421 protein-coding genes and 12 pseudogenes (1 of these 433 only partly in view) are annotated in these 461373 nt (G+C 59.7%); 212 read left to right on the forward strand and 221 right to left on the reverse strand.

Going from position 1 to position 461373, the window contains the following annotated elements:
• A partial coding sequence (locus tag LCM4573_RS06835) for a DDE-type integrase/transposase/recombinase (protein ID WP_071005528.1) occupies nucleotides 1-580 on the forward strand: 580 nt, incomplete at its 5' end.
• On the opposite strand, the gene LCM4573_RS06840 is transcribed toward LCM4573_RS06835, so the two are convergent.
• On the reverse strand, nucleotides 567-1523 hold the full coding sequence (locus tag LCM4573_RS06840) for a hypothetical protein (protein ID WP_071005529.1): 957 nt from the start codon (nucleotides 1521-1523) through the stop codon (nucleotides 567-569). The two genes, LCM4573_RS06835 and LCM4573_RS06840, sit on opposite strands and share 14 nt — an antisense overlap.
• A gap of 420 nt (nucleotides 1524-1943) precedes the next feature.
• Here LCM4573_RS06840 and LCM4573_RS06845 point away from each other — a divergent pair, with 420 nt between their 5' ends.
• Both LCM4573_RS06845 and LCM4573_RS27900 read left to right on the forward strand, forming a co-directional pair.
• Nucleotides 1944-2735: an AraC family transcriptional regulator gene (locus LCM4573_RS06845; RefSeq protein WP_157895489.1), complete on the forward strand. Its 792-nt coding sequence runs from the start codon at nucleotides 1944-1946 to the stop codon at nucleotides 2733-2735.
• 423 nt (nucleotides 2736-3158) lie between these two features.
• The gene (locus LCM4573_RS27900; RefSeq protein WP_157895490.1) at nucleotides 3159-3551 is read left to right on the forward strand and encodes a hypothetical protein; all 393 of its coding nucleotides are present in this window, start codon (nucleotides 3159-3161) and stop codon (nucleotides 3549-3551) included.
• 166 nt (nucleotides 3552-3717) lie between these two features.
• On the opposite strand, the gene LCM4573_RS06850 is transcribed toward LCM4573_RS27900, so the two are convergent.
• From LCM4573_RS06850 to LCM4573_RS06860, 3 genes are read right to left on the reverse strand one after another with little or no spacing between them, the layout of a single operon-like run.
• Nucleotides 3718-4224 carry an SCO family protein gene (locus tag LCM4573_RS06850; RefSeq protein WP_071005531.1) on the reverse strand — a complete coding sequence of 169 codons (507 nt, stop codon included), beginning with the start codon at nucleotides 4222-4224 and terminating at the stop codon, nucleotides 3718-3720.
• Between the two features lie 9 nt (nucleotides 4225-4233).
• Nucleotides 4234-5772 carry a hypothetical protein gene (locus LCM4573_RS06855; RefSeq protein WP_071005532.1) on the reverse strand — a complete coding sequence of 513 codons (1539 nt, stop codon included), beginning with the start codon at nucleotides 5770-5772 and terminating at the stop codon, nucleotides 4234-4236.
• A gap of 2 nt (nucleotides 5773-5774) precedes the next feature.
• The gene (locus LCM4573_RS06860; protein ID WP_071005533.1) at nucleotides 5775-6881 is read right to left on the reverse strand and encodes an NAD(P)-dependent alcohol dehydrogenase; all 1107 of its coding nucleotides are present in this window, start codon (nucleotides 6879-6881) and stop codon (nucleotides 5775-5777) included.
• Between the two features lie 217 nt (nucleotides 6882-7098).
• Here LCM4573_RS06860 and LCM4573_RS06865 point away from each other — a divergent pair, with 217 nt between their 5' ends.
• From LCM4573_RS06865 to LCM4573_RS06890, 6 genes are all read left to right on the forward strand, one after another.
• Nucleotides 7099-7527, forward strand: coding sequence for an OsmC family protein (locus LCM4573_RS06865; protein ID WP_071005534.1), 429 nt, complete (start codon nucleotides 7099-7101; stop codon nucleotides 7525-7527).
• A 45-nt stretch (nucleotides 7528-7572) separates the two neighbouring features.
• Nucleotides 7573-8247 carry a type 1 glutamine amidotransferase domain-containing protein gene (locus LCM4573_RS06870; RefSeq protein ID WP_071005535.1) on the forward strand — a complete coding sequence of 225 codons (675 nt, stop codon included), beginning with the start codon at nucleotides 7573-7575 and terminating at the stop codon, nucleotides 8245-8247.
• Between the two features lie 56 nt (nucleotides 8248-8303).
• Complete coding sequence (locus tag LCM4573_RS06875; protein ID WP_116285384.1) at nucleotides 8304-9182, forward strand: alpha/beta fold hydrolase; 879 nt, start codon at nucleotides 8304-8306, stop codon at nucleotides 9180-9182.
• Nucleotides 9183-9248: 66 nt separating this feature from the next.
• A complete protein-coding gene (locus LCM4573_RS06880) occupies nucleotides 9249-9974 on the forward strand; it encodes an SDR family NAD(P)-dependent oxidoreductase (protein WP_071005537.1) in 726 nt (241 codons plus the stop codon).
• A gap of 10 nt (nucleotides 9975-9984) precedes the next feature.
• Nucleotides 9985-10218 carry a 4-oxalocrotonate tautomerase family protein gene (locus LCM4573_RS06885; RefSeq protein ID WP_071005538.1) on the forward strand — a complete coding sequence of 78 codons (234 nt, stop codon included), beginning with the start codon at nucleotides 9985-9987 and terminating at the stop codon, nucleotides 10216-10218.
• Nucleotides 10219-10629: 411 nt separating this feature from the next.
• The gene (locus LCM4573_RS06890; RefSeq protein ID WP_071005539.1) at nucleotides 10630-11145 is read left to right on the forward strand and encodes a hypothetical protein; all 516 of its coding nucleotides are present in this window, start codon (nucleotides 10630-10632) and stop codon (nucleotides 11143-11145) included.
• Between the two features lie 228 nt (nucleotides 11146-11373).
• Here the strand turns inward: LCM4573_RS06890 and LCM4573_RS06895 are convergent, their stop codons facing one another.
• Nucleotides 11374-12024 (reverse strand): HD domain-containing protein, encoded by a 651-nt coding sequence (locus tag LCM4573_RS06895; protein WP_071005540.1) that lies wholly within the window; start codon nucleotides 12022-12024, stop codon nucleotides 11374-11376.
• A 391-nt stretch (nucleotides 12025-12415) separates the two neighbouring features.
• Here LCM4573_RS06895 and LCM4573_RS06900 point away from each other — a divergent pair, with 391 nt between their 5' ends.
• The 4 genes from LCM4573_RS06900 to LCM4573_RS06915 all read left to right on the forward strand — a co-directional run bounded on the left by LCM4573_RS06900 (nucleotide 12416) and on the right by LCM4573_RS06915 (nucleotide 13959).
• Complete coding sequence (locus tag LCM4573_RS06900; RefSeq protein WP_071005541.1) at nucleotides 12416-12619, forward strand: hypothetical protein; 204 nt, start codon at nucleotides 12416-12418, stop codon at nucleotides 12617-12619.
• Nucleotides 12616-12921, forward strand: a complete 306-nt coding sequence (locus LCM4573_RS06905) for a hypothetical protein (RefSeq protein ID WP_071005542.1) — start codon at nucleotides 12616-12618, stop codon at nucleotides 12919-12921. The genes LCM4573_RS06900 and LCM4573_RS06905 overlap by 4 nt, the downstream gene beginning before the upstream one ends.
• 3 nt (nucleotides 12922-12924) lie before the next feature.
• Entirely contained in the window at nucleotides 12925-13338 is a 414-nt protein-coding gene (locus tag LCM4573_RS06910) for a DUF302 domain-containing protein (protein ID WP_071005543.1), read from the forward strand.
• A 102-nt stretch (nucleotides 13339-13440) separates the two neighbouring features.
• Nucleotides 13441-13959, forward strand: a complete 519-nt coding sequence (locus tag LCM4573_RS06915; RefSeq protein WP_071005544.1) for a Dps family protein — start codon at nucleotides 13441-13443, stop codon at nucleotides 13957-13959.
• A gap of 40 nt (nucleotides 13960-13999) precedes the next feature.
• On the opposite strand, the gene LCM4573_RS06920 is transcribed toward LCM4573_RS06915, so the two are convergent.
• On the reverse strand, nucleotides 14000-14917 hold the full coding sequence (locus LCM4573_RS06920) for an AraC family transcriptional regulator (RefSeq protein WP_071005545.1): 918 nt from the start codon (nucleotides 14915-14917) through the stop codon (nucleotides 14000-14002).
• 275 nt (nucleotides 14918-15192) lie between these two features.
• The gene (locus LCM4573_RS06925; RefSeq protein ID WP_131818944.1) at nucleotides 15193-16014 is read right to left on the reverse strand and encodes a hypothetical protein; all 822 of its coding nucleotides are present in this window, start codon (nucleotides 16012-16014) and stop codon (nucleotides 15193-15195) included.
• Between the two features lie 403 nt (nucleotides 16015-16417).
• Here LCM4573_RS06925 and LCM4573_RS06930 point away from each other — a divergent pair, with 403 nt between their 5' ends.
• Nucleotides 16418-16657, forward strand: a complete 240-nt coding sequence (locus LCM4573_RS06930; protein ID WP_071005547.1) for a hypothetical protein — start codon at nucleotides 16418-16420, stop codon at nucleotides 16655-16657.
• Between the two features lie 85 nt (nucleotides 16658-16742).
• On the opposite strand, the gene LCM4573_RS06935 is transcribed toward LCM4573_RS06930, so the two are convergent.
• From LCM4573_RS06935 to LCM4573_RS06945, 3 genes are read right to left on the reverse strand one after another with little or no spacing between them, the layout of a single operon-like run.
• Entirely contained in the window at nucleotides 16743-17444 is a 702-nt protein-coding gene (locus LCM4573_RS06935; protein WP_071005548.1) for a type 1 glutamine amidotransferase domain-containing protein, read from the reverse strand.
• A 1-nt stretch (nucleotide 17445) separates the two neighbouring features.
• Nucleotides 17446-17682, reverse strand: coding sequence for a 4-oxalocrotonate tautomerase family protein (locus LCM4573_RS06940; protein WP_071005549.1), 237 nt, complete (start codon nucleotides 17680-17682; stop codon nucleotides 17446-17448).
• 30 nt (nucleotides 17683-17712) lie between these two features.
• Complete coding sequence (locus LCM4573_RS06945; protein WP_071005550.1) at nucleotides 17713-18426, reverse strand: SDR family NAD(P)-dependent oxidoreductase; 714 nt, start codon at nucleotides 18424-18426, stop codon at nucleotides 17713-17715.
• A 188-nt stretch (nucleotides 18427-18614) separates the two neighbouring features.
• Between LCM4573_RS06945 and LCM4573_RS06950 the strand changes: the two genes are divergently transcribed.
• Nucleotides 18615-19538 carry a LysR family transcriptional regulator gene (locus tag LCM4573_RS06950; protein ID WP_071005551.1) on the forward strand — a complete coding sequence of 308 codons (924 nt, stop codon included), beginning with the start codon at nucleotides 18615-18617 and terminating at the stop codon, nucleotides 19536-19538.
• A gap of 322 nt (nucleotides 19539-19860) precedes the next feature.
• On the opposite strand, the gene LCM4573_RS06960 is transcribed toward LCM4573_RS06950, so the two are convergent.
• From LCM4573_RS06960 to LCM4573_RS06975, 4 genes are all read right to left on the reverse strand, one after another.
• Nucleotides 19861-20916 (reverse strand): CBASS cGAMP-activated phospholipase, encoded by a 1056-nt coding sequence (locus tag LCM4573_RS06960; protein WP_071005553.1) that lies wholly within the window; start codon nucleotides 20914-20916, stop codon nucleotides 19861-19863.
• On the reverse strand, nucleotides 20913-21374 hold the full coding sequence (locus LCM4573_RS06965) for a hypothetical protein (RefSeq protein WP_071005554.1): 462 nt from the start codon (nucleotides 21372-21374) through the stop codon (nucleotides 20913-20915). Before LCM4573_RS06965 ends, LCM4573_RS06960 begins: the two co-directional genes overlap by 4 nt.
• On the reverse strand, nucleotides 21374-22627 hold the full coding sequence (locus LCM4573_RS06970; protein WP_071005555.1) for a nucleotidyltransferase: 1254 nt from the start codon (nucleotides 22625-22627) through the stop codon (nucleotides 21374-21376). Before LCM4573_RS06970 ends, LCM4573_RS06965 begins: the two co-directional genes overlap by 1 nt.
• Nucleotides 22628-22715: 88 nt before the next feature.
• A complete protein-coding gene (locus tag LCM4573_RS06975; protein ID WP_071005556.1) occupies nucleotides 22716-22979 on the reverse strand; it encodes a hypothetical protein in 264 nt (87 codons plus the stop codon).
• 169 nt (nucleotides 22980-23148) lie between these two features.
• On the opposite strand from LCM4573_RS06975, the gene LCM4573_RS06980 reads away from it, so the two are divergent.
• Genes LCM4573_RS06980 through LCM4573_RS06990 form a run of 3 tightly spaced genes read left to right on the forward strand, consistent with a single transcriptional unit; the run spans nucleotide 23149 to nucleotide 24915 of the window.
• Nucleotides 23149-23709 (forward strand): sigma factor, encoded by a 561-nt coding sequence (locus LCM4573_RS06980; protein ID WP_206744577.1) that lies wholly within the window; start codon nucleotides 23149-23151, stop codon nucleotides 23707-23709.
• Nucleotides 23702-24106 carry a hypothetical protein gene (locus LCM4573_RS06985; protein ID WP_071005558.1) on the forward strand — a complete coding sequence of 135 codons (405 nt, stop codon included), beginning with the start codon at nucleotides 23702-23704 and terminating at the stop codon, nucleotides 24104-24106. Before LCM4573_RS06980 ends, LCM4573_RS06985 begins: the two co-directional genes overlap by 8 nt.
• A 2-nt stretch (nucleotides 24107-24108) precedes the next feature.
• A complete protein-coding gene (locus LCM4573_RS06990) occupies nucleotides 24109-24915 on the forward strand; it encodes an ImmA/IrrE family metallo-endopeptidase (RefSeq protein ID WP_071005559.1) in 807 nt (268 codons plus the stop codon).
• A gap of 367 nt (nucleotides 24916-25282) precedes the next feature.
• Here LCM4573_RS06990 and LCM4573_RS06995 read toward each other — a convergent pair whose 3' ends face one another.
• Nucleotides 25283-26170, reverse strand: a complete 888-nt coding sequence (locus LCM4573_RS06995) for an alpha/beta fold hydrolase (protein ID WP_071005905.1) — start codon at nucleotides 26168-26170, stop codon at nucleotides 25283-25285.
• Nucleotides 26171-26410: 240 nt separating this feature from the next.
• Between LCM4573_RS06995 and LCM4573_RS07000 the strand changes: the two genes are divergently transcribed.
• The 6 genes from LCM4573_RS07000 to LCM4573_RS07030 all read left to right on the forward strand — a co-directional run bounded on the left by LCM4573_RS07000 (nucleotide 26411) and on the right by LCM4573_RS07030 (nucleotide 36887).
• On the forward strand, nucleotides 26411-27265 hold the full coding sequence (locus tag LCM4573_RS07000) for an enoyl-CoA hydratase/isomerase family protein (RefSeq protein ID WP_071005560.1): 855 nt from the start codon (nucleotides 26411-26413) through the stop codon (nucleotides 27263-27265).
• A gap of 609 nt (nucleotides 27266-27874) precedes the next feature.
• Entirely contained in the window at nucleotides 27875-32851 is a 4977-nt protein-coding gene (locus LCM4573_RS07010) for an AAA family ATPase (protein ID WP_071005562.1), read from the forward strand.
• A complete protein-coding gene (locus tag LCM4573_RS07015; RefSeq protein WP_071005563.1) occupies nucleotides 32841-34334 on the forward strand; it encodes a response regulator in 1494 nt (497 codons plus the stop codon). The genes LCM4573_RS07010 and LCM4573_RS07015 overlap by 11 nt, the downstream gene beginning before the upstream one ends.
• Nucleotides 34315-34965 carry a response regulator transcription factor gene (locus LCM4573_RS07020; RefSeq protein WP_071005564.1) on the forward strand — a complete coding sequence of 217 codons (651 nt, stop codon included), beginning with the start codon at nucleotides 34315-34317 and terminating at the stop codon, nucleotides 34963-34965. The genes LCM4573_RS07015 and LCM4573_RS07020 overlap by 20 nt, the downstream gene beginning before the upstream one ends.
• Nucleotides 34966-35202: 237 nt before the next feature.
• Nucleotides 35203-35961: an AraC family transcriptional regulator gene (locus LCM4573_RS07025; RefSeq protein WP_071005565.1), complete on the forward strand. Its 759-nt coding sequence runs from the start codon at nucleotides 35203-35205 to the stop codon at nucleotides 35959-35961.
• Nucleotides 35958-36887, forward strand: a complete 930-nt coding sequence (locus LCM4573_RS07030) for an AraC family transcriptional regulator (RefSeq protein WP_071005566.1) — start codon at nucleotides 35958-35960, stop codon at nucleotides 36885-36887. The genes LCM4573_RS07025 and LCM4573_RS07030 overlap by 4 nt, the downstream gene beginning before the upstream one ends.
• A gap of 7 nt (nucleotides 36888-36894) precedes the next feature.
• On the opposite strand, the gene LCM4573_RS07035 is transcribed toward LCM4573_RS07030, so the two are convergent.
• Entirely contained in the window at nucleotides 36895-37848 is a 954-nt protein-coding gene (locus LCM4573_RS07035; RefSeq protein WP_338012574.1) for a LysR family transcriptional regulator, read from the reverse strand.
• 493 nt (nucleotides 37849-38341) lie between these two features.
• On the opposite strand from LCM4573_RS07035, the gene LCM4573_RS07040 reads away from it, so the two are divergent.
• The 3 genes from LCM4573_RS07040 to LCM4573_RS07050 all read left to right on the forward strand — a co-directional run bounded on the left by LCM4573_RS07040 (nucleotide 38342) and on the right by LCM4573_RS07050 (nucleotide 41007).
• A complete protein-coding gene (locus tag LCM4573_RS07040; RefSeq protein ID WP_244505257.1) occupies nucleotides 38342-39922 on the forward strand; it encodes a sensor histidine kinase in 1581 nt (526 codons plus the stop codon).
• Nucleotides 39919-40575: a response regulator transcription factor gene (locus LCM4573_RS07045; protein WP_071005568.1), complete on the forward strand. Its 657-nt coding sequence runs from the start codon at nucleotides 39919-39921 to the stop codon at nucleotides 40573-40575. Before LCM4573_RS07040 ends, LCM4573_RS07045 begins: the two co-directional genes overlap by 4 nt.
• Before the next feature lie 63 nt (nucleotides 40576-40638).
• Nucleotides 40639-41007 carry a response regulator transcription factor gene (locus LCM4573_RS07050; RefSeq protein WP_071005569.1) on the forward strand — a complete coding sequence of 123 codons (369 nt, stop codon included), beginning with the start codon at nucleotides 40639-40641 and terminating at the stop codon, nucleotides 41005-41007.
• 611 nt (nucleotides 41008-41618) lie between these two features.
• Here the strand turns inward: LCM4573_RS07050 and LCM4573_RS07055 are convergent.
• On the reverse strand, nucleotides 41619-43001 hold the full coding sequence (locus LCM4573_RS07055) for an NAD(P)/FAD-dependent oxidoreductase (protein WP_071005570.1): 1383 nt from the start codon (nucleotides 42999-43001) through the stop codon (nucleotides 41619-41621).
• A gap of 244 nt (nucleotides 43002-43245) precedes the next feature.
• On the opposite strand from LCM4573_RS07055, the gene LCM4573_RS07060 reads away from it, so the two are divergent.
• Entirely contained in the window at nucleotides 43246-43509 is a 264-nt protein-coding gene (locus LCM4573_RS07060) for a hypothetical protein (protein WP_071005571.1), read from the forward strand.
• 705 nt (nucleotides 43510-44214) lie between these two features.
• Here LCM4573_RS07060 and LCM4573_RS07065 read toward each other — a convergent pair.
• From LCM4573_RS07065 to LCM4573_RS07095, 6 genes are all read right to left on the reverse strand, one after another.
• Complete coding sequence (locus LCM4573_RS07065; protein ID WP_071005572.1) at nucleotides 44215-45660, reverse strand: catalase; 1446 nt, start codon at nucleotides 45658-45660, stop codon at nucleotides 44215-44217.
• Nucleotides 45661-45912: 252 nt separating this feature from the next.
• Nucleotides 45913-46293 (reverse strand): cytochrome c family protein, encoded by a 381-nt coding sequence (locus LCM4573_RS07070; protein ID WP_244505258.1) that lies wholly within the window; start codon nucleotides 46291-46293, stop codon nucleotides 45913-45915.
• 64 nt (nucleotides 46294-46357) lie between these two features.
• Entirely contained in the window at nucleotides 46358-48520 is a 2163-nt protein-coding gene (locus LCM4573_RS07075; protein WP_071005573.1) for a xanthine dehydrogenase family protein molybdopterin-binding subunit, read from the reverse strand.
• The gene (locus LCM4573_RS07080; protein ID WP_071005574.1) at nucleotides 48517-48999 is read right to left on the reverse strand and encodes a (2Fe-2S)-binding protein; all 483 of its coding nucleotides are present in this window, start codon (nucleotides 48997-48999) and stop codon (nucleotides 48517-48519) included. Before LCM4573_RS07080 ends, LCM4573_RS07075 begins: the two co-directional genes overlap by 4 nt.
• 752 nt (nucleotides 49000-49751) lie before the next feature.
• Entirely contained in the window at nucleotides 49752-50114 is a 363-nt protein-coding gene (locus LCM4573_RS07090) for a hypothetical protein (RefSeq protein WP_071005576.1), read from the reverse strand.
• 400 nt (nucleotides 50115-50514) lie between these two features.
• Nucleotides 50515-51279, reverse strand: a complete 765-nt coding sequence (locus tag LCM4573_RS07095) for a competence protein CoiA family protein (RefSeq protein ID WP_338012575.1) — start codon at nucleotides 51277-51279, stop codon at nucleotides 50515-50517.
• 739 nt (nucleotides 51280-52018) lie between these two features.
• Between LCM4573_RS07095 and LCM4573_RS07105 the strand changes: the two genes are divergently transcribed.
• Nucleotides 52019-52330, forward strand: coding sequence for a hypothetical protein (locus tag LCM4573_RS07105; RefSeq protein WP_131818945.1), 312 nt, complete (start codon nucleotides 52019-52021; stop codon nucleotides 52328-52330).
• Between the two features lie 301 nt (nucleotides 52331-52631).
• Nucleotides 52632-52988: a hypothetical protein gene (locus LCM4573_RS07110; protein WP_131818946.1), complete on the forward strand. Its 357-nt coding sequence runs from the start codon at nucleotides 52632-52634 to the stop codon at nucleotides 52986-52988.
• A gap of 103 nt (nucleotides 52989-53091) precedes the next feature.
• Here the strand turns inward: LCM4573_RS07110 and LCM4573_RS07115 are convergent, their stop codons facing one another.
• From LCM4573_RS07115 to LCM4573_RS07145, 7 genes are all read right to left on the reverse strand, one after another.
• Nucleotides 53092-54300 carry a trypsin-like peptidase domain-containing protein gene (locus LCM4573_RS07115; protein WP_071005908.1) on the reverse strand — a complete coding sequence of 403 codons (1209 nt, stop codon included), beginning with the start codon at nucleotides 54298-54300 and terminating at the stop codon, nucleotides 53092-53094.
• A gap of 290 nt (nucleotides 54301-54590) precedes the next feature.
• Nucleotides 54591-54824, reverse strand: a complete 234-nt coding sequence (locus LCM4573_RS07120; RefSeq protein ID WP_071005581.1) for a hypothetical protein — start codon at nucleotides 54822-54824, stop codon at nucleotides 54591-54593.
• 139 nt (nucleotides 54825-54963) lie between these two features.
• Nucleotides 54964-58224: an error-prone DNA polymerase gene (locus tag LCM4573_RS07125; protein ID WP_071005582.1), complete on the reverse strand. Its 3261-nt coding sequence runs from the start codon at nucleotides 58222-58224 to the stop codon at nucleotides 54964-54966.
• Entirely contained in the window at nucleotides 58221-59735 is a 1515-nt protein-coding gene (locus LCM4573_RS07130) for a DNA polymerase Y family protein (protein ID WP_198539689.1), read from the reverse strand. Before LCM4573_RS07130 ends, LCM4573_RS07125 begins: the two co-directional genes overlap by 4 nt.
• On the reverse strand, nucleotides 59653-60411 hold the full coding sequence (locus LCM4573_RS28480) for an ImuA family protein (protein WP_071005583.1): 759 nt from the start codon (nucleotides 60409-60411) through the stop codon (nucleotides 59653-59655). Before LCM4573_RS28480 ends, LCM4573_RS07130 begins: the two co-directional genes overlap by 83 nt.
• Nucleotides 60412-61038: 627 nt before the next feature.
• Nucleotides 61039-61398, reverse strand: a complete 360-nt coding sequence (locus LCM4573_RS28240; protein WP_071005584.1) for a hypothetical protein — start codon at nucleotides 61396-61398, stop codon at nucleotides 61039-61041.
• 339 nt (nucleotides 61399-61737) lie between these two features.
• Entirely contained in the window at nucleotides 61738-62538 is an 801-nt protein-coding gene (locus LCM4573_RS07145) for a hypothetical protein (protein ID WP_071005585.1), read from the reverse strand.
• 350 nt (nucleotides 62539-62888) lie between these two features.
• On the opposite strand from LCM4573_RS07145, the gene LCM4573_RS07150 reads away from it, so the two are divergent.
• The 3 genes from LCM4573_RS07150 to LCM4573_RS07160 all read left to right on the forward strand — a co-directional run bounded on the left by LCM4573_RS07150 (nucleotide 62889) and on the right by LCM4573_RS07160 (nucleotide 64791).
• Nucleotides 62889-63152, forward strand: a complete 264-nt coding sequence (locus LCM4573_RS07150) for a hypothetical protein (RefSeq protein WP_071005586.1) — start codon at nucleotides 62889-62891, stop codon at nucleotides 63150-63152.
• On the forward strand, nucleotides 63124-64008 hold the full coding sequence (locus tag LCM4573_RS07155; protein ID WP_131818947.1) for a hypothetical protein: 885 nt from the start codon (nucleotides 63124-63126) through the stop codon (nucleotides 64006-64008). The genes LCM4573_RS07150 and LCM4573_RS07155 overlap by 29 nt, the downstream gene beginning before the upstream one ends.
• A 336-nt stretch (nucleotides 64009-64344) precedes the next feature.
• Nucleotides 64345-64791, forward strand: a complete 447-nt coding sequence (locus LCM4573_RS07160) for a hypothetical protein (RefSeq protein ID WP_071005588.1) — start codon at nucleotides 64345-64347, stop codon at nucleotides 64789-64791.
• Nucleotides 64792-65266: 475 nt separating this feature from the next.
• Here the strand turns inward: LCM4573_RS07160 and LCM4573_RS07165 are convergent.
• From LCM4573_RS07165 to LCM4573_RS07175, 3 genes and pseudogenes are all read right to left on the reverse strand, one after another.
• Nucleotides 65267-66032: pseudogene (locus LCM4573_RS07165) on the reverse strand (metallophosphoesterase).
• Nucleotides 66029-67945, reverse strand: a complete 1917-nt coding sequence (locus LCM4573_RS07170; RefSeq protein ID WP_071005589.1) for an AAA family ATPase — start codon at nucleotides 67943-67945, stop codon at nucleotides 66029-66031. Before LCM4573_RS07170 ends, LCM4573_RS07165 begins: the two are co-directional and overlap by 4 nt.
• Nucleotides 67946-67984: 39 nt before the next feature.
• Nucleotides 67985-68500, reverse strand: a complete 516-nt coding sequence (locus LCM4573_RS07175) for a hypothetical protein (protein WP_244505259.1) — start codon at nucleotides 68498-68500, stop codon at nucleotides 67985-67987.
• A 324-nt stretch (nucleotides 68501-68824) separates the two neighbouring features.
• Here LCM4573_RS07175 and LCM4573_RS07180 point away from each other — a divergent pair, with 324 nt between their 5' ends.
• On the forward strand, nucleotides 68825-69364 hold the full coding sequence (locus tag LCM4573_RS07180; RefSeq protein WP_071005591.1) for a PIN domain-containing protein: 540 nt from the start codon (nucleotides 68825-68827) through the stop codon (nucleotides 69362-69364).
• Nucleotides 69365-69537: 173 nt separating this feature from the next.
• On the opposite strand, the gene LCM4573_RS07185 is transcribed toward LCM4573_RS07180, so the two are convergent.
• Nucleotides 69538-70311, reverse strand: a complete 774-nt coding sequence (locus tag LCM4573_RS07185; RefSeq protein WP_071005592.1) for a helix-turn-helix transcriptional regulator — start codon at nucleotides 70309-70311, stop codon at nucleotides 69538-69540.
• 918 nt (nucleotides 70312-71229) lie between these two features.
• Between LCM4573_RS07185 and LCM4573_RS07195 the strand changes: the two genes are divergently transcribed.
• The gene (locus tag LCM4573_RS07195) at nucleotides 71230-73428 is read left to right on the forward strand and encodes an McrB family protein (protein WP_071005910.1); all 2199 of its coding nucleotides are present in this window, start codon (nucleotides 71230-71232) and stop codon (nucleotides 73426-73428) included.
• Nucleotides 73425-74549, forward strand: coding sequence for a 5-methylcytosine-specific restriction endonuclease system specificity protein McrC (gene mcrC, locus LCM4573_RS07200; RefSeq protein ID WP_198539690.1), 1125 nt, complete (start codon nucleotides 73425-73427; stop codon nucleotides 74547-74549). Before LCM4573_RS07195 ends, mcrC begins: the two co-directional genes overlap by 4 nt.
• A 353-nt stretch (nucleotides 74550-74902) precedes the next feature.
• Here the strand turns inward: mcrC and LCM4573_RS27660 are convergent, their stop codons facing one another.
• Nucleotides 74903-75160, reverse strand: coding sequence for a hypothetical protein (locus LCM4573_RS27660; protein WP_244505260.1), 258 nt, complete (start codon nucleotides 75158-75160; stop codon nucleotides 74903-74905).
• A 225-nt stretch (nucleotides 75161-75385) separates the two neighbouring features.
• On the opposite strand from LCM4573_RS27660, the gene LCM4573_RS07210 reads away from it, so the two are divergent.
• The 7 genes from LCM4573_RS07210 to LCM4573_RS07245 all read left to right on the forward strand — a co-directional run bounded on the left by LCM4573_RS07210 (nucleotide 75386) and on the right by LCM4573_RS07245 (nucleotide 84798).
• Entirely contained in the window at nucleotides 75386-75931 is a 546-nt protein-coding gene (locus tag LCM4573_RS07210) for a hypothetical protein (RefSeq protein ID WP_083347340.1), read from the forward strand.
• A 1004-nt stretch (nucleotides 75932-76935) separates the two neighbouring features.
• The gene (locus LCM4573_RS07215) at nucleotides 76936-77406 is read left to right on the forward strand and encodes a hypothetical protein (RefSeq protein WP_071005595.1); all 471 of its coding nucleotides are present in this window, start codon (nucleotides 76936-76938) and stop codon (nucleotides 77404-77406) included.
• Between the two features lie 346 nt (nucleotides 77407-77752).
• Nucleotides 77753-78109, forward strand: coding sequence for a hypothetical protein (locus LCM4573_RS07220; protein ID WP_071005596.1), 357 nt, complete (start codon nucleotides 77753-77755; stop codon nucleotides 78107-78109).
• A 605-nt stretch (nucleotides 78110-78714) separates the two neighbouring features.
• Complete coding sequence (locus tag LCM4573_RS07230) at nucleotides 78715-79527, forward strand: hypothetical protein (protein ID WP_071005598.1); 813 nt, start codon at nucleotides 78715-78717, stop codon at nucleotides 79525-79527.
• Nucleotides 79528-79738: 211 nt separating this feature from the next.
• Entirely contained in the window at nucleotides 79739-81955 is a 2217-nt protein-coding gene (locus LCM4573_RS07235) for a DDE-type integrase/transposase/recombinase (protein WP_071005599.1), read from the forward strand.
• A gap of 231 nt (nucleotides 81956-82186) precedes the next feature.
• Nucleotides 82187-83257, forward strand: a complete 1071-nt coding sequence (locus LCM4573_RS07240) for an ATP-binding protein (protein ID WP_071005600.1) — start codon at nucleotides 82187-82189, stop codon at nucleotides 83255-83257.
• A complete protein-coding gene (locus tag LCM4573_RS07245; RefSeq protein ID WP_071005601.1) occupies nucleotides 83254-84798 on the forward strand; it encodes a TniQ family protein in 1545 nt (514 codons plus the stop codon). The genes LCM4573_RS07240 and LCM4573_RS07245 overlap by 4 nt, the downstream gene beginning before the upstream one ends.
• Nucleotides 84799-85087: 289 nt before the next feature.
• On the opposite strand, the gene LCM4573_RS07250 is transcribed toward LCM4573_RS07245, so the two are convergent.
• Nucleotides 85088-85720 (reverse strand): glutathione S-transferase family protein, encoded by a 633-nt coding sequence (locus LCM4573_RS07250; RefSeq protein WP_083347372.1) that lies wholly within the window; start codon nucleotides 85718-85720, stop codon nucleotides 85088-85090.
• Between the two features lie 378 nt (nucleotides 85721-86098).
• Between LCM4573_RS07250 and LCM4573_RS07255 the strand changes: the two genes are divergently transcribed.
• The 3 genes and pseudogenes from LCM4573_RS07255 to LCM4573_RS27145 all read left to right on the forward strand — a co-directional run bounded on the left by LCM4573_RS07255 (nucleotide 86099) and on the right by LCM4573_RS27145 (nucleotide 89470).
• The gene (locus tag LCM4573_RS07255; protein WP_244505261.1) at nucleotides 86099-87520 is read left to right on the forward strand and encodes a cytochrome ubiquinol oxidase subunit I; all 1422 of its coding nucleotides are present in this window, start codon (nucleotides 86099-86101) and stop codon (nucleotides 87518-87520) included.
• Nucleotides 87510-88514 (forward strand): cytochrome d ubiquinol oxidase subunit II, encoded by a 1005-nt coding sequence (gene cydB / locus LCM4573_RS07260; protein ID WP_071005603.1) that lies wholly within the window; start codon nucleotides 87510-87512, stop codon nucleotides 88512-88514. The genes LCM4573_RS07255 and cydB overlap by 11 nt, the downstream gene beginning before the upstream one ends.
• A 421-nt stretch (nucleotides 88515-88935) precedes the next feature.
• Nucleotides 88936-89470, forward strand: a pseudogene (locus tag LCM4573_RS27145) (GSU2403 family nucleotidyltransferase fold protein).
• 261 nt (nucleotides 89471-89731) lie between these two features.
• Here the strand turns inward: LCM4573_RS27145 and LCM4573_RS07270 are convergent.
• From LCM4573_RS07270 to LCM4573_RS07295, 6 genes are all read right to left on the reverse strand, one after another.
• Nucleotides 89732-90529 carry an ABC transporter ATP-binding protein gene (locus LCM4573_RS07270; protein ID WP_116285390.1) on the reverse strand — a complete coding sequence of 266 codons (798 nt, stop codon included), beginning with the start codon at nucleotides 90527-90529 and terminating at the stop codon, nucleotides 89732-89734.
• 37 nt (nucleotides 90530-90566) lie between these two features.
• Nucleotides 90567-91562, reverse strand: a complete 996-nt coding sequence (locus LCM4573_RS07275; protein WP_071005606.1) for an ABC transporter substrate-binding protein — start codon at nucleotides 91560-91562, stop codon at nucleotides 90567-90569.
• A gap of 28 nt (nucleotides 91563-91590) precedes the next feature.
• Nucleotides 91591-92370, reverse strand: coding sequence for an ABC transporter permease (locus LCM4573_RS07280; protein WP_071005607.1), 780 nt, complete (start codon nucleotides 92368-92370; stop codon nucleotides 91591-91593).
• 350 nt (nucleotides 92371-92720) lie between these two features.
• Complete coding sequence (locus LCM4573_RS07285; protein ID WP_071005608.1) at nucleotides 92721-93539, reverse strand: sugar phosphate isomerase/epimerase; 819 nt, start codon at nucleotides 93537-93539, stop codon at nucleotides 92721-92723.
• A 1-nt stretch (nucleotide 93540) separates the two neighbouring features.
• The gene (locus LCM4573_RS07290; RefSeq protein ID WP_071005609.1) at nucleotides 93541-94698 is read right to left on the reverse strand and encodes a dihydrodipicolinate synthase family protein; all 1158 of its coding nucleotides are present in this window, start codon (nucleotides 94696-94698) and stop codon (nucleotides 93541-93543) included.
• 2 nt (nucleotides 94699-94700) lie between these two features.
• A complete protein-coding gene (locus LCM4573_RS07295; protein WP_071005610.1) occupies nucleotides 94701-95825 on the reverse strand; it encodes a Gfo/Idh/MocA family protein in 1125 nt (374 codons plus the stop codon).
• Nucleotides 95826-96117: 292 nt separating this feature from the next.
• On the opposite strand from LCM4573_RS07295, the gene LCM4573_RS07300 reads away from it, so the two are divergent.
• From LCM4573_RS07300 to LCM4573_RS07310, 3 genes are all read left to right on the forward strand, one after another.
• Nucleotides 96118-97161 (forward strand): amidohydrolase family protein, encoded by a 1044-nt coding sequence (locus LCM4573_RS07300; protein ID WP_071005611.1) that lies wholly within the window; start codon nucleotides 96118-96120, stop codon nucleotides 97159-97161.
• A 214-nt stretch (nucleotides 97162-97375) separates the two neighbouring features.
• A complete protein-coding gene (locus tag LCM4573_RS07305) occupies nucleotides 97376-98017 on the forward strand; it encodes a TetR/AcrR family transcriptional regulator (protein ID WP_071005612.1) in 642 nt (213 codons plus the stop codon).
• A gap of 225 nt (nucleotides 98018-98242) precedes the next feature.
• A complete protein-coding gene (locus LCM4573_RS07310) occupies nucleotides 98243-99136 on the forward strand; it encodes an AraC family transcriptional regulator (RefSeq protein ID WP_198539692.1) in 894 nt (297 codons plus the stop codon).
• Nucleotides 99137-99184: 48 nt separating this feature from the next.
• On the opposite strand, the gene LCM4573_RS07315 is transcribed toward LCM4573_RS07310, so the two are convergent.
• A complete protein-coding gene (locus tag LCM4573_RS07315; RefSeq protein WP_071005614.1) occupies nucleotides 99185-101308 on the reverse strand; it encodes a TonB-dependent siderophore receptor in 2124 nt (707 codons plus the stop codon).
• Nucleotides 101309-101638: 330 nt separating this feature from the next.
• On the opposite strand from LCM4573_RS07315, the gene LCM4573_RS07320 reads away from it, so the two are divergent.
• The 9 genes from LCM4573_RS07320 to LCM4573_RS07360 all read left to right on the forward strand — a co-directional run bounded on the left by LCM4573_RS07320 (nucleotide 101639) and on the right by LCM4573_RS07360 (nucleotide 111080).
• Nucleotides 101639-102637, forward strand: a complete 999-nt coding sequence (locus tag LCM4573_RS07320; protein ID WP_083347374.1) for an iron-siderophore ABC transporter substrate-binding protein — start codon at nucleotides 101639-101641, stop codon at nucleotides 102635-102637.
• Nucleotides 102634-103674, forward strand: coding sequence for an iron ABC transporter permease (locus LCM4573_RS07325; RefSeq protein ID WP_071005615.1), 1041 nt, complete (start codon nucleotides 102634-102636; stop codon nucleotides 103672-103674). The genes LCM4573_RS07320 and LCM4573_RS07325 overlap by 4 nt, the downstream gene beginning before the upstream one ends.
• Nucleotides 103674-104711 carry an iron chelate uptake ABC transporter family permease subunit gene (locus LCM4573_RS07330; RefSeq protein WP_071005616.1) on the forward strand — a complete coding sequence of 346 codons (1038 nt, stop codon included), beginning with the start codon at nucleotides 103674-103676 and terminating at the stop codon, nucleotides 104709-104711. The genes LCM4573_RS07325 and LCM4573_RS07330 overlap by 1 nt, the downstream gene beginning before the upstream one ends.
• Nucleotides 104708-105511, forward strand: coding sequence for an ABC transporter ATP-binding protein (locus LCM4573_RS07335; protein WP_071005617.1), 804 nt, complete (start codon nucleotides 104708-104710; stop codon nucleotides 105509-105511). Before LCM4573_RS07330 ends, LCM4573_RS07335 begins: the two co-directional genes overlap by 4 nt.
• Before the next feature lie 71 nt (nucleotides 105512-105582).
• Nucleotides 105583-106968 carry a cache domain-containing protein gene (locus LCM4573_RS07340; RefSeq protein WP_071005618.1) on the forward strand — a complete coding sequence of 462 codons (1386 nt, stop codon included), beginning with the start codon at nucleotides 105583-105585 and terminating at the stop codon, nucleotides 106966-106968.
• On the forward strand, nucleotides 106965-107612 hold the full coding sequence (locus tag LCM4573_RS07345) for a response regulator transcription factor (protein WP_071005619.1): 648 nt from the start codon (nucleotides 106965-106967) through the stop codon (nucleotides 107610-107612). The genes LCM4573_RS07340 and LCM4573_RS07345 overlap by 4 nt, the downstream gene beginning before the upstream one ends.
• 122 nt (nucleotides 107613-107734) lie before the next feature.
• Complete coding sequence (locus LCM4573_RS07350; RefSeq protein WP_071005620.1) at nucleotides 107735-108283, forward strand: TRAP transporter small permease subunit; 549 nt, start codon at nucleotides 107735-107737, stop codon at nucleotides 108281-108283.
• A gap of 13 nt (nucleotides 108284-108296) precedes the next feature.
• Nucleotides 108297-109877, forward strand: coding sequence for a TRAP transporter large permease subunit (locus LCM4573_RS07355; RefSeq protein WP_071005621.1), 1581 nt, complete (start codon nucleotides 108297-108299; stop codon nucleotides 109875-109877).
• A gap of 87 nt (nucleotides 109878-109964) precedes the next feature.
• Nucleotides 109965-111080 (forward strand): TRAP transporter substrate-binding protein, encoded by a 1116-nt coding sequence (locus LCM4573_RS07360; protein ID WP_071005622.1) that lies wholly within the window; start codon nucleotides 109965-109967, stop codon nucleotides 111078-111080.
• A gap of 69 nt (nucleotides 111081-111149) precedes the next feature.
• Here LCM4573_RS07360 and LCM4573_RS07365 read toward each other — a convergent pair whose 3' ends face one another.
• A complete protein-coding gene (locus tag LCM4573_RS07365) occupies nucleotides 111150-111674 on the reverse strand; it encodes a DUF4142 domain-containing protein (protein ID WP_071005623.1) in 525 nt (174 codons plus the stop codon).
• Between the two features lie 110 nt (nucleotides 111675-111784).
• Between LCM4573_RS07365 and LCM4573_RS28040 the strand changes: the two genes are divergently transcribed.
• A complete protein-coding gene (locus tag LCM4573_RS28040) occupies nucleotides 111785-111964 on the forward strand; it encodes a hypothetical protein (protein WP_157895491.1) in 180 nt (59 codons plus the stop codon).
• A gap of 63 nt (nucleotides 111965-112027) precedes the next feature.
• Here LCM4573_RS28040 and LCM4573_RS07370 read toward each other — a convergent pair whose 3' ends face one another.
• Complete coding sequence (locus LCM4573_RS07370; protein WP_083347342.1) at nucleotides 112028-113413, reverse strand: S8 family serine peptidase; 1386 nt, start codon at nucleotides 113411-113413, stop codon at nucleotides 112028-112030.
• A gap of 113 nt (nucleotides 113414-113526) precedes the next feature.
• Here LCM4573_RS07370 and LCM4573_RS07375 point away from each other — a divergent pair, with 113 nt between their 5' ends.
• The 3 genes from LCM4573_RS07375 (at nucleotide 113527) to LCM4573_RS07385 (ending at nucleotide 115606) form a co-directional block, all read left to right on the forward strand.
• Nucleotides 113527-114069 carry an RNA polymerase sigma factor gene (locus LCM4573_RS07375; RefSeq protein ID WP_071005624.1) on the forward strand — a complete coding sequence of 181 codons (543 nt, stop codon included), beginning with the start codon at nucleotides 113527-113529 and terminating at the stop codon, nucleotides 114067-114069.
• The gene (locus LCM4573_RS07380; RefSeq protein WP_071005625.1) at nucleotides 114066-114815 is read left to right on the forward strand and encodes a hypothetical protein; all 750 of its coding nucleotides are present in this window, start codon (nucleotides 114066-114068) and stop codon (nucleotides 114813-114815) included. Before LCM4573_RS07375 ends, LCM4573_RS07380 begins: the two co-directional genes overlap by 4 nt.
• A gap of 74 nt (nucleotides 114816-114889) precedes the next feature.
• The gene (locus tag LCM4573_RS07385; RefSeq protein ID WP_071005626.1) at nucleotides 114890-115606 is read left to right on the forward strand and encodes a DUF6065 family protein; all 717 of its coding nucleotides are present in this window, start codon (nucleotides 114890-114892) and stop codon (nucleotides 115604-115606) included.
• A 302-nt stretch (nucleotides 115607-115908) separates the two neighbouring features.
• Here the strand turns inward: LCM4573_RS07385 and LCM4573_RS27670 are convergent, their stop codons facing one another.
• The 4 genes from LCM4573_RS27670 to LCM4573_RS07405 all read right to left on the reverse strand — a co-directional run bounded on the left by LCM4573_RS27670 (nucleotide 115909) and on the right by LCM4573_RS07405 (nucleotide 118847).
• Complete coding sequence (locus LCM4573_RS27670) at nucleotides 115909-116130, reverse strand: hypothetical protein (protein WP_198539693.1); 222 nt, start codon at nucleotides 116128-116130, stop codon at nucleotides 115909-115911.
• A gap of 92 nt (nucleotides 116131-116222) precedes the next feature.
• Entirely contained in the window at nucleotides 116223-117428 is a 1206-nt protein-coding gene (pcaF, locus tag LCM4573_RS07395) for a 3-oxoadipyl-CoA thiolase (protein ID WP_071005627.1), read from the reverse strand.
• 10 nt (nucleotides 117429-117438) lie between these two features.
• Nucleotides 117439-118143 carry a CoA transferase subunit B gene (locus LCM4573_RS07400; RefSeq protein WP_071005628.1) on the reverse strand — a complete coding sequence of 235 codons (705 nt, stop codon included), beginning with the start codon at nucleotides 118141-118143 and terminating at the stop codon, nucleotides 117439-117441.
• Nucleotides 118140-118847, reverse strand: a complete 708-nt coding sequence (locus LCM4573_RS07405; protein WP_071005629.1) for a 3-oxoacid CoA-transferase subunit A — start codon at nucleotides 118845-118847, stop codon at nucleotides 118140-118142. Before LCM4573_RS07405 ends, LCM4573_RS07400 begins: the two co-directional genes overlap by 4 nt.
• Nucleotides 118848-118983: 136 nt before the next feature.
• Between LCM4573_RS07405 and LCM4573_RS07410 the strand changes: the two genes are divergently transcribed.
• Nucleotides 118984-119745, forward strand: coding sequence for an IclR family transcriptional regulator C-terminal domain-containing protein (locus tag LCM4573_RS07410; RefSeq protein ID WP_071005630.1), 762 nt, complete (start codon nucleotides 118984-118986; stop codon nucleotides 119743-119745).
• A 366-nt stretch (nucleotides 119746-120111) separates the two neighbouring features.
• Nucleotides 120112-120696 carry an N-acetyltransferase gene (locus LCM4573_RS07415; RefSeq protein WP_198539694.1) on the forward strand — a complete coding sequence of 195 codons (585 nt, stop codon included), beginning with the start codon at nucleotides 120112-120114 and terminating at the stop codon, nucleotides 120694-120696.
• 139 nt (nucleotides 120697-120835) lie between these two features.
• Here the strand turns inward: LCM4573_RS07415 and LCM4573_RS27155 are convergent.
• A pseudogene (locus LCM4573_RS27155) lies at nucleotides 120836-121336 on the reverse strand (transposase); the annotation flags it as partial.
• A gap of 640 nt (nucleotides 121337-121976) precedes the next feature.
• On the opposite strand from LCM4573_RS27155, the gene LCM4573_RS07420 reads away from it, so the two are divergent.
• The 5 genes and pseudogenes from LCM4573_RS07420 (at nucleotide 121977) to LCM4573_RS28245 (ending at nucleotide 124104) form a co-directional block, all read left to right on the forward strand.
• Complete coding sequence (locus tag LCM4573_RS07420; RefSeq protein WP_071005632.1) at nucleotides 121977-122279, forward strand: DUF1778 domain-containing protein; 303 nt, start codon at nucleotides 121977-121979, stop codon at nucleotides 122277-122279.
• Between the two features lie 3 nt (nucleotides 122280-122282).
• Entirely contained in the window at nucleotides 122283-122792 is a 510-nt protein-coding gene (locus LCM4573_RS07425) for a GNAT family N-acetyltransferase (protein ID WP_071005633.1), read from the forward strand.
• A gap of 77 nt (nucleotides 122793-122869) precedes the next feature.
• A pseudogene (locus LCM4573_RS27160) lies at nucleotides 122870-123334 on the forward strand (PAS domain-containing protein); the annotation flags it as partial.
• A 276-nt stretch (nucleotides 123335-123610) separates the two neighbouring features.
• Nucleotides 123611-123820, forward strand: a complete 210-nt coding sequence (locus LCM4573_RS07435; RefSeq protein WP_071005635.1) for a cold-shock protein — start codon at nucleotides 123611-123613, stop codon at nucleotides 123818-123820.
• A gap of 113 nt (nucleotides 123821-123933) precedes the next feature.
• Nucleotides 123934-124104, forward strand: coding sequence for a hypothetical protein (locus LCM4573_RS28245; RefSeq protein WP_198539695.1), 171 nt, complete (start codon nucleotides 123934-123936; stop codon nucleotides 124102-124104).
• Between the two features lie 226 nt (nucleotides 124105-124330).
• Here LCM4573_RS28245 and mmsB read toward each other — a convergent pair whose 3' ends face one another.
• From mmsB to araD1, 6 genes are all read right to left on the reverse strand, one after another.
• Complete coding sequence (gene mmsB, locus LCM4573_RS07440) at nucleotides 124331-125521, reverse strand: multiple monosaccharide ABC transporter permease (RefSeq protein WP_071005917.1); 1191 nt, start codon at nucleotides 125519-125521, stop codon at nucleotides 124331-124333.
• Nucleotides 125522-125523: 2 nt separating this feature from the next.
• Nucleotides 125524-127080, reverse strand: coding sequence for a multiple monosaccharide ABC transporter ATP-binding protein (gene mmsA / locus LCM4573_RS07445; RefSeq protein WP_071005636.1), 1557 nt, complete (start codon nucleotides 127078-127080; stop codon nucleotides 125524-125526).
• A gap of 65 nt (nucleotides 127081-127145) precedes the next feature.
• On the reverse strand, nucleotides 127146-128210 hold the full coding sequence (gene chvE, locus LCM4573_RS07450; RefSeq protein ID WP_071005637.1) for a multiple monosaccharide ABC transporter substrate-binding protein: 1065 nt from the start codon (nucleotides 128208-128210) through the stop codon (nucleotides 127146-127148).
• An 80-nt stretch (nucleotides 128211-128290) separates the two neighbouring features.
• The gene (locus LCM4573_RS07455; protein WP_083347343.1) at nucleotides 128291-130135 is read right to left on the reverse strand and encodes an IlvD/Edd family dehydratase; all 1845 of its coding nucleotides are present in this window, start codon (nucleotides 130133-130135) and stop codon (nucleotides 128291-128293) included.
• A 36-nt stretch (nucleotides 130136-130171) separates the two neighbouring features.
• A complete protein-coding gene (locus LCM4573_RS07460; protein ID WP_071005638.1) occupies nucleotides 130172-131098 on the reverse strand; it encodes a Gfo/Idh/MocA family protein in 927 nt (308 codons plus the stop codon).
• An 11-nt stretch (nucleotides 131099-131109) separates the two neighbouring features.
• On the reverse strand, nucleotides 131110-132102 hold the full coding sequence (araD1, locus tag LCM4573_RS07465) for an AraD1 family protein (RefSeq protein WP_071005639.1): 993 nt from the start codon (nucleotides 132100-132102) through the stop codon (nucleotides 131110-131112).
• A gap of 322 nt (nucleotides 132103-132424) precedes the next feature.
• On the opposite strand from araD1, the gene ytfQ reads away from it, so the two are divergent.
• The 5 genes from ytfQ to LCM4573_RS07490 all read left to right on the forward strand — a co-directional run bounded on the left by ytfQ (nucleotide 132425) and on the right by LCM4573_RS07490 (nucleotide 137770).
• The gene (gene ytfQ / locus LCM4573_RS07470; protein ID WP_071005640.1) at nucleotides 132425-133384 is read left to right on the forward strand and encodes a galactofuranose ABC transporter, galactofuranose-binding protein YtfQ; all 960 of its coding nucleotides are present in this window, start codon (nucleotides 132425-132427) and stop codon (nucleotides 133382-133384) included.
• Between the two features lie 90 nt (nucleotides 133385-133474).
• Nucleotides 133475-134998, forward strand: a complete 1524-nt coding sequence (locus LCM4573_RS07475) for a sugar ABC transporter ATP-binding protein (RefSeq protein WP_071005920.1) — start codon at nucleotides 133475-133477, stop codon at nucleotides 134996-134998.
• A complete protein-coding gene (locus tag LCM4573_RS07480) occupies nucleotides 134998-136026 on the forward strand; it encodes an ABC transporter permease (RefSeq protein ID WP_407071718.1) in 1029 nt (342 codons plus the stop codon). The genes LCM4573_RS07475 and LCM4573_RS07480 overlap by 1 nt, the downstream gene beginning before the upstream one ends.
• Nucleotides 136023-137006 (forward strand): galactofuranose ABC transporter, permease protein YjfF, encoded by a 984-nt coding sequence (yjfF, locus tag LCM4573_RS07485; protein WP_083347344.1) that lies wholly within the window; start codon nucleotides 136023-136025, stop codon nucleotides 137004-137006. The genes LCM4573_RS07480 and yjfF overlap by 4 nt, the downstream gene beginning before the upstream one ends.
• A complete protein-coding gene (locus LCM4573_RS07490; RefSeq protein WP_071005642.1) occupies nucleotides 137006-137770 on the forward strand; it encodes a FadR/GntR family transcriptional regulator in 765 nt (254 codons plus the stop codon). Before yjfF ends, LCM4573_RS07490 begins: the two co-directional genes overlap by 1 nt.
• Here LCM4573_RS07490 and LCM4573_RS07495 read toward each other — a convergent pair.
• On the reverse strand, nucleotides 137765-139630 hold the full coding sequence (locus tag LCM4573_RS07495; RefSeq protein WP_071005643.1) for a TRAP transporter large permease subunit: 1866 nt from the start codon (nucleotides 139628-139630) through the stop codon (nucleotides 137765-137767). The two genes, LCM4573_RS07490 and LCM4573_RS07495, sit on opposite strands and share 6 nt — an antisense overlap.
• Before the next feature lie 77 nt (nucleotides 139631-139707).
• The gene (locus LCM4573_RS07500) at nucleotides 139708-140766 is read right to left on the reverse strand and encodes a LacI family DNA-binding transcriptional regulator (protein ID WP_071005644.1); all 1059 of its coding nucleotides are present in this window, start codon (nucleotides 140764-140766) and stop codon (nucleotides 139708-139710) included.
• Between the two features lie 104 nt (nucleotides 140767-140870).
• Here LCM4573_RS07500 and LCM4573_RS07505 point away from each other — a divergent pair, with 104 nt between their 5' ends.
• The 4 genes from LCM4573_RS07505 to LCM4573_RS07520 all read left to right on the forward strand — a co-directional run bounded on the left by LCM4573_RS07505 (nucleotide 140871) and on the right by LCM4573_RS07520 (nucleotide 145047).
• On the forward strand, nucleotides 140871-141890 hold the full coding sequence (locus tag LCM4573_RS07505; protein WP_071005921.1) for a TRAP transporter substrate-binding protein: 1020 nt from the start codon (nucleotides 140871-140873) through the stop codon (nucleotides 141888-141890).
• A 71-nt stretch (nucleotides 141891-141961) separates the two neighbouring features.
• Entirely contained in the window at nucleotides 141962-142501 is a 540-nt protein-coding gene (locus LCM4573_RS07510; RefSeq protein ID WP_071005645.1) for a VOC family protein, read from the forward strand.
• A 9-nt stretch (nucleotides 142502-142510) separates the two neighbouring features.
• Nucleotides 142511-143782, forward strand: a complete 1272-nt coding sequence (locus LCM4573_RS07515; RefSeq protein ID WP_083347375.1) for a RuBisCO large subunit C-terminal-like domain-containing protein — start codon at nucleotides 142511-142513, stop codon at nucleotides 143780-143782.
• Complete coding sequence (locus LCM4573_RS07520; protein ID WP_071005647.1) at nucleotides 143779-145047, forward strand: four-carbon acid sugar kinase family protein; 1269 nt, start codon at nucleotides 143779-143781, stop codon at nucleotides 145045-145047. Before LCM4573_RS07515 ends, LCM4573_RS07520 begins: the two co-directional genes overlap by 4 nt.
• A 391-nt stretch (nucleotides 145048-145438) precedes the next feature.
• Here LCM4573_RS07520 and LCM4573_RS07525 read toward each other — a convergent pair whose 3' ends face one another.
• Both LCM4573_RS07525 and LCM4573_RS07530 read right to left on the reverse strand, forming a co-directional pair.
• A complete protein-coding gene (locus tag LCM4573_RS07525; RefSeq protein ID WP_071005648.1) occupies nucleotides 145439-145585 on the reverse strand; it encodes a DUF1127 domain-containing protein in 147 nt (48 codons plus the stop codon).
• A 261-nt stretch (nucleotides 145586-145846) separates the two neighbouring features.
• Entirely contained in the window at nucleotides 145847-146548 is a 702-nt protein-coding gene (locus LCM4573_RS07530) for a type 1 glutamine amidotransferase domain-containing protein (protein WP_071005649.1), read from the reverse strand.
• A gap of 121 nt (nucleotides 146549-146669) precedes the next feature.
• Here LCM4573_RS07530 and LCM4573_RS07535 point away from each other — a divergent pair, with 121 nt between their 5' ends.
• Nucleotides 146670-147563: a LysR family transcriptional regulator gene (locus LCM4573_RS07535; protein ID WP_071005650.1), complete on the forward strand. Its 894-nt coding sequence runs from the start codon at nucleotides 146670-146672 to the stop codon at nucleotides 147561-147563.
• 62 nt (nucleotides 147564-147625) lie between these two features.
• Here the strand turns inward: LCM4573_RS07535 and LCM4573_RS07540 are convergent, their stop codons facing one another.
• The 4 genes from LCM4573_RS07540 to minC form a co-directional block, all read right to left on the reverse strand.
• Nucleotides 147626-148390, reverse strand: coding sequence for a siderophore-interacting protein (locus tag LCM4573_RS07540; RefSeq protein ID WP_071005651.1), 765 nt, complete (start codon nucleotides 148388-148390; stop codon nucleotides 147626-147628).
• A gap of 263 nt (nucleotides 148391-148653) precedes the next feature.
• Nucleotides 148654-148917 carry a cell division topological specificity factor MinE gene (gene minE, locus LCM4573_RS07545; protein ID WP_071005652.1) on the reverse strand — a complete coding sequence of 88 codons (264 nt, stop codon included), beginning with the start codon at nucleotides 148915-148917 and terminating at the stop codon, nucleotides 148654-148656.
• Complete coding sequence (gene minD, locus LCM4573_RS07550) at nucleotides 148914-149729, reverse strand: septum site-determining protein MinD (RefSeq protein ID WP_071005653.1); 816 nt, start codon at nucleotides 149727-149729, stop codon at nucleotides 148914-148916. The genes minE and minD overlap by 4 nt, the downstream gene beginning before the upstream one ends.
• Before the next feature lie 31 nt (nucleotides 149730-149760).
• Nucleotides 149761-150513: a septum site-determining protein MinC gene (gene minC, locus LCM4573_RS07555; protein WP_071005654.1), complete on the reverse strand. Its 753-nt coding sequence runs from the start codon at nucleotides 150511-150513 to the stop codon at nucleotides 149761-149763.
• Nucleotides 150514-150562: 49 nt separating this feature from the next.
• Here minC and LCM4573_RS07560 point away from each other — a divergent pair, with 49 nt between their 5' ends.
• Both LCM4573_RS07560 and LCM4573_RS07565 read left to right on the forward strand, forming a co-directional pair.
• Nucleotides 150563-152098 carry an MFS transporter gene (locus LCM4573_RS07560; RefSeq protein ID WP_083347345.1) on the forward strand — a complete coding sequence of 512 codons (1536 nt, stop codon included), beginning with the start codon at nucleotides 150563-150565 and terminating at the stop codon, nucleotides 152096-152098.
• Between the two features lie 127 nt (nucleotides 152099-152225).
• Entirely contained in the window at nucleotides 152226-152960 is a 735-nt protein-coding gene (locus LCM4573_RS07565; protein WP_071005656.1) for a FadR/GntR family transcriptional regulator, read from the forward strand.
• A gap of 26 nt (nucleotides 152961-152986) precedes the next feature.
• Here the strand turns inward: LCM4573_RS07565 and LCM4573_RS07570 are convergent, their stop codons facing one another.
• Nucleotides 152987-153787, reverse strand: coding sequence for a carbohydrate-binding protein (locus LCM4573_RS07570; protein ID WP_071005657.1), 801 nt, complete (start codon nucleotides 153785-153787; stop codon nucleotides 152987-152989).
• An 11-nt stretch (nucleotides 153788-153798) separates the two neighbouring features.
• Nucleotides 153799-155592, reverse strand: coding sequence for a heparinase II/III family protein (locus LCM4573_RS07575; protein ID WP_071005658.1), 1794 nt, complete (start codon nucleotides 155590-155592; stop codon nucleotides 153799-153801).
• 242 nt (nucleotides 155593-155834) lie between these two features.
• Here LCM4573_RS07575 and LCM4573_RS07580 point away from each other — a divergent pair, with 242 nt between their 5' ends.
• The 7 genes from LCM4573_RS07580 (at nucleotide 155835) to LCM4573_RS07610 (ending at nucleotide 163909) form a co-directional block, all read left to right on the forward strand.
• Complete coding sequence (locus LCM4573_RS07580) at nucleotides 155835-156785, forward strand: carbohydrate ABC transporter permease (RefSeq protein WP_071005659.1); 951 nt, start codon at nucleotides 155835-155837, stop codon at nucleotides 156783-156785.
• Nucleotides 156786-156789: 4 nt separating this feature from the next.
• On the forward strand, nucleotides 156790-157626 hold the full coding sequence (locus LCM4573_RS07585) for a carbohydrate ABC transporter permease (RefSeq protein WP_071005660.1): 837 nt from the start codon (nucleotides 156790-156792) through the stop codon (nucleotides 157624-157626).
• Nucleotides 157627-157630: 4 nt separating this feature from the next.
• Nucleotides 157631-158803 carry a glycoside hydrolase family 88 protein gene (locus tag LCM4573_RS07590; RefSeq protein WP_071005661.1) on the forward strand — a complete coding sequence of 391 codons (1173 nt, stop codon included), beginning with the start codon at nucleotides 157631-157633 and terminating at the stop codon, nucleotides 158801-158803.
• Nucleotides 158804-158811: 8 nt separating this feature from the next.
• On the forward strand, nucleotides 158812-159921 hold the full coding sequence (locus LCM4573_RS07595; protein WP_071005662.1) for an ABC transporter ATP-binding protein: 1110 nt from the start codon (nucleotides 158812-158814) through the stop codon (nucleotides 159919-159921).
• 22 nt (nucleotides 159922-159943) lie between these two features.
• On the forward strand, nucleotides 159944-160666 hold the full coding sequence (locus tag LCM4573_RS07600; RefSeq protein ID WP_071005663.1) for a YesL family protein: 723 nt from the start codon (nucleotides 159944-159946) through the stop codon (nucleotides 160664-160666).
• A gap of 32 nt (nucleotides 160667-160698) precedes the next feature.
• Nucleotides 160699-161979: a sugar ABC transporter substrate-binding protein gene (locus LCM4573_RS07605; RefSeq protein ID WP_071005664.1), complete on the forward strand. Its 1281-nt coding sequence runs from the start codon at nucleotides 160699-160701 to the stop codon at nucleotides 161977-161979.
• Between the two features lie 76 nt (nucleotides 161980-162055).
• Nucleotides 162056-163909 carry a DUF2264 domain-containing protein gene (locus tag LCM4573_RS07610; RefSeq protein WP_071005665.1) on the forward strand — a complete coding sequence of 618 codons (1854 nt, stop codon included), beginning with the start codon at nucleotides 162056-162058 and terminating at the stop codon, nucleotides 163907-163909.
• On the opposite strand, the gene LCM4573_RS07615 is transcribed toward LCM4573_RS07610, so the two are convergent.
• On the reverse strand, nucleotides 163869-164711 hold the full coding sequence (locus LCM4573_RS07615) for a class I SAM-dependent methyltransferase (protein WP_071005666.1): 843 nt from the start codon (nucleotides 164709-164711) through the stop codon (nucleotides 163869-163871). The two genes, LCM4573_RS07610 and LCM4573_RS07615, sit on opposite strands and share 41 nt — an antisense overlap.
• Nucleotides 164712-164830: 119 nt before the next feature.
• On the opposite strand from LCM4573_RS07615, the gene LCM4573_RS07620 reads away from it, so the two are divergent.
• The 4 genes from LCM4573_RS07620 to LCM4573_RS07635 are packed head-to-tail and all read left to right on the forward strand — an operon-like array spanning nucleotide 164831 to nucleotide 168967.
• Entirely contained in the window at nucleotides 164831-165964 is a 1134-nt protein-coding gene (locus tag LCM4573_RS07620) for an ABC transporter substrate-binding protein (RefSeq protein WP_071005667.1), read from the forward strand.
• 53 nt (nucleotides 165965-166017) lie between these two features.
• Complete coding sequence (locus LCM4573_RS07625; protein ID WP_071005668.1) at nucleotides 166018-167154, forward strand: ABC transporter substrate-binding protein; 1137 nt, start codon at nucleotides 166018-166020, stop codon at nucleotides 167152-167154.
• Nucleotides 167154-168221 (forward strand): iron ABC transporter permease, encoded by a 1068-nt coding sequence (locus LCM4573_RS07630; RefSeq protein ID WP_071005669.1) that lies wholly within the window; start codon nucleotides 167154-167156, stop codon nucleotides 168219-168221. The genes LCM4573_RS07625 and LCM4573_RS07630 overlap by 1 nt, the downstream gene beginning before the upstream one ends.
• Nucleotides 168215-168967 carry an ABC transporter ATP-binding protein gene (locus tag LCM4573_RS07635; protein ID WP_071005670.1) on the forward strand — a complete coding sequence of 251 codons (753 nt, stop codon included), beginning with the start codon at nucleotides 168215-168217 and terminating at the stop codon, nucleotides 168965-168967. Before LCM4573_RS07630 ends, LCM4573_RS07635 begins: the two co-directional genes overlap by 7 nt.
• Nucleotides 168968-168988: 21 nt before the next feature.
• Here LCM4573_RS07635 and LCM4573_RS07640 read toward each other — a convergent pair whose 3' ends face one another.
• Entirely contained in the window at nucleotides 168989-170314 is a 1326-nt protein-coding gene (locus tag LCM4573_RS07640) for a PLP-dependent aminotransferase family protein (RefSeq protein WP_071005671.1), read from the reverse strand.
• 101 nt (nucleotides 170315-170415) lie between these two features.
• Here LCM4573_RS07640 and LCM4573_RS07645 point away from each other — a divergent pair, with 101 nt between their 5' ends.
• The 5 genes from LCM4573_RS07645 to LCM4573_RS07665 all read left to right on the forward strand — a co-directional run bounded on the left by LCM4573_RS07645 (nucleotide 170416) and on the right by LCM4573_RS07665 (nucleotide 175279).
• Nucleotides 170416-171378, forward strand: a complete 963-nt coding sequence (locus tag LCM4573_RS07645; RefSeq protein WP_071005672.1) for a nitrate ABC transporter substrate-binding protein — start codon at nucleotides 170416-170418, stop codon at nucleotides 171376-171378.
• A 58-nt stretch (nucleotides 171379-171436) separates the two neighbouring features.
• Nucleotides 171437-172327, forward strand: a complete 891-nt coding sequence (locus LCM4573_RS07650; protein ID WP_071005673.1) for an ABC transporter substrate-binding protein — start codon at nucleotides 171437-171439, stop codon at nucleotides 172325-172327.
• Nucleotides 172324-173247: an amino acid ABC transporter permease gene (locus LCM4573_RS07655; RefSeq protein ID WP_071005674.1), complete on the forward strand. Its 924-nt coding sequence runs from the start codon at nucleotides 172324-172326 to the stop codon at nucleotides 173245-173247. The genes LCM4573_RS07650 and LCM4573_RS07655 overlap by 4 nt, the downstream gene beginning before the upstream one ends.
• Nucleotides 173244-174023 (forward strand): amino acid ABC transporter ATP-binding protein, encoded by a 780-nt coding sequence (locus LCM4573_RS07660; protein ID WP_071005675.1) that lies wholly within the window; start codon nucleotides 173244-173246, stop codon nucleotides 174021-174023. Before LCM4573_RS07655 ends, LCM4573_RS07660 begins: the two co-directional genes overlap by 4 nt.
• 65 nt (nucleotides 174024-174088) lie before the next feature.
• The gene (locus LCM4573_RS07665; RefSeq protein WP_071005676.1) at nucleotides 174089-175279 is read left to right on the forward strand and encodes a M20 aminoacylase family protein; all 1191 of its coding nucleotides are present in this window, start codon (nucleotides 174089-174091) and stop codon (nucleotides 175277-175279) included.
• Nucleotides 175280-175417: 138 nt separating this feature from the next.
• Here the strand turns inward: LCM4573_RS07665 and LCM4573_RS07670 are convergent, their stop codons facing one another.
• The 9 genes from LCM4573_RS07670 to LCM4573_RS07710 form a co-directional block, all read right to left on the reverse strand.
• Complete coding sequence (locus tag LCM4573_RS07670) at nucleotides 175418-176482, reverse strand: ABC transporter ATP-binding protein (protein WP_071005677.1); 1065 nt, start codon at nucleotides 176480-176482, stop codon at nucleotides 175418-175420.
• Between the two features lie 3 nt (nucleotides 176483-176485).
• On the reverse strand, nucleotides 176486-177712 hold the full coding sequence (locus tag LCM4573_RS07675; protein WP_071005678.1) for a hypothetical protein: 1227 nt from the start codon (nucleotides 177710-177712) through the stop codon (nucleotides 176486-176488).
• 4 nt (nucleotides 177713-177716) lie between these two features.
• Nucleotides 177717-178613, reverse strand: coding sequence for a carbohydrate ABC transporter permease (locus tag LCM4573_RS07680; protein ID WP_198539696.1), 897 nt, complete (start codon nucleotides 178611-178613; stop codon nucleotides 177717-177719).
• Nucleotides 178610-179497: a carbohydrate ABC transporter permease gene (locus LCM4573_RS07685; RefSeq protein WP_071005679.1), complete on the reverse strand. Its 888-nt coding sequence runs from the start codon at nucleotides 179495-179497 to the stop codon at nucleotides 178610-178612. Before LCM4573_RS07685 ends, LCM4573_RS07680 begins: the two co-directional genes overlap by 4 nt.
• A gap of 120 nt (nucleotides 179498-179617) precedes the next feature.
• Entirely contained in the window at nucleotides 179618-180919 is a 1302-nt protein-coding gene (locus LCM4573_RS07690) for an ABC transporter substrate-binding protein (protein WP_083347346.1), read from the reverse strand.
• Between the two features lie 97 nt (nucleotides 180920-181016).
• Nucleotides 181017-182276 carry a neutral/alkaline non-lysosomal ceramidase N-terminal domain-containing protein gene (locus LCM4573_RS07695; protein ID WP_071005680.1) on the reverse strand — a complete coding sequence of 420 codons (1260 nt, stop codon included), beginning with the start codon at nucleotides 182274-182276 and terminating at the stop codon, nucleotides 181017-181019.
• Nucleotides 182273-183415: an N-acetylglucosamine-6-phosphate deacetylase gene (locus LCM4573_RS07700; RefSeq protein ID WP_071005681.1), complete on the reverse strand. Its 1143-nt coding sequence runs from the start codon at nucleotides 183413-183415 to the stop codon at nucleotides 182273-182275. The genes LCM4573_RS07695 and LCM4573_RS07700 overlap by 4 nt, the downstream gene beginning before the upstream one ends.
• Nucleotides 183415-184194: a sugar isomerase domain-containing protein gene (locus LCM4573_RS07705; RefSeq protein WP_071005682.1), complete on the reverse strand. Its 780-nt coding sequence runs from the start codon at nucleotides 184192-184194 to the stop codon at nucleotides 183415-183417. The genes LCM4573_RS07700 and LCM4573_RS07705 overlap by 1 nt, the downstream gene beginning before the upstream one ends.
• The gene (locus LCM4573_RS07710) at nucleotides 184187-184975 is read right to left on the reverse strand and encodes a 6-phosphogluconolactonase (RefSeq protein WP_116285368.1); all 789 of its coding nucleotides are present in this window, start codon (nucleotides 184973-184975) and stop codon (nucleotides 184187-184189) included. Before LCM4573_RS07710 ends, LCM4573_RS07705 begins: the two co-directional genes overlap by 8 nt.
• A gap of 192 nt (nucleotides 184976-185167) precedes the next feature.
• Here LCM4573_RS07710 and LCM4573_RS07715 point away from each other — a divergent pair, with 192 nt between their 5' ends.
• Complete coding sequence (locus tag LCM4573_RS07715) at nucleotides 185168-186193, forward strand: LacI family DNA-binding transcriptional regulator (RefSeq protein WP_071005684.1); 1026 nt, start codon at nucleotides 185168-185170, stop codon at nucleotides 186191-186193.
• A gap of 40 nt (nucleotides 186194-186233) precedes the next feature.
• Here the strand turns inward: LCM4573_RS07715 and LCM4573_RS07720 are convergent, their stop codons facing one another.
• The 7 genes from LCM4573_RS07720 to LCM4573_RS07750 form a co-directional block, all read right to left on the reverse strand.
• Complete coding sequence (locus LCM4573_RS07720) at nucleotides 186234-187112, reverse strand: hypothetical protein (protein ID WP_071005685.1); 879 nt, start codon at nucleotides 187110-187112, stop codon at nucleotides 186234-186236.
• Nucleotides 187099-188286 (reverse strand): galactarate dehydratase, encoded by a 1188-nt coding sequence (locus LCM4573_RS07725; protein ID WP_071005686.1) that lies wholly within the window; start codon nucleotides 188284-188286, stop codon nucleotides 187099-187101. The genes LCM4573_RS07720 and LCM4573_RS07725 overlap by 14 nt, the downstream gene beginning before the upstream one ends.
• Nucleotides 188287-188331: 45 nt before the next feature.
• Entirely contained in the window at nucleotides 188332-189528 is a 1197-nt protein-coding gene (locus tag LCM4573_RS07730; RefSeq protein ID WP_071005687.1) for a mandelate racemase/muconate lactonizing enzyme family protein, read from the reverse strand.
• Entirely contained in the window at nucleotides 189525-191264 is a 1740-nt protein-coding gene (locus tag LCM4573_RS07735) for an ABC transporter ATP-binding protein (RefSeq protein ID WP_071005688.1), read from the reverse strand. Before LCM4573_RS07735 ends, LCM4573_RS07730 begins: the two co-directional genes overlap by 4 nt.
• A gap of 7 nt (nucleotides 191265-191271) precedes the next feature.
• Nucleotides 191272-192393 (reverse strand): ABC transporter permease, encoded by a 1122-nt coding sequence (locus LCM4573_RS07740; RefSeq protein WP_071005689.1) that lies wholly within the window; start codon nucleotides 192391-192393, stop codon nucleotides 191272-191274.
• 11 nt (nucleotides 192394-192404) lie between these two features.
• Nucleotides 192405-193391 carry an ABC transporter permease gene (locus LCM4573_RS07745; RefSeq protein ID WP_071005690.1) on the reverse strand — a complete coding sequence of 329 codons (987 nt, stop codon included), beginning with the start codon at nucleotides 193389-193391 and terminating at the stop codon, nucleotides 192405-192407.
• 119 nt (nucleotides 193392-193510) lie between these two features.
• Complete coding sequence (locus LCM4573_RS07750) at nucleotides 193511-195451, reverse strand: ABC transporter substrate-binding protein (protein ID WP_071005691.1); 1941 nt, start codon at nucleotides 195449-195451, stop codon at nucleotides 193511-193513.
• Between the two features lie 263 nt (nucleotides 195452-195714).
• On the opposite strand from LCM4573_RS07750, the gene LCM4573_RS07755 reads away from it, so the two are divergent.
• From LCM4573_RS07755 to LCM4573_RS07815, 13 genes are all read left to right on the forward strand, one after another.
• The gene (locus LCM4573_RS07755; protein WP_071005692.1) at nucleotides 195715-196428 is read left to right on the forward strand and encodes a FadR/GntR family transcriptional regulator; all 714 of its coding nucleotides are present in this window, start codon (nucleotides 195715-195717) and stop codon (nucleotides 196426-196428) included.
• Nucleotides 196429-196451: 23 nt separating this feature from the next.
• Entirely contained in the window at nucleotides 196452-197390 is a 939-nt protein-coding gene (locus tag LCM4573_RS07760) for a dihydrodipicolinate synthase family protein (protein ID WP_071005924.1), read from the forward strand.
• 82 nt (nucleotides 197391-197472) lie between these two features.
• Nucleotides 197473-199059 carry an ABC transporter substrate-binding protein gene (locus LCM4573_RS07765; protein ID WP_071005693.1) on the forward strand — a complete coding sequence of 529 codons (1587 nt, stop codon included), beginning with the start codon at nucleotides 197473-197475 and terminating at the stop codon, nucleotides 199057-199059.
• A 5-nt stretch (nucleotides 199060-199064) separates the two neighbouring features.
• Nucleotides 199065-200156, forward strand: coding sequence for an ABC transporter permease (locus LCM4573_RS07770; RefSeq protein ID WP_071005694.1), 1092 nt, complete (start codon nucleotides 199065-199067; stop codon nucleotides 200154-200156).
• Nucleotides 200157-200160: 4 nt separating this feature from the next.
• Nucleotides 200161-201096 (forward strand): nickel transporter permease, encoded by a 936-nt coding sequence (gene nikC, locus LCM4573_RS07775; protein ID WP_071005695.1) that lies wholly within the window; start codon nucleotides 200161-200163, stop codon nucleotides 201094-201096.
• Nucleotides 201093-201950 carry an ABC transporter ATP-binding protein gene (locus LCM4573_RS07780; RefSeq protein WP_071005696.1) on the forward strand — a complete coding sequence of 286 codons (858 nt, stop codon included), beginning with the start codon at nucleotides 201093-201095 and terminating at the stop codon, nucleotides 201948-201950. Before nikC (LCM4573_RS07775) ends, LCM4573_RS07780 begins: the two co-directional genes overlap by 4 nt.
• Nucleotides 201947-202693, forward strand: coding sequence for an ABC transporter ATP-binding protein (locus tag LCM4573_RS07785; protein WP_071005697.1), 747 nt, complete (start codon nucleotides 201947-201949; stop codon nucleotides 202691-202693). Before LCM4573_RS07780 ends, LCM4573_RS07785 begins: the two co-directional genes overlap by 4 nt.
• A gap of 87 nt (nucleotides 202694-202780) precedes the next feature.
• Nucleotides 202781-203665: a dihydrodipicolinate synthase family protein gene (locus tag LCM4573_RS07790; protein ID WP_071005698.1), complete on the forward strand. Its 885-nt coding sequence runs from the start codon at nucleotides 202781-202783 to the stop codon at nucleotides 203663-203665.
• A gap of 21 nt (nucleotides 203666-203686) precedes the next feature.
• Nucleotides 203687-204346 (forward strand): GntR family transcriptional regulator, encoded by a 660-nt coding sequence (locus LCM4573_RS07795; RefSeq protein WP_071005699.1) that lies wholly within the window; start codon nucleotides 203687-203689, stop codon nucleotides 204344-204346.
• A gap of 49 nt (nucleotides 204347-204395) precedes the next feature.
• Entirely contained in the window at nucleotides 204396-205727 is a 1332-nt protein-coding gene (locus LCM4573_RS07800) for a sugar ABC transporter substrate-binding protein (RefSeq protein WP_071005700.1), read from the forward strand.
• Complete coding sequence (locus LCM4573_RS07805) at nucleotides 205727-206665, forward strand: carbohydrate ABC transporter permease (protein WP_071005701.1); 939 nt, start codon at nucleotides 205727-205729, stop codon at nucleotides 206663-206665. The genes LCM4573_RS07800 and LCM4573_RS07805 overlap by 1 nt, the downstream gene beginning before the upstream one ends.
• On the forward strand, nucleotides 206665-207486 hold the full coding sequence (locus LCM4573_RS07810; RefSeq protein ID WP_071005702.1) for a carbohydrate ABC transporter permease: 822 nt from the start codon (nucleotides 206665-206667) through the stop codon (nucleotides 207484-207486). The genes LCM4573_RS07805 and LCM4573_RS07810 overlap by 1 nt, the downstream gene beginning before the upstream one ends.
• Nucleotides 207487-207520: 34 nt before the next feature.
• Nucleotides 207521-208576, forward strand: coding sequence for an ABC transporter ATP-binding protein (locus LCM4573_RS07815; protein ID WP_071005703.1), 1056 nt, complete (start codon nucleotides 207521-207523; stop codon nucleotides 208574-208576).
• 39 nt (nucleotides 208577-208615) lie between these two features.
• On the opposite strand, the gene LCM4573_RS07820 is transcribed toward LCM4573_RS07815, so the two are convergent.
• The gene (locus tag LCM4573_RS07820; protein ID WP_071005704.1) at nucleotides 208616-209269 is read right to left on the reverse strand and encodes a TetR/AcrR family transcriptional regulator; all 654 of its coding nucleotides are present in this window, start codon (nucleotides 209267-209269) and stop codon (nucleotides 208616-208618) included.
• Between the two features lie 97 nt (nucleotides 209270-209366).
• Between LCM4573_RS07820 and LCM4573_RS07825 the strand changes: the two genes are divergently transcribed.
• Nucleotides 209367-210188: an NmrA family NAD(P)-binding protein gene (locus LCM4573_RS07825; protein WP_071005705.1), complete on the forward strand. Its 822-nt coding sequence runs from the start codon at nucleotides 209367-209369 to the stop codon at nucleotides 210186-210188.
• A gap of 154 nt (nucleotides 210189-210342) precedes the next feature.
• Nucleotides 210343-211401 (forward strand): glycosyltransferase family 2 protein, encoded by a 1059-nt coding sequence (locus tag LCM4573_RS07830; RefSeq protein WP_407071719.1) that lies wholly within the window; start codon nucleotides 210343-210345, stop codon nucleotides 211399-211401.
• Nucleotides 211402-211480: 79 nt separating this feature from the next.
• On the opposite strand, the gene LCM4573_RS07835 is transcribed toward LCM4573_RS07830, so the two are convergent.
• Nucleotides 211481-212812 (reverse strand): dicarboxylate/amino acid:cation symporter, encoded by a 1332-nt coding sequence (locus LCM4573_RS07835; RefSeq protein WP_071005925.1) that lies wholly within the window; start codon nucleotides 212810-212812, stop codon nucleotides 211481-211483.
• A gap of 222 nt (nucleotides 212813-213034) precedes the next feature.
• Between LCM4573_RS07835 and LCM4573_RS07840 the strand changes: the two genes are divergently transcribed.
• From LCM4573_RS07840 to LCM4573_RS07850, 3 genes are read left to right on the forward strand one after another with little or no spacing between them, the layout of a single operon-like run.
• Nucleotides 213035-214888, forward strand: a complete 1854-nt coding sequence (locus tag LCM4573_RS07840) for an ATP-binding protein (RefSeq protein ID WP_071005707.1) — start codon at nucleotides 213035-213037, stop codon at nucleotides 214886-214888.
• Nucleotides 214885-216246, forward strand: coding sequence for a sigma-54 dependent transcriptional regulator (locus tag LCM4573_RS07845; RefSeq protein WP_071005708.1), 1362 nt, complete (start codon nucleotides 214885-214887; stop codon nucleotides 216244-216246). The genes LCM4573_RS07840 and LCM4573_RS07845 overlap by 4 nt, the downstream gene beginning before the upstream one ends.
• Nucleotides 216247-216306: 60 nt before the next feature.
• On the forward strand, nucleotides 216307-216549 hold the full coding sequence (locus LCM4573_RS07850) for a type II toxin-antitoxin system Phd/YefM family antitoxin (RefSeq protein ID WP_071005709.1): 243 nt from the start codon (nucleotides 216307-216309) through the stop codon (nucleotides 216547-216549).
• A gap of 69 nt (nucleotides 216550-216618) precedes the next feature.
• Here LCM4573_RS07850 and LCM4573_RS28485 read toward each other — a convergent pair.
• Nucleotides 216619-216777: pseudogene (locus tag LCM4573_RS28485) on the reverse strand (RidA family protein); the annotation flags it as partial.
• A 353-nt stretch (nucleotides 216778-217130) separates the two neighbouring features.
• Here LCM4573_RS28485 and rnk point away from each other — a divergent pair.
• A complete protein-coding gene (rnk, locus tag LCM4573_RS07860; protein ID WP_071005711.1) occupies nucleotides 217131-217550 on the forward strand; it encodes a nucleoside diphosphate kinase regulator in 420 nt (139 codons plus the stop codon).
• A 143-nt stretch (nucleotides 217551-217693) separates the two neighbouring features.
• Here the strand turns inward: rnk and hisD are convergent, their stop codons facing one another.
• The 11 genes from hisD to LCM4573_RS07915 form a co-directional block, all read right to left on the reverse strand.
• On the reverse strand, nucleotides 217694-219004 hold the full coding sequence (gene hisD / locus LCM4573_RS07865) for a histidinol dehydrogenase (RefSeq protein WP_071005712.1): 1311 nt from the start codon (nucleotides 219002-219004) through the stop codon (nucleotides 217694-217696).
• An 80-nt stretch (nucleotides 219005-219084) separates the two neighbouring features.
• Entirely contained in the window at nucleotides 219085-220074 is a 990-nt protein-coding gene (locus tag LCM4573_RS07870) for an acryloyl-CoA reductase (RefSeq protein ID WP_071005713.1), read from the reverse strand.
• Between the two features lie 81 nt (nucleotides 220075-220155).
• Nucleotides 220156-222021 carry a dipeptide ABC transporter ATP-binding protein gene (locus tag LCM4573_RS07875; RefSeq protein WP_071005714.1) on the reverse strand — a complete coding sequence of 622 codons (1866 nt, stop codon included), beginning with the start codon at nucleotides 222019-222021 and terminating at the stop codon, nucleotides 220156-220158.
• A gap of 9 nt (nucleotides 222022-222030) precedes the next feature.
• Nucleotides 222031-222915: an ABC transporter permease gene (locus tag LCM4573_RS07880; RefSeq protein ID WP_071005715.1), complete on the reverse strand. Its 885-nt coding sequence runs from the start codon at nucleotides 222913-222915 to the stop codon at nucleotides 222031-222033.
• A gap of 1 nt (nucleotide 222916) precedes the next feature.
• Nucleotides 222917-223852, reverse strand: coding sequence for an ABC transporter permease (locus tag LCM4573_RS07885; protein WP_071005926.1), 936 nt, complete (start codon nucleotides 223850-223852; stop codon nucleotides 222917-222919).
• 61 nt (nucleotides 223853-223913) lie between these two features.
• The gene (locus LCM4573_RS07890) at nucleotides 223914-225509 is read right to left on the reverse strand and encodes an ABC transporter substrate-binding protein (RefSeq protein WP_071005716.1); all 1596 of its coding nucleotides are present in this window, start codon (nucleotides 225507-225509) and stop codon (nucleotides 223914-223916) included.
• A gap of 118 nt (nucleotides 225510-225627) precedes the next feature.
• Complete coding sequence (locus tag LCM4573_RS07895) at nucleotides 225628-226743, reverse strand: mandelate racemase/muconate lactonizing enzyme family protein (RefSeq protein WP_071005717.1); 1116 nt, start codon at nucleotides 226741-226743, stop codon at nucleotides 225628-225630.
• 10 nt (nucleotides 226744-226753) lie between these two features.
• The gene (locus tag LCM4573_RS07900; RefSeq protein WP_071005927.1) at nucleotides 226754-227197 is read right to left on the reverse strand and encodes a thioesterase family protein; all 444 of its coding nucleotides are present in this window, start codon (nucleotides 227195-227197) and stop codon (nucleotides 226754-226756) included.
• Nucleotides 227198-227354: 157 nt separating this feature from the next.
• Nucleotides 227355-227795 carry a MaoC/PaaZ C-terminal domain-containing protein gene (locus LCM4573_RS27170; protein ID WP_157895494.1) on the reverse strand — a complete coding sequence of 147 codons (441 nt, stop codon included), beginning with the start codon at nucleotides 227793-227795 and terminating at the stop codon, nucleotides 227355-227357.
• A complete protein-coding gene (locus LCM4573_RS28050) occupies nucleotides 227788-228603 on the reverse strand; it encodes a MaoC family dehydratase (RefSeq protein ID WP_071005718.1) in 816 nt (271 codons plus the stop codon). The genes LCM4573_RS27170 and LCM4573_RS28050 overlap by 8 nt, the downstream gene beginning before the upstream one ends.
• Nucleotides 228604-228605: 2 nt before the next feature.
• Nucleotides 228606-230987: a CoA transferase gene (locus tag LCM4573_RS07915; RefSeq protein ID WP_071005719.1), complete on the reverse strand. Its 2382-nt coding sequence runs from the start codon at nucleotides 230985-230987 to the stop codon at nucleotides 228606-228608.
• Nucleotides 230988-231167: 180 nt separating this feature from the next.
• On the opposite strand from LCM4573_RS07915, the gene LCM4573_RS27905 reads away from it, so the two are divergent.
• Entirely contained in the window at nucleotides 231168-232223 is a 1056-nt protein-coding gene (locus LCM4573_RS27905; RefSeq protein WP_071005929.1) for a LacI family DNA-binding transcriptional regulator, read from the forward strand.
• 323 nt (nucleotides 232224-232546) lie between these two features.
• Here the strand turns inward: LCM4573_RS27905 and LCM4573_RS07925 are convergent, their stop codons facing one another.
• Nucleotides 232547-233515 (reverse strand): GlxA family transcriptional regulator, encoded by a 969-nt coding sequence (locus LCM4573_RS07925; RefSeq protein WP_071005720.1) that lies wholly within the window; start codon nucleotides 233513-233515, stop codon nucleotides 232547-232549.
• A gap of 188 nt (nucleotides 233516-233703) precedes the next feature.
• Here LCM4573_RS07925 and LCM4573_RS07930 point away from each other — a divergent pair, with 188 nt between their 5' ends.
• Nucleotides 233704-234534 carry an alpha/beta fold hydrolase gene (locus tag LCM4573_RS07930; RefSeq protein ID WP_071005721.1) on the forward strand — a complete coding sequence of 277 codons (831 nt, stop codon included), beginning with the start codon at nucleotides 233704-233706 and terminating at the stop codon, nucleotides 234532-234534.
• A gap of 341 nt (nucleotides 234535-234875) precedes the next feature.
• On the opposite strand, the gene LCM4573_RS07935 is transcribed toward LCM4573_RS07930, so the two are convergent.
• Together LCM4573_RS07935 and LCM4573_RS07940 are read right to left on the reverse strand one after the other, a co-directional pair.
• On the reverse strand, nucleotides 234876-235367 hold the full coding sequence (locus LCM4573_RS07935) for a GNAT family N-acetyltransferase (RefSeq protein WP_071005722.1): 492 nt from the start codon (nucleotides 235365-235367) through the stop codon (nucleotides 234876-234878).
• Nucleotides 235364-235654, reverse strand: a complete 291-nt coding sequence (locus LCM4573_RS07940; RefSeq protein WP_071005723.1) for a DUF1778 domain-containing protein — start codon at nucleotides 235652-235654, stop codon at nucleotides 235364-235366. Before LCM4573_RS07940 ends, LCM4573_RS07935 begins: the two co-directional genes overlap by 4 nt.
• A 266-nt stretch (nucleotides 235655-235920) precedes the next feature.
• Here LCM4573_RS07940 and LCM4573_RS07945 point away from each other — a divergent pair, with 266 nt between their 5' ends.
• The 5 genes from LCM4573_RS07945 (at nucleotide 235921) to rpiB (ending at nucleotide 239987) form a co-directional block, all read left to right on the forward strand.
• On the forward strand, nucleotides 235921-236673 hold the full coding sequence (locus LCM4573_RS07945) for a FadR/GntR family transcriptional regulator (protein WP_071005930.1): 753 nt from the start codon (nucleotides 235921-235923) through the stop codon (nucleotides 236671-236673).
• Nucleotides 236674-236732: 59 nt separating this feature from the next.
• Nucleotides 236733-237701, forward strand: a complete 969-nt coding sequence (locus LCM4573_RS07950) for a TRAP transporter substrate-binding protein (protein ID WP_338012579.1) — start codon at nucleotides 236733-236735, stop codon at nucleotides 237699-237701.
• Nucleotides 237702-237770: 69 nt separating this feature from the next.
• Nucleotides 237771-238238, forward strand: a complete 468-nt coding sequence (locus tag LCM4573_RS07955) for a TRAP transporter small permease (RefSeq protein ID WP_071005725.1) — start codon at nucleotides 237771-237773, stop codon at nucleotides 238236-238238.
• A gap of 9 nt (nucleotides 238239-238247) precedes the next feature.
• Complete coding sequence (locus LCM4573_RS07960; protein WP_071005726.1) at nucleotides 238248-239525, forward strand: TRAP transporter large permease; 1278 nt, start codon at nucleotides 238248-238250, stop codon at nucleotides 239523-239525.
• A gap of 15 nt (nucleotides 239526-239540) precedes the next feature.
• Nucleotides 239541-239987, forward strand: a complete 447-nt coding sequence (gene rpiB, locus LCM4573_RS07965) for a ribose 5-phosphate isomerase B (RefSeq protein ID WP_071005727.1) — start codon at nucleotides 239541-239543, stop codon at nucleotides 239985-239987.
• 146 nt (nucleotides 239988-240133) lie between these two features.
• Here the strand turns inward: rpiB and LCM4573_RS07970 are convergent, their stop codons facing one another.
• Entirely contained in the window at nucleotides 240134-241387 is a 1254-nt protein-coding gene (locus tag LCM4573_RS07970) for a type II toxin-antitoxin system HipA family toxin (RefSeq protein ID WP_071005728.1), read from the reverse strand.
• Nucleotides 241380-241667 (reverse strand): helix-turn-helix transcriptional regulator, encoded by a 288-nt coding sequence (locus tag LCM4573_RS07975; protein WP_407071715.1) that lies wholly within the window; start codon nucleotides 241665-241667, stop codon nucleotides 241380-241382. The genes LCM4573_RS07970 and LCM4573_RS07975 overlap by 8 nt, the downstream gene beginning before the upstream one ends.
• A gap of 421 nt (nucleotides 241668-242088) precedes the next feature.
• Between LCM4573_RS07975 and LCM4573_RS07980 the strand changes: the two genes are divergently transcribed.
• Nucleotides 242089-243291, forward strand: coding sequence for an MFS transporter (locus tag LCM4573_RS07980; RefSeq protein ID WP_071005730.1), 1203 nt, complete (start codon nucleotides 242089-242091; stop codon nucleotides 243289-243291).
• A gap of 76 nt (nucleotides 243292-243367) precedes the next feature.
• Nucleotides 243368-244108, forward strand: a complete 741-nt coding sequence (locus tag LCM4573_RS07985; RefSeq protein ID WP_071005731.1) for a DUF899 family protein — start codon at nucleotides 243368-243370, stop codon at nucleotides 244106-244108.
• A 299-nt stretch (nucleotides 244109-244407) separates the two neighbouring features.
• Here the strand turns inward: LCM4573_RS07985 and LCM4573_RS07990 are convergent, their stop codons facing one another.
• The 4 genes from LCM4573_RS07990 to LCM4573_RS08005 form a co-directional block, all read right to left on the reverse strand.
• Nucleotides 244408-244827, reverse strand: a complete 420-nt coding sequence (locus LCM4573_RS07990) for a DoxX family protein (RefSeq protein ID WP_071005732.1) — start codon at nucleotides 244825-244827, stop codon at nucleotides 244408-244410.
• A 69-nt stretch (nucleotides 244828-244896) separates the two neighbouring features.
• Nucleotides 244897-247011: a xanthine dehydrogenase family protein molybdopterin-binding subunit gene (locus tag LCM4573_RS07995; RefSeq protein WP_071005733.1), complete on the reverse strand. Its 2115-nt coding sequence runs from the start codon at nucleotides 247009-247011 to the stop codon at nucleotides 244897-244899.
• A complete protein-coding gene (locus tag LCM4573_RS08000; protein WP_071005734.1) occupies nucleotides 247011-248027 on the reverse strand; it encodes a xanthine dehydrogenase family protein subunit M in 1017 nt (338 codons plus the stop codon). Before LCM4573_RS08000 ends, LCM4573_RS07995 begins: the two co-directional genes overlap by 1 nt.
• Nucleotides 248028-248030: 3 nt before the next feature.
• Nucleotides 248031-248651 carry a (2Fe-2S)-binding protein gene (locus LCM4573_RS08005; RefSeq protein ID WP_071005735.1) on the reverse strand — a complete coding sequence of 207 codons (621 nt, stop codon included), beginning with the start codon at nucleotides 248649-248651 and terminating at the stop codon, nucleotides 248031-248033.
• A gap of 106 nt (nucleotides 248652-248757) precedes the next feature.
• Between LCM4573_RS08005 and LCM4573_RS08010 the strand changes: the two genes are divergently transcribed.
• Both LCM4573_RS08010 and LCM4573_RS08015 read left to right on the forward strand, forming a co-directional pair.
• Nucleotides 248758-249330 (forward strand): TetR/AcrR family transcriptional regulator, encoded by a 573-nt coding sequence (locus LCM4573_RS08010; protein ID WP_071005736.1) that lies wholly within the window; start codon nucleotides 248758-248760, stop codon nucleotides 249328-249330.
• Nucleotides 249331-249542: 212 nt separating this feature from the next.
• A complete protein-coding gene (locus LCM4573_RS08015) occupies nucleotides 249543-249824 on the forward strand; it encodes a hypothetical protein (RefSeq protein WP_071005737.1) in 282 nt (93 codons plus the stop codon).
• Nucleotides 249825-250005: 181 nt separating this feature from the next.
• On the opposite strand, the gene LCM4573_RS08020 is transcribed toward LCM4573_RS08015, so the two are convergent.
• The 6 genes from LCM4573_RS08020 to LCM4573_RS08045 all read right to left on the reverse strand — a co-directional run bounded on the left by LCM4573_RS08020 (nucleotide 250006) and on the right by LCM4573_RS08045 (nucleotide 258415).
• Nucleotides 250006-250992 (reverse strand): ABC transporter permease, encoded by a 987-nt coding sequence (locus LCM4573_RS08020; protein ID WP_071005738.1) that lies wholly within the window; start codon nucleotides 250990-250992, stop codon nucleotides 250006-250008.
• Nucleotides 250993-251068: 76 nt separating this feature from the next.
• The gene (locus LCM4573_RS08025; RefSeq protein ID WP_083347351.1) at nucleotides 251069-253027 is read right to left on the reverse strand and encodes an ABC transporter substrate-binding protein; all 1959 of its coding nucleotides are present in this window, start codon (nucleotides 253025-253027) and stop codon (nucleotides 251069-251071) included.
• A gap of 64 nt (nucleotides 253028-253091) precedes the next feature.
• A complete protein-coding gene (locus LCM4573_RS08030; protein WP_071005739.1) occupies nucleotides 253092-255176 on the reverse strand; it encodes a hypothetical protein in 2085 nt (694 codons plus the stop codon).
• Nucleotides 255166-256227 (reverse strand): ABC transporter ATP-binding protein, encoded by a 1062-nt coding sequence (locus LCM4573_RS08035; protein WP_244505263.1) that lies wholly within the window; start codon nucleotides 256225-256227, stop codon nucleotides 255166-255168. Before LCM4573_RS08035 ends, LCM4573_RS08030 begins: the two co-directional genes overlap by 11 nt.
• Complete coding sequence (locus LCM4573_RS08040; protein ID WP_071005740.1) at nucleotides 256224-257276, reverse strand: ABC transporter ATP-binding protein; 1053 nt, start codon at nucleotides 257274-257276, stop codon at nucleotides 256224-256226. The genes LCM4573_RS08035 and LCM4573_RS08040 overlap by 4 nt, the downstream gene beginning before the upstream one ends.
• Nucleotides 257273-258415, reverse strand: a complete 1143-nt coding sequence (locus tag LCM4573_RS08045; protein ID WP_071005741.1) for an ABC transporter permease — start codon at nucleotides 258413-258415, stop codon at nucleotides 257273-257275. Before LCM4573_RS08045 ends, LCM4573_RS08040 begins: the two co-directional genes overlap by 4 nt.
• A 413-nt stretch (nucleotides 258416-258828) precedes the next feature.
• On the opposite strand from LCM4573_RS08045, the gene LCM4573_RS08050 reads away from it, so the two are divergent.
• Genes LCM4573_RS08050 through LCM4573_RS08060 form a run of 3 tightly spaced genes read left to right on the forward strand, consistent with a single transcriptional unit; the run spans nucleotide 258829 to nucleotide 261813 of the window.
• Complete coding sequence (locus LCM4573_RS08050; protein WP_071005742.1) at nucleotides 258829-259848, forward strand: LacI family DNA-binding transcriptional regulator; 1020 nt, start codon at nucleotides 258829-258831, stop codon at nucleotides 259846-259848.
• A gap of 28 nt (nucleotides 259849-259876) precedes the next feature.
• Complete coding sequence (locus LCM4573_RS08055; protein WP_071005743.1) at nucleotides 259877-260755, forward strand: 2-hydroxy-3-oxopropionate reductase; 879 nt, start codon at nucleotides 259877-259879, stop codon at nucleotides 260753-260755.
• 29 nt (nucleotides 260756-260784) lie between these two features.
• A complete protein-coding gene (locus LCM4573_RS08060) occupies nucleotides 260785-261813 on the forward strand; it encodes a LacI family DNA-binding transcriptional regulator (RefSeq protein ID WP_071005744.1) in 1029 nt (342 codons plus the stop codon).
• Nucleotides 261814-261826: 13 nt separating this feature from the next.
• Here LCM4573_RS08060 and LCM4573_RS08065 read toward each other — a convergent pair whose 3' ends face one another.
• The 6 genes from LCM4573_RS08065 to LCM4573_RS08090 all read right to left on the reverse strand — a co-directional run bounded on the left by LCM4573_RS08065 (nucleotide 261827) and on the right by LCM4573_RS08090 (nucleotide 269797).
• Nucleotides 261827-263545, reverse strand: coding sequence for an ABC transporter ATP-binding protein (locus LCM4573_RS08065; RefSeq protein ID WP_071005745.1), 1719 nt, complete (start codon nucleotides 263543-263545; stop codon nucleotides 261827-261829).
• Nucleotides 263546-263555: 10 nt separating this feature from the next.
• Nucleotides 263556-264680, reverse strand: a complete 1125-nt coding sequence (locus tag LCM4573_RS08070) for an ABC transporter permease (protein WP_071005933.1) — start codon at nucleotides 264678-264680, stop codon at nucleotides 263556-263558.
• Nucleotides 264681-264753: 73 nt separating this feature from the next.
• The gene (locus tag LCM4573_RS08075) at nucleotides 264754-265740 is read right to left on the reverse strand and encodes an ABC transporter permease (RefSeq protein ID WP_071005746.1); all 987 of its coding nucleotides are present in this window, start codon (nucleotides 265738-265740) and stop codon (nucleotides 264754-264756) included.
• Between the two features lie 24 nt (nucleotides 265741-265764).
• Nucleotides 265765-266760, reverse strand: coding sequence for a D-2-hydroxyacid dehydrogenase (locus LCM4573_RS08080; protein ID WP_071005747.1), 996 nt, complete (start codon nucleotides 266758-266760; stop codon nucleotides 265765-265767).
• 123 nt (nucleotides 266761-266883) lie between these two features.
• Nucleotides 266884-268833: an ABC transporter substrate-binding protein gene (locus tag LCM4573_RS08085; protein WP_083347352.1), complete on the reverse strand. Its 1950-nt coding sequence runs from the start codon at nucleotides 268831-268833 to the stop codon at nucleotides 266884-266886.
• 223 nt (nucleotides 268834-269056) lie between these two features.
• Nucleotides 269057-269797, reverse strand: coding sequence for a GntR family transcriptional regulator (locus LCM4573_RS08090; protein WP_071005748.1), 741 nt, complete (start codon nucleotides 269795-269797; stop codon nucleotides 269057-269059).
• 217 nt (nucleotides 269798-270014) lie between these two features.
• Here LCM4573_RS08090 and LCM4573_RS08095 point away from each other — a divergent pair, with 217 nt between their 5' ends.
• The 3 genes from LCM4573_RS08095 to LCM4573_RS08105 all read left to right on the forward strand — a co-directional run bounded on the left by LCM4573_RS08095 (nucleotide 270015) and on the right by LCM4573_RS08105 (nucleotide 274909).
• Nucleotides 270015-272045 (forward strand): alpha-amylase family protein, encoded by a 2031-nt coding sequence (locus LCM4573_RS08095; RefSeq protein WP_157895495.1) that lies wholly within the window; start codon nucleotides 270015-270017, stop codon nucleotides 272043-272045.
• A gap of 357 nt (nucleotides 272046-272402) precedes the next feature.
• The gene (locus LCM4573_RS08100) at nucleotides 272403-273416 is read left to right on the forward strand and encodes an ABC transporter substrate-binding protein (RefSeq protein ID WP_071005750.1); all 1014 of its coding nucleotides are present in this window, start codon (nucleotides 272403-272405) and stop codon (nucleotides 273414-273416) included.
• A 56-nt stretch (nucleotides 273417-273472) separates the two neighbouring features.
• Nucleotides 273473-274909 (forward strand): amidohydrolase family protein, encoded by a 1437-nt coding sequence (locus LCM4573_RS08105; RefSeq protein ID WP_071005935.1) that lies wholly within the window; start codon nucleotides 273473-273475, stop codon nucleotides 274907-274909.
• 58 nt (nucleotides 274910-274967) lie between these two features.
• Here LCM4573_RS08105 and LCM4573_RS08110 read toward each other — a convergent pair whose 3' ends face one another.
• Entirely contained in the window at nucleotides 274968-276020 is a 1053-nt protein-coding gene (locus tag LCM4573_RS08110; RefSeq protein WP_244505278.1) for a LysR family transcriptional regulator, read from the reverse strand.
• Between LCM4573_RS08110 and LCM4573_RS08115 the strand changes: the two genes are divergently transcribed.
• The 8 genes from LCM4573_RS08115 to LCM4573_RS08150 all read left to right on the forward strand — a co-directional run bounded on the left by LCM4573_RS08115 (nucleotide 276009) and on the right by LCM4573_RS08150 (nucleotide 283085).
• Nucleotides 276009-277058 (forward strand): ABC transporter substrate-binding protein, encoded by a 1050-nt coding sequence (locus LCM4573_RS08115; protein WP_244505264.1) that lies wholly within the window; start codon nucleotides 276009-276011, stop codon nucleotides 277056-277058. The genes LCM4573_RS08110 and LCM4573_RS08115 overlap by 12 nt on opposite strands.
• 58 nt (nucleotides 277059-277116) lie before the next feature.
• Complete coding sequence (locus tag LCM4573_RS08120) at nucleotides 277117-277908, forward strand: SDR family NAD(P)-dependent oxidoreductase (RefSeq protein ID WP_071005752.1); 792 nt, start codon at nucleotides 277117-277119, stop codon at nucleotides 277906-277908.
• Between the two features lie 13 nt (nucleotides 277909-277921).
• Nucleotides 277922-279355 carry an allantoinase AllB gene (gene allB / locus LCM4573_RS08125; protein WP_071005753.1) on the forward strand — a complete coding sequence of 478 codons (1434 nt, stop codon included), beginning with the start codon at nucleotides 277922-277924 and terminating at the stop codon, nucleotides 279353-279355.
• A 5-nt stretch (nucleotides 279356-279360) separates the two neighbouring features.
• On the forward strand, nucleotides 279361-280200 hold the full coding sequence (locus tag LCM4573_RS08130; protein ID WP_071005937.1) for an ABC transporter ATP-binding protein: 840 nt from the start codon (nucleotides 279361-279363) through the stop codon (nucleotides 280198-280200).
• The gene (locus LCM4573_RS08135; RefSeq protein WP_071005754.1) at nucleotides 280197-280973 is read left to right on the forward strand and encodes an ABC transporter permease; all 777 of its coding nucleotides are present in this window, start codon (nucleotides 280197-280199) and stop codon (nucleotides 280971-280973) included. The genes LCM4573_RS08130 and LCM4573_RS08135 overlap by 4 nt, the downstream gene beginning before the upstream one ends.
• A gap of 63 nt (nucleotides 280974-281036) precedes the next feature.
• Nucleotides 281037-281450, forward strand: coding sequence for a DUF3830 family protein (locus LCM4573_RS08140; RefSeq protein WP_071005755.1), 414 nt, complete (start codon nucleotides 281037-281039; stop codon nucleotides 281448-281450).
• Between the two features lie 5 nt (nucleotides 281451-281455).
• Nucleotides 281456-282412: an acetamidase/formamidase family protein gene (locus tag LCM4573_RS08145; protein WP_071005756.1), complete on the forward strand. Its 957-nt coding sequence runs from the start codon at nucleotides 281456-281458 to the stop codon at nucleotides 282410-282412.
• A 1-nt stretch (nucleotide 282413) separates the two neighbouring features.
• Nucleotides 282414-283085, forward strand: coding sequence for an HD family hydrolase (locus LCM4573_RS08150; RefSeq protein ID WP_071005757.1), 672 nt, complete (start codon nucleotides 282414-282416; stop codon nucleotides 283083-283085).
• A gap of 267 nt (nucleotides 283086-283352) precedes the next feature.
• Here the strand turns inward: LCM4573_RS08150 and LCM4573_RS08155 are convergent, their stop codons facing one another.
• The 7 genes from LCM4573_RS08155 to LCM4573_RS08185 all read right to left on the reverse strand — a co-directional run bounded on the left by LCM4573_RS08155 (nucleotide 283353) and on the right by LCM4573_RS08185 (nucleotide 289716).
• Nucleotides 283353-284558: a phosphopentomutase gene (locus LCM4573_RS08155; protein ID WP_071005758.1), complete on the reverse strand. Its 1206-nt coding sequence runs from the start codon at nucleotides 284556-284558 to the stop codon at nucleotides 283353-283355.
• 8 nt (nucleotides 284559-284566) lie between these two features.
• Nucleotides 284567-285310 carry an ABC transporter permease gene (locus LCM4573_RS08160; protein WP_071005759.1) on the reverse strand — a complete coding sequence of 248 codons (744 nt, stop codon included), beginning with the start codon at nucleotides 285308-285310 and terminating at the stop codon, nucleotides 284567-284569.
• A 3-nt stretch (nucleotides 285311-285313) separates the two neighbouring features.
• Nucleotides 285314-286318, reverse strand: coding sequence for an ABC transporter substrate-binding protein (locus LCM4573_RS08165; protein ID WP_071005760.1), 1005 nt, complete (start codon nucleotides 286316-286318; stop codon nucleotides 285314-285316).
• A gap of 20 nt (nucleotides 286319-286338) precedes the next feature.
• On the reverse strand, nucleotides 286339-287106 hold the full coding sequence (locus tag LCM4573_RS08170; RefSeq protein ID WP_083347356.1) for a nucleoside phosphorylase: 768 nt from the start codon (nucleotides 287104-287106) through the stop codon (nucleotides 286339-286341).
• Nucleotides 287103-287867 (reverse strand): ABC transporter permease, encoded by a 765-nt coding sequence (locus tag LCM4573_RS08175; protein WP_071005761.1) that lies wholly within the window; start codon nucleotides 287865-287867, stop codon nucleotides 287103-287105. The genes LCM4573_RS08170 and LCM4573_RS08175 overlap by 4 nt, the downstream gene beginning before the upstream one ends.
• Entirely contained in the window at nucleotides 287867-288649 is a 783-nt protein-coding gene (locus LCM4573_RS08180; RefSeq protein ID WP_198539699.1) for an ABC transporter ATP-binding protein, read from the reverse strand. The genes LCM4573_RS08175 and LCM4573_RS08180 overlap by 1 nt, the downstream gene beginning before the upstream one ends.
• Before the next feature lie 161 nt (nucleotides 288650-288810).
• The gene (locus LCM4573_RS08185) at nucleotides 288811-289716 is read right to left on the reverse strand and encodes a helix-turn-helix domain-containing protein (RefSeq protein ID WP_071005763.1); all 906 of its coding nucleotides are present in this window, start codon (nucleotides 289714-289716) and stop codon (nucleotides 288811-288813) included.
• Nucleotides 289717-290048: 332 nt separating this feature from the next.
• Between LCM4573_RS08185 and LCM4573_RS08190 the strand changes: the two genes are divergently transcribed.
• The 4 genes and pseudogenes from LCM4573_RS08190 to LCM4573_RS27190 form a co-directional block, all read left to right on the forward strand.
• Entirely contained in the window at nucleotides 290049-290903 is an 855-nt protein-coding gene (locus tag LCM4573_RS08190) for a dihydroorotate dehydrogenase electron transfer subunit (protein WP_083347357.1), read from the forward strand.
• Nucleotides 290903-291838, forward strand: a complete 936-nt coding sequence (locus tag LCM4573_RS08195) for a dihydroorotate dehydrogenase (RefSeq protein WP_071005764.1) — start codon at nucleotides 290903-290905, stop codon at nucleotides 291836-291838. Before LCM4573_RS08190 ends, LCM4573_RS08195 begins: the two co-directional genes overlap by 1 nt.
• Nucleotides 291838-293505 carry a hydantoinase/carbamoylase family amidase gene (locus LCM4573_RS08200; RefSeq protein WP_071005765.1) on the forward strand — a complete coding sequence of 556 codons (1668 nt, stop codon included), beginning with the start codon at nucleotides 291838-291840 and terminating at the stop codon, nucleotides 293503-293505. The genes LCM4573_RS08195 and LCM4573_RS08200 overlap by 1 nt, the downstream gene beginning before the upstream one ends.
• Before the next feature lie 383 nt (nucleotides 293506-293888).
• Nucleotides 293889-294154: pseudogene (locus tag LCM4573_RS27190) on the forward strand (hypothetical protein); the annotation flags it as partial.
• Between the two features lie 321 nt (nucleotides 294155-294475).
• Here LCM4573_RS27190 and LCM4573_RS08210 read toward each other — a convergent pair.
• The 5 genes and pseudogenes from LCM4573_RS08210 to LCM4573_RS28055 form a co-directional block, all read right to left on the reverse strand.
• A complete protein-coding gene (locus LCM4573_RS08210; protein ID WP_071005767.1) occupies nucleotides 294476-294994 on the reverse strand; it encodes a DUF4334 domain-containing protein in 519 nt (172 codons plus the stop codon).
• On the reverse strand, nucleotides 294960-295874 hold the full coding sequence (locus LCM4573_RS08215; protein WP_071005768.1) for a hypothetical protein: 915 nt from the start codon (nucleotides 295872-295874) through the stop codon (nucleotides 294960-294962). The genes LCM4573_RS08210 and LCM4573_RS08215 overlap by 35 nt, the downstream gene beginning before the upstream one ends.
• A 23-nt stretch (nucleotides 295875-295897) precedes the next feature.
• A pseudogene (locus LCM4573_RS28495) lies at nucleotides 295898-296105 on the reverse strand (ATP-dependent DNA ligase); the annotation flags it as partial.
• A gap of 122 nt (nucleotides 296106-296227) precedes the next feature.
• On the reverse strand, nucleotides 296228-296815 hold the full coding sequence (locus LCM4573_RS08220; RefSeq protein ID WP_071005769.1) for an RES family NAD+ phosphorylase: 588 nt from the start codon (nucleotides 296813-296815) through the stop codon (nucleotides 296228-296230).
• 8 nt (nucleotides 296816-296823) lie between these two features.
• Nucleotides 296824-297540, reverse strand: coding sequence for a hypothetical protein (locus tag LCM4573_RS28055; protein WP_071005770.1), 717 nt, complete (start codon nucleotides 297538-297540; stop codon nucleotides 296824-296826).
• Nucleotides 297541-297824: 284 nt separating this feature from the next.
• Here LCM4573_RS28055 and dinB point away from each other — a divergent pair, with 284 nt between their 5' ends.
• Nucleotides 297825-298916 carry a DNA polymerase IV gene (gene dinB / locus LCM4573_RS08230; protein WP_071005940.1) on the forward strand — a complete coding sequence of 364 codons (1092 nt, stop codon included), beginning with the start codon at nucleotides 297825-297827 and terminating at the stop codon, nucleotides 298914-298916.
• Between the two features lie 279 nt (nucleotides 298917-299195).
• On the opposite strand, the gene LCM4573_RS08235 is transcribed toward dinB, so the two are convergent.
• The 6 genes and pseudogenes from LCM4573_RS08235 to LCM4573_RS08260 all read right to left on the reverse strand — a co-directional run bounded on the left by LCM4573_RS08235 (nucleotide 299196) and on the right by LCM4573_RS08260 (nucleotide 304219).
• A complete protein-coding gene (locus tag LCM4573_RS08235; RefSeq protein WP_071005771.1) occupies nucleotides 299196-300164 on the reverse strand; it encodes a 3'-5' exonuclease in 969 nt (322 codons plus the stop codon).
• A gap of 107 nt (nucleotides 300165-300271) precedes the next feature.
• Nucleotides 300272-301015, reverse strand: a pseudogene (locus tag LCM4573_RS08240) (ABC transporter ATP-binding protein); the annotation flags it as partial.
• A gap of 3 nt (nucleotides 301016-301018) precedes the next feature.
• A complete protein-coding gene (locus LCM4573_RS08245) occupies nucleotides 301019-301843 on the reverse strand; it encodes a carbohydrate ABC transporter permease (protein WP_071005772.1) in 825 nt (274 codons plus the stop codon).
• Nucleotides 301840-302553, reverse strand: a pseudogene (locus LCM4573_RS08250) (carbohydrate ABC transporter permease); the annotation flags it as partial. The gene LCM4573_RS08245 and the pseudogene LCM4573_RS08250, both read right to left, overlap by 4 nt.
• A 90-nt stretch (nucleotides 302554-302643) precedes the next feature.
• The gene (locus LCM4573_RS08255) at nucleotides 302644-303891 is read right to left on the reverse strand and encodes a type II toxin-antitoxin system HipA family toxin (protein ID WP_071005773.1); all 1248 of its coding nucleotides are present in this window, start codon (nucleotides 303889-303891) and stop codon (nucleotides 302644-302646) included.
• Nucleotides 303884-304219: a helix-turn-helix domain-containing protein gene (locus tag LCM4573_RS08260; protein WP_071005774.1), complete on the reverse strand. Its 336-nt coding sequence runs from the start codon at nucleotides 304217-304219 to the stop codon at nucleotides 303884-303886. Before LCM4573_RS08260 ends, LCM4573_RS08255 begins: the two co-directional genes overlap by 8 nt.
• 92 nt (nucleotides 304220-304311) lie before the next feature.
• On the opposite strand from LCM4573_RS08260, the pseudogene LCM4573_RS08265 reads away from it, so the two are divergent.
• Nucleotides 304312-304503: pseudogene (locus LCM4573_RS08265) on the forward strand (hypothetical protein); the annotation flags it as partial.
• Nucleotides 304504-304721: 218 nt separating this feature from the next.
• A complete protein-coding gene (locus tag LCM4573_RS08270; RefSeq protein ID WP_071005776.1) occupies nucleotides 304722-305639 on the forward strand; it encodes a nucleotidyltransferase and HEPN domain-containing protein in 918 nt (305 codons plus the stop codon).
• A 48-nt stretch (nucleotides 305640-305687) separates the two neighbouring features.
• Here LCM4573_RS08270 and LCM4573_RS08275 read toward each other — a convergent pair whose 3' ends face one another.
• The 5 genes from LCM4573_RS08275 to LCM4573_RS08295 form a co-directional block, all read right to left on the reverse strand.
• Nucleotides 305688-307691, reverse strand: coding sequence for an aldo/keto reductase (locus LCM4573_RS08275; protein WP_071005777.1), 2004 nt, complete (start codon nucleotides 307689-307691; stop codon nucleotides 305688-305690).
• Nucleotides 307692-307735: 44 nt separating this feature from the next.
• Nucleotides 307736-308818 (reverse strand): ABC transporter ATP-binding protein, encoded by a 1083-nt coding sequence (locus tag LCM4573_RS08280; RefSeq protein WP_071005778.1) that lies wholly within the window; start codon nucleotides 308816-308818, stop codon nucleotides 307736-307738.
• Between the two features lie 11 nt (nucleotides 308819-308829).
• The gene (locus LCM4573_RS08285) at nucleotides 308830-309666 is read right to left on the reverse strand and encodes a carbohydrate ABC transporter permease (protein ID WP_071005779.1); all 837 of its coding nucleotides are present in this window, start codon (nucleotides 309664-309666) and stop codon (nucleotides 308830-308832) included.
• Nucleotides 309663-310523, reverse strand: a complete 861-nt coding sequence (locus tag LCM4573_RS08290) for a carbohydrate ABC transporter permease (protein WP_071005780.1) — start codon at nucleotides 310521-310523, stop codon at nucleotides 309663-309665. Before LCM4573_RS08290 ends, LCM4573_RS08285 begins: the two co-directional genes overlap by 4 nt.
• Before the next feature lie 69 nt (nucleotides 310524-310592).
• Nucleotides 310593-311867, reverse strand: a complete 1275-nt coding sequence (locus LCM4573_RS08295; protein ID WP_071005781.1) for a sugar ABC transporter substrate-binding protein — start codon at nucleotides 311865-311867, stop codon at nucleotides 310593-310595.
• Nucleotides 311868-311953: 86 nt separating this feature from the next.
• On the opposite strand from LCM4573_RS08295, the gene LCM4573_RS08300 reads away from it, so the two are divergent.
• A complete protein-coding gene (locus LCM4573_RS08300) occupies nucleotides 311954-312844 on the forward strand; it encodes a helix-turn-helix domain-containing protein (RefSeq protein WP_071005782.1) in 891 nt (296 codons plus the stop codon).
• A 13-nt stretch (nucleotides 312845-312857) separates the two neighbouring features.
• Here the strand turns inward: LCM4573_RS08300 and LCM4573_RS08305 are convergent, their stop codons facing one another.
• The 6 genes from LCM4573_RS08305 to LCM4573_RS08330 form a co-directional block, all read right to left on the reverse strand.
• Nucleotides 312858-314231, reverse strand: a complete 1374-nt coding sequence (locus LCM4573_RS08305; protein ID WP_071005783.1) for an alpha-glucosidase/alpha-galactosidase — start codon at nucleotides 314229-314231, stop codon at nucleotides 312858-312860.
• Nucleotides 314232-314254: 23 nt separating this feature from the next.
• A complete protein-coding gene (locus tag LCM4573_RS08310) occupies nucleotides 314255-315922 on the reverse strand; it encodes an ABC transporter ATP-binding protein (protein WP_071005941.1) in 1668 nt (555 codons plus the stop codon).
• 10 nt (nucleotides 315923-315932) lie between these two features.
• Nucleotides 315933-317063, reverse strand: coding sequence for an ABC transporter permease (locus LCM4573_RS08315; RefSeq protein ID WP_071005784.1), 1131 nt, complete (start codon nucleotides 317061-317063; stop codon nucleotides 315933-315935).
• A gap of 1 nt (nucleotide 317064) precedes the next feature.
• The gene (locus LCM4573_RS08320; RefSeq protein WP_071005785.1) at nucleotides 317065-318072 is read right to left on the reverse strand and encodes an ABC transporter permease; all 1008 of its coding nucleotides are present in this window, start codon (nucleotides 318070-318072) and stop codon (nucleotides 317065-317067) included.
• A 114-nt stretch (nucleotides 318073-318186) separates the two neighbouring features.
• A complete protein-coding gene (locus tag LCM4573_RS08325; protein WP_071005786.1) occupies nucleotides 318187-320274 on the reverse strand; it encodes an ABC transporter substrate-binding protein in 2088 nt (695 codons plus the stop codon).
• Between the two features lie 121 nt (nucleotides 320275-320395).
• On the reverse strand, nucleotides 320396-321862 hold the full coding sequence (locus LCM4573_RS08330; RefSeq protein ID WP_071005787.1) for an alpha-glucosidase/alpha-galactosidase: 1467 nt from the start codon (nucleotides 321860-321862) through the stop codon (nucleotides 320396-320398).
• Nucleotides 321863-322062: 200 nt separating this feature from the next.
• On the opposite strand from LCM4573_RS08330, the gene LCM4573_RS08335 reads away from it, so the two are divergent.
• Nucleotides 322063-322962 carry an AraC family transcriptional regulator gene (locus LCM4573_RS08335; RefSeq protein ID WP_071005788.1) on the forward strand — a complete coding sequence of 300 codons (900 nt, stop codon included), beginning with the start codon at nucleotides 322063-322065 and terminating at the stop codon, nucleotides 322960-322962.
• A 211-nt stretch (nucleotides 322963-323173) separates the two neighbouring features.
• Here LCM4573_RS08335 and LCM4573_RS08340 read toward each other — a convergent pair whose 3' ends face one another.
• The gene (locus LCM4573_RS08340) at nucleotides 323174-323800 is read right to left on the reverse strand and encodes a bifunctional 2-polyprenyl-6-hydroxyphenol methylase/3-demethylubiquinol 3-O-methyltransferase UbiG (RefSeq protein ID WP_071005789.1); all 627 of its coding nucleotides are present in this window, start codon (nucleotides 323798-323800) and stop codon (nucleotides 323174-323176) included.
• Between the two features lie 191 nt (nucleotides 323801-323991).
• On the opposite strand from LCM4573_RS08340, the pseudogene LCM4573_RS28850 reads away from it, so the two are divergent.
• Nucleotides 323992-324296: pseudogene (locus LCM4573_RS28850) on the forward strand (excisionase family DNA-binding protein); the annotation flags it as partial.
• On the opposite strand, the gene LCM4573_RS28060 reads toward LCM4573_RS28850, so the two are convergent.
• The 14 genes from LCM4573_RS28060 to LCM4573_RS08410 all read right to left on the reverse strand — a co-directional run bounded on the left by LCM4573_RS28060 (nucleotide 324293) and on the right by LCM4573_RS08410 (nucleotide 338518).
• The gene (locus LCM4573_RS28060) at nucleotides 324293-324466 is read right to left on the reverse strand and encodes a hypothetical protein (protein ID WP_157895496.1); all 174 of its coding nucleotides are present in this window, start codon (nucleotides 324464-324466) and stop codon (nucleotides 324293-324295) included. The pseudogene LCM4573_RS28850 and the gene LCM4573_RS28060 overlap by 4 nt on opposite strands.
• A gap of 52 nt (nucleotides 324467-324518) precedes the next feature.
• The gene (locus LCM4573_RS08350) at nucleotides 324519-325952 is read right to left on the reverse strand and encodes an aldehyde dehydrogenase family protein (protein ID WP_071005790.1); all 1434 of its coding nucleotides are present in this window, start codon (nucleotides 325950-325952) and stop codon (nucleotides 324519-324521) included.
• 54 nt (nucleotides 325953-326006) lie between these two features.
• A complete protein-coding gene (locus LCM4573_RS08355) occupies nucleotides 326007-326798 on the reverse strand; it encodes an SDR family NAD(P)-dependent oxidoreductase (RefSeq protein ID WP_338012577.1) in 792 nt (263 codons plus the stop codon).
• Nucleotides 326795-327754 carry a carbohydrate kinase family protein gene (locus LCM4573_RS08360; protein ID WP_071005791.1) on the reverse strand — a complete coding sequence of 320 codons (960 nt, stop codon included), beginning with the start codon at nucleotides 327752-327754 and terminating at the stop codon, nucleotides 326795-326797. The genes LCM4573_RS08355 and LCM4573_RS08360 overlap by 4 nt, the downstream gene beginning before the upstream one ends.
• Before the next feature lie 18 nt (nucleotides 327755-327772).
• Nucleotides 327773-328759 carry an ABC transporter permease gene (locus LCM4573_RS08365; protein WP_071005792.1) on the reverse strand — a complete coding sequence of 329 codons (987 nt, stop codon included), beginning with the start codon at nucleotides 328757-328759 and terminating at the stop codon, nucleotides 327773-327775.
• 2 nt (nucleotides 328760-328761) lie between these two features.
• A complete protein-coding gene (locus LCM4573_RS08370; protein WP_071005793.1) occupies nucleotides 328762-329793 on the reverse strand; it encodes an ABC transporter permease in 1032 nt (343 codons plus the stop codon).
• Nucleotides 329790-331313, reverse strand: coding sequence for a sugar ABC transporter ATP-binding protein (locus LCM4573_RS08375; RefSeq protein WP_071005794.1), 1524 nt, complete (start codon nucleotides 331311-331313; stop codon nucleotides 329790-329792). Before LCM4573_RS08375 ends, LCM4573_RS08370 begins: the two co-directional genes overlap by 4 nt.
• A 70-nt stretch (nucleotides 331314-331383) precedes the next feature.
• A complete protein-coding gene (locus LCM4573_RS08380; RefSeq protein WP_071005795.1) occupies nucleotides 331384-332412 on the reverse strand; it encodes a sugar ABC transporter substrate-binding protein in 1029 nt (342 codons plus the stop codon).
• A 90-nt stretch (nucleotides 332413-332502) separates the two neighbouring features.
• The gene (locus LCM4573_RS08385; RefSeq protein WP_274534846.1) at nucleotides 332503-333174 is read right to left on the reverse strand and encodes a class II aldolase/adducin family protein; all 672 of its coding nucleotides are present in this window, start codon (nucleotides 333172-333174) and stop codon (nucleotides 332503-332505) included.
• Nucleotides 333171-333944, reverse strand: a complete 774-nt coding sequence (locus LCM4573_RS08390) for an SDR family NAD(P)-dependent oxidoreductase (RefSeq protein ID WP_071005796.1) — start codon at nucleotides 333942-333944, stop codon at nucleotides 333171-333173. The genes LCM4573_RS08385 and LCM4573_RS08390 overlap by 4 nt, the downstream gene beginning before the upstream one ends.
• Nucleotides 333945-334143: 199 nt before the next feature.
• A complete protein-coding gene (locus LCM4573_RS08395) occupies nucleotides 334144-334965 on the reverse strand; it encodes a GntR family transcriptional regulator (RefSeq protein WP_244505266.1) in 822 nt (273 codons plus the stop codon).
• Between the two features lie 138 nt (nucleotides 334966-335103).
• A complete protein-coding gene (locus LCM4573_RS08400) occupies nucleotides 335104-336429 on the reverse strand; it encodes an MFS transporter (protein ID WP_071005798.1) in 1326 nt (441 codons plus the stop codon).
• 304 nt (nucleotides 336430-336733) lie between these two features.
• Nucleotides 336734-337912, reverse strand: coding sequence for an acetyl-CoA C-acetyltransferase (locus LCM4573_RS08405; protein WP_071005799.1), 1179 nt, complete (start codon nucleotides 337910-337912; stop codon nucleotides 336734-336736).
• Between the two features lie 3 nt (nucleotides 337913-337915).
• Nucleotides 337916-338518, reverse strand: a complete 603-nt coding sequence (locus LCM4573_RS08410) for a TetR/AcrR family transcriptional regulator (RefSeq protein ID WP_071005800.1) — start codon at nucleotides 338516-338518, stop codon at nucleotides 337916-337918.
• A 156-nt stretch (nucleotides 338519-338674) separates the two neighbouring features.
• Between LCM4573_RS08410 and LCM4573_RS08415 the strand changes: the two genes are divergently transcribed.
• From LCM4573_RS08415 to LCM4573_RS08435, 5 genes are read left to right on the forward strand one after another with little or no spacing between them, the layout of a single operon-like run.
• Entirely contained in the window at nucleotides 338675-340627 is a 1953-nt protein-coding gene (locus LCM4573_RS08415) for an acetoacetate--CoA ligase (RefSeq protein WP_071005801.1), read from the forward strand.
• Nucleotides 340624-341781, forward strand: a complete 1158-nt coding sequence (locus LCM4573_RS08420; RefSeq protein ID WP_071005802.1) for a thiolase family protein — start codon at nucleotides 340624-340626, stop codon at nucleotides 341779-341781. The genes LCM4573_RS08415 and LCM4573_RS08420 overlap by 4 nt, the downstream gene beginning before the upstream one ends.
• Nucleotides 341781-342209: a Zn-ribbon domain-containing OB-fold protein gene (locus LCM4573_RS08425; RefSeq protein ID WP_071005803.1), complete on the forward strand. Its 429-nt coding sequence runs from the start codon at nucleotides 341781-341783 to the stop codon at nucleotides 342207-342209. Before LCM4573_RS08420 ends, LCM4573_RS08425 begins: the two co-directional genes overlap by 1 nt.
• A gap of 1 nt (nucleotide 342210) precedes the next feature.
• Entirely contained in the window at nucleotides 342211-342663 is a 453-nt protein-coding gene (locus LCM4573_RS08430; RefSeq protein WP_071005804.1) for a MaoC family dehydratase, read from the forward strand.
• A gap of 3 nt (nucleotides 342664-342666) precedes the next feature.
• The gene (locus LCM4573_RS08435; RefSeq protein WP_244505267.1) at nucleotides 342667-343914 is read left to right on the forward strand and encodes a nitrate/nitrite transporter; all 1248 of its coding nucleotides are present in this window, start codon (nucleotides 342667-342669) and stop codon (nucleotides 343912-343914) included.
• Here the strand turns inward: LCM4573_RS08435 and LCM4573_RS08440 are convergent.
• The 5 genes from LCM4573_RS08440 to LCM4573_RS08465 form a co-directional block, all read right to left on the reverse strand.
• Nucleotides 343889-344638: a DUF2161 domain-containing phosphodiesterase gene (locus tag LCM4573_RS08440; protein WP_083347361.1), complete on the reverse strand. Its 750-nt coding sequence runs from the start codon at nucleotides 344636-344638 to the stop codon at nucleotides 343889-343891. The two genes, LCM4573_RS08435 and LCM4573_RS08440, sit on opposite strands and share 26 nt — an antisense overlap.
• A 632-nt stretch (nucleotides 344639-345270) precedes the next feature.
• A complete protein-coding gene (locus LCM4573_RS08445; RefSeq protein ID WP_071005805.1) occupies nucleotides 345271-345546 on the reverse strand; it encodes a DUF2277 domain-containing protein in 276 nt (91 codons plus the stop codon).
• Between the two features lie 296 nt (nucleotides 345547-345842).
• Entirely contained in the window at nucleotides 345843-346055 is a 213-nt protein-coding gene (locus LCM4573_RS08450) for a hypothetical protein (RefSeq protein ID WP_071005806.1), read from the reverse strand.
• A 263-nt stretch (nucleotides 346056-346318) separates the two neighbouring features.
• Nucleotides 346319-346561 carry a hypothetical protein gene (locus LCM4573_RS08460; RefSeq protein ID WP_071005808.1) on the reverse strand — a complete coding sequence of 81 codons (243 nt, stop codon included), beginning with the start codon at nucleotides 346559-346561 and terminating at the stop codon, nucleotides 346319-346321.
• A gap of 90 nt (nucleotides 346562-346651) precedes the next feature.
• Nucleotides 346652-347536 (reverse strand): LysR substrate-binding domain-containing protein, encoded by an 885-nt coding sequence (locus tag LCM4573_RS08465; protein ID WP_071005809.1) that lies wholly within the window; start codon nucleotides 347534-347536, stop codon nucleotides 346652-346654.
• A 125-nt stretch (nucleotides 347537-347661) separates the two neighbouring features.
• On the opposite strand from LCM4573_RS08465, the gene LCM4573_RS08470 reads away from it, so the two are divergent.
• From LCM4573_RS08470 to LCM4573_RS08495, 6 genes are all read left to right on the forward strand, one after another.
• The gene (locus LCM4573_RS08470) at nucleotides 347662-349269 is read left to right on the forward strand and encodes an ABC transporter substrate-binding protein (RefSeq protein WP_071005810.1); all 1608 of its coding nucleotides are present in this window, start codon (nucleotides 347662-347664) and stop codon (nucleotides 349267-349269) included.
• A gap of 66 nt (nucleotides 349270-349335) precedes the next feature.
• Nucleotides 349336-350739, forward strand: coding sequence for an adenylosuccinate lyase family protein (locus LCM4573_RS08475; protein WP_071005811.1), 1404 nt, complete (start codon nucleotides 349336-349338; stop codon nucleotides 350737-350739).
• Complete coding sequence (locus tag LCM4573_RS08480) at nucleotides 350739-351719, forward strand: ABC transporter permease (RefSeq protein ID WP_071005812.1); 981 nt, start codon at nucleotides 350739-350741, stop codon at nucleotides 351717-351719. The genes LCM4573_RS08475 and LCM4573_RS08480 overlap by 1 nt, the downstream gene beginning before the upstream one ends.
• Nucleotides 351716-352927: an ABC transporter permease gene (locus tag LCM4573_RS08485; RefSeq protein WP_071005813.1), complete on the forward strand. Its 1212-nt coding sequence runs from the start codon at nucleotides 351716-351718 to the stop codon at nucleotides 352925-352927. The genes LCM4573_RS08480 and LCM4573_RS08485 overlap by 4 nt, the downstream gene beginning before the upstream one ends.
• A 13-nt stretch (nucleotides 352928-352940) precedes the next feature.
• A complete protein-coding gene (locus tag LCM4573_RS08490; protein WP_071005814.1) occupies nucleotides 352941-353909 on the forward strand; it encodes an ABC transporter ATP-binding protein in 969 nt (322 codons plus the stop codon).
• 12 nt (nucleotides 353910-353921) lie between these two features.
• Entirely contained in the window at nucleotides 353922-354905 is a 984-nt protein-coding gene (locus tag LCM4573_RS08495; protein ID WP_071005945.1) for an ABC transporter ATP-binding protein, read from the forward strand.
• A 287-nt stretch (nucleotides 354906-355192) separates the two neighbouring features.
• Here the strand turns inward: LCM4573_RS08495 and LCM4573_RS08500 are convergent, their stop codons facing one another.
• Both LCM4573_RS08500 and LCM4573_RS08505 read right to left on the reverse strand, forming a co-directional pair.
• Nucleotides 355193-355579: an ester cyclase gene (locus tag LCM4573_RS08500; RefSeq protein ID WP_071005946.1), complete on the reverse strand. Its 387-nt coding sequence runs from the start codon at nucleotides 355577-355579 to the stop codon at nucleotides 355193-355195.
• 98 nt (nucleotides 355580-355677) lie between these two features.
• Nucleotides 355678-356598: an NmrA/HSCARG family protein gene (locus tag LCM4573_RS08505; RefSeq protein ID WP_071005815.1), complete on the reverse strand. Its 921-nt coding sequence runs from the start codon at nucleotides 356596-356598 to the stop codon at nucleotides 355678-355680.
• 103 nt (nucleotides 356599-356701) lie between these two features.
• On the opposite strand from LCM4573_RS08505, the gene LCM4573_RS08510 reads away from it, so the two are divergent.
• The 3 genes from LCM4573_RS08510 to LCM4573_RS28250 all read left to right on the forward strand — a co-directional run bounded on the left by LCM4573_RS08510 (nucleotide 356702) and on the right by LCM4573_RS28250 (nucleotide 357849).
• The gene (locus tag LCM4573_RS08510) at nucleotides 356702-357106 is read left to right on the forward strand and encodes a helix-turn-helix domain-containing protein (protein WP_071005816.1); all 405 of its coding nucleotides are present in this window, start codon (nucleotides 356702-356704) and stop codon (nucleotides 357104-357106) included.
• A gap of 255 nt (nucleotides 357107-357361) precedes the next feature.
• The gene (locus tag LCM4573_RS08515; protein ID WP_071005817.1) at nucleotides 357362-357607 is read left to right on the forward strand and encodes a DUF982 domain-containing protein; all 246 of its coding nucleotides are present in this window, start codon (nucleotides 357362-357364) and stop codon (nucleotides 357605-357607) included.
• 68 nt (nucleotides 357608-357675) lie between these two features.
• Nucleotides 357676-357849: a hypothetical protein gene (locus LCM4573_RS28250; RefSeq protein ID WP_198539701.1), complete on the forward strand. Its 174-nt coding sequence runs from the start codon at nucleotides 357676-357678 to the stop codon at nucleotides 357847-357849.
• Nucleotides 357850-358468: 619 nt separating this feature from the next.
• Here LCM4573_RS28250 and LCM4573_RS08530 read toward each other — a convergent pair.
• On the reverse strand, nucleotides 358469-358765 hold the full coding sequence (locus LCM4573_RS08530; protein WP_071005820.1) for a DUF982 domain-containing protein: 297 nt from the start codon (nucleotides 358763-358765) through the stop codon (nucleotides 358469-358471).
• 783 nt (nucleotides 358766-359548) lie between these two features.
• On the opposite strand from LCM4573_RS08530, the gene LCM4573_RS08535 reads away from it, so the two are divergent.
• From LCM4573_RS08535 to LCM4573_RS08560, 6 genes and pseudogenes are all read left to right on the forward strand, one after another.
• The gene (locus LCM4573_RS08535; protein ID WP_071005821.1) at nucleotides 359549-360592 is read left to right on the forward strand and encodes an alpha/beta fold hydrolase; all 1044 of its coding nucleotides are present in this window, start codon (nucleotides 359549-359551) and stop codon (nucleotides 360590-360592) included.
• A 512-nt stretch (nucleotides 360593-361104) separates the two neighbouring features.
• Nucleotides 361105-361623: pseudogene (locus tag LCM4573_RS08540) on the forward strand (DNA helicase); the annotation flags it as partial.
• 266 nt (nucleotides 361624-361889) lie between these two features.
• Complete coding sequence (locus LCM4573_RS08545; protein WP_083347362.1) at nucleotides 361890-363062, forward strand: HlyD family secretion protein; 1173 nt, start codon at nucleotides 361890-361892, stop codon at nucleotides 363060-363062.
• Complete coding sequence (locus LCM4573_RS08550; protein ID WP_083347363.1) at nucleotides 363049-364569, forward strand: MFS transporter; 1521 nt, start codon at nucleotides 363049-363051, stop codon at nucleotides 364567-364569. Before LCM4573_RS08545 ends, LCM4573_RS08550 begins: the two co-directional genes overlap by 14 nt.
• 123 nt (nucleotides 364570-364692) lie before the next feature.
• Complete coding sequence (locus tag LCM4573_RS08555; protein WP_071005823.1) at nucleotides 364693-365592, forward strand: helix-turn-helix domain-containing protein; 900 nt, start codon at nucleotides 364693-364695, stop codon at nucleotides 365590-365592.
• 292 nt (nucleotides 365593-365884) lie between these two features.
• Nucleotides 365885-366268: a hypothetical protein gene (locus LCM4573_RS08560; RefSeq protein WP_071005824.1), complete on the forward strand. Its 384-nt coding sequence runs from the start codon at nucleotides 365885-365887 to the stop codon at nucleotides 366266-366268.
• 144 nt (nucleotides 366269-366412) lie between these two features.
• Here LCM4573_RS08560 and LCM4573_RS08565 read toward each other — a convergent pair whose 3' ends face one another.
• Entirely contained in the window at nucleotides 366413-367180 is a 768-nt protein-coding gene (locus LCM4573_RS08565) for a helix-turn-helix domain-containing protein (RefSeq protein WP_071005825.1), read from the reverse strand.
• A 103-nt stretch (nucleotides 367181-367283) separates the two neighbouring features.
• Between LCM4573_RS08565 and LCM4573_RS08570 the strand changes: the two genes are divergently transcribed.
• Entirely contained in the window at nucleotides 367284-368192 is a 909-nt protein-coding gene (locus LCM4573_RS08570; RefSeq protein ID WP_071005826.1) for a DMT family transporter, read from the forward strand.
• 69 nt (nucleotides 368193-368261) lie between these two features.
• Here the strand turns inward: LCM4573_RS08570 and LCM4573_RS08575 are convergent, their stop codons facing one another.
• Both LCM4573_RS08575 and LCM4573_RS08580 read right to left on the reverse strand, forming a co-directional pair.
• Nucleotides 368262-368702 (reverse strand): VOC family protein, encoded by a 441-nt coding sequence (locus LCM4573_RS08575; RefSeq protein ID WP_071005827.1) that lies wholly within the window; start codon nucleotides 368700-368702, stop codon nucleotides 368262-368264.
• A gap of 17 nt (nucleotides 368703-368719) precedes the next feature.
• Nucleotides 368720-369214 (reverse strand): DMT family transporter, encoded by a 495-nt coding sequence (locus tag LCM4573_RS08580; protein WP_071005828.1) that lies wholly within the window; start codon nucleotides 369212-369214, stop codon nucleotides 368720-368722.
• A 111-nt stretch (nucleotides 369215-369325) separates the two neighbouring features.
• On the opposite strand from LCM4573_RS08580, the gene LCM4573_RS08585 reads away from it, so the two are divergent.
• Complete coding sequence (locus LCM4573_RS08585; RefSeq protein ID WP_244505268.1) at nucleotides 369326-370228, forward strand: LysR substrate-binding domain-containing protein; 903 nt, start codon at nucleotides 369326-369328, stop codon at nucleotides 370226-370228.
• A gap of 390 nt (nucleotides 370229-370618) precedes the next feature.
• On the opposite strand, the gene LCM4573_RS08590 is transcribed toward LCM4573_RS08585, so the two are convergent.
• From LCM4573_RS08590 to LCM4573_RS08625, 8 genes are all read right to left on the reverse strand, one after another.
• Complete coding sequence (locus LCM4573_RS08590) at nucleotides 370619-372394, reverse strand: M14 family metallopeptidase (protein WP_071005830.1); 1776 nt, start codon at nucleotides 372392-372394, stop codon at nucleotides 370619-370621.
• A gap of 7 nt (nucleotides 372395-372401) precedes the next feature.
• Nucleotides 372402-373250 (reverse strand): ABC transporter permease, encoded by an 849-nt coding sequence (locus LCM4573_RS08595; protein ID WP_071005949.1) that lies wholly within the window; start codon nucleotides 373248-373250, stop codon nucleotides 372402-372404.
• A 5-nt stretch (nucleotides 373251-373255) separates the two neighbouring features.
• A complete protein-coding gene (locus LCM4573_RS08600) occupies nucleotides 373256-374179 on the reverse strand; it encodes an ABC transporter permease (protein WP_071005950.1) in 924 nt (307 codons plus the stop codon).
• Nucleotides 374180-374241: 62 nt separating this feature from the next.
• Complete coding sequence (locus LCM4573_RS08605) at nucleotides 374242-375777, reverse strand: ABC transporter substrate-binding protein (RefSeq protein WP_071005831.1); 1536 nt, start codon at nucleotides 375775-375777, stop codon at nucleotides 374242-374244.
• Between the two features lie 43 nt (nucleotides 375778-375820).
• Complete coding sequence (locus tag LCM4573_RS08610) at nucleotides 375821-377647, reverse strand: ABC transporter ATP-binding protein (protein WP_071005832.1); 1827 nt, start codon at nucleotides 377645-377647, stop codon at nucleotides 375821-375823.
• Nucleotides 377644-379425, reverse strand: coding sequence for a biotin carboxylase N-terminal domain-containing protein (locus LCM4573_RS08615; protein WP_071005833.1), 1782 nt, complete (start codon nucleotides 379423-379425; stop codon nucleotides 377644-377646). Before LCM4573_RS08615 ends, LCM4573_RS08610 begins: the two co-directional genes overlap by 4 nt.
• Entirely contained in the window at nucleotides 379422-381029 is a 1608-nt protein-coding gene (locus tag LCM4573_RS08620; RefSeq protein WP_071005951.1) for a 5-oxoprolinase/urea amidolyase family protein, read from the reverse strand. Before LCM4573_RS08620 ends, LCM4573_RS08615 begins: the two co-directional genes overlap by 4 nt.
• 47 nt (nucleotides 381030-381076) lie before the next feature.
• Complete coding sequence (locus LCM4573_RS08625) at nucleotides 381077-381844, reverse strand: LamB/YcsF family protein (protein WP_071005834.1); 768 nt, start codon at nucleotides 381842-381844, stop codon at nucleotides 381077-381079.
• Between the two features lie 294 nt (nucleotides 381845-382138).
• Between LCM4573_RS08625 and LCM4573_RS08630 the strand changes: the two genes are divergently transcribed.
• A complete protein-coding gene (locus tag LCM4573_RS08630) occupies nucleotides 382139-382813 on the forward strand; it encodes a GntR family transcriptional regulator (protein ID WP_071005835.1) in 675 nt (224 codons plus the stop codon).
• Nucleotides 382814-382837: 24 nt separating this feature from the next.
• Here the strand turns inward: LCM4573_RS08630 and nikR are convergent, their stop codons facing one another.
• The gene (gene nikR / locus LCM4573_RS08635) at nucleotides 382838-383236 is read right to left on the reverse strand and encodes a nickel-responsive transcriptional regulator NikR (RefSeq protein ID WP_071005836.1); all 399 of its coding nucleotides are present in this window, start codon (nucleotides 383234-383236) and stop codon (nucleotides 382838-382840) included.
• 170 nt (nucleotides 383237-383406) lie between these two features.
• On the opposite strand from nikR, the gene nikA reads away from it, so the two are divergent.
• The 6 genes from nikA to LCM4573_RS28505 all read left to right on the forward strand — a co-directional run bounded on the left by nikA (nucleotide 383407) and on the right by LCM4573_RS28505 (nucleotide 388832).
• Nucleotides 383407-384993 (forward strand): nickel ABC transporter substrate-binding protein, encoded by a 1587-nt coding sequence (gene nikA / locus LCM4573_RS08640; RefSeq protein WP_071005837.1) that lies wholly within the window; start codon nucleotides 383407-383409, stop codon nucleotides 384991-384993.
• 4 nt (nucleotides 384994-384997) lie between these two features.
• On the forward strand, nucleotides 384998-385942 hold the full coding sequence (nikB, locus tag LCM4573_RS08645; protein ID WP_071005838.1) for a nickel ABC transporter permease subunit NikB: 945 nt from the start codon (nucleotides 384998-385000) through the stop codon (nucleotides 385940-385942).
• A 17-nt stretch (nucleotides 385943-385959) separates the two neighbouring features.
• On the forward strand, nucleotides 385960-386811 hold the full coding sequence (gene nikC / locus LCM4573_RS08650) for a nickel ABC transporter permease subunit NikC (protein ID WP_407071720.1): 852 nt from the start codon (nucleotides 385960-385962) through the stop codon (nucleotides 386809-386811).
• Nucleotides 386808-387596: an ATP-binding cassette domain-containing protein gene (locus LCM4573_RS08655; RefSeq protein ID WP_071005840.1), complete on the forward strand. Its 789-nt coding sequence runs from the start codon at nucleotides 386808-386810 to the stop codon at nucleotides 387594-387596. The genes nikC (LCM4573_RS08650) and LCM4573_RS08655 overlap by 4 nt, the downstream gene beginning before the upstream one ends.
• The gene (nikE, locus tag LCM4573_RS08660) at nucleotides 387593-388402 is read left to right on the forward strand and encodes a nickel import ATP-binding protein NikE (protein WP_071005841.1); all 810 of its coding nucleotides are present in this window, start codon (nucleotides 387593-387595) and stop codon (nucleotides 388400-388402) included. The genes LCM4573_RS08655 and nikE overlap by 4 nt, the downstream gene beginning before the upstream one ends.
• 97 nt (nucleotides 388403-388499) lie before the next feature.
• Entirely contained in the window at nucleotides 388500-388832 is a 333-nt protein-coding gene (locus tag LCM4573_RS28505) for a type II toxin-antitoxin system HicB family antitoxin (RefSeq protein ID WP_071005842.1), read from the forward strand.
• A 131-nt stretch (nucleotides 388833-388963) separates the two neighbouring features.
• Here LCM4573_RS28505 and LCM4573_RS08670 read toward each other — a convergent pair whose 3' ends face one another.
• From LCM4573_RS08670 to LCM4573_RS08690, 5 genes are all read right to left on the reverse strand, one after another.
• Complete coding sequence (locus LCM4573_RS08670; RefSeq protein WP_071005843.1) at nucleotides 388964-389551, reverse strand: DJ-1/PfpI family protein; 588 nt, start codon at nucleotides 389549-389551, stop codon at nucleotides 388964-388966.
• A gap of 65 nt (nucleotides 389552-389616) precedes the next feature.
• On the reverse strand, nucleotides 389617-390582 hold the full coding sequence (locus LCM4573_RS08675) for a substrate-binding domain-containing protein (protein WP_071005844.1): 966 nt from the start codon (nucleotides 390580-390582) through the stop codon (nucleotides 389617-389619).
• Nucleotides 390583-390610: 28 nt separating this feature from the next.
• Nucleotides 390611-391606, reverse strand: a complete 996-nt coding sequence (locus tag LCM4573_RS08680) for an ABC transporter permease (protein ID WP_071005845.1) — start codon at nucleotides 391604-391606, stop codon at nucleotides 390611-390613.
• Nucleotides 391572-393161, reverse strand: coding sequence for a sugar ABC transporter ATP-binding protein (locus LCM4573_RS08685; RefSeq protein WP_071005846.1), 1590 nt, complete (start codon nucleotides 393159-393161; stop codon nucleotides 391572-391574). Before LCM4573_RS08685 ends, LCM4573_RS08680 begins: the two co-directional genes overlap by 35 nt.
• A complete protein-coding gene (locus LCM4573_RS08690; protein WP_071005847.1) occupies nucleotides 393158-393847 on the reverse strand; it encodes a GntR family transcriptional regulator in 690 nt (229 codons plus the stop codon). The genes LCM4573_RS08685 and LCM4573_RS08690 overlap by 4 nt, the downstream gene beginning before the upstream one ends.
• 95 nt (nucleotides 393848-393942) lie before the next feature.
• Between LCM4573_RS08690 and LCM4573_RS08695 the strand changes: the two genes are divergently transcribed.
• Genes LCM4573_RS08695 through LCM4573_RS08710 form a run of 4 tightly spaced genes read left to right on the forward strand, consistent with a single transcriptional unit; the run spans nucleotide 393943 to nucleotide 398547 of the window.
• Nucleotides 393943-394947 (forward strand): Ldh family oxidoreductase, encoded by a 1005-nt coding sequence (locus LCM4573_RS08695; RefSeq protein ID WP_071005848.1) that lies wholly within the window; start codon nucleotides 393943-393945, stop codon nucleotides 394945-394947.
• Nucleotides 394948-394967: 20 nt separating this feature from the next.
• Nucleotides 394968-396167 (forward strand): iron-containing alcohol dehydrogenase, encoded by a 1200-nt coding sequence (locus LCM4573_RS08700; RefSeq protein ID WP_071005849.1) that lies wholly within the window; start codon nucleotides 394968-394970, stop codon nucleotides 396165-396167.
• A 22-nt stretch (nucleotides 396168-396189) separates the two neighbouring features.
• Nucleotides 396190-397653, forward strand: a complete 1464-nt coding sequence (locus LCM4573_RS08705; RefSeq protein ID WP_071005952.1) for an NAD-dependent succinate-semialdehyde dehydrogenase — start codon at nucleotides 396190-396192, stop codon at nucleotides 397651-397653.
• Nucleotides 397654-397668: 15 nt separating this feature from the next.
• Nucleotides 397669-398547: an alpha/beta hydrolase gene (locus tag LCM4573_RS08710; protein ID WP_071005850.1), complete on the forward strand. Its 879-nt coding sequence runs from the start codon at nucleotides 397669-397671 to the stop codon at nucleotides 398545-398547.
• Between the two features lie 21 nt (nucleotides 398548-398568).
• On the opposite strand, the gene LCM4573_RS08715 is transcribed toward LCM4573_RS08710, so the two are convergent.
• The 4 genes from LCM4573_RS08715 to LCM4573_RS08730 form a co-directional block, all read right to left on the reverse strand.
• Complete coding sequence (locus LCM4573_RS08715) at nucleotides 398569-399735, reverse strand: mandelate racemase/muconate lactonizing enzyme family protein (protein WP_198539711.1); 1167 nt, start codon at nucleotides 399733-399735, stop codon at nucleotides 398569-398571.
• Between the two features lie 14 nt (nucleotides 399736-399749).
• Nucleotides 399750-401021, reverse strand: coding sequence for a TRAP transporter large permease (locus LCM4573_RS08720; protein WP_071005852.1), 1272 nt, complete (start codon nucleotides 401019-401021; stop codon nucleotides 399750-399752).
• Nucleotides 401022-401054: 33 nt separating this feature from the next.
• On the reverse strand, nucleotides 401055-401534 hold the full coding sequence (locus LCM4573_RS08725) for a TRAP transporter small permease (RefSeq protein WP_071005853.1): 480 nt from the start codon (nucleotides 401532-401534) through the stop codon (nucleotides 401055-401057).
• A gap of 64 nt (nucleotides 401535-401598) precedes the next feature.
• Nucleotides 401599-402636 (reverse strand): TRAP transporter substrate-binding protein, encoded by a 1038-nt coding sequence (locus LCM4573_RS08730; RefSeq protein WP_244505280.1) that lies wholly within the window; start codon nucleotides 402634-402636, stop codon nucleotides 401599-401601.
• A gap of 134 nt (nucleotides 402637-402770) precedes the next feature.
• On the opposite strand from LCM4573_RS08730, the gene LCM4573_RS08735 reads away from it, so the two are divergent.
• Nucleotides 402771-403481 carry a GntR family transcriptional regulator gene (locus LCM4573_RS08735; protein WP_071005854.1) on the forward strand — a complete coding sequence of 237 codons (711 nt, stop codon included), beginning with the start codon at nucleotides 402771-402773 and terminating at the stop codon, nucleotides 403479-403481.
• 109 nt (nucleotides 403482-403590) lie between these two features.
• On the opposite strand, the gene LCM4573_RS08740 is transcribed toward LCM4573_RS08735, so the two are convergent.
• Entirely contained in the window at nucleotides 403591-404397 is an 807-nt protein-coding gene (locus tag LCM4573_RS08740; RefSeq protein ID WP_071005855.1) for an IclR family transcriptional regulator, read from the reverse strand.
• A 457-nt stretch (nucleotides 404398-404854) separates the two neighbouring features.
• Between LCM4573_RS08740 and LCM4573_RS08745 the strand changes: the two genes are divergently transcribed.
• The 5 genes from LCM4573_RS08745 (at nucleotide 404855) to LCM4573_RS08765 (ending at nucleotide 409877) form a co-directional block, all read left to right on the forward strand.
• The gene (locus LCM4573_RS08745) at nucleotides 404855-405982 is read left to right on the forward strand and encodes an iron-containing alcohol dehydrogenase (protein ID WP_071005856.1); all 1128 of its coding nucleotides are present in this window, start codon (nucleotides 404855-404857) and stop codon (nucleotides 405980-405982) included.
• Complete coding sequence (locus LCM4573_RS08750) at nucleotides 405982-406764, forward strand: SDR family oxidoreductase (protein ID WP_071005857.1); 783 nt, start codon at nucleotides 405982-405984, stop codon at nucleotides 406762-406764. Before LCM4573_RS08745 ends, LCM4573_RS08750 begins: the two co-directional genes overlap by 1 nt.
• Nucleotides 406765-406835: 71 nt before the next feature.
• Nucleotides 406836-407801 carry a tripartite tricarboxylate transporter substrate binding protein gene (locus LCM4573_RS08755; RefSeq protein ID WP_071005858.1) on the forward strand — a complete coding sequence of 322 codons (966 nt, stop codon included), beginning with the start codon at nucleotides 406836-406838 and terminating at the stop codon, nucleotides 407799-407801.
• Between the two features lie 69 nt (nucleotides 407802-407870).
• Entirely contained in the window at nucleotides 407871-408341 is a 471-nt protein-coding gene (locus tag LCM4573_RS08760) for a tripartite tricarboxylate transporter TctB family protein (RefSeq protein ID WP_071005859.1), read from the forward strand.
• A 9-nt stretch (nucleotides 408342-408350) separates the two neighbouring features.
• Complete coding sequence (locus tag LCM4573_RS08765) at nucleotides 408351-409877, forward strand: tripartite tricarboxylate transporter permease (RefSeq protein ID WP_071005860.1); 1527 nt, start codon at nucleotides 408351-408353, stop codon at nucleotides 409875-409877.
• A 236-nt stretch (nucleotides 409878-410113) separates the two neighbouring features.
• Here the strand turns inward: LCM4573_RS08765 and LCM4573_RS08770 are convergent, their stop codons facing one another.
• On the reverse strand, nucleotides 410114-411061 hold the full coding sequence (locus tag LCM4573_RS08770; RefSeq protein ID WP_198539703.1) for an AraC family transcriptional regulator: 948 nt from the start codon (nucleotides 411059-411061) through the stop codon (nucleotides 410114-410116).
• 212 nt (nucleotides 411062-411273) lie between these two features.
• Here LCM4573_RS08770 and LCM4573_RS08775 point away from each other — a divergent pair, with 212 nt between their 5' ends.
• From LCM4573_RS08775 to LCM4573_RS08795, 5 genes are read left to right on the forward strand one after another with little or no spacing between them, the layout of a single operon-like run.
• Nucleotides 411274-412158 (forward strand): sugar phosphate isomerase/epimerase, encoded by an 885-nt coding sequence (locus tag LCM4573_RS08775; RefSeq protein ID WP_083347364.1) that lies wholly within the window; start codon nucleotides 411274-411276, stop codon nucleotides 412156-412158.
• Nucleotides 412155-413672, forward strand: coding sequence for a sugar ABC transporter ATP-binding protein (locus LCM4573_RS08780; protein WP_071005954.1), 1518 nt, complete (start codon nucleotides 412155-412157; stop codon nucleotides 413670-413672). Before LCM4573_RS08775 ends, LCM4573_RS08780 begins: the two co-directional genes overlap by 4 nt.
• The gene (locus LCM4573_RS08785; protein WP_083347365.1) at nucleotides 413669-414658 is read left to right on the forward strand and encodes an ABC transporter permease; all 990 of its coding nucleotides are present in this window, start codon (nucleotides 413669-413671) and stop codon (nucleotides 414656-414658) included. Before LCM4573_RS08780 ends, LCM4573_RS08785 begins: the two co-directional genes overlap by 4 nt.
• Complete coding sequence (locus tag LCM4573_RS08790; RefSeq protein WP_071005862.1) at nucleotides 414655-415635, forward strand: ABC transporter permease; 981 nt, start codon at nucleotides 414655-414657, stop codon at nucleotides 415633-415635. Before LCM4573_RS08785 ends, LCM4573_RS08790 begins: the two co-directional genes overlap by 4 nt.
• Before the next feature lie 55 nt (nucleotides 415636-415690).
• A complete protein-coding gene (locus LCM4573_RS08795) occupies nucleotides 415691-416821 on the forward strand; it encodes a substrate-binding domain-containing protein (protein ID WP_071005863.1) in 1131 nt (376 codons plus the stop codon).
• Between the two features lie 63 nt (nucleotides 416822-416884).
• On the opposite strand, the gene LCM4573_RS08800 is transcribed toward LCM4573_RS08795, so the two are convergent.
• The 19 genes from LCM4573_RS08800 to LCM4573_RS28770 form a co-directional block, all read right to left on the reverse strand.
• Nucleotides 416885-418129 carry a glucarate dehydratase family protein gene (locus tag LCM4573_RS08800; protein WP_071005864.1) on the reverse strand — a complete coding sequence of 415 codons (1245 nt, stop codon included), beginning with the start codon at nucleotides 418127-418129 and terminating at the stop codon, nucleotides 416885-416887.
• 14 nt (nucleotides 418130-418143) lie between these two features.
• Nucleotides 418144-418929, reverse strand: a complete 786-nt coding sequence (locus LCM4573_RS08805; protein WP_071005865.1) for a sugar phosphate isomerase/epimerase — start codon at nucleotides 418927-418929, stop codon at nucleotides 418144-418146.
• Entirely contained in the window at nucleotides 418926-419951 is a 1026-nt protein-coding gene (locus LCM4573_RS08810; protein WP_071005866.1) for a hydroxyacid dehydrogenase, read from the reverse strand. The genes LCM4573_RS08805 and LCM4573_RS08810 overlap by 4 nt, the downstream gene beginning before the upstream one ends.
• A complete protein-coding gene (locus tag LCM4573_RS08815; protein WP_071005867.1) occupies nucleotides 419951-420700 on the reverse strand; it encodes an SDR family NAD(P)-dependent oxidoreductase in 750 nt (249 codons plus the stop codon). Before LCM4573_RS08815 ends, LCM4573_RS08810 begins: the two co-directional genes overlap by 1 nt.
• 15 nt (nucleotides 420701-420715) lie before the next feature.
• Nucleotides 420716-423046, reverse strand: coding sequence for an alginate lyase (locus LCM4573_RS08820; protein WP_071005868.1), 2331 nt, complete (start codon nucleotides 423044-423046; stop codon nucleotides 420716-420718).
• A 74-nt stretch (nucleotides 423047-423120) separates the two neighbouring features.
• On the reverse strand, nucleotides 423121-424689 hold the full coding sequence (locus tag LCM4573_RS08825) for an extracellular solute-binding protein (RefSeq protein ID WP_071005869.1): 1569 nt from the start codon (nucleotides 424687-424689) through the stop codon (nucleotides 423121-423123).
• Between the two features lie 23 nt (nucleotides 424690-424712).
• Nucleotides 424713-425594: a carbohydrate ABC transporter permease gene (locus tag LCM4573_RS08830; RefSeq protein ID WP_071005870.1), complete on the reverse strand. Its 882-nt coding sequence runs from the start codon at nucleotides 425592-425594 to the stop codon at nucleotides 424713-424715.
• A gap of 8 nt (nucleotides 425595-425602) precedes the next feature.
• The gene (locus LCM4573_RS08835) at nucleotides 425603-426532 is read right to left on the reverse strand and encodes a sugar ABC transporter permease (RefSeq protein ID WP_071005871.1); all 930 of its coding nucleotides are present in this window, start codon (nucleotides 426530-426532) and stop codon (nucleotides 425603-425605) included.
• Between the two features lie 7 nt (nucleotides 426533-426539).
• Nucleotides 426540-427643 carry an ABC transporter ATP-binding protein gene (locus LCM4573_RS08840; protein WP_071005872.1) on the reverse strand — a complete coding sequence of 368 codons (1104 nt, stop codon included), beginning with the start codon at nucleotides 427641-427643 and terminating at the stop codon, nucleotides 426540-426542.
• Nucleotides 427644-427673: 30 nt separating this feature from the next.
• Nucleotides 427674-428462 (reverse strand): GntR family transcriptional regulator, encoded by a 789-nt coding sequence (locus LCM4573_RS08845; protein ID WP_083347368.1) that lies wholly within the window; start codon nucleotides 428460-428462, stop codon nucleotides 427674-427676.
• A gap of 156 nt (nucleotides 428463-428618) precedes the next feature.
• On the reverse strand, nucleotides 428619-429848 hold the full coding sequence (gene arsK / locus LCM4573_RS08850) for an arsenite efflux MFS transporter ArsK (protein WP_071005874.1): 1230 nt from the start codon (nucleotides 429846-429848) through the stop codon (nucleotides 428619-428621).
• A gap of 1 nt (nucleotide 429849) precedes the next feature.
• Entirely contained in the window at nucleotides 429850-430560 is a 711-nt protein-coding gene (arsH, locus tag LCM4573_RS08855; RefSeq protein ID WP_071005875.1) for an arsenical resistance protein ArsH, read from the reverse strand.
• Nucleotides 430560-431615 carry an ACR3 family arsenite efflux transporter gene (gene arsB, locus LCM4573_RS08860; protein ID WP_071005876.1) on the reverse strand — a complete coding sequence of 352 codons (1056 nt, stop codon included), beginning with the start codon at nucleotides 431613-431615 and terminating at the stop codon, nucleotides 430560-430562. Before arsB ends, arsH begins: the two co-directional genes overlap by 1 nt.
• Before the next feature lie 9 nt (nucleotides 431616-431624).
• Nucleotides 431625-432047 carry an arsenate reductase (glutaredoxin) gene (gene arsC / locus LCM4573_RS08865; RefSeq protein ID WP_071005877.1) on the reverse strand — a complete coding sequence of 141 codons (423 nt, stop codon included), beginning with the start codon at nucleotides 432045-432047 and terminating at the stop codon, nucleotides 431625-431627.
• A gap of 8 nt (nucleotides 432048-432055) precedes the next feature.
• Nucleotides 432056-432598 (reverse strand): arsenate reductase ArsC, encoded by a 543-nt coding sequence (locus LCM4573_RS08870; protein WP_071005878.1) that lies wholly within the window; start codon nucleotides 432596-432598, stop codon nucleotides 432056-432058.
• Nucleotides 432591-432953: a helix-turn-helix transcriptional regulator gene (locus LCM4573_RS08875; RefSeq protein ID WP_071005879.1), complete on the reverse strand. Its 363-nt coding sequence runs from the start codon at nucleotides 432951-432953 to the stop codon at nucleotides 432591-432593. The genes LCM4573_RS08870 and LCM4573_RS08875 overlap by 8 nt, the downstream gene beginning before the upstream one ends.
• Nucleotides 432954-433124: 171 nt before the next feature.
• Nucleotides 433125-433730 (reverse strand): nucleoside deaminase, encoded by a 606-nt coding sequence (locus LCM4573_RS08880; protein WP_071005880.1) that lies wholly within the window; start codon nucleotides 433728-433730, stop codon nucleotides 433125-433127.
• Nucleotides 433731-433749: 19 nt separating this feature from the next.
• Nucleotides 433750-435237 (reverse strand): nucleobase:cation symporter-2 family protein, encoded by a 1488-nt coding sequence (locus LCM4573_RS08885; protein ID WP_407071716.1) that lies wholly within the window; start codon nucleotides 435235-435237, stop codon nucleotides 433750-433752.
• A 153-nt stretch (nucleotides 435238-435390) separates the two neighbouring features.
• Nucleotides 435391-435513 (reverse strand): hypothetical protein, encoded by a 123-nt coding sequence (locus tag LCM4573_RS28770; RefSeq protein ID WP_274534847.1) that lies wholly within the window; start codon nucleotides 435511-435513, stop codon nucleotides 435391-435393.
• Between the two features lie 189 nt (nucleotides 435514-435702).
• Between LCM4573_RS28770 and LCM4573_RS08890 the strand changes: the two genes are divergently transcribed.
• The 8 genes from LCM4573_RS08890 to LCM4573_RS08925 all read left to right on the forward strand — a co-directional run bounded on the left by LCM4573_RS08890 (nucleotide 435703) and on the right by LCM4573_RS08925 (nucleotide 444277).
• The gene (locus tag LCM4573_RS08890; RefSeq protein ID WP_071005881.1) at nucleotides 435703-436374 is read left to right on the forward strand and encodes a response regulator transcription factor; all 672 of its coding nucleotides are present in this window, start codon (nucleotides 435703-435705) and stop codon (nucleotides 436372-436374) included.
• The gene (locus LCM4573_RS08895; RefSeq protein ID WP_071005882.1) at nucleotides 436374-437711 is read left to right on the forward strand and encodes a HAMP domain-containing sensor histidine kinase; all 1338 of its coding nucleotides are present in this window, start codon (nucleotides 436374-436376) and stop codon (nucleotides 437709-437711) included. Before LCM4573_RS08890 ends, LCM4573_RS08895 begins: the two co-directional genes overlap by 1 nt.
• Nucleotides 437712-437766: 55 nt before the next feature.
• Nucleotides 437767-438708, forward strand: coding sequence for a DUF3313 domain-containing protein (locus LCM4573_RS08900; RefSeq protein ID WP_071005883.1), 942 nt, complete (start codon nucleotides 437767-437769; stop codon nucleotides 438706-438708).
• Nucleotides 438709-438791: 83 nt separating this feature from the next.
• Nucleotides 438792-439649 carry a MurR/RpiR family transcriptional regulator gene (locus LCM4573_RS08905; protein ID WP_071005884.1) on the forward strand — a complete coding sequence of 286 codons (858 nt, stop codon included), beginning with the start codon at nucleotides 438792-438794 and terminating at the stop codon, nucleotides 439647-439649.
• Between the two features lie 82 nt (nucleotides 439650-439731).
• Nucleotides 439732-440844 (forward strand): ABC transporter substrate-binding protein, encoded by a 1113-nt coding sequence (locus LCM4573_RS08910; protein ID WP_071005885.1) that lies wholly within the window; start codon nucleotides 439732-439734, stop codon nucleotides 440842-440844.
• Between the two features lie 51 nt (nucleotides 440845-440895).
• Nucleotides 440896-442629, forward strand: a complete 1734-nt coding sequence (locus LCM4573_RS08915) for an iron ABC transporter permease (protein ID WP_071005886.1) — start codon at nucleotides 440896-440898, stop codon at nucleotides 442627-442629.
• 11 nt (nucleotides 442630-442640) lie between these two features.
• Nucleotides 442641-443681, forward strand: coding sequence for an ABC transporter ATP-binding protein (locus tag LCM4573_RS08920; RefSeq protein WP_071005887.1), 1041 nt, complete (start codon nucleotides 442641-442643; stop codon nucleotides 443679-443681).
• A complete protein-coding gene (locus LCM4573_RS08925) occupies nucleotides 443678-444277 on the forward strand; it encodes a histidine phosphatase family protein (RefSeq protein WP_071005888.1) in 600 nt (199 codons plus the stop codon). Before LCM4573_RS08920 ends, LCM4573_RS08925 begins: the two co-directional genes overlap by 4 nt.
• 31 nt (nucleotides 444278-444308) lie before the next feature.
• Here LCM4573_RS08925 and LCM4573_RS08930 read toward each other — a convergent pair whose 3' ends face one another.
• Complete coding sequence (locus LCM4573_RS08930; protein ID WP_071005889.1) at nucleotides 444309-444962, reverse strand: TetR family transcriptional regulator; 654 nt, start codon at nucleotides 444960-444962, stop codon at nucleotides 444309-444311.
• 299 nt (nucleotides 444963-445261) lie between these two features.
• On the opposite strand from LCM4573_RS08930, the gene LCM4573_RS08935 reads away from it, so the two are divergent.
• The 5 genes from LCM4573_RS08935 to LCM4573_RS08955 all read left to right on the forward strand — a co-directional run bounded on the left by LCM4573_RS08935 (nucleotide 445262) and on the right by LCM4573_RS08955 (nucleotide 451031).
• On the forward strand, nucleotides 445262-445819 hold the full coding sequence (locus LCM4573_RS08935) for a TRAP transporter small permease (RefSeq protein WP_071005890.1): 558 nt from the start codon (nucleotides 445262-445264) through the stop codon (nucleotides 445817-445819).
• Between the two features lie 14 nt (nucleotides 445820-445833).
• Entirely contained in the window at nucleotides 445834-447114 is a 1281-nt protein-coding gene (locus LCM4573_RS08940; RefSeq protein ID WP_071005891.1) for a TRAP transporter large permease, read from the forward strand.
• 61 nt (nucleotides 447115-447175) lie between these two features.
• A complete protein-coding gene (locus LCM4573_RS08945) occupies nucleotides 447176-448186 on the forward strand; it encodes a TRAP transporter substrate-binding protein (RefSeq protein ID WP_071005892.1) in 1011 nt (336 codons plus the stop codon).
• A 63-nt stretch (nucleotides 448187-448249) separates the two neighbouring features.
• Entirely contained in the window at nucleotides 448250-449110 is an 861-nt protein-coding gene (locus tag LCM4573_RS08950) for a shikimate dehydrogenase (protein WP_071005893.1), read from the forward strand.
• Between the two features lie 28 nt (nucleotides 449111-449138).
• Nucleotides 449139-451031 carry a bifunctional sugar phosphate isomerase/epimerase/4-hydroxyphenylpyruvate dioxygenase family protein gene (locus tag LCM4573_RS08955; protein ID WP_071005894.1) on the forward strand — a complete coding sequence of 631 codons (1893 nt, stop codon included), beginning with the start codon at nucleotides 449139-449141 and terminating at the stop codon, nucleotides 451029-451031.
• A gap of 9 nt (nucleotides 451032-451040) precedes the next feature.
• On the opposite strand, the gene fhuF is transcribed toward LCM4573_RS08955, so the two are convergent.
• From fhuF to LCM4573_RS08985, 6 genes are all read right to left on the reverse strand, one after another.
• On the reverse strand, nucleotides 451041-451781 hold the full coding sequence (gene fhuF, locus LCM4573_RS08960; RefSeq protein ID WP_071005895.1) for a siderophore-iron reductase FhuF: 741 nt from the start codon (nucleotides 451779-451781) through the stop codon (nucleotides 451041-451043).
• Nucleotides 451778-453766: a Fe(3+)-hydroxamate ABC transporter permease FhuB gene (fhuB, locus tag LCM4573_RS08965; protein WP_071005896.1), complete on the reverse strand. Its 1989-nt coding sequence runs from the start codon at nucleotides 453764-453766 to the stop codon at nucleotides 451778-451780. Before fhuB ends, fhuF begins: the two co-directional genes overlap by 4 nt.
• Nucleotides 453767-453768: 2 nt before the next feature.
• The gene (locus LCM4573_RS08970; protein ID WP_157895497.1) at nucleotides 453769-454635 is read right to left on the reverse strand and encodes an ABC transporter substrate-binding protein; all 867 of its coding nucleotides are present in this window, start codon (nucleotides 454633-454635) and stop codon (nucleotides 453769-453771) included.
• A gap of 23 nt (nucleotides 454636-454658) precedes the next feature.
• Nucleotides 454659-457112: a TonB-dependent siderophore receptor gene (locus tag LCM4573_RS08975; RefSeq protein ID WP_198539704.1), complete on the reverse strand. Its 2454-nt coding sequence runs from the start codon at nucleotides 457110-457112 to the stop codon at nucleotides 454659-454661.
• Between the two features lie 107 nt (nucleotides 457113-457219).
• Nucleotides 457220-458158, reverse strand: a complete 939-nt coding sequence (locus LCM4573_RS08980; RefSeq protein WP_244505269.1) for a FecR family protein — start codon at nucleotides 458156-458158, stop codon at nucleotides 457220-457222.
• Nucleotides 458159-458264: 106 nt separating this feature from the next.
• A complete protein-coding gene (locus LCM4573_RS08985; RefSeq protein ID WP_071005899.1) occupies nucleotides 458265-458771 on the reverse strand; it encodes an RNA polymerase sigma factor in 507 nt (168 codons plus the stop codon).
• A 239-nt stretch (nucleotides 458772-459010) separates the two neighbouring features.
• On the opposite strand from LCM4573_RS08985, the gene ssuD reads away from it, so the two are divergent.
• The 3 genes in view from ssuD to LCM4573_RS09000 are tightly spaced (at most 51 nt apart) and all read left to right on the forward strand, a layout consistent with a single transcriptional unit that may run on beyond the window.
• The gene (ssuD, locus tag LCM4573_RS08990) at nucleotides 459011-460174 is read left to right on the forward strand and encodes an FMNH2-dependent alkanesulfonate monooxygenase (protein ID WP_071005900.1); all 1164 of its coding nucleotides are present in this window, start codon (nucleotides 459011-459013) and stop codon (nucleotides 460172-460174) included.
• Between the two features lie 51 nt (nucleotides 460175-460225).
• A complete protein-coding gene (locus LCM4573_RS08995) occupies nucleotides 460226-461230 on the forward strand; it encodes an ABC transporter substrate-binding protein (protein ID WP_071005901.1) in 1005 nt (334 codons plus the stop codon).
• A 3-nt stretch (nucleotides 461231-461233) separates the two neighbouring features.
• Nucleotides 461234-461373, forward strand: the 5' portion of a protein-coding gene (locus tag LCM4573_RS09000; RefSeq protein WP_071005902.1) for an ABC transporter ATP-binding protein. Its footprint extends 664 nt past the window's final position; the window shows 140 of its 804 coding nt (coding positions 1-140); the start codon lies at nucleotides 461234-461236; the stop codon falls past the right edge of the window.

A 461373-nucleotide genomic window follows, 5' to 3' on the forward strand; every position in this document is an offset into this window, starting at 1 on the left:
TCATGGCATGTTGCTGGAGAAACACACAGCAGTGCGCAAGGGTCGCCTCCACGACGGTAAGGTCATGGTCATGCGCTCGAACCTGCGCTGGTGCTCGGATGGCCTGGAGTTCACCTGCTGGAACGGTGAGATTATCCGGCTCGCCTTCATTATCGACGCCTTCGACCGTGAGATCATCGCCTGGGCGGCTGTCGCTAATGCCGGAATATCCGGCTCCGATGTCCGTGACATGATGCTGGAGGCTGTTGAGAAGCGCTTCGGCGTAGCCCGAGCGCCGCATGCCATCGAGCATTTGTCTGATAACGGTTCGCCTTATACCGCGCGGGAAACTCGGCTGTTCRCCCAGGCTCTTAATCTGACGCCATGCTTCACACCCGTCGYCAGTCCACAGTCAAACGGCATGTCCGAAGCCTTYGTCAAAACCCTGAAGCGGGACTATGTCCGCATCTCAACCCTTCCGGACGCGGAAACTGCGCTCCGGCAGATCGATGGATGGATCGAGGACTATAATGAAATCCATCCCCATTCCGCTCTGAAAATGGCTTCCCCTCGCCAGTTCATCAGGGCTATCTCAACCTAAGCCGACTGTCCGGTGAAACGGGGAGCACTCCAACGAGCGGGGTAAGAAGTTTAAACTTTGCGAGGATATCAATGTCCGTCCCCTGAGATTTCGCTGCCTCGAGGAAGCCTTTATAGGTGGCGCGGCGGGTTACCAGTACCGTTCGGCCCGGGTCGGTGTAGCCAAGGACCATGTTCCACAGGTCAACGCGGTTCTCTTCTCGGCCCGGATAGTCGAGGCCGATGAATGGGACGACCAGCATCACTAGCCGATGCCGCGCTCGCCAGCGCAACAGTAGCTTCTTGAAAATACTGATGCAGTCGTCGCGGCTGAAAACCCCGTCGATGTCGGTTAGCATTGCTGGATCGTCGGGCCCGGCCAGGACGAACTCTAATGGGTTTCTCACGCCTCGGTCCGCGTCGGAGAATGGCCGATGAAAAACCATACGATGGACGGTGCAGGCGCAACCAATCTCGAGCGTCACGCTGATCGTATCGGGCCTTGGAATCCCGCCTTTGAGATAGTGAGTGAAGAACGAACCGAGATTTTTGTTTATAGCGCCAAGTGCTTTGCCTAATGCATCGTAGGCCGGGCTCTCCAGCCCGTGATCACAATCGAGACATCTGTAGACAGCTCGGTCTTCGAGCACGAACTGGGGGCCGTCAGACTCGTTCGACGGTATGACCAGCATGCTTTCCTTCAATTCGTTTTCCGCTGTCAGATCGTGAGCACGAAGCACATCATTCAGTTCGTCAATATCGTCGTCCCATCTCGCGACAAGCCGCCCGCCGCTTGTCACGCTCGACGCATCGTTCGGGTTTGAAACCTGAATGTACGACCGGCTGCCGCACTCGTCACATTCGATAACGAACCCGCCGCGATCATTCACGCCGCCTGGCCAGCGGCCGATCGAGACATGAATCGCTTGGCCACAGCCCGACTTGGAGCAGATCGCCGCAACCATTCGATGTGAGATTTCCATTGAGTTGAGTCCCGATAGTTGTGCTGCAGATGAGAACGCGCGGCCGGCATGATTATAAGCGAAATCGGTCGACAAATGTTGAACGACAGCTGTCAGATCGCGGGTCGAAAGTCCGCTTCGGCCTGACTGAGGTCTTTGGGCACACGTTACTCAAACGCCGATTACGAACCGAGACATCCACTATGCGGCGGCTATTGCTCATGTACCCCGGTATAATGGACACAAAGCCCCCTTCCCCCGCAAATAAGCGGACGAACGGAGGCTGACATGCAATACGGTGCATATGGAGTAGAACTCGCCCGGCGCTTCAATATCGACGACGCGCCCTTCATGAGAACCTCAACTYTTAAATCCGAACAGCTGGCTGYCACCCGCGTGACGACTGGCAGCCGCGGATYGGGCTTGACCGACTACATACCCGTCGAAAAGGCATACATCGTTACCGTACGCCTCCAGGGCATCGCGAAATTCGAGTCCTTCCGAGCCGGGAAATTGACGTGGAAGGGTAGCTGCGAGGCAGGCAGCATGAGCATCATGAACCTGCAGGACGAGCCGCAACTACATCTGCCAACATTCTATGACTGCGTGAAATTCTACGTCCCCGAAATCATCTTCTCCGAACTTGCGCAGACGAACGACATGCCCGCGATACGAGAGCTGAGGTATCTCCCCACAGTCGCCGATCCCGCCATGCACACATTCGCGAAGGTTCTAGCCCCGTTGTTCGGCAAACCCATGAGCGACAGATCGCTCTTCTTCGACCACGTTGCCATTGCGGCTTACCTTCATCTCGCGCGGACCTATGGCGGTGTCGACCGACCGCCACCTCAAACAGGCACATTGGCGGAGTGGCAACTGCGGCGGGCTACTGAAATGCTTGCTTCGTCCGTCGAAGACGGTGTGACAATCCAAGCTCTTGCGGCCTCCTGCGAGCTCCCCGTGGAGCGGTTTTTGAGGGCATTCAAGAAAAGCACTGGGCTGCCGCCCCATAGATGGCTACGCGAATACAAAGTGAGGAAAGCAACGGACCTGCTGAGGGAAAGCAGGCTGAGCATTTCCGAAATCGCGTACGCCTGCGGGTTCTCCGATCAAGCGCATATGACCCGCCTCTTTGTGGCGCTGACGGGTAATACGCCTGGCAACGTTCGTAAGTCCTCAGGCGGCTTCGGAGGTATTCGGCCAAGCCCTGATTGATCGCCTGGACCTGACTGCTGGGATGCTATTGTTGTGGGGATATAATGGCCGAAGGAACGGCACAGGACGAAACTGGGAGCTTGTTTCCACATTCTGCACTGACGTCACTCAGTTGAAGCGCGCCAGCGACAGTCCAGCAAATATTACCACGACGAACGTTGACTGCTTCCATTGTTTCAAAACGTTAATGTCGACGCGACGTGCGGGCGCGACTATGCGTTTTTGCTAGGCAACGAGACAATCCACTGCAGAATCTGAAATAATTAAATATTACCAGCTTTCTGAACGTAGCAGCGGTTTAGGACACCATGGTGTGTTGGCTCTGCAGGGTATCGTACGTGAAAGATGCATTTATAATTACTTGATTCAACTAACGTTTACCGCTGATGAATAGCTTAGCCCAAAGAAATCGGGGAAATTCTTGTGCTTTCCAGTGTGACAAAGTTTAGTGTATGCGCGATCTTGGCAGCGCTTATTGTCGGCTCGCTTGCCTCCCAATCACCTGGTGAGAAATCACCACCCGAGGCGAAAGCCCGAAGTAACTCGGACTCGTCAGATTACGCGAAGGCGCGACGTAATCCTGATTCGCCAGACTGCGAGGTAACTCTCGATGGGTTCTATTCCTTGGCAACCAACGATTCATATCAAGCTGCACGCCGCAAGCTTGGTTGCAGTGGTGAGTTGGCTGCCAAGACCGACATGCTGGGCTACAATACTGTTATGGTGACATGGCGAGGCAATTCGTGGGCCGGGAATATGAATGCCACGTTTCAAAACAACAAGCTCATTTCAAAGGCCCAATTCGGTCTTAAATGACTATCGCGAATCCGGTTCTTAGCCTTGCTGCCGGTATCCACGGGTGAACAGCAATCTACGCTTTTGCGATCGAAGTTCGCGCGATCTTGTGCGGACGGTTGTATTCACACGTCGCTAGAGTCTGAACTTAAAGAGTAGAACCATGAAGGTGTTGCTCAATAGGTGACTAGGTGACCAACTCCGCGCCAACTACCGCGTCTCTGATCCGATCATGGATTTCCGTAAGCTCCAGAACTGATGGCCAGTGACTGTGATATCGACCATCCGGATCGAGGAGATAGGTCAGGGACGTGTGCGGCATCTGGTACTGCCCATCGCCCTCGTCCACCCGTCTAGCGAATACGCCGAAGTTCTCCTTCGCGAGGTTGATCTCATGTTCATCGCCAGTTAGCCCCCTGAATCGGGGGAACCGATTCTCTAGGAACTCGCGCATGACCTCTGGCGTATCCCTCGCTGGGTCAACGGTGATGTATAGTGGTTGGATGTTCAGCGCGATCCCCGGGTCGACGAGGTCAAGAGCTTCACTGAGCTTGCCGAGGTTTCGGGGGCAAACTACCCGGCAGTTGGTGAATCCGAAGAATACGAGCATCCATTTTCCAGCGTAGCTGGATGCATTGACCTGTTGTCCGAAATGATCCGTGAGTGCAAAGGCAACTGGCAACTCGGTTTGCATTGGCGTCTCCTACAAAATCGCAAGCCGGAAGTTCCGGCTGGGGCCAGTTGGGCACTCAAAACGGATAGTGCCGTCCTGTGCCGAAAGGGCATCCAGGGTGCTGGAGAGGATTTCATCACCGCGCCCCAAGGCAATCTCAGCACCGTCGCATCCGAGAGCCCATCTCGCCCCTGAGGGGATTGGCCCGATTCCGACGCGTCCGACACCTCTGCGGTCCGCGCTCCTGCGCATCACCAGGTGTAGCGTCTGCTCGGCGCTATTATAGAAGGCAGCACTGACATCGATGTCGTCCGCTGCTTCCCTGAGGGCGGGCTGTTTGAAGCGTTCCCTGGACCACGGCTCGTTGTAAAGCTTCCACAAGCCGTCAGCGATATTGAGGCGCGCATACCCGAGCAACACGTTCCCGGTCTGGGGTTCCACTAGAAGGCGATTGCCGAAATTATCGACCTCCTCGTCGTTCCGCGGATAGTACAGACCCCCGTCGCGCCAGCTGGGGCAGAAATAACGGTCCGCATATTGGAGCATCCCGGACAACGTATCGTCATCGCCCATTTCCGATGCCCAGGCCGCAACCCACCCGAAGTCGCAGTCATCATTGACGACATTTTCTCCCTTGATCGAAGGACGTGGGGTGGACCGCACCGACAGAAGGCCATCAGGAGATTGGATGAGATAATCGCTCACTTGGCGCGGATAGTTCTCCCGAACGAAGTCTCTGTTCCACATGTTCATGAGTGTGCCGAGCCATGCATCCACCCAGGGATAGGCGGCGGCATTCAGCCGAGGCGCGCGCGTATCCTCAGCGAGCATGATGTGGTAGTGGCCGTTTTCCCCGAACCTGCCGAACTCCTTCCAGGCAGCCTCGTATTCCCGGGTCACCTCCTCCGCGATCGAGCCTCCATAGATGAGGTCGTGCAAACGGAATCCAAGGATCGCAGGTTGATTGCATATCTGGAATACGCAATTCGGTTCGCAGGCGACCCCGATATAACCGCTTCGTACCATCATCCAGTAGAGATGGTCGTTGAGGGATTTCTGGTCATAGCGGTACTCCTTGGCGTCGCCGCCCCAGAAGTACGACCAATATCGGAATGTGATCGCCCCTTCCCGTTCATACACGGGGTCGTCGAAAAGGTAATGGTAGAGGAGCGTGAGCGATTGTACGTAGGCGCTGTACATGATGTTGTCGCGGCCAACCGGGTCCCATTCCTCCTGATAGGTATGGGCCAGATGTGCATTGAAGACGCTGCCGCCGCGGCTGACGTTGTGCCAATACATCCAAACCTCCGGCAACATCAGCTTGTCGATGAGGCGTTTCATGATGGGCTGGAATACCGCCGGCGCAGCCGGTAGACGATGACGGTGGACGAGACCGAGGGCGTAAGCCATGTAGGCCAGTTGGAACCGATACCCCCCGAAATCGTCCTGCCCTACACCGCGCCCCTTCATCAGGGAYCAGTCATTGGGCAGTTGCCGCGAGAGGTTGTCAAAGTGCCGGATGTGGCCCATCTGGAGGGCATCAAGCCCTTGGGATTCGATCTTCGACATCGCTAGTCACCTACCTTGAGGACAGCCTTGATGGTCGCGCCGGAAAGCTGATCCTCTACCGCCTTGTTGATCTGGTCAAACGGGTAGGTCTTGATCATTTTGTCGAAGGGGAACCGGCCCTGGGAAAAGAGTTCAATCATCCTCGGGATGAAGATGTCGGGGATCGAATTGCCTTCCACAAAGCCGCGAACCGACTGGCCCTGAAGCAGCGTCGGGAACCAGGCGAGTTCCAGCTTCCGGTCTGTGGTTGGCGGTACTGCTACGAGTCCAACCGTACCTAGTTTGCCGAGGCCGAGAATAGCCGCGTTCAGCAAGCCGGCCACGCCGGCGCAGTCGACGATGAAATCGACGCCGTGGGGCACGATCTCCATGATTGCGGTCCCAAGGTCGGACACCTTGGAGGTATTAATCGTGTGGGTTGCTCCGAGCTCCCTGGCCATCTCCAGACGGCTGTCGACGCGATCAACGGCAATGATATCCCCGCAGCCACAGACGGCCGCTCCGAGAATGGCGGCGAGTCCCACTGCGCCAGTGCCCAGTATGACGATGCTCTGCCCGGCTTCCGGCCGCAATCCGTTCATGACGGTTCCTGCGCCAGTTTGAATGCCGCAGCCCAGCGGTCCAAGTAGATGAAGCGGGATGTCTGCGGCTACCCTGACGGCGTTGCGTTCCGAAGCAAGGGCATGATGTCCGAATGAAGACTGCCCGAAGTATCGCAGCGCGGCCGTCTTGTTATCGGACAGCGTCGCCCCCGTAGCTCTAGGCTCTGTTTGGAAGTTGAGCTCGGTGAAGTGCTCGCAGTACATCGGATTGCCTGTTTGGCAGTGGCGGCAGGTTCCGTCCGACGCTGGCRCGAGTACCACGTGGTCACCCGGCTTCAGCTTTGTCACCAGCGGTCCAACTTTCTCCACCACCCCGGCACCTTCGTGCCCGAAAATCGATGGGAAGGGAGCCCCAAGGGTACCGTCGCGGCTGGCGAGATCAGTGTGGCAGATTCCGACGCCGGCGATCCGGACGAGGACATCCGTTCCTTCGGGCTCCGGGAGGACCACCTCCTCGACTGAGAAGTGTGCCTTTTCTACGCGGGCGACTGCTGCGACGGTTTTCATCGGAAGCTCCTTGTATCGAGTTGGCCGTGTCGGCTCGGAGCGGAGCTTCCAATCGTCGTTCGCGCGCGTATTGGACGAATCCGGAAAGCATTGAAGGTTCTCCCAAGGGACCCCGCTGATTCAAGAGATCGGCGATCTGTTCAATAACCCCTCCCCTGTTCGTCGCAGGATCGGCACGCGCCCAAATGGTGAGGCGCTCCAACGACAGGAGACGACAGTGCGTATAGTTCGATCCGCGACCGTAACTTGGACGGGCGGCATGAAGGACGGCGTGGGGGCGGTATCGACCCAGAGCGGCGCGCTCTATGGCTATCCCTACGGTTTTGGCAGCCGCTTCGAAGGGGTGCAAGGCACCAATCCCGAAGAACTGATCGCCGCGGCTCATGCCAGTTGCTTCACGATGGCGCTCGCCATGATGCTGGCGAAGTCCAACTTCTCGGTCGAGAAGCTTGAGACTGAGGCGCGGGTCACGCTCGAGAGTGTTGGGGACGGCTTCGCCATAACATCCAGCCATCTGAAGTTGAGCGGACATGTCGCCGGCCTCGATGTCGAGGGACTTACTGCCATCGCCAATCAGGCGAAAGCGGGTTGCCCTGTTTCGAAAGCGCTGAACACCGAAATCGCACTCGAAGTCACTGCCGGTTAAGGCGCAGCCCTGCGCCGCCCCATCACGAAACTGAAGGAAACACCTATGAAAATCCTGATGGTCCTAACCTCCCACGACAAGCTCGGCGATACCGGGAAGAAGACAGGCTTCTGGCTCGAGGAGTTCGCCGCGCCATACTACACCTTTTTGGATGCCGGCTCGGAAATCACCGTCGCATCCCCAAAGGGCGGTCAGCCACCGATCGACCCGAAAAGCGACACCCCCGAAGGGAAGACCCCGCTGACCGAGCGCTTCAAGGCCGATCCGGCCGCGCAGAAGGTCCTGGCTCACACGGTTCGCCTCGCTGACGTCAACTCCCGTGATTTCGATGCGATCTTCTACCCCGGCGGTCACGGCCCCATGTGGGACCTCGCCGAGGACGCGACATCGATCAGGCTGATCGAGGAATTCTACAACGAGGGCAAGCCAGTCGGAGCGGTGTGCCACGCCCCAGCCGTTCTCCATCGTGTGGAAATCGGCGGCAAGCCGCTTGTCAGCGGAAAGCGCGTTTCCGGCTTCACTAATACCGAGGAAGAGGCGGTTCATCTCACGAACGTCGTACCGTTTCTGGTCGAGGACGAGCTGAAGCGACTGGGCGGAAAGTACGAAAAGGTAGGTGACTGGCAGGTTCTCGCTATCACGGACGGTCATCTCGTGACCGGACAAAACCCCGCCTCTTCGGCCGAAGCCGCTCGCCAGGTTCTCGCTCTTCTCAAATAAACCCGGTGCCGGCGGAGTCTTCGTCGGCAACATAAACCACGGAGTCTCATATGCTGATGAACGCGTCCAAAACCTATCCGGTCACCCACCACCGCACGGCTACGGTAAACGGAATCGAGATATTCTACCGCGAGGCCGGCTCCCCGGACGCACCCGCGGTGGTCCTGCTGCACGGCTTCCCGAGCTCTTCGCATATGTACCGCAATCTGATCCCGGCGCTTGCGGACCAGTATCACGTCATTGCCCCCGATCTACCGGGATTTGGTCTATCGGCTATGCCTCCGCGGGAGCAGTTCGATTACGGTTTTGCAAYATTCGCCAACATCGTCAACGACTTGCTTGAGCAACTTAACGTCAAGCGGTACGTTCTCTATGTTATGGATTACGGTGCGCCCACCGGCTTCCGGCTTGCGCTTATGCATCCCGAGCGTGTTGCAGGGCTCATCCCGCAGAACGGAAACGCTTACGAGGATGGACTCCAGAAATTCTGGGACCCGATCAAAGCGCTCTGGAAGAATAATTCCAAAGAGAACCGCGATGCACTGCGTCCCTTCATGACCTTGGAGATCACGAAGTTCCAATACGTCGATGGTGTCAAGGACGTGACCCGGATCGACCCTGCCAACTGGATTGTGGACCAGCATTTCCTCGATCGGCCTGGCAACGTCGAAATCCAGCTCGACCTTTTCTATGACTATCGGAACAACGTCGAGCTCTATCCGATGTTTCAGAAGTTCTTCCGCGAGCATCGCCCGCCGACGCTGCTCGTCTGGGGAGCGAATGACAGCATCTTTCCGCCAGAAGGAGCGAAAGCGTTTCTGCGCGACAACCCGGACGCCGAGCTTCACCTGCTCGACAGCGGGCACTTCGCATTCGAGGACAAGGCTGACGAAATCGTCCCGCTGATGCGAGACTTCCTTAGCCGCGTCTACTGACCTCAAACCATCCAACCCTCCCCGTGGCCACCGAACGGTGGTCACGCCTATTGTCATGGAGAAAAAATGAGCATCGACACGAAAGTCGCCATCGTTACGGGCGCGTCGCAAGGTATCGGAGCTGGCATCGTCGCCGGCTACCGCCAGCGCGGCTGGAACGTAGTCGCGAATTCCCGCAACATTTCCCCCGAGCTCTACGGAAATGATGTAGGCATTGCATCCGTCGCGGGCGATGTTGGTGAACCTGAAACTGCCAAGCGGCTTGTCGAAACCGCATTGGAGCGCTTTGGCCGCGTCGATACGCTCGTCAATAATGCGGGCATCTTCATCGCCAAGCCTTTCACCGACTACACTCCGGCCGACTTCAACCGGAAGATCGCAGTGAACCTCGCGGGCTTTTTCTACGTGACGCAGGCATTCGTCGCGCAACTGAAGAAGGCGGATAGCACGGGCCATGTTGTCAGCATAACGACGACGTTGGTCGATCAGCCGATCAATGGCGTCCCGGCCATTCTCGCCTCATTGACGAAAGGTGGCATCGATTCAGCAACGCGGGGTCTCGCGATCGAGTTCGCGTCTTCAGGCATTCGCGTCAACGCGGTTTCCCCGGGGATCATCAAAACGCCGCTACATGCCCCTGAAACCCATTCGATGCTCGATAGCCTCCACCCGCTTGGAAGGATGGGTGAGATCAGCGAGATCGTTCAGGCGGTCCTCTATCTGGAAGACGCTGCATTCGTAACCGGCGAGACGCTTCACGTCGACGGCGGCCAGCATGCCGGTCATTGGTGAGGAGTAGAAAATGCCGTACATCAACGTCAAGTTCACCAAGGGCAGCGCAACGCCGGAACAGAAGGCGAAGATCATCGAAGGGATGACCAACGTGCTCCGGGATGTAATCGACAAGGCACCCGCAGCGACATGGGTCGTGATCGATGAGGTCGAATTCGAGGATTGGGGTGTGGGTGGGCTTCCGGTTCTTGATTACTGGGAAAAGACGGGCGTCAGCGCGTCGGCAAGCCAGAATAAAAACTGATGATTGCTCTAACGAAAGGGCAATAGCGCACTGGGCGGGGCGAGAAGTCCCGCCCTTTCCTGTTTCAGGTCTTACAGCGGTGATGGCTGACAAGCCGCGTCCGAGTAGCAATTACCTTCAACGCTTCACCCGCCCTTGACCGACAAACTGCTCTTGCTGCCGATGTCGCCAGGCGCAATCTGCTCGTGACAGGCCAAACTCTCGCGAAAGGCCTGCGCATTGTCTCTCGCATGGGAACGATGCAACCTCCACCAATGGATATTCAGAGCGTTCGCACCGAGGCAGTCAGCGGCCTGCCAGGCGTGGCTCGWGCCGCTCTCAGGGGGCGTCGAGTTTTTTGAGGACGAAATCAGCTACGACGATATTGGACCGTGAGCCATGCCAGTGAGAATTGCCCAGGAACCAGCATGGATGACCCCACTCCTCGAGGCATCTCTCCCTGACTTAGGTGTCAGCGAGAGCTCTGAATTCCGGCACCTTCCTCCGATACCTGTCGTCTCGGTGTCTCTTGAGGCACTTGCGAACGGAGTTTTGGAAGCAGACGAGCGTACTCGGTCAGTATGGCGATACGTGGTCGAATTGAACGGTGACGCCCTATTAGTGGATATTGACGAGGAAGACCAATCCACGCCCTCATCGATTCTGCGTGGACAAGTCGCCGACTACACGATCGAATCGTTGGAAGCGGCCGAAGAATTCATCAGTAGCGTCGGCGGCGATTTCCACGTCGAGATTATTGAAGTGCCGGAGATACACACGATTGCCGTCAGCCTACCTAACGCTCGAGAGCACTGGCTTTTCCCGATCCTTATCTCGGGGCAGCCGCAGCCGCCACAAAGACGGCGGCTCATCGATTTCGTGGCGGGACTTTCTGCTATCGCAAACTTGCACCTTGCCGGCGACCTATCCACTGAGAGCAAGCTCTGAACGTGAAGTAGAAAAACTCCCCATTAAAAATGGCGGATCGTTTTAGACGGCGAACTGACAATTAAACATGCTTCTTTCGAGAATAACCTGCCGACTACGTGGAAACGCGGGGCAATGCCCGCGTTTGTTTATGGCTTGAGATGAAGGGCCGTACTCCTGCTTCATGGTGAGACTGACCAGTACCGACCAAGACAGGTCTGATGTTCAAACCTGCCCGAGTGGTCCCGATCAGCTTTCCCATTTCGAATTGAGGATCGTGTCTACGAAATTCCAGCGCTCGAACGTCGGGTCCATCGCCTCCAGGACGTCAGCCTTCACGTTTCCGGCGGTGGTATGCGGCTTGCGGATGGTACCGTAGCAGAACGCGGAGAGAATGCCGTGTTTGAACTTCAGCCCGCGCGGATGGCAGGCGCACACTTCCTGCCGCTGTTCCTGGGAAAAGTCATCGTAGGCTATTCCGAGCACGTCCATTTCGACTCCGGCCGTGACCAGGGCGACGACAGGCCGCTTGTGCTGAGGAATGCCCGGCGTTGTATGCAACGCGATGGAGTCCCAAACATCGTCAACGTCGCGTTCGGATACGTCGTACGAATGCAGGAAGGCTCTCGCGGCATTGGCTCCGTCTACTTCGAAACGTTCTGTTTCGCTGGCATGGGAGTCCATCAACCCCATGTCGTGAAACATCGCTCCGATGTAAAGAAGTTCAGGATCGTACTTGAGCCCGCGGCGCTCTCCAGTGAGGGCTCCGAATAGGAACACCCGGCGCGAATGGTGGTACAGGAGATCGGTTTCCGTGTCACGCACGAGCTCAGTGGCATCTCGTGCCATCTGGCTGTCCGGAATGCGAATTCCTGCGATTGTCTGAGGGCTTTCAGTCATTGCGCGGTCCTTTCTTCTTTCGCCGATTTTGATCGCGTCCCCTAAAAAGCGGCCCTCTCGCACGGGCGGAGCGCGCGGAGGGCCGCCGACCGCGGTGGTCGCGAGCCGCGGTCGAATTGCGGCCGGCTCAGGGAGAGGTACTGCAGCCGCACCGTTCGTTTAGCAGCAGCTATGTTCAACGCATTGCACGCACGGAGCATTCATTGCATCGAGGAGGAACTCCTCAATCGGTGGAATATTGGCACGACCTTCCAGAGAAGGTTTCCCTGTTCAATTGTTCAGCGTCGATCGCCAATACGATTTCTACGTCCCAAATTCGCGACCGCGAACCGGCGATATCAACTGATGTGTCGTGTTCCGCCGTCCAAGTACGCGAGGTCCAGGATTGGCCATGGCCGACCTTATCAAACAACCGCAGAAACCCGCTTGGCCGAAACACATCCCGCGCTTCCACGAATTGATGGAAATAGCGGTTCGTGAGTTGCTGCTCGAGAAAGGTATCATTGGTGCCGATGACATCAGGCTTCAAGCGGAGGTAGCCGGCATCGGCGTTACGGCATGCTCCTTAGGCGATCTCCGGGTTACCTCGCAATGAGCGACGTCGTGTGTGCGCAGCCAGAACAATTCGCGGAGTGGGAGCGCCGTTTCGAAGCGATTGTCACGGTGCTCCGTCTACAGGACATCTTGATTCCAGATCGTGGCAATCCGTCTGTCGTCGCCCCAGGTGATGGCTCATCGAGGAGGCTTGGTCACTACGAGCACTGTATTGTAGCGCTTGCAAAGGCCCTCTTCGAAAGTGGGATCATTACCCAAAGCGAGTTGGCGTTGAAAATGGCAGACGTCGAGATGCGGATCGTCTGCGCGCCATCCTTTACGCCAGATGGATTAGGGGAATAGCCGATGGTGCCTGTTCACACGAAGGCCTTCCCAAGCCGACTCTCGTTCAAGGAAACCCTGGCGGCATTGCTTGATGCGCTCTCCGAACGGCATATCAAAGTTTTCGCGACAATCGATTACACCACCGACGCAGCCGCGGTCGGTATAGACCTCTTGCCGACCACTCTCGTCATTTTCGGCAACCCCGAAGTAGGTAGCTTGCTTGTACAAGACACCCCGACGACTGGTCTCGATCTCCCGCTGAAAGTTCTGGTTTGGTCCACGGTCACGGGCGAAACATGGCTTGCCTATAACGATCCTATGGAAATCGGGCACAAGAACGCCATCGGCCACATGGCCGGGGAAGCCTTGGTCCGTATGGGTCGGCTTCTCGAAAGTGTAGTTGCCGACGTTTCAGCGCGATCCCACTCCGCCTAGCGGCGGGACCGACATTCAACAAACTTCCGGGACCTCCAAGACGTTTGCGTTCATCGTGCTGAGTATTGCTCGCGAAACTAACCCAAAACGAAAGGACTACCAATGGATCGCCTCGATCTCGAGACCCGCCGCTCCTCCCCATTGCGCACGCCAACGAACCTTCTGTCGAACGCTGTCGTCGATCTCTCGGCGGCGCTGAATGGGCTGCTGGCCGATGTATTCGCGCTGTACATCAAAACCAAAAATTTCCACTGGCATCTCTTCGGCCCGAACTTCCGCGACTACCACCTCATGCTCGATGAGCAGGCTGGCCAGCTGTTGAATATGACCGACACGATAGCGGAGCGCGTACGTAAGCTCGGGGGCCTTACCATCCATTCGATTGGAGAAATTTCCCGCTTGCAGCGCGTTGAGGACAATGACGCCGAATTCGTAACGTCGGCGGACATGCTTGCCGAACTTCGGGAGGATAACCGTGATCTTGCCCGTCGTATGAAGGAGGTCCACCAGCTGTGCGACGAGCACGGTGATATCGCGACCGCGAGCTTTATAGAGACCTGGCTGGACGAGACGGAGGGACGCGTCTGGTTCCTTTTCGAAAGTGGCCGCGGCGCAGCATGACCTATCGGCCCGCGGTCACCGATTTGGTCGGTGGCCGCGCTTACAACCCACGTCGTGCCTGCCGCCATACTGCCGGGGTATGCCCTGTTGCGGCCGCGAAACTTCTCGTAAAATGGCTCTGGTCGGCGAAGCCGCACTCGTATGCGATCTCATTCAAAGACAGCTTTGTCGCAAATAGCCTGTGCTTCGAGAGCTCTATTCGTTGCGCCCTCGCCCACTTCAGTGGATGTGTGCCGCAGGTCCTCTCGAACGCCTTTGCAAATCGAGCGGGAGGCAAATGGCATTCCGCCGCGATCGCCTCTATTGTCATGCCGTTTCCAGGCATCAGAGAAAGAAGCTCTTTCGCTCGCTTTACTCGTGAGGGACTGAGCTGCTCGGCGTTCATATTCACAAGCGTTTGCTTGCCGGCATAGCGCGTCAGCATATGCCAGGATACCGCAGACGCGAGATGGCTCAGGTAAGCTGGCTCCGCCACCTGCGTATCATCGAGCATGGGAAGAAACAGGAGCGCAAGGCCATAGAGTTGCTGGTCATTGTCAGCTGACGAAACCTCTAATTCGTAATCCGGTCTCTCACCTTCCTGTTCCAGAAGAGTAGCTAGGCGGCCCCGAGGAATGTAGAAATGCACACCGTCTGGAACCGTCGGTAGGTACTCTTTGCGGCAGCGGCGCAGATCGGTCATAGCAATCCCTGCCTGCCGCACCGGCCGCTCTTCGACGAATCTAGTGCCTTCCCAAAGCTGGTACTCCGGATTCGTCGCCATGCTGCTGGTGATCAGATAGGCGTCCTCACCTTGTTCCATGTGGCGCGTCGGCCCTTTGAAGTCGCCCTTTAGCGCTTGGTGGATGGCCGCGAGCGAATGCCCTTCTGCGGTCACCGACGTGTGGACCACCCGATCCATCGCGTAGGGACCCCAGGCGCGATTTCCGAATGTGGATGCAAGTGACTGGCCAAGCATGGAAACCTCCGGAACAACTAACCGGAAGACCCTAGCTCTCGCCCTCCCGGGCTCCAATTATACGTGCGTATCAGTATACGGAGGTATTAGTTCTKTTTTGCGGCAGCCGTCCGTGATTCCGTTAGTTCTTTCGGCATGCCATCAAGTGGAGGTTGTCTTATGCTTCCTCTGCACCGCGAGTTCTCGAGATGACGTAGTGAAAGCCACCAGATGTCGATCAGGCGGGGTGAAAACTCGTCGCTTTCACCTGGAACTTCCGGTAGGGAACTCTTCACTCAAAGGCCGAGATGCGACACTAGCTCGTGCGGGGTCATGATGCGAATGCCCTGCTTAGCCAAGGTCGAGCGGTTTGAGCGGTGCAGCAAGCTTCCCGATCCGGCATTCTTGCCTTCGTCTGTTGTGCAGAAGATGTCGAGCCCGTAGCCGACATGCGAACCGACGATCAGGCCATCGCACCACTCGCTAATGTAACCACCGACCTTTTTCCGAAAGGCTCTCGCGCCGCCGTCTGGAGTACCGCTATCCCACTCCCGCTTCAGCGCTACTGCCCATTTTTGAGTGAGCGGAACCGAGAATGAGTTAGGCCCAGTTCTCGTGCTACGACGCGTGGGGACCGGAGGCTGATGTGCCAACAGCGACGTCCCGTAATCCCGTAAAGGATGGTGCCGGTCCAGAGGCCCGACAAAGTCGCAAAAACGTTGATGGCGTGTATCGAACGGGCATACGTCGTCACCCGCCCAGGGAATTGCGTCGAAAAACTTTTCTGCCCCAATTAGAGGGGCGTGCAACACCTTGAAGCCGAGCGAACCCAAATCAGCGAACATCTCCCGCATGCGCGGGTCTGGAGCTGGTCGGGGGTCTGATGTACCTGCGACGGCGAGATAAGCCAATTTGTCTGGGAAGCTGAGGCATTCGACGAAGAGCGATGCTTCGGAGACAAATGCCTCTATCCGTCCAACCTCAATAGCCGACCGAATTTTCCGTGCAACATCAGGTGCGACAAGATCGGGCCATTTGCCGGGATTATGGAGTACGTTGCACGTGTTTGTGTCGTAGGTGACGCGGGTGGGAGGGGATTGCGTTGCGAGATTCGACATCACCTCAGAATGGAAAACACCTCGCAAGAGTCAAGTTTCGTGTACGGCTGCGATGAGACCAGTGGCAGGAGCCGGCCGTTGCGAAATCGGGTACTTAGTTTCGGAAACACGTGCAGCGTCAGCCAATACTTGCCAGCCCCTGCCCTTCCGCTGACCACCCCATATTCAGACCAGTTCTGGAACTGCAGCTGGTAGAGTTGCTACCTCGTACTGCCAAATCTCACCTCCCTACTCTCCCGCGCTCGCCTGCGCTGCTTACCCAGTAGTAGACGCCCCATACCGGTGTATGAGCTCCGCATACGGGCGTCCGATACCAAAGAAGGGGTTAGCCGAAGTAACTTTCTCTCACCAGCCAAGAGGACTGGATGAACCCGAGACATCGACCAGAGAAAGGAACCAAATCATGATCAAGAGCCTCTTCAACACCGCCGCCGCCATCGCCCTGACCGCAGCCGTAGCCGGTGCCGCCCTCGCCAGCGAAGGCGAATACTATAACGGCGTGAACAGCAATGCCGGCGTCTCCCTCGACCGCGCCGTAACGGGCAGCATCGCCTCCCACGGACAGAAGTCCAATCGCGACGCCGTCTGGTCCATGAAAATCGACAACGGCGACTACTACCAGGGCGCTGACCGCCCGAACTAAGCAACCGCATCAGCCTCCCAACCACAAAGGCCTACCCGAAACCCACGGGTAGGCCTTGATCTGCGAGATCGACGTGCCTGGTCGGTCAATAGCCTCGCGTTTTCGACTGCAGCCTTTTGATGAACTCGGATGCCGCCGCTGTCGACGATGCCGCATTCTGCCCGGTGACCAGCATTCCGTCGGCAATCACGAATGGTTCGAATGGTTTGCCGCAAACGTAGTCCGCACCCGCATCGCTCAGTGCATCCTCCAGCAGAAATGGCATCTCGTCCGTGAGCCCGAGCAGCTCCTCCTCGGCGTTGGAAAACCCCGTCAACCTTTTCCCACTTAGGAACGCGACGCCTTGCAGCTGAACCTGGAGGAGAGCTGCCGGGGCGTGACAAACCGCGCCGATGCATTTCCCCTGCATAGCAAACTCGCCAATGAGGTTCGCCGAGACCTTATCCGTGGCGAGGTCCCACATTGGACCATGGCCACCGGGGTAAAATACCCCATCGTACTCGGCAGCCCGGGCATACGAAATCTCCATGCTRTGGTTAAGAACCGTCTGGGCAGCGGGATCGGATCGAAATCTGCGCGTTGCGGGAGGCACATCATCTCGCCCGACGCTAACGGGATCGATTGGTGGAAGCCCTCCGTCGATGGACGCCAGCGTGACAATTGCCCCGTGGTCTGCGAACTCATAATAGGGTCCCGCGAAGCCCTCGAGCCACAGGCCTGTCTTCAGGCCTGTGGCTCCCAGTTCTCCATGCGACGTAACCACCATCAGGATACGCGGCGGACCCATTTCAGCTGCCGCCGGGCTTGGACTGGCTGCGGTACTCCGCCACCGGAAGACCTCCGACGCCCCAGTTTTCCATATCCACTTCCTCGATCACGACGAACGTGGCAGCGGGAGGCTTCCCAAGGACCTCGAACAGGAGGTCACTTACGCCTTTGATCAGTTTTGCCTTCTGCTCGGGGGTGGTGCTGGTCGCGCCCGGAGCGGTTCCTTCTCTCGTTACCTGTATACTCACGTAAGGCATAAGTGCCTCCTTTCCTTTGGCTCTCAGGAACTACCAACGGCCGGCGTGCTGGCCGCCGTCGACATGAAGGGTTTCCCCCGTGACGAACTTCGCGTCCTCCAAGAAAAGGACCGCATCGGCGATCTCGTCGATCTCACCCATCCGAGCCACTGGATGAAGACCAGCGAGAAACGCGTGGTTCTCAACAGGATGCATCGGGGTCTTGATGATACCGGGAGACACCGCATTAACGCGGATGCCCTTCGGGGCGTACTCGATGGCCAGCGAGCGGGTAACCGCATCCAGGCCGCCCTTCGTCAAGGAGGCAAGTGCGGAAGGAACGCCTGAAATCGGCTGGTTAACCAGAGAAGTCGTAATCTGGACGATATGGCCTGCACCTCGCTTCAGCATCTCCTTGGCGGCGAGCTGGCTCACATAGAAGAAGCCGGCGACGTTTACGTTCAGAACGTTGCGGAAGTCGTCTTCGGTATATTCAGTGAAATCCTTGGCTATGAAGATGCCGGCGTTGTTGACCAACGTATCGATGCGGCCGAAGCGGTCCACCGCCGTCTGAATTACTCTCTCGGCGACCGCTCGGTCCCCGATGTCACCACCCACCGCCACGATGCCGCTATCKCTCCCCGAGGAGATGTTGCGGGAATTCGCGACAACAGCGTAACCACGGTTGCGGTAAGCGCTGACAACCGATGCACCGATACCCTGCGAGGCCCCGGTGATGACTGCTACCTTCGTTTCATTGCTCATTTTCAAATCTCTCAATTGCGCGCGGTCACACGGCGGGCGCGTACTCACCGCGTCCTGTCCTGTCCGCATCAGTGGTTGGTAGGAATGTCAGGCGGGCTTGTTGCCTTGCCTGCTGAATATCTAGTAAGTTCCGCCCGCCGGCAGAATGTGCGCCTTCGGTAAGTCAGTGTTTCGCGGAAAGGAAGAATATGGACCGCATCGATGCCATGAAGGTGTTCGTGTGCTCCCTGGACGAAGGAAGTCTTGCCGCTGCTGGCAGGAAGCTCGGCCGTTCGCCTGCCGCGGTTACAAGGGCGATCAGCTTTCTGGAAAGTCACGTCGGCGTTCAACTACTTCATCGTACGACCCGTACTATCAAACTGAGCGAAGCAGGCGAGCGATACGCAGCCGCTTGTCGGCGCGTGCTGACCGATCTTGAAGAGGCCGACCTTCTGGCTGCGGGTGAAACGAAGGCCCCTAGAGGCACATTGACGGTCACTGCGCCCCTGATCAGCGGCGTTTCGATCGTCCGTCCGATCCTTGATGCCTATCTCGGTGAACATCCCGACGTTAACGCGAAGTTGCTCCTGCTGGATCGGCCGGTCAGCTTGGTGGACGAGGGCATCGATGTCGGGTTGCGCATTGCGCACCTTACCGACTCGACGATGATCGGCATTCGGGTGGGTGAAGTCCGGAGGGTCCTTTGCGCTGCTCCGTCGTATCTCGACGGAGCACCTGAAATCAGCAGCCCGTCCGATCTGTCGGAGCACCGATGCATTGCTCTTGCGCAGTTTGGGCAGGATAGCTGGACGTTCCCGCCGCGTGAGGCCGGTGGAGCACAGCGCACGGTTCACATAAAGCCGAGGCTCACCATCAACGGCGTTGCAGGTGTCATTGCCTCTGCCCTCGAAGGGAACGGCGTGACACGGGTGTTTTCATACCAGATCGCAGAATACGTGAGGCGCGGGGAACTACGCATTGTCCTTCCTGATGACGAGCCACCTCCCCTGCCCGCGCATATCGTCGCTCCTGAGGGGCGTTTGTCCGTTCCGAAGGTCAGGGCATTTGTGGATTTCGCGGTCCCGTTGCTCCGCAAGGAGTTTTCGGATCGGTCCCGCTTCTGTTCAGGATGAAAGCCCTCCTTGGCAGTCATGACTCGCTAGCTGTAGGCCATCCCGGGTTCGGCCGACCACTCGATTCCGGACCTTTCAAGCAACTCCGCGACTGCAATCCCGTGCACAGCGTTGGATTGTAACTCGCTGAGTTGACTTTCGTTGAGGTGCCGGATCGCCCAAGCCATGAAAGCCTTTCCGAAGGTAAGGCCGCAATTTGATTCAATATCCATTAGGCCAAGAGCTATTTCCGCGGAGAAATCTCGACCTTGCCGTTCCGAAATGATGTCGTAGATGCCGCCGTTCGGTGTTCCCACGCGTGCGATTAACGCCGTCGGTTGTTCTAACCTTCCCTTCCTTTGAATGCGTTGTCGTAGGGTGCCGCCCTCTCGTTCAGAAACATGTCGCGGACCATCTGACCGTTACCCTCTGCGTGGGACCGGGCCGCGTTGGGCAGGTCTGCCTTGGCTTGGTTGACGTCATCCAGGGCGATCTGTTTTTCTTTCACGCCGAGGTCTACCCTCACGAGATTTGRCCGCCCGACCAGAAGCCCTGCCTGACCTATTGCGTTCTGCGACTGTGCAGTGGTGGCCATCCGGAACAACAGCGGTGCTTGGAAGGAAAAGCCCCAGTCGAATAGGCCGCCCTTCAAATGACGCTCGGCGAGCTTGACCGTCTCGTCGCCGGTTCCGATCGAGAGAATACGGATGTCGTGGGGCGAAATGTCGTAGTTTGCGAGGACATCGACTACCGCGATCATCACCGGATTGTTCGCCCACACGCCGCCGTCGACCATCTTGTATCCGTGGTTCTCTACTGCAGCGAGGTAAGACGGTGCTGCGGCCGTGTGCAAGGCGATATCCACGAGCGCCTTGTGGCGGTCCCGTTGATAGATCGGGTGATGCGGGGTCTTGTAAATAAAGGGTTCCCCGTGCTCCGCCTCGAAACAGGGTACGACGACACGGCAAGTTGTGTCATCGAGGACCTTGTGGTCGAATACCCTCAGGAGTTCATTTCTGAGGTCCTCCGTACGATGCTTGGGTGAGCGGATCGACTTCAGGAAGCGCCACCATCCTGTCAGCATCGTCGGGGGCGGAAATATGAACTCGCCCCTCTCTGTGTAAATTTTCGAGACTTCGGAAGCTGTCATGCCGCTGGCGAGACCGAGCGCGATGATGCCGCCGGTCGACGTGCCCGCGACCATGTCGAAGTACCTGCCGATCGACGCGCCATTCAGATATCGGCGTTCGAGCTCGGCAAGATACGAGGCCCCGAACAGCCCTCGGATGCCGCCACCGTCGAGCGAAAGGATACGAAAGAGACGACCTTTCGGCCAAGGAAGCTTCTCTCGGAAGTCGCGGTATGTGCCGTCGGAGCGCTTGGGAGGAACGTAGTTCATGTCAGGTTCTCCGCCACAAATCTGTTTCCGGAAGACGGAGGGTGTCGACCGCCGCCATCCCAAACTCCCGTCATCAGCCAGAACTCGTAACAAACGAGCCAGTCGATCGCCCATGGAATTGTGGTCTTCGAGATCAGCCGCCAGCCTGTCCACTGCTCGCCCGCCGGATCGAAYAGGCAAAGCACCGGGTCACGGTTGCGGTTGTAGACATGAGGCAGTGCCCCCTCGGCGTTTCCTGGCAAACGGGTCAGTTGAGGCGACATAACCCGCACACTTGGACCTTCCAGAACCTGATCCATGCCGTAGGAGACTTCGACCAGGTAGGTACGGTTCTGGGGTTTCAGGGGGCCTAGCCACACGGCTTGGCCTCGCTGGACATCGAAACGATACCCAAACCTGGGCCAATCCTCGCGCATGGCCGACGTCTGTTCATCTATGGAGTACGGCAGGTAACTCATTACAAGGGGTCTCCGTAGAACCGATGCCTGGTGGCAGCGATCGGGGAGATGACGTTGGGTGCCGCAGCCGCCGGTGTCGCGGCTATGACAGCCGGAACGAGGAGGCCCCCCTTTGTGGTGTAGGATTGCGTCGCACCTTGAATTGAAGACCCCGTGGCCTTCGCGATACGACGAATGGAGTCCGTGACAACGTAGTCTCCGAACAGACGTTTCAGGATGCCCGGAATTTCGACTGGATCGGTGCGCTCGGAGCGCAGGGTCTTGATTGCTTCGACAAGCAGCCGGAGATCGGAAGCGAACTCGTTCTGCTGGGTGATCGAGCCCGGCCACCGATCCGTGAAGACGTCGTCAAAATACGTAGGATTCCGGACTTCCAGCGTTCGGCCGAGCATACTGGCCCTATCGATGTCCCTTATGATCAGGGTGCAGAGGTTGAGGAGCGCGTCCGTCAGTGTCTGTCCCGGGGACGCGGAGCGTGCCGCATAGTAGGCGAGCAAGACCGACGGTGCCATCCGCCCCTGCCTTCCCATCTGGTCATGTCGGATGTTGCGGAAGCGCTTGAGAAGCTGGAGGGCAAGCGTCGCCATGTTCTTGACCACGAACGGGGTCTGATCCGGGACCTCGTCGACGTCCGCATCGGCTCGGATACGGAGGTGGTCTTCCCACTTCCGGCGAAACGCTTCCTGCACCGCGAGTTCGACGGGGGTCCGCGCTTTGTACCATTCCGCAAACCCGTAAGCGTTGGTCGGCACCTCGTGGTCGTCGGTTGACGCAGCGGGTCCCTTGGCGTGCATTATGTGACTCTGCCGGTCAGGGGTCCACAAATCACGAAAGCCGGGGCTGACGTCGAGGTGCATGCGGTCGCTATAGACGAGGGTAATGCAACGGGTCTGCCTGATGACCTGCTGAACCGGGTAATCCTTGAAGGCGGCCTCAATTGCCTTGAGTATGGCGAGCGGACCAAGGTGCCGGAAACGGCCAGCCAGCTGTGCAATGATGTCGATGTCGTACTCGTCGTCGGTGCCGCGCGTCGAGATCGTAGCATCGATCGCCATCGACCCCTGCGGATAGAAGTGCTCGATGCCATCAGCAAAGAAGGTTGATGCCTCGAGATGCCGCCTCGCGGCGGCGTAACGGCCGTCCGCTTTCGCGTGGAGTGACGGTGGAAGCTGGATGGTAAAAGCGATTTCCGCCAGGAACCGGTCAGTGGGATCGAGGAACGGATTGATCCCGGAAGGCCTCATGAAGTTCATGTCGTTTTCTCCGTGTTCGAGGCTTTCCGCCTCCCAATTATTGTCTCCGACGCCCTCCCCTTCGCCGTGGATCGATGTTCTTCAGCGCTTATTCGTGTTTCTTGATCCAATCCCATTCGGCTTTCGAAAGAAGACCCTGACGATCCCCTGTCATTTTCATGACGAGAAGCCTGTCGTTTCCGTCGAAGTGCCCCTTCAACCTGTCGACGATGGCGTCAGCGCCAATCGCCGTATCTACGAGCCACATGGATTCGAGGTAATGCGCCCAGGCCCCGAGTGTCTTGATGGCCTCGTACAGTCCGCTGTAGTCCTGGCCCTTTTTCCTGAGGTCGTAGCTGATGGCGTAAATCACGTCTTGGACTCCATTTGTCGGTGGGTCATAATTCACGGCATCGACCCGTCCTGATTGAGTGTGCGCCAGGATCGGGGGGAGCCGGACACGACGTAAATAAAAATTTAACGATGTCCGGATCGGGGGCTTTGGCGCGCAAATGTCAGTATTCAACAGGAACGGCGGGCAAGTGACGAAAACCATACCCAAGGACGTCCATGAACTCGACGAGGTCAGGAAGCGGATAGATCGGATGACGGGCGCAGAAGCCCTGAAGCTGGAGCAGATCGCGCGGCGCTTTGTTGAACCCCGCGACGCCGGAGACCTCATGCAAGAGGCGTTCTCACGCATTTTGGAGGGGCGCAGGAACTGGCCGACGAACGTTGAGTTCTTGCCATTTATGGCCCAGGTCATGCGGAGCATCGCTTCGACCGACCGTCGCAACAGCGTCCGCCAGCCCGGGCTTCAATTGGTCCCGCAGCATGGGGAGCAATTGACGTTCGACAACATGGCCGACCCCGGGCCTAATCCGGAGGAAATCGTCCGCCAGCAGGACGAACTGGCCTTGTCAAAGGAGATGTTCGCCGATGACGACGTCGCCACGAGTTTCATCGACGCGCTCGACGCCGGCTTCCGCCGACCGGAGATCATGGAACTTTGCGATCTCGACGCCAACGGTTATGACACGGTCGTTAGGCGGATCAAGAGGAGGCTCGAGAAGCGCTCCCTGAAGGATGTACACAATGCCTGATAGAGATGATGCCGCACAGAAGCTGGCTCTCGCCGATATCCTGGTTGAGGATATCCTGAAAATGTCTGACGAGGAAATACTCGCCGAGGCCATCGAAGATGGTATCTCGGCCGAGGATGCGCTCGCTCGCGTAAAAGGTCGGTTCAAAGCTGCCGAGGCAGATTTGTCGAAGGCAAAGCTCAGGGCGGCGCGCGCGGCCGTTGACGAGGATCGCCAGAACACCAACGTGGTCAAGCTGGAGTCCAAAGAAGTGATCGAGCGATATCGGAAAGCGGTCAGGTCTGGTGAGGGGCTGACGCTCGCCGCCCGAAATGGAACTCATATGTCGACAAATGACGAGTTGAATCTCATAGAAGACATGATCGAGCTTGGCATCGATATTGATGATGGCGACTGATTATGTTGGTAACTGACAAAGTCATCGATGATCTCGGAATAACCGAACCGCACGAGATCGACATCGAGGCGATCGCCTGGCACCTCGGGGCCAAGGTCAAGTACTGCCAGGTCGACGGTTGCGAGGCCTGCATCCTGGGGGCAAACGACAGGGCGATCATCCGGGTTTCCGATAAGGTCCTCCGTCCCCGGCAGCGCTTTTCGATCGGGCACGAATTGGGCCATTGGTGCCATCATCGTCGGAGGGCGCTCTACTGCAAGCCAGAAGATATCGGCTCACTGGCACCCGGAAAACCAACCCCGAAAAGGGCCGAGGAAAAGGTCGCCGACAACTACGCCTCAAATCTCCTGATGCCATGGAAGGTTTTCAGGCCGGTGACCCGACAGTACAAAGACCTGACATTTGATACGGTCGCTCAAGTGGCGTCGGCGTTCGAGACAAGTTTAACCGCAACCGCGATACGGTTGATCGACATGGACCACACCCCTGCGCTTCTCGTATCCCATGGACCAAATGGGCGACGGTGGTTCGCGCGGTCGAAGAGTGTCCCGGAACGGTGGTTCCCGCGTGATGAACTGCAACGCGAGAGCCCGTCATTTGACGTCCTTTTTGGCAAAGCGCCTGAGAGCAAGATTGCCCGAAAGGTGGACGCGGACTCTTGGTTCGACCGATATGACGCGGATCGTTATCAAATCACGGAGCAGACAAGACGCGCGCCCGACGGTTCGATCCTGACCCTGTTGGTGATCAAGGACGAGAGAATGCTCAGGGACGAGGAAACACGCGGATGGAGCGGCCGACGGTACTGACTGCGTCGAAGCGGATGCTGTGGTTCTCCAGCAGACATAGCGACGGGCCGCGCCGACCTTTGAATCCAAGCCAAAAACGAATTAAGCCCCAGAAGAGGCGACTGAGTTTGGAGTGTATGAATGGCTGGGATCAAAGTGAACGCTCTGGAGCTTGCGGTCGCCCACACGGGCATCGCCCATCGCAGTGGGCAGACCGCTACGAGCCGTGTTGAAGAATTGGTAAGCCGTCGGGTTCAAGTTTGAACGGGCTCCCTCGCCCGACGAAAACTACAAACGCTTATCCACTCGCAAGAACACCGCAGGGAAGAACGCCAAGTAGGCCGACAACGCTGCCCACACGGAGTGGGCAGCGCCGGTGGCATGTGACTTATCGCGCAAGAGTGCGTCCGAGGAAATCCTGGATCAGGGGAATGATCTCGTCGGCGCGATCCTCGAGTGCGAAGTGGCCGCTGTCGATCAGATGGAACTCGGCTTGGGGCAAATCCCGCTTGAACGCTTCAGCTCCCGATGCAGGGAAAATCGTATCGTTCTTGCCCCAGACGACGAGCGTTGGCGGCTGACGATCCCGGAAGAACTGTTGGAATTGAGGATAGAGCGCAACGTTGTTCCGGTAGTCATAAAAGAGATCAAGCTGAATCTCGACGTTGCCAGGACGATCGAGGAACTGCTGATCGTACAGCCAATTCGCGGGATCGATGCGGGAGACGTCCTGCACACCATCCAGGTACTGGAACTTTGTCACGTCCAGCGACATCAGTGGGCGAAGGGCATCCCGGGTTTCCTGAGAATTTGTTGCCCAATAGGCCTTAAGCTGATCCCAGAAGGGCGAAAGGCCGTCTTCGTAGGCGTTGCCGTTCTGGACGATCATCCCGGTTATCCGCTCGGGATGACGAAGCGCGAGCCGGAACCCGGTCGGAGCTCCGTAGTCCATGACGTAGATGGTATACGACCTGACGCCGAGCTTTGTGACGAGCGCATCAACGATTTCCGCATATCGCTCGAACGTATAGGCGAACTCATCCCTGCTTGGCATCGCGCTGAGACCGAAGCCCGGATAGTCGGGGGCGATTACGTGATACTTGTCGGCCAAGACCGGGATCAGGTTGCGAAACATGTGTGACGAGGTTGGAAATCCGTGGAGCAACAGCACAGCGGGGGCGTCGCTAGGTCCGGCCTCCCGATAGAACACTTCCGTACCTTCGATGTCGATCGTCTTGTGGTGGATTGCCGGGTAGGCATGCATCGCGCTCGTCATATCGTTCTCCTTTTGAAACTCGGCGTTCAGTCCGATGACAAACACGTACAGAATTTCTTTTCTCGGCAGAATTCCTCCTTTTTGAAAGTCAATATTGCGCACCTCGAAATAATCGAGGTGCAATCCTTCCTTCTTTCACTCATCGCCTCCTTCAACGGACCGAGTGCAGGTTCAAGAACGGCGCGACAGAGGCCCTATTGTTCGGAGCCGTTCGTCCCCCGTTTTTGAAGGAGAGTTTCCATGGACGCCATCAGCGCTCGCGGTGCCGATGTAGAAGAAAGCCAGATCGAGATCATTCGCCATTCGGAGCACTACTGGCGTGTCAATTTGAATAACCCGCCACTCAACATCATGGGTCCGCAGATGGTGCGGGAATTCTCTGAGCTCGTCACAGAGATGGAAAATAATCACGAATTGAAGGTCGTAGTCATCGGAAGCACCAACCCCGACTACTTCATGGCCCACTACGATGTTCTTCGCGACCCGGCCGAGTCCATAAACATGGCACCGGGGCCGACAGGCATGCATCCGGTACCGGACGCATTCGTCAGATTAAGTCGATTGCCCGTAGTGTCGATTGCATCGATCCGCGGCAGGGCTACGGGGTCTGGCAGCGAGATAGCGCTCGCTTGCGACATCCGGTTTGCCAGCAGGGAGAAGGCGGTCCTTTCCCATTGGGAGGTCGGAGCCGGTTTCGTTCCTGGCGGCGGCCCAATGGCGAGAATGCCCCGCCTGATGGGGCGCGGACGAGCGCTCGAGGTCCTTCTTGGCGCTGACGACATTCATGGGGAACTCGCGGAACTCTATGGATATGTGAACCGTGCTCTACCGGACGACGAGCTTGACGGTTTCGTAGACAGCTTCGCCCGACGTATCGCCTCCTTCAACCGCGACGCAATCGCTGCGACCAAGCGTTTCGTGGACGACGTCAGCTTGCCGGCCGACTCCGAGATGCAGCCGGCGTGGGAGGCTTTCGTATCCTCCGTCGGTCAACCGTTCGCACAGGAAAGGCTGTCGGATTTCGTCAAGCTCGGGCTCCAGCATCCCAGTGATATCGAAAAACGGCTTGGGTACTACGTCGGCCCTCGTCCGTAACTATCGTTTTTTGAGGACCCGTCGCATAGCGATGGGGCAAAGAGGTCTTCTATGCCCAAGGTAGGCACCCAAAGCGCGACATTGATTGAGTTCCTACCGACGGCAAGGGCTATCGTTGTTATGCTGCTGGGGGGCCGCGATGAAGCTGACGCACTTCTCTCGGCTATCCTCGTCACTCCAACCGGAGTGCAATCGGAAAGYCCCCAGTCGTTTCTTTCCCGTCTGATCGACCAGGCAAGGGCCGTGTCACAAGCRGGATGCAACAGTGTCTCAGGCGTCGACCGCGCTTTCGTGGATAGTTCAGAGCATGCGGTGGCCTTGTTGAGGCAGCTCCCGTTCGAGCGGCGGCTCGCATTTATACTGGTGGAGTTAGCCGGTTTCACGGCCCTGGAAGCTGCGCGCTATTGCAGGGCGATGCCCCGGGAGATTCAAGCCTTGGTCGATGCCGCTCGCGCGGAGTTGGTCTGCACCACTTCTTGCGACGCCTCGCCCGCCTTACCTCCTCCCGGGTACGATGAGGCCATGTGACCGCGTTGCCAACTTCCCCGTGAGCAAATATCTATCGAGTTCAGAGACGTCGCCCTCGCGTCGTTATCGGGATCGCTTCGCATGGAGAATTTCGGCTTAGAGCCTGGCTACGATCTAACGGTCCTTCGGGCCGATGGTTTTTCGCACCTGGTCCGGTTCAGCTTCCCCGATGGTCGCACCAATCTTGGTATCTTGTCCGCCAAGCCGGGACCGCTCACTCCCGCGCAGCAGCGCGAAGCTGAAAACGAACTTCTGCTGGCAGAACAGATCGAAGTAGCAGGTGGGGCCAGGGCACTGAATGCGATCACTGCCGAGGGTCGAAAGGGAATTCTCCTTCAAGACCTGGGTGGCCTCCCGATCGAGCAGACATGGACTGCCGGAGGTCCGCTCAGGGAATATCTTCTTCTATCCATTTCAATCTGTGAAGCACTGTCGCGCGTCCACGATGCGGGTCTCGTACACGGCGACATCCGTCCAGCGAACATAATGGTCGACGAACGGAAAAAGGTTTACTTCACCGGGTTCGGATCGGCCTTCCGAGCCTCGCAGCGTCCCCTGCCCGGCGGCAGAGATACGTTTACGATTAGCCGCCTGCCCTATGTCTCACCCGAACTCACCGGAAGGCTTGATCGCCGCCCGGATTTCCGTAGCGACCTGTACTCGCTGGGCATCACGCTCTACGAACTCCTTACGGGCAAACTTCCGTTTGCCGCGCATACGCCCGCGGAATGGCTTCACAGTCATCTTGCCCGTCCGCCGCTTCCTCCCGGACGCTGGGCGACAAACATACCGAGTGCCGTGGCATCGATACTTCTGAAGCTCCTGTCGAAAGCAGCGGAGGAGAGATACCAAACGGTGGAAGGGCTAAAAGCCGATCTCGATTATTGCCTGACAGAGATCACAAGGCATGGAAGGATCGAGCTTTTCGAACTTGGCTCCCAAGACGCCCGCGGTACGTTGGCCATCCCCGATCAGTTATATGGCCGGGAGCCTGAACTTCTGCGACTGACCCAAGCGTTCGAGAGGGTAGCGCTCACGGGGAAAACGGAACTAGCCCTGGTGTCCGGTTTCTCCGGCATTGGAAAGTCGTCCCTCGTCAGAGCGTTTCAGCGCAGGCTCGATCCCGAAGTCGGCCTTTATGCCGAAGGGAAGTTCGACCAAATCAACCACCACGTTCCGCTTGCCACCCTCGTTCAGGCCTTCCGCGGCCTGATCTCTCATTTGCCATCCCGTTACCATCTCGGTGGCAATACCCTTGGAAACCTTATCAAGGCAGCGGTTGGACCGAACGGCCGACTTATCACGTCGTTGATCCCAGAGCTTGAGCCGATAATCGGCGTCCAGCCAGACTTGCCCAACCTGCCTCCTAACGAGGCTCAGAACCGGTTCCAGTATGTGCTATCCCGGTTCGCCGGAGCGTTTTCTCATCTCGGTCACCCGCTTGTGCTTTTCCTGGACGATCTCCAGTGGATCGACGGCGCAACACTTGATTTCCTCAGGAGGACGCTTCGGACGCAATCAATCCGAAACACTCTCCTCATTGGCGCTTTCCGAAGCAACGAGGTGCCGCCGGGTCATCCTTTGCGGGAGTGGCTCGATGAAATCGATCAACCGGATTCAATGGTCTCGACAGTGCAACTCGCGCCCTTGTCGGGCCCTGATGTAGTTCAGCTCGTATCCGACAGTCTCGGTGTGAACCACGAGGAGGCGCATCCTCTAGCCGAGATGATAGGAGAGAAGGCCGGAGGGAACCCTCTCTTCACAACCCAGCTTCTTGCGGCCCTGGTGCAGGATGGAAAGGTGTCGTTCGACCAGCAGTCAGGGCAGTGGACATGGCGGCGCGAGGATATCGAACAGACTTCATCCGGGGACCTGTCCGATCTGATCTCCTCGAAAATCAGGAAACTGTCTTCCCCAACGCGCGAGATGCTCACTACTATGGCGCTGCTCGGCAGCACGGTGTGCCGTCAGCTGCTGCACATTGCGACAGRCCTGCCGGAAGACACGTTCGAGGCAGGACTGGATGAGGCCGTTGATGCCAGCCTGATCCTCAAACGCGATCAAGGCGTCATGTTCGTCCACGACCGGGTTCAGGAAGCAGCCTACCTCGTTCCCACCGATGAAAGTCGTCGGCGACTCCATCTCGACGTAGCAAGACGAATGGTTTCGAGGTTACCGTCGGATGAAATGCAGAGCCGCATCTTCACGGTTGCTGAACAATACAACCGCGCGATCGATCTTGTAGACGACGCTAGCGAGCGGATGCGCATCGCCCAGTTCAACCTAGCGGCTGGACGCAGGGCGGAGGAGACTTCGGCGTTCGAAACCGCGTTGACCTATCTGAAAGCCGGCGCGGAAGTTGCAGCAACGCTGCCCGCCGAAGCCGTGAACGACTTGCTCATTGAATTTGAGATCGGCATGGCCGACTGCGAATTCGTTTTGGGTGACGGAGCGAGAGCAGAACAAAGATTGAGTTCACTCAGACGACAGAATTTGAATCGCGAGGCGCTGGCGCGCGTTACCTGGTCCCAGATCACCCTTTATACGGCCATCGGTCAGCTCGCGCTCGCCATTGACCTTTGCCTGGACTACTTGCGGCACGAAGGCATTCACTGGGATGCAAATCCAACCTGGGAAACCGTTCAAGAGGAATTCCGGCCTATAGCGGAGGAAATACGGGAACGCGCAATCGAAACGCGCCTCGAGCTTCCTCTACAATCGTCGACGCAGGTCCCGATCCTTGATGTCCTCGGTGCCGTGCTCCCGCCTGCCTTCTTCAGCGATCAGAATCTCGTGTGTCTCGTTCTCTGCCGGATGGCGAACATCAGCCGGGAACGTGGAAACTCTCCGGCATCACCTCTTGGTTACGCCTACCTTGGGATGGTGCTTGGACCGATGTTCGGAGATTATGCGGCAGGTTATCGCTTCGGAAAACTGGCGCTCCAGATGGCTCAAGAGCCGGCGTTCGCACGCTTCCGCGGCCGTGTTTCGATGACCTTCGCCTATCACGTGCTCCCCTATTCCGAACCGATACGGTCGGGACGTGAACTTCACCGACAGGCACTAGCGGTATCGCAGGAGTCCGGCGATCTGACTTATGCCGGCTTTTGCACCTGCACGACAATCAGCAACATGCTGCTAGCGGGGGATCAACTCGGGGTGATCGAGCGCCGGGCCAGCTCCGGACTCGATTTCGTCCGGCAGATCAATTTCGGGCTGATCGCGGATATTATCACGAGCCAGACAATGCTCGTCAGAAGCTTGCAGGGGCTGACTTTCTCTCTGGAGACTTTCGATGATGGGGATTTCGACGAGGTAGCGTTCGAAACTCGCCTGGACACCACGCCCGGCCTGGAAATCGCCGCTTGCTGGCACTGGATCAGGAAGATGCAAGCAGCTGTCTACGCGGCCGACTTCCACGCCGCAGTCCGGTACGGGGAGAAAGCCGAGCCGCTCTTATGGACTACTGCCGGACATCTCGAATGGGTCGAATACACGTTCTACAAATACCTCGCGTTGTCGCAAACCTTGGCGCTTTCCGGACAATCGGATTTAACAAAGCTGCGTGAATACGGTGAAAGGCTGCGCACCTGGAGCGATAATAGTTCCGATAATTTTGGCGCTCACGCGGCTTTGGCCACAGCAGAACTGGCGCGACTGGAAGGCCGCCATATGGACGCCCTGAAGCACTACGAGGATGCGATCTCCGCGGCAGGAGAAAGCCAGTTTCCCCACATCGAAGCCTTGTCGCACGAATTGGCCGCGAGCTTTGCGGAAACTCTCAATATGGCAACAATGGCTCAAGCCCATCGGGAGAGAGCCTACGCCGCCTATCGGCGCTGGGGAGCAAACGGAAAGCTCAGAGACCTCGAGGTTAAATACCCACACCTTCCGAGCACCTACGCCGTTTCCTTCACTCCGACGACCGATGCCGTTCCCCGGGAGTTGGACATCCAATCCGTCGTGCGTTCCTCGGCGAGCGTTGCAGGCGAAGTCGTCCAGTCAAAGATGGTCCGGACGCTGTTGTCGGTCGCCCTCGAGAACGCCGGGGCTCAGCGAGCACTACTAGTGTTGCCGAAACAGCAAAGCTTTTGGACGGAAGCGGAAGCGGTGGCCGATGGCGAGGTGATCGACGTGAGGTTCCGGCGTGAGCCGTTAAAGGACAGCGATGCACCGGCACGGAAACTGCGTGATGCCTTTCGGCACCAGGAACCGGTCGTCCTCGATGGCAACGAACTCCCAAAAGACAGTGACGCCAACGAAAACAGCTTCACGAGCGGTCTCGCCGTGCCTCTCGTGGCCCGGGGAAAATCCGTCGGCATACTCCTTCTCGAGAATAGGCTGAATGAGCACGCATTTTCGCCGGCGCGCATCGCGGTCCTGAAACTTATCGCAGCACAAGCCGCCATTTCCCTGGAAAATGCCTCACTCGACGAGAAGGAATCTCTTCTTCGGGAGGTGCACCATCGGGTGAAAAACAACCTCCAGCTTATCAGCAGTCTCCTGAACCTCCAGGCTTCGCGCGTGGGGGACGCCAAGGTCGCGGAACTCTTCCAGGACAGCCGGAACAGGGTACGCTCGATGGCATTGGTTCATGAGAACCTCTATCGGGCCGGAAACTTCGCCCGCATCTCGATGGCAAACCATCTGAAGACTCTCTGCGCACACCTCATGCGCGCCTACGGCACCCGGGAGAAGTCTATCGCATTGAACGTGAACGTCGATGAGGTGGACCTCGATCTGGACAGCGCCGTGTCATGTGGATTGATCGTCAACGAACTCGTCTCGAATGCGCTCAAACACGCCTTTCCGAACGCCCCGGCAGGAGCAGTTAGCGTGGCATTGTCAGCGCGCCAGCCGACGGTCTATGAACTCGTTGTCGAGGACGACGGTGTAGGCCTAACTAGCTGGGAGAACACCGAGACGCTTGGCCTACAACTGGTGAAAGACCTCGTCGACCAGCTCCGGGGAGAGATGAGGACCGAAACTGGCGTGGGAACAAAATTCCAGATTACATTCAGAACAAATTCAGGCCTGAGGACAGCGAGTGAACCGTAAGTCTATTCTCGTCGTGGAAGACGACCGAGTTGTATCCCGTGACATCCAACTCCAGCTTCGAAATATAGGCTACGATGTCGCCGGTGCTGCAGTCACCGGCGAGGACGCGATCGCCATGGCGACGTCCTTGAAGCCAGACCTCGTACTGATGGACATCAGGCTCGAGGGCGATATGGACGGCATACAGGCCGCTACGACGATCCGGCATCAGCTCCGTGTGCCGGTCGTTTATCTAACAGCCTATGCTGACGACGAAACCGTTAAGCGCGCAGGGGATTCGGAACCCTTCGGCTACCTTCTCAAGCCGTTCGAAGAGACGCAACTCAGAGCTGCCATCGAAATGGCTTTGTATAAGCACGCCGCGGAGAAGCGTCTGCATGAAAGCGAACGACGGTACGCGACAACCCTTTCGAGTATCGGTGACGCCGTGATCGCGACCGATTCCGCTGGCCTCATCACGTTCATGAACCCGATCGCCGAGGGGTTGACGAAGTGGAAAATGGCCGAGGCGATCGGAAAGCCAGTCGTCGAGGTATTCCGGATCATCAATGAAGACAGCCGCCAGACTGTTGAAGACCCGGTAGCAAAGGTGCTGCGCCTTGGCACGATCGTAGGTTTGGCAAACCACACTCTCCTGATTGCTAAAGACGGTGCCGAAATCCATATCGACGACAGCGGTGCACCGATCATCGACGACCATGGGGAAATCTCCGGGGCTGTACTCGTCTTCCGGGATATCGGTCACCGAAAGCAGATGGATGATGCTCTGCGCCAGGCCCAAGCCGACCTAGCGCTTGTCGGAAGGCTCACGAGACTGGGGGAACTCGCCGCCTCGATCGCTCACGAGGTTAACCAGCCGCTGACCGCGATCGTTTCCAACGCGGAAACGTGCCTGCGTTATCTCGAACAGGCAAAGGCCGCAGCAGAACGGATGTCGCAGAACAGCCACCGTGCGGGCGAAGTGGTTAGAAGCATACGCAGCCTTGCTGGGAACGCCCCCGATAAGTTCGTGGAGATCGACTTGAACCAAGTCGTCTTGGAGGTGGTAGGTCTCCTTCGAGGCGAGATACGCCGGCACGGTGCGAACGTGGAAACACTACTGACGCCGGTGCCGCAACTCGTCCACGGGGACCGCGTCCAACTCCAGCAGGTCGTCTTGAATCTGGTCATGAACGCTCTCGAGGCGATGTCGGCGGCGGCGGTACCGGTCAAGAAAATCACCATCGGCTCGCGCCGTTCAGATGCGAATGGAGTAGAGCTTTTCGTGTCGGATACCGGACCGGGTCTCGGACCGGTGGACCCTGAACGAGTATTCGATGCCATGTTCACGACCAAGAGAGAGGGAATGGGGTTGGGCCTGTCGATCTGCCGCTCTATCATCGAGGCTCATGGAGGGACTATCATGGCAGACATCATCCACTCCGACCCCGGAGCAACCTTTCGTTTAAGCCTCCCGGTCGCAGATGAAAAACGAGCCAAGTAGCCACACAAACCAGTCGCGCTCCGTATATATCGTCGACGACGACGAAGATATCCGGATAGCCCTCGAAGCCCTACTCGACTCAGTCGGTTTCAACGTGACAACCTTCAACTCGGCCGAGGAGTTCCTGAGCAAGGTGGCCCTGGACAAGCCGGGTTGTCTGGTACTGGACGTCAGGTTGACCGGGCAGAGCGGTATCGCGTTGCAAAACCACCTGAACCGTCTGGGAAACGAGCTGCCAATCATTTTCATCAGCGGCCATGGAGATATCCCCATGGCTGTGAAGGCAATTAAGGCAGGAGCTGCGGAGTTCCTGACCAAGCCGGTCCGCCCGCAAGACCTGATTGACGCCATCCATGCCGCGCTCGAAAGCGATTCCCGCCGACGAGCCCGGCAAATGATGGCAAACGCGTCGAGGCGGCTATACGACGCCCTGACCCCACGCGAGAAAGATGTCATGTCCCTTATCGTCGTTGGCCACGGAAACAAGCAGGCGGCGCATCTGCTGGGGATCAGCGAACCCACGGTAAAAGCGCATAGGGGGCAGGTTATGAAGAAGTTGAAACTTCAGTCCCTTCCCGAATTGGTGCGGTTCGCGCAGGAGCTTGATTACGGGCCAGATCGCGAGCCCTGACGCCCTACCCCCTCCAATGGTAGGGGGTAACCCTTCTCCCCGTCCAATAGATTCACGGTCCGCTCCTGACGTATCGTCCTGCTGCGTCGCAGTATAGGGGTGAAGGGACCGATGTCGTCCGAGCACGGATTGCAAATAGAGAGGTATGTCGGAGCAACAAGGACGTCCCGCCGTCTATCCGGAAGCTCTGCCGGCTTCACCGCCGTGCGCCTCGTATCCGAAGGACTCGGAGACGAGATGACCGCACCGATACCCGTTGAGAATACTTACATCGTCAGCCTGCAACTTCAGCGGATCGGACGCCATGAACTCTGGAAGGGCGGGAAGTTCTCGAACGCCCTACCCTACGAGAAAGACTCCGTCAGCATCGTCAGCCTGGCCGAGGAACCACGGATTTTCCTCCCCGACCCCTTCGACTGTCTCCAGCTTCACCTGAGCGATTCCGCCCTCGGAGCGTTCGCCGAAGACAATCATCAACGTCGGACAACAGGGTTCGAGGTGAACCCGGGCGAGATAAATGAGGTGCTGTCAAACCTGGGAAACGCCCTGCTGCCTGCTCTTGCCGGCTCGAATATCGCATCGGGTCTCTTCATAGATCAGGTCATCTTCGGCATGCTCAACGAACTGACGACCCGTTACGGCACGCGGGAGCGGTCTCGCCATGATGACGTGAACCTTTCGCCACTGCAGCTCAAAATCGCGCAGGAGATGTTGGTATCCGAGAACGGCGGTGAGACGGCTCTCGTCGATCTGGCCCGCGAATGCAAAATTCCGGTATCCAGCTTCGCCGGAGCCTTCAGGGCGGCGACCGGGTTGAGCCCGGCTCAGTGGATTCGCCGCTATCGCATTGATCTGGCCCAGGACCTGCTTCTTACGACGGGTCTTGCCCTCAGGGACATAGCCGCCCGATGCGGATTCGCCGATCAGGGCCACCTGACCAAGGCCTTTAGCGCGAGCGTCGGAATGACGCCAAGTGTCTGGAGAAGAAATAGATGAGCTACGACCGGAAGCATTCGCGCCCGGCAACTGGGGCGCAAATAGCCAGCCTTTTCGGCATCCCCGACTATCAGACGCTAAAGACCTCCTCCCTCAGAACCTCGCAGATCACAGTCACTAGACTGTGGACCGACGAAGGAACGAAGGAGATGACGGCCGCCATACCAGTGGAGAAGGCATCCGTAGTCAGCTTCCAGCTGAAGACTCTTCGGCACCACGAATTGTGGAAATTCGATCGGCTCGTCTATTCCGGTGGCTTCGAAAAGGACACCATCAGTATGGTTCATCTCGAAGAGGAGCCGAGGGCGCATCTTCCTACCAGCTACGATTGCCTTCAATTTCATATACCCGATCTTGTATTGGGCGAACTTTGCGAACAGGAGGACCTTCCGGCGTTCCAAGGTCTCGAAGGGAGTGAAGCGCGGGTCGACCCGGTTGCTGCGCACCTCTGCCGCTCGCTGCTTCCAGCCCTTGAGAATCCGGAGAGCGCCGGACGATTGTTCTTCGATCATGTCGGCATCGCTCTTGCCGCGTATCTGCTCGACAACTACCGGGGCGGCTCCCGCCCGCTGGCTCAATCAAGCGAACTATCGCGTTCGCAGATGAACAAGATCGAAGAATATCTACTCACCGATCTGACGAAGGATCACACGCTGGAATCTATCGCAGCAATCTGCGGAATGCCGGTTAGCACCTTTGCCAAAGCGTTCCGGCAGACTAACGGAATGGCCGTGCACCAATGGCTACGGAGACGCCGCACTGAAAGGGCGGCTCGCCTCCTGGCCGAGTCGGATGAGAGCATTGCCAGCATCGCCTACGACTGTGGCTTTACCGATCAAGCTCATCTCACGCGCATATTCACCAATCTCTACGGGGCAACTCCTGGAGCCTACCGTTCGCAGATGTCGCCCCGCAAGCGAGCGTGAGGGCGGATCACACCTGGCCGATTGCTGCTCCTCGTGGCAGAGCCGTTTCGAACAAAGACGATGYCCAGTCAACGAACGCGCGCACGACGGGCGAGAGGTGGCGTGAGGTCGGATAAAGTATCGAAATCGGAGTAGCCGGCGGACGGAAATCCGGAAGCAACTCGACGAGAAGACCGTCTTCCAAATAGGGCTGAACGATATAGTCAGCCAGTCTTACAACACCATGATGGCGAAGGCCGAGGGCAAGATAGGCGGAAGTCTCATTCACTGTCACCGCTCCGTCAACGGGTACGGTTTCCATTTCCTCGCCACTGCCATAGGCCCACTTCTCAGCAGCACCGTCACCATGGAAATAGCCGATCAGCTGATGTGCCCTGAGGTCGCTCGGTGTCTGCGGCGCAGGATTAGAGGCGAGATATTGCGGGGTGGCACAGGTGACCCAATGAAAGCCGCCGATACGTCTTCCCACCAGCGCCGAATCCGTCAACTGGCCGGTCCTGATCGCGCAGTCGACACCTTCCTGTACGAGGTCCAGCCGCCTATCATTTGCTCCGATCGCAAGCCGTATGCCGGGGTGACGGTTCCTGAAAACGTCCAACGCGGGAAGGACGACCGAAGTCGCGATAGACACTGGCATATCAACCCGGAGCCGGCCCTGGAGAGAGGTCGGGTCCCTGCGCAAGCTCGCCTCTACAGCACCTATGTCCTGCAGGATGCGAAGGCATTCACGGTAATATGCCTCTCCGTCGGCCGTAAGACTGAGATTTCTCGTGGTTCGTTGAAGTAATCGCACGCCAAGATGTTTCTCGAGCCGATTCAAAGCCATCGTTACCGAGGAACGGGGGGATGACAAGGTCGAAGCAGCCTTGGAAAGGCTCCCCGCCTCCACTACGCGGACGAATACCTCCATTGTCTTCAGCCGATCCACGGGTCGCAGTCTCCTTCCGTTCGAAGGTATCATCTAAGGATACACGGTGGCGTCTTCAATCTACGTGCCGGTCAGGTAGGGTGATGGTTTTTCGCTCGTTACAAATGCGAATACACCTACAAAACTATCCTCTCACCAAACTCGAGTATAATTCAAAGAGCGCGGGAGCAATGATAGCTTCTTCTCGTCCGTAGCGAAGTTGTCCTCCCCTGGCGTAGCGGACCACGCGTTATCGCGTGATACTCGCTTCGGTGTCCCCCCTCCCCCCGAAGCGCCGCGGACATAAGTCCGCCGAGGCCGCCTCTCCGCCAGAGGCGGCCTCGCCCCCTCCGAGGAGGACGCGGATTAGAGGCCTACCCGTCCGCAGTCACTTATGCTCGAGTATAATCCTACTGCTCTTCTCTCGTGTGATAGGTTTCGAACCGTTCGGGTCATGCTCGAGGGATGTAGTCCGCCCACATTGGGCACTATCTCGCCGTCGGGTTGCCTCACGGAACATCTTGTCCATGACTACAGGGGTACTTGGGTGGCATCAAACAGCTGGTTGAAAGAGGGAGTCGCCACGAGGGAGTTCGTTCATGACGCTCCCGGAGTGGCACTTGCGTTCATTCTGGTTGGAGTGGTTTTTTACATAGACGCGTTTACGACTATCGAAAGCGCGATAGCCGTCCTCTACGTCATAGCACTCCTCCTTGCAGCTCCACTGCTCACTCGTTCCGGCACGGTGCTGTTGGCGAGCATATGCGGCATGCTTTCATTCGCTGCCTTTGCCATCGGACATGCGGAAAGCATCGATGTGGCAAGCACGCTCAGGCTCGTCGTGTCTTTGGCTGCCCTCTCTATCACTAGTGCTCTGATCCTTRGGAACGATGCCGCCCACAATCAGCTTCTCGCGGCAAACAGCGCCCTTTCCGAAAGCGAAACGCGATATCGGTCTATTTTCGAGCAGAGCCGCGTCGCCCTCTGGGAACGTGATTACTCACTCGTTCGGGATTTCCTCATTTCTTTGAAAGCGGACGGAATCCGCGACTTCCGCACATATGCCCTGGCCAATCCGGATATAATGGCGGACGCGGTGTCTCGGATAAGAACGATCGCTGCCAACGAAGCTGCGCGAGAGCTTCTCGGACTTCCTCCGGAGGAAGACCTCCCGGTCTCTCTAACTTCCTACCTGTCGACGGACACGGAATCGATGCTTGAGATGCTCGACTGCATCTTCAGCGGTCGAAACAGGTTCGAAGGTAAATGCTATATCGTTGCACGCGATGGCACCGAACGCGAGGTCCTACTCAGTCTACGGTTTCCTGATGATCCCGGTGCATTCCGGCGTATCGCCGTCGGCATGCTCGACATCACGCAGCGCGAGAAGACCCAGCGTGCATTACGGGACGCGCAGGCAGAATTGGCGAACGCCGCTCGAGCCGCGACTGTCGGAGCGATGTCTGCTTCGCTCGCCCACGAGTTGAACCAGCCGCTCGGCGCTATCGTGGTCAACGCTCAGACGATGATCCGGTGGCTCGACAAGGAACCTCCCGACCTGGGTGCGGCGAGACGCTCCGCCGAACGGATGATCCGGGACAGCCAGCGGGCCAGTGACATCATTCTAAACGCCCGCAACCTCATAAAGCAGGAAGCGCGAACGTTCGAGGATGTATCGGTACCCGAGCTTGTAGAGGAAACACGCGCCTTGATGGATCACGACCTCCAGCGCGAAAACGTTCTACTGATCGTCGATGTGGAGAAGGGACTCCCGACCGTCCACGCAGTCCGCATTGAGCTCCAGCAAGTCCTGATAAACCTCATCGCCAATGGCATTCAGTCGATCGCCACAGTGCCAGGTGGGGACCGCCTGATCCATGTTTCGTTGGCCAGAAAGTCCGACGACACGCTCGCGCTCAAGGTCCGGGACTCCGGTCCTGGGATCGCGGACGCTGTCATGGACAAGCTGTTTGCGCCATTCTTCACCACGAAGGCAATGGGCATGGGGATGGGTCTCTCCATTTGCCGGACCACCATGGAGGCGATCGGGGGCAGCCTGACGGCAGCGAACCACCCCTTGCGAGGGGCCATCTTCGAGATGACAATTCCCATCAAGGCAATCCAATGAGCTTGCAGAAGACAACGGCCACGGCAATTCCCGTTCCGACTGTTCATATCGTTGAGGACGACGAAGCGTTTAGAGAATCACTGACCGATCTGTTCCGATCCGTGTCGATCGCCGTTGCGAGCTATCCGAACACCTCGGAGTTTCTTCGCCAGGCTGGAAACTTTGCCCTCGGCTGCCTTCTGCTCGATGTCCGCCTCCCCGGGATCAACGGCCTCGATTTTCAAGCCGAGCTCGAGCGGGCCGGGAACCGCCTGCCGATTATCTTTATGACCGGCTACGGCGATATCCCGATGAGCGTGAGGGCGATGAAGGCCGGAGCACYGGATTTCCTGACGAAGCCGTTCCGAGACCAGGACGTGTTGGATGYGGTCAACGCGGCGTTCCAGGTCAGCGCGTCACGCCAAAAACAGTCGGAGGCGATGCAGCTACTCGACGGGAGGTACAGGAGCCTTACCGAGCGGGAGCGCGAGGTGATACATGAGGTCGTCAAAGGCCTGATGAACAAGCAGATCGCGTATAACCTTGGCATCAGCGAAATCACGGTAAAAATCCACCGGGGTAACGCTATGCGGAAAATGGAAGCGAAATCGGTCGCCGAACTCGTAAAACAGTTCGAGACGCTGTCGTCCTATCGGACTCACACTGACGTATGATACCCCCGACAGGGCTTTCGGGGTACGGTCAGTAATCGAAACAACCCACGAAAGCCCAGTGCCGTGCCGCAGACATCTACCATTGCCATCGTTGACGACGATGACGCCATTCGCGAAGCTCTCGACAGCCTTGTGCAGTCATGCGGGTATGAAAGCCGCCTCTTCACTTCCGCCGAGGATTTTTTGGCCCATCAGGATAGGGCGACAATCGATTGCATGTTGTTGGATGTCAAAATGCCGGGGCTCAGCGGCCTCGAACTGCAGGATCGGCTTAACCAGCAGCCATCCAAACCGCCAATCATTTTCATGACGTCGTATCGCGATGAGAAAACGAGAAGCGTTGCTTTGGATGGAGGCGCGTTGGCGTTCCTGGCGAAACCGGTGGAAGTCGCCTGCCTGATCCATTTCATCGAGCTCGCGTTAAAACGTTAAATTGAGGCGGTGCCTGCTGCGAGCCGGCATCGCAACTGGTCCAAGYGCCAGAGACGGAGTTGATGCCTACGCTTCTGCCCATCTTATGCGACTTTGCACCGTCCGGACTCTGTGGAAAATGAAAACGAGCAACAACGGCACGTGATGCAGGCCACGCTCCGAGAAAATGGCCCCCGCAAGCGAGGGCCATGAAAACTCGGGCTATGCCAAGTTGCCGCGCGTTTACACCGCGCTTAGGATACCCGAGAAGTGTTCTCAGGCGTCCGGTTGAGACTGTGGACTCACTAGCCACCCCGAAGATTGCCTCAATCCAATCATGCTTCAAGGGTTTTCAGCTATTTTTGCTGCAATCTTAAAAGGCATGATCGCCTGACGCCAATACACCCCTGATCGACCTAGAAAATGCCGTTGTGTAGTGCACGCCCTACCTCCTAAAGGGACAACGCGCCGGCACGTTCTGCTGCATCCAAAACGTTCGAACGATAGCGCCCTCATACTAGGATAGAGCACCGTGGCGGGCGGCCAGGGCCATGGAGAACTCCGGAGCATTGCATTGTCGGTACGGAAGCAATCCGGACCGCCGCAGGATGCTGCACCTGAAAACCTCCAACTTAAATAGGCGATCGGACGTTTGCGAATAGCATATTAAGTCCCTCGGAAATCGTGGGATGAGCGAAGATGCAATCCCTCAGGGAGGTGTATGGAAGTTTGCCGATCATGGCCATCTGCACAACGCTCATGACGTCGCCGGCATTAACACCCAACATACTGAAGCCGAGGATTTCGTCGTTTTGCGCCGCGATGATCGCCTTCATGAAACCGCCCCGTCGCGATAAGGTTCGAGCACGCGGAATAACGTCCATCGGCAACCTTGCGACGCGGTGGTCCACCCCTTTCCTACGCGCCTCATCTTCGCCGAGGCCGATACGAGCGAATTCAGGGTCTATGAATACGCAATAGGGTATGGTCCTGTCTGACGTTCGCCGCGGACCGCCGTACAGGTCGCTCTTGACGATCCGGTAGTCGTCGAGCGACGCATGGGTGAACATCGGAGTGCCCGCAACCTCACCCATTGCCCAGATTCCCGTCGCCGTCGTCCGTAGACGATCGTCCACCTTAATAAATCCTCGGTCATCCATTTCGACGCCGGCGAGCTCTAGTCCCATGTTCTCCGTACGCGGCTTACGGCCGGTTGCCACCAGCAGGTGTGTACCATCGAACGTACTGCCATCAGCCGCGGTTAGGGTCACTGCCTCGCCGGACTTCCCGCTTACCTGGGATACATTGCAACCAAGCGCGATCTTGATGCCCTCGTCCTCCATCGTCTTCAAAATCGCCGCCGCAACGTCAGCGTCTTCTCGGGGCAGCAGACGCGGACCGCGCTCGATGAGCGTGACGTCTGCCCCCAATCTTTTGAAGGCCTGCCCAAGTTCAAGGGCTATGAACCCGCCGCCGAGGATCAACAGCTTTCGCACAGGTCCGGTAAGCCTCAGCGCCTCTACGTGCGTCAGGGGGTCAGCTTCCTGTAGCCCGGGGATTTCGGGGATATCCGCGACGGTGCCGAGATTGAGGAAAATCCGGTCAGCCGTTAGTTGGCGTGACCCGCCAACTTCCGTGACTTCGATAGTCCGGGGTGCAACAAACCTACCCCAACCGATCACGAGTTCCAGGCCACTAGCGTCGAAACCTGACTGGTTTGTTTTCACCATCTCAGCCACGACATTGCCGGTGCGGGCGGCAACGATGCTCATATCCGGCCCCACCGCTGATCCCGGCATTCCAAATTGCGCGGATGCGGTAAGAAGGTGCGCGATTTCAGCGCTCCTGATTAAGGTCTTGCTTGGAATGCAAGCGACGTTGATGCATGACCCGCCAATCATGCCGGCCTCGATCATCGCCACTCGTTTTCCTGCTCGCGCCTCGTCCATTGCAAGCGTCTTTCCAGCCTTGCCGCCCCCGAAAACGATCAGATCGTATTTTTCAACCACGTCCATAGGTCACTCCTCATGCGTTTATCCCGCACGAATACCCACGCATTTCGGGAGCGTATTGAACGCTATCTTCGTACGTTGTTCCCGCCCGTCGCGGCGGAACCCTACAGCAGGGTGTGAAGCGTTAAACCTAAGCGTTAGGTGGCAGACCGTGCGTCTAATACCGGGACAGGTCGCTCCCCCGTATCTTTTCCTCACCGACATAGAGCGGTTCACGAAACTCCCGAACAACGGAAAGGAATACGAAATGTCCCTCAAACTCATCGCACTCACCACGACCATCGCCACTATCGCAGCCGTTGCAGTCACGGCTCCGCAAGCTTTCGCACTCGAACCGATTCAGGGGAGCATCACGTACGGCGGGCAGCAGGCTACCCGTCTCACGAAGGCTCCAATCGGCAGTGTTGTCCCCCACGATTTCTATTCGAACGGCGAACACTACCGCGAGACCTACGTCATTGCTCCTGACCGGAGCTTGTCTCTCGTCTCCCGCGTTCGCTCCAACAACTAAAGCGACAAAACCGGAGATGGCTGCGTCGGCATCCATGGCCACGAACGCAGCCAATTTCCCGCCGCTACAGCGCATCTCAGGGCCAGGTCGCCTCGGCTGATCCATAGTCTCGAACGAGACCTGCCCGCCGCTTCAGATTGAGGAAACACGATGCCGGACTTTTACAGAAAAGTAGTCGCTGCAGCAGGGATATCACTTTCCCTTTTCCCCGGCCTCGCATCGGCCGACCTGCTCAACCTCGCGTTCCCCGAACGCATCCCGACGCCAATCGCGCGTGACCGGGGCGACCCTACGGGCCACGGCAGGTCCACCCAAAGTCGATCACTTCATGGGAAGAAAAAGGAAGGCCACAGCCGTCAGCCGCGGACGACCAAGCCTCGTTGATCGTACCAGTTGGAAACTCCACGCCCTATCGGGCCCGATCTCTACTCTTGTTTCTGGATACAGTCATGATCAGCAAGCGCAAGGCAACCGTTCGCCAGCTGCCCAATCTTTCAAACGTCCTGGCCACCTATACTTTGCTTCTGGGGCTTTGCGCGGTGGCCGCCACTTTAAGCCATATGCCGTGATCGCGAGCGCTTGGTTTGGCGGAACCTCAACACGGCTGCGGTGAAGCCCCGAAGCTCCGGCCTTCGCGAGGTATTCCGAGACGACCAATCGCCGTCTCGGAGCGCTCGCCGCTTACGTCGCTCAAGCGGAGCTGGACTAAAGCAAACCGACAGCCTTCGCCACGCCGGCTCCGTACTCTGGATCGGCGCGTCGGCAATTTTCGATATGACGCCGTATAACCTCCTCGCTCGCCCCGTCGATCGCGCGTGCCGTGTTTTCGAACAGAACCTGTTTCTGGGAAGGCGTCATCATACGGAAGAGGTTACCCGGCTGCGAGTAGTAGTCCTCGTCGACGCGATGGTCCCAATGTGCCGCGGGACCGTCGATGGGAAGCGGCGGCTCCGAGAAATCGGGTTGATCCCGCCACTCCCCTGCGCTGTTCGGAAAATACGAAGGTGTTCTGCCGAGGTTGCCGTCCACTCTCATCTGTCCATCGCGGTGGTAGCTGTGTACCGGGCATTGCGCGGCGTTGACGGGGATGTGGTTGAAGTTGACCCCGAGGCGGTAGCGTTGAGTGTCCGCGTAGGAAAACAGGCGGGCCTGCAACATCTTATCGGGCGAGAAGCCGATACCCGGCACGACATTCGCCGGCGAAAATGYCGCCTGCTCGACTTCCGCGAAGAAATTTTCAGGGTTCCGGTTCAACTCCATCACACCGACTTCGATCAACGGGTAGTCAGCGTGAGGCCAGACCTTGGTCAGATCGAATGGGTTCAGATGATAGCTCGCCGCGTCCGCCTCCGGCATCATCTGCACATACATCGTCCACCGCGGGAAGTCTCCGCTTTCGATGCTGTAGAAGAGGTCCCGCTGGTTGCTTTCCCTGTCCTTCGCGATGACGGCCTCAGCCTCCTCGTCCGTCAGGTTTTCGATGCCCTGCTGCGTCTTGAAGGTGAACTTCACCCAGAACCGTTCATTCTCCGCATTGATGAAGCTGAAAGTATGGCTACCGAAGCCGTGCATATGCCTGAAGCTCCGCGGGATACCGCGGTCGCTCATCACGATGGTGACTTGATGAAGCGCTTCCGGGAGCAACGACCAGAAATCCCAGTTGTTGTGGGCGCTCCGCATCCCGGTTCGAGGATCGCGCTTGATGGCATGGTTTAGGTCGGGGAAGCGCAACGGGTCCCGGAAAAAGAACACGGGCGTGTTGTTACCGACGAGGTCCCAATTGCCCTGTTCGGTGTAGAATTTCATCGCGAAGCCACGGATATCGCGCTCGGCATCCGCTGCGCCGCGCTCTCCGGCGACGGTTGAGAAGCGCACGAACATCGGCGTCTTCTTGCCGACTTCGGAGAAAAGCCTCGCGCGGGTGTACCGGGTGATGTCTTGTGTGACGGTAAAGGTCCCATAAGCACCCGCGCCCTTGGCATGCATTCGGCGCTCCGGGATGACCTCGCGATCGAAGTGCGCCAGCTTTTCGATCAGCCAGACATCCTGCAGAAGCGCTGGACCGCGGGGGCCTGCGGTCTGGATATTGAGGTTGTCGACGACCGGTGTCCCGGAAGCGGTGGTGAGTGGTTTCTTCTTTTCATCGTTCATTTAAATTTGCTCCGTCTTGGGAAGTCCCGAAATTCCCGACGCTCGCCCCAGCCGTCTTGTATGGCACCAGGAATCGTTGAAAGGTGGCGGCCCCTTTCCAATCCGAAGGTGCTCGCGTACCCGCCCCAGACAGCCGACCCGCCACGCCGGTCCACGACCGGAAAACCCTTCTAGTGGCCGATCAAGCGGTAAAGCGGTGCAAGGCGTCGTTAAAGTTTTCGAATGCGTTCGTCGGCGCGGCGGCGAGAGCCGTCACTGTCCCTCGGTCAAGGACTTGAGATACAAAATCACGCTCTGTCGGTCGTCCGGCTTAGGAACGCTGAGTGTCATCTTTGTCCCCGGTATCAGCTTCCGCGGATTCTGAAGGAAGCTGTCCAGAGTCTGCTCGTCCCAGACCAGGGTCGAGGATGCGAGACCCGGAGAATAATTGTATCCGGCAGCTTTCCCGGCGGTCTTTCCCACGATCCCAGCGAGTCCAGGTCCCGTCTTGTTCTGATCGGACGGGGCGTGGCAAGCAGCGCACCGTTTGAATACTTTCTCTCCCTGTTCCAGACTGCTTTCTGCCAGCGCGGAAGACAGGTTAGCCGGAAGGGCCATGATCGTGATCAGGGCAAACTTGGAAAAGCGATGCAATGTAGCCTCCTTGGCTGCGCCAATCGTCACACTCGATGCGGTGCTAGGTGACGTTCGGAATTGATTACGGCTTGAGAAGTTCGGGGGTGACCGGAAGCTGTCGGACCCGCTTCCCTGTCGCGGCGTAGACTGCGTTAACGACGGCCGGCCCTATACCTGAGGTGCCGGATTCCCCGACGCCGAAGGGCTTGTCACCGCTACCAATCAGATGCACCGTCACACGTGGCGCTTCGTCCATTCTGACCGCCGCATAGGTGTCGAAGTTGCCCTGGTCGACACGTCCGTCGGTGAAGGTTATCTCCCCGTACAGAGCCGCTGAGAGCCCAAAAATCGCGCCGCCCTGTATCTGGGCTTTGACGGTGTCGGGATTGATGATTTTTCCGCAATCGACCACCGAGGTGACCTTGGAAACTCTCACCGCCCCGGTTTTATCCACGGTGGCCTCGGYGATGTGAACGAGGATCGTGCCGCCAAAGTCCTGCAGGAGGGAGATGCCTCGTCCAGTGCCGGCGGGTAGCGGAGTACCCCAACCGGATTCTTCTGCGGCCTTATCCAACACTGCGAGCGCCCGGGGGTTGTTCTTTACGTGCTCGCGCCGGAACTCTAGCGGGTCTTTCCCGGCGAGAGCCGCGAGTTCATCGACGAAACCTTCGACGATGAAGACATTGTGCGTGGTGCCCACTCCCCGCCAGAATCCCGTTTGGAACGAGTGATCCTCGTAACGAACGTAGTCGACGTGAATATCCGAGAGTTCATAGGGCCCTGTCGCGCTGGTCACAGCATCGGGATCAAGACCGTTCTGCACGGCGATCGGCAGCCACCGTGCCAGGGGCGACGGACCGACGACGCGGTGAAGCCAGCTTGTGATATGGCCTTCGCTATCGAGGCTAGCCTTCAGTCGGTTGAAGTAGGCGGGCCGATAGAAGTCATGTTGAGTATCCTCTTCGCGGCTCCAGATTACCTTGACGGGATAATCCACCTGCCTCGCAATCAGAACCGCCTGTGTGACGTTATCGGCCTCGGCCCGTCGACCGAACGAGCCCCCGAGGTACTGGTTATGGATTTCGACGCGGTCTAGCGGCAGGCCCGCAGCGGCGGCAGCCGCTTTTTGCGCCCGCGTTGCGGCTTGGGTTCCGAGCCAGACATCACACCTGCCATCGTGGATGTGTGCCGTGCAGTTCAACGGCTCCATGGGCGCGTGCGCCAAGATCGGTAACCGGTAGTCCGCCTCGAGACGACGCTCTGCCCGTGAAAACACGCCCGCGACGTCGCCCTTCTGCACAGCGACGACTCCATCGCCGTCCGCGGCATTCTCGAGGTTGGCCATGTGTTGAGCTGTCGAGAACTGGCCATTCGGCCCGTCATCCCATGTCACCACAAGCGCATCCAGCCCCTTCTTTGCCGCGGCCCAGTGATCCGCGATGACGGCAACGGCATCATGAATGCTTATTACATCGCGCACGCCCGCTGTTTTCCGCGTGGCGCTATCGTCAACACTAGCGACCCGCCCTCCAAGCACTGGCGATGCGATAACCGCGGCGATTTTCATGCCGGGTAAATCGACGTCGATCCCATATTGCGTTGTGCCCGCCACCTTTTCCGGTGCGTCCAGCCGCTTCTGCGGCGTACCAATTAATTTGTACGACGAAGGGTCTTTGAGGATGACCTGTTGGGGCACGGGCATCGTTGCGGCGTCCGCGGCAAGGTCACCATAAGCGATGCGTCGAGCAGACTTGCCGTGTATCACAAAACCACTGTCAGCATGACAATCGGTCGCGTCTACGCCCCATCGCGCCGCCGCGGCGGAGATCAGCATCATGCGAGCAGCGGCACCTGCCTGCCGCATGGGGTCCCATGCAGCCCGCATCGAAAGCGATCCGTCCGTTTCCTGCGCTCCCATAATCGGATGCGCGTACACTGTGTCGTTGGCTGGTGCGTGCTCCAGTTGGACGGCGTCCAGACCGACCTCGAGTTCCTCCGCGATCAACATTGGAACGGAGGTGTACGTGCCCTGCCCCATCTCCACGTACGGCATCGTAAGGATAATTGTGCCGTCCGTCTCAATTCTGATGAATGCATTCGGGACGAAGGTCTGTTTGACAGCCTCCTTCGCAGAAGCCGGGTCGAAGGAAACACCGATCAGAAGACCTCCTCCAGCCGCTGCACTGGCGAGGAGAAAGGAACGACGCGATAGCCCGGCCTGTGGCAGATCGGAGACGGGCTTCATTGTGCGTTCTCCATCGTCGTTGCATCGAGGTGAGCGGCATATTTGATCGCGTCGCGAATGCGGTTGTAGGTTCCGCAACGACACAGATTTCCCGACATCGCCGCGTCGATATCCTCATCCGTAGGATCAGGGCTTTCGGTCAGCAGTGCGGCTGCCGACATCATCTGACCAGGTTGGCAATAGCCGCATTGAACAACCTCGAGATCGAGCCACGCCTTCTGAATACGACGTCCGGGGTCCGTGGTCGCCAAGCCTTCTATCGTGGCTATCTCGGATGCCCCGACGCTGTCGATCGGCGTCTGGCAAGCTCTCGTCGCGACACCATCGATATGCACGGTGCAGCAACCGCAGAGACCCACGCCGCACCCGAACTTGGTGCCTTTGAAACCGAGGATGTCACGCAAAGCCCAAAGCAGCGGCGTGTCGCCGTCCGCTTCCACGGTCATGCTGCGACCATTGATGTTGAGGTTGTAGGCCATTCGTCCTTCTTCCCTATTTGACAGCCAGCACGACCGCTCTCGGGAGTCAGCGGTCTCTTGCAAAACCGGGTTGGTAGCGTTGGGAGGAGACATAGCGAGCTCGGCGCAGTGCTCCAACGCCGTCAGAATTGCCAACTGACGTCAATTTTCTTGAACAAAGGGGGGAAGCGTTGAAGGAGCGCCATTGAGACGATTTCTGTGGAGTGTGTGACGAAGGACCTGGTTCGACCGCAAAGTTGATGAAAGGGACGTTCAAACTGGCCTGGCGATGAGAGGCACGCCTGACCTTAGGCATCAGGCGATGGCGCGATCAGCGAGCCGGCGCTCGTGGGCCTTGTTGGGCGGCAAAGCCGAGACCTTTAAGCTGGGGACGCGTGAAGTGAGTCGGGATGCGCGATTGTTTGCCATGAGGCGATCGTTGATGCGCCGGCCGTTGATCAGGTTTACCATTCAGCAATAAGGTATCGAAAGGGGCCGCTCATGCTTGACCAACGAGACATAGAAGAATTCGAATCCATCTACATTGCTGGCATAATGGTCGCGATGGATGTCGGGAGCGTTCGGCGTGTCGCATTCATTCTGGAAGAATGGAGCGAATTCGTTGAGACATCTGGGCAGGCTCCGTGGGCTGATGTCTTCGCGGCCGCTAGAAATTGGCTCRCCAAAAGCGAAGAGTACGAGCATGTTCATGGTGAAGGCAGCCTGTTGAAGACCGATCATCCCATTCTTCGGAGGCTGAACGCCATTCGCGCTCAACGTGCCGGATATGGTGTCGCCGCTCGCGAGGATTCGTATGACAGTGCCCCCGATAGGTCTTCCTCGGTTTCAAACGCTTCCGTCCAAGAACCGGATACGAGAGCAGCATAACGCACAGTTGTCCGACCATCGGGCTTGAACAACGTCGCTCTAAACCATTGTTCTCTCTGAACCTCGCGTCGTTTATTGAGGATGCTCTCGACTACGAGCTTTATCTGAACATCAGCACTTACGCCCCATGCGGCGTTTTCATCACTGAAGGCTCCAAGGAACACACCCATGTGAGAGCGTGCTTCAAAGAAGGTGAAGCCCTCAATGATGATTTTCTTCGGGCCTTTGCTGATTACGATCTCTGTCATAAAATACCTCATGTTCGAACGAGGTGTTCGTATCAAGGCAGCGTAAACAACCTGCGAACGAACATGCGCCGAGATTGGCCGAAGACGACAGCTGTAAAAAAGAGGCCAAGGATAGTGGTGCGCAGACCTCAGGTCGGCCCATTAATATCGCCCCCCACCTCGAACTCCGTTTAATAGATTGCCCACACCGAAAGCGTGGGTGAGCTTGCTCATGTGGCTGACCACCGCGCAGTCGAGCGCCTCCCCAAGTCCTTCATTCAAGTACGTGGTTGTATCCCGAAGCCGATTCCCCTTCATCCTAGCGGCAACTGCTCTACAAATTCAGGCTTCGTCTTAGGGTTTGGGCTGAATGATTGGTGGATGTCACCCCGCCAACCTAATTTCTCTTGTGAGAGCTTGGTCAAAACCTCCACCGCCGGGCAACTTTCCTCGCACGATATGCTACCGGCAATGCAGATCGACGAGACCGAGGTGGCATGGGTCTAGCAAAACCGCGTATGGGAGTGCCGGAAAGGAAATGGTCGATGACACTCTGCTTGTAGACGGGCGTCGCGATGACGCGACCGCGGGGAAAGTAGGTCAGCCACCAGATCAATCCCGTGGAAGGCAGCCAAGGCGACGAAAAGTCCGCATCACCAAAATCTAGGTACACGGGGTGACTGCCTCCTCTCCAGCGTCCGATGATCGCCGACGTCTGATCCGACAGAAGCCATGCCCGCGCCTTCGTTTCGGCCGATGGAGCATGGGTCAGCGACTCCTGGAATGACGGCAGATCGCGTTTTAGCCGAGTGCCGTTCACGATCCACACCATGCGGCCGTAGAAGGCCTCGCGAGAGGCCCTCTCCTCGGGCGTGATAGCCGAATACTGGAACTCGAGGATGCTACCGCTCGCCGTTTTTACATCGGCTATGTGGACCTCGCCGTTGCATGCGGCATGCCTGATCTCCTGCCACTCCGCAGGAAACTGGTTCTTCCACCCGCGATGCCATTCGGTTTCGGGTTCCCACCAGTGGTCACAAGCGATGGTACTCTTATGAGCCCAATGGTGCAGTCGTCTGAGACCGCACTTGGGGATCATGGGCGATGAGCATCCGGGGCAAATCCCGCGAACGCCTGCCGTCGCCTCCACACGGATTCCTTCTACGAGGGCATATTTCATTGTCATCTCCAAACAGCCATGAGCCGCGCCAGAAACGACGCACGCTCGGTTCACAGGGGAAAATGGCGGGCGGCTTGGATACCGCTTGGAGATTCTTCGGGCAGTTTCGACTGCCTCGTGTTCTTAGCCGTCCGGTCCGCCTGGCGGCCAATCGAAGACTAGAGGCTTGTTCCCAAGAATGCAATGCGGCCAGGAACGAGCAGCCCGACCAGGCGGTCTTAGATTTCGATGCGTCACGTCTTTTACGCGGAGGTGATTAGCAATTGCCAGCTTTTGGGGACAGACCAGTTTATCCTAGCCCCCCCTGAGGTTGACTTCGATAGGTACGATAGCGATGTCTACGTGCCCCTGGACGACTTCGAGAGTTTTGAATGCCTCGGAGCAGACGATCTTCCGGGTTATGTTGCCGTGACGTTCTTCAAAATCATCGGCGGGCGAAAGCTTTGGTTACGTAGCTATCTTTATAGCCCGTCCGGGTACATCAGTGATTTTGCCACGCCATCCGAGGCGCTTCAGGCGGCGCGGGCGCACAGAGAGCATGATCCTAGTCGCGAGGGATGCTGTCGTTGGATTGGCATGCGGATGCGCGTGCTTCGGCTGCGACAGGCAGCTGATTGCCAGAAATGGCGGTGAAGTCTGCGCCCATTCCTTTGCGCACCGCCCGAAGGATATGATGGTTGACTGCTTTTCTGCCCGTTTGCGCCGGCTGTATTCTTCGGTGAACCTATTACTAGAGAGGTTCGGTATGTATCAGATAGCTATTGACAGAGTGTCAGGCGGATTGCGGGTGATGCGTTCCCTTCGAGAGATGGGTGACGTGTTCACACTTCGAAACATATTGGATCRCAACGAGGAGTTCTATCGGCAGAACGCCAACGAAGATCAGCTACGCGAATTCGAGGAAATCCAGTCAGCAGTGATGTCCATGACCGAGAAGGAAGCGCGCGAAGGTGTTGGAGCTTGCCTTGATTTGTTGCATCCGTCGGTGGTGAATGCTTACAACAGGCCTGTGCCAAGAATAGTTGCTATCGTAGACAAGCGCGGTGGACTTATTTAAGTACCTTGCCTGCCGCTAGGCCGCCCTTTGCTCATCGCCCAGAAGATAACGTCACGGACTGCGTGACGTCGGGTGAAACAGCCCGTCATGACCTCGAAGGCAGAGGCTATCCGCCAACAGAACAAAGGCCAGCTCGAGTTACTCGCAGCGACGCAGTCGTTGCTCATGGACACTTGGGCGATTCCCTTTGTCTTCCAGTGCAATGCTTAGAAGAACCATTCCGACAACGTTTGCGCCGGTCAGATAATAGGGCGATGCTTGGAGAGCCGGTCATTTGAAAGTCGGCTTTCAGGGAGCGCGTATGGTTTACAACGTCATGTCAAACTCTATACCCACGCCTTTTGATCTTCTCGTCAATTTCGAAGATTCTGGCAACGCGACATTCGTCTCCTACCTCTTTCAAGCGAAGTCCGAATGGCTGTCCAAAAACCTTTCACCTGAACAGAGGCTTAGGTGCGAAGCCATCCGCAAACGCCTCGAGGTGTGGCAAGAACAAGAGAGACAGGAAGGCCCCGGCGCAGCCTTGAATCTCAGTCATGAGAAAATGATGGCGGTGTTCAATGAGCGACGTTGGGTCAGAATGAAATTTGCCAATCAAATAGCAAATGCGGAACGCGTGGCATCACTACAACCCGGCGCGCCCGCAAACGCGACTTAGAAATCAGATTGTTGGAACGTCACCAGCAACCATGGAGTTGGAAAGTTCGAGGCTTGTGAGAAATACGGCATTGGTGGAAAGGACCACCGAAAACGGCCGCAGGTCATTTTACGCCTATCTCGATGCCCTTCGCCGCTTCCGGCCGTCCCAACTCATCCTTCAGCCAGCATTCCTTTTTTTTCGCCACATAGGCGAAGGCCTTGCAGGCATTGTCACCGATGCAGGATACAAAGCACTCAAGGTAGTTCGTCTGCCGAAGCCGCTTGTAGTCGCCTCCGGGAATGTCCATGCCTGAGTAGCTAGTGAAGTTTGATATGATGAGGTCGGCCGCCTTCGACGAGGAGTACGCGGCCCTGGCGTCCCTGTTCCGGATGAGGGCGACCACGTTATCCTTTAGGAAGCAAAAACGGTGCTTGGCGTTGTAGGTGATCGCCTTGCACCGGCCGTCACCGTCGCAAGCATTCCGACATCCTTGATAGCTGACCCCCTTCAGGGTCGTGTAATCGAAGCCGATAGCGTCGTAACCTGCGGCATCGACCAAGGTCGTCGGGGCAACCTGGCGCGGCAGGCTCTTTACCATCTCCTCGCGTTGCACCGATGCCTGTAGCTCCACGTTTCCATAGCACAGAACCTGATGAACCGACGGCGAAACCTTATCCGCCAGATCGGCGGTGGATAAAACTGGGTGCCCGCCGTCCTTGTCGCCCGAAAGGCTTGTGACGTTTTGCGACTGCATGAACAGGTCGGCGACCGATGCTTTGATGGCGAAATTCACGTTCTGGGCAGTGATCCCGATTTCATCCGCGGCCTTCTTCGAAAACGTGGCGCTGGTTATCCCGAGCAGTAAACCGTCACGATCGACGACGGGACCGCCCGAATTACCGGGTTGAATCGGTGTAGATATCTGGAGGTAACGGGTGTCGTTCTTCAAGCCCGCCAGTGCGTTTACGTTGCCCGTGGTGATCTTGACTGAATTCGACAGGAGATCGGCCAGCGGATAACCTATGGCGACGATGTCCTCGCCGAGCCGCGTCGGAGCGCGACGGAACGCCAGTGGCGTCCACGGTTTATCCGATGATACCTTGATCAACGCTAGGTCATTGATAGAATCGATCCGCGGATCGGTTGCAATCCCCCTGCCCTTGACCTCGATGCGCTCGCATCCCTCGACGACGTGGGCGTTGGTCATCAGCCATCCGTCGGCTGTCACCGTGAAACCTGTGCCCGATGATTTGGGCTCTTTCGCATGCCCGTGCGCTGACGCCACAGACATGAGAAGAGCCGCCAAGAATGCGCGCCCCGCAACCTTCATATTCGCCCCCACGATCGCGAGAACCGTAGAACACATGGCAGCTCGATTTCAACTACATATTGTAGGGACTATTGATGTGCGGCCGTAGCGAGCCGCTGACACCCGTCGTCCTCGAAGACACACCGGAGGGCGGACTTTTCGGTCCCGTTCGTTTGAGGCCAAGTCGTTCCCGTGACGATAAATTGATGCGGCTTGATCGTTTGTGCCACGCCTGCCCTGGAGCGCGGCACGGTCGGGTATTGGTGGGAGCGATCGGGCAGTCGGCCCACTCCACATCACGGAGAAATGCGTCACGAGGCCGCGAATTTGACCGTCACGCCGCGCTGCCGAAAATAGGCCTGCATTAACTTCCGACCAGAACGATTGTTCTGCACGAGCCTAGCCGGGTCGAATATGGCCTCTTTCAAACCCGCTCGGGTCAACGCTGCCTTGAGAGTTTCGATATGCATGTCGATGTCGGCATTGTCCGCGTGGAGGGACTCATAAATCCGGTTTGTTGCCTCTGCTACCGTAGGTTCGCTCACTCTGTACTCCTGTAGATGTTTGGTGGGCGCTTACCACGTTTTTCTGCGCTGCGGCACCATTGTTCGGTGGCTTTCGTCGTCTCGTTCTAACCAATTTGACAACTGCCCTCAGCTCTCGAACGAGCAAGCCAACTCAACTTCAATGGAAATTCCGCGATTTCACTTTCAAGGTATCAATGTGCAGGTCTGGGATATAGATATCTCTCGCCTGCACGGCAGGCTTGGGATTATCCCGCGGATCAGGCCCGCCTCCATGCCTTGCCTGATCACCACGGCCATGAGGCAGCGGGAATGCGTTGTCGCGTTCACCCAAGCTCGCCAGATCACCGGAGAAATCAAACAGCCGCTGAGCGACGAGGTGGACGACGTCGCCTTCGCGTTGAATCCTCCCGTGGATGCCCATCATCGATGCCGTCATAAGTACCCGCCTCTGGCGCTCGAACAGAGAGGGCCAGACCACCGCGTTGGCGATCCCGGTCTCGTCTTCGAGGGTCAAAAACATGACGCCTTTTGCGGACCCGGGACGCTGACGAACGAGCACCAACCCTGCTGTCCAAAGCCATCGACCATCTCGCTCCCCCATGGCCTCCGCGCACGTGACTATTCGCTTTGCCTTGAGGTCCTGGCGGAGGAAAGACATCGGATGCGCCCTGAGGGTAAGCCCAGTATGGGAATAGTCTTCAACGACCTCCCTACCCTCTGCCATGGATTTCAGTTTGACCGCGGGCTCATTCATTTCGGAGACCGGATGAGCCTCGCGCTCGTCAGCCGCCGCCCACAGTTCCAAGGGTTCATCGCGCAAGGCTTTGATGTCCCAGAGCGCCTGACGGCGTTCCAGTTTCAACGACGGCAGAAATGCATCGGCTTCGGCGAGCTTCACCAGGGAAGCCGTCGGCACGCCTGAGCGCCGCCACATATCGTCGGCGCTCTCGAATGGCTGATCTGCGCGTGCAAGGACAATCCGTGCGGCGTCGACCTGGGATAGGCCCTTGACCACGCGCATGCCGAGCCGGACAGCAAAACGGTCGCTGTTTCCGGCCCTCTCCATCGTGCAGTCCCACCGTGACGCGTTCACGCACACCGGCCGGACCTCTACACCGTGTTGACGGGCATCCGTCACGATCTGGGCAACCGAATAGAACCCCATCGGTTGGCTGTTAATCAGGGCGGTGCAGAAGACGTCAGGATGATGGCATTTCACCCAGGAGCTAGCGTAAGCAATAAGCGCGAAAGATGCCGCATGGCTCTCGGGGAAGCCATAGCTCCCGAAGCCCTCCAGCTGGGCGAACGTCTTCTCCGCGAATTCTCGGGTGTAACCATTGGCGACCATTCCATCGACGAGCTTGTCCTTGAACTTGCTGACGCCGCCGGTGAATTTGAAAGTCGCCATGGCGCGCCTTAGCTGATCGGCCTCGCCCGCCGTGAAGCCCGCGCAGGTCATTGCAACTTTCATCGCGCTTTCCTGAAAAAGCGGGACGCCGAGCGTCTTGCCGAGGACGGCTTCGAGTTCGGGCGTCGGGAACTCCACCTTCTCCTTTCCTTCGCGGCGACGGAGGTACGGATGGACCATGTCCCCCTGGATTGGGCCAGGTCGGACGATGGCCACCTGCACCACCAGGTCATAAAATGTCCGCGGTTTCAGGCGCGGCAACATGGCCATCTGCGCGCGGCTTTCTATCTGGAAGGTGCCGAGCGTGTCGGCGCGCCGGATCATGGCGTAGGTGCGCTGGTCTTCCTGTGGCACATCCGCCAGTCCCATAGGCAGCGCCTTGTGCTCCGTCAGGAGTTCGAAAGACTTCGCCATGCAGGAGAGCATGCCCAAAGCGAGCACGTCGACCTTCATGAACTTCAGGGCTTCGATGTCGTCCTTRTCCCACTCGACGACTTGTCGGTCGTCCATCGCGGCCGGTTCGATCGGCACGAGATCGTCCAGACGATCCTGTGTCAGCACGAAGCCTCCCGGATGCTGACTAAGATGCCGCGGCGCGCCCATTAACTGGCCAGCCAACTCGAGCGCGAGTCGAAGGCGGTAGTCCGATGCATTCATATTGTTTTCGCGGAGTTGCTTCTCGCCCACCCGTTCCTCGGACCATCCCCAGACACCCGACGACAATTGCCCAATGAGGTCCTCCGGCAACCCAAGGGCTTTGCCCACGTCGCGGAGCGCGCCCTTGGCTCGATATCGTGTGACGGTGGAACAGAGGGCCGCCCGCGAACGTCCGTAGGTCTCGTAAATCCACTGAATGACTTCCTCGCGGCGGGAATGCTCGAAGTCCACGTCGATATCCGGTGGTTCATTTCGCTCCATCGAAACGAAGCGCTCAAACAGAAGATCGCCTGTTTCGGGATTGATGGAGGTGATGCCAAGGCAATAACACACTGCCGAGTTGGCGGCCGAGCCGCGCCCCTGACACAGGATGCCCTTCGACCTCGCGAACCTGACGATGCTGTAGACCGTCAGGAAATACGGGGCGTACTTCATGATGCGGATAAGCTCGAGTTCGTGCAGGATCGCTTTACGAACCTTGTCGGGAATGCCTTCGGGATACCGATCGGCCGCCCCCTCCCAGGCGAACTTGGTTAACGATTGCTGCGCGTCCAAGCCGGGGACAATGGCTTCTTCCGGATACTGATACTGGAGCTCGGACATGTCGAACTTGCATCGGCTGACGATCTCCCGCGACCGAGCCAGCGCTTCGGGGTATTCCGAAAAAAGTCGGTGCATCTCCTCCGGAGACTTGAGGAAACGGTCAGCATGACGCTCCCGATCATAGCCGACATCGTCGATCGTCGTTCGATTTCGGATACAGGTCACGACGTCCTGCAGCTGTCGCCGGCCCGGATCGTGAAAGAGGACATCGTTCGTGACGACGGTCTTCACTTTGTGCCGGAGGGCGATGTTCGAGAGATTGTGAAGCCGGAGCCTGTCGTTCGGCCGCCGGCGCAGGCACAGGCCGACATATGCCCTGTCGCCGAAGATAGTCCGGACCTTGCGGAGCTGCTGCGCATAAACATCGTCGGCTTCGTCGGGAACGAGAACTCCGATCAGCCCTTCGCTATACGCTTCCACGTCCGTGAGATCGAGGATGCACTTTCCCTTGCCGCCCCTGCTCTTTCCTAGCGACAACAGGCGTGTCAGGCGCGAGTAAGCCGCACGGTCGGTCGGGTAGACGAGGATCGACATGCCGTCCGCGAGGTCGAGGCGGCAACCGACCACCAGGCGGACGCCGGTGGTCTTGGAAGCTTCCCATGCCCGCACGATCCCCGCCAGGGAGTTACGATCGACGACACCGAGAGCCTCGATCCCAAGTTCGGCAGCCCGGGCGAACAGCTCCTCGGCGCTCGACGCGCCGCGAAGGAAACTAAAATGAGTCGTGACCTGGAGTTCCGAATACCTCATGCGAAGACTCCGTGCATGAACCACTGGTGTGATCCGGTCTCCATATCCACGCCATCGCCAGCCCGAAAAACCCAGTAGCGCTCCCCAACCTCGTCTTCGACGACGAAATAGTCACGCACGGCCTRCATTTCGCGAGGGCGCTGCCACCATTCGCCGAATATGCGTTCTGGGCCATCGGCGCGTTTGACACGGCGGCGCTTGCCACGCCAGGTGAACATGGCGGGCGGCTGATCGGGCAGCAAGGCGACCACCTCGATCCGCTCCGGATTAGGAAGCAGTCTTGTTGGACGTTGCCATTTCCCGGTCCAGTCAGCTCCCGTCTCCTCCGCCGTCGGGGCGATACGGGCTACGGAGCGTTCGGGAACATCAGATGCAACAGGGGTCAGGCGGTACAGCCGCTGACCACGATTGCCGAGGATGTCCATGACTGGCGTGACATCTACAGCTTCTTCCTGGATCAGCGAAGACGCGACCTGCTTCTCCTTGAGAGGCTCGGCCATAATGGCGACTAGCGTGAGCTTCTCGATACCGAAACCAGGATCGATCTTTTCAATGCGGTCGCACAAGAGCTTCGAAAGCCGGGACGGATCGCGCACCGGCTTTGAGAGGCCAGCACGCAGACACTGGCGGGTGTTATCGACGCGATGGACGACGAGGTCAGACCGACGGACGCCTAGACCGCGCTTCTCCAGTTCCGCCGTCAGTTGGCCGACGAGACGGCGGACGTACTTTTCGATCGTCTCCGGAGCGCCGATCGGCTCCTGAAAATTGCGGGAAACCTCGACAAGCTCTGGTGTTCGGAGAGGTTCGATCGGCTCAGAAATACGACCGAAAAGCTGGTCCAGCCGTCGTCCTGGTTCCGGGCCGAAACGCAATGTCAGCGGAGCGCGGGGCATCGCCGACAATTCTCCGACGGTTTCGACACCAAGGATACGCAAACTCTGGATAGTCTCTGATGGCAGTCGCAGACAATGGATGGGAAGAGCGACAACGGCCTTCGTCGTTTCGCCAGCGGGAACGATTGTTGTTTCTGCGGACGTCAACCTTGCTACCGCGTGTGCGGCACCCCAAGTGTCTGCCACTGCAGCTCGGGCAGTCAGGCCGCGCCCTCGGAGCCGATTGACAAGACCGGAAAGCATCATCTCCTCACCTCCATGAAGGTGGGCTGCGCCCTCCGTATCCATCACGATGCCATCGCTGTTATCGACGGCGACAATCGGGCTGTATTGCCTGAGCGCCCAGAGGGCCAACCGCTCGAGAGCGGCGGCATCCGCAACCGGGTCGRCATCGATCATCACCAGATCGGCTACCATTGCCTGAGCCTTACTCGCGGGCATACCCACACGCAGGCCAACCTTGCGAGCGGCCATGTCGACGGCGGAGACCCACCGCTTCGCTCCCGACTTCGAGATGACGACAAGCGGCTTGTCAGCCGGCACGGCTCCCATGCCATGACGACGAATGCGATCCGTCCCGAGAAACGGGAAGTATACAGATACGACCCTTGGCATCACAGGCTCCTATTTCGAACTCAGCACACTCGCCTGCTTTCACTCTCATCAGTTCCGCCAGCCATCGAGGCCTCCCCACGCCCGCCACTGGCAACGGCTCCGACGGCAGGACGCTGATGCGCCACCTGGTCGTTGAGGCCGTCGGATTTCCGTAGTCGGAAGCCTCTGTTTGCCGTCGCCACCTTCTGACAACGATGCCCAAGCTACCTGTCTTCTCCGCCGCAAGATGAAGACGCCGCGAAGCAGTCATAGGTAGCCGAACCAACTCGCCAACGACGGCCGCGAAGCCGCCGAAAGACAAGCCTTCTTCCATCGAAGCCAAGACATCCTCGTCCTTGTCGCCTTCGCAGTAGATGACCCGGTCGGGATGGAGCCCGGCCTGAGAGACCGCGGGCGCGAACAAGTCGGGGCGCGTCAGACACCAGAGAACCTTTCCCGTGGAACGCGCGGCGATGCCCGCCGCAAACAGTGCAGCGGCCGCACCATCTACAGTGCCCGCCCCGCCCCCTGCCACTTCATGCAAGGCACCGAAAGCGAGGCCACCACCCGGGAGCCGCAGGTCTATCTCGCGCACGCCGAAGGGCAACGAGATAGCCTTCCGCGTAGAATTGCCTTCGAGATGCGCGATCCTCCCTCGTAGCTCGGCGATCAGTCTTGAGGTACGCGCATGCGTCATCGTTCGCGAACCTCCTTTTGTTGGCGTTGAAAGCGAATGTTATGTGCAAAAACGACATTTGTTCTCCTTCTGTTCCCTTTAATACTTCGAGTCAAGCGGGTGAAACGGCAGTGTTCGCGCCGCATCCAGAACGCGGGGAAAATTCGCTAAACGAATCAGGAATCTAAGCCTTCGCCAACAGGCTGGCCGAACCTAAGAATTTTTGGAGGGCTTGTAGCCTCAACTACTTTGGGAAATCATTATCGATAATTTTCGCCGCTTGCTCGGGCGTGATCTTTGGGCTGATCGGCAAGATCGCTACTGCTCCAGTATCCAGAGCAACGGAGAGGAACTTGGCGATCATATGAGCTAATTCCGAAGAAAGGGTCACAGTAATTTCGTTATCGGCCGATAGCGTTTGAAGTAGATGTTGAACCTATTCGGAGCGTTGCGGACTAAGGGCTTCGTATTGAATATTGGTCGGGCTGCTCACGACATCCTTTCTCTGATCTGCTTCGCTAAGTCGAGCAATATGATTTTCTTCGTCGGCCTGTGATACTTCGTATCGCAGGCCGTCTTTCAGTTTAATTTTCCTGTTCACTGTCGCCGTCGCCGCTGCACGAGCTTAAACGCTCTACTTTAATTACTTCAATGGAGGCTTTCATGTCCCACAAGCAACTGCTTGGCCTTATCGACGACTGTCTGCAATTCTTTCCATCGTGGCAATGTTTTTTCGGCAATTCGTTCCTCGATCGCGGTGAGCATCCAGCCGGCTGCCTCCACTCTTCCAGCTTCTCTGTGCGTCGCAAAACGTTCAAGACAGGCGACAATTCGTGGCCGGRCCGACCCACCGTCCAACGGAATCGTGGCGGCGAACGTCTGAGCGTTGGCGTACGCTTCTGAGATGCAACTGCGGCGATTCACGTCACTGTTGACAATCACCCCGAGCGTAAAAATCAACGTCTTCAAAAGATCGTCGGTTTCATCGTCCTCGCCATGCGTCGGCATCTGCCCTCCCGCTTTCACAATATTTGCCCGGTATGGGACCACAACCTCCACCGAATTCCATTGCATCCAACGATCGAAGTTTGCGCGGGGATTCCGAAATTGCTAGCCGTTTTCCATTCGCGTACAGATGCCGTGACCCGTACCAAGCTAAGAACCCTCTGGCCATTCTTTTCGAAACGACGAGGYCGTTCTTGTTATAGCGAAGAAGCGCGACTTCGATGCGCTTCGCTGATGTGCCGTAGTTGAGGTCGCAGAGCCTGACAATCTCACCGACGTATCAACACTCCAGCTTGGGAATGTCCGACATCAAGCCGGGCTCCAGCGGGAGGTGGTATTGCCCTAAGCCGACTCGGCCCATCGAAGTCCTTGCAGGACGCAAGCAGCATACCCTTCCGCTGTCGAACGATCCCGATCGGCCTGCTCATCGAACTCAGTATTTAACCCTTCTACGATCAATGAGGCATGCTTCGCGGCATCCATCGCGAGAGCAAGGAGGAGATTGAGATCAGAATACATCGGCAAAGCGTCGGGTTCCTTATCGAAAAGCGAATGCGCCAGCCGACGGTTGCGGAAGTCGCGGACACGTTTGATGGCCGCCTCCTCGTGGGAGCCTACCTCTGAAAGGCGAGCAACTATCTCGAGGTAGGCTGTGATCGTCTTGCTGCAGGTCTCACGGTCTCCAGCCCGATGTTCGGCTTCGATTTCCTCTATTATTGCCGCAATTTCGGGCGAGGGTTGCTCCTCCTCATCGCTCCTGAGGTCTTCGATCCCGGGAAGCCAGTTCGACGCCTCAGCTTGCAACCTCTCCTTTACGCCAGGGATTTCGAAAAGCGCCCCCAACACCTGCACAGAGGCTTTGTCTTGCGTCTCTGGAGGGAATTTCGGATTTTGACCAACATCGAAGATGCGGGCGATATCCATCGCCAGTTTCAGCGCTAGCGCATTCTGAACAATCCCGTATGTGTCGTTGTAAACGGTATGGATGCCGTTCATTCCCCGCGGGATCACGTCGTTGCAAGCCTCCATCACCGAATGCGAAGCAACTGCGGTACCGACGTCCTGCCTCAACATCGGCGCAATCAATTTAATCCTTCTCAAGGCCTCGTCTACATCCATCAGCGCCCCCATCTGTTCAATCATACATCCGGCGCGATCGATCCAACAACAAGATCATGCCTCACTGGCTCTTTGCGGATGTGCGCATAGGCCATCCGTGACACGATCGCGTCGCCCTTAACACGGGTGTCGGGGAAGCGTGGCAAGCTCCTGCGCGACAGCCCAGCGCGTCAACCGCACTGCCCTTCAGAAGGCCGGCTGCTGCAAGGAAGAACATTCCGCTGCAGACCGACCCATCCATCCCTTCTGGACTGAAGTCGTCCTCTTCCCTAACCAAGCCATGGCTGGTTCGGACGGTTTTGACTCATAACGTGAAATCGGCGTTTGCTTGCTGCGAAAACCTGCAGCACGCTTGCTGGGGAGGAGCATGTCAAATGTATGAAAAGATCACATTGCCTTTTGACCCGCAGACTATAGCAACTCTTGAAGGGGTCTTGATTGGAGATTTCGAGCCCACCGCCGAAACACTGATATTCCAGTTTGTGCGAGGCAATGGCGAACGCTTCCAACTCGACCTGCACGAGATACTCCAAGCATTGATCTTTTGTTCAGAGACCGGCGCTATCCCGCCCCTGTCATTCGATTGGGTTAATCAGGCGGCGGCGATCCATGGCAAGGTATTTCAAGAAAATGCATGACTCTCGGCAGGATTACGAGGTGGATCGGGACACCGCAGAAAAGGTGTTGGGAAGAAACTATCCCTGGTACAGACCTCGGGGCAACGACCCCGGCTACTTTGCCGTCTGCTCCAGATGCGACAATCCGGTGCGTCTAATTGGCCTATATACCGGTGGTGTAACGCCCCATGGGCGTCATGTGGGGCGGCCTAAGGATGGCTTCCCGTACTTTGATCGGATTTCGAACGATTTCTGCGCGTACGACCGCCCTAGAGTCATAAACAAGGCTGATCGTCGGGATATTTCCGAGTTTGGAAGAAAAATAATCAGAATCGCAATCGAAGAGTTCGATCGGATTATTTATGTGTTGTCTCAAACACTCGGCTTTCACATTTCGACAACACTTGCTGAGGAGATGCTCCGAGATTGGCTGGCAGAGGAAGGGTATCTTTATACGGGTGCCCACCTAAGGAATGTTCCCTGGATGATCGCATATTTCTCTCGGCGACAATCGCTCTTTGGTCGCCCAATCTGGGGGAACGACGAGCTGGTGGCAGCGATACAGGAAAACGAGCCGAATGCGACATTCGAAAGGCAGGCATTAGCTAAAGGCGACGCATTTTATTCAGTAACGTTTGAATTCATAGGACATCGTACACGCCCTCTGCCTGACGCGAAGACCGAGGAATCCGTGACGATGCGAGTTTTCGGAACCGCTCCGTGGGGTGGAGAAGCGCCGTTGATCCTTGAGCAGCAGGTGGTCTTCGATGACGCACGTTTCGCGGCCCTAATGAACACCGCACCTGAACGCGCGCAGAGAAATGATCGATTGCTCGCAATCGCTCAGAGAGTTGGAGGCCATCTTGTCGGAAAATGAGTATGATATTTCGTCACTCGGTTTCGTAACGTTCGAAACCCCTGGTGGCGTCGCGAACGTTTCTACTGCAACGGTTCTGCAGTGTATACGCATTGCCGTTGAGGAAAAGCGGCTGCCGCCGTTTGATATGACCTCGCCCCAAGAGGTTCGCTCGATCAGCGGAGATCAACTCTTGGTAGATCGACAGTAGAACTATCGAACTCGGCTCGGCGCGAAACTGCCAAGTCCTGTGACCCATGGTTCCGAACTACCAACAGTGAACTGGAAACCTGTCCGTAAGCCTGCGTGATTGCGCCGGCCATCCCGCTAAAGCAGAATTGGGAAAACGGAGCGGCTATGGATACCTTTTCCTCTACGAACCATCAAACCTTGAAACGGCAACCGCGACTCAAATCGCCTATAGTTCTCCGACAGATCGAGGACCATGCCTTCAACGCGGCCTACCCACCGCTGTCCAAGCGCGAGATCGCCGAAGCTCGGGTCGGTTTGCTGAGCTACGGTATTTCCGTTGGCGATGTCCGATTTCTGCTGAATTGGCTGAAAGATGAAATTCCTAGACATGAACATCATCTATCCGAAAAGGACGGTATCAAGATACTGGAGGCCCAGCTCACATTGGCGAAGCTAATTCAAATCGAAAACAGGCACGGCCCAGGCGCTGCGTTGAATTTAGAACACCCTTACATCAGGGCCATGGCAAGCCAAGGCGTACTCGAATCTCGATACTCTAATGAAGAAATCGAAAATGCGCGACGCTACAGGTCACTTGGGGCGACGCCCTGAATCGGACATGTGAAACCCAGCTTCGTCGGGATCGTAGTGCCAATTTTCATATGTGCCCCCAATAACTATTGACACGGCTTCCATACAAAAGGCCCGTTAACGAGGCGTTCCCTTCTCCTTCCCGCTTCCCTCCACCACTCCCGCGTTTTCGCATTCTGCCGCCCCGTGGCTTCCTTCATGAACTCGTCGAAGGTTCCGAGCATTTCTTTTACTCAGACGGCGTAATCCTCCGTAATGAGGTCTAACCAGAAATTCCGTCGTTCGCCTTTGGAAGCGCTGACAAAGCTCTGTTCGAATTCCAGAACCACTGGCCACACATCCGGTAGATGTGGCGGGAAGATCAGATATGAACAGACATTGGCCACCTCTGGAACGATGATTTCCCAGTCTACTCTGGCGTCTTCGAAATTCGTCGGATCGCTCTCGTTGATGCGACCAGGGCACCAACGAGGCGGCCGCGATGGAGAAACCTGTCCTAAATATCAATGGTGAATGATGGATCGAAATCCGTCCTCTCGCCAGGATATCCTCTGGGATTCGAGACGACGCGACAGCTCCCAAGCAGATAGTCGTTCCGGTGGTGGACGTGTCCATGGACCCACAATGCCGGCTGCGCTTCGGCGATCAAGGCCTCCAGATCGGAGGCATAGCAAGCCGAAAGTGGATCATCTCGAAAATCCGGCGATATAGAACGGGCAGACGGAGCGTGATGCGTAACCATCACGGTTTTCCGATCTCCCGCATTCGTCAGTTCGCGCGCGAGGAACGCTCGTGTCTCCATATGTTTGCGAAAGGCGTGGATTGGCTTGAACTTCTGAAATGGCAACTTCGAACTTGATGTTTCGAAAATCGTTCATGCCGGACTGAGCGATGGCCATTGCAAGCTGCGGATCGCGTCCGGTGATGCGGAAGTCGGTCCACAATGTGCCGCCGATGAAGCGAACACCTGAGATGTCGACCGCGTCATTTTCGAGAAAGTGCAGGTTAGGATAGAGGCTGGCGACTTCGCGCGCATCCCGAAGGCCTTCTTGAACGGACCCCCTGTAGAATTCGTGATTGCCGGCGACAAAGACAACGGGCAGCGAAGGATCGATGTGGCGCGCGAGCCACTCTATGCTCGGAACGACACCGCGTGTCAGCAAGTCACCGCAGCAAACCAGCACATCGGCGTCAACAGACGATGGCTGCACGAAAGGAACCCCGAATTCCAGATGCAAGTCCGAGAAGGCCCAAATCTTCATGATCCCAACCTCCGTCGATTTTTACGGGTCGTCTTTGAGCCCGAGACAGAACAAACCTCCCGGACTTCGTCCGCGCTGAGTTCGAGGTTTTCGGATAAACGGCTTGCGAGAACCTCCAGAGCGCGACGGTTGTCTAGGAGAATTCCTGTGGCGCGTTTGTACTCGGCATCCAGTCTTTGCCGTACCGCTTTCTGTAACGTGGGGTCGGCTAGGCGCAGACTTTCCATTGGTCGCCCACCCGATCCCATGTCCGTCAGCAAGTCATCTCCAAAGCCGAAGCTTCGTTCGATCATGGTCGCAAAGTCGGTCGCGATAACCAGGTCGGCCGACGCGTTGCCTCCGGAGCCGGTGAAGTGGTCTCCTAACATGGCACGCTCTGCCGCCATGCCGGCGAGAAAGATTGCAATGATGTCCTGGAAGTGTTTGGCCGTGGCCATCAACGGCACCGGTTCATCGAACTGCGTCGTGCCCATGTGGTTCCGGTCTGCCGTCGGGGGTCTTCTCTCAGTAATTGTTACCTTGACGAGACTTTCAGGCCGAAGGGTGTATCCCACGATGGCATGGCCAACCTCATGAACGGCAAGCCGGAACCGCTCGTCGTCTGTGAGCCTAACCACAGGCGGCATGACGGCCAGAACGTCATCTTCCGTGACCTCCTCCCTTCCGTCCTGCCGCGCTAGGCGACGAGCGTCCCGGGCGAGCTTTTCGACATCCGCGCCGGACCAACCCTCTGTAGAGAGGCGGAATTGCTCCATGTCGCCCACGTATTCGTGACGAAGATGAAACTCAAGGATTGCTTTCCGTGCTTCCCCATCGGGCAAAGGGATATCGATGATCCGTTCAAGTCGTCCTGGCCGCAGGAAGGCCGGATCGATCGCTTCCGGGTTATTCGTCGTGGCGATCACGACAACGCCTTCCCGCCCATCCCCTGGATCAAGGCACTCGAGGAGCCCGTTTACGACCTGCACTTTGTAGTCGTGATTTTGGCCATCCGTTGCTACTCCACGATGGCCGAAGCTATCGAATTCATCCAGAAGCAAGATCGCGGGTTGCGCGGCACGAGCACTTGCAAACGTTTTACGCATGGCCTTGAGCATGTCGCCCAGATGCCCCTTCGCTTGCCACGAAGCCGCGGATTCGGCGATGAGCGTGATCCCGCAGCTGTTCGCCAGCGCCCGGGCATATGTGGTCTTGCCCGAGCCTGGCGGACCGCTGAGCAGGATACCGCGATCGACGTCTCTCCATTCGATTTCACCCCGCATCCACCGCTTGATGTCGCTTGCCAGTTGAAGGCCCCAGGCCTTCGCTTGGCCATATCCATCCATGCATTCGAGCCGGAGCGTCCCAGGTGCGGCCATCTTCGGAGACGGCTCGACATCTGCCGGCGGAAGCGCTTTCAACCGCCGAACAAGGCGATCGATTGGACGGCCTGGGCGGATTGCCAGTCTCACATCGCGCAGGGACTTTGTGGCTAAGTAGATGGCGTCAGACTCAGTGATCGGCAATCCTAGCTTCTTCGCCGCGGCCTTGAAGTGACCCGCGTCAGGTGGCGTGATTTCAGTCCGATAGTCGATCATGAGACTAAGGTCGGCGGAGATTTCGTCCTCGTCCGTGTAGAACAGGACGGCGCGGTTAACGTGCCGGAACTTCGAAATCAAATTCCAGCCGACCGGCGTGATYTCGGATGCTGCATCGACGAGTGGCTTTACATCGGTGTCAATGATGTGGTCCGGGTTCAACAGCCTGCGGGCAGCCAGTTCATAGAGTTCCACATCAACTCCATTTGGGAGTTTGATCGCGATTACAAAGCTTGATGCAGACAGAAACGGACGGATGGCGCGTCTGATTAGCATCGTCGCAACAAGGGTCGCCAAGTTATGCGGCGGCGTGGCCCGCGTTGGAAAATAGGTCATAATTTGCCTCGGTAATGATGGGTTTGACGACGAGCGGCCTCAGGCTCGTATTCGTCTCACCATCGTTTCCGGGCCGATAAGGTCTTCATCGAGCTCAACATCGACGAGTCCTTGGAGAATAAGGGAAGCGAGCGCTGCGATGGGCTGGGTTTCCCGAAGGACGCGGAGGCAATCCGCAAATGAAAGTGGTCCGCTCTCGTCGAGGATGGCGAGAAGCCTTACCCGATCTCCCAACGGGACATTATGGCCGACATATCGAAGAAGATCGACTGCATTCTTCAAACGGAAGCCATCGTAGATTTCCGATCTGTCGACCACACGATAGCGGTACGACAGTGAGGCGGCAGCTTCAGCAATAGTCACCGCGTCTGCCGGCAGCTTACGGTCGAATGCATCAAGCATCCACCAGCCGCCGTCGGTGTCTTGCATGTGAAGGTCGGGCGTGTGGTCCCTTCGGTCCAAGGTCAGCGGAGGTGGATTGCAGGACCAAGAGAGAATGTTTCGGTTTAGCTCCAGAATAGCGGAGAGGTCTCGGACGGCCTTCGAGCGGAACATGGGGCGTTCCGGTCCCTTAACCGTCGTTCGGAAACTGGTGCGTTGAGGGGCTTCGATAATGCCGCGAAGCTTCGGCTGAGCATGATTTCGGGATGCCATACATGACCTCGATACAAATAGTATGGGAACTTCCGCTCGCGCGGCCGTCACTCAACGTATTCGTATCGGAAACAGGGTGGCTTGGGTCATGGCGGAACATATAGAGAACACTCGCCCGCGAGTCAACTACCCTGTACGCCTTCACGTAAATCAACTTGTTGGTTTACATCGTATTAACCACAAGCGGCGACCGTGTCCGCCAAAATTCAGCGGACGTTGGCAAGCATGGCTACCGATATTTTCCTGCTCGACACCAACATACTTAGTGAATCTAGCAAGCCTCGACCCCATCCCATCGTATCTGCGTGGCTTCGGCAGCAGAGGCGCGTCGCCATTCCGTTTGCGGTCATCCTGGAAGTAGAAACCGGGATAGCAGATAAGCATCGATCTAACCCGGAGAAAGCTGAGGAGCTTCGACGGTGGATGGATGAACTACTGGAAACCGACTTCGAGTACCCGGCTGCAACACCCGAGGTCGCCCGGATTTTAGGAAAAATGCTTTGTTGCAGGCCGCTGACTCATCTGTGGCTGGTGAACGAGCGTGCAAACAAGAAGAAACCAGGCCAGGACCTTTTCATAGCGGCAACGTCAATCGTCTACGATATGCCCATCGCAACATTGAACGTCAGGGATTTCGAAACCGTCGACCGCATCTTCCCTCTTCCAGGGGTCTATAATCCAGCGAAAGGCACATGGGCGATACCAAGATTGCGATGCGATAATGAGGACGAGATGATCGAAACCGCACCTGTCATGGTTGCCTGACAAAGTAGCCTCCCCCGCCGACTTGAATTCTGCCGCTGATCGCACGAAGGGCGCTCGATCCCTTCGGAGAGCGCCCTTCGATTAACCCGGACGGCATCGCGCGCGACTAGCTCACTGCGGCAAGCCATCTATGACGGGTGATGGCCTCTAAGTGTGATGTACCGGCTCATTTTTCAAGAGCTCCGGATGATCGAGCTGATGTCACCGAACGACATATCCGACAGCACTACGCTTCGTCGATCGACGAAAACACAATCACGCTTGATCGCGCCGGGATCGGTCAGTTTCGGAGTGATGGAGAGGATAGCGACCTTCCAGTCAGGAAGATTCGGCTGGGGAGCATGCATGACGCCCACGAGGACGGTCAGACCGCGGCGCTCCATTTCGGCCACAGACGTCAAAATGTCGTTGTAGAGCTTACGACGCCCCGGCAGTTCCTCGCCGTCTAAGTGAAATTCGCCCGCCAACGAGAAGGAAGCGAAGTCGAGCCACTCGACGAGATTTGCGATGTCCTGATCGTAGGCGTCGGGAACGTCAGGTCGGTGCACCAGGAAGGCCTGACAATTTATCGCCTCCCTGACCGCCCGATGCGTTTTCATGGGTGCGACCGAGACCTCTTCGAGATTGGCGAGGGTATCGAGCGTCTCCCCTGCTACCTGTTCCGGCCCAAGCGGAATACGGGGTGCGTAAAACGCTCCTTTGTCGTAGCCAAGCGCAAGTGCGATCCTATCGAGAGCTTCTTCGCCGACTTTCTCCCCCCGCTCCACTCTCTCGACAGTCGAAATTGATACACAGGCAAAATCTGCCAGCGTCGAGACCTTCCAGTTCCTCAGGGTGCGTGCCCATCTCACGATAAAGGCCACCAACTCGACAGGTGGTGGTGTCGGAACGTCTGTCCTCCGTTCCGAGGACCTTGCTATTTTCTCGAGTATCTTCTTTGCGTTCATCGAGCATTCTCCTTTCGATGTTCGCAAGATGGTTCAGGATAGCGCGGAATTAGAGAGCGAAAAATCCTTCAGTGGCGACAGCCAGATCGGCGTTCCGACAATCACTGGAGTTCATCCAGCGCAAAATGGCCGCAACGTCGCGATCAGGCTGGGGGACACGCGTTTGACGTCGACCGGACAGTGAACTGACCCGCAGAGAATTAGCAATCTCCTCCGCGCTACTACTGGTTGTTCGGACCGCCCCGCGCGAGGAACTCTCCCGCCCGCTCTTTCTCTGAAATAGAGACAAATCGAATTTCAAACGATCCGTCAACGTCGCGGATAGTTTGCGGATTCCCGGCTTTGGCGTTGTCGAGAACCTCCCGGATTCGACGTTCACCTTCGACCCTGCTCCACTCATGCATGCGACGTTCCAAGATCGAGACCCTCGTTTTTGCTCATCGATTGTAGTGCGTTGAACAGCGAGAGAAAAGAAGACCTCGACGCAAATCTATCCACGCTGCTGAAATCATAAGTTACTATCGCGGCATGCCGGGAGATGCGCTCAAAAGCAAGTGGCATAGGCGTCTTGCGGTGACGAACGTGAAAAAAGCAGCTTAAGAAATCCCAAGCCGAGTGCAAACCTCCGCAGCGGTAATCTGGAATTTGGCCAACGGCGTTCATGTAGCTCCCAGTCGTGCTCTCCAGTCCGACCCTGCCACATTCTTCAGCTCTAGCAGCAACGGGATAGAATCGACACACTTCAAGTGCGCTCATTCCTCAAAGTCGCTCAATGTGTACCAAAGTTCATAGATGGTTCCTAAGGTTCAGGCTCAATCGAAAATAAACTTGTTCACGGAATTATCCTCCCGCCGCTTTAGCGGGAAGGTCGCCGACATCGCCTGGCGCGATAGCATTTGCATAACGAAAGGACATCAAGTGGCTGCAAGCAGACTCGACGGAGCTGGTGAACGGGCTTGCTGGTTTGTGGGAGCGACCTACAGCGATCGAAATGATGATCAATTATCGAGGTTTCTGGCAGAAGGGATATGGGTTAACGGCTACAGAGATAAGTACTTGGATGCTGTACGCTCGATTCAGCCCGGCGACCGCATAGCGATCAAGGCCGCTTACACACGGAAGAAGAATCTTCCTTTCGACAACAAGGGCCATACCGTCTCCACGATGGCGGTGAAGGCCATAGGCGTGGTGGTAGAAAACTTCGGTGACGGGCGCACCCTCAAGGTTGACTGGACCCCAGTTGATCCTCCGCGTGAGTGGTACTTCTACACGAACCGGGCAACCGTCTGGCGTGTCCTTCCAGGGAATCTGAACTCAGACGACCTAATCCGCTTCGCTTTCGCCGGAGATAAACAGGACCTCGATCGTTTCCGGAACGCCCCTCACTGGCGGGATCGTTTCGGCGACCAGCCCCGCCATTTCATTTGGACGGACTTCTATGAGGCCGTGGCGGACGGCCTCCTGAAATTCAGGACCCGTCGGGACGAACTTATAGCTGGAATCTACGAGATCGAGGGTCGCCTCGACGGGTTTTCTATCGCTCCCGACCTCTACGAGGACGGGTCGCGGGGGCCACTCCGGGACATTTGCCCGTTCACTGTAATAGGCATGTTCAATAGGGGCATTACGGAAGCGAACAGAAAAAGTATAGCGGGGGAGCTCGCGCGGCTCTTAGGTGTCACTGTCCCGGTGCCTCCAGGTTTCGAGGGGATACCACTCCTGAGCAACATGAGGTCATGGTTCTTCGCGTTCGAGCGTGATCGGGGAGCGGACGACATCGAAGCTCTCTGGGACGTCTTCGCGGCCGCAATCGCCCTGGCCGATTCCGAAGCACCCGAGGAAAAGGAAGCCTTCCAGCGTTCGTACGACGTCGCCCTGTCACATCACGGTGTCGGCTGGAATCTGAGCATTGGGTGCTACTGGATACGCCCGTGGAGTTTCGTCTCACTCGACGAACGTTCGAGAACGTACATTAAGGCCAAGCTCGGTATTACGGTAGGGTCATCCGGCACCGGCGGCAGATGCAATGCCGAGGAGTACGTCGGTCTTCTTGATGCGGTCAAAACCAGGTTTCTGGAAGACGCCTATCCCGTGCATTCGTTTCCCGAGCTGTCGTTGGCTGCTTTCGGATATACTGGGGAGCTCTCGGGAGACGTAGTCGATGGAGAACCGGAAGGAGCGGAACCTGCGGACACATCTCAGTCCTCGGCTGGCTCACCTATCAAGCCCTACTCGATCGACCAGATACTCGAGGAAGGTTGCTTCATGCAGCGCCAAAGGCTTGAGGCAATCCTCGACCGGCTGGAGAAAAAACAGAACGTCATCCTCCAGGGGCCACCCGGGACCGGCAAGAGCTGGCTTGCGAAGCGATTGGCCTACGCGATGGTCGGTCAGATCGACGAACGGAAAGTGCGCCCTGTGCAATTCCATCCGAACCTCTCATACGAAGATTTCGTGCGGGGTTGGAGACCGTCCGGAGACGGCCGTCTCACTCTCGTCGATGGTCCCTTCATGGAGATGATAAGAGCGGCCAACAACGATTCCGAAGGTCGCTACGTCGTGGTCATCGAGGAAATCAACCGTGGAAATCCCGCCCAGATTCTCGGCGAGATGCTGACGTTAATGGAAGCGGACAAGCGAACCCCCAGTGAAGGACTTGAGCTCTCATACCGGAGGTGGGAGGGGGAGCGAGTGAGTGTCCCCAAAAATCTTTTCGTCATCGGCACAATGAACGTAGCTGACCGATCGCTGGCGCTCGTTGATCTGGCACTCCGAAGGCGTTTCGCCTTCATCGACCTCGAGCCAACGTTCGGCGACCGCTGGCGAGACTGGGTCAAAGCGACCCACGGGTTCTCCAATGACTTCCTGGCCGAGATCGAGCTTCGGATCGAACGGCTAAACGCTGCGATTGAGGCATTCCCAGGACTTGGACCACAGTTCCGAATAGGTCACAGCTTCCTTACGCCTCCAACCGACGCCAAGATTTCAAGGCCCGCGGACTGGTTCCGGCAGGTTGTGGAAACGGAGATCGGCCCGCTACTTGAAGAGTACTGGTACGACACGCGCGACATGGCTCGCGAGCAGATAAAGCTTCTGGCGTCGGCGCAACTACCGTGACAGCGGAGATGACTTCGGAGGACCTCCGGGCGGCAAGACTGGTGGGACGAATCCCCGTGCGGAACCTATGGCTTCTTATGCTCTACGCATCGGACCTGCTGCGCCATCTCGGAGCGGCGAGCGTAGCGGTAGAGGATAATCCCGACGACATCGCTGATCTAGTCGCTGAAATCCTAGCACAGAGCGTAGAAGCTCGCCTGAAGCAGAGCCTGACGCCATCTTACGCGGAGCGGCACGCTGTCGTGAACCGCGTCCGAGGTCGTATTGACTTGCTCGAAACGGAGAGGAAGCGCCTTCTCGACAAAGGGGCGATCGCTTGCGACTTCATGGAACTCACAGTGGACACTGCACGAAACCGCTATGTTAAGGCGGCCCTCGCAACGATCGTTCCAATGCTGAAGCGTAAGGACCTCGCACGCCGGTGTCGGACGCTTTCGGAGCGGATGGCGCGCTATGGCGTAAAAGGCCAAGCGCCCAGTCGGTCAGAGATATCAGTGGATCGGATGGGCCGGGCGGATGCCCGCGATCATCTAATGGTCGCGGCGTCGAAGCTCGCCTTTGATCTTGCGCTCCCAACCGAAGCCGCAGGCCCGATAAGGACCTTTGAACCCGACAAAGAGCTGGTCTGGATACGGAAACTTTACGAAAAGGCGGTGGCGGGCTTCTACGATTTCAACCTACGGCCCGCCGGATGGCGCGTCCACCCAGGGAAAATCGTTAATTGGCAGGTAGAGAAGCAGACAAGCGGRATCGGCGCGATATTGCCCGCCATGAAGTACGACATTGTGTTGGAGAACGCGCAGCTAGGCCGTCGGATCATAGTGGACACGAAGTTCAACTCGCTCCTCACGAAGGGATGGTACCGCGACGAAACTCTTCGAAGCGGCTACCTTTATCAGATGTACGCCTACCTGCGATCGCAAGTGAAACGCGACGACGCGATGTCATTTCATTCAACTGGATTACTATTGCATCCTGCAATAGGCGAACAAGTAGACGAGACTGCGAAGATACAGGGTCACGCGATCCGGTTTGCGTCGGTTGATCTCTCTGTAGGAACCGAGGACATCCGGAAGCGCCTCATTGAGGTAGCAACTTCGCAAGCATTTGAGCAGACCTGACGGACAAACAACTTGGCGGATCAAAAGCCCGGAATTGAAAAGCAAATTATCCGCTCGCCGATGACAGCGGACTTGGCTCCTCGAAAATTACGTCCTTGCACACAGAGCAAAGCAAAGGCCTCGGGATTTTGAAGGCCGCGGAAAATCCTCGTCTCCAATCGGTTGGCACTTATCGCTGATGGGGAATTTATGTCTGCTGCTGACGTGGTTTCGGCGTCGTCATCTCGCTCTCCTCCACGGCCACTAAAGTTAACTCGTGCAAGGCGGAGTCGTTCCTAACGTGAAATCCAGGCGCAGGAGGATCGACGGGCGAGCAAGCTGGAGGGTAGGATCAACCGTAATCTTCAACGGATTTAATCGGTGCCGCCCTCGTAGGTAGTCGCCTCGCGGACCTTGTGGCTACCGGTGCGCACAACCAGCTTCCGGTGATTTCGAGCTGGGCCAATGATGATACGTCTTCCGAGTGGCTCGAAGTCAGGCCCCAACCCCGAACCGAACGAGGCATCGCCTATCTTCAGAGATTGCTTTTCACTCTCGTTCTCGGACATCGTCGGCGGCTCCACGATCTCGACAAGCAACACCTTACTCAACTCGAGCTTGGTTGTCGACAAGCGTGCATGTTTCGTAACGACGTTGTGCGGGGGCGTTTCAGACCACAGCGGTCGTATTTCGAACCTCCGGTCTCCAGCGGAGAAGGGGTCGTAGGAGTTGGGCCTCAGGATGGGAATTCGCTTTTGGAGCATGTGCAGGTTTCCGGTCGATACGCAGGACATAGGCGACAACTCCGTCGAAGGACGGAAGCAGAAGGTCAGCGCTCTATTCGTATCGATCTGAACATGAAGGTCCCATACCAGGAGAGCGTCGAGTCGCAATCAAAGATGGAGATGACGTGCAATCTTCAGCATTTCAATTTCGGCTGTCGCGCCTTATATGCAAGCAAACGCTGTGGGAATTTCATGCCAAACACGCCGATTATCAATCCATCCACAAACACACTATTGTTTGGCAAGGTTCCCGAGATTTCAAAGCGCGGTGTCAAACTTCCCGGAGGGGCAATTCATTTGCTGCGCGGCAAGCATACCGGTCCCAATCGTGGGTTCGGGGCCTGCCACATCTGGGCCGAACATAGCAGAGAGATGATGGCCGAGGGCTTTGAGAATGAGGCAGCTGTTCCTGCGTACGTCGCATTCGTGATCACGGCAGCATCGCAGCTCTATTACAGCGGCGAGAGCTTTCGATATTCAAGATTGATGGCCGTCAGAGGGATTGCCTGGACTGCAATCCTGGAACTGCGAGACAGGGACGAACCATTTTGGTCTGTGATCACCGCTTACAGGTCAAACAAAAAGCACGGCACCTTTGTGGGGTCCGTGCTTTTGTAATGTGTTCGCAGTAGCAGCGCCTCCTTAGCCTAAAGGGTCGGATGCCAACTTAATGTCCTGCGAATAGACCTCCTGTCAGGTCTACCATCCACATGAGCGGGCCAATTTACAGGTGAAGCCGACTCAAAATGCTCTTTATGCCACGCAGCATATTTAGGGGCTCAGACGGCCAAGGTCAAGAGGCAAGCTCTTCCTCGTTTCAACGCCCATGGTTATCACCCACGGCCTTGTGGCACTTGCTCCACAATGCCGCAAATTTATGATATGACATAATTAAATTAGCATACTCGGCCATTCTACACAGCATCGTAATACGATCATGCTTCGTCTGCTGCTCAATTGGGTAGAGACCCCGTCTGCGTTGTGGCAATTGCTAGATAGGTACGGGCCTCTCAATGTGTTTGGGTATGCAGCACCTGAAATCAACAGCCAGCCCTCGCTACCCGCATCGTTTGGTCACGCCAAACGGGCGACCTCCACGGAAACCAATTCCTTACTGGCTCTCACAAGCCGGGTGCGAGAAATCGACAGCCTAAACTCGCGATGGTGTTGCCGCGGTGGCACATTCGGACTTCGAGCACGATGCAAGCGGATTGCAGCAAGTTTCGGACACTGCAGCTGAACTGTTCAATGATTAAAATTTTACTTAATTTTGTTTAAAAAACAAATTGATATGCCTTCTTTCTGAAGTGCAATAATATCCTTGAAGAGCTCGATTTAATGTTTATGTAGGGCTCACTTTGGAGACGTGCCGCGGGCTTGGGTTGGTAGCCGCGCGGAATCCACTAACTCCCAAGACGAGCGAGCGGCCCAGACAACAACCTGTCCCCGCAGAATGCTGAAGGTGTCTTGCTTCAGCGGCATGCTACCTGGCGAGGGTTAAGCCAGGGAGAGTTTTATATTGCCACGCTCGCAGAGGTGACCCCACCTCTAACGCCACCTATTTCCCCTTCGCTCAACGCAGTTCAGTTGTAGTTAATTCCTGCCATCTTCGGAGCATTAAGATGAAGAGCCCGTATCAGCTACTCAGCAGCGCAATTCTCGATCTCGAGAACCATCCCGACGTGCAGGCGATCATGGCCTTCGCAAAGGAAGTCGTCGACCGGTTTTACAACGATCTCCGAACAGCGGCAGCAAGCGGCAAGACACACACCCTGCCGTTCCTGCTTATGTCTTTCGACAAAGTCTCCTTCGGCGACCCCAGCGACGTACACGAGCTCCATATCGAAGCCACCACGACCGGCAAAGTCGGGAAGTTCTTGTGCTTTGAGGACGAGGTGACCTCAAAGGCGGCACTTGAGGTCTTCACGCGGGARGAAAGTGAAGTCCGGACCTTCATGATGATGACCCTTGTCAGTCTCCGCCAGATCGAGGACGAAGGTCCATCCCATATGGCGGCGGTTTTCCTCGAAAACGCGTACGATCAACTGAAAGGAGTTCTCGCGCGCTCTTGTTCCATCCGAGAGGCGGCCTAGCCAGACCAGGCCGAAAGGTCGGCACTCGCGAAGCGATGCTTTAGAGCCGTGGGTTCCGCGACAAACGCGAAATTACGAACGCATCGCGACGACGACGCCGGCGGCGACATTGTCCGGCTGCCCCAACATCCAGAAAGCTCGAGAAGACCCGGTGCGTTCGCCGGGTTTCTCGTCTCATAGGCAGAAGACGAAGCCCCCCTCAACCATTGCCACTCTCTGCGTCCCACGGCATTCTCGGGGGCAGCTAACAGCTGCAGACCGCGGCACGCTCGCGGTCACGGACGCCGGCGACTTTGTCACTTGCTTACCAATCACGCACGCTCCTCTCGACGAAGTGGAGAGCGAAATGCATCGGTTGGAAGTGGCAAAATGGGGTCTCGATCACGGTTTCGGCAGGGAAAGCCCTTATACTCTCGTGGCACCGTACGCCACCTTCCTCGTGAAAATGGTGATCGGATATCAATACCTAACGACCTTAGCCGTCCACCCGACCAGCGAGGACGTCCTTGCGCGCACCCCGTATTCGGAACTCTTCGTGGACGATAACAGGATGCTTCACGGTGCGGGCCTCAACTCCCATTTCATAAACCGGATGATCCGTGGACAACCAGCGCCTTTGTGGTTTCCCGAGGACCACAAGGTACTTGTGGAAGCAAGCCTCTCCAGAACGCCCAGCGCGGTCACCCTTGGTCAACGCCTGTGATCAACCGCGCAGTTGCTTCTACGAATTGCTTCAAGAGTGTTAACGCGGGTATACAACCGTTAACCATACCGAGAGGTTGTTCCGAATCCGGGCACTTACAGTCCGGATTTGGGATTGAAACGGGAAATGCTTGCCTGTAGGTAAGCGCCAGTCGAAACGGGAAGCCAATTCATGACTGCTAGGATGATACATATAGAAACGCGGGACGCCCGCTAACCTATAGTCCGGTATCATTCTACCGTGACTGATAGGTTACGGTTATCCCCAGTAAGCAATGATCTATTCAACATTGTTCGAACTGGAGAATGTCATGAACACGACGATCTGCAAAAATCGGAATAGTCATTCGAGCCGCGGGGCTCTGGCTTTCGTTTGCGCCGTCGATTTTGACGCATCGTCCTCCGACAATTTCTCTGACCTTGACGCCGCAAGTTCGTTCGAGCCCGTTCGCTTGCGCGATTTTGCTCCTTCCTCCTTCTCCACCCACGCGACCATACGCCTTCGCGCGTAGTCCCACGGCTTAGCCGCCGCATCCAGGGACTCTTTAACTCCGCAGCCATTCGGGCCGCGGAGCGACGTCAACGCGTGTCTGGAAAGGACATGAGATGAACGCAAAGGCAGTCCTCCGCTATATGCGTGAGAAGAACGCGGGCTTTGGTCGTGAGCACCGCGGATACGAAGATACGCAATTGTTGCCGGACGGCCCCACCTCCGGCCGCTATTCGACGATCTCGCTCGTCGACGAAAACGGCAAGCCCATCAAAGCGGACATCTGGATTCCGGTCCAGCGGTCAACGGGCAGTCGTAAGCCGGCAGAACGCACGAAGGGCCATGTCCGCGGCTACTTGGTAGACCATCAGCACAACCGTGCGATCAGCTTCGAAAGCACGCATGAGAAGGCGCTCGCGGAGATGGCGCTGGCATGTCGGGATGTGAAGCTTTTGGAAGACCAGCCATCGGCATTGCACTTTACGGATGCCGAGGGGTCACACTCGGAGCACACGCCGGACTACCGCATCACGACCAAAACCAACACGTTCTACGTGGCGGTCAAGCCGACCCATCAGGTCGAAAAGACGGGCATCGAGAACGTCATCCAGCGTCTCAAGCCCGTCATTCAGGGCCACGCTGACGAAATGGTGCTCGTCACACAAAAGCACGCAACCCGCGTTCGGTCAGCGAACTCCCAGGTCATCCGCAATGCGGTGCGTAATCGCAACGTTGGCGACTGCGAAGAGATGCGCCAGTTGGTTCAGGGCATCCATGGCCAAGTAAGCCTGTATGCCCTCGCCGAGCGTGCCAGCAAATATGCGCGCGGACTGAACGCGGCGATCTGCCTGATCCACGAACGCGTGCTGGTCCATGTGGAGCCGGACCGCCTTCTGCTMGAACGCCCCTTCGTTCGCCTCGCACGCTAACTCCGACAATCGGGAGAACGGAATGATGCACTTTGTCGAAGTGCCGCAGGGAGCTCGTGTGCCTGCGGTTACGCCTGGCCCCGCCTGCCCTGGCCTTTGGTTGGATTCGGGAGCGCCGCCATAGCCCTCCCGGCCGACAAGCCGATCGACCTATCGGCTGAGAGCGAATGCAAGTGCAGCCCCATTATGGCAGACAATCAGGAGAAGCCCCATGAAGCACCTTGAAATCCAGGCAGCGGGTCCGCTCACCCCGGTCTACAAGTTCAAGCCCTTCGATGCCCTTTTTTACAAGGACATCTTTTATCGCCCGGTCGAAAGCGACCTCCAGACGCATACTTTGCAGCGCGTCGATAACGGGCTCTGCGAGACCTTTACGCACGAGGAGATCGCCGACATGTTCCGTGATCCGGAAGCGCCGATGGAGCACCGGGCGGACTACTACTCGCACAAGGGTTCCCGCGCCGCGGCGCGTCCTCGCGCATATCTCGGCGACCTCGACGAGAAGCAGCAGGAACAGAGCCTGTTCCAAACGCGCGTGTGCGAAATCTTCCTCCGCCGCGAATGCGCGGAGAAAGGGTTCACGCGTTCTGACAAGGTGATGAAAAAAACGCTTCCCGAAATTTGGGACGAAATCGCGGACAAGGGGAACAAGCGCAGGAACTATCTGACCGATAAGGTCAAATCGATCCCGCACCCTCGGACGGTCCGGAACTGGATTCGCGCGTATGAGAGCGATGCCAGCGCCCTCAACCAGGTCAAGAAATGGGGACGGAACCAGAAGAACACCTACTACACTGCGGAAGAGTGTGCCGTACTTCAGAAGTACATCGAGTTTTATCTCGCGCACCCGGACAGCAGCAAGGCCGAAGTCCATGCGCTGATGGCGGCCGAAATTGAGGACATCAATGATGGCCTCCGCCTCACCGACCAGGAGAACAGCAAGCCTGCAACTTCAATTCCCGAGTTGCGTACTCCGTCTCTCAAGACCTTCAGCCAGCGCATCAGTGACCTGCCGCCGGCGTATGTCGCGCTCTCGCGGCATGGAAAGGCTGCAGCCGAACGCGAATATGCCGCTGCCCGTGACGGGCTGAAAGTCTTCCGCCCTCTTCAGCGCGGCGAGATGGACGAGTGGCGTGTAGACCTCGAGGTCCTTCTGGTGATGGCTGGTGTCTGGCAGAAACTGTCGAAGAAGCAGCGCGCCCAGGTCAAGCGCATCCGCCTATGGCTCACCGCAATCATCGACGTCGCCACCCGCTGTCTGCTCGGCTTCCGCGTCCATAGGCAGGCACCTTCGGTCATGACTGCGATCGCGACGCTGGAGATGACAACCGTCGTCAAGTCGTCGATCGCCAAGCTCCACGGATGCACCTCGCCATGGGAGTATTGCGGTACGCTGGAGGAAGTCGCAACAGATTCCGCCAGCTGGTATTCGAGCCATCCCTTCCGCGTCACGGTCAATGACCTTGGAGCAACGCTGCTCCTGCCGCCAGCGGGCGCAGCATCCGCGCGTGGAACGATCGAGCGCTTCTTCCGGACCACCGCGGAGCACGCGTTCCAATACTTCTCGGGCCTGACCGGAAACTCGATCGAGGCGAAAGGCGATCGCGATCCTGAGGCCGAAGCCAGCGTGACGTTCGAGGACGCCGCGGCCATCCTCACGCGCTACTTCATCGATGTCTACCACAACACGCCTCACGAGGGGCTGGGCGGTGAAACGCCGCGAAACGCTTGGAACCGTCTTGCCAAGCACGGCATCACACCGCCGCCATCTCCGGAACAGCGCCGCCACATCTTCGGGATCAATGTCCAGCGCGTGATCGGCAGGGGTGGCATCCGCTTCCTCGGTGTCTACTTCCAATCGGTCGAACTGCAAGCGTTGCGCCGCAGGTGGAGGAAGGATCATCTCGCCCTCGTCCGTGTCGATCGGTACAACCTCGGCTCCATCTCGGTGTGGACCGGCGAGGGCTGGATGACAGTGCCTGCGGTCGACGAAGAGTTCGAAGGCATGAGTGTATGGGCGTGGACCGCCATCTGCGCCGAACTCAAGGCTATCAACGCGGTGGAGGCCAAGCTTTCTCGTTCGACCGTCCGCAGAGCAAAGGAAGACGCCCGCAAGCGGGCCGAAATCCTGCGGATGGAGGCCGATCTCGACAATCCCGTGCCCACCGAGACGGCGTACCTTGAGTGGGAAAAGAAGATGGACCTGAAGCTGCGGATCACCGCTCGCGAGAGCTCTGTACCGGAGGACTTCATGTCGACCGGTCAACTCGCCGAGGAATTTTACCGTACCATCGGGATCGATCTGCCGGTCGGGAAAACCGATTGGCGCGACGCGGCCGAGCATACGGGTAAGCCCGACGTCGTGGAAAACAAGTCGACTCCGAAGGCGTCGACGAACAGCCTCGTCGATGCCGGTTTCGACCGCTGATGCATCCCATGATCATCAGCGACCAGCGCTGCCGCCGCCAAGTCCGCCAAGCCAATCCCGCGAACGTTTCCTCGGCAGAAATCCAGAGGCTGCGCGGCGGGCCGGCCGTAAAGACCGACGCATAGGCAAGCCCCACCAAAGCGTAGACCGGCACGCGCCCGCGTGCCTGAGGCGAAACTCGACCGAAATGACCGGCTGTCCGAGCCAAGTCACCAACTCAGGAGAACACCTATGGACTGGAACCACAACCAAGCCGCCGCCATCGCCCGCATCCGTGCCACTCTCTCGCCTGACGAACTGGCGAGCGCCGAAAAGGTGAAGCGGATCAATGATCGCTACCTCGGCCTGACGCGCGACACCGCCATCCAGCTCGCTTTCAAAAACCTCGTGGCGAGCGTTGCCTGGCATGATGCCGCAGACGAAAACCGACCTGGCAAGAGACGCATTCTCGCTATTTGCGGAGAGTCCGGTGCCGGCAAGACGCGGGCAATCATGGAACATATTTCCTTGCTTTCCGCGATGGGGCGGTACGTCGACGAAGATGGAAACGAGATCAATCCTGTGTTGATTTACGAACCTCGATCGCCATGCACGCCGAAACTGCTCGCGATCGAGGGACTTCGTAAACTCGGCGTACCCGTGCGGAACAACATCCGCGAGAATGAGGCATGGGATGCGTTCCGCACGGCTTTGAAGGCGCACAAGGTCATCTTTGTCGTAATCGACGAAGCTCAGCATGCGGTCGTCGCCGCAAATGCCGTGGAGCAGCAGAAAATCGCGGACGCGTTCAAGGGGCTTGTGCAGATGCCTGATTGGCCTGTGCGCCTGGTCCTTGCGGGGGTGCCCCCTCTCGCCGAGTTCCTCTCGAAGCACGAGCAGCTGTACACTCGACGCACCGCCATTCGCCTTGAGAAGCTCGAGGGCGAAACAGGACTGGCAACGATCGACGAAATTCTTTCGAAGATCGCCGCCCATGGGGAGGTTTCCATTGGCGTTGAAATCGATGACAAGTTCAAAAAGCGCCTAAGCCATGCAGGTGCCGGGAATTTCGGGACCATCGTGCAGATGATCCGCGGAGCAGTCGAACTGGCGGTACTTGACGGGTCCTCGGAGGTAACTGAGACCCATTTTAAGAACATGTATCTGGCCTATTCCGGATGCTTGGAGGAAGAGAACGTCTTCACGCACCCTAACTGGCACGAGCTTGAGCCCCTCAAGGCATTTATGCGCGTCAACGATGAAACGCCCCGCAAGCACCGGGCGCGTGGGCAGAAGAAAATCAAGTTCGGAGACCGCCCATGAATACGTTGGCGCTGCAGGCGCGCGTACAGGAGGGCGAAACGCTTGCGAGCTTCTGCTCGCGGACGGCAGCCTTACATGGGGCCGAGAATGCGTCCGCTTTTTGGTCGCTGTTCGGATTGGACTTTCGCGAGCTCACGAAAGGAAGGTCGGACCTGGTCGCCGTGCTTCAGCGCGTGCTTGGTCCTCGCATCCACTTGGACCGGAGGGGAGCATTTCAGTCGGGTTCGGACCTCGCTGTTCGAGGACATCGGCTCGCGGGTCGTTTCGTCTCGCTGGCCCAGGACCGGGTATGCCCCATGTGCCTTGCTGACGACGAACAGAATGCGATGGGAAGGCGAGGCAACCGGGCCTACGCTCGCCTAAATTGGCTCCCTAAGTTCCTTAGAGCCTGCCCGATCCATCATGTCGAGTTCGTGGGTCTGCCGCGTATCAACTGGCATCTCGGTCCTGACTTCGCACTCAAACTGAGTCGAGAGCCGGGCGGCATTGCAAGCCTCTGCGAAAGGACACTCGCGAGGCAGGAAACAGCCTTTGAGCAATATGCACGAGAGCGGCTCGAATGGCGTCCTCCGACAGCGGCAAGCTGGCTCGATGACCTTCCTCTCCAGACGGCGGTCCATCTGTGCGAGATGGTCGGGACTGAGTTGCAAGACCCGGACCGAGACTGGTCAACCGCATCCGATCGGGAGCTGGGTTCGGCTGCGAGCTTAGGTTTCGAGCAGCTGCGAGGTGGCGCGCATGAACTCGAGAAGGTGCTTGCAGCCAGGGCGTCGAAGAACTTTCGCTCAAGACGGCGGCATTGCCCTGCCAGCATCTTTGGTACCTTTGCGTCGGAAGCGCTGCAGTTCGCCAATTATCCGGGGTACTCGGAAGTCTTGGCGATCATGCACGATGTCGGGGTAAAACATCTCGCATTGGGACGCGGCGACGAATTCCTTGGTGCCGTCACCATGCGCCAGTACCACTCTGTATCTTCGGCATCACGCGAATACGGCGTGCCCGCCAGTTCGCTCCGAACGGTGCTTGAGGAACTCGGCAAACTGGCTCCCGCGAGCACCATGGCAAAATCCAACTTGGCGTGTGAGCAAGAGGTATTTGAGGTTCGCTTCATGGAACATGTCGTCGATATAGTGCGGGATCGTCGAATAAAGGATAGCCATGAGGATGCCTACGTCACGGCACTCAAAGCTTCCTCTGACGCATACCGAAGCGAGCCTTCCGGCCATGTCTCTGCACGCGATGCTTCGGTCAAACTTCGCGTAAGCGAAACCACTGTATTGGCTCTCGCGCATGAGGGGTTTCTTAAAGAGGTATTCCCCCGGCCGTCTGCCACCGCTCAGTATGCGAAACTCGAACTACGCCGATTTTCGGATCGGTATTTGGCCGAGCGGAAGCTTCACGGATTTGTCAAAAAGCTTGGGGGCCGATTGACGATCGAGACGCTTAAACGAGGCTTGAACGCGCAAATCCCAAAGTGGCGAGTGGGGGAAAATTTCTACCTCCGCGACGATGTAAAAATGTTCATTGCCTCCCAAAAATGAAAAACCGGGCTAAGCCCGGTTTTTTTTTGTCCTTGCGATTTGGGAAATCCCGGGCTTCACTCTGGGAAATGTAGGGTTCTCGCGTCTTTCTACGCCTCAATAAACTCAACTACTTACAGGGGTGTTGAGGCAACTTAGGGTTCTCGACTACAATGCTTATGAAGCACCTCTGATCCTAAATGGAATGTGAGATATCACTGGATCCTGCCAGTTTGAGTGAGCTCTGTCTTTGCGCTCCGCCTTTAACAGCCGCCCGAAACGACGCCGCGCAGGGATAGGATTTAGATCTTCAGGCGACTGGCTGGAGGTTTGCAAACGCCTCGGCGATCCGCTGTGGAGCTTTGGGGCGTGCATACATTCGCTCGAGATACGCCTTAAGATTCGGGAAGCCGTCGATCAGTCCGTTTTCGTCGCCCCAATCCAGAACATAGGCGTTGACACAATCGGCGACCGTGATCTTGTCCCCGACGATGAATTCACGCCCGTCCATGTGACGCTCAAGCACAGCTGCCATCTCCAGAAATTCCTCTTTGGCGAGAGCAATGTCTTCCGGCAGTCGCTTGTCCTCGGGATACAAGAAGCCATGCTTGGCCATGCGCCATAGCGGCTGCTCGAGCTCTGTGACCCCGAACAGCGACCAGCGATAGACCAGCGCCCTCTCCTTCAGGTCGGCAGGCATCAAGCCTTTGTCGCCATATTTCTCGGCCAGATACATGACGATCGCAGCGGATTCTGTGAGCACGAAGTCGCCGTCGACCAGAACCGGAAGCTTCCCGGCGGGATTAATGCGCAGGAAGTCGGGATGCCGGTTCTCGCCAGCCATTATATTGACTGGCACGAACTCGAACTCCGCATCAAGCTCCTGAAGAGCCCAACGTGCACGAAGCGAGCGCGTCGGGCCCAGTCCGTAAAGTTTCATCATTTCGGCCTCCTGATTCCTCACGGTCATTGAAATCGTGTAGCGACTCCAAGGACGCTTGTCGGCGCCCCGTGCCGACAGGCGAATTAAAAAATAGTAACTGGATCCTGCACTACATACGTCGCCGTCCCGTAGGGGCTCGACTGAAGGATAGCAGGATCAGCGAGAAGCGTGCCCACTTCAATCCCTAGGACATCCGCAGGGAGTTGGAGGCCGACCACCGATCACAAAACGGCGTGGCATTCGGCCGCGCGACATCGGACAGGCTTGGCTGGGATCCAGCAGCCTCTATTTCTGGAACAGCGCCGCCGAATTTCGTCGGAGACACTGCCCCCCGAAGTACTGCGGCGGTTAGAGCCAATGTCGTTTCAAGGAGCCGTCATGACCTTCATGGGCCTCGAAGCAGAGATGCTTGCGCGAATACAGTTCGCGTTCACCGTCTCGTTCCATTTCATCTTCCCAGCCTTCTCGATCGGGACGGCGAGTTATCTGGCAGTTCTGAACGCACTCTGGCTCTGGAAGCGCGATGAAGCCTACCTCAGGCTCTTCGAATACTGGAAGACGATCTTCGCCGTGACCTTCGCCATGGGCGTGGTCTCCGGTATCGTCATGAGCTATCAGTTTGGCACCAACTGGTCCGCCTTCTCCGACAAGGCTGGTCCAGTCATCGGGCCGCTGATGGGCTACGAGGTCCTGACCGCCTTCTTTCTGGAAGCTGGTTTCCTCGGCATCGCCCTGTTCGGCCGCAAGCGGGTCGGCGATGTTGCCCATATGGTCGCCGTCGCTATGGTGGCCATAGGCACTCTAATCTCGGCCACATGGATCACCTCCGCCAATAGCTGGATGCACACTCCTGCCGGGTTCAGCATCGACGCCAATGGCGTCTTCATCCCCGAAGATTGGTGGCAAATCATCTTCAATCCCTCCTTCCCGTACCGGATGACCCATACTGTGCTGGCAGCCTTCCTGACTACCGCCTTCGCAGTCGGTGCGGTGGGCGCATGGCATCTCCTCAGGGATCGCGAGAATCGCCAGGCTCGGATCATGTTCTCGATGGCGATGTGGATGGCAGCCATCGTCACGCCGATCCAGATACTCGTCGGCGACCTGCATGGCTTGAATACGTTGGAGCACCAGCCCGCCAAGATCGCCGCCATGGAGGGACACTACGAGACTCATAAAGATGGTGTCCCGCTGATCTTGTTCGGCATCCCCGACGACGACGCCGAAACCACCCACTACTCCCTCGAAGTCCCGAAGCTTGGCTCGCTGATCCTGAAGCATGAGTTTGATGGAGAGATCAAAGGGCTGAAGGAATGGCCGAGTGACCAGCGTCCTCCCGCGCTCATGCCCTTCATCACGTTCAGGGTCATGGTAGGCATCGGGTTCCTGATGCTCGGCATCAGCCTTTGGTCGCTCTGGGCCCGTTGGAAKGGGCAACTATACGACACGCCGTGGCTTCACCGTATGGCGGTCGTCATGGGAGGTTCGGGCTTCGTCGCCGTCCTCGCCGGCTGGTACACGACTGAAGTCGGACGACAGCCATGGACCGTCTATGGCCACCTGCGAACAGCCGAGAGCCTGTCGCCTGTCTCGGCCCCAGCTGTAGGCGCGTCGCTTCTAACCTTCATCCTCGTCTACTTCGTCGTGTTCGGCGCAGGCGTCTACTACCTCCTAAAGCTGATGCGCCGGTCGCCGACTCCGCTTGAAGACCACGAGTTGGAGGCAGGTCCAATTCGCACTGCGGGCATCACTCCGGGACCTGCCCAGGATCATCCGCAAGGAGGACATTATGGACATTGATCTCTCGTTCATCTGGGCCGGCATCATCGCCTTCGCGGTACTGGCGTATGTCGTGCTGGACGGCTTCGACCTTGGCATCGGCATCGTCTTTCCCTTCTTTCGCAACCGTCGGGATCGGGACATCATGACCAACACCATCGCGCCCGTCTGGGATGGCAACGAGACGTGGCTGGTACTCGGCGGTGGAGGATTGATGGCGGTCTTTCCGCTCGCCTACGCAATTATCCTTCCGGCCCTCTATATGCCGATCATCCTGATGCTTATCAGCCTAATTTTCCGGGGCGTGGCCTTCGAGTTCCGCTGGCGGACCCATCATGAGTCCCAGCTGTGGGACTTCGGTTTCTGGATGGGTTCAAGCGTCGCGGCTCTGATGCAGGGTATCGCCCTTGGCGCTCTTGTACAGGGAATCACCGTGAGCGGCAGGCAGTATGCGGGAGGATGGTGGGATTGGCTGACCCCCTTCTCGGGGTTGACCGGCGTGGCGGTTCTTGTCGGTTACGCGCTCCTTGGCGTTACCTGGCTCAATCTCAAGACCAGCGGAGACATCCAAGCTCGATCTGCCAAGCTTGCTAGGCCTCTGAGCCTCCTGCTTCTCGCGCTCATCGGCATCGTATCCCTGTGGACGCCGTTCATCAACGAGATGTACTTCGAGCGCTGGTTCGGCTGGCCCACCGCCTTCTTTTCGTCCTTCGTTCCGCTGCTGCTGGCGGTCTGCGCCATTGCGCTCTGGCATGGGCTCACCCACGACAAGCACCTACAGCCTTTCCTGGCGGCGCTCGGCTTATTCGTATTGAGCTTCGCAGGACTCGGGATCAGCTTCTATCCATATATGATCCCCGGCGTTCTAACGATCAAGGATGCCGCAGCGCCGGAAAGCTCTCTCAAGTTCCTATTGGTTGGCGCTGCAGTGCTCGTGCCGACGATCCTGGCCTATACGGGCTACGCCTACTGGGTGTTCAGAGGCAAGGTTGATCCTGAAGAGGGCTATCATTGATGAATGACAACTTCCGCAAGACAGCGTGGTTCATTGGACTGTGGTTGGCTGGCGTTGGTACGGTCACGGCGGTCGGCCTGGTCATTCGAGCCTTTTTGCAATGATGTTCTGCCAATCCTTCCACGCTCTTCGTCACGACGCTTGTCGGCCACGGCTGTGYCGCCACGCTTTTCGTCAAGACTGTGAAGACGAAACCCGCATCGATGCGATTCACGACTCTCCGAAGTTTCACCAGGCTTGGCGAACTGTCCTCCAGGGAATGGTCGTCCGCGCGCGACCGCCTTGTTATAAGGTTTTGGCAGAGACTTATAACCACGAGTGAAGTGAGTAGGAGATAACTTCTTACGTCGACGACGCACTGCGAAAGGCGGTGGGAGGATTTGCCGCCTAGAGAGCTGCTGCACTCGAAAAGGAGATGTCTGTGATAAAAGAGAGCGACATTAGCAATCGAACAATGTTCGCAGAGTTAGTGCAGCGGAGCCTTGATGCCCAATTCGGGGCTGACTTCCCCTTGGAAGGGTGGTTTGTGACTGTGACCGTCAAAGATCGCGATTATTGGTATTTCGATCTCCCTACCCCATGGCAAGAACAAGCGAAACTACGTTGGCCCCGCGATCCGGCCGGTGCTCCTCTTTCGCGAGGGCGTGAACGTTCTCGTCCCCACTCCCGAGCGGTATGCTATCCACTAACTTATCGTGTCCTCGCGAAGGCTCACGGACGCGCTGGGCCGTGTGAAGGCCGATAAAGACCTAACGCAAGCCGCCTTGCTCTTTGAAGCTCTCACGGAGACGCGCCACAATGACGAGTTGGCCGATGCCTGCGAAGAAGCCTGGGAGCGCGGGGACGCGTGGAAGGAGGGCATCGTTAGCGGCTTGTCGAGACTGCCCATGAACGGTGTCAGGGCACTCGAACGCGCACTCGGCCCTGATGTCGTAAAGGGCCTCCTGAAAAGGTGACCCGTTGACACTGGGTATTGGTTTCACCACAGGCCAGGACAAAGCCACCCACCCGCCTAAGGGCACTGCCGCGAAGTTTTGGTTGGATGGAAGTGGATATTCCCGGTCATCGCCCATGACCGACGACCGTTTCCACAGCCCGGAGGTCGCGCACTTGAGCGCCTCGTTCTGGCGAAGCATTTCCATCGTGTCTATAGAACGTCCTCGTTCCGAAGCGAGTTGTCTTTGCGGCGCAGAGGAGAGCACTTCGGTGCCCCGCTGCTAGTGGTCGTCGAGGGAGCCCTGAGCGTAGAAATGCTGGCGGATTGTCTTGGTGTACGAGGCGAACTGCGTTGATGCCATGACGCTCAGGTCTCGCGGCCTTGGCAGATCGATGTCGTAGATCGCCGCGATAGAGCCGGGTCGCTCACTCATGACGACCACCCGATCCGACAGATATACCGCTTCTGGTATGCTGTGCGTGATCAGCAGGACAGTCTTCCGCGACTCGAGCCAGATCCGCTGCAGTTCCACATTCATCTTCTCGCGCGTCATTGCATCCAGCGCCCCAAAAGGCTCGTCCATGAGGAGCACCTGCGGATCATGAAGCAATGCACGGCAGATCGAGGCACGCTGCTGCATGCCGCCGGAAAGCTGCCCCGGATACTTCTTCTCGAAACCCTGCAGGCCAGCCATCGCGATCAGGGCTTCGGCGCGTAGACGCGCCTCCGCCTTATTCATGTTGCGCATCTCCGCTTGGAGGAGGATGTTGTCGATGATGTTCCGCCAAGCCAGAAGCACCGAGCTCTGGAACACGATGCCAACATCGGTCTGAGGTCCCGAAATCTTCTTTCCGGCGAGCAGAAGCTCGCCGTCAGAAATCGGTGCCAGCCCCGCGACAAGCTTAAGGAGCGTGCTCTTGCCGCAGCCCGAAGGGCCTACGACCGACACGAACTCCCCTTCCCTGATCGAAAGGTCGATCGATTTAAGCGCCTCGAAGGAACCGAATTTCTTCGTGACGCCGTTCAGCTGGATGAGGGTCGACCTGTCTACTTGCTTCGGGAACCTATCTGTCATCATTTCCTCGGATGCGCGGAGCGATCTCATGGCCGACACCTCACGGAAGGAACGCGGCGGTGTAGTACTTGCCGACATCGTTGTCTGATGCCTGGAGCGTACCGACTGCGATCATCGTTGCGATGGTCTCTTCGACCTGCGCATTCGTGACGCGTAGCGGCCGCAGGTTCTCAGCCCCCTTGGCCTTGAAGAGCGGGATGGCGGTCTGCAATCCAGTCATCAGGCTCTCCGGCGTGCCGGAATTCGGATACGCCTTGTGGACTGCGTCAACGGCTTCCTGCGGATGCTCGGATGCATACTCGAACGACTTCGTGGCCGCGCGCATAAATTTCTTGAGGAGTTCGGGGGTTTCCTCGACAGTCTCAGTGTTCACGATGAACGACGACCCGATGCTGTTGACGCCAAAGTCCGCGAACAGCATGTTCGTGACCGGCTTGCCGGTGGCCGCTTCGATCTGCGTGCCCTGGTCGGTCGCGAATCCGAGAAGAGCGTCAGCTTGGCCGGTAATGACGGAGTTGACCTTGGTCTTGGCGTCACCGTTGACCGTCTTGAAATCGTTCGTCGTGAGATTGTTCTTCTCCAGGAAAAGGGGCCAGGATTGGGACGGAGAGTCCCCGGCTGTCATGGCGATCGTGAGCCCTTTCACCTTCTCCGGAGTGTCAATGCCTTTCTCCTTGAGGCTGATGACGGCGAAGGGGCTGCGCTGAAGCGCCGAGCCGATGGAGATGACCGGGGCGCCCTTGACGGCAAGCGCCATCATCGTCGTCAGGTCTGCAAAGCCCATGGTGACGTTGCCGGCAGCAACTGCCTGAACGGTGGGTCCGGAGCCGCGACCCTCCTGGATTTCAAGGTCGACGCCCTCTTCCTTGAAGAAACCTTTCTCCTTGCCGAGAATAATTGGCGAATGCAGTCCCGTGACATACCAGTTGAGCATCAACGTGACCTTCTCGGCCTCCTGCGCAGCGGCGAGATTCGGTTGCGACAAGGTACTGGCGACGGCGACGGCTGCGCCGAAAAACAGGGCAGAAATTTTCATCAGATTTTCCTCCTCCTTGATGAACTCTTCAATGCGTGCCGGCGGTAGCCAAGCGGTTTGAGATGTGCCACGGCAGCATCAGCTTCTCGGCGATGTCGATGATCACGAAGAGCAGCACGCCCATGAGCGACAGGATGATCAGGGCAGAGAACATCAGCGGCAGATCGAAATTGCCGTTCGCCCGCTGAAGCACATAGCCGATCCCCGAATTCGAACCCACGAACTCGCCGACGACTGCTCCCACGACTGCAAGCGTGATGGAGACCTTCATGCTCGCGAAAATCGCCGGAAGCGCATTCGGCAGGCTGATTTTGTAGAACATCTTCAGCTTGGTGCTTCCCATGGACTTTGCCAGGTCGATCATGTCGGATTCGAGCGACTTGAAGCCRAGGACGGTGGAAACCACGATCGGGAAGAATCCGAGCAGGAATGYCACGATGACCTTCGGGAAGAGGCCGAAGCCGAACCAGACGACGAACAAGGGCGCGATTGCGACTTTCGGAATGCTCTGCGAAAAGACGAGCAACGGATAGACATAGCTCTCGATCGTCTTGGAATAGGCGATGAGCATTGCCAGCGGCACGCCAATCATAACAGAAAGCAGAAAGCCTCCGATCGTCGCCTGCAGGGTGGGAATGGTCTCCGCCAGCAGCATGGGCCATTGGGCATACATCTGCACAGCGACATCGATCGGAGCCGGAATGAGGTAGGCCGGGATGTCGAACAGACGAATGGCAAGATCCCAGACGAGAACCAGAAAGAGGACCAGCAGCACCGGCCTCACGATCGGAGAGTTGATCGACCGCATCAGTGTGGCCCCCGGATTTCCGTTTGGTGGGTACGACGCATCACGCATTCTCCTCCTCTAGAGAGCTCTGTGGTGTCGGCCAGTTGGGGTCTGTGAACTTCAGTCTTTGCTGGCGTTCTGGATACCGGGTCCCCCAACCCAGAGCATGCCGCGGCGAAGCCGTATAGGATCAGCAATTCGGCCAATTCATTAATTCACCATCCAGGGAATTAATGAAAAAATTCGCCTCGAAAGTCAATAAGCCGGACGCTCGATGTTGAATGATCTTCTATGAAAACCGCGCGAGGACTTAGTTCTCCATCACGAATTTCTTAGAGCCCAATCCGCGTATTCTCCCCTCCAGGCATATGTCAGCAGTCGACTGCCCTATCGACGATCGTACGCATCACTTCGTCTGCATCCCGCTTCCACCAGTTGTTCGCGGAGAATATCTCCACCTCGTTGAGGCCCTTGAAACCATTCACCTCGACCCGCGACCTCAGCTTCGGAATATCGATAACCCCGTCGCCCATCATGCCGCGATCAAGCAAAAGATCCGTGGTCGGCACCAGCCAGTCGCAGATGTGGAAGGCCATGAGACGCTCGGGCCCTGCCCGGTCGATCTGTTCCTCGACCTCGGGATCCCACCAGACGTGATAGACATCGACGGCCACTCCAATTCCAGGACCGAGCCTGTCGCAGATATCGAGCGCTTGGCGCATGGTGTTCACGCACGCGCGGTCGGCTGCATACATCGGATGCAGAGGTTCGATGGCGATCTTGACACCACAGGTGCGGGCATATTCCAGCGACCTCGTGAGCCCCTCCTCGACGATCTCCCTGGCTCCTGCGATGTCCTTTGATCCAGGAACCATACCGCCGACGACCATGACGAGGCAMCCCGCACCGATGGTCGCCGCGTCATCAATCGCCTTCTTGTTGTCATCGATCGCCTTCTGATCGAGCGGGCTCGCGATCGTGTACCAGCCTCCGCGGCAAAGTCCCGACACGGAAAGGCCCGCGTCGCGGATCAACCTTGCCGCCGTTTCCGCGCCAAGCTCCTCAAGCTTGTCGCGCCAAGGCGAAATGCCACCGAAGCCGTGCCGGGCGCAGCCTTCGATCGCTTGGCGGAGATTCCACTGTGACCGGACCGTCGCTGTGTTGAGGGAAAGCTGTTGCGCTGTGAGCATGTCAGATCCCGATCCCGCAAGTTGCGAATACACGTGCCGCGCGGGTGGCCGCACGATCGGGATCATCGAACAGACCTGCCTTGCTGGCCAAGCGCACGATATCGGCAAGATGCTGGGCTGATCGGGTGCTCTGCTGACCTCCGAGCATCGTGAAATGATCCTGGTGACCGTTCAGGTACGCCATGAAGACGACGCCGGTCTTGTAGAAGCGAGTTGGCGCCTTGAATATGTGGCGGGAGAGCGGAACCGTCGGATCGAAGGCCGAATGATAGACGTCCATGTCGCCGCTGCTCAGCGCGCTGAGCGCCTGAGCAGCGGCGGTTGCGATTGGATCGAAGATGCCGAGGAGAGCGTGGCTGTAGCCCTGTTCGTCTCCCGCGATCAGTTCGGGATAGTTGAAGTCGTCACCGGTATACATCCGCACACCCTTCGGCAGCCGGCGACGCATGGAGACCTCCTTCTCCGCGGAGAGCAGGGAAATCTTGATGCCGTCCACTTTGGACGCATTGCCGGCGATGATGCCGAGGCAGGTGTCCATGGCGGTCATGTGGTCGCTATCGCCCCAGTAGCCTTCCAGCGCCGGGTCAAACATCTCGCCGAGCCAGTGGAGGATGGCAGGTTCCTTGAGCGACCCCAGGATGCGACCGTAGACTTTGCCGTAGTCATCCGGAGACTTCGCGACCCTGGCAAGTGCGCGGGACGCCATGAGGATGATCCGGCCGCCAGCCGCCTCGACGGCCTCGCACTGCTTTTCGTAAGCGGCAATTACGTCATCGAGACTAGAAGCGTCCGATGGCGCCAAATGATCAGTTCCGGCACCGCAGGCGATCAGATGACCGCCCGACTTTGCCAGCGAGACGCTCCGCTTGATGAGTTCGAGCGATGTTGGCCAGTCCATGCCCATGCCGCGCTGTGCGGTGTCCATGGCTTCGGCAACACCGAAGCCCTTGGCCCATAGATGTTCGCGAAAGGCCAGCGTTCTGTCCCAGTCGACCGCGCAGTCCAACCACGGATCATTGTCAGCGTAGGGATCGACGACCACGTGCGCCGCCGCATAGGCAGTGCGGTTCCATTCGCCCCCCTGGGCGGCCGCAACGGCTGGGCCGATCTCAAAAGTCTCGAGCCCACCACCTTTTGTAGGAAGGATAACCGAAGCCATCGTCACAGCCCTAGATCTTCGAGATCGATCCAGCGCCGTTCGCGGGCGCTTTTATATCCCGCTTCGGCGAGCTGAACGCCCTTGGCGCCTTCGGCGAGCGTGTAGCGCCATTCAGAACCCTCCAGAACATGGCGGAGGAACTGCTCCCACTGAACCTTAAAGCCGTTATCAAGCGGTACATTGTCCGGGACCTCCTCCCAGGATTCGTAGAAGTTGAGCGGCTGCGGAACGTCCGGATTCCAGACAGGCTTCGGCGTGTTGACACGATGCTGGCTGTAGCACTTGTGGAGACCGGCGACGGCTGAACCGTGGGTGCCGTCGATCTGAAAAGTCACCAGGTCGTCACGACGGACGCGGGTGCACCAGCTCGAATTGATGTGAGCGACGATGCCGCCTTCCAGCATGAACGTCGCGTAGGCGGCATCGTCCGCGGTAGCCTTGTATTCCTTTCCAGCTTCATCCCAGCGCTTGTCGATGTGGGTGGCCGTCGTGCAGCTCACCGACTTGACGGGAGCGATGACGTTGTCGAGAACGTAGCGCCAATGGCAAAGCATGTCGGAGACCATGCCGCCGCCATCCGCCGCGCGATAGTTCCAGCTTGGACGCTGCGCGGGGAGATAGTCACCCTCGAACACCCAGTAGCCGAACTCCCCCTTCACCGAGAGGATCTTTCCGAAAAAGCCGCTGTCGCGGAGGCGCTTCAGCTTGACCAGCCCGGGAAGATCGAGCTTGTCGTGGACGATGCCGTTCTTCACGCCCCTCGCCTTCGCGTATTTCGCAATCTCGATGGCTTCCTCAAGTCCCTCGGATACAGGCTTCTCGCAATAGACGTGCTTGCCGGCGTCGATGGCATTGCGGAGAAGCGTCGGACGAAGTTTGGTGGAAGCAGCGTCGAAGAAGATCTCGTTGTAAGRATCGGCCAGGGCACTATCGAGGTCGGTAGTCCAGCGTTCGACATTGTGAGCCTTGGCAAGACGCTCGATCTTTACACCGTCACGGCCGWCGATGATCGGATCCGGCATGACCCGGCCTCCGTCAGATAGAACCAACCCGCCCTGGTTTCTGAGCGCGAGCACCGAGCGGATGAGATGTTGGTTCATTCCCATCCGGCCCGTCACGCCGTGCATTACAATGCCAATCTTCCTGTCGTTAGCCACGAGTAGCCTCCCCGCTTCGTCGGACGACCGTCCTTCGGAATTGCCTTAGAATTTAATTCACCAATTGGAGAATTGACATCTTTATTGCAGACGCTGGCGCGCTTGGCAAGTTGACAATTCATCGTTCGGTGAATTATTTGAATTCATCGAGATGAGGGCCTGAACCGCCAAGGAAAGCCCCACATCCGCAACCGCCGTCAGATCGCCCCCTCCTATTGATGAAGCCGATCAGCGTGCTGCCAAACCGCAAGGAGACGTGACGATGGTTCCCGGACTGAAAGAGGTTTCGAACCTCATCGATGGGTGGACGCATATCTTCCCGGAGGAGTACTTTGAGAAGATCAGGTGCGTCTCTTCCRCATCCGGGCCGCTCAAGCGCTKGGTCAGCCTGAAGCCTCTGTTCGATCTCAATGAACGATTCAGGCTGATGGACAAGTTCGGGGGCTATCAGCAGGTGCTGACACCCTCGATGCCCGCCTTCGACGAGATCGCCGATGCTCAGGAGGCGGCAGCCCTGGCCCGGATCATGAACGACGGTCTGGCAAAATTGGTGCAGCTCTTTCCGGACCGCTTCCCGTACTTCGTGGCAGGAATTGCGATGACGGACGAGAATACCGCGGTCTCGGAGATCGAAAGGGCGATCCAGCTCGGCGCAATCGGGTTTCAGTTGCCCACGCATGTCAGGGGTGCCGCTCTCGATCAGGAAAGGTTTTCCGGGATCTGGGACGCACTCGCCGCCACAGGCCGGCCGATCTGGCTTCATCCGATCAAGGGGCCAACGGCCGATTATCCCACGGAGGAGAAGTCCAAATTCGAGATCTGGTGGTGCTTTGGCTGGCCTTACGAATCGACCGTCGCGATGTCGCGGATCGCGCTTTCGGGTCTGTTCGACCGCCATCCCCATCTCAGAATCATTACCCACCATATGGGCGGTATGATTCCGTTCTTCTCCGGACGCATCGAACAGGGCCTGGGTTTGGAGATGGGAGCACGAACGCCGCCTTCCGATGCACATCTGCTTCCAAGCGACCTGAAACACCCCGTATCGAAGTATTTCAAGGCATTCTATGGCGACACTTCCCTTTCGGGAGCGGCCGGCGCGCTTCAATGCGGCATCGATTTCTTCGGCTTCGACCATGTGGTCTTCGCCACCGATTTCCCGTTCGACGCCGAGGGCGGGTCGTATCTCGTCCGAGAGACCCTCCGTTCATTCAATACGGCAGGAATGTCGCAGGACCAGATCTGGACCATCGGGAACCGGAACATCCATGCGCTCGCAAAGCCTTCCTTCAATTCGCAATTCTGATCTGCGAAACAGGCTGCACGGGAGCGATGCGAGGGCACAACTGGTCGTCTCCAATGTCTGGACTATAGTGGATTTGGGAAAGCTGCTTGAGGAAGCAGCTCGAGGTTGGACTTGGTCGATCGCTCCGACGACCCCCTGACCGCCTCTATTTTTAGTGAAAGGCTGACGCCCAATGGCGCGACGTAAATTGAACGCATCCGGGTCTGAGGAAGCTATGCAGGCGGACGCCTTCACAAAGTTCCGCGATGCCGACCGATCGAAGAAATTAATTCTCGAAGTGGCGGGGGTTGAATTCGCCGAGCACGGGCTCGGCGGTGCGCGCATGGCGCGGATTGCCGAGCGAGCGAACATCGACAAGAAGTTGATCTTCTATTACTTCGACAACAAGGAACGGCTGTATACGGAGGTTCTCGCCGACGCTTACGCAAAGATCCGCAGGGCGGAATCCGAACTCCATCTGACAGAACTAGACCCTTCGGAAGCGGTATGCCGTTTGGCCGAGTTCACCTGGAACTACTACGTCGAAAACCCGGAATTCATCACCTTTCTCAATAGCGAGAACCTGCATCGGGCGCGGCACATACAGACGCTACCAAACATCCAGAACCTTAACTCCCCTCTTGTCTCGATGTTGGGATCCATTCTCAAGCGCGGAGAGGAGCAGGGAACATTCAAGAAGAATATCGACCCGATCCAGCTATACATCTCTATCGCCGCGCTATCGTATTTCTATCTCTCGAACAATTACACGCTCTCCGCGATCTTCGGGAGAAATCTCCTGAGTGAAGAGGCCCGGTTGGAACGACTGGATCACATAAAGCAATTCGTCCTCAGCTACGTCACTCTTCCCTCCTAATCCAGGCCCCTCGCAAACTTGTTTTGATGTTGTCGCATCGCGCGCAGCCGCAAATTGCTTGCCATAAAAAACAAACATGCTACTCAGTCTCAAGTTTAAAGGCGGGCGGGCCGACGTTTGGCCATGGCCTCCGAACGCCGTTGGAGGGACTGATACCATGTTCCATCGCAATGTTTTGTCGGTACAGGTACCCTCCCCCCTCTTAAGCATGCGCGGATCGCGGCCGTGAACTACCGGCACTCCATGACCTGCTATACCGAAGGCATTCGGCCGGTCGCGCCGGTCCAATGGCGCGGTCTGGACGGCATGATGAGCGTTTTCTGGGATGCGGAAGGCCAGTCCGGGGCAAGGGCCTACTATCTGTCACCCGATCCGCGGATCGTGATCTTCTTCAACGACGTGTCGCCCCATATCAGGATGTCCAACCGAGAGGGAGGTTTCGGTCAGCATGACCGGCCGATGACCCGCGCGCTCTACGTGCCCGCCGGGGTCCCCCTATGGACGAATTTCACATCCACGCATCGCTTCTCGCATCTCGACCTGCATTTGCACAAGGACCGGCTCTTGAGGTTCCTGTCACCTTCTGTGGGAACTTCAGCCGCGCTCGCAGCCTTGCGCCGCCCAGTAGAAATTCAGGATGTTCGTGTCATCGAGACGCTTGCGAGCCTGGTGGTCGATGAAGTCTCGAACCCATCCAAACATCCGGTATTTGCCGAAAGCCTTGTGGGCAGCATCGTTGCCGGGCTTCTCGATATCCCCGAACATGGCGCGGAGCCGACAAACGGCAGGCTGACACAGGCGCAGATGAAGAAACTCATCTCGCGCGTCAACGACCGCCCCGATTGCCGCCTCACCGTCGCCGAAATGGCCGGGACCGTCGGCTTGTCGGAAAGCTGGTTTGCCAATGTCTTCAAGCAGACGACAGGCAAGACGCCGCTGCAATGGCAGCTCGGAAGACGCATCGAGCTTGCCCAAAAGCTGCTGTCGGAAAGCGATCTTACCGTGGCGGACATCGCGGCCCAGCTTGGATTTTCCGATCAGGCCCACCTGACGAAGGCCTTCCGGCAGATCGCGGGGGAAACACCGGCTGCCTGGCGGCGCCTGCAGCAGCATCGCTGATAATTAAGAATTGTCCCGCCCGCAAATGCTGCGGGCAGGACAATTGTCTCACCAAGTCTGGCGCAGCGTCGCGTAGATCGCGCGTCCGGGATTATAATAAATCCCGCCGCTATCCTGGCTGGCGACGTGCTTCTCGTCGAACAGATTGCTGAAGTTCAACTGAAACGTCGTGTTCTCCTGGATCTTGTAGGTGAAGGCAGCATCGAAAACGACGGCGCTGTCCGAAGATGTCGTATTGCCGATGTTCATGTAATAGGAATCCGTGTAGCGAGCCCCGATCCCGAACGTCATGTCTCCACGCATGCCGTTTCCTGGTAGCGTGTAGGTGCCCCATACCGAAGCCGTATGCTTGGGAACGCGCATGAGACGGTTCCCATCGTTCGCTCCGCCCGGCTCCTCTATCTTGGAATCGATGTAGCTATAGGCCGCGATCAGGCTGATATTATCCGTTACTTCGGCTTTGGCTTCGAGCTCGATGCCGCGATGCCGAACCTTTTCGACCGATGTCGGCAGATACGAGACACTGTCGTAGACGGTAATGTTCCCCTTCGTCAGGTCGTAGACGGAGGCGGTGAACAAGGCAGGAAAGGCATCCGGCCGATACTTGATGCCCGCCTCATACTGCTTGCCGGTCGTGGGATCGCTCCCGATACCGGGAGGTGCCGCGGACTCGGCATAGCTTGCATAGGCCGCCAGTTCCTCGGTGATTTTGTAGCTCAGGCCGAACCGCTTGGTGAACTCGCTGTGATCATCGGCCTCAGTGGCGCCTGAGAACAGGTCCGTTTCACTCAGATCAAGCCAGTCGTTGCGCAGGCCGACGCTTGCGGTCAGCCTGTCGGAGAAGGTCAGTTCCTGCTGCAGATAGATTGCCTTGGTCTTTTGGTCGTTTCGCGTTCCGGAATTGGGCGCCGTCGAGATAGGGCCACCCGAATAGGTCGGGTTCTCCCAATTGATGGGAGGAGCGCCAGGAATGTAAAGGCCGTAATTTTCCGAATTGAAATTGTTGTATTCGATACCGGCAAGTGTGCGGCTATCGACATTGTCGATACTCGTCTCATAAACCAGGTTCGCATCGATGATGAACTGTTCGGTCGACTTGTCGCTGCCAAAGTAATAGCGGTCTGCCAGGTTCGAACCATCGGTCCGCGTGGTGGAAAGATAGGCGCCACCGAACGCATCGCGCGACCTGCTATAGCGGGCGTTGGAACCGAAGCTCCATCCGTTGCCGAAATCATGATCGAACATGAGGCTATACGAGTTGCGGTTCGTGGTTCTGAAATAGTAGTCCGGCTCTCCGAAGAAGCGGTCTCTGTCAAAATTAGTACCGAGCGGGTGCCCACCGCTACCCGGAACGCCATCCTTGTTCAGATGGTCGAAAACGAATGAAAGGCTGGTCATATCGGTGGGACGCCATGTCAGCCCCCCCATGATGAACTTCTCGTCGTCCCGCGAATAGTCGTATTCGGCATCCGCTCCCTGGAGCTTGCCGGTCAGGCGATAGGAAAGGGTGTCGTCCGCTGTGATATTGTCTCCGAAATCCAGACCGACTTCCTTGTGATTGAACGAGCCGCCGGTGACGTAGGCTTCGCCGAAGCGCTCGCTCTTGGGCAGCTTCGTCACATAATTGACCGAGCCGCCGGGTTCCGACGCTCCGAAGCCCGCGGAACTGGTGCCCTTCAGCACCTCGATGCGCTCATAGGCATAAGGCTCTTCCCGAACTCCACCGAACGTCCTGCCGATGGCCAAGCCGTCGCGATATGTATAGGGGGTAAAGCCGCGGATATCGAAATAGTCATAACGATCATCCGAACCGTAAAAGTCGGTCACCACGCCGGCGGTATATTGCACGACCTGTTCGATGCTGGTGGCGCCGCGCTCCTCGATTTCCTTGGAAGTGATGACGGAGACGGATGCAGGCGTTTCAAGAATGTCCGTGGGCAACTTGCCGGCGCCTGTGCTGCGCGTCGCGACAATCGAATTCGCATCGTCGTCGCGCGCAGCACCTTGAACGGTGATCGTCTCGAGGACCGTGCCGGCACCCGTATCTTCGACCTCCTGAGCCAGCAAGGAAATCGGCGTGAGGGCGACGAGCGCCGTGCAGCCGAGAAGTACCGCTCTGCGATAGCGTGCGAGGGTCTGCCCGTTCTTGCCGCCTGCTTTTTTGATGTCCATAGATTAAATTCCAAAATTAATGTTGCTGTCGCAGGCAGTCGGCAATGATGAGCCCGGCATTGCCGAAGGGCTTGCCGGGAGCACCATCGCACGCATCTGCGGGCCCGGTACGACCGAGTTTCCCCGGACTGCCGGCCCCGTCAGCTGGATTTCATGCCCCTCGCCTCTTCCACTAACTTGAGACGATTTGTCCAGTATTGTAAATTTCCCTGTTTTTGTACGAATCTACGGAAACTTCGCCGCGCTTTCGGTGGTGCGCGGGCATCGGAGTTGACGTTGCTCGATAAACCTGAAACGGAAAGTCCACTTCAAACCATGGAGGGCTTGCCGATGTTGCGGTTCTTTCGTTCTTCCGTGCCATTGGCCGCGATATGCCTCATGATTGCAGGCTTCGGCTGGGCATGGGCAGATGAAACCACCTCGTACCCGATCACCATCAAGCATGCGCTCGGTACAACGACCATCACCAAGAAGCCTCAGCGGATAGCGACCGTAGCCTGGGCGAACCATGAAGTGCCGCTGGCGCTCGGTATCGTTCCCGTGGGCTTTGCCTCGGCCAATTTCGGCGATGACGATGGCGACGGGCTGCTGCCATGGGTGGCGAAAAGGCTTACAGAACTCGGGGCCGAAAAGCCGGTGCTTTTCGATGAAGGCGACGGGATCGATTTCGAGGCGGTCGCCGCAACCCGGCCCGATGTGATCCTGGCCGCTTATTCCGGATTGAGCCAATCGGATTACGACACGCTGAGCCAGATTGCTCCGGTCGTTGCCTATCCTTCATCCGCCTGGGGGATTGACTGGCGCGAGATGATCCGCTTCAACAGCGCCGGGCTGGGCATGGCGGCCGAGGGCGACGCGTTGATCAAGCGGATCGAGGGTGAAATCGCCGAAGTCGTCGGACGGCATTCCGAGCTTAAGGGCAAGTCGGCGATGTTCATCACCCATCTGGACACCACCAACCTCAGCACCGTCAATTTCTACACGACCAACGACACACGAGTGAAATTCTTTCAGGATCTGGGACTTGGCTCTCCACAAAGCGTGGTCGAGGCATCGAAGCCGGGACAATATTCGGGCGGGATCAGCGCCGAACGGATCGATGCCTTCGACGATGTGGATATCGTCGTGACCTATGGAGGCAAGGATTTGCGGGCCGCATTGGCCGCCGATCCCCTGATGTCTCGAATGCCTGCCGTCAAGCATGACGCAGTGGTCATGCTCGGCCGTGATCCGCTGGGTACGGCGGCCAATCCGACACCGCTGTCGATCCCGTGGGTTCTGAACGACTACGTGGACCTGCTGGCCAAAGCCTCCGCAAGAAGCGAATGACGGCGCGCACCATAACTTCGGCGGGGGCGGCTCCTTCCTACCGGGCAAGCGGACTGAGACTGCTGTGGCTGCTTGCGGTGGTCGCGGGCCTCGGCCTCCTGCTCGCCCTTTCGGTCGCAGTCGGCACACGCTCCGTGGGATGGGTCGACATCATGGCCGCGCTCAGCGGCAAGGTCGACAGTATCGATCAGGCGGCGGTGGCCGCGCGCATTCCCCGGACCCTGCTTGCGGGACTGGCCGGCGCGGCGCTCGGGCTCGCGGGAGCGATCATGCAGGGAGTGACCCGAAATCCGCTCGCCGATCCCSGGATTTTGGGCGTCAATCTCGGCGCTTCGCTTGCGGTCGTGGTCGGGGTCGCGTGGTTCAATATCGCCTCGGTCAGCGCCTATATCTGGACGGCTGTACTGGGAGCCGGTGTCTCGGCGATCTTCGTCTATACCATCGGTTCGCTCGGCCGCGGCGGGGCGACACCGCTGAAGCTGGCGCTGGCTGGGGTGGCAACGTCTGTCGCCTTCTCGTCACTTGTCCTCGCTGTCGTTTTGCCGCGCGCTGATATCGCAGGCGGCATCCGTTCCTGGCAGATCGGCGGCGTAGGCGGGGCGACCTTCAACGCCGTCTCGCATGTATTGCCCTTCCTTGCGGTGGGTTTCCTGCTTGCGCTGATGTCGGCGCGAAAACTGAATACGCTTGCCCTGGGTGACGAACTGGCAGCGGGATTGGGCGAGCGCGTCGAACTGGCCCGCGCAATGGCGGCGCTCAGTGCGATCCTGCTATGCGGCGCGACCACCGCCGTTTGCGGGCCAATCGGCTTCGTCGGGTTGATCGTACCGCATCTCTGCCGCCTCCTCGTCGGGGTCGATCATCGCTGGCTATTGCCTTTCTCGGCATTGGCAGGCGCTTGCCTGCTGCTGGCCTCCGATGTCGTCGGCCGCATCATCTCCCGTCCGAACGAGCTTGAAGTCGGCATCGTCACCGCCTTTGTCGGCGCGCCGTTCTTCATCTGGATCGTCAGACGCCAGCGGGTTCGTGATCTTTGATGACGCAGCCTTTACCCGTCGATATCGTCATTCGTGGCCGCCGCAGCCGCGCGCGCCGGCGCCGTCTGGTGATTGCCCTTCTATTGATCTTGCTCGCCGCGATCTTCGCGCTAACCCTCATGCTCGGGCAAAACTATACGGCGCCTGGCGACGTCATGCGTGTACTGCTGGGCGAGGACGTGCCGGGCGCCACCTTCACCGTCGGTCAATTACGCCTGCCCCGCGCGATACTGTCACTGCTCGCCGGGCTCAGTTTTGGGCTTGGGGGAGCGGCATTCCAGATCATGCTGCGCAACCCGCTCGCCAGCCCGGACATCATCGGTATCAATCTCGGCGCCAGCGCGGCCGCCGTCTTTGCCATCGTTGTGCTGTCGTTGAACGGTCCCGCGGTATCCGTCTTCGCCGTGATCGCGGGACTTGGCGTAGCGCTGCTGATTTATGCACTGTCCTTCCGCAATGGTGTCGCCGGCACCCGGCTGATCCTCGTGGGGATCGGGGTGGCTGCCATGTTGGAAAGCTTCATCGCCTACACCCTTTCTCAGGCGCCCGCATGGAACCTGCAAGAGGCGATGCGCTGGCTGACCGGCAGCGTCAACGGCGCGCGGCTCGATCAGGCTGTCTCGGTGCTGCTGGCGCTCGCAGTCCTTGGCGGGCTACTGCTAAGCCGCGCCCGTGATCTCGACACGCTGAAACTCGGCGATGACACCGCCGCCGCACTGGGCACCAACGTCGCCCTTACCCGTATCGTCGTGATGGTCACCGCGGTCGGTATGATAGCGGTCGCGACGGCCGTGACGGGTCCGATCTCCTTCGTGGCTTTCCTGTCCGGATCGATCGCCGCCCGCATCATCGGCGGGAACGGATCGCTGCTGATCCCTTCAGCCCTGATCGGAGCCCTGCTGGTGCTGCTCGGAGACTATGTCGGTCAGTTCCTGCTACCTGGCCGCTACCCAGTGGGCGTCGTCACCGGCGCATTGGGAGCGCCTTACCTGATCTATCTCATCATTCGCGTCAACCGAAGCGGAGGTTCCGTATGACCGCCCGTACTCTGACCGCCAGCCAGCTTTCGGCAGGATATGGCGACACGGTCATCCTGGAGCGCCTGGACCTGGAGGTGCCGCCCGGACGGATCACCACCATCGTCGGCGCCAATGCCTGCGGCAAATCCACACTTTTGCGTGCGATGTCGCGGCTCTTGTCGCCACACCAGGGCCAGGTCCTGCTGGACGGCAAGTCGATCCACCGCATGCCGCCGCGGCAGTTGGCGCGCGCGCTGGGGCTGCTGCCCCAGTCTCCCATCGCGCCCGAGGGGATCACTGTCGCCGATCTCGTCAGCCGCGGCCGTCACCCCCATCACGGTGTGCTGTCCCGCTGGACCCGCGGCGATGACGAAGCCGTGGCGGCCGCCCTGGAGGCGACCAAGACCGCGGCATTGGCCGACCGCCCCGTGGATGAATTATCCGGCGGTCAGCGCCAACGTGTCTGGATTGCCATGGCGCTCGCACAGCGGACCGATCTTCTGCTTTTGGACGAACCGACGACATTCCTCGACATCAGTCACCAGATCGAAGTGCTGGATCTGCTGACCGACCTAAACCAGACGCGCGGGACCACGATCGTGATGGTTCTGCATGACCTGAACCTTGCCGCGCGTTACGCCGATTACCTCGTTGCGATGGCAGGGGGACGACTGCATGTTTCCGGTAAGCCGGAAGACGTGCTGACGGAAGAGAACGTACGCCATGTCTTCGGCCTCGAAAGCCGCATCATCGCCGACCCGCTCTCAGGCCGGCCCATCATGCTTCCGATCGGCCGCCACCGGATGACGGCAACGTAAGGGGCCCTTGAGCGCGAGAGTATTTCCTAAGATAAGAAGGGGCAGTCTCCAAGAAACAGAAGGCTCCGCCCGTGCACCTGCGTCATCAGATCGTCGCCCTGGCCATCGTCCCATTGATAATCGCCATTCTGACGATCACGGCCTTTATCACGTGGCAATCCGCGACACTCGTCCAGACGAGCATAGATACGTTCGAGCGGAACATGCTGAAGGCCAAGGAGACCGAACTTCTGAATCTCACGAACCTGGCGCTCTCGGCGATCGCCGAGGTTTATCAGTCGGCGGGGGAAAACGACGATGCGGCGAAACAGGAAGTCCAGCGCATCCTGACCTCCCTTGACTATGGCCAGGACGGCTATTTCTTCGTCTACGACTATAATGGCAACAACGTCGTGCATCCCCGTCAGACGTTCCGGCCCGGACACAATTGGCTCGATCTCGTCGATCCCGACGGCGACAGAGTGATCGCCAACCTCATTGAAAAAGCTGAGGCCGGCGGCGGGCTCCATCAGTATAAGTGGGAAAAGCCCTCAAGCGGCGAGATGGCGGACAAGCTTTCATTCGCCGTGGGCCTCGACAAATGGCGGTGGATGATCGGCACCGGGGTCTATCTCGACGATGTCTTCGCGCAAACGGCAGCGGCGAAGGCCGACCTGCGCGACAATATCCGCAGGACATTCCTGATCGTGATGCTGATCGCCGTTCCCTCGGTTCTGATCGTCTTTGCCACCGGCCTGTGGATCACCCTTCACGAGCGACGGATGGCCGACGGCAAGCTGAAACAGTTGACGCAGCGGATCGTGGACGCCCAGGAAGAGGAACGGATGCGGCTTGCAAGGGAGCTTCACGACGGAATATCCCAGAACCTCATCGGCGTCCGCTACGTGCTCGACCTCGCCAGCAGAAAGGTCAGCGGCAAGGGTGAAGAAGCCGGCATCGCGATCGACCGGGGCATCGAGGCCTTGAACGGAGCGATCAAGGAAGTCCGCAACCTCTCCCATCAGCTCAGACCGCRCATGCTCGATGATCTGGGATTGACCGCCGCCCTCACCGCGCTCGGAGAGCAGTTCACGGAACGGACAGGCATCGAAACGAAGATCGAATCCACATCCAGGGAAGTCTTGAATCCGGAAGCGAACACGGCGCTTTATCGTATCGCCCAGGAGGCGCTGACGAATGTCGAGCGGCACTCTGGCGCGACGAAGGTGGAAATCAGCATATGGAGCACGAAAGGGCGCGTCAGGATGACGATTTCGGACGATGGAATAGGCTTCGACGAGTCTTCCAGACGAAACGGATCGAGATCGGGCGGGCTTGGGCTTAGAAACATGCAGGAGCGCCTCGCCCATTTCGGCGGTGTGCTTCTGGCAAAATCGACGGGTGAAGGCACCATCCTGACCGCTATGCTTCCAAAATCAGCCAATCTCGGCAAAGCCATTTCCCGCGAGGCCGCATGAGCGAGCGCGAAAAGATCAAGGTCCTCCTCATAGACAACCATCCGCTCGTGCTGGAGGGATTGAAGGCGGTGTTGGAGACCTTTGCGCATATCATGGTCGTCGGCACGGCGCATCTCGCCAGACAGGGGCTGGATCTCGCCGCAAGCACGCGCCCCACCGTGGTGCTGATGGATATCAACATGCCGCAACTGAACGGCATCGACGCTATCGAGCTGTTCAAGCGCGAAGTCCCCGATGCGAAGATCCTCATGCTCTCCATGCATGACAGCCGGGAATACATCTCGGCGTCTGTTCTTCAGGGAGCGGCCGGCTATGTTCTCAAGGACGTGCCGAACGAAGAGATCGTCGCCGCAATCGAGACCGTTGCAGGCGGAGGCACCTATTTCTCCTCCGGCGTCCCGGAGGCCCTGCTCCAGCGACGGGAGCCCGAAGATGCGGCGGTCCTTCCCCTTACCTCGCGCGAGCGGGAAATCCTGATCCTGCTCGCGGCGGGGCAAAGCAACAGGGAGATCGCGACGGTCTTGGCGATTTCAGCGCTTACGGTCGAAACGCACCGGAAGAGCATCAAGAAAAAACTGGGTATTCCGACGACGGCCGGACTGACCCGCTTCGCGCTGGAGCGCGGCCTGATCGCCGAGGCGTAATGGCATACCCAGAAGTGGGTAGCTGCATTTCTTTTGCCTTTGCAGCCATATTGTGAGGCAAGTCTGTAGGACGTAGGTCCAATCCGACGGTCGCTCCAAGCGGCCATCGGGGAGGACATTTCATGACAGGGCTGCTATCGCTCTCGCGCGCGATCGACGCGATCAATACGTTTTTTGGCAAGGCCGTATCCTGGCTGCTGCTGCTGGCCATTATCATCAGCGCGGTAAACGCCACCACCCGCAAGCTTTTCAATCTCAGCTCCAATGCCTGGCTGGAAGCCCAGTGGTATCTCTTCTCAGCCGCCTTCCTGGTTGCCGCGGCCTATACGCTCCTTTCCAGCGAGCATGTGAGAGTGGACCTGGTGTACGGCAATCTGCCACGCAAGGCGCAGCTTTGGGTCGAAATCCTCGGCACGATCTTTTTCCTCTTCCCGTTCTGCCTGATCACTATCTACCTGTCCTGGCCGACGGTGGCGGAAAAGTTCATGACCGGTGAGGTTTCGAACAATACCGGGGGCCTTATCCTCTGGCCGGTATGGGCCATGATCCCGCTAGGCTTCGCTCTTCTCACCCTGCAGGGCGTCTCCGAACTCATCAAGCGCATCGCTATCCTGCGCGGCGATCTGCCCGACACGGTGGCGCTGGCCGATGCCGAAGCCAAGGCCCTTTGAGGGAATTCCATAGATGTTTGCATTCTTCGCGGAAAATCTCGCCCCGATCATGTTTCTGTCGCTGATCGTGGTGCTGCTCATCGGCTATCCGGTCGCCTTCGCCCTTGCCTTCGTAGGTTTTGTCTTCGGCTTCATCGGCATCGAAATGGGCCTGCTCCCTGCCAATCTGTTCGGCGCGATCCCGGACCGGATATTCGGGCAGATGTCAAACGAGACTCTGCTGGCTATTCCCTTCTTCACTTTCATGGGCTTGATCCTGGAGAGAAGCGGGATGGCCGAGGATCTGCTCGACACGATCGGACAGCTTTTCGGGCCCGTTCGGGGTGGCCTCGCCTTCGCCGTCATCTTCGTCGGCGCCATTCTTGCCGCCACTACGGGCGTGGTCGCCGCCTCCGTCATTTCCATGGGCTTGATCTCACTGCCCATCATGCTCCGCTACGGCTACGATCGGAAGGTCGCCTCCGGGACTATCGCCGCTTCCGGAACGCTCGCTCAGATTATCCCGCCGAGCCTCGTCCTGATCATCCTGGCCGACCAACTCGGCCGCTCGGTTGGCGACATGTACAAGGGCGCACTCGTTCCCGGTCTTCTGCTGGTCGCGGCCTATGCCGGCTACATCATCCTGATGTCCTTGATTCAGCCGCAGAGCGTCCCGGCACTTCCGCCGGAAGCCAGAACACTCAAAGGCTGGAAGCTTTTTCAGCGCGTCATCATTTCCCTGGTGCCGCCGCTGGTGCTGATCTTCCTGGTGCTCGGCACTATCTTCATCGGCCTTGCGACCCCGACGGAAGGCGGCGCGATGGGAGCCGTGGGCGCTCTGGTGCTTGCGGCAATGAACCGGCGGCTGGATCTCTCGATGATCAAGTCCGCCCTTTACGCGACGGTGAAGCTCTCCTCCTTCGTGATCTTCATCCTGCTCGGTGCCCGCGTCTTCTCGCTCACCTTCTACGGCGTGAACGGCCATATCTGGGTCGAGCACCTGATGACGTCCATTCCCGGTGGAGAAGTCGGCTTCCTGATCGTCGCCAACCTGCTCGTCTTCTTCCTTGCCTTCTTCCTGGATTATTTCGAGCTGGCCTTCATCATCATCCCGCTCCTGGCTCCCGTCGCGGACAGCCTCGGCATCGACCTCATCTGGTTCGGCGTGATGCTGGCGATCAACATGCAGACCTCGTTCATGCACCCGCCATTCGGCTTCTCCCTGTTCTACCTGCGCTCCGTCGCGCCGAACCGCGCCTACAAGGACAGGGTAACCGGCCAGACCATTCAGCCGGTCACCTCGGGGCAGATCTATATGGGCGCCCTCCCCTATCTGGCCATACAGCTCGTCATGGTGGCGGTGGTGATCACCTTCCCGCAGTTGGTGACGCACTACAAGTCCGGCCAAACCGTCGTCGATCCGGCCACGATCGAGCTCAATGTGCCGATGCCGGGAGAAGACGGAGGCAATCCGTTCGGCACGCCGGCTCCGCCCTTCGGCGCCGAACCCTCGGAAGGCGAGGTCCCACCGCCGACATTCGGCTCGCCCACTCCGGATTTTGGTTCTCCCACCCCGAGCTTCGGAGCCCCCCAGTCGGGCGGAACCAGTCCCTGATCGTCAAATCCACGCCCGGCATTCCGGGCGTGCCGTTATCCGGTCAAGGCACTTGACCGTGATCCAACCCAAATGAGGAGGACAGACATGACCGATACACTAAGCCGTCGCGGCTTCCTGACGAAGGGAGCCATCGCCGGCGCGGCCACCGCAGCGGGCGCCTCGCTTGCCGCCCCGGCCATCGCCCAGGAGCTTCCGACGCTCCGTTGGCGTCTGACGTCCGGCTTTCCCAACAACCTCGACACAATCTACGGCGGCGCCGTCGTCATGGCCGAGGCGCTATCCAAGATCACCGAGGGCAAGTTCCAGATCCAGGTCTTCCAGGCCGGCGAACTGGTTCCCGGCGCCCAGGCGATCGACGCGGTGAAGGCCAATACCGTCGAGCTTGCCCATACCTGCGGCTACTATTTCACCGGAAAGGATCCGACGTTCGCGATCGGCTCCACCATCCCCTTCGGCCTCAACGGCCGCCAGCAGAATGCCTGGCTCTATCATGGGGGCGGCAACGAGGCCTATAACGAGTTTCTGGCGGACTATGGCGTCGTCGGCATTCCGGGTGGCGCCACGGGCGCTCAGATGGGCGGCTGGTTCCGCAAGGAGATCAAGAGCACGGCCGACCTCCAGGGCGTCAAGATGCGCATCGCCGGTGTCGCCGGCGAGGTGATGTCGCGCCTCGGCGTCGTCCCGCAACAGCTTCCGGGCGGCGACATCTATCCGGCGCTGGAGCGCGGCACGATCGATGCGGCCGAATGGATCGGACCTTATGACGACGAGAAGCTCGGCTTCTATCAGATCGCCCCGAACTACTACTATCCGGCCTATTGGGAAGGCGGTCTGACGATCCACTTCTTCATCAACAAGGCCCAGTACGAAGGCTTGCCGGAAGCTTACAAGGCGGCTCTCGACACAGCCTGCAAGGCGGCCAATGTCAACATGCAGGCCCTCTACGACGTCAAGAACACGACGGCGATCCGCTCGCTCGTCGGCAAGGGCGTGAAGCTGCGCCCCCTGCCCCGCGACGTGATGGATGCCGCCTACAAGGCCGCATTCGAACTCTACGGCGAATATGCCGAGAAGCACCCGGCATGGGCGAAGATCTACCCCGGCTGGAAGAAGTTCCGCGATGAATCCTTCGAGTGGTTCCGCGTCGCGGAATATAGCTACGACAGCTACATGTATGCAGCCCAGGCCGCAAAGAAATGAGTTCTTAATGACCGGGGCGAAAGCCCCGGTCATGCCCCGGCTTCGTTCACCGGATATCTCTCCAGCGCACTATTCGTTGAGCTTCTTCGCCATTTGAAGATGATGTTCCAGTGCCGAGACCTTGCCGGCGGCCCAGGACCTGAGCTCCGCGTTTTCACCTTCTTCACCGTAGCGCTTGAACAAGTCCACGGCTTCCTCATGGGCCTCAACCTGGTCCGACCGATATTGCTGGGTGAATTCGTCACCCTGCAGGCTGTTCAACTTGTCGAGCAATTCCTGATGAGCCGGCGTCATGGCCGTGGGCAGGGCCGCCTTCACCTTTCCACCGTCAACGAGTTGCTTGAGCTCGGCCGTCGTCTTCTGATGATCCTCGATCATCTGCTGCGCGAAGGTTTTTGTCGCCGCATCGCTGCGTTCGGCCGCGAGCTTGCTTGATTCAATCTCGAACATATCGCTCGATGCCGCCTCCTTCACGAAATCCTCGGTCTTGGGAGCAACCCCCATCAGCGTGTTGACGCCGGATTTTTCCGCTGCGGATTGCGCAAGGGCCGATGCGGCCGCCAGCATGGCGGCCATGAAAACGATCTTTCTCATCTAGTTCTCCTTCCAATGGAACTGAAAGACGAACAGGGATCCAGCAATGTTGTTCCAGCCGATCGCGACAGCAACGGCGGGGCTATATGACTCTTATTCTGGGATGTTGCATGTATGCACTCGACTCTCCGCAGGCCGCATGTATCGATTGGCGGACAGTGCGTGCGAGGGGACGAGCCGTGTTTTTCGAGTGGGACGCTTACCTTATCAAGATGCTCATGGCCTGGGTGGCCGCAATCATGGTTGCGGGTTTTCCGGTATGGCTGCTCGTCAACGCCGTCACGATTTAGACGCGTCTCATCCCACTTCCGAGACATAATCATCGATCTGCGGCCAGTAGAGACGCGCTTTCGCTATCTAGCGCACAGCGTAGCTGCACTCAGAAGTCCCCATCCATAGATCACATCCTTGCCCGGCGTTCCCATATCCGCGGCAGTTCGCATCAGTTCCGTCTCGATCTCCCGCGGGGTGAGTTCCGGGCGGGTGGCCCGCATGACGGCTGCGGCCGCGGTGACGAACGGGGCGGCAAACGACGTGCCGCTCTTTTGCCGTGCACCGGAAATCGACGCGGCAGTCCAGACACCAACGCCTGGAGCGGCGATATCGATATGCGGCCCGCGTACGGCGCGGCGATAGGGCTTTCTTGCGCGATCCACGGCGGTGACCGCAATCACATCCTCATAGGCTGCGGGATAAACCGGTTTTGCATTGGGGCCATCATTGCCGGCGGCCGCGATCAGGATGGCACCCTGTCCGACCGCGGTGCGGACCGCTTGCTCGAGCAGCAGGTTCGGCGGGCCCGTGAGGCTCAGGTTGATTACGCTTACCCCACGCCCGGCGAGAAGGTCCAGCGCCCGCACGAGGTCGTAGGCGCTGGCGATATCCGCCGTATTGCCGAACCGGTGAAAGGCATCGATGGCAATCAGCTCCGATGATGGAAGCAATCCGGGCGTTCGGCCTTCAGGCGATCCGACGAGAAGTGCGGCGACCGCCGTGCCGTGCTGCTCACCCGATCGCGGCAAGCTCTCTTTGCCGAGGCGGATCACCTCTATGCGGGCACCGTCGAAAGCGGCATGGCCGGCATTGATGGCCGTATCAACGAGACCGATCGGTTGCGGCGTGATGCAAGCACCGTCTTTGCCTGGTTCGACCGGCCAGCCGACCATGTGCCGCACCAGGGCGCAGCCACTCTTGCCACAGGCTGCTGAGCCAGCCTGTTCGGGCTGGTAGTAATGGTTGAAATCCACCGAAGCCGACGGGGCCTGTGCCGCGACCGCCTGACGGGCAGCGTCGAGCGTCATGCCCTGCGGAATCGTCAACCGCACCAACTCGCTTCCGGTAAGCGCAATCTGCTGGCGATCGTCCACCACAAAGCCGGTCTGCACTAGGGTGGCGATCGATGTTTCGTCCAGTCCGAGCGCAGCGATCTCGTTCGGCGCTCTATCGGGGACGATGATCCGGCGGCGGACCGGAGCCGGCCGTGATTCACGCCGAGGCGCGCGCCATAGCGTGCGGCTGTCCCTGCGCCGATCATCGTCATCGTCGCGGTAGTACCCGCCGCCCCGGTCGTCATCATCCCCGTCATCGTCGTCTCCCCCATCGTCATCATCATCCGCATAGGCGGCGGAGATGCCGGCGAGACCGAAGTGTTGTATGCCAGGCAGCGCCAGTTCTCCTGCAAGAACCAGGCAAAGGAGCACAGCCAACCGGCTGGCACGGCTTGCAGGCAAACAGGTCATTTCACTATCTCCGATTGAAACAATGCCGATTTATATGGCGCTACTACGCTCTATGCTACTGCGAGTAGACGGATGACTCGACAGAATATTCCATGCCGTGCCAAAGATTTCCGATGACGAACGATACGCTCAATGTGCCCGAACGGCTGGTCGCCTTTCTGCCGAACCTCCGGCGGTTCGCGATCTCGCTCTGCCATTCGCGCGAGCTTGCCGATGACCTGGTGCAATCCACCTGCGAGCGGGCGATCGCCGCGGCGGATACCTTCGTGGCGGGCACCCGCTTCGACGCATGGCTGTTCAGGATTCTCCGGAATCTGTGGATTGATCATCTGCGGCGCGCCAGGACAGCCGGACCGCAGGAAGATCTCGAAGAGGCTCGAGAGGTCTCCACCCCTTCTGGCGAAGCAGCCTCGGAAGCGCGCATGACGCTTCTGGAAGTTACCGAAGCGCTTCAAAAACTTCCCGAAGAGCAACGGGAAGTCCTGGTCCTCGTATGCGTCGAGGAGTTGAGCTATCGCGACACCGCCGAGGTCCTGTCTATTCCGATCGGCACGGTGATGAGCCGTCTTGCGCGCGCCCGCAAAAATTTGGCCGAGCTGATGGGAATAAGCGGGGAGGAAAAACGTTCGTCGAACATGAAGGGCGATGTGGCATGAAGAAGCACGAATTCGACGACGAAACATTGATGGCTTATGCCGATGGCGAGCTGGACGATGAGACAGCCGCCGGGCTTGAGGCCGCTCTCGAAGCCGATGAAGCCCTCGCCACACGCCTCGCCGTCTTTCTCGACAGCCGGGCCGCGGTCGCTTCTGCGCTGAAACCCCTCATTCATGAGCCAGTGCCCGAAGCGCTTCTAACTTCCGTCAGGCACATGGCTGAAAAGGCCAAGCCGGTTGAAGATGTGCGAGCGAGAAATGTCATCGCGTTCCGCCAGAAGCAAGCAGCACTCAAGCAACCACTTCGCAGTTGGCTCATTCCCGTCGCCGCATCGCTCCTGGCCGTCGTAGCAGGCCTTGGCGGCTTCATGCTCGGGCGGGAGATCGGTGTCACGGGATCGGACGCCGGTGCCGCGCTTACCGCCGCGCTCGATCGGGAAGTCTCGGGAAGCGACGTGACGCTCGGCAGTTCCGGTGAAACACTGCGTGTGGTTGCCAGCTTCCGAGACGAACATGGCGATCTCTGCCGCGAATACGAGCGCAGGCATCACGGCGTAAGTACGGTTTCGATAGCATGCCGCGAGGCCGGCACCTGGGTAACCCGGCTGGCATTGTCGGCTCCGCGTGCCGAGGGCTATACCACGGCCTCCGCCCAGGAAACGATCGACGCCTATCTTGCTTCGATCCACGCAGGCGCGCCGCTTACTCCCGAGGAAGAACGGGAAGCACTTGCCACCTTTCGCTGAAAATTTGCTTGCTTAAGGGAATAATCCGAACTCGCTGCCGTTTCCCTCACCATTGAACGTGTGAGGAGACCGCGATGAAGCTCTCTCTGCTGAGAAAGCCGCAGCCGATGATAACCTTCCTCTGCCGCAAGGAAGACGAAGGCGTGATCCCTGCGCCGGTGCAGGCAAAAACTGCCCTGCCCGCCTGGTTTCGCAAGCTGCCACCCGTCAGCGAAGACCACGTCTCGCCCAATGACAGCGGACTCACAGTAAAACGCTGCATGCCGTTTCTGGACGCCATGGCTGCCGGCTGGGTGATAGGCCTTGCCGCAACGGTGCGGATGGAAATCGCCGATAACGGCAGCACGGTCAGATGCGGTTGGGATTTCGATCGCACCATGGTCAGCAATCACGCGGGCCACCAAGTGGCCGGAAATCCCCGCGAACCACTGCCGCCTTGCAAGTTCCACAACTATTGGACCATCCGCACGCCCCCCGGCTGGAGTTGCCTTTTCGTGCCGCCGCTCAATCGGCCGAACGGCGTATTCGAGATCGTCGCGGGCATCGTCGATACGGATAGCTACCAGTCGGAGATTCATTTTCCCTTCTTCGCCACGGGTGAGGACGGCCTGCATGTGCTGGAACGCGGCACCCCGATCGTGCAGATCATTCCTTTCCGCCGCGAGACGTCGGATTTGCCAGCCGAGATCCGCGCCGAAAACGGGCAGGAAGAGGTGGTCCGAAAGACGATCTTCCGCAAAACGCTCGCTTCAGATGGCTGGTACAGAAAGTTCGCGCGCGCCCAGCGATAACGCGATCAGGAAAAATGCATCTGATACCGTCGCCGGGATACAAAGCCGGCGACGGCGCTTGCGCGTGAGAAAACATCGATAAGCGACTGAAATATTTTGAATATTTTGGAATAAATGCGACTTCACGCCGTTTCTCCTTTGCAACCGTCAACCGGTTGTTTTTGAAGGAGAAACACCATGAAAAAAGTCATCGCAATGTTAAGCGCATTTCTAGCGTTTGGGGTCGTGACTCCCGCACCGGCCAATGCCGATGATCCGCTCACGCGCTTCCTCGACAAATCGTTCCACAGCGGCAAGGCAACCTATGCCTCCTCCCGTCGTAGTCGGGATGATGATGGCCGCAGAGGCTGGTCGAACTCCAGCTCGAACCGGAATTCCAACAGCTCGTCGGATTCATCGAGCAACTCGAATTCCAATTCCAGTTCCAATAGCAACTCCAATTCGTCCAATAACTCGAGCTCCAACAGCAACTCGAACTCTTCGAGCAATTCCAGCTCGAACAGCTCGTCCAACTCATCCAGCAACTCGAGCTCGAATTCCTCCTCCGACGACGATTGATACGTCGAAAAATGTCCGCCGTCCCTTCACGGGGCGGCGGATGGCGGCCGCTCCAAGGTCAGACCCGTTCGAGCGCGATCGAAATGCCTTGACCGACACCGATGCACATGGTGGCGAGTGCGAGCCTGCCGCCGGAAAACTGCAGTTCGAGCGCCGCAGTGCCGGTGATGCGTGCGCCGGACATGCCGAGTGGGTGGCCGAGCGCGATCGCACCGCCATTCTTGTTGACACGAACGTCGTAGTCGGCAATGCCGAGCTCGCGCAGCGTGGCAAGGCCCTGGCTGGCGAAGGCCTCGTTGAGTTCGATCACATCGAACCGCTCCTGCGTAAGCCCGAGGCGCGCCATCAGTTTCTGTGACGCCGGTGCCGGGCCGATCCCCATGATGCGCGGAGGAACGCCTGCCGTTGCGCCGCCAAGGATGCGTGCGATTGGCGTGAGGCCATGTTTTCTTGCGGCGGCTTCCGAGGCGATGATAAGACCTGCGGCGCCGTCATTGACGCCGGAGGCATTGCCTGCCGTCACCGTACCGCCTTCCTTTTTGAAGGGCGTACCGAGCTTTGCAAGGGCCTCGATCGTTGTGGCGCGCGGATGCTCGTCCTTCTCGACGACGATAGGATCGCCCTTGCGCTGCGGGATCGTCACCGGAGCAATTTCCTTCGCCAGGCGACCGTTTGTCTGAGCTTCCGCGGCCTTCGCCTGGCTGCGGACGGCAAAGGCATCCTGGTCTTCGCGGCTCACCTTGAAGTCTTCCGCAACGTTCTCGCCGGTCTCCGGCATCGAATCCACACCGTATTGCTTCTTCATCAGCGGGTTGATGAACCGCCAGCCGATCGTCGTGTCGTAGATCTCCGCATTGCGCGAGAAAGCCGTGTCTGCCTTCGGCATGACGAACGGCGCGCGGCTCATGCTCTCCACGCCGCCGGCGATGATGAACTCGGCTTCGCCCGACTTGATGGCGCGGGCGGCGGTGATCACCGCATCCATGCCCGAGCCGCAAAGGCGGTTGATTGTCGTGCCAGTCACCGAGACGGGTAGGCCCGCCAGCAGCAGCGACATGCGCGCGACATTGCGGTTGTCCTCGCCCGCCTGGTTGGCGCAGCCGAAGATGACGTCCTCAACCGCCTCCCAATCCACCTTGGCGTTACGCTTCATCAGGGCTTTCAGCGGGATGGCGCCAAGATCGTCGGTGCGGACGGAGGAGAGCGATCCGCCGAAGCGGCCGATGGGCGTGCGGATATAGTCGCAGATATAGGCTTCGGTCATGGCTTCCTCCTCAAAGTTCCGGCACGACGAGATCGGCCACCTGGCCTTCCATGTGCAATGGTGCACCCGTCATAGCCTGCAGTTCCTCGATCGTCATGGCGGAAAGCTTCTCGCGCACCACGAAATGACCGTCCTTGATATCCACTACCGCATGGCTGGTATAGACGCGCGTGATGCAGCCTACGCCGGTCAGCGGGAAGGTGCACTTCTCGACCAGCTTCGGTTCACCATTCTTTGCCACATGCTCGGTGATGACGAAGACCTGTTTGGCGCCGTGCACGAGGTCCATCGCACCGCCAACCGCCGGCACGCCCTTGCTGCCCACCCGCCAATTGGCGAGATCGCCGTTCTGAGCGACCTGATAGGCCCCGAGGATAGCGACGTCGAGATGGCCCCCACGCACCATGGCAAAGCTGTCGGCATGGTGGAAGAAGGCAGCGCCCGGCTTCAGCGTGACGGCCTTCTTGCCCGCGTTGATCAAGTCCCAGTCTTCCTCGCCCTTCGGCGGTGCTTCGCCGAAGTTCAAAATGCCGTTTTCGGTGTGGAAGATCGCCTCCCGCCCCGGCGGCTGGTAACGGGCCACCATTTCCGGAAAACCGATACCGAGATTGACATAGGCGCCATCGGCGATGTCCTGCGCCGCGCGCCAGGCGATCTGCGCATTGGAAAGCTTGATGTCTTCTCGGGTGTCGATCGCGTTCGTATCGCGGGTCATATGTATGCCACTCCGGCCTGGATGAGTTCTTCTTCCTGCTGCGGGTCGGTCACTTCGACGACATGATCGACGAAGATGCCAGGGGTGACGACCTGTTCCGGGTCTATGCCTCCTGGCAGCACAATCTTTGAGACTTGGGCGATCGTCTTTTCCGCCGCCATGCACATCAGCGGGTTAAAGTTGCGGCCCGCCTTGTTGTAGGTGAGATTGCCGTGGGTATCGCCGACATGCGCTTTGACGATCGCGAAATCCGCCTTCAGCCAGCGTTCCTGCACATATTTCCGGCCATCGAATTCGGCGATCGGCTTGCCCTCGGCAAGCTCGGTACCGTAGCTCGTCGGCGTGTAGAAGGCGGGAATGCCCGCGCCGCCGGCACGAATGCGCTCGGCAAGCGTCCCCTGCGGAACCAATTCAAGCTCGATCTCGCCGGCAAKGTATTTTTCGGTGAAGGCACGGGGATCGGAGGAGCGGGGGAAGGAGCAGATCATCTTCCTCACCATGCCGGCATCGATCATCGCAGCGATACCGATCCGGCCATTGCCGGCATTGTTGTTGATGACGGTGAGGCCCTTCGGCCCCTTGTCGATCAAGGCATGGATAAGTTCGATCGGCGCGCCGGAGCCGCCGAAGCCGCCGATCATGACCGTGGCGCCATCACCGATGCCGGTCACGGCCTCGGCAAGGCTCGCGATTGTTTTGTCCATCTGGTCTTCTCCCGTTCATGGCGTGCCAAGCCGCGCAAACCATAAACCCAGAAATACGGCGGAGGATCATCGACGGCAATCAATTTGTGCGTTATATGCACTTTGTTCGATTATCGCACAAACCAGGCGCGGAAGTTTGCAGATGAAAGAGCGCGACATGATGGGGAGCCTCGCCAAGGGCTTGAAGGTCATAGAAGCCTTCAGCGTCGAACGCCCGAGGCTTAGCATCACCGAAACCGCCGAAATTGCCGGGTTGGATCGGGCGACGGCACGACGCTGCCTGCTAACGCTGGCCGAACTCGGCTATGCGGATTACGACGGCAAATTCTTCACGATCACCCCGCGCGTCTTGAGACTGGGTACAGGCTGTCTCGCCACCATGCCGCTGCCGCGGCTCGTACAGCCATGGCTCGACCGGCTTTCACAGGAGATCGGTCAAAGTACCTCCGTCTCCATCCTTGACGAGGCGGAGATCGTCTACGTTGCACGCGCTGCTCAGCAGCGGGTCATGTCTATCGCGCTCATGCCCGGCTCCCGCCTTCCAGCCTATTGTACATCCATGGGGCGCGTGCTGCTTGCAGCGCTTGACGAGCAAAGGGCGCGACAGATCCTTTCAGCCAAGCCACTCGTCGCAAGAACGGAGAATACGCTGACGGATATCGAAGCGCTGATGCGCGAGCTTGCGGCGACGCGAGCGCGAGGTTATGCACAGATCGACCAGGAGGTGGAGATCGGCTTGCGATCCTTGGCCGTCCCGCTCGTCAACGCCCGTGGCCAGACCATGGCTGCGCTCAATGTCGGCCTTCCGGCAAACCAGGAGCCGATGCAGGAAATCGTCGGAAAATATCTTCCGGCCTTGCTCAGGGTTCAAAGTGAGCTTGCGAAAATTTCGATCTGAGAGTGCTCCACAACGCACTTACCTCGATCGATCGCGATTGCCGAGAAGAGAAAGCGCCGTGCCGAGCCTGCCCAAGGTCCAGGATAGCCGGTGACTCAGCGAGGGAGTTCGCAGCTCTAACCACTGGCTGACATATCCGGTTACCCCTGCTCTTCCTTCCTACCTCCTGCGGGTGYAGTTCATCATGCTTGCGCCAGTGCCGCGAAAGGAAGCTGCCGGCGGATCTGATCCGACAATCTTGGGCGGAGGCCCGGCTCGCGGCACCTGAAGAAGGCCTCGCTATCGCGCCCATGCAATCCGCGTTATCATGCGTAGCTGAAAATGGGCGCGGGCGCCGTGCCGGACCACCTACATCAGGAGGGCAGTGTGAAATCGCCCACAGTGGGAGTTATGGCCGCGGCCGAGGAAGATCTGGCGATCGAAACGATCATGCTGGCGTTTGCAGCGGATCCTATGGCGCGATGGACCTGGCCGCATGCACACCAGTATGTTGCGGCCATGCCGCGGATGATCCGGGCGTTCGGGAGCAGCGCGTTTGCTAACGGAAGCGCCTTTTGCACCGAAGGCTACGCCGGGACGGCGCTGTGGCTACCGCCCGGGGTGCATGCCGACGAGGAAGAGCTTGGTGCGGTGCTGGAGAGCACGGTTGCGAGCGTTCTTGTCCCCGAAACCGCAGCCATATTCGAACAGATGGCGACCTACCACCCGGCCGAACCGCATTGGTACCTGCCCCTGATCGGCGTCGACCCGGCGCATCAAGGCGAAGGTCACGGCGACGCGCTGATGACGTACGCACTCGCACGATGCGATCACGACCATGCGCCAGCCTATTTGGAATCCTCCAACCCGCGCAACATTCCGTTCTACCGACGCCACGGCTTCGAGCCGCTTGGCGCGATCCAGGTCGGTTTGTCACCCACGCTCGTTCCGATGCTGCGGCGGCCGCTTTGAGCTTCAGTTCGATCCCATAGTTTGTGGCCTACGGGCACCGAGCGTGCGGCATAGCTGTGTTTCGGCGTGGAATATTGGCCCCTCTGGCGGGGTGACCGGCGGCCAATTTTGGCTCTGACGCAGATTTGGTGCAATTCTCTCATGTCGCGCCTATCAGGCGGGCTTGAAGAAGATCAAGCTTTCCGCGACCGTACATCTGGCGTTTCACCAGCTTGAGCTTGGTGATCTGCCCCTCGGTTTGTCCATTCGACCACGGTGATACGATCGCTGCTCGGACAGCCTGAACGTCTTTTGCAACGCCATTGCCAAAGGAAGCAACCAAGCTGTCGCGAGCGCGGTCGATCCACGGCGCGAGCTCGTTTTCCGCTTTGCGCCGGATCAGCGATGGAACTCGGCGATGATGTCGCAAGCTTTAACTAGCAAGGGAACACCGCCTTCTGTTGCAGCGATGGTGACAGTCTCAGATTTCGTCAGGTTGTCTCTGCTGGTCGTTAAAAAGGCGAGCAATCGTTCGGGCAGAGGGAATGCGGTTCAACGTCTCCGCATCTGCTTTGTCGGCCCGCTTCCGCCGTGTGACCCATTCACTCACGACCCGACGCAAACCGCGAAAGCCCTGTGTTCTCAGTCGCCGCCATAGCTCTCCAGTTCCGTGATAGAGGCTGCTTCTCCCAGATCGTCACGGAAGACAGTGACGTCGATATCTTCCGAGAAAGTCGGGGCCGGCTAACCGAGGGGCAAGGTGATCGACATACGTTTATGGCGGTGCTTGAGAACTTTTTGTGAGCACCCTCGCTCAATTGCTGCGATCCTTTTGCCGCTAGTGCCGCAATGCATCRTAGGGCCAGGGGCTGGATCGTAGTTTCGGCTAGCGTGGCGTGCTGTGGCGTGGTTGCGGGGGCTCGCAACATCCGATTCCTGCGATTAGTCGAGCGCCAAATACCAAAGTTGGCGGCGTAGACAGTCGTTGGTGTAAAGTCTCAAACTATTTCGCTCGCGACTATTGTTTCGACATAACGCCTAAGGCGTGGATTAGGACCGAAATCAGACATAGGCTTAGTATGATTTCGATCAGGTATTTGGAAGCGGTACTCCTTTTAAACTACGATCGTTTAGGAAAGCGCGTTAGTTAGCGCGACCGCTCATCGCCTCAAGACCAGTCAGATTGGACATGGTTCAGGGAACGAGGATTCGTGAACGCTCCAAATTACTTTTCCAACTCCATAATTGTATTGTAAATTGCGCTACATATATGTATATGTAGCGTATGCTAGGAGAACGCCATGCCTCGCGCTGCCGAACGTAAAGAACATCCGCTTTCGATGCGATTGCCGGAAGCCGACATCGCCATCATCGACCGTGCCGCCACGCTGCGCGGACGCTCCCGCACCGATTTTGTGCGCGAGGCGGCGGTGCGCGCGGCCGAGGACGTGCTGATGGAAAGCGCGCCGATCCGTATGAGCGCGGACGGTTTTGGCGCCTTCCTGAAGGCTCTGTCCTCGCCTGCAACCACCGTACCCGAGATGGTCGAGTTGCTTCGGCGACCCGCGCCGTGGGAGAACGGCGCCCAAAAAACCGGGAACTGAGGCTTGCCCCTTCTCGGCCCCGAACCTCTCACGGTGTTACACGACGTTTCGGATTTCTCCTGCGGCAAGCCGGCCCTGGATCGTTGGTTGAAAACGCGTGCCCTGCCCAACCAGGAGAAAGGCTTCACAGCAGTTATTGTGGTCCATGAAAATAATCGAGTGGTCGGGTACTATGGTCTTGCGCCGACAGCGATTGTTCCTGGGCGTCTGCCGCGCTCCATAAGAACCGGGCAGCCGCCCGACCCGGTTCCATGCCTGTTGCTCGGACAGCTCGCCACGGACGAGCGATGGTCCGGTCGAGGCATCGGTACAGGACTGGTGAAACACGCACTCCAACGCTGCGTGACGGCCGCCTCGCTTGTCGGAGGACGCGCCCTTATCGTGAACGCGGTGGACGACGAAGCTGCTGCGTTCTGGAAGCGGCGCGGCTTCATGGTGTCGAAGGATGACCCGCTGGTCCTGTTTCGCTCGATCAGTGACATTGCCGCTTCGATTGCGGCATCTGGATCTTGATCTCATTCTTCCGCTACCATTCCGGAAACGCAGGGCCACAATCCTACAAAGCTGCTAATGGAGGCGAATACGGTGCGCTGGCGGCGGCAGCGCCGAGCGTGCTTGATGCCATTCCGGGTGCCGTTTATCTCTGCAATCATGAAGGCTGGCTCGTTCGCTACAACGCAGAGGCAGCCGAACTTTGGTGCGAACTCCGCCGCTCAACGAAAAACGTGAGCGCTTCTGCGGCTCGCATGGCCTCTTCCTTCTGGATGGCACACCGTTGCCGCACGAAGTCTGTCCGATGGCAAAGGCTGTCTTCAGCGGTAATCCGACCCGCAATGCCGAAGTCGTCGTCGAAAGGCCGGATGGGTCTCGCATCGTTGTCCTTCAACATTCGCGCCCTGAGGGACCACGACGGCATAATTCAAGGGGCGACAAACTGTTTCCAGGACATTGCCGCGCACAGAGCAATGGCAGAAGAGGTCCGCCGCAAGAGCGCCGATCTTGAGGACTTGTTCGACAACAGCGCGATTGGTCTGCACATCGTTGGCGGAGATGGTGGGACGAAAGGAGCAACAAGCTGGTTTCATTTCGGGATGCCGCCAAGGCGGCCGGACCGTCAGGCTGCGACATCAATCTCCAAGTACAACCTTAATTAATTTCCCGCACACCTTGTTCTCACCACAGTTGAGGCTTATATGGGTCCCATCGACTTTGCTTGTTGAGCTATGTTTTCGCGCCTTGGGTGCCCGAGCTGATCTTCCCTCTCAAACTCGATGATGACCGCATCCGGCAATCGGCCGGCTGCGAACCCTTACGATTGAAAGGAAATCGGCATGAACAGTGGTATCGTTAAATTCTTCAACACCGCAAAAGGCTTCGGCTTCATTCAGCCCTCCGACGGCTCCAAGGACGTGTTTGTTCACATCTCCGCCGTCGAGCGCGCAGGCATGACCTACCTCAGCGAAGGCCAGAAGGTCACATACGACCTCGTAGCGGACAAACGTTCGGGCAAGAGCGCGGCCGAAAACCTTCAGGTTGCCTAATCCACCACGCTTCTGGTCTTTGACCACGGATGTACTGGCACAGATCATAGAAGCTTTGGAGAAGGTCGGGTTCTCACCCGGCCTTTTATTTTTCTCTCACGAAAGCGATTTTCATGAAAAAGACAGACGCGCAGCAGCAGTCGAAGAAGGCAGAGCGCCAGGTTGCCAACACCAGCGGTGGCGGGCATCTCGGAGGCACGAATTTCGGCCAGGGGTATGATGCGAAGATGTCACCGGCGAAAGGCAAGCTGGACAAGAACCGCAGAAATGGCGGTAGAAGCTGACCGGCTTCACCCCTTCAACGGTCAGATTCTCAACCCGTCAGAAATGGCGGGTTCTCTTGTCGACGGACCCGCATGTTCAACGGGAGTGGTATTTACTTGCATTAATGGTTGCGGGATTTGAACCTGCGGAACGTGTTGCAACACCTGGCCTTCTCGAGAGCAACTGAACATGATGCACAGCGGCCGGCTTTTCAGCCGGCCGCTTTCAACCGTTCAGGCGTGCTGCTTATCGCCTCTGGTTATAGACGTCGACGCAGACGGCACCTAGCAGCACGAGGCCCTTGATCACCTGCTGATAATCGATACCGATGCCAAGGATCGACATGCCGTTGTTCATCACGCCCATAAGGAAGGCGCCGATGACAGCCCCGGTCACCTTGCCGACGCCGCCATAGGCGGATGCACCGCCAATGAAGCAAGCGGCGATGACGTCGAGTTCGAAGCCCGTACCGGCCTTCGGGGTGGCGCTGTTCAGGCGCGCAGCGACGACGAGGCCGGCGAGAGCCGCAAGCACCCCCATATTGACGAAGGTCCAGAACACGAGGCGCGTTGCCTTGATGCCGGAAAGCTCCGCCGCGCGGGCATTGCCACCGACGGCATAGATCTGCCGACCGATAATGGTTCGATTGGTGAAGAAGCCATAGGCGCCGATCAGCACCGCCATGATGATCAGCACGTTGGGCAGGCCACGATGCGACGAGATCAGGTAAGCGACGTAGGCGATCGCAGCAAAGACCAGAACGTTCTTGGCGACGAAGAAGCTGAAAGGCTCACTTTCCACATCATGTGAGATGCGCCGCGAGCGGCCTTTGAAGTTCTGCCAGATCAGGAAAGCGGCGAGGATCAGGCCGACGATGAACGAGGTCGCGTAGAAACCGGTACCCGAAGAGATCAATTCGGCCACATAACCGGAGGACAGTTTCTGGAAGATCGGCGGGAACGGCCCGATGGCCTGGCTGCCGAGAATGGCGATCATGAAACCGCGGAAGACCAGCATGCCCGCAAGCGTCACGATGAACGACGGTATCTTGAAATAGGCAACGAAATAGCCCTGAACGGCGCCGATCAAGCCGCCGACAGCCAGGCAGATAAAGATGGCAACCGGCAGATTGACGCCCCATCTGACCATCAACAGGCCGGCGAGACCGCCTATGAAGCCTGCGACGGAGCCGACGGAARGGTCGATATGGCCCRTCACGATCACCATCAGCATGCCGAGTGCCATGATGACGATATAGCTGTTCTGCAGCACGATATTGGTGACGTTGAGAGGCCTCAGCAGAATGCCGCCGGTGGCGATCTGGAAGAAGATGACGATCGCGACCAGCGATATCAGCATGCCGTAATCGCGGAGGTTATCCTTCCAGAAACCGGTTCCCCTCTTGGGAACCGAAATTGCTTCCTGTGGAGTGCTCATGATCATTTCCCCTTGCGGCGCATGATAGCGCGCATGATGTTTTCCTGCGTTGCCTCTTCGCCTGCGACTTCGCCGACAAATTCGCCTTCGTGCATGACCATGATCCTGTCGCAGGTGCCGATGAGCTCAGGCATTTCCGACGAGATCACGATGACAGCTTTACCGGCATCCGCAAGTTCGTTGATGATGGAATAGATTTCGTATTTGGCACCGACGTCGATCCCACGCGTCGGCTCGTCGAGGATCAGGATGTCCGGTCCCGTGAACAGCCACTTCGACAGCACGACCTTCTGCTGGTTGCCGCCGGAAAGCTTGCCGGTTTCCTGATAGACGTTGTGGCTGCGGATCCGCATTCGGGTGCGGAATTCCTGTGCCACCTGCATTTCCCGGATGTCATCGATCACGCCGCCGGACGAAACACCCCCAAGATGCGCGAGCGAAATATTCTTGCGAATGTCTTCCGCCAGGATCAGCCCGAGTTGCTTGCGGTCTTCCGTGACATAGGCCAGGCCCGCCTTAATGGCCCGGTGGACATTTGACGTATCGACCTCCTTGCCGTGGATCTTGACGGTGCCTGAGATATCGCGGCCCCAGGCCTTGCCAAACACGCTCATGGCGAACTCGGTACGCCCAGCCCCCATCAAGCCGGAAATGCCGACGACTTCACCGGCGCGGACCTTCATCGAGACATTCTTGACGATCTTGCGATGCACATGCTGTGGATGATGGACGGTCCAGTTCTCCACCTCGAAGATCACGTCGCCGATCTTCGGCGTGCGCTTCGGGTAGCGGCTCTCGAGATCGCGATCCACCATGCGTCGAACGATTTCGTCCTCATCCACCGCGCCATCGTGGTTATCCAGCGTGCCGACTGTCTTGCCGTCGCGCAACACGGTTATGCGGTCGGCGACTTCGGTAATCTCGTTCAGCTTGTGGCTGATCATGATCGAGGTGATGCCCTGGCGGCGGAACTCCTTGAGCAGTTCCAGAAGGGCCGCACTGTCGGTTTCGTTAAGGGACGCTGTCGGCTCGTCGAGGATCAGCAGGCGCACATCCTTCGACAGCGCCTTGGCAATTTCCACCAGTTGCTGTTTGCCGACGCCGAGATTGGTGATCAGCGTTTCGGGCGCCTCGGTGAGCCCCACCTTGGCGAGCAGCGCCTTGGTTCGGATGTAGCGCTCGTCACGGTCGATCACACCGAATTTGGATGGCGCGTTGGCGAGGAAGATGTTTTCCGCGATCGACATCAACGGAATGAGCGCAAGCTCCTGGTGGATGATGATGATGCCGAGCTTTTCGGAATCGTTGATGTCGCGGAAATGGCGTTCTTCGCCATCGAAAAGGATCGAACCCTCGTAGGCACCATGGGGATAAACGCCGGAAAGCACTTTCATCAGCGTCGATTTGCCGGCGCCGTTTTCGCCGACAAGAGCATGGATTTCGCCTTCCTCTACGCTGAAGGTCACATCCGAAAGAGCCTTGATCGCGCCGAAACTCTTGGAAATGCCGCGCATTTCCAGCACCGGCGGGCGTTCGACTTTGGGGGCAGGTGCGGGCATGGGCCAAGCTCCGTCATAAAAAAACAGACCGCGCGACACCTGTCGCGCGGTCTGCGAATAATAGCTTATTGAAGCTGATCCTTGGTGTAGTAACCGCTGCCGACCAGCACTTCTTCCCAGTTGGTCTTGTCGACGACAACCGGCTTCAGCAGGTAGGACGGAACGACCTTGACACCATTGTTATAGGTCTTGGTGTCGTTCACTTCCGGTTCCTTGCCGCTCATGACGGCATCGACCATGTCGACGGTCACCTTGGCGAGATCGCGGGTATCCTTGAAGATGGTGGAATTCTGCTCGCCCGCGATGATGGACTTGACCGAAGGAACTTCAGCGTCCTGACCGGAAACGAACGGCATCGGCATGTCGCCCGAACCGTAGCCGACGCCCTTCAGCGAAGACAGGATACCAATCGAGAGACCGTCATAGGGAGACAGAACGGCATTCAACTTCTTGTCGGAATAGGTCGACGAAAGGATAGCGTCCATGCGGGCCTGGGCGGTTGCCGGATCCCAGCGAAGCGTCGCAACCTTGTCCATGCCGGTCTGGCCGCTGCCGACGACGAGAGTGCCCTTGTCGATCAGCGGCTGCAGAACGCTCATCGCGCCATCGTAGAAGAAGTAGGCGTTGTTGTCGTCCGGCGAGCCACCGAAAAGCTCGATGTTGAAGGGGCCTGCTTCGGTGTCGGCCTTGAGCGCCTTCACGATCGACTGTGCCTGCAGCACGCCGACCTGGAAGTTGTCGAAGGTCGCGTAGTAGTCGACATTTGGCGTATCACGGATCAGACGGTCATAGGCGATGACCTTGATGCCCTGATCTGCGGCCTGCTGCAGTACGTCGGAAAGGGTCGTACCATCGATCGAGGCGATGACGAGAACCTTGGCGCCCTTCACGATCATGTTCTCGATCTGCGAGAGCTGGTTCGGGATATCGTCTTCGGCGTACTGAAGGTCGGTCTGGTAACCGCGCTCCTGCAGCACCTTCACCATGTTGTCGCCATCGGCGATCCAGCGGGCCGAGGACTTGGTGGGCATTGCGACGCCAACCAGACCCTTGTCCTGCGCGGCGGCCGGCATTGCCAGAGCCGCCGAGGCCAGCATTGCTGCGGCCGTCAGATACTTGAGCAGTTTCATGACTTCTCCTCCTTTTGGCCCGGCTCCCTCTGAGCCTGCCGAGTTATAGGCGGCCGCTTCTGCTGCCGCCTTTTTCCAACTCAGTGGTTGTCGCGCGGAATTCCTTCCGTCTGTGCGATCCGCTGGTATTTCACGGCGGGCTCGAGAACCGCGCCCGTCTCCATCTGGCTGACGATGCCGCGCTGGATTTCCTGCCACGGCGTTTGGTGCTTCGGATAATGGTAGCCGCCCTGCGCCTCAAGTTCCTTGCGGCGCGCCGAAAGCTCCTCGTCAGAGATCAGGATGTCCGCCTTGCCGCGGCCGACATCGATGCGGACGCGGTCGCCGGTCTTGAGCAGCGCAAGTCCGCCGCCGGCCGCCGCTTCGGGCGAGGCGTTGAGGATCGACGGGCTGCCGGACGTGCCGGACTGGCGGCCATCACCAATGCAGGGCAGCGAGGTCACCCCTTCCTTGAGCAGGTAGTCGGGCGCGCGCATGTTCACGACTTCCGCCGCGCCCGGATAACCGATCGGACCGGCCCCGCGCATGAACAGGACAGTGTTCGCGTCGATTCCGAGCGAGGGATCGTCGATACGTTTGTGGTAATCCTCCGGTCCGTCGAACACTACCGCCCGGCCCTCGAAGGCATCCGGATCGTTCGGGTTGGAGAGATAGCGGTTGCGGAATTCCGGCGAAATGACGCTGGTCTTCATGATCGCCGAGGAGAACAGGTTGCCGCGCAGCACGCGGAACCCCGCACGTTCCTTGAGCGGCTGCTCATAGGGACGGATGACCTTCTCGTCCTCGATAATGGCGCCGCGGCAATTCTCACCGATCGTCTTGCCGTTCACCGTCATGGCGTCCTCATGGATGAGGCCCTGCTTCATCAGCTGGTTGACGACTGCCGGAACGCCACCGGCGTGATAATAGTCCTCCCCGAGATATTCACCGGCGGGCTGCAGGTTGACGAGCAACGGAACGTCTTCCCCATATTTCTGCCAATCGTCGACGCTGAGTTCGACGCCCATGTGACGGGCAAGACCGTTCAGGTGGATCGGAGCATTGGTGGAACCGCCGATTGCAGAATTGACGCGGATGGCGTTGATGAAGGCTTCCTTGGTCATGATATCGGAGGGCTTCAGGTCCTCCTTCACCATTTCCACGATCCTAAGGCCGGTCAGGTAGGAGACCTCCTGTCGGTCGCGATAGGGCGCCGGGATGGCGGCGGAGCCGGGAAGCTGCATGCCGAGCGCTTCGGCAAGCGAGTTCATGGTGGTGGCCGTGCCCATGGTGTTACAGTAGCCGGTGGACGGCGCCGAGGAGGCGACGAGCTTCACGAAGCCGGCATAGTCGATCTCACCCTTGGCGAGAAGTTCGCGGGCCTTCCAGACGATGGTGCCGGAACCTGTCCGCTCGCCGCGGAACCAGCCGTTCAGCATTGGGCCAACGGAGAGCGCGATCGAGGGTATGTTAACGGTGGCCGCCGCCATGAGACAGGCAGGCGTGGTCTTGTCGCAGCCGATCGTCAGCACCACGCCGTCGAGCGGATAGCCGTAGAGCACTTCCACCAGGCCGAGATAGGCAAGGTTGCGGTCAAGGCCGGCGGTTGGGCGCTTGCCGGTTTCCTGGATCGGATGAACCGGAAACTCGATGGCGATGCCACCCGCTTCGCGGATGCCCTCGCGCAACCGCTTGGCGAGCTCAAGGTGATGCCTGTTGCACGGTGAAAGATCCGAACCGGTCTGGGCGATGCCGATGATCGGCCGGTCCGACTGCAATTCGGCCTGGCTGAGGCCGAAGTTCATGTAACGCTCGAGATAGAGCGCCGTCATGTCGGCATTGGCCGGATTGTCGAACCATGCGCGCGAGCGCAACTTGCGCACTTCTCCGCGCTTCGCGTTCGTTTCGGCGATATCGGTGGAAGGCAGGTTCTCTGAATTGCTCATCGGTGTCGGTCTCGTGATAGCGGTAGATAAGGGGCGTCAGTCGTCGAACGCCTCGACGACCTGGCGGCGGCCAAGCATGAAGGCATCGGCCACATGGATCAGCGGCGAAAAATCCGCATCTCGGCGGCGCTCGCCGACAAGCGAAACGAAATGCTTATAGAGATTGCGGTATTCGCGATCTTCCTCGACGATCTGGTCCTTGCCGTCGACCGAGAGCCGGCTGCCGCCATGAGTCAGCACCACCGGGCCTTCGTCAGTCTCGACACGGATATCCCAGGTCTGCGGGCCGGTCTGCCGCCAGTCGAACTCGGCCGTTACCGGTAAGCCCGATGCGGTTTCGAATGCAAGGCTCGCTGCGATCGGTGCGGCTCGATTTTCGGGGAAGGACAGCTCGGAGCGGACGAGATGGAAACTTTCCGGCATGATGCGTGTGACAATGGACAGCGCGTTGATGCCCGGATCGAAAACGCCGAGACCGCCCGGTTCCCAGATCCAATCCTGACCCGGATGCCAGTGGCGGACATCTTCCTTCCACTCCACATGGACCTTGCGGATCGTACGCTCGGCCAAAAGCACGCGGGCCGGCTCAACGGCCGCAGCCGCGCGCGAGTGCCAGGTGGAAAAGAGGCTGAGGCCCTTCGCCTCGGCCTGGGCGTCGAGCGCCAAAACTTCCGAAATCGTCGCGCCAGGCGGTTTTTCGAGCATTACGTGCTTGCCCGCGTCGAGCGCCGCTTTCGCCAAGGCGAAACGGCCCTGCGGCGGGGTGCAGAGCGATACCGCGTCTATCTGTAGGTCGGAAGCCAGCAGCTCCGAGATATCGTGGAAGCTGGCCACGCTTTCGAGCGACGCATTGCGGCTTGCCACGGCAACCAGCTCCACCCCTTCGATAGCCTCGATTGCGGCGAGGTGCTGATCCTTTGCGATCTTTCCGAGACCGACAATGGCAAGACGGATGGGTACCATTGCTTCGCTCCTCAAAGCTTGCGCACCGCGACGGAGGTCGCAGCCGCTACCGTAAGCTTGTTGACGAGCGGGAGCTTGAAGGGCGCCGCCGCAATTTCGAAGACGTCGCCTGGCTCGGTCTTGACACCTTCCGAGAAGGAAAGGGTCGCCGTGCCGAAGAAGTGCACATGCAGGTCGCCCGGACGGCGGAAGAGATCATATTTGAAGTTATGGTGTTCCAGATTGGCGAACGTGTGCGACATGTTCGCTTCGCCGGAAAAGAACGGCTTTTCGAAGATCACTTCGCTGCCGCGGCGTACGCGAGAGGTACCCTCGACATGGTCCGGAAGATCGCCGATCAGAAGCTCAGGCCCGAGCGCGGCCTGACGCAGCTTGGAATGAGCGAGCCAGAGATAATTGCCCTTCTCCGTCACATGGTCGGAGAATTCGTTGGCAAGACAGAAGCCGAGGCGGAACGGCGTGCCGTCCGGCCCAATAATATAAATGCCGGCAAGCTCGGGCTCTTCGCCACCGTCGAGCGCAAAGGCAGGAGAAACGAGATCGGCACCGGTCGGCCGCAGCTGGGAACCGTCCCCCTTGTAGAACCATTCGGGCTGCACGCCCGCCTCGCCAGGCTTYGGCTTGCCACCTTCCACGCCCATCAAGAACATGCGCATGGAATCGGTGGGCTTTTCCGCCGCCTGAGCGGCCTTGTGCATCTTGTCGCGGCCATCTGCCGAGCCGAGATGCGTGAGGCCCGTGCCCGCAACGATAAAATGCGCCGGATCGGGATGGGAAACGGGCAAGGCAAGCCGTTTCTCGTCGGCCGCGTTCTTCAGATCGATCTCGTCGCCCTGCCCCAGCTCGGCAATCTTTTCTGCGAGCGATTGCCCCGTCGCGATCGCCTGCACGGCGAGATCATAAGTGGAGGAGACGCCATTGACGACGCGCGCAGCTCCCTCACCGTCCCATGCTACGACCTTCGTCGCGCCTGCCCCATCCAGTACTTGAAGAATTCGCAGCATTAGAAATCGACCTGCAAAACGTTGTTTTTCCAACGGGACCTCGGCCCCGAACTCCTCCCGCCGACGCCGGCTGGCCGTAGCGGATATAAAATAGCACTATTGGATTGCTACATTCATTGTCAAGCTGGCGAAACATGGGAGCCGCAAAGCTCACAACCAAGCTGTCGAAAAAATATATGTTATATTTCAGTATGTTATGACGATATCTTACACCGCACGCCTCTCCGGAATGAAAAAGGCGAGGGAAATATCGCTTGCAAAAGTAATACGATATGCCCATTCTACTCGCGTCATTGCTATTTCATCTCTGGGAGGATTAAAGATGAGAAAGGCACTTGCGACGCTCACCATGGCGTTCGCCGTTTGCATGGCTTCGAGCGTTTCCGCACAATCACTTACAGTCGGTTTTTCACAGATTGGTTCCGAATCCGGTTGGCGGGCCGCCGAGACGACCGTCACGAAGCAAGAGGCCGAAAAGCGCGGCGTCGACCTGAAATTCGCCGACGCCCAGCAGAAGCAGGAAAACCAGATCAAGGCCGTACGCGGCTTCATCGCGCAGGGCGTCGACGCGATCCTGATCGCACCGGTGGTCGCCACCGGCTGGGATGCCGTTCTGAAGGAAGCCAAGGAAGAGAACATCCCCGTCATCCTGCTCGACCGCCAGATCGAGGCTCCCGACGACCTTTATCTCACGGCCGTCACCTCCGACCAGGTGCATGAAGGCAAGGTCGCCGGCGAATGGCTCGCCAAGGAAGTCGGCGATAAGGATTGCAAGGTCGTCGAGCTTCAGGGCACGACGGGCTCCTCGCCGGCCATCAACCGCAAGAAGGGCTTCGAGGAAGGCATCGCCTCGCACGCCAATATCAAGATCGCCCGCTCGCAGACCGGCGACTTCACCCGCACCAAGGGTAAGGAAGTGATGGAAAGCTTCATCAAAGCCGAGGGCGGCGGCAAGGATATCTGTGCCGTCTATGCTCATAAYGACGACATGGCCGTCGGCGCCATCCAGGCGATCAAGGAAGCGGGCCTGAAGCCGGGTTCGGATATCAAGATCGTCTCGATCGACGCCGTTCCGGACATCTTCAAGGCCATGGCGGACGGCGAAGCCAATGCCACCGTCGAGCTGACGCCGAACATGGCTGGCCCGGCATTCGACGCCCTCGACGCCTATTTGAAGGACAAGAAGGAGCCGCCGAAGTGGATCCAGACCGAATCGAAGCTCTACACCGCCGCTGACGACCCGATGAAGGTCTATGAGGCGAAGAAAGGCCTCGGCTACTGATCTCCCGCTGTCCGGGACCAGACCCGGGCACGACGACCGGAGCGGCGGATCCTGCCGCTCCGGTTTCTCAGACAAATGCGGGAATTGATCATGTCGGAATTCCAATCCCTTCTGGAAGCGCGTGGGATCGGCAAAAGCTTCCTCGGCATCGCCGCGCTCGACAGTGTTGATTTCAGCCTTAAGCGCGGAGAGATCCATGCGCTGCTCGGCGAAAACGGTGCTGGCAAATCCACGCTCATCAAGATTCTCACCGGCGTCTATACCCGCGATCGCGGGGCGATCCAGCTCGACGGTGCGGAAGTCGCACCGGCAAATGTCGGGGAGGCCCAGACGCTGGGAATCGGCACCGTCTATCAGGAGGTCAATCTCCTCGAAAACCTGACGGTCGCCGAAAATCTCTTCCTCGGCCGGCAGCCGCGCCGTTTCGGCCTCGTCAATCGGCGCGAGATGAGCCGTCACGCCCGGGCACTGTTGCAGCGCTACGGTCTCGACATCGACGTGGATGCCCTGCTTTCCTCCTACTCGGTCGCCGTCCGGCAGATCGTCGCGATTGCTCGCGCCGTCGATCTCTCCGGCAAGGTCCTGGTGCTCGACGAACCGACCGCCAGCCTCGATACGCATGAAGTGGAAATGGTGTTCGCCGTCCTGCGGCAGCTTCGCGACGAAGGGCTCGGYATCATCATCATCACCCATTTCCTCAATCAGGTTTACGCGATTGCCGATCGCGTTACCGTGCTGCGCAACGGCCGACTGGTTGGCAGCCGCGATATTTCGGGTCTTCCGCGCATGGAGCTGATCTCGATGATGCTCGGCCGCGAGCTGCAGCATATCACCCGCGAACAGCAGGCGAGCGACGAAACGCTCTCACCCGGCGAGGCGCCGATCCGATTCTCCGGTTACGGCAAGCGCGGCAGCGTCGCGCCTTTCGATCTCGAAATCCGCCCCGGCGAGGTGGTGGGCATTGCCGGTCTCCTCGGCTCCGGCCGCACCGAAACCGCCTTTCTCCTCTTCGGCATCGATCGGGCCGACAGCGGCACGGTGAGCGTCGACAATGTCGAGGTGAAGCTCACCTCTCCGGAAGCGGCGATCGCAAAGGGCTTCGGTTTCTGCCCCGAGGAGCGGAAGACCGACGGGATCATCGGTGATTTTTCCGTAGCCGACAACATCGCGCTCGCCCTGCAAGCGCGCCAGGGATGGGCAAAGCCGCTCTCTTCCCGACAAAAGACTGCTCTTGCGGAAGGCTTCATCAAATCGCTCGATATCCGTCCTGCCGATGCCAACCGGCCGATAAAATTCCTTTCCGGCGGCAATCAGCAGAAAGCCATCCTGGCACGCTGGCTGGCCACCGACCCACGCCTCCTCATCCTCGACGAACCCACCCGCGGAATCGATATCGGCGCGCATGCGGAAATCCTGAAAATGATCGGCAAGCTCTGCGCCGATGGCATGTCGCTCATCGTCATCTCCTCGGAGATCGAGGAACTGACGGCAATCGCCCATCGAGTGGTGGTGCTTTCCGACCGGCGGCATGTCGCCGAGCTGAGGGGCGACGAAGTGACTGCCGACAACATCATGCACGCGATTGCGGCGCCGACTGCCCCGGAGGCCGCATGATGAACCGCATTGCAAGGCGCATCCGGCGCATCGCCCCTCAGATTATTGCATTGGCGGTCATTCTGGCCGCAATCACGGCCATAGCGCCGGGCTTCCTCAACGTCTCGTTCCAGAATGGCCGGCTATACGGCAGCCTGATCGATGTCCTGGTTCGCGCCGCGCCGGTCGCGCTTCTGGCAATCGGCATGACGCTCGTCATCGCGACCCGCGGCATCGATCTGTCGATCGGCGCGGTCATCGCGATCTGCGGCGCGGTGGCGGCCACTCTTATCAGCAACGGCTATCCCCTCCCCTATGTCATCCTGGTATCCCTGGGGGTTGGCCTTGCCTGCGGGCTCTGGAACGGGCTGCTGGTTGCGGTTCTCGATATCCAGCCGATCATTGCGACGCTCATCCTGATGGTTGCAGGCCGCGGCATCGCCCAGCTCATTACCGAGGGTGTGATCCTCACCTTCAACAATGACAGCTTCGCCGCGATCGGTTCCGGCTCATTTGCCGGTGTTCCGATCCCGGTCCTGATCTGGATCGGTGCCGCACTATTGATCGGCCTGCTGGTGCGCAATTCCGCTCTCGGTTTTTTGATAGAGGCGACCGGGATCAATCGCCGGGCCGCAACGCTTGCCGGCATTCGCGCGCGATTCCTGCTCTTCTTCGTCTATGCGGTCTCCGGTATCATGGCGGCGGTCGCTGGCCTGATCGTGACGGCCGATATCCGCGGCGCCGACGCCAACAATGCCGGGCTCTGGCTGGAACTGGACGCGATCCTTGCCGTCGTCATCGGCGGGACGTCTCTCAATGGCGGACGCTTTTCTATCCTCGCCTCGCTCATCGGTGCGCTCATCATCCAGTCGATCAACACGGGCATCCTGGTTTCGGGCTTTCCGCCGGAATTCAACCTCATCATTAAGGCCGGCATCATCATCGTGGTCCTGACGCTCCAATCGCCGGCAATCATGAGCCTTCTCGGTTTCTTGAGGCCTGCGCGCCGGCAGGCAACGGCGGCCAAAGCGGAAGGAACGGCCCGATGATCCACAGCCGCAATCTCCCATTCGCCGCCACGCTCGCGATCTTCGTCATCGCCTATATTCTATGCGTGATACAGTTCCCGAACATGCTGTCGACACGCGTGATCGGCAATCTTCTGACAGACAACGCCTTTCTCGGCATCGCCGCGGTCGGCATGACTTTCGTCATCCTTTCCGGCGGCATCGATCTTTCGATCGGCTCGGTCATTGCCTTCACCAGCGTCTTCGTAGCGGTTATGGTCGGCTCGCTCGGAGTTCATCCACTACTGGCGTTTGCGGCGGCGTTGATGATCTCCACGCTTTTCGGCAGCCTGATGGGTGCGATGATCCGTTTTCTCGTCATCCCACCCTTCGTGGTGACGCTCGCCGGCATGTTCCTCGCGCGCGGCGCGGCTTATCTGATCTCGACCGAATCTGTGCCGATCTCGCATCCCATGATAGATGCCATTCAGGGCTTCTATTTCCGCTTTCCCGGCGGCGGGCGGCTGACCGCCATGGCTATGCTCATGCTTGCGGTTTTCATCATCGGCGCCTTCATCGCCGGCCGCACCCGCTTCGGCGCCAATGTCTACGCGCTTGGCGGCAATCAGCAGTCGGCCGAACTGATGGGGGTGCCGGTCGGCCCGACCACCGTCGGCATCTATGCGCTGTCCGGTTTTCTGTCGGGGCTTTCCGGCATTGCATATACCCTTTACACATCCTCCGGCTATTCGCTGGCGACAGTCGGCGTCGAACTCGACGCGATTGCCGCGGTCGTCATCGGCGGCACGCTCCTGACCGGAGGTACGGGGCTTGTGGCGGGCACTTTCGTCGGAATTCTCATCCAGGGCTTGATCCAAACCTATATTGTATTCGATGGAACCCTGTCGTCCTGGTGGACGAAGATCGTGATCGGTATTCTGCTCTTCGCCTTCATTGTCTTGCAGCGGGGAATCATCTGGTATTCAAACAGGCGCATGGCCGAGGGACGTTTGGTGGCATAATGGGACTTCTGGAGACGACGATCACAGGGCGCAAGCGCAGGAACAGCCATGCTCATGTCGTGGCCGAGCTGGGCAGCGCCATCGTTTCCGGAAAAATTCCCGAAGGCTCCTTGCTCCCCGGCGATGCCGAGCTTTCCGCCCGTTTTGGTGTATCGCGGACGGTGTTGCGCGAAACCATGAAGACGCTTGCCGCCAAGCGCCTGGTCGAGCCGAAGGCAAAGGTCGGAACCCGTGTTCTCAACCGCGCGAGCTGGAATTTCTTCGATTCGGATGTCTTGAGCTGGCGTTGCGAGGCCGGCCTCGATTTCGAATTCATCGAACACCTCGCGGAAATGCGCATGGCATTGGAGCCAGCGGCAGCAGCGGCCGCCGCCCTGCGGGCGACAAGCGACGATATCGTGACACTTTACGCGATTGCCGCCCGCTTCGACGACCTTTCCCATACGCCAGAAACGATCGCCAAGGTCGACCTCGAATTCCATCTGGCGATCGCCCACATGTCCGGCAATCCTTTCATGCGGGCGGCAAGCGCGCTGATCGAAGCCGCGCTTTCCATTTCCTTCCAGCTTTCCTCACCCGCCGCCTCGCCTGAGAAGATCGACGAGGTAGCGACCAACCACCTGCGTATTGCCCATGCGATCGCCTCCCGTGATCCGGAAAGGGCGATCGCCGCGATGCGTCACGTCATCGAAGTCGGCAAGCGCCGCATCCGCGCCTCGCTCGTGGCTTCGGCCCGCGCTGACGAACCTGCCACTCGCTCATAGGAAAGCTGTCGACAGGATTGGAAAGACCGCGATCAGGGCGAGTCCGATCAGCAGCGCGCCGATATAGGGCCAGATCGCCTTCATGGCTTCGTCCGGCGAAACGGCGCCGATCTTGCAGGCGATGTAGAAGCCGATGCCGATCGGCGGCGCGATGAGGCCGATGTTCATCGCCGTCACCACGACCATGGAATAATGCACGTCGTTGATGCCGAGCGTCTTGGCGATCGGGAACATGATCGGGGCCATGAGCACGATCGCTGGCAGGCCTTCGAGCACGCAGCCGAGCACCATGAAGATTGCGATCGTCACCGCCATGAAGGAGAGCCAGCCGCCCGGCAGATCGGTGACCGCTTGGGCGAGCTGGAAGGCGAAGCCGGTCTGTGTCAGTGCCCAGGCCATGGCGGAAGCGCAGCCCAGGATGATGAGGATCGCGCCGGAAAGTGCTGCGGTTTCCACCAGCATGGAATAGAGCCTGCGAAATCCGATGCCTCCGTAAAGCACAGCGCCGATGATGAGCGCATAGACGACGGCGATCGTGGAGACTTCGGTCGCCGTCGCCACGCCACCGCCAACCGCACTGCGGATCAGGAAGGGTAGCAGCAGAGCCGGCGCGGCGATCAAGGCAGCCTTGCGCACGGTTAGGAAAGACGCACGTTTCACCCCGGCCATGGATTCGTGTCGGGATTTGAAGCGGGCGAGAACCGCGAGCACGAGAAGCAGCACCATGGCGATCGCAAAACCGGCGGTGAAGAGACCGGCGATCGAGACACCGGCCGCCGAACCCAGAACGATCAGCACGATCGACGGCGGCACCGTCTCGGCCATCGCCGCGCCCGTGGCGAGCAGCGCGATCATCTCCGGCGGCTTATGGCCGCGCCGCTTCATTTCCGGAAACAGGGCCGGAGCGACGGTCGCCATGTCGGAGACCTTGGAGCCGGAAATGCCGGAGACCAGAAAGAGCGAACCGAGCAGCACGTAAGACATGCCGGCGCGCACATGTCCGAGCAGCGAGGCCAGGAATTCGACGATAGCCTTGCCCATGCCCGTGGCATCGAGAATGCAGCCGAGCAGCACAAAGATCGGTACCGAGAGCAGAATGATGCTCGACATGCCCTCGTCCATACGCCCGACGATGACGAAGATCGGCACATTGGTTGCGAAGGTCAGGAATGAAAGCGCGCCGAGCCCGAAGCAGAAGGCGATTGGGACACCCATGACCAGCAGTGCACCGACACCGAAAACCAGAAAGAGGACGATGTTCCAGTTTCCAAGCATTTGCAGCGCAGGTGTCAAAGCCCAGAGCGCACCGGCCACACCCCCGATCGCCGCCGCCGCAGTAAACAGCATTCGCATGTTCCCAAGACGAACGCCATGAAGGATCACCATGACCAGCATCATGGCAAGACCGACGGGAAGAGCCGAGGCGCGCCAGCTCATGGGGATCATCAGCGCGGCGGACGTGACGTAGCTTTCCTCGATCGCGTACTCGACCGCTGGATAGAGAAGGCTGCCAAGAAAAACCGCCGTCAGCAGAAGCCCGACGGTGGCGACGAATTTTTGGCTGTGTTCACCGAGGAGATTGAGAAACACCGTCAACCGCAGGTGCTCATGGCGATCGATGGCAATGGCCGCCCCAAGCATCGCGAGCCAGAGGAAAGCAATGGATGCCGTCTCGTCTCCCCAGATGATCGGGGACGAGAACACGTAACGCGCTATGACCCCGATCAGCAGGATCACGATGATGAAGGTGAGCAATGCCGCGCAGATCATCTCTATCGGCCGCATCCACATCGAGCCTCGTGCCGGCTGTTCGAGCTCGATCGCCGCAAGATCGCTCACGGCATCTGTATTCATCGTCATGACATATCCTCCCCGGCGGCCGCTTTCGGTTCCGCCGTCTCCTGAAACTCAACTATCGACGGGTTCATGCCCGCGGCTCACGGGAGGTTCTCCCGGAAAATCACTTCGCTGCGTAGCGGCGCCACGTCCTCATCCGCCGGACGCCCGGCGCGCAGGTTCTGAAACACGCGCGCAACCCGCCCGATCGTGTCGCTGGGGTTTTGGGTGATGACCGCATCCATCGTGCCGTCGATCAGGAAAGCCCGCGTATCCGGCGTCAGCCCGTGGCCGACGAAGACGAGCGAATGCTCACGCCGGGCGTCCTTGATCGCCTTGCCGACGCCGCTGGCGCCGCCGCCGATATTGTAGATGCCGGCAAGATCCGGATGCTGGCTCAGCAGCATTCGCATCTGCCGATAGTTCATCGTCTCGTCGTCGTGCCCCTCGCGGATGCCCACGACCTCGATATGCGGATAGCTTTCCTTCAGCACATGCAGGAAACCCATCTCGCGCTCCTCATGGGCGCGATAGCTGAGGCTGCCGGCGATCATCGCCACCTTGGCGGGCGCCTTGCCGACGAAGCGGGCGATCAGATAGCCGGCAAGCCGTCCGGTCGAACGATTGTCGAGCCCGAGATAGGCGGCGCGCTGGGCATTGGCGATATCGGATATCAGAGTAACAGTCGGCACGCCTTTGTCCGCCAGTCGGTTCACCGCCTCGCGCACGGCGGGGTGCTCGAGCGCCATGAAGGCGACGCCATCGGCCGAGCGCCCGTGTCTTTGCAGCGCGGCGGCCAGAATGTCCGGATTGAAGCTCTTGATGTATTCGACGGTCGGCTTGATACCGTGCCTTTCGAACAAGGGCGTCTGGTCCACGATCGATCGGCCCAGATGCGTAAGATAACGGTTGGTGCCGGCGGGCAGGAGAAAGGAGATGTTGGCAAGCCTGCGCGGCTCCGCCGAATCCAGGGCCTCCTCATCGACATAGCCGAGCTCCGCGGCGGATTTCATCACCCTATGGACCGTCGGCGCACGGACCCCTTGCCGCCCGTTCAACACACGGTCGACGGTCGCGGTCGAGACTCCGGCATGCCGCGCGACGTCCACAATGGTCGGCCGGCGGCCCTTTTCAATCGCTTCGAGAGGCGTCTCAAACATATGATCACATCAAATTACATCAGAAATCGCGTTTGACTTCATCATTCATATGATCGATTTTCCGGCTTGGGAAGTGACTTTCCTATGGGGAGGAAAAAATGACGATGACACTCAGCCGCCGCGCCCTCTTGAAGGGTATGGCCGCCGCGCCGGCCGCCGCAGGCATGGCGTTTTCCATTCCGCGTTTCGCTCATGCGGCCGAAATCCAGCTCCGTTACGGCAACAACCTGCCGGTCAGCCATCCGCTGAACATCCGCGCCAAGGAGGCGGCAGACCGGATCGCCAAGGAAACCGACGGCCGGGTTGAGATGATGATCTTTCCGGCCAACCAGCTCGGCGGGGATACGGACATGCTGTCCCAGGTGCGCAGCGGCGCCCTGACCTTCTTCACGCCCTCGTCCCTGGTCATCGCGACGCTCGTACCCACCGCGGCTCTCAATGCGGTCGGCTTCGCCTTCAAGGATTACGATCAGGTCTGGAAGGCCATGGACGGCCCGGTCGGCGCTCTCGTCCGCAGCAAGATCGCGGATGCCCGCCTTTATGCGCTGGAGACCATGTGGGACAACGGCTTCCGCCAGACGACCACGAGCGGCGATCCCATTGCAAATGCCGACTCCATGGCGGGATTGAAGATCCGCGTGCCGGTGAGCCCGCTTAGCATCGATATGTTCTCGGCCCTCGGCGCGTCACCGACCAGCCTGCAGTTCAGCGAGGTTTATTCGGCGCTGCAAACCAAGGTGGTGGACGCGCAGGAAAACCCTTTGCCGATCATCCAGGTCTCCAAGATCTACGAGGTCCAGAAGAATTGCGCGCTGACGAACCACATATGGGACGGATACTGGTTCATCGCCAACGGCCGGCAATGGTCGGGCCTTCCGGATGACGTCAAGCAAATCGTCGCCCGCGCCATCAACGAAGCCGGTCTCAAGCAGCGCGAGGACATCCGGACGCTGAATTCGAGCGTCCAGTCGGACCTCGAAAAGACCGGACTGGCCTTCAATGCCGTGGAAACCGACAGCTTCCGCGCCAAACTCAAGGAAAACGGCTTCTACGCGAAGTGGAGCAAGGAATTCGGCGATGAGGCCTGGGACGCGCTGGAAAGCGTCGTCGGCACTCTGGCCTGATCTTACGAAAGCGGCGGCGACGTTCGCCGCCGCATCAAAATACATCAAGCATGAAGACACAAAGACATCAAATGAGTCGTTTTTTCGGAAAGATCCGCCAGGCGGGATATGTCGTCGACGACATCGAGGCGGCAATGGACTACTGGACCCGCGTTCTGGGCGTCGGCCCCTTCTTCTACAATGAGCGGGTTCCGATCGTGAACTATCGCTATCGCGGGGAAAGCCATGCTCCGCATAACTCCGTGGCGCTCGCCAATTCCGGCGAATTGCAGATCGAGCTGATCCAGACCCRCAATGACGTTCCTTCGATGTACAAGGATTTTCGGGATGCCGGACATCGGGGGCTTCAACATGTCGCCTATTGGACCGACAGTTTCGATGCCGATCTCGAGCGCCTTGCGAGGGAAGGGTTCGAGACGGTCATGAGTGGCGAAGTGGGTGAAAACGGCCGTTTCGTCTATTTCGACACCCACTATCATCCAGGCACCGTAATTGAGCTTTCCGAGGTCGCAGGCCCCAAGGGCCGCATGTTCGACGTTATTCGGAACGCTTCCGAGGGCTGGGACGGCAAGGATCCGGTGCGCCCCTTTCCCGACCTTTCCAAAATCTGAGGGCTGGTGGTGACCGATACGCATTTTGAGGCGGACTATCTGGTCGAAACACCGCTGCCATTGGCGAAGGTCGCGGAGATCATGGCTGGTGAACAGTCCTGCGGCACCTTCACCAAAGTCGAGGGAGAGACCGATGACCTGCGTGCTCGCGCAGGCGCACAGGTCATCGGGATCGCCCCCCTCGGCGAGGTGGAGAAGCCCACTTTGCCGAGCGCCTGGCTCCATCGGCGCGGCATGACCAGTCCCTCGCTCAGAGCTCGGATCAAGCTCCGGTTTCCGATTGCAAATGTCGGCGTCAATCTTGCGGCACTCGCCTCGACTGCCGCCGGCAATCTCTACGACCTCGGCGAAGTAACCGGCCTCAGGCTGGAAAGCATTACGCTTCCGCCATCCTGGCGGCGCCGATATGCCTTGCCGAAACAGGGCATTGCCGGGACGCGGCGGCTTGCAGGCGTCACCGACCGACCGATGATCGGCTCCATCATCAAGCCCAATGTCGGTCTGTCGGCCGCTGAGATCGGCAAGCTGGTCGAGCGGCTTTGCGAAGCCGGTATCGATTTCATCAAGGACGATGAAATCGCAGCCAACCCGGCTCACGCGCCGCTTTCGGAGCGGGTTACGCACGTCATGTCAGCCGTCAAGCGAGCCGAAGACAAGCTTGGCCGTCGCGTGATGATCGCCTTCAACATCACGGACGAGACGGATGCAATGCGCCGGAACGCCGATCTCGTCGCGCGCGAAGGTGGAACCTGCGTGATGGCCAATTTGAACTGGTGTGGCTTTTCCGCCGTCGAGACGCTTCGCCGCTCGACCGATCTCGTTCTGCACGGCCATCGAAACGGCTTCGGCGCGCTGTCGCGCTGCGATGCGCTCGGCATATCCTTCCCCGCCTATCAAACGCTCTGGCGGCTTGCCGGAGTTGACCACATGCACGTCCATGGTCTCGACGGGAAATTCGCCCAAGAGAATAGCGAAGTCGTCGAAAGCACTGCGCTTTGCCTGGCGCCGCTCGATGATCAATCAGACGATCGCGTGCTGCCGGCATTCTCCTCAGGACAATGGGCAGGTACCGTGCCTGCCACCTGGCAGGCGGTCGGCGGCGACGATTTCCTGTTTATGGCCGGCGGCGGTATCATGGGCCATCCAGGCGGACTGGCGGAGGGCATTGAAAGCATCCGGGCAGCTTTCCGCGCCATGCGGGAAAAGCAGACGCTCGAGGACGCCGCCAAGACATCACAGCCGCTTCGCAAGGCGCTCGATTTCTTCGGGAAGGTCGCATGAGAGGCTCGGTGTCGAAGCCGTTCTACGGTTGGTATGGCGATGACTTTACCGGGGCGACGGATACGCTCGCGACCCTCTCCATGCATGGGGTCAAGTCATTCCTCTTTCTCGGTCCTCCATCGGCGCGCCACGTCGATGAGATCGGCAACCTCGAGGCGATTGGCATTGCCGGCTCGGCACGCTCCATGGCGCCTGCCGAAATGCGCGCGGAACTGGAGCCAGTGGGACGGTTTTTCGCCGATACCGGCGTGCGCATTCTACATTACAAGTGCTGCTCGACCTTCGACAGTGCAGTCGATATCGGAAATATCGCCGTGGCGATGGAAGTGCTGCGAAAGTCCTGCAGTCAATCGCAGGCTGTCATCCTTGGCGGGCAACCCTCACTTGGACGGTTTTGCGCCTTCGGCAATCTTTTCGCCTCAGCCGGAGCGGGCGGCGCGGTCTACCGGCTCGATCGGCATCCGACGATGAGCCGGCACCCGTCGACACCGATGGCAGAAGCCGATCTGCTCCAGCATTTCCAAATGCTTGGCGCCGGCGAAATCACCCTTCTGCCTTGGACCAAGCTCGACAGCCGCAAGGTTGATGTGGACACGGAAGACGACATCCTGCTGGATGCGTTGACGGACGAGCATGTGACCGCGATCGGGCATGAACTGAAGCGCCGCGCGCGCCGGGGGTCTTTTCTGATTGTCGGCGCAAGCAGCGTCGCGGAAGCGGTGTACCACGATCAGCCCGTTGTTGCGAGGCAACCCGCGGGAAACACGCAGGGTCCGGTTTTGGCAGTTGCGGGATCCCTTTCGCCGCTGACGCGCCGGCAGGTCGAGGCCGCGAGCACATTTACCCGCATCAAAGCCGATGCGGCGCGCTTCGTCGACGAAGAAGCCTACCGCGAGCACCTTGMCGGAGAGATCGGCTCTATCCTTGGCGGCGGGCGCAATGTGCTCATCACCACCGCGCCGGAAAATCCTTCCGCAATGATCGCGGCGGATGCCCGGCTTGCACGAACAACCGGACGCTTCGTCGATCGGCTTCTGATGGAGGTTCCGGTACGCAGCCTGATTGCCGCCGGAGGTGATACATCGAGCCATATCGCCCAGTCACTCAGTCTCTGGGGGCTTGCATATGGCGGCCAGATTTCCCCCGGCGTCACGATTTCGATCGGGCGAAGCGATGATCCCGGCCGGGATGGCATGAGACTGATGTTGAAGGGCGGGCAAATGGGCAATGAGGACATTTTCGACCGCTTCGCATCGATAGGATGAATGCCGCAGGCGCAAATTGATACTTATCAATGCTGAAACTCTCGGCCAGAAATGAAAAAACCTGCCGCGGGAGGAGGTGCGGCAGGCTTTTTCAAACTGTCCGAACAGCGGCATGGGAGGAGGAGAGCCGCTGTTCCTCGCGAAAAACCCTGGGAGGAGGAGTGGGTTCTTCGCTAACACGAAGCTCTGTGGGAGGAGGTACATCGCTTCGTTGGATTGATAGTTACCTTCGTCCGGGCTCAATTCCTAGGCACGAATTTACAGGGCAGGTATGCACATATCGAATATCTCTTGAGCGATCCGAGCAATCAGGGCCCCAATAACCCCATAAAACAAAAACGCCCCGCTTAGCTTGGCGGAGCGCTTCGTAAATGGCTGTCAGAAGTCTTTATCAGAAGCCGACCGCAGCACGAGCAACGGCGTGGATACGGCCGCGTTCGATACCGAGATCCTGCAGCTCTCTGCTCGACATACGGCCGAGTTCTGCGACAGTCTGACGATACTTGCGCCAATTGTTGAAAGAACGTGCGATGTTCATAACGGTCCCCTTTCTTCGGACTTCGAAGCCGGCTGCCAGTCTTCGGCGCCCGTTTGCTTCGATGCCCAATATATACTATGCGCACGGTCCGACTTGCAGTGCCAAACAATCAGCACACCCATGCGCGTATTGCATAGATAACCGCCGCGCGCCGCCTGTAGTGGCAACCGCCGGTCCTCGTTGCGCGAACGCCTTCACGAAAGAGCGGCCCCGATCAGGCTGCCGGAGCCGATAGTTTCGCCGAACGTCTCATTCTTGTCGTCACGCAGCCAGCAGAATATCCCGGATTGCTTCTCCCACACCGGTCGCCGATTGCGGATTCTGACCGGTGACCAACCGACCGTCGACGATCACCTTCGCATTCCAGTCGGGAGCCGGATGATGCCGGGCGCCACGCCCCACCAGCGTGCTTGCCAGCAGGAACGGTACCGTCTTATCTAGACCGACCGCCCGTTCTTCGGAATCGGTGAACGCGCTGACATTGCGGTTGGCGACCAGATAACTGCCGTCACTCAACGTGACATTCACCAGGGCGGCCGGGCCATGGCAAACAGCAGCCACCGTACCGCCGGCCTCGAAAATATCCCGAGTGAGGCTTTTGACGGCAGGACTCGTCGGCAGATCCCACATGGCACCATGGCCACCTGCAAAAAAGATTGCCGAATAGCCAACATGGTCGATTTCCGCCAGTTTCATAGTGTTCCGGATGGAATTCCGGAAGACCTCGTCATTCCAGTAACGCGCATTGATACTGTCCTCCAGATCGAGCCCGTCAACCGGAGGTTCTCCGCCCTGTATCGAGGCGAACTCCACGGGAATGCCGGCAGCATCGAGCACGGCGAGCGGATGGGTGACCTCGCCGAGATAGAAGCCCGTCGGCTGGCCAGTCTCTCCCTTGACCCCATGACTGGTCAGAACAAAGAGAACGGGTTTTAGGGACTTCCGGTTTGCTGGGTTCGACATCGCCTTCTCCTGTTAATCGAGGCGGCTGTTTCACCGCCTCCTTCGATAAGGCTGATGTATTATCGCCTCCATCGATGATAAATGATCACCCGCGCAAATCATTTGTTCGCAGGAGGCAAAAATGGCGCGTCGCTTCGATCACCTTGCAGATGTCGAAGTCTTCGTCATCGTCGTCGAGAAAGGATCATTCACCGATGCGTCAGTCGCTCTGTCGACAACCCCTTCGGTTCTCAGCCGTGCGATCACACGGCTCGAGGCGCGCCTCGGCACGCAGCTCTTGCGACGAACCACGCGACGCCTCAGCCTAACCGAAGCGGGACGCTCCTATCTGGAACAAACGCGGGCGGCTTTTTCCCTGATCGATGCCGCAGAACGGGTCATTCAGGGACAGAGCGGAACCATCACCGGTCGCGTGCGCCTCAGCGTTTCGACGACCTACGGGCATTTCCGTCTCCCCCAAAAATTGGCGCATTTTACCGCGGAGTACCCACAGGTGGACCTCGACGTCAGCATTACCAACCGCAATGTCGATCTCGTGGCTGAAGGTTACGACCTTGCGATCCGCCTCGGCCAGCTTCCGGACAGCGGTCTCATCGGCCGGAAGCTTGAAGACGCATCACTGCGCCTGGTGGCATCGCCGGCTTATCTAAAGCTCAACGGCACGCCACAGACCATCGATGACCTGGCGCGACATCGATGCCTTCCCTTCATCATGCCAAGCACGGGACGGCCCGCTCCCTGGCTCTTTTCGGTTGGCGGCAAGAAGCTGGAATGGACACCCGAGGGCACCATTCGGGTTCTCGATGACGTGCTCGGCGTTTTGTCTCTCGCCGACGCAGGCATGGGCATCTGCCAGACATACGACTTCATCGTTCATGATCGTATCGAACGCGGCATCCTCGTAGAGCTTCTGCCGCAGACGGCGGGACGGTCAAGGCCTTTCTCCCTGATATACCCGCCACACAGAAGCCTCTCCGGCGCCACCAGGGCTGTCATCGATTTCCTGCTGAAGTGAGGACCGTTCGGCAGAACCGCAGAGGCTTCAACGATTGTTGCGGATATTGCCGTTTCCGCCGATTATTCGAATTTCTCCGTCGCATCGGCCTTGCCCAGCACCCAGTAGCCGGAAGCCTTCAGCCAGCCGGGTGGAAGGCCCCGCTCCACGAGATGAGCACGCAAGGCGCGGACGACGGAGGCCTCGGCCGCGATCCACACGAAGGTTCCTGGCTTGATCTGCGTGCGGCGGACTTGATCCAGCAGCCCGGCAGCATCCGCCTGTTCGGAAAGCGGCCTGTATACCCAGTGGCAAACCACCTGCGCCTTCGTCTTGAATTGCTGTTCTTCGGCAGGTCCCGCAACCGCCGCGATGACGGTGATCTCCGTTTCCGGACCACTCTCCTCGATCCTTCGGCCGATTGCGGGCAGCGCCGTCTCGTCGCCGATCAATAGCCACTGTCTTACGCTCGGTGAAACGACAGCGGAGCCGCGCGGCCCGCCTATGGTCAGCGCATCGCCCGGACGGGCACCAATCGCCCACCGGGTCGCTGGTCCCGCCTCGTGGACCGCGAAATCGATGGTCAACGTGCACGCCGCATTGTCATACCGCCGAGGCGTGTAATCACGATGTTCCTCGGAACCATCTCCCATCGGCACGAAGATCTTCACATGGTCATCAGGTGCCAGGCTGACGAAATCGACGAGACTGTCACCGGTCAACGTGATGCGCTTCATGTTCGGCGTGACATCTTCGGTATTCGAAACCGTCAGATACCGCCTTTTCAATTCATGGCGGATGCGTTCGATGCCGGGCGTAGGCGGGGTTTGAAGCGAAGTATCGTCCATCCGTATCCTTCCGCGGCTCCGAACGCGATCTGCAGGACACAGTCGCGCCGATCGAAGCCGCACAGCCGTTCGATCATGCGCGTTGAGTGACGTTAACGCTTACGTGACCGACAACCGGTCAATGACGATGGCTCAATAGCGGAGCTCTGCGCCGGGGGCAACAAAAACTTTCAGTTTCAACTCAAGAATAACCGCACACGTCCATAAACAGCACGGCTCCGCCGTATCCGTACGGCGGAGCCATGAAAACATCCCGAATTCGTTCAGGCCGCGCGCGCGCTTGCATCCAACGGGATTTCGACATCGATTTCGAGGATCGACACCTGCTCGCCGCGATCCATCTTGACGGTGACTTTGTCGCCATCGACCTGCACATGCTTGGTGATGACGGCGAGGATTTCCTCGCGCAGAAGGCTGACCAGGTCCGAGTGGCCAACCGAAGCACGCTCGTGAGCGAGCAGCACCTGCAGACGTTCGCGCGCGGTCGGCGCCGAATTCTGCCGTTTGAAGAGACTGAAGATGCTCATGCTGCCCTCCGTCCGAATATCTTGCCGAAAAGGCCGCGCTTCTCGCCAGGTATCGTCATCGGCACGGCTTCGCCGGCAAGCCGCCGGGCGGCATCGTGATAGGCCATTGCCGGTGCGCTGCGTGCATCGGCAAGCGTCACCGGCGCGCCGATATTGGAGGCGCGCAGGACATCCATGCTCTCCGGGATGATGCCAAGGAGCGGAATGGAGAGGATCTCCAGCACGTCGTCCACCTTCAGCATGTCGCCCCGCTCCGCGCGATTTGCATCGTAGCGGGTGAGCAGCAGGTGCTTTTCGACCCGTTCGCCCCGCTCCGCCTTTGCGGTCTTGGCGTCGAGCAGACCGATGATGCGGTCGGAGTCACGAACCGAAGAGACCTCCGGATTAGTGACGATGACAGCCATGTCGGCGTGACGCATTGCAAGGGTCGCGCCACGCTCGATACCGGCCGGGCTGTCGCAGATGATCCAGTCGAAATGCCGCTTCAGGTCATTCATGACGCGCTCCACGCCCTCCGGCGTCAGGCTGTCCTTGTCGCGGGTCTGAGAAGCCGGCAGGAGGAAGAGAGTGTCCAGCCGCTTATCGCGGATCAGCGCCTGCGGCAGCTTTGCTTCCCCCTGAATGACATTGACGAGGTCATAGACGACCCGCCGCTCGGCGCCCATGACGAGGTCAAGGTTGCGCAGCCCGACGTCGAAATCGACGACGACCGTCTTCTCGTTCCTCTGAGCCAGGGCTGCTCCGATGGCGGCACTCGACGTCGTCTTGCCGACGCCGCCTTTACCGGATGTGACTACGATTACTTTCGCCATTTTGCTCTCCTGTATGCTGAGCGCCGGGGGCTCAGACGAGTGTCTCTGCCATAATCGCATCGCCTTCGAGCCAGAGCTGGACAGCTTTGCCGCGAAGATTGGGGGCCAGGTCTTCGGCCGTTTTGTAAATTCCGTCGATCGCCAGGAGTTCGGCCTCCAGCTTGCGGCAGAAAATGCGTGCCGAAGCGTTGCCCACCGAGCCGGCAAGCGCCCTGCCCCTCAGCGTCCCGTATATGTGGACCGAACCACCGGCGATGATTTCCGCTCCCGAAGCGACCGAGCCGATGACGGTGACATCGCCTTCCGGAAAGATGACCGACTGGCCTGAACGCACGGGCTCACGCACCACCATCGAGGGGAACGCTCTGACCGCCACGGCAGCCGGCTCCGCCGGCGGGGGCGTCGGCTCCTTGCGACTGGAGACCGGCGACTTGGCGTTCGCCTCCACCGCTGGAACCTCGACGTCGGCCGCAGGCCTGCCGCCCTTCATGGACGGGGGCATTCCAGGTTCGAAAAGTGACGCACGCCCGCCTTCAATACCCATGATGGCCACATTACGATTGCCGAGTTCGGCAATCAGACCCTTTAATTGCGGACGATCGATCTCGATCTCGGACACGTCGAGAACGACCGGTCGGCCGAGGAAGAAACCGGCGGATCGAGCTGCCAGGTCGTCAAGCCGGGCAATCCAGTCGTCGAACGGATGCTCCGGGGAGAGAACGACCGCCAGAAACGAACGGCCCTTGATGCGGATGGAACGACTGTCAGTTAGCACTTTGGTCATCTGTGTTAATTTTTCGTTGCCTCCGATGTACGCGAACCATGGTTAACAAATGGTTACCGCAAGGATCGATCGAGGCATTTATAACAGTCGTCTACAAGTGACGTGCCGGCAGGCTGAAACGGCAGGCCGTAGCCTGTATAGAAGTCATCGTACCAATCTCAAAAAAATCATCTGGCTTGACGAAATACAGCAGACAAGTAACAACGCTGGTCACCTGTCCTCAATCGGTTTCCCCGTGCCTCGCGTCCCGCTCATCCTGTCAGTGGCTCTGTTCATGGAGAGCATGGACGCCACGGTCATATCCACCTCGTTGCCAGCAATCGCTGCCGATATCGGCACCACGTCGGTGGCGCTGAAACTCGCCTTCACCGCCTACTTTGTCGCGATGGCGATGTTCGTCCCCATGAGCGCCTGGCTTGCCGACCGATACGGCTGCCGGAACCTGCTTCGGCTCTCGATCGCACTCTTCATGATCGGCTCGCTCGGATGCGCCGCATCTCAATCGCTTGCCCATTTCGTCTGCGCCCGGTTCTTGGAAGGCGCAGGAGCCGCTTTCATGGCTCCCGTCGCCCGCCTTGCGTTTTTCCGCCTCACGCCCGGCAAGGACCTCGTCAGCGCGACATCCTGGCTGACGATCCCGCCGACCGTCGCTCCAATGCTGGGGCCGCCACTTGGTGGTTTTCTCACAACCTTCGTCGCATGGYAGTGGATATTCCTCGTCAATCTTCCCGTTGCCCTGACCGGCATCGTCCTGATAACGCGCCTCATGCCGGAGCCGCCCCGACTTCCGGCCCGACGCCTTGACCTGACAGGCCTCATCCTCGTCGCCATCAGTCTGTCCGGCCTCGTTTTCGGCATATCTCTCATCAGCATGCCGGTCCTGCCGACATGGTTCGGCCTGGCGTGTATCGCACTTGGTGCGAGCGCGGGAGCGATCTATTACCTGCATGCCCGGGGCTCGCCAGACGCAGTGCTCGATCTCACCGTCTTCCGCGAACGCACCTTCCGGGCAACGACGATCGGCGCCACTTTGATGCTGATGGGTTGCGCCGCCCTACCCTATCTTACCGCATTGATGCTGCAGCTTGGCTTCGGAATGACCGCGTTCCAGTCCGGACTCCTCGTCTTTTCGGGAGCGATCGGCGCTCTCGCGGCAAAATTCATCGTCGCGCCATTGTTCAGGCGTCTCGGATTTCRCCGGGCGATGATCTATTCCGCGCTTCTGGCGGGTCTCGGGATCGCTATCAAGGCGACGCTCATGCCGAACACGCCGGCCTTGCTGATCGTCGCGCTGCTTTTCGTCAACGGCCTGATCCGGTCGATCTATTTCACCGGGCATGCTGTTCTGACTGTCGCCGACACAACGCCCGAACAGGCCGGCCACGCCACCGCCATTGCCGCGGTCTCGCGGCCAGTGGCATCGGCGCTCTCCTTCGCGATCGCGGGCGGTTTGCTGGGAATGCTCGCTCCAGACGGAACCCATACGATCGCCGATTTCCACCTGGCGATCGGCATCGGCGCGGCCCTATGCGGAAGCGCTGCAATAGCCTTCCTCACATACAGGGCTCCGTCCACGACCCGATGAGGCACGCTCGCGCCGTTCGCAACTCGTCCGTTGAAAGGAAGCGATATTTGTCATACATGTGATGAGTCAAAGGGGCACACTTATACGTGCTTCGTTCAAGCCAGGGCGAGGATATGAAAGCGTGGCTATGCAAGTGAAGGATCGCAGCAGAGGTCCTGGATCGCTGGTCTCACAAGTGGGGGAAAGCCTCCGTCAGGCCATATCGAGCGGGCAGTATTCACCCGGCGACAAGCTTCCGAGCGAGGTCGAACTCACCGAAACCCATCACGTCAGCCGAACGGTGATCCGCGAGGCCGTCGCGGCCCTTCGCTCCGATGGGCTCGTCGAGGTGCGCCAGGGGGCTGGAATCTTCGTCCTTGGCGGCGAGGCGAGCCCTTCTGCTTCGGGACGGAAGATCGACAGGGCGCGCGTCTCCTCGGATTTGGAGGTCCTCGAGATCCGGACACCCGTGGAGATCGAAGCTGCGGGGCTTGCAGCCTTGCGGCGCTCGCCGGCGCAGGAGGAGGCGATCTTCGAATGCCACCGCAATATCCTCAGATGCATCGAGAATGACAGATCCATCCGCGACGCGGACCTGGCGCTTCACGTTGCGATTGCCGAAGCCACGAACAATCCGCTCTTCGGCCAATTCCTCGAATCCCATGGCCCTGCGGCCATTCCCCATTCCAGGGTCGTGCCGGAATCACGAGCAGCGGAACAGACCGCCTACCGGCGAATGATCCATAAGGAGCATGAAGCGATCGTGATGGCGATTTCGGATCGGAATGAGGAAGCCGCGCGCAATGCGATGCGAGACCATCTGAGAGGCAGCCAGCTTCGCTATCGGGATATGCTGAAGGATTTTCGCGCCTTTTCCAGCTAAGGGTCAACGCCACAGCGCGCCGACGATCAGCCAGCCTCCTGCCTCAACTCTTTCCCCCACACCTCGATTTGCGTCAAAGCCGGAAATGGCGAGAGGTCTTTGGCCTTGATCAGACTGTGCAGCCTGATCCATTCAACAGTGCGCGGTTCCACCGAGACGCATTGCGCGGCGCCCGACTTGGCCAGCTCAAAGCAGGAGGTCTGGCCGTCGGAAAAGGTGATGCTCGCCTTCTCCCACCAGGAATCATGCGGGAAATCCGCCCTTAGATAAAAAACGATCTCATCCACCTGCACGGGACGGCCAAACTCAAGCGTCAGCGACGCCTGCGGATCGCGATTGATGCCCCAGCTCGTATAGGGCCAGAACCCGTGATTGTCGTTGGCCTTTTCTCCATCGATGGCGTTGCGGGCGGCAAATGCCGCCTCGCCACGGGTTTCGACATTCGCCCTCGCATGCGGGAAGAGCGTCCCGTTGGCGTGATCGTCCCAGGGATTGAGAGCAAGATTACGCCGTAACGCGATCTCGTCCCGCCGCGCCTTGCGCACATAGAGCCGGTGGATATCGCCATTGAAGGCGCGTGGAGAATAGGAGGCGCGCTTGTTTCCGAAGGGTATGGCCAGCGAATAGGAATGCCCCTTGAGGTAGACCACCGCCGGGCTGATCGCGTCATCAAACGCCAGAACCACATGACCGGCCTCCGAGGCCTCCACGACAAGCCGGTCGCCCTCGTCATACATCCGGCGATAGACGAGAAAGGTCTCGTTCCCTCCCGTCGCGCTGGCCAGGACCGCGCCCTTGGCGTCCACAACCTTCAACGTCAATTCCATCCTCGTCCTCCTCAGACGATCCGCATTTTCAGGTAGTTCTTCGTGAAGGGGATGCGCAGCCGGTAGATCCGGGCCGGCCATGAGAGCCGAAGCCGGGCATCTTCGATATCGATCGGCTCGATCTCGACCTCTCCGGCCCCCTCCAGCAGAACGTTTCCGAGATCGGGAAGATCGATCCTGCCCGCCGAGAGGGTCGGTGCTACGCATGTCATCAGCGAGAGGACAGCCGGCAAGCCGCCGTCATGAACATCGACGATCTCGACCTCACGGCCCCGTCGAAGAGTGACGGTGCGCCGGTAGCTGCGCACCTTGGCTTCTGGCGGATAAGCGCTTGCGATATCGAGCGACATGCGGGCTTCGGTCGGCGTAAATTCCGTCTCGACATCACGGGCGGCAAACTGCGCGCCGGCCGACTGCATAACCTCGCCGAAACTCGGGAGATTGTGAAACGCCGACTGCATCGTCCAGATTTCATACCGCCTTGATGAGAAGGTCTTGGCCGTATAGGTCTCCACGCCCACATCGATCAGCAAGGGGCGTCCGTCCTTGTAGAGCGTCACACTGCCGACATCGTTGTGGTTGTGGCTCTCGCCGTTATTGCCGCCTTTCACGGCAAGCGCGAAGCGCTCGTCGCGGGCGATGAACAGGCCGATCCCAGGATAGAAGATATCCTGTTTATTTGTCTGTCGCGGCTCGGCGGCGCCGACCGTTGAACCGACCAGCAATTCCTGTACGCGATACCAGAGGTTCCACTCCTTCGGCAGATGCGGGCTTTCATTATTGGCCCTATCGGCCGCGGCGAAGGCGACCAGCGCCTCCGAACCCACCGCTTTCCCGAACAGGTATTCGCGTATGCTGCAAGGTTCGACAACGGCCGAGGAATCCGCGAAATTGAAGTAGTGGCGGCCCGCCACATGCATGTTGACAATGTACTCGGCCATGTTGCGGATTTTCGGTTCCGACCAAAGGTGCGTGAATACGCCCGGAGCCACGGCGTCCAGAATTGTCATCGCACCATGCAGGCAAAGTGCTGCGTGTCGATAATAGACGACACCTTCTTCGCAGGCACCGTCCCCGGCATAATCCTTCAGGAAGGCATCGAGACTACCCAGTGCCTTAACCAGGACTTCTCGGCGCACCGCCTGATCGGTTTTGAGGCAAAAGGCCGAAAGCAGGACGTTCTGGGTGATCCAGGCGGTCCAGTTGTTCATCCTCTCTTCGCCACGGCCCATCCACCAGAAATGCCGGCCGAGATAGGGCGAAAAGAGGCGCGTTTCGACCTCCCGCTCGATGCGGATAACGACCTGCGGGCTGATCGCGTCGAGCTGATCGCGCAGCAATGCGGCGATGGTCGCCAGTTGCGCGGCGGTTTCGGCCGCGAAGAGATCGATGACAGGCTGCGAAATGTCGGGAAGAGGCAAGCGGGGGCTGCCTCTCTCATAACCGTTATGTGCCGGGAGCTGCCAGCCGCTTTCCTCCGCGATCAGGAAAATGCCGTCCATGATCGCACCTAGAAACCGCCCCTCGCCCTCGAGCAGTTCGCCAAGCACCAGATCGTTGAGCATGCAACGGCGGGTAAAATACAGATCTTCGAATCGCGACCGATTGCCCGATAACGCATATTCCCGATAATCGGAGGCCATGATGACAGGCCAGGACTGCGAAAGTCTTTCCTCCGCATCCTTGATGACGCGCTCGAACAGCGGTTTCGAGATGGCACTCCAGCTGGCGCGCTCCGAAAAGACAGCCCTTGGGATGAAATCATCCAGAACTCTCGGCAGGCTGCCCGCAATTTCGCTGAACATATCTCTCCCCCCGCATCGAAAGAGCGATGGCGGCATCGGCTTCGATGCTCACCTATCATACGTCTTCAGCAATTTCTATAACATTCGTATGATCTATTCAGAACTTGTTTGACCAATGCGCGATATATGCTATGTGGTCACCAGGAGGCAGGAGCAGACGCCATGACCGTCGGCTCCGACGTGCGGAGCTTCAGGCTCCGGACCATGAGGCGCAGAACGCCAAGTTGGGAGGAAAAATATCGGTGTCCATATCCAATTCGGCCATCGCCACGAACCGCGCGCCGGCTGCCCCTGCCCGGAAGGCCAAGGTTCTGTCCAGGCGTCGCCGGAAAATCCAGGACGCATTGATCGCCTATTCCTTCATAGCGCCGAATTTCATCGGCTTTGCCGTCTTCACGCTTGGCCCCATTCTCTTCGCCTTCGTATTGGCCTTCATGCACTGGGACGGCTCCAATGCGATAACCTTTGCAGGCCTCGACAATTTCTGGCGCCTTTTCGAAGACAAAGCGTTTATTTCAGCCTTCTGGAACACGGTCATCTACACGGCCGTATCCGTGCCCGCGACGCTCGCCTGCGCACTCGGCCTCGCGATCCTCCTCAATCAGAAGATATTCGGGCGGGATTTTTTCCGAACCGCCATGTTCTTCCCCTATGTGGCATCGCTGGTGGCCGTGGCGGTCGTCTGGAACATGATCTTCAATCCGGAAATGGGTCCGGTGAACATGATTCTCTACACGCTCGGCGTCGATCCGAAGGACATGCCCGGTTGGGCTGCCGACCGTCATTGGGCAATGGTCACCGTCATCCTCTTCGGCATCTGGAAGAACATGGGCTATTACATGGTCATCTATCTGGCCGGGTTGCAGGGCATCAATTCCGAGCTCTATGAAGCGGCTGACCTCGATGGGGCGAACCCCTGGCAGAAGTTCCTCTATGTCACCGTGCCCCAGCTTGGCCCGACCACCTTCTTCGTCACAGTGATGCTGACGATCCAGTCTTTCAAGGTATTCGACCAGATCTACATGATCACCCAAGGAGGACCCGGCACATCGACACTCGTCCTCGTCTACCACATCTATAACGAGGCGTTCATCTCCTGGGATCTCGGCTATTCCAGCATGGTCGCACTGGTTCTCTTCTTCCTGGTTCTGGCCGTCACCATCGTCCAGTTCCGTCGCCAGAGGGAGGATTGAGATCGTGAGGGTCGCCGGACGCAGGATCACCGCAAAGACAGCCGCCATCTACGTTTTGGTCATCGCCATCACCGTCGTGATGCTGATGCCCTTCGCCTGGATGCTTTCGGCTTCGCTGAAGCTCAGTCGTGACGTCTTCGTCTTCCCGATCGAATGGATTCCGTCGGAGCCGAGATGGCAGAACTACGTGGATATCTGGACCAAGATTCCGCTCGCACTGTTCATCTACAACACGTCGAAACTGACGATCATCGTCACCGCCCTGCAGCTCCTGACCTCGAGCTTTGCGGCCTATGCCTTCGCCAAGCTCAACTTCCCCTACAAGAACACACTATTCCTCGGCTACATCGCCACGATCGCCATGCCCTGGCAGGTCTATATGGTGCCGCAGTTCCTGCTGATGCGCGAGTTCGGTCTCAACAACACGCATCTGGCACTGATCTGCCTACAGGCCTTCACCGCCTTCGGGGTGTTCCTGATGCGGCAGTTCTACATGTCGATCCCGACCGAGCTCTGCGAGGCCGCCCGCATCGACGGCATGAACGAGTATCAGATCTGGGCCAGCATCATGCTGCCGCTGTCGAAACCGGCTCTCTCGACCCTGACGATCTTCACCTTCGTCACAACCTGGAACGACTTCCTCGGCCCGATGATCTATCTGACCAAAACCGAGCTGAAGACGGTCCAGATCGGTTTGCGCATGTTCATCGCGCAATATTCGGCCGAATACGGGCTGATCATGGCCGCATCGGTCGTCGCGCTCATCCCGGTCCTGATCGTCTTCCTGTCACTCCAGCGGTTCTTCGTCGAGGGTGTCGCCTCGACGGGGCTCAAGGGCTAAGTCCATGAATGCAGTTTCGCCCTTCACCCCTCAGCCGATCACCGATACCGAGGTGAAGGCCGCGCTCGATCTTGCAGTCGAGCAGGTCCGTTTGAACCTTCCGCAATTCACCCATGCCTCACAGAACCATTCGAGCGTCGGCAACTTCTATCCGGCGGTGGCGAACGACCAATGGACGGCAGGCTTCTGGCCGGGAGAGATCTGGCTGGCCTTCGAACACACCGGCGACGCGGTCTTCCGGGATGCAGCGCAGATTCAAGTCCAGAGCTTCCTGCATCGGATCGAAAACCGCATCGAGACCGATCACCATGACATGGGCTTTCTCTATTCGCCTTCCTGCATCGCGGCCTGGAAGCTGGTTGGAGACGAGGACGGCCGCAGGGCCGCGATCCTGGCGGCCGACCAGCTCATCGAACGCTTCCAGCCCATCGGCAAGTTCATCCAGGCCTGGGGTCGCAAGGGCGTTGCCGAGGAATATCGCTTCATCATCGATTGCCTGCTCAATCTGCCACTTCTCTATTGGGCAAGCCGCGAGACGGGTGATCCGAACTATCGCAACATCGCGCTCGCCCATGCGCGAACGACGCTTGCGAATTCCGTTCGCCCGGACGATTCCACCTATCACACTTTCTACATGGATCCGGTGACGGGCGCGCCGGTGCGAGGCGTCACCAAACAGGGATACAGCGACGAAAGCTTCTGGGCGCGCGGACAGGCCTGGGGCATCGCCGGAATGGCATTTTCCTATCGCTATGAGCGAATAGAGGAATACCGCCGGATATTCGATCGGCTTCTCGCCTTCTATCTGAACCGACTTCCGGCGGACATGGTGCCCTATTGGGACCTCATCTTCTCGGATCAGGACGGGGAGCCTCGCGACAGCTCGTCCGCGTCCATCGTCGCCTGCGGGCTTCTCGAGATGGCCGAACTCGTCGAGCCGGAAGCCGCGGCGCGCTACCGAGAGCTGGCCCGCCGCATGATGAAGAGCCTCACCGAGCACTACGCCGTGAAGGACCCGGCCATTTCGAACGGCCTCGTCCTGCACGGGACCTATTCGAAGAAGTCGCCGCTCAATACCTGCCGCGGCGAGGGCGTCGATGAATGCGTCTCCTGGGGAGATTACTATTATATGGAAGCCTTGACGCGCCTTTTGCGCAATTGGTCTTCCTACTGGTGAGAGGACCGATGGCCAGCATTTCGCTCAAGAAACTGAACAAGACCTACGGCGCTCTCACTGTCGTTCACGACATCGATCTCGAGATCGCCGACAAGGAATTCATCATCCTGGTGGGGCCGTCAGGCTGCGGCAAGTCGACGACATTGCGCATGATCGCCGGCCTCGAGGAGATTTCCGGAGGTGAGCTCAAGATCGGTGGCGATCTCATGAACGAGGTCCCCTCCAAGGATCGCGACATCGCCATGGTTTTCCAGAACTATGCGCTCTATCCGCATATGACGGTCTACAAGAACATGGCATTCGGTCTGCATCTGCGAAAAGCGCCTCGCGATATCATCGACAAACAGGTCCAGGATGCCGCAAAAATTCTCGACATCACGCATCTGCTGAACCGCAAGCCTAAAGCGCTTTCCGGCGGGCAGCGACAGCGCGTCGCGCTCGGCCGCGCCATGGTTCGCAATCCCGCGGTCTTTCTGCTCGACGAGCCGCTTTCCAATCTCGACGCCAAGCTGCGCGGGACGATGCGCGCCGAGATCACCAAGCTTCACAAGCGCCTGGACGCGACCTTTATCTATGTCACCCATGACCAGGTGGAAGCCATGACCATGGCGGACCGGATCGTAGTAATGAAGGACGGCCATATCCAGCAGGTCGATACGCCGCAGAACCTCTATGATCGTCCGGTCAACATGTTCGTCGCCGGCTTCATCGGGGCGCCGCAGATGAACATGCTGCCTTCGGTCATCCATCGCCGCAACGACCGCTTCTTTGCCGGTTTCGATGGCCGCGAACTGCCGCTTCCGGCCCATTTCGATAAAAGCCGCATTGCGCCCTATGAGGGGCGCGAACTGGTGCTCGGCATCAGGCCCGAAAATTTCCACGAGTTGCCGCCAGGCGATATCCCGCCGGAAAACCTGGCGCCCTTCAAGGCAGTCGTGGAACTCGCCGAACCGATGGGCTCGGAGGTGCACTTGAACATGGTTGCCGGCGGACGCGGCCTCATCGCCCGCGTCTCACCGCGCTTCCGGGCGAGCATCGGCGATGAAGTCACGCTTGTTGCCGACGTGACCAACGTGCAGCTTTTCGACACGGAAACGKAGCGCTCGATCTTGTATTGAGACGACCGTCGGGGGGACGGCCATGCAGTGGCTGCAGAACATGTGGACGAAGGAGGGAGCGGGCATCTCCAAGGATGCGCCGAAGAAGACCGGCCTTGCCCTTTTCGCCGCCATTCTCGCCCGCGAATGGTGGGAGATGGTGAAGCTCAACATCTTGTTCCTGCTCACCGCTATGTTCGTCGTGACGCTCCCCGCGGCACTGGTAGCCATGACCCGCGTCTGCATCGCCTTCACCGAGGATCGCAACACATACCTGCTGCGCGATTTCCTGGAGGCCCTTGCCCGCTACTTCTGGCGCGCAACGGCCTGGGGGCTCGCGTTTGCCGCCGTTCTCGGCATATGGGGCTATGCCGTCATCGCCTATGCAGCAAGTGCAAGGGACAATCTCCTCCTGGCGGTGCCGCTCACAATCAGCCTGGTGATGTTCGTCTTCGTCGCGGTCGTCGCTTGCCACCTGCTGGTGCTGTTGGTGATGYGCGATCTTTCGACATTGAAGATGCTGCGCCTTGCGGCACTCGCTTCCATCRTCCGCCCGCTGCCCGCACTCGGTGCTCTGGCTTTCGCAACCACCCTCTGGCTCGTTCACATCGCCTTCTATCCGGTGTCGGTCTTCATGCCGGCAACGCTCAATTTCTCGCTTGGAATGTTCGCGGTCACCTTCGCCGTCCATCGTGCAGCGACGATGGTTTTGGCAACCCAGCAGGATAGTGAACCGCATGTCCGTAATGCTTCGCAGCGCGTCTAAACTGAAAAAACTCAAGGGAAGGAGAGTTTGAAATGTATCTGGATCATCTCGGGAGGTCGGTGAAATTAGCCCTGACCGGACTGGCCTTGGCGGCAACCACCGCAAACACCGCACTCGCCCAATCGGGCGATGTCGTAACGCTCAGATGGGCGCTTTGGGACTGGGACAAGGTCGCTTACTACAAGCCCCTGATCGAGGCCTACCAGGCCAAGCACCCCAATGTGAAATTCGAACCTGTCGATCTCGGGTCGCAGGATTATCAGCAGATGATCTCGACGCAGCTGACCGGCGGCTCGAAGGATATCGATATCGTCACCATCAAGGATGTTCCCGGCTACGCCAATCTGGTGCGCGCCGGCAATATCACCGATCTCAGCGCCTTCATGACCGAACAGAAAATCGATCCGGCTCCCTATGGCGGACTGATCGAGGAACTGACGATCGACGGCAAGATCTATTCCCTGCCATTCCGGTCCGACTTCTGGGTCGTCTATTACAACAAGGACATCTTCGACAAGRCCGGTGTCGCCTATCCGACGAACGACATGACCTGGGCGCAGTTCGACGAGATCGCCGGCAAGCTCACGGGCGGCATGGGCGCCAACAAGACCTATGGGGCGCTTTTGCATACCTGGCGCTCCACCGTTCAGCTACCCGGCATCCTGGACGGGAAACACACGCTCGTTCAGGGCGAATATGACTTCCTGAAGCCGTGGTACGAGCGGGCTCTGGCCTTGCAGGAGGACGGGACCATTCCGTCCTACGCCTCGCTCAAGACGTCGAACACGCACTATTCGGCATATTTCTTCAACAGCACGATCGGCATGCTGCCGATGGGAACCTGGTTCGTCGGCACGCAGATCGCCAAGGTTGCCTCCGGTGAATCCAAGAGCAAGAACTGGGGTATCGTGAAATTCCCGCATCCGGATGGCGTCGCGGCCGGCACGACAGCGGCGCAGATTTCCRGCCTTTCGGTCAACACCAACTCCGAGCACAAGGAGGCCGCACTTGATTTCATCAAGTTCGTCACCGGRCCGGAGGGCGCGGAAGTCATCGCGGCGACAGGCACCTTCCCCGCTCTTCGCACCGACGACGTGAGCGCGAAGATTGCCTCCCTGCCCGGTTTCCCGCAGGATGAGACCAGCAAGGAGGCGTTGAAGGCCGGGAAATCCTACCTCGAGATGGCCGTCGACCCGAATGCCGCGAAAATCGAGGTCGTGCTCAATCGTGCGCATGACTCGATCATGACGGACAACATCTCCATCGAGGATGGCTTGAAGGAAATGGCCGACGGCGTGAAGGCCATCAAGTAACTCCACAACATCTCGACGGTCGCGGGCCGACTTCTTGCCCGCGACCGGTCCTGTTTGGCAGCATTTGAGTTCGACAATGATATACGATCCCGCCAAGGCCAATCCTCTCTTCGGCAATCCTCTGAGGACCCGAGAAGACCTTTCCAAGGCTGTCCTCGACCTCTTCAAGCCGCTTTTGCCCTATTTTTCCGAAGGAGGCGCCAGGGTGCGCCTTGCCGCAACAGGTGCGATTTTCGACCGGGCCGCGGCTGATCTGGAAGGGTTTGCCCGACCGCTTTGGGGGATCGTCCCGCTTGTCGCAGGCGGCGGTGACTTTCCGTACTGGGATATCTATCGACGCGGACTGGCAAACGGAACGGATCCCACGCACCCGGAATACTGGGGCGATGTGGCCGACCGCAACCAACGCCTCGTGGAACTGGCGGCCATTGGCTTTGCGCTGGCCATGGTGCCCGAACATATCTGGGAGCCGTTGACCGACCGTCAGAAGAAGGTGGTCGCCGCCTATCTCCTCGCCGCCCGTGAAAAGGACTTCGTCGACAACAACTGGAAGTTCTTCCGCGTGTTGATCGACCTCGGGCTGGAGCGGGTCGGCATCGAATTCGATCACGGCAAAACCATAGCCTATCTTGATGAACTGGAAGCTTTCGACCTCGGGGAAGGATGGTATCGCGACGGGCCCGTCCGGCGGGTCGATCACTACATTCCTTTCGCCATGCATTTCTATGGCCTGATCTATGCGGTGCTGGCTGCTGGAGACGAGGCGCGCAAGAGCCGTTTCCGGGATCGTGCCCGGATCTTCGCAGAGGATATCCGTCACTGGTTCGGGCCGGATGGTGCGGCTCTCGCCTTCGGACGAAGCCAGACCTACCGCTTCGCCGCCGGAGGCTTCTGGGGAGCACTGGCCTTCGCCGAAGTCGACGCGCTGCCATGGTCCGAGATCAAGGGCTATTACATGCGCCATATCCGATGGTGGGCGAAGATGCCGATCGCCGACCGCGACGGGGTCCTCTCGATCGGTTACGGCTATCCCAATCTTCTGATGAGCGAGAGCTACAATTCCCCAGGCTCGCCCTATTGGGCACTCAAGTTCTTCCTGCCGCTCGCGCTTGCCGAAGACCATCCGTTCTGGGCGGCGGATGAAGCGCCGCAGCCGCAGTTTTCGCAGCCTGTCGTGCTCAAGGAAGCCGGCATGATCGCCATGCACACGCCTGGAAACGTCGTCGTCCTGTCCTGCGGGCAACAGCATGACAAGATGCGCGGCGCAAACGAGAAATATTCGAAATTCGTCTATTCCACCCGCTATGCCTTCAACATCGAGGCGGATGACAGGAACTTCGCCGCCGCAGGTTTTGATGGCATGCTGGGGCTTTCCGACGACGGCGTACACTTCCGAATGCGGGAGACGCTGGAGGAGGCCCTCGTTGCCGAGGACCGGCTCTACTCCCGCTGGCGCCCCTGGCGCGACGTCGTTGTCGAGACCTGGCTCGTGCCGGCAAACCCCTGGCATATCCGGGTTCATCGCGTCGTAACCCCCCGCAAGCTTGAAACTGCGGAAGGTGGATTTCCGATAGAGCGGGCAGATTTCAACGCCGACCGGCCGGAACAAGGCGAAGGCCGAGCCTTATGGCATGGTCAGGCCGATGTGAGTGCGATCCGCGATCTTGCCTTAGGCCATAGGCGGATGGGCTGCGCGATAAGTCCCATCCCAAACACCAATCTCATACATGCCAAGACCGTGTTGCCGCAGTTGCGCGGTGAGATCGAAGCCGGCACGACGGTGCTCTTCACCGCAGCGATGGCGCTACCGAATAGCGAAGAGGCCATCGACGCCCTGCACGCTCTCCCCGCCCGCCCGGATTTGGAGGAACTGGAAAGCCTTTTCCGCATCAAAGGCTCGCGGGTTCCGGCTTTCGATCTCGATCACTAACCGATGTCGGCCTTGTGGCACAGATCGCGTATCTGTGCTGCATTCCCCGTGCAAGCGCCTTGAAATAGGACCAGTTCTTGGCCTGCGTCTTATGGATGCGCTTGAGATCGGTATCGATGGCGAGCAACTCGAACCCTGCCGCTTCCAGGAGCGCCGCCACGGCCTCAGCGCGCGCGCCATCGGAAAAATATACGCGGGAAAGTATGCTTCTGTGGCTCTCCGCCAGTTCCTGTGGCGCGTGCTGCGCATCCGGCTTGACCATGCCCATCCTCTCCAAAAGAGACGCCATCCGCTTCACGAACCTTTCGCCCGGACCGGCATTGACGAAATCGCCATCGATGATCAGCAGCCGCCCCCCCGGTTTCAGGACCCGCAGCCATTCGCGAAAACAGGCCGCCGGATCCACCAATGTCCAAACGAGATGCCGGGTGACGACAACATCGTAGGTCGCGTCAGGCTCCATGGTGTTTTCAGCATCCCCGATGCGAAAGCGAATGTCGCGGCCGCGTGTCCTTGCCTTGCCGCCGGCGCGCTCCAGCATCGCTTCCGACCAGTCCAGGCCGGTGACCTTGTAGCCGAGATCATCGATGAGATGCGACACGACCCCCGTGCCGCTGGCGAGATCGAGTGCCTTGCGCCCTTCGCCCGCACCCAGATGTTTCAGCATCAGCGCATGCCAGGCCTGCCGCTCCTCCTCAGAAAAAATCTCATGCCCCGGCGACAGATCGAATGTCGCCGCGCGCGCCGACCAATAGGCCTTGATCTCATCGCGAAGATCATAATTCCGGCCGGGTATGTCCATGGTTTCTCGTCCTCAAAACGACTTGGCGGGATCAGTTTCGAATTGCTCTAAAAGATAAAACTTGACCGCTGCAATCATAAAATAATACAGCGCGCGCAGTTTCCACCGGAGCCCTTTCGATGCGCATTACAGGCAAAGCCGCGGTCCTTGCAACGGCCCTTCTTCTCTCCGCTGTCTGGCCTGCCTTGGCTGACAAGATCACGCTGAAGGACGTGACGGGACGCGAAGTCGAGGTCAATGTGCCCGTCAAGAACGTCATTCTCGGCGAAGGCCGTCAGATATACTTCCTGGCCGCACTCGACAAGGAAGCTCCGTTCGAGCACGTGGTCGGCTGGCGCGACGACCTGCCCAAAGCCGACCCGGAAACCTACGAAGCCTATCTTGCGAAATATCCTGAAATCGCCAAGCTGCCGACTTTCGGCGGAATGAAGGACGGCACTTTCGATATCGAGCAGGCCGTGGCCCTGAAGCCCGACGTCATCTTGATGAACATCGACGCGWAAACGGCGACCGAAGAAGCCGGTTACATCGAGAAGCTCGGCAAGGTGGGCATTCCGCTCGTTTATGTCGATTTCCGCGAGAAGCCGATGGAAAACACCGAGCCGAGCATGCGCATCATGGGCAAGCTTCTGGCTCGGGAAGAGATTGCCGAGGAATTCATCAAATTCCGCGCCGACAGCATCCGCCGCGTGACCGACGTCCTTGAGAAGAACAACCCGGCAAAGCCCGTCGTCTTCGTCGAGCGCGCTGGCGGCTATTCCGAAGATTGCTGCATGTCCTTCGGCGACGAGAATTTTGGCAAGATGGTCGAGATCGCTGGTGGCATCAACATGGCCAAGGATATCATTCCGGGCACTTTCGGCACGGTCAATCCGGAACAGGTCATCGCGGCCAATCCCGACCAGATCATCGTCACGGGTGGAAAGTGGGAAGCCTATGTGCCAAGCGGCGATTGGGTCGGCGTCGGTTATGGCGCAGATATCGACGAAGCGCGCCGCAAACTGGAAAATCTCACGAAGCGTCCTGCATTCACCGGCGTCAAGGCGGTGAATGAGGGTAACGTCCACGCGATCTGGCATCAGTTCTACAACAATCCGTACCAGTTCGTCGCCATCCAGGAGATCGCCAAGTGGCTGCATCCGGACCTGTTTAAGGATCTCGATCCGGAAGTAACGTTCAAGGAACTGCACGCCCGTTTCCTGCCGCTTGAATACAAGCCCGGCTATTTCGTCTCACTGAAGGCGGATCATTGAGACCCTCCGGCCGGCGGCATCGTCGGCCGGCTCAGCCTTTGAAAGGACCTTTCATGCGGTTCGTCGCGCTCCGTCGCATTGCCGTCCTCCTGCTCTGGCTCTTGGCGGGACCTGCCCTGGCGGCGGAAATCGCCGACATCACGGGTCGGAAAGTCGAAATCGATCTTCCTGCCAAGCGCGTTATCGTCGGCGAGGCGCGTCAGATCCACGTCATCGCCGCGCTCATGGGCAACAAGACATTCGAGACGGTGGTGGGCTGGCGCGACGACCTCATCAAGAAGGACCCGGACAGCTACACGGCCTATCTCGAACGCTTTCCTGAGATCGAGGAGCTGCCGCGTTTCGGCTATGTGCCGCAAGGCGATTTCAGCCTGGAGGCTGCCATCGCGCTTTCTCCGGATGTCATCACGCTCAATCTCGAAGCCCAGAAAGCCGCAGAGGAAAGCGGTTTCGAGGAAAAGGCGGCGGCGGCCGGGATCAAGGTCGTCTATCTTGATTTCCGCCTCGACCCGGTGAAGAACAGCGAGGTCTCCGTCGAGATTCTCGGCCGTCTTTTCGGCGCGGAGGAGCGCGCGAAGGAATTCATCGCCTATCGCCGTGCGGAGATCGCGCGGGTCACCGATCGGCTGGCCGCGATCAAGGACTTGAAGAGGCCGAAGGTCTTCATCGAGCGCGCCCCAGGCATTTCGGGCGAGAACAATTGCTGCCGCACCTTCGGTCCGGTCAATTTCGGCGCCATGGTCGAGCAGGCGGGCGGCCACAACATTGCCGCCGATGTCATCAAGACCACTTTCGGTGATCTGAATCCCGAACAACTGGTTGTCTCCGATCCCGATCAGGTGATCGTCACAGGCTCGAACTGGGCGGCGGAGTCGGACATCAACCAGTTCGTTCCCGTCGGAAGAGGTGCCGATATGACGCTTGCGCGCGAGCGGCTGACAAAGCTGATGACGCGCATGCCCTTTCCTGAAGTGCGGGCGGTGAAGACTGGCCAGGTTCATGCTGTCTGGCATCAGTTCTATGGCGCGCCCTATGAATTTTATCCGATCCAGCAGTTCGCCAAGTGGTTCCATCCCGATCTTTTTGCCGATATGGATCCCGAGCAGACATTCAGGGAATTTTACGAGAAATTCCTTCCCGTCACTTACAAGCCGGGTTACTTCGTTTCTCTCGATAAGGGATTGAACTGATGGCTTCGACAACGGAAGCAGTCTTCGAGACGGCCGGTCGCGATCGCTATCGTGCTCTTGCCGCAAGAAGAATCGTCATCCTCGCCGGCCTCCTTGTCGCGCTCTGTGTCAGCATTGCCATCGATATGGCGCTCGGTCCCGCAAACTACCCGCTTTCCCAGGTGCTTTCGGCACTGTTCGACCCCGCAGCCGCGGGTAACCAGCTTCGCGTCGTCATCTGGGATATCCGCATGCCGATCGCGTTGATGGCCGTCACGGTCGGTGCATCCCTGTCGGTCGCCGGCGCGCAGATGCAGACCATCCTGTCCAATCCCCTGGCAAGCCCTTTCACGCTCGGCATCTCGGCGGCCGCGAGCTTCGGCGCCGCCTTGGCGCTTGTGGGCGGAGTGGCGCTCTTTCCCGGCGCTGTGCAATATATGGTTCCGCTCAACGCTTTCCTGATGGCGATGGCCGCGGCGCTCTTCATTCATTTCGCCTCGACGATGCGCGGCGTCACCGTCGAAACCATCGTCCTGCTCGGCATCGCACTAGTCTTCACCTTCAACGCGGCGCTCTCGCTGCTTGAATATCTGGCGTCCGAACAGGCGCTTGCCGCCGTGGTGTTCTGGACCATGGGCAGCCTGACCAAGGCGACCTGGCCGAAGGTCTACATCACCGGGGCCATCCTCCTCCTTACGGTGCCGCTGTTCATGAAGAACGCCTGGGCCCTGACGGCGCTGCGCCTGGGAGACGACAAGGCGGCCAGCATGGGCGTCAACGTGCGCCGCCTTCGGCTGCAGACCATGCTGACAGTCAGCTTGCTGGCCGCCATCCCAGTGTCGTTTGTCGGAACGATCGGCTTCGTCGGGCTCGTGGGACCGCATATCGCCCGCATGGTCGTCGGCGAAGACCAGCGCTTCTTCCTGCCGGGCTCTGTGATCTGCGGCGCCCTCCTCCTTTCCGTAACCTCTGTGGTCAGCAAGATGATCATTCCTGGCGCGGTCCTGCCCATCGGGGTGATAACCGCGCTTGTCGGCGTTCCCTTCTTCTTCGTGCTCATCTTCAGCAACAGGAGGCGCGCATGGTAACCCTCGCGCTCAGGCAAGTCGGCGCATCCTATGGGCGCACCACCGTTCTTTCGAACGTTAGCATCGACATGCTGCAGAGCGGTAGTCTGACCGCCATCATCGGCCCGAATGCCGCCGGCAAGTCCACGCTCTTCAAGCGGATCGCAGGTCTCATTTCCGGTCCCGGACTGGTGCAGCTTTCCAATGCCACGGGCGGCGACCGCACCATATGCTACATGCCGCAGGATACCGGCGCCAATGCCGTGCTGACGGTCTATGAATCAATCCTGCTGGCTTCCAAGCAGGGCAGCGGTTGGCGCGTTCATGACGACGAGCTTTTCGAGATCGACGCCATATTGAAGGCATTGCGGATCGAAAATCTGGCATYCCGCGGTCTTGGCGAACTTTCAGGAGGCCAGCGCCAACTCGTCTCTCTGGCGCAAGCGCTGGTGCGGAAACCGGAAATCCTGCTGATGGACGAGCCGACCTCGGCGCTGGACCTGCACCGTCAGGTGGAGGTTCTGGACTTCATCTCCCGACTCGCCCGGGAAAGCGGCATGATCGTCCTCATCGCACTGCACGATCTCAACCATGTCCTGCGTTACTGCGAAAACACGATCGTGATCGCGGATGGGGAGATGGCGATGAGCGGCTACACCACCACCGTCATCACCCCGGAAATGCTGCGCGAAGTCTACAGGGTGTCAGCCCGGATCGAAACATGCTCTCGCGGCCAGAGGTTCATTCTGGTCGACGGAACGGCCTGACGCTGCCTTGGCGAGGTTTAGCTAAAGAGCATTGGCAAGAGCGATTGCCTCTGCCACCTCCTCGCAGCGGCTTGAAAGCGTGGCGGTCGCCACGCGTATATGGTTGTCCTGCATGATGGAGAACTTGCTGCCGGGATTGACCGCGATATTGCGCGCGGCAAGCGTCACCATCGCATATTGTTCCGACGCAACCGGCACCCATAGGCAAAGCCCACTGCCGGGCGGTATGTGAACTCCCTTTCGCGCGAGCGCCTGTGCAAGGCCGTCCCTTCGCTTCTGATAGATATCGCGGGCATCAGCGATCACCTGCTGCGTCACCGGATCGCGCAGCAGCCAGGCGGTGGCCGCCTGCAGGATGCGGCTGGTCCATCCGGCGCTGAAGCTTCGATAGGACTGTATCTGATCGACAATGGCAGGCGAGCTGGAAAGCACGGCAAGTCGGAGATCCGGACCCAGCGTCTTGGAATAGGAGACGATGTGGACCGTGCGCTCCGGAAAGCGGCTGCCCAGCGAGATGGGCGGCATGGCGGAAATATCGCCTGTGCCGTCATCCTCGATAATCAATGCGTCGCTCCCCGCCAGAATATCTCCAAGCATAGTAAGACGGCTGGGACTGACTGTGGTGCCGGTAACGGAATGAAGCCGTGGTTGAAAGAGAAACACGGTCGGACGCTGCTGCAGCGCATCCCTCAGAGAGGACGGCAGAGGCCCCTCCTCGTCGCATGTGACCGGTATGATCCTCGCGCCGAGATCTTCCAGAATATCGAGAAGCCGCATCGCAGTCGGATGTTCGATGGCAACGGAAGCGCCCGGTGAAACCAGGGCATGCAGTGCCGTATAGACTGCGTTGTATCCGCCGTTGGTGGCCAGAAAAGCCTCCGCTGGATAAGGCCATCGCGGCGAGACGACCTCTTCCAGCTCCTTCACGATGCGGCTGCGTTCATAACTGTTGAGGTTCTGGACGGAAGCACCGTAGGCCATAGCCTCCGCAAGTCTTGGCAGAAGGCTGGCATCGGGCACGGCCTTGGTAAGATCAAGGGCCCCCGGCCCATAATTGCCCGAACTTGCAAGCCGCTCCGGCTTGGCGACGAAGCGGTCGCCACTCACCCAGGTGCCGTTCCGGCCGCGGCCCGTGATGATTTTCTGGCGCCTCAGCTCGCTCCATGCTTCGGAAATCGTAGCCGGGCTGACCCGCATTTCATAGGCAATATCCCGGATGGGCGGCAGGCGGGTACCGATCGGCAAGGCTCCGGCGCGAATGAGCGCCCTCGTTCCCAGTGCGATTCCGCGAATGGTGCGATCGGCTATTTTTTCGGCAAACCAGGCGGCTTTGACGGTGTCGCTCATTTTTGACCCAGATAAATGTTCAATAACGTAATAACATTTGTGCTTCATATTTTGAACATTTAGCTTCCTGCCCGTCGAGAATTTTTGTGAGTTTTTTCCGCATGACTGTGAAGCTTCGCCTAGCCCTCCGCGATTGGGACTATATGACCCCGCTGGTTCTCGGAGACGTCTCCTCGCCCCGGCTCGACATTAAGGTCGATCGCGTTGGGACACTCGTCTCCAATATCGCCAAGGACGAAGCGCATGACGCGGCGGAAATGTCCTTCAGCCGCTATTCCCAACTGCGCCACGACGGTGATGAGAGCGTTGTCGGCATGCCGAACTTCATCATGCGCGGCTTTCGCCATCGCTGTATCATCACCACCAAGGAAAGCCCGATCCGCGAGCTTTCGGACCTTGCCGGCAAGAAGATCGGCGTAACCGGCTGGCGCGATTCCGGAAATACCTGGACCCGTGCGGCGGTGCGCCGCGAAGGGGTCGGAGTGGACGATGCCATGTGGTATGCGGGGCGGCTGACGGAAGCGCATCCGATTACCGATCGTCTTGACGGTTTCGGCCGTCCGGGCCGTATTGAGGCCGCACCCGGCGAGCGCCCGATGACCGACCTTCTGCTGGACGGCGGCCTGGATGCCGTCTTCACCCCGTTCATGCCGAAGGGCTTCTTCGACCAGGATTCTCCGTTTCGCCAGGTGCTCGACGATTTCCGCGCCGCCGAAGTTACCTATTTCAACGAAGTCGGCTATGTGCCGGGCATGCATCTTATCGGCTTCAAGGCTGAGATTGTGGCGGAGCATCCGTGGATCATGGACGAGCTCAGCGCGCTCATCGATGAATCGCAGCGCGTCTGGCTGGAGAAGCGCGAGAAATACGCGGACACGACACCTTGGATGATAGACGAGCTACGTCGTTGTGCCTCCGATCTGCCCCCCTCCTGGAATATCAGCGGGCTAGAGGCAAACGAGAAGATGATCGACGACTTCGCCACCGAGCTTTTCGAGCAGAAGATCCTTCCTCGACGACTGACGCCCGCCGAACTCTTTCCCTGGCATGCGAAAGCCAGATGAAACCTCTATCCTTCGCCATTGAATGAACCAGCTGGCAGAACCAAAAAGGGGAATACCAATGCCATCGAAATCGATCGTTTCAGCCACCTTCATCGGCCTCTTGCTCGCAAGCCCCACGCTTGGGCAGGATGCGGCCATTCCGAAGCTATCAGTCAACGAGGAACTGCGCGCGCGCTTGCCTGAAAACATCCGCACCGAAGGCAAGATGATCTCGGTCAACAACGGTTCCTTTCCTCCCTATGAGATCGTCACCGGCACCGAGATGACCGGTGCCAGTGCCGATCTTACCGATGCGCTCGGGCAGGTGCTCGGCGTCAAGATCGAGCATGCGACCGTCGGCGGCCTTCCGGCACTGCTGGCCGGAGTCAATTCCGGCCGCTACCAGTTCGCCTTCGGCCCGGTCGGCGACTTCAAGAGCCGTGAAGAAGCCAACGACTTCGTGGATTGGGTGCAGGAATTCGTCGTCTTCGCGGTGCAGAAGGGCAATCCAAACGGCATAACTTCGCTGGATACCGCTTGCGGCAACCGCATCGCCGTCATGGCCGGTGGCTCGGCCGAGCGGGTGATCCAGGCGCAGGCAGAAAAATGCAAGGCCGACGGCAAGGACCCTATCGAGGTTCAATCCTATACGGATCAGCCGAGCTCCATTCTGGCGGTCCGCTCTAGGCGTGCCGACGCCTTCTTCTCCTCCCAGGCGCCGCTCACCTATTTCGTATCGCAGGCGAACGGCCAGCTGGAACTGACCGGCGTCGGTCAGAAGAACGGCTTCGACGACCTCTATCAGGGCGCCGTCGTCCCCAAAGGTTCGCCGCTCGGACCCGTCCTTCGGGACGCCATCAAGGTTCTGATGGACAACGGCACCTACGCCGCGATCATGAAGAAGTGGGGCCTTGAGAACAACATGCTCAAGGAGCCGGGCATCAATCTCGGGGGTCAGTTGCCGAAATGAGCCAGCCGACCGTAACAAGCGCAGCGCCTCCTGGCGCTGCGGACTTTCGCGATGTGGCGACGGCCCATGTGCCATTCCGTTTCGGCCGCCTCGCTCTTTGGCTGATCGTCGCCATCATCGTCGCCGATTTCGGCTGGATCGTCTCCAACAACGAGAATTTCGGCTGGCCGGTCGTCGCCCAGTATTTCTTCGACCCCACCGTCATCCAAGGCCTTTACGTTAGTCTCGGCCTGACCGTCGTCGGCATGGTGCTCGGCGTCATCCTTGGTCTGCTGATCGCCATCGCCCGCATGTCGAACGACCGGCTGGCGAGTTCGTTCGCCTCGCTGTTCATCTGGTTCTTCCGCGGCACGCCGCTCTTGGTCCAGCTGATCTTCTGGTACAACATGTCGACGCTGTTCCCGCAGCTGTCGATCGCCATTCCCTTCGGTCCCACGCTGGCCAGCTGGGACACCAATTCGGTGATCACGCCGATGACGGCGGCGATCGTCGGCCTTGCGCTCAACGAAGCAGCCTACATGGCGGAGATCATCCGCGGCGGTCTGCTTTCCGTCGATCGCGGCCAGTCCGAAACCGCGGAAGCCTTCGGCATGACCAAGGCGCGGGCGCTGTGGCGGATCATCATTCCGCAGGCAATGCGCTCGATCGTGCCGCCGACCGGCAACCAGCTGATCAGCATGATCAAGGCGACCTCGCTCGTCAGCGTCATTGCGATGGCCGACCTGCTCTATTCGGTGCAATCGATCTATAACCGCACTTTCGAGATCATCCCGATGCTGATGGTTGCCGTCATCTGGTATCTGCTCATCACCTCGATCCTCAATGTCGGCCAGAGCTATATCGAAGCCTATTACGGCCGAAGCGATCGCCGCAATGGCGGTGCCGCCAAGCCTGCTGTCACAGAGGAGGCAAGCCATTGACGACCATCGACAATGCACGGCCTCTCGTCCAGGCCCGTGACGTCCACAAGGCGTTCGACCAGCTCGAAGTCCTGAAGGGCATCGATCTCGACGTCATGCCGGGTGAGGTAGTGGTCATCCTCGGGCCGTCGGGCTCGGGCAAGTCGACCTTCCTGCGCTGCATCAACCACCTCGAAGCCATCCAGAAAGGCTATATCGAGGTGGATGGCGAGCAGATCGGCTACCGGGTGAAGAACGATCGGCTGGAAAAGCTTTCGCCCAACGGCATTGCCCGCCAACGTCGCAAGATTGGCATGGTGTTCCAGCAGTTCAACCTCTACCCGCACATGACGGTGCTGCAGAACATCATCGAAGCACCCGTTGGCGTCCACGGGGAAAGTCGCAAGGATGCGATCGAAAATGCCAAGCAGCTTCTGCAACGCGTCGGCCTGTCGGAAAAGGCGAACGCCTATCCCCGCCAGCTCTCCGGCGGCCAGCAGCAGCGCGTGGCGATCGCCCGTGCACTGGCGATCAAGCCGAAGCTGATGCTGTTCGACGAGCCGACTTCGGCACTCGATCCCGAACTCGTCGGCGAAGTACTTTCGACCATGCGGGATCTGGCGAAGCAGGGCCTGACCATGATCGTCGTCACACACGAAATCGGGTTTGCCCGCGAGGCCGCCGACCGGGTGGTCTTCATGGATGGCGGCAAAATCGTCGAAATGGGCAAGCCTGAGGATGTAATCGGCAATCCGCAGCATCCGCGCACCCAGGCCTTCCTGTCGCGCTTCCTATAAACTCCCCACCTTACCCCGGCTCGAAAGGCCGGGGTCTTTTTGAATTCGAAACCTCTGGACCTCCAATGCCCTCGCAAGACAATCTCTACGCCCGCGTCTCCGATTTCGACGCCATGGAAGCCGAGCTGAAGGCGACCCGCCATCACCTGCATGCCAATCCCGAGCTTTCCTTCGAGGAAGCCGAAACGGCGCGTTTCGTCGCCGAAAAGCTCGAAGGCTGGGGCTGGGAAGTCACCCGCAATGTCGGCGGCCATGGCGTGGTCGCTCGCCTTAGCGCCGGCACGGGAAGCAAGTCTATCGCCATCCGCGCCGACATGGACGCATTGCCGATCCTGGAAGAAACGGGGCTTGCCTATGCCAGCAAAATTCCGGGCAAGATGCACGCCTGTGGCCACGATGGGCATACAACAGTGCTTCTCGGCGCCGCCGAATATCTGTCGCGCACCCGCCGTTTCAACGGCACCGTGACATTGATCTTCCAGCCTGCCGAAGAGGCGGGCAAGCCGAGCGGCGCGCAGAAGATGATCGCCGACGGTCTTTTCGAACGTTTTCCGATCGATGCGATCTTCGGTCTCCACAACCATCCCGGCGCTCCCGAAGGCACGCTGCTCCTGCGCTCCGGCCCGATGATGGCCTCCTCGGACACGGTCAACATCACGATCAAGGGCAAAGGCGGCCATGCCTCGCGTCCCCATCTGACGATCGATCCAGTCGTGGTCGCCTGCAATCTCGTCGTCTCGCTGCAGACCATCGTTTCACGCAATGTCGATCCGACCCAGACCGCCGTCGTGACGGTGGGTACAATTCATGCCGGCGAAGCCGTCAACGTCATTCCGGAATATGCCCGGCTGGCGCTCAGCGTCCGCTCTTTCGAACCGAAGGTTCGCGACCTTCTACAGGAGCGGATCACCAGGCTCGCCCAATCGGTTGCCGAAGGCTTCGGGGCTGYGATCGAAATAAATTACGAACGCGGCTATCCGGTGGTCGTCAATTCGGAAGCCGAGACCGCCTTTGYCCGCACGGTTGCGGAGGAGCTCGTCGGACCGGCCAAGGTCTCCACCTGCAACCTCATTCCGGGCAGCGAGGATTTCGCCTATTTCCTCGAGCACAAGCCCGGCAGCTTCCTGCGGCTTGGGAACGGGATGGGTTCGGCGATCCTGCATAGCCCGAAATATGACTTTGCCGACGGCAGCCTCACGACAGGGGCGGCCATGTGGGCTCGGCTTGCGGAGCGTTATCTGCAAGAGGACGTTTGAGGCGTTGCGTCAGCTGGTACGCTCGCTTTAGCGTTCTGGTCTGCCAAACCAGTCCGCTGAGCCATCACTCAGGAATAAAGAGACCGGCATTCCGTCCATTTCGGGTGGCAGCCGGTGTCTACATCGCTGCTGGCGATGTCAAAGCCGTACGCCTGTCACAGGATCGAACAGATGGCCGTTGCCGGGCGCGAGGGACAGATTGAGCATCTCGCCGGTGCGAACGAAGAGGCGCTCGCGCAGCTGAACCGAGAGTTTTTGACCGTCGACAGTTCCCTGGACGAATGTTTCGGAACCGGTCGGTTCTATATTCGTGATTGTCATCGCAATGCCCTCGCCCGCCGTTGCGATCGCAAGATGTTCGGGGCGGATACCATAGGTAACGGCTGTTCCTGACGCCGCCGGAACTTCCCGGCCAAGTGGCAGCCGACTGCCATTTTCGGTTACCAACGATTTGCGATCCTCAGCCACCTTGGCGGCGAGGAAGTTCATCGAAGGTGAGCCTATGAAGCTGGCGACGAACATGTTTGCCGGCTTGTCGTAGAGTTCAAGAGGCGCCCCGATCTGCTCGATGACACCGTCCTTCATGACCACGATCCGGTCAGCCATGGTCATGGCTTCGATCTGGTCGTGGGTGACGTAAACCGTTGTCGTCCTGATGCGCGCATGGATGTCCTTGAGCTCGGCGCGCATCTGTACTCGCAGCTTAGCATCAAGGTTCGATAGCGGCTCGTCGAACAGGAAGACCTTCGGGTTGCGCACGATGGCGCGTCCCATGGCGACGCGCTGGCGCTGGCCGCCCGAAAGCTGCTTGGGATAACGCTGCAGATAGTCGGTCAGACCCAAGATACGTGCCGCATCCGCCACCCGCGTGGCGATTTCCTCCTTGGATTTCTTCCCAAGCCTGAGCGAGAACCCCATGTTCTCGGCGATCGTCATATGCGGATAAAGAGCATAATTCTGGAAGACCATGGCGATGTCACGGTTCTTCGGCTCGACATCGTTGATGACGCGGCCGTCAATGCGGATCGTGCCGCCGGTGATTTCTTCCAGCCCTGCAATCATCCTGAGCAACGTGGACTTGCCGCATCCCGATGGACCGACCAGCACGACGAAAGCGCCGTCCGGTACATCCACGGAAACCCCCTTGATGGTTTCGAAATCGCCATAAGCCTTGYGGACGTTCTGAATTTCAACGGCAGCCATGATTTACCCCGATATTGCATGTGACTTAAGCCTGAGCCGATCGGCGGCACGGATGGCGGCGAGCAGACTGAGGCCTGTGTGGTAACCGGGATCGAGATCCGGCGTGGCGGGCACAAAATCGACCGGCCCGTCCTGTGTCATGGTCTGGTAGGCAATCGGCGGGGTACCGCGCCAATAGCGATCGAAGAAAACCGAATGCGCCACCTTCCAGACTTCGAGGCTCTCTGCGCTGCCGGTGCGTTCATGGCAAAGGGCTGCGGAACGTATCGTCTCCGGCAGCGACCACCAAGGGCAATAGGCGCTGTGCGCTTCACCGGACGCGATCGAAACCGTCAGCGTGATGCCCGGTCCAACGAAGCCCTTATTAAAGGACGAGACCAGAATGCGCTCCAGCGTCTCGATGAGAGCCGGATCGGCACTATCGTCGAGATAGTCCAGTGCGAAACCGACGAACTCGATGCCGTGGCCGACATTGCACGCATCTTCGCCCGGCACATTGCGAAGCAGGCCCGTTCCGGCATCAAAATGCCGGTCGATGACATGGGCGATGAACCGGTCTGCAAAAGTAAGATGCGTGGTGTGCCCGAAGCGTTTCAACATGCCTGCACCGCCCAGCAGGATCATGCGTGGTCCGAAATCATCCGCCTGGGTAGCAAGGCTTTCAAGCGACAGTGGCCGGCGCTCGTCCATCTGAAAACGGCCGTTCTCTATCGAGGCGATGATCTCCTCGAAATAAGCAAGGTGGTCTGTCACGTCCGGCAGGCCGTAGCGGCTCGCGCCGGCAACCAGGCCCTTGGCCACGAAGGCGTCGGAATAGGTGTGGATCAGCGCCGGCTTTTCCTGTTTGTGCACGACGTCGGCGGCATCCGCATAAACCGGCACCATGTCGCGATCGTAGCAGAAATAGGCGTGGCCATCAGACCGCTGCAGGCCGGCGAGCAGATCGTAAAGTCGGCGGCCTGCGACGTCGAGCTTATCTGCCAGCGGTGGCAACTCCCGTTCGAAGAATTCCGCATGGGCGACAAGGGATTCAAGGCCCCTACCCTGGATCCAGCCATAGGTATAAGCGGGACCGCGTGCGTCGTCCTGCGCCCCGTAATCCTTCAACGTTATGCTGTTTTGCTTGGTGTTCAGGAAACCGCCGGCAAGCACCGGCCGCTGCAGCATCCAGTAGAGCGTGCCGGCATTGGCCGCGGCATAGGTGGTGCGTGCCTCTTCGAAAAACTCCATCCAGTCACTCCTTGAGGCCGGTGCTGGCAACACCCTGCACGAAATTGCGACGCAGAATGACGAAGAGCAGGATCGACGGGATGAGCACGGTGGCGGAGGCGGCGCTCAAGCGGCCAAGATCGACCGTGAAGCCTGTCTGGAAGAGCGCCAGCCCTACCTCGATCGTGTAGCTCGTCCGCGTGGTCGCAACGATCATCGGCCAGGCGAAGGCGGTCCAGGCCTGGAAGAAGGCAAGGACCGCCAGTGCGCCCAGTGCTCCACGCAAGAGCGGCAGGACGATATGCAGGAAGATCCAGAACTCGCCCGCGCCGTCGATGCGCGCCGCTTCCAAAAGCTCGTCGGGGATCGAATGGATTACGTTCTGGCGGATCAGGAAGATGCCGAAGCTCATTACCAGGTAACCAAGCAGCAGGCCCCAGACCGAATTCAGGATGCCGAGGCTTTTTGCCTGGAAATAGAGCGGGATCATGTAAACCTCGAAGGGCACGATCGCGGTCGCGAGAAACAGCGCGAAGATGAGGTTCAAGGTTCCGAACCGGAATTTACCGAAGATGTAGCCGGCAATCGCCGAGGTAGCGACGATAGCGACGGTCGAGAGCACCGCAAAGGCGAGGCTGTTGCCAATCCAGCGGATGAGCGGCGTTTCGCCAAGCACCGCCGAGAAATTGGCAATCGTCGGGTCGCGGGGGAGGATGGTCGGCGGCCAGGCGAGCATTTCGGCCGGCGTCTTGAAGGCATTCGCCACCAGGAAAACAAGTGGCAGCAGCATTAATAGAGAAACGACCACAAGAAAGACATCGATCACGAGATTGGTGAGGCGTTTCCTGCGGCGCAGGCGGCGGCCCTCGGCAAGTTCGTCCGAGGTCTGCTCGAGATGGGAAGTCGCGATCTCTGCGGTCATGCCCTGCCCCTTTCCCGCAACATCGAGAACTGAATGAGCGTCAGCACCAGTACGATAACCAGCAGCACCACCGCTTCGGACGCGGCGTAGCCGACGCGATAGTTGCGGAAGCTGTTTTCCAGCATGTCGAGGACCAGCACGCGCACCTGCCTTCCCGGTGCGCCTTGAGCATCCGACGCCAACACAAAGGCCTGGGCGTAGACGTTGAAGCCCGAGACCAGTGTCACGACCGAAACATACAGTGTGATGGGTTTCAGCATCGGGATCGACAGGTGCCAGAAGCTTTGCGGACCGGAGGCACCGTCAAGCTTGGCCGCCTCATAAAGCGAGACCGGCAGATTCTTGAAGCCGACGATATAGATCAGCACAGCATAGCCCAGTGCCTGCCAGGAGCAGAGAATGATAATGCAGATGACGGACAGTACCGGGTCGAACAGCCAATTCTGCATCGGAATGCCGAAAAAATCCAAAAGCGCATTGAGCGGCCCGAGCCGTGCGTCGAAAATCCACTTCCAGGCCATGGCAGCCGRCACCAACGAGACGACATGCGGGATGAAAACCGCAGTCTCGTAGAAGCCGGCCATCCTCGACCGCGTACGATGGAAGATCAAAGCTGCGATGACCAATGCCATGGGAATGGTCAGCAGAAGCACGCCGAAAGCAATGATCGTGGTGTTGACCAGTGCGTCGAGAAACAGATGATCGCCCGTCAGCTCGCGAAAATTGGCGAGCCCAATGAACGGCTTGTTCTTGGACAAAATATCCCATTTGAAAAGGCTGAGCCTCAGCGTATCGGCGATCGGGTAGAGCCGCACATAGGCGAAGATCGCCAGCGTCGGCAGGATTGCGAGGATCGCAAAGATAAATCTTTTGCGCTTCAGCATTACACCATGGCCTATAGACAGGAGGGTTCGGCCATAAAACGGGTCGGACCCTGATCCTCGGGAAAACGCCCGGAACGGATGATGCCCCGGGCGGATGCGATTGGCGAGGGTGATGGCGACTTACTTCGCCAGCAGCCCTTCGCGATCGAGGATGGTGTTCACTTCGTCACTCGCCTTTTTCAGGAAGGCATCGATCTTGGCGTCGTCGGCCGCCATCGAGGCATCCCCGAAGGCGATCACGAGCTGGGCCGCAACACGGGTAAGGATCTCCTCGATCGGGCCGATCGACGGCAATGTGAAGAACTCATAGCCCTGCGGATAATCGACGAAGGCGGCAAAGGCCGGCTGCTTGGCCGTAACGCTTGAATAATCGACGCCCGAGCGATTGGGCAGCCAGCCAACATTCTCCAGTAGCCAGACCAGGTTTTCTGGCGAATTGGCCGCCTGGGCGAACTCCCAGCCGATATCAGCATCGTCGCCGGCGACATAAAGATTGGTCGGCAGCGCAATCGAGCCCTTCGGCAGCGGCGCGGTGGCGTATTTCAGATCGGGCGCCTTCTTGGCGATATCGCCGATTACCCAGGATTCGCGTATGAACATGGCGGTCTGGCCACGCTCGAACGCATCGGCGTCGGCAGGCATTTCCGGCGTGACGGTCTTCAGCGTGTAGATGTTTTCGAGATACTGTTTCAGCGCCTTGCGGCCGGCCTCATTGGCAAAATCGGGCTTCCATTTTCCATCACCGGCCGGCACCAGGATCGCCCCGCCATATTGGTGCATGTTGATCCAGAACTTTTCAGCTATGCCCTGGCCACCACCGGAAAGGCGCAGGCTCCAGCCTGAAACCGTTGCCTTGCCGGAGCCGTCACGCTGAGTCAGTTCCTCGGCATATTTGGAATAATCCTCCATGGTCTTCGGCGGCTCGGTAAGGCCTGCCGCCTTGAACATGTCGGTATTGTAATAGAGAGAACCCTGGCCGCGGAAGAGCGGCACGCCATAGACGGTGCCCTCGTAACTGGCCGTTTCGCTGAAGAATTTGTCGAAGTTCTTCGGGTCCGTGACGAAGGTCGCGACATCATCCGGGGCTTCAGGCAGAAGGCCGTTTTCGAGATAGCGAGTGGCGGTCGAGCCGGAAAGCTCGATGACGGTGACCCCTTCCTGACCACCTGTAAGGCCGAGCGCGACGCGTTTTTCATGCTCGCGCAGCGCAATTGCCTCGACCTTGACTTCGAGGTCCGGATAACTGGTCTTCAGGCTTTGGGCGACATGTTCGTAGAAAGGCGCCATTTCGGGATAGCCGCTCCAGACGGTCAGCGTTTCCGCCGAAGCCGAAGAGAAGCCGGAAAGCATAATCGCGCCGAATGCCGTGCTCAGAAGCAGCGCGCGGGTGGAAACCCTGTTTTTCACGGATACGTTTTTCATGGCCCTGTTCCCTCTTGTTATTGATAAAAAGCTCTCATGCAACCGGTTGCGTGTCAAGCATCGGATCAGTCCCGCACGCCATTCGAGGCCTGCCGCTTCACCCCTCCTTCGTCGCCGTTCCCAGTGCGATGGCGCAGTCGGCAAGGGCTTCGGCCGCGCCAGGCGCGAAGCTCGCGGCGATGCCGTAATAGCGGTGCGCCTCGTCGATTTCGTAGCCGCCATGGGTAAACTCGCCGACGGGCGGGATATAGCCCGGATTGTCGTCGGCAAAGCCGATGACGAAGGCAGGCTTTTGGGAGTCGAACGCGGCGCGTATCGACAAAGCCGTTTCGGCAAAAATCTCACCCGGCAGAGCCACGATGTGCACGCCCCCCCAGTCGAGCACGGTCACCCGCACGGCAAGCGGATCAGGTTCGACGGGAGCGATATCGCGTGCCCACTCGGCCCAACAGTTCAACAGGTTCTTCCGCGCGGGTTCGGCGGTCAGAGCCTCCTCTCGCCAACGTCTCTCGAGGATTTCCGGAGCATCCGTCTCACGACGCTGGAAGCTCAGCATGACGGTCCTGTTTCGTGCACTGACGGTTTCCGGGACGAGAGTCTCCGAGGCGGCGAGGGCTGCTTCGGCAATCTTGCGGCCGATCCGCTCGGCGACCTCATAGGTCCGGTCCTCATTGGCGGAGAGCGTGATGGACGCATGCGCCGAATGGCCGGTATTGGCGTCGCCGACGCAGCCGGTCATGAAAAGGGCTAGCGCGCCGGGATGAGCCTCCTCCAGTGCCTGGCGCACGAAATGCGGATAATCCGCCGTCCATAGCAGGTTGTCGGCCGCGAGCACCACCGGATGGCAGGCATAGGCCGTCACGAGGGCGATCATTGTCCCATCCTCGCCACGAATTCGCAGCAGTGGCAGGGAAGCGTCCACCGGTCCGCCGGGATGGCGCCGGTTGCGCGCTATCCCCGGGTCGCTCCCCTGCCCCACGGCAATCCTTGCCGGCTGGCGGGCCGCGGCAGCCTTGTCGATCGCCGCCACACAGGCATCTTCCAGCCGCTGCAGATAGGCTGGATCGGCGGCGATGCTGAGCCTGCCCGCCATGGAAACCGGTCCGCCATGATTGTGGAGTGCCGCGACTATCACGTTTCCGGCAGGCAGTGTGCAGCGCCCGCGAATGCGGGCGCTCATTGCGGCATCGACACCGATGACGTCGGCGACGACGACGGCCGTATCTCCGACCACCACCGCCCGGGCCGTCAGCCCGTCATGGGCACCTTTTGCAGGAAGGCTGCGGGCCGCAAAGCCGGACATCAAGAGCCCCGGCGGCGGCGTGATATCAACGACAGCGGCCCCTGCTCCGATCATGCGCAGAACGCCTTCTCGCCATGGATCCAAGCTTCACGGACCGTGATCTCGCGGTCGCCTGGCGACCAGTCAAAACGTAAGAGATCGGCACGCGCACCGACTTCCATGCGTCCGCGGCCGCCGACGAAACGGCCGGGATTTTTCGTTGCCAGCATAAGCGCATCGGCCAACTGAATACCGGCCATCTCGGCGGCAATCGCCACATTGGCGGAAAGCGGCAGACCGGCGCCTGCCAGATAACGCGTGCCGGCTATGCTGATGCGCCTCTCCGGCGAAACTTCGACGCGGCCACCGACCGGCTGATCATAAAGGCCGGGCGGCATGCCGGCAAGCGCCACCATGTCGGAAACGAGGATCGCCCGTTCCATACCCTTAGCGCGTAGCATGGCCTTGAACGTATCCGATGGCAGGTGCCAGCCGTCGGCGATGAAACTCGCCGTCAACCGGTCGTCGGCAAGCTGCGCCCAGATGAAATTCGGATGACGCGGCAACATGGCCGCCGCACCGTTGCCGAGATGCGTGGAGAGCACCGCACCGGCTTCCGCCGCCGCATGAATCTGCTCGGGTGTTGCCGCCGTATGGCCAAGCGCTACATGCACGCCACGCCCGGCCAAAGCCCGGATGTAATCGATGCTGCCCTCATGTTCCGGTGCGACAGTCACCATTGAAACGAGATCACCGGAGACCTTCTGCCAACCGTCAAACTCCGCAATCGAGGGTGGCCGGACATGCCGCAACGGATGTGCGCCGCGCGGGCCGTCTCTGTCGGAGATCGACGGACCTTCGATGTGTATGCCCGGCACCATTTCAGCGATCAGCTGGTGCCCGGCACGGGTTTTTGCGATCGCTTCCAGCGCCTGGAGGATTGCTTCCTCTGACGCGGTGATGATGGTCGGCAGCCAGGTGGTCACGCCGACGCTCAAGAGCTCCTCGCAGAGCGAGAGGACAACATTCGGCGTCACCCCGCCGCTGTTCAGATCGAAGCCCCGGAAACCATTGACCTGCAGATCGATCAAACCTGCCGAGAGGTAGTGAGAACCGGCATTCTCGGCCGGGCGGATAGCGGCAATTTTTCCATCGGCGATATCGATTGCAATCCCTTTGCCGGTGCGCGGATCGATGCCGTCGACTGTCCTCATCAGAGTGCCCTCACCCGGCCCTGAAAATCGGCGATGAAGCGACTGTTCGCCTCGTCACCGCCTGGCGCGTTGCCGCTGCGCCAGACCGGCGGCTCGATACCGTGCTCGATGAGCCTGGCGACCGTGCGGATGACAAGGCAGTTCAACGTGAAAGCGTTGGCGAAGGTCGAGATCGCCGCGATATTTTCCCCCATACCCGGCACGGCGACCACTGCATCGCCAACCGGCACTTTGGTGTCGATGGCGATATCGACGATATCGTGCAGATTCTGCTTCGTTGGGTGGCGCGCTGGATGATCGGGCGACGTGTTCGAGGCGTGCTGACGAGAACTGATGCCAATCAGGAATGCACCGCACCGCCGCGCCTCCAGCGCCGCATCGATCAGTGCGGCGTTGATGCCATAGGCATTCACCAGGATGAGCAGGTCGGTTTCGCCAAGCCGCTGGTTGGCGATCACAACCTTGCCGTAACCAGGCGTGCGTTCGATCGCCATGGAGCGCAACGCGCCGTTGGAAAGCAACGTCCCTTCGTCAAGAATGGCGCTGACATGCATCAATCCGCCGGCGCGGAAGAAGACTTCCTGTGCGGCAAGGTTGGAATGACCGCCCGGGCCGTAGATATGCACCAGCCGGTCGGCGGCGATCTGATCGGCGAGCTTCGAGGCAGCCCGTTCAAGCGCGTCCTTTTCCTCCTCCAGAACCCGACGCATGAGAGCCTGGGTGGAGGCAAGATACCCTTCACAGAGCGCATCCGCATCGATGACGGTTTTCTCAGGCATCTGGGTCGGAATCCTTGTCTATATAGAGGGTGCAGGCAGTATGCGTGCGTAGAATGCTCGCCGGACAATCGGTCCTCAGCGGACCGTAAAGAGTTTCGTGAATTGCATCACGTTTGACGGCACCCGGCACCACACAGAACAAGCGGTCGGCTCGAAGCAGTCGCGGCACCGTCAGCGTGATTGCCTCATGAGGCACGGCCGCGAGATCCGGAAAGCACTTGTCATCCACCTGCTGCTGGCGGCAGGTTTCATCAAGTTCGACGATCTTGACATCCAACGGATCGTCGAAATCCGCCACGGGCGGATCGTTGAACGCGATATGACCATTAACCCCGATGCCGAGGCAGACGAAATCGATCGGCGCCTCATTCAGAAGATCGGAATAATGCCGGATTTCCGCAACCGGGTCCGGCTCCGGTGTAATGCGGTGGACAGCAGCAAAGGCCAGTTTGGAAAAGACATGCTCATCCAGCCAATTGCCGAAGCGGGCCGACGAGGATGGAGAGAGACCGATATATTCGTCCATATGGAAGGCTGTGACCCGGGTCCAGTCTATGCCTGGTGCGGAGCAAAGTGCTGCAAGCATGTCAGCCTGACTGGGAGCAGCTGCGAATACCATGCGCACATTGGATTTTGTTGATAGGCGTTCAACAACTGCCGCTGCAATGTCCATCGCCGCCGCCGCGCCCATTTCGGCTCGCGTCGCATAACTCTCGACCGAAAGTCGATCGGAGATGCGCCGGGTTTGCGGCGAAGGACGAAGGGGGGGTGTTAAATTCAATATAACCTCCAGCGGTCACATCCGGGAGCAACCGGTCCATCGCGCCTGCTGCGACGTTCCCTTCCCCGATTAGCAAAAGAGTTCCATGCAACCGGTTGCATGTCAAGTCGAGCAATGGCAGTCTCCCGCTCGAATTGATGAAGCTGCGGAATTCGTGATAAGCGGGTCCAATAGGGCGAGTTTCCAGAAACCATGATCAAGCGAGCCAAGGGCGTTACCATCAGCCAGGTCGCGGAAGCGGCAGGTGTGGCGCGTTCCAGCGTCTCGCGTGCCTTCACAAGGCCGGACATGCTAAGCCCGGAAACGGTTGAGCGGATCATGAAGACCGCCGAAAGCCTGGGTTATGTGCCGAACCATACGGCGCGCGCGCTGAGCACCGGCCGGCACGGCAATATCGGTCTCATCGTACCGGATATCGCCAACCCGTTCTTTCCGCCGATGATCCAGGCAGCCCAGCTCGAGGCCGACCGCTCGGATTTCTGCATATTTCTCGGCAATACCGAGGAGAACCCTAAGCAGGAGGACAAACTGGTCGGCCGTTTCGCAAGCCAGGTGGAAGGTCTCGTGCTTGCCTCCCCGCGGCTTTCCGACGAACGCATCCGCGCCCACGCCAGCCAGTTGCCACTGGTGCTGATCAACCGTGATCTCGACGGCATCCCGCGCGTCCTGATCGACAGCGGCTCGGGAGTACGAGAAGCGGTCGAACATCTCGTCAAACTCGGGCACAGCAAGATCGCCTATGTCAGCGGCCCTTCCACCTCCTGGTCCAACAAACAGCGACGCTCCGCCATGCGGTCCGCTGCCTCCAGCCTTGGGATCGCGATGGAAACCGTGCCGGCGGTGCTGCCGAGCTACAAGTCCGGCCGCAACGCCGTCGGCGCGATTCTTGCCACGGGCGCCACGGCCGCGGTCGCCTTCGACGACCTGACCGCACAGGGGGTGCTTGCGGGCTTGGCGGAAAAGCGGATCTCCGTGCCCTCGGATTTCAGCTTGATCGGCTGCGACGACGTGCTTGGTGCCGTTACCTATCCCGCGCTCACCTCTGTCTCGAACCGCTCGATGGAAGCCGGTCGGGTTGCCGTATCCCTGCTCCTGGATATGCTGCAATCACGGGCCGTCCGCGACGTGCGCTATGTGCTTGAAACGCACTTGGTTATACGCGAAACGACCGCACTTCAGCCGAAAAATTCGTCTGAGAGCTTCACCGCTCGCGTATGAACGGTTCCGTTCAGCAGACGCAATAAAGGGGCGCCTGTGTCTATCGGTGCGATTTAAAAACGGTCACCGCTATCTCAGCTTGAATGACCTCGCCCGGAGACAGGGCGGTAAAGCCGAAAGCTTTCTTCTCGCTGTCGGCATAGCGAAGGGCGCCGGCAAGATGCGAGGTCGGCTCGAGGCAAAGATAGGTCGGCATGCGGTGGGCAACGAAGTAACCCAATGGCGATTGCCACTCCATGCGCACGACGAGACCACAATCGACAAGGACTTCTGCGCTTCGGGCTTTCGAGAAATGCCGCGTGAATTCGCCCGCCGGGAGCATGTCCGCTGAAATATGCGGCCACGTCTCACCTGCCGGAAGGCCAATCGCGTCGGTCACGTGCTCCAAAGACGCGCCGCAAAAGGCCGGGCGTGATAGTTCTGCTGCAAAATAAGGATGCCATCCGAAACCGGCCGGCATCGCGGCTTCCGCCTTGTTCTTAAGCGAAAGCCGGAGAGTGAGACCGCCAGAGCCGAGCGAGAAGCTCTGCTCCGCCCGGAAATCGAAGGGCCAATCGTCATCCGCCGCATAGTCCAGCACCATCGTCAACGACGTCCGGTCGTGTGCCGTCACGCTCCATGGCCGCCGGTGAGCTGGGCCGTGAATAGCATCCGGCGGGCTCATGGGGTGCGGCGTCACCTGAAACGACCGTCCCTCGAATGTGAAGGCTCCACCTTCGAGCCGATTATGGAACGGGAAAAGCGGATAGGCGCCGGCCTTCGGCCAGTAGAGGGGATCGAAAGGCTCCGCCCCCATGGGAACCAGAACTTCGCCGTGATCCCGGTGTGTAAGTCGCAGCATCCGGCCGCCGGCTTTCGGTTGAAAGACGGCGGTCAGCGGACCATTTTCCAGAACGGTCACGTCCTCAGGCAAAGGCATACGATCCGTCCGGCCGCTTTGGCACACGCCGCTGCCAATGCACATAACCGTCCTCATTCATCGCCTTTTCGTCCATTTCCACGCCCCAGCCGGGCCGATCGGGTCTCAGCTCCAGATAGCCGTCCTTCGGTAGATAGGGGTCGGCGACATAGCGTGTGGCGTCGATGCGCTTCTCCACCTCGGTACCGCCATAGACGTAACCCTGGCCGACCGGCAAACGGTATTCGAGGATCTTGAAATTCTGCGTGGCGGCGGAAAAATGGACATTGACGGCCGTTGCCAACGGCCCCATGGGGTTGTGCGGCGCCACGCCGACGAAGAAGGCCTCGGCCAGCGTAGCAATGCGACGCATTTCGCTGATGCCGCCGACAACGCAGATGTCCGGCTGGATCAGGTCCGCACCCTTTACCTGCAGCAGACGCAGGAATTCATAGCGGCTGTAAAGGGACTCGCCGGTTGCCAGTGTGCAATTCAGACCCTGCTTAAGATCGCCCCAAGCCTCGATATTTTCCGGCCGCAGCGGCTCTTCGAAAAAGAGCGGATCGTAGGGCGCAAGCGCATTACCGAGCTGACGAGCGGCAACGGGCTCATATATCTTGGCATGAGCATCGAAGGCGATCTCATAATCGTCCCGCACGGTTTCGCGCAGTGATCGGAAATAATCGGCCGAGGCCTTTACGACATTGCCCCAACGATGGGCATGCATATCGATCCGCCAGGGRCTGAGTTTGAAGGCGGTAAAGCCCCAATCCGCGTTGAGCCGATCGAATTCGTCCCGGGCCGCCGGCGCGTCCGGCGCCGTATAAACGCCCGCATAGACCTTGATGCGGTCGCGAACCTCGCCGCCCAACAGCTTGTAGACGGGAACATTGGCAGCCTTTGCCGCCAAATCCCACAGGCAATGGTCAAGGGCGGAAATGGCTGCAAGCCCAAGCGCGCCCGGAGGAAAGCGGTTTTGCTGGAGCAGCAGATTGACCAGATAGTCGATGCGGGTCGGATCCTGGCCGGCGAGGAATCCATAGAGATAGTCGAGCAGAGGCGGCAAGGCCTTGTCAGGACCGTGATTATAGCATTCGCCCCAGCCGGTCAGCCCGTCATCGGTATCGAGAGCGACGATGACACGCGGACGGTCCTTGTCGCGGGTCATGAAAACCCGCATCCGATCAATCTTCATTTTCAATTATCCTCAAATGGTCAGTCTGTGGTTTTGCCAGGATTTCTAGGGATTGAAGTAGCTGCGCCGTGAAAGACGCATCTGCACATAGAGGCGCTCGCGGTTGGAGCCCGCGGTTTCGGGCGCCGGAATCGGGATATTGCCTTCGCTTGGGAAGCGGGCGACGAATTCCTCGTCTATATCGCAGCCGAGCCCTGGCGCGTCCGGCACGGCGAGCGATCCATCCTGCTGCACAGGATGCGGCACGATGGTCAGCTGCCGGCCTTCCCAATCGTCGTCGAGCCGTTCCAGCATCAGCGCATTGGGGATGGAAGCCATCAGGTGCAGGGCGGCATATTCCGCCACCGGGCCAAGCGACCCGGAATGGGGAGCCATCTGAATGTGATGGGCTTCCGCCATGGCGGCGATCTTCTTCATCTGGGTGAGGCCGCCTGCGCGTCCGGTATCGGGCTGGATGACGTCAACCAGCTCCTCCTCGATGAGCTGACGCTCGCCGAAGATCGTCGAAGCGCGCTCGCCCGCTGCCAGCGGCACATGTGCAGCATCACGGATGCGGCGATAGCCCTCGATGTTTTCAGGGGCAAGCGGCTCCTCCACCCAGAGCAGATCATAAGGTTCGAGCGCCCTGGCCAGCCGTGCGGCATCGGCCGGCGTCAGCCATGGCGGGCCGTGCAGGTCTATGGCGATATCCATGTCGTCGCCCAAACCTTCACGCAGCATGGCGACCTTCTCAACCGGATCGGCAAGACCGCTACATTTGATCGCCTTGATACCGCGCTGCCTGAGTTCTTGGGCCCGTTCGACGGAATTGGCATGCGAATAGATCGGGATGCGATCGCGCAGCTTGCCGCCGAGCAGCATCCACACAGGTACGCCGAGCGCCTTGCCCTTGATATCCCACAGCGCCATGTCGATGCCGGTCATGGCGCCTCCGCCGACCGTGCCAAGCATGCCGTGACCCATCATCGCCACCTGCATCTTCTGCCAGATCTTTTCGGTATGGACCGGATCTTCGCCGATCAGAAGCGGCGCCAGGTCCTTGATGGCGGTTTCGATCACCCGCGGCCAGCCGGAGCACTCGCCGATACCGGTAATGTCTTCGTCGGTCTCGATCTTGAGGAACAGCCAGTTGCGGGTCCCCGCGAACGGCTGTTCGGCCTTGGAAAGCGGCACTCCTTGCCGCGCGCCCACATCCGGAGCCCCCGCCCCCATGAGAAAGGTCCGGATACCGGTGATCTTCATCGTGCTGCTCCTCCATTCGTGATGACTGCCATGCTCGCGGCGGTAGGCTCGACGTAACGGAACCGCCTTGAACGATCACGGTCACGCGGATCCGGCCGTGGGATGGCCGAGATGAGTGCCTGGGTATAGGCATGATCCGGCGCGTTGCAGACCTTGTCCGCCTCGCCAACCTCCACGAGTTTGCCGCGATACATGACGCCGACACGGTCGCACATGTAGCGGATCACGCCGATGTCATGGCTTATGAAGATGTAGGCAAGGCCGAGCTGATCCTGCAGGCGCATCAAAAGATCGAGCACCTGGAAGCGCACCGAAACATCGAGCGCCGAAGTCGCCTCGTCCGCGACGATGACGCGCGGATTGAGGGTGATCGCGCGGGCAATGCCGATGCGCTGGCGCTGTCCGCCTGAGAAGGCATGCGGGTAGCGCTCCCGCGTGGCCGGGTCTAGGCCCACCTGCTCCATCAGATGGCAGACGCGCTCATCGAGTTCCTTGCCTTTTGCGATGCCGTTGACCAGCAACGGCTCGCCGATCACCTGGGAAACCGTCATGCGCGGGTTGAGCGAACCGAACGGGTCCTGGAAGACCATGCGCAGCTCGCGTCGTGCCGCTTTCAACTCCGCGCCATCGATCCTGGCGAGATCGATGGTTTTGCCGTCGGCCCGGCGGTAGCGAATTTCACCGGCGCTCGGATCGTAAAGCCGCATGATTGAGCGGCCCATGGTGGTCTTGCCCGAGCCGCTCTCGCCGACGATGCCGAGAGTCTCGCCGGGAAGCAGCGAAATCGAAACCTCGTCCAGCGCCTTCATGTCGCCGAACTGCATGGAGAGCCCGCGGATGTCGAGGATCGGTTCCGCGCTGGTATCGAGCGGCGGTCTGGCGAGGCGGATTTCCGCCTTCTGCTCCAGCTTCAGCACCGAGCCTATCAGCATGCGCGTATAGGGATCCTGCGGCGAGTGGAATATCTCATCCACCGGTCCGTATTCCTTGGCCACCCCATGATGCATCACCAGGACGTCGTCGGCGATCTGGGCGACCACGCCCATGTCGTGAGTGATGAACAACACGGCCATGCCGTGTGCTTTCTGGAGGCGCGAAATGAGATCGAGGATTTCCGCCTGGGTGGTGACGTCCAGCGCCGTGGTCGGCTCATCGGCAATGAGAAGCTGGGGTTTACAGGCCAGCGCCATGGCGATCATCGCGCGCTGACGCATGCCCCCGGAATATTGGAAGGCATAGCGGTCGATCGCTTTGTCCGGATTGGGAATCTCGACCTGACGCAGCAGGGAGATGGCCTCCTTGCGCGCCTCCGCCTTGCTCATGTTGAGATGCAGGCGAAGCACCTCAGTAATCTGATCGCCGACGGTATGGACCGGCGAAAGCGACGACATCGGCTCCTGAAAGATCATGGCGATGTCGCGTCCGCGAACGGAGCGGATCGCCCTTCCCCGCGGATCGAGTTTGGCCAGATCGAGCGAGGTACCGTCCTGGCGGTTGAGCACGATCGAGCCGGAGGCGATCCGGCCGGGGGCATCGATGATCTGCAGGATGGATCGAGCGGTCACGGATTTGCCCGATCCGCTTTCTCCCACGACGCAAAGCGTCTTGCCGGGCTCGATGGAGAAGGAGAGATCGTCGACCGCCTTGAAGATGCCGGTGCGCAACGGAAATTCCGTAACCAGGTTCTTGACTTCGAGCAGCGGCTTGCGAGGCGTAATGGTGAGAATATCGGTCATCGGCGCCTCACTTGTTGTAGGGATCGGCTGCATCGCGCAGGCCGTCACCGAGGAGATTGAGCGCCATGACGGCGATGACGACGGCCAGCCCCGGCATGAAAAGCCATGGCGCAGTCGCAATCGAGCGGATGTTCTGCGCCTCGCGCAACAGCACGCCCCAGGAGATGGTCGGAGGCTGCAGGCCAAGACCGAGGAAGGAGAGCGACGTTTCCGCAAGGATCATCGCCGGCACCGCGAGAGTGACGGAGGCGATGACGTGGCTCGAAAAGCTCGGCAGCATGTGACGGAAAATGATGCGGCTCTCCGGCACGCCGTCAAGGCGGGCGGCGGCGACGAATTCCTCCGTCCTCAGAGACAGGAAGCGGCCGCGCACGACGCGGGCGAGCTGCGCCCAGCCGGTGAAGGACAGGATGATGGTGATCATCATGTATTGCAGCGTCGCAGGCCAACCTTGCGGAAGGGCTGCTGCAAGTGCAAGCCAGATCGGAATGGTCGGCAGCGACAGCACGAAATCGATCACCCGCTGCATGACGAAATCGATACGGCCGCCGTAATAGCCGGAGATGCCGCCGAGAACGATGCCGAGCAGCAGCGACAGGCAGACGCCAACGAGACCGATGGAAAGCGAGACCTGTGCGCCTTGCACCACGCGGCTGTAAACGTCGCGACCGAGGCGATCGGCCCCAAACAGGAAGAGAGGCCGCGCATTGTCGGCGGATGCGAGCAGATGGATATCGGTTTCAAAGAGGCCGAGCACCGAATAGGTGTAACCGCGTCCGAAGAAGGTGACCGGGACCTTCTTCGACGTGTCCTCCACATAGATCGCGGCAAGTGTGTTCGGGTCGCGCGTCAACCGCATCGGATAGTAGTGCGGGCCGAACTCGATGCCGTTCGAGGTATCGAAGAAATGGATCTTCTGCGGTGGATGGAAAGTCGCACGGGCGTTCTGCGCAGTCGGATCGTTGATTGCGAAGAAGCCAGGCACCAAGGCCACGATATACATGGCAACCGTGACGACGAGCGCGGCCATTGCGAGTTTGTGCCGTTTGAAGGCCCACCAGATGAGCTGCCATTGCGAGGCAACGGCAGCGCGATCGGGACGTATATTGGAAATGGAGACATCGACCATCGGAGAGCCTCCTATTCGAGCCGGATACGCGGATCGACCAGCGCCAGCAGGATGTCGCTGATGAGCGATCCGATGAGAGTGAGTGCGCAGATCAGCAGAACGAAGGCGCCGGCGAGATACATGTCCTGCGCCATCAGTGACTGCAGCAGCAGAGGTGCCGCCGTCGGCAGATTGAGGACGATCGCCACGACCACCGAACCCGAGATCAGGTTCGGTAACAGCCAGGCGATCGTCGAGATGAACGGGTTGAGCGCGATGCGCAGCGGGTATTTCGTCAGTAGCCGGAATTCCGACAGCCCCTTGGCCCGCGCCGTCGTGACATAGGGTTTGGGCAGTTCGTCCAGCATATTGGCACGCATGACGCGGATAAGGCTCGCCGTGGAGGAGACCGCGAGGATCGCCACCGGCAACCATAAATGCGCGAGCAGATCGAGCATCTTCCCGATGCTCCATGAGGCCGTCTCGTATTCTGGGGAAAAGAGCCCGCCTACATCTTGCCCGAATTCGACGGCGGCGACATACATCAGCACCAGCGCCAGCAGGAAGGACGGGATGGAAAGCCCGAAGAAGGTGAAGGCGGTGAAGGCATAGTCGCCGATCGAATATTTCTTCACAGCGGAGTAGACGCCGATCGGCAAGGCAATGGCCCATGTCGCAAGCAGACTTGCCACCGCAAGCACGAGTGTCAGCGCCATGCGCTCCCAGATGAGGCCGGAAACGGGCTGCTGCCATTCGAACGAGATGCCGAAATCGCCGCTCGTGACGATGCCCCAAATCCATTTGAGATATTGCACAAGCATCGGCTGATCGAGCCCGAACCGTTCGCGCAGCTGTGCCGCGGTGTTCTGGTCGACGACCTCGTTGGACGAGGCGAGCGTGGCGATGTAGGTGGTGACGAAGTCGCCGGGCGGAAGCTGGATCAGCACGAAGGCCAGAAAGCTCACGGCAAACAGCGATGGGATCATCCACAGAAGTCGCATGACGATGAATTTCAGCATGGGGCACACCCGCATTCAGGTTTGCACGGCGCATCGAACGAGATCAGGAGATCTGCTCGACGGGCCGCAACGAATTCCAGGGGCGCCGCCACTCTCGCGGCGGCGCCCCATGAACAGGATCAACTGGTGAAGGTGAACTGCTGGGGGAGAGCCGGACCAGGGTTCGGCCAGGACCAACTATCCGGCTGTTTCTCCGGCACGTTGCGGAGATTATTGCGGATGACCCCGAAGCCGCCGACGGCGAGGCAAATCCCCATTACCTCAAAGTCTTCCGCGGCGAGATCGAAGATCTGCTTCATGATCGCCCCGCGCTTGTCGAGATCCGCGGTGGAGCGGGCCTCGTCGAAGAGCTTCATGCGCTTTTTCTGGCTTTCGGGCGGTTCCTCGCCCTCCTTGCCATTTGAAGTATACCAGAGCGTCCAGGGTATGGCGTAGCGCGAGCCTTGCGGATGGAAGGCGAAATAGTCGCGCGGATCGAGCATCGGGTCGAGCCCTCCCGGACCCGGCCAGACCTGCGCATCATGGGCATTGTCATCGCCGCGCGTATAGTAAAGCGCCCGCTCGATCGTATTGACTTTGACGTCGACGCCGATCTGCGCCCAATGCGACTTCACCAGTTCAAGCACGTCGACAAGATCCGGATAAAGCGTCGGGATGACGTCGATCGCGAAGAATATGGGCTGTCCGTCYGAGCGAAGGCGGATGCCGTTGCCGTTCTTCTTGTCCAGCCCGATCTGATCGAGCATGGCGTTCGCCTTGTCCGGATCGTATTCGGTGAACTGGCGGGCCAATTGTTCGTGATACCAGGGATGCCCTGGACGCGGCCCCGTCTGATAACCTTCGCTTTGCGCGAAATAGATGATGTCGATTATCTCCTGACGGTTGATGCCGATCGACAGCGCCTGACGGAAGGCCTTGTCCGCGAATATCTTTCGCAGCTCCGGGTCCTTGTGGGTCATGTTCAGATAAAGCGAGCATTGCTGGGCCGCCGACGGCACCAGCGACAACAGCCGGTAGTCGCCTTTCTCCATGTTCTGGGAAAGAGTCGGCTTGTTCGCAAGGCTGTTGATATGCCGTTCCTGGATGTCGATCTTGCCGGAAATGACGTTGAGCATCAGCGACTCGACATCCTGCGAAATGCCGAAGTTGAGCTCGTCGATATAGGGAAGCTGGTTGCCTTCGGTATCAACCTGCCAGAAATAGGGATTGCGTTCCATGACGACGCGGGTCGCGCCGCCTGAATAGGGTTCCTTGACCACCCAGGGATCGAGCGTCGGCTTCTCGACATTGCTCCAACGCGAGGGAATTTCGATGTCGCCGCACTTGGCGCGAAAAAGTTCCGTCCAGCCGGCCGCACCCGCTGCTTTCACGTCCGCATCGAGATTGGAATTATACTTCGGCAGGAACTTGCTGCAGTAGTGCTTGGCAAACAGGGTCGGGTGCTGGCCGAGTGGAGTAGCCAGATTTTCAAGGTAGAGCGCATTGGCCGCCGCGAAGGTGAACTTGACGGTGTAGTCATCTAGCTTTTCGACCACAACCGGCTTGCCGGCCACCACGATCTGCGCCGGCGGCGCGCTATAAAGCTCGTTGTTCTTGACGACGTCCTCGATGGCGAAGACCACATCGTCGGCAGTGAACGGATGGCCGTCCGACCAGCGCACGCCCTGGATCAGATGGAAGGTGAATTGCGATGCGTCATCGTTCACTTCCCAGCGCTCGGCCAGATTGGGCAGGACCTCCGTGAAATCCATGTTCCAGCGCACCAGGCCCTGGTTGCCCACCATGCGCAGGATGCCGTTATGGTCCGACGATCCTCTCAGCCCGCGTCGCAGCGTTCCACCATAGGTGCCCACTTTTTCGTAGGGCGTCACGATCATCGGTTTTTTCGGCAGGCGTTCGGCAAGCGGAGGCAGCTTTCCCTCCTTGGCAAGCTGCGCCAGGGCAGGCGCTTCGCCGCCGGCCGCGAACGCACGGCCGGCAAGCGACAACGCCGCTACGCCAGCCATGCCGCCAAGCACCGCGCGGCGTGTCACGCCGCGAGACAAGATTTCATCGCGCATTGATATCCTCCCCATATTGGACCGAAAAGGACGGGTGTCCTTCAGATCAATGACGACGGCTCCCAAACCGCCGCGCAACGCCCTCCTCGACGTCACGAGAACGATAGACATGTTCTCAGATAATTACAAGAGTTGACAGATATTGACAGATTTAGTAGCCCTCATGCCCGAAAGTTAAGAACCGGGCGACATCCGCCTCCCGACTGCCAGGCGAGAAATCGGATGCAGAAATTCCGCCGCTACCGGCAGCAGAAGGGTCGATCATGAGACTGGCAACCGGCACCGACATGGGCAGGGCCGCGACGCGCTTCAGCGACATCATCTACGAAAAGATCGTGGGAATGATCGTCGATGGAAGTTTCCCTGTGAACGAGAGACTGCCTGCCGAAGCCAGGCTTGCCGAGACATTCGGGGCTTCCAGGCCCGTGGTCCGCGAGGCGCTCGAGCGCCTGAGGGCTGATGGTCTGGTCGTCTCGCAGAAAGGGTCCGGCTCCTATGTCAGGCAGCGCCCGGATTCCTCCATGCTCACCATGGTGCCGGTCGGGTCGCTCGCCGACGTCCAACGGTTCTTCGAGTTTCGCGCGGGGCTGGAAGCAGAAGCCGCGCTGCTTGCGGCGCGGAACTGGCAGCCCGCCGACAAGGACCGGATAAGCGCTGCCCTGTCGGCCATCGAGCAATGTCTGAGAAGCGGAAAGCTCGGGGCGGAGGAAGATCAGGCGCTGCATGATGCGATCGCAAGGGCGACGGACAACCAGTTCCACATAACGGTAAGGGAGTGGTTCCGTCCGCACTTTGCCATTGGCCATTCGGTAACCCGCAGCCTCAGCCTCAAGCGGACGCCGGATCAGATACGCAGCGTCCAGGACGAGCATGCGGTGATCGTAGAGGCGATATTCGCACGGGAGGAAACCGAGGCCTACCAGGCGATGAAGACGCACATATTGAATGCTCGGGCCCGCATGTTCCAAGGCGTCTGAGTTCGATCGGGAGGGGAATGAACATGAGTATCGCAAATCTTCGTCAGGCACTCACGGGTGTGTCGGGCGTTCCCGTGACAGCCTATGATTCGGAGGGGGAGGTCGATCCGCGGGTCACCTCGGCGGTCTACGCCCGCGTGGCCGCTGCCGGCATCCATAACATCGTCGCCGCCGGAAACACCGGCGAATTCTATGCCCTGACGCCGAGCGAAATCCGCAAGGTCTTCGAGGCTGCCGTATCCGGCGTGAGCGGCAGAGCGCCGGTAACCGCGGCCATAGGTCGATCCCTGCGCGAAGCGATCTCCATGGCCAAGGATGCCGCCTCCATAGGCGCGACGGCGGTCATGGCGCATCAGCCGGTCGATCCGTTTGCCGCACCGGCTGCCCAGATCGACTATTTCCGCAACCTCGCCGACGCCTCGTCATTGCCGCTGGTTGCCTATGTGCGGGCCGATGGCTTCAGCGTTCCAGACATGGTCCGTCTGGCAGGCCATGCCAATATCGCCGGCATCAAGTTCGCGACGCCGGACCTCATGCTTCTCGCACGCGCCATCGCCGCATCGGACCCTGCCGGTGCCCTGTTCGTCTGCGGCCTTGCCGAAAGCTGGGCGCCGAGCTTCACGTCGGCCGGGGCGCGGGGGTTCACATCCGGCCTCGTCAACGTTGCTCCTCATCTGTCGCTTGCCGTCCATCGCGCACTGGCGAGCGGCGACTACGAAGCGGCGCGCGCGATCGTCACCCAGATCGAGCCCTTCGAACGGATGCGGACGAAATTCCGCAACGGGGCGAACGTCACCGTCGTCAAAGAAGCGGTCATACAGTCAGGTCTGGATGTAGGCCCCGTTCGCGTTCCCGGCCTGCCACGGCTCGATGCGGAGGATCGCAAGGAGCTGTTTGCCCTGCTCAAGGGATGGGAGGAGACCGGAAACGCACAACAGGCAGCCGCAGGAGCGAGCGGCTGAGAACCATTCAGGTTCGCATATTCACATGAATGAGCACGAATGCGCGGCGATTGCCGTGCGATAAGATTGGGAGGTCTTAACGATGCTGAAGAAACTATTCGCAACATTTGCGGTCACCGCCGCCATGTTCACCGCCCAGCCATCCTGGGCGGCTTCCCCGCCCAATATGCTGGTGATCGGCACCAATCTGACCGGCATCCGCACGCTCGATCCGGCGCAGAACAATGCCCGGACCGTTTCCGAGCTGATTTCCAACCTCTATGACAATCTCGTTCAGCTATCGCCGGACGATCTGCAGACGCTGAAGCCAATGCTTGCCACCGAATGGAAGGTTTCGGAGGACGGCAAGCTCATCACCCTCACTCTGCGCGATGATGCGGTCTTCCAGAGCGGAAACAAGGTCACCGCGGAAGATGCCGCCTGGTCCATCCAGCGCGTCATCAAGATGGGCCAGGTCGGCTCGACCGACATCGCGCTGTGGGGCTTTACACCCGAAAACGTCGAGCAGCTGGTCCGGGCAAAGGACGAGCATACGCTGGAAATCGAGCTGCCCCAGCCGGTCAGCACCGACTTGGTTCTCTATTCGCTCGCCGGCTCTTCGATCGGTATCGTCGACAAGAAGACGGTGCTGTCCCACGAGGCCAACGGCGATTTCGGCGGCGCCTGGCTCTCGGCCAATTCCGCCGGCAGCGGCCCGTTCACACTCGCTCAGTGGCGCCCGAACGACGTTGCCATCTTCAACGCCCAGCCGGACTACTGGGGCGGCAAGCCGGCCATGGCGCGCGTGGTTGCCCGCCATATACCGGAATCGGGCAATCTTCGCCTGCAACTCGAAGCCGGCGACGTCGACGTCGGACATTATCTGGCGAGCGGCGATCTCGATGCGCTTTCCAAGAGCGAGGATATCATCATCGACAGCGTTCCGGGCCTCGGTTTCTATTATGTCGCCCTCAACCAGAAGGATCCCGACCTTCAAAAGCCCAAGGTCCGCGAAGCCTTCCAGCACGCTTTCGACTGGAAGGCCATTGCCGACAATATCATGCGCTATACCGGCTTTCCCTGGCAGTCGATGATCCCGCGCGGCATGATCGGCGCTCCGAGCGAGGTCACCGACCGGTACAATTACGATCCGGCCAAAGCCAAGCAGCTCTTGGCGGAAGCGGGCTATCCGAACGGGCTGAAAAAGGTGCTCAATCCGTCCGGCGCGCCGACGCTGCCCTTCGCCGAGGCCCTGCAGGCCAGCGCGCGAGCCGCGGGCATAGAGCTCGATCTCGTGCCCGGCGAGTTCACGCCGGCCTTCCGCGAACGGAAATACGAAGTCCTGCTCGGCAATTCCGGCGCCCGTCTTCCCGATCCTTTCGCGGTCGCGACGCAATATGCCTATAACCCCGACAACAGCGACGAGGCCCGCCTCGGCAGCTATTATCTGTGGCGCACGGCAATGAAGGTCGATGAACTCAACGGACTGGTCGATCAGTCGATGAAGGAACGCGACACGGCCAAGCGCACGGAGATCTTCAAGAAGATCGACGCCATCTATGGCGGCATGAATTCACCGCTGATGATCTTCTTCCAGCGCACCGACCCCTATGTCATGCGCGCCAATGTCAAGGGTTACCAGGGCCATACGACATGGTCGACGCGTTGGCATGATGTGACGAAGGAGTAAGCGACGTGGCAAGCGCCGATCTCCAATCGGAACGTGATCCGAACCGGAACATCGACGCCTTCGCAGCGGCGTCGCCACACCCGGTCCTGATAATGTTGCTACGTCTGGCGGGGCGCGTGGTGGCGATCGTCACCACGCTGCTCGGGCTCCTCTTCCTGACCTTTTCAATGGGGCGGCTGCTGCCGGCCGATCCTGTCCTCGCCATCACGGGAGCCGAGGTTAGCAAGGAGGTCTATGACCGCGTCTACAGGGAGCTGGGCCTCGACCAGCCGATCTGGATGCAGTTCCTGACCTATGTGCGCAATGTCGCAACCGGCGATCTCGGCAGATCGACGACCACCGGCCAGCCGATCCTCAGCGATCTCCTGACCATTTTTCCGGCAACCATCGAGCTTGCCCTGGTCGCCATGGTCGTCGGCATCGTAGTGGGCATTCCGCTCGGCATCATCGCCGCGGTCCGTCGTGGCTCGATCATCGACCATGTCGTCCGCATACTGGCCTTGGCCGGCCATTCCGTCCCGATCTTCTGGACCGGGCTGATGGCTCTTTTCATCTTCTACGCGAAACTTCGTCTGGTCGGGGCCTCGGGGCGGATCGACGTGTTCTACGAAGGCCTCGTCACCCCGGTCACCGGCTTCTTGCTGATCGACTCGGCCCTTGAAGGCCAGTGGGAGGTCTTCCGGAATGCGCTCAGCCATATCATCCTGCCGGGATCGATCCTCGGCTATTATTCCGTCGCCTATATCAGCCGCATGTCGCGATCCTTCATGCTGGAGCAGCTAGGACAGGAATACATTCTCACCGCGAAGGCGAAGGGACTTGGGCGACGTCAGGTCGTGTGGCGACATGCCTTCAGGAATATCCGCGTCCAGCTGCTCACGATCATGGCCCTGACCTTCGGCGGCCTGCTGGAAGGAGCCGTCCTGATTGAGACCGTCTTCGGATGGCCGGGGCTCGGGCAGTACCTCACGCGTGGTCTTCAGATGAACGACATGAACGTGGTGATGGGCGCAGTGCTGACCATCGGCGCCGTCTTTTTGACCATCAACATGATTTCGGATGTGCTCTATCGCATCCTCGACCCGAGGACACGGTGACAAGATGACAATACCGATCGAACAGACGAACCGTTCCGGGCCTGGCGGCTTCCGCCAATGGCTGCTGGCGCCCGAGCCGGAGGGCTTGTTTCAATCATCCGTCCAGCAGTTCTATCAGGGCTGGCTCAAGTTCCGGCTGCATCCRCTCGGCCTGGTCGGGCTGGCGGTCATCATTCTGCTCATACTCGTGGCCGTTGCCGCACCGCTGTTGACGCAATACGATCCGATCGTCCAGGATATGGCGAGCCGCTTGGCGCCTCCATCGGCGGAGCATTGGCTCGGCACGGACAATTTCGGACGCGACGTCTTTGCACGCATCATCTATGGCGCGCGCACGACGCTCTACATCATCATCCTCGTTACCGTGATCGTCGCGCCGATCGGCCTGTTGATCGGCACCTGTTCAGGGTATTTCGGCGGGGTCGTCGACGAGATCTTGATGCGCATCACCGATATCTTCCTGTCCTTCCCGGGCCTGGTACTCGCGCTCGGTTTTGCCGCGGCGCTTGGCCCCGGCATCACCAATGCGATCATCGCGATTTCGCTGACGGCCTGGCCGCCGATCGCCAGGCTGGCGCGTGCCGAAACGCTCAGCCTGCGCAACGCTGATTTCATCGCCGCCGTCCGCCTGCAAGGCGCGTCGTCCATGGCCATCATTACCCGTCACATCCTGCCGATGTGCATTCCCTCGGTGATCGTGCGTGTGACCTTGAACATGGCCGGGATCATCATCACGGCGGCGGGCCTCGGCTTTCTCGGCCTCGGCGCACAGCCGCCATGGCCGGAATGGGGCGCCATGGCCGCCACCGGCCGCGAATTCATGCTGGACAGTCCCTGGGTCATCGCGGCGCCTGGTATTGCCATTGCACTCGTCAGCCTCGCCTTCAACCTCGTCGGCGACGCCCTTCGCGACGTGCTTGATCCAAGGGGTGGCGAATGACAAATCCACTGATCGATATCCGCAATCTTGAGATCGCCTTCGGCGGCGGTGCGGTGAAAGCCGTGCGCGGCGTGAGCTTTACCCTCGGCCAGGAGAAACTCGGGATCGTCGGCGAATCCGGCTCGGGCAAGTCCACCGTCGGCCGTGCGATCATGAAGCTGCTTCCCCCGACCGCGAAGGTCACGGCCGAACGGATGATGTTCAAGGACGTGGACCTGCTGAGTGCCAGCGAAGAGAAGATGATGACCGTGCGCGGTCGGCAGATCGGATTGATCCTTCAAGATCCCAAATACTCGCTCAACCCAGTCATGCGCATCGGTGAGCAGATCGCAGAAACCTACCGCCTGCACGTTCCCAAGGCGAGCGCGAAGCAAGCGACCGAGCAAACGCTGTCGATGTTGACCGCGGTACAGATCCGCGATCCCGAACGAGTGGCACGGCTTTACCCGCATGAAATATCAGGCGGCATGGGCCAACGCGTCATGATCGCGATGATGCTGATCGCCGAACCCGATGTTCTGATCGCCGACGAGCCAACCTCGGCTCTCGACGTCACTGTTCGGCTTGAGGTGCTGGGCCTATTGGAAGAGCTCGTCGAACGGCGCAATCTCGGCCTGATCTTCATCAGCCACGATCTCAACCTGGTTCGGCATTTCTGCGATCGCGTGCTGATCATGTATGCGGGACGGATCGTCGAGACCTTGGAGGCCAGGAATCTCGGAAACGCAAAACATCCCTATACGCAGGGCCTGCTTGCATCGCTTCCCTCGATCGAGGAGCCCCCTGCCCGGCTGCCGGTCTTGAAGCGTGAACGCTCCTGGCTTGACGATACCGCCACGGAGGCACGCGCATGATCGAAGTCGAAAACCTCACGATCCGTTTCGGYGCGGGCAAGAAGCCGGTCGTCAGCAATTTCAATCTCTCTATCGAGCCGGGCATGGCATTCGGTCTGGTCGGAGAATCCGGTTGCGGCAAGTCGACGGTCCTGCGTGCGATCTCGGGCCTCAATCCAAATTACGAGGGACAGATCAGGCTGGACGGCAAGATATTGGACCATCGGCGGGAGCGTTCATTCTTCCGCCAGGTTCAGATGGTGTTCCAGGATCCATACGGTTCCTTGCACCCTCGAAAGACGATCCGTTCCCAGCTTAAGGAGCCTCTACGCAATCAGGGTATCTCGACAAAATCGACAAGCCTTGACGATGCCCTGCAGGCGGTCGGCCTCGATCCGGTGCTGAGTTACCGCTTCCCACATCAATTGTCGGGCGGCCAAAGGCAGCGCGTCGCCATAGCGCGCGCACTCGTCCTAAATCCCGCGGTCCTGCTGCTCGATGAGCCGACTTCGGCGCTCGACGTTTCGGTCCAGGCGGAAATTCTCAATCTCCTGCAGGACCTGCGCAAAGACCGCGGTCTCACCTATCTGCTGGTCAGTCACGATCTCGCTGTCGTCTCCCACATGTGCTCGCGCATCGCGATCATGGAAGCCGGCGAGGTAGTGGAGGAGACAGATATCGAAAATCTCCGGAAAGGCACCATTACGCATCCCTATTCCCAGCGACTTCTTGGCGCCAGCAGGAGGTACGGCAAGAGCGCCTGAAGCATACCGCCATCTCCGACATCATGCCCATTTACAACTAACATGTTAGTGATATAGGATGACGATGTCAGTTTGGAGGAGCGGGCATTGAAACCCAGATTCGGTCTATCGGCGGCACTTACGACCCCCTTTGATAACGGAGGCGAGATCATCCTGCCTCTCATGACCGAGCACGCGAAGCGTTGCCTGGAAGCCGGCTGTGACAGCGTCACGTTGTTCGGCACCACGGGTGAAGGCAGCTCGATCGGCAACAGGGAGCGGGCTTTGACCTTGGAGGCATTCGCCAATGCCGGGATAGCGCCGGAAAGGCTGGTCGTCGGCGTCCTGGTCGATGCCGCGCATGACGCGGCCGAACAGGCCGCCCAGGCGCTGGATGCCGGCGTGCGCAACATTCTTCTGGCCCCGCCGTCCTACTTCAAGAACGTCGCCGATGACGGCGTCTTCGAATGGTATTCGAAAGTGTTTGCGCTGCTCGGCGCCAAGGCGCGCGACATCATCCTCTACAATATCCCCTCGGTGACGATGGTGGGGCTTTCCGTGGAACTGGTCGGCCGCCTGCGCAATGCCTTTCCCACGGTCGTTGCCGGGGTGAAGGATTCAGGCGGCGACTGGCCTTATACGGAACGGCTGCTCAAGGAGCATGGCGACCTCACTATCCTGATCGGTGACGAGCGCCATCTGGCCCAGGGCACGCGTCTCGGTGGGCAGGGCGCCATTTCGGGTATGGCCAACATATTCCCGCAGGAGATCGGCGCCATGGCGGTCGACGGCCGGGACGACGAGCGCATTATCCGCCTTGTCGAGGAGCTCCTGACACTTCCGGTGACACCGGCCGTCAAGGCCCTGGTTGCCCAGGCAAGCGGCAATCAGATATGGCTGAATGTGAGGCCACCTCTGGTGACGATTCCATCCGAAGGACGCGAGCGGATTGCGCGCTCATTTGAAGAGGCGTTCTCGCCCAAGGCGGCCTGAGGTCAAGTAGGAGCGCATCGCGTGGATGAAGCCGGCGAACAGGTGAGATTGAGGGAAAAGGCGTATGAAAGCTTCACACGCCACCTGCTGGCTCGGGATGTGCGTCCCGGTCAGTTCATCTCCCAGCGCCGTCTTGTCGAGCTGACCGGCCTGACGCTCGGGGCCATCCGTGAACTCATCCCGAGGCTTGAGGCCGAGGGATTGATCAAGACGGTGCCCCAGCGCGGGCTGCAGATCGCCCATATCGATATCCATCTTATCCGCGAGGCGTTCCAATTCCGCCTGATCCTCGAAAGGGAAGCAGTGGCGCTTTTCACCCGCAATGCAAGCGATGCCGAGGTCCAGCGGCTCCTGAAGCAGCATCGCGACATCGCCGGGGAACTTGCCGCCGCCGGCCCCTCGCCCGAGCTCGAACAGCGCGCCCAGGCGACGGATTGGGGAATGCACGACGCCTTCATCGATGCCATGGGCAATTCGATCATCTCCAATGCCTATAGGGTAAACTCGATCAAGATGCGGCTGATCAACCAGGAGCGCTTCCGCATCGAGGGCCGGGTGGGACCGGTCATGAAGGAGCATCTTTTGGTTCTCGAAGCGATCGAGAGCCGATCGGTAGAGGATGCGGTCCAGTGCCTTACGGCACATATCTGCAACGCGAGGGACCGCGCACTGGCAGTATGAACGTCAACCGGCCACGCGAGGAGGCGTGGCCGCCAAGGGAGGACAGGGTATGACGACTTCGATTCTCAAACCGACACGACGGCAGTTCCTGGCTGCAAGCGCGGCGATCGGCGGTGCTGCGCTCATCGGTGGCCGTCCGGCTTCCGCCGCGGTCGACTGGAAGCGCTTCGCAGGCACCACGCTCGACGTGAATTTGGTCAAGAGCCCGCGCAGCGAGATCATTCTGAAGCACCTGTCGGAATTCGAAGAATTGACCGGCATCAAGGTCAACGCGGAAGCCACGCCCGAACAGCAGCAGCGGCAGAAGACCGTCATCGAGCTCAGCACCGGCAAACCGAGCTTCGACGTGGTGCATCTGAGCTATCACGTGCAGAAGCGACAATTCGAAAAAGGCGGTTGGCTCGCCGACATTAGCGGCTTCATGAACGACCCATCGCTGACCGACCCGTCACTGGTGGAAGGCGATTTTGCGGAAGCCGGCCTGCTCTTCGCCAAGGATTCCGACGGCACGATGCGCTCACTGCCCTTCTCCGTGGATTATTGGATCGTCTACTGGAACCGGGAGCTTTTCGAAAAGCACGGCCTTTCCTACCCCACATCCTTCGATGAGCTGGTTGCGGCCGCGGAGAAGATAACCGACCCGTCCAGCAACACCTATGGCTTCGTGGCGCGCGGCCTCAAGAACGCGAATACGCCGGTATGGACCTCGTTGATGCTCGGCTATGGCGCAACCCCGATCAGCGCGGATGGGAAGGTGCAGGCCACATCGAAGGAAGCTGTGGAAGCCGCCAAGCTCTATCAGCGCCTGATGACGAAAGCCGCTCCTCCTGGCGTCTCCGGCTTCAACTGGGCAGAGGCGCAATCCGCCTTTCTGCAGGGCAGGGTCGGTATGTGGTTCGATGGCGTCGGCTTTGCGCCCCCGATCGAAGATCCGCAGAAATCCCGCGTCGTCGGCAAGGTCGGCTATGGCGTCATCCCCAAGGGACCGGCCGCGCAAGCCGCTGGCACCTTCGGTGACGGCATAGGCGTGGTCGAGGCCAGCACCAAGAAGGAAGCCGGCTATCTCTTCTGCCAATGGGTGATTTCGCATGACATGGGAGCTCGACTGCTGCAAGCCGGCGCGGGCGTGCCCTATCGCCAGTCGATCCTGGAAGATGCGAAAGTGCGCGAAGGCGTGAAGATGYCCGGCGAATGGCTCGACGCCGTCGTCGCTTCTGGCAAGGTCTCCCGCCTCGCCCTCCCCGTCATCATCCCGGTCACCGAGTTCCGCGACATCTACGGCGTGGCTCTCACCAACATGATCGGCGGGGCCGACCCGGAAGCCGAACTCAAGAGCGCAACCGCTCAGTTCGAACCGGTTCYGGCGCGAAGCGAGGGATAATGGCGTCCGTGAGCATCGATGATCCGATGACGCGGGGCAAGCAGAAGAAAAGGAGCAAGCCTTCACGGCTTGCTCCCAACTACTGGCCCTTCGTCCTGCCCGCCCTGATCGTGATCGCGGCCGTGATCGTATTTCCCTGGGTCTTCACCTTATGGATGAGCGTCAACAGCTGGACGCTTGGCCAGCCGCGTGTCTTCGCAGGCCTTGCGAACTATGTGCGCCTGGCGCAGGACGCCCGCTTCTGGGAATCGTTGTGGCACACGGCGGTCTACACGGCCCTCTCCGTGGTCCTGCCCCTGTTTCTCGGTACGCTGGCGGCGCTTGTCTTCGATGCGAAATTCCCCTTGCGTGGCTTTTTGCGCGGCGTCTTCGTCATGCCGATGATGGCGACCCCCGTGGCGGTGGCGCTCGTCTGGACGATGATGTTCCACCCTCAGCTCGGGGTCTTGAACTATCTGCTGTTGCTCGTCGGTCTCGGTCCGCAGGAATGGATCTACAACCAGTCGACGGTCATTCCCTCCCTGGTTCTGGTGGAGACCTGGCAATGGACTCCGCTCGTCATGCTCATCGTTCTCGGAGGCTTGGCCGCGGTGCCGCGCGAGCCCTATGAAAGCGCTGAAATCGATGGTGCAAACGCCTGGCAGAAATTCCGATACCTGACCATGCCGATGATCGCCCCGTTCCTGATGATTGCCGTAATCATCCGCTCGATCGATGCCGTCAAAAGCTTCGACATCATCTATGCGATGACGCAAGGCGGGCCCGGCACGGCATCGGAAACGATCAACATCTATCTCTACAACACGGCTTTTGCCTATTACGACATCGGCTACGGCTCGGCCATGGCCGTCGTATTCTTCCTCGTCATCATTGCGCTGTCCTTCGTGCTGCTGATGGTCCGCCAGCGCGCCAACTGGTCCGACGTGGAGAACCGCTGATGAGACGCAAGACGCTCGACAAACTCGGTCTTCTCTTCGTCGCCCTGGTGATGGTCTCGCCGGTCGTCCTGTTCTTCCTCTGGATGATCTCACTGTCGCTTAAATACGAAATCGACAACGGCGCCTATCCGCCCATACTCATTCCGGAAAACTTCGCCTGGTCGAATTACCTGAAGGTATTCGAGGAAAATAACTTCCTTCTCTATTTCTGGAATTCCGTGCTGGTCACAGGAGCGGCAACACTGCTCGCGCTTGTGATCGGCGTACCGGCCGGCTACGGCATCGCGCGGCTGAAGGCGGAGAAATCGGCGGTCGTCATCATGATCGCCCGCATGACGCCAGGCCTCTCCTTCCTCATTCCGCTTTTCCTTCTGTTCCAGTGGCTGAACCTCATCGGCACGCTGTGGCCCCAGATCATCATTCACTTGGTCGTCACCGTGCCGATCGTCGTGTGGATCATGATCGGCTATTTCGAGACGACGCCGATGGAGCTGGAAGAGGCAGCCAACATCGATGGTGCGACCTCCTGGCAGGTCTTCCGCCTGATCGCGTTGCCGATCGCCAAACCCGGCATCGTGGTTTCCTTCATCCTTGCCCTGATCTTTTCGTGGAACAACTTCGTCTTCGGCATCGTGCTGGCGAACCGCGAGACGCGCACGCTCCCTGTTGCGGTCTACAACATGCTCTCCTTCGAGCAGGTAAGCTGGGGACCATTGGCCGCAGCAGCACTGATCGTGACCCTGCCGGTGCTGCTTCTGACGATGTTCGCACAAAGGCAAATCGTGGCGGGTCTCACCGCAGGCGCAGTCAAGGGAGGATGAAGCAGCTCCGCTTCCCTCGCAAAAGGCAATCATCATGGCACACGTCAATATTCAGAACGTCCAGAAGCACTTCGGCCCGGTCAAGGTCATTCACGACGTCARCATCGATATAGCCGATGGCGAGTTCGTCGTGCTGGTCGGGCCATCCGGCTGCGGCAAGTCCACCCTGCTTCGCATGATCGCGGGCCTTGAGGAAGTCAGCGGCGGCGAAATCCGGATCGGTCCGCGCGAGGTGTCGAACCTCCCAGCCCGCGACCGCGACATAGCCATGGTCTTCCAGAATTATGCGCTCTACCCGCATATGACGGTGGAGGACAATATGGGCTTCGCGTTGAAGCTCAAGAAGGCCGACCCAGCCGAGATCAACGGCAAGGTGAAGAACRCCGCCGCCATCCTCGGTCTCGACAAGCTGCTCGACCGCTATCCGAAACAGCTTTCCGGCGGCCAGCGCCAGCGCGTCGCCATGGGCCGCGCCATCGTGCGGGACCCTCAGGTCTTCCTCTTCGACGAACCGCTGTCGAACCTCGACGCCAAACTTCGAGTGCAGATGCGCGGCGAGATCAAGACGATGCACCAGCGCATCGGCACGACGACGATCTACGTCACGCATGATCAGGTGGAAGCAATGACCATGGCCGACAAGATCGTCGTGCTGCATGATGGCTATATCGAGCAGGTGGGAGCGYCGTTGGAACTCTATGATCGCCCAGCCAACATGTTCGTCGCCGGCTTCATCGGATCTCCTGCAATGAACTTTCTCGCCGGCCGCATCGAGGAAGGTGTTTTTCGTACCACGCGAGGCCTAGCCCTTCCCTTGCCGCAGGATGTACCCGCCACGGCAGGAGGGCGCGATCTGGTCTACGGCATTCGCCCGGAACACATTCGGGCGGCTTCCGGCGGCATCGAAGGCAAGGCGACGCTTGTCGAGGGAACCGGTTCTGAAATCTATGTCCGGCTCGATGCCGGGGGCGAGGATATCGCCTGCCTGTTCCGGGAGCGTCTCGATATCCATTTCGGCGATACGGTCGGGATCGCCATGGACCCCACCGCTGTTCATCTGTTCGACAAGCAGACGGGTCGCCGCATTTGACGTCTGTCTAGGCGGCGCGTTTCCAGAGTTCCAGCTGGCTCATTGAGCCCATAGCTGCGCGGGTTGATTGGGCAGTGTCCGCTTGAATTGGGCAAGCACGCGTTTCGCGTCCGGCTCGTCCAGCGTGATCGCGTAGCGAACAGCCGCCGCGATGAGCGTCATGCTGAGCTGTGAAAAGGTCTTTAACTCTTTCGGATCACTGTCGATGAAGCGCGACAGGGCGTCCTGGAAAAGACCTGCCAGATACTCCCCGTCGGATTTGTCGAAGCTTTGAAGGGCACGATCGGCGAGCGTCGCTTGCCAGATCACCACCATGACCGGTTCATCACGATACATTCGGTAGAAGCCATCGGTGATGTTGGCGAGAGCAGTGTGCACGTCCTCTGTGCCGCGCATCRCTTCCAGCTCCTTGCGAACGCATTCGTGTCCCAGGAGATTGTATCGCTCCGCAAGCGTTCCGATGATAGCGGTCTTATCGGGAAAATACTGGTAGAGCGATCCGAACGGAACACCCGCGCGTTCGACGATGTCGCTCATGCGGAAAGCATCGCTCCCCTTCTCCAGCAGCAACCCCTCGGCACAGGCCAGGATTTTCTCGAAACGCTCCCGGCTACGCTTCTGCGTCGGCGTCAATCGAGCGACCCCTGCCGTACCCTTTACCGTATGAAGCTGCTCGGCTCGCGCCTTCGGCATCTTTCAAGAACTTTCTAATTCACTTGACTTTCAAAATACGAGAGTTTATCGATTTGTCAAATACGAGATTTCCTCGTATTAACTCGGAGGAATGACCATGCAACAGGACAGGATCCTCATCATCGGCGCCAACGGGAAGACCGGCGCTCGCGTGAATGCGCGCCTGAAGGAGCGCGGCATTGAGACACGCGCCGTTTCGCGATCAAGCGAGATACCGTTCGATTGGGAACGGCCCGAGAGCTGGGCCGCCGCATTCGATGGCATGACGCGCGCTTATGTCACGTTCCAACCGGATCTGGCCGTGGAGGGCGCTGCAGAAGCCATCGAAGAGATCTGCCGGATCTCGCAGGAGAAAGAACTGAAGCACCTGGTCCTTCTGTCGGGTCGCGGTGAACCAGGCGCCCAGCGCGCGGAAGCTGCTCTGCAGGCTTCCGGCATTCCCTGGACCATCGTTCGCGCAAGCTGGTTCAGCCAGAATTTCTCGGAAAGCTATCTGCTGGACAGCGTACTGGCGGGCGAGATCGCATTGCCGGCGGGCCCGGTGCCGGAACCGTTCATCGATGTGGATGACATTGCCGACGTGGTGGTGGCGGCGCTGACCGGCGATCGGCATATGAACCAGCTTTATGAGGTAACCGGACCTCGTGCGCTCACGTTTGCGCAGGCAGCCGGAGAAATCTCGCAGGCGATTGGAAGACCTGTCCGCTACCGGCAGATTTCGCCCGAGGAGTTCGCGAAAAGCCTGGCTCCTCATGCTTCCCAGGGCGTCATTGACCTGCTGCTCGAACTCTTCACGGTCGTGCTGGACGGACGCAATACGTCAGTTATGCACGGCGTGGAACAGGCGCTGGGACGCCCCGCGCGGGACTTTTCCGATTATGTCCGCCGTACCGCAGCCAGCGGAGTCTGGAAGGTCTGACGATCGCGCTAACATCCTGCGCTCCGCCTAACGAAACGGTCGAAAACCGCAAGCTTCTCCAAATAGAGCTTGCGGCCACGTCATCGCCACAGCAGCGTCTTATGAAGAATTCGTCACGACCAAAGCACCAGTGCGAGGTTCCGCGATGTATTCTATGACTGCCGACGGTATCCCCGTCTCCATCATTATCACCAGTTTCAATTACGCCCGCTTTCTCAGGCGCGCGATAGACAGCGCTCTTGCGCAGACACATCCGGATGTGGAGGTCATCGTCGTCGATGACGCATCCACGGACGATACAGTTCCCGTCATCAACTCCTACGGAGAGCGGATAAAATCCTTCTTAAAAAGGATCAACGGCGGTCACGGCGCCGCGTTCAATACCGGCTTTGCGGCCAGCCACGRCCAAATCGTCCTCTTCCTCGATGCGGACGACTATCTTTACCCGAACGCCGTTTCCGAAATCGTGAAGGCTCACGACACCTCGACGTCACAGGTGCAGTTCCGCCTGCACATCGTCGACGAGGGCCAGAACATCAAGGACGTCTTCCCTCCACCCGAAGTGCCTTTCGATTCGGGAGACGTAACCCGGCAGCTCCTACGAAAAGGTCGGTACCAGACCACCGTCACCAGCGGACTTGCCTTCGACCGACCAACACTGAACCGGATCATGCCGGTTCCGGAGGCTGAATTCCGGCAAGGAGCCGATGGCTATCTCGCTACCGTCGCGCCGCTTTACGGCCGGGTGAAATCCATCGAAGAATGCCTCGGCGCCTATCGCATCCATGGCGAAAACCATTCGGTCTTCGCCGAAAAGCTCGGGCAAAGGGCCCGCTGGCGCGTCCAGCATGATTTCCTGCGATTGCAGGCCCTGACCGGCGAGGCTGCCCAGGTCGGGATCAAGGTGCCGGACAATGTCACTCTTCACGATCCGGTCCATCTCGAAGAGAGATTGGCCTCCCTTTGCGTCGATCGTCATCAGCATCCTGTCCCGGACGATTCCCGACTGGGTCTTGCCGTTGCCGGTGCGGAGGCGAGCCTCAAGATGAACATGTCGCTGCGGCGACGCATGGTCCTTTCGGCCTGGTTCCTGGCAGTCGGAGTGCTTCCGCAGCGCATGGCGACGGCGGTGCTTTCCTGGAAGCTGCTGGCCTCCTCGCGGCCTGCTTTTCTCGTCCGGATGTCCAAATCGATCCGCCGTGCCGCGGGGTAAAACTGAGGTTTCCCAAAAAAGTAAACCCCGCTCTCGCGGGGTTTACTGCTTCAATGGGGTCGATACTGGTTGTGGCCGATTACTCGGCGGGCTGCAAAGCGGGTTGCTCGGCAGTCGACCCGGGTGTGCCCTTCAGGGCCTCATTGAGCTTCTCGACATCGAGTTCATTTTCCCAGCGGGCAACGACGATCGTCGCCACTGCATTGCCGACGAAGTTCGTGAGCGCACGGCATTCCGACATGAACCGATCGATGCCGAGGATGAGCGCCATGCCGGCTACCGGCACGGACGGCACCACAGAGAGCGTTGCAGCCAGCGTGATGAACCCGGCGCCGGTGATGCCGGCCGCTCCCTTCGAGCTCAGCATGGCGACGAGCAGCAGAAGGATCTGATCCCCCAGCGACAGCGGGATGTCGACGGCCTGCGCGATGAAGAGCGCGGCAAGGGTCATGTAGATATTGGTTCCGTCGAGATTGAAGGAATAGCCCGTCGGAATGACGAGACCGACAACCGACCGTTTGCATCCGGCCCGCTCCATCTTCTGCATCAGGCCCGGAAGCGCTGCCTCGGACGAGGATGTGCCGAGCACGAGGAGCAGTTCTTCCTTGATATAGCGGATAAGCGCCAGGATCGAGAAGCCGTTGTATTTCGCAACCGCGCCAAGCACCACGAACACGAAAAGGAACGAGGTGATGTAGAAGGTCGCAATCAGGAAGGCGAGATTGGCGACGGAGCCGATGCCATATTTGCCGATCGTAAACGCCATCGCACCGAATGCGCCGATCGGTGCCGCCTTCATGAGGATCGCCACCAGGCGGAAGATCGGCGTCGTCAGCGCCTGCAGGAAATCGACGACCGGTTTGCCCTGCTCGCCGACCATGCCGAGAGCCACGCCGAAAAGCACCGAGAAGAACAGGACCTGCAGGATATCCCCATCGGCGAAGGCGCCGACGATGGTCTGCGGAATGATGTTCATCAGGAAGCCGGTAATGGTCGATTCATGCGCCTTCGTCGCATAGGTCGCCACGGCGTTCGCATCGAGCGACGCGGGATCGATGTGCATGCCCGCTCCCGGCTGCACCACATTGGCGACGATCATGCCCACGGCCAGCGCCAGCGTGGAGAAGGTCAGGAAGTAGATCATCGCCTTGCCGGCAACGCGCCCGACCTTCTTCAGATCGGACATGCCGGCTATGCCGGTCGCAACCGTAAGGAAGATCACCGGGGCGATGATCATCTTCACCAGCTTGATGAATGCGTCGCCGAGCGGCTTCAGGCCGGCGCCGAAATCGGGATAGTAGTGGCCAACAAGCATGCCGGCAACGATTGCCACGATCACCTGGAAATAGAGGTGACGATAAAATGGCAGAGCGTCACGCTTCTCCGTGACGGCGGATGGGATGTTCACGATTTCCTCCTTTCGCACCCCGACCAGGAGACCTGGCTCTTCCCGGGGACTACTTGCTGTTATCCAGAAAGGAGCAGCAAGCATCGTGCCAATCGGGTAGCGGGAGCGCTAATGCCTTGAAATTACTTTCTTCTCGCCACAGACATGTCGCGTATGCGCGACGCATGTGCGAAGTTTCGCACAATTTTGATTGAGCAAAGTGCGATTTTATGCTCAACATTTCCGATGGATGCGCTTGCCACAGCGAACAAAGAAGCAGAACTGCTCCGCCGGGCGCGGCGGCAATGGATCGCGTTTGGGGCAGCACTTCTCCTGATATCGGCAGCCATGCTCCACGCAGCCGGAAACTATGGGCGTTCCTCCGCACTGACGGTATTGGAGGACCAGGGCCGAACCGACGCGAACCTGAAGGTTGCTCTTCTGCGCGCCGTCCTGGAGCGTCCGCGCGCCCTGCCTTTCCTGCTTTCCCGCGACCGCGACGTCGAGGACGCCTTGACAAGCACAGAGTCCTCGAAACGGCAGGCCCTCGACCGCAAGCTCGAAGAGCTGGTGGCCGGCACGAGTGCCGCGGTCATCTATGTTATCGACCGCAAGGGGGTGGCGATCTCGGCGAGCAATTGGCGTGAGCCGACCAGTTTCGTCGGCAACGACTATGCCTTCCGGGCCTATTTCTCCGGTGGGATGAAGGATGGCACCGCGGAGCATTTCGCGCTCGGCACGGTCAGCAAGCGGCCAGGCCTTTATATCTCCCACAGGGTCGGACCGGCGGCATCCCCGCTCGGTGTCGTCGTCGTCAAGATGGAGTTCGACCAGCTGGAAAAGGACTGGCACGAGACATCGCGCCCCTCCTTCGTCGTCGACCCCAACGACGTCGTATTGATCACCAGCATTCCCTCCTGGCGCTTCATGACGACGGAGAGGCTTCCGCCGACAAGCCTCTCCGCCATCCGGCAAAGCCTGCAGTTCGGCGAAGCTCCTCTTCTTCCGCTGCCTCTTCGGACGATGGAGGCGCTTGACGGCGGCATTTCTCTTGTCCGCGCCGTGCAGCCCGGCGGCAGTTCTGAAACCTATCTCAGGATCACGACGCAGGTTCCCTCGACGCCATGGCAGTTCGAATATCTCGTCCCGACCGAAGGAGCGGTTGCCGCCGGCGTGCGGGAAGCGCGCCTACTGGCGCTGCTCGCCCTCGGCGCGATCGCCGTTGCGGCCGCCATCTGGCTGCGTCGACGTCAGACGGCGTTTGCCAATGCAATAAGAGAGCAGGCAGCGCGCGAAGAACTCGAATGCCGCGTGATCGACCGCACCCGCGATCTGAGCCTTGCCCACGATCGCCTGCAGGGCGAAATCGCCGACCACCGCGAAACCGAGACGAAGCTACAGGCCGTGCAGCAGGATCTCGTACAGGCAAACCGGCTGGCCATCCTCGGTCAGGTCGCGGCGGGCGTGGCCCATGAAATCAACCAGCCGCTCGCCACCATCCGCGCCTATGCCGATAATTCGAAGATATTCCTCGAACGCCGCAAGACGGATGCCGTGGACGAAAACCTCGATCTCATTGCCGGGCTTACCGACAGGATCGCGGCGATCACGGAAAACCTGAAGACATTTGCACGCAAGGGACGCACCGGCGAAGAACCGGTCAATCTTAGCGAGGTCATCGCAGGCGCGGTCATGCTGCTTCGCAGCCGGTTCACCGGAAGGCTCGAGCGGCTGATGATCGACCCAATGCCGGATGGGCTTCGGGTCATGGGCAGTCGATTGAGGTTGGAACAGGTGTTCATCAACCTCTTCCAGAACGCGCTCGAGGCGGTAGAGACCAGACCGGACGGCCGCGTCGACATCTCTATCGCCGCCGAAGGTTCCGAAGTCACCGTCTCGATCTCCGATAATGGACCTGGCATCGAGCCTGATATCCTGAACTCCCTTTTCGAGCCCTTCAATACGTCGAAGGAAGGAGGCCTTGGCCTCGGGCTCGTGATCGCGAAGGACATCATCTCGGATTATGGCGGACGCCTGGAGGTCGAAACTGGGACGAGCGGCACCCGCTTCCTGGTCCATTTACGAAAGGCTGGAGAATGAACGCAGCCGTACCCATCCTGCTGATCGACGACGATCGGCAGCTTCTGCGTGCCACAGCGCAGACGCTGGAGCTTGCCGGTTTCGATGTCTCCCCTCTTGCATCCGCCAAGGACGCCCTACCCTTGCTCGATGCAACGTTTCCCGGCGTCATCGTCTCCGATATCCGTATGCCCGGCTTGGACGGCCTGCAGCTCTTCGAGCGCATCCGCGACCTCGACGCCGAAATCCCCGTCATCCTGGTGACCGGCCACGGCGACATTCCGACTGCCGTGAAAGCCATTCAGGATGGGGTTTATGATTTCATCGCTAAGCCTTTCCCCGCCGAGCGCCTGATCCAATGCGTCCGGCGCGCCGCGGAAAAGCGCAGTCTCATCATGGAAAACCGCCACCTCCGGGAAGCTTCCCGGCAAATGGAGGATAACTTCCCTCTTCTCGGCCAAACACCCGTCATGGAGCGGCTCCGCGAAACGCTGCGGCAAATCGCCGATACGGATGTCGACGTGCTGGTGACGGGCGAAACCGGCAGCGGCAAGGAAGTCGTGGCCCGGCTGCTCCATGACTGGAGCCGCCGGGCAAAGGGTAATTTCGTGGCGCTCAACTGTGGCGCCCTTCCGGAACAGGTGATCGAAAGCGAACTGTTCGGCCACGAGGCGGGTGCCTTCACGGGAGCGCAGAAAAGGCGGGTCGGCCGTATCGAGCATTCGAGCGGCGGCACGCTCTTTCTCGATGAGCTGGAAAGCATGCCGCCCTCCACGCAGGTCCAGATGCTGCGCGTGCTTGAAATGCGTGAGGTGACACCGCTCGGCACGAACGAAGTCCGCCCGGTGGATATCCGCGTCGTGGCGGCCGCCAAGGTCGATCTGGCCGATCCCGCACAACGGAAGTCTTTCCGCGAGGACCTTTATTATCGGCTGAACGTCGTGGCGCTTTCCATTCCGCCGCTGCGCGAGCGGCGTGACGACATTCCGCTGTTGTACACCTATTTTGTGGAGCGGGCGGCGCAGCGTTTCYAGAGGGAGGTCCCGGCCATCTCCCCCGAAATATTCCGTCACCTGCGGGAACACGACTGGCCGGGCAATGTCCGGGAACTTTCCCATTTTGCTGAGCGCGCCGTGCTGGGGATGGCCCCAGCCACAGTCTCGTCGAATACAGCCACGCCTGAGGCGGCCTCCGGCACCCTTCCTGAAAGGCTGGAGCGGCTCGAGGCAGAAATCATCCGCGACACGCTTTCGGCCCATGGCGGCAATGTCCAGGAAACGATCGCCGCGCTCGRCATTCCCCGCAAGACTTTCTACGACAAACTCCAGCGTCACGGCATCGTTCGCCGCGCCTTTTCAATRAGGAACGGAGAAGGATAGCCGGTGGTAATTCGGAAGACCAACATACTATATTACCATCTGTATGGTCAGGAGAATTGCGTGGACACGATTAATCTGGCGGATGCCAAAGCCCATCTGAGTGAGTTGGTCGACCGCGTCGAGGCAGGCGTTTCGATCGATATTACCCGCCGCGGCAAGCCGGTTGCGCGACTCACCGCCGTGGCTAGACGGCGCAAGCCGATCGATGCCGCCCTGCTTCAATCGCTGACGGCAGCGATGTCGCCTCAGTCCCAGAGTGCCACCGATCTCGTACGATCAATGCGGGATGGCGATCGCTACTGATGCTGCTCTGTCTCGGCACGTCACTGATCATCGCGGCGGAACACGGCGCGACCGTGCACGCACTGGACCAGCGGCTGCCGTGCCGAACTGATTTTCGGGATCGGTGTGGAAGGTCGCCACATCAACGATATATTCAAGCTTACATCTCCCGGCTGCCTGGAGTTTGGCGAACGCCAGACGGACCTGAGCCTCAAAATCAGGCTCAGACAAGCCATAAGCTCCAGCGCCGCGGCATCGTTCGTCGCGCCTTTGGCCGCAGTGATTTGTAGGCGAACCGCCGACATCGACCGGAACATAGCACGGACAGGAATATAAACGCCAAACGCGGCTACTTTGGACATACCTTGACTTCTTCCCCAAGCGGCTTCATCTATGAAAACATGATGAAGATTTCGGATCTCCATAGCTTCTGTCTTCGCCGAGAGTGTCCAATCGAAGGACACTAGCCCGGGTTTTGGCTGCTGTCGCGCACCTAATCCCGGGAGCTTAACCCCCACCGGTCCTGCGCGATACCACCCTATTCCATCATACCATCCACCCGTTGGTGCGCGGCCTAAGAATCGCGTGAAGAGGCTTGAACTATGGAAGCGAAATCCCCCCTGAACAATAAGCCGGAGATCATCGTGCGTGAGACAGAGCACTCTCGCCTGACCTCGCTGGCGCTCGCCGCATCTGGCCGCGATCTCGACGTCGCCGATGAATTGCTGGGCGAACTCGAAAGGGCATCGGTCGTCCTAGACGATCAATTCCCAGCGAATGTCGTTGGTCTCGGGTCAACCGTGTCATATCAGACCGAGACCGGCCAAGTAAGAACGGTGACACTTTGCTATCCAGGCGAAGCCGATATCGAGCGTTCAATGGTGAGCGTATTGACGCCGATTGGAGTTGCTCTGCTTGGACTGGCTCCCGGCCAATCGATCAATTGGAGCGGACGGGATGGCCAGGTGCATCGGCTGACCGTGGAATCGGTTGAGTGCAAAACGGCCTCAAGGATGACCTAGGGGAGTTGTCGGACAAAGTCTCGTTCTTTGCCGGGGCGGATGGCGGATATAAGTAGGCGCGTGTGCTCTCTAGATACACTCACGGCGCAGTCCCGCCATCACAAAGGCATTCAACACCCCCTCGACGGCAGGCTTACGAAAAATCAGTCGGCGGCCTGTCCATAGCCGAGGGATCGCCCCCCGAAGCGCCTGACCCTCAGGTTGCATTGCTCGGBGTGGCCCACAAATCCCTCAAGGAGGCAAAGGCGCGAACCATAAGAGCCAATCGTTGTGGCCGCTTCGTCCGTAAGTACCTTCTGGTAACTGTGGGTTTTGAGGAATTTGCCAACCCACAGACCGCCGGTGTAGCGACCGGCTTTTTTCGTGGGCAGTGTGTGGTTCGTACCGATGACCTTGTCACCATTGGCGACGTTGGTGCGTGCGCCGAGAAACAGGGCCCCATAACTGTGCATGTTCTCCAGATACCAGTCGTCTCGATCGGTCATGACCTGAACATGTTCGCTTGCGATTTCATTGGCAACGTCGAGCATCTCTTCATGCGTATCGCAGACGATCACTTCGCCATAATCCTCCCAACTGGGCCGCGCCGTATCCGCAGTCGGCAGGATGGCGAGAAGACGGTCGATTTCGCGCAGCGTGGCATCTGCGAGGAGCCTGCTATTGGTCAACAGGACCGCGGGAGAGTTGTAGCCGTGCTCGGCCTGCCCAAGCAAATCCGTGGCGCAGATTTCCGCATCGACCGTGTCGTCGGCGATGACCATGGTCTCGGTTGGGCCGGCAAATAGATCTATGCCGACTCGGCCGTAAAGCTGGCGTTTCGCTTCGGCAACGAATGCATTGCCTGGACCGACAAGCATGTCGACCGGCTTGATCGAAGCGGTCCCGATCGCCATCGCCCCGACCGCCTGAACCCCTCCCATGACATAGATTTCATGCGCACCGCCGAGCTTCATTGCTGCGATGACCGCCGGGTTCGGCTCCCCTTTGAATGGCGGGGTAGCTGCCACGATACGGGGAACGCCTGCGACGGCGGCAGTCACCACGGACATGTGTGCCGACGCAACCATCGGGAACTTGCCGCCAGGGATGTAACAGCCCACCGAGCGGACCGGTATGTTCCGATGACCAAGGATCACTCCGGGCAGCGTCTCGACCTCTATATCCTTTATGGAATTGCGCTGAGCCTGCGCGAAGTTGCGAACCTGTGCCTGCGCAAACTTGATATCTGCCATATCTCGCGGCGACACCCTGTTCATCAGGGCATCGATATCTCCGTCGCTTAGGCGAAACGACTCCGGCTTATACTTGTCGAATTTGGCCGACAATTCGCGTATCGCAGCATCGCCGCGCATCTCGATATCGCTGAGGATGCCTTCGACAACTGAACGTACCTGGGTGTTCTCTTCGATGCGAAGCGTATCGGGCTTGCCGCGCTTCAGATAGGTGATAGCCATGGGTATCCTTTATGCCCAGGGATGCGGGCCTGGATGGGAACGCGCAAAGGAAGACTTGAGCGGTCGGTTGCGCCTTTGCCTTATACCAACGGAACGATTACTCGGCCCCGCACCTGCCCCGCGAGAATGCGGTTTGCCGCTTCGGGCAGATCGGCAAGACCGACTTCCTCCACAAGTCCGCCATAGGCGGCAAGATCGAAGTTTTTGGCGATGCGCTCCCAGGCGGCAATGCGCGCGGCATACGGCTGCATGACGCTGTCGATACCGCTTAATGTTACCCCTCGCAGGATGAAGGGCAACACATTCGTCTCCAGAGCGATGCCCGCCGCATTGCCAACGGCAGCAATGGCGCCACCATATTTCACCTGCCTGAGTGCCTTGCCGAGGATCTTACCGCCGACATTGTCAATCACCGCTGCCCAACGCGCCGATTCCAGCGGTTTATCCGACTGAGCGAGAAACTCCTCGCGCGGCAAGATTGCCGTGGCGCCGAGTTTCTTCAGAGTCTCCGAATGTTCCGGTCGGCCGGAGAGCGCCACGCCCTCATAACCGAGACGAGCCAGAAGTGCGATGGCAATGGACCCCACTCCGCCGGCCGCTCCTGTCACCAGCACTTCGCCGCCCTCGGTGTTTAGTCCGAGCGTTTCCAATCGGCCGATCGCCAGCATGGCGGTCAGCCCTGCCGTTCCAACGGTCATCGCATCCCGCGTTGAAAGCCGGTTCGGCAGGGGCACGAGCCAGTCCGCCTTGACCCGGGTTCGTTGGCTATAACCACCCCAATGGGTTTCCCCCACGCGCCATCCTGTCAGCACAACCCGGTCGCCAGGCTTGTAGCGGTGATCGAGGCTGTCACGCACCGTGCCGGYGAAGTCGATCCCCGCCACATGGGGGTAGGTCCGCACGAGCCCCCCGCCACCTGTAAGGCAAAGTCCGTCCTTGTAGTTGAGCCCTGCCCATTCCACGTCAACGGTCACATCGCCTTCAGGAAGACGATCTTCACTCAAGGTTTCGACCCTTGAGGATATGCTTCCGTCTTCTCCGCGCGAGGTTACCAAAGCCTGATAAGTCATGTGACCGTCCTTTCTAGCCGCATCTTCTGCGGGCTCGGCGTCAAAGCTGCACCTTTATCCTCGCTACCGAAGCAGGACTTCCTAGATCTTCCAGTCGTCGCCCCAAAGCTGGACAATGTGACCAGGCGAAACTTGCCGGTAAGTTCTCACCGGCGGGCTATAGTCGACGGGGCGGATCGGGCTTCTGACCTCGTCGTTGCTAACTGGCCGCAACTGCTTCCGGCGCGCCGGGTCGGGCACAGGCACGGCAGCCATCAGGCGCCGGGTATAGGGGTGCTGCGGATTACCGAAGACGGCTGCGACCGGTCCCTTCTCCACGATCTCACCCAGATACATTACCGCGACCTGGTGGCTGATCCGTTCAACAACCGCCATATCGTGAGAGATGAACAGGTAAGACAGTCCGAACTGCTCCTGCAGATCCATCATCAGATTGACTACCTGGGCCTTGATCGAGACATCGAGGGCCGACACGCTTTCATCTGCGACGATCACTTTCGGTTCCAGGGAAAGGGCCCTGGCAATGCAGATGCGTTGCCTTTGCCCGCCGGAGAATTGCGACGGATAGCGAGTGGCCATCTCGGTGGCCAGGCCTACTTTTTCCAGGAGGTCCATGGCTTTGTCACGAGCCTGCGCCCTTGTGCCAAGCCTGTGAGTGAGGAATGGCTCTGCAATGGCATCGCCCACCTGCATGCGCGGATTGAGGCTGGCATACGGGTCCTGGAATATCATCTGGATATGTCGTCGCATGTCACGCATGCGATGCCTGTCAAGCACTCTGATGTCGGTGCCATCTATGCTGATTTCACCGCTGTCCGGTTCGACCAGCCGCATGATGGCACGCCCGGTCGTTGACTTGCCGCACCCGGATTCTCCCACCAACGACAGTGTCTCGCCGGCTCTTAGATCGAAGCTCACTTTCTCCACTGCATGCACACGACCTGCGGGACCGGAAAACAATCCGCCGGCAATATCAAACCGCTTGACGAGTTCCTTGACGCGCAGCACCGGCTCTGCCTTGCGCACAGTGTCCGGTCGCTCGCGGCCGGCGACTACCAGCCCCGTGGCACGGTCGAGCACCGGAAAATGCTGCGGTCCCTTTTCGCTGCCCTGCCCCAGTCGCGGCACAGCGGCAATCAGCGCGCGGGTATAGGGGTTTTGGGGAGCTTCGAATATCACGTCGGTGCTGTCGGATTCGACCGCACTGCCTTGCAACATCACAACGGTGCGATCAGCAATCTCGGCGACAACCCCCATATCGTGGGTGATGAACAGAACGCCCATGCCCTCCTCCTTCTGCAATTGCTTGATCAACTGCAGGATCTGGGCTTGGATCGTCACGTCGAGCGCGGTAGTCGGTTCGTCGGCGATCAGAAGGTTCGGCTTGCAGGCGAGCGCCATGGCAATCATCACGCGTTGCCGCATGCCGCCCGACAGGGCGTGGGGGTAGTCTTTGAGACGTGAGGACGCGGCGGGTATGCGTACGCGCTCAAGCAGGCGCCCGGCCTCCTTCATCGCTGCCTGCCCCGAATGCGTACCATGGATGGTCAGCACTTCGGCGATCTGCTGACCGACCGTCTGGAGCGGATTGAGGCTTGTCATCGCCTCCTGGAAGATCATCCCGATCTGCCGGCCCCGGATCTTGCGCATGGCGGYCGGAGAGAGCTTCAGCAGGTCCTGGCCAGCCAGCTTGACAGATCCCTCGATCCGGCTCATCTCGGGGTCGAGTAGACGCATGATCGACAACGCCGTTACCGATTTTCCCGAACCAGACTCGCCCACGACCGCCAGCGTTTCTTCTGCCCCGATATCGAAATCGATACCTTTCACGATCTCGGTCCAGCCCTGCTGGGTCAGGAACGAGGTCCTCAGGTTGCGCACTGACAGCAGTGGCTCGGGTCCGCCAACGGGGAGAATGTGTTCTGCTACCGTACTTACCGCGTTCATGCCGTTCTCCTATCGTGCCGTCGACGGATCGAGCGCATCGCGGATGGCATCACCGACCAGGTTGAAGGACAGCACCACCAGCGTGATGGCGATACCCGCCCCGATGATTGGCCACGGCGAGCCGAAAAGGCTGTTGAGCCCGTCACGGATGATGTTGCCCCAGCTCGGATTGGGGGCTCTGGTACCTATACCAAGGAAACTCAGCGAGGCTTCGATGCGGATTGCCGATGCAACCCAGAGCGTCATCAGCGCGACGATCGGCGCCATGATGTTGGGGATGACGTGCCGGATGATGATGACGGGTGTTCGCACGCCCACCGCGATTGCCGCTTCGACATAAGGCTCCTGCTTTATCGACAGCGTCTGGGCTCTGGCCACGCGCGCAAAGCCTGGAATGAAGGCCACCGTGATCACCGCAATGATGTTCCAGAAGCCGCCACCCAGTACCGCGGCAATCAAGATCGCAAGCAGCAATTCAGGGAATGCCAGCAGCAGGTCGATGAGGCGAGAGATCAGGCGGTCGGCGCCCCCCCCGAAATATCCGGCAATCACGCCAAGTATCGTACCAAACAAGGCCGCCAGGACTGGAGAGATGAAGCCGAAAAGCAGTGAATTGCGCGAGCCATAGATGAGCCGGCTCAACACATCGCGCCCGAACTGATCAGTCCCAAGCCAGTTGTCCTGGCTGGGCAGGCGGTTGATCTTGATGATCGACTGGGCCAATGGATCGTAAGGCGCCAGCCAAGGGGCCAACAGGGCGACCAGGACGAACACCACGATGATGGCGCTGGCAAAGGCAGTCTCGGCCCGGCCGAAGAGGATCTTCCTGACCTTGGTGAAAACGCCTGGCTCAACAGCCGGAACGCGGAGGGTTTCTTCCGTAAAGAGCGACATCTTACTTCACCCTCACGCGTGGATCGACAACAACATAGACCAGGTCCATCAACAGATTGATGAGGACGACGAAGCCGGCAAAAACCAGTACCCCACCCTGGATCACTGCATAATCGCGCTGGGCAATCGCATCGATCAGCAAACGACCAATGCCGGGCCGGTTAAACACCAGCTCGATGGCAACAGATCCAGAAAGTGTCGACAGGAGGCTGAGCCCAAGCCCTGTCGATATCGGCAGGAGAGCGTTTCGCAGGCCGTGCCGGTAAATCACCCTGCTCTCCTTGGCGCCCTTGGCCCGGRCAGTGCGCACGTAATCCCGCCCGAGCACTTCGAGCAGGCTTGTGCGGGTCAGTCGACCAAGAAAGGCCGCCTTGACGAAGGCAAGCGTGAGTGCCGGAAGAAAGACGTGGTGGATACGGCTCGCGAAATCTGTGCCAGCCCCATTGATCGGGAACCATCCAAGATTGAGCGAGAAGGTGATCAACAGGACGGCGCCGAGGAAGAAGTCGGGGACGGCGTAGCCGATCAGCGAAAACACACGTACGCCCGTATCGGGGATCCTGTTTCGGTTGGTGCCGGCGAGCACTCCGAGCGGAATGCCCGCGACGATCCCCATCAGCATCGCCGCAGCGGTAAGTTCTATCGTGTAAGGAAGGTTCTGGGCGATCAGGGTGAGCACCGGCGTATTGGACAGGAGCGATCGTCCGAAATCGAGCGTCAACACGCCACCGAGGAAATTCAGATACTGCTGCCAAAGCGGTACGTTCAGTCCCATGCGCTCGCGAAATTCCGCCAACTGCTCTGGCAAAGCCGCGTCCCCGAGTGCAGCAAGCGCCGGATCACCGGGCAGAATTCGCATCGCGATAAAGACAAGCGTCAGCACCAACCAAAGCGTCGGAATTGCGTCAGCCATTCTAAGAAGGATGTAGCGGGCCATGCGGATCACCAAGTTTGGGGATCCTCGCGAAGGCGAAGATCCCTGGATTGTTGAGGAAGCACTAGGCCGTCTTGGTCGCGCGATGGAAACGCCACCGTGCATAGCCGCTTTGGACAGGGTAGCCGAGATCGACGCGGGCGGCGCGGACCGCCGTAAAGCCGAGAGAGGACAAACCGATCAAAGGAAGATCCCGCAGAACCTGCAACTCGATCTCCTTACAGAGCGCGAGGTAGGTATCGTAGTCCGTCGCCTGCAGGGCCTTTGCGAGCTTGTCGTCGATACCGGGCATGGCAGCGCCGTAATGGCTGTAGTTGCCGCCCCCGGAACCATCCGCCTTGACCTCCGATGCCTTCGCCAGCTGCTGGAAATAGATCTGCGTCGGAATGGGTGGATAGCTCGACGAATGCATTGCCAGCGTGTTCTGATCCGAGCGGTTCGCCGCGTGGTAAGCCGTGTGGTCCATGATCTTCAGGTTCATATTGAAGCCGGCAAGGCGCAGTTGCTCCTGAACGATCAGCATGGTTGAGGAATAATCCTCGCGTTGGCTGCAAAGCGCCTCGAAACTGATGYCGTTGGGATGCCCCGCTTCCGCAAGCAGCGCCTTGGCCTTTTCGGGATCGTATGGATACTGCAGCTCCGGTGGCAGGTCCTCCGTCTTGAAGCCCGCGGGGAAGAAATCAGGCTGCAGGCCTGGCATCGTGCCTCCCATCGGTTTAAGCGCCTGGGCTACAGCAGGTCGGTCGATCGCGTGCATCAAGGCCTGGCGGACCTTGAGGTTATCGAAGGGCGCACGGGTCAGGTTCACATGGAGCGTGTTGAACGAGCCCGGTGATGTCATGTCGATCTTGAGAGTCGGGTCGCGCTGCAGCATGGAATCGATCCATCCGGGTGCCCGCACCGCCTCTATGATGTCGACATTGCCCGAAAGCAGCGCCAGCGTCCGCGCCGTGGTGTCGGCGATGTAAACGCATTCCACCCTGGCGATCTTCGCCTTTTCGCCCCAGTAACCTTCGTGGCGCTTGAGGCTCGTTCCGGTTTCCGGATCAAACTTCACCAGTTCATAGGGCCCGGTCCCCACAGCATCGGTAGCAAACTTCTCCGCTCCGATTTCCTGATAGGCCTTCTTAGAGACGATGGACGTGTTGTTGTTGAAGATCGACGTACCGAGCAGGTTTACATCCGGCTGCTTGAGATGAATGGTCACCTCATAGGGACCATTTGCGACCACCCTGTCGATGTTTGACAGAATGGTGCGATTGGTTCCTTCCTTCATGGCTCGCTCGAAGGAGAAGACGACGTCGTCTGACGTCATCTCGCCGTAGCCGCGGTGAAACTGCACGCCCTGGCGAAGCTTGAAAGTCCACACCTTGGCATCAGTGGACTGCGTCCATTCGGTGGCCAGCGTCGGCAGGTATTCATTCGGGGCAAGCGCAAAACGCCCATCTTCCGGGCGCACCAGTTGCTCGTACATCTGTTCTGTGGCCCAGTTGTCCGATCCCTGGGTCGTCAGGTTCGGATCCGAGTGGCGTGGACCATTGGCGGCAATGCCCATCCGCAAGGTATCGACATCCTGCGCCCGGGCAGCGCCGATGCCAACCGCCGAGAGCGCCGTGGTGGCCGCGGCCAGTTCCAGGAAATTGCGTCTTGTCAAAGCCATGGGTTCCTCCTCCCAGCTTATATGCGGCGCCGGCCCCTCGCCCGCGCCATCACGGATTACGCCCTACGGCGCGATGCAGTCTCCGGCGTGCCTGGTGACCCTCCATGGTGTGGAATGCCTAGCCAACACGGCGCGCTTCCAGTTCCTCATCTATTACCTCCAATCCGAGGCCCGGCCCGATCGGGATCGCGAACTTGCCGTCAACCGGCTTGGGCGGATTTCGGAAAGCCGGATGCATGCGTGTGTCCGGGTCGGCAAATTCCGCCGGTTTGGTGAGATGCATGATCGTCGCGAGCACATGCAGATTGGCAGTGTGGCCGATTGTCGGCTGTGTCTGGTGTGGCACCAGTTCCACTCCGTGGGCATAGGCGATGGCCGCGCACTGCATGAGCCCGGTGATACCTCCCATCTTGACGATGTCCGGCTGAACCATGCGCACGCCCGCATTGATCATGTCGACCAATGCCTRCGTGGTATAGGTCTGCTCAGCCGCCGACACGGTGATGTCGAGCCGCTGCGCCACCTCGCCCATGGCCCTCACGTCATAGTGCTGCACCGGCTCCTCGAACCAGACATAACCCAGTTCCTCGAGTGCGCGTCCGACCCGGATGGCACCGCCAACCGAATATTGGTTGTTGGCGTCGAAAGCGAGCGGGAACCCCTCACCCACCAGCTGGCGCACGGCCCTTGCCTTGGCGATGTCACCGGGGATGTCGTAGTCCTGCCGGGTGCGGTCCCCGTCCCAGCGGATCTTGATTGCGGCCGGCTGCTCCGCCCGCCAGCGCCGTTCCACCACCCGCACGGTCTCGTCGACGCTGCGATTGGCATTGCCCCCGATCGACGAATAGAACGGCACCTCTTGACGCCAGGCACCACCCAGAAGCTTGTATACCGGCAGGCCGAAGAGCTTGCCCTTGATGTCCCAAAGCGCGATGTCCAGCGCCGCGAGCGCACCGGTTACAGCGCCCTCCGGGCCGAGCTTGACATAGCGGTGCAGCAGGCGGTCGTAGATGACTGCGTGATCCAGGACATCTGTGCCGATCAGCGATGCTGCGGCATCGCGTATCACCCAAAGCGAATGCTCTCCGCCGAACATCGGTGACGCCTCGCCATACCCGACAAGCCCCTCTTCGGTGGTGACCCGCACAACGGCACTGCGCCGCCCTGGCGGATCCTCCGCGTTCCAGGCGACCTGGAATGCCTCGACGGATTTGATGACGGACGCTCTATCCATGAGCTACTCCTCAAGCTGGAAGGGGCAAGATCGTTTCGAGATGAGCCCGAAGCGGCGCCGGAAACGGCGCGGGGCGCTTGCTGACGGCATCGATGAACACGTGAATGAAATGGCCGTCAGCCGCCGCCTCATCCGATCCGTTGAGGAACGCGGCAAGCCTGTATCGCACCGAGGAGGTCCCGATACTTTCTACGCGCAGGCCCATGTCGAGCCGGTCCGTAAAGACGATTTCGCGATGATAGCGGCAGCCATTCTCGACCACCACCATTGCCCCGCCATCCCTGCCCAGCCCCAGTTCCTTCTGATGGAGGAAACCAAGCACGGTGCTGTCGAAGAATTCGTAATAGCGGGCATTGTTGACATGCCCGAAGATGTCGATGTCGTTCCATCGCAGCGATACGGCGGTAAACCATGCGAAAGCCTGCCGCCGTTCTGTCGGCCCGCGCTGCGTCATGGCAGCCACAACCGTGGCGCATGCATGCGCGACAAAGATGCGTCCATCTTTCGAAACCTCCCACTTTGAAGCAGGCCCTCCCCGGCGCTGCACTCCAAGTCTGCCCTCAGGATACATCCTTTGCATCCGTATGCAAGCGATACTGTGGAGAACGCTTTCACGATTGCAACCACTTCATCAGATGTTCGGCGACAGCCACGACGGTGCCGGACTGATTGGTCACCTCGATATCGGCGACCGACCTCTGTCGCTCGAGGTCGATCTCCCTCACGTGATAGGTGACGGCCAGCCTGTCGCCGGGATAGACCGGCGCCACGAAGCGCAACCGATCAAAGCCGAGCGAGACGGGGATCATGGTGCTGCCCCGCAGCCGCGCCTCGTGGATCGCCTTGGTACCGGCTGCCGACATATAACCCACCAGAAGCGCGCCGTGGGCAATGATGCCGCCGAAACGGGATCCGGCCATGGCCTCGGCGTCCGTGTGCGCCTCGTAGTCATCGCCGCTCAGCTCCGCGAAACGGGCGATATCCTCGTCTCGCACCGTCGTTGCATAGGATGCCATCAGGCCTGTCACCGTCCGGCTCAGCTGATCAGCCATAGATCTGCGTCCTTCTGAACCGTGCAGCGGGTCGACCATCGGCGAGAAGAACCTCATCGGTGACCAGGTAGTGCTTACCCTTGCGTTCGAAGGTTTCGGCCACATGTCCGGCCGTGCGGATCGACTGACCTGGATAAACCCTCTCAAAATGCTGCGTTTCCACTTCGACCAGAACAACGGCCGCCGGGAATTTCCAACTTGAATTGACATCCCCCATCGCCGTGCGCATCAGCATCCCAGAATGGACGAAACCAATATCGCCGTAGATCGAGTGGGTTTCGGCAAAGGCCGACAACGAGGCGCTGAAGTCTGCGGCCGACAGAACCCGCTCTCGGCTTTTGAGCGGCGCACCCGCTTGAATCTTGCCGGGGCTCACAGCAGGCGGTTCTTCCGGTGTCGGAAGCAATCGCAATCGAGCCGGATCCGGCGGTAAAACCGCTGCGTGAGCCAGCGCGACCCATCCGGTCGCCACCTCCTCGTCGTCCCCATTGCGGACACTCACCATGCTGCGCTGAAACACCCCATCGTCGGTGAGTGACCCTGCTGAAACAGTCACCTCGTCACGATTGTAGACAGGCTTGCGAAACCGCACCGACATGGCGCCTCGGTCGGCCCAATCGGCGCCCCAGCCGTCGATCGCCACCCGGCTGATGTGACCATAAACAAAGGCGCCGGGAATGAGGGCGGCCTTGTAACCGCGGGCCCGGGCGACAGCGTCGTCATGGATCGTTCCCTTGTAACGGGGCGCATCGTCGAGGAGGATCCGGACATCGAAGCAGCGCGGAAAAAGTTGCGTCGGCTGATCCATGCTTACGCTCCCTGTAATGGCTCGGTCGCCATGGCGTCACTTCTCTCGATGGCATCGATCTGATCCGGCGTAAGTTTGATGATGCGCTCGAGTACGTGCCGGTTATGCCAGCCGAAAGGCGGGGCCGACGCCAGCTGCGCCCCCGGAGTGTCGCTGAGATGGATCGGCAGGCCGGGATGTTTGTGCCACCCCGCGTCGGGGTGCTGGAGTTCCGTAAAGAAACCGCGATAGGCGAGATATGGATCTTCCGCCAGATCCCGGGGCGTTTGCACCGGCGCCGCCGCCACCCCGGCAGCCTGCAGCCGCGCAGCCAGTTCATGCTTGTCTTCGCCCGCCGTCCAGGCAGCAATGAGCCGGGTGAGTTGATCTTCATTGGCGCGCCGCCGCGCCAGGCAAGAAAAACGCGGGTCCGCCGAGAGCTCCGGCCGACCCATGATCCGGCAAAGGCCCTGCCATTGGCCCTCGTCAAGCGCCGCGATGACGATCCACTGGTCTTCGCCCCGGGCGGGGAAAGCATCATGTGGGCTGGCAAAACCGACGCGATTACCATTCGGTACCGGATCCTGCCCCGTTTCACTGGAAAGCAGGATTTCGGGGCCGATCAGGTGCATCGCGGCTTCGACTTGCGGAACCTCCACGTACTGGCCCTCGCCGCTCCTCTGACGGTGGATGAGCGCCGTCAGGATTGCTGCAGCAGCGTTGAACCCGCCGATTGGATCCAGATAGGACGGACCGGTCACTTCCGGCTGGCCACCCGGATAGCCGATCATCGCCGACATGCCCGCTGCCATTTCCATTGTCGGGCCGAGGGCCGCATAGCCGGACATCGGCCCCTTTGTACCAAAGGCCGGCAGTTCGGCGACGATGATGTCCGGCTTTATCGCTTTTAGAGCGTCGTAGTCGAGACCGAGCTTCTTAAGGGTGCCAGGTCGAAAATTGCAGATCAACACATCCGCGACCGACACCAACCGACGTAGTGTTGCCCGGCCCTCTTCAGTCTTCAGATTGAGAATACAGCTGAGCTTGTTGACATTTTGAGAGTTAAACAGGAACGACCGGTCGTACCAGCGCTCACCTGGCTGCCGTGCAGGGAAGTTGATCGGGTTGGGTTCATCCTTGTTGAGGCGCCAGGAATTGACCCTGTTCGGCGCTTCCACATGAATCGACTCGGCGCCAAAATAGGCAAGCACGCGCCCGGCCATCGGGCCAGCCCATGCGGTGGTCAGCTCAATGACGCGCAGGCCTTCCAAGGGACGGTCCTTGCGAACCGAAGCGGGCAGCGGCGCTTTTTTCGAAGGCAAGTGAGCGCTGTCTTCGTAACGGGCATTTGCATCACCGAGGCCCGGGGCCAGCCCACGTACCCGGCGCGGCGTCGCCGACAAACGGAATGGTGCCCCGAGAATGGTGCGACCGTCCAGTGTTTCCCAGTACCCTCGCTCGACGAGATGGCGGCTCCTGATCAGCTCGGACGGTCGGTATGCCTTGGCTGCGATGACTTGCGCCTTCTGGAGGGTTTCCACGAGATCCTCGGCCGCCATTTCAGCCACCTTCGATTGGAAGACAGAAAACAGCGCATCCCAGTTGGCGCGGCGGTTGGCGGGATCGGCAAAGCGCTCGTCGTTTTCCAGTTCCAGCAGGCCAAGCGCTTCCAGCAGAGCGTGCCACCGGAAATTATAGATCCAGATGCAAACCCAGCCGTCACGGCACAGGACCTGCCCCGCCTGCACCGCCTGTTCTGTCCGCTGCCTGGTCGTGCCATTGTAGATATACTGCATCACATAGGGGAAACACATCGATGCGGCCGTCTCGGCCGCATCGATGTGGACGACCTGACCACGCCCGGTCTCCTCACGGACATATAGGGCCACCAAGGCGCCGATATAGGCGCCGATGCCGCTCGCCACCCCGGCGCGGTTTCCGGTCCCAAACAGCGGCTCCCGATCTGCAGCGCCATTGTTGTGCATCATCCCCGACAAGGCCTGAAGGACAATTTCCGGCCCCTGCCAATCCGCGCGCGGGCCGTCGCCACCAAAACTGCTCGGCTGCAYGACGATTGCATTGGGATTGCTCTGATTTATTTCGTCCGCATTCTCATCCGGAGGAACGACAATTACGTCCGCCGCGGCAAGGATCCGATCCAGCCGGCCGCTTGCTCCCGGATCGCCGCGATCGAGCACATAGGAGCTCTTTCCGGAATTGAAGTGGAAGAATGGCAGCGAGTCCCCGTTTTGCGAAAATGGCGCAGAATGCCGGATTGGCGAACCTTCCGGCCCCTCCACCAGCATCACCGCTGCACCATAATCCGCAAACAGCCGGGCACAGTACTGCCCCGCCAACGTATCGGAGTAGTCGACCACCCGCAGATGGCTGAAAGCGCCCCTCATAGCTCCTCCCAAAGGCAAGCATACGCAAGACCAAGACCGGCTCCCTTCCCGCCTCGTGAACCAAGGTTAGGGAACATTGCATCCGTATGCAAGCGACGATTTGCATACGGATGCATGTTTGTGCGATATACCGCTCATGCTGCTGCAGGTCGTGCGGCAAGAACACGACAGGGAGTGATGATGAACAACGCCGATGACAATACAGCCTCGCCTCGGGGCAAGCCGCTAACGGCGCGTGAACTCGCCCGGCTGATGGGTGTGAGCCAGTCTGCGGTATCACGGGCCTTCACGCCAGGAAGCTCGATTTCTCCCGAGCTTCGGCAACGGATCCTCAAGGCAGCCGGCGAACTCGACTACCAACCGAATGCGATTGCGTCCATGCTCTCAACCCGACGCAGCAATATCGCCGGCATCGTCGTTTCCGAGATGCAGAATCCGTTCTATCCGACGCTGATCGAAAAACTCTCGCGCGGACTGCAGCGGGTCAGGCTCCAAAGCTTGATGTTCAACATCACTCGCGGCTCCAATATCGAAGAGCAACTCGTCGCACTGCGGCAGTACAATGTGGATGCGGTTATCATCATCTCAGCTACGGTACTGTCCGGCGCTTCAGTACAATGGGCAACCGATGGACGGGCCGCCGTCCTTGTCAACCGCACCATTCCCGATCTCCCCCTCACCTCCGTCAGCTGCGACAACGTCGAGGGCGCTCGCGCCATTGCCGATCACTTCCATGCACTTGGCCGGCACCGGGTATCTTATGTCGCTGGCCTGCCCCATACCTCAACCAATCTCGAACGGCAAAACGCCTTCGTGACACGGGTGGCGGAACTTGGGATGCGGCTCATCCACTGCGTCGCCGCCGGGGAGTACAGCTACGAGGCGGGTCATCGGGCAGCGCTTGAAATCGCACGCGGAGAGAAGACGGATGCGATATTCTTCGCCAATGACATTCTTGCAGCGGGCGGCATGGACGCGCTGAGGGAAAACGCCGGATTGCGTGTACCGGAGGATGTCGCTGTCGCCGGTTTTGACGACGTGGCGTTGGCACGATGGCCGCACTACTCGCTTACCACCTTCCGGCAGCCCATTGATGCTATTGTGGAAAAGACCGTGAGCTTGGTCACCCAGCAGCTGGAGACGCCTTCTTTGCCGCCCAGCCGGAATCCAATAAGCGGCGAACTCGTCATACGCCATTCCACCGTCACAGAGTGGTCACCGGAAATCATCGAATGATGCCAGCATACACGCGCTTTCCTGTGTGGCGTCCCTCAAAACATCAGCCCCGTCACGGCGACTTGGGATGCAGACCATCTTTCAGGGGGGTATATCGGGGCGGCTTTCAGCCTGGCCACTCCTTCTTTGTGGGATCGCAGCCTCGCCGATCGGTCAGAAGGGCAGCGCCTGCTCGTAACCGTCTCAGCACGAGCGCAGGTAACCTCGCCCGCGCTCAAAGTCGCATATAGATGGCAGATGCGGCCTTCCCGACCGCACCGCATAGCCACCGAATTGTTGCGTCGCTCCAGAGCATCGCCGCAAGCCTTGTCTAAGGTGCAGGTCTATCTGCCCGTGATCCCGAACTGCTGGCGATACGCTGCCGGTGGCAGCCCCGTCAGCTTCTGAAAGATCCTGCGGAATGCGGCCGGGTCGGAATAACCCACCTCCCAGGCAATACGGTCCACCGGGGTCAAGGTCCTCTCGAGCGCCTCGCGCGCCTTGCCGATGCGGACCTGCTGCAGGTATTCGACGGGCGTAAACCCGGTCGCCGCACTGAACCGGCGCAGGAAGGTGCGGCCCGTCATCCCGGCTGCGGTCGGAAGGTCGGCCACGCCTTGCATCGTGGTGGCATGCGAATGGATGTAGTGCTGGCATTTCCGGATCGCATCGTCGTTATGGTCGAGGCGCGGTAGAAACTGGGCAAACGGACGCTGGCTGTTACGGGGCGGCTCGGTCAGTAGAAAGCGTGCGGTTGCCAGCATCGTGGCCGGCCYGAGCAAGCGATCGACCAAAGTGAGGCCGAGATCTGCCCAGGCAAGAATTCCACCGGCGGTCATGATGTCGCCCTCGTCGATGACCATGTGCTCGTCGGCCAGCTGCACCTTGGGAAAACGCGCGGCGAGTTGCTGCGCAAAGGCCCAGTGCGTTGTGGCGCGGCGACCATCCATCAGCCCGGTTTCCGCCAGGACGAAAGCTCCCGCGCATACTGAACACAGGGTCGCACCTGCGGAATGCTGATCAAGGAGCCATGACGCTGCGCGAGGTGCGGGGGGCATGTGCTCGGGCATGATGATACTCGGCGGCGCAATGACATGAGTGAGCCTGTGGTTTGCTCCTGGATGGCTGTCCCATATGCAGGTGACATGATCGTCGTCCGCCTTCCAGTGCGAGACACGGATGGCGCGCGGGTCGTCCCCCGACCACTCCCCCGCGATCCGGAAGAGGTCGGTCAATCCATAGATCGCCGCCAACTGACATCCCGGATAGATCAGCAGACCGATGTCGGCCACCAGCTTCGTTGTTTTTGCCATTGTCTATTTTGCCCCGACTATTGTCATTTCTGCCAATCCCGGCCCTGAAATACAGCGCCTATCTTGTCAACATCGAACAGAGAGGCAGCGCAACACACCCGACCCACACCGCCAATATGGGAACTGCTGCAACTGCCCTTCTTGTCGTGCAACGCATACCCACTGCTCAAACCCAAGGAGAGCTTATCATGGCTACCATCAAGACCCAGGACGACACCAATATCTTCTACAAGGATTGGGGCCCTCGCGACGCCCAGCCCATCGTGTTCCACCATGGCTGGCCGTTGTCCAGCGACGACTGGGACAATCAGATGCTCTACTTCCTCGAACAGGGTTATCGGGTTATCGCCCACGACCGTCGCGGACATGGACGTTCCGATCAGACCGACACGGGCAACGAGATGGACACCTACGCCAATGACGTGGTCGAGCTGGCCCGCGCCTTGGACCTGAAGAATGCGATCCATATCGGCCATTCTACGGGTGGTGGCGAAGTGGCCCGTTACGCGGCACGGGCCGAAAAGGGTCGCATCGCCAAGGCCGTATTGATCGGCGCGGTGCCGCCCGTGATGGCCAGGTCCGCAAACAATCCGGATGGCATTCCGCTCGAGGTGTTCGACGGCTTCCGTGCCGCGTTGATTGCCAATCGTGCGCAGTTTTTCCTGGACGTCCCGTCCGGCCCGTTCTTCGGGTTCAATCGTGAAGGCGCCAATGTCAGTCAGGGCCAGATCCAGAATTGGTGGCGGCAGGGCATGATGGGCGGTGCCAAGGCGCAGTACGACAGTATCAAGGCCTTTTCGGAAACTGATTTCACCAAGGACCTGAAGGCCCTCTCCATCCCGGTCCTGCTGATGCATGGCGAAGACGACCAGATTGTTCCGATCGAGAATTCGGCTCACAAGGCGATCAAGCTGCTGAAGAATGGCACGCTGAAGACCTATCCTGGGCTCTCGCATGCACCTTTTGCCACACATCCCGAGCTGATCAACGCAGATCTGCTGGCTTTTGCCAAGGCCTGATCAACTCGCGCCAACAGGGGGCGGATAACCGCTCCCTGTATCTGGTCATGGTGCTGTCGCGTATTATAGACGGGGCGGGTAAATCTGCGGCTGAGGCCAATTGCATTCCCAGTCGAGGATCGGCAATTTGAACGGGAGCGGTAGCTCCTGTGATTAGGTAAGAACTGTGGTCCAGGGCTTGGCTGACATATTCGTCGAGTTGTCCCTTGAACACGAAGGGACTGCGGAGGTTTATCTTCGATAACGAAGAAAGCGCTCCTTAAGTAATTGTAAGAGCCTTTAAATCCTGGCTCTCGGCGTAAAATCTGTGATCGCAGCCCATAATGACCCAATCGTGCCAGTCAAAGACTTTTCAGATCCTTGATGAGGGCGAAGAGATGCAACGGATCGGTGGGCGATTCCCCAAAATCAAATCGCTGGTAGAAGGCACGCGCTGCTTCGTTCTTGGCGTGAGCGGCAATCGCCCGGATACCGGCAATATCGGCGGCTTGCAATGTGCGCAAAACGGCGTCCCGCAATAAGCCCGCACCGATACCCTTACCCTGCCAATCGACACTGACGCCAAGGCGGGCGAGCAGCATGACCGGCACCGGGTGGCGGGCAAGCCCCTTAGTCAGTCGCTCCGGCGCATCGCCATAGCCGACCTCCCCAACGACCAGCGTGTAAAAACCGATCACGGCATCATCGGCCAGCCCCACATAGGTTTGGGAGGCGTTAGCCTGTTGGTTTGGAAGCGCAAAACGCGCAAGAAACCGGTTGAGAGGTTCTTCGCCGCAATCGAACACATCGACGCTATGACGGCGATGGAGTTTTTCGACACGAAACAGTGTCACGCGGACCCGCTGCCGGAAAAGATGCTGGGTTCATTCAGCAGCTTGCGAAGCCGCGGCAGGTCGCGCGGCGGCTCGTCGAGAGCTGCGACGAACGCTTCCCATTGTTCTGGGGCAAGCTGGAATACGCGCCGGTTGGCCAATGCCTCTTCGGCACGGCCAAGCGCGCTTTCGAGCACGAAATCGGTCAGTGAGCGATGCTCGGCCTGCGCGGCGGCGGCAAGCGTGCGCTTTGCCTCCGGAGTCAGGCGGAGGTCAAGTTTTTCGGTGCGGGTGCTGCGTGTGGCCATGTGTTCACCTCTATGGTTCACTCTACCACACGTCGCCAGACATTGTCATGACATTTTCTGCATTTGAATTAGCTTGGGGCCCAACGGCACGACGCCGAGGCGTCAGATCGTTCGGGGCAACCATCTCCATGCGGGGGGCACGGCACGAGGTAGATGGGGAGACGGAACCCCTGTCACCCAGTTTCTTCCTCCAGTTCGACGGGAACGAGTTGACAGTGGTTTCAGGTGGTGATTGAGTGGTAATACCACTGGAGGCCACTTTGAACGTGAACTCACTTGTCGTAGACGCACCTACAGACCTCGCCGGCACGGAGAAGGTGCTCGCCTTCTTTCGCGAGCAGCTTCTCTCCGGTACTCTACGTGAGGGCGATCGCCTTCTTGGCGAGCGTGAGCTGGCGCTGGCACTGGGAGTTTCGAGGCCAGTCCTTCGAGAGGCTCTACGATCGCTCGCAAACCTAGGCTTTCTCGACATCCGTCATGGCAAGGGCGCCTATGTCCGCAAAGCCGACATGGCCGTTATCGGAGACTTCCTAACCTTCTGTCTCGCCCAGCAGCCCGACATGATGGACGATATCATGCAGGCTCGTGTCGCCATCGAGTGTCAGGCGATCCGTCTGGCGTGCGTGCGGGCGACGGACGGCGATTTGTCGAGGATCGGCTCCCTCCTCACACGGCTCATGGATACGATCCATGATGTGGAAGAAGGGGGCGCTGCCGATTTCGCCTTCCATATGGCATTGGTCGAAGCCAGTCGCAGCCCTGCCCTCGTCACCATCTACCAGTCGATCGCCACACTGTTGAAGCGCAGCCACGTCCAACGGCGTCTGGAGACGAGCGAAACGGCCGGGATCCTGGACTACCTCGTGGAGGCTCACCGGGAGGTGTACCTCTCCGTTCTCGCTCGAGACCCGGACCAGGCGGAAGGCAAGCTTCGACAACACTTCGCCATTGGCGATGAGCTTYGGCGAAAGAGCTACATCGCCGCATTCACAAAGAAAGACCTGCCGAAGGAGGAGTGACGCAGGCCTGCTCAATTACAAGGGAGGAGAAGAAAATGCTGAATATCTCTATCAGGGGCATGACCGTGGCCCTTGCCATAAGTGCTTCGCTCGCCGTCAATCCCTTGAGCGCTGCCGAACTTCGGTATGCTCATGTCGGAGCGGAGGGCGACATCCAGACAGTCTTTGCGGCACAGGCTGCCGAAGGTATCAATTCGGCCACCAATGGCGAGGTGACCGTCACCGTCTATCCTGCAAGCCAGCTTGGCGGCGTCGCGGAAATGGTCGATGGCGTTCGCATGGGCTCGATCTCCATGGGCCATCACGACTTCGCATCCCTCGGCAAACTTGTTCCGGAAGTCRCCGTCTTCAACGCGCCGTTCATCTATCGTGACGGAGCTCACGCGCTTGCCGCCACCGATCCTGAATCGTCGCCCGCGCTCCAGGCCATCAATGAGAAGCTCGTGGCGCAGGGCGTGCGCATCATCGGCCGCATCTACCGCGGTGATCGGCATATTTCATCTAACTTTCCGGTGAAGACTCCGGCGGATCTGGCCGGCAAGCCGTTCCGCGCCGTACCGCTGGAGCTCTGGGTTTCGATGGTCAAGGGGTTTGGCGCCATACCGACGCCGGTCGAGGTCGCGGAACTCCCGACAGCCCTGATGACCGGCGTCGTCGTCGGGCAGGAGAATCCACTGACGATGATCGCGTCGAACAATCTCAACGAAGTCCAGTCGCACCTGGCCATGACCGGGCACATGCGCGCGGTCCTTGCGGTGTTCGTGAACGAGGAGGTCTGGCAGGGCTTAACCGACGAGCAGCGCGCCTCAATCACCAAGGTGCTGGATGAAGAGGCTGACAAGTCGCTTCAGATGGCGACGGAGTCCGAGGCCAAGCTCGCCGAAGATCTGAAAGGCCGCGGAATGACCGTCATCACGGAAGCAGACGGTCTGGACGTGGCCGCTTTCCGTGAAAAAGTGAGCGCTCAGATAAAGCAGGACTTTCCAAACTTCGAACAGCTGCTCGGCCAGATCGAAGCCGTCAAGTAGATCCGCATCGAGGGGTGGCCGTGCGTTGCCCCTCAAATTCGCCTTGCCACTTTTCATGGAGTTTGCCCGATGCGTCTAGCCGAACGCGTCCTGACCGCCGTCGTCGCCCTGCTGACTGCCGGATTGGTTCTCGTACCGACCGCTCAGGTCGTCATGCGTGGCGTCTTCACGCTACCCTTCATAGGCGCTGAGGAACTGACCCGATTCCTGCTGATCTGCCTGGTCTTCTGCTCCTATCCCCTCGTGGTTTTGAAGGGAGAGAATATTGTCATGGGCGAAATCAAGGCCGCGCTTCCCATTCGCCTGCGACGGATCATCAATGTCAGCATATCCGTCAGTGCAATCGCCATCACGGGGTTCCTCGCTTGGGTCACGGTCTCCAACATTTCCAAAAATCTGGCGAATGCCACGCCAACGCTCGGCATTCCCTTCTGGCTGTTCCTAGGCGCGACGGCTTTTGGCTTCGCCGGTGCCGTCCTGGTTCACCTCATCCATCTGCGCAAACCGCCGCAGGCGGACACAAACATTGCGGTGTGAGGGGCGATCATGGGATTCCTTGTGGTTATCGCTTTCCTCAGCTTGTTCATTCTCGGCTTCCCGGTCGTCTATGCTATTCTGCTGCCGTCGATCGCCTATGTGCTGATCGAAGGACTGCCCCTCGGATTGCTCGCCCAGCGCATTACCTACGCCCTGGATTCGTTTCCTCTCGTTGCCGTCCCGCTCTTCATCTTCGTCGGCAACCTGATGAATCTTTCCGGGATTACCGATCGCATTTTTCGCTTTGCCTACACGTTCGTCGGTCGTGTTCCCGGCGGTTTGGCGCAGGTGAACGTCTTCGGAAGCCTGATCTTCTCCGGGATGTCAGGGGCCGCGCTGGCGGATATCGGCGGACTTGGGCGCATCGAAATCGACGCGATGAAGAAGCGAGGCTTCAATCCCGCCTTCGCCGGCGCAGTAACGGCGGCCTCCGCAACGCTTGGGCCGATCTTCCCGCCTTCCATCCCGCTGATCGTCTATGGCTCGGTGACGAGCGTATCGATCGTGCAATTGCTGGTCGCCGGCATCATGCCCGCTATCGTATGTACGATCCTGCTAATGCTGACCGTCCTGATCGTTGCCATGCGGCACCGCCATCCACGCGCGGAACGCTGGCCGACAGGGCGTGAAATCGTCGAGACTCTCCTGCCTGCTTTGCCGGCGATCATCGCACCGGTACTCATGGTCGGCGGCATGACCGCCGGCGCCTTCACGCCGACGGAGGCGGCTGCGATCACGGCTGTCTACGTCATATTCATCAGCGGCGCATTCTACCGCGAGCTGACCGTTGCGCATCTTTGGAACTCCGCGGTTCTGACAGCCCGAAGCTCCAGCGCAATCCTCATCATCGTGGCGGYGGCCGCCCTCTTCGGCTGGATATTGGCGGTGGAGCAGGTTCCGCAGAGCTTCGCATCGGTCCTGCTGGGCCTTTCCAAAGACCCGCTGATGCTGTTGGTCATCGCCAACCTTATCTTCTTTGTTGCCGGCATGTTCCTGGACTCCACGACCGCAACCCTGCTGCTCGTGCCGATCATCGCGCCACCGCTCGTGTTGGCCGGGGTCGACCCGGTGCAACTCGGCATCGTCACGATCTTCAATCTGATGATGGGTCTTCTGACCCCGCCAATGGGGTTGTCGCTGTTTCTCGTGTCCGACATCGCCAAGGTATCGGTTCGGGCACTGCTGCGTGCCCTACTACCCTTTTACGTCCCGCTCCTTGCCACACTTGCTATCCTGACCCTTGCGAAGGATTTCACGCTGTGGCTGCCCCGTCTCATTGCTCAGTAACCCTGGAGGAATAAAATGCGCATTGTCATCGGCTCCGATCACGCCGGCTTTCCGCTCAAATCCACGATCATCGACCACATCAAATCCCTCGGACACGAGGTCACCGATGTCGGCTCCTATGATCCCAACCCGGTCGATTTCCCTGACGTCGCGAAAAACGTCACGTCCGCGATCACGGCCGGCGCAGCCGAGCGTGGTCTGCTGGTGTGCGGCACCGGCGTCGGTGCGTCGATAGCTGCCAACAAGATCAAAGGGATTCGAGCCGCGGTCTGCCACGACGTGCACTCGGCGCATCAATCGGTGGAGCATGACGATGTTAACGTCATGTGCATCGGCGCCCAGATTGTCGGCGCCTGGCTGGCAAAAGACCTGGTCACGGCGTATCTCGCGGCGGAGTTCTCGACCGACGAGGACTYCCGGCGACGAGTTCGCAAGCTTGCGGAAATGGACGGGGACCGCTGATTACTTCGCTTCCGCCGCGTCAGCGTCTTTAGCTGCGAACGAGATGGCCAAGACCGCGGGCTGCTCGATACCTTCCTTTTTCCTGATCGTGAAAGGATAAGCATAGAGGTATGCCGTCCACTTCCAGACTACGACATGGCGAGAAACTAGCCCGCGCACGTGCCGAGGATCGGAGTCATCGTCTTTATATGCGTGTCGATCCGGGCGAGCACCTTTGCTGGAACGACCTCGCGCTCTRGCAACGACCACCAGATCTGGTTCACGCGCTCGACTGTTTCGATCACTGCTTTGAGAACGGCAGCTTCCGGCAGACGCGCACGATTGGCGAAGGCTTTCCATCGCTGCGCGTTCATTGCCTTGAAGGAGCGCTCGCCGGCGAGCGACAGCGCCATGGCATCTGCCGGGATATAGGGAATGGTCGAGAGTGCATCATAGACAGGCGCGAGTGCTGGCTTGTCCCCTTCGCCGTGATAGATCAGCGACCAGTTCTTCAGGTGCATGTCCCCATTGCCGGTGATGGCCGCCAAAGTCAGGCGGCGGACGAATTCAATCGGGGCCGCGGACGATACGGCGATGCCGAGAGCAGCGGCAATATCGTGATAGGCTGCRCCTTCGTACTTGCGTGAAGGATAGATGCCGAACACCTGAGCGAAATCCTCGATATGGATACGCTCGCCGCCAGCGCCGCGATCGAAGCGTTTGACGAGCAGGACTTTTCCATCCGACAGCGTCTCGAACTCCTCAGGAATGCCCTCGAACTCAGATTGTTCGACAAGTTCGCGTTCCGGCACGTCCATGCCGATCGCTTCCGCTAGAGCAAGATTGGCATATTCGTTTTCCGAGACACCAGGAAAAGATGTCGACGGAAACTTGGCAATATAGGAGCCCTGCTCATCTCCCAATGGCAGTGTAAGGCCGCCACCCTTTCCTGTATTCTTGATAACAGAAAGCTTCATCTGCACGCCGGCGAGCGAAAACCGGGCTTTCGGTTTGAGGTGCGACGGATCGTCGAGACGAGAAACGGCCCCTCCATTTGACACGATGCGGACAGCACCCGGCAGATCCGACCCGAGCGCGATGAGTAGATCGAAATCATTCCCAGCGCGAACGCTATCGGCATGGTGCTTCTCCATCGCTTCGCGCAGCTTGTCCTCCGGAAGAAGATTGGCAAAAAACGCCGGTAAGGCTCCGGCAACAGGCTTGGGGTCTTTGCGCAAACCTCCGGTGGCCGCGCGGAAGGACAAGCTCAGCACAGGAAAGCCACCCGTCGCGCGATAGCTGTCTTCGAAGCTGAATGCATTGAAGTCGCCGGGCGTTCTRACAATCGTGCCGATCTTCAGGTCGTTCAATAGGACCTCAAGCGACGARATGGATTTCGGATCAAGATACTGCTCAGGCATTTGCGCCGCCATCAGGGCTGGCGACGAAGGCAGGAAGATCGTCGTCGCCATCGTGCGGTTGCAGCAGAGCATCGACCGCCGGGACCATGGCCTGCGGGATGAGCATCAGTTCGAGCCTGAGCGCCCGCGCAATATTAATCAGGGTTGTCGTGCGGGCAGCGCTGCTCCCGGCTTCGATGTCGCGATACCGGGGACGCGTTATGCCAGCCATGTCCGCGACCTGTTCTTGAGTGAGAGAAAGGCCCTTCCGCGTCGTTTTCAAGAGACGACCGATTTCCATCAATGCATCCGATCTCGCCCGCATATGATACCTACGCATATCTTTATTTAACAAAATGATGCATTAACGTATCTTTTCTTGCTAACGACATCAAGAGAGATGAATAAGGATCATCAATTATGTTCTTGATCTGCAAACAGATCATTTATGCGGCAATCCGCTCGCGGCCCCAGCTAGGAAGCGCAACCCGACGGTCACATGGGCAGCTTGTGTTTAAAAAGTTGAGAGTGCCGAATTTCCGAAGTGAGCGCGCACAATCGCCTGGGCAAACTCTACCTTATCTGGGGGAAGCGCGATTAGGGACGGCGGCCCGCCCCTGGCCCGTTAAATTCCGACACATTTGTCACTCTCGCTCGATGTCGTGCCGGCGTTAGCCTTGTGCAGCTGCCACGAACGGCGACAATCGAACAAGGAGGACAAGATGTCTGAAGCGATCCCCAAGAGCAGCACCTGGCCAGTATCGACGTGGCTGTCAGTCGTTTCGCTCACTTTCGGAAGCTTTGCTCTGATCAGCAGTGAATTGCTGCCCATGGCAGTACTTACACCTATGGCCGCTGATCTAGGCGTTACCGAAGGCGCCGCCGGTCAGGCGGTGACCCTCACGGCACTATTTGCCGGCATCGCAGCCCCCACTGTGGCACTTGTCATCGGCCGCTTGGACCGCAAGCTGATCAATCTGGCTCTCTGCACCCTGGTGATCGCATCCAACACCGCAGTCACCTTCACATCCGACTATTTTGTGCTGCTGGTCGCCCGCATGCTCCTGGGCGTGGCCATTGGCGGGTTTTTTGCCCTCGCTGGCGCGACCGTAGTCCGCCTCGTGACCATAGAAGATATGGGCAAGGGCATGTCGATCGTATTCATGGGCCTTTCCGCAGGCCTGGTCGTCGCGCCAGCGGCGAGTACCCTCATCGGGGAAGCGTTCGGCTGGCGAGCGGCGTTCATGGCCGCAGCCGGGGCCGGTTTGCTCGCCTTGCTGCTACAGACCATCTGCTTGCCGAGCGTGCCGGCGACGAGTGCAACCAGCCTTTCGAGCCTGTTCGGCTTACTGAAGCGGCGGCACGTGCGGGTGGGGTTGGTCGTCGGTCTTCTGTTCTTCGGTGGAGAAGTGTGCGGCTTCACCTTCATGCGGCCCTATCTGGAAACCAAAGGCGGGCTCGATGCAACTTCGATCGCTCCCGTCCTAATGGTTCTCGGCCTCGCCAGTCTATTCGGAAGCGCAATCGCCGGCGTGTTCGCCGACCGCGTGCTTCGCGACGGTTTTGCCACCACGTTCCTGGTGCTGGGGATCGCCACGATAGGCCTGTTGGCCCTTAGCACCAGCTACGTCGCAGTTTTTGCCTTCGCCGCCGCCTGGGGCATTGCCATAGGTGCGGGACCGGTGATGACCCAGACGTGGATGGGTCGGGCCGCGCCCGATCAGCTCGAGGGTGTGGGTGGGCTCTTTCTGGCCGTCATTCAGTTCGGCATCACCCTGGGTGCCATCGTCGGCGGGATCGCTGTCGACAGCTTTGGGACGAGCGCGCCGCTCTATGTGACCGTCACCTGTGCTCTGCTTGCAGCCATCCTGATCGGCACGCAACGGGCTCCCGATGCGGTTTCGCAGATGCCTGCTTCGGCGTGACCCCTGCCGAGTGAACGCAGGGACAACGCCCGGCACACTAGCTCGAACGCCATCCATCAAACAATAGGAGACGATCATGTCTGACGACAAGGTAAACTCTGCAGCACCCGAGGTCGTCGATCGAGCGACGTTTCAGGCCAAGTTGGGCGCATTGCGCATTCGTGAGAAGGCACATACCAGAGAGGGTGACGCAATCGCGGCTGCCCGCCGGCAGCTCCCAATGGTGAAGGTCGATGGCGCCACTCCACTGATAGGCGAAGGTGGACCGGTGACGCTGCTGGACGCTTTCGAGGGGCGCCAGATGCTCATCGCCTATTATTACATGTGGTTCGAAGGCCAACCGGCACCCGAGCAATGCGAGGGTTGCACCTTCTTCACGACGCAGGTGCACGAACTCTCCCATATACATTCCCGCGACGCCACTTACGCCACCTTCAGCCAGGGGTCTTATGAGGAGAGCGCCCGATACCGAGAGTTCATGGGCTGGAAGATGCCTTGGTACTCGGCCCAAGGCTCACTCGATACGCTGCTCGTCGGCCGCCGCATCGGATTGATGTACCTCGTTTGCTACTTGAGGCGCGGGGTCGACGTATTCGAGACCTACTGGACCACCCGCCGCGGTGTAGAGGCGATGGATAACAGCTACCGTCTGCTAGACCTGACCGTCTATGGGCGGCAGGAGGATTGGGAAAACTCGCCAGCCGGCTGGCCACAGCATTGGGGCGAATCCAATCATCCGTTTCGATGCGACGGCCGGCCCATCTCTCAATGGCGCCGCTTGGAGACGGGACATTCCGACAATCTGAAAGCCCGCTAGGCACTGAACCGCGCGCCAGCTTGGAAATGGCTCTCGCTATCCGCCGCTTCCATCGCCGCAGAAAAGCGATCGCCGCCGTCGGATCCCAGTCCCGAAACGACGAGTCCGGGCGGCATGTCCAGTCGTTCGAATACCTCACCTGTCGCGGGATCGGCCGGCGCCTCGAACGCCCGGACTGCATTATGGTGTTAACCGCAAGCGCTGGAGCGCCTTCGGCTGCCTGCCTGGCCTGTACCAAAGGGGGTCTTGCCAGCTCCGTCCTGATGCGCCGTGGGCTCATTTGCATTGCCACTCACCGACTATGCGGGTTGAGTTGCTCCATCTCCACGTCCTTGGAGCGCATCCAGGCTCCAGACACCAGGCCCGGCTGCGGAAATGTAGAGAAACAGGAAGCAATACAGCATCGCGGCTTCGCCGTGGTTGAGTACCGGGAAGAAACCGTCCGAGCCGTGTGCGATGAAATATGCGAAAGCCATCAGCCCTGAAAGCAGGAAAGCAATCGGGCGTGCAAAGAGACCAACCACCAACAGGAGGCCGCCAACAACTTCAAGGATTCCAGCTGTGTAAAGCAACGTGTTGAGAGGATACTCAAAGGGTGCAGGCCAGCCAAACAGCTTCATGGTGCCATGAGTGAAGAACGACCCAGCCGCGACGATGCGCAAGACGCTCAGAAGATGGGGAGCGAAGTTTCGGATATAGGGAATTTGCCAAGCGGCCATGTTCATCTCCAGAGAGTTTAAGTCGGTTGCTACTAGGGTGAAAGTAAGTGCCTAACGGCTCATCCTGTCTCAGAGCACGTCGTCTATGCGTATGGGGAGCTTTCGGATGCGTTTGCCTGTCGCGTGATAGATCGCATTGGCAATCGCCGGGGCGGTTCCGAGCATTACCAGTTCACCCATCCCCTTCACGCCAACCGAGTTGATCCTGGAATCAGGCTTGTCGATCAGCCCTACATCTACCTCGCCGATATCCGCGTTCACTGCCATCACGTAGTCGGCCAGATCATCATTGAGGTAGCCGGCAAAGCGCGGGTCGACCTCCGACTCTTCCCGAAGCGCCGTGCTGAACCCCCAGACAATACCGCCGTACATCTGCCCCTTTGCCGTCCTCGGGCTCACAACCCTTCCAACGTCGGCAATGCTGACGGCGCGCGGCATGCGAATTCGCCGGGTTGTCGGCTCGATATGGACCTCCACGAAYTGCGCGATGTAACTCATCGATGTGAAGCCGGGGTAATCAGGTCCGGCCCCCGCTCGGCCGCCCGTACGATAGGCATCGATGACGGATACGTCTTGACCTGGCGCCAGCTCCGCAACCTTCACCTCGATATACGGCCGCTTCAGCCGCGCCAGCTGTTGGTGCAAATTACCAGCTGGCGGATGAGATCCGGCGAGCTCTGCGAATCTGGTGCGAAGCGCTTCCACTGCCTTTGCTGCCACGGGCACGCAGCTAGCCGTCCCGCGCTCCCCCACAGTGGCGAGCTGCGGACCCAATGTTGTGTCTCCGAGCCGTATTTCCAGGCGGTCAGGATTAATGTCCAGTCCCTGGACGATGACGTTGGCGATCGCTGTCAATATTCCCTGGCCCATCTCATGGCCGGAGCTGATAATGCGTGTCGAGCCGTCAGCACGAACCGTGAGTGTCGCCTCGCTTGCAGACATCGACGCGCCGAAGATGCCGCATGCGACACCGAGTCCGACCAATGTCCCACCGGCCAGTCRCATGGAGCCCGGTTCGGGAAGGCGCCTGTTCCAACCGAAACGGCTGGCACCTTCTCTCAGGCAGTCGTTCAGAAAATGTGGCGATAGCGGTTGGCCGGCGACAATGTCGTTTTTGGCTTCGTGGTCCAGCCGGAGCTGTACTGGGTCCTTACCAAGCTTGTAGGCCATTTCATCGATCACACTCTCCAGCGCAAAGCCTGCCGGAAAGGGATGTGTGCCTCGCGTGTGGCGCGGCATCTGGCGGTCGATGTGAATGTCGCCTGCGGTCGCCCGAAAATTCTCGATCGCATACAGGCGCGCGATATCTTCATGGTAGCCGGTCGAACGGAACCCTCCGTCCGGGATGTTTTCTTGCACCACATCGTAATCGATGGCCTGCAGTCGCCCCTGCGCACTGGCAGCAAGCCGGATGTTATGGACGCTGCGTGGCCGGTAGTTGGCTATATGGAAGAGCTGCCCGCGAGGCGTTACCAGCTTCACCGGACGACGTGTCAAGCGTGCCGCCTGCGCGACCAAGGGAGTCTGGATCTTCGGAGGCGATTTTTGCCCGAACCCACCGCCAACCTGTTCTGATTTGACCACGATGCGGTCCGACGAGAGCTCGAATGCCCTCATGAGCGCGCCCTTGACGGCGTCAAGGTTCTGACATCCTTCGTATACGGTCAGCCGTCCGTCGGTCCATTCCGCAACCGTGCCGAATAGCTCCATTGGGTTGTGATGCTGGGTTGGTGTTTCAAAAATGCCCTCGGTGATATGAGCTGCGTTTTCGAATGCCGCATCCACGTCGCCTGAATTGAAGCCCTCAGCCTCGATGCGTTGCGCACCTGGACTCGTCATCAATGGAATGTACGATGCGGTCTCATAGACGGCCTTCACTGCCTCGGCGCCTTCAATTGCCGCTTCGATCGTCTCCGCGACCACCATTGCGATCGGCTGACCTCGGTAGGAAATCTCTGCACGAAGGGTTGGGAAATCTCCCAGGGCCAGAACCTTCACCACACCAGGCACTCCGGTCGCCGGCGCGATGTCGAGCGCGCTGACCTTGCCTTTGGCGATGGTCGCCGGCACCAGCATTGCATAAAGCATCCCCGCCAGCTTCACGTCGGCTCCATATTGCGCTCGACCGAGAACCTTATCCCTGGCGTCGACGCGGGCAATTTCCGAAAAGGCTTGGGTCGGCATCAGGCTCTCCTTCCAGCGGCGATGGTCAGCGCGTCGGCGATGACTCTCGCACCGAGGTCGATCTTGAATGYGTTATGCTGACCGCTGCGCGCATCGGCGAACGCCGCCCTCCCAGCTTCAAGTGCACGCTCAGGTGTCAGTAACGAGCCGATGACAAGGGCCTCGGCCGCGGGTGAACGCCACGGGGTTGTCGCGACGCCGCCAAGAGCGATCCGGGCGACGCGGACCGTAGCACCATCCATTTCAAGGGCCACCGCAGCAGAGGYCAGCGCGAAGGCATAGCTCTCGCGATCACGGATCTTACGATAGGTCGATTTAAGACCCGCAGGCGTTTTGGGAACAGTAATCGCCGTCACCAGCTCGCCGGGATGAAGGTTGAATTCACGGTCGGGCGCGTCACCGGGCAGACGGTAAAATTCGGCAATGGGAACGGTGCGAGGCCCTTGAGGACCAAGCAACTCGATCGTCGCATCCATCGCCATCAGCGCTACTGGCCAATCACCTGGCGCCACCGCAGTGCAAGCCTCGCTCGTGCCAAGTACGGCTTGACCACGATCGAGCCCCCCGATGGCAGAGCAACCGGAGCCAGGCTCACGCTTATTGCAAGGATAGACACCGACCACCGAGGAAGATCCCGCGCCGTTGCGAAAGTACATGCAGCGAGTGCGCTGCAGAAGATTGCCTCCCACCGTGGCCATGTTTCGTAGCTGCTGCGACGCCGCCTTGAGCAGACTTTCGGAAAGGACGGGATATTGCTCCTGGACGATTGGCGTATAGGCTACGTCGGTCATCAAAGCGCGACCACCGAAACGTAGAACCTCGCCGCCGGTTTCGATCGCGTCCATTCCCTCTATGCGGCTGACATCGATCAAGTGGGTCGGGCGCTCGATCCCAAGCTTCATGAGATCATAAAGATTGGTGCCACCCGCGATATATCGGGCTGGCCCGCGGGCATCCGAAAATTGCGCGACGGCAGCTTCCGCAGATGTTACGACACTATAGCTCAACGCCTGCATCCCTCAGCCCTCCATGACCTTGGCCGCCTGCTGGATGGCAGCGAGAATTCCGACATAGGCGCCGCATCGACAGATGTTCCCGCTCATGAATTCGCGGATCGCATCCGGGTCGCCTGCGTGCCCGCCGGTCACGCAGGCGACGGCGGACATGATCTGACCTGGCGTGCAATACCCACATTGGAGTGCGTCGTTGTCGATGAATGCCTGCTGCATCGGGTGAAGGTCCGAACCGCTAGCCAGTCCCTCAATCGTGGTAATGTCCCGCCCCTCGATCTTCGCTGCCAAGGTAAGACAGGACGAAACCGGTCGGCCGTCCAGGTGAACAGTGCAGGCACCGCATTGTCCGTGGTCGCATCCTTTCTTCGTTCCGGTGAGACCTAGCCGCTCGCGCAGCAGATCCAGGAGCGAAGCGCGCGAATCGATTTCAAGAGTGACTGGCTGCCCATTCACCGTCGCCGAGACCTGAACCGTTTGGCCGGGCTCGACGCGTGTGACAGTCTGTTGCGCCTCAACTTGCGGCACTGCCGGCAGGATGCCCGCGGCGGCTGTGCCGGCGCCAACCGCAAGAACCAAGCGCCGCGTAACCTCTATGCTGCCGGGATTGTCGGGCGTTTTGTCGGCCATGTCATCCTCCGTACCAACCAAGAACATTGTCAGCCTCTGACAATGCGTACCATCATTGTCAGAAACTGACAATTGACCTATGTTCACAAAACAGAGAGGTGCTTGAATGGTGCAAAGAGCGGAGAATGCGCGCGAACGTTTCGAGACTGCCGCGTACGAGCTTTTCGGCGAGCAGGGTTACGCCGAGACGACTGTTCCGGAGATCGCCTCCAAAGCTGGATTAACGGAGCGAACTTTCTACCGCTACTTTGCGGACAAGCGAGAAGTACTGTTCTGGCGGGCCGGCGCRCATCAGGCCTCCATAACAAGGGAAATCGCGAGAGCACCTGCCGGCGTACATCCGCTGACCGTTGTTGCCAGCAGCTTCGAGGCAGTCGCTCCGTTCATCGATAGCCATCGCCCGATCGTGAAGCTTCGCCAGCTCCTGATCTCCACGCATAGCGATTTGCATGAGCGGGAATTGATGAAGCTCCATATGCTAGCGTCGGCAATCGATCTGGCATTACAGCAGCGGGGCATGCAGCCTTCACCTTCGCGGGTGATAGCTGAAATTGGCGCAGCCATCTGGAAAGTTGCGCTGCAGAACTGGCGCGCCGACGAAGGGGAGGAAAGCTTCGCACGACACGTGCAGGCGGCTCTTGCCGAGTTTCAAGCTGGACTGAATCAGTTCGCGGGCTAGATTGGACTTTTGAATCGAACGGATTGAACCGGCGGCCCGCTGATGTTTTATCGACTGGCAGCTAAAGGATCAGTACCTCCGCGACGGACCGTGAACGCGGCCGTGTTCCAGCTACCGCAGATATCTCGCAATCCTAAGCTAGCGTATTTGCGAAGCAGCGCGTGATCATTCCACAGATGATCGGAGACACTTGACGATGAAGGCTAAACCGCATGGACGACAAATCTTATGAAGAGCCTACCGAAATCTCCGTTGATCTAACCAGCTCCGAAGCGATCGTGCTTTTCGAGCTTCTGTCTCGCTGGGTTGCTGACGATAACAGCCCGCCCGGTAATGACAGTTTTGATCACCCAAGCGAGTGGGCGGTATTGCAGGGTGTTTTGACTTCCCTGGAATCACAGTTGGTTGCCCCATTTCGGGAAGATTATAAGAAGATCTTGAGCCAAGCCCGAGAGGCGGTATCGCTGGACTATTCGAGGTTCAGATTGGAATGATTGAGGGTGCAGGATCGAAGCCGCATGGGGAGCCATTTCGGCTCTACGTCTTTGCGCCTAACAGTGTGCGAACGATAGACTTCGTTGGGGGCTCACAGCCTAGAGGACGGAGGGTTAGATTAGACACTCTCAAAATACCGCTTCCAGGATATTACAGAAATTGGCGAGATTTGAGCTTGCCTCAGGTATAGCGGATGCGAGGGTCGAGCCAGGCAAGCAACAGGTCCGAAAGAAGCGTTCCAATCACCGTGAGTGCGCTCAGCATCATGATGAAACTGCCGGCGAGATACATATCCTGCGAAATCAGAGCCTGCAGCAGGAGCGGACCTGTCATCGGCAGGTTGAGCACAACCGCAGTGATCGTTGCACCTGAGACCAGCGTCGGCAACACCCAGCCGACCGTCGAGACGAAAGGATTGAGCGCTATGCGAACGGGATACTTCAGGAGCAGCCTGCGTTCGGAAAGACCATAGGCGCGAGCGGTGACGACATAGGGCTTGTTCAGCTCGTCGAGCAGGTTGGCGCGCAGGAGCCTGATCAGCGCCGCAGTGCCATGAAGCCCGAGCACGATGGTCGGAATGATCAGGTGCATCAGAAGATCGGCGACCTTGGCCAAACTCCAGGGCGCCGCCTCGTATTCCGGCGAGAAAAGTCCGCCTATGCCGGCGCCGAAATAGCGGAAGGCGATATACATCAATACAAGCGCGAAGAGAAAGTTCGGAATTGCGAGGCCGATGACACCAAAGAAGGTGGCGACATAATCGCCTACCGTGTTCCGGCGTACCGCCGTGTAGATGCCGATCGGTAGCGACACGGCCCAGATGAAGAGCAGGCTGCAAAGCGCCAGCACGAAGGTGAGGCCGAGCCGATTCCACAGGAGATCGGCGACCGGGCGGYGCCATTCGAGCGAATAGCCGAAATCTCCGCGTAGCAAGATGCCGTTCATCCACTTCCAGTATTGCACATACATCGGGTCGTCGAGACCGTAGCGCTCGCGCATCACGGCCATGGCGCCGGCATCAACGGTCGTGCCCTGCAGATTGAGCTGGGCGACCATCGAGGTAACGAAATCGCCCGGCGGGAGCTGGATGATGATGAAGGTCATCACCGAGATCGCAAACAAGGTAACCAGCATATACAGAACGCGGCGTGCGATGAAGGCTGCCATAAATCTCTCCGAAGTTGATGCCGGCTTGAGGCCGATGGCCCCCGCGCTATCAGGAGCGGAGGCCAATCTTCGCGCCCTACTTCGGCGCGAAATAGAACTGCTCGGGATTTGCGGCGCCGGGATGTGTGTATTCGGTGCTGGCGAGCAGCGTCTTCGGCACGTTGCGCAGTTGCTTGTTGACGATGCCGTAGTCCGTCGTCGGTTGCATGATGCCGATCGTGTAGAACTGTTCCTTGGCGATCTGCATCACCTGCTTCATCAGTTCGAGACGCTTGCCGACATCGACGGTGGCGAAGATCTCGTCGTAGAGTGACATCTGCTTCTTGACGACCTCCGGCGGCTCCTCGGCATTGCTGTCCTTGGCATACCACTGGCCCCAGGCCGTAGCGTAGAAGGATGCCCAGGATGACGGCAGGAAATATTTTGGATCGAACAGCGTATCGGCGCCGCCCGAGGCGGACCAGACCGCCGCATCGTGATCATTGGATTCGACACGCTGGTTAAGGGCCGTCGTGTCGGTCGTGTTGATCAGAAGGTCGATGCCGACATTGCGCCAGTATTTCTTGATGAGCTCCGCGGTATCGATCCACGGCTGGCGCAGCACGGAAATGTCGATGGTGAACTGAATCGGCTTGCCGTCCGGACCGAGCCGGATGCCGTTGCCGTCCTTCTTGGCGAATCCGGCTTCATCGAGCATCTTGTTGGCCAGGGCAGGATCGAACTTGGTAAACTGTGTCGCCATTTCCTCGTCGAAGAGAGGTGACTCGGGACGTTCAACGGTCTGGTATGGCAAGCCCTGGCCGAGCCAGACCACCTCGATGATCTCATCGCGGTTGATCGCTGACGATAGGGCCTCACGAAAAGCCCTGTTGCCGAAGATCTCGCGCTTGACCGGGTTCTTGTTCGTCAGATTGAGCGACACGATCATCAGGTTGGCGCGGTTCGGCAGAACCTCGTAGAAATCGTAGTTGCCGCGCTCCTGGTTATCGAAGAAGGTTCCCTTGTTCTCCGGCGTGGTGACGAAACCGATATAGCTGTCGACCATGTCGAAGTCGCCGTTGGCCGCCTTGAGCAGCGTCACCTGCGGATCGGAGATGATGTCGATCGTCGACTGATCCATGTAGGGCAGCTGGTTACCCTCTGTATCGACCTTGAAATAATAGGGGTTACGCTTCGCCACGACCTGGCTGCCATTGCCCTGGCCGATGCCGCTGGACACGATCCAGGGATTGAGCCGCGGTAGGTCGGGGTTGCGCCAGGCGTCCGCCTTGGCGTTGAAGTTCGACACCCAGTTCTGACCACCGGAGGACTTCGCCTCTGCATCGGCATTCTGGTTGTACTTGGCGTGGAACTTCTCGAGATAGTGCTTCGGATAGGCCGTCGGCACGTTCGGTTCGGGATCGTTCGCCGGCGTTGCGAGCGCCTGCAGAAGCAGACCGTTCGGCGCGGCGAATTTGAACCTCACCGTGTAGTCGTCGATCTTCTCGACGACGAGCGGCTTGCCACCACGCACGGACCAGGTCGGCTTTGTCGGCATGACCTCGGTGTTGGAGTACACGTCCTCGTACCAGAACATCACGTCGGCGGCCGTATAGGGCTGGCCGTCCGACCATTTCATGCCCTCGCGTAGCTTGAAGGTATATTCCGTGCCATCGGCATTGATATCGACCGACTTGGCGACGTTCATGACGACGCCGGGAACGATGTCCTTCTGCTCCATCCCGGGCTGCCATGTTTCCCAGCGGGTGAAGTTTTCGTAGCCGATCGTGCGGACCAGCGAGGAAATATCGCTCGCCGAAGCCATGGTCAGACGCCAGGTTCCGCCGTACTGCCCGACGCTTTCGAAGGGTTTGACGACCAGCGGCTCCTTCGGCAGCCGTTCACTCACCTGCGGCAACTTGCCGGCTGCGACCTCCTGGGCAAGGATCGGTGCTTCCTTGTAGTCCTGCGCAAGGGCGGTACCCGCCGTCAGCACCAGCAAGGCGGCAGCCGTCGATAGCCGCCGCAGCAGTTTCATTCCGATATTCACGTCCATAATTTCTTCCTCCTCGAAGCAGGACGGTCACTGCCGTCAGCCCTGTTCCTCCATTTTCTGCGCGTCAGCGCCTCCCCTCCATGGAAAGCGCCTCGAATGCATCGACCGGTGGCAGTTCGAACCAGGTGTAGCCGTCGCCGTCAGGCCCGGAAGCCGCGATCAGCGACCGTCCGGAGACAAGCGCCTGTGCTTTTCCGTCGGCATTGCGGATCCCGAGCCGCARCCCGTGCACGGCCGGCGCATCCTCGTAAAGATTGTTGCGCTGGCCGCCGAAATTGACGACGTGCACCAGCATGCGCCCGGTCGACGCCTGATGTTGGATCGTCACCTCCAGCGAACCGCGGCCATCGAGCTTTACCGGCGCTGGCGCAATGTTGCGTTCGAGCAAGTCCGAAATCAGCAGGCGGTGGTTGGGCAGGCTGTCGCGGAAGTACTGCCATTCCGGATTCCACGGGATGTAGACCACCTTGCCCTTCCCGTAACCACCGGTGATTACGCCGGGCAAGTCGCTCTCGATATCGGGAAAGCACAGTTCAGGCGGGCCGAAGCGCTGGGGAGGCAGAAGCGTCAACAGCGTCTCGGCGCCGTCCTTCGGATGGGCGACGAAATAGCGGCCATCGAGCATCAGCAGCGTGCTGAGCGGCGTCGGCAGCTCGCCGTCCGCAATCCGGAAATAAGATCCGCGCATATGCATGCGGACGGAGGGCTTGTCCTTGACGGGCAAACTGTCGAGCGCCGGCTTGTCGCGTGCACTGCCGCGTTCGTCGTAGAAGCCGGTATCGCCGGTGACAAGTAGGACGCCGCCGCCCTTGACATAGTCATCGAGGCACCTTGCCTCCTCGTCGCCGAGGCAGGAGATGTTGGCAAGCACGATGGCGTCGTAGCCGGCAAGTATATCCTTGCCGTTTTCCCCCTTGACCAGATCGTCGCTGACGAAATCGAAGGGCAGCCGTGCCTCGACAAGGGCACGGTATGCCCCGCGAAAGGCGGTATCGCCCAGGGCTGCACTGTCTGTCCGCTTGCGGAAAACGCCATTGCTGTGGGAGTGATAGAGACCAATGCGGGCGCCGGAGCGCAGCCCGGTATAGTACGCTTCGTTGTCCCGGTGCCAGCGAAAGAGGTTCGAAATGTCATCGAAGGGGGTCTTGTCGTCCTGATCCATGACACCCAGCAGGTAGTAGTCGAGTGTCGCGCCGCTGGCGAGCTGCTGGGCGAAGCGCAGCATGTGATACCCGCTGGTTTCGGAATGGAAGCGCCAGGCGAAATCGACGAAATTGGTCGAGGTCGAGGAGAAGGTCTTGCCCTGTCCATAGGCAGCCGCCCACCGGGCCTGTTCGCCGGCCTGGTAAGGCCATTCCGGCTGCGGCCGGTCCACGGCGCGCTGTACCTCCATGCGGATCAGGTCGGAATCGCCGCGATGGCCTGTCATCGCCACCTTAGGATTGACCTGCTTGATATGCTTATAGACCTTACTGCGCAGCTCGAGCGAGGTGCGCTCCTTAAAGCTCAGATAGTCGGCATAGGACGGGTCGGAAAAATCCTCCTTGAGCGGCAATTCCTTCTTGTACATGGCGCGGAAGCGTCTGCGGCAATTATCGCAGACGCAGATGCCGAAATAGTCGCCGGAATAGGTGAAGTTGGTATAGCCGAACATGTTGAAGAACACGCCGTCGACATCGTACTTGCCGAGCGATTCCGAAATGATTTCCAGCGCGTAGTCCTGATACCAGCCGCCGTTGACGCAAGCTTGGTAGGTGCCGTTGTATTCGAGCGCATCGCCCTTGATGTTGTGCACAAACCAGTTGGGATGGGCCTCGTAGGCGATCCGGGTAGCCTTCGACATGTCGAAGCGGCCGACCAGGGAGAGGCCTTCCGCATGTGCCGCCTCGATGGCATCGCCCAGAGCGTCACCCTTCATGAAAGGGTTGATGGCATGAAGCGGCAGTTTGGTTGGATAGAAGGCGAAAATGCCGCCGATATTGTAAAGCAACACGTCGGCGCCGAATTCACGGACCTCCTTCGCAAGCTTCTTTTGATCGTAGAGCGCGTCGGGCTGGCGCAGATTGGTCTGCACCATGCGGTAGGGCCGCCTCCACCAGACCGGCCGCGCCGCGGCCGCGGCCTTGTTCTCAACAGCATCAAGCAGCATTCTCGGTTACTCCCTTCAAATCGAGATTTTCGGCGTGGTGGCAAGCGACCTGCGTTCCGTTAACGTCCTTGGCCGCCGGATCCTCCGTCCGGCAGAGGTCGGTCGCGAACGGACACCGCGGATGGAAGGCGCAGCCGACCGGGCGGTTGGCCGGATCGGCAACCTCGCCCTTCAGCCGCATGCGCTTTTGGCTGCGAGCAAGGCGCGGATCGGGACGCGGCACCGAAGCAAGAAGTGCGGCCGTATAGGGATGGCGGGGGCGCGAGAAGAGCTGGTCAGTCGTCGCCAACTCCACCACCCTGCCCGCATACATAACGGCGACGCGGTCGGAAATGTATTCGACGACACCGAGATCATGCGAGATGAAGAGGTAGGTCAGGTCGAACTCTTCCTGCAGGTCCTGCAACAGGTTGAGCGTCTGCGCCTGGATTGAGACGTCGAGCGCCGAAACGCATTCGTCGGCGACGACGATCTTCGGACGCACCGACAGGGCGCGGGCAATGCCGATGCGTTGCCGCTCGCCGCCGGAGAAGGCATAGGGGTAGCGAGCCATATATTCCGGGCGAAGTCCCACGCGACGCATCAGGTCGGCGACGCGACTTTCGACTTCCGCCTGGTCGGTCACCCCAAAATTGCGCAGAGGCTCGGCGATGATGTCGACTACCCTCCGGCGCGGGTTGAGTGAGGCGAAGGGATCCTGAAAGATCATTCTGATGTCGGCACGGTAGGGCCGCATCTCGATAGGCGTCAGATGCGAAAGGTCGACCGTCTCACCATCCTTCCGGTAGAGGATACGGCCGTCGGTCGGTTCCAGCACCCGCACCAGCGCCTGTCCGAAGGTGGTCTTGCCGCAGCCGGATTCCCCGACCAGGCTCAGCGTCTCRCCGGCCCGGATGGCAAGCGTAACGCCATCCACCGCCTTGATATGGCGCACCGGGCGCTTGAGGAAGCCCGACGTCACTGGGAAGTGCACCTTGACATTCTCGGCCCGGATCAGCGGTTCGCCGGCAGAAAGCTCGTTCCTGGTATGGCCGGTATGGATCATGTTCATACTCCCGCCTCCACCGGATTGCTGCTCTTGATATGCTGCGGGTCGCGAAGGTGGCAGGCGCCGAAATGGTTGGGCCGCAGTTCCTTCAGCGCGGGATCCGCCCGGTCGCAAAGGCCGGCCACGGCCTCCGGACAGCGCGTATTGAACGGACAGCCGGTCGGCCGGTTCAGCGGATGCGGCACCATACCCTCGATCGCCGTGAGGCGCTTGCCGGCCGAATGCCGCGCACCAAGCTTGGGGATGGAGGCGAGCAGCGCGAGCGTATAAGGATGCTGCGGGTCGTAGAAGATATCTTCGACGCTGCCACGTTCGACGACTTGGCCGAGATACATCACTGCCACCTCGTCGGCGATCTCCGCGACCACGCCGAGATCATGGGTGATGAACATGACGGCCATGCCGGTTTCATCCTGAAGTGTGCGCATGAGCTCGAGAATGTTCGCCTGTGTGGTGACGTCGAGCGCCGTTGTCGGCTCATCGGCGATCAGCATGGCCGGCCGGCAGGCAAGTGCCATCGCGATCATCACGCGCTGCCGCATGCCGCCAGACAACTCGAATGGATAGGCGGCGAGCCGCCGGCGCGGATCGGGTATGCCGACGCGATCGAGCGCCTCGACCGTTCGCTCGATCGCCGCTTTGGTGCCGATCTTGTGGTGCAGCAGGATCTTTTCCACCAGCTGGTCGCCAACCGTGTGCACGGGGCTTAGCGAATTCATCGGCTCCTGGAAGATCATCGCGATGTCGCGGCCGCGGATCGCGCGGATCTCCTTGCCCGTCGGGTCGAGCGCCGCGATGTCGACACTGCCGCTGCCGTCACGGCTGAACACCATGCTGCCGTCGACGACGCGGCCGGGCGGCGTGACGATCTGCAGCACAGAACGCGCCATCATCGACTTACCGGAACCGGATTCGCCGACGACGCAAAGGGTCTTGCCACGGCGAACATCAAGATTAACGCCATTGACCGCCTTGATGAGACCCTCGCGAAGATGGAAGTGGGTCTTCAGTCCGCGAACCGAAAGGACGGGTGTCTCGGATGTAGTGCTCATGAGTATGGATCCGCAGCATCACGGAGGCCGTCGCCGAGGAAATTGAGGGACAGCACCGTCACGATGACAAGGACGCCCGGCGCCAGAAGCCAGGGCGCCTCTGCCAGTGAGCGGATGTTCTGGGCTTCCTGCAGCAGCACGCCCCAGCTAACGACGGGCGGGCGAAGGCCGATCCCCAGGAAGGAGAGCGAAGTCTCGGCGATGATCATCGCCGGAATTGCAAGCGTCGTCGCCGCGATGATGTGACTGATAAAGCCCGGCACGAGATGGCGAGTGATGATCTTCATCTCCGAAGTGCCGTCCAGGCGGGCGGCGACGACAAAGACCTCGTTGCGCCACGACATGAATCGCCCCCTTACCTCGCGGGCAAGCGAAGTCCAGCCGATCAGCGAGATGATCATCGTGATGATGAAGTAGACGAGGATCGGCGACCAGGTCACCGGGATTGCCGCGGCGAGACCCATCCACAGCGGGATCGTCGGCACTGACATGATGAATTCGATGACCCGCTGAATGGCATTGTCCACCATGCCGCCGACATAGCCGGAGATACCGCCGAGTAGGACGCCCAGTACGAGGCTGATCGCCACGCCGATCAGACCCACCGAGGTCGACACACGCGTGCCGTAGATCAGGCGGCTGAGCACATCGCGCCCGAGCCTGTCCGAACCCAGGAGATAGAAGGGCTGCGCCGGATCTTTCGGCCCGATCAGGTGGATGTTGGAGGGAAACAGGCCCCAGAGTTTATAGGGCTCGCCGCGCACGAACAGGCCGACCGGTATGCGCACATTGGGATCGGCCGCAAAGACCTTGCGCAGTGTCTTCGGATCACGCTTCGAGCTGAACCCGGTCACATGCGGCTCGAAGTGATAGGAGCCGGCCTCGTCCACGAAGAACAGCTTGATCCCCTGCGGCGCCAGCATCGTATAGGCGGAATCATAATGGTCAGGTGTGCGCGGCGCCAGGAACTCCGCGAAGATGGCAACGAGATAGATCAGGAGAATAACGATCCCGCTCCAATAGGCGAGCTTGTGTTCCTTGAACTTAAGCCATATCAGCTGGCGCTGGCTGGCAAGACCGATGGCCGCAGCGGCGGCTACAGTCTGCGGCGGCGCAGGAGCATCTGCGATCACCGCCATTTCGGTGTACTCCGGCCGGCATCTTTGGCCAGGCTGTTGATCCCATCGCAAGGCAACGCAGACATGGCCACAGGCTCCTCCCTTAGCCGCAACTCCACATCGAAAATAGGAGCAATGTTTGCTTATTGTTAGCCTAACTTTATGACAAAATAACCGGGCGTCAAGCGGATTGTTTGCTCGCAACGATCAAAAAGGCAGATATGAACGACCTTGCTGCRCCTGCGAAAACGCGGATATTGTAGGAAATCCATCGACATATGGCGGAGAAAATGGTGATTTGCGTAGGTACGTCGTGAGAACATAGTGCAATGCAGAATGTGTTTTGATTGACAGGCGCCGCAACAGTAACCTAACAAATACAAAAATTGCGCTTCTTGCCTTGCCGCAATTTGCCCTATTGGAAAAGAACACCGATGAGCCGTGTCACTTTGCAGGAAATCGCCGATCATCTCGGAATTTCGAAATTCGCCGTCTCCAGAGCGCTGACCGGCAAGCCCGGTGTCAGCGAGGACACGCGGCGCAGCGTCCTTTCCATCGCCGAACAGTTTGGGTACATCGCAAGGCGCACGAAAGTGACGTCGCAATCGATCGAAGTGATCTTTCACGACCGGACCGTCGCCAACCGTGAGCTGTGGATCGACGTCCAGCACGGCATCGAGATGGAAGCGACACGCTTCGGCTGTTCGATGGCGGTGCGCTGGACGAACGATCACCGCATCATAGAGCGGCTGGAGGATGCTTCGGTCGGCTTCATCATGGTCGGCCCTCAGGAACGGAAGATGTTCGACGCCGCCCGTGACAGTTCAGTCCCTGCCGTCGTCGTCGCCCATATCGTTCCCGAACTCTATACGATGGACCAGATTACCGCGACGGACGTCGAGGCCGGCGTCTTCGTCGCGAAATTTCTCTACGACCTCGGACACCGGCGCATGGTCTATGCCCACGGACAGCTCGGCTATCCCGGCCGCTATGCGCGTCTTCGGGGCTTCTCCGAGGCGATCGCCGAACTGGAAGGCGCCGAGTTGCGGGAGATCGCGTTCAAGGAGGACTATATGGCAGCCGACCTTCGTGAGGCAGTGGTGAAGATGGCCAATGAGGGCTTCGAGCCGACAGCGGTCTTCTGCGGTAGCGACGGTGTTGCTGTCACCGTCGTTTCCGAGCTGATGCGCATGGGCATTTCCGTGCCTGACGACATTTCGGTGGTCGGCCATGCGGATTATCCGATCGCTACCCAGGTCTCGCCCAACCTGACCACGATCCACATGCCGCACAAGCAGATGGGGATCGCTGCCGTGCGCCAGCTTCTGTCGCGTATCGGCCTCAACGGGCAGCTGAACGACCTGCCGCCGCAGCGGCTGAGCCTCGTTCCGCACCTGGTCGAGCGGCAGTCGACCGCGCCGGCAACGACGAAATCCTGGAAGTCCAAGCTTTGACGACGAGAGAACCTGTGAGGAGACGTTCATGAACATCGGCTTTGTCGGGCTTGGCGTCATGGGTAGGCCGATGGCCGGGCACCTGATTGACGCAGGCCACTCGCTGTCGCTCCATCGCGTCAAGGAAGTCTCGCGCGATCTCGTCGAGAAAGGCGCTTTTGCGGCGGAAAGCGCAGCGCAGGTCGCCTCGCAGTCGGACGTGGTGATCCTTATGTTGCCCGACACGCCCGATGTAGAGGCGGTTCTTTTCGGTGCAGACGGCGTCGCCGCGGGATTGTCGCCAGGCAAGCTGGTGATCGACATGAGTTCGATCTCGCCGATCGCCACCAAGGATTTTGCCGCCAGGATCGGCAAGCTCGGCTGCGCCTATCTGGACGCACCTGTTTCGGGCGGCGAGGTTGGCGCCCGAAACGCGGCGCTGACGATCATGGTCGGCGGCGAGGAGGCACCCTTTCGCCGCGCGCTGCCGCTCTTCGAGAAGTTGGGCAAGAACATCACGCTGGTCGGCGGCGTCGGCGACGGCCAGACCGCGAAGGTCGCCAACCAGATCATCGTGGGGCTGACGATCGAAGCGGTGGCGGAAGCATTGCTCTTTGCCAGGAAAGCCGGCGCCGATCCGGCAAAAGTCAGGCAGGCCCTGATGGGAGGGTTCGCCGCCTCGCGCATACTCGAGCTGCATGGCGAACGCATGATCAACCGCACTTTCGATCCGGGCTTCCGCATTGCGCTGCACCGCAAGGATATGACACTGGCCGTCGACAGCGCACGGGCGCTGGATCTGGCCCTGCCGAATGTCGCCATGGTGCAGCAGATGATGAATGCCGCCGTTGCGCTCGGCGACGGCGGCAAGGACCACTCCGCGCTGATCCGCACGTTGGAGACGCTCGCCAGCCTCCCCGAGGCCTAGCGCTGCGGTGGACGAGATATCGGAACACGATGAGCAACGTCACCCTCGACATGATCGCCACGCAGCTCGGCGTCTCGAAATTCTCGGTCTCGCGTGCGCTTTCCGGCAAACCCGGTGTCAGCGAAAAGACGCGGCGCAGTATCATCGCGGCCGCCGAGCAGCTCGGCTATCGCATTCCCCGCCTGAAGAGCGGCGATAGCCGCTCGATCGGCGTGATCTTCCACGATCGCAACGTCGCAAATCGCGAACTTCGGGGTGACCTGCAACTCGGCATCGAGGCCGAAACGAACCGCTGGGGTCTTTCGATGGCGCTGCGCTGGACCAGAGATCACAGGATCGTTTCCCGGATTGAAAAATCGACGGTCGGTTTCATTCTCGTCGGTCCTCACGACGCCGATATGCACAAGGCGGTGCGCGACAGCCAGCGGCCAGCCGTCACAGTCAACCACCGCGTTCCGCCCCTCGACGGCATGGACCAGGTYTCGTCCACCGATGTCGAAGCTGGCGAGTTCGTCGCCGATTTCCTGCTCGGCCTCGGCCATCGCCGGATGGTCTATGTGCAGGGGCAGGCCGACTATCCCGATCGCGAGGCGCGCTTGCACGGTTTTGCCCGCATGGTCGCCGACCGTAACGATGCGGGCGTCCGCGCGATGACCCTCGAATCTGATGAGGAACCCTCGGCCTTCCGCTCGTCGCTAATCGCGATGATCGACGATGGTTTCGTGCCGACGGCCTTCTTTTGCGGCAGCGACGGCGTGGCAGTCACCGTCGTCTCAGAGCTTGTCCGAATGGGACTGAGGGTTCCCGATGATGTCAGCGTCATCGGCCATTCCGACGATCCGATAGCCTTGCATATATCGCCGAAACTCACCACGCTGCACCTGCCGCACAGGCAGATGGGGCTGACCGCCGTGCGGCTGCTGCTCTCACGGGCGGRCCTAATTCTGCCTGTTGCCGATCCGACGCCGATGCGTGTCAGTCTGGTCCCGCATCTGGTCGTCCGCCAGACGTCAGGGCCGCCAGGCCCCGGATCCTGGCATTCACGGCTTCGGCGCTAACCCTGTTGCCCGTTCATGCGCCAGCGATCTCCGGTGCAAAGCGGACGCGATGCATCATGCGCTTTTGGCGCGGATCAGGACTGGGCACGGCCGAGATCAGGGCTCTGGTATAGGGTTCGTCGGGGCTGGTGCAGATCTTTTGCGAGGATCCGACCTCCACGACCCTGCCCTTGTACATCACCGCGACACGGTCGCAGAAATAGCGGATGACCGATATGTCGTGCGAGATGAAGATGAAGCTCAAGTCGAGGCGCGTCTGTATGTCGAGCAGCAGATCAAGGATCTGGGACCGGATCGAGACGTCGAGCGCAGACGTCGCCTCGTCGGCGACGATGACCCTCGGATCGAGCGCCAGCGCCCGTGCGATGCCGATGCGCTGCCGCTGGCCGCCCGAAAAGGCGTGCGGATAGCGGTCCATTGTGTCCGGCGACAGGCCGACCATACTCAGCAGTTCCGCGACCCGACCGTCACGCGCCTTGCCGCTCGCCCTGCCGGCGATACGAAGCGGGTCGCCAACGATCTGCTTCACGGTCATGCGCGGATTAAGCGAGGCGAAAGGATCTTGAAAGATCAGCCGAACCTGCGCGTGATAGGCGCGCAGGGCGGCACTGCGCATCCCCAGGACGTCGCTGGTAACGCCATTTGCCTGGCGGTAACTGATCGATCCCGTGGTCGGTTCCGTGATCCGCATGATCAGCCGGCCGAGCGTCGTCTTGCCGGAACCGCTTTCACCGACGATACCGAGGTTCTCGCCGGGATAAAGATCGAGACTGACGTCATCGACCGCACGCAGGCCGCCGCTCCAGCTGCCGTCAGCGGCCTGCTTCGATCCGTAATATTTGCTGAGATTGCGGACCGAGAGCACCGGTTCGACCCTGCTTGCGGCGCGATCGTCACGCTCCCGAGAACTGTGCTCGAGCTTGCGCGTGGCCTCCAGCAGGTGGCGGGTATAGGAATGCTGGGGGTCGTGGAAGATCGCCTCCACAGGCCCTTTCTCCACGATCTCGCCGTTGCGCATCACCGCGACTTCGTCTGCCACCTCGGCTACGACGCCCATATCGTGGGTGATCAGCAGAACCGCCATGCCGCGGCGCTGCTGCAGCCGCTTGATCAGGTCGAGGATCTCGGCTTGCGTTGTCACATCGAGCGCCGTCGTCGGTTCGTCGGCGATCAACACGTCGGGATTGCACGCGAGCGCCATAGCGATACAGACGCGCTGGCGCATGCCACCGGAATACTCAAAGGAATAGCGGTTGGCCATTTCCGCCGGATTCTTGATCTCGACCTGGCCCAGCAGTTCGATGGTGCGCTTGCGCGCCTCGGCCTTTTCAAGATGAAGATGGATCTGCAGGACCTCGTCTATCTGGTCGCCGATCGTGTGGAAGGGCGACAGCGCCGACATCGGCTCCTGGAAGATCAGCCCGACCTTGCCGCCGCGGACGGCACGGATCTGCGGCCCATTGGCCTTCAAGGTAGTAATGTCGATCACCTCGGCCTCGCGCGTCAACACGATCCTGCCGGAGGTGATGCGGCCAGGCTTGTCGACGATCTGCAGCAGCGAGCGTGCCGTCACCGACTTGCCCGAGCCGCTTTCTCCCACGAGGCAGAGCGTGCCGCCCCGCTTGATCGAGAAGCTGACATCCTTGACCGCCTTGAACACCGAGGTCCGCAGTTGGAATTCGATGGAGAGCTTTTCCACCTTGAGAACGTCTGCCGTCATGGGTTCGCTCATCAACGGTCTCCTAATCGGAATAGGGATCGGCAGCGTCGCGAAGACCATCGCCGAGGAAGTTGAGGGCCAGAACCGTCGTGATCACAGCGACGCCGGGCAGAAGCAGCCACGGCGCAGTGGCGACGGTACGGATGTTCTGTGCCTCCTGCAGGAGCACGCCCCAGCTGACGACAGGCGGACGCAGACCGACACCAAGGAAGGAAAGCGCCGTTTCGCTGAGGATCATCACCGGGATCGCAAGCGTCACCGCCGCAATGATGTGGCTGGCAAAGGAAGGCAGCATATGACGGAAGATGACGCTCATTTCGCGGGCGCCGTCGAGGCGTGCCGCCGTGACGAAGTCCTCATTCTTCATTGCTAGGAACCGACCCCGCACCACCCGCGCCAGGCCTGTCCAGCCAACGAGCGAGAGGATGATGGTGATCATGAAGTAGACCTGCAGCGGCGGCAGGGTCGGCGGGATCGCCGCGGCAAGTCCCATCCACAGCGGGATGGTCGGAATGGCGAGCAGGAATTCGATGACGCGCTGGATCGCCGTATCGATGCCGCCGCCATAATAGCCGGAAAGACCGCCGAGAATGATGCCGAAGACAAGGCTGAGCGACACGCCGACGAGACCGACCGTCATAGACACGCGCGTGCCATGGATGACGCGACTCAGCATGTCGCGACCCAGCCGATCCGCGCCCCACAGATACATGGGCTGGCCGGCCTTGACGGGACCGATCAGATGGATGCTGGAAGGAATGAGGTTCCAGAGCTTGTAAGGCGCGCCGCGCACGAACAGGCCCACGGGAATTTTCGTCTCYGGGTCGATGACGAATTCGCGTGCGAAGCTCTCGGGATTGACGCGCACCTTGTAGCCGTGGACATAGAGGCCGAACTCGCCATTGTCCCACATGTGCAGCCGCTGCGGCGGCGCATAGGTATAGCGGGCCGAATAGTCCCCTGCTCCCTGCGGCGCCAGGAATTCGGCGAAGGCCGCCACGAGATAGATGCAGATCACCACGATGCCGCTCGCGACAGCGAGCCGATGCTTTTTGAACTTCCACCAGGCCAGCTGCCAAGCGCCGGCATGTTCTGCGTCCTTGATATGCGTGACCTCCTCGGCTGCGCCCGCACCCTTGGCAGCCATGGTCCTGGCGGTCTTGTTCCGGGTCCAGGTGAACAAAGATCTTACTCCCTCAGTTCGTRCCATCACCCGTGCCTCATTTGTAGCGAATGCGGGGATCGAGCCATGCAAGCAGCAGATCCGAGATCAGTGTTCCGATGACGGTCAGCACCGAGAGCATCAGGATCATCGCGCCGGCGAGATAGACGTCCTGCGCGATCAGCGCCCGCAGCAGGAGCGGGCCTGTCGTCGGCAGGTTGAGGACGATCGCGGTCACCGTCGCACCGGATACCAATTCCGGCAGCGTCCAGCCGAGCGTCGAAACGAAGGGGTTGAGAGCGGCGCGAACCGGATATTTCAGGATCAGCCGCCATTCAGAAAGTCCCTTGGCTCGGGCAGTCGTCACGTAGGGCTTGTAGAGTTCGTCGAGCAGGTTGGCGCGCATGATGCGTACGAGCGCGGCCGTGCCGGAGCAGCCAAGCACGATAACCGGTACGATCAGGTGCTGTGCGAGATCGATGAATTTGCCCCAGCTCCAGGGCGCATCGACATATTCACGGGAGAAGAGCCCATCGATACTGATGCCGAGGAAACGCAACGCCGCATACATGAGGATCAGGGCGAGCAGGAAGTTTGGGACCGCCAGGCCGACAAAGGCAAAGAAGGTGGCGGCATAGTCGCCGATCGAATATTTGCGGACCGCAGAGTAGATGCCGATCGGCAGCGAGATCACCCAGGTGAAGACCAGAGCCGTCAGCGACAGGACCACGGTCAGGCCGAGACGGTTCCACAGGAGATCGGAAACGGGCGCATCCCAGTCGAAGGATCGGCCGAAGTCACCGTAGAGCACGATGTTGGAGATCCAGATCCAGTATTGCACCCAGATCGGCTGGTCGAGCCCGTACTGGCGACGCAGCATGGCCAGCGTGTTCGGATCGACCGTATCACCGGCCTGCGACATCTGCGCCGCCAGTGTGGTGACGAAGTCGCCGGGTGGCAGCTGGATCAACGCGAAGGCGACGATGGAGATCGCGATCAGTGTCGGTATCATGTAGAGCAGACGTTTCAAGACGTAGCGCGGCATGGCAGTCCTCCCCCTCGATCCTGCTTAAGCGTCCCGGGTCCAGAGATCTTCCTTCGTCATCCGGTTAAGCATCGCTTCCCCCGTCCGGTAGCGGCGGAAATTCTCGACGATCACATCGACCGACCGGTCGACCTTGTCGGGTAGGGCCGCGGTAAAATGCGGGGTGATCAGCACGTTCGGCGTATCCCACAGCGGATGATCAGCCGGCAGCGGTTCCGGACTTGTGACATCGAGACCGGCGCCCGCCAGCCGCCCGTCCTTCAGTGCTTCGATCATCGCATCCTGGTCAATGACACCGCCGCGGGACAGGTTGACGATGATCGCCGACCGTTTCATTCGGGCGATCTGCTCGCGTCCGATCATCCGGTAAGTCGCATCCGAAAGGTTGAGCACCAGCGCCAGAATGTCAGCCTCTGCGAGGATTTCGTCGATGGTCTCGTTCCTGTCGGCGCTATACATTCGATCGACACCCGGCGGCGGCGGGAGATCGCGGCGGCGATAACCGAGAACGCGCATGTTGAAGGCCTTGGCCCGGCTCGCAAGCGCAACGCCGGTATGCCCCATGCCCAGGATGCCGATCGTGCGGCCGTAGAGCGCGCGAAGATCCATCATCTCGGGCGTGCGCCGCCATTCGTGGCGCTTCTGCGCCTCATAGAAATCCGGGTAGCGCGAGCAGAGCATCAACGAGAACATCAGCACATGTTCGGCAAGCGCAGGACCCGACCGGCCGGCAGAGCCGGTGACGACGAGGCCGCGTTCAAAGACTTCGGGCCTTGCGGATTTCGTCAAGCCGGCATGGTCACAGTGAACCCATTTCAGGTTCGCAGCAGCGATGTGGCGATCGTCGAGGTCGCCGGAAAGGATGGCGACTTCGGCTTTTTCAAGCGCAGCCGAAACCGCTGCCGGATCCCTGGTATCCACGAGCAGCATGCGGTCGGAGCCGATCGCTTCCTCCAGCCGCTGCCAGTGCCCGGCGTCGAAAGGGAGGTCGCGCGCGACGAAGACAATAGGTTCCGACATCGATAACTATTCCTGGATTGCTGTTTGACAGGATGCGGGCAACTGCGCCTGCCCGCCCGGTAAGATGACGCCTGAAAAAGCCCGCCCCGGGCGGAGGAGACGACAGGGCGGGCCCCAGCAGCCCTACGACTTGGTCATGAAGTACTGCTCAGGATTGGTCGGACCCGGCGTCGGATAGATCCATGAAGCAGGCATAGAAGCCGGCACGTTGTGGAAGTTCGTCTTCTTGACGCCGTAACCGCTTGCCTCCCAGGCGATGCCCATCGTCCAGAACTCGTCGGCGGCAATGTCGAGGATCTGGTTCATCAGCTTGACCTGTTCGTCGGCGCTCGCGGAGGCTTGCAACTGGCCGTAGAGTTCCATCTGCTTGAGGGCGGCCGCAACGGGCTTCTCGGGCTTGACCTGAGCGGAGTCCGGATTGACGCCCAGGAAGTAGGCAGCCCAGGCAGGCGCCCAATAATAGCTGTCGGTGTTGGACGGGAACCACCAGCGCGGATCGAGAACGACCTCCTGGCCGGAACCGCCGCCGCGCTCCCAGGCGACTCCTTCGAGTTCCCCGGCGTCCTGACGCGTCTGGATCAGCGTACGGTCGAGCGGCGTCGGYGTCATCGCGATGCCGACCTTTGCCCATTGCGCGGCCACCAGTTCCAATGCGTCGCCGAAGACCGGATTGGCAGCGCTATAGGCGAAGGTGAAGGCGAAGGGCTTGCCATCGGGGCGCAGGCGCATGCCGTCCGACCCCTTGTTCGGCAGCACTTTGTCGAGGAAGCTGTTGGCCTGTTCGACGTCGTATTCGGTGTACTGCTTGGCAAGGCGCTCGTTGTAGTAAACCGAGCCTGGCGTCACCGAGCTCTGGGCGATTTCGCCCTGCCCCAGCCAGACGACGTCGAGCACTTCCTGGCGGTCCATGCCGTAAGAGAGGCCGATGCGGAAATCCTTGTTCTGGAAGATCGCCCGCGTATCGGGATCCTTGTGGTTGAGATTGAACATCATGACCATGAGGTTCGGGCTCGCCGGTTTTTCCTCGAAGAATTCGAAGCCACCCTTTTCGCGGCCCTCGAAGAGCACCGGCTTGTTGGCTGCGACCGCCAGATTGCGGTCCTGGAAGTCGATGTCGCCGGCAAGCGTTTTCGCGACGAGAACCTGGGGATCGGAGAGCACGTCGAAATGGCGGATATCGATATAGGGCAGTTGGTTACCTTCCGTGTCGACCTTCCAGTAGTAGGGATTGCGCTCGGCGATCGCCTGCGTTGCCGAACCGCTGCCGTAACCGGTCTTGAATATCCATGGGTTGATCGTCGGCACGTCGACATTGGACCAGAAGTTCGACCGGTTGACCATCAGGCCCACCCAGTCGGACTGGCCGGAGGTGGAGATCTCCTTCTGGATGTCGGGATTGTACTTGGGGTGGAATTTTTCCAGATAATGCCGGGGATAACGGACCGTTGCATTGTCGAGCGGCCGCGCCGTGGCGAGATACTGCAGGAAGATGCCCTTCGGGTTCTTGAAATTGAACTGGAAGGTGGTCTTGTCGACCATCTTGAAGTCGACCGGCGAACCATCGGTATTGATAAAGGGTTCCGAAGGGGTCGGCGTGAACTGTTTATTGGTGAAAAGATCCTCGTACCAAAAGCGCACGTCGTCGGCGGTGAAGGGGGCACCGTCCGACCATTTCATGCCGTCGCGAAGATGGACGGTGAAACTCTTGGCGTCCTCACTGACCTCAATCGATTCGGCGATGTTCGGCACGACTTCCTTCCAGTCGGGAGACCAGCGCATCAGGTTTTCATAAGAGACCGTTCTCAGGATCCAGCCATCGTCGGAACCGCCGACCAAGGCCGAGCGCCAGGTCCCGCCATATTCACCGACGCGTTCGGCCGGCTTGACGACCAGCGGGTTCTTCGGCAGGCGCTCTTCAAGCGGCGGCAGGCTCTTTGCTTCGACCAGCTTTGCCAGCATCGGCGATTCGCCGGCTGCCGCGGGAAGCGCGGCGCCCAAGGCAAGGGCAAGGCCGCAGGCGACCGACATCCGCCGGGCCGCCGCAGCCACAAACATTCTCGCAAGCATCTTCATCCGACTCCTCCCAAAGTCTGCGTATAGGAAGTGACCGTGTTACTGCCCGCCTGCCCTCCGTCTTTTCAGACGGATCACCGCAAACCGCGCAGGCATTCACCTCACATTGGGGATGATATCGGATAATGTGCGATTTTTGTATAAAAATCCATTAAGTTGCGAATGTTAGGTAGTTTAATGTGTTATTTCAGATAAATAGTGGGCACATCGCAACTCCGGCAACTCACATTGCCTCCTCACCCGCATCCCTCAGGCGATCGCGCCGCATGTTGGCAAGGAACACCGCGCGCGAATTGCGCATATGCCGCTCGATGACCTCGATGGCCTTGTCGGGATCGCCCTTTTCCACCGCTTCGATCAATTCCCAGTGCTCACTGCTCGATCGCCGCATGTGGGCGAGCGTGAGCGGATTCTTGCGCGACAGGGCCCGCAGCCAACCATTGTGCTGTTTCATGATCCGCACCGCCTCGACATTGAAATGCCGCTCGATGATGAAATCATGGAAGGCGAGATTGTTCTGGTGGAAGCTCGGATAGTCGGCTGCGTCAACCGCGGCCTGGCAGCCCTCCTGGTAGCGCTTCAGGACCGCGACGTCCTCAGGTGTCGCGTATTCCACGAAAGCCCTGACAAAATAGGGTTCCAGGAGCCCGCGGATATCGAAGATATTCTGGACGAGATCCTCGTTGATCAGCCGCACGCGGGCGCCGCGGTTATGCATGATGACGACGAGCCCCTCACCTTCCAGGGCCTGCAGTGCCTCACGGGCCGGATTGGTACTCGTTTGGTAGCGCTCGACGATTTCCGACACTTTCAGCCGCGCGCCGGCCGGGATGCGGCCTTCGAGAATGTCGTCGCGCAGCAGCTGCTGCAGGCGTCCATAACCCGGTTCGCGCACCTCCCGGCCCTCGGCTGCCTTGCCGCGTACTGCGGATGTCTGTCCTTGCCTGGCAGCGCGCTGCTCCATGATCTCTCCCTTTGCGGTTGGACAACTGTTCGCGAAGATTAGCATCAATCTGAGGGCACGGATCAAGAATTTTACACGTTCCCCATAAAACCCGGCACTCATTCGGCAGGATATTGACATATCACACATAATCATGGACATTTTATGTGTTATTTACTCATAACGCATGCTCGGACAGGCCGGCCGCGCCCGCAAATCCGAAAATCGGGAGGAAATCATGACGGAGTGGTGGCGCCGCACGCAGCGCATTGTTCAGACCAATCTGCGGCTGACCGATGGCACCCTGGATCCCGAGCGGCTGGCGGCCGACGTCGCAGCCTTCGGCGCGACGGCGATGCTGTTCAATGTCGGCGGCATCTTCGCCTGGTACCCGACCGAACTTGGTCTTCAGGCGAAGAACCCCATGCTTCAGGGTGACTTGCTCCGCCGCATGATCGATGCCGCGCATCGTCACGACATCCGCTTCATAGGCCGGTACGACCTGTCAAAGGCAACCCGGATCGCCTACGATGCACACCCGGAATGGTTCTGCCGCGACCGCGAAGGACACGCCTTCGAATACAACGGCACCTATCAGGCTTGCGTCAACGGCGGCTGGTATCACCATCAGGGTGTCCAGGTGCTCAAGGAATCCCTTGGCCGCTACGATATCGACGGGCTGTTCTTTAACATGTTCGGTTATCTCAGCACCGACTACAGCTACCGGCAGTATGGGCTTTGCCACTGCGAAAACTGCCGGCGCGAATTTCATGCCTTCTCGGGCGAGGAGCTGCCCCAACGCGCCGATGTCTCCGACAGGCTGTACCGCGCCTATCTGCGCTTCCAGGAGATCACCAGCCGGGCGCTTTCGGAAGAGATCTGCGACGTCGTCAAATCGGTCCGTCCGGGCGTTGCCGTCTCGAACATGGGCCGCAGAAGCGACTTCTTCCGCGGCGAGGTAAACCGCCGGCTGGACCGTCCGCATCCCGAATGGGTGCACCTCTCCGGCGAAGAGGCCCGCAACTTCCGCTCACTTGGCGGCGGTCATACTCGCTATTCCAGCGCATTGACGCATTTTGTCGACTTTCCCTGGCGCTACAGCGCCGAGACGGGCGCCGCGCAGGCATTGCGCCTCGCCCAGCAGCTCGCCAAYGGGGCGGATCCGCATTACTATTTCATGGGTAAGCTCGATCAGGCCGACCGCAAGCCACTACCGGCCGTGCGGGCGATTTTCGACTATCACCGCGACAACGAAGCGCTCTACGGCGATCTGGAATCCGCCGCCCGCGTCGCGCTCTACACGTCACACAAGTCGCGCCGCTACCATCCGCGCAGTGGAGCTTCCATCGCCGCCTTCCGCGGTGCCTATCGGGCGCTGGTCGATGCCGGCATCGCTTTCGACACGATCCATGACCTGCGGGCCGGTGAAGCGGATTTTGCCGAGGCGCACAGCCGCTATGAGACGATCATCCTCGCCGGCGCCGGCTGCATGAGCCAGGCCGAGGCGACGTCGCTGGACGCCTTTGTCGAGGCCGGCGGCACGCTGCTGATGATCGGCGATGCCGCCAGCTATGACGAAACAGGCGAGCCGCTGCCGCAGAACCGGTTGAACTCCCGTCCCTTCACCAAGGTGGAGGAGGTTCTCGAGGAGATGCGCGGCGGTTATGTCAGGACGAGCCCCGGCACCCGCACCCTCGGCGGGCTCGATTCCGATCTCATCCTGCTGGATGGTCCCTACCGACGCGTCATCCCCAAGCCCGGCGCCCGGACACTCTATTCGGTCCTCCTGCCGCAGCGTTTTGGGCCGCCGGAACTCTGCTATCCGGATCCGGAACTCGACACCGACCTGCCAGGTGTGTTGCTTGCAGGTCACGGCAAGGGACAGGCGATCTATATCCCATGGAACGTCGACATGCTCTACCACGAGCACGGGCTGCTCGAGCACCGTGCGCTGCTCGCGCAATTGGCGTTGAAGTTCGCACCGGCGAAAATCTCCCTATCCGCGCCGCGGCGGCTCGAAATGACCGTGCAGCGTCATCGCGAAAGCGGTGATCTCGTCGTGCATCTGGTGAATTACTCCGGTCAGAACGACAATTGCTATGACGAGCCGATCACCATCCACGACATGGATCTCCTGCTTGACCTGCCGGTTGTCACCTGCCGCGCTCTGGTAGCAGGCAAGGCTCTGGCCGTCGAAACCGACGGCAACGGCCGCCAGAAAGTGAGACTTCCGCCGATCGGCTATTTCGAGGCAATCCGCATCAGATAGCAGGAACTGATGTTTGGGATTCTGGCCGCCGTTCGGCAGAAGCAGCACCGGGCTGCTCTGCGGTTGAGGTCGTACTCGCTTGAACCCGACGAGCCAGTGCAACCATTTCGGCATCACATCTGCACGAAAACAGCAATAGCCCGCCCGACGGTCTGCACGTAACGTTGCGCTGCCTCCACCCTGCCATCACAGGATCCGGGGCGACCACCGCAGCAGATGCTCCTTAGCGCGTCATGATCGGCAAGCCACAGATCGGGTAGGAAGCCTCCGCCCGCAGGATCGGGCTGCGCACCGGCTAAGCCATGCACGCCTTGCGACGGTGTCGATGAAGACACGACCTTCAGAATGGGAACAGAAATGAGAAAACTCATCCGATCGCTGGTTATACCCGTACTTATGTTTGCCTCGCAGACACAGGCCGCAGATCTACCGATCAAGCTGACGCTCGACTGGAAAATCCAGGGTATCCACTCCTGGTTCTACATGGCCAGAGATAAAGGCTATTTCGCCGAGGAGGGACTGGAGGTTCAGATCGATCAAGGCGAAGGCTCGGCGGTGACCGTCACGCGCATCATGTCAGGCGCCTATGATGCGGGCTTCGGCGACATGAACGCCATTATCCAGAACGCATTGTCAAAGCCCGACGAAGCACCCGTCATGGTCTACCAGATCTACAACCAGCCGCCATTTTCCGTGCTGGTCAAAAAGGATGGACCCGTCAAAAATCTCCAGCAGCTCGCAGGCCTGAGGGTCGGTAGCCCGGCCGGCTCGGCAGCAGGTCGCCTCTTTCCCGCGCTCACATCCAAAGCCGGCCTTGATCCGGCAAGCGTGGAGATCGTCAATGTCGCACCAAACCTCCAGGAGCAGATGCTGATCCGGGGCAATGTGGATGCGAGCCTGGTCTTCAACGTCACCAGCTATCTCAATCTTGTCGGCCTCGGCCTGAATCCAGACGAGGACTTCACTTGGTACAATTACGGCGACCGCGGTGTGGACATCTACTCGAATGGCCTCATGGTTTCCCGCAAATTGATAAACGAGCACCCAGAGGCCGTCCGGGGGTTGGTAAAGGCGGTCAATCGCGCCATGGTGGAGATCGTCGGCGATCCGGCGCTCGGTGCTGCCACAGTCGAGGCGGTTGAGCCGCTCATCGACGAAGCGTTGGAAAAGCGCCGGATCGAGTTCGCCATCAAGAACCTGATCGTTTCAGTAGAGACCGGTAAGGTGGGATTGGGCGGCATGGATGTTGCCCGCCTTGCCCGCTCGATCGAGAGCATCAAGGCAGCCTATGAGCTCGAAGGTGATATAGCGCCGGAACAGATATTCTCGGCCGAATACCTGCCGCCTGTCGCAGAGCGCACTGTTGACTAGCCCTTGCGAGGCTTCGGAATCGTCCAAGGCCCGCCACCACTTATGCCGGAATGATCATGACCGACCGACAAATCATAGTTTCGCAGGCCCTGATCGGCCCTGGTTACGAGCCGACAGGACCTGTTGAACTTCGGATCGAAGCGGGACATCTCCGCGAAATCCGGCCCGTATCTCGAGAGGACACGGCACCAGGGGTTCTGGCAATCCCGGCTCTGGTCGATGGGCACAATCATGCAAGACCTCTGTCGCCGACGTCGTTCGGGGCGGGTATGAAGCCACTCGAGTCCTGGCTGCCGTCCCTCGCCGGTATCCCGTCCGTAGATCCGTATCTTGCTGCGGCCGCTTCGTTCGGTCGATCCGCTCGCGGCGGCTGCGTCGGTGTTATGGTGCATCTTATCCGGCCCATGGGGCGCGAACCTTTGACGAAAGAAGTACACGCCTATGCACAGGCCGCATCTGACACAGGCCTGTCGATCGGCTTTGCGGTCGCCATGCGGGACCGCAATCCGATCGTCTACGGCAATCATTCGGCGATCGCTGCGAAACTGGCGGATCGGTTTCGGATAGACGATATCTGGCGGGCCGAAACCATGTCGCCAGAGGATCAGGTCCAGCGTGTCGCCGATGTAGCGGCGGAAATGCAAAGCCACCCCCACGTGGATGTGCAGTTCGGCCCCAACGGCGTGCAGTGGTGCTCCGATCACCTCCTGCAAGCGATCGCCAACGCATCGGCAGAGACCGGGCGTCGTGTGCACATGCACTTCCTGGAGACCCGCGAACAACGGAAATGGGCTGACCGCACCTATCCTGGCGGCATTGTTGAGCGCTTGCGCGAAATCGGCCTTTTGTCCCCACGCCTCACACTTGCTCACTGTGTTTGGGCAAGGCCGGTGGAACTCGCTGTCCTGGCGCAGCATGGAGTGACGATCGCCGTCAATCCATCGTCGAACTTGCACCTGCGGTCGGGCGTCGCACGCGTCGGGCGGATGAAGGCTTCCGGCCTGCGGTTTGGGCTCGGCTTGGACGGATGCGCATTCGACGAGGATGATGACGCCTTGCGGGAATTACGCCTGTTCCGCCTGCTCAACGCAGGAATTGCCTTTGACGAGGAGATAACGCCCGCAGACGCGTTGGCCGGGGCCTGCGTAACCGGTCGGGAAATTATTGGCCTTGGCACCGGAGGGCGAATCGAGGTCGGCATGCCTGCCGATCTTCTCCTGCTCGATCTCGACCGGCTCGATAAAGACCGCGTCACAGAGGTCGACCCACGCCACTATCTCTTCGCCCGCGCCACACGCGAGCACATCATCGAAGTCATCAAGGGCGGGCGGACGATTGTTCGGGATGGACAGGTGGTCGGTTTCGACCTGGATGCCACAGAGGACGTTCTTCGTCAGCAATATCGGGCGGCGATCGGTTCGACGCGGCATGTCCGGGAGGCTTTTTCAGCACTTGAGCCATTGATYGGCGAACATTATCGAGGCTGCTGCTAAGGCCGCCCGCTGGCCGCGCGGAAAAGATCGGCTCGTAGCCGCAGGTTCCTGCCCACTCCTACTTCATTGCCTTGATCAGCCTGTCTGCGAAGCTGGCTGCAGCGATCGGAAGGACCCGCCCTCGAAGCTGACAGAGGACGAGGTCCGAGCGGGGTATGTCGCGCTCGTCGATGGCGCGGCCGATGACCCCCATCCCGAAATCCTCGCGCGGCGCTCCAGCTTCGATCTGAAACGAGATCATGTTGCCGCGAAGGGCTAGCCCTCTCAACATCTCGAACGAATTGGATTCAGCCATGATATCGAAACGAAAATCGCGGCGGGCGATGACTTCATCCAGAACTTGCCTGCCTCCGAGACTTTGATCGGGCAATGCGAGCGGATAGCCGACGCAATCCGACAACCGTAGCGTCTGTTTTGCGGCCAAGGGGTGATCGTCCCGCATGATCGCGACCAGCCTTTGCGGAACCGACGTGAGAATGCGAACGGCAGGCCGCATGACGGCACGATAAACGAGAGCGAGATCGACGTCGTATTCGATCAGTGCTGCGATCGCGGCGTCGTGATCCATCACTTTAAGATCGAAAACCAAGCGTGGGTTATCCTTTCGGAATTCGCCGATCTGCGACGGCAAAAAATCAAGTGCCAAAGCCTGGCTGCAGGCGATTTTGACCGGGCCCCGCCGTAGCCCGCGCAAATCCTCCACCTGTGAACTGAGGCGTTCGGCATCGGCGATCTGGCTTCTGGCATAGCGAACGAACATCTCGCCGGCAGTGGTCAGCTTCACGCCTCGCGCACGTCTCTCGAAAATCGGGGTTCCTATTTCGAGCTCGAGATCCTGGATCTTGCGGTTCATTGCCGAGGCCGTGATGTTCATCCGCTCCGCAGCCTGCCGGATCGAGCCCGCCCTGGCAATTTCAGAAACCTGCTGGAGCAATTTCAGGTGACGCATCGCATACTCCCAGTGATGCCTTTTTGGCACCGCTAATGAACGAAAATTGCGGTTGAGATACACACTGGACCGTGTACTCTCGCATTGCAACATAATTGAATGAGCTGTCGCGAACGGCGGCCTCCACCGACCAGACAAGGGAACAAAAATATGGCTGATCACCAAATGAAGACGCGTGCCCGTAGAACCGTACTGGCCGCGATCGCGGCTTTCTCAACACTCGGCGCAGCTACCGCGACGCAGGCCGAGACCGACATCAAGCTCGTCCTCAACTGGAAATACCAAGGGCCACAGGGTCTGCTGTTCCTCGCCGAGGACAAGGGTTACTTCAAGGAAGAAGGCTTGAACGTGACCATGGACCAGGGCAACGGCTCCGGCGCAGCGGTTCCGCTTGTCGCTAATGGCGCCTACGACATGGGATTCGGCGATATCAACGCGCTCATCGAACTTGCCGCTAAAAAGCCCGACGATGCGCCGGTCGGCGTCTTCATGATGTATAACCAGCCTCCCTTTACCATCGCGGTCAAGGCGGACAGCCCCATCAAGTCGCCAGCCGATTTCCCCGGCCACATCCTTGGCGGTGCGGCCAATGATGGCGCCCTCAAGCTCTTCCCTGCTCTGTGCTCGATATCCAAGACCGATTGCTCAAAGGTCGAAGTGACCAACATGCAGCCGAACCTGCGCGAACAGATGCTGATGAAGGGTCAGGTCGACGGCGTCTTCGGTTATGTCAACACCATCCGCTTCAGCGCCAAGCTGATCGGTGTCGATCCGGACAAGGAAATCCGCTTCATCAGCTACGGCGATTACGGGATGGACCTCTACTCCAATGCCATTATCGTTGCGAAGAGCTTCGCGAAGGAAAACCCGGAGGCCGTGAGGGGATTTTTGCGCGCGCTCAACAGGAGCATCAAGGAGGCCATCAAGGACCCCGATGCAGCCGTCGCGGCGGTAAAGGCACGCGAACCTCTGATCAAGACCGATGTAGAGCGCGAACGTTTTGACGCAACGCTGGCTGACGAGATGTCCCATCCCGAAGTCGCCAAGATAGGCCTCGGTGATATCGAGGAGGCACGTCTTGCAAAGTCCATCGATATCCTCGTCCAGGCAAACGGCCTGCCACGCACGCCATCGGTCGGCGAAGTGTTCGACCGGAGCTTCCTGCCGGCCAGAAGCGAACTCCTGACCTCGGTCGAATAAGAAACGGCGCGCAACGCGCCGTTCCCCCTCCCCCAGACGATTAGAATGGAACAACATCATGGACTTGATGCTGAAGGATAAGGTCGCGTTCATCACCGGCCCGGCTAAGGGCATGGGCGCGGCAATAACCCTTGCCTTCGCGAAAGAAGGCTGCAAGCTCGCCCTTGTCGGCCGCGATACGGCGGCCATAGAACCGGTGGCCGAAGAGGCTCGGTCCAAAGGTTGCTCGGCTCTCGTCATCGGCTGCGACCTGACGGATGCCGCACAATGCGACGCGGCTGCCAGCAAGACGGTTGAAACCTTCGGCCGCATCGACGTCCTGGTCAATGTTGCTGGTGGCTCCGGTCCGATGGGCAAGACCGGCGTCGAAACCACGCCAGACGAATTCGACGAGATCGTCACGCTCAACATGAACGGCTGCTTCCACACGATCCGCTCGGTCCTGCCGTCGATGATCGAGAACCGATACGGCAAGGTCATCAATGTCGGCGGCACGTTTGGGATGAAGGGGCGCGCGGGGCGTCTCGCCTACTCCGCCTCCAAATGGGGCCTGCGCGGCATCACCAAGAGCTTTGCGCTGGAAGTCGGGCAGCACAATATCAACGTCAACTGCGTCGCCCCGGGCATGGTCGATGGGCCACGCTTCCGTGACAAGGTCTGCAAGACCATGGCCCTTAAGTTCGGCATTTCCGAGGAAGAGGCCGCCATCCGTCATGCGCAAGACTATGCACTGAAGCGTATTACCGTCGATGAGGACGTCGCGAGTGCCTGCCTGTTCCTCGCCAGCGACGTTTCGCGCCAGATCACCGGCGTTGATCTGCCCGTCGATGGCGGATGGGCCGCCCTTTAAAGGAGATTTCAGAATGAACAGCGAGATCATCGCGGACCTCGTCGTCAACGGCGGAACGATCGTCACCCCGGATACGCAATATCAGGCCAGCATCGCCATCAAGGAAGGCAAGATCCTGGCGATCGGCGATGAAGAAGCCATGCCCGAGGCGAAAGAGAGCCTGAATGCAACAGGCCTCCATATTCTGCCCGGCGCAATCGACGTGCACGTTCATTTCCGCGATCCCGGCTATCCGCAGAAGGAAGATTTTGCCAGCGGCACGGCAGCCGCCGCCTTTGGCGGTGTGACCACCGTCTTCGATATGCCGAACACGCTACCCGCGGTCGCCGATGCCAAGTCCTTGGCTGACAAGCATGCGCTTGCCGCCGCCAAAGCCCATGTTGATTACGGCCTCTACGCCGTGCTCGGTGAAGACAGTTTACCCAATATAGCAGAGTTGATCGAAGGCGGCGTCATCGGCTTCAAATGCTACATGGGCAATACATTCGGCCGCATCCCGTCTCCGACAACCGGTGCCATGCTCGAACTCTTCGAGATCGTGGCGCCGACCGGCAAACGCATCTCACTGCATGCCGAAACAAACTCGATCATGGAACGCCGTGAGGCGCGTCTGCGCGCCATGGGCCGCACTGATCCGCTTGCGCACCTCGCCGCCCGCCCGGCAGTCGTCGCCACCGAAGCCGTAGAGCGCGCGGCGACGCTTGCGGAATGGACCGGAGCCCGCATCCATATCCTGCACATCTCGTCAGCGGCCGAACTTCGGCCTTTAGCAGAGGCCAAGGCCCGGGGTGTCGACATCACCGGCGAGACCTGCCCCCAATATCTGCTCCTCTCGACCAACGACTACGAGGAAAAGCGAGGTGTCATCCGCGTCAACCCGCCGGTGCGCGAGATCGAGAACCAGGGGCCTATCTGGGAGGCGCTCGTCGACGGCACGATCGACATGATCGCCACCGACCATGCCCCCCATTCCGTCGAAGAGAAAACGCGTGAGGACATCTGGACCGTCGATTGCGGCTTCCCCGGTGTCGAAACCCAGATGCCGCTGATGTTGACCGAGGTCGCCCGTCGGCAGGCGAGCCTGTCAGACTACGTTCGCTGGAGCGCAGAAAAGCCAGCAAAATGCTGGGGTCTGTACCCGACCAAGGGCGCGCTGATGGTCGGCTCCGACGCAGATCTTGCCATCGTCGATACCAATCGCGAGTGGACGATCGACGATGGCAAGATCCAGTCGACGGCCAAAATCTCGCCATGGCACGGCATGAAGGCGACTGCGTTGCCGATCCATACCATCGTACGCGGCCGCTTCGTGATGAAGCACCGTACACTGCAGAACGAAGCGAAGGGCTGGGGCCGTTCGGTTCATGCGATCCAGCAGATGCCGATACCTGAGGTCCGTAACGCCGACCAGACAATGGCAGCCGTCACTGCTCCCCGGAAGGGTTGATCGCCATGAACCAAGCTCTCGCGACTGGGGTCGTGCCCCGTAATCCTGTGATCGATCTGGAACGTGTGAACGTCACCTTCGGGGGTGAAAAGAACAAGACGGTGGCCTTGGCGGAAACGTCGCTGCGGATTGAAAAAGGGGAGTTCGTCGCGCTCGTCGGGCCATCCGGCTGCGGCAAGTCGACGATCCTGAAACTCGTAGCCGGCACGCTCTCGCCGTCAGAAGGCAATATCTTCGTCACCGGACGGGAGATCGGCGCGAACGAGGTACGGATCGGCATGGCGTTCCAGAATCCGACCCTGCTGCCGTGGCTCAACATCCGCGACAACGTGATGATGCCACTGAAGATCGTTCCGCCCTACAAACATGGCTACACGAAGAAAAAGAACGGCGAGTATCGGGAACGCGCCGAGGCGCTTCTCGCCAAGGTCGGGCTGTCTGGTTTCGGCGAAAAATTCCCGTGGCAGCTCTCAGGCGGCATGCAACAGCGCGCCTCCCTGTGCCGCGCACTGATTCATGATCCAACCCTGCTTCTGCTCGACGAACCATTCGGCGCGCTCGATCAGTTTACCCGCGAGGAGCTCTGGGAAATCATGCAGAATCTCTGGATCGAGAAGAAGCCGACAGTTCTCCTGGTGACCCATGACCTCAAGGAGGCAGCCTACCTCGCCTCGCGCATTTGCGTCATGCAGGCGCGGCCGGGGCGCATCATAGAAGACAGTACCGTGCCTTTCTCCCGGCCACGTACCATCGATGTGTCTTTCGAACCTGATTTTGTTTCCCTCACTCAGAGGCTCCGCGAGCGCATCGTCGCGGCGCGAGCCGTCAAGGAGCAACAGCCATGAAGCCGGACACCAGACGCCGCGTCCTCTCCGCTTGCTGCATTCTCGGCTCCTTCGTTGCCTGGGAAGCCATCTGCCTTGCATTCGGCGTGTCGGAAATGGTGCTGCCAAGACCGACACAAGCGATCTACACGCTGGTCTCGCAGTTTCCCGCGATCTGGCCGCACGCGTTTCAGACCATTTATACGACTTTGGTCGGGCTTGGGCTTGGCATCCTGATCGGTGTCCTTCTCGGCATGTTGATCGGCTCCTCAAGGCTTGCCTATGACGTCGCCTATCCGATGCTGGTTGGCTTTTCCTCGATCCCCAAGGTCGCCATCGTGCCAATTCTCGTGCTTTGGTTCGGCGCTGGAACGGTACCGGCAATTCTCACGGCGATGGTCATGTGTGTCTTCCCAATCGTCGTCAACGTCGCGACAGGGCTCGCGTCGACGGAGCCCGAACTACAGGATGTCATGCGGACCCTGAAGGCAACGAAGCTCGAGATCCTCTGGAATATCGGCCTGCCGCGAACGATGCCCTATTTCTTCGCATCGCTTAAGGTCGCTGCGACGCTTGCCTTCGTCGGTACAGTCATTGCCGAAACAGTCGCCTCGAATCGAGGCATCGGCAACCTGATGATGATTGCGAGTTCCAGTTTCGACGTGCCGCTCGTCTTTGCCGGACTGTTCATTCTCGCTAGCCTCGGCGTCACCCTCTACATTGTATTCTCCGCCATCGAAGCCCGCGTGACCGGCTGGGCAGTGCGCAGCGACGATTTCGCGTCCAACGGCTGATCTTTCCAACCCATTCTCGTAAAACCTCCCTCGTCGAGAGAAGCCACATTCACAGGAACGTTCATGACAAAGCTCAGGATCACCGCCGGCCCCTTCACCTTCGATGCCCGACTGGAAACTCAGGATGCGCCGAAGACCTGCGCATCATTCCTCAAGCGCCTCCCATACGAAAGCAAGATCGTTCACGTCCGCTGGAGCGGTGAAGGCGTCTGGGTTCCGCTCGGCGATGAAGACTTCGGAGTCACCTATGAGAACCACACGAGCCATCCGGCCCCGGGGCACATCATTCTTTACCCGGGCGGCATCAGCGAGACGGAAATACTGCTTGCATATGGCGGCGTCGACTTCTCCTCCAAGATGGGGCAGCTTGCCGGCAATCACTTTATCACCCTGACGTCAGGGCTCGAGAACCTGAAGGCACTCGGCAACATGACACTTTGGGAGGGCGCCCAGCCCATTCGCTTCGAACTGGCCTGATCGGTATGCCTCATCACGACCTCTTCCCCACACCTCGAACCGTGCATTGGGGCAGGCTCGACGCCAGCCTCCCGGCGGTTCTCGAGATCGAGCGGGGAGACACGGTGACGGTGCACAGTGTCAGCGGCGCACCCGATGAGATCTCCAACGATGCAGCGCATTCGGTAAGGTCGGAACTGCGGGCGATCCATGCGGCCCACGTCCCCTCGCCGGGCCCGCATATCCTGACAGGCCCCATCCATGTTCGCGGGGCGGAGCCTGGTGACATGCTGCGTGTCGAGATCCTCGACATACAGCTGCGCGACAATTGGGCCTTCAATATCATCAGGCCAGGCAAGGGCGCGCTGCCGGACGATTTCACCGAAGGCCAGATTGTGCATCTGAGCATCGACCGTGAAGCCGGGACAATCGCCACACCCTGGGGCATGGTCCTTCCAGCTCGGCCCTTTTTCGGGGTCATGGCGACGGCGCCACGCGCCGAAGACGGCCGCCTGACCTCGATCATTCCGGGTTACTTCGGCGGCAACATGGACAACCGGGAACTGACCGCCGGCTCCGTGCTCTATCTACCTGTGTCCGTCGAAGGCGCCTTGTTCTCCGCCGGCGACGGGCACGCGTCGCAAGGTGATGGCGAAGTCTGCTTGACCGCCGTGGAGACCGGATTGAGCGGGACGTTCAGGTTCGACCTCATCAAGAACGCGACGCTCTCAATACCCTATGCGGAAACGCCCGATCACCTGATTGCCATGGCTTTCGACGAGGATCTGCAGCAAGCGATGCAGGCCGCGCTCCGTGCCGCGATCCGGATGATCTCGCACTGGTCCGGGATAACCTCGGCGCAAGCCTACAGCCTTTGCAGCATGGCTGCCGATGTCCGTATCACTCAAGTCGTCAATATCAAGAAGGGTGTGCATGTGATGATCCCCAGAACCCTCCTGACCCGGAAGGCCGKGGAGGCCTGACATGCCGGAACGCACCACTGCAGCCCATCTCGAGAGCCTGTTTGGTAACAAACGCCTGATGCAGCAACTGGCCTTCATTCTTGAAGTGGAAAAGCTGAAAACGATCCTACGAAGAACTTCGCTCCTCGACCGCTCCCGCGTGGAAAACGATGCAGAGCATACGTGGCAACTGGCCTTGATGGCCATGGTATTGTCAGATCATTCGCGGGAACCCGTCGACCTCCTACGTGTCATCAAGATGCTGCTCATCCATGACGTTGTTGAGATCGATGCCGGCGACACTTTCGCCTATGATCACGTTGCCCAGCTCAGCCAAGCCGAGCGGGAAATCAAGGCCGCCGACCGGATATTTGCGATTCTGCCCGAAGCTCAGGCAAAGGAGTTTCGGGAGCTCTGGGATGAATTCGAGTTGAAGGCGACAAAAGAGTCTCGCTTCGCCAATGCCATGGACCGGCTGCARCCAACGCTTCACAATTTCCTCACCGAGGGTGGCACCTGGAACACCAAGGGCGTGACTTCCACAGACGTCGAACGTCGGACGGCACCGATCGCCCTTGCCTCCGAAACTCTCGGCCAGTTCTGCGAGAGGTTGATCACCATCGCGATCGAACAGGGCATTCATACGCCGGCACCCAGTGTCCAGTGCCCAGCGCCCCTCCCCACCCAACGGTAGTAGCATCCGCAGTTCCCGCGGTCCGCGGATGCTTTGCCCAGTGATGCGGTGCTCGATATCACTGGTAGCGGCAGGCATATTCGAAGGCCGGGCCCAAACGCTCGCCATCACCCGTCGCCGTTTTGGTTGACGGCACAGCGTAGCCTCCGGCACAGGGCATCGTGAATTGGATCCCAAAGCACCTAATAAGGAATGGTGGTGGCCGCCAGGACAACGGTGCGCGCAGTTCGGGATCAGGGTCGGCGACAAGCCAACCCTCGTTCCTCACTAGAATGAGGTTCGGAACTCGCTTTGCACCGGCAGCCCAAGATGTGAGGCGGTCAAGTGCGCGACCGCGGCGAACGGAATAATGCCTAGCGATTGTCCGATGATGCCTGGACCGGTTGCCAGTACAGGCACACGCTCGCGGGTGTGATCCGTTCCTGCCCAGGTGGGGTCGTTGCCGTGATCGGCGGTGATGATCAGCAGGTCTCCTTCACGCAGCGCCCCAGTCAGCTCCGGCAGGCGGGCGTCGAAAGTTTCGAGCGCGCGAGCATAACCGGAAACGTCGCGGCGATGGCCCCACAAGCTGTCGAATTCGATGAAATTCGCGAAGACGAGATCGCCCTCGGCGGCTTTTTTGGTCCAGTCAAGAACATGGTCGAAAAGTGCCATATCGTCCTTGCCCTTGGAAACGTCGGTAATGCTCTTCATTGCGAAGATATCGCCGATCTTTCCGACTGCATGAACCGCTCCGCCAGCTTCGACAATCCGATCGCAGATCGTCCCGTCCGGGGGTGCGATGGCGAAATCCCTGCGGTTGGCGGTGCGGATGAAACCGCCCGGTGTTTCGCCGACAAAAGGCCGTGCGATGATGCGCCCGACATTCAACGGATGAAAAATTTCGGCGGCGATGCGGCAGGTGTCTAGCAGCCGCTCGAGCCCATAATGGGTCTCGTGCGCAGCGATCTGCACGACGCTGTCGGCGGACGTATAGACGATCGGCTTGCCGGTCGCGATATGCTCCAGACCAAAAGCATCGATGACCTCCGTGCCGGAGGCATGGTTGTTGGCAAGCGTACCGGAAAGACTTGCGCGTGAAACCAGTTCCGCCATCGGTTCGGCGGGGAAAGCCGGAACGGTGCGCGGAAAATAATGCCAGTCACGTTCCACAGGGACGCCCGCAAGCTCCCAATGGCCGGACTGGGTATCCTTTCCGGCAGAGACTTCTTGAGCCGCGCCATAACGAGCAGAGGCAACAGCGGACAGCCCCGGCGCGACCATGCCCGACGCAAGAGTGATCGCCGCGCCGAGGCCAAGCGCATCCATGTGAGGCACCTTGAGCGGCCCGCTTCTGCCGTTCTCGGCGCGACCTGCAGCGCAAGCTTGCGCGATATGCAAGAGAGTATTTGCCCCCTCGTCGCCATAGTGAGACGCGTCGGGTGCGCCGCCGCAGCCGACGGAATCGAGAACGCACAGAAAGACGCGCGGCATGGCCTATCTCACGAAAGCTGGAACCGACCGAGCGAACGCCGGCGGATCAGCTCGATGACCTCGTAGAAAGCCCAGCCGATCAGCGACAGCAGGATGACCATGCCGATGACGACCGAGGTATCGCTGTTTTCCTGACCCGACGACAGAAGATAGCCGATACCCTCGTTGGCGCCGATCAGTTCACCGATGACAGCGGCGGTCATCGCAAGCGTCGTGGCGACCGCCATGCCCGCGAGCACGGAAGGCAGCGCGGACGGCAGTTCGATATGGACGAAGCGCTGCCATGGGCTGAGCTTCAGCACTGCTGCAAGGTCGCGGAAACTGCCTTCGCCGTAGCGCAGGCCCGTCACCATACCGGCCATAACCGGGAAGAAGGTGACGATCGCGATCAGTACGATCTTCGGCATCGGGCCAATGCCGAGCCACAGGAGCAGAAGCGGCGCAATCGCGATCTTCGGGGCCGTCTGCAGAAGCAGGATGAGCGGCGTGGCAAAGCGTTCGACGCGGGGGAAGCGCGCAAAGACAACACCGGCGACAATACCGGCAATGGTCCCGGACACGAACCCCGCGATGATCTCCGACAAGGTCACCCAGACATGCTGGATAAGCTTGGCGTTCTCGAACAGGAAAACGACGCGGTCGAACACTTCAATAGGCCCCGGCAGGAGATATGCCGGGACGTTGAAGATGAAAACGATCGCCGTCCAAAGGACGAGGGTCGCGATCAGACCCGCTATGCCACGCAGCAGCATGATTTACTGACCGATCGTGGACGGGTCGACGACGAAGTCCGCAGCCTGCGGCGCGGTGTCGATCACCTTGTACTGCGCAAGAATATCGACATTCTTCTGCCAACCGGCGATATCCGCGGCACCCAGGCCCTTCTCCCTGGTCAACGCGCTCTGCCAGACGGAGGGCACAAAGGTTTGCTCGAAGGCGGTGGTGAGGATCGACTTCTGGTCCTTTGGCCATGTCGGAGCATATTTTTCGAGCGCGATGTCGAGCGCTTCGGACACATGGCCCCCGATCACCCACTCGTATGACTGGGTGATGGCGGTGGTGAAGCGTTTGACGACGTCCGCATTTTCCGCGAGCTTGTCCTCGCTGGTGACAACGACATTGCCGAAGGACGGCAGGAAGTCGTTCGACAGGATCATCGTGATCTTCGTGCCGTCGGCTTCGAGGTTGTACTTACGCAGTTCGGAGAAGACGATCGCATCGACCTGATCGGCCTGCAGGGACTGGACGATCGCCCCGGTGGCGACGACTTCGACATTGACGTCGTCGATCGTCAGACCTGCCTGCTGTAAACCAACCTGCAGCTGGAGGTAGTTCGGGCTGGCCAGGCTGGTGACGGCGATCTTCTTGCCCTTCAGGTCGGCATAGGTCTTGATGCCGCTCGATTCCTTGGCCAAGAGCGCGCCGATCCCCCGCTGGTAGGTGGTGTGAACCACCTTCACCGGCAGCCCGTTAGCGGCGGCGGCAACCACCGCGTCACCGTTGGGGAAACCGAAATCGACATTTCCGGCGGCAATGTTGGTCAGGATATCGGCGGCTGCGGCATAGATGAATTCGACCTCGATGCCGTTCTTCTCAAAGATGCCCTGTTCGACGCCGGCATAAAGCGGCGCGTAGAATGGTGCGGCAGCGCCGTCGATTTGCAGGATCACCTTGTCKGCGGCTTCGGCTGTCATGGCGTAGAGCGGCGACACAAGCAGAGCGGCAAGGCTTGCTGCCGTGGTAACGCGGAACTTGAACATTGTCTGGATCCCCTAATTGTTCATTGTTTCGAGAAGGCACGTCCTGCAATGCGCAGGAGATTTCGTTGGGTGGCTTCGTAATCGTCGAGCCACTCGTCCGTGGCGCGATTTCCGTGAATGCCGAGCAGACAACCGGTCTCAAGCCCGATTGCGCTCCCGACCGTCATGATGATCTCGCTTTCCATCTCCACGCCGATCGCGCCTTGAGCCTGGAAGCCCTCGATGAAAGCGCCGGCCAGATCCCGTCCATCATCCACCGGGCGATAACGGCGATCCTGGCCGAAATAATAGCTGTCGGTGGACGCCACCATGCCGGAACGGCAGGTGAGCCCGAGATCGGCCGCAGCATTGATGAGACCTGTCACGATTGCAGGCGAAGCCTTCGCCTCGCCGCCGGCTGCGCGATAGGTACGCGCCGTACCGGTATCGCCGATGGCTCGGTCGACGGCGACGAACGAGCCGGTCGCATAGCCCGCCACCAGCGCCGACATGCCGCCGATGCGAACGACACGCTTTGCCCCGAGCATGGCAAGCTCGACCAGCGCTATCTCGGTCGATGGCCCACCGATGCCGGTGGAGCAGATCGTCAGCCGCTGTCCTTCGTACGTGCCGGTGATGACAGCGAATTCGCGCTTACGGCCGAAATCCGTCACATCCTCCAGCATATCGGCAAGTAGGCTCACGCGATCAGGGTCACCGGGGGTCAGGACGTTCTTAGCGATATCGCCCGGACCACAGGGCAGATGCGGTGGACGGCCATTCTTCCAGGGGAACGCTGCGCTCGTCACCGCTTTGCTCCCTTCCACGAGAGAAGCCGGTTTTCCAGCATGGTCAGGACGACATGCATGAGGAGGCCGAGCACGGCCGTCAGCAGGACGGCGGCAAAGAGAAGCGGCGTCTTATAGGTTGCGCCGGCAAAKGTCATCAGGTAGCCGAGGCCGAGCTTGCCGGCCATCCATTCGGCTAGAACCGCGCCGACCAGCGCCTGAACCGCACCGATCTTCAGGCCGACGAAGATTTCGGGCATGGCGGACGGCAGCTCGATCTGTCGGAAACGCTGGATATTGCCCAAGCCGAGAAGCTTCGAAAGATCCTTCATCTTCGGATCGAGCGTGCGGAAACCGGCCACCGCGCCGATGAAGACCGGAAAGAACACCAGTGAGAAGATCAGGATGATCTTCGACAGAATGCCGAAGCCGAACCAGACGACGAAAAGTGGCGCCAGCGCGATCTTCGGTGCGGTCTGGAGGATGACGAGCGGCCCGTCGAGCCAGATGGCAAGTTTCGGAAAGCGCGTCATCACATAGGCGAGCGCAATGCCGGCAACGAGACCGAAAATCAGGCCGAGCACGATGTTCTGGATGGTGAAACCAAGATGCAGCCAGAGCTCGCCGCTCACGGCGATGCCGACAAGCGCATTCCAGGTGCGCGCCGGCGACGGCAGAAGATAGGTCGGCATCGCCATCGGGCCGGTGGCGAACCACCAGGCGCCGAGAAGCACGGCGAGCGCCAGCGCATAATCGATCCAAGCGGTGACGCGCCTGATCATCAGTGCGCCCCCTCATCGAAACCGCCCGGCGTGCGCAGATCGCGGCGAAGCTGGGCAACAAGTGCGTGATAGGCCATATCGAGCTTGGTTTCCTCGCCGCGCGGACGGGCAAGATCGACGTTATGAACGCATTTCAGCTTGCCGGGACGTGCGGTCATCACCATGACGCGATCTGCGAGATAGGCGGCTTCCTCGACACTGTGGGTGACGAGCAGGATCGTCTTGCCGGTCGATTGCCAGATGCGCAGCAATTCGTCGTTGAGAGTGTCGCGGGTCAGAAGGTCGACGGCAGAGAAGGGCTCGTCCATCAGCAGGATCGGCGGATCGTCCGACAGCGAGCGGGCGATGGCCGCGCGCTGGCGCATACCGCCGGAAAGCTGGCGCGGCAGGGCCTTTTCGAAGCCGGCAAGGCCGACCATTTTGATCAGGTCGAGAGCCGTCTTATCGGCCTCGGCGCGAGATACGCCGGCGGTATCGAGCGGGAAACGAACGTTTTCGAGGATCGTCTTCCACGGCAGAAGCACCGGCTCCTGGAAGACGAAGCCGACGGGTCGCTTGCGGCCGGCGGTATCGAGCGTGATCGTGCCGCCGCTGGCATGGTCGAGACCGGAGATGAGACGCAGAAGCGTCGACTTGCCACAACCGGACGGACCAACGATCGATATGAATTCGCCTTCCTTGATGGCGATGCTCACCGGCTCCAACGCCGTTACCGTTCCATGGTCCGCGACGAATGTCTTGTGAACACCCGCAATATCGATCATCCGCTCAGACTGCTTCACCCAAAAACTCCGTACGTCAGAAACGGGAATGCAATGCGGACTTGGAGCGCTCCGCCCTCTCGCACCGCCAGTCTCCCCCGGGAAGCGTGCAAGCTTTCACAAAATATCCGACCACGCAACTGAATTCTCAAAGTTGAGATTTATATCAAAAAGAATACAACTTAAATATGAGGATCGATCGGCCTAGGATGTAAAACGCTTTTTTCGATGAAGTCCGCCGCCTGATCGCCCTTGAGGCTGCGGCGCCAGAGTTGGTCGGTCACGCTGCCGTAAAGCTGTACGGCTTCGGCCGCCGCCGTGATGGTGGCGACGCCGACGCGGATATTGGCGAACGAGCCGAGCCGGAAGGGACTGACGGCGACCTGAGCTCGGTCGGCCCGCTTGAACACCTGAAAACTAGCACCCGGCATAGAATCGATCACAACGCCGATCTGCACGCCGATCGGCTGCTCGCGCAGCATGCGGACGATATTGCGGATTTCTTCATGTGCCGCCGCCTGCCGTTCCGCCAGATCGACACCGGGCGGATTATGGGCGCCGACGAAACCGACGCGGCCGAATTCCTCGAGCTCGGCAGCCGAAACGAGGCTGACGATATTAGGGCTGCGGCGGCGAAAGGTTTCCTTACGCATCCTGAGGATTTCCATCAACGCACCGATCTCGCGAATGGCCGCGTCGCGGTCTCTGACATCTTGCGGAATGCTCTCGTCAAAGATCTTCGGCAGCAGTTGGTCGTAACGATCGGTGGTGAGCAGATAGGAGATCGGCCCGAACATGACCGTGATCTGGTCGACATCTTCTTCCATCTGCCGCATGCGTTCGAAGAAGCTGATAGCTGACGCGATATACTCCACCCCGACACCGAGTAGCGTCGGCAGCGAGACCCCCAAGAGATCGGCGATCTTGCCGAGCGTATCGACCTTCGGCGGCTTGCCGGATTCGTAGCGGTAAATGGCCGCGCGCGAAACACCAGCCTTCGTCGCCAGCTCTTCCGGGGTGAGCCCCGCACCCATACGGAAGGCGCGGAGGCGACGCCCGACATCCTCAGTGGAACTTACAAAGTCCAAGGCTCTCTTCCCCGTTTGTGGCTGTAAATTTTCGAATTCCTAAACAAAACCGCGAAAATTCGCAACGAAGATGTTTCGATCTGCGAAAAATCTCATTTTTGAGAATCGTCTTGACAGTATCCGCATTTCCAAAATAGGCTCTGTTTTTGAACGCAGGGAGAGCCCTATGACGTCCGATCGCCTTTTCGCCCGACGCTGACTTTCAGCAACCGGCCCATGCGATGACGGATACGCGTTAGTCGTCGCCAGCCTTTCCAAGACAGACACAAGCCTCGTTCGCGGCAAAACCGCTGCGGGGACCGCTTATTCATTTCCCTCTTCCGGAAACTCCCATGCCAGCCAGTCTCTGTGCCGTTCCCGATACCACATCCGCCGCCCACACTCCGGGGCGCCAGCACTCCATCCATGAGGTCGAGGCACGCATCAAAAGCCACGACTGGGTCAATGGCCAGTACCGCCTGATGGTGCTTGCCGCGCCCAAGGCGGTACTCGACTGCCGACCCGGCCAGTTCTTCCATCTTCTCTGCCCGCAGACAGATCGCTTCCAACCCTATTTCCGCCGGCCGATGAGCATCTATTCCTATGACCTGGAAAAGGGCGAGCTTGCCTTTCTCTACAAGGTTGCGGGCGCCGGTACCCGCGCGATGGCCGAGTTGGAAGCAGGCGACACGCTGAATATCGTCGGGCCGATCGGACAGGGTTTCGACATCAGGCAGGAATGGCAGCGCCCGCTGCTTCTCGCCCGCGGCGTCGGGCTGGCAACGCTTGCGCCGCTCGCCAGGGAATGCGCGAGCCTCGGTCGGTCGCTGACGGCGATCTGCAGCGCCCGATCCCCAGAGCTTCTCATGTCGACCGAACTTTTTCGCCACTATGGGGCGCAAGTCATCACCGTGACCGATGCGGAGGGCAGTTCCGGTGTCGAGAGCCTGACGGGCCTGATCGAGGGATTGATCGAAAGCCGTGGCATCGACGCCTTCTTCACCTGCGGCTCAGCCCGCCTGACACGAATGCTGCAAGATATCGGAAGCCGTCACGGGATTGGCGGACAGGTGGCGCTGGAACAGCACATGGCCTGCGGCATCGGCATGTGCCATGCCTGCGTGCGGCCCTTCCGGCGCGCCGATGGCGCGATCAACCTGCGGGTCTGCCGCGACGGCCCGGTCTTCGATCTGCAGGAGGCTATGTGATGGCTGATCTTTCCACCCGGGTCGGCGCGCTGACCTTGAAGAACCCGATCATGCCGGCGTCCGGCACATTTTCAGAGGAACTGGCCGACGTCTTCGACCTCGATTGCCTCGGCGCGCATGTGACCAAAACGATCACCCGCGAAAGGCGCTCCGGCAATCCTGTCCCACGCGTCTGCGAGCTCAATGGCGCGATGCTGAATTCGATCGGCATTCCGAGCAAGGGCGCCGGCTGGTTCGTCAACAATACCATCCCCTTCTATGCCGATTACGATGCACCGCTGGTCATCAGCATCTCGGCCAACACAGCGGACGACTTCGCCCGCTTTGCCGCAGAGGTGAGCGTGCCAGGCGTGGCGGCAATCGAGGTCAACATTTCCTGCCCGAATATCGAGGATCACGGGAAGGCTTTTGCCATGCGACCCGGCTCGACCGAGGACGTCATCAGGAAAATCCGCTCCGCCACCGACCTGCCGGTCTGGGCAAAGCTGTCTCCCAATACGGGAGAGGTGGTCGAAGTGGCGCAGGCGTGTGAGACGGCAGGCGCCGATGCCCTGGTGACGGCGAACACCATGCTCGCCATGGCAATCGACAGCCGCAGCGGCGAAATCCGCCTCGGCAACCTTATGGGCGGGCTCTCCGGCCCGGCTCTGAAACCGATCACGCTGCGCATGACCTATCAATGCGCGAAAGCCGTTGCCATTCCGGTGATCGGCTGCGGCGGAATATCCAGGATCGATGATGTCATCGAATACCTGATGGCCGGCGCCCGTGCCGTGCAGGTGGGCACCGCCACCTTCATCAGCCCCAACACCATGCCGCGCCTTGTCGGCGAGTTGGAAGCAGCGCTTGCCGCCCGTGGGCTAGCCTCCGTCGAGGCATTGATCGGCACGGCGAGGCTCAGCGGTCAAACGACCACCCTTGCGGAGTATGCCTGATGTCCGTTGCCCTTCCGAAGACGATTGAAACCTATGACCTGGCCGGCGAGGCCGCACGCCTGTTTGCCGAGATCGCCGCCCATACCGCCGATGCCGAAGGCGTCAGCCGACCGGCCTTTTCCGCCATCGAAACGAAAACGCTGGAGTTCCTGATCGATTATGCCCACTCGGAAGGCCTGGTGGCGGAATGGGATGCGGGCCGCAACGTCGTTTTTTCACTGCCGGAACACCAGACGGCCGAGCGCTATGTGTTGGTCGGCTCGCATGTCGACAGCGTGCCGCGCGGCGGCAATTTCGACGGGCTGGCCGGTGTCCTCTCCGGCCTTGTCTGCCTTGTGCGCGCACGGCGGCAAGCAATCCATTTCCCTCAGCCGGTAAAAGTCATAGCCATGCGTGGCGAGGAAAGCGCCTGGTTCGGTCCCTGCTATATCGGCTCCAAGGCGCTACTCGGTGCTCTTTCGGCGGATGAACTTGCCGCAAAGCATCGAGCGGATGGCCGCAGCCTCGACGCACATATGGAAGCGATTGGCATCGATATGGTCCCTATCCGGGCCGGCAAGCCGCTTCTCGATGGGGCAAGCGTCAGCGCCTATCTGGAAGTGCATATCGAACAGGGCCCGGTCCTCGTCGAGCGCCAGTTGCCGGCGGCGATCGTCTCCGGCATCCGCGGTAATTTCCGCTACAAGAAGATAGCCTGCCATGGCGAAGCCGGCCATTCGGGYGCCGTTCCCCTCGCCTACCGACATGACCCGGTGCTGGCGATGGTGGAGCTTCTGAATGTGCTCGATGCCGCCTGGCACGATTTCGTCGCCAAGGGACGCGACCTCGTCGTCACCAGCGGCATGGTCTCGACGGATCAGCAGAAACACGCGCTGTCGCGGATTCCCGACAGTGTCGAGTTCAGCCTCGATATCCGCAGCCAGGACAGCGAGATGCTCGCGTCGATGCATGCGCTGGTTCTCTCCAACGTCGCCCGCATAGAGCGTGAACGTGCCGTCCGGTTTGATCTCGGCACGGCGCTTTGGACGAGCCCGGCGCCCTGCGACGAGACGCTGATCGGCATGCTCGGCGAGGCATCGCAGGCAGTCGGCAATCCGTTCACGCAAATCCCCTCGGGTGGCGGGCATGATGCCGCCGTCTTCTCCAAAGCGGGGATTCCCTCCGCGATGATCTTCATCCGCAATCGCAACGGCTCTCACAATCCGGACGAGGCGATGGAGATCACCGACTTTGGCATCGCGACCGACATCCTCTACCATTTCCTGGCCGACTTCGCTGAAGCCTCCGTCCGGGCGAAACCGTCACATCAGACAGGAAAGGCGAACGTTTCCATGTTCAGCAGGATTACCGACATCATTCGCGCTAAGGGCAATGGTGCTCGTGCCTATCAAGCCGCCGCTGCCGCCGCCCGACAGGCAGCGCTTGCCGAACCGCAACGCGCCGCGGGCTATTTTATCCTCGCTGCAGCCGCACAGGAATTCGGTGACGTGCACTATGGCGAGGCCTCACACGGCGACATTTTCGGGTTGGAACTCAAACGGTTCGACGCGTATGTCAAACTGCTGGATGAGGCTTTCGAAGACATTGATGTCGAACGGCAGCTGAAAGCTGTGTCCACCATCGCCGCGAGTTTGATTAGCAACAAGATGGCTGACCGGCAGCCCTGATATTGTCAATCATCTGCAGCGGGGACGGTCTTATATCCTCTGTCAGGACTGTCGAGATCTAGACCTCACGCGAAGGCGGCCGTCGAGTTCCTGGCGTGGTGTGATGTTCTAGACGCCTGATTGCTGGAGGTTACCACGGCGACCGCATTGCCGACTGGATCGAGGAAGTGACCGGCACACAATTCAGCACCGACGGTCAAACACAGCCACAACCGACGCGACGAAGCGCGTTCCTGCGGCATTGGTGTGGGTCGCAAGACATAGATATCGTAAGCTGTTATAACCTGACCGGTAGCGATGCTTGATATAGCCAGGCGAGCTGTTCCTTGTCCCCGTTATCTGAATAGACCTATATGGGCACTGGCTTAACTGCGGTAACATCAATGACGTCGGTCGCTATAACAGTCTTGTCTACTGTAAACGCCCCTTACGGGACGAAGCTGTCGGCTGAGCTGCTGGCGTCAAAGCTTGCCGATCCGGCTAGCGCCGATCATTGTGATGTATCTGCATTTGCGTTTTTTCGGACCTTGAAGAAGCCCTTCAGCTTTTGTTCCTGGACAAAATGCATATTAGTCTGGCGGATGCGTCTATCGTTGCGCAGAAGTTTTCCGACATGGCTGGATACCAGTTACCGCTGGCCCGGGCATCCTACTGGCACAGCCGCAAAGCCCTGCGAGGAGGCATTTTCGAGGATCAAGAGGAGCTCCCACTGGCCGAATTTGGCAAGTGGTGCCGCAGCGCGGCAGTTTCCGAAGTGGCTCGCAAGAAGGGTGAGCAGGACTGATCCTTATCCGGCACTGTCCAAAGATGACGCCATCGAGACTTGAGAACAGCCAATAAAAGAACAGGGCGCTCGACCCTTGCGGGGAGCGCCCTGTCGGATCCGGACGACCGCGCGACAGACAAGCTGCTCGGCAAAGCGATCATCGATACGGGTGATGACCGTAGATGATGGTGAGCTCCCCGTTTTTCAGGGTCCTTCAACCCGCGAGAGTTCGAAGAAGTAGATCCGCTCCTCGCCCTTGATGATCATCGCGCCCATAATCCTTACCGCATCGATCCGTCGGAAATGATCGATAATGGGTTGATCGTCATAGACCATGGCCGCGCTCTCTACGCCGCCAAACACGGTTGTCTTCACGGAAGCGACGGGACCACTCGCCCGCAGCCGACGCTGGAGATAGGAAAACAGGTTTCGCGCGACGCGCGTCCTGCCGATCTTATAAAAACGCAACGCCAGCCGAAGCGGGATCCACTTCGGATCAATGGCGACCAGTCGCCAGTCTCCCGATCGAAACAGCAAGGCATCGGCGCGCATGTCGGGCGTGAACCGTTTGCCGAACCAGCCAAGATTTTCGAGCACACCATCGAACGGATGCTCCGTCGGGATGCCGTGTCCTTTCCAAAGCCCCACCATTTCGTGCGGCGCGATCGGCTGCAGGCTTCGGAACTCCTCAAGCGCTGTCTGCTGGTTTTTCACTCGAAGCATCCTTCTTGTCCTTGCGCTCTCTGGCCCGTCGCCTGGATTTGGCGGCGCGGCGCGCTATCCGTAACTCCTCCAGGGTCGGTATCCACCAACCCCTTTTGAGCTCGCGATTATTAGGTGGCGTTCGTGCGGGCCAGGTCGTCACCAGTTCTTCGAGCGAGCCCGGTCGCCAGAATGCCCAGACATATTCCCCGCCACCTGGAGCGGGGAAATAGAACGTGCTGATCGTCGCAGGATCAGCCAGCTCGCCGTCCGTACCGATGAAGAAGACGACGCCGATATGCGTGCCGATTGCGCGCTCGAAGGGCGGAGCATCATCGGCAGGAACGGGATATCGCTTTCGCCGGCGCTCCCTCATCCTTGCCTTGGATGCTTCGTCTTCTTGCGTCCCCTTGATCGCTTCGCGCCGTGCACGCCGGGCTTCCGGCTCGTTGCGCTCTGCCGCTATCTCGATCGCCGGCCATCGCCGCCGCAGTTCCTCGAACGATCTGTAGGGCACGGTCCACAGCCGCCGATCGGCGTCCCAGCGGGCATGCGGGATTTCCCGGATCTCATTGACGACGGTGCGCGCGTAGGGCGTTCGAATCTGAATGACCGTCGGCGTCGCCTGGAGATAACGACTTTCGATCGGCTCGAAGGCGAACGCGTCCCTGCCCTTCTCATCAGCGAATCGATCCGCTTCCGCCTCCATGTCGGCCAGCCAGCGGCTGATGCGCTTTTCGGCAGTGCGCCCCGGAACGAACCATGCGTTCAGCCTGTCACTCCAACGGGCGCGCGGAAACGCCTCCCGAAACCGTGCGACCGTTATTCGGTCATGGGGTAGATCGGTCGTCGCACCCACACGCGTGGGCGTGGAAGATTGATCTTTCACTTCTTCGTCCATCGGTCTTGGTCCGGGCCAGCACCCTAGTGCTCACGCGGCCGTTTTGATTTTCCCAAGCCTTGATCGCCTGTTCGAGCGGACACTCACCTTCACAATTGTCCTGCCAGGCAGTGGTTTTCGCAAGCAGCGCTGGCACGGTGCGGACGGTAAAATCCGCTTCGGATCAAGATCGGACTTCATCTTCGTTCAATTGAGCAGTAACGAGACCATGGCGCCAGACTGGCGCGGGGCCTGGGCATAGCCGACCATCAACAATGAGCGGATGAAGCGGCGTGTGTCGCCGTCGGCGTTTTCTGGGCGTTCAATGGGGCAAAATCGCGCCGCGAAGTCTGGTTAAGTGGCGATCACTGATATCACTGCTTCCCAGAACGGATCGAGACGCCGAGAGACAGCAGCGCAGGTATCAAGTCGGATTGCCGAACCAATTCGACCGCCGGCGAAGCGACAAGTTTTGCTTCGACGGCCCGATCATAGACTGCAATGCAATCTGCCGCCGTGAGGCGGGAGGAATAGAGCAGGCCATCGACCGCGTAGGATTCATGGATCGTCTCGCTCAGTCTCTGGCCTTCTCGATGCTCCTTTGCGCGAGCCGCGTCCGTGCTGACGCCCAGTCTCAGAAGGCCGGTGGTGCGCAGGTCGACAAGGACGAGAGGATCAGTGGCCATCACCTCAGCGACCGCCCAGTCTTCGATCTCACTTTCATCCAGAACACGGTCCTGCGTCTCCTCGAACCGATCGCGAACGATCGTCTCGGCGATCGCTGTCGCAAGATCATATGCAGCATAGAGAAGCCGGAACATCTGGTTAGGGCTCGAGAATCGTGATTGACTGAGACCCATGCCAAGCGGTGTCGCCATGTATGCTGCAGGGATGATGCGAAGATAGGCTTCCGGGCGAAATGCGAGCGCGAGATCACGAACCGCTTTGGGATCAAGTTTCACGGTTCGATTTAACCAAAATCGCGGTTGGCTGCGTCCAGAACTTCGTCGAGATTGCCCTTCTTGAGGTTGTCCAGCGGTGTTCCTCCGATGCTTGACTTCGGTTGGATCAGCCATTGCCACGCCACGCGTGGGTTATGGATGATTTTCGTAATCTGAGACATGCCCTCGATTGGACGACCATCCACAAACTGAGCCACGGGAAAGACATGTTTTCGCTCACCCTTGAGCAGGCCGATGACGGCTCCGCGCTTGTGCCATTCGTGCAGCGTCGACCGCTTCGTACCAAACATCTTCTCGATGTCGCCCGGGCCAGCGACTGGGCCGGCCCAGTCTTCTAGTCGGGTCGGCGTCGCAAATTGAGCAAGCCTTTGGCGCCCTTCCTCAAGATCCACCAATTGCCCGACACCAGCACCCCTGCTGACCTCCACAGGCTTCTCAACCGATACTTCCACAAGCGCTTGGCTAGGCTTGGCCGCCAGTTCGGCGACGGCGACTTCTACAATGTGGGCCAGCTCTGTTTCATCGGCGGCGAGCCGCCGCTGCTGCTCAACAGAAAGGCGTGCTGCCGCAGCGGAGACCACAGCCATCATCTTGCCGGTCGCGACGAGTGCTGGCCTAGAAAGGCCGGGATTGTGCCGGGCAAGAACTTTCAGGAGGTCGGCCAGCGCGGCTGAATGGACTCCGACACCTGCGTCCACCTGCGATTTCCGAGTGATAGCGACCATTTTTATCTTCCTTCTCGATCGCCATTTAGATAATACAGATTGTCCGGTTTGTCCAGATTATTTCCCAACACCAAGCTAGTATCACTGGGAGCGGCCCTGCGTCTGTCTGYCGATCGTTGAAGTTCACGGGACGACAACGCCGTTGATGGCCCGTAGTTTCGCGGGACTTGGGCCAAGGAAGCGGCCGAAACAGTTGATCTCGCGACAAAGACTGGTATGTTCTCTATTTGTTTCGGAAACGATCGCCCGATGATGCGCCGATCCCATTGATCGCCGACGTCGCCATGAATGACATGACCCAGCCCCCCATCCGAAAAATCGTCCACGTGGACATGGATGCGTTTTATGCGTCGGTCGAGCAGCGTGATAATCCGGCCCTGCGTGGCAAACCCATTGCGGTTGGTGGGTCAGCCGCTCGCGGTGTGGTGGCCGCGGCAAGCTATGAGGCACGCGCCTTTGACGTCCATTCGGCGATGCCATCGGTCACCGCCAAGCGAAAATGTCCGGACCTGATTTTCGTGCCGCCGCGCTTCGATGTCTACAAGGCCGTATCCCAGCAGATCCGAGAAATTTTTGCGGAATACACACCGCTGATCGAGCCGCTATCGCTTGATGAGGCCTATCTCGATGTCACGGAGAACCTGAAAGGCATGGAGATCGCCACCGAGGTCGCGCTGGAGATCCGTGCCAAGATCAAAGCGGTCACTGGCCTCAACGCGTCGGCCGGGATCTCCTACAACAAGTTCCTCGCCAAGATGGCGAGTGACCTGAACAAACCCAATGGCCAGGCCGTCATCACGCCGAAGAACGGACCGGCCTTCGTCGAGACCCTCCCCGTCAAGAAATTCCATGGTGTCGGTCCGGCGACTGCAGAGCGGATGCGGAAATATGGCATCGAGACCGGGCTCGACCTGAAATCGAAGTCGCTCGCGTTCCTGCAGGAGCATTTCGGAAAGTCCGGTCCGTATTTCTACGGCATCGCCCGCGGCATCGACGACCGCCAGGTGAAGCCTAACCGGATTCGAAAGTCCGTGGGCGCGGAGGATACCTTTGTCGAGGACATAGCAGATCTCGATTTGGCGACCGCGGAACTGAAACCGCTCGCAGAGAAGGTCTGGCGCTACTGCGAGGCGCAAGGCATCAGCGGCAAGACGGTGACCGTGAAAATCAAATACTCGGACTTCACCCAGGCGACGCGCAGCCGGACCGGATCAGGCGCCTTTGCGGGCATTCCTGAAGTCCTTGCCGCGGCGTCGGACCTCTTGGCCACCGTCTATCCGTTCAAGCGGCCAGTGCGGCTGCTCGGCGTCACGCTTTCAACGCTGACGGCATCCGAAATCGGCGATGCACACCCGCAACTTGATCTCGGGCTCTGACAAGCCATCGCCGCGAAATAAAAAAGCCTGCCGCGGGAGGAGGTGCGGCAGGCTTTCCTAAAAGAACCGAACAGCGACCTGGGAGGAGGAGTGTCGCTGTTCCCACAGACGTCCCTTTGGGAGGAGGAGTGGGCCGTCTGAATTTCGAAGCGTTGCGGGAGGAGGAGCATTGCTTCGATGTATGTGACCATACTCGCGCCAGCGCGATCCGCCAGCGCTTATGCTGCACCGCAGCTATGCATCAGCCGCAACGGTGGTTGGGGCACATGGTTACAGCCATCATGCCCTAAACCGATCGAAGGCAGTGAGGTATTTGGTTGGAGGATCTGCCTCAGGGTACYGGTAGATTTCGGACCTCAGATACCGCAATTCGCCTTCCAGTTCCGGTTCATCGACCTCGATCCACCAGGATTTCGGGCGCCCGTCGCTRCCGTCCGACCACCGATAACCGCGGACCTTGAGCTGATCCTTCATGTCGAAAGGGCTGTTCTTGGCAAAAATACGAACTCGTGAGCGCTGACTTGCGCTGTAGAGCTCCGCAAATGCTGTCGTGGTGTGGGAAGCCGTTTCCCGAGCGAGTACTTCYAGCAGAGCAAAGCAGTCGTCGACCGCTCTATGGCCATCATGAAAAAAGCCAGCTTGGCCAACCAGGTATCCGAGTTTCGTTCCCTCGAATCCGCGTGAGGACCAATCGATCTCGGAGTTGGAACAAGCCCATGCCTTGCCTGAAAAAATCGGCGAGAAAGCTTCGCAAAACGGGCGGTCAAACCCTGCGTTATGGGCGATGACCAGATCGGCGGGATCGATCAACGCTGTCAACGCGCTCATGTCGATGAACTGCCCGGCCACCATCTCATCGGTGATGCCTGTGAGCCTGGTGATTTCGCCAGGAATGGAAATGCTCGGCTGCCGCAAACCACCGTAGAGACCGGTGACGTCTCCGATGTTGCCACGCTCATCAAACGTGAAGGCAATCGCCCCTATTTCGATGATCTCGTCCTTGCGGTGGTTGAGCCCGGTTGTTTCCGTATCAAGGATGACGCCCTTCAGCGGAAATTCAGGCCGAATGCTTGGGGTGATCGGGCGGGGTTCGAGTTTCCTCAGGATGCGATACCGCCCTGTGGCGGCCAAATGGGCTGCCATTGCCTCTTCATTTGCTGGCGGCGGTGTGGACCACTTTTGATGCCGCGCCGCCTTCTCGGGTCGAGCAACAACATCATCGGAAAACATATCGATTTGTGCAGTCATTCTTGCAGGTCTCGAGCGTCGAAAGGAATACGGACGTATCACGCACGGGCACTTAAGTCATGTTCAGCTCGATAGCGCCGAATCTGAACCAGCGCTCTAGAACGGAAACGAACATAGGAACCTTCATAGAGGTTCATTTTCGGCGAACCGATGAAGCCCGCTACAAAAGGTGTTGTCGGGTTGTTGTAGAGATCAAGCGGTGTTCCCACCTGCTCTATCCTGCCTCCGTTCAACACCACGATCTTGTCGGCCATCGTCATGGCTTCAACCTGATCATGCGTGACATAGATCATCGTCGTACGGAGCTTGGCATGGAGATCGGTCAATTCAACTCGCATCTGTGATCGAAGCGAGGCGTCGAGGTTGGACAACGGCTCGTCGAACAGGAAGACTTTCGGATTTCGAATGATTGCCCGGCCAATCGCAACGCGCTGACGCTGACCGCCAGAAAGCACCTTTGGCTTTCGATCTAGAAGATGAGACAATTGCAGGGTTTCTGCAGTTTTCTTCACCTTCTCGGCAATTTCGGCCWTGGGCAAACCAGCCAGCGAAAGGCCGAAGCCTATGTTTTCTGCGACCGTCAGATGCGGGTAAAGCGCATAGGATTGAAACACCATGGCGATGCCGCGCTTGGAGGGCTCGGCATCGGTTACGTCGTGACCATCGATGAATATCCTCCCAGAGCTGATGGGTTCGAGGCCGGAAATCATGCGCAGCAAGGTCGATTTTCCACAGCCAGAGGGGCCGACGAAGACACAGAACTCGCCGGCCTCGACGCTCAATTGAATGCTCTTCATAACCTCCAGGCTGCCGAAATTTTTGGAAACCTTGTCGAGTAGCACACTTGCCATGGATCAGCCTTTCACCGCACCTGCGGTCATGCCGGCGACGATCTGCCGGTTGAAGAAGATGAAAACGATGAGCGGCGGAATGGTCACCAGCAGGATGTTCATGAACAGCAGATTGAACTGCGTCTGGAATTGTCCCTGAAAATTATAGAGGGTTAGTTGGACGGTCACGTTCTCACGCCCGGGCAGATAATAAAGGGGATGGGTAAAATCATTGAAGATGGCGATGGACTGCACCACGATGACCGTCACCGTCACCGGTTTCAAGAGCGGCAAGATGACCCTGAAGAAGAGTTGCAACGGCTTAGCGCCATCTATGATCGCTGCCTCGTCCAGATCGCGTGGGATCGTAGCGATGAAGCTCCGAAACAGGAGGATCGTGAAGGCAAGACCGTAGGCAATATGGATAAGGATCATGCCCTGAAGGGTTTTGAATAGCCCAAGCGATTGCAAGACCCATATGGTCGGCACGACCGCGGGCGGGATCATCAAACCTGCAAGCACGAAGGCGAAGATGAACTTGTTCCATCGCGATGGTCGCCTCTGCAGGATGTAGCCGACCATCGCCCCGAAAAGGACGAGAAACGATACCGCAAAGATCGTGATCACGATGGAGTTGAAGTAGGCCAGTAGCAGCATGTAGTTGCGTGCCTCTATGACGTCCATGAAGTTTTCCCAAAGCCGCCACTCGGTGGGCAGGCTGAAGGTTAGCCGCGCGGCCTCCTGCCGTGTCTTGGCAGCCGTCAGGAAAATGAACAAAAACGGAAGCACAAAAATGAAGCCGCAGGCCACCAGTGCGGAAATCCCGATCAAGAATTGGCGCCTGCTCATACATCGACCTCCCTGCGGTTGAACCACACCGTGAGCGGCAGCACGATCAGCGCAATCAGCAGGAACAGGATAACGTTGCCTGCGGTGGAGAGCCCGTAAAACCCGGCTTGATACTGCTTGTAAATGACGCTGGCCAGAACATCCGAGGAGAAGCCGGGACCTCCTCTCGTCATGGCCCAAACCAGATCGAAGCTTCTCAAGCCCCCGATCAGGGACAAGGTAACGACGGTGACCGTGGCCGGTCTGACGAGTGGTATCGTGATACGGAAGAACATCTGTCGTCGCGTTGCTCCATCGATGCGCGCGGCCTCATAATATTCCGGSCCGATAGACGCCAATCCAGCGATGAAAATGACCGTGGCGAGGCCAACACCCTGCCAGAGGTCGACCAGGATGATGGAATAGAGCGCCCAATCCGGATTGGTCAGCCAGCCGGGGCCGGTGATGCCGAGTGCAGCCAGCGCGACATTGAACGTTCCGCGCGTGGGATGCATGAGAACGGAAAAGGTGATGCCTACACCGATGGTGGAAACAAGGACCGGGAAGAATATCGCAGTGCGCAGAAAGCTCTGTGCCCATATGCCGGATGTCAGCAATACTGCAAGAAGCAGGCCGAATACCGTCTTCGCGGCCGAAGTTGAGAGCGCGTAAATGACCGTGTTGACAAGGCCCTGGATGAGAAAGGGCTCTCTGAAGAAGTATCGATGGTTACATCGAAAACGATCATTTATATTTGAAATAATGTCATGAGCGCGGGATACGTTCAAATAAGCCAATAAAGATTCAGGCCACTGCCTTCGTTACAGTGCCAGCGCTCGCTTCAGGTCGTCATGCTCAAAGGCGGTGGCCATGCGATTGATTTCGCTGCCACGTGCGCCGACTGCCTTGGCAGTATCTCGCCAGGCTGATGTGACGGTTGCAACCTCTTTGATGATGACGCGTGCTTGCGTCAGCGTGAGCGCAAAATATCCCGATGCAGCCTCCAGAAGATCGAGTGAGCAGGTGCCTTCATCGAGGTCGATATTGGTGGTCAGTACCCGAACCTTGAGATCAGTCGGCACGGGATTGAGATCGTAGGCCGGCGACAGCGACCAACCTGACTTGCCCAGCCACAGAAATCCATGATTGCGCAGGTGATCATCGACATTCGAGATCAGCACGTTGAAAACCAYGCGCCTATAGAGGGCATGGGCGTCGGTCTTTCCTTGCGCCCCGTGCTCCGCGAGCGCATCGACAATTTCAGGATAACTGCCGCGCTCGCCATCCCTGGCTCCCATCATTGCCATCGCTGACAAAAATGGAATGCGGATGGCGCCGCTACGATCGAAGCGTCGAGACAGCATGACAGCTTTGCCGGCCACCTCGATAAGTTCGTGTTGTGGAGTCGCGATACCGGCCTTGTCAGCAAGCCGAAGGGCGATCTCCTCCCAGGTCTCCATGCTGTATTCGTCGGTCTCCTTCGGAAACTTGGCGATGGAAAGATGGCCATGCTGATCGACGACGGAGGCTTTCGGCCGTGCGCCGCCCAATGACGAGCCGGGGGCAAAGATGAGTTGGAGGTCTTCGTCTGTCTCTTCGTCACGCAGAATGCGCTCGGTGATCTGCAGAAGGCGACCAAGCTCGATAACGGCCGGGACACCGGTCTGGATGGGAGCTTGGAAGACCTCCTCCCCGACCCACCGGAACCGCAGCGCGCCGAGACGGGTTTCGTCGGCGACACCCAGAAGGTAGTCGCTTTCGGCGAGTGTGCGAACGGCTCGTACCTGGCGTTCCGCGATCCGTCGCTCGGCGCGCTGCATCAGCCGCCGCCCCCAGGTGTCGGGAGCGGAGTCACCGATCGACCCGAACGTTGCCAACCCTGCCGGCGGAGCGAAGGCCCCGCGTGTCAATGAAAGCGCAGGTTCCAGCGAGAAGCGATCAGGATCCTTCAGCCAGGCATCGTCATACTCGAACAGTATGGTCTCAGAGCCGCGGATGCGATTGCTCCTCGCAAGACCAATTCTGCGGGTATCTCCAGCAAGGTCGATATGAACTTCGAAGTCAGCCATCGCGAGATGATCCTGACGCAGGCTTCAGGCGAACGCGCTTTGGCAGGTCGGCGCTGGCAAGCGCCTGGCCAACACTGTCGTTGCTGATGTCAGCAACCTGGGTCAGCCCGTCGAGGAGGCCTAGGGCTTGAAGGACCCCGGCGTAGATGCCGATGCTGACATTCGTGTCGCCCGCCTCTATTTTTTGCAGCGTCGAGCGCGACGTAAAGGCTCGCTCTGCTACCACAGCCATCGGCAACCTACGTCGGCGACGAGCGTCCTGGATATCCGTACCAAGCTTTCGCAAAGCCCGCCGAACTGCTGCTGAGGGTTGATGTGGGGTAGGCATGTGAGACCTTTGCGCTACAAAATCGGACTTTATGTAGCACCAAGCTCACAATATTTCCAGTATGGCGTACTGCTCCGTCAGAAGGCCAGGCTGTGTATGCAGATGCTTCGCTGGCGATGGAGATGGCGGATCTGATCCGCTTCAAGACCTCGACGCTGACAGCGATCGGTTTCCAGCGCAACGGTGTCTGGGGCGAAGAAACCGCATCGCGGAAGATCGAACATCTCGGGCTGATGTTCGGCGCGCTGGCCGCCTCACCTGCCGGCATCGTCAAGGGGCGCGGCGGCCATCTAAACTTATCTGCCCATCCGAGGATAGAGAAGGCTCGGTCTGGGGCATCCTTGCGATAACGCTCAGGTTGCTTTTTCATCTGCTGAGCAACCTCCAAGAACTCAAGGCGTCATTCGTTATCTCAGATAGATCAATCTTCAATTCTTTCATAACGCAGTACCCATGAATTCCGGTAGTAGACGGCGAATCGCGTTTGCCCTATCGATGGGATATGAAATCGAGCCTCGAACATCTGCCCGAGAAGAAGCAGCGCGAGCTTGCCCGCGTCGTCGAGATCATCCACGAGGAGTTTGCCGATACACTCGCGGGAAGCTCGGCCGCCTTCAAGACGCGTGGGCGGATCCTGAAAATCATCCTGTTCGGCTCCTATGCCCGCGGCACCTTTGTCGATGAGCCGCATACGATGAAGGGTTACCGCTCCGATTACGATATCCTGGTCATCGTCAGTTCGAAGAAACTCGCCGAGCCGCAATATTGGGATAAGGCGACCGACCGGCTGATGTGGGACAAGGGTGTCTCGACACCGGTCGGCCTAATCGTGCACTGCGCTCGCGAGGTGAACAACTTCCTGGCCGACGGGCAGTATTTCTTCGTCGACATCCTGCGCGAGGGCATCGTGCTCTACGAACTCGACGATCGGCCACTGGCCGAACCGAGAAGGCTTACTCCCGCCGATGCGCTCAGGGTGGCGAAGGAGCATTTCGACAAAAAATATTCGGCGGCGGCCAGCTTTCTCGATACATCACAATATCTGTTCAAGAAGAGTCAGTTCAATCATTCAGCATTCGAATTGCACCAGTCAATCGAGATCGCCTACTCCTGCCTGCTCCTCACGCTCACCAACTACAGCCCACCATCGCACAATCTCAAATTCCTGYGTGGCCTTGCCGAGGATCATGATCGCCGGCTCATCGAAGCTTGGCCGCGCGACCAGCACCGCTTTACCGCCTGGTACAACATCCTCAACGAGGCCTATGTGAAGGCCCGCTATTCGAAGCACTTCGAGATCACCGAGGAAGCGCTCGCCTGGCTTCTCGAGCGGACGGAGCATCTCCACCGCCTCATCGAGACGATCTGCAAGGAGCGGTTGGTGGAATTAGAACAGAAAGCGAGCTTTGACCGCGGCTGATCGGACCGACGAGCGAATAAGCGATCGTCGGTCCGCGCTTGATGGTGATTAGCCCTCGAGCCAGCGAACTTCCTCATCCGAAAGCTCGATCTGAAGCGCCGAGAGGCTATCCTCAAGTTCGGCTACGGTCCTGGGGCCAATGAGCGGAACGACGGGAAACGGTTGGGCAATGACATAGGCAAGCGCGATATGGATCGGGCTGCATCCCCGCTTCTTCGCCAGCTCGATCGCCCGATCGCGACGCTCGAAATTCCGCTCGGAGTACCATACCCGGACGATCTCCTCATCATCACGCTTGTCGCGTCCGGCCCTTTCCGTGAAGAAGCCGCGCCCCTGGCTCGACCAGGCGAAATTGGGAATTTGCCGCTCGTTCAGCCATCTTTTCCAGTCGGCATCGGAGGCCGCGACACATCCTGCCCAGATCGGATCCAGCATCTCTGCAAGTGAAAAGTTATTGGAAAGCGCAGCCGGAGCGATCTTGCCGTTTTTCGCGGCGTAGTCGGCTGCTTCGTCCATACGCTCGCGGTTCCAATTCGAGCCACCGAAAATGCCTCGAATCCGGCCTCGCCTGACCTCCGCATCCATGGCGTCGACGAACTCGCCGACCGGAATATCYGGATTGTCACGATGCATGAAATAGACGTCGACATAATCGGTTTTCAGCCGCTCCAGCGACTGATCCAACTGCCTGGCGATCACATCCGGATAGCAAAGCGGCGAATGCGCGCCCTTCCCGATCAGCACGATCTCCTCGCGGGGCACCCCGCGGCTGGTATGCCAATCGCCGAAAATGCTCTCCGTCTTGCCCCCGGCATAGATATACGCCGTATCGAAGACATTGCCCCCTGCCTCGTAAAAGGCGTCAAGCGTGAGCGAAGCGGCAGCGAAATTCGGGAAGAACTCGAAGCCGAGAGCGGCAGCCGAGGCCGGCTTGTCGAGACCGGGAATCCGGCGCTTTGGAATGCTGTTGCCGGCCCTGACGACCTCGCCCGCAATATTCGTGATGCGCTTGGCAGCCGTCTCGACCCCATATGCGAGCCCGACTGACGCCCGCCAGCGATCGAGCACACGCAGGTTGCCGATCGAGTCTGCGGCGTTCATGCCTGGGAAAGCAAATTCCGTTTGACCGGTGCGGATCGCTTCGCCCACGGCATCGACTTCGAAGGAATAGAGGTAGCGTTTCTCTTCAACCTCAACCGTCTGCCTCTCGTTGCCTTTTATGATCTCGATGCGGCCCACACCGCCCTGCCGGCCGGAGGCAAACCAGAAATCCTTGACCTCGATGCGGCCCTTCGAACCAATGATCCGCAAGGTATTGTCCTGCTGCGCCATGATCGAGCAGGATACTTCCGCAATGATGCCGCTCTCGAACTTCAACACCGCCGACGCCCATTCATCGACGCCGGACTGGCCGAGATGAGCGACACCGGAGACGGTTACAGGTTCGACAAAGGATTTGTCCTCGGCAGCGCCCGCCAGCATGCGCACCATCGATACCGGATAACCGCCGACATCGAGAATGCCGCCGCCAGCCATGTCATTGGCGAACAGGCGGTGCTCGGGCCGGAAAGAGCCCATGTCGAAGCCGAAGCTGGAGCGGATGAGCCTCACCTCGCCGATCGCCCCCTCCCTCACCAGATCGACGATACGCGCGGTCTGCGGATGGAAGCGATACATATAGGCTTCGCCGACGAACACACCGGCCTTTTTTGCCTCATGGAACACGACATCCGCATCGAAGGCCGAGAGAGCCATGGGCTTTTCAATCAGCACATGCTTGCCCGCGCGAATGGCCTTTATCGCCCATTCCGCATGTCCGATATGAGGCGTCGCGACATAGACGGCGTCGACCTCCTCGTCGGCAAGCAGCGCCTCGTATCCTTTGACGATGCGCGCACCAGGAAAGCCCTCGCCAAGGCCCGGCTTGTCGGGATTGCGGCTGGCGATCGCGACGAGCTTGCCGCTCGTGGAATGCGCAATCCCCTCCGCGAATGTCCGCGCGATGGTGCCGGGGCCGATAATGCCCCAGCGGATCTGTTGTTCTGAACTCATGGATTTTCCTCTTGGTCAGTCTTGGGAGAGATGGGATGGATCGATCAACGCAGGCGGCTWCCTTCCGCGTCGAAAAGGAAACAGCGTGCGGCGGAGAGCCCGATCGTGAGACTGTCGCTATCGCCGCCATGCCGCGATTCCGGACGTTCGATGATCAGCGGCTCGTTTGAGATCGTGGCATAAACATAGCTGGTATGACCGAGATGTTCGGCGACATCGATCCGGACAGTCAGGTCCGCGTCGCCRGCGCCCCCATTGACGAAATGCTCCGGCCGAACGCCGAACGTGACCTGCGAACCGGCCGCCACGGCACTGGAAATGGGAAGCGTCAGCTTGACCGCAGGGTCCGAGAGCAAGGAGACGGTGGTGCCGGAAGCGCCCTGCCCTTCTACCTTCGCCTTCATGAAGTTCATCTTCGGCGAGCCGACAAACCCGGCCACGAACTGATTGGCCGGATCGTCATAAAGATCGAGTGGCGCCCCCACCTGCTCGATGCGCCCTGCCCTGAGCACGACGATCTTGTCTGCGAGCGTCATCGCCTCGGTCTGGTCATGGGTGACATAGATCATCGTCGTTCCGAGCTGCTTGTGCAGCCTGGAGATCTCGACACGCATCTGCACGCGAAGCTCAGCATCCAGATTGGACAGCGGCTCGTCGAATAGAAACACCTGAGGCTCGCGAACGATTGCCCGGCCGATCGCGACGCGCTGCCGCTGGCCGCCAGAAAGCTGGCCGGGACGCCGGTCCATCAACTCGTTGATCTGCAGGATGTTGGCTGCCTGCGCGACGCGACGCTCGGTGTCTTCCTTCGGGTTGCCATTCATCTGGAGGCCGAAGGAGAGGTTCCGCCGCACCGTCATATGCGGATAGAGCGCATAGGACTGGAAAACCATGGCGATACGCCGCTCCGACGGCTCGACATCGTTGACCACCTTACCGCCGATCTCGATCGTTCCAGCCGAGGTATCCTCGAGCCCGGCGATCATGCGCAGCAGCGTCGATTTTCCACATCCGGATGGGCCGACGAAGACGACGAATTCGCCGTCTCCTATCTCGAGATTGGCGCCATGGATAACCTCATAGGCCCCGAACCGCTTGACGACGTTTGTGAGTGTAAGTCCGGCCATGCTGCCTCCGGTTACTTGATCGCGCCGGCCGCAATGCCGGAGATGAAATGGCGTTGCAGGAAGACGAAGACGACAAGGATCGGGGCGGTCAACAGCACCGCTCCCGCCATGATCCCGCCCCATGAAACCTTGGTGAGACCGATCAGCGTGCCGAGCGCGACCGGCGCCGTCATCATTCCCGGTCTCGAATTAATGAGCAGCGGCCAGAGATAATTGTTCCAGGACGCCAGGAAGAGGATGATCGACAATGCCGCCATGGTGGGCCGCGCCAGCGGCAGGGCGATATGCAGGAAGATGCGCCATTCCTTTATGCCTTCGACGCGGGCGGCGTCGAACAGCTCCCCCGGCATCATCGAAAAGGACTGCCGCATGAACAACACGCCGAGCGAATTGAACAGCGGCGGCACGATCAGCGCCACCCAGGTATTGGCAAGCTTGAACTCCCGCGCCACCATGATGAACTGCGGGATGACCACCACCGCGAACGGCAGCGTGATCGTGCCGAGAATGATGGCGATGACCATGGAGCGACCGGCGAACCGATAGCGCGCAAGTGCCCAGCCGGCCATCGAGGTCAGCATCACCGAAAGGACAGTATAGATGACGGCGACGGTGATGGAGATGAACATCGCCCGCAGGAAATTCGTGTCCGCCTGCAGATTGTTGAAGTTTTCGACGAAGTTCGTCGATGGCCAGAGAACGATATCAGGGCTGAAAATGCCGTAGTCCGGCATCGTCGAGAACACGAACATCATCCACAGCGGAAAGAGCCAGATGATGGCAAGCGGCGTCAGCACCGCATGCAGGGCAAGCCTTTGCATCATCAGTGTGCGGAATTTCGACTTCATTTCGCCTCCCTCCCGATGAACAGATTAAGGAGCGATATGGCCACGGCGAGCGCCGCGATCGTATAGGCTATTGCCGACGCGTAACCGAAATTGAGCGAGGTAAAGCCCTGCCTGTAGAGAAACAGGCCAAGCGTCTCCGTGCCGCCRCCAGGGCCGCCGCGGTTGGTGATCAGGAACGGTTCGGCGAACAATTGCATCGTGCCGATGACCGAGAGCACCACACAGAAGAGGATGATCGGTTTCAAGAGCGGCAGCGTGATATGGAAGAACTGCTGCACCTTGCCGACACGGTCGAGCGTTGCCGCCTCGTAGACGTCGCCCGGAATGGATTGCAGGCCCGCCAGGATGATGATGGCGTTGTAACCGGCCCATCGCCAGGTCACCGCTATGATGACCAGCGCCATGGCAGCAGTCCCATTGTCGAACCACGAAACGGGGGCWAGCCCGACCGAACTGATCAACTTGTTGATGATCCCGAAATCGATACTGAACATTAGCCGAAAGACCGCCGCATAGGCCACCTCGCCGACGACCACGGGAGCGAAGAAGGCAAAGCGGTAAAGCGGTCGCGCCTTCAGGAGCGGTGAGTTGAGAAGCACCGCCATCACCGTCGCGAGCGCAATCATCACCGGCACCTGGATGACCAGGATGATCAGCGTGTTGTAGAGCGCATTATAGAAAGCCGGATCGGCGACGAGCCGGCCCCAGTTGACGGTAAGGCTGAATTTCCACGGATTGACGCGCGTGTTCTGAAAGGAAATCAGAAACGAATTGATGATCGGCCAAAGCCAGAAGGTCGCGAAGATCAACAGATAGGGGGCAAGGAACGCATAGGCGATCCTGTTGCGCAGGGGCATCGTCTTCTCCCGTCACCGAATTTCAATGGAATGGACCGGCCGGGCGTTTTTCCGCCCGGCCGAGCTCGTTCATTCAGCGATGGGAAGTCCGGTTGCCGTCTCGATCTGCTTGGCGGCTTCGTCCAAAGCCGCCTTTGCATCGGGATAATCGTTTGCGAAATACTTGGTCTGGGCTGCCCGGTAGATCGATTCAGCGTCAGCCTGGAAGGCAGTCCCTCTGGCCGGAACGATCTTCGGCAGGGTGGCAAGAATGTCCGACCAGACAGCCTGACCGCCCCAATAGGGTTGCGGTTCCTTGACGAAGGGATCCTGGACCGCGCTCAGGAGCGAAGGAACGAGACCGAATGATTTCAGCATCGTGACCTGTCCTTCATTCGTGGTGAGCGCATATTCGACGAATTTCCAGGCCGCTTCCTTGTTCTGCGATGCCTCGCTGATCGCCAGCGAAGATCCGCCGAGATTGGCGGCATGGGGACCGTCAGCGGTCAGGCTCGGCATGGGATAGACGCCCCATTTCCCGGCAAGATCGGGCGAGCCGGAGCGTATGGTGCCTTCGTACCAGCCGCCATACATCTGGCTGGCGGCCTTGCCCGCCGTGTYCGCCTGAATTTTCTGATCCCAGATGGCGGCCGTGATGATGCCGGCGTCCTTCATCTCCTTGAGCTTTTCGAGCGTCGCGACACAGGCCGGCTGGTTGATGGTGATGCTCTGGCCATCTGTCGAAAAGTAACCACATCCCTGCTCGTTGGCGATCATCCGGAACCATTCGCTGTCGCCGTTGAAATCGGCCTGAGCCATCACGGTACCAGGATTGGCTTCCATGACCTTTTTGCCGGCCGCAAGGAAATCGTCCCAGGTCTTGATCGCCGTCGGGTCGACACCCGCCTTTTCATAAAAGTCCCGGCGATAGAAGACGGCGACCGGACCCGAATCCCACGGCATGGCATAGGCGACACCGTCAACCTCAAGCTCCGTGCGCTTGAATTCGGGGAAAAGCGCCTGCATTTCCGGGGTATAGCCCAGTGCGGTGAGGTCGGTGAAACAATCGGGGAAGCGGTTCCAGAACACCTCCGCCTCGAAATTCTCGATGGTCACGATATCCGGCAGGCCGTCCCCGCCGGCAGCACAGGCTGCCAGGGCCTTGTCGAAGACCTGGCTATTGCCAAGATCCTCGACCGTGACCTTGATGTCGGGATATTTCTTGTTGAAGCCTTCAAGCGTGGATTTCAAAGCCGAGGCTGCGACGTTCCAGCTCCATATGGTGATTTCGGTGGACTGCGCAGCGGCAGGCCCTGATCCGAGGAGCGCAAGCGAGACCGCTACGCCGAGGAATTTGGCGTCCATTGAAAACCTCCCTTTTTCAATTGCCGTTCTTCATCGAACATGGGCAGATTATCGCCCGACGAAAATCTGTCTCGTACAAAGGGAATATGGATTTGGCGGAAAGTAAGGTTGACGAAAGAGCGATCTACCACCCCGGCGCCAGCAGCATCGAGGGCTTTCCGACCACGCTGCAATTGTTCCAGGGCCATCCCAGGATCATGCTCCGCCCTCACTGGCATGCGCAGATCGAAGTGAACTATCTGATGCGCGGCACCGTTCATTACCGCATGGGAAGCCACAAGGTGCGGCTCGATGCCGGGCAGATGTGCCTGTTCTGGGGCGGCCAGCCACATCAGATGGACGAATCGTCGGATGATTCTCTCTATGCCGGCGCCCACCTGCCGCTCGTACATTTCTTCCGCATGCGCCTTCCCCCTGCGGTTTCCGGCATGCTGATGAATGGCGCCACGATGCTGACATCGGCGACCGACGGAGCAGACAAGGAGAATTTCCCGCGCTGGGTCCGCTATGTGAACTCGGGCGATGAGGCAAGGGCTCAGCATGCGGTGGAGGAACTGCTGCTGCGCGTTGAAAGGATGTTCTTCGAGCCCTATTCCGTTGTGACTTCCGAGAAGGGCTCGGCGAACGACAATGCTTCGGCCACGCCTTCGATCAGCGTGGTGCGCATGTGCGACTTCATCGCCGCCAACTTCCTGGAGGAGATCGATGCCGCCGACATTGCCGCCGCCGCCGGGCTGCATCCGAAATACGCCATGAACCTGTTCCGCAGGTCAACCGGGATGACCCTGATCAAATACCTGACATTGCTCAGGCTTTCGCGCGCACAGGCCATGCTGGTGAACGGCAACGACAGCATATTGCAGATCGCCATGGACAGCGGCTTCGGCTCGGTGAGCGCCTTCAACAAGGCTTTCCGGCTGATTGCCGGCATGGCGCCCTCCGACTTCCGCCGCGACGTGCGTGTCGCGGCGGTGTGAGGTCCCGTGCGGTTCAGACCGCTTTCGCGTGCCTGATCGGCGCCTGCGCCCATTCGGGTAGCCAGGTGCCATGAGCCGCGATCAGATCATCGACCAGAGACCAGATCTGGTCGAGATCCAGTTCGGCCGCCGTATGCGGGTCCATCATCGCCGCATGATAGATATGTTCGCGATTTTCCGTCATCAGCGCCTGCACGGTCAGTTCCTGGACGTTGATGTTGGTGCGGATAAGCGCCGTGAGCTGCGGCGGCAGCTCACCGATATAGGTGGGCTGGATGCCCGAGGCATCGACGAGGCACGGCACTTCCGCGGCGCAATTTTCCGGCAGCGAGGTGATGCAGCCATTGTTGCGGACATTGCCGTAGATCACCGAAGGTTCGCCGGTCCAAACCGAGTTCATGATCGAGGAGGCATATTCCTTCGACTGGGTTATCTCGATCTTCTCGGCCGAACGATAGGCCTCCGCCTGTCCTTTCCAGCGCTCGATCTGCTCGATGCAGCGCTTCGGATATTCATCGAGCGGAATGCCGAATTTCTCGATCAGGTCTTCGCGCCCCTCCTTGATGAAATAGGGCGTGTATTCCGCGAAATGCTCCGAGCTTTCCGTGACGAAATAGCCAAGCCGCGTCAGCATCTCGTAGCGCACCTTGTTCGGGCAGCGCGGGTTCCAACCGGGTTTCGGCGCGCGTCCCTCGCGATAGGCGCGCACCAGGTCGGGATAGAGGTTCCTGTAGGAACCGTCCGGCTGCCGGTGCTCGAATTTGAGGTAAAACGCCATATGGTTGATGCCAGCCGAGCGGTAGCGGATTTCCTCGTAAGGGATGTCGAGGTCGTGCGCCAGTTCCATGGCAGTGCCCTGCACCGAGTGGCAAAGCCCTACCTGCCGGATCGTCGGATATTTTTCCGCGATCGCCCAGGTGTTGATCGCCATCGGGTTCACGTATTGCAGCATGATCGCGTCCGGGCAAACGGCGAGCATATCCTCGCAGATCCTCCACAGATGCGGCACGGTCCTCAAGCCCCGCATGATGCCGCCGACGCCGAGCGTATCCGCGATCGTCTGGCGGAGGCCGTATTTCTTCGGCAGCTCGAAATCGGTCACCGTGCAGGGTTCGTAACCGCCGATCTGGAATGCGACGACGACGAAATCCGCGCCCGCCAGCGCTTTGCGCTGGTCGAGATGGGTTTCGACCTTCGCCTTAACGCCGAGCGTGGTGACCAGCTTGTTGACGACGATCGCGCTTTCTTCCAGCCGCTGCGGGTTGATGTCCATCAGCGCGATCGTCGCGCCCGACAGAGCCGGACGCTGCAAGACGTCGCCGATAATGTTCTTCATGAAAACAGTGGAGCCAGCTCCGATGAACGTGATCCTGGGATTTCGTGCCATAACAAACCTCCGGCATTCGGCAATCATGCTACTTCGAAAGCGGCCTTGACGAGCCGTTCCGTGTAGGCGGTCTTGGGATTGGATAGAACTTCGTTGACGGGTCCCTCTTCCATGATCTGGCCGTGCTGCATGACAATGACACGGTGGCAGAGCGCCTTCACGACCTTGAGGTCGTGGGAAATGAAGAGGTAACTCAAGCCCCTCTCCTCCTGCAGTCTGCGCAGGAGATCGATGATCTGCGCCTGGACCGAAAGATCAAGCGCCGAGGTCGGCTCGTCGAGCAGAATGAATTCGGGCTCCAGCGCGATCGCGCGGGCAATCGCGATACGCTGGCGCTGGCCGCCCGAAAACTCGTGGGGAAAGCGCGAGAGGATGTTCCCCGGCATGCCGGCCGCAATCAGTGCCTCGCGCACCCGGTCCAACCGTTCGGCCTTGCTGGCGCCGAGCCCGTTGACGACCAGCCCCTCCTCGATGATCTGGCCGATCGTCATACGGGGATTGAGCGAGGAAAACGGGTCCTGGAAAACGATCTGCATGCGGGAGCGCAGCGGCCGCATCTCGGCGCGCGAGCGACCATGGATCGGCTGGCGGTCGAAAAGGATTTCCCCGCTCTCGGCATTGGTGAGCCGCAGCAGCGCCTGCCCGAAAGTCGTCTTTCCCGAGCCGGATTCGCCGACCAGCCCGAGTGTCTCGTGACGGCGCAGCGTCAGGTTCAGACTGTCGACAGCCACCAGTTCGCGAAGCGCCGGCTTGAAGAAACCGCCATGACGCAGCATGAAGGAGACACRCACCCCTCGCGCATCGAGGATGATATCGGAACTCTCCGGCAGCGGCTTGGCCTGGCCGCGCGGCTCCGAGGCAAGCAGTTGCTTGGTATAGGGATGCTGCGGGTTGGTGAAAAGCTGCCCCGTCGTGTTGTGCTCCCGCATTTCGCCATGCTGCATCACATAGACGTAATCGGAGAACTTTCGGACGATCGTCAGGTCATGGGTGATCAGCACCACCGCCATGCCCCGCTGCTGTTGCAGGCTGCGGATGAGATTGAGGATCTGCGCCTGCACCGTCACGTCGAGCGCCGTGGTCGGTTCGTCGGCGATCAGCACATCGGGATCGTTGGCAAGCGCCATGGCGATCATCACGCGCTGGCGCTGTCCACCGGAAAGCTGATGCGGATATTGCCGGAGCCGGGCCTCCGGATCGGGAATCTGCACCTGTTTCAACAATTCCAGCGCGCGGGCCTCGGCCTGCCTGCGGCTCATCTTGCGATGAACACGGATCGCCTCGACGATCTGGGTGCCGACCGAGTAGAGCGGATTGAGCGAGCTCATCGGCTCCTGGAAGATCATCGAAATCCGGTCGCCTCTCAGCCGGCGACGCGCCTTTTCGGAGAATGTGAGGATATTGGCCCCATCATATTCAACGCTCGCCTTCGGCGACACGCTGGCGCGCTTGGAAAGCAGGCCCATGACGGTACGTGCCGTCACCGACTTGCCGGAGCCGGATTCCCCGACAATAGCGATCGTCTCGCCGCGATAGAGCTGGAAAGAGACGTCCTTAACCGCTTCCACGAGGCCGTGTTCCACCGTGAAGTTCACGCCGATATTGCGGGCATCGATGATAGGATTTTCCGACCGGACACCGTGGTCGCGGCGGGTAGACGGCGCAAAGGAACTGACGAGTGCAAGAGCCATCTTCATCACCTCAATATGGATCGACCGCATCGCGCAGACCGTCACCCAAGGCGTTGAACGCAAAGACGGTGACGAGCACGAAGCCGACGGGTGCGAGAATCCAGGGATAGGTCCCGATGACCGAATAGTTTGCCGTATCCTGCAGCATCAGTCCCCAGGAGATCAGCGGCGGCTTCACGGCAAAGCCGAGGAAGCCTAGGAAGGACTCCAGGAGGACGACATGCGGGATCGCCAGCGTCACGGCRACGATCACATGGCTCAGGACATTGGGAAAGATGTGCTGGAAGATGATGCGTCGGTCCGTGGCACCGATCGCCATCGCCGCCCGCACATAATCGATGCGCGCCAGAGCAAGCGTCTTGCCGCGTACCTCGCGCGACATCTGCGCCCAGCCGAGCGCCGACATCACGAAGATGACAAAGGCGAGAAAGACGTTGGTCGGCGCGGTGATGGGGATCAGCGAGGTCAGCGCCAGATAGAGCGGCAATTGCGGAAAGGCGAGCACCAGTTCGACGAAGCGCTGCACCCAGACGTCGAAGCTTCCGCCGTAATAGCCCGAGACCATGCCGATCGTCGTGCCCACGACCGTTATGATGACGACCACGATCAAGGCGATCATCAGCGAGATTCGCGAGCCGATGATCGCACGCGACAGCACATCACGGCCGAATTTGTCGGTGCCGAGGAAATGCACCGGCTGCCCGTCGACCGAGCCAAAGAAATGCCGGTTCGCCGGAATGAAGCCAAAAAGATTGTATTCCGCACCCTTCACGAAGAAGCCGAGATGACGCGGATTATCATAGTCCGGCCCAACGATCGGCTGGAAGGTGACGGGATCGAGCTCTTCGGAATCCGCCAGCGCGTAGACGCGCGGCCAGACGAGCTTACCCTCCTTGTCGTGGAAGCTGATCGCCTGCGGCGGCGCAAAGCCGATATCCGTCGCCTTGGGGTCCACCGGCGCCAGAAAGTCCGCAAAGACGGCCATGATCATCAAAAGACCGACGAGGATCAGCCCCATCATGCCGGTCCAAGAGCGTTTCAGGCGCCGCCAGACGAGCGCCAGATAGCTCTCGTTGCCGTGCGGGCCGCTCTTGAGAGCTTCTTCCTGCTGCGGTGAAGATGAGGAGTCCAAAGCGTACATCTCAGGCTCCTTCGTATTGGCGGACCCGCGGGTCCAGCATCGCAAGCAGCATGTCGGCGATGATGTTGCCGACGATCAGCGTAGCCGACAGCACCATCATGAAGGTCGCGGTCACGTAGACGTCGCCGATCGCCATCGAGCCGACGATGGCGGGACCTACGGTCGGCAGCGCGAAGATGATCGCCGTCTCGATCTCGCCGGTCAGCATGTAGGGAAGCACGACACCCTGGTACATGACGAGCGGGTGCACCGCATTCGGCACCGCATGGCGCATCACGACGGCACCCTCCGACAGGCCCTTGGCCCGCGCCGTCTCGACATATTGCGCATTCAGCGTGTCCAGCAGATTGCCGCGCATGACGCGCATGTTATAGGCAAGCCCCCCGAAGGTGGCGATCGCCACGACCGGCCAGACATGGCTGACGAGATCGACGAACTTCGCCCATGACCAGGGCGCACCGCCATATTGCGGCGAGAAGAAGCTGCCGATTTCCGATACATCGAAGTGGAAGACGAGCAGGTAGACGATGATCAGCGCCATCAGAAAGCGCGGCACCGTCATGCCGAGAAAGGAAATGCCCGAAAGAAGGTTGTCGATCCAGGAATACTGGCGCGTCGCCGCCCATATGCCGAAGGCGATGCCGAGCACAGAGGCAAGCAAGTGGCAGACGAGGGCCAAAGCGAGCGTGCGCGGCAGACGCTCGCCGACAACGTCTGCGACCGGCTTGTTGTAGTACATGCTGTAGCCGAAATCGCCCTCGGTGATGATCCCCTTGATCCAGTTGACGTATTGGATGACGAGCGGCTTATCGAGGCCGTGCTCGGCGCGATAGGCCTGCGCCTGCGCCTCTGCCTGGGCGTAAGATGCGCCACTCTGATTGATGAGCTGCGAACGGATATAGTCGGCATAGTCGCCGGGCGGCGCCTGGATGATCGCGAAAGTCACCACGCTCAAAACGAAGAGCACGGGGATCGCAGACGCAATGCGCATGAGCAGGAATCGCAACATCGAACGGTTCGCTCTCCTTGCGGCCGGTCACGCCTTGTCGATGCAACCGGCTTGTTGGTCCCGTCCGGCCGCGCACCACGCGCGGCCGGATACTCGCTTCGTCAGGGAGGAGCTCTAGTTGATAGGGCCGTTTTCGCCCGGCTTGCCGGGAAGCTGCTCGGGGAAGAGTTCGTATTTGCCCTGCTTGTCGGCCGCGACCCACAGCCGTTCGCGGATAACGGAATCCTCAGCCCAGTTGAACATGAAGATCGGGGTGCCCTGCGGCACGTTGGAGAAGCGCTTGTTGATGATGAGCGCGCCGGGATATTCCGTCAGACCGACGGTATCGACATTCTCAGTCGCGGTCTTCTGATACTGTTTCATCAGGGCAACCCGCTCGTCATTGTCCTGGCTGGTGCGGAACTTGTTGATGATATCGGCAAGCTCCTCCTCATAGGGCATGAGGTCGAGCTTGCCATCCTTGCCGGCGCGGTGATGCCAGCTCGTGCGGGGGCCTACAGGGGCAAGCTGCTCCGTGCTCTGGACGACCGAAGCCAGCTCGGTGGTGTTGCGCTGGATCAGCCAGTCGAAGCGGCCGCTATAGTGAGCGTCATCCCGCTTCGGACCGTCGAGCGCATTGATGATGATCTTGAGCCCCAGTTTTTCCATCTGGCCGACAATGCCTTCGGCAAGGCTCTTGTCGGTGCTGTATCCGTTGTTGACCAGAAGCACGATCTCAACGTTTTTCCCTCCTTCGGTGCCGGCCGGGAAGTTCACGAAACCGTCGCCATCCGTATCCTTGAGACCGACCTTCTCAAGCAGCCCCTTGGCGCTTTCGAGATCATGGGGATAGTAGACGACGGAGTTTCTGTCGTAGAAGCTCGTGCCGGATACCAGGCCACCGGGATAGATCGCCGTGAACGGTCCCTTGACCAGCGAGTCGCCCAGCGCCTTGCGGTCGACCGCCATCGTGATTGCCTTGCGGAAATCCTCGTTGCGGTTCAGCTCGCGGATCGCCTGGCCGCGGGGATCGGGATCGCCCCAGCCGTTGGCGGAAAAATTCATGCGCAGATTGTAGCCGATGAGGCGCGGCCCGAAGGCGAGACGCGCGGGTGCGGTTTCCTCCGCGGCGCGCTTCAACGAGGCCACGAAGTTTTCCGGCTGCTCGAGATTGGAAATATCCCCGGAACCCGCAACCGCCTGCACGTCGCGGTCGGCCCAGGTCGAGAGCTTGTAATGCAGCTCGTTGAGGTAAGGCAGCTGGTTGCCCTCTTCGTCGACCTTCCAGTAATAAGGATTGCGGCGCATCACGATGATGTCGTCCGAGCGATATTCAACCGGAACCCAGCCGCCCATGACCGGCATGTTCAGGAATTCCGGCGGGAAGGCATTCTTGAACTGGTTATAGGTGTTCTTCGAATATTTGGGATGCTGGGGTTTCAGCAGATGTGACGGCCCCGGGCAGAAGTTCGGATAGGCCATCGTATAGAGATACTGTTTCGGGAAGGCCTCCTTGAAGGTCCATTCCACCGTATAGGCATCGATCTTCTTCAGCACCGTGCCCTCGCCGAAGGCTTCCGGCGACGCGCCGCCGCCAAGCGGCGAAACATTGGGATCGATGACCTCGTCTTCCCAGTAGAACATGATGTCGTCGGCATCGAAGGGATCGCCGTCGGACCACTTGGCGCCTTCGATCAGGTGCATGGTCAGCTTGTGACCGTCCTCGGACCACTCCCAGCTCTTGGCGAGGTTCGGAAGCGGTTCGGTATCCTTCGCCTCGATCTGAAAGAGCGGTGCGGTGCGCGTCAGGCATTCCGAAAGGCCGATGTCGATGCCGCCCCAGCCCTGCGTCTGGCCGGCACCATAGTTCCAACCCTCAGGGCGACCGCCGATGACATGGCGCATCGTATCGCCATAGACCCCGATACCGTCGGGCATGTTTTCGGTCTTGAAGACGAGCGGCTCCTTGGGCAGACGATCCTTGACGGGCGGCAGCTTGCCCGTTTCGACGAAATTCTTCGTCACCCAATCCGGCTCGCGATATTCAGGCAGCGCCTTGAATTCGAGAATGGAATCGCGGGTCACGTATTTGATCTTGCCTTCCGCCGGAAACTGCGGCGGAACCGGCGGGGTGGTCGGCTCGGATGCGGCGGCATTCACCGCCGCTATTGAAACGCCAAGCGCCAATCCGGCACGAATGCCGATCTCTCGTAAATTCGTCATCGTCTTTCTCCTCCTCTTCCGGAGCGCTTCGACACGCCTCCGCTTCTCCTCGAACGACAATGAAAAAAGCTCCCCAATACCTCTCTCCTCGGAGGCCTTTCCCGACGCTTTCCGCCAGACCTCAGACAGCCCGCTTGAGCGCTTCTTTTTCGGCCCGCAATTCCTCGATGGAGCGGATGTTGCGCCGCGCCGCACCCGCCCATTCGCGCGTCTTCACCTTCGCACTTGCAAGCCGCTCCCTGGCGGCGGGAACCGCATGGGCATATTGCGGCAGCCAGCGAGCCTGGGCGACGACCATTTCGTCGACCATCTGCCAGACCTCCTCAGGCGTCGCGACGGCCCCCACCAGTGGATCGTGCAGGACGGCGAGTTTGAGAAGATCGATATCGCCGCTGATCGCCGCATGCACCGACATGCGCTGCACATTGATGGAGGAAATGCAGGTCGCGGCGCAGGCTTCCGGAATGGTGATGCCGGAGACCATGTTGATGCCGAAGCGATCGACGAAACCGGGTGACTCGATGATCGCGTCCGAAGGCAGGTTGGCGATCACGCCGTTGTTCTTGACGTTGAAATGGCCGCGATAGACGCGCCCCGTCTCCAGCGCTTCCAGGATATGGCTTGCATGCTCGTTGGAACGCATGGCCGCATCGATCGGCTTTTCGGCCGAGGCGAGAAATTGCGGGAATTCCGTTTCGAACCAGTTTCGTGTCTCTGTGGAATGCCGCAGGTAACCGCCGGTCTCCCCATGGATCCAGTTCGACATGTCGATCCATTTGGTGATCTCTTCCGGCCGCTTGCGATACCAGGGCAGGTATTCGGAAAGATGCCCGTTGCTTTCGGTCGAATAGACGCCGAAGCGTTTCAGGACATCGATGCGCAACTTCTCCTGCTGCGAATAGACCGGATGGGCCTCGAAGGCGGCAATGAGCTCGTCCTTGCCAATCTTGCGGCCGTTCAATTTCAGGTCGATGAACCAGGTCTGATGATTGATGCCGGAGCAGATATAGTCCAGCTCCTTGACGGATTTGGCGCCAAGGACCTCGGCGATCTGCTCGGCGCCATGCTGGACACCGTGGCAGAGACCGACGGTATCAACCTTGCCGTATTCGATGGCTGCCCAGGTGTTCATCGCCATCGGATTCGCATAATTCAGGAACTTCGCGCCGGGGGCTGCGACCTCACGGATATCCTTGCAGAAATCGAGGATGACCGGGATGTTGCGCTGACCATAGAGAATGCCGCCGGCGCAGATGGTATCACCGACACACTGGTCAATGCCGTATTTCAGTGGAATGCGGATGTCGTCGGCATAGGCTTCCAGGCCGCCGACGCGCACGCAGCTCATGATATAGCGCGCACCCTCCAATGCCTTGCGGCGATCGGTGGTCGCCGTCACTTTCGTTGGCAGCTTGTTGGATTCGACGATCTTGTCGAGGATCGCCTTGATCATCTGAAGATTGTGCTCGCTGATATCGGTGAGAGCGAATTCGACGTCGGCGAATTCTGGAACGCAAAGGATGTCCGTGAACAGTTTCTTCGTGAAGCCGACGCTGCCTGCTCCGATGATAGCGATTTTGAAACTCATGATTCACATCCTCATTGCGAACTGAAGGCGGAAGCCGGCGGTGGTAGCTACAGGATGACAGTCCCGAAAGCTGCGGCATGAAAAGCTTGGAAAAGCTGGCATAGCGATGCCAAATCCTCCCGAAAACCTTCCTCCAACTTCTCCTCGGACAAGGATTATGCGTATATTCCGGCAGGGGGCCAGAGAAGGATTATGCTATTATGGGTAATTTTGTGCTGCGGAATCTCATTGCAGCCGGCCCTGGCATGCGAACCGTTTCGCTGCCGCGTGGACGCCAGACGCTCCATACCATGCCGACCAGTAGCGGTTATGAGATAAGGAAGGGTCCCACCTATGACTGGGACGGGCGAAAGCGTGGTCAGGCGCCTTTCACGGTCCTGCAACATTGCATCAGCGGACGGGGGAACCTGCGCTACGAAAATCGCAGGATGCATGTCAAACCCGGTGAAACACTGCTGTTGCTCATTCCACATAATCACCGCTACTGGCTCGAGCGCGATGAGGAATGGGAATTTTTCTGGATATCGATGAATGGCGAGGAGGCTTTGAGGATCCACCGTTCCATCCTGGCGATGACCGGTCCAATCCTGCACCTGCAACCCCAGACGATCGATCGCCTGGCGCATTGCTGCCATCGGCTCATGACCGGCGGAGAAACACCGGGCGCGGCATCGGCGACCGCCTATGAGGCAGCCATGCTGCTTTATGACGACGTCTTCGGCTCACATCCCACATTCAGCCAGGAATATCGAACGATGCAACATGTGCTCAGTTACATCGACAGTCATCTGGATGAGCGTCTCTCGGTCAGTGATCTGGCGGCCGTGGTCGGTCTGAGCAGGGCCCATTTTTCCCGCATTTTCACGGCCAGCGAGGGACTGCCGCCAGCCGAATTCGTTCTGCAGAAGAGGCTTCGTCGGGCCGCCAAGCTGCTGACGAAAGCCGCCGAAATGCCTATAAAGGAAGTATCGGCACTCTGCGGCTTCGAGGACCCAAATTACTTCTCGAAGGTATTCCGCCGCCTTTATGGCACGAACCCGAGCGATTTCCGCACGACGGGCATGTATGCGGCCGTCACCACGCAGCGAAAAAGAGCCTGAATACCCCCTTGTCAATTGCCGCGAAAGATCGCTTTGGGGCAAAACGTTGCTTTTAAAAGGTGGTCAGGTAGTAACGCCCCATAAAACGGCACCTCTGCGCCCCAAGTCAGCCAGAAAGGATCTTTGCCTTCACTCGACGTCGACATTGCGGTGCCCCATCTAGAGTTCATAGTCGCGCCACAACCGACCACTCCCGCAAGTTCTGTGGGCGTCACGCCCGCCTCGCCCGAACGCTCAGCCATCGATCATGAGGCCTTCCGACGCACCGACGTATCTCGCTGACGATCCAGTCGGCGTCTGTGAGTGCGCTCCGCAGGGCAGATTCGCGCCAGTACGTCTCAACGTAGCGCCGAGGCGCTGCAGCACTGCCATGCGTGGACACATCCTCGCCGTCGCCCTCTCTTACCGAGGCGTGTAGCCGGCCGCCGGTCCGGGTCGCTTCGGCAAGCCGTCCAAGCACCGTGCCGAAATCCTCGCGCGCAACATGAATCAGGCAGRCACAGGCCCAGATCCCGTCATACGGCATGCCGGGGCGCTGCGGGTCGGCCAAGTCCTCAGTCAGCGGATCCAACAGGTCAGCCTCGAAGCCACTCTCGCGAAGCAGTTCGACGAAACCCTTCGAGATGTCGGTACGCCTGACGCTAATTCCCCGCTTCTCAAGCTCAAGTGCATCTCTCCCGCCACCGCTTCCAATCTCCAGCACCCTACCCGAGCCGCCCAGCCCGGACACGAACGCATCGATCTCTGACGCGACCCATTCGGGCATCGCCGCAGCCTCGGCAGCGTACTTAGCCGCGACCGCATCATAGGACCGCACTGTGTCTAGGTCGGTGCCCACCCTAAGCTTCCTCTTCAAGACAAGAGGCCGATGAGCGGGAGGCCCATCAGCCCGCTGCGCCGTCCACAGCTCGCAGCTGGTGACATCGCAGGCGATTTGCTTCCCCAGCTTTAGCAGAAATGCGGTCAGAGACACCACCGACCGATTGCCAATTGCTGCCGGGCGGCGATGACACAACCAAAGAGTCGTTTGAGGTCACGCTCACGCCGGCATTATCCAGCCTGTTGTTGGAGTTACTGCGTCATATTGGAAGGGTGACGCTGTGATTCTTGTTCCGGTAAACCAGATGCTCACAACGCAACAAGCAGCTGATATCCTTAATGTCTCCCGTCCGTATTTGATATCCCTTCTTGAGAAGGGTGAAATCGAACACACCCTTGCGGGACGGCATAGGCGGATCAACGCGGATCGACTGTTTGCTTATAAAAAAGCCCGAGATGAAAAACGAAGTGAAGCACTCTCTGCACTTGCGGAAATGGATGCGGACTTACTCTAGGCCTGTTTGCAAATAGGTTTGCCGCTTTCGTAGATGCGTGCGCAATCGCTGAAACCCTTCGGCAAAATCTGCTGTTGGCGGAGGCGGAATTCTTCCACCTCTACTGAGCAGAGCCAAGCAACCGGCAGGAGGTCGGCATGGTCAAAATGCAGGGCTATTTTCATTTGCATGAACCAATTCCAGGAGGCACCAACGCGAAAAACCGATCTGCTCAACTCCGGTCTAGGCAATCTGATAGCCCCCGGTCGCCTTGATCTCCAGAAAATCCGCAAGGCCGAATTCACCGTGCTCGCGGCCGTTGCCCGACTGCTTGAAGCCGCCGAATGGGGATGCGGCATCCCAGTCGGCATCGTTGATATAGACCATTCCGACGCGCAGCTGCCGCGCGATCCGACGAGCCGCGGCATTGTCCTTCGTCTGAATATAGCCGGCGAGACCATAGATCGTGTCGTTGGCTATTCGCACGGCATCGTCTTCGTCCGTATAGCCGAGGATCGACAGAACGGGGCCGAAGATCTCCTCGCGCGCGATCGTCATATCCGGCGTCACATGGGAAAAAACGGTCGGGCGCACATAGTAGCCACGATTTAGGCCCTGCGGGCGGCCCAGACCACCCGCGACAAGACGAGCGCCTTCCGAAATCCCGCTTTCGATGAGCGCTTGGATGCGCTCGTATTGCTGGCGGTTGACCACCGGCCCCTGTTCCGAAGCGGGATCGCTGGGCGCGCCCACGCGGATCGCATCGGCCGTGCGGGCGGCGATGTGGGCGGCCTCTTCCATCCTGTCGTGCGGCACCAGCATGCGGGTGGGCGCCTTGCAGGCCTGGCCGCAGTTCGTGTAGCAGCCGTGCACGCCGCGAACGATGGCTTCCTCGAAATCGGCGTCCGGCAGGATAATATTGGCCGACTTGCCGCCGAGCTCCTGGTGCACGCGCTTGATTGTGTCTGCGGAGGCCTTTGCGACGGCGATACCCGCACGGGTCGATCCCGTGATCGACATCATGTCGATATCCGGATGGCGCGACATCGCCTCGCCCACGATCTGGCCCTCACCGTTGATGTAATTGTAAACGCCAGGCGGGAAGCCCGCCTCGTTCACCAGTTCGCTGAAGCGGATGGAGCTGAGCGGCGAATATTCACTGGGTTTAACGACCATCGTACAGCCCGCGGCCAGCGCCGGTACGACCTTCACCACCAGCTGATTCATCGGCCAGTTCCACGGGGTGATCAGGCCGCAGACGCCAACAGCCTCGCGTGAGATCTGGACGTCGTCTCTTAGCTCCTCGAACCGATAGGTGGCGAGCACATCAATGATGGTTTCGAGATGCGCGCGGCCGACCCAAGCCTGCGCTGATTGCGAAAAGCTCGCGGTCGTGCCCATCTCCTCAGTCATCATCGCCGCAATCTCGTTGTAGTTCTCGTTGTAGAGTTCGAGAAGGCGCTGTAGCAGACGTCGACGCTCTGCCGGTGTTGTCATCGAATAGGACGAAAAGGCAGCCTTGGCCGCTGCTACGGCGCGATCGACGTCGTTCGCATCGCCCATCGCGATCTCGCAGATTGCCTCCTCGGTGGCAGGGTTGATGACCGTATGGCGGCCGGTACCGATCGGCTCGACCCAGGTTCCGTTGATCAGGAATTTCAAAGCGTTCGCGTGCATGACAGTCCTCGATAGGATGGGCGGGAAGGCGCGATGGTACCGCGCTGCGTTCCGTCAGTGGAAATAGATGCCGCCGCAGACATTGAGCGACTGGCCCGTCACGAAGTCCGACTGGTTGGAAGCGAAGAAACGGACGGGGCCGATAATGTCATCGGGATAGCCGAGCCGCTTCAACGATGCGACAGTCTCCCAGTGATGGATGGCCTCATCGCTGCCGAGATTGTTCTTGCCCATTTCGGTGAGGATGATGCCCGGGCAGATGGCGTTGACGGTGATGCCGTCCATGCCGACCTCCTGCGCAAGCACGCGCGTCAGCGTGATGACGGTCGATTTCGTCGCAGCATAATGGCCCTGCGTCGCGACACCCTGACGGCCGGCGATCGAGGCAATGTTGATGATGCGCCCGCTCTTTTTCGAGCGCATGTGCGGCAGCACCGCCTGGCACATCAAAAGCACGCCCTTGGCGTTGACGTCGAAATGAGCCTCCCAGTCCTTTTCGCTGAGGTCCTCCAGCGTCGACGGTTTGAGGATGCCGGCATTGTTGACAAGAACGTCGATGCCGCCGGCTTCGCCGAGGATCGTCTTCACCGTCGCCTCGATCTGCGGCTTCGAGGTCACGTCGAGTTCGTGCAGGAAGGCCCTGCGGCCGACAGCCCGGATTTCCGCAGCCGTTTCGTCGAGGGCTGCGCGTTGTGCGCCGAGGTCGAGGATCGCGACGTCGTAGCCGAATTCCGCAAGGCCGACAGCGATGGCCCGGCCGATGCCCCTGCTTGCCCCGGTGACGACGGCAACGCTGCCTGTTGGCATGATCTGCATGGTATTCCACTCCTGAATGATAAGGCTCACGCGGCGTTCTTGCGGCGGACGGGCAGGCTGTTCATAGCTTCAAGCGTATCATCGAACGAAACGAGCTTGCCGTCCGAGCCGAGGCCCATGGCGACGCGAGCCGCAACGGCAGAAGCGAATTGCGCGGCCTTGCGCAACTCCCAGCCCTTGATGATGCCGACGATGATGCCGGCGGTGAAGCTGTCGCCGCAGCCGGTCGTGTCCGAAACGGGAATATCAAAGGCGGGCAAGACGAAATCCTCACCGTTTTCCGGCGAGACATAGACACCATCCGCCCCCATCGTCAGGATGGCGTTCTTGACGCCGCGGGCCTTGTAGAAGCGGGCCACCTCGCGCGGATCGTACGTTCCGGCCATCTCTCCGGCCTCCTCGATGCTCGGCACAAAATAGTCGATAAAGGGAAGGCAGGGTTCGACCAGCGCGAAGGTCTCCGGATTGGCTTGGATGAGATCGAAGGTGGTGATGCGCCCGAGCCCCTTCGCCTTCTTGAGGAGACGGACCGTCGGCTCACCGTCAAAAGCCTTCAGGAGGCCGGTGCCGCCGACATGCACGACGCGGGCGTCGAGCGCAGCGTCGAGGTCCGCTTCCGCAACGGTGAAGACGGCCGCGGTGCCTGGTACATGTAGCGCCGGGCGCTCGCCGTTCGGCCGGACCGGCAGGATGGTCGCGGAGGTCTGGGTTTCGCCGCTACGCCTGACGAGCCGGCAATCAACGCCGAACTTCACCATCTTGGCCTGGAGAAAATCGCCCATCTCGTCATCGCCAACCGTGGTGACTGCCTGGGTGGAAAGGCCGAGGATGGCGCAATCGACGGCCGTCGCCCCTGCCGTGCCTGCCACGGTCATGCGGATTTCCTCGATATAGTCCRCACGCCCGCCATCCGGTATCCGCGTCACCGGACGTCCCAGGATATCCAGGACATAAAAGCCGATCGAACTCACATCAAAACGTGCCATGGACAAAGTCTCCGAATGTCAGTGGCTGCGGCCGCGCAGGCCGAAGCTGAGGGCAAGGATGAGGAAAACGAGCACGCCGACGCCGACCTGCTGCCAATAGAAGTTCCAGCCGACGAGCAGCAGACCGTTCTTGACGATGGCGAGCAGCGCCACGCCGAGCAGCGTGCCGACCACCGACGGGCGCCGCTCTGCGCTGATCGTCGTGCCAATGAAGGTCGCGCCGATCGCATCGAGCAGGAATGCATTGCCGGAAAGCGGAACATAGGAGCGCACCGTCGAGGACAGCAGGATGCCGGCGACGCCGCACAGGATGGCGCAGCCCACATAGACCAGCGACATGTTGAACGGCACGCGGATGCCCGAATACCAGGCAACACCCGGCTGCGTGCCGAATGCGCGGACATAGCGGCCGAAGACGGAGTGATGCAGTGCGCAGTAAACGGCGCCGACACACACGGCCAGAACGAGGAGTGGTATGGGAAGACCGAGTAGCTGCGAGCGGACAATGGCGTTGAACACCGAAGCGAAATCGCCTGTCACGAGATAGATCGGTTGGCCGCCGCCGGTTGCGATCTGTTGCACGCTTTGGCCGATGAAGAGCACGCCGAGCGTCGCCAGGAACGGGCTGATCTTCAGCCRCGTGATCAGAATGGCGTTGAGAAGGCCTACCGCTGCGGCGGCGCCCACACCGACGACAACGCCGAAGAAGGCGCCATAGCCAGCGGCCAGCAACATGATGAAAACCATGCTCGCCATGTCCACGGAAACGCCGACGGACAGGTCGATCCCGCCAGCCGTGATGACGATCGTCATGCCAAGTGCGACGATCGCGAGCATCACGACGTTGTTCAAGAGGACGTTATAGAGATTGGCCCCTGTGAAGAACGTGGGGCTCGCCAGCGAGAACGCCACCAGCAGGCCGGCGAAGGCGAGGACGACTGCGTAGCGGGAGACCTTCTCCGCAGAAAAGATATTGCCGGCTCGCGACTGTGCTTGCGCGCTCATGATCAACGCTCCGAGGGTTTGGCAAAGGATGTGGCGGCGACGACAAGCAGGATCAGCGTGCCCTGTACACCGGTTACCCAATAGCTGGACACGTTGAGGAGCTGAAAGCCGTTGGCGAGGAAGCCGATGAACAGGGTGCTGAGGATGGTGCCTCCGGCAGTGGGCACGAAACGGCGGGAAAAGACGGTTCCAAGCAGGGCTGCCGCGATAATCGACAGCAGCAATTCTCCCGTGCCAGGTGTACTGGCGCTGAGGCGGGAGACGAGCAGGATGCTCCCCAACCCGGCGCAGAGACCCGCGAAGAGATAGGTACCACCAACATAAGCGCCGACATCGATGCCCGCCGCGCGCGCCGCCTCGGGATGTCCGCCGACAGCGTAGAGCCTGAGGCCGGAGCCCGTAAAATGCAGGAGCGCCATCATGAAGAGCGTGAAGACGATGAGGCACCAGGCCAGCACGGAGACGCCCATAAAGGATCCGACGGCGATGTTCATCGTGAAGTCGGACGCCATCGAGACGACGGTGTTCTGCGTCAGGATGAGTTCCGCACCCGCGACGATGTTCATGACGGCGAGTGTCGCAAGCAGCGGCAGGATATTCAGCCACACGACGGCCACGGCGTTGAGGAGCCCAACGAGGATGCCCGTGCCGACGGTCATGGCAAGCGTCACAGGCAGCGGGAAACCCGCCGTCGTCGAGACGGCGAAAACCGCCGCGCACAGGCCGGTATTGGCGGCAAGTGAGAGGTCGATGCCGCCGGTCTGCACATCGCTTCCACCACCGATGACGACGACCGACATGCCGAAGGCCAGAACACCGAGCACCGCAGATTGCTCCACGACGTTGAGAATGTTGTAGAAGTTCAAGAAGCCCGGCGCCATCAGCGCAAAGTAGATCAGGATGACAGCAAACGTGCCGATCGCGCCCGTCCGCACGAGCATCGTGCCGAGTGCCTTTCGACGTGCCGTTCCAGTCACAACCGGACTTTCCACTCCGCTCATCACCAATTCTCGGTTTGCTGGGGTCATGGTCATGCCGATATCCTCCGTGGGGAGATCCTTGCGCCGGACGCTGCCGAGAGCAGCACGTCGCTGTCGAGCTCACCGACCCCGTATTCGTTGATTAGTTCGCCGCGATAGATGACAAGCACCCGATCGCAGAAGCCCGCGAGCTCCAGTAGGTCCGACGACATGAAAAGGATCGCAGCACCTTCGGCGGCAAGGCGGTTCAATAGCGTATAGATCTCAACTTTGGCGCCGACGTCGACGGCGACGGTCGGCTCGTCGAGGATGTAGACCTTGGACTGGCAGCTCAGCCACTTGGCGAGCGCCACCTTCTGCTGGTTGCCGCCCGACAGTGTCTTGACCAGTGCATCGCGGTGCGGCGTTTTGATCGAAAGCTCCTGGATGAACCCGTCGACCGATGCATTTTCCGAAGCGCGCGAGACGAAGCCGGCTTTGCTATAGCGCGAGAGGCTGGCAAGCGAGATGTTTTCGCGCACCGAAAGCCCAAGTGCAACGCCATGCGCGCGCCTGTCTTCGGGCACGAGCGCCACCTCGCCCGACACGGCCGCCACCGGCGACGGGAAGTGGACCACCTTGTCATCGATGGTGACAGAACCGCGGTCGGGACGGTCGAGGCCGAAGAGGCACTGGATGAGTTCCTTCACGCCAGAACCGAGCAGCCCGGTCAGGCCGACGACCTCCCCCGCCTTCACGTCGAAGGAGATATCGTGGAAATGTGGGGTTGAGCCAAGGCCGGACACCTCAAGAACCGGCGCGCCGACCGTATTGTTGCGCCGGGGAAACATCTCGCCGACGTCGCGGTTGATCATCATCGCGACGATATCATCGATTGAAGTGGTTCGCGGGTCGACGACGCCGACATCCGTGCCGTTGCGCATCACCGTGACGGTGTCGCAGAGATCCTCGATCTCCTTCATGTAATGTGAGATGAAGATGACCGCGATGCCCTCCTCCTTGAGACGGCGCAGCACGCGGAAGAGACTGTCGACCTCTCTCTTCACCAGCGCGGCGGTCGGCTCGTCGAGCACGAGCACCGAAGCCTTCTGGGCAAGAGCACGGGTGATCTGGACGATCTTCTGCTGGGCGGTGGTCAAGTCCTGGACGAGCGTGCCGGATGGCAGATCGAGGTCAAAATATTGCTTGAGAAGCGCGGATGCTCGCCGCGCCATTTCGCGGTGATTGATGAAAGGACCTATCTTCGGTTCATGATGCAGGAAGATCGCTTCGGCGATCGTGGCGGTCGGCACCAGAAGGCGGTCCTGATGGATGAAGTGAATGCCAAGGCGCTCGACGCTTGCGGGCGTCAGCCTCGACACGGTCTCGCCATTGATGCGGATGGTCCCCGTATCCGGTTTCAGGATGCCCGCCAGCACTTTGATAATGGTCGACTTGCCCGCACCGTTCTGCCCGACAAGCCCGTGGATCGAACCACGCGCAACCGTGAGGTCGGCCTCGACGAGCGCCTTCACGACGCCGAAGCTCTTGGATATGCCGCGCATGTCGATGGCAAGGTTTTGCTCAGACGCCATGGTGTCCTCCCGCGAACTTTCAAAGAGTTTGCCGTGCCGCCCACGATGGGCGGCACGGCGCGAGCGCGGCTCAGTTCGCCGCACCTTCCTTCTTGGGGAGGAAAGGACCAGCCGTCTCCTTGGCGTTTTCCTTGGTGATCAGAACCGCCGGCACGAAGGTGAAGGGCGGCACATGCTCGCCGGCCAGGTAGCGCGCCGCGTTGCGGGCAGCCGAGCGGCCGATCTCGTAGGGCTGCTGCGCACCAACGGCGCCGGCCGCCGATTCCGGGTTCGCGACCATTTCGACGACTTCAGGGCTGCCGTCGATCGCGTAGGTCTTAATGCCCTTGCGGCCAGCCGCCTCGATCGCCTGCGTCGCGCCAATCTGCGGAATATCCCAGCAGGCCCAGACCGCGGAAATGTCCCCTTCGTTCGGATACTTGGTCAGCATGTCGGTCACATTCGAATAGGCGCTCTGCACTGTGTTCGGAATGACGTCGCGCAGTTCCGGCTCGATGATCTTCACGTCCGGATAACTCTGCAGCACGTATTTGAGTTGGTCGTAACGGATCTTACAGACCGGCACGCCGTAGAAACCGTTGAACACCAGCACGTTGCCCTTGCCGCCCATGTCGGCAACCATCTGCAAGGCAACCTCGGAAGCCAGCGAATAGTTGTTCGACGTGCTGTTGTTGAGGGAATAGGGCGTGGCCGTATCGACCGTGAAGAGCGGAATATCGGCATCCCGGATACGCTTCAGCCACGGATTAAGGACGTCGAGGTTGCCGAGCATCTCGATGATGGCGTCGGGTTTCTGCGCGATCAGCGTCTGAAGCTGCGAGACATGGGTCTGGTCATTGCGCTTGGCATCGAGTGCGATCGGCTCGCCGCCGAGCGCCTTCACCTCGTCGATGATGCCCTGGTAGGCCATCAGGTCCCAGTGGTGATCGGTTCCGACCGCCGAAATGCCGATGCGCTTGCCAGAGAGCGACAGCGTTTCCGTGCCGGAATTCTGCCCCATGGAGGCGCTGCTCCAGGCGCAGACGCCGGCGGCGAGCGTCAGCATAGCGGCTGTCGCCTTGAAGAAATTGCGGCGGCTCTTGTTCTTTGTCTGTGACATGGACCTTCTCCTCCCGAGTGTTGTCCCAGTTTCGCCGATGACCGGCCTTTGCCCCGAAGGGCAATTTGCTGCGCGGGATGCCCGCCGCAGTCAGTCCTTGTGCCCGTAGCTGCCCATCTTCTCGAGGACGCGGGCAATCTCCTCCTTTGACAGAAGGCGAGGTTCGCCGAGCTGCAGGGCCCCGTGATATTGCCGCGCGAGCGTTTCCACCTCGACTGACAGCCAGAGCGCCTTGGGCAGCGTGGCGCCGACGGCGATGATGCCGTGGTGCTCCAGCAGGCAAGCTTTGCGGCCTTCCAGCGCTTCGACAGCATTTTTTGAAAGCTCCTGGCTTCCGAAGGTCGCATAGGGCGCGCAGCGGATATCGTCGCCGCCGGCGACGGCGATCATGTAGTGGATCGGTGGAATGGGCAGGCCCATGATTGCGAGGATCGTCGAATAGGTCGGATGCGCGTGCACGATGGCGTTCACGTCCGGCCGCGCCAGCATGATGTCGCGATGGAACCGCCATTCGCTGGAGGCGGCCAGTGGACCCTTCGCCGTTCCGTCCATTTCCAGCCGGACGATGCTGTCTGTCGTCAGCTTCTCATAGGGCGTGCTCGTCGGCGTGATAAGGATATAGTCCTCGTGGCGAACGCTGATATTTCCGGAAGTGCCCTGGTTGATGCCAAGGCGGTTCATCTCGAGGCATGCCTTGATGATGGCCTGGCGCTTTTCCAGTTCGGTCGGGCTGAAAGTGCTCTGATCSATGAAAGGGCTCACAATGCGGTGTAGCCGCCGTCGACCGACAGGACGGATCCGGTCACGTAGTTGGCGGCAGGGGATGCAAGAAAGAGGATTGTCGACGCGATTTCGGACGGCTCGCCGCAGCGCTTCATCGGCGTCATGTCCATCCAGACGTTGAACAGTTCAGGCCGCTCGCGCATCTTAAGGGTCATTTCCGTGCCGACATAACCGGGGGCGACCGCATTGACGCGCACGCCGCTATCGACCCACTCGACCGCGAGTGCCTTCGTCAGCATGTGCACCGCACCCTTGCTCGCCATGTAGGACGCGGCGAACTGCGGGCGATTGATGATCAGGCCCGACATCGAACCCAGATTGACGATACTGCCCTGACGCTGTTCCACCATATGGCGACCGAAGGCGCGCGCAGCCCAGAACGTGCCGTTGACATTGACATCCATGACAAGCCGCCACTCCTCGTCCGAAACGTCGAGGGCGGAATGCAGCCGGGCAATGCCTGCGCTGTTGACGAGAACAGTAACCTTGCCATGCGCGGCGACGACTGCGTCGGCGGCCGCATCGATCACAGCCGGGTCCGTGACATCAACCAGATGTGTTGAAACCTTGACACCAAAGGCCTCCAGCGCTGCGGTCGCCGTCTCCAGTGCCGCCTCGCCGAGATCGAGAAGCGCGATCGCTGCGCCGCAGGACGCGAAAGCCTTTGCGGTTTCCAGGCCGATGCCGCTGGCTCCACCCGTGACGGCGACCACATGGTCTGAAAAATCGAACTGGTTTCGGTAGTCCATGGCTTCCTCCCGCATCCCCACAAGACATGGATCAGGGGTTCGCGGAACCGTGCGTTCCCGCGTTATCACGCTGATCTGAACTGTGAACTTTCTCCCAGGCGCTCCTCACGCCGTTGAAAGCAGGATAGGTCGCGCTATGGCGCCTGTCAATCTGGTTATCACCAGAAATCGGAATTTTTTGTACCGAACGGTCTACGGGTCAGGATTCGATCCGCAAATGAATGCGTGCGACGGCGGAATTGTAGAATGCGCGATAATATTCAAGTGCGCCACCATCATGGTCGTAAGCAATTGATTCTATTGCGATGAGTGGTGCGTCTGCGGGAACGCCCATGCGCAGACAGGATGTTGCATCCGGAAGTTCGGCAGTGAACCAGCGCTCGGCGCGCTGAACAGTCAGTCCATATCTTTCCCGGATGGTCTGAAAGATCGAACGGTTGTCGATGTTGAGTTTCTCCATGCCCGGCACCTTGTGTGCGGGCAGGGAAATGTGCGTGTGAGTGATGGGGCGCCCATCGCAATAGTAGACGCGCTCGATGCGCACCACGTCGCCTTCCGGCGGAATGCCGAAAACCTTCTGCTCGCTCTCGTTCGCCTTGTCCCGGTAGAACTCGAACGTCTTGGTCGTGACCACATRCCCCTTGGCCGTGAGGTCACCGAAGACGCTGAGATTGGACGTCATGAAGTCGACGTCCTGACGGGGCTGGGCAACGAACATTCCTTTCCGCGGCATCTTGATGACGTGGCCCTCGGCGGCCAAGGCCCCTAGCGCCGCCCGCACGACGGGCTTCGACACATCGAATATCTCGCAAAGCGCTGTCTCGGACGGCATGCGGGAATTCGGCCGCAGCTTCTCCGACGCGATCGCATCCTGGATGCGGTTCTTGAGCTGCACCCAGAGCGGCGCGGTCTCGCCGCGATCCAGTGTCTTGAGGGCGATCGATTGAAAGGCATCGTTCGCGCTGTCGTCGAGGTCGTCATAGCGCGGGCGGCCACGCATCCGGGGCTTCAAGGTTTCCATAAAGGCACATTTCTGATTACATCTAGAAATTTACAATCTTGCGCTTTGCGTCGTTCGTCAAGTTGCGGCCCCGCCTCTACAATCGGCAAAGACGAAGGGCCGTGTCACCGCGGCCCTTCGCATCGAGGTCGTTGCCCCTCAGTCGGGCGCCGTTTCCCATTTGTCCTTGTAGGTTTCCCGGGCAAGGAATGTGCAGCCGGTGCTGACAATACCCAGAATGAAGACGTAGATGATCACGCCGGTGGGTTCGCCGTCATAGGCAGCGAGAAGCGCCGTCGCGATCAGCGGGGCAATGCCGCCGGACAGCACAGCGCCGATCTGGTAGCCGATTGACGCGCCGCTGAGGCGGACCTTCGTGCCATACAGCTCCGAGAAATAGACCGCCTGTGGGCCGTAGAGCGAATCGTGCAACACGTTAAGGCCGATGACGATCGCCAGCGTCAGCAGGAAGATCGACCCGCTCTGTGCCATCGAGAAGAACGGGACGATGAACAGGGTCGAGGCGATGCAACCGAACAGATAAACCGGCTTGCGGCCGATCTTGTCCGTCAGCCACGACCAGAGCGGCAGGGTGACGAAACCGACGATGGACGAGATGACGACCGCGTTCAGGCCCACTTGGCGATCAAAGCCGAGAGAGTTCACGATGTAGGACAGCATGAACACGCTGTAGAGATAGAAGACGGCGTTCTGCAGGAACTTCATGCCGATCGTCAGGAGCAGGATCCGCCATTCACCCCGCACGACGTCGACCACCGGCCGCTCGGCCTGCTCATTGTTCTGCTTCACCGCCTCGAAGGCAGGTGACTCGCTGACGCTGGAGCGGATGTAGACGCCGACCAGGATGAGAACCGCGCTGAACAGGAACGGCACGCGCCACCCCCAGGACAGGAAAGCCTCGTTGTCCATCGAGCCGGAGGCGATCGCCACGGCGACCGTTGACAGGAGCAGGCCCGCCGGGACGCCGAGTTGCGGGAAGCTGCCATAGAGGCCCCGCTTGCCGGCCGGTGCGTGCTCGACCGCCATGACCACCGCCGCCCCCCATTCCCCGCCTACGGCAAACCCTTGCGCGATACGCAGCAAGCACAAAATGACCGCCGCCCATATGCCGATCTGGTCGTAGCTCGGAATGAGCCCGATCAGGACCGTGCTGGCTCCCATGATCAGAAGACTGAGCATCAGCATGGCCTTGCGGCCGACCCGGTCGCCATAATGCCCGGCGATAACGCCGCCGATCGGGCGCGCCACGAAACCGACAGCATAGGTGGCGAAAGCCACCAGCGTCCCGACATACGGGTCATAGGATGGAAAGAACACATAGGGAAACACGAGCGCCGCGCATGTTCCGTAGAGATAGTAGTCGTACCATTCGATGGCGGTCCCGATGAAGCTCGCGGCCGCAACCTTGCGATGCTCCTTGGTCAGTCCCTTGGCCGGCGCGGCCGCTGCTGCATTGTAAGTCATAGCTCCTCCCACAGAGTGTGCCCCGCATGACACCACGATCCGGCGGCGCCTGCGGACACAGGCGCCCTCCTCCCCGGTTTTCGTGGATGCTGCATGTCAGGGTGATGATGGCAACGATCGACTCAAGTACCGACCGTTCGGTACAACTTGCTTCTGACCGTGAGAAGTGTCAAGAGTATTCGGCAGGAATCTGCAAATCCCATGCTGTCACCTTTGTCCATCCGCCGCGAAAACCTGAAACCGGACACGGAGATCTGCCCGCCCGCACGAAGCGACCGGCCGGGACAGCGCAAATGTCGAGCAGTCAGCGTTCGAGGCAGATCGCAACGCCGAGGCCACCGCCAATGCATAAGGATGCAAGGGCGCGCCGGGCGTTCCGTTTCGTCATTTCATGCAGCAGCGTCACCACGATGCGGCAGCCGGATCCGGCAAGGGGATGACCGAGCGCGATCGCACCGCCGTTGACATTGATGCGGTCAGGATCCCAGCCCATTTCGCGATTGACCGCGATGGCCTGTGCAGCAAAGGCCTCGTTGACCTCCATGAGATCGAGGTCGTCCGCATGCCAGCCAGCCTTTGCCAACGCCGCGCGCGACGCAGCGACGGGACCGAGCCCCATGTCCATCGGCTCGACGCCCGCAGACGCGTAGGATGCGATGCGCGCAAGAGGCTCCAGCCCTAGCGCCGCGGCCCGCTCTTCCGACATAACCAGAACCGCGGATGCCCCGTCATTCAAGCCGGAGGAATTGCCCGCCGTCACCGTGCCGGCCGGATCGAACACCGGGCGCAGGCTCGCGAGCTTTTCCAGATCCGTCCGGGGATTGGGATGTTCATCGACGGATATCGTGATATCGCCGCGACGCGTGGAATATGTGACAGGCACGATCTCCGCCGCAAACCTGCCAGCTTCGATCGCGGAGGATGCCTTGTTCTGCGAGGCGAGCGCTAAACGATCCTGCTCGTCGCGGCGCACCTGATAGCGGCTGGCCAGGTGCTCGGCCGTTACGCCCATATGCACATCGTGGAAGGCATCCCAGAGACCATCGACGATCATGGAATCCTTGACGGCCACGTCTCCCATACGCACGCCCTCGCGCATTCCGTATAGGAGATGCGGCGCCTGGCTCATGCTGTCCTGCCCGCCTGCAACGACGATCTGCGCATCGCCGCATCGGATCGCCTGGGCTGCAAGATGAATGGATTTTTGGCCCGCCCCGCAGACCTTGTTGACGGTCATCGCCGGCACATTTACGGGAATTCCGGCAGCAAGCGCGGCTTGGCGGGCGGGATTTTGGCCGGCGCCACCGGTCAGGACCTGACCCATGATGATTTCATCGACATCTCCGCCCTCCAGACCGGCATCCTCAAGCAGGGCCGCCATGACCGACGCACCGAGCGCGGCCGCAGACTGCGAGGCGAGACCGCCGTTCAGCTTGCCGATAGGAGTTCGCCGCGCAGCGGTGATGACGATTTCCCGGTCCATGGTCTATCCTTTCCCCGCAGCCCGCAGGGTAATGCCGGCGAAATCCTCGGCGATGGCATCGATCGTCATCGCGCCGTCGCCCTTGATCCACAGGAAGCTGTAGAAATACATGCCGAGGATTGCCTTGACCTCGGTCTTCGACATCGCGCGCAGCACCCCTTGACGCGCACCATCCTGGAAGACCCGTATCCAGATGTCCTGGTAATCCGCATGGAGGGCCAGCACGCCCCTGCGCTTTGCATCGTTGAGGGCGTGCACCTCGCGGAAGCAGACCGTCATTTCCGGCCGGCTGGCGAACATGATCTCCATGAAGCTGCGGCTCAGCGCGCGGATGCGCTCGGGCACGCTCGCACCACTGATCTCGATGGCACGCGCCGCATTGATCAGTTCCACCATGTAGACGGTCATGATGTCGAAGAGCAGGTCTTCCTTGGATTTGATGTGGTAGTAGAGCGCTCCCTTGCCGAAGCCCGCGACATCGCCCACCTCGCTGATGCCGACGCTGCCATAGCCCTTGTCCGCAAAAAGCTTCGCAGCCACTTCCATGATCATCCGCTTGCTTTCGGAAAGCTCGTCCGGCCGCGGCGTGCTCAAAATCTCTTCCATTGGGTTCCCCGGTAAATTCAATCGCCGGATGCGCCGACGCATCCAGCGTCGATACATGACATGATTTCGCATTGACAGCGCAACTTTGGACTTGCATTGTACTGATCGGTCGGTACTTATGCAACAACAAAAGCAGCCGACCCTGGAGGAGGAAGAATGCAATCGGATATTGTCTGGCGACCGGGAGAGGCGCGTTTCGAAACGAGTAAACTCGCGCGATTTGCCCGCGCCAACGGCTTTGATCCGCGCGACTACGACACCCTTCATCGCTGGTCGATTGCGGACAAAGGCGCGTTCTGGCGGGCAGTCTGGGACTTCACCGGCGTGATCGGCGAGACCGGCGACCGTAGTTTCGTCGAGAGCACCGTCGATCCGATGACGGGTGCCGCCTTCTTCCCCGACGCTCGGCTCAACCTTGCCGAAAACCTCCTGCGCGGCAAAGATGATGCCATCGCCATCCACGAGGCGGACGAAACCGGCGCGCACGGTACCGTCACGCGCGGCGAACTGCGCGCCATGGTGGCCCGCACGGCGGACGGCCTGCGCCGCGCCGGCGTCACCCGGGACGATTGCGTGGCCGGCATCCTGCCAAACCGGACAGAAGCACTTGTCGCGCTATTGGCAACAGCCGCCATCGGCGCGACTTGGTCGTCCTGTTYCCCCGACTTCGGCGTCACGGCCATTCTCGACCGCCTCGGCCAGATCAGGCCGAAGGTTCTCTTCGCGGCAGCTTCCTATCGCTATGGTAGCAAGGATCACGACATCGCCCAGCGGCTCGTCGACATCGCCAGTGGCATGGACAGCGTCGAGCATGTGGTTCTCACCAGCGGCAACTTACCGGCCTCGGCCGAGGGGCGCTTCACCTGTCACGATTACGCGGCGTTCGGCGATGACGCGCCGCTGACATTCGAGCGCGTGCCTTTCCGCCATCCCCTCTACGTCCTTTACACCTCCGGCACGACCGGCGCACCCAAGGCAATCGTGCACTCCACGGGCGGCGTATTGATGCAGCATTTGAAGGAACATGTGCTGCACGGCGACGTGTGCCCGGGCGATGTTGTCAGCTGGTACACCAACACCGCTTGGATGATGTATCATTGGTTGGTCTCGGCCCTGGCCTGCGACGCCGCCATCCTGCTCTACGACGGAGCGCCGATCCTCAAGTCGCCCACCGGACTCGACGTCGCCCCGCTCTGGAAAGCGGCGGAGCGGGCGGGCGTCACACATTTCGGCACCAGCCCGAAATACCTGTCGACCCTTGCCGACGAAGGCTACTCCCCCGCGCGCCATCATGACCTTTCCGCGCTGAAATCCGTGCTTTCGGCCGGCGCGCCGGTCTCGCCGCACCAGTTCGACTGGGTTTATGCGCATATCAAGCAGGATATGGTCTTCGCCTCGATCTCGGGCGGCACGGAAATCATCGGCTGCTTCATGCTCGGCTCGCCGATCCATCCGGTGCGCCGAGGCCACCTCACGGTCAAGGGCCTTGGCCTTGCCGTCGCCGTCATGGACGACCGCAATGCGCCGATCCTCGGGCGCCAGGGCGATCTCGTCTGCACCGAGGCCTTTCCGTCCATGCCGCTCACCTTCTGGGGCGAAGGCGGTATGAAACGGTATCACGACACCTACTTCTCGCAGCGCCGCGAAATCTGGACACATGGCGACGTCGCGGAAATGACACCCTACGGATCGGCGGTGATCTACGGCCGTTCCGACACGACGCTGAAGCCCGGCGGCGTGCGCATCGGCACGGCGGAAATCTATGCGGCATGCGAACTCTTCCCGGAGATCGAGGACTGCCTCGTCTTCGGAGCACCCGCTGCCGGTGACGAGGAAATCGTGCTGTGCGTGAAGCYGAAGGACGATGGGGGCCTTTGCGAGAGTCTTGCGAAAGAGATCCGCCGCAAGATCCGCGACATGGCGTCACCACGTCATGTTCCCCATCGCATCCATGCCGTCAGGGCCATCCCCTATACTCTTAACGGAAAGCGCGTCGAGGGTGCCGCCCGCACCGTTCTGGAGGGCGGCGTGGTCAAGAACATGGGATCGCTCGCCAATCCGGAATGCCTCGACGAGTACCGGAATCTTGACAGGAGTGCCGCGGCATGACGCCAGCACGCTCCAGGGGCGCGATCATCGGGATCGGTGAACTCAAGCCGCAGCGCAGAACCGAAGGGATCACCACGCTGGAGATGCTCGCCGAAGTATCGGCGGCGGCCGTCGCGGATGCCCGCATCGAGCCTTACGAAATCGACGGTCTTCTTGTCGGTCCACAGGTCGGAGAGACACCACAGCACGTACCGGCGACAATCGCCGAATATCTCGGGCTGAAGCCGACGATGGGCAATGTCGTCGATCTTGGCGGTGCATCCGGCGCTGGCATGGTCTGGCGCGCAGCGGCCGCCATCCAAGCCGGCATGTGCGAGACGGTGCTCTGCGTTCTCGGTAACGCACGCGACGACAACCCGCCGCGTTCGCCGAACCGCAATCCGATTCGCGAATTCGACGTACCCTTCGGAGCATCCGGCGCCAATATTTCCTATGCACTGTTCATGCAGGCGCATATGGCGCGCTTCGGTACGACGGCCGAGGATTTCGCGGGGATTGCGCATTGGGCCCGCCACAACGCACAGTCAAACCCGGATGCCATATTCCACGGCAAGCCGGCGAGCGTCGCGGATGTCCTTGCGTCTCCGATCGTCGCCTCCCCGTTGCACCTCTTCGAGATCGTCATGCCGGTCGCAGGCGCCGAGGCCGTCATCGTCACCTCGGTGAAACGGGYGCGCGAGCGTGGCCAGGCGATGGTCCACCTGCTCGGTGCAGGCGAGAAGATCACACACCGTGCCGCCTCCCAGGCGCCCGACCTGACGACCGGTCCGCTGAAACAGGCGATGGCCAGCGCATTTGCGCAGTCGGGCACGTCCGCGCAGGACATGAACCTGCTGTCGCTCTACGACTGCTACACGATCATGGTCGCGCTGACGATCGAGGATTCAGGCCTCTGCGGACCGGGCGAGTTCGGTCACTGGCTGAAGGGACGCGATCTTTCCTTTTCCGGCGACACGCCGCTCAATACACATGGTGGGCAGATCGGCTTCGGCCAGCCGGACCTTGCCGGCGGCATGACGCATATCGTGGAAGCCGTGCGCCAGCTGCGCGGCACCGCAACCGGCCGGCAGATCGCCAATCCGCAACTCGCCCTCGTCACGGGCAACGGCGCCACTGTCAGCGAAGCGACAGCGCTTGTTCTGGGAGCCGACTGATGGACCTCGATCTCCTGAAAACACCCGGCCCGACCATAACCGCGCTCACGGCTCCTTTCTGGGCGGCCGCAAAGGAGGGACGGCTTTGCATCCAGCACTGCGAGGAGTGCGGCGGCGCCGTCTTCTATCCCCGCCGGATCTGCCCGCACTGCTGGAGCGAGCACCTCGTCTGGAAAGACGCCTCAGGCCGCGRCCGTCTCAAATCCTTTTCGATCGTCCAAAAGCCGGGTCACCCCGGCTGGGTGCCGATCGTGCCCTATGCCGTCGGGCTCGTCGAACTCGAGGAAGGGCCGACGCTGCTGAGCTTCATCCTGCGCAAACCGGAAGAAGAGCTCGCCATAGGCAAAGCGGTCGAAATGATCCCGACGCGGATCGGCGGGCGCATCCTGCCTGCCTTCCGCCAGAAGCAATCCCAGGAAAGGGTATGACATGAGCGACGTAAAGCAGGACGGCTGGGCCGGCATCATCAAAGGCAAGCCGAAGGTCGGGGACGCGGCCGAACGGTCGCGGCGCACCACAATGAAAGACATCGAGGCCTTTTCCGAAATGACCGGGGATCGCAATCCCCTGCATTACGACCGTGCGCTTGYTGAAGCATCGATCTTTGGAAAGCTCATCGTCCAGGGCGGCGTCACATCCGGCATGCTCAACGCGGTTGTTGCCGAGGACCTGCCCGGCCCGGGAACGGTCTTTCTCGGTGTCGAATGGAAATTCGTCAAGGCGGTCGGGGTGGACGAGTTGATCACCGCGCGCGTCGAGATCACCGAGGTCCGCGACGACAAACCGATCTGCAAGATCGTCACCAGCGTTCGCGACGAAGCGGGAGAAACCTGCCTGAGCGGCACGGCGACCGTCTACACGGTTCCCCTGGCGAAGGCCTGAGCCGTGCCCGACATCGACACCGGCGATCCCCATGCCGTCGACCGGCCAGCAAACACTAATCGCTGGTCGGTCCTCATCATCTTGTGCATCTCCGTCGTCCTGTCGATGACGACATGGTTTTCCGCTACCGCCGTCACACCCGAACTCAAGGCCGCGTGGCAGTTATCGGACAGCACAGTCGCCTGGCTGACGAATGGCGTGCAGATCGGTTTTGTGACGGGCGCACTGCTGGCGAGCCTCGTCAACCTGCCCGATATCATACGCCTCAACCGCCTTATGGCGGCTGCCTCCGTCCTGGCGGCGGGTGTGAACGTCCTGCTATTGCTGGAGCCCAGCCCCATAGGCGCCATCGCCTGCCGCTTTGCGACCGGGATGGCGCTGGCAGCTGTCTATCCCCCAGCGATGAAGCTCGTCTCCACATGGTTCGTGCGCAACAGGGGGTTCGCGCTCGGTGCGGTGGTCGGCGCGCTGACGCTTGGCTCATCCATGCCGCATCTCTTTCGCACCATCACAGAGCATATCGACTGGCAGCTCGTCATCGGCCTGTCGAGCGCCGCCTCGCTGATCGCCGGCCTGTGCTTCCTGCTGTTTGCCCGTGAGGGGCGCTATCCGTTCGGCAAAGCCGTGTTCGACCCGCGGCAGATCGGCCGCGTCCTGCGCGATCGCGATCTTTTCCTGGTGAATGTCGGCTATTTCGGTCACATGTGGGAACTTTATGCGATGTGGGCGTGGCTTCTCATCTTCATGCGAACCGCCGCCGAGGGCACGCTCCCGCCAAACATGGCTTCACTCATCACCTTTGTCGCCATTGCCGCCGGCCTCTTCGGCTGCGTGGCCGGTGGCCTCCTGTCGGACCGGTTTGGGCGCACCGCCACCACGGCGGGTCTGATGATTGTGTCCGGCCTCTGCGCCCTCCTCATCGGCTTTGCCTTTTCAGGACCGATCTGGCTGACCATCCTCATCGCCATCGTCTGGGGCATGGCGATCGTCGGAGATTCCCCGCTGTTTTCCGCCGCCGTGACGGAACTGGCGGATCGGGACTTCGTGGGCACCGCGCTTTCTCTGCAAATGGGGCTCGGCTTTGCGCTCACCGTCTTCGTTATCTGGCTGATGCCACACATCGCCGCGTGGCTCGGCAGCTGGCAATGGCCCTTCGTGATCCTCGCGCCCGGTCCCTTCATCGGCGCCTGGGCAATGATGGCGCTTCGCCGCTCGCCGGCAGCCGTCAGGCTTGCGGGCGGTCGCCGTTGATGGTCCCTGTGACAAGATCGGCCTTCTCACCCTCGGCCCAGCACTCGGGTTCGGAATCGCGCGCTTTGCCTACTGCCTGCTGCGGCCATCGCTGCAGCGCCTCCCGTCCGGCGCCGGTCAAGCCATAGACTCCCCTCTCGAGACGTTCGAACCAGCCATAGACGTTCCCAAGCAAAATCTTCCCGGCATCCGGTATGCTGGATCGGATTTGACGCACGCGCATCGGCCCTGATGCCAGCGCTAATGCGCAGCCGAGCGCCTGTTGGCGGTACGCGGTCATGATCGGGGCGCGTGTGCTCCCGCCTACTGCCGGATCGCCCCGTCGCCTCTGGTGTTCACGTATCAGCCCTGAACGCCGTTTCGGATTGGTTCGTGGCATCGGTGTTACGGAATTGACGATAATCGCAACTTCGCCGGTATCGGAAATGCTGAGCATGCCGATCCCCAGCCTGCGGCAGAGATCGCGGTAACGTTTGTCTGCACCGCGACCTTTACCCTTGGCTGAGACACGAGCCGCGATCCAGACCTCGTCTGCAACAGCTGCGCGGTCGACAGCCTGCAGTATGAGCTCTAGATTGAAGCTCAGTTTTAGCTCGCAGATCACGACAACAGGCGGATCTTTGTCGCTCAAGCCGACGAGATCGCAACCGCCGACTTCGCCTTTGACAGCATAACCCGCCCTCTCAAGAAAGCGTTTGACGGGCAGATAAAGCGAAGTTTCCATATGCCTGCAGGTTTAAGTGAAAGATCCGGCTCGTGAATACATCGACCCGCCCGCACAGGACAACCATTTAGCAGCCGACGAGATTACAGTTAAAGCTACCGCCGCATTCGCCAATACGTCTCTACGGCGAGCGTCGAACTTTTATCCCCGGAACTGAGACGCGTTGCCCTAAATCGAATCCGAACCAACGCCCTTCTTGTTAGAAGAAGCACTTTATCACGAATGCTTCAGTAGTTGAGATTATCCAACCAAAAGAAATGACCGATTTAGGGGCCGGTTAAAGCTGTCCGCCCGGTTTCGGATACCCCCAGGCGATAGCTGCCTTAGTCGCGAAGCTATCAATACGACCGCTTACGACCTTCCCACTTCCAGTCTCGAATACCTTATATTTCAGTCGATTAATACGTTACCGAGATCAGCAAAAAATGCTTGAACCACCTGCCCGTATTGAACCGCTGTTCTTTGACGACACAGCGAGAAGGCCGCCGACGAAGTCGGCCAAGGTCTGCACCCGCAATCAGCCGCCGCGCTCCAAGTGGAATCATCGCTGCAGTCGCGGAAGCCTGTCAATCAAACGGCTCCCGCTCCAAAATCCCTCTACCGTGGAATTGCTCGTGGAACCAAGAAACAGCTCAGACGGCACGTCCATAACGCTGCTTAGCCCGCTCCCTCGCCCTAGAGGCGACGACCTCGCGGTCTTTAGGGGGTACTTTGGTTTCCAGAGCCTGCAACAGCTTGTGCACAGATCGTTTGATCTCCTCCACCGCGTTGTAAAACGCGGCTTCATTGGCTTGTGAGGGGCGGGTGGACCCAGAGATCTTGCGCACGAACTGTAGGGCTGCGTCGTGCATCTCGTCCTTGGTGGCTGGCGGGTCCACGTTGAACAGCGACTTGATGTTTCGGCACATGACGTCCTCCTTCGCTGGTGGTGCAGTGTTGCACTAGCCCTGCGCCGATGCAACACAACGCAGGGTTTGGGTAGCGCTTAACTGGCTTGTCCGCTTCGTGCGCCAGTCGATAAAAGCAGCTTAGTCCTTCTATGAGCATGCCGACTCTGTGCTCGCGACCTGGGAGCAGAAATTGATTGCGGCTTGATTGCTGCCGGATTTCGCACGGTCTGCACTAGGCTCTCACAATGCAGAAGCAGACGTTTCTTAGGGATTCCAGAAAGAGGACATTTGCGGTGAGGTCGCGCCCTCCGAGCTCAGTTGGTTCGCGGGTTCGAGATCAACACCCCGTCACGCCACCGCTCCCCAAGCCATAAGATGAGCATCAGCAGGAAGGGATTCACCAGTTGCAGCAAGACAACCACAGTCGCACTCAAGCCAAAATTGAGAAACAGCACCAGCGGAGCCGCTAAAACCATGTGAACCATGACCCCGCCAGCCACAAGCAGGGCGAGCGCGCCGTAGCTCATCCGCCCTGGACCGAAGCAGGCGCGGTAACCCACACGGCCAAGGCCACGAAAAGCAATGAGGTGAAAAACCCTTCACCATCCCCAAGCGCGGCTGCCATATGTACCAAGGCGTTGATGATTATGATGCCGTATATAGAAAGCCCCACAAGCGGGTGTCGTCGGCTGAGCAGGGCTGCAATGGGAGCCGCGACCCAGAACGCAGTGACATTGACCGCAAGGAAAAACACCGGAGGGATCGGGCAATTCGGATAAGGCAAACCGAGCTATGCGCAAATCATGCCCGGAAATGCATGGAACGTTCCAAGCAGATCGATGCCGTATTCTTCGAAATTGTGAAGCAGGTAGGCCGCCATCCCGAGCCAAGACAACCACACCCAGTCATGCCATCGCGAGCGGCTTGAATCGCTCCGGAGACGATCAGTTGCAAAAAGCAGAACCGACAGGACGATTGCCCCAACGCCGCCAATCCAAGCAAAGGCGATGTCGAACCAATGCCAGTAATGCATGTTTAAGGAGACCCTTTTTGATAATATGCAGGCCCGAGCACGACTGGAGAATGTTGCGGTAGCGCGCCGCAGACTGAACGCCGGCCTGTTCTATTCCACAACCGCGTCCCTCAGCCAATTGCGAAAGAACCGGAAACTGTCGGACCGAAGTTTCGGATCCGCGAACATGAAGAAATAGTGCTCATGCACCATATCTTTCTCGAACAGCGCAACGAGTTGACCATCCGCAAGTTCCTGCTTGACCAGCTTCTGGCGAACAATCGCAATACCAAGTCCTTCGACCGCGGCCGTCAGTTCGAGGCCAGAGCTCTCGAGATCGATGAAGCGCGTCCTGGAAAAAATCCTCGGAGCACGCGCCCCCAGCCACCGCTCCCAGTTGCGTGTGAATTCCGCGGAACGCAGCAAGGTATGCCGCTCCAGGTCGTCGGGTGTATCAAGGGGCGGCGCGCGGTGAAGATAGGCAGGGCTGCAGACTGGTGTGAGATCCGCGTCACCCAGTATCTCGCACACGAACCCCTTCCTGCTGATCGCCTCCCCCACATGGATCGTACCGTCCAGCCCTTCGATGTCGTGCCCGCCGGTGACGAACTTTACGACGATATCGGGGCGACGTGCGTAAAGCGTTCCAAGCGCCGGCATGATGCATTTCTGCAGAAAGACGCGCGGGCTGCCGATGACGAGCGGCCGCCGGTCGATACCGACGGAGAGATCACTCGTCACCGCGCGTATCTGGCCGAGGGATGTATGAATCTTGTCCCAGTAGACTTCGCCGGCCGGCGTAAATGTGATCCTTCGATGCGACCGCTCGAAGAGATCGCAGCCGAGGAATGATTCAAGATTCTGAATCTGCCGGCTAACGGCGCCGGGAGTGAGACAGAGTTCGTCCGCCGCCTTGGCAATGCTCATGTGCCGCCCAACAGCTTCGAACACCGGAAGCGCGGTCATCGGCGGCAAGTCCCTGCGCTTTGTCTGCATGTTGTTTCCTCCCCACGGCTATCTCTATCTTTCGATTGAGAAAAACTCAATCGAATCCAGAAAAATTCGATTTTTCCCCGGACAACACAGCGATACGGTCCCACAAAATAAATGGGAGGAGGACCATGAAAAAATTGTCACTGGCATCTTTTGGCGTGGCGCTCGCGACCGCGACGTCACTTTCTGCTGCCCCGGCTGCGGCTGAACAGCTACGCGTCGGTCTCGCGGCGCTCGCGACTTCGGTCGATCCGCATTTCCATCGCGCCGGCTATAATTTCGACCTTCGGGAGAACATCTCCGACGCACTCGTCTATACGAACGGCGTCAACGGCACCGTCGAGCCTCGTCTTGCAACATCATGGGAAATCCAGAGCGACACGAAGTGGGTCATCGCGCTCGAGCCCAAGGCAAAATTCGACGATGGCAACCCRCTCGGCGCCGACGACGTGATCTATTCCATCTGCCGGGTACGCAATGTTCCCAACAGTCCCGGCCTCTTCAGCAGCTTCATCGCCACGATCGCCAATATCAAGGACGCCGGCGACGGCAAGATCGAGATCGACACCAAGAAACCCGATCCGAACCTGCTGCGCAGCCTGAGCAATATCGGTATCGTTCAGAACCCGACGGGCCGCACGCTGGCCTATGACGACAAGAGCTGCGGCAACGACAACTGGCTGGCGACGGGGGACTTCAACAGCGGCAAGACCTCGCCCGGCATCGGCCACTACCGCGTCAAGAAGTTCACGCCGGACGTCGAGATCGAGCTGGAACGCAACGATCAGTATTACGGCACGCCGGCCGCTTATGAATCGGTGCTCGTCAAATCCCTGCCGGACAACAGCGCTCGCATCGCCGCTCTGCTCGGCGGCTCGGTAGATGTCATCAACGCGGTGCCGATCAACAGCATCGACAGCATCCAGTCCTCGGGCAAATACCATCTGTCGTCCATGCCCTCGACGCTGCTGATCTTCCTGCTTCCCGACCAGGGCCAGGAGAAAACGCCGAAGGTTTCCGGTACCGACGGAAAGAACCCCTTCCTCGACCCGCGCGTCCGCAAGGCGCTCAATCTCGCCATCAACCGCGAGCAGATCGCCGAGACAGTGATGGGCGGCATGGCCCAGCCGGCGAGCCAGATCATCGTGGACGGTGTCTTTGGCCATAATCCCGATCTGCAGGCCTATCCTTACGACCCGGCGGAAGCCAAGCGGCTGCTGGYCGAAGCGGGCTATCCAAACGGCTTTTCGTTGACGCTGAACGCGCCCAGCGACCGCTATGTCAATGGGGCCCAGGTGGCCCAGGCGGTCACCGCCATGCTCTCGCAGATCGGACTGAACGTGACGCTGGAGACATTTCCCTTCAGCATCTACTTCACCAAGGCGAGCGCCTATGAGTTCAGCCTCTATCTCGCTGGCGCCGCAGCGGACACCGGCGAGGGTCTGAGCCAGATGATCAACCTCGCCGGCACCCGTAACCCTGATCGCGGCTGGGGTGGCRCAAACCRTGGGCGTTATTCCAGCGAGGTCACCGACAAGGCGCTTGAGGACGCACAGTCGACGCTGGACGACGCCAAACGGGAAGAACTGCTGCGTACGGCAGTCGCCGAGGTCTACAAGGATGACGGTTACGTGCCGCTCTATCACGAGTTCGGCGTCTGGGGAGTTCGCAACGGTGTTCACTATGACGCCAATGCCAACCTGACCAACATCTTCTACACCGCCCGTCCCGAATAAGGCGTGCCGGCAAGGCCGCCGTCCTCGCCGGCCTTGCCCTCTCATTCATGAAAGTGCGAAATCGAGATGGGTACAGAATTCAACGACGCCCTCACGTCACAATATGACTACCGGGGACTGCGGGACGCTTTTGCGCCGCCGGCCATGTACCAAGCCTTCCTGGACGTCGAAAAGGCCGTGGCGCTGGCTCAGGGAGAGCTTGGCATGATCCCGGCCGCCTCGGCGGAGGCGATCGCTGGACATTGCCGTTTCGAATACCTGGATACGGACCGCCTCGATACGTCGTACCGGACGACCCGTCACCCGCTTATGCCGCTCATCAACGAACTTGTCCGGCTTTCCGGTCCACAGCATGGCGGGTATGTCCACTGGGGCATCACCACGCAGAACGTCATCCAGACCGGATTGCTGCTGCTCGCCAAGCGTGCCCAGACGACATTGGATGGGTTGCTCGCCGACATCCTGCGCCATCTCGGTCGCCATGCCCGCACCCACGCGAAGACCATCATGGCGGGGCGGACCCACTATCGCCATGCGGTGCCGATCACCTTCGGCTTCAAAGTGGCGGTCTGGATCGATGAATTCCTGCAGGCCGCGGACCGGCTTCGGGAAGCGGAAAGCCGGGCCTTCGTCGTCATGACCGGCGGTGYGGTTGGCTGCTTCTCCGCTCTGGGCAGAGAGGGTCCCGCCCTCCAGTCACGCGTGGCAGCCCTTCTGCGCATGGGCGAGATGGCTATTCCCTCGCGCGCGATCCGCACGCATATGTGCGAATATGTCAATGCGCTGAGCCTGACGGCATCCATCTGCCACAAAATCGCGGAAGAGATCTACCAGAGTTCCTCGGAGGAATATGGCGAGCTGCATGAAGGCCGCGTCGAAGGCTCGATCGGTTCCTCCACCATGCCGCAGAAGATCAACCCGATACTCTGCTATGGCATCATCGCCAACAGCAACAAGCTCTATTCCTGTGCGGCCATGCTGATGGCAAGTGCCCACCGCCCGTTCGAATCCGACGGCAGCGCCAACCAGATGTTCGAGGACGGATTGGCGGAGGTGATCGGCGCCATTTCCGAGATTCTCGTGCGGACCGAACTTCTGGTGCGCGACCTCTATGTCGACAAGGAGCGGATGCGGTCCAACCTGGACCTGTCGCACGGCGCGATCCTCGGCGAGTTCGCCATGATGCGGCTCGGCGAAACCCTCGGCAAACACAAGGGCCACGAATTGGTGCACGACGCCGCCATGGCTGCCGCAGCCGGCAACGCGCCTTTCCTGGATGAGCTTGCCCAATTGCCGGGCGGCCAGGCGCTGCGCATGGAGATCGAGGATCGGCTCGAAACCGGCAGCATAGGCGGCATATGCGCCGAATATGCGCTGCATTTCGGATCGCTGGTTGAGAACATCGGAGCCGGATCGATGCCGACAGCCGAGCAACGCAATATCAACGCCTATCTGAAGGCTGACCGCTGATGCTCTCCTTCGTGCTGCAGCGCCTGTTGCAAAGCGTGGTCGTGGTCTTCGTGCTGTCGATCGTGCTGTTCGTCGGGATCTGGTTGATCGGCAATCCGGCCGACACGCTGATTTCCTCGGAAGCTTCGGAGGCCGACCGGCTGGCGGCGATCGCCGCCCTCGGCCTCGACAAGCCGCTCTGGCAGCAATACCTGATCTTCCTCGGCAATGCAGTGCAGGGAGACTGGGGCACCTCCTTCGTCTACAAGGAACCCGTCACCAGCATCCTGCTGCAGCGTCTGCCGGCGAGCCTCGAACTCGGGCTGGTCGCCTTCGTCATCGCCATTGCCGCTTCAGTGCCGGCCGGACTCTATGCGGGGCTTAAACCGGAATCGCTGCTCGGCCGGGGCGTCATGACCTTTTCCCTGATCGGCGTCAGCATCCCTACCTTCTGGCAGGGCATGCTCCTGATCGTCGCCTTCGGCATCGCTTTGCCGATCCTGCCGGTGGGTGATCGGGGAGCGGTCGCAACCCATTTCGGCATCACCAGCAGCCTCTGGACGCTGGACGGCTGGTCCCATATCGTCATGCCGGCCTTTAGTCTGGCGCTCCTCAAGATGTCGCTTCTGATGCGCGTCACGCGCGCCGCGACGATGGAGATTTCCCGCCTTGACTTCGTGAAGTTCGCCTATGCGAAAGGCGTACGCGGCCGCAAGGTAGTCGTCAGGCATATCCTGCGCAACGCTCTGGTTCCGCTCATCACGGTCACCGGGATCGAACTCGCCAACCTCCTCGCCTACGGCGTTATAACCGAAACGGTGTTTTCCTGGCCGGGGCTTGGCAAGCTGCTGATCAATTCGATCAAGGTCCTTGACCGGCCGCTGATCGTCGCCCAGCTCACCTATACCGCGCTGTTGTTCATCTTCATCAATTTCATCGTTGATATCCTGCATATGGCCATCGATCCACGCGTGAAATCAGTCCTGAGGCGCGCGGCATGAGCACGATTGGGTTGAACGATTTCGCATTGCGTTTCGCCGAAAGCCGCACGGCCGTCATAAGCCTGATGGTCAGCCTGGTGTTCGTCGCCTGCGCCCTCTTCGCACCGCTATTGTCGCCAACGAACCCTTACGACCTGACTCAGCTTCAATTGACCGATGCGTTGAAGYCCGCCGGCGCGAAGCGGATGCTGCCCGGAGAGGAAGTCCGCGCCAATATCCGCATCGAGGCTGGTACCGCATCAGTCGAAACCGCATCGGCGGCACAAGCCCGCCAAAGCATCACAGCCAGATCCTGCGGAGCGAGCTGTCTCAGCATCGGTGTGCAGCCGGAAGGCACGAAGCTCGCCAGTCTGCAGATCCGCAACCTGCCGGCCGGTGCCACGGTGGAAGGGGGAAAGAAGCACATTGTCCAACCCTGGTGGACGGTGGATAACCCCGAAGGCAGCAGGGTCAGGATAGTCTCCAACAGCCCGCTTCCTGAAAACTTCACTGTCCTCGCCATCGCGAAATCCCTGGATCAGGAAACGGATTTCGTCTTCCGCCTCGGCACAGACGGTTTCGGCCGCGATATGCTCTCCGCCATCCTCTACGGCATCAGGATCAGCGTCTTCGTCGGACTTGTGGCTGCGGGTGCCGCGATGGTGCTTGGTACCGGCTTCGGGCTTCTCGCGGCCTGGCGGGGCGGTGTCACCGATGCTGTCATCATGCGCGCGGTAGATTTCATGCTTGGCCTTCCCGCCCTGCTCGTCGGGCTTGCGATCCTCGCCATCTTGGGCAATGGCGTCAGCAAGGTCGTGCTTGCCATCGTCATCGTGCAATGGTCCTATTACGCCCGTACGGCCCGCTCCTTCGCGATGAGCGAACTCGGCAAGGAATATGTGGAGGCCGCCCGATGCCTGCGTCTTTCCCCGACGCGCATTATGCTGCGCCACGTGCTGCCCAACTGCATGCCGCAGATTATCGTGCTCTTCACTCTCAATATCGCTGCCGCGATCTCGCTCGAATCCTCGCYGAGCTTCCTCGGCGTTGGCCTGCCGCTCACCAGACCCTCCCTCGGCATGCTGATCGCCAGCGGCTATGAATTCATCTTCTCGCACAAATACTGGATCAGCATCTATCCAGGCGTGGTGCTGCTCGTGATGATCGTCGCGATGAACCTGCTCGGCGACCGGCTGCGCGATCTCAACAATCCGCGGCTTGACCGCTAGGAAAGGTGCAGGGATGACGGAACCCTTTTTCCAAGTCGACGACCTCAACACCTGGTTCTTCACGCGACAGGGCGTGATCAAGTCGGTGCGCGACATTTCCTTTGATCTTCGTCGTGGCGAGGTGTTGGGCATTGTCGGCGAGTCCGGATCCGGCAAGTCGGTGACCGGCATGTCGATCATGGGTCAGATCGACGAGCCCGGTCGCATCGTTTCCGGCTCAATCTCGCTCGACGGCCAGGAGCTGACTGCCCTTACTTTCGAGGAGATGCGCCGCTTTCGCGGCCGCAAGATCGCGATGGTCTTCCAGAACCCATTGATGACACTAAACCCTCTCATGCGTGTACGCGATCAGATGTACGAGGCGATCAGCGAGCATGGAGATGTTTCCCGCAAAGAGATGCACGACCGCTGCATTGAGGTGCTGATGGCCGTGGGCATTCCCTCCCCGCAAGAGCGGCTGAACGCCTATCCGCACGAGATGTCGGGCGGCATGCGTCAGCGGGTCGTCATTGCGACCGCGTTGTTGCTCGGACCGGACATGATCATTGCCGACGAGCCTACGACTGCTCTCGACGTGACGATCCAAGCCCAGATCATCTACCACATCCGTCGACAGATCGACGAACGCGGCCTCGGCATGATCTGGATTACTCACGATCTTTCGACACTTTCCGAACTCGCCGACCGGATTATGGTGATGTATGCCGGCGCCATGATGGAGATCGGCACGACGGAGGACATCATCGGCTTTCCGCGCCATCCTTATACCCGCAAGCTTCTCAGCTCCGTTCCCTCGCGCAACACGCCGGGCGAGAAGCTGAGGCAGATCCCCGGTAACATGCCCTCGCTACTTTCTTTGGGAAAGGGCTGTCCATTCGCCAGCCGTTGCGAACGGGCAACGGAGATCTGCAGCGAGCCGGTACCGGCGACGCGACTATCGGCTACGCATCACATCTGGTGCTACCATCCATTCGAGGGCTGACGCGTGAACGAGATGATCTTCGAGGCAAAGGATTTGTCACGCAGCTTCACGGTGGGGCGCAGCGCATTTCGCGATCTGGCGAACCGCTTTATGGGTGACCGCCCGCCAACGGTACTGCGCGCGGTGGACAACGTCTCGCTTACGCTGCGCGAGGGGGAAACGCTCGGTGTCGTCGGCGAATCCGGCTGCGGGAAATCGACCCTGGCGCGAATGATCGCCGGCATCCTGCCAGCCTCCTCCGGCGAACGGCACTTCCGCGGTGAGCCTTACGATAGCCTTCTTGCCCGCAAGCGCGATGCGCTGAAGATCCAGATGGTCTTCCAAGACCCGCTTTCCTCTCTTAATCCGCGCCTGCGCGTCGGCGAAATCGTCGGCGAGGCGGCGGTGTTGCATGGACTGGTGCCGCGCTCACGTGTGAAGGAATATGTGATCGAGATCCTCGCCCGGGTCGGTCTTCCTGCGGATAGCATAGGACGCTATCCCCATCAGTTCTCCGGTGGCCAGCGCCAGCGTGTCGGCATCGCCAGGTCGCTGGCGGTAAAGCCCGACATGCTGATCTGCGACGAAGCCGTTGCCGCGCTCGATGTCTCGGTCCAGGCACAGATCATCAATCTTTTGATGGACATCAGGCGCGACAGTGGCCTTGCGATGATCTTCATCAGCCATGATCTCAGCGTCATCCGTCACCTGTGCGATCGGGTGGCTGTGATGTATCTCGGCCGCGTCGTGGAGCTTGCCGAGACCGAGCAGCTCTTCGCATCGCCTGCGCACCCCTATACCCGCATGCTGCTCGAGGGAATGCCGAAGATCTCGCTTGAGCGACGTAAGTTCATGCCGATCCAGGGCGAAATCCCCTCGCCGCTCAGCCCGCCCTCGGGCTGCCATTTCCATCCCCGCTGTCCAATTGCGACCGAGCATTGCAGACGGACGCGTCCGGAGTTGCGAGAGATTGCGTCGGGGCAGGTTCACGCATGCATGAATGTCGAAGCTCTATGAGGGACAAGCTTGATTGGAAGTTTGGTTGCGGTGCCTGACTGCTAGAGACCTTGTAAAAGCGGCATATCGCCCCCTCAAATCGGAATGGTTTCCGTTTCGCGTAGAAAATCTATACGCATCGTGATCGCACTGGCCGAGATGGGGCCGAAAGAAGACCGCTCGCCACAGGATCCGCATGATGGAAATGGAGACTCTGAAGGCGTCTCAACGCGCTAGGTCGGCGTCGGGACAACGTTGCTCTTGTGTGAGAACCGCTTGCCCACGCCGGGGTCGGAACCGTTCCCCGATCAGAGGTTCAATTGGACCTCAATCGCAGCCTTATCGATAATGGACCAGACCGACGCGATCCGTTTGTCACGAAACTGGTAGAAGACATTCTCCGCAAACGAGATCCGACGTCCATTGACGGGAAGACCGAGGAAAGCCCCTTTGGGGGAGCAGTCGAATTCCAGCCGCGCCGCGACAAAGGGAGGCTCGCAGGTGAGTATCCCGATCTTGAAGAACAGGTCCGGAATCTGTTCGAAGTCATTGATCAGCATGTGGCGATAGCCCGCAAGCCCGAAGTCTCGGCCGTTGTGCTGAACGTCCGACGCCACATAGGTTCCAAGTTCATTCCAGTTTTGGCCGTTCAAGCAGCCGATATAGGCGCGGTACTGGTCACAAAGCGATGTCATCTCAAGCGTCTCCATAATGTCGAGATCTGGAAGATGAAGAGCTTAATCTTGCGCTAAAACCGGCTCGATGAAAGGCGATGATCCGCCCACACCACAAGTCAGCGAAGCGCCACTGCCGTCACCGGGGCCTGAAGGGCATGTTGAAGGAGCGGCCTTCCGGGTCCTTCAAGCCATGTGTCCAGTGCCATCAGATCCCCGAACTCCTGACGAAGCGCCTTGATGTCAGCTGATCCGGCACAGCGGCCATCATCGACCAGTTCAGCCAGACGCCCAAGGAAGCGGTTCTCCGTAAGAAGGCGTTCGTGAAAGCGGTGATAAGTGATCGGTCGCTCTGCGGCACCGCTCAGCACATCCTGCAGGTCCAGGCCCGTGACTTCGTCGCCGGCTATCTCCAGGGTTCGCCCCGCATGGGCCGCAGGAGCGTCCACAATGGCAGCAACGATTTTGCCGATGTCGTCCACTGCGATGACCTGCATGGCCTGATCGGGGCGCATGAGGAAGTTGAATTCGCCTTGATTCAAACCCATGCCCGGCAGCATCAGCATTTCCATGAAAGAGCTCGGACGCACGATGGTGTAACAAATGTCGAGGCGACGAATGTATTCTTCGATCTCCGTCTTGCTGTCGAAGTGGCCCATGCCCGTGACGCCTTTCCCCGCAGCGCCCACGGAGGAATAAACGAGATGGCCGACGCCTGACGCTTTGGCGAGATCGGCGACCATTGTACCCCAGAGAACCTCTTGTTCGTCGGATACGCCATAGGCTGATCCCTGACCGGAACTGGGTTGGACGCTGAAAACCGCATCGACGCCGGACATGGCTGCTTGAATGGAGCTCGGATCGCCAAGATCGCCCTGACGCAGCTCAATACTCTGCGCCGCAAGCGCCTTCGCCTTGTCACCCTGGGGATCCCGTACAAGCGCCCTGACTGCCCAGCCCTTCGTATTCAGGGCCCTCGCGACTGCTCCGCCTTGTTGCCCCGTCGCCCCAAGCACCAGTGCCGATCTTGCATCGCTCATGCTAAAGTTCCTTTTCGTAACTATTGATCGACGGAAGATGGCACTGCTATATCTTCCTCACAAGACGRCACAATTCTGTGTGCCGGTCACAGCGAGGTAACTGTTGAGCAAGACGATCCATGGAAGGCCTTATCGGGAAGGAGTAAGGGGGCCGGTATTGACGCCGTGTGCGCCTCATAGCGTCCTTGCCCGGATGGGCGACAAATGGACGATCCTCGTGATGTCGATCCTGGCGATTTCTCCCGAGACATCATTGCGGTTCTCGGCGATTAAAAACGGCATCCCGAAGATCTCCCAGCGCATGCTGACACTCACCCTGCGAAATCTTGAACGCGATGGACTGGTGAAGCGGCACTACTATCCCGAGGTGCCACCGCGGGTGGAGTACGAGCTAACACCGATCGGAAAGACGATGTTGCCGGCGCTCGAAGGATTCACATCGTGGATCCGGGAAAACTGGCAAGCGATCGAACGTTCCCGCGAACAGTTCGACGCCGCAGAGACGTAGCGTGGTCGCTCTCCACCCCAAGCTGGATATTCAGCCTGCCTAGGGCCACCGGCAGCTTTCCTGGGATTTCCAGCAGGCTGAACGGCCGGGATGAGGGCGCAGAGGGGTCCAAGCATTTTATTCTGACCGGAGACCCCTCAAGGCGCGAGGCGACTTCGAACGGGATTGCCTCGGTTATTAGGGCATTCATGCGATCGCCTCGTCAACTGGTTGGAATCACCCTAAAGAAGACGGTGAAACGAAGGGACGATTTTCATGCAGACGCCTTGGCTGAAACCGGTAGTGGTCCTCATCGGCGACCCTCCAGTTGAGACGCCCATCGCCACCACTCAGGGTGCCTCGTGGCTCCTTATTGAGGACTGGCCGCTCGAAGAGGGTCCCGCACTGACGCGAGCTCTCGCAATGTGTGCCGGAGTGCTCGAGCGGAAGAACAAGCCCGACGAAGCGCGTGAAGCTTTTGTAGAGGCCGCCAGAGAAGCAGGAGTGCTGGCGAAGGCTTGACGCCAGCATGCTCATCTTGCGGAACAATGCCCGCCCTAGCTCGGTTGTGGCTCTGAGAGGAGAGCCACATGGCGACTACACCCCGCGAACCTACCCCGAGACTGCCGCCTGACCGTGGTCCGGATATGCCGCCGGACATTCCAGTGCCGCCGCCTATAGAGGAACCCGATCCGGACGTGCTGCCGGACGAAACTCCTGTTCCAAATCCCAATGAGAATGAAGAGCCGCCGAAGCACATGTGAGCTGATCAGACCGCCTCTCCCCGGCTCTCGAAGATGTCGAACATCGTTGGAGTGGCAATTTCGGATGCCTCCGCCCGCAGATACTTGGTGATATCGAGGAAGTTGCCGGGCTCAACTCGGCGGATCGCCACAGTCCAATAGAGCTTTACCTGAGATTGGTACGGAACGCGCCTGCGGCCCTTGATCAAAAAATTCTGAGCATGAGGAACTACTATCGGCCAGCCAATGTTTTCCCAAGTCGAGAACTGGGAGAACCCCGATGCGAACGAGAACCCGAAACCACCTGCACGAGAGCAATGAATCGTTTCTGCCGATTGTCGCCCTGTTGATCCTGTTCATATGCGGAGGCTTGGCACTGGTCATGTACCAAGCCGACAACCCGCAGACGGCAAGCGTCTATGTCGAGCAAAGCGGCTCTCCGGCTCCCTTAAGTCGGGCAGCTCCTTGACGCTTCCGCAGCACTCCTCAGGCGTGTTGAACAAATCAAGCTTTGTGATCAAGGTCCGCCATCGTGACACGTCGGTCGGCTTCCCTGATATCTGATGCGGCAGCGGAGTTGAACCACCGGGCCCCGCTTATGAGGCAGGTGAGCGGCAGCTCCGCTGCCATTCTCGATACCTTAGATGCCGCTGATGGTTCTATCCGTTCTGCCCCGCAAGTAAGGAGGCATATCGTCTATGCTCGCGAGTTTGCCGTTTCTCTTAAGAAAGCGGGCCAAATCCTCCCGCGCGGCAAATGCCGGGCGCTGACCAGACGCCGCCTCCCTGCATGCCCTGACCACAGCCTCATAGGCGACGTCCCGCTTTTCCAGCGGCCATTCATCGAGAAAATCGAACGCCTCATCCAGCCCAGCTATTTCCTGAACGAAGTATTTCCTCTGTGCGTAAACTGGACGGTCAAACAGATCGCAAGCCATCTTTACCTCCTGTCTAGGCTCACATGATGGGCAGATTTAGGAGGAGCATTTTGCCAGTTCAAGACGATGATCCGAGGCCGTTTCACCATGTGAACAGGGAGCGTTGAATGTCTGAGGCCGCCCACTAGATCCATGGGATGAAACCTCCAGATTGGCGAGCTTTCGCAATTATAGTGGTGTTCTCTGCGGCGGTATGTGCCGGGGTTTTCGCTGTCTCGGCATGGATGACCGACTCCGCCGGAGATGTGGACTCCAAGAGCAGTGTGACCGAGCCTCCGAAGTAATCCAGGTGCCCGGCGCTTTCCGCGCATCTGCAATTGCACATCTCGTGAAGAGTAAACGCCGATGCGAGGGATCRCTGCCGGGGTTAGGTCAAATGTTGCCGATGTCGTAAGCAGGGTCAGCTTTCAGGAAGTCTGTTGTGTCGCTGAACGTCCGACATGAAGGCAAAGCGGAAGACGTCTCACCGGTTGGTTTCACGTCCCGTTCCACAGGTCGCGGCGCTGAGGCAGTCTCCGCGGCAATGCCCAAAGGAGGCTAGTTTCACGACCTTGGCTGTCCGCGAAACCGATGAGGGCTCGCGTTACCTGTACAACCATTCAGGTGGCAACACAGTCCGCGTTCGTACCGTCCCGAGGTCGCTTTTCGCCCAACCGGAAATAGGTGCTGCGGTGCTAACATAACACATTCTCACACCGCTGTTATGCGATCTTGTCGGAAGATCCAGAAGACGCCATTTGCGGCCCGCGTTTGCACAGTGCAGGTCCAAGAATAGGAAATTCCATGCCGTTAAAACATCTATTTCTATCTTCCGCAGTCGTCTCAGCCCTCATCGTCAGCTCAACAAACGTTGTGCTCGCTCAAGCTGACGGTAGCCAAACAAATTCTCAAAGCACCACTTATGGGCCACGACTGGAAGGGTTCGAATATCCATTCAAGACGGAGATCCTGACCGTTTCGGGCCAGGGGCAGCAGTTGGAGATGGCCTTCATGGACATCGCGGCGGAGAACCCGAATGGGCGCACGGTGGTAGTGCTGCACGGCAAGAATTTCTGCGGGGCCACCTGGGAAGGCACAATCAACAGTTTGACGAAAGCCGGCTACCGAGTAATCGCCCCCGACCAGATCGGTTTCTGCAAGTCGAGCAAGCCGCAGGCCTATCAGTTCAGCTTCCACCAGCTGGCGGAGAACACAAAGGCACTGCTGGACAGCCGCGGCATCGAGAAGGCGACGGTTGTAGGCCATTCGATGGGCGGAATGCTTGCGACGCGGTTTGCACTGATGTACCCCGGTATCACCGAGCAGCTGGTGCTGGTTAACCCGATCGGGCTCGAGGACTGGAAGGCGAAGGGCGTCCCCTACCAGACCATCGATGCGGCTTTCGAGGGTGAGAAGAAGACGAGCTTCGATGGCATCAAGCAGTATCAGCAGAAGTTCTATTATTCCGGACAGTGGAAGCCGGAATACGACAAGTGGGTGGCCATGAGCGCCGGCATGTATCGTGGCGAAGGCGGCGAGCAGGTGGCGTGGAACCAGGCGCTGACTTCCGACATGCTGTTCACGCAGCCCGTGGTGCACGAGTTCAACCGGATCAAGGTGCCGACGCTTCTGATGATCGGCATGACCGACAAGACGGCGCCGGGCGCCAATCGTGCGCCCGCCGAGATCGCTTCGAGGCTCGGCGACTACGCACAGCTCGGCAAGCAGGCGGCAAAGGCCATTCCAGGCGCAAAGCTGGTGGAATTCGAAGATCTCGGCCATTCGCCGCAGATYCAGGATCCCGATCGGTTCCACCAGGCTCTGCTGGATGGGCTGAGTGACCGGTAAACCTGTAGGCCTTTATAGGTCCACCGGTCCGAGCAAGCGATTTCATTCACTGCTTCGGTGATTTCGAAGGCCAGCGCCTACCCCGTGCAGAACGATATCCAAACGATCCAGATCGCTACGGGTGTCGTTCTGCCAATCCAAAAAAACTCGCCGAGTTTCGTGGCATGACGGCTCATCGCGATCCTCCAAGGCAATGCTCGAACAAGCACGAAAAGGAAAGGCAAGCAAACCTTAACCTTAACAGGCGTCCAATATCGATGACGCCATGTCCGCTTCTGGCGCATCAGGATCAAGACTGGGATGGCCCGACTGGCTCTATGGCCGTCACATTGACATGGCTGCGATCCGATGTCGTATCGAGGCGGGTTCCGCTTCAACCCGGACGCATGACAAGGCGAACTTCAATGCAGGACTGAACGGCTGAAAGGCTTGCAATTTATCTAGCAGCCAGTCAGACATCATGTCTTCCAATGGGCCCGCCCCCAATTGGCCAAGTGCCTTTTCATGAATCTCTGCTACTGATTGCTGGGAGACCGGGCCACGGCAAAACCAAACTGGGTCTCCAGCTTCTGCTCGACGCCGCTCGCGCTGGACGCAAAGCCTTGCTGTTTACCTTGGAGTTCACCGAATTGCAGGCGCGAGAACACCTTAGTTCGATGGACACAGACGAAGGTAACATCCCCGCCCACATCGAGGTTTTAACATCTGATCAGATAAGCGTGAACTACATCGTCCAACACATGTTGGGACTAGAACCCGGCACCATCGCAGTCATCGACTATCTTCAATTGCTTGACCAGCAGCGAAGCAAACCAATGCTCTCTGAACAGGTAAAAAGCCTGGGTGAGTTTGCACAACGAACTGGCGTCATCCTGGGATTCATTTCACAGATAGACAGGTCCTTCGAGACGCAAGGCAAACGTCTTCCTGACCTCGGCGACATTCGCCTACCAAACTTCGTCGATCTAGGCCTATTCAACAAGGCGTGCTTCCTTCACAATGGAGAGGCACAACTACAAGACGTGGCATGATTTCYAGCCGCGACCGCCCAGGTCGCGGCACCCCTCTTGTTCGACGTCCCAGTGGGGGCGCAAAGCAGTCGACATCGAGTCCCAAAAGGGACTTGAACTGGCCCTGTCGTACGATAGGGCGGTGAAAAGCTTAGTCTGATCATAACTTCGCGACATTCGGCTAATTGGCCGCATCGAACGGTTTTCTGTCCTTCTCGCAAGGGCAAAGAATCCGCGGTTGTCGAAATATGCTCCTCATCAAACGAGAGATTTGAGTTGAGAAGTTCATGTCGAGTCCCGCAGCAACGACCACCACATCACCCTCAGCATCCGATAAACAGCCGCCTTTGCCGCGCAAAGGGCATCTCAAATTAGTCCCGTTGCTGGCGTGTGCGGTCGTCATAATCGCGGTCGCTTACACGGTGTCGAGCTGGGAGGTGTGGACGAGTAACCGACCTACGCAATCGACGCAAAATGCCTTTGTCAAAGCCGAGCCTGCGGTATTGAGCGCCCGCGTTGGCGGCTATGTCAGGAACCTCCCCGTCGCGGATTATCAAACGGTCAAAGCCGGAGATCTCATCGCCGAAATCGAAAGCGATGACTATGCTGTGCGCGTGCAAGCGGCAGAAGCATCTCTGGCAAAAACGCAAGCCGTGCTCGACAACCTCAGTAATGAGGAGGCCGAACAGCGCGCCGCGATCGAGCAGGCCAAGGCATCGCTTCTCGCTTCGGAGGCCCGCCTTACCCAATCCCAACAGGATTATGACCGCAAAAGCCAACTCGTGACCAATGGCTCCGTCTCGCAAAAGTCTTTCGAGGATGCAAAGGCGGATCTGGCCTCAGCGAAAGCCTCCCGCGAGGCTGCAGTGGCAGCTTTAACTTTTGCGCGAAGACAATTGGATACGCTGGCAGGGCAACGCGCCCAACGCATAGCGGATCGCGATGTTGGCGCGGCTTCCCTTGCCTCGGCAAAGCTCGAACTGGGTTACACCAGGATTATCGCACCTTTTGACGGTACGCTTGGCCGACGCAATGTTCAGATTGGCAACCTTGTGGCGTCAGGAACGCAGATCGTCACGATCGTGCCTCTCGCCCGGCCCTATGTGATTGCAAACTACAAGGAAACGCAGCTCAGGAATGTCCGGGCGGGACAACCAGTGGAAGTCGCGGTCGATGCCCTTCCCGGACATCGCTTTCAAGGGCGCGTCGAGCAGATTGCCCCGATGAGCGGCAACGAGTCGTCACTTGTCCCGACAGACAATGCAACGGGCAACTTCACCAAGGTTGTTCAACGAATTCCGGTCCGCATCGAACTTCAGCCAGAACAAGCGGACCTTGATCGTCTAAGGCCAGGCATGTCCGCCGAAGCGCGGATCGACACGCTCAGGGCGAAGGTTGCCGCCTACGGCCGTGAGCCGCTCCCTGTGATTAAACAGACCTACGCCGATGCGGCTCGATAAGATCCCTTCGATTCCCCATCTTTGGCGCGGTGCCTCAACGCCAAATCCTGCGCTGACGGTGGCGGTCGTTTTTATGGGCGCATTCCTCACCACGTTGCAGGGCCGACTTTTCTCCATGTCTCTCGCCGATCTGCGAGGAGCGTTCGGTCTTGACGTCATTGAAGGCGCCTGGCTGAGCACGGCGATGAACGCGGCGCAGCTTTTAACCATGCCCGCTACCGTCTGGCTGTCTTTGATTTTCGGGCCGGCTCGCGTCATCATCGTGCCGAGCATGACGATTGCACTGGCGACTCTGACAATACCCTTCGTGCGCAGCTACGAATTGCTCGTTTTCCTGCATGTGATCGTAGGATTGTGCCTGGGAACCTATCTCCCGCTCACAATTTCACTGGCGCTACGCAGCCTCAAACCTCATTTCTGGCTCCTAGCGATGGCGGTCTACAGCCTGCGGGCTTCTTTTGGCACCGACCTCGGTGTTGGCCTGTCCGGCATCTACGTGGATATGGTCGACTGGCGATGGATCTACTGGACTGGCTCACTCGTCGGGCCTCTCATCGCCTTCATTGCATGGAAAGCACTTCCTCTGACGCCGATAGATCACGACAAGCTGCGCAACAGCGATTGGGGAGGCATGGCGATGTTCTGCCTGAGCCTGACCCTGCTGTTTGCAGGATGCTCTCTCGGCGAGACCTTGGGGTGGTTCGATTCTGGCGTGGTCGCGGCCTGCCTGGCGGGAGGCGCGCTCCTGCTGGTGATGTCCATCGTCAACATCGCATCGAACAAGTACGCGTTCGTCGATTTGAGCGCGCTCGGCAACCACAATGTCCGCACTGCGCTCCTGATCGCCTGCCTCTATGGGGTTCTGATGGCGCCGACATCAATTCTGATCCCGAATTTTCTTGCCGCGATCGGAAAGCTGAAGCCGCTCCAGACCGGATCGGCCACCATCATCGTCTTCGGCACTTACTTGGCGATGACGCCGGTCGCTGTGCGGCTCGCGCGGCGTGTGGACGCGCGTCTGCTGCTGATCGCAGGCTTGAGCACCATCGTCTTCACCTCGGCCTATTGTGGTTCCAGCATCAACAACGAGTGGCGGACCGATCAATATGCCCCAGCCCTCATTCTTTTCGCCATCGGGGAATGCCTGACGCTTATGGGTATTATCCCGACCATCGTCATCAATATGAATCCGGCGCACGCGGCGGCCATCGGGGTCTATGCTCCTCTTGCGCGCGTCTTCGCACCGGGCGTAGCAGGTGGCGTCATCGCCCTCATCTTGCGGCTTTCGTCGGATACCCACAGCGCCATGCTGAAGGCGGGCGTGGAGGGTGGACAGCCTATCGTTGTTCAGCGCGCCGTTTCCGTTATTGCACGCGAGGCCGCTGTCCTTTCCTATGTGGATGGATTCTATCTCGTCTTCTGGGTGGGGATCATCGCACTGCTCCTGGCCGCGACCCTGAAAAGGGCGCCGGTTAACCCCTTAACACGACCGAGGCCCGCCTCATGAGTGGCCGTTTCTCTGCATACCATGGCCGGTTTACAGCAGCCAAATTGCGGTGGCTCGTGCTATGTTGAGAAACGTAGGACGGAAGGGAAAGCGGCAGCCAGGCGGAAACATTGAGGTATTATCATGAGTATTCCCGTTCTTCCTCATGATTATCTAGATACGATCACGCGCCCCGTCGTCGGTCTGAAAGTCGAACTCGCCTTTGTCGGCGAGATGGAGCCACACAAGCACCGCAAGGACCAGTTGCTCTACGTCATCGAAGGACTCATCACGGTCGAGGCCGAGCAAGGTGTTTGGACCGTCCCGCCGCAATGCGCCATATGGATCCCCAGTGGCGTGCCTCATTTTGCCCGAGCGGCCGGTCAGGTGTCGATTGGCAATCTGTATGTCGAACCTGACGAGAGCCGCAGCCAGCGGACAGATTGCGGTATTCTTTTCGTCCAACCTCTCCTACGTGAATTGATCCTGCGTTTCGTAAACGAGCCCCACGGCCGCCCTGACGGGGATATCCGCGAGGCGCGGCTGGCGTCAGTCCTGATGGACGAGCTTGAGAGAGCGCCGGTGGAGCCGCTGCGTCTGCCCATGCCTGCCGACCGGCGGTTGAAGCGGCTGATCCATACTCTGATCGACGATCCTTCACTGAGGCTGAATCTGGAAGAATGGGGCGCTCGTGTCGGCGCGAGCAATCGTACCCTGACAAGGCTGTTCCAACGTGAGACGGGCATGTCGTTCGGCCGTTGGCGGCAGCAGTTGCATGTCGGCCTTGCGCTTCAAAGGCTGGCGGATGGCGAATCCGTGACGAATATCGCAATCGACCTGGGATATGAAAGCCCGAGTGCATTCATCGCCATGTTCCGGCGGATGCTCGGCACGACTCCGGCCCGCTATCTCTCTGAGACGGCAACTGACATGAACGGCGGCAGCAAAGAGGATGTCATCCATATCTGCGGCGACCGATGCCCTCACAAGAGCCGGCCCGCCAGTAATGTGGTGCCGCTCACTCGCGCCCGCAACGCCGATTAACGCTGGTGCCCGGCAGCAGGCTGATCATTCTCACCTGCGATCGGTCATGACCTCTTACGCACCTTAACGTGTCAAGACATGGTGCCAGATAGTCCGACATGGATTTGGTTTGGCCGTTTAGAGGGGTTTGATGTCCTGATTGCGGGCGCGCGGGATGCTTCGCCTCGCATAATGCAAGCGAATGACAAGGTTAGGTCGCGATCAGCGGCGCGCCTCCCGATCGGACTTATCTGCCGGGCCAAGCAGTGGAAACCCCTCGTGCTGAGCTCGCCAGATTTTTCGGAGTTATAAAATGCAAATCGACAAATCCCGGTATCCGCTCGTTTTCCTTCGCGAGACTGCATTGCCTCAAACGGAGAAGCTCGAAGCCGAACTGGAGGCCATCCTTACCGATGGGCTGCCATTCGTTTTGATTTCCGACCACCCGCCTCATGACGAAGACAACGAGCCACCGGAAGCAAAAAAGGCACGCGCCTTGTTCTTCAAGCGCAACAAAGCGCTTTTCCTCCGCAATTGCGCCGGGGCGATCGTGATTGAGGGAGCAAAGGCGACGCCAATGCCTCTTCGAGTGACTGCCCAGGCATTCGGAAAGGCATTTGGCGTGCCGTTTCATTTCGTTCCGGATGAAGGCGCGGCGATGGAGCTTGGGAATCGGCTGCTCATGAAAGTGCGATAATGCAGACAGGATTGGAAGCTGCCCTGTCCCGCCGTGTCGACAAGCCGCGATGGGCTGATTGCCATTGGCTTTCATGAGATGGGGAATGGCTCTATTCGTTGAAGCGTTCTGCCGCAAATCCTCATCGGGAGAAAGCTCGGCTGTCTATGCGTTGTTATGGGATAGATGCGTGGGGCTGAGGCCCGTCTGCCTTCTGAACATTGCGATGAATGCGGATGGGCTGCTGTAGCCAAGATCATCCGCGATCTCCTGCACAGGCGTGTCGTTCTCAAGCATGGAGAGAGACGCGACCAGCTTCAGCCGCTGCCGCCATTCGTTGAACGATATTCCAAGCACGTTGTGAAAACGTCGAGAGAGTGTCCTTTCGGTGGTATTAAGACACCGCCCCCATTCAGCCAAGGATCGTCTGTCGCTTGGGACTTCCTGAAGCGCTTCGATGATGGGCCGTAGCAATTCGTCCTCCGATACAGGAAGGTAAGTATCCCTGCGCGGTGCCTGCCGCAGCTGATCGACGAGCACCAGCGCGAGGCGTATATCCGCTTCGGTCTCCGGCACTTTGACATTGCGTGCGGCGAAATCGGCAAGAATGGCCTTGACCAGGGGGCTCATGGCGAGCGTGCAGGCTGTCTCCGGCATGTCGGCGCAAAGCGCACGCTCGATATAGACCGAGACGAATTGCACGTTCTGCCGGTTATGGCAGCAATGCAGCGCATCGGCGGGTATCCAGGTGGCGTAATGCGGCGGGCAGAGAAACCGCTGCCCCTCGACCATGGCCTCCATCACGCCTCTTACCGCGTAGCCCACCTTGCACCAGGGCTGGCGGCGCATCTCGAACATCCCGCCCGCGTCATAGCTCTCGGTTCGGAACGACACGGGGGCCGGGCGTTCGCCTTCCTGGATTAGGTGCTTCATCCTTCATGTCCGATCATCGCAAGGCTTTGTCTGAAAAACGCTATATAACGATAATCGGCCATTTGATAGGCCAAAGGCAATTCTGGAAACCGGAGAATTGCCCATGCCCGTCAAATATTTCCTCTTCTCACTGCTGGCTGTTGCCATTTGGGCGGGGAACACCATCGTCAGCAAACTCGCCGCCGGAGCCATTCCACCCGGCGTGATTGCCTTCGACCGCTGGTTCCTCGCCTTCCTCTTGGTCACGCCCTTCGTTGCTAAGGACGCCTGGCGGCACAGGAAGACGGTCGGCAAATATTTGCCGAAACTCACTATTCTCGGGTTGCTTGGCATGGCCGTGTGCCAAGGCCTGGGCTACTATGCGGCGAGCTTCACCTCCGCCACCAACATGGCGATCCTGCTCTCGCTGGTGCCGCTTCTGACTCTCATGCTGAGCGCGCTTTTTCTCAGCGAAAAGCCGTCGTCACTTGCCATGCTGGGCGGCGTTCTCTCGCTTTGCGGCATTTTCGTCGTGCTGGGCAAAGGCGACCCGTCGCTGCTTCTCTCGCAAGGGGTTGGCCGCGGCGACGCCATCATGCTGATCGCGGTCCTTGCCTATGCCGGCTATGGGATTCTTATCAAGAAATGGTCCATCCCGCTTGCCGTCTGGACTTCGCTCTATGTGCAGATGGGCGCTGCCGTTGTCGTGCTGCTGCCCGGCTATCTCATGGAAGGCGCGGCGAGCTTCACGCCGGCCAATGTCACCATGATCCTTTACACCGCCATTCCCGGTTCAATCGTCGCGCCCTTCGTCTGGATGTCGGCGGTGAAGCATCTGGGCGCCGGGCGCACGGCGATCTTCATGAACCTCATCCCTGTCATTACCGCGATTGTCGCCGCGCTGTTTCTGGATGAGGCGCTGCATGTCTATCACCTCATCGGCGGCGGCATGACGATCGCGGGGATCGTTCTTGTTCAGAGAAAACCAAGCGTAAAGAGGGGAACAGTTGCAGCGCGAGTGAAAGCGAATTGATGGATGGATGAGCGAATACGATCCGTCTCTTCGCTTGCCACCAATGCTCGCGCGCGTAAACCGCCGCCGTCAAATGCCGGTTTCGCGGCAGATCACCACCCGCCAGCCGTCGGGATCCTGGTAGGTGAAGCTACGCTCAAGCCAATATGGGTTTTCCGGCGCCACGGATGCATAGCCCATCTGCTGCATGCGTCGATTGAGGCGATCATAGGCACCCGGTTCGGTGACGTAGAGAACGAGCAGATTGTCGAGGCTCGGCGCGGGACACGGACTGCCTTCTGCGTGCCGGGTGAATTCAAGATGCACGGACTTGCCGGGTAGACCGAGCATGACGCCGTCATAGCCGGCATGACCTTTGAAGCGCGCCAGTTCCGGCAGGCCCAGTCCGTCGCGATAAAAGGCGATAACGTCTTCGAGCTTGTCTGTTGGTCTGGCGATGCGCACCTGCTCCGGAACGGCGTTCCCGCCCAGCGAATACACACGCGGCGAAGTCCCGTCGTGATCGTTCATGATGCTTCTCCTGTCGATCAATGTTGAGTGGAAAGCTGCGTGGCCGACTGCACCATTCGCCAAAGACTTGGCGCCTGCATGACCAGGACACCGGCCACGACCAGCAGTGCTCCTATAAGACGCGGTCCGGAAATCGGCCGTGCGGCGAAACCGACGACGCCGAAATAATCGATTGCCATCGAAGCGAGGATCTGGCCCGCAATGACTGCTGTCATGAAGCCCGCTGCCCCGAGCTTCGGCGCGAGGAGGACCGCGGCGGTGATGTAGATCACCCCAGCAACGCCGCCGATCCAGATCCATTTCGGCTGAACGGCGAGATTGGCGATCGTCGGCGCGGAAACCCGCAACGCTATCATGACCGGTATGACGCAGATGGCGCTTACCGCAAGCGATACCATGGTCGCCCACAGAGGATGGCCCAGAGCGCGGCCGAGCGCTGCATTCGCACCGGCCTGGAAGGGAACCAGCGCCCCTGAGATCAGTGCAGCGACAAGGAAGGTCAAAAGCTGCATGAGAAGAACCCTTTCTCGAACTGGGTGGATTCTTCTTGTAATTATCCATTATTCTTATTTGAAATTCAGATTTCGCCGCATATCATGCACAATATGAATAACCTGCGTGGCGTGGACCTCAATCTCCTCGTGGTGCTCGATGCGCTGCTCTCCGAGCGGCACGTATCGCGCGCAGCGCTCCGGTTGAACATGAGCCAGCCGGCTGTCAGCCATGCGCTGGCCAGATTGCGCGTGTTGCTTGACGATCCCCTCTTTACCCGCCAGGGCGGTGGGTTGTCGCCGACCGTCCGAGCGCTGGAACTCTCACCGGCGCTGACCGAAGCGCTTGCGCAGATACGCGCGGTGCTCGGGCCCGATGGCTTCGATCCAGCGCAAAGCCGCCACGTCTTCAGGCTGGCAATGTCGGATTATGGCGCCAACATCATCCTGCCCGATCTGATGAGGCTAATGCGGCGATCGGCCCCGGGGATCGATCTGTCTATTACACAGCTAAGCCGAGAGGGAATGATCGCCGGGGTGGTGGATGGAGATATCGATGTGGCGCTAGGCGTGTTTCCGCATTTGCCTGCCCAGATTTACCCCGAGCTTCTGTTATCGGATCGCTATGTCTGCCTCGCCGACCGCGCCTCCCTTCCACACTCGGCGCGGCAGATTGATCTGGAAGACTATTTCGCGCGACCCCACGCGCTGGTCGCCGTACATGGAGAGGCGTCGACCGAGATCGACGAGGCCATTCACGCCGCCGGCTTCAGTCGTCGGGTGGCGCTGGTGCTTCCGCATTGGAGCGTCGCGCCGAAAACGATCATCGAGACCGATCTCGTTCTGACCGTCGCGGCCAGGAGTATCGAGGCCCTGCGGGGCGATAAGGGGCTGGCCATCCTGCCCTCGCCGATCACGCTTCCGGCAATCCCGTTCATGCAAATCTCCCACCGGCGCCGGCAAGCCGATCCAGCCCTGCGGTGGCTCCGGAGCGCAATCGCCGCGATTGCGCAGTCCAGCGTCGCTGAGCATTGACCGAAGAAACTTACCGGCGGGCGGTGTGCCGTTCAATCAAGGCGCGGTTCCAGACCTGCTAGACCTGGCGAGAGTAGGATAGTCACGTCCATCCAGGAACTGGCCGACCGCGCAGGTATTAGCCGCACGACCTTCTCCAGAATCCAAAAAGGCGCACCGAGGCCCCGAGATCGGACATCGTTTTCGAGCTTGCCTCATTCGTCGGAATGCGCTGTTTGAATACGACGCACGCAGGCTGCGGATGCGCAATGTCCGCCTCAATGAAAAACTGACCTGACCCGATGCCCAAGCGCATCCGCCACACGTTGAAGAAGGTGGAGGATGACTTCTAAGAGCGCAGAAATGGCCGGCTGACGATCGGATGCGGATTTTAGTCGCAAGCGGGCTTCATCATGCCACCGTTCCTGTGGCTGAGGTTCCGTGGCGGAGCAAATCCGCCACGTCTCCGGCAACGATCTCCTGCCATGCCGCATAGGCGGCAAGAACCGTCTCCATCTGTGCCGTATGGCCGGCGATGAAGTCGCTCCCGTAGATCGTTTCGTCCGGATATTCGGTTATCAGCGTCATCGGTACGGTATGACGATCATCGATCGAGGAGAGACACGGGAAACCATTGATGATCCGGAAACCTGTCTCGCCGGCATGAATTTCGTAAAGGGCGATTTGCCGGTCGTTGTATTCCAGGAGACCTGGGATGGCGCCGAGATGGCGCGTTACCCGATCAAGCAGCGCTTCGGCCGGCACTTCCCACTTCGCATGATGGCGCATGACGAGGAAGAACCCCTTCGGCAGCGTCCACATGGCGAAATTGCGCGGCACATAGCCTGAAAGCGGCCGCGTCCACTCATGCGAAGGGTAGCCATGYAGGTTCACGTGCAGCTTGGCATTGCTGAGCTCCTGTGCCCTGAAGCGGATTTCCTTCTCATTGATGTGCTCCCCGGAATTCTCGCGGGTCCGGTATTCGAGATCGTCGCCGAGCGCCGTGTAACGCGCCGCATGGTGCATGTGGTGCGGATTATCCATGCGCAGCCGCTGGTGCAGCGCGTAACCGTCGGGGTTTTCGAGCGGCGAGATGGTGAAATGCGCGCCCTTCATCTTCGCCAGCTCTCGGGCAGCCCTGAGTGCACCGACAATGCCGGTCGTCTCATTGGGATGCTGACCACCGCTGATCATCACCGCGGCATCGGTGCCGGCATGATAACGTGCGGCGACAACCCGGCCCGAGCGGGAGCGGGCCACGAATTCCTCGCCGCCAATCTCCTCGAGCAGACTGGCGACCTGTCCTGCGGCAAGCGGCTCCACCGCCGTGTCGAGGACCTGATCGTCGCAGTCCAGGGAGGTCGCGGAGAGCGCCTTCGCCTCGATCCGGACCGATATCTCGCCTTCGCTGCGGACAATCTCGGGAACGATCTGGCCCGGTTTCAGGCCGCGATCGCCGAGCGGCCGGCCGGATTTCTTCTGGAAGAATTCGAGCAGCGAGAAGTAGAAATCCTCGTGGAGCGCCTCGCGCAGACTGACACTCTCGTCCCCCACTTCGAGCCACTCGTCCTCTGCCGGATGGCGCACACGGATGTTCAGCTCCTCGAAATAGGGCTCCTGTCTGCCCCAATCGTGTTCGGAAACCGCGCTGATCGCCGCCTCGAACAGCATCTCATAGTCGGTTGCCAGGCGCTCTCCAGCCCCCTCGCCTGCCATCTGCAGCCAGCCTGTCGGCGACACATTCGTCTCGCCGACAGCGTCGCTATGAACCCGATTGGGCGCAAGCACCTTCAACGTCTCCGTTCCGCCGGCCCGCGTCAGCAGAACGTCATAGAAGAACCCGTCATCCTCACGCGGCACGAAACCGATCTTCGCCTCACCGACAAGCGATGCGAGCGGATAGGCCTCAAGGCGGAAACGGTTCGCCGGCGCTGCCGCATGCACCGGATAGTGAACTTCGATGGCCTCCACGCCTGTAAGATCAATGTCCTCCCGGAAAGAGAAGAGAAGCGGCTTGTAGGCGCTGCGGATACGGGCGGTCACGCCCTTTTCCGCCAGCCGGCGTTCCGCCGCGCGGCGGCTCTTCGCATCGTCGAAGGTCCAGGCTTCGAAGGTTTGGCCGGCAACTGCCCGGGTCACCAAATGGTCAAGCGTGCGTTCGAACGTCTTGCTGAAGATCTCGGTCATGCGAATTTCACCTTGAGGTTCTGCCGGTCGGATCGAGGCTGTCGCGCAGCCAATCGCCGAGCAGATTAAGGCCGAGCACCGTCAGCAGGATGGCGAGCCCCGGAAAGACGCTCACCCACCAGGCCGTCTGCAGATAGGTGCGCCCGTCGGCAAGCATGCCGCCCCAGCTCGGAATGGTCGGATCGACGCCGAGACCGAGGAAGGTCAGGCTGCTTTCGAGCAGGATGTTGTTGGCGACATTGAGCGTCATCAGCACGATCACCGGCCCGATCAGGTTCGGCAGCAGATGCTGGAAGATGATGCGCCAATCCCTCACCCCGATCGCCCGCGCCGACAGGATGAACTCGCGCTCGCGCAGCGTCAGCACCGAGCCGCGCACCAGCCTGGCATACTGCACCCATTGCGAGACGATCAGCAGGATGATCGTGTTCGTCAGGCTGCCTCCCACGATGGCAATGAAAGTGATCGCCAGGAGAATGAAGGGCATGGCAAGCTGAAGATCGGCGAAACGCATCACCAGCATGTCCCAGAAACCACGGTAATAGCCGGCGATCAGACCCATGAGAACGCCGATGATGACGGCGCCGATCACCGAGGTGAAGCCGACGAGCAGCGAAATCTTTCCGCCGGCCACGACACGGGCCAGCACGTCGCGCCCCAGCGGATCCGTTCCGAACGGATGGGCCGCATTGGTGAAGGGCTTGGCAAGGCGCGCCATCAGGTCGATCTTGTCGGCGCCGCCCGGGAACAGAAGATCGGAGAAAACGACGGCGAGGCAGATGATGACGGTCAGCGAAGCGCCGAGGATGAATTCGAGGCTCGAAAAGCGCGACAGGCGGGAGGTCTTGGAGGCCATCGTCATCACTCCGTACGGATGCGCGGATCGACCAGCCCGTAGGCAATATCGACCAGAAGATTGATGCCGACGATCATCAGTGACAGCACGGTGATCACGGCCTGAAGAACGGGATAGTCACGTGCCGCGACCGCATCGAAGGCGAGCGTACCCATTCCCGGCCAGTTGAAGACCCGCTCGATCACGACGATGCCGCCGAGAAGCCCGCCGAACTGCAGGCCGAAATAGGTGATGAGCGGAATGGCGCAGTTGCGCAGCGCGTGCTTGTAGAGAACCTTGCTCTCGCTCAAGCCCTTCGCGCGCGCTACCATGATGTATTGCGATTGCAGGGTCTCCAGCATGGACGTGCGCACGAGACGAACATTGGTCGCGGTCAGGATGATCCCCATGGTGACGGCCGGCATGACATAGCTCGCCGCGCCGGACATGCCGCTTGGCGGCAGCCACCCGAGTGCGACCGCAAACAGCAGGATCAGCATGGTGGCGAGCCAGAAATTCGGGAAGGAAAGGCCGAGCAGCGAGAAGATGCGGATGAACTGGTCGGCGCCTTTGCCGCGCGCCGTCGCGGCCTTGACGCCGAGCGGGATGGAAAGCGCGATCGATACCGCCATGGAGATGAACGCGAGAAGCAGCGTCGCCGGCAATGCGTTTCCGATCAAGAGCGAAACCGGTGTTCCGCCCGAAAAACTGCGACCGAAATCGAGCGTGACCAGCCCCTTCAGGAAGGTCAGGTATTGGGCGATGAACGGCTGATCGGTTCCGAGCGCTGCACGAATGCGCGCCAGATCGTCTTCGGTCATGCTGCCGCCGCCCTGGAACATCATCAATGCCGGGTCGCCGGTCAGGCGAATGGCGAAAGAGACGACGAGCGTGATCGCAATGACGACGAAAATCGCCTGCAGCAATCGCTTGATGAGGAAACCGGCCACGTTCTTTTCCTTGAAAACGGTGGGGCACCGCCCGGTTTTGCGGGCGGCACCCATGTGTCAGATCACTCGACGGTCACATCCGTCAGCTTCATGCGGTTGTCTGGAGGAGCGACGAAGCCCTTGACCCGCTTGCTGATGCCGAAGATGGCGTTGGTGTTGTAGAGCGGCAGTTCGAGAGCCCGGTCGGCAGCATATTTGGCGACTTCCTTCAGGATCTTCTCGCGCTCGGCGCGATCGGTCAGCGGACGCTGGGACTCCAGAAGCTTGTCGAGCGTCTCGTCCTTGTCATAGGGGTTCCACTTCTCACCCGAGTGATACATCGAGTAGGCGGTGTTGTCGTAGTCGAACGTCCAGCCACCCCATTTCTGCTGGAACATGCCGCCGGTCTTGCCCTGCGGGATGATGTCGTTCAGCAGAACATTGGTTTCATAGGGTTTGATCGTGGCGGTGATGCCGACCATCGACAGGTAGCTGGAAACGACCTGCGCCACTTCATTCATCGTGGCGTCATTGCCGCGGATGTCGATCTGCAGCGTCGCGCCCGGCTTGACACCGGCTTCCGCGAGAAGCTTCTTGGCGCCTTCCGGATCATAGGGCAGCGGCTTCAGTTCGGGATCGTAGCCGAAGGACAGCGCGCTCTGGAAGCTCGCGATCTCGGAAGCCTGACCAGCCAGGATCGACTGAACGATCGTGGCGCGGTCGACGGCCATGATGATCGCCTGACGCACCTTCGGATCGGCAGTGATGCCGTCGCGGGTGTTGAAGCGCAGCGCATCGACGGTCGGACCGGGAACACTGAGAACCTCAAGATTCGAATCGCCTTCGATCACCGGGATCATGCCGATCGGAATGGTCGGCGGGATCACCAGGTCGACGCGGCCGGCCTGCAGTTCGGCAACGGCAGTCGCCGGCTCGGTGATGAAGCGGTATTCGAGTTCCGAAAGCTTCGGCGCGCCGCCCCAATAATCCGGGTTTGCTGCGAGTTTGATATCGGTCTTCGGCGCATAGGACACGAACTTGAACGGTCCCGTACCGACCGGGTTGAGGTTGAAATTGTCCTCGCCCTTTTCCTGGATGTATTTCGGCGGAACGATCATCGCCCCGTAGCCGGCAAGCTTGGTRAGCAACACAGGATCGGGCGCCTTCAGCTTCATGTCGACCGTAAACTCGTCGACGATCTCGACGCTGTCGATCGCGGTATAGTTGGAGCGCTGCGGCCCCTTCGCACCCTGCTCGCCGAGAAGGCGCTCGAAGGTGAACTTCACCGCTTCAGCGTTGAAGGGCTCGCCGTTGTGGAACTTGACGTTCTGGCGCAGTTTGAAGCGGATGCGCTTGCCTTCATCCAGCTCTTCCCAGGATTCCGCCAGGCCCGGAACGAGCTTGAGGTCCGGACCACGATAGGTCAGGCCGTCGAAGATATTGGTGGYGACCGCCGCCCACTGGACGAGGAAGGTATCGACCGGATCCCAGCTGCCGGGATCCTGAGGCGACGAAATGGTCATCTTGCCGGCGGCAAGAGCCGGTGCGGCCGAAAATACAGCACCTGAGACGGCAAGCGCCGCGCAAGTGGCTGTCAGTCCCCGTTTGATCGTTTTCATTTCCCTGTTCCTCTTCAGATGAATGCGATTGTTTGGCAGTTTCTCAGGCACTCTTCGCGACGAAATGGCCCGGTTTGATTTCCTCATGCGCCAGGATGGCGGGCTCGTCGCCGACGCGACGGACCGGATTGGGGATTTCGCCCTCGATCAGCGCCGTATTGCGCTCCACCGTCGGGTCGGCGACCGGCACGGCCGAAAGGAGACGGCGCGTATAGTCATGCTGGGGTGTCTCGAACACCTGGGCACGGCTGCCCATTTCCATGATCTGGCCCAGATAGAGCACGGCGACGCGATGGCTCATCTTTTCCACCACCGCCATGTCATGGCTGATAAAGAGATAAGCCAGACCACGCTCGGCCTGCAGATCCATGAACAGGTTGATGATCTGTGCCTGGATCGACACGTCGAGCGCCGAGAGGGCCTCGTCGGCGATGATGAGCTTCGGATCGGAGGCGAGTGCGCGGGCGATGCAGACGCGCTGACGCTGACCGCCGGAGAATTCATGCGGATAACGATCCGCATGGGCCGAGCTCAGCCCCACCCGTTCCAGCAACTCATCCACCCGCCGGCGCACCGCCTTGCCGCCGGTAATGAGGCCATGCGTGTTGACCGGTTCGGCGATCGAAAAGCCGACTGTCTTGCGCGGATCCAGCGAAGCGAAGGGATCCTGGAAGATGTACTGCACTTCCTGGCGCATGCGGAAGCGTTCCGCCGCCGACATCGACGAATAGGTGCGGCCGTTGAACGAGATCTCGCCGCCCATGGCCGTCTGGAGCTGCTGGATCGTCCGGCCGATCGTGGACTTGCCTGAACCGCTCTCGCCGACCAGCGCCAGCGTTTCACCGGGATGAATGTCGAAACTCACCCTCTGTACAGCGCTTAGGCGGTGGGTGGCCTTGCCGAACAGGTTCTTGCGGATATCGAAACGGACGAAGAGGTCTTTTACCGACAGAAGCGGCTTCTGATCGTATTTCGCGGTGTCCTGCACCCGCTCCTCGCCGATGACCGTCGGCTCGCCATCCTGCAGCACGGTCAGCGGCAAGCGCTTTGGATACGCCTCCCCTGCCATGCTGCCGAGACGCGGTACTGCGGCCAAGAGCGTACGTGTATAGGGATGTTGCGGATTGGCGAAGATTTCCTTGACCGGGCCCTCTTCTACCTTCCTTCCCTTCCACATGACGACGACGTCGTCCGCCATTTCGGCGACCACACCCATGTCATGGGTGATGAAGACCATCGCCATGCCGAGCGTCTTTTGCAAATCCCGCATGATATTCAAGATCTGCGCCTGGATCGTGACATCGAGAGCGGTGGTCGGCTCGTCGGCGATCAGCAGTTTCGGCCGGCAGGCGAGCGCCATCGCGATCATCACGCGCTGGCGCATCCCACCGGACAGCTGATGCGGGTAGCGCTTCAGAAGCTCCGCCGAATCCGGCAGGCGGACCATGTCGAGCAGGCGTTTTGCCTCCTCCATGGCAGCGGCCTTGCCGATCTTCTCATGCAGGATGAGAACTTCGCAGATCTGGTCACCGATGGTGAATACCGGGTTGAGCGAGGTCATCGGCTCCTGGAAGATCATGGCGACTTCCTTGCCGCGGACCGAGCGCATCTCCTTCTGGCTTGCCTGCAGCAGGTCCTTCCCGCCGAACATGATGCGGCCGGTGGAAAATTTCGCCCCCATCATGTCCGCCAGCCGCATGACCGACAGCGACGTGACGGATTTTCCCGAGCCCGATTCACCGACGATCGCGACCGTCTTGCCCGGTTCGACGGCGAAGGACAGATCCTCCACGACCCGGTTGGAACCGAATTCGACGCTCAAGCCTTCGACCGACAGAAGCGGCTCGCGTTTGTCCATCGGGTTGGTCATGCGGATGTCTCCGGCTTTGCCTGTGCGGTCGGGTTCGAAACGGCGCTCCCCTCACTTGTCGCGATGCGGGCAATCAGCGCGCCGGCCGGCTGGAAGCTCCCGACTTCGGCGAGAATGGTGATGATACCGGCAGCGGGAGCAGCAACGGTCGTTTCCATCTTCATCGCGTCCATCACCGCAAGCAGGTCTCCCTTTTCGACAAAGGCTCCATTGGCAATATTCCACTGAACGAGCGTGCCGGGAACCGGGGCTTGGATCGCACCTGGATCGCTTTTGCCGGGTCCGGCCTCCGGCAACACCTGTTGCGGCGTCTGCCCGAGCAACCGCAGGAAAGCGTCCGGAATGCCGAGCTCAACGAGCCTGCCGTCGATCTCAACGCAGCCGCGCAGCAGGGGTCTTTCCGCAGGCGGGGCCGGGCGGGCCATGGCTTCCAGTGTTTCGGCAAAATCCGTCTCGATCCATCGGGTATGGACGCGGAAGTCGTCACCGGAAAAATCGACATGGTCGATCACGGCGCGATGGAAGGGCAGCACGGAAGGGACGCCGCCGATTGCGAACTCGCCGAGCGCGCGGCGCGCGCGGGCGATGGCCTGGCTGCGGGTTGCCCCCCAGACGATCAGCTTGGCGACGAGGGAATCGAACATTGGCGGGATCGCCGATCCGTCCGCTACGCCGGAATCCAGTCTTATTCCCGGACCAGAGGGCGCCGAGAACTGGGTGATCTCACCGGCCAACGGCAGAAACCCACGACCCGGATCCTCGATATTGATGCGGAACTCGATCGCATGGCCGCGTGGCTTAGGCATCTCGGTGATGCTGAGCGGCAGTCCATCGGCGATGCGAAACTGCTCGATGACGAGATCGAGCCCGGTCGTTTCCTCCGTGACGGGGTGCTCCACCTGAAGACGGGTATTGACCTCCAGAAAAGAGATCACGCCATCGGCGCTTAGCAGAAATTCCACCGTGCCCGCCCCGGTATAGCCTGCCTCGGCGCAGATATCGCGGGCGGCCTTGTGGATCTTCTCCCGCTGCTCGGATGAGAGGAAGGGCGCCGGCGCCTCCTCGACGAGTTTCTGGTTGCGGCGCTGCAGGGAACAATCGCGCGTCCCGACGACCACGACATTGCGGTGGCGATCCGCAAGCACCTGCGCTTCGATATGCCGGGGGCGATCGAGGAACTGCTCGACATAGCATTCGCCGCGGCCGAAGGCGGCCACGGCCTCGCGGGTCGCGGATTCGAAGAGCTCTTCCACTTCGTCGACATGGCGGGCGATCTTCAGGCCGCGTCCGCCGCCGCCATGCGCCGCCTTGATGGCGATCGGCAGTCCGAATTTTTTCGCGAATGTCAGGGCTTCATTGGGCGACGAAATTGCGCCATCCGAGCCGGCGACCAACGGAGCGCCGACCTTCTGGGCAATGGCACGTGCCCTGAGCTTGTCGCCGAGCGCCTCGATCACCTTAGGGTCCGGACCGATCCAGGTCAGRCCGGCATCGATCACGGCTTTGGCGAACTCGGCGCGTTCGGAAAGAAACCCGTAGCCGGGATGCACGGCATCGGCGCCGGAGCGCCGGGCGATGTCGATGAGCTTTCCGATATCGAGATATGTGTCCCTGGCACCTACGCCCTTCAGTGCATAGGCTTCATCCGCCTGGGCGACGAAGAGAGCGCCCGCGTCGGCATCGGCATAGACCGCCACGGAGGCGAGGCCATAATCCTTGCAGGCCCGGGTGATCCGAACCGCGATTTCACCGCGGTTTGCAATCAGAACCTTCTTCATTTCTGCTTTCCTGGAATGAACCGGGCGGCGAAGCGGCTGGTCGCGTTGAAGCGAATGCGCGCGCCTACGGGAATTTGCCCGGCGAGATCGAGATGGTGTCCTGCGACATTGGCGATGACCGGATAGCCGCCGGTCAGCGGATGATCGGCGAGGAACAGAACCGGCTGGCCGTTGGCCGGGACCTGAATGGCGCCCCTGACCGTCGCCTCACTCGGCAATTCGTCATGGTTCCTGCGTTCGAGCGCTTCGCCCTGCAGCCGGATGCCGACGCGGCTCGATTGCGGCGTGACGGTCCATTCCTGGCGCAGGAACGCTTCGACCGCCTCCGCCGTGAACCAGTCGGTTCGCGGCCCCATGACCACGTCCAGCACCACGGTCTCGCCGGGACGCGGCATATCGAAAGCGGGCAGTTCCTCCGTCGAAACGACCGATCGCGCGGGAGCGGGCGGAACGGGGACGATATCACCGGGCGCCAGGGCCGCCGGGCCGATCTGCGCCAGGATATCGGTCGAAGCGCTGCCGAGGACCGGCATCACGTCAAACCCGCCGCGCAGGGAAAGATAGGAGCGCATTCCGGCTGGCGGCGTTCCGAGCAGAACCGCGTCGCCGTCGTCGAGCGCGATGGGTTTACGATGGGGAGCCGTTATCGTGGCGCCTTGCCGATCGGTGATGGAGATGGGCAAGGGCGCGCCGGTCACCGCCATGACGCCAGGCCCATGCATTTTGAAGCCGAAGCCACCGAGCGAAATTTCGAGCGCGGCATAGCCCGCCGGGTTTCCGACCAGCCGATTGGCCGCCTTCAGGCTGCCGCGATCGATCGCGCCGGACAGGCTGACGCCCTGGCTCGCCTGACCCGGCCGACCGAGATCCTGGAAAAGGACGGGCAGGCCGACGGCAGTGATCTCGATCGCGGCTTTCGTGCCATCCGCATGTTTCAGCGACGCCTCGGTTTTCGCAATCTTGGGCGATGTCGAAATCTCGTATGGCTTGTCCCTGGAGATGTCGCGGAAACGGACTCGCCCCCTCGGCTGGAGCAGCGAGGCCGGCGTTCGGTCGACGTCGAACATCACGAGCGGCGTGGTGCCGATCAACTGCCAGCCACCGGGGCTCGCCTTCGGGTAGACGCCGCTGAATTCCCCGGCAAGTCCGACCGATCCGGCCGGAACTCGCGTGCGGGGCGATGCACGCCGCGGCACCGTCAAGCGCGGATCGCCGCCCGCCAGATAGGCAAAACCCGGCGAAAACCCGGTGAATGCCACGAGATATTCGCCCCCTGTATGCAGGCTCACGACCTCATCGACGCTCAARTTCAGCATTCCGGCGACTTCGGGTAAGTCCTCGCCATCGTAGCGGACCGGGATATCGACCAGCGCACCGGACGCTGCCTTGCGCTCGCCGCCGGCCAGAGCCGCGATTGCCCCGGTCAGAGCCTCGGCTGAAATCTCACAGGAATCGAAGGACACCAGCAAAGTGCGGGCGGCTGGAACGATCTCCGCGATACCCGCGATCGGGTCGGCTTGCAAAGCCTCGAAAAGCGCCAGGGCCTCACCCAAATCCGCCAATTCGATGAGGATACTGTCTGCCCGGACGGGCAGGATGCGCATCGACGTATCGCGGGACTGGGCGAAAGGTGCTGCCTGCATGGCTCTATTCAGATCCCGCTCGCGAAAGACCGAATGGCAAGGCCGGATTCTTCAAGCACCGCCCGCAGGCGGCGCGCTATGGCGACCGCTTCCGGATTGTCGCCGTGGACGCAGATCGTCTGCGCATCGATCTTTGTCAGCTTGCCGTCGATGGATTCCACCACGCCTTCCCTGACCATGCGCACCATGCGCTGAGCCACGAGTTCGGGATCATGCAGCACGGCACCCTTTTCCCGACGCGAGACCAGATTGCCCTCGGCCGTATAGGCGCGGTCCGCGAACGCCTCGGCGACGACCGCAAGCCCGGCGGCGCGTGCCTTTGCGATGAGCGGCGAACCGGCAAGCGCCACCAGCACCAGGCCGGGATCGACGGCAAGGACGGCGGCAATCACATCGGCGGCCTGGCGCGGATCGAGTGCGATCGTGTTGTAGAGCGCACCATGCGGCTTCACATAGGTGACGCGCGTGCCGGCGGCCTGCGCCAGCCCCATCAAGGCGCCAATCTGGTAGATCACGTCGCCGATCAACTCCTCGCTGGTCGGGTCCATGTTGCGGCGCCCGAAGCCCGCGAGATCGCGATAGCCAACGTGGGCGCCGACGGCCACGCCGCGCTCGGCCGCCGCCTTGAGGGTTTTCAGGATGCCTGCCGGATCGCCGGCATGAAAACCGCAGGCGACATTGGCGCTGCTCACCACGTCCAGCATGGCGCGATCGTCGCCCATCTTCCAGGCGCCGAAGCTTTCACCCAAATCGCTGTTGAGGTCGATCGCCAGCATGAAAATACAACAATCCTCCCAATATGGTGCCAGCACGCTATCAAAGGAGAACAATCATGTCTATAGTGTTGAACAATCAATGCACATTGCTCGACAAAACGTCATTTGCATACAAAATAAGCACGAATCGAAATCTGCACGAATTAACTCGTCTCCGGCACTTTCATGGCGGCATTTCGCTTGTTGCCTGGCGCAAAGCACTTTACCGGAGGCGGTAAGACCTTATCAGAGGAAGGGAACCCGGGCTTGGCCGTACGCAGATCACAGCGAGACGAGACGAAACCCTCTGGCCAGATGGAGGTCGCAGGCGTGCGCGGACCTGAACCGGCACAGACCCTGGCCGAGACCGTCGCGGCCCGCATTCGCGAGCAGGTCATTTCCGGCATGCTGACGCCGGGCAGCCATCTTTCCGAATTGACATTGAGTGAGGAACTGCAGGTATCGCGCAACACCTTGCGCGAAGTCTTCCGGCTGCTCACCAAGGAAGGCCTGCTACGCTACGAGGCCAACCGAGGCGTGTTTGTTTCGACCCCCAGCATGTCGACAATCATCGACATCTACCGGGTACGGCGCTTTATCGAATGTTCGGCAATGGCGCAGGCGCATCCCCGTCATCCGGGAGCGCGGAATATGCGCGCCGCGGTCGAGACCGCCCATCACTGCCGGGAAGCCCGTGACTGGCTGGGCGTCGGCAGCGCCGACATCGCCTTTCATGCCGCCGTCGTGGAACTGGCCGACAGCCCGCGGCTTTCGAGCTTCTATGCACAGATCTCGCTGGAGCTGAGGCTCGTCTTCGGCCTGCTTCAGGACCCGGAATTCCTCCACGGTCCGTTCATCGATCAGAATCTGACAATCCTCACCGAACTGGAGAACGGCAGGCCGGCCGTCGCGACGGAGATGCTGGAGGCCTATCTCCTGCGGGCCGAGCGGTTCATCCTCGGCGCCTATGCGCGGATCGCCGAGAGGTGAAACTGGGCGGCAAAGCCCGTGCCGCTACAGCGGCAAAAGCGCAAGCGATCCGTACGTCACGCGCCGTTCGGCCTTCACATGATCGGCGAAGTGGCGAACCTCTTCCGTCTTGCCCTTCAGCACGCTGACTTCAAGGCAGCGTTGCTGATCGAGATGGACATGCATGCTCGCGACCGAAAGGTCGTGATGGTCGTGGAAGGTATTGGTCAGTCGCCTGGCAAGATCCCGGGCATGATGGTCGTAGGTATAGCTCAAGACCCCGACGCAGCTCTCCATCCGGCCTTCCTCTATCAAGGCCTGCTGCAAACCGGCCCGCGCGAGATCCCTGAGCGCCTCGGAGCGGTTCTGGTAGCCTCTGGCTTCGATCGTCCTATCCAGTTCGGCCATGAGGTCGTCATCGATGGTGATCGTAATCCGCTGCACAGCCAATCCTTCCCCACAGAAACCAACAAGCTCCAATGGTTCTCGCCTGCTCTTCGGCTGTTGTCCAGACCGATTTACGGCATATGGCGTATGTGCGGATTGACGACATCTGAGTATGATGTTTTCTCAAATAACACATACCCGACTGCCGTTCGTCAGAGAGCATTTTCATGTGGAAGAATAAGCTGCACCGGTTGGTGCTGAGGCTCGCGCTGGCACTGTTACCTGCCCTGCCGGCGTCCGATGCATTTTCCGGCCAGACTTTGAATTTCTCGTGGCCGGTGAATGTCGGGCCTCTCAACCCGCACCTTTATTCTCCCAACCAGATGTTCGCACAGGCCATGGTCTACGAGCCGCTGGTGCGGTACCAAGAAGACGGAACGGTCGGGCCCTGGCTTGCTAAATCCTGGGATGTCTCGCCGGACGGCAAGACATACATATTCAAGCTTCGGGAAAACGTCCGCTTCTCCAACGGAGAGGTCTTCGACGCGGCCGCCGCCAAAGCCAATATCGATGCGGTACTGGCAAACCGCACCCGCCATGGCTGGCTGGAACTGGCGAACCAGATCGTTTCCGCCGAAGTGGTCGATCCCCATCGCCTGAAACTGACACTCAAGGACGCCTATTATCCGCTGCTGCAGGAATTGGCCCTGCCGCGTCCCTTCCGGTTCATCGCTCCATCGCAGTTCAAGAACGGCGGGACGGCGGACGGGATCGTCGAGCCGATCGGCACCGGCCCGTGGAAGCTGACGGAAACCTTGCTCGGAGAGCGGGACGTCTTCAGGCGCAACGACAGTTACTGGGGCGATAGGCCCGCTTACGACGAGGTTACGGTGAAGGTCGTCCCCGACCCGAATACCCGCGCCATAGCACTCGAGACCGGCGAGATCGACCTCATTTACGGTGTGGACGGCCCGATCTCACCCGATACGTTCGAGCGGTTCCGCCAGATGGGAATCTATTCGGCGGAATTGTCCGAACCGCTGGAAACGCGCGTGCTGGCGATCAACACCAATCGCGGACCGACGCGGGATCTCCCGGTTCGCAAGGCCATCAACCACGCCGTCGACAAGGACACGATGATCGCGACCGTGCTCCATGGAACGCAGAAGCGGGCCGATACCCTCTTCGCCGAGAATGTTCCCTATGCAAATGTCGGCCTTGAGCCCTACGCCCATGACCCGGAACGTGCGATCCATCTGCTTGATGAAGCCGGATGGCTGGCAAGGGCCGGCAAAGCCACCCGCGAGAAGAACGGCGAGCCGCTCACGGTGGAACTGTGCTTTGTCGGCACGGATGCCGTCAGCAAATCCATGGCCGAGATCATCCAGGCCGATCTCAGCAAAATCGGCATCGACGTGCGCCTTGTCGGCGAAGAGGAGAGCAGCGTCTATGCCCGCCAGCGCGATGGCCGCTTCGGCATGATCTTCAACAGGACATGGGGCGCTCCCTATGATCCCCATGCCTTCGTAAGCTCGATGCGCCTTCCCTCGCATGCGGATTATCAGGCGCAATTGGGCCTGCCGGACAAGGCTGAAATCGACGCGAAGATTGGCCAGGCCCTGATCTCGACCGATGAAACGGTTCGCCGGGAACTCTACAGGGATATTCTGATGCGCCTTCACGAAGAGGCGGTCTACCTGCCGCTCACCCATGTGAGTGCGATTGCCGTCGCAAAACCCGAACTGGGGAAGATCCGGTTTGCAGCGATGTCCAGCGAGATCCCGTTCGAACTCTTCGAACCGAAGGCGGACTGACCCCGTGCTTRCCTTCATCCTCCGCCGACTGCTCCTCCTCATCCCCATGCTGCTGACAGCTTCGCTCGTCATTTTCCTGATGCTCAGGCTCGGGCCGAGCGACCCGGCGATGGATTATCTGAGACTGTCGAAAGTGCCTCCGACACCGGAGGCTCTCGAAGATGCGCGTCGGATGCTCGGGCTGGACCTGCCCATTGCAAGCCAATATCTCGATTGGCTCGGCAAGGCGCTGACGCTCGATTTCGGGACGTCCTACGCCACCCAGCGACCTGTTCTCCCGGACCTGCTCCACTATCTTCCGGCGACCCTGCAGCTTGCGGGCTCAGCACTCGCTTTGACTTTGGCGCTCTCCATTCCCATGGGCATATGGGCGGCCCGTCATCGCGAGGGCTGGCCGGACCAGATCGTTCGGCTGGTCGCCTTCATGGGCGTCTCCATGCCGAATTTCTGGCTCGGCTTCCTGCTCGTCCTGGTCTTTTCGGTCCATCTCGGTTGGTTGCCGCCGATGGGCCGCGGCGGACTTGCACATCTCATCATGCCGGTGGTCGCGATCTCCCTCATGTCCCTGTCGATCAATGCGCGCCTCTTGCGGGCGAGCATGCTGGAAGCGGCCGGGCAGCGGCACGTACGCTACGCAAGGCTGAGGGGATTGTCCGAGAGCAGGATCGAACGGGCGCATATCCTGCGCAATGCGTGGCTACCGATCATCACGGCAATGGGGATGCATATCGGTGAGCTGATCGGCGGGACGCTCGTCATCGAAAGCATATTCGGCTGGCCGGGCGTCGGCCGCTATGCCGTCTCGGCGATCATGAACAGGGATTATCCGGTCATCCAGTGCTTCACGCTGGCGATGGTGACGATCTTCGTCATCTGCAACCTGATCGTGGATATTGTTTATGCCTGGGCGGACCCGAGAATCCGCCTGTCCGAGGAGGAAGCGGCGTGACGGATGCGGTTCACCCGATCGCCAGACCCGAGGGAACGGGGTTTCGCCTGCCGCGCAGCTGGCCGGTACGGCTTGCCTGCCTTGTCTTGCTCCTGCTTGCCATCGCCGCCGTGGCCGGTCCCTGGATTTCTCCCTATCATCCCGACCAGATGGAACTGGCGCACCGGCTTCAGCCTCCGAGCTCCGATCATTGGCTCGGCACCGACCATCTCGGGCGTGACATCCTTTCCCGTCTCATCGCCGGGGTTCGAGTTTCCCTCGGATCGGTAGCGGTCACGCTCGGTCTCATCCTGATGCTGGGGATCGTCATCGGCGGAGCGGCAGGGTTTGCCGGCAGCCGGACCGACCGGATCATCATGCGTGTCGCCGATGTCTTCCTGACCTTCCCGACGCTGGTTCTGGCGCTCTTCATGGTCGGCGTGCTCGGTACCGGCCTGATCAACGTTATCGTGGCAATCGCCTTGTCCCACTGGGCCTGGTATGCGCGGATCGTCCGCGRCATCGTGCTCTCGCTTCACCACCGCGAATTCCTGCTTGCCGCCCGGTTGAGCGGCGCGAGGCCGGTCCGGATCTTCATCGAACATCTCCTGCCGGCGACCTTTTCCCAGCTGGTCGTGCTGGCGACACTCGATATCGGCCATATCATGCTGCACGTATCGGGGCTTTCCTTCCTCGGCCTCGGGATCGCACCCCCGACAGCCGAATGGGGCGTGATGATCAGCGACGCCCGCCAGTTCGTCTGGACCGCACCGCTGCTGATCCTCTGGCCGGGCCTTGCGCTGTTCGTCAGCGTCACCGCCTTCAACATCCTTGGCGATGCCCTGCGCGACCGCCTCGATCCGCACCTCAAGGCGGAGCACGGCCATTGACCGGAGAAATCCTTTCCATAGAAAACCTGAGTGTCGAAGCGCTCGTCGGCAAAGAGACCCGCCTGCTCGTGGACGGCCTCTCCCTGACCGTCCGCCGCGGTCGGATATCGGCGCTTGTCGGCGCAAGCGGTTCGGGAAAATCGATGACCTGTTCGGCAGCGCTCGGTGTCCTGCCTCCGGGCGTCGATCTTGCGTCCGGGCGGGTCACCATCGACGGCGTGGCGCGGGATGCCGCGACGCTTCGCGGTCGCCACGTCGCCACCATCATGCAGGCCCCCCGCAGCGCGTTCAACCCCGTGCGGACGATGAGCGATCATGCTATCGAGACGCTGAAGGCGCTCGGACGGTTTGGATCCGATGCCGCGGATCGTATCGAGGCGAGCATGACCGCGGTCGGTCTCAACGATGTGAAACGCGTTCTCGGTCTGCACGCGTTCGAGATGAGCGGCGGAATGCTGCAGCGGATGATGATCGCGCTCGCCTTGCTGAGCGAAGCACCATTTCTTTTCGCCGACGAACCGACGACCGATCTCGATCTGGTCGTCCAGCTTCGTGTTCTGGAATTGCTGGAGCGGCTGGTGGAAGAGCGCAATCTCGGTGTTTTGCTGGTCACCCACGACATGGGTGTGGCCGCAAGGCTCGCCGATGACGTCGCTGTCCTGGATCGGGGGCGGATCGTGGAGCAGGCCCCGGTCATGGACATATTCCAGGCTCCTCGCCACCACGTCACCTGCATGCTCGTGCGGGCGCATCTTTCTCTTTACGGCATGGAACTGGAAGCATGAGCTTGATCAGCGCCGTCGATGTCAGCAAGACCTACCAGACCCATGCGCTCCTCGGGCGCGGCATCCGCAAACAGGTCCTCGAAAACATCTCCCTTGCCATTGAAGAGGGCGAAACCGTCGCGCTGCTGGGACGCAGCGGTTGCGGCAAGAGTACGTTTGCGCGGCTGCTCGTCGGCCTGGAGCAGCCGACCTCCGGCGAGGTGCATTATCGGGGCCGATCCATCGATGAATTGCGCCACCGGGAAACCCAGGGATTCCGACGCGATGTCCAGCTCGTGTTTCAGGATTCACCGGGAGCCGTGAACGGGCGCTTTACCGTCCGGGCCATCATCTGCGAACCGCTGAGGCATCTGACCACGCACGATCGAGCCGGACGCGAGGCGCGCATGCGGGAACTGCTGGAAATGGTCGAGCTGCCCGCGGATATCGCCGACATGCTGCCTTCGCAGGTGAGCGGCGGCCAGTTGCAGCGCGTCTGCATCGCTCGAGCGCTGGCGGCAAACCCGAAGCTGATCATCCTTGACGAAGCAGTGTCCAATCTGGACACTCACCTTCAGGCATCCGCGCTCGACCTTTTGAGAAAGCTTCAGCGCGACAGCGGCATGGCATATCTGTTCGTCACCCACGATCTGAGGCTGGCGAGGCGTTTCGCGTCCCGCTGCCTTGTCATGGATGAGGGCCGGATTGTCGAGGAGTTTCCGGCTGCATCATTCGAAGCCATGCAACACCCCGCCTCGCAGCTTTTGAAGTCTGCCATATTGCCGCCAATGCCAGCCAAAACGCGACGCGGCGCCCCTGTCGGTTGAGGTCGCACGTCTTTCATCGTCATTATCCGCGACCGGCTACGGACAAAGGCGCGATTGCCAGTAACCGCAAATAGTTGAACGAACATGGAGTAAAGCCATGAACAATGTCGTTGAAATCAATGGCGAAAGGGCGGTTGTCGCTTTCGATCCCGAGATTCAAATGCTGCGCGGTGAGTTTGTCGGCCTGAATGGCGGGGCCGACTTCTATGCCGAAAACGTCCATGATCTGATCGAGGAAGGTCGCAAATCTCTGGCCCTCCACCTCGAAATGTGCCAGGAAAAGGGCATCGAGCCGCGCCGGAAGTACTCCGGCAAGTTCAATCTTCGCCTCACCCCTGACGACCATGCCGCCGCAGTCATCGCCGCCGCCGCAGCGGGCAAGAGCCTGAACGAATGGATCGTCGGAACGATCCGGGAGGCCACTGAATAGTGGCACTGTTCTGTTCGACCGGTCTATTATGGAGGCGCCCACCTTTAGCAGGTCAATGAGCGCATAAGAAAATTTTGCGCCGCAGCATCCCCGCGACCTAGGATCGCGAGGATGTCAGTTTTTGATCGGGCTCAGCCGTGCACTATTTTCGTTCCGAGAACGTTCAAGCACTCTCGCATGAAGGCCGCCAAGCCAGTCCATCCTTTCGCCGAAACCATGTTGCCATCGACAAAGGCTTCAGTAGGTTTGACATCGACATAGATGCCGCCGACAGCAGTCACTTCAGGTTCGCAGGCGCCGAGACCCGCCACTTGCCGCCCCTTGAGGACACCTGGCACGGCCATCAGGATCTGCACACCGTGGCAAATCGTGAAGATCGGCTTGCCGCTTTCGTGGAAGTGGCGGACCATGTCCTGAACCCGCTTGTCGGTGCGGATATATTCCGGTCCGCGGCCGCCCGCCGCGTAAACGGCATCGTATTCCTCGACGCGAACTTCCGAGAAGGTCTTGTTGATATCGGCATAGTGACCGAGCTTCTCGGTATAGGTCTGGTCACCTTCGAAGTCGTGCAACGACGTCTTGATGCGGTCGCCCGCCTTCTTGTCCGGGCACACCACGTGCACCGTGTGCCCGACAGCCTCCATCCCCTGCTGGAAAACGTAGATTTCATATTCCTCGGTGAATTCGCCCGTCAGCATGAGGATTTTCTTGCCGCTCATGTCGTGTCTCCTATCGTGTTGTTTCGTGGTGGCGCCGCAGCTTCGCCGCGGCACCGCTCAGTCCGTCAGAAAGGGGAATCGGGGAAGTAGAACTGGTCAGCATTGTCCGGCGTGATGAGCGGTGCTCCCAGCAGGAAGGAGCCTCGCATCGGCGCCTGGCCGTTGAACTGAGACGCAGTCATGTAGATAGCTGATTTGATCATCGAAGGCGGGTAAGGTGTGGAGATCGGCGTGCGCTCATCTCCTGCCTTTACCTTCTCGATGACCTGCTTCATACCATTGCCGCCGAGCGCGTATTTGATGTCCTTGCGGCCGGCGCTGTCGATCGCTTCCAGGACGCCGAGAAGCATGTCGTCGTCGTTGGCCCAGACAGCATCGATCTTGGGATATTTGGCGAGGTAGTCCTGCATCAGCTTGAACGCCTCGTCCTGATTCCAGTTGGCATACTGAATGTCGAGGATCTTGATCTTCGTTTGAGCGATGACGTCGGAAAAACCCTTGATCCGTTCGTCATCGATCACCGTGGGGATGCCCCGCAAGACGACGATCTCACCTTCACCGCCAAGCTTGTCGACAAGCCAGCGTGCGGTATTGGCGCCGACCGCGATATTGTCGCCGGCGACATAGAGGTCCTGGACGCTGGGATCCGTCAGACCACGGTCGACGACGGAGATGAAGGTGCCGTTCTGCTTGATCTGTTCAACCGGGCTGGTGAGCTCCTCCGAGGTGAACGGCAAAATGACCAGCGCGTCGAGCTTGCGCGTTGCTGCAAGATCTTCGAGTGACGAGACTTGGGCGGGCGCGGACGAGGCGGTTGAAAGCACGACGTCGATGTTGGGGAAGGCCGCCTCGATCTCCTTCTCAGCCTGCTCCGCGTGGTAGACGACACCTCCCGTCCAGCCATGTGTGGCGGCAGGGATAGACACGGCGATCGTCTTCTTCTCCTGCGCTTGAGTTGCGCCGAACGATAGGGCAAGTACGAATGCTGCAGACGTCAGCAAAATGCCTGCTCTCGGTTGTAGTGACTTCATGTTCTCCTCCTTTTGAAGTCTGCTGTCTCTAACGGCTGGCTGTGAAGCGATGTGCGAGCATGGCGATGATGATGATCGCTCCCTGAACCGCGGCGACGAGATATTCGGAAACCATGTCCGATAGGACCATGACGTTGGCGATGACCTCGAGGATCAGGACGCCGGCGATGGTCCCGCCGATCCGCCCGCGCCCTCCCCGAAGCACGGTGCCCCCGATCACGACGGCGGTGATGACCTGCAGTTCCCACAACTGCCCAGTGGTGGGCGTGACGGCGCCAAGGCGGGGCACGTAACAGATGGCGGCGACGGCCACACAAAAGCCCTGGATTACATAGGCTATGGTTCGYACCGCCGCGACATTCACGCCTGAGAACCTTGCCACCTCGACATTCGAGCCTGCGGATGTCAGGCGCCGGCCATATTTGGTCTTGTAGAGCAGGACGGCGCCGAGCAGGACCATCACGAAGGTGATGAGCACCGGATAGGGAATGCCGAAGATGTTACCGAAATAGAGCGGACGATAGGCGTCGCGCAGGCTGCGGTCGATGGGCAGCGAGCCTCCGTCGGTCATGAAGGTGATGAGCGCCCGGAAAATGCCCATCGTACCGAGCGTCACGATGAACGGCTCGATCCGTCCGATGGTGACGATCAGACCATTGAACAGACCGCACAAGGAACCGACGACCAGGGCGAGCGCTGCGCCAATCGGAATGGCCCAGGCACCGAAGGCCGGCGCGAGATGGTTCATCGCCATGATCATGATGCCGGTGACGAAGGCCAGCATCGAGCCCACCGAGAGATCCAGCCCGCCCGACGAAATCACGAAGGTCGCGCCGAGCGCGATGACCGCTATGAAAGCGCTTCGCGTGATCACGTTGATGAGGTTCGCGGACGCGATGAAGTTGGAGTTCACCAACGCCCCAAGCACGACGATCAAGGCAAGCGCGATGAACGGCGCCAGTTCCGCCCAGCGTATCCGGGGTCCCTCGTCAGCAGGTACAAGCGTGGTTGCTGCTGTGATCATGCTCTTCCTCCCCAATGCCTGCACCGCCACCGGTTGTGGCTGCGTAGACGATATTCTCCTCATTGATCTCGGCATCGCGGAACTCGGCCACGAACCTCCCCGCCCGCATCACAAGAACACGGTCCGACAGCCCGACGAGCTCCTGCATTTCCGAAGAGATGACGATGCAGGCCTTTCCTGCACGCACCAGAACGTCGATGAACTCGTAGATCTGACTCTTGTTTCCGATGTCGATGCCGCGCGTAGGCTCATCAATGATGACCACGGAAGGATCCGCCATCATCACCTTGGCCAGAAGCAGCTTCTGCTGATTTCCCCCGGACAGCTTGCCGGCTTCGAGGCGCAGCGAGYGGACCCTGATGTCGTAGTCGGATACCGCCTTCTTGAGCTTGGACGTCTCTTCCCGCTTGTCGAGTATCCTCCCGGGATTGACCGCGTCCAGGGCCTGCAGCGTAAGGTTGGGAGCGAGCCTTTCCTCCAGAAGCAGCCCTTTTCCCTTCCTGTCTTCGGTAAGGTAGACCAGACCGGCATCCATCATGGAACGCACGTTTCGCTGGCGGATCTCTGTGCCGTTCAGGACGACGCTATCGGCCTTGGACGGCCGCAGGCCAACGAGCGCTTCCATCAGTTCCGTGCGCCCGGCACCGATCATCCCGCCGATGCCGAGAACCTCCCCTGGACGCAGATCAAAAGAAAGCTTCTCCGGAGCACCTTCCACCCATAGACCGGATACGGAAAGCAGCGGAGCGGCGGCGGGGGCGGGACGCTTGTGCGGATAAAGAGCATCAAGCTTGCGACCGACCATCAACTCGGCCATCTCACGGGTACCAAGGCCCTTTGCCGGATAAGTCCCGATCATGCACCCGTCCCGCAGCACGGTGACCCGGTCGGCCAGCGCCTGAACTTCATCCAGGCGGTGCGAGATGTAGAGCACAGCCACCCCGCCGTCCCGCAGGTTGCGGATGATGTTCAGGAGTGCTGCGACTTCGTCATTCGCAAGAACCGCCGTCGGCTCGTCGAAGATCACAACCTTGCGCTCTTCCAGAAGTGCGCGCGCAATCTGAACCAGCTGGCGCTGGGCAAGCGGCAGTTCGCCCACGCGATCTCGAGGACGCGTCGACGAATCCACTCGCGCCAGGAGTTCCGTCGCTCGCCGGTTCATGACCTTGTCGTTGGTCAGAAGGCCGCGGCCGATCTCGTGCCCAAGAAAGATGTTCTCAGCGACCGTGAGATCCGGAGCCAGCAGGATCTCCTGGTGCACCAGCACGATCCCCGCCTTTTCTGCCTCGACGGCGCTCTTGAACCTGGTCGGGCTGCCATCGAGGAGCAACTGGCCTGCCGTAGGAGCTACGTGGCCTGATAGGAGTTTCATCAGAGTCGATTTTCCGGCCCCATTCTCCCCGATGACCGCGTGAATTTCGCCAGCGCGAACATCGAGCGTGACATCCGAAAGCACGTTGATGGCGCCATAGGTCTTGCTCAGCCCCTCTGCCCTGAGCGTTGCGGCGGAACTGGGCGCCATGGAGAGCACGTGGGGAGAGACGGAGGCGTTCATTCGAAGGCCGACAACAGACGATCGCGGGAGCGTTCGATGTGAACGCGCATGGCTTCAAAGGCAGCCTGCGGATCATTGGCGCGAAACGCCGTAAGCAGATCCTCATGCTCCTGCAGCGCCTCCTGCGTTACCCGCGTGTGAAACATCAGGCGAAAGATGTGCAGATGGATATGCTGGTTTGACAATGTGTTACGGATGACGTCATTGCCTGCGATCTTCAGGATGGCATCGTGGAACTKTGCATCTGCGCGGGCAAAGCGGGAATAACGCGTGTTGCGGTCGACCGGAGGGCCGCCCTGCCCCATGTCCGCGGAGAAAATCTCGAGCTGCCGAAGCGCTTCCGGCGTCATGTTTAACGCAGCAAGGCGGGCAGCCTCAGGCTCGATCAACAAGCGGAAGACATAAAGATCCTCGAATTGCTTGCGCGTCCACTGTGGAGCGGCCGAATAGCCGATCAGATGCTCCTTGCGAACGAGACCTTCGCGCTCGAGCCGAGTAAGCGCTTCGCGGATCGGGGTCTGGGAAACGCCCAACTCCCTCGCAAAGACGTCGATGGGGATCCTCGCTCCCGGGGCAATCTCCAGCGACATCAAGCGGTGGTAGATGCTGTCGTAGACACTCTCGACGACACTCGTCGGGCGAACCACACCTGAGCGCCTGTCTCGTTCTGCCGCAATTGCCACCATTTGCTCTCCAGCCGTTTGAATTTGAATTCTTGTGTTGCAAATCCCGTATCATATGTCAAATAGAATATCATATACGATTTCATATAGGATAACTTATGCGGCAATCTCCTGAAGCACTTCGGTCCTTGACGCAGTCGCTGCTCGAAAAGCACGGCGCTCCAGCGACCCACGCGGCACTTCAGGCAGATCTTCTTCTTGAGGCGGAACTTCGTGGCCTGGCATCCCACGGCTTGCAGCGGCTGCCGCTGCTGCTGTCGCGGCTGAACAAAGGGCTGATCAATGCCCATGCCCGCGGCACCGGCGAATGGCGAAGGCATGCCCTGCTGTGCGTCGACGGGGAGCGCGGCTTTGGCCCCGTCGTCGTCATGCATGCTATGGAAAGCCTGCGCACGGTCGTGAAAGACACCGGTATTGCGATTGCAGCAATCCGAAATGCAAATCACATCGGAATGCTTGCCTATTATGTCGAAGCCGCGGCCCGCTCCGATTTGATTTGCCTTGTCATGTCAACCAGTGAGGCTCTCGTTCACCCCTTCGGCGGCACGCGACCGCTGCTTGGCACCAATCCTTTGGCCATCGGGATCCCAACAGCTGAAGAGCCCTTCGTTTTGGACCTCGCCACCAGCATCGTGTCGATGGGAAAGATCAACAATCATGCCCTTCGCGACGAGCCAATCCCCGCGGGCTGGGCGGTGGATGGCGAGGGACAAGCAACAACGGATCCAAATCGGGCCAAAGGTGGGGCGATCGCACCCTTCGGAGGCGCCAAGGGCTACGGCCTCGGACTGGCCATCGAGCTACTGGTCGCCACGCTTGCGGGATCCGGATTCGCTCCAATGGTTGGCGGCACGCTCGATGACACCCGTGTGGCCAATAAGGGCGACCTGCTTGTCCTGATTGATCCCACTTCCGGCATGGGCAACACGTCTGCCCTCTCAGCCTACCTATCACAGCTACGCCGTTCCTTGCCGCATGATCCCGCAAATCCGGTGACGGTGCCAGGCGACAGGGCGCGCGCACGTCGAGCCGTAGCGCTCGTGGAAGGGATCGACATTCCACAACCACTTTTTCAGCAATTAACGGCCCTGGCGGCCGCCTGATCCAACCTGAGGAGAGATAAATGAACCTGTTCGGCACACTAAGGGCGCCGCGTGAACTGCTTTTCGGAAGTGGCCAAAGACACGCAATTGGCGGCATAGCTGCCAAGCTGGGTAAGCGAGCGCTTTTCATCACCGACAGGCGCCTTGCAATAGATGCCGACTTTCTCTCTATGGTTCAGCAAGTCGAAGAAGGCGGCATTGCTTGCAAAGTCGATAGCTCCACCCTTCCCGACGTTCCCGTTGAATCTGCCATTGCGGCAGCCAACGAAGCGCGCCCATTTGCGCCGGACCTGGTGATAGGAGTCGGCGGCGGCTCATGCCTCGACATGGCCAAATGCGTCGCCTTGCTGTTGACGCATGGAGGCCGCCCGCAGGACTATTATGGTGAATATGCGGTCCCTGGTCCAATTCTGCCGCTCATCGCTGTCCCAACCACCGCCGGCACCGGATCTGAAGTGACGCCCGTAGCGGTGCTTTCTGATGCCGAACGCACGCTTAAAGTCGGCGTCTCAAGTCCTTTTCTGATCCCGACAGCCTCCATCTGCGATCCTGACCTGACGCTCTCTTGTCCAGCCGCTCTAACAGCGATTGCCGGAGCCGATGCGCTGACCCATGCGATCGAAGCCTTCACGGCAGTCCGGCGCGAACCGGTTCCCGGGATCGCACAGCAGCGCGTCTTCGTTGGAAAAAATGCATTGTCCGACCATTTCGCGTTGAGCGCAATCACTCTCCTGTGGGACGGACTTGAGGCCGCCTGCCAGCATGGCTCCGATCGCTCCGCGCGCGAAAAGGTCATGTTGGGCGCCACACTTGCCGGCCTTGCTTTCGGCGTAGCGGGCACCGCCGCCGCTCACGCAATCCAATATCCTGTCGGCGCGCTCACTCACACCGCGCATGGCCTCGGCGTTGCCTGCTTGCTGCCCTATGTGATGACCTGGAATGCACCCGTGATCGGCGATGAACTGGGACAGATCRCGCAAGCTGCGGGACTTGCAAAAGCCGATGCGGTAATTCCAGCACTGGCTTCCCTGTTCGAGCGGATCGGCATCCCTGGAACCCTGAGCGCTCTCGGTCTTGCAGAGGATCGCATCGATTGGGTTGCCGAGCAGAGCCTCGGCATCGCCCGGCTCATCCAGAACAATCCCCGCCCCCTGAACTTGCATGAAATGCGCAACTTGGTAGCCGCAGCCCATAGCGGCGAGTTCAGCAAATTGATCTAAATCTGAAAGGTCCACTCCGATGATGATGTTGCAATCGAAATCGCCGAACTACGCCGATCCTACCCTACACACCGCAGGCCTGTACATCGGCGGCAAATGGTTACCTGGCGATGGTATCGCTGTTTATGATCCCTCTACAGGCCAGGTCCTGGGCGAGGTCGCAGACGCATCCGTGGAGGATGCCCTGCGTGCTGTTGACGCTGCCCAGGCTGCTGCGGCGGCATGGCGAGAAACCCCCTCTCGTAAAAGGTCCGAAATCCTGCGGCACTGGTTCCAGTTGATGACGGAGCATGCAGAGGAACTAGCAACGCTCATCTCTCTTGAGAACGGTAAGGCACTCACGGACGCACGCGGCGAAGTCGCCTATGCCGCGGAGTTTTTCCGCTGGTACGCCGAAGAAGCCACGCGGATTGCTGGCGAATATCGCCATGCTCCATCCGGCTCGCACGCCATATTGGTGGATCATGAGCCAATCGGGATCGCGGTCCTCATCACGCCCTGGAACTTTCCAGCCGCAATGGCGACACGCAAGATCGCGCCCGCTCTGGCTGCAGGCTGCACCGTCATCCTCAAACCGGCTTCGGAGACACCGCTGACCGCCTATGCGATGGCGCGTCTCGGCGAAGAGGCGGGTGTGCCGCCAGGCGTTGTCAATATCTTGACCACGAGCAAGCCTGCGGACGTTACCAAAAGGATGCTGCAGGATTCTCGCGTCCGCAAGCTCTCGTTCACGGGCTCCACCGGAGTCGGGCGGATCCTGCTTGCCGAGGCGGCTAAATCCGTTGTTAGCTGCTCCATGGAACTCGGCGGAAACGCGCCTTTCCTGGTCTTCGATGACGCGGACCTGGAAGCGGCGCTGGATGGTGCCATGGTTGCAAAAATGCGCAATGCCGGGGAAGCCTGTACGGCAGCGAACAGGTTCATTGTTCAAGCGGGCATCCATGACGACTTCGTCGCGGGACTGACGAGGCGGATGGCGGCCTTGAAGGTCGGACCCGGCTATCACGCCCAGACCCAATGCGGGCCAATGATCACACAAAACGCTGTTTTAAAGATCGATCGTCTTGTGCGCGATGCCATCGCCGCAGGTGCACGCGCAACGACTGGCGGCGAGCCGCTTCAGGAAGGCGGATATTTCTATCCGCCAACCGTGCTGGAAAACGTTTCCCATGGCACACCGATCGCCCGCGAAGAAATCTTCGGTCCGGTTGCCGCAGTCTACAAATTCGAAAACGAAGATGACGCCGTTCGTCTGGCAAATGACACGGAATATGGCCTCGCCGCCTACCTTTATACCAAAGACCTGAAACGGGCGATGCATGTGGGTAGGCGGCTTGAAACGGGAATGCTAGGTATCAACCGCGGCCTAATGTCGGACCCGGCTGCGCCCTTCGGCGGCGTCAAGCAAAGCGGCCTTGGGCGAGAAGGCGGCGTCACCGGTATTCTGGAGTTCATGGAGCCAAAATACTATGCCGTGGAGTTCTAAATCAGGGAGGACAGTATGACGGCACAGGATCTCTATCGCATTCGCGATTTCGTGCCCGACTTCGACGCCATCGCTGCGGAGTTCACCGAACGGAGCGCGGCCCTTGCGGCGCGAACGCGGGTGGTGGCAGATCTACGCTACGGGGAGAAGCCTCGAGAGGTGTTGGACGTCATTTTGCCGGAACGTCCGATCGCGGGAGCGCCGCCGCATGTATTTGTCCATGGCGGATACTGGCGCTCTGGCGAGAAGCACAACTATCACTTAGTAGCAGCACCGGTTCTTGCGGCCGGCGGCGTTGCCGCTTTCGTGGAATACGACCTGATGCCTCACGCACGTCTTGAGGTTCTGGTTGACCAGGTACGCCGGGCAGTCGTTTGGCTGCAGGCACACTGCCCTGATTTCGGCGCTGATCCGGCACGCTTGACCGTCAGCGGCCATTCGGCTGGCGCGCATCTTGCGTCCTATCTCGCCGCCAGTGGACCTGAGGAAGACCGTCCCCCTGCTCTACCAAACATTCAAGGGCTCTTTCTCCTAAGTGGAATTTATGACCTGTCAGGCATACCAGGCAGCTTTCTTCGGGACGAAGCGCAGATGACAGAGGCAGAGGCGGCCGCCTGGTCGCCGCATTTATCTTCTCATAACTCGTTAAGGCGGATCATCGCCTATGGTGAACAGGAAACAGCTCCGTTTCTGGAACAGGCGTGTCAGCTTCACAGGCTCTTGGTCTCCAGTAGCGGTAATGCCGACCTGATCTCTGCGCCTGGCCTCAATCACATGAGTGTGGTCCTGGATCTTGCCGATCCGGAGGGTTTCCTCGGCAAGCGCCTTCATGATCTTGTGGCGGCACCGTCTCCCTCCGCCACCGGAGACGTCGCCGCCGACGCAATCATGTGATGTCGAGATCCACAAGGACCTCTACCAGTTGGTGAACGATCCATCGGTCCGCCGCAGGTGCGGCGGCTCGGAATACTCGAAGGGCATCTTCTGAAGCTCCTCCTCGTTGACTTCAATGCCAAGCCCTGGAGCATCCGGGACGACATAGAAGGCACCGTCCATTTCGATCTGCTTCGGAAACAGCGTCCGATTATCGAAGCCCCAATGCTGTTCGGCGGGACTCTTACGGCATTCAAGCCAGCCGAAATTTGCAACCGCAGCACCGAGATGAACAGACGCGGCAGTGCAGATCGGGCCGAGCGGATTGTGCGGCATCAGGTCGATATAGTGCGCCTCGCACCAGCCAGCGACCTTCATGGCCTCGGTAAATCCACCGACATTGCAGATGTCGATGCGGCAGAACTGCATGATGTCACGTTCTACATAGGGTAGAAACTGCCATTTGGAGGAGAATTCCTCGCCGATGGCGAAAGGCACATCCGTCATCCGACGCAGAGCCTCGTAGGCTGAGGGGGTTTCATCACGGATCCCTTCCTCCAGGAAGTCGATCGTGCCCTTCGGCATCTTCTGACAGAAGGATGCTGCTTCCGCGACGCTCAGACGATGATGGTACTCGACCCCCAGCGTCATCGCGTGCCCAACTTCTCGCCGCGCCTGCCTCACCCATTCAGCCGTGACGGCAATGGATTCGCGAGGTTCGAAGTAGTCGCTGTTTTCCTGTCCCGTCGCAATGAAGCGGACGCAGTTCCAGCCTGCCTCCTTCAACATCACCGTCTGCTTGACCATCTCCTCGCCGGGCTCGGCAGAGGTCGTGGCGAAGGCCGGCACCAGGTCTCGCTGCTTGCCGCCGAGCAGTTGATAGACCGGTACGCCGAGGGCCTTGCCCTTGATGTCGTGGAAGGCGATGTCAAGCGCTGCGATTGCTGCCGCAAGCACACGGCCGCCCTCAAAATATTGGCTGCGGTACATTTCCTGCCACAGCGCCCCGCAACGAAGAGGATCCTGGCCGAGCAGGAACTGCGCATAATGGTCCAACGCGCCGACCACTGCCTTTTCGCGGTAGGAAAGACCGGATTCACCCCAGCCGTGGATGCCGCCGTCTGTCTCGACTTTGACGACAAGCTGATTTCTTGCGCCCACACGGGCGATGTAAGGTTTGATTGCGGTGATTTTCATTCGAGCATCCAGGAACTTAGAAGGCGTTAGCGAAGCAGGTTCGGCAGCCCGGTCGACAGCGATGGAAAGAGGATAAGAAGCAGGATGATGCCGATCTCTGCGTAGATAAATGGCATCAGTTCCCGCATCAGCGGTGTCAGCCTGATGTTGCCGATCTTCATGAGGATGAAGAGGACCACACCGACAGGAGGTGTGATCAGGCCAATGGCCAGCGACAGAATGATCACCATCGATGCCTGGATCGGGTCTATGCCAAGCTGAAGAATGGTCGGCATAACCAGCGGTACAAAGATCAGCAGCGCTGCGCCGATATCCAGAAAAAGGCCAAGGAACAGCATCAGCGCCATGACCCCGACCAGAAACAGCATTGGGCTACCTTCAAAGTATGGGGCAGCGGCCGTCACCACGCTGCCGATGCCCAATAGGTTAAGCGAGTAGGACAGAATAGAGGCGGCGGCGACCAGGATATAGATGGTCGCGCTTCCTCTGGCCGAGACAATCAGCGCGTCCCACAGATCAGCCCAGGTGATTGACCGGAACAGGAACAGGCCAAGCAATGCCGCAACGAAGACGGCAATACCTCCACCCTCGGTGGCCGTGAACGCTCCAGTGACCATTCCGCCGACGATGATAAAGGGCAGAAGCATAACGGCTGTACCTTCGAGCAGGAGCTTTGGAAGGTCCTGTCGATTTACCGTCACGATGGACTTGGGTAGTCCGCTCCTCACAGACTTGATGAAGATTACTAGCGCGCAAGCCAAGCCGAAGAGCACTCCTGGCACGACTCCAGCCACGAAGAGATCCACCACTGACAAACCAGTTACGGCCGCCATGATAATCGCCAGGCCGGAAGGCGGAATGATCGGGCCGATAATCGAGGAAGCGGCGGTAACCGCTGCGGAATACTCCTTTGTATAGCCTTCCTTCGGCATGACTGTCATGAAGAAGCGGCCAAGCGCGCTTGCATCTGCCACTGCAGAGCCGGATACGCCAGCAAACAATACCGATGTACCTACATTCGTATACGCGGTGCCTCCGGGGAAGCGACCGGTGAAGATCGAAGACAGATGAATGAGGCGGGTCGTGATTCCGCTTCGGTTCATGATCTCCGCCGCCAAAATATAAAAAGGCATGGCGAGAAAAACAAAACTGTCTACCCCGGCGAAAAATCGGGTGATGATGACCTGCAAAGGAATGCCAGCCAGCCAGACACCCAAAGTTCCTCCAAGCCCGAGCGCCATTGCGATGGGAACTCCGCCCAGCAACAGCACCATTGAAAGGATTGCGATCCAAAGCATTTTCAGCCCTCAAAGGAAGTGAAGGGGACGGGCTCAGTCATTCTCTTCGATGCCGAAGCCTGAGATCCAGCAGAGGACGATCTGAACCAGGATCAGGACGGAGCCTACGGGGATCGCCATATAGGGAACGATCATAGGCATGCCTGATGYGGCAGCGTTCTGTGCGGCATTCCGCATCGCAGCCGACCAGCCATAATAGGCGAGTAGGACAAACAGGATGCCGCCCAAGGCATAGAGCGCGCCTCTTATGAAGTGGCGGTATTTTGCCAAGACAAGGTCTTGAACCCCTTCCACTGCCATGTGTTCGACGCGATAGACAGCCGCTACACCACCCAACATCATCAGCCACATCATGATGTAGCGCATGGTTTCTTCACCCCAGCTCAGTGATGTCCCCAAAAGGTACCGGCCGCCGACCTGAGTGAAATTGATGAGACAAACCACAAGCAAGATGGCCGCGGCGATGAATTCACAGCCCCGGGCGAGGCCGCGCGATATGGCGCGAATTTTCATGTTCAGGTATCCCGCTAAACAAATAAGGGTGCGCCGGCATGAAAGCGGCACACCCTGGCGATCATTAGTCGGCCTGACCGTAGACTTTCTTTTCAGCCTCAGTGACAGAGGCTTCCATCTTCGATAGCAGGTCCTCACCCACCTGCTCGGCAATGTATGTCCGAACAGGCTGGTAGACGGCATCCTTGAAGGCCTGCTTCTCTTCGGGAGTAGAGGTGTGAACCATTACGCCCTTCTCATCGGCGATCATCTTCGCATAGATCCAGTCGCCCTTTGTTTTTTCGACATTTTCGACCGTTGCCATCACACGCGCGCCTTCGCGCACAATTGCCTGATGCGCAGGACTTAGTGCGTCGAACCAAGCTTTGTTGGCAACGACAATATGCAGGCCTAGAACATGCTCATTCAGCGTCAGATGCTTCGCAACATCGGCCGCTCCGCCAGCATAGAGGACGGGCGGGGGGTTCTCGAGGCCATCGACCACCCCCTGCTGCAGCRCCATAACGGCTTCGGAGCCCGCGATCGGAGTAGGATTGGCACCAAGTGCCTTTACCATTTCCATGTAGACCGGGCTTTCCATTGTTCTGATCTTCATACCCTTCATGTCATCCGGCACCTTAATCGGGCGAACATTGTTGACGAAGGAGCGGAAGCCGTTTTGGGAGAATGCAAGAGCCTTGATGCCTGTTTTCTCCTCGATATCGTTCAGCATCCATTCGCCAAACTCACCGTTCATCACTTCCCAAGCCACAGGGGCCGAGCGGAACAGATAAGGTAGCGACCAAGCCTGGATCGGCTGGTAAAAACCAGCGAAAGCGCCATCCGACGGCAGTGTCATCTCAAGCGTACCTGCTTGAACCATTTCAGTGGTGTCTCTTACAGACCCCATCTGATTACCCGGAAACAGGCGCACAGTAAGTTCACCATTGCTCTTGTTTTCCACGTAGTCCTTGAAGGACTTCGCCGCATTGTATTCGGGGTTATCCCCCTCAAACATCTCAAAAGCGAACTTGATCTCTGCCGCCGAGGTCGCGACGGCGCCAAACACCATGGCAGCCCCCAGCACCATGGCACCGAAAACGTGAGTTTTTAGTATGAACATCCGCAATTACCCCTCCACCAATCCGCGTTTATTTAACCTATAAAGCTGTCAAAATTGTACAAAGTCAATACATATTGATGTATGATTGCGCGTGAGATAGATGGACTATGTCTCTGGTGAAAAGGCGATCCTCGATGTTGAATGGGAATTCCAAACCTTCCGGCGTCGCCCAACGGGCGCTGGTAGAGGGGTCGTTACAGCCTCTACACGAACGGATGCGCGAGGACATCATCAACGGTGTTCTCGCAGAAGGCTCTTGGTTGAAGACACATGATCTCGCCCGCCGGTACAAGGTCAGCACCAATCCTATTCGCGAGGCCCTGCATCAGCTCAGCGGAGAAGGCTTTGTCATCATTCATCGGAATCGCGGCGCCAGGGTAAGGACGCTGGACGAGGCCTTCGTTCGCAACATCTTTGATATTCGTGCCTTGATCGAGCCCTACCTCGTCAGCCTGTTCGTTGAACAGGCAGYGGATGAAGACCTGGCAGCCATGGAACAGGTTCAGTTGCGCATAGAAGAGCGACCTGCGGACCAAATCGAGTTGGACCGGCTGGATGATGCCTTTCACGGGATAATGTATGACCGACATTTCAACCAAGAGGCTTTGGCAATCCGGCAACGCCATAGCGAAGTCGTTCGGGGACTTGCGCGTCGATATCCCGTCAGTCCGGCTCGACGCGTTGCCATGATTGAAGAGCACCGCGCAATCATGGAGGCGGTTGCGCGTCACGACGTGAAGGCAACACAGGAAATCGTCGAGAAGCACGCTCGCGCGGCGGAACGAAATCTCATTCAGCGGATGAGGCAAGCGGTTAGCGGATCACCACGGGCCGGGACGGGTTAGCAAAATCTCCTCCTCAGCACGGCGGGTGTTAACCGTTAGCGCCGCAGAGCCCGCCTTCAGACCCACAAGGCCTCAAACTTCTTTACAGGCCGGTTCCCTTGACGGCCGTCTATTTGACCACCGTGGCCAACGACTGCGTGATAGACGCGGCAGTCTCCCGGATCATACGCGCGTACTCTGCGTGCTTGCCTTCATCGTAGCGGTAGAGGGGAATGCTGATGCTCACCCCCGCCACTGGCTCGCCGGACCTGTCATAGATAGTGCTGCCGAAGCAGCGGATATCCCGTTCATTCTCCTCATGGTCATAGGAATAACCTCGATCTCGGGTCTTCCTGATCTCATCAAGGAAGAGGTCGCGATCGGTGAAAGTGAACTCGGTAAACGGCCGCAACTCGAGCCCTGCGATGATCTGCCGGGCACGCTCCTCTGGARGCGCCGCCAGGTAAGCCTTGCCGACGGAGGTTGAATGGAATTCGACGCGCGCTCCAATCCTGGTCGTCATGCGCACTGCGTTCGGGCTTTCGAGCTTGTCGATGTAGGCCATACCGTTGCCACTTGGCACCGCAAGGTGAACGGTTTCCTTGGTGGCGTTGCGAAGTGCCTCGATGAAAGGGCGTGCTGCTGTGCGAATATCGGAAGCTTCCCAGCTTTTCGATGCAAGCTGGATGAGCCGATTCCCCAGCGAGTAGGTGCCATCGGGGTTCTGGATCGCTAGACCTTCGGCGACAAGACCCGCGGCGATGCGATAAGCCGTGGCACGGGGAAACCGAACGGTGGCGGTGAGCTGCGCGATATCGAGTTTTCCCGGATTGTCGGCAATCGCTTGCAACACGGTCATAAATTTCGAGAAGGATGCAGTACCTTGCACGGCACGGCCGAACGCCTCTCCTTGAGAAATAGCCGTGTGCCCGTTCATCGTGTTATCGCTCGAATCGAAGTGACTGACCGCCAGACAAATTGCTTCATACGTTAGCGGCATGGTGCGTGGCAAATCCAGCCTGTGCAAGGACGAAGACAGGCAAACGTTAGCTCAGCACAGATATAATCGCGCCGCGCCCCTACCCACCCGCAGGAAAACGTCTGCCGGTCGCCAGCTTGCAGTTGACAAAGATTTCCAGGTCAGCAACCATGAAGTGGACAGACTGCCCACAATATGGACAGCATAGGCTTGCTTTGGAGGAAGCAATCTTAGCCTAATTGACCAAGGGGAGGTGGCATGACCGCAATTTATCGGATTCGCTTGGGCGCGATGTAGCCGATGGGCCTCCTCTCTCACCTATACCAAAGCAGTTTACTAATTTGACCGCTGTCGCGGCCATATCAGCAAGCAGGGCTTGGTGCCTTGAGCCCCGCCATAATTCCCGGGAGCAGACATGAACATCATCCATTACCTGACGACCATTCATTTTGGTGCGGGCTCGGTTTCCTCTCTTCGCGATACCTTGAGCGAGCTTGGCATCTCCAAACCCCTGGTGATCAGCGATCACGGCGTTAAAGCTGCAGGGCTGCTGGATGGTAATGCAATGCAGGTGCTTTCATCGGCTCCAGCCTTCCTTGACGTCCCGACCAATCCAACAGAATCTGCTGTGAAGGAAGCTTTGGTGGCGTATCGGCAGCACTGCTGCAATGGTGTGATCGCGATAGGGGGCGGCTCCCCAATCGATCTTGCCAAGGGCGTCGCTCTCCTTGCRACACATGAGGGCGAGTTGGAGCAGTACGCCGCCATTCTTGGTGGCATCCCGAATATTACCAACGCTGTTGCCCCCTTGGTGGCGATCCCCACGACTGCCGGCACCGGGTCGGAAGTTGGGCGAGCAGCGCTCATCACTTTAGACGATGGCCGTAAACTGGGCTTTATCAGCCCGTTTCTCATTCCCCGGCGCGCGATCTGCGATCCTGAGCTGACGATAGGGCTTCCTCCTGCTCTTACTGCAGCAACCGGTCTCGATGCCTTGTCTCACTGTATCGAGACCTATTTGTCGCCTCGCTACAATCCGCCGGCCGAGGCGATCGCCTTGGATGGCTTTGCGCGCATCTGGGAGGCGCTACCGAAGGCTTATGCAAATGGAACCGACCTAGCCGCCCGTACAGAGGTGATGATGGGAGCGCTGCAGGGCGGATTGACATTTCAAAAGGGACTGGGCGCCGTTCACGCTCTCAGCCATGCACTGGGTGGGCTGAAGGATCTCAAGCTTCACCATGGAACCCTCAATGCCATTTTGATGCCACCGGTCCTGCGTGCCAACGCTTCGATTGCCGTTACAGCAGACAAGATCAGCCGACTCGAGGCCGCTGCGCGAATCGAAGGCACATCGCTGGCAGATTCGCTTGACGAGTTGAACCGCAAGCTCGGCATACCCAGCAAGCTGTCAACCCTTGGCGTCACGCGCGACGTCTTCGCCTGGACATGTGAGCGCGCGCTGGCCGATCACAGTCATCAAACCAACCCGCGTAATCTCACCGGCGAGGAATACACGGAAATCCTTGAGAGCGTGATGTGATGACGGCTGTGAAGAATCCTGCAGACGTCCAACAGAAGAGGCCCGTTGCACTCGTCACCGGTGCAAGCCACGGCATTGGCGCTGCGACCGCAAGACTGTTTGCAGCAGAAGGCTTCGATGTCTGCGTGAATTACTTTAGCGACGCAGATGCCGCCGCCCAAGTGGTTTCCGATTGCGAGGCGGCGGGGGCCCGAGCGGTAGCGGTGCGTGGCAATGTCGGCGAGCGGGAAGAGGTCAGACAGTTGTTCGCCGTCTGCGACGAAGCACTCGGCCGGCTTTCCTGCCTGGTGAACAATGCCGGCATCATCGGGCGAGCTTGCCGACTGGAAGAACTTCGTCCCGAAGAGCTCGCGAGGACATTTGCGGTCAATACCTATGGCCTCGTGTATTGCACTCAGGAGGCGGCTCAACGGATGTCCACACGGCACGGCGGAAATGGCGGGACAATTGTCAACATGTCCTCCGTTGCGGCTGCACTCGGCAGCCCAAACGAGTACATCCACTACGCAGCTTCGAAGGGTGCCGTCGAGACAATAACAGTGGGCACGGGCAAGGAACTGGCGCCGGAGGGCATCCGCGTGAATGCTATTCGAGTCGGAACGACCAACACCCGGATCCACCTCGAAGGTGGAAACCCGCAGCGCCCGGCGAAGATCGCAGCCCTGACACCCATGGGACGCATCGCCGAGCCGGAAGACATTGCGCGAGCGGCACTATGGCTCGCGTCACCGGGTTCCGGTTTCGTCACCGGTACCGTCATTACAGTGGCGGGAGGACTGTGACGAAGGGCAGAAAGCTTTAGACACGCTTGCTTCAACGACATTACCACTTGCGAAACCTTGGGAGGAACGACATGAAATTCGCGAAAGGTATCATTGCAGCTCTCTTGCTGTCGGCAACGGCATTACCCGCATGGGCAGAGTATCCCGATCGCCCGATCACTCTGCTGGTCGCCTGGGGTGCGGGCGGCGGTACGGACGCCGTTGCGCGCGTCGTCGCTGTCGGTCTGGAAAAGGAACTCGGGCAGTCCGTCAACGTGGTCAATCGCACTGGCGGCTCCGGCGTCGTCGGCCACTCGGCCATGGCAGACGCTGAGCCCGATGGTTACACACTTGGGCTTGCTACCACCGAGGTCAATCTGATGCATTGGCTCGGGCTGACAGAGCTGGACTATAAGGTCTATACTCCCTTGGCCCTGATGAACCAGGACCCCGCTGGCGTGCAGGTATCTGCTGATTCCGAATATCAGAACCTCCACGAACTGCTGGAGGCAATCAAGAAGTCACCGCCCGGCACCTTCCGTGCGACCGGCAGTGGCCAAGGGTCGAGTTGGCATGTCGCGATCGCTGGCCTGCTCAATGCCGAAGGCATTGACGCCTCCACTGTCACCTGGGTGCCAAGCGATGGTGCCGCAAGCGGCCTTCAGGAACTGCTGTCGGGTGGAACGGAAATCGTGCCATCCTCGCTGGTCGAGGCCCGGGCCCTCATCGAGGCAGGCCGGGTGAAGTCGCTTGCCTATATGAGCAAGGAACGCTCCAAGCTCTTCCCCGACGTGCCGACACTGAAGGAGGAGACGGGCTCCGACTGGGAGTTCGGCGCGTGGCGTGGCATCGTCGCCCCCAAGGGCCTGCCGGACGACGTCCGCGACCGCCTGATCGCTGCCTTAGACAAGGTCTTCAACAGCGAGGAATATAACCAGTTCATGAGCGCACAGGGCTTCGGAGCAAGCTTCCTTCCAGGCGAGGAATTCGAAAACTTTATGGCAACCAACGATGTGAACTTCGGCGAAACCATGAAGGCGATCGGTCTGGCCAAATAGTCACCTTGAGCAATCCGGCAGGACCGGATACGTCCGGGCCTGCCTGACAATCATCAATCAGGTGTTCTCATGCGATTTAGCGATACCACGCTCGGTGCGATCTTCCTTCTCGCAGGCATTTCACTCGCCTGGTACTCCTTCAACTTGCCCGCCATTCCGGGTCAAAACTACGGAGCAGCCACCTTCCCGCTCTTCATAGCGACGGGGCTTGTCGGCTGTTCCGTCCGTCTCCTTTACACCGGCATCAGGCAAGGCAGCGAACCTTTGGTATTTCTCTCGGACCAGTTCAGAAGTCCGCGCAGGCTCGCCGGTGTCGCAACCACCCTGCTTCTCATCCTCTTCTACATTTTTTTCGTGCAGGTTCTCGGATTCATTCCGACCGCGATAATCATTACTCTGGTGATGTTCCTGATCTTGAAGGTCCATCCTGCAAAGGCAGTCATCCTCGCGATCCTTGCTGCCCTGCTGTGCGACTTCATTTTCAGGACCATGCTGCTCGTGCCCCTGCCGTTCGGCATTGTCCCCCGGCTTCCCTGGTAGGAGATTGAGATGGACGTCATACTTCAAGCCTTTGCGCTGGTGGCAACGGGCAATGTCATTCTCACGATCATCGCCGCGTCCATGTTCGGACTCTTCGTAGGAGCAGTCCCAGGCTTAACCGCCACAATGGCCACGGCCCTATTGGTTCCCCTGACATTTTTCATGGAACCTGTCGCCGCAGTTGGCGCCATTGTCGCTTGTTCGGCTATGGCCATCTTCGCAGGTGATATCCCAGGTGCCTTGCTCCGCATCCCGGGGACGCCTGCGTCGGCAGCTTATGTCGAAGACACCTATAAACTAACCCAAAAAGGTCAGGCGGAGCTCGGTCTGGGAGCCTGCGTCCTCTTTTCCGCACTCGGCGGTCTTTTTGGCACCGTCGTCCTGATCTTCGCAGCACCTTCACTTGCCGAATTCGCCGTCAAATTCTCCTCTCCGGAATATTTCTGGATTGCGCTCCTCGGCTTGACATGCGCCGTGTTCATGGGAGCATCCAGTCCGGCCAAGGGTCTTCTCAGCCTATTCATCGGCCTCACGATAGCATCCGTCGGTTTGAACAATCCTGCCGGTGTTCCGCGGCTGACCTTTGGCTCAACCGAGATGATGGCAGGCATCGACTTCATCCCGGTGATGATCGGTATTTTTGCCATTTCAGAGGTCTTGCGGACGGTCCTGAGCGGGGGAGAGGGCTGGCAACAAGCGCCAACGGCTGTCGGCAACATCTTCCGGGACTGGGGAGGCATGTTGACGGCATACTGGAGGCAGCTTCTTCGGGGTAACATCACGGGAACTGCAGTCGGCATTCTGCCCGGCGCTGGCTCGGATGTCGCGGCCTACGTCAGCTATGCGATCAGCCGCCGGTTCTCCAAGACGCCAGAAAAATATGGAACGGGTCATGTCGAGGGCGTGGTTGAAGCTGGAGCGGCCAACAACGCCTCCCTTTCCAGCGCATGGGTGCCTGCGCTCGTATTCGGCATTCCTGGGGACACTATGACTGCGATCGTGATCGGCGTGCTCTACGTGAAAGGAATGAATCCCGGACCAACCCTGTTCATCTTCAACCCACAAACGATCTATGCGGTCTTCCTTATCTTCATTCTCGCCAATCTGATCATGATTCCGCTTGGCTGGGCCCTGATCAAATTCTCCAAGAACATCCTGCGGGTCTCAAAGGCGGTTCTCATGCCGCTGATTCTGATCTTCTGCATCGTAGGCGCCTTTGCGTCCAACAACGCCGTCTACGGCGTCACGATCATGCTCGTCTTCGGGGTTGTCGGTTATCTGATGGAGGAGAACGGCATCCCAATCGCTCCGTGYGTGCTCGGCATCGTCATCGGGCCCATCCTCGAAAAGAACTTGATCACCACACTGATCAAGTCGCACGGCAATCTCCTGGACTTCGTCAACCGCCCTATTGCCTTCGGGATATTCGCGATCTTCTGTCTGATATGGCTGTCGATTATCGTCTCGTGGATAAGGGCGCCTCAATCAACGGACGAGATAGTAAGCGCGAAGTCTGACGGAAAGAGCTCGAGCTAATCACGCAGCGTGGCCGCGCCTACCTTCATGCACCGAACCAACGAACCCCTTTGCGAAAGCGCCGGGACACGGCACGCCATATGTACAGCGACGTGCTCCCCCACGAGCTTGCGTCATCGGAGCTGACGACTTCGCAGAAAAGGTTAACTATCTAAATCTGTCAGCGAGCCTTGGAAGAAGGAGGCTGAATGGATGGGTACAAGTTTCATTGGTTGCGGGGGAACAATACGGACATGTCACCGCAAGAAGGTCGGAGCGTAACCAAACCTCTTTTTGAACGCGTTCGAGAAATACTGGCTAGAATTGAAGCCGCATGTGAACGCAATTTCCGTCACGCTGGTCTTTTGAGCCGCCTGCAGCAGGCGGGAAGCCTGCTCCAGGCGCAGATGCTGCAGATACTGGCGCGGCGTCATGTTGGTGAGCTTCTTGCAATGGTCGGCAAAGCGTGTGCGCGACAGACCGCACTCCTCCGCCATTCCATCCAGCGTCCAATCCTCATCCAGGGCATGGGCGAGACGGCGAAGGAAGATCGCCACGGTATGCTGTGAGGTCGAAAGGTCCGGATCGAGCTCCGGAGCCTGTTCCCCCATGCGGTCGATCAGGCTCAACATCAGTGAATTGATCGCGACCTTCAGGCGCGTTTCACCCTCTTCGGGGCTGCGATCGAGCAGGATCGCCGGAATAGCCTCGAAGGTGCGGCAAAGCTCGGTGCCCCCATCCCAGACGGGCTGATTGTTCTGCGTCAGGATATCCCCGAGCCTGTCAGCCTCATCCCTGGAGAAGACAAGCCACTCGGGCCAATCCGGCGTCTCGCTCGGCCGCCGCAATCCCGCGTCGAGGATGATCCAGAGCAGCCGGCTGGGGCCGACATTCGGGTTTCCGATGGAGTGGAGCTGCCAGGGGCGGATGACGATGAACTGCCCTTGGCGAAGTGCATAATTCTTGTCGTCCACCACCAGTTCAAGGCTTCCGCGCGCCAGATAGGCGATCTTGAACCCCTCATTGCAATGCCGCCCGAGCCCCCAGGACTGGTTCTGCCGCGCATCCCAGAAGCCGACGGTCCGGATGCCCGGCAGGCGCTCGCCAAGCGAAATTCCGGGATAGCTGCCCCGCGTCCAGGCATGCAGTTCCACCTCACCGCGCTTGGCCGCTTCCTGGAGCTCCCTGCAATTGTTCGCATACATCGCCGAGTCCGGCTGACGGAACACCGACGGACGACAATTCGACTGAGGTACCACGATGTGCCTGTTCATGTCCCGCGCCTCCCAACACAAAACGATTTAAGAAATTTACCACTGTTCTCCGCCGCAAGCACAAGCGAGTCAAGTCTGCCATTCTGACCCCTGGTCGCGGAGGGTGATCGGAATATCTCCGCCGCCCCGCACGGGAGGAATTCGTGAAGGTCGCATTCAATCTGCTCGTCATCGGCGCGGAGATAAGCATTGATCATGCCCGCCAGCTCGAGAGGCTGAAGGCGCTCGGATATGATGCGGTGGAAGTGCCCGTCTTTTCCGGAACGCCCGAGCACTACAGGAGCCTCGGCAGGCTCCTTCGCGATATCGGCCTCTCGGCCGGCGCTGCCGCAGTCGCGACCCCTGAGGCAAATCCGGTAAGCCGCGATCCGCTGGTGCGGGCGAAAGCCCGCGATCACCACCGCTGGATCGTCGACTGCACCCATGCCATGGGCGGTGAGATTATAGCCGGGCCGGTACACTCACCGGTCGGGGTCTTCACCGGCTTCGGTCCCACACAATGCGAGTTGGAATGGTGCGTGGACGCCATGCGCGCGCTCGCCGACTATGCCGAACCGGCCGGCATCCGGATTTCGGCCGAAGCAGTGAACCGCTTCGAATGCTACATGATGTCTACGATCGCCGAAGCCTCGGCCATCTACCGCAAGGTCGATCATCCGAACTATGGCTACATGTTCGATACGTTCCACGCCAATATCGAGGAAAAGGACCCGCCGGCTACCTACGAGCGCCATCACCGCGAAATTAACCATTACCACGTATCGGAAAACGATCGCGGCACCCCAGGCTCGGGGCATATTCCCTTCCCGGACCATTTCGATGCCTTGCGGCGCTGCGGCTATGACGGCTGGCTGACGGTGGAATCCTTCGGACGAGCACTTCCTGAACTCGCGGGCGCCACCAGGGTCTGGCGTGACCTTTTCGATGACCTCGACGGCCTTTTTGCAGAAAGCATCGCCTATATCCGCCGTGAATGGACGGCCGCGGGCGAAAGGCTTGCCGCGCGAACCGCGAGTGCACCGGCATGACTGCCGTTCCCGCGCTTGATATGACAGGCATCAGCAAGACCTTTCCCGGGGTCCGCGCCCTCGACGGCGTCGATTTCGACTGCCGGGCCGGCGAGGTCCATGCCATCTGCGGTGAGAACGGTGCGGGAAAATCCACGCTGATGAAGATCCTCGGCGGCAGCTACCGCCCCGATGTCGGTGAGGTCCGCCTCAATGGACGACTGATGCACCTCACCCATCCCCGGCAGGCGGCGGACGCTGGCATTTCCATCATTCATCAGGAGCTCAGCCTCCTGCCCTATCGCACGGTCGCAGAAAACATCTTCATGGGGCGCGAACTCGCCCGCTTCGGCCTGCTGGATAGAAGGCAGATGCATAAGCGGGCCGCGGAACTCCTGAGGCGGGTCGGCGCGGATATCGATCCTGAAGCGCAGGTCTCCACGCTCTCGATCGCCATGCAGCAGCTCGTGGAGATCGCCAAGGCACTGCTGCTCGACGCCCGCATCCTCGTCATGGACGAACCGACGGCCGCGCTCGACGATCGCGACGCGCGAAACCTCCTGTCGCTGATCCGCGGGTTGAAGGAGGAAGGCGTCGCCATCGTCTACATCTCCCATCGCATGCCCGAAGTCACGGCGATCGCCGACCGGGTGACCGTCCTCAAGGACGGCCAGAAAATCTGGACCCGCGCCCGGTATGCGGCGCCGATCCCCGAAATCATACGGGCCATGGTGGGGCGAGACCTCAAGGATTTCTATCCAAAGCGACCTTCTTCCGGGCCGGGCAAGGTGCTTCTCAGCGTTGAAGACGGCGCAAATGCCGCGTTGCGCGATATCAGCTTCGACGTGCGGGCAGGCGAGATCGTCGGCGTCGCAGGGCTCGAGGATTCCGGCAAGGCGCATCTTGCACAGGCGCTGGTGGGCGACGAACCGTTCTCAGTTGGCGTCATGCGCGTTAACGGCAGACCAATGTCGATCCATTCACCGCGGCAGGCCACCAGGGCCGGCATCGGCTATCTCCCCGGCGATCGCAAGCGGGACGCGCTTGCCCTTCGCCAATCCGTCCGCGACAACGCGCTGCTCACCCTGCGCTCCATGGCCGGACTTTTCTCCCGTCCCCAGAGCGGAGTTCTTTCGCCGGCCGCGATCGATAACAGGCTGCGCGACATGGACGTTCGAGCCGCCGATTTCGGCCAGGAGATCCAAACCCTTTCGGGCGGCAATCAGCAGAAGGCGATCATCGTCCGCTGGCTCGCGCAAGCCTCGGATGTCCTCGTCTTCGTGGAGCCGACGCGCGGCATAGACATAGCCGCGAAGGCAGCGATCTACCAGGTCATGAGGGCCTTCGCGGAGGCCGGCCGCGGCATCGTCGTTGTCTCGTCGGACATGCCCGAACTCATAGGCATCGCCGACCGTATCCTCGTCATGCATCGGGGCCGCATCGCCGGCGAATTGCCGCGTGGCGCCAGGGAGGAGGACGTCATGCGCCTTTCCCTCGGAATCGCTGAACCGGAACCGAGGGAGGCCTTCGCATGAGCAGCAGTGCGATCTCCGTTGAACCCGCCTCTCTCAAACGCAAGAAGGGTTTGCCCATCGCGGCGGTCCTCGCGCTTGTCTCAATCGGCTTTTTCGTCGTCATCGCGCTTGCGACCGGCGAGTCCGCGCAGCTGAGCCCGCAGGGCGTTGTCGGCCTGCTGCAGCGCATGGTGGCGCTGGGTCTCGTGGCGATCGGCCAGACTTTCGTCATCCTCGTCGGATCGATCGATCTTTCGGTCGCCGCCCTCATCAGCGCCGTTGCCGTGTTGGCATCGCTTCTCATGCAGGGCGATCCGGCGATGATCCTGCCGGGCGTTATCGCCTGTCTCGCCCTGTGTCTCGCCGTCGGACTGGTCAACGGCGTCCTCGTTGCCTATGGCGGCATCAACCCGCTGATCGCGACGCTCGGAACCGGGCTCATCATCCAGGGCGTGCTGGCCGCATCCTTTGCCGATCTTCAAGGCGCCGTGGCGCGCGAGTTTCAGGTGCTCGCCTATGGCGGCAGGTTCGGCATTCCCTACTCCGTCCTGCTCCTGGCACTGCTTGCGCTTGCCGCCGCCTTCATCCTCAACCGGACGCTCTTCGGCGCGCGGATCTATTCGGTCGGCGGTAATCCGGACGGGGCAAGGCTTGCGGGAATCCACACCGAACGATTCGTGCTTGCCGCCCATGTGATCGCCAGCCTATTTGCAGGAGCCGCCGGCCTCTATCTCGCCGCACGCCTTCAATCGGGCACGCCCTGGATCGGCCGGGACGGCATCTATGACCTCGAATCGATCGCAGTCACGGTCATCGGCGGGACGATCCTCGCAGGCGGCAAGGGTGGCGTGGCCGGTACGCTGGCGGGCGTCCTGCTCTTCGCAAGCCTCGACGCGGGTTTCAACATGCTCGGCATCGATGCCTTCCTGAAAYAGGTTCTGCGCGGGGGGATCGTCATCRCCGCCGTCGCCATCCACGCGGTTCGTTACAAGGGGCATGTCGCATGACGCCAATCCCGCAGATTRCTCCCGTCCGCCCCTCGCCGAAGCTCGCGCTCAATGCAGGCCTGGTGATCTTTGTCGTGCTTTACGCGGCCATCGCCGTCGTGCAGCCCAATTACCTGGAGCCCGGCCTGTTCATGAATTTCCTGAGGCGGGCGGCCCCCCTCCTCATTCTTGCTTGCGGGCAGCTCTACGTGATCCTCACCGGCGGCTTCGATCTTTCGGTCGGCGCGGTCGCGACGCTCGCCGTATTGGCGGCATCGATCCTGATCAACGGCGATCCCGACGCCACCTGGGCCGTCCTCGGCACGCTCTATCTCATGGGTATTGCCGTTGGCCTCGTCAACGGATTGGTGGTTGCCTTTCTGAAGGTGCCTTCGATCATTACAACGCTCGGCACCATGCTGCTCGTCAATGGCCTGGCGCTCGCCTGGTCCGGCGGCGCCGCACGTGGGGACCTGCCGGAAAACTTTCGGAATTTCGGCCGCCTGGTCTGGCGCGACGTCTGGCTCATCGGATCACTGCCGCTTGCCGTGGTCGTGCTCTGCGGCTTCGTGGCGATCGCGTGGTGGGGGCTGAACGGCACGGTCTACGGCAAACGCGCGCTCGCGGTCGGCGACAATCCGCGAGCCGCCGAGCTGGCCGGCACGCCGGTCGCGGCCACCCGCATCATCGCATTCGTGGTTTCATCCATTTCGGCGGTCACGACCGGCATCCTGCTCGGTGGCTTTTCCGGCGTATCCGTCAATGCCGGCGAAGGGCTGGAACTTCAGGCGATCGCGGCCTGCGTCGTCGGTGGTGCCCAGCTTCTCGGCGGACGCGGCTCGATCTGGAGCGCCGTGTTCGGCGCGCTCAGTCTCTTTGCCCTTTTTACCCTGCTCAATCTCATGGGCCTGCCTCAGGCCCTCAGAGACAGCATACAGGGAGCGATCCTGATCGTGGCGGTCGGCGCGAGCATTTGGCGCAATCGCCGCCAGACCTGACGTGGCCGGTAAAATGTCTAATGCCGGAATTCCGGCTTTCTGGAGGAGGAGAGAAATGAAACTGAAGACAATTCTGGCAGCGAGCGTCGCATTGATCTGCGCCGGCGAAGCCCTTGCTCAAAATTTCAATGATCCCGCGGAATTCAAGAAGCAGCGGGAGCAGCTTTCGATGAAGCCGCAGGGGCCGGAAGGAAAGCCCTGGGCCCAGTACCTTGGCGACGGCATGGTCGATACCGCGAAATACAAGAAGGACGGGCCCGTTACCCTTTGCTTCTCCAATGCCGGCATCTTCAATCCGTGGCGGGTCGTCGGCCTGAATAACCTCAACGCCGAAGCGGAGCTGCACAAGGACCGCATCAAGGAGCTGATTGTCGTCGATGCGGAGGGGAAGGACGAGAAGCAGATCTCGGATATCGAGGCGCTCGTTAGCGGCGGCCGGTGCGACGCCCTAATCGTGTCGCCCAATACGACGGCAGCCTTGACGCCCGCCGTCGAGGCCGCCTGCGGCAAGCTTCCCGTCATCGTCTTCGACCGCGGGGTCAATACCCAATGCCCCGTCACCTATATCCATCCGGTCGGCGGATACGGCTTCGGCATCACCTCGGGCGAGTTCATCGCAGGCAAGCTGGCGAAGGGCGACAACGTGCTCGCCTTGCGCATCATGCCCGGCGTCGATGTGCTGGAAACCCGCTATTCGGCCGCCAAGACCATTTTCGACGAAGCCGGCATCAACGTGATCGGTTCGGAGTTCACCGGCAGCGACCGGGCCAAGACCAAGTCCATCGTGGAAGACTACATCAATCGCGGTGAGAAGATCGAGGCGATCTGGATGGATGCCGGCGACACGGCAACCGCAGCACTCGAAGCGTTTGAGGACGCGGGATTGCCCTACCCCGTGATCAGCGGCGAGGACCAGCAGGATTTCCTGCGCAAGTGGCAATCGGAAAAGCTTGTCGCCATCGGCCCCTCCTATCCCACCTATCAGTGGCGGACGGCCATCATCGCTGCGCTCGATGTTCTCGACGGAAAGCAAGTGCCCGGCCCTGAATGGGTGCTTCCGCAGCCGGCGATTACCGAGGACGTGCTGGCCGAATTCGTTGACGAGCGGATGCCCCCACTGCATTACAGCCTGTGCGGCTGCCAGGAATTGCCTGGTTATCCCGAGCGCTGGGGCGGCAAGAAGTAATCGGTACGCCGCTGGAAACACAAGCCGGCCGAAGCTCGGCCGGTTTGTGAACCGTTTCATGGCCTACCAGCGCGGGACGCGGCGCTCGTAGCCTGGATCGAACTGTTTCATGTAGGCGGTATCGTCACGTTCCCTGATGCTTGCGGCTTCGTAGACGGCCGCCAGTTCGCCGAGTTTTGTCCGATCCAACGTCACGCCAAGCCCGGGTCCACCGGGCACGGCCAGCGAACCGTCGCGAAATGCGAAAGGCTCGTCGATCACGTCGGTTCCCGTCCAGGGATAATGCGTATCGCAATCATAGCTGAGATTGGGGGTGGCGGATGCGACGTGAACCATCGCCGCCAGGGTTATGCCGAGATGCGAATTGGAGTGCATGGAAACGCCCATGTCCAGCACGTCGCAAACCTTGCCCAGATGCGTGGATGCGCGCAGCCCGCCCCAGTAATGATGATCGGAAAGCACGATCTTCACCGCACGCTTGCGATAGGCTTCGGCGATCTGGTCGAATTCGAGCACGACCATGTTGGTGGCGAGCGGAATCGATGTCGCGGCAGCGACCTCGGCCATCGCATCCATGCCGATGACAGGATCTTCCAGATATTCAAGGACGCCTTCGAGCTTGCGAGCGATGTAAATGGCGGTCTCGACGGTCCAGCCGCCGTTCGGATCGATCCGGAGCGGATGGTGGGGGAATGCCTCCCTCAACTTGAGCATGGTTTCGATTTCAAGATCGGGGTGGAGCACGCCGCCCTTCAGCTTCAGGGATTTAAAACCATGGGCGGCAACCATCCTGCGCGCTTCACCCACCATCTGGTCCGGTGTGAGCACCTCACCCCATTCGTCCTCGACCTGGCCGATATGGGCGCCGAACTTGAAGAACAGATAGGCGCTGAACGGCACGGTCTCGCGCACCGCCCCGCCGAGCAGATCCGCCACGGGCCTGCCGAGCACCTTGCCCTGGATGTCCATGCATGGAACCTCAAAGGCCGATGTCACCACGTCCACCAGCTTATGGTCGGCGACCGCGCTCTTGGCGTTGATACCGCCACCCTCCGGCAAGGCGGCCGCCACGCGGGATTTCAGCGCGTGGAGATGGAACGGATCAAGTCCTACCAGCGCAGGTGCGGCACGCCTCAATCCCTCCAGCGCCTTGATGCTTCCGTAGCTTTCGCCGAGACCGACCGTACCGTCGGCACAGATGACTTCGATGACCGTTCGCAATGCATAAGGCTGGTGAACGCCCTTGCAGTTCAAAAGCGGCTTGTCCGGTATGGCTACGGGCGTCAGGCGGATTTCGGCAATGCGCATTCAGAGCTCCCCTCTCACCACCAGGATCGCGCTGCGATGAGCGCGTCCTTAAGCGGTGGCAATTCCCGATGCCAATGACGCTCCCATTCGAGACTGACGGGAAGATTTCGATTATCGGCCAGCAGCAAAGGCTTCAGCGCAGCCATCGGGAACGTCCCCTTTCCCGGTTCGACGTAATGACGCTTTCCATCGGGGCCGACGGCGCTGTCCTTGACGTGAAGATGGACGAGGTTTCGAGTGATACGGTTCCAGGTGGACACCACATCCGCTCCCCTCGCCCAGGTATGGTGCGTATCCCACAATATCCGTGAAAACGGCACCCGGCCGATGAATTCCACCAGTTGCTCCACATCCGCCAATGCGTTGTGGGTCTCGATCATCAGATCGACGTTTATGGCATGCGAGCGCCGGTAATCCTGCCAGGTAGTCAAATCAGCGGCGGCGCGAGCGAAATCCGCCTCGCCCAGCCGATCACCACCATCGAAGATACGCAGATGTGCCGCACCGGCCGCTTCCGCCCAAGGCAAATAAGGTTCGATAGCGGAAAGCTTGCAGCCACCTTCGAACAGGCGGATCGAGGTATTGAGGGCAACCACGCGCAGGTCGCGGCCGGAAAGGAACTTCGCGAACCCGGCCGGGCTTTCAAACTCCGCCGCCAGAACCGCAGACATATCGAGCGAGCCGGACAGTCCGCGCAACTCGACCGCGCCGATTCCGTGGCGTTCTGCCAGATCGGCGACCTCCCGCATGCTGAGTTCCGAACAGCCCAGCGTCGAAAAGCAATGGTTCAACACCGTCATGCCACGCGCTCCAGATCTTGCTTGCAAACAGGAAACAAGGGCGGTTTCCCACCGACGAATCGCTCGATTTCCGTGRTCGCCAGATCGGAAAGAGCACGCAATTCGTTGCCCATGGCGCCGGCGATATGCGGTGTGAGCACGACATTGGGAAGATCGTAGAAGGGACTGTCGGGCGGCAACGGCTCCGGGTCGGGCGTATCGATCAGGATGCGCAGACGGCCAGAACGCGCTTCGGCCAGAAGCGCATCATGATCGACGAGCCAGCCTCGCGCCGTGTTGATCAGCACTGCGTGGTCAGCCATCAGCGCCAGTTCCCGCGCACCGATCATGTGACGCGTCCCGGGCAGGATGGGCGCATGTAGCGAGACGGTGTCCGACCAGGCGAGCAGTTCGTGCAATGCCATTTTCCGGGCGCCGATCAGGCTCGCCTCTCTCGCCTCCAGGAAGGGATCGTAAACGCCCACTTCGAAATTCGACCGTACGAGCATATCGATGACCATCCGGCCGATCCGCGAGGCTCCGACGATGCCGATCCGCCGGCCATGGTTTCCGATATGCGGGAGCCCGCGTCCCCGCTTGCTGCCGAAACCACCGGTTCCGCGCTCCGCACGATGGTCGTCACGCAAGCGGAAGACATCCTTGCCGCACATGATGATCGCGGCGAAGGTGAACTGGGCGACGGGAATGGCCATGGCGGACGCAGCCGTCGTCACCAGGATGTCGGAGCTTTCCCAGAATTCAGGGGGCAGTATCGGGCGTATCGACCCGGCCGAATAAGCAACCATCTTGAGACGTGGCGCGCGTGCCAGGCGCTCTCCTGTCAGCGACGGCGCGCCCCAGGCGCCGAGCAGGATATTGGCCTGGGCAAGTGCAGCTGCCCCGGCGGGTGCATCCAGATCGATATGGGGATATCCGGGGATGACATCCGTAACCGCATGGAGCCTCGCCCATTCGTGCGGCCCGAAAAAGCCCTTGGGCAATTCCGGCCGCATGGAGATGAGCAGTTTCGGTTTTACTAGCATCAGGAAAACAGGACGCCGCCATTGATGTCGTAGCAGGCACCGGTGATGTAGGCGGCGTCGTCGGAAGCCAGGAAAGCGACGAGGGCAGCAACGTCCTCGCTGGTTCCCTCACGCTTCATCAGTGCGGCAGCGGCGACGCGCTCACGCACTTCGGGCTTGGTGAAAGTGTCGTGGAAAGTCGTGGAGATCATACCCGGGCAGACAGCATTGACCCGGACGGCAGGACCCGCCTCCTTGGCAAGCGCGCGAGTGAAGGTCATCACCGCACCCTTCGAGGTGGCATAGGCAACAGCACCCGGCCCGCCACCATCCCTTCCCGCCTGGGACGAGAAGGTGACGATCGCGCCACCTTTTGCAAGTTTCGGGAGCACGGCCTTGGACATGAGGAAGAGCGAAGTGAGATTGACGTCCATGACCTGGCGCCAGAATGCTTCGTCCATCTCCGACATGGTCTTGCGCGCCACCAGGCCACCAGCGACATGCACCAGCGCATGGATGTCGCCGAAGCTTTCGACAGCGGTCGAGACAACTCTCTCGGCATCCTCCTTGCGCGTCAGGTCCGCGCGCACTGCGCTCGCTTTCAAGCCGCGCTCTTCGATTTCCCGGATAGCACTTCGGGCGCCTTCCTCGGCACCGTTATAAGTAAGCACGACATTGGCACCCTCCTCAGCAAAGCGCAGCGCGCAGGCGCGGCCGATATCGCGACCGGCACCGGCGACAATGACTGTCTTATTGGCGAAACGTTTCATCACAAACCTCTTTGATTAGAATTTCTTGGGAAGCGTCAGCTTGAAGCGCTGGTCATCGACATCGGTAAAATAGATGTCGGTGGAAAAACCCTGATCGTCGATGAAGCTGAAGATGCGCCTCGGCTCCTTCAGGGCATAGGGGACCAGGAGGGTCACCAGCGTGTGGCTCGTCGCCGCCGGAACTATGGCGCTGACATGATGGTGCAGCTCCAGCCCCTCCAGCTCCRCCGGGTCGATGCCCGGAAAGCCCTCGACGGCGGCAATCTGCGGCGCGCCGGCGGAGGAAAACACAAACTGACCATAGAACCCGGCTTTGTGCCCGTGATAGCGGAAACTCGAGCGGCCCACTTGCGGCGCGCCGCTGGTATGGCAGAGCCATTGCAGATCTTGCGGCTCATTGCACTCCACCTGATCGACGATAACGAAGTAGGCTTCGTTGACGAAATGGATTTCCCGGTGAGCCTTCTGCACCAGCGGATTGGCGACCTGATAGGCCGCGGTCGCATCGCCGAGAATGCGCAAATGCTGGGGGTTCTCCTCGACCTCGACAATCCTTCCCGCAGCGCGGCGCGCAAGCGCCTTGTCCTTTTCCGCATACTGGCCCTTGCCGCCGATCAGCACCGCGTTCTTTGACCGCGTCTGCCGGCGCCAGTCCCGGTGCATGCCGGAACCAAAAGCGATGTAGTAACCGGATTGGATCGCGAGATCCTCGCCATAGGCATAGAGCAGGAAGGCATTCTGATCCCCATGGCTATGGCTGATCGAGCCATAGGGACTCGACTTGAAGACGAACTGCAGGTGCCGGTCGGGATCGTGCATGTGCTTTTGCACTGCCACCCAGCCGATGTCATTAAAGCAGGCGACCGCCGGCAGGTTCTCCGGCGAGGCTGCGGCAACCTGCGGGAAATCATGGCGGTAGACCAGATCATCGAAATTCAGGTCCCACCAGCCATAGTTATAAAACGCCATTTCCGTGCCGGCCGCGTCGGCCTTGATGCGCTCGTAATACCATTGATAGTGACCGTTGCCGGTCACGCCTGCGAACTGGCGCACATTGTAGCCGGCCTTCAAGCCCGGAAGATCGCCGAGGGTGGAATCGTCGCCGAAGCCCGCGCGCCGGGTCCCCGGCGCCTTGGTATAGAGCGGAAAGCTCCCGGTGTTCTGGAAGAAGGGACGCTGATAGAGGTCGACCCCCATATCGGCGCGGATAAGATTGGCGGCCTCGATGAAATAGGCCATGCCGGTCATCCAGTAATGCGGCCCCTCCGCCCATCCGCCATCCGTTCCGGCCCATGGCGAATAGAGCGTCGCGAGGAATTCGACGGTGTAATCGAGCCACTCCGTCGCCTCGTCGCTTTCGCCCCGAAGCGCGATGCAGGCCGGGGTCAGAACCGCCGATAGCGAGCGCACCGCATGGCTGTCATAGGGGAAGACATGGATGCGGGCATGCGCGATGACATGCTCGGCGACATCGCGCGTGCGGCGCAGAAGCACGGCGCGAACCTTTGTCCGCTCCTCTTCGCTCAGGTGGTCGTAAAGCCAGTCATAGCCCCATGCGAGCGCCACCACGACACGGAAGGCGGCTTCGTCGTTATAGGCGCGGGACGTGGCACCTTGCGGATCCCAGCCAGCAACGGCCAGCAGCCAGGTGCGGGACGTATCCAGGAGGTCCTCCCTGCCCAGGACCTTACCGGCGATTGCAAGATGCCGGATAGCGTAAATCACCTCCTGGCAGTCGATGTACATCTGACGCCAAAGCGTGGCGACCCGTATATTGTTCGGGTACGGTTGAGGCTCAGCGATGATCGCGCGGTTGATCCAGGGCTCGACAGATTTGGAATAGAAGTCCGCCCAGCCGCAATGGTTGGGGTCGTCCGCGACCGCCGAGGCAAAGGCCTTGAGCTTGTCGGGATTGAGCCAGAGCCGGGGATGAGCCGAGCCGGCAGCGGCGTGGCGAGCCTTGCGATCGGCAAGCGGCGTTTGCGGCAAGGTATCGGTGATCTCGAAACTGCGCGTGGCGCTCCAGTTCGAAGCGCGGCCGCGCGCCGCAGGGTCCCAAAGCGCATAGGACCAGTAATGGCGACCTGCGGGAAACACCTCCTCCGGCGTGAAAAAATTCCAGGCCAGGTCCTCGTAGGTCCGCGTCCCGCCACCTGCAAAATCGGCATCGGTCGAGATACGGACCACATAACGCGCGCCATCGTCGATATCCGGAAGCCAGGAGAAGCGCGGCGGGTTCTCGCGCGGCTGTCTTTGCTCGCTCGGCATATAATCTATGGTCAACGAACCGGTACGCGGTTCATCGAGATGGGCTTGCTTGACAATGGCCGGCGCAGAGTGACGCATCACGGCTCGAACTCCCTGTGGAAATATGGGTTGGGTGGCGACAGTAATCGCCRCCACCCACATGAGACGACTGCCTAGCGCGCGGCTTCGTACTGACGCTCGTACGCCGACTGCATGACGGCGATGACCTTATCGTAGCCAAGCTCGGCAAGGCGCTTCTTGTAAGCATCCCAGCCGGTGTCGACATCCTGGGCGCCGAGCACCCAGGTCTGCTGCATTTCGGTCATGTAGGTGAGTAGGCTCGGCCAATAACGGTCATAGATGGCCTTTTCGTCGGCATTCAGCGAGACACCGAGGAATTCCTGCTTGAGGCAGTTGCACTCCTCGTACATGGCGATGCCTTCGAGCGCGATCTTGTTGGTCCACTCGACCTCGTAATCGTAGGTCTGCCAGAAACCGCGCGGGACCTGCGCACCCACCGCCCAGAGCTGGGCGTTGACGGGATCCTTGTTGCCCAGGACCTCCTTCGTGAAGTGCGGCTTGCCGTCGACCATCTCATAGGTCAAACCCTCGACCCCGAAATTCGACAGGATACGGCCCTGTTCGGAGAACCAGAAATCGAAATACTTGATGGTTTCGACCGGGTGCTCGTTGGTGGCGGTGATCGCCCAGCCGGCGGGCTGCACCTGCAGGCGACGGGCGTCCTCGAACCTCTGGCCGCTCACCGTCTTGGGCGGCAGCATCGGCCGAAGCGCAAACCCGTCTATCTTGCCGGTCAGCGCATCATTATAGGTGGAGGTGCTGGCGAACCAGTCATGCGTCATGCCGCCGAGATTGTTGCCGAGCAGATATTCGCGGGCACGGGCGCCACGGGTGAATATCTCCTTGTCGATCAGGCCTTCCTTGTACCACTGGGCGACATGGGCAATGCCCGTCTTGTAGTTTTCCTCGGCCCAGGGATGACGAAGCTGGCCGTCGTAGACGGCAAAGTCGCCATAGCGTTCCGATCCCGAAACGCGGGCATCCCACAAGTTGATCAGCCGGACCGCGTCGACCTCCTCACGGGCGAAATACGGAACCTCGTCCTTGACTCCGTTGCCGTTCGGGTCCCTGTCCCGGAAGGCTTTAAGAACCTCATGGACCTCTTCGGGCGTCTCAGGCTGCTTCAAGCCGAGCTTGTCCAGCCAATCCTGGCGGATGAACCAGCCACGCGAGAATTTCCCGTCAGGCACATAGGGAATGAAGTAGAGATTGCCGTCCGGTCCCGAGATCGCCCGGCGGATATCCGGATGGCTGTCGAAGAAGGCCTTCAGGTGCGGCGCATGCTCCTCGATCAGGTCATCGAGCGGAAYGAACGCACCCTCCAGGCCATATCGGATGAAATCCTCCTTCAATCCGCCGGAAGCATCCCCGCCGACGATATCGGGAAGGTCGCCCGATGCGATAAGCAGGTTGAAGGCGTCGCGGCTGCTGGTGGTCGCGAGCGATGCGACGTTTCGGACATGGATGTTGGTGAGTTCGGYCGCTTTCTGTTCGACCGGCCATTTTTCCGAATAGACGTATTTGTCGCGGAAGTGGAAATGGATCGTCAATTCCAGCGGATCGTCGACGATCTTGGTGGTCTCCTGAGCCAGACCTGGCGACGCCGTCATCATCGCCGCGATCAGCGCTAGAACGGATGCTCCCTTATGCAATGCACTCATAGGTTTCTCCTCCCTTAGTGGCATTACTCTTTGACCCCGCCCAGCAGAATTCCCTTGGTGAAGTACCTCTGCGCGTAAGGGTAAATGATGAGGACGGGAATGATGGAGGCGACCATGATGGCTGAGGTCACCGTCTCGAAGGAATACCGGGCCGTCAGCAGGCTCGAGGCGAATTCGTCGTTGGAGTTCAGATCGACGATCACACGCTTCAGATAGACCTGAAGAGGGATTTTTTCCTCGCCGCGCAGCAGCACCATGGCCCAGAAATAGCCGTTCCAGCGCGACACGACGCATAGCAGCGCGACGGTCACGATGGCGGGCTTGGAAAGCGGGATGAACACCTTCCACAGAAGCTGGAGCTCGCTTGCTCCATCCATCTTGGCGGCTTCCTCGAACGATTTCGGCACCGCCTCGAAGAAGTTGCGCAGCAGGATGACGTTGAATGCATTGGCGGCGAAACCGATAATGATGCCGAACCGGCTGTCGAGAAGCCCCAGATCCCGCATGTTGAGGAAGAATGGGATCATCCCTGCATTGAACCAGAGCGTGAAGGCGATCGCCATATTGAGGAAGGTGCGGCCGCGAAGCCGTTTGCGCGAAAGCGCATAGGCGCCGGGGATCATGATCGCCAGGCTCATCAGCGTGCCGCCGAAGGTGTAGATGAAGGTGTTGCCGTAAGCGACCCAGAACATCTGGTCCGAAAGCACGCGGTCGTAGGCCGCGAGCGTCATGTCCACCGGCCAGAGCGTGACCCGGCCCGAGGTGACGGCAGCGCCCGACGACAGCGACGCCGAGAGGATGTAGATAAACGGGTAGAGCGTCGACAGGACGAATAGCCCAAGCAGAATGGCGTTGATCCAGCCGAAAATCTTGTCGCCGCGGGAATAGAGATTGAAACTGCTCATCCCGGACCTCACCAGAGCGACGTTGAAGAGAGTCTTCGGCTGATGCGGTTTGCCGAATAGACGAGGACGAAGGCGATGACCGCGTTGAACAGCCCGGCGGYGGTCGCCAGATCGTATTGGGTCCCCTGCAGGCCGGTCCGATAGATGAAGGTCGAGACCACATCGGCGGTCTCATAGGTCGGCGGGCGATAGAGCAGGATGATGTATTCGAAGCCGACTTCGACCAGGTTGCCGATACGGATGATCAACATGATGATGATCGTCGGGAGAATGCAGGGCAGCGTGATGCGCCACATCATCTGCCAACGCGAGGCGCCATCCACACGCGCCGATTCATAAAGCGTTGGGCTGACCCCTGCGATCGCCGCGAGATAGACGATCGATTCAAAACCCGCCTCCTTCCATACGGACGAGCCGATGAAGACGGGCCGGAACCATTCGGGCCTGGTCAGAAAATAGATGGGTTCGAAGCCCAAGCTGGTCAAAAGCAGATTGACCACGCCGGTGGAGGGTGAAAGGAAATTGATGACGATGCCGGCGACGATCACCACCGAGATGAAATGCGGCAGGTAGACGATCGTCTGCGCCCAGCGCTTGGCGACGGCGTTCTGCACCTCGTTGAACATCAAAGCGAGGATGATCGGTATCGGGAACGCGAAGATCAGCCCCAGCCCGCTGATGGTGATCGTGTTCCAGAAGGCCCGGATGAACATGTCGTTCTGGAACAGCACCTCGAAATGGGCAAAGCCCACCCATGGACTGCGCTCGATGCCGCGGAAGATCGAGAAATCCTTGAAGGCGATCAAAAGCCCATACATGGGCTTGTAGAGGAAGAGCGCGAACCAGATGACCATCGGCGCCAGCAGCAGGTAGAGCTGCCAGTCCCGCCGAAAATCTTCCGCGAATGAATGTAGCGTGTTGCGAAACGACTGTTTCATGCCGGCCTCACGCTTCGACCTTGAGAGTGCGGCCGCTCGCAGCATCGAAAATGTGGATGCGGCTGCTATCGACGCCCAGCCGGGAGACGGCATTCAGCTCGTGATTGGAATAAAGGGTTTCCTCCTTGGCGATGAAGGATTGTCCGTCCGCCTTGCCATGCAGCAGGGCCTCCGCGCCGAGCGGTTCCACCAGTTCGATCGCGCATTCGAGAACATCGCGGGCATTGTCCGACCTGACCGACATGATTTCCGGGCGGATCCCGAGTTTGACGGGCTGCCCATCCGCGGCGGCCCGCGCGAAGCTGTCCGGCACGGCGAGGCTCTGCCCCGCCTCGCCCGCAAGCACGGCCCTCACCTCGCCATTCCGCTTGGCGATGAACGCATCGAGCAGGTTCATCGGAGGCGACCCGATAAAGCCGGCGACGAATGTGTTCGCCGGCTCCAGGAAGACCTCCATGGGTGATCCGACCTGCTCGATATTGCCGCCATTCATGATAACGATGCGATCGGCAAGCGTCATCGCCTCCACCTGATCGTGGGTCACGTAGATACTGGTGGCCTTCATCCGCCGGTGAAGCTGCTTGATCTCGGCGCGCATATAGGTGCGCAGCTTGGCATCGAGATTGGAAAGCGGCTCGTCGAACAGGAAGACCTTCGGCTTACGCACGATCGCACGGCCCATGGCAACGCGCTGGCGCTGGCCTCCCGAAAGATCGGCGGGCTTGCGCGACAGGTATTCGGTGAGCCCCAGGATCTGCGCGGCTTCCGAAACCGCCTGGTTGATCACCTCCCGGCGCTCCCGCCTCACGCGCAACCCGAAAGCGATGTTCTCTGCGACGCTCAGATGGGGGTAGAGCGCGTAATTCTGGAACACCATCGCCACGTCGCGATCCTTCGGGGCGACCTTGTTGACCTCGCGGCCACCGATCGAGATCGTGCCCTCGGAAATATCCTCCAGTCCCGCCACCATGCGCAGCGTCGTGGACTTGCCGCAGCCAGAGGGTCCGACGAGTACGACGAACTCCTCGGGCTCGATCGCCAGGCTGATGCCGTGGACGACCTCGAAAGCGCCGTACCGTTTGATGACGTCGTTGATCTGGACTGCAGACATGAAAGGCCCCTCCTCAAAAGCCTTGGATGTTCAGGCGATCGTCTTGGAGCCTCTTGCAGCGCGTTTCTTGGCAACGCGCGTATTGATCTGTTCGATATAGGCCCAGATCTTCGGGTTCTTGGACAATTCGGCGATCTTGGATTCGAGCGATCCGAGATGACGGACCACCGCCTCGCGCGCCTTCTCGATGTCGCCGGTTTCGATARCGATCACGATGCCCTCGTGCTCCTCGATCACCTTTTCGGTACGGCGAACCGCGAAGACACGCTTGAGATGGCGCATACGGTCCATCTCGCCCTTGGCCTGGTTGACCACGCTCCAGGCACCGGGCAACCGGGCGGCGGCGAAGATCGTGCGATGGAATTCCTCATCCAGAAGAAAGAAGTCGGTGAACTTCTCGTCCTTTGCCGCCGTTCGCTGCCTGGCAAGGCAGGTCTTCAAGCGCGCGATGTCTTCCAGGGAATGCCGCTTGGCCGCTTCGACGACGGCGCCTTCCTCCAGCTTGAAGCGGATGAAGCAGGCCTCCATGTAGCGCTGCACGTCGATCGGGGCGATATACGTCCCTCCTTGCGGCACCACCTTGACGAATCCCTCCTCCGCAAGCCGGATAATCGCTTCGCGAACCGGCGTCTTGCTGACATCGAGCAACGCCGCGATCTCTTTTTCCGAAAGCGCGCGCCCCGGCAAAAGCTTCACTTCGACGATGAGCTTGCGCAGCAGCGAATGAATACGGTTGGCCATGTTGCCGCCGGACGGCAGCTCTCCCGGACTGACGAGATCGGATAGTGGCAAGGAAGGAAATTCAACCGTGTCAGGCATATCAGTTCTTTAACTGAGATATTAGTTTCTATTTTGATATATCGATAGAGTCGCCCGCCTGTCAACAACGATAATCCGCAAACGGCAAAATGCCGCCTTACCGAAGACGGCAGGCGGCAGCGGCAGGCGGATGAAAAATAAGGCTTCGGTTCTTCGCTAACTCAGCGCAATCGGCTCGTTTGACGCGCTGTTTTCCCGGCGATGATGCGCAAGCTTTCCAATCGCCAGAAACGCCAGCACGGCCCCTGCCCCGAGAATGCCGGTGCACAACAGGGCCCACGCCGCCCCCGCATGCTGCATCATCAGCGCGAAGGCAAATGGTGCGGCCGATCCGACGATCAGGCGCACCGACGTGATCTGGCCTTGACGCGCGCCATATCCCTGCGCGCCGAACAAGGCCAAAGGCAGCGTACCGCCGACGATGCTGTAAAGGCCATTACCCATGCCGAACAGGGCGGCGAACAGCATCGCGCCGGCAAAGGAAGGCGCCGTGACAAGCAGAAGGAGGAGCCCAACCGGCAGCAGCCCCGCCGAGATGATCGCGAGCGAGAGCTGCGACAGCTCAGCTCCGAAGATCATGTTGATAAAGCGGCTGGCCACCTGCGAGGGTCCGAACAGCGCGCCCACGGCAACCCCGGCCAGGCCGAGGCCGAGTGCTGCGAGCATTGGCAGCATGTGCACGAGGACCGCCGAGCTGATGAAGCTCTGCAGCGCGAAGGCGACCGCCATGAACAGGAAACCCTTGCCGCGAACTTCGGGCGGAAGGGTCCCCTGAAGAGGCGAATGGCTGTGAGCCACCGCCTCGACATCGGCCGATTCAGCTTCCCCTGCGGTTCGCCGCGACATCCACGCGTGGATCGGAAGACATAAGACCACGTGCAGCAGGGCGAAGACGAGATAGACCTGCTGCCATGTCAGAAAACCATGCAGCCAGGTCGTAAGCGGCCAGAAAATGGTCGAGGCGAAGCCCGCGATCAGCGTCAAATAGACGATGCAGCGCTGCGCGGTCCGTGGATGGCGCTGGACCAGCAGCGGAAACGCCGCGCTGTATTGCACGAGGGTCGATGCGATCTCGATCGCAAGCAAGGCGGGTACGAAGGCGATACCGGACGGAGCGAGCGCGCAGGCCGCAAGAGCCAGCGCCGCCGCCACCGAGCCTATCGCCATGATGCGGGCGGCGCCGAACCGATCGATCCAACGTCCCGCCAGAGGCGCCGCAAGCCCACCTGTCAGCAATGCGGCCGAAAGCGCCGCATAGATCCATTCGTTCGGCCATCCGAGATCCCGCGCCATGGAGGGCGCGAGAATGGAGAAGCTGTAGTAGAGCGTTCCATAGCCGATGATCTGCGTCAGGCCGAGTAAAGCGACATCCGTCCAGGGCCGCATGTCACATGGCCCTCAGCCCGATAGCCGACGCCAGCTTCGCGGCCGCCTCCTTGCGCTCGCTGTAACGGTCGGTGAGATATGCTGAGGTGTCGCGCGTCAACAGCGTGAACTTGACCAGTTCCTCCATGACATCGACCACCCGATCATAGTAGGAGGACGGCTTCATGCGACCGTCCTCGTCAAACTCCTGATACGCCTTGGCGACGGACGATTGGTTGGGGATCGTCACCATCCGCATCCAGCGGCCCAGTACCCGCATCTGGTTGACGGCATTGAAGCTTTGCGAACCGCCGGATACCTGCATGACGGCAAGCGTCCGCCCCTGTGTCGGCCRGATCGCTCCCACGGAGAGCGGGATCCAGTCGATCTGCGCCTTCATCACCGCGCTCATTGCGCCGTGACGTTCAGGACTGGTCCAGACCTGACCTTCCGACCAGAGCGACAATTCCCGAAGTTCCCTCACCTTCGGATGATCGATCTCGGCGCCGTCAGGCAATGGAAGATCGTGCGGATCGAAAACACGGGTCTCCGCCCCAAAAAGTTTCAGCAGCCGTTCGGCCTCCAGCGTGAGAAACCGACTATAGGAGCGTTCGCGCAACGAGCCGTACAGCAACAGGATACGAGGCGGATGACTTGCGGGAGCTGCGCGCAGCCGCTCAACAGACGGCATGTCGAGGCTTTTGTCATCGACATWGGGCAAATCACGCGGCATCAGCGGTTAACCTCGACGGCGGCTGTCGTCTTGTCGCCGTGCTCGTACCAGCCCTTCGAGCGGTTGACGATCCAGACGACCGAAAGCATCACCGGCACTTCAATCAGCACGCCGACGACGGTGGCGAGTGCGGCGCCGGAATGGAAGCCGAAGAGGCTGATGGCGGCCGCAACCGCCAGCTCGAAGAAGTTCGACGCCCCGATGAGCGCCGATGGGCCGGCGACGCAATGCTGCTCGCCGGTAACCCGGTTGAGCCAGTAGGCAAGCCCCGAATTGAAATAGACCTGGATCAGGATCGGCACGGCAAGCAGCGCAATCACCAACGGCTGGGCTATTATCTGCCCGCCTTGGAAGCCGAACAGCAGCACCAGCGTCGCCAAAAGAGCTGCGAGCGATGCAGGGCCGAGCCTCGCMAAAAGCCGATCGAGCGCGGATTGTCCGCCAGCGGCCAGTATCGAGCGACGAACGAGCTGCGCGACGATGACCGGGATGACGATGTAGAGCACGACCGACAGGATCAGCGTATCCCATGGCACGGTGATCGCCGACAGGCCGAGCAAAAGCCCCACGATCGGAGCGAAGGCCACAACCATGATCGCGTCGTTGAGCGCAACCTGGCTCAGCGTGAAATGCGGCTCGCCTTTCGTCAGGTTCGACCAGACGAACACCATCGCCGTGCAGGGCGCGGCGGCAAGGATGATGAGACCGGCGATATAGCTGTCGATCTGGCCGGCGGGCAGGTAGGGCCGGAACAGCCACCCGATGAACAGCCATCCGAGCAACGCCATGGAAAAGGGTTTCACCGCCCAGTTGACGAACAGCGTCACACCGATGCCACGCCAATGACGGCCGACCTCGCCGAGTGCGGCGAAGTCGATCTTCAAAAGCATGGGAATGACCATCAGCCAGATCAGCACCGCTACGGGCAGGTTGACCTTGGCGATCTCGGCAGCACCGATCACCCGAAACACGCCAGGCATGACATCGCCGAGCGTGATGCCGACGACGATGCAGAGCCCGACCCAAAGGGTAAGATAGCGTTCAAAACCGGACATGGTTCGCCCTCATTTCGCCACGCGCTGACCCTGCTCGTCCACGATGCGCTCGCCATCCTCCTTGATGAACGCGCCGCGCTGCGCAGGCAGCAGGTCGAGCACCAATTCGGAAGGACGGCAGAGTTTCACGCCCTTTGGGCTGACGACGATCGGGCGGTTGATCAGGATCGGATGCGCCATCATGGCGTCGAGAAGCTGGTCGTCGGTCAGGCCCGGATCGCCCAGGCCGAGCTCCGCATAGGGCGTGCCCTTCTCGCGCAGCAGCGCATGCACGGAGATGCCCATGCGCTCGATGAGCTGCACCAGCATCGTCCGCGACGGCGGCGTCCTCAGATATTCGACGACATGCGGTTCGATACCGGCATTACGGATCATCGCCAGCGTGTTGCGCGAGGTTCCGCAATCGGGATTGTGATAGATGATGACGTCCATGATGCACCTTACGCTGCGCTGTTTTGGGTTGAAGAAGCACCTTCCAACCGACCGATATCCACAAGCTTCGCGCCAAGCGATACCTTGTCGAGGCTTTCGACCGGGAGTGCGGCGAAGGCGGTGATGCGGTTTTTGAGATAGCGGAAGGCGGTGACGAAGGCCGCCTCCTTCTGGATGTCCGGCCCCTCCACCGCGGCCGGGTCTTCGATGCCCCAATGCGCCGTCATCGGCTGCCCCGGCCAGATCGGGCAGGCCTCGCCGGCGGCACTGTCGCAGACGGTGAACACGAAATCCATGACGGGCGCGTCGGGGTTGGCGAACTCCTCCCAGCTTTTCGAACGGAAACCCTCGGCCGGATAGTCGAAGCTTTGCAGTATCTTCAGCGCCAGGGGATTGACGGCGCCCTTCGGCTGGCTGCCGGCCGAAAAGGCGCGGAAGCGCCCAGCGCCGTCCTGGGCAAGAATGCTTTCGGCCAGGATCGAGCGAGCGGAATTGCCGGTGCAGAGAAAAAGCACATTGAAGATACGGTCGGGCTGGTGTGCATCAGGCATGACTGGCGCCTTTCGCGGGTTCGCAGCAGGAGGACAGCGCGGCAACCGCCGGATTGCAGACCTCCGGGTGACCCTGGCAGCAGTCGCGCATGAGGAATTCGACAAGACCGGAAAGCGCTGGATAAGCGGCGCTGTAGATGATCGACCTTCCTTCCCGACGGGACAGGACAAGGCCGGCCTGTTCGAGATGGCTTAAATGAAAGGACATGCGCGACGAGGATGCCCCGTCCATCGCCTGGCCGATCTCTCCCGCAGCCGAGCCTTCCGGGCCGGCCGCCACCAGAAAACGCACGATCCGCAGCCGGGTCTCCTGGGAGAGTGCGGTGAACGCGTCGAGAGCTTGTTTTTCGTCCATAATTATCTCAACATCTCAATAGATATTGAGATAATGGATATAGCAAGACCAGCCCCGAAACCAGCCCTATCTGCTGGTGTCGGCGCTTTATTTGAAGCCCATCGTGGAAAAGGTTCGGTGGCTAGACAGACAATCGGGCGCCCGATGACGCGGGCACCCGTCAGCGGCGGGTCAGTTAAGGGGGATGGCGTTGCCTTCCTTGCTCGCCTGATAGACTTCCGAAAGCTGGTCATACTTGCGGCTGATCGCATCGGCGCGCTGCTTCAGCAGCTCGCGCTGGGGCTCCGGCATGCCATCGATGAGTTCGCGGATCGACAGCGCTCTCCAAAAGGCGTTTTTCCTCCTGTAGCCGCCCGGCTCGAGCGTGAAGACCTCTTTGAGGATCTTCAGGTCATGAGGAATAGAAAACATATCGCGCGAATCTTCGTGGCTGAAGAAATAATAGAAATTGTCGAAGCCGGCCCATGTAATCGCCGAAAGACACATCGAGCAGGGTTCGTGGGTCGAAAGGAAAATGAGGTCGCGCGTGTCGGGCCGCTCGGCCTCCGCCATTTCATAGAACCGCTTCAGGGTATGCACCTCGCCGTGCCACAAGGGGTTCTCGGTTTCATTATTGGTTTCGACGAGCACCGTCGAAAGATCGGATTTCCTGAGTAGCGCGGCGCCGAAGACCTTATTACCCGCCGCAACGCCCCTCTCGGTGGCGGGGATGACGCCCTTTTCCATCGCGGTGAGCAGGGCGTCGAGGAGACCGTTCGTCTCTTCCTGTTGGGTCATTTCCATTGTTCCTTGACAGCTAATGCGCTTCTGAAGGTATCAGCGGCACTTCGATACCCTTGGCGTTGTAAAGTTTGCCGTTCAGGAAATAGTCGCCGTCGTGAAGAACCGCGATGTCCTGATAGCGGATCGTCCGTTCGCTTGCCGCCACGAACACCGATTGCTGATCCGAATTGCCGGTGGTGAAATGATTGAACAGCAGGTTGAGGCAGATCGCCATCAACGCGGCGGAACTGATCCCGGAATGGAAGATGGTCGCCACCCAGGTGGGGAAATGCTCATAGAAGTTTGGCGAGGCGATCGGGATCATACCGAAGCCGATCGAAGTGGCGACGATGACCAGGTTCATGTTGTTGTTATAATCGACCTTCGACAGGGTGCGAATTCCACTTGCCGCAACCGTGCCGAACAGCACGATGCCGGCTCCGCCGAGGACGGCGCTCGGAACCGCCGCGACAACGCGACCCATCACCGGCAAGAGCCCGAGAGCGACCAGGAAAACACCCCCGGTTGCCACCACGTAGCGGCTCTTGACGCCGGTTACCGCGACAAGCCCTACATTCTGGGCAAAAGCGCTTTGGGTGAACGAGCCGAACACGGGCGCTATGATGCTCGACAGCATGTCGGCTCGAAGCCCATCGCCCAATCGCCGCGAATCCACCTTCGTCTCGACGATCTCACCGACCGCGAGAATATCTGCCGACGTCTCCACGAGCGTCACCATGATGACGATGAACATGGAAATGATGGCGGCGATTTCGAATGTCGGATAGCCGAAGTGAAAGATCGTCGGGAGGGCAAAGAAGGGGCCGTCGGGTACCTGCGAAAAGTCGGCCATCCCGACAACGAAGGCGATGCCCGTTCCGATCACCAGCGCCAGCAAGATGGAAAGCCTCGATATCGACGGACTTCCGAGCTTGCTGAGTATCAGCACGATCACCAATGTCACCGCCGCCAGCTGGATATTGGCCGGGCTGCCGAAATCCGGTGAATTCTTGTTGCCGCCCATGGCCCAGAACGCTGCGACCGGCATGAGCGTCAGTCCGATCGTCGTTACGACGATGCCGGTGACGAGCGGCGGAAAGAAGCGCGTGATCCGCGAAAAGACCGGCGTGATGATCAGGCCGATCAGGGAAGCAGCGATAACCGCGCCGAGAATGGATTGAATGCCGCCATTGCCGGAGATCGCGATCATGGTCGCCACGCCGGAAAAGGAAACGCCCTGAACGAGCGGCAGCCGGCATCCGAAGAAGGGCAATCCCAGGGTTTGAAGGATTGTGGCAAGCCCGCCGGCAAAAAGCGAGGCGGTGATGAGCAGGCCCACTTCACCTGTATTCAGCCCTGCGGCCTGCCCCAGTATCAGAGGTACGGCGACGATGCCGCCATACATGGTGAGAACGTGTTGAAGTCCGTATGCTAAGTTGGCGCCAATGCTAAGCTTTTCGTCTTCCGGCCGCTCATTTTGCACCATTTGCTCTTCAGCGTTTGCCAAGGTAATCTCCTCCATACCTTTGCGATCGCCGCCTTTCCTCCAAGGCGGAAGCGAACGATATCTCAGCGAGAAGAGCGAGCCTTACAAAAAAAAGGCGAAACACCTTCAGGATTCGTGCCATCTCCAGCAACGCCGGGAGAGATCGAGCCATCGACCCCTCCCCTGCCTCTACATGGCAAACCGTTCCGCCAAAAAAATCAGCATGAGCACCGGCCCGCCCAAAAGCGCGATCAGCAGGATGGAGGATAGGAGCAGACCGCCGAGTAGGCGCAAGACTKTCTTTCGGTTCATGTTTCCTGCCTAGGCCGACAACCGAGGTTCGTTTTGTCGGCTGCGTTTTCACGACCGGACGAGCCGGTTACCAGAGGCCGACCCTGGGCTTCAACAATTGCGGCAACATTACCTGGTGGTCCTTCTTTCCCCGTAATGCTGCCGCAACCTTCGCGGCAGACAAGGACGGGACCGTTAGGGCGATGGACGATGAGACTTCTGTTGATAGAGGACGAGCCGGAATTGGCGAACGCGCTGTCGGCGGCGCTGAGCAAGCACGGGATCGTCACCGACCACACGATGCATCTCGATGACGCGTTCGAGCTGACGCGCCAGAACGATTACGATGCCATCCTCCTGGACCGCCGCCTGCCTGACGGGGAGGGATTGACCTTCATCCCGAAAGTAAGGCGGGCAGGCACCGAAACACCGATCATCGTGCTGACGGCGAGRAACGAACCGCTTGAGCGCGTGGAAGGGCTGGACATCGGCGCGGACGATTACCTCGGCAAGCCTTTCCTTGTGGAGGAACTGATGGCACGCGTGCGCGCGGTGTTGAGACGACCGTCCAGCCTGGCGGAGCCGAGCATCGCTGTCGGGCAGATGGTCATCGACCCTTTGCATCTGAACGTAACAATCGCCTCCACCCCCCTCGATCTGCCCCGCCGCGAACTCCTCGTGCTTGCGGCGCTCGCCAAGAGAAAGGACAAAACCGTCCTTCGTTCGACGCTCGAAGCGGCGGTCTATAATTACGAGGAAGAAATCCAGTCCAACGCGCTCGATGCGCATATCTCCAGGCTGCGCAAACGCCTGCAGGATGCCGGCGCTGGCGTTGCGATCCACAATATCCGGGGCGTCGGATATCTCCTGAAGGAAGAATGATGCGCGTGGCGAGCAGAACGAATCCATCGCTTTGGTGGAGGCTGAGCTGGCAACTCAGTCTGGTCATTATCTCAGTCGTCGTCGCAGTCATCATCGGGCTTTGTATATGGGCCACCACGGTCGTCTCACCAAATGTCGCCAGGGAAGACATGATTACCGAAGTCATCGCCGGAGCAGTGGAATTTGATGCGCAAGGCAGGCTTCAGCTTCGCGAGACAGGTGAGCTCAAGGCGCTCAAGGCCGAGCATCGCAGCCTTTGGTACGTCGTAGCGACGGTCGACGGGACTTCCGTTTCCTACGGCGCCGTCCCGCAGGTCTACGGCGAGGTCGCGCATCTGACGCATCTGTTCCAGGATGCGGATCTACGGGGATCAAAGAGTACGAGCGAGCTCGCATCGATMGAAAACGTGGAAACGGTGATCGGCGAAGTCCGGATTCTGTTTGGCGGCTTCAACGACTTAGGCTGGCCCGCTCTGGCGCTTCTCGCCAGGAGCTATCCGATCTACATACCGTTGGTCGCAATCGCGGTGCCTACCATTTTCCTCAGCGTCTTCAATATCGTGAGGCGTGCCGTGGCGAGGGTGAGTGATGTCGCTCAAAAGGCATCGGAGATCGAAGCGCGCCGGCCCGACGCGCGCCTCCCGGTGGACGGCATTCCCAAGGAAATCGCACCGCTCGTGGTGGCATTCAACGGAGCKCTTGGGCGGCTTGAGGATGAGTTCAGGAAGCGCCAACGCTTCCTGATCGATGCGGCGCATGAGCTGAGAACACCGATAGCGATCATGCAGACGCGGATCGACGGCATGCCTGAGGGGCCGGAACGCAGGCGTTTGCTGGACGACGTTGCGCGTTTGGCGGAGACGGCGGAACAACTCCTCGATTTCGAGCGTAACGATCAAGCAGCCGATCCCCATGAAGCGGTCGACCTCGTCGAGCTCACACGCATGATCGTGGCGGATCTCGCGCCGTTGGCGATTGCCGCAGGCTACCAGATCGCCTTTCAAAGCGACATCGAAAGCCTCGAACGCAAGGGCAGTCGTTCCGCTTTACGGAGTGCCGTCAGCAATCTGGTTCGCAACGCCATCGACCATGGCGGCAATCAAGGAATGATCACCATTTCGGTGTCTCCGGCCGGCGTGATCTCGGTGAGGGATGAAGGGCCGGGAATACCTGCTGAACATCAAGAACTGGTATTCGAACCGTTCTATCGGGTTACACCCAGGAGCAAAGGCGCCGGGCTTGGCCTCAGTCTTGTAAAGCAGATCGTCGCCAATCATCGGGGACAGGTYAGTCTCAAAAGCGGTTCGACCGGAACACAGATAGCGATCCGGCTGTGATGGAGACGCCCGGAGGCATTTCGCCGGTTTCCATCTCTGTTCAGGCGAACCTGTAATGTTGCGGCAATCCTTCATTCGCACTTTCGCCGCGTATCATCCCTCACGGAGACAGAGCGTGCGCAACAATCCATACATCAGATCACTTCTGCGACTTGTCGCGGCAAAGCCTTCGTCGTTGTGCTTATGCCTGGCTCTGCCGCTGATGATAAGTGGATGCACCTCGGTGCCTTTGAAGGAGGGTGGAACGCTTACCTCCTATAGCAATCTCGGCGCGCCAAAGGGAAAATTCTCCAAGAAACGGCTATACGTCGATGGGCAAGGTCTCGCTGCCGTGAAGACGGCCAGCATCGTGCCGACCACCTTCTCCTTCAGTGCCGCCTCCCGCATCAAGTCGGAAGCCGATCGCGCATTGGTATCCAACGCGCTGGACCGGGCGCTTTGCGTCTCGCTGAGCGACAGATACCAAATGGTGCCAGCCGGGCAACCGGCCGACCTGACGATCCGATCCGTCGTTACGGATATCGTTCCGACGAACAAGACAATGGCGGGGGTTGCCACCGTCGTGACAGTGGGCAGCAGTTTCGCCCTGCCCGTCAGCGTGCCGCGCCTGCCTTACGGCCTTGGCGGACTTGCAGTCGAGGCGGAGGCAGCCGATAGCAGCGGCACGCAGCGTGCAGCAATGGTTTGGGCTCGCGGCGCAAACTCGATCCAGAACAGTCCCCGCGTTTCCGAGGTGGGAGACGCCTATGGTCTCGCGACGAAATTTGCCGGCGATTTTTCGAAGATGCTCATCACAGGCAAGGAGCCAAAAGGGCTGGATCTCGATCTCTCGCTTCCATCGCGGCAGCGGGTGCAATCCTGGTTCGGCGGAAAGCCGAAATACGCCGCCTGTGACGCATTCGGCCGATCGCCGGGCCTGGTGGGAGTCGTGGCCAGCAAATATGGCGCGCCGCCGCAATGGACGGACAGGAAACCCAAGCCGTCCGTGACACACTGAGGCGCGCCGAAAGAACATCCCGAGTTGATTTTCCCCGCGCGACCGGTTAGCCCGTCTTTAGGCAGAAACCGGTCGCATCACCCATGTCAAACGCCGAGCGAACCAAGGCACTCGTAGAGCGTGTTCAGGAAGTCGCGGGCAGCCTGACCGAAACGGAACAGCGGCTGATCTCCGAACTCCTGAAGGCGCCGCGCGAGATCGCGCTCGGTACCTCCAGCGAATTTGCCGCAAGACTTGGCGTCCATGAAGCCACGACATCGCGTTTGTCGCGCAAGCTCGGCTTTTCCTCATACGCGCAGTTCCGCACTCATCTGCGCGACGAATTCCTGYGCGATTCCGCTCCGGCCAGCCGGATTTYGGCGACCCTCAGCGATACGAGGTCGCAAGGTTTCCTCCCTCTCTTGATCGAACAGGAGCTTGCGGCCCTGGCCGCGGTTTCGGACCATGTGACGGACGACCAGATCATCAAGGCGGCTGCCTTGCTCGACCGCGACCGGGTATTCATCTACGGGCATGGGAATGCGGAAACGCTGGCGATCCTGATGGAACGCCGGCTGCGCAGGCTTGGCACCACGACACAGCGGCTGACCGGCAACCGGCGCGATCTGGCCGAGCAGATGCTGACAGTCGGGCCAAAAGATTGCGTGCTGCTCTTCGCCTTTCGCCGGCAGCCCCCCGACTACGCCCATGTCATGGAAATCGCCCAGGAAATGAAGGCGCCGGCCCTGGTCATTTCCGGAACGATCGGCCCCTCGCTGCAACCGAAGCCCGACCTTTTGCTGTCCGCGCCACGCGCCGGCAGCCGCGACAGCTATCAGACGCTGACCGTTCCAATGGCCCTTTGCAACGCCACCATCCTCGCGCTCGCCGACCGCAAAGGAGCCGATGCGCTCGCCAAACTGGACCGGCTTGGCGAACTCATAACAAGATTTGAGGGATGATTTGCAAGTAAACTTGCACGTCATAAAAATGTAGCAAGAAAACTATACATGGGCTATAAATCCACCCAAGAGGAGACGCCCCATGTACAGAATACTTGCACCGCTCTGCGCGCTTGCGCTGGCGACCACAGCCCATGCCCAGGTTCTCGACAGCCAATCCACCGCAGAATTGCTGCCTCAGGCGCAGAAGGAAGCCAAGGTGACGGTCTATGCCTTCACCAGCCGCATCGGCCGCGTCGAGAAGGCCTTCGAAGCCGCCTATCCGGGCATCGACATGGTGACCTTCGACATGTCGTCTACCGAGCAGATCGCCCGAATCAAGAGCGAGGCCGCGGCCGGCGTGGCGGGCGCCGACGTCATTTACATTTCCGACGCCCCGGTCGTGCTGACCGAGCTGCTCAGCCAGAACCTCGTTGCACCCTATGTGCCGCCGCGCGTTGCCGGCGACCTGCCCGAACACTTCAAGTCCCCGCTTTTGRCTCAGCGCCTTTCGACCAAGGTGCTGATGTATAACGAGGAAGCACATCCGGACGGCTCGCCGGTCAAGAACATCTGGGCTCTCACCACGCCCGAATGGAAAGGCCGCGTGATCATGGTCGATCCGCTGCAGCGAGGCGATTATCTCGATCTCATGACAGAGTTTGTGCTGAAATCGGACGACATGGCCAAGGCCTATGAAGCCGCGTTCGGCAAGCCGATCAAGCTGGGCGACGGCATTGAGAACGCCGGAGAACAGTTCATCACCGATCTGTTCGCCAACGATCTGGTGCTCGTCGGCTCCACTGACGACGTCAACAAGGCCATCGGCGCGAAAGGCCAGCAGACCCCGCCGATCGGCTTCACCAGCTATTCCGACCGCCGTGACAACGAGGATGAGGGCTGGGCGCTGCAGGTTGCAAACGACGTAGAGCCTTCCAACGGAATCGTCTTCCCGACCTTCCTCGCGCTCAGTCCAAAGGCAGCCAATCCGGCCGCCGCACGGCTCGCCATCGATTTCATGATGGGAGACGAGAGCGAGACCGGCGGAGACGGGTTCAAACCCTTCTATGTCGCCGGCGACTGGCCGACCCGCACGGATATCGTCCCGCATTCGGATGCCATTCCCCTCGCCGACTTCAAAGGCTGGCAGATCGACCCCGCCAAGACGGCAAAGATCCGTGCCGAAGTCGCCGATTTCATCCTCGCGCTGCAGTAAATCCCGATAGGAGGAACGGGCGCGCGAGCGCCCGTTCCTCCGGAGTTCCGCATGACATTCCCGTTTCGCCGCTTGGGATCGCCTCTCGCACATCACGGCCTGACCATCGCGATGGCTGTGATCCTCATCGCTTTGGTGGCCGCTCCTCTCGTCACGATCCTCATCCAGACCCTGCAGCCTGCATCCGGTGCCGGCGCCTGGACGGATGTGCTTACGGGCCGCCTTTCCCGCAACCTGTTCTGGCGCCCGACCGCCAATACCATGATCATCGGGCTGGGGGTTGCCGCAGGCTGCGTGCTGCTTGGCGGCTTCCTCGCCTGGCTCGTGGTGATGACCGACATTCCCGGCCGTCCCGCCATCGCCTTCATGGCCACCCTTCCATTCATGATCCCGAGTTTCGCGACCTCGCTTGCGTGGGGCAGCGTCTTTCGCAACGGCCGTGTCGGCGGCGGCGGCGGGCTGCTCGAAGGTCTCGGGTTCAGCGTACCCGACTGGCTTTCCTGGGGCATGGTGCCGACGATCGTCGTACTCATCGCCCACTACTACGCGCTCGCCTTCACCGTCATCGCCGCAGCACTTGCCACGGTCAACGGAGATCTCGTCGAGGCCGCGCAGATGACCGGAGCCTCGCGCAGGCGCATCCTGCTGGGCATCGTCCTGCCCGTGGTCGCCCCGGCCATCATCGCTGGCGGCTCGCTCGCTTTCGCAGGCGCGGTGTCGAATTTTGCGGCCCCTGCCCTGCTCGGTCTGCCGGTGCGCATGCAGACCCTATCAACCCGTCTGTTTGGCATGATCGAGATCGGCCAGACGGAACGTGGCTATGTGCTCGCCATCCTGCTGATCGCGATCTCCGCGGTTTTTCTGGGAATTGGCAACAGGATCCTGAACAGCCGGCGCAGCTTCGCCACCATCAGCGGCAAGGGGGCCAGGCCGCGCCGTTTCTCGCTCAGCGGTGCAAGGCTGCCATTGGCGATACTTGCATGGGCCATCTGCATCCTCACCACCATCCTGCCCATCCTGCTTCTGCTTGCCGCAAGCCTTGCCCCGTCTTCGTTGTCGCTCTTCTCCAACTGGTCGCTGCATTATTGGATCGGCCAATCCGACCCTGCTTTCGCCCGCGGGCAGCCAGGCATCTTCCACAATCCGCAACTGATCTCGGCGCTCACCACGACGGTGATGCTCGGCGCGATCGTAGCGGTCGCCGCCAATCTTATCGGCATTCTTATCGCCGTCGCGCTCACCCGCCAGAAAGTCCCCATGCTGAGCAATCTGGTGTCCCAGATGAGCTTTCTGCCGATGCTTTTGCCGGGCATCGCCTTCGCTGCCGCCTATATAGCTCTCTACGGCGCCCCGATCGGCCCGCTGCCGGCGCTCTATGGCACGAAGCTGCTTCTCGCGCTCGCACTGACGGCCGCCATGCTGCCCTTCGCGGTGCAGACCGGGCGGGCAACCGTGGCACAGATTTCTGGCGATATCGATGAGGCCGCCCGCATGACCGGTGCCGGGTTTTTCCGCCGGCTGGGAGCAATCACCCTGCCACTCGCCATCCGCGGGCTTGCGGCCGGGCTGCTCATCTCCTTCGTCAATGTCATCGGCGATCTGGCGATCACCATCCTGCTCTATACGCCGACGTCGCCAATGTTGGCGGTCCTCTCCTACAGCTATGCCTCGGATGGGTTCCACCAGTTCGCCAACGCCGTCACCCTCGTCATTCTCGTCATTTCCATGCTCGCCACCGGTGCCGCCACGCTGCTGCAGGGCCGCCGGCGCCAGAACTTTGCCTGAGGCCACGCCCCGTGATTTCGCTCAACCAGGTCATCAAGTCCTTCGCCGGCACCAACGCCGTCGACAATGTCAGCTTTTCGGTACCGGAGGGTGCTTTCCTCGTACTGCTCGGTCCGTCCGGCTGCGGCAAAAGCACCATGCTGCGCATGCTGGCGGGGCTCGATCAGCCGACCGGCGGGCAAATCCGTTTCGGCGACACACTCGTGGCCGACGGCCAAACCGGCTTCGCCCTTCCGCCCGCCGGACGTAATGCCGGCCTCGTTTTCCAGTCCTATGCCTTGTGGCCGCACATGACGGTGGCCGGCAATATCGAATGGCCCCTCAAGGTGGCAAAGCTTCCCCCGGAAGAACGACGAACCCGGATCGCAACCGCCATGGAGATGCTCGGCATCTCGCAGTTCGCCAACCGCTATCCCGGCGAGATCTCCGGCGGCCAGCAGCAGCGCGTGGCGCTTGCCCGCATGATCGCCCCCCGACCGAAGATCATGCTCTTCGATGAACCACTATCCAATCTCGACGCCACGCTACGCGTCGAGATGCGGCTGGAACTCCTGAAGGTCCATGCTGCAAGCGGCGCCACCTCCGTCTACGTCACGCATGATCAGGTCGAAGCGATGACGATGGCGACGCATGTCGCGGTGATGAATCGAGGCCGGATCGAACAGTTCGATGCGCCCGAACGCCTGCTTTCAGACCCGTCTTCGGCGTTCGTCGCCGGCTTCGTCGGCACGCCGCCGGCCAACCTCATTCCGATAGCCGATGGTAAATGGTTCGGAACCATCCCCGACCCGAGCCTGCCCAATGTCATCGGACATGCCATGGTGCGCCCCGAGGCAATCGAGCTGGTCGACAGGCCGGGGCAGCGCACGCTGAATCTGACGCTTGCCGAAATCGTCCCCATGGCCGGCCGGCGTCTGGTGACCGGCATCGCCAACGGCATCCGGATTACCGCGATTTCGGACGATGCGAACAGAATTCTGCCGGAGCTGCACTTTCGTCTGCCAGCCGCGCCGGCCGCGATTTTCGTCAAAGAAGGAAAACGTATTTCATGAAACGCATTCTACTGGTGCGACACGGCGAAAGCGAATGGAACGCAGTCCGCCGCCTGCAAGGCCAAGCCGATATCGAGCTTTCGCAACGGGGCGAGCAACAGGCCTGCGCGCTGGGCCCGATGGTCGCGACCTACAATCCTGACCTTGTTCTCACATCCGACCTGAACCGCGCCGCCAGGACAGCCGCACTGCTCGGCTATCCCGAAGCGATCAAAGAGCCGCTGCTGCGCGAGCAGAATGTCGGGAAGTGGACGGGTGCTGAGATCGCACAGCTGCTGGCAGAGACACCGCACGACTATGCGGGCTGGCGGGCCGGAACCTTCGCGCCTGAAAACGGAGAAGTCTGGGCCGACTTCCGCGCCCGTGTCGGGCATGCCATGAAGCGCGCGATCGAAGCGAGGGAACAAACCGTTCTGCTGGTCTGCCACGGTGGCGTGATACGCGCCGCGCTCGACGGTGCGCTCGGGCTGCCGCCGGCCCGCATCATCCCAGCCGGCCCCGCAAGCCTCACCATCCTTGCTTTCCCCAAGGACGAGGCTAGGCTCGAAGTCTTCAACGCCACCACGTTCGCGCCTCAGCTCGACGCACCGGACTGAGCCCGGCTGGACGTAGTGCAAGACACCGCGCTCAATGATCCGGCTCCGGCGCGGTCAGATAGCTGATCACCGCGTCCGCGATCAATTTCTTGTGGCGATCATAAAATTCCGGAGCGGAAAGATCGCGGCGGAAGATCGTTCCGAACGTATATCTGTTCGATACGCGGAAAAAGCAGAAGGCGCTGATCAGCATGTGAATGTCGACGGGATCGGCGTCCCGCGAGAAGGTGCCTTCTGCCACGCCCCGCCGGATGATCGCAGCAATCATCTCGATGACCGAGACGTTCAGGTCGCGGATCGCTTCCGAGCGCAGCATATGCGCGGCATGATGGATATTCTCGATGCTGACAAGGCGCACGAATTCGGGATTGGCCTCGTCGTGGTCGAAAGTCGTCGAGATGAGCGTCCGGAGCGCCTCTTCCGGCGGCAGGTTGGCGAGTTCGAGATCGGCCTCCAGCGTGCGGATCTTGCGATAGGAACGTTCGAGGACGGCGAGGTAGAGCCCTTCCTTGCTCCCGAAGTAATAATAGATCATCCGCTTGGAGGTACGGGTCTTCTCGGCGATCGCATCGACCCGCCCGCCGGCCAAGCCGTGCGTAGCGAACTCCTCCGTAGCCACGTCCAGAATGTCCTCCTGGGTGCGTTGCGGATCGTTCTTTCTGCCGTTCTCGCGCTTCGCCGCCATCCTCAACGCCGCTTTCGTTTGCCTGCCGCCTGCCTTTGGTCGAGAGATGCCGGCGAGCCTCGATCTGCCCACTCTTTATTTTCTGCATCTTTTCCAAAGTCATAGCGGGCTTGTCTGTCGCTTTCAATAGATGCCGCTTGACATACTCACTAGTTCGTACATTTTGAGGAAATGTCAGCCGGTTCCTGAGGAGGCGACCGGTGACGGAGGGCATCTTGCCAAGGTAGGTCAAAGGGCGGCTGTTTTCGTAGCTGCCATTTTTCACCATCCGCGACGAGGCCTCGGGAGGACTGCCGGACATGACACGAATTATCGATTTCTACTTCTTCGCCCTGAAGGTCGCCATTGCGCTGCTTCTGGCTGCAATGATCGTTCTCGTCTTCGGGAACGTGGTCCTTCGCTACGCCTTCAACCAGGGCATTACCACCTCCGAGGAGCTCTCCCGCGTCTTCTTCGTCTGGCTGACCTTTCTGGGCGCCGTGGTGGCGATGCGCGAGCACGGACATCTTGGCGTTGATTCGCTGCTCAAGCGGCTGCCACCGCGCAGCGCGCGGATCGCGGTGCTCCTGGGACAGGGGCTGATGCTGATCGCTACCTGGCTGATGATCAGCGGAAGCTGGACCCAGACCCTCATCAACCTGCCGGCCGGTATGCCAGCCACCGGAATTTCGATGGGCTGGTTCTATGGAGCGGGGCTCGCCTTCGGCATTCCGACTTTCCTGATCATTCTCTGGGACATGTTCCAGGTGGCGACCGGCCGCATCGATCTTGCGACGGCACAGCTCGTTCGTGACAGCGAGGAGGAGGTTGCCCATCCCGATGCTTCGGCCACCGCCTCCGGCGCGACCAAGGCCTGAGGAGGAGACGCGAGATGACGCTTACGATCTTCCTCGGCGCTCTCCTCGGCCCCATGGCGCTCGGCGTGCCCATCGCTTTCGCGCTGATCCTCAGCGGTGTCGCGCTGATGATGTACATGGACATCTTCGATGCGCAGATCGTCGCGCAGAACGTTTTGAACGGTGCAGACAGTTTCCCGCTGATGGCCGTGCCCTTCTTCCTGCTCGCGGGCGAAGTGATGAACACCGGCGGGCTTTCGAAGCGGATCGTCAATCTCGCCATGGCCCTCGTCGGTCACGTTCGCGGCGGCCTCGGCTTCGTAACGATCTTCGCGGCCTGTGTGCTGTCGAGCCTTTCCGGCTCGGCCGTGGCCGATGCGGCAGCGCTCGGCGCGCTGCTCTTTCCGATGATGCTGAAATCCGGCCATGATCCGGCCCGCAGCGGTGGCCTTCTCGCATCCGCCTCGGTCATCGGCCCGATCATTCCACCCTCGATCGGCTTCATTCTCTACGGCGTCGTCGGCGGCGTCTCGATCACCAAGCTCTTCCTCGCCGGCATCGTGCCGGGACTGCTGATCGCCGTCGCTCTCTGCATCACCTGGATGATCATCGCCCGCAAGGAACAGTTCGAACTGCCGGCAAGAGAAAGCGGAGAGGTTCGGCTCAAGGCATTCCTGGATGCCGCCTGGGCGCTGATGCTGCCGGTCATCATTATCGTTGGACTGAAGTTCGGCGTCTTCACGCCGACCGAGGCTGGCGTCGTGGCGGCCGTCTATTCGCTGTTCGTCTCGATGGTCATCTACCGCGAACTGCCACCTTCACAACTCTTCCCGGTCTTCGTTTCGGCGGCGAAGATCACCGCGGTCGTCATGTTCCTCGTCGCCTGCGCCGCCGTTTCGGCCTGGCTGATCACGGTTGCCGACGTTCCGGGCGATCTCGTCAGTCTCCTCGAGCCGCTGATGGACAACCAGACCCTGCTGCTGATCGCGATCATGGTACTCATCGTGCTCGTCGGCACCGCCATGGACATGACCCCGACCATCCTCGTGATGACGCCGGTGCTGATGCCGATCATCAAGCAGGCGGGCATCGATCCGGTATATTTCGGTGTGCTGTTCATCATCAATAATTCGATCGGTCTCATCACGCCGCCGGTCGGCACCGTGCTCAACGTCATTTGCGGTGTCGCCAAGCTGTCGATGGAAAATCTCATGAAAGGTGTGATGCCCTTTATGATCGCCGAACTGATCGTCCTGTTCCTCCTCGTCCTCTTCCCGCAATTGGTGACCGTTCCGGTCGCCTGGTTCGGACATTGAGGCGCAAGGAGAGAACAACCATTTCAACCGGCCGGGAAACGGCCAAATCTGGGAGGAAAGCATGTTCAACAAGATGAAGAAACTGGCACTTGGGCTCGCCTTGCCGGCGCTGCTGCTGGCGGGCACGGCATCTGCCGAAATAGGCTCGCATACGCTGAAATTTGCGGCGGCCAACAACAAGGGCCATCCGCAGGTCACCGGCATGGAGAAATTCGCCGAGATCGTCAAGGAGAAGAGCGGCGGCAAGATCGAGGTCAAGCTCTTCCCCGGCGGAGTGCTCGGCGGCGACGTGCAGACCGTCTCGGCGCTGCAGGGCGGCGTGGTCGAAATGCTGGTGCTCAACGCCGGTATCCTGGCCAGCAACGTCAAGGCTTTCGGCGCCGTCGACCTGCCGTTCCTGTTCAACAGCGGCGAGGAAGCCGACAAGGTGATGGACGGCCCGTTCGGCGACAGCCTCCTCCAGAAGCTGCCCGATACCGGTCTGATCGGCCTCGCCTACTGGGAACTCGGCTTCCGCAACCTGACGAACAACCGCCATGCGATCACCAAGCTCGAACACATCAAGGGCCTGAAGATCCGCACGCTTCAGTCGCCTATCCCGATCGAACTGTTCAACGGTCTCGGCGCAAATGCCGTGCCGCTGCCCTACACGGAACTTTATACGGCACTCGAAACCGGCACAGTGGACGGCCAGGAAAACCCGGCTGCCAACATCATCAACGCCAAATTCTACGAAGTGCAGAAATATATGACGCTTAGCCGTCACCAGTACAATCCGCAGATCGTGCTGATCAGCAAGAAGTTCTGGGACGGCCTGAACGACGAAGAGAAGGCTGTTCTACAGTCGGCGGCGACCGAAGCCCGCGACTTCCAGCGCCAGGTCTCGCGTGAGGCGGATTCCAAGGCGATCGACGAGATCAAGGCGACGGGCATGCAGGTCGACGAACTGAGCCCGGAAGAGACGCAGAAGCTGCGCGACGCCGTAAAGCCGCTGATCGACAAGTTCAGCACCGAGATCGGCACCGAGACCGTCTCGCTTCTCTTCAAGGAACTGGACGCCGTCCGCAAATAACGACAATGCCGGCCCGTCGCCGCGACGGGCCGGTTCTCCAATACCGCGAGGACGACAAGCGCAATGGCCGAGACACTCCTGAAAACTCTCAAAGCCGGATTAATCGGTTCGGGCATCCAGGCCTCGCTGACACCGGCAATGCACATGCACGAGGGGGCAGCCCAAGGCCTGGCCTATGATTACCAGCTCATCGATCTCGCTCAACTCGGCCTAACACCCGACGGTCTGCCCGGCCTCCTGGAGCGGGCGGAAGCAGAGGGATTTGCCGGCCTCAACATCACCCATCCATGCAAGCAGCTTGTCATTGCACATCTCGACGAACTCTCGGACGAGGCGCGCGCACTTGGCGCGGTCAACACCGTGGTGCTGAAGGATGGCCGCCGCTACGGCCACAATACGGACTGGTGGGGGTTTGCCGAAAGCTTCCGCCGCGGCCTCCCGGATGCCGATCTCTTCTCCGCAGTCCAGCTTGGCGCAGGCGGCGCCGGCGTGGCGACCGCATACGCGATCCTCACCCTCGGCATGAAGCACCTGACGGTCGTCGACCGAGAACTGGAACGTGCGGAGCAGTTGGCAGAAAGCATGTCCGGCCTTTTTCCAGAGGCTTCCGTTCATGCCTCGAGCGATATCGCAGCAGCGATGGCTAAGGCAGCCGGCATCATCCACGCGACGCCAACCGGCATGGCAAAATATCCCGGTCTGCCAATGCCGGCGGAGCTTCTTAGGCCAGAGCACTGGGTTGCCGAAATCGTCTATTTCCCGCTGGAGACCGAGCTCCTGCGTATCGCGAGGCAAAAGGGATGCCGCACTCTTAACGGCGGCGGCATGGCCGTCTTCCAGGCGGTCGGCGCCTTCCGGCTCTTTACCGGGCGTGAACCCGACGCCCAGCGGATGATGCGCCATTTCCAGACCATGACAGGGTGACCGCAACCACCGATACGAGGATTAAGCCATGAAAACCTCCATAGCCACGGTATCGATCAGCGGCGAATTGCCCGAAAAGCTCGAGGCGATCGCGAAGGCCGGTTTCGAGGGGGTGGAGATTTTCGAGAACGATTTCCTGGCCTTCGACGGAAGCCCGGCGGATGTRGGAGCGATGGTGCGTGACAAGGGGCTGGAGATCACCCTTTTCCAGCCCTTCCGCGATTTCGAGGGCATGCCGGCCTCGCACCGCTCCCGCACCTTCGACAGGGCCGAGCGCAAATTCGACGTCATGCAGGAACTCGGCACCGACCTTCTGCTTGTCTGCTCCAACGTCTCTCCCGTTTCGCAAGGAGGCATCGACAGGGCGGCGGCGGATTTCCACGAACTCGGCGAGCGGGCCGCAAACCGCGGGCTGAAGGTCGGCTATGAGGCTCTCGCCTGGGGGCGGCACATCAACGACCACCGCGACGCCTGGGAAATCGTCCGGYGGGCCGATCATCAAAATATCGGGCTCATTCTCGACAGCTTCCACACGCTGTCGCGCAAGATCGATATCAATTCGATCCGCTCCATCCCGAAGGACAAGATCTTCATTGTCCAGCTTGCAGACGCGCCGCTGATCGACATGGACCTTCTTTACTGGAGCCGGCATTTCCGCAACATGCCGGGCGAAGGCGATCTGCCGGTGACGGAATTCACCACGGCGGTCGCCGAGACCGGCTATGACGGCTATTTCTCGCTGGAAATATTCAACGATCAATTCCGCGGCGGCTCCACCCGGTCGATCGCTGCCGACGGACATCGCTCGCTGATCTATCTCGGCGACCAGGTGCGCCGCAGCCCGGATGCGCAAAGCCTCTCGGTGGCCGCCATGCCCGAGCCCGCCACCGTCGAAGGTGTCGGTTTCGTCGAATTCTCCACGGACGAGAAGGATGCCGCCGATCTTACCGCTAGCCTCAGGATGCTCGGCTTCCGCAGGACGGCGGTTCATCGAAGCAAGAAAGTCAGCCTGTTTGCCCAGGGCGATATCCGGCTCCTGGTCAATACGGAGGAAGCGGGCTTTGCCAACGCAGCCTATGCGGTGCACGGCACCTCGGCCTATGCGATGGCGTTGAAGGTCTCAGATGCAAGGGCGGCGATGGAACGAGCTCTGGCACTGGACGCCGAGCCATTCAGCCAGCCGGTGCGCAGCGGAGAGGTGGAGATACCGGCGATCCGCGGCGTCGGCGGCGGGCTCATCTACCTACTGGACGAAAAGACCGATCTCGGCCGCATCTGGGAGATCGACTTTACACCCGTCGACGATGACGGCGGCAAGATCGCGGATGCCGGGCTCCTGCGCGTCGATCATGTCGCTCAAACGGTTTCCTATGACGAGATGCTGAGCTGGCAGCTCTTCTATACGTCGATCTTCGAAGCCCGTAAGACACCGATGGTCGACATCATCGATCCGGCCGGGGTCGTGCGCAGCCAGGTGGTGGAGAACGCGAGCGGCGCGCTTCGCATCACCCTCAACGGCGCGGAAAACCGCCGCACGCTCGCCGGCCGCTTCATCGCGGAGAAGTTCGGTTCGGGCATCCAGCATCTCGCCTTCCATACAGACGACATCTTCGCCACCGCCGAAGCACTCAGGAAGAACGGGTTTCGCCCGCTTCCCATATCGCCCAACTACTATGGAGATGTGGAGGCGCGGTTCGGGTTGGACGCCGAGCTCACCGAACGCCTCAGGGCGGAAAACATCCTCTACGATCAGGACGAGCACGGCGAATATTTCCAGCTCTACAGCAGCACGCTCGGCGACGGCTTCTTCTTCGAGATCGTCGAGCGCCGCGGCTATCGTGGCTATGGCGCACCGAACGCCATCTTCCGCATCGCCGCGCTGAAAAAGGCACTCGGACCCGAAGGTCTCCCGAGGGTCTGAAGGGATCGACTAACGCGGCAACCCGGCACGCTTCGCCGGCCGCTCGTCGAGCGGACAGGTCTTGCAAAGCGAGAGGCTTGGAATCAGGTAGCGGATGCAGCAGACGCGCCGCTTGCGCACGGTTTCCCCGCCTGAGGCCGAATACCTGACGGGTTCGAAGACCCTGTTCGGCTGCCTGTCACGCCAGGACCGGCTCGACAGAAGCTGTCTGGCGTGGATAACGCCCGCATGTTCCTCGCCGAGTTTTCTCGCGCAGGAGGCAACGACATTTTCGATGATGTTGCCGGCATTGCTCCAAAGCACCTTCTGCGACAAACCACTCGCGGCCGAAAGTGCCGGAATGATCAAGGAGAGATGCCCGTCGATGAGATCCTCGAAACGCACCATGAAGTCCGAAGGCGTGAATGCCTGCCCCCCGTCGCGCAATCGAAAGGCCTCTGCCCTGCCGTCCGGCGACAGGATGATGCCGGTCTCCTCAAAACCGATCGGCAGCTTGCGATCGAGAACGATATTGGCGGCAAGGACCGGTGTGACCAGGCGCGACAGATACCATTTCGACCATTGGGAGGCGACGGCGCGAGGCTCCGCTTCGGCATAGTTTTCACCAAAGCGGTTCAACAGCAGGGCGAGCCTATTCTTTTCCAAGAGCGCGCTGCAAGCCATATGCGGGCGCTCGTCGGCGGCAAGAACAAGATGGTCGCCGAGCGCTTCGAGATCACCGGCAAAGAGCGGAGCGAGCGAAGATATCATCGTCTGATCGCCAACAGGATGAAGTAAAGGCCGCCGAGAAGTGTGGCAACAATTCCGGCCGGAACCTGCCAGGGAAAGGCTATGTTTCGGCCGATCCAATCCGCCAGCACCATGATGATCGCGCCGATGATCGCCGCGCCATAGACCTGCGTCAGCGGCGTCCTGAGACCGGAAATGCGGGCAAGGTGGGGGGCAGCAAGTCCCGCAAAGCTCAACGGCCCCACGATCAGCGTCGCAACGCCGGTCAGAACGGCGGTGAACACCAGCAGCAACAACCTGCTTGCCGCGAGCGGCACGCCGATGGCTGTGGTGACCCCTTCCCCTAGCGGCAGGATCCGCAACCAGCGCCCGAACAACGGGACGAGCCCGAGCGACAGGCCCGCGATAGAGATGATGATCCAAGCATCTTTCTGTGTCACGGAATAGGTCGAGCCTGCAAGCCAGCCGAGCAGCCGCAGCACACGGATATCCCCAAGCAGAGTCAACAACGACCCCAGCGAGCCGGAGAGCGCTCCGATGGCGACGCCGACCAGCAGCATGCGTTCAGGGCTGAACATCGAGCGGCTGCCGAGCCACAGGGTGAATACGAGCGCCGTGAACGCGCCGCCCGCCGATAACAGCATCATGGTCTCTCGTGGTAAAGGCGGCAGGAGGAAGACGGCGACCATCAGGATCAGCGCTGCGCCGGAGGAGATGCCGAGCAGTTCCGGGCTTGCAAGCCCATTTCCTGTCAGCCRCTGGAGGGCGCTCCCCGCAATGGCAAGCATGATGCCGCCGCCGGCCGCCGCGACAATCCGCGGTAGCCGCCAAGGCAGCAGCTCGCCTATTTGACCGGTGCCGGCGATGAACCATCCCTCCGGCAACCGGCCGACAAACAGGGCCAACAGGAGCGTGACGACCAGCAACGAGGCAGCAATCAGGAACCAGGAAGAAGCACTGCCGTCGGAATGTTCGGCGGATCGGCCGTCGCGCGGCGGCTGTTGCATCTCGGTCCGCATCCGACAGATGAGCCATACCAGAAGCGGCGTTCCGAGAAGCGCGGTTACGGCTCCTGCCGGCACATCTATGCCACCAGCGAGAAGAAGAACGCCCTGGTCGACAAGTGCCAGAATGCCAGCGGCGATCAGCGGGCCATGGATCAGGCGATCGGAAAGCCGCCTGGCGCCGGAAAGCCGCGCGATGGCAGGCCCCGCAAGCCCGATGAAACCGATGATCCCCGCATAGGCGGCGACGAGCGCGCTCAACAGGGTCCCAGCGGTGAAGACGGCCATCCGCATCACCGGAACCGAAACACCGGCGCTGCGCGCGCTCGCCTCGTCGAGGTCGAAAAGGTCCATCGGTCTTCTGAGGAAGAACGTCACAATACCTGCGGCGACAAGGGCGAGGGAAAGCCTCCGTACCTGATGCCAATTATCCTGCGCCAGCGAGCCCGTCTGCCAGGCCAGCAGGTCGCTCAGCTCCTCGAAATGGGTCAGGAAGAACATGCTGCTCAAGGCTTCAAGGCAAAGCGACAGGACAAGCCCCACCAGAATGACCGTCAGCGGTGCGAAACCGGCGCGCACCGCCAGCAACCCGACCGCACCCAGCGCCAGCATGCCGCCGAGGAAGACCATCGGCTCTTGCCCATGGACGAGAAGACCGGGCGCCCACAGGGTGGCGGCGACCAACGAAAATTTCGCACCGGCAAATACGGCTAAGGTTCCCGGTTCGGCCAGCGGGTTGCGCAGCATCTGCTGGAAGAGGACGCCGGAAAGACCGAGTGCCGCCCCCGCGACGAGGCTAAGGGCGAACCGCGGAAGCAGCCCATACTGAACGACAATCGTGGCGAGACCTGCATCGGATGCCGTGAACAACTGCCGCCAGTCCGTCAGCCTCGCACTGATATTGAGCAGAAGGAGACCGAGTGCCGCGCTGAACAGCAAGGCGGCCAGTATCGGGGCAAAGCCATGGTTTCGTATCGCAGGCAGTGAACCGGCCATCGCCATGATCAGCCCTCCGCCGGCAGAAGCGCTGCAAGCTGGCCGGCAAGCCGCATCGCGCTTACCACGCCCCCGCTCGGATACACCACAGACATTCGGGTTACGCGGTTTTGCCGCACGGCGGGCAGTGCCTGCCAAAGCGGGCTTTCGGCAAGCCTCGCCATCGCCAGATCCGTTTCGCGACCGCGATCGAAATGCACGATGCGCGCTTGTGGGTTGCCGGCAAGTTGTTCCACGCTGATGGACGCGACACCGGAAGCGTTGACGTGGCCTTGCCAGGCATTGGTGAGGCCGAGACGGGTCAGAACATCGCCGACCAGGCCGTTCCCGCCGAAAATGGCCGCGTGACGGCCATCCTGGTTGAAGCGGCACAGATAGAGCGGCGGCAGAGATTTCGACTGCAGCTTTGCCCGCGCCTCCTCGATCGCCGTTTCGCATCGCCCCAACCAATCCTCGGCCTGACGCTTTCTGCCGACAACCGTCCCGAGCTGGCGCAGGAGCTCCTGTGCATGCTGGACCGCCGGCGTTTTCGCGGGAAAGGAATTGAGCGACAGTGTGGGCGCGATGGCGCGAAGGGTTTCAAGCCCGCTTGCCTGCCACTGCGCCATAACGATCAGATCCGGCTTCAGGAATTGCAGGTATTCCACGTTGGGCTCCTGCAGCGGACCGAGATCGACGGCTTCGTCATCAAGCACCGGCTCGGCCACCAGCCTTCGATAAAGCGGCACATTTGCGACTGCCAGAGGCGCAATGCCGAGGGTGAGCAGCAGCTCCGTCACCAGCAGCTCCATGGAGACGATACGGCGAGGCTTCCCTTCCGCCTTGCCGTCGCGCGCGAAAGCGGAAAGGGAGGCAGCGAGCGCTCCCTTCAGCAAGTCCCTTCTGGCAACGACCGATCCTACCATTTATAGGAAAGCGTCGCCGTGACTGTCAGCGGCTCACCATAACGGCAGCCATCCGAATAGACGCAGGTGTAGAACTCCTTGTCGAAAAGATTGCGCGCGTTCAATTTCAGCGTCGCACCTTCGAGATCCTTGTTCATGGCGCCGAGATCGAAGCTCGCCATCGCATCGACGAGAACATAGCCTGGGACATCACTGCTGCTGTCGATCAGGTTCGTCTCGCCGATGTAGCGGATACCCGCGCCGACGGTGACGCCCTCCAGGCCAAGGTCGTCAAGCTTGTAATCGGCCCACAACGCGAAGGCATTTTTGGGCACGAGCGAAATCTGTTCCCCGATATAGGCGGGCAGAGCGTTTTCGGTGATTTTCGCATCCGTGTATGTATAGGAGGCGATCAGGCCGAGATCGCCGAACTCCGCGCGCGCTTCCAATTCCAGGCCCCGGGAGCGGACCTCGCCATATTGGTAGGTTAAACCGCCGGCGTCGACGGTCGTTAGGTTCTTCTGCGTCAGTTCGTATATCGCCGCGCTGAGAAGAAGATTGCTGCCATCGGGCTGATAACGGACACCTGCTTCGTATTGCAGCCCCTCGTTCGGCTTCAGTGCCTCTCCCGTACGATTATCGAAACCGACCTGTGGTTCGAAGGATTGGGCCACGCTTACATAAGGCGCGAGACCGTTGTCGAAGAGATAGACGAGACCGGCCCTGCCCGTCAGAGCACTGTCGTTCAGCTCCGTCACCGCACCGTTCTGGTACGACCGTCTCCGGCCGTCACTCCAATCTTGCCGAGCGCCAAGCAGGAGTATCCAATGATCGTCGAATTTGATCTGATCCTGCAGGTAGATGCCATATTGGTTGCTGATATCGTCAAAACCCCGATTGACTGCGTAGCTGACCGGCGGATCGGTCAAAATCGCGCCGGTGTCGAGGTCGAGAATGCTGTATCCGGAACCACGATAGCGATCGTTGTCATAGCTGCGGCGGTAATAATCGAAACCCGCCAGAAGCGTGTGTTCGGTCCCGGCGGCATCGAAGGAGTATTCGACGGAGGTATCGGCGGCGACGCCGTATGAACGCTCATAACGCTTGCTCGCCAGCCTGTAGAGATCTCCACCCGTCAGCGAAAGGGGCGCGATATTGCCCATCATATAGTCCCATTGGACATCGGACTTGAAATAGCGAGCGTTGTTTCTGAGCTTGATGCCGCTGTCGAACTCGTGTTCGAAAAGATAGCCGATCGTATAGGCATCGCCGTTGTAGCGATCGAAATCATCATTGCCGAGAAAGGCATCGCGGGGGATGTTGCCTCCGCTGACATCCTGATAGAGCAGCGGCGTCGCAAATCGCGTATGGAAATGCGTATAGCTTGAAAGCAGCGTCAGCGACGTCGCGTCGTCCGGCGCGAAGGTCAAAGCAGGAGCGATATAGACCTTGTTGTCGGGCGTCTCATCGACCCAGTTGTCCGCGTTGCGAACCAGTCCGGTCAAACGGTAGGTCAAAACGCCGTCATCGGTAATAGGACCTCCGAAATCGGCGGATATCTGTTTGCGGTCATAACTGCCGTATTCGATATTGACCTCACGAAGCGGCGTGTCCGTCGGCCGCTTTGAAATGGCATTGACGACCCCGCCGGGGGTGAGCTGACCATAGAGCATCGAGCCTGCGCCGCGCATGATGTCGATGCGCTCCAGCCCGTAAGGCTCCTGCCCGCCGTCATAGACGTTCGACTGATACTTCAAGCCGTCGCGCAGGTTTCCGGAATTGCCGGTGGCGATGTTGAACCCACGGATGGTGAAATCGTCCACCGCCCGGCTGAAAGCACCCGATTGGCTGACGACGCCCGGAGTGTAGGATAGTGAACTGGCAATCGAGCTCGCGCCCTGGCTGGTCATTTGGTCGGCGGTGACCACCGAGATGGCCTGCGGCGTCTCGATGAGCGGCGTGTCCGTCTTGGTGCCCGCCGAACTCACGCGCGCCACGTAGCCATCGACCCGCCCGGACGCGCTCTCGCCCTGAACGACGATCGTTGGAAGGATCGTCGAGCTGTCATCGGTGCTGCTCGTGACGAGCTCTCCCGCAGGTGCATGGATGGTGACCGTGCCTGGATTGGCAAAACGATAGGAAAGCCCTGTTCCGGTAAGCAGCCGATCCAAAGCCTGCTCCCTGCTCATCACGCCGTTTACGCCCGGCGATTGCTTGCCGCGTGCAAGCGCTGCCGGATAGAGAACCTGCAGGTCGGTGCGGTCGCCGAAGGCCGAGAGCGCCGCGCTCAACGATGAGGCCGGGATGGAATAGGAGGAGGCGGCCTGCTGGTTGATGCGCGGAACGGTCGGCGTGGAGCCTTGCGCCAGTGCGGTAAACGGCAGCAAGGCCGCGCTCACAAACAGGGCCGCAGCGAGCCGTTGCATATTCGTGTTCTTGTGCTGTCCCTTTGACGCGGCGCCTACCATGATCCCCATTCCTGTCCACTACCAGCGTGGCGGCTTTCGCCACACATGCGCTAAGACGGATCAGGCGATCTCCACCTCACCCCAAAGATGAAAAAGAATCGCGATGCTCATGCCGGAAGCAGAAGGACGATGTATGGGGTGACTTCAAACGCGCGGACCGGCAATGTCTCGACGATCGCATCGAGCACGCCCTCCGGATTGCCGACGTCGAAAATGCCGCTGACGCGTAAATTTCGGAGCCTGTCGTCGAGAATTCGGATCGTGCCCCTGCGGTAGCGATTTACATCCGAGACGACCTGGCCGAGCGGCTTGTCCTCGAAAATCAGCCTGCCGCGACGCCAGGCGGTCTCGACCTCCGTGTCTGCCCCCTCGACGAGACCGAGACCATCCCGGCTGAAGGAGACGACCTCTCCCGCGTTGACACGAATACCTGCGCCATTGGGCGCGACGACCGAAACGGCGCTTTCCTGCACGCTTGCTGTCACCGCATCCTCCCAGAGATGCACCACGAATTGCGTCCCGAGCGCCGTCACCGTGCCCCCGGCCGCGACGACGGAAAAGGGCCGTGCTTCGTCTCTGGCGACATCGAAATAGGCCCGGCCGCGATGAAGCACGAGCCCGCGCCGGGAGGCGGTATAATCGAGCGAGAGCGCGCTATCGGCATCGAGCGTCACGCGCGTTCCGTCATCGAGCGTGAACTCGCCGATCTCGGCGACCGAGGTGAACTGGTCGCTGTAAAGATAGTCGGACGCCCCGCCCATCCAGGCGGCAGCGCCGGCCGCCGCCAGCATCGCACCGGCGCCAAGCAGGCCGCGCCGTGATAACCGGGCAGTCTGGGTTCGGTTGCCGGTCCTTTCCTTGCGCGCAGGCACACGGGCGTGATCGAGATCGGACCACATCCGCTGGAGGCGARCATATTCCTCCCGATTTTCCGGACAGTCCGCAAGCCATGCGGCAAGCCCGCTTCGATCGGAAGCCGTGGCTTCGCCGGAATTCATGCGGACAAACCAGGAAAGCGCCTGCCGTCGTCTTTCTTCCGGTGTCATATCATCATCGAGGCGATCCATTTGTGCCCTGAATCATGCCGTTTGGCGAAAAAATCATTCCTTAGACGGATAAACGGATATCTGACCACACCTGGGACGGAGATTTTTAGTTCAGGAGATCGACGAGGCTGTCGCGCAGATGGGCAAGGGCCTTCATCATGTGCTTTTCGACCATGCTCTTGGAAATTCCAAGCCGTTCGGCAATTTCAGCATGGCTGAGCTCTTCGTATTTGTGGAGCAGGAAGACCTGGCGCTGTCGTTCAGGCAAAGTCTGAATCGCACCTTCCAGCCGCGCGATACGCTGCTTGAAATCGACCTCCAGCTCGGCGGAAGGTTTGGCTTCCGCGATCTCCGCCGGAAGCCCAGGCTGGATATAGTGGCTCTGAACGGCATGGGCGCGGGCATGATCTATCGAGAGATTGCGGGAAATCCGAAACAGATAGGCGCGCGGATTGCCCACGACCTCACCCGCGGTCGGCCCCAGGGTGGCGAGCCGCAAAAAAGCATCCTGAACGAGATCGGAAGCCGTATCCTCCGACACGCCGCTGCGACGCAGAAACCGTAAGAGTTCCTTGGAATGCCGACGGAATAGCTGTTGTAGATCCCAATGCAATTCTGGACCCTAGGCGCCGCGCAGGCTTAACCATGATAAATTCACTCATGTTTATCCCTAGGAAAATGCCTTGCCAAGGGCCGAGAACGCAATTCGCTACAGCAAATGAAATGCCGTTCGCCCGCGAGCCTTCACCTTAGTCGCCGCATGGCGCCGTACGGTTGAGAACAGAATAATCTTTCTTCTCTATCGAATATGTCGTGTTTAGCCTCTCCCCTACATTCGAAAAGGAGACGCTGATGACCGCCGCCGGACCGTTGAACTTCTTCTGGTTCATTCCGACCCATGGAGATGGCACCTATCTGGGCACGGATCATCTGAGCCGAAGGCCGGAATTCCGGTATTTCAAGCAGGTTGCGATCGCCGTCGACGAACTCGGCTTCGAGGGCGTGCTCCTGCCGACGGGCCAGTCCTGCGAGGATTCCTGGATCACCGCGACCGGCCTGTCAGTCGTTACCGAACGGTTGAAATACCTCGTTGCGCTTCGCCCCGGCGTCACCTCGCCCACCTTCGCCGCACGCCAGACCGCAGCCCTCGACCGCTTGAGCAATGGCAGGCTGCTGCTCAATGTCGTGGTCGGCGGCAACCCCACGGAACTGGCAGGTGACGGCATCTTTCTCGGCCATGACGAGCGTTACCAGCAGGCCGGGGAATTCCTCGATATCTGGAAACGACTGCTCGCGGGCGAGACGGTCGACTTCAAGGGCAAGTATTACGAACTCAAAGGTGCACGCTCGGATTTCCCGCCGATCGGCCAGCCGCATCCGCCCCTCTATTTCGGCGGCTCTTCGGAGGCCGGCCAGGATCTCGCGGTCGATGCCGTCGACATGTACCTCACCTGGGGCGAGCCGCTGGAGCAGGTGACGGAGAAGATCGAATCCGTTCGCRCCAAAGCCGCAAAGGCCGGTCGCAGGATTCGCTTCGGCATGCGCATCCACTTCATCGTGCGCGAGCGGGAAGAGGATGCCTGGAGCGCCGCCGACCGGCTCATCAGCAATATCTCCGACGAGCAGATCGAACGCAGCTATCAGCGCTTTCTGAAGGAAATGGATTCCGTCGGCCAGCGCCGGCAGGCCGCCCTGCACGGTGGTCGCCGCGACAAGCTGCTCGTTGCACCTAACCTCTGGGCCGGCGTGGGGCTGGTGCGCACCGGTGTCGGCACCGCCCTTGTCGGCACGCCGGAACAGGTTGCTGAACGGCTGCGCGAATACCAGGCGCTCGGCATCGATACGATCATCGGCTCGGGCTATCCGCATCTCGAGGAGGCTTATCGCGTCGGCGAACTCCTCTTCCCGCTGCTTGGCATCGATCGCAACCGCCGCCAGGGACTCCGCGACAGCGTCGCCAACGAATTCGCCGTCGGCAATTACGGGGGCTCGAAGCTCGCCAATGCCGCGGGCTGACCRCCAAGGCCCATTCCGCACATTCCCGTCTGTCTTTTGAAAGGTCGATCCATGCAGAAACCCTTTAAGCTCGCTGCCGCCGCGGCTTTGGTGCTGAGCGTGCTCACGCCCGCAACGGGCGCTTCCGCCGAAGGCCTTATCCGTATTTCCCAGCAATTCGGCACTCTCTACTTGCCGCTGCACGTGATCCGCGACCAGAACCTGATCGAGAAGCACGCAAAGGCACTCGGTCTCCACGAGGTGAAAGTTGAATGGGCTCAGCTTTCCGGCGGCGACGCGATCAATGCCGCGCTTCTTTCCGGCTCGATCGATATCGCGGCGGCCGGGATCGGCCCCTTCCTGACGCTCTGGGACCGCACCGACGGCACCGTGAAGATCGTCGCCGGGCTCGCGAACCAGCCGAACTACCTTGTCACCACCAATCCGAATGTGAAATCGCTCAAGGATCTGACCACATCCGACAAGATCGCGCTTCCCGCCGTTGGCGTTTCGGTCCAGGCGCGCATCCTGCAGATCGCGGCTGAAAAGGAGTTCGGCGAGGGCAACCAGAACAAGCTGGACAACATCACCGTCAGCCTGCCGCATCCCGACGCGACGAGCGCACTGCTTTCCGGTTCCACCGAGATCACCTCGCACCTGTCCAACACCCCGTTCCAGGAGCAAGCCCTGAAGGATGCCAAGGTCCATAAGGTCTTCTCCTCCTACGACATCCTCGGCGGCCCGGTGACACCGACCTATCTCTATGCCACGACCGACTGGCGCGAGGAAAACCCGAAGACCTTCCAAGCGTTTTTCGAGGCTCTGAAGGAAGCCGACGCCTGGATCGAGGCAAACAAGAAGGAAGCCGCGGAAACCTATGTGCGCGTCGAGAACTCGAAGCTCGATCCCGCCTTCGTGCAGTCTCTGATCGAATCTCCCGAAAGCAAATTCACCGTTGTCCCGTCCCGCTCCTATGCCTTTGCCGACTTCCTCCACCGGACCGGCGCCATCAAGAAGAAGGCCGAAAGCTGGAAGGACTACACGTTCGAGGAATTGCACAACGAAAGCGGAAGCTGAACCATGCTGGCGCGCGATCCCTTCCCGGCGGTTTTCGAAGTCGATCATCTTACCCTCGACTACCCGACCCCGGCCGGCACCGTCCGGGCGGTGGACGATGTCTCCTTGCGCGCCGGAGAGGGCGAGCGGCTCGTGCTCCTCGG

It is taken from the genome of Rhizobium sp. LCM 4573, from assembly GCF_001854865.1.
Classification (GTDB): domain Bacteria; phylum Pseudomonadota; class Alphaproteobacteria; order Rhizobiales; family Rhizobiaceae; genus Neorhizobium.

What these genes read in the sequence shown, in the direction of transcription:
- LCM4573_RS06840 (WP_071005529.1), bottom strand. Translation starts at nt 1,523, where the DNA reads ATGGTTGCGGCGATCTGCTCCAAGTCGGGCTGTGGCCAAGCGATTCAT.
- LCM4573_RS06850 (WP_071005531.1), bottom strand. Translation starts at nt 4,224, where the DNA reads ATGCAAACCGAGTTGCCAGTTGCCTTTGCACTCACGGATCATTTCGGA.
- LCM4573_RS06870 (WP_071005535.1), top strand. Translation starts at nt 7,573, where the DNA reads ATGAAAATCCTGATGGTCCTAACCTCCCACGACAAGCTCGGCGATACC.
- LCM4573_RS06880 (WP_071005537.1), top strand. Translation starts at nt 9,249, where the DNA reads ATGAGCATCGACACGAAAGTCGCCATCGTTACGGGCGCGTCGCAAGGT.
- LCM4573_RS06885 (WP_071005538.1), top strand. Translation starts at nt 9,985, where the DNA reads ATGCCGTACATCAACGTCAAGTTCACCAAGGGCAGCGCAACGCCGGAA.
- LCM4573_RS06890 (WP_071005539.1), top strand. Translation starts at nt 10,630, where the DNA reads ATGACCCCACTCCTCGAGGCATCTCTCCCTGACTTAGGTGTCAGCGAG.
- LCM4573_RS06895 (WP_071005540.1), bottom strand. Translation starts at nt 12,024, where the DNA reads ATGACTGAAAGCCCTCAGACAATCGCAGGAATTCGCATTCCGGACAGC.
- LCM4573_RS06900 (WP_071005541.1), top strand. Translation starts at nt 12,416, where the DNA reads ATGGCCGACCTTATCAAACAACCGCAGAAACCCGCTTGGCCGAAACAC.
- LCM4573_RS06905 (WP_071005542.1), top strand. Translation starts at nt 12,616, where the DNA reads ATGAGCGACGTCGTGTGTGCGCAGCCAGAACAATTCGCGGAGTGGGAG.
- LCM4573_RS06910 (WP_071005543.1), top strand. Translation starts at nt 12,925, where the DNA reads ATGGTGCCTGTTCACACGAAGGCCTTCCCAAGCCGACTCTCGTTCAAG.
- LCM4573_RS06915 (WP_071005544.1), top strand. Translation starts at nt 13,441, where the DNA reads ATGGATCGCCTCGATCTCGAGACCCGCCGCTCCTCCCCATTGCGCACG.
- LCM4573_RS06920 (WP_071005545.1), bottom strand. Translation starts at nt 14,917, where the DNA reads ATGCTTGGCCAGTCACTTGCATCCACATTCGGAAATCGCGCCTGGGGT.
- LCM4573_RS06925 (WP_131818944.1), bottom strand. Translation starts at nt 16,014, where the DNA reads ATGTCGAATCTCGCAACGCAATCCCCTCCCACCCGCGTCACCTACGAC.
- LCM4573_RS06930 (WP_071005547.1), top strand. Translation starts at nt 16,418, where the DNA reads ATGATCAAGAGCCTCTTCAACACCGCCGCCGCCATCGCCCTGACCGCA.
- LCM4573_RS06940 (WP_071005549.1), bottom strand. Translation starts at nt 17,682, where the DNA reads ATGCCTTACGTGAGTATACAGGTAACGAGAGAAGGAACCGCTCCGGGC.
- LCM4573_RS06950 (WP_071005551.1), top strand. Translation starts at nt 18,615, where the DNA reads ATGGACCGCATCGATGCCATGAAGGTGTTCGTGTGCTCCCTGGACGAA.
- LCM4573_RS06970 (WP_071005555.1), bottom strand. Translation starts at nt 22,627, where the DNA reads ATGAACTTCATGAGGCCTTCCGGGATCAATCCGTTCCTCGATCCCACT.
- LCM4573_RS06985 (WP_071005558.1), top strand. Translation starts at nt 23,702, where the DNA reads ATGCCTGATAGAGATGATGCCGCACAGAAGCTGGCTCTCGCCGATATC.
- LCM4573_RS06990 (WP_071005559.1), top strand. Translation starts at nt 24,109, where the DNA reads ATGTTGGTAACTGACAAAGTCATCGATGATCTCGGAATAACCGAACCG.
- LCM4573_RS06995 (WP_071005905.1), bottom strand. Translation starts at nt 26,170, where the DNA reads ATGACGAGCGCGATGCATGCCTACCCGGCAATCCACCACAAGACGATC.
- LCM4573_RS07000 (WP_071005560.1), top strand. Translation starts at nt 26,411, where the DNA reads ATGGACGCCATCAGCGCTCGCGGTGCCGATGTAGAAGAAAGCCAGATC.
- LCM4573_RS07020 (WP_071005564.1), top strand. Translation starts at nt 34,315, where the DNA reads ATGAAAAACGAGCCAAGTAGCCACACAAACCAGTCGCGCTCCGTATAT.
- LCM4573_RS07025 (WP_071005565.1), top strand. Translation starts at nt 35,203, where the DNA reads ATGACCGCACCGATACCCGTTGAGAATACTTACATCGTCAGCCTGCAA.
- LCM4573_RS07030 (WP_071005566.1), top strand. Translation starts at nt 35,958, where the DNA reads ATGAGCTACGACCGGAAGCATTCGCGCCCGGCAACTGGGGCGCAAATA.
- LCM4573_RS07055 (WP_071005570.1), bottom strand. Translation starts at nt 43,001, where the DNA reads ATGGACGTGGTTGAAAAATACGATCTGATCGTTTTCGGGGGCGGCAAG.
- LCM4573_RS07060 (WP_071005571.1), top strand. Translation starts at nt 43,246, where the DNA reads ATGTCCCTCAAACTCATCGCACTCACCACGACCATCGCCACTATCGCA.
- LCM4573_RS07080 (WP_071005574.1), bottom strand. Translation starts at nt 48,999, where the DNA reads ATGGCCTACAACCTCAACATCAATGGTCGCAGCATGACCGTGGAAGCG.
- LCM4573_RS07090 (WP_071005576.1), bottom strand. Translation starts at nt 50,114, where the DNA reads ATGACAGAGATCGTAATCAGCAAAGGCCCGAAGAAAATCATCATTGAG.
- LCM4573_RS07095 (WP_338012575.1), bottom strand. Translation starts at nt 51,279, where the DNA reads ATGACAATGAAATATGCCCTCGTAGAAGGAATCCGTGTGGAGGCGACG.
- LCM4573_RS07110 (WP_131818946.1), top strand. Translation starts at nt 52,632, where the DNA reads ATGGTTTACAACGTCATGTCAAACTCTATACCCACGCCTTTTGATCTT.
- LCM4573_RS07115 (WP_071005908.1), bottom strand. Translation starts at nt 54,300, where the DNA reads ATGAAGGTTGCGGGGCGCGCATTCTTGGCGGCTCTTCTCATGTCTGTG.
- LCM4573_RS28480 (WP_071005583.1), bottom strand. Translation starts at nt 60,411, where the DNA reads ATGACGCATGCGCGTACCTCAAGACTGATCGCCGAGCTACGAGGGAGG.
- LCM4573_RS07145 (WP_071005585.1), bottom strand. Translation starts at nt 62,538, where the DNA reads ATGATTGAACAGATGGGGGCGCTGATGGATGTAGACGAGGCCTTGAGA.
- LCM4573_RS07150 (WP_071005586.1), top strand. Translation starts at nt 62,889, where the DNA reads ATGTATGAAAAGATCACATTGCCTTTTGACCCGCAGACTATAGCAACT.
- LCM4573_RS07155 (WP_131818947.1), top strand. Translation starts at nt 63,124, where the DNA reads ATGGCAAGGTATTTCAAGAAAATGCATGACTCTCGGCAGGATTACGAG.
- LCM4573_RS07160 (WP_071005588.1), top strand. Translation starts at nt 64,345, where the DNA reads ATGGATACCTTTTCCTCTACGAACCATCAAACCTTGAAACGGCAACCG.
- LCM4573_RS07175 (WP_244505259.1), bottom strand. Translation starts at nt 68,500, where the DNA reads ATGTTCCGCTCGAAGGCCGTCCGAGACCTCTCCGCTATTCTGGAGCTA.
- LCM4573_RS07180 (WP_071005591.1), top strand. Translation starts at nt 68,825, where the DNA reads ATGGCTACCGATATTTTCCTGCTCGACACCAACATACTTAGTGAATCT.
- LCM4573_RS07185 (WP_071005592.1), bottom strand. Translation starts at nt 70,311, where the DNA reads ATGAACGCAAAGAAGATACTCGAGAAAATAGCAAGGTCCTCGGAACGG.
- LCM4573_RS07210 (WP_083347340.1), top strand. Translation starts at nt 75,386, where the DNA reads ATGAAGGTCCCATACCAGGAGAGCGTCGAGTCGCAATCAAAGATGGAG.
- LCM4573_RS07220 (WP_071005596.1), top strand. Translation starts at nt 77,753, where the DNA reads ATGCATCGGTTGGAAGTGGCAAAATGGGGTCTCGATCACGGTTTCGGC.
- LCM4573_RS07235 (WP_071005599.1), top strand. Translation starts at nt 79,739, where the DNA reads ATGAAGCACCTTGAAATCCAGGCAGCGGGTCCGCTCACCCCGGTCTAC.
- LCM4573_RS07240 (WP_071005600.1), top strand. Translation starts at nt 82,187, where the DNA reads ATGGACTGGAACCACAACCAAGCCGCCGCCATCGCCCGCATCCGTGCC.
- LCM4573_RS07245 (WP_071005601.1), top strand. Translation starts at nt 83,254, where the DNA reads ATGAATACGTTGGCGCTGCAGGCGCGCGTACAGGAGGGCGAAACGCTT.
- LCM4573_RS07250 (WP_083347372.1), bottom strand. Translation starts at nt 85,720, where the DNA reads ATGATGAAACTTTACGGACTGGGCCCGACGCGCTCGCTTCGTGCACGT.
- cydB (WP_071005603.1), top strand. Translation starts at nt 87,510, where the DNA reads ATGGACATTGATCTCTCGTTCATCTGGGCCGGCATCATCGCCTTCGCG.
- LCM4573_RS07270 (WP_116285390.1), bottom strand. Translation starts at nt 90,529, where the DNA reads ATGATGACAGATAGGTTCCCGAAGCAAGTAGACAGGTCGACCCTCATC.
- LCM4573_RS07275 (WP_071005606.1), bottom strand. Translation starts at nt 91,562, where the DNA reads ATGAAAATTTCTGCCCTGTTTTTCGGCGCAGCCGTCGCCGTCGCCAGT.
- LCM4573_RS07290 (WP_071005609.1), bottom strand. Translation starts at nt 94,698, where the DNA reads ATGGCTTCGGTTATCCTTCCTACAAAAGGTGGTGGGCTCGAGACTTTT.
- LCM4573_RS07305 (WP_071005612.1), top strand. Translation starts at nt 97,376, where the DNA reads ATGCAGGCGGACGCCTTCACAAAGTTCCGCGATGCCGACCGATCGAAG.
- LCM4573_RS07315 (WP_071005614.1), bottom strand. Translation starts at nt 101,308, where the DNA reads ATGGACATCAAAAAAGCAGGCGGCAAGAACGGGCAGACCCTCGCACGC.
- LCM4573_RS07320 (WP_083347374.1), top strand. Translation starts at nt 101,639, where the DNA reads ATGTTGCGGTTCTTTCGTTCTTCCGTGCCATTGGCCGCGATATGCCTC.
- LCM4573_RS07330 (WP_071005616.1), top strand. Translation starts at nt 103,674, where the DNA reads ATGACGCAGCCTTTACCCGTCGATATCGTCATTCGTGGCCGCCGCAGC.
- LCM4573_RS07335 (WP_071005617.1), top strand. Translation starts at nt 104,708, where the DNA reads ATGACCGCCCGTACTCTGACCGCCAGCCAGCTTTCGGCAGGATATGGC.
- LCM4573_RS07345 (WP_071005619.1), top strand. Translation starts at nt 106,965, where the DNA reads ATGAGCGAGCGCGAAAAGATCAAGGTCCTCCTCATAGACAACCATCCG.
- LCM4573_RS07350 (WP_071005620.1), top strand. Translation starts at nt 107,735, where the DNA reads ATGACAGGGCTGCTATCGCTCTCGCGCGCGATCGACGCGATCAATACG.
- LCM4573_RS07355 (WP_071005621.1), top strand. Translation starts at nt 108,297, where the DNA reads ATGTTTGCATTCTTCGCGGAAAATCTCGCCCCGATCATGTTTCTGTCG.
- LCM4573_RS07360 (WP_071005622.1), top strand. Translation starts at nt 109,965, where the DNA reads ATGACCGATACACTAAGCCGTCGCGGCTTCCTGACGAAGGGAGCCATC.
- LCM4573_RS07365 (WP_071005623.1), bottom strand. Translation starts at nt 111,674, where the DNA reads ATGAGAAAGATCGTTTTCATGGCCGCCATGCTGGCGGCCGCATCGGCC.
- LCM4573_RS28040 (WP_157895491.1), top strand. Translation starts at nt 111,785, where the DNA reads ATGTATGCACTCGACTCTCCGCAGGCCGCATGTATCGATTGGCGGACA.
- LCM4573_RS07370 (WP_083347342.1), bottom strand. Translation starts at nt 113,413, where the DNA reads ATGACCTGTTTGCCTGCAAGCCGTGCCAGCCGGTTGGCTGTGCTCCTT.
- LCM4573_RS07375 (WP_071005624.1), top strand. Translation starts at nt 113,527, where the DNA reads ATGACGAACGATACGCTCAATGTGCCCGAACGGCTGGTCGCCTTTCTG.
- LCM4573_RS07380 (WP_071005625.1), top strand. Translation starts at nt 114,066, where the DNA reads ATGAAGAAGCACGAATTCGACGACGAAACATTGATGGCTTATGCCGAT.
- LCM4573_RS07385 (WP_071005626.1), top strand. Translation starts at nt 114,890, where the DNA reads ATGAAGCTCTCTCTGCTGAGAAAGCCGCAGCCGATGATAACCTTCCTC.
- pcaF (WP_071005627.1), bottom strand. Translation starts at nt 117,428, where the DNA reads ATGACCGAAGCCTATATCTGCGACTATATCCGCACGCCCATCGGCCGC.
- LCM4573_RS07400 (WP_071005628.1), bottom strand. Translation starts at nt 118,143, where the DNA reads ATGACCCGCGATACGAACGCGATCGACACCCGAGAAGACATCAAGCTT.
- LCM4573_RS07420 (WP_071005632.1), top strand. Translation starts at nt 121,977, where the DNA reads ATGCCTCGCGCTGCCGAACGTAAAGAACATCCGCTTTCGATGCGATTG.
- LCM4573_RS07435 (WP_071005635.1), top strand. Translation starts at nt 123,611, where the DNA reads ATGAACAGTGGTATCGTTAAATTCTTCAACACCGCAAAAGGCTTCGGC.
- LCM4573_RS28245 (WP_198539695.1), top strand. Translation starts at nt 123,934, where the DNA reads ATGAAAAAGACAGACGCGCAGCAGCAGTCGAAGAAGGCAGAGCGCCAG.
- mmsA (WP_071005636.1), bottom strand. Translation starts at nt 127,080, where the DNA reads ATGCCCGCACCTGCCCCCAAAGTCGAACGCCCGCCGGTGCTGGAAATG.
- chvE (WP_071005637.1), bottom strand. Translation starts at nt 128,210, where the DNA reads ATGAAACTGCTCAAGTATCTGACGGCCGCAGCAATGCTGGCCTCGGCG.
- LCM4573_RS07455 (WP_083347343.1), bottom strand. Translation starts at nt 130,135, where the DNA reads ATGAGCAATTCAGAGAACCTGCCTTCCACCGATATCGCCGAAACGAAC.
- LCM4573_RS07460 (WP_071005638.1), bottom strand. Translation starts at nt 131,098, where the DNA reads ATGGTACCCATCCGTCTTGCCATTGTCGGTCTCGGAAAGATCGCAAAG.
- LCM4573_RS07480 (WP_407071718.1), top strand. Translation starts at nt 134,998, where the DNA reads ATGAACCGCATTGCAAGGCGCATCCGGCGCATCGCCCCTCAGATTATT.
- yjfF (WP_083347344.1), top strand. Translation starts at nt 136,023, where the DNA reads ATGATCCACAGCCGCAATCTCCCATTCGCCGCCACGCTCGCGATCTTC.
- LCM4573_RS07490 (WP_071005642.1), top strand. Translation starts at nt 137,006, where the DNA reads ATGGGACTTCTGGAGACGACGATCACAGGGCGCAAGCGCAGGAACAGC.
- LCM4573_RS07495 (WP_071005643.1), bottom strand. Translation starts at nt 139,630, where the DNA reads ATGACGATGAATACAGATGCCGTGAGCGATCTTGCGGCGATCGAGCTC.
- LCM4573_RS07500 (WP_071005644.1), bottom strand. Translation starts at nt 140,766, where the DNA reads ATGTTTGAGACGCCTCTCGAAGCGATTGAAAAGGGCCGCCGGCCGACC.
- LCM4573_RS07505 (WP_071005921.1), top strand. Translation starts at nt 140,871, where the DNA reads ATGACACTCAGCCGCCGCGCCCTCTTGAAGGGTATGGCCGCCGCGCCG.
- LCM4573_RS07525 (WP_071005648.1), bottom strand. Translation starts at nt 145,585, where the DNA reads ATGAACATCGCACGTTCTTTCAACAATTGGCGCAAGTATCGTCAGACT.
- LCM4573_RS07530 (WP_071005649.1), bottom strand. Translation starts at nt 146,548, where the DNA reads ATGTCGAACCCAGCAAACCGGAAGTCCCTAAAACCCGTTCTCTTTGTT.
- LCM4573_RS07535 (WP_071005650.1), top strand. Translation starts at nt 146,670, where the DNA reads ATGGCGCGTCGCTTCGATCACCTTGCAGATGTCGAAGTCTTCGTCATC.
- LCM4573_RS07540 (WP_071005651.1), bottom strand. Translation starts at nt 148,390, where the DNA reads ATGGACGATACTTCGCTTCAAACCCCGCCTACGCCCGGCATCGAACGC.
- minE (WP_071005652.1), bottom strand. Translation starts at nt 148,917, where the DNA reads ATGAGCATCTTCAGTCTCTTCAAACGGCAGAATTCGGCGCCGACCGCG.
- minD (WP_071005653.1), bottom strand. Translation starts at nt 149,729, where the DNA reads ATGGCGAAAGTAATCGTAGTCACATCCGGTAAAGGCGGCGTCGGCAAG.
- minC (WP_071005654.1), bottom strand. Translation starts at nt 150,513, where the DNA reads ATGACCAAAGTGCTAACTGACAGTCGTTCCATCCGCATCAAGGGCCGT.
- LCM4573_RS07565 (WP_071005656.1), top strand. Translation starts at nt 152,226, where the DNA reads ATGCAAGTGAAGGATCGCAGCAGAGGTCCTGGATCGCTGGTCTCACAA.
- LCM4573_RS07570 (WP_071005657.1), bottom strand. Translation starts at nt 153,787, where the DNA reads ATGGAATTGACGTTGAAGGTTGTGGACGCCAAGGGCGCGGTCCTGGCC.
- LCM4573_RS07575 (WP_071005658.1), bottom strand. Translation starts at nt 155,592, where the DNA reads ATGTTCAGCGAAATTGCGGGCAGCCTGCCGAGAGTTCTGGATGATTTC.
- LCM4573_RS07590 (WP_071005661.1), top strand. Translation starts at nt 157,631, where the DNA reads ATGAATGCAGTTTCGCCCTTCACCCCTCAGCCGATCACCGATACCGAG.
- LCM4573_RS07610 (WP_071005665.1), top strand. Translation starts at nt 162,056, where the DNA reads ATGATATACGATCCCGCCAAGGCCAATCCTCTCTTCGGCAATCCTCTG.
- LCM4573_RS07615 (WP_071005666.1), bottom strand. Translation starts at nt 164,711, where the DNA reads ATGGACATACCCGGCCGGAATTATGATCTTCGCGATGAGATCAAGGCC.
- LCM4573_RS07625 (WP_071005668.1), top strand. Translation starts at nt 166,018, where the DNA reads ATGCGGTTCGTCGCGCTCCGTCGCATTGCCGTCCTCCTGCTCTGGCTC.
- LCM4573_RS07630 (WP_071005669.1), top strand. Translation starts at nt 167,154, where the DNA reads ATGGCTTCGACAACGGAAGCAGTCTTCGAGACGGCCGGTCGCGATCGC.
- LCM4573_RS07640 (WP_071005671.1), bottom strand. Translation starts at nt 170,314, where the DNA reads ATGAGCGACACCGTCAAAGCCGCCTGGTTTGCCGAAAAAATAGCCGAT.
- LCM4573_RS07645 (WP_071005672.1), top strand. Translation starts at nt 170,416, where the DNA reads ATGACTGTGAAGCTTCGCCTAGCCCTCCGCGATTGGGACTATATGACC.
- LCM4573_RS07650 (WP_071005673.1), top strand. Translation starts at nt 171,437, where the DNA reads ATGCCATCGAAATCGATCGTTTCAGCCACCTTCATCGGCCTCTTGCTC.
- LCM4573_RS07655 (WP_071005674.1), top strand. Translation starts at nt 172,324, where the DNA reads ATGAGCCAGCCGACCGTAACAAGCGCAGCGCCTCCTGGCGCTGCGGAC.
- LCM4573_RS07675 (WP_071005678.1), bottom strand. Translation starts at nt 177,712, where the DNA reads ATGGAGTTTTTCGAAGAGGCACGCACCACCTATGCCGCGGCCAATGCC.
- LCM4573_RS07680 (WP_198539696.1), bottom strand. Translation starts at nt 178,613, where the DNA reads ATGACCGCAGAGATCGCGACTTCCCATCTCGAGCAGACCTCGGACGAA.
- LCM4573_RS07690 (WP_083347346.1), bottom strand. Translation starts at nt 180,919, where the DNA reads ATGAAAAACGTATCCGTGAAAAACAGGGTTTCCACCCGCGCGCTGCTT.
- LCM4573_RS07695 (WP_071005680.1), bottom strand. Translation starts at nt 182,276, where the DNA reads ATGATCGGAGCAGGGGCCGCTGTCGTTGATATCACGCCGCCGCCGGGG.
- LCM4573_RS07700 (WP_071005681.1), bottom strand. Translation starts at nt 183,415, where the DNA reads ATGAGGACAGTCGACGGCATCGATCCGCGCACCGGCAAAGGGATTGCA.
- LCM4573_RS07705 (WP_071005682.1), bottom strand. Translation starts at nt 184,194, where the DNA reads ATGCCTGAGAAAACCGTCATCGATGCGGATGCGCTCTGTGAAGGGTAT.
- LCM4573_RS07715 (WP_071005684.1), top strand. Translation starts at nt 185,168, where the DNA reads ATGATCAAGCGAGCCAAGGGCGTTACCATCAGCCAGGTCGCGGAAGCG.
- LCM4573_RS07720 (WP_071005685.1), bottom strand. Translation starts at nt 187,112, where the DNA reads ATGCCTTTGCCTGAGGACGTGACCGTTCTGGAAAATGGTCCGCTGACC.
- LCM4573_RS07730 (WP_071005687.1), bottom strand. Translation starts at nt 189,528, where the DNA reads ATGAAGATCACCGGTATCCGGACCTTTCTCATGGGGGCGGGGGCTCCG.
- LCM4573_RS07735 (WP_071005688.1), bottom strand. Translation starts at nt 191,264, where the DNA reads ATGACCGATATTCTCACCATTACGCCTCGCAAGCCGCTGCTCGAAGTC.
- LCM4573_RS07740 (WP_071005689.1), bottom strand. Translation starts at nt 192,393, where the DNA reads ATGGTCGATGTCTCCATTTCCAATATACGTCCCGATCGCGCTGCCGTT.
- LCM4573_RS07745 (WP_071005690.1), bottom strand. Translation starts at nt 193,391, where the DNA reads ATGCTGAAATTCATCGTCATGCGACTTCTGTGGATGATCCCATCGCTG.
- LCM4573_RS07755 (WP_071005692.1), top strand. Translation starts at nt 195,715, where the DNA reads ATGAGACTGGCAACCGGCACCGACATGGGCAGGGCCGCGACGCGCTTC.
- LCM4573_RS07760 (WP_071005924.1), top strand. Translation starts at nt 196,452, where the DNA reads ATGAGTATCGCAAATCTTCGTCAGGCACTCACGGGTGTGTCGGGCGTT.
- LCM4573_RS07765 (WP_071005693.1), top strand. Translation starts at nt 197,473, where the DNA reads ATGCTGAAGAAACTATTCGCAACATTTGCGGTCACCGCCGCCATGTTC.
- LCM4573_RS07780 (WP_071005696.1), top strand. Translation starts at nt 201,093, where the DNA reads ATGACAAATCCACTGATCGATATCCGCAATCTTGAGATCGCCTTCGGC.
- LCM4573_RS07805 (WP_071005701.1), top strand. Translation starts at nt 205,727, where the DNA reads ATGGCGTCCGTGAGCATCGATGATCCGATGACGCGGGGCAAGCAGAAG.
- LCM4573_RS07810 (WP_071005702.1), top strand. Translation starts at nt 206,665, where the DNA reads ATGAGACGCAAGACGCTCGACAAACTCGGTCTTCTCTTCGTCGCCCTG.
- LCM4573_RS07825 (WP_071005705.1), top strand. Translation starts at nt 209,367, where the DNA reads ATGCAACAGGACAGGATCCTCATCATCGGCGCCAACGGGAAGACCGGC.
- LCM4573_RS07840 (WP_071005707.1), top strand. Translation starts at nt 213,035, where the DNA reads ATGGATGCGCTTGCCACAGCGAACAAAGAAGCAGAACTGCTCCGCCGG.
- rnk (WP_071005711.1), top strand. Translation starts at nt 217,131, where the DNA reads ATGGAAGCGAAATCCCCCCTGAACAATAAGCCGGAGATCATCGTGCGT.
- LCM4573_RS07880 (WP_071005715.1), bottom strand. Translation starts at nt 222,915, where the DNA reads ATGTCGCTCTTTACGGAAGAAACCCTCCGCGTTCCGGCTGTTGAGCCA.
- LCM4573_RS07900 (WP_071005927.1), bottom strand. Translation starts at nt 227,197, where the DNA reads ATGACGCAGCGCGGGCCGACAGAACGGCGGCAGGCTTTCGCATGGTTT.
- LCM4573_RS27170 (WP_157895494.1), bottom strand. Translation starts at nt 227,795, where the DNA reads ATGGCTGATCAGCTGAGCCGGACGGTGACAGGCCTGATGGCATCCTAT.
- LCM4573_RS28050 (WP_071005718.1), bottom strand. Translation starts at nt 228,603, where the DNA reads ATGGATCAGCCGACGCAACTTTTTCCGCGCTGCTTCGATGTCCGGATC.
- LCM4573_RS27905 (WP_071005929.1), top strand. Translation starts at nt 231,168, where the DNA reads ATGAACAACGCCGATGACAATACAGCCTCGCCTCGGGGCAAGCCGCTA.
- LCM4573_RS07930 (WP_071005721.1), top strand. Translation starts at nt 233,704, where the DNA reads ATGGCTACCATCAAGACCCAGGACGACACCAATATCTTCTACAAGGAT.
- LCM4573_RS07940 (WP_071005723.1), bottom strand. Translation starts at nt 235,654, where the DNA reads ATGGCCACACGCAGCACCCGCACCGAAAAACTTGACCTCCGCCTGACT.
- LCM4573_RS07955 (WP_071005725.1), top strand. Translation starts at nt 237,771, where the DNA reads ATGCGTCTAGCCGAACGCGTCCTGACCGCCGTCGTCGCCCTGCTGACT.
- LCM4573_RS07975 (WP_407071715.1), bottom strand. Translation starts at nt 241,667, where the DNA reads ATGGAAATCGGTCGTCTCTTGAAAACGACGCGGAAGGGCCTTTCTCTC.
- LCM4573_RS07980 (WP_071005730.1), top strand. Translation starts at nt 242,089, where the DNA reads ATGTCTGAAGCGATCCCCAAGAGCAGCACCTGGCCAGTATCGACGTGG.
- LCM4573_RS07985 (WP_071005731.1), top strand. Translation starts at nt 243,368, where the DNA reads ATGTCTGACGACAAGGTAAACTCTGCAGCACCCGAGGTCGTCGATCGA.
- LCM4573_RS07990 (WP_071005732.1), bottom strand. Translation starts at nt 244,827, where the DNA reads ATGGCCGCTTGGCAAATTCCCTATATCCGAAACTTCGCTCCCCATCTT.
- LCM4573_RS08005 (WP_071005735.1), bottom strand. Translation starts at nt 248,651, where the DNA reads ATGGCCGACAAAACGCCCGACAATCCCGGCAGCATAGAGGTTACGCGG.
- LCM4573_RS08015 (WP_071005737.1), top strand. Translation starts at nt 249,543, where the DNA reads ATGGACGACAAATCTTATGAAGAGCCTACCGAAATCTCCGTTGATCTA.
- LCM4573_RS08025 (WP_083347351.1), bottom strand. Translation starts at nt 253,027, where the DNA reads ATGGACGTGAATATCGGAATGAAACTGCTGCGGCGGCTATCGACGGCT.
- LCM4573_RS08040 (WP_071005740.1), bottom strand. Translation starts at nt 257,276, where the DNA reads ATGAGCACTACATCCGAGACACCCGTCCTTTCGGTTCGCGGACTGAAG.
- LCM4573_RS08045 (WP_071005741.1), bottom strand. Translation starts at nt 258,415, where the DNA reads ATGGCGGTGATCGCAGATGCTCCTGCGCCGCCGCAGACTGTAGCCGCC.
- LCM4573_RS08050 (WP_071005742.1), top strand. Translation starts at nt 258,829, where the DNA reads ATGAGCCGTGTCACTTTGCAGGAAATCGCCGATCATCTCGGAATTTCG.
- LCM4573_RS08055 (WP_071005743.1), top strand. Translation starts at nt 259,877, where the DNA reads ATGAACATCGGCTTTGTCGGGCTTGGCGTCATGGGTAGGCCGATGGCC.
- LCM4573_RS08065 (WP_071005745.1), bottom strand. Translation starts at nt 263,545, where the DNA reads ATGAGCGAACCCATGACGGCAGACGTTCTCAAGGTGGAAAAGCTCTCC.
- LCM4573_RS08075 (WP_071005746.1), bottom strand. Translation starts at nt 265,740, where the DNA reads ATGCCGCGCTACGTCTTGAAACGTCTGCTCTACATGATACCGACACTG.
- LCM4573_RS08080 (WP_071005747.1), bottom strand. Translation starts at nt 266,760, where the DNA reads ATGTCGGAACCTATTGTCTTCGTCGCGCGCGACCTCCCTTTCGACGCC.
- LCM4573_RS08090 (WP_071005748.1), bottom strand. Translation starts at nt 269,797, where the DNA reads ATGGAGCAGCGCGCTGCCAGGCAAGGACAGACATCCGCAGTACGCGGC.
- LCM4573_RS08100 (WP_071005750.1), top strand. Translation starts at nt 272,403, where the DNA reads ATGAGAAAACTCATCCGATCGCTGGTTATACCCGTACTTATGTTTGCC.
- LCM4573_RS08115 (WP_244505264.1), top strand. Translation starts at nt 276,009, where the DNA reads ATGGCTGATCACCAAATGAAGACGCGTGCCCGTAGAACCGTACTGGCC.
- LCM4573_RS08120 (WP_071005752.1), top strand. Translation starts at nt 277,117, where the DNA reads ATGGACTTGATGCTGAAGGATAAGGTCGCGTTCATCACCGGCCCGGCT.
- allB (WP_071005753.1), top strand. Translation starts at nt 277,922, where the DNA reads ATGAACAGCGAGATCATCGCGGACCTCGTCGTCAACGGCGGAACGATC.
- LCM4573_RS08130 (WP_071005937.1), top strand. Translation starts at nt 279,361, where the DNA reads ATGAACCAAGCTCTCGCGACTGGGGTCGTGCCCCGTAATCCTGTGATC.
- LCM4573_RS08135 (WP_071005754.1), top strand. Translation starts at nt 280,197, where the DNA reads ATGAAGCCGGACACCAGACGCCGCGTCCTCTCCGCTTGCTGCATTCTC.
- LCM4573_RS08140 (WP_071005755.1), top strand. Translation starts at nt 281,037, where the DNA reads ATGACAAAGCTCAGGATCACCGCCGGCCCCTTCACCTTCGATGCCCGA.
- LCM4573_RS08155 (WP_071005758.1), bottom strand. Translation starts at nt 284,558, where the DNA reads ATGCCGCGCGTCTTTCTGTGCGTTCTCGATTCCGTCGGCTGCGGCGGC.
- LCM4573_RS08160 (WP_071005759.1), bottom strand. Translation starts at nt 285,310, where the DNA reads ATGCTGCTGCGTGGCATAGCGGGTCTGATCGCGACCCTCGTCCTTTGG.
- LCM4573_RS08190 (WP_083347357.1), top strand. Translation starts at nt 290,049, where the DNA reads ATGCCAGCCAGTCTCTGTGCCGTTCCCGATACCACATCCGCCGCCCAC.
- LCM4573_RS08195 (WP_071005764.1), top strand. Translation starts at nt 290,903, where the DNA reads ATGGCTGATCTTTCCACCCGGGTCGGCGCGCTGACCTTGAAGAACCCG.
- LCM4573_RS08210 (WP_071005767.1), bottom strand. Translation starts at nt 294,994, where the DNA reads ATGCTTCGAGTGAAAAACCAGCAGACAGCGCTTGAGGAGTTCCGAAGC.
- LCM4573_RS08215 (WP_071005768.1), bottom strand. Translation starts at nt 295,874, where the DNA reads ATGGACGAAGAAGTGAAAGATCAATCTTCCACGCCCACGCGTGTGGGT.
- LCM4573_RS28055 (WP_071005770.1), bottom strand. Translation starts at nt 297,540, where the DNA reads ATGGTCGCTATCACTCGGAAATCGCAGGTGGACGCAGGTGTCGGAGTC.
- dinB (WP_071005940.1), top strand. Translation starts at nt 297,825, where the DNA reads ATGAATGACATGACCCAGCCCCCCATCCGAAAAATCGTCCACGTGGAC.
- LCM4573_RS08245 (WP_071005772.1), bottom strand. Translation starts at nt 301,843, where the DNA reads ATGAGCAGGCGCCAATTCTTGATCGGGATTTCCGCACTGGTGGCCTGC.
- LCM4573_RS08260 (WP_071005774.1), bottom strand. Translation starts at nt 304,219, where the DNA reads ATGCCTACCCCACATCAACCCTCAGCAGCAGTTCGGCGGGCTTTGCGA.
- LCM4573_RS08285 (WP_071005779.1), bottom strand. Translation starts at nt 309,666, where the DNA reads ATGAAGTCGAAATTCCGCACACTGATGATGCAAAGGCTTGCCCTGCAT.
- LCM4573_RS08300 (WP_071005782.1), top strand. Translation starts at nt 311,954, where the DNA reads ATGGATTTGGCGGAAAGTAAGGTTGACGAAAGAGCGATCTACCACCCC.
- LCM4573_RS08305 (WP_071005783.1), bottom strand. Translation starts at nt 314,231, where the DNA reads ATGGCACGAAATCCCAGGATCACGTTCATCGGAGCTGGCTCCACTGTT.
- LCM4573_RS08320 (WP_071005785.1), bottom strand. Translation starts at nt 318,072, where the DNA reads ATGTTGCGATTCCTGCTCATGCGCATTGCGTCTGCGATCCCCGTGCTC.
- LCM4573_RS08325 (WP_071005786.1), bottom strand. Translation starts at nt 320,274, where the DNA reads ATGACGAATTTACGAGAGATCGGCATTCGTGCCGGATTGGCGCTTGGC.
- LCM4573_RS08330 (WP_071005787.1), bottom strand. Translation starts at nt 321,862, where the DNA reads ATGAGTTTCAAAATCGCTATCATCGGAGCAGGCAGCGTCGGCTTCACG.
- LCM4573_RS08335 (WP_071005788.1), top strand. Translation starts at nt 322,063, where the DNA reads ATGGGTAATTTTGTGCTGCGGAATCTCATTGCAGCCGGCCCTGGCATG.
- LCM4573_RS28060 (WP_157895496.1), bottom strand. Translation starts at nt 324,466, where the DNA reads ATGCAAATGAAAATAGCCCTGCATTTTGACCATGCCGACCTCCTGCCG.
- LCM4573_RS08350 (WP_071005790.1), bottom strand. Translation starts at nt 325,952, where the DNA reads ATGCACGCGAACGCTTTGAAATTCCTGATCAACGGAACCTGGGTCGAG.
- LCM4573_RS08370 (WP_071005793.1), bottom strand. Translation starts at nt 329,793, where the DNA reads ATGACCATGACCCCAGCAAACCGAGAATTGGTGATGAGCGGAGTGGAA.
- LCM4573_RS08375 (WP_071005794.1), bottom strand. Translation starts at nt 331,313, where the DNA reads ATGGCGTCTGAGCAAAACCTTGCCATCGACATGCGCGGCATATCCAAG.
- LCM4573_RS08380 (WP_071005795.1), bottom strand. Translation starts at nt 332,412, where the DNA reads ATGTCACAGACAAAGAACAAGAGCCGCCGCAATTTCTTCAAGGCGACA.
- LCM4573_RS08390 (WP_071005796.1), bottom strand. Translation starts at nt 333,944, where the DNA reads ATGGACTACCGAAACCAGTTCGATTTTTCAGACCATGTGGTCGCCGTC.
- LCM4573_RS08400 (WP_071005798.1), bottom strand. Translation starts at nt 336,429, where the DNA reads ATGACTTACAATGCAGCAGCGGCCGCGCCGGCCAAGGGACTGACCAAG.
- LCM4573_RS08405 (WP_071005799.1), bottom strand. Translation starts at nt 337,912, where the DNA reads ATGGACCGGGAAATCGTCATCACCGCTGCGCGGCGAACTCCTATCGGC.
- LCM4573_RS08410 (WP_071005800.1), bottom strand. Translation starts at nt 338,518, where the DNA reads ATGGAAGAGATTTTGAGCACGCCGCGGCCGGACGAGCTTTCCGAAAGC.
- LCM4573_RS08440 (WP_083347361.1), bottom strand. Translation starts at nt 344,638, where the DNA reads ATGGAAACTTCGCTTTATCTGCCCGTCAAACGCTTTCTTGAGAGGGCG.
- LCM4573_RS08445 (WP_071005805.1), bottom strand. Translation starts at nt 345,546, where the DNA reads ATGTGCCGAAACATCAAGTCGCTGTTCAACGTGGACCCGCCAGCCACC.
- LCM4573_RS08450 (WP_071005806.1), bottom strand. Translation starts at nt 346,055, where the DNA reads ATGAGCTACGGCGCGCTCGCCCTGCTTGTGGCTGGCGGGGTCATGGTT.
- LCM4573_RS08460 (WP_071005808.1), bottom strand. Translation starts at nt 346,561, where the DNA reads ATGCATTACTGGCATTGGTTCGACATCGCCTTTGCTTGGATTGGCGGC.
- LCM4573_RS08465 (WP_071005809.1), bottom strand. Translation starts at nt 347,536, where the DNA reads ATGCAGACAAAGCGCAGGGACTTGCCGCCGATGACCGCGCTTCCGGTG.
- LCM4573_RS08480 (WP_071005812.1), top strand. Translation starts at nt 350,739, where the DNA reads ATGCTCTCCTTCGTGCTGCAGCGCCTGTTGCAAAGCGTGGTCGTGGTC.
- LCM4573_RS08490 (WP_071005814.1), top strand. Translation starts at nt 352,941, where the DNA reads ATGACGGAACCCTTTTTCCAAGTCGACGACCTCAACACCTGGTTCTTC.
- LCM4573_RS08495 (WP_071005945.1), top strand. Translation starts at nt 353,922, where the DNA reads ATGATCTTCGAGGCAAAGGATTTGTCACGCAGCTTCACGGTGGGGCGC.
- LCM4573_RS08500 (WP_071005946.1), bottom strand. Translation starts at nt 355,579, where the DNA reads ATGACATCGCTTTGTGACCAGTACCGCGCCTATATCGGCTGCTTGAAC.
- LCM4573_RS08505 (WP_071005815.1), bottom strand. Translation starts at nt 356,598, where the DNA reads ATGAGCGATGCAAGATCGGCACTGGTGCTTGGGGCGACGGGGCAACAA.
- LCM4573_RS08515 (WP_071005817.1), top strand. Translation starts at nt 357,362, where the DNA reads ATGCAGACGCCTTGGCTGAAACCGGTAGTGGTCCTCATCGGCGACCCT.
- LCM4573_RS28250 (WP_198539701.1), top strand. Translation starts at nt 357,676, where the DNA reads ATGGCGACTACACCCCGCGAACCTACCCCGAGACTGCCGCCTGACCGT.
- LCM4573_RS08530 (WP_071005820.1), bottom strand. Translation starts at nt 358,765, where the DNA reads ATGGCTTGCGATCTGTTTGACCGTCCAGTTTACGCACAGAGGAAATAC.
- LCM4573_RS08545 (WP_083347362.1), top strand. Translation starts at nt 361,890, where the DNA reads ATGTCGAGTCCCGCAGCAACGACCACCACATCACCCTCAGCATCCGAT.
- LCM4573_RS08550 (WP_083347363.1), top strand. Translation starts at nt 363,049, where the DNA reads ATGCGGCTCGATAAGATCCCTTCGATTCCCCATCTTTGGCGCGGTGCC.
- LCM4573_RS08555 (WP_071005823.1), top strand. Translation starts at nt 364,693, where the DNA reads ATGAGTATTCCCGTTCTTCCTCATGATTATCTAGATACGATCACGCGC.
- LCM4573_RS08560 (WP_071005824.1), top strand. Translation starts at nt 365,885, where the DNA reads ATGCAAATCGACAAATCCCGGTATCCGCTCGTTTTCCTTCGCGAGACT.
- LCM4573_RS08565 (WP_071005825.1), bottom strand. Translation starts at nt 367,180, where the DNA reads ATGAAGCACCTAATCCAGGAAGGCGAACGCCCGGCCCCCGTGTCGTTC.
- LCM4573_RS08570 (WP_071005826.1), top strand. Translation starts at nt 367,284, where the DNA reads ATGCCCGTCAAATATTTCCTCTTCTCACTGCTGGCTGTTGCCATTTGG.
- LCM4573_RS08575 (WP_071005827.1), bottom strand. Translation starts at nt 368,702, where the DNA reads ATGAACGATCACGACGGGACTTCGCCGCGTGTGTATTCGCTGGGCGGG.
- LCM4573_RS08580 (WP_071005828.1), bottom strand. Translation starts at nt 369,214, where the DNA reads ATGCAGCTTTTGACCTTCCTTGTCGCTGCACTGATCTCAGGGGCGCTG.
- LCM4573_RS08595 (WP_071005949.1), bottom strand. Translation starts at nt 373,250, where the DNA reads ATGGCCTCCAAGACCTCCCGCCTGTCGCGCTTTTCGAGCCTCGAATTC.
- LCM4573_RS08610 (WP_071005832.1), bottom strand. Translation starts at nt 377,647, where the DNA reads ATGACCAACCCGATGGACAAACGCGAGCCGCTTCTGTCGGTCGAAGGC.
- LCM4573_RS08625 (WP_071005834.1), bottom strand. Translation starts at nt 381,844, where the DNA reads ATGCTGGCGATCGACCTCAACAGCGATTTGGGTGAAAGCTTCGGCGCC.
- LCM4573_RS08630 (WP_071005835.1), top strand. Translation starts at nt 382,139, where the DNA reads ATGGAGGTCGCAGGCGTGCGCGGACCTGAACCGGCACAGACCCTGGCC.
- nikA (WP_071005837.1), top strand. Translation starts at nt 383,407, where the DNA reads ATGTGGAAGAATAAGCTGCACCGGTTGGTGCTGAGGCTCGCGCTGGCA.
- nikE (WP_071005841.1), top strand. Translation starts at nt 387,593, where the DNA reads ATGAGCTTGATCAGCGCCGTCGATGTCAGCAAGACCTACCAGACCCAT.
- LCM4573_RS28505 (WP_071005842.1), top strand. Translation starts at nt 388,500, where the DNA reads ATGAACAATGTCGTTGAAATCAATGGCGAAAGGGCGGTTGTCGCTTTC.
- LCM4573_RS08670 (WP_071005843.1), bottom strand. Translation starts at nt 389,551, where the DNA reads ATGAGCGGCAAGAAAATCCTCATGCTGACGGGCGAATTCACCGAGGAA.
- LCM4573_RS08675 (WP_071005844.1), bottom strand. Translation starts at nt 390,582, where the DNA reads ATGAAGTCACTACAACCGAGAGCAGGCATTTTGCTGACGTCTGCAGCA.
- LCM4573_RS08695 (WP_071005848.1), top strand. Translation starts at nt 393,943, where the DNA reads ATGCGGCAATCTCCTGAAGCACTTCGGTCCTTGACGCAGTCGCTGCTC.
- LCM4573_RS08705 (WP_071005952.1), top strand. Translation starts at nt 396,190, where the DNA reads ATGATGTTGCAATCGAAATCGCCGAACTACGCCGATCCTACCCTACAC.
- LCM4573_RS08710 (WP_071005850.1), top strand. Translation starts at nt 397,669, where the DNA reads ATGACGGCACAGGATCTCTATCGCATTCGCGATTTCGTGCCCGACTTC.
- LCM4573_RS08720 (WP_071005852.1), bottom strand. Translation starts at nt 401,021, where the DNA reads ATGCTTTGGATCGCAATCCTTTCAATGGTGCTGTTGCTGGGCGGAGTT.
- LCM4573_RS08750 (WP_071005857.1), top strand. Translation starts at nt 405,982, where the DNA reads ATGACGGCTGTGAAGAATCCTGCAGACGTCCAACAGAAGAGGCCCGTT.
- LCM4573_RS08755 (WP_071005858.1), top strand. Translation starts at nt 406,836, where the DNA reads ATGAAATTCGCGAAAGGTATCATTGCAGCTCTCTTGCTGTCGGCAACG.
- LCM4573_RS08760 (WP_071005859.1), top strand. Translation starts at nt 407,871, where the DNA reads ATGCGATTTAGCGATACCACGCTCGGTGCGATCTTCCTTCTCGCAGGC.
- LCM4573_RS08770 (WP_198539703.1), bottom strand. Translation starts at nt 411,061, where the DNA reads ATGTATGCGAACAATTGCAGGGAGCTCCAGGAAGCGGCCAAGCGCGGT.
- LCM4573_RS08780 (WP_071005954.1), top strand. Translation starts at nt 412,155, where the DNA reads ATGACTGCCGTTCCCGCGCTTGATATGACAGGCATCAGCAAGACCTTT.
- LCM4573_RS08795 (WP_071005863.1), top strand. Translation starts at nt 415,691, where the DNA reads ATGAAACTGAAGACAATTCTGGCAGCGAGCGTCGCATTGATCTGCGCC.
- LCM4573_RS08800 (WP_071005864.1), bottom strand. Translation starts at nt 418,129, where the DNA reads ATGCGCATTGCCGAAATCCGCCTGACGCCCGTAGCCATACCGGACAAG.
- LCM4573_RS08805 (WP_071005865.1), bottom strand. Translation starts at nt 418,929, where the DNA reads ATGACGGTGTTGAACCATTGCTTTTCGACGCTGGGCTGTTCGGAACTC.
- LCM4573_RS08815 (WP_071005867.1), bottom strand. Translation starts at nt 420,700, where the DNA reads ATGAAACGTTTCGCCAATAAGACAGTCATTGTCGCCGGTGCCGGTCGC.
- LCM4573_RS08830 (WP_071005870.1), bottom strand. Translation starts at nt 425,594, where the DNA reads ATGAGCAGTTTCAATCTCTATTCCCGCGGCGACAAGATTTTCGGCTGG.
- LCM4573_RS08840 (WP_071005872.1), bottom strand. Translation starts at nt 427,643, where the DNA reads ATGTCTGCAGTCCAGATCAACGACGTCATCAAACGGTACGGCGCTTTC.
- arsK (WP_071005874.1), bottom strand. Translation starts at nt 429,848, where the DNA reads ATGCGGCCCTGGACGGATGTCGCTTTACTCGGCCTGACGCAGATCATC.
- arsC (WP_071005877.1), bottom strand. Translation starts at nt 432,047, where the DNA reads ATGGACGTCATCATCTATCACAATCCCGATTGCGGAACCTCGCGCAAC.
- LCM4573_RS08870 (WP_071005878.1), bottom strand. Translation starts at nt 432,598, where the DNA reads ATGCCTGATGCACACCAGCCCGACCGTATCTTCAATGTGCTTTTTCTC.
- LCM4573_RS08875 (WP_071005879.1), bottom strand. Translation starts at nt 432,953, where the DNA reads ATGGACGAAAAACAAGCTCTCGACGCGTTCACCGCACTCTCCCAGGAG.
- LCM4573_RS08880 (WP_071005880.1), bottom strand. Translation starts at nt 433,730, where the DNA reads ATGACCCAACAGGAAGAGACGAACGGTCTCCTCGACGCCCTGCTCACC.
- LCM4573_RS08885 (WP_407071716.1), bottom strand. Translation starts at nt 435,237, where the DNA reads ATGGAGGAGATTACCTTGGCAAACGCTGAAGAGCAAATGGTGCAAAAT.
- LCM4573_RS08900 (WP_071005883.1), top strand. Translation starts at nt 437,767, where the DNA reads ATGTTGCGGCAATCCTTCATTCGCACTTTCGCCGCGTATCATCCCTCA.
- LCM4573_RS08915 (WP_071005886.1), top strand. Translation starts at nt 440,896, where the DNA reads ATGACATTCCCGTTTCGCCGCTTGGGATCGCCTCTCGCACATCACGGC.
- LCM4573_RS08925 (WP_071005888.1), top strand. Translation starts at nt 443,678, where the DNA reads ATGAAACGCATTCTACTGGTGCGACACGGCGAAAGCGAATGGAACGCA.
- LCM4573_RS08930 (WP_071005889.1), bottom strand. Translation starts at nt 444,962, where the DNA reads ATGGCGGCGAAGCGCGAGAACGGCAGAAAGAACGATCCGCAACGCACC.
- LCM4573_RS08935 (WP_071005890.1), top strand. Translation starts at nt 445,262, where the DNA reads ATGACACGAATTATCGATTTCTACTTCTTCGCCCTGAAGGTCGCCATT.
- LCM4573_RS08940 (WP_071005891.1), top strand. Translation starts at nt 445,834, where the DNA reads ATGACGCTTACGATCTTCCTCGGCGCTCTCCTCGGCCCCATGGCGCTC.
- LCM4573_RS08945 (WP_071005892.1), top strand. Translation starts at nt 447,176, where the DNA reads ATGTTCAACAAGATGAAGAAACTGGCACTTGGGCTCGCCTTGCCGGCG.
- LCM4573_RS08950 (WP_071005893.1), top strand. Translation starts at nt 448,250, where the DNA reads ATGGCCGAGACACTCCTGAAAACTCTCAAAGCCGGATTAATCGGTTCG.
- fhuF (WP_071005895.1), bottom strand. Translation starts at nt 451,781, where the DNA reads ATGATATCTTCGCTCGCTCCGCTCTTTGCCGGTGATCTCGAAGCGCTC.
- LCM4573_RS08975 (WP_198539704.1), bottom strand. Translation starts at nt 457,112, where the DNA reads ATGGTAGGCGCCGCGTCAAAGGGACAGCACAAGAACACGAATATGCAA.
- LCM4573_RS08995 (WP_071005901.1), top strand. Translation starts at nt 460,226, where the DNA reads ATGCAGAAACCCTTTAAGCTCGCTGCCGCCGCGGCTTTGGTGCTGAGC.